The sequence below is a fragment of the Mycobacterium bohemicum DSM 44277 genome, assembly GCF_001053185.1.
Taxonomy (GTDB): Bacteria; Actinomycetota; Actinomycetes; order Mycobacteriales; family Mycobacteriaceae; genus Mycobacterium; species Mycobacterium bohemicum.
Genome location: NZ_CSTD01000002.1, coordinates 465,245 through 876,721, shown reverse-complemented (window position 1 = coordinate 876,721; position 411,477 = coordinate 465,245). Strand labels below are relative to the sequence as shown.

Annotated in this window: 409 protein-coding genes, 6 tRNA genes, 15 pseudogenes and 1 riboswitch (1 of these 431 running past the window's edge); of the genes and pseudogenes, 189 read left to right on the top strand and 241 right to left on the bottom strand. The window is 68.3% G+C overall.

Annotated features, from left to right (window positions below):
• From BN971_RS14445 to rpmF, 4 genes and pseudogenes are all read right to left on the bottom strand, one after another.
• Nucleotides 1-710, bottom strand: a pseudogene (locus BN971_RS14445) (S1C family serine protease); the annotation flags it as partial.
• 75 nt (nucleotides 711-785) lie between these two features.
• Entirely contained in the window at nucleotides 786-2,342 is a 1,557-nt protein-coding gene (locus tag BN971_RS14435) for a HAMP domain-containing sensor histidine kinase (RefSeq protein WP_085181440.1), read from the bottom strand.
• Between the two features lie 16 nt (nucleotides 2,343-2,358).
• Complete coding sequence (locus tag BN971_RS14430) at nucleotides 2,359-3,045, bottom strand: response regulator transcription factor (protein ID WP_085181485.1); 687 nt, start codon at nucleotides 3,043-3,045, stop codon at nucleotides 2,359-2,361.
• A gap of 59 nt (nucleotides 3,046-3,104) precedes the next feature.
• The gene (gene rpmF / locus BN971_RS14425; RefSeq protein WP_007168835.1) at nucleotides 3,105-3,278 is read right to left on the bottom strand and encodes a 50S ribosomal protein L32; all 174 of its coding nucleotides are present in this window, start codon (nucleotides 3,276-3,278) and stop codon (nucleotides 3,105-3,107) included.
• A gap of 335 nt (nucleotides 3,279-3,613) precedes the next feature.
• Between rpmF and BN971_RS14420 the strand changes: the two genes are divergently transcribed.
• From BN971_RS14420 to BN971_RS14390, 7 genes are all read left to right on the top strand, one after another.
• The gene (locus BN971_RS14420) at nucleotides 3,614-5,314 is read left to right on the top strand and encodes an acyclic terpene utilization AtuA family protein (protein ID WP_085181441.1); all 1,701 of its coding nucleotides are present in this window, start codon (nucleotides 3,614-3,616) and stop codon (nucleotides 5,312-5,314) included.
• Nucleotides 5,311-6,459 carry an acyl-CoA dehydrogenase family protein gene (locus BN971_RS14415; RefSeq protein ID WP_085181442.1) on the top strand — a complete coding sequence of 383 codons (1,149 nt, stop codon included), beginning with the start codon at nucleotides 5,311-5,313 and terminating at the stop codon, nucleotides 6,457-6,459. Before BN971_RS14420 ends, BN971_RS14415 begins: the two co-directional genes overlap by 4 nt.
• Before the next feature lie 82 nt (nucleotides 6,460-6,541).
• Entirely contained in the window at nucleotides 6,542-8,137 is a 1,596-nt protein-coding gene (locus tag BN971_RS14410; protein ID WP_085181486.1) for an acyl-CoA carboxylase subunit beta, read from the top strand.
• Between the two features lie 5 nt (nucleotides 8,138-8,142).
• Complete coding sequence (locus BN971_RS14405; protein WP_085181443.1) at nucleotides 8,143-10,167, top strand: ATP-binding protein; 2,025 nt, start codon at nucleotides 8,143-8,145, stop codon at nucleotides 10,165-10,167.
• 11 nt (nucleotides 10,168-10,178) lie between these two features.
• Nucleotides 10,179-11,345: an acyl-CoA dehydrogenase family protein gene (locus BN971_RS14400; RefSeq protein ID WP_085181444.1), complete on the top strand. Its 1,167-nt coding sequence runs from the start codon at nucleotides 10,179-10,181 to the stop codon at nucleotides 11,343-11,345.
• Nucleotides 11,346-11,355: 10 nt separating this feature from the next.
• On the top strand, nucleotides 11,356-12,195 hold the full coding sequence (locus tag BN971_RS14395) for an enoyl-CoA hydratase family protein (protein ID WP_085181445.1): 840 nt from the start codon (nucleotides 11,356-11,358) through the stop codon (nucleotides 12,193-12,195).
• 62 nt (nucleotides 12,196-12,257) lie between these two features.
• Nucleotides 12,258-12,860, top strand: coding sequence for a DUF1707 SHOCT-like domain-containing protein (locus BN971_RS14390; RefSeq protein ID WP_085181446.1), 603 nt, complete (start codon nucleotides 12,258-12,260; stop codon nucleotides 12,858-12,860).
• Nucleotides 12,861-12,870: 10 nt separating this feature from the next.
• Here BN971_RS14390 and BN971_RS14385 read toward each other — a convergent pair whose 3' ends face one another.
• The 7 genes from BN971_RS14385 to BN971_RS14355 form a co-directional block, all read right to left on the bottom strand.
• On the bottom strand, nucleotides 12,871-13,719 hold the full coding sequence (locus BN971_RS14385) for an aldo/keto reductase (RefSeq protein ID WP_085181447.1): 849 nt from the start codon (nucleotides 13,717-13,719) through the stop codon (nucleotides 12,871-12,873).
• Between the two features lie 35 nt (nucleotides 13,720-13,754).
• Nucleotides 13,755-15,749, bottom strand: a complete 1,995-nt coding sequence (locus BN971_RS14380; RefSeq protein ID WP_090350179.1) for a vWA domain-containing protein — start codon at nucleotides 15,747-15,749, stop codon at nucleotides 13,755-13,757.
• A complete protein-coding gene (locus BN971_RS14375) occupies nucleotides 15,742-17,124 on the bottom strand; it encodes a sigma 54-interacting transcriptional regulator (protein ID WP_085181449.1) in 1,383 nt (460 codons plus the stop codon). Before BN971_RS14375 ends, BN971_RS14380 begins: the two co-directional genes overlap by 8 nt.
• A 78-nt stretch (nucleotides 17,125-17,202) precedes the next feature.
• Nucleotides 17,203-18,774: a bifunctional phosphoribosylaminoimidazolecarboxamide formyltransferase/IMP cyclohydrolase gene (purH, locus tag BN971_RS14370; RefSeq protein WP_276010954.1), complete on the bottom strand. Its 1,572-nt coding sequence runs from the start codon at nucleotides 18,772-18,774 to the stop codon at nucleotides 17,203-17,205.
• 20 nt (nucleotides 18,775-18,794) lie between these two features.
• Nucleotides 18,795-19,457 carry a phosphoribosylglycinamide formyltransferase gene (gene purN, locus BN971_RS14365; RefSeq protein WP_085181451.1) on the bottom strand — a complete coding sequence of 221 codons (663 nt, stop codon included), beginning with the start codon at nucleotides 19,455-19,457 and terminating at the stop codon, nucleotides 18,795-18,797.
• 74 nt (nucleotides 19,458-19,531) lie between these two features.
• A complete protein-coding gene (locus BN971_RS14360) occupies nucleotides 19,532-20,875 on the bottom strand; it encodes a cell division protein PerM (RefSeq protein ID WP_428978058.1) in 1,344 nt (447 codons plus the stop codon).
• Nucleotides 20,876-20,915: 40 nt separating this feature from the next.
• Entirely contained in the window at nucleotides 20,916-21,806 is an 891-nt protein-coding gene (locus tag BN971_RS14355; RefSeq protein WP_085181453.1) for a DUF5336 domain-containing protein, read from the bottom strand.
• Nucleotides 21,807-21,965: 159 nt separating this feature from the next.
• Between BN971_RS14355 and BN971_RS14350 the strand changes: the two genes are divergently transcribed.
• Nucleotides 21,966-22,814, top strand: coding sequence for an LLM class F420-dependent oxidoreductase (locus BN971_RS14350; protein WP_085181454.1), 849 nt, complete (start codon nucleotides 21,966-21,968; stop codon nucleotides 22,812-22,814).
• Nucleotides 22,815-22,909: 95 nt separating this feature from the next.
• On the opposite strand, the gene BN971_RS14345 is transcribed toward BN971_RS14350, so the two are convergent.
• The 3 genes from BN971_RS14345 to sucC all read right to left on the bottom strand — a co-directional run bounded on the left by BN971_RS14345 (nucleotide 22,910) and on the right by sucC (nucleotide 26,599).
• Nucleotides 22,910-24,439: an acetyl-CoA acetyltransferase gene (locus BN971_RS14345; protein WP_085181455.1), complete on the bottom strand. Its 1,530-nt coding sequence runs from the start codon at nucleotides 24,437-24,439 to the stop codon at nucleotides 22,910-22,912.
• Nucleotides 24,440-24,520: 81 nt separating this feature from the next.
• Nucleotides 24,521-25,423 carry a succinate--CoA ligase subunit alpha gene (gene sucD / locus BN971_RS14340; RefSeq protein WP_085181456.1) on the bottom strand — a complete coding sequence of 301 codons (903 nt, stop codon included), beginning with the start codon at nucleotides 25,421-25,423 and terminating at the stop codon, nucleotides 24,521-24,523.
• Between the two features lie 12 nt (nucleotides 25,424-25,435).
• Nucleotides 25,436-26,599 (bottom strand): ADP-forming succinate--CoA ligase subunit beta, encoded by a 1,164-nt coding sequence (sucC, locus tag BN971_RS14335; RefSeq protein WP_085181457.1) that lies wholly within the window; start codon nucleotides 26,597-26,599, stop codon nucleotides 25,436-25,438.
• A gap of 324 nt (nucleotides 26,600-26,923) precedes the next feature.
• Between sucC and BN971_RS14330 the strand changes: the two are divergent.
• Both BN971_RS14330 and BN971_RS25080 read left to right on the top strand, forming a co-directional pair.
• Nucleotides 26,924-27,938 (top strand): annotated as a pseudogene (locus tag BN971_RS14330) (M23 family metallopeptidase).
• Between the two features lies 1 nt (nucleotide 27,939).
• Complete coding sequence (locus tag BN971_RS25080) at nucleotides 27,940-28,515, top strand: hypothetical protein (RefSeq protein WP_085181459.1); 576 nt, start codon at nucleotides 27,940-27,942, stop codon at nucleotides 28,513-28,515.
• 13 nt (nucleotides 28,516-28,528) lie between these two features.
• Here the strand turns inward: BN971_RS25080 and pcrA are convergent, their stop codons facing one another.
• A complete protein-coding gene (pcrA, locus tag BN971_RS14320) occupies nucleotides 28,529-30,874 on the bottom strand; it encodes a DNA helicase PcrA (protein ID WP_085181460.1) in 2,346 nt (781 codons plus the stop codon).
• Nucleotides 30,875-31,384: 510 nt separating this feature from the next.
• Here pcrA and BN971_RS14315 point away from each other — a divergent pair.
• Together BN971_RS14315 and pgi are read left to right on the top strand one after the other, a co-directional pair.
• Nucleotides 31,385-31,702 carry a chorismate mutase gene (locus BN971_RS14315; protein WP_085181461.1) on the top strand — a complete coding sequence of 106 codons (318 nt, stop codon included), beginning with the start codon at nucleotides 31,385-31,387 and terminating at the stop codon, nucleotides 31,700-31,702.
• Between the two features lie 107 nt (nucleotides 31,703-31,809).
• Nucleotides 31,810-33,474 carry a glucose-6-phosphate isomerase gene (gene pgi / locus BN971_RS14310; RefSeq protein ID WP_085181462.1) on the top strand — a complete coding sequence of 555 codons (1,665 nt, stop codon included), beginning with the start codon at nucleotides 31,810-31,812 and terminating at the stop codon, nucleotides 33,472-33,474.
• A 27-nt stretch (nucleotides 33,475-33,501) separates the two neighbouring features.
• Here the strand turns inward: pgi and BN971_RS14305 are convergent, their stop codons facing one another.
• On the bottom strand, nucleotides 33,502-34,077 hold the full coding sequence (locus tag BN971_RS14305; protein ID WP_085181463.1) for a TetR/AcrR family transcriptional regulator: 576 nt from the start codon (nucleotides 34,075-34,077) through the stop codon (nucleotides 33,502-33,504).
• Between the two features lie 100 nt (nucleotides 34,078-34,177).
• Here BN971_RS14305 and BN971_RS14300 point away from each other — a divergent pair, with 100 nt between their 5' ends.
• Complete coding sequence (locus tag BN971_RS14300; RefSeq protein WP_085181464.1) at nucleotides 34,178-35,497, top strand: oxygenase MpaB family protein; 1,320 nt, start codon at nucleotides 34,178-34,180, stop codon at nucleotides 35,495-35,497.
• 15 nt (nucleotides 35,498-35,512) lie between these two features.
• Here BN971_RS14300 and BN971_RS14295 read toward each other — a convergent pair whose 3' ends face one another.
• The 4 genes and pseudogenes from BN971_RS14295 to cobF form a co-directional block, all read right to left on the bottom strand.
• Nucleotides 35,513-36,262, bottom strand: coding sequence for an SDR family oxidoreductase (locus BN971_RS14295; protein ID WP_085181465.1), 750 nt, complete (start codon nucleotides 36,260-36,262; stop codon nucleotides 35,513-35,515).
• A gap of 88 nt (nucleotides 36,263-36,350) precedes the next feature.
• Complete coding sequence (locus BN971_RS25805; RefSeq protein WP_245836793.1) at nucleotides 36,351-36,818, bottom strand: zinc finger domain-containing protein; 468 nt, start codon at nucleotides 36,816-36,818, stop codon at nucleotides 36,351-36,353.
• Nucleotides 36,819-36,968: 150 nt separating this feature from the next.
• Nucleotides 36,969-37,214: pseudogene (locus BN971_RS25800) on the bottom strand (DNA-formamidopyrimidine glycosylase family protein); the annotation flags it as partial.
• Between the two features lie 4 nt (nucleotides 37,215-37,218).
• The gene (gene cobF / locus BN971_RS14285; protein ID WP_085181467.1) at nucleotides 37,219-37,971 is read right to left on the bottom strand and encodes a precorrin-6A synthase (deacetylating); all 753 of its coding nucleotides are present in this window, start codon (nucleotides 37,969-37,971) and stop codon (nucleotides 37,219-37,221) included.
• A gap of 123 nt (nucleotides 37,972-38,094) precedes the next feature.
• Between cobF and BN971_RS14280 the strand changes: the two genes are divergently transcribed.
• From BN971_RS14280 to BN971_RS14265, 4 genes are all read left to right on the top strand, one after another.
• Complete coding sequence (locus BN971_RS14280) at nucleotides 38,095-39,000, top strand: AurF N-oxygenase family protein (RefSeq protein ID WP_085181468.1); 906 nt, start codon at nucleotides 38,095-38,097, stop codon at nucleotides 38,998-39,000.
• Nucleotides 39,001-39,224: 224 nt separating this feature from the next.
• A complete protein-coding gene (locus BN971_RS14275) occupies nucleotides 39,225-40,190 on the top strand; it encodes a DUF4873 domain-containing protein (protein WP_245836794.1) in 966 nt (321 codons plus the stop codon).
• 226 nt (nucleotides 40,191-40,416) lie between these two features.
• Complete coding sequence (locus BN971_RS14270) at nucleotides 40,417-41,205, top strand: STAS domain-containing protein (protein WP_245836791.1); 789 nt, start codon at nucleotides 40,417-40,419, stop codon at nucleotides 41,203-41,205.
• Nucleotides 41,206-41,291: 86 nt separating this feature from the next.
• Nucleotides 41,292-42,158, top strand: coding sequence for an LLM class flavin-dependent oxidoreductase (locus BN971_RS14265; RefSeq protein WP_085181471.1), 867 nt, complete (start codon nucleotides 41,292-41,294; stop codon nucleotides 42,156-42,158).
• A gap of 70 nt (nucleotides 42,159-42,228) precedes the next feature.
• Here BN971_RS14265 and fxlM read toward each other — a convergent pair whose 3' ends face one another.
• Both fxlM and BN971_RS14255 read right to left on the bottom strand, forming a co-directional pair.
• A complete protein-coding gene (gene fxlM, locus BN971_RS14260) occupies nucleotides 42,229-43,497 on the bottom strand; it encodes a methyltransferase, FxLD system (protein ID WP_169718606.1) in 1,269 nt (422 codons plus the stop codon).
• 19 nt (nucleotides 43,498-43,516) lie between these two features.
• Nucleotides 43,517-44,323 (bottom strand): enoyl-CoA hydratase/isomerase family protein, encoded by an 807-nt coding sequence (locus BN971_RS14255; RefSeq protein ID WP_085181473.1) that lies wholly within the window; start codon nucleotides 44,321-44,323, stop codon nucleotides 43,517-43,519.
• Nucleotides 44,324-44,415: 92 nt separating this feature from the next.
• Between BN971_RS14255 and BN971_RS14250 the strand changes: the two genes are divergently transcribed.
• Complete coding sequence (locus tag BN971_RS14250; protein WP_085181474.1) at nucleotides 44,416-45,333, top strand: SAM-dependent methyltransferase; 918 nt, start codon at nucleotides 44,416-44,418, stop codon at nucleotides 45,331-45,333.
• Here BN971_RS14250 and BN971_RS14245 read toward each other — a convergent pair.
• Together BN971_RS14245 and BN971_RS14240 are read right to left on the bottom strand one after the other, a co-directional pair.
• On the bottom strand, nucleotides 45,305-47,257 hold the full coding sequence (locus BN971_RS14245; RefSeq protein WP_090350176.1) for a fumarylacetoacetate hydrolase family protein: 1,953 nt from the start codon (nucleotides 47,255-47,257) through the stop codon (nucleotides 45,305-45,307). The genes BN971_RS14250 and BN971_RS14245 overlap by 29 nt on opposite strands.
• Nucleotides 47,254-49,530: an ATP-dependent DNA ligase gene (locus tag BN971_RS14240; protein WP_245837123.1), complete on the bottom strand. Its 2,277-nt coding sequence runs from the start codon at nucleotides 49,528-49,530 to the stop codon at nucleotides 47,254-47,256. The genes BN971_RS14245 and BN971_RS14240 overlap by 4 nt, the downstream gene beginning before the upstream one ends.
• A 50-nt stretch (nucleotides 49,531-49,580) precedes the next feature.
• Here BN971_RS14240 and BN971_RS14235 point away from each other — a divergent pair, with 50 nt between their 5' ends.
• Nucleotides 49,581-50,507 (top strand): carbohydrate kinase family protein, encoded by a 927-nt coding sequence (locus BN971_RS14235; protein ID WP_085183502.1) that lies wholly within the window; start codon nucleotides 49,581-49,583, stop codon nucleotides 50,505-50,507.
• Nucleotides 50,508-50,561: 54 nt separating this feature from the next.
• Here BN971_RS14235 and BN971_RS14230 read toward each other — a convergent pair whose 3' ends face one another.
• The 3 genes from BN971_RS14230 to BN971_RS14220 form a co-directional block, all read right to left on the bottom strand.
• On the bottom strand, nucleotides 50,562-51,146 hold the full coding sequence (locus BN971_RS14230) for a fasciclin domain-containing protein (RefSeq protein ID WP_085183501.1): 585 nt from the start codon (nucleotides 51,144-51,146) through the stop codon (nucleotides 50,562-50,564).
• Nucleotides 51,147-51,261: 115 nt separating this feature from the next.
• Nucleotides 51,262-51,960, bottom strand: a complete 699-nt coding sequence (locus BN971_RS14225; RefSeq protein ID WP_085183500.1) for an anti-sigma factor — start codon at nucleotides 51,958-51,960, stop codon at nucleotides 51,262-51,264.
• Entirely contained in the window at nucleotides 51,957-52,520 is a 564-nt protein-coding gene (locus tag BN971_RS14220; protein WP_085183499.1) for a sigma-70 family RNA polymerase sigma factor, read from the bottom strand. Before BN971_RS14220 ends, BN971_RS14225 begins: the two co-directional genes overlap by 4 nt.
• Nucleotides 52,521-52,704: 184 nt before the next feature.
• Between BN971_RS14220 and ku the strand changes: the two genes are divergently transcribed.
• Entirely contained in the window at nucleotides 52,705-53,628 is a 924-nt protein-coding gene (ku, locus tag BN971_RS14215) for a non-homologous end joining protein Ku (RefSeq protein WP_085183498.1), read from the top strand.
• Between the two features lie 4 nt (nucleotides 53,629-53,632).
• On the opposite strand, the gene pstA is transcribed toward ku, so the two are convergent.
• From pstA to pstS (BN971_RS14200), 3 genes are read right to left on the bottom strand one after another with little or no spacing between them, the layout of a single operon-like run.
• Complete coding sequence (gene pstA, locus BN971_RS14210; protein ID WP_085183497.1) at nucleotides 53,633-54,535, bottom strand: phosphate ABC transporter permease PstA; 903 nt, start codon at nucleotides 54,533-54,535, stop codon at nucleotides 53,633-53,635.
• A 46-nt stretch (nucleotides 54,536-54,581) separates the two neighbouring features.
• Entirely contained in the window at nucleotides 54,582-55,526 is a 945-nt protein-coding gene (gene pstC / locus BN971_RS14205) for a phosphate ABC transporter permease subunit PstC (RefSeq protein ID WP_276010961.1), read from the bottom strand.
• A gap of 60 nt (nucleotides 55,527-55,586) precedes the next feature.
• Nucleotides 55,587-56,708, bottom strand: a complete 1,122-nt coding sequence (pstS, locus tag BN971_RS14200) for a phosphate ABC transporter substrate-binding protein PstS (RefSeq protein WP_085183495.1) — start codon at nucleotides 56,706-56,708, stop codon at nucleotides 55,587-55,589.
• A 274-nt stretch (nucleotides 56,709-56,982) separates the two neighbouring features.
• On the opposite strand from pstS (BN971_RS14200), the gene BN971_RS14195 reads away from it, so the two are divergent.
• The 6 genes from BN971_RS14195 to BN971_RS14170 all read left to right on the top strand — a co-directional run bounded on the left by BN971_RS14195 (nucleotide 56,983) and on the right by BN971_RS14170 (nucleotide 62,184).
• Nucleotides 56,983-57,774, top strand: a complete 792-nt coding sequence (locus BN971_RS14195) for an SDR family oxidoreductase (protein WP_085183494.1) — start codon at nucleotides 56,983-56,985, stop codon at nucleotides 57,772-57,774.
• A gap of 9 nt (nucleotides 57,775-57,783) precedes the next feature.
• The gene (locus BN971_RS14190) at nucleotides 57,784-58,860 is read left to right on the top strand and encodes an NAD(P)H-dependent amine dehydrogenase family protein (RefSeq protein WP_085183493.1); all 1,077 of its coding nucleotides are present in this window, start codon (nucleotides 57,784-57,786) and stop codon (nucleotides 58,858-58,860) included.
• Between the two features lie 54 nt (nucleotides 58,861-58,914).
• Nucleotides 58,915-60,171: an Nramp family divalent metal transporter gene (locus BN971_RS14185; RefSeq protein ID WP_372511924.1), complete on the top strand. Its 1,257-nt coding sequence runs from the start codon at nucleotides 58,915-58,917 to the stop codon at nucleotides 60,169-60,171.
• On the top strand, nucleotides 60,172-61,227 hold the full coding sequence (locus BN971_RS14180; RefSeq protein ID WP_085183491.1) for a poly-gamma-glutamate hydrolase family protein: 1,056 nt from the start codon (nucleotides 60,172-60,174) through the stop codon (nucleotides 61,225-61,227). It abuts the gene before it with no gap.
• Nucleotides 61,228-61,245: 18 nt separating this feature from the next.
• Nucleotides 61,246-62,070 carry an LLM class F420-dependent oxidoreductase gene (locus tag BN971_RS14175; RefSeq protein WP_085183490.1) on the top strand — a complete coding sequence of 275 codons (825 nt, stop codon included), beginning with the start codon at nucleotides 61,246-61,248 and terminating at the stop codon, nucleotides 62,068-62,070.
• A gap of 41 nt (nucleotides 62,071-62,111) precedes the next feature.
• Nucleotides 62,112-62,184: transfer RNA gene (locus tag BN971_RS14170), tRNA-Arg, on the top strand.
• A 53-nt stretch (nucleotides 62,185-62,237) separates the two neighbouring features.
• Here BN971_RS14170 and BN971_RS14165 read toward each other — a convergent pair.
• The gene (locus BN971_RS14165; protein WP_090350175.1) at nucleotides 62,238-63,422 is read right to left on the bottom strand and encodes an IS481 family transposase; all 1,185 of its coding nucleotides are present in this window, start codon (nucleotides 63,420-63,422) and stop codon (nucleotides 62,238-62,240) included.
• Nucleotides 63,423-63,666: 244 nt separating this feature from the next.
• Here BN971_RS14165 and BN971_RS14160 point away from each other — a divergent pair, with 244 nt between their 5' ends.
• On the top strand, nucleotides 63,667-64,971 hold the full coding sequence (locus tag BN971_RS14160; protein WP_085178921.1) for an adenylate/guanylate cyclase domain-containing protein: 1,305 nt from the start codon (nucleotides 63,667-63,669) through the stop codon (nucleotides 64,969-64,971).
• A 120-nt stretch (nucleotides 64,972-65,091) separates the two neighbouring features.
• Here the strand turns inward: BN971_RS14160 and BN971_RS14155 are convergent, their stop codons facing one another.
• From BN971_RS14155 to BN971_RS14140, 5 genes are all read right to left on the bottom strand, one after another.
• Nucleotides 65,092-65,769, bottom strand: coding sequence for an SDR family oxidoreductase (locus tag BN971_RS14155; RefSeq protein WP_085178930.1), 678 nt, complete (start codon nucleotides 65,767-65,769; stop codon nucleotides 65,092-65,094).
• A gap of 272 nt (nucleotides 65,770-66,041) precedes the next feature.
• The gene (locus BN971_RS26295; protein ID WP_264028537.1) at nucleotides 66,042-66,164 is read right to left on the bottom strand and encodes a hypothetical protein; all 123 of its coding nucleotides are present in this window, start codon (nucleotides 66,162-66,164) and stop codon (nucleotides 66,042-66,044) included.
• A 69-nt stretch (nucleotides 66,165-66,233) separates the two neighbouring features.
• Nucleotides 66,234-67,025 (bottom strand): SDR family oxidoreductase, encoded by a 792-nt coding sequence (locus tag BN971_RS14150; protein WP_085178929.1) that lies wholly within the window; start codon nucleotides 67,023-67,025, stop codon nucleotides 66,234-66,236.
• 52 nt (nucleotides 67,026-67,077) lie between these two features.
• Nucleotides 67,078-67,437: a DUF732 domain-containing protein gene (locus BN971_RS14145; protein WP_170322156.1), complete on the bottom strand. Its 360-nt coding sequence runs from the start codon at nucleotides 67,435-67,437 to the stop codon at nucleotides 67,078-67,080.
• A 106-nt stretch (nucleotides 67,438-67,543) separates the two neighbouring features.
• Nucleotides 67,544-67,984, bottom strand: coding sequence for a DUF732 domain-containing protein (locus BN971_RS14140; RefSeq protein WP_249262728.1), 441 nt, complete (start codon nucleotides 67,982-67,984; stop codon nucleotides 67,544-67,546).
• Nucleotides 67,985-68,337: 353 nt separating this feature from the next.
• Here BN971_RS14140 and BN971_RS14135 point away from each other — a divergent pair, with 353 nt between their 5' ends.
• Entirely contained in the window at nucleotides 68,338-68,580 is a 243-nt protein-coding gene (locus BN971_RS14135) for a hypothetical protein (RefSeq protein WP_090350229.1), read from the top strand.
• Between the two features lie 38 nt (nucleotides 68,581-68,618).
• Here BN971_RS14135 and BN971_RS14130 read toward each other — a convergent pair whose 3' ends face one another.
• Nucleotides 68,619-70,088, bottom strand: a complete 1,470-nt coding sequence (locus BN971_RS14130; RefSeq protein ID WP_090350173.1) for a glycoside hydrolase family 183 protein — start codon at nucleotides 70,086-70,088, stop codon at nucleotides 68,619-68,621.
• Nucleotides 70,089-70,479: 391 nt separating this feature from the next.
• On the opposite strand from BN971_RS14130, the gene BN971_RS14125 reads away from it, so the two are divergent.
• From BN971_RS14125 to BN971_RS14110, 4 genes are all read left to right on the top strand, one after another.
• Nucleotides 70,480-71,811 (top strand): MFS transporter, encoded by a 1,332-nt coding sequence (locus BN971_RS14125; protein WP_090350227.1) that lies wholly within the window; start codon nucleotides 70,480-70,482, stop codon nucleotides 71,809-71,811.
• Nucleotides 71,812-72,072: 261 nt separating this feature from the next.
• Nucleotides 72,073-73,299, top strand: a complete 1,227-nt coding sequence (locus BN971_RS14120) for an acetyl-CoA acetyltransferase (protein ID WP_085178917.1) — start codon at nucleotides 72,073-72,075, stop codon at nucleotides 73,297-73,299.
• A 2-nt stretch (nucleotides 73,300-73,301) separates the two neighbouring features.
• Entirely contained in the window at nucleotides 73,302-74,816 is a 1,515-nt protein-coding gene (locus tag BN971_RS14115; protein ID WP_085178916.1) for a carotenoid oxygenase family protein, read from the top strand.
• Nucleotides 74,816-75,304, top strand: a complete 489-nt coding sequence (locus BN971_RS14110; RefSeq protein ID WP_085178915.1) for a VOC family protein — start codon at nucleotides 74,816-74,818, stop codon at nucleotides 75,302-75,304. The genes BN971_RS14115 and BN971_RS14110 overlap by 1 nt, the downstream gene beginning before the upstream one ends.
• A 3-nt stretch (nucleotides 75,305-75,307) precedes the next feature.
• Here the strand turns inward: BN971_RS14110 and BN971_RS14105 are convergent, their stop codons facing one another.
• From BN971_RS14105 to BN971_RS14075, 7 genes are all read right to left on the bottom strand, one after another.
• Nucleotides 75,308-75,733: a hypothetical protein gene (locus tag BN971_RS14105; protein WP_085178914.1), complete on the bottom strand. Its 426-nt coding sequence runs from the start codon at nucleotides 75,731-75,733 to the stop codon at nucleotides 75,308-75,310.
• Between the two features lie 135 nt (nucleotides 75,734-75,868).
• On the bottom strand, nucleotides 75,869-76,342 hold the full coding sequence (locus tag BN971_RS14100; RefSeq protein WP_085178913.1) for a type II toxin-antitoxin system Rv0910 family toxin: 474 nt from the start codon (nucleotides 76,340-76,342) through the stop codon (nucleotides 75,869-75,871).
• A gap of 3 nt (nucleotides 76,343-76,345) precedes the next feature.
• Complete coding sequence (locus BN971_RS14095; RefSeq protein WP_085178912.1) at nucleotides 76,346-76,537, bottom strand: antitoxin; 192 nt, start codon at nucleotides 76,535-76,537, stop codon at nucleotides 76,346-76,348.
• Nucleotides 76,538-76,568: 31 nt separating this feature from the next.
• Entirely contained in the window at nucleotides 76,569-78,959 is a 2,391-nt protein-coding gene (locus tag BN971_RS14090; RefSeq protein WP_085178911.1) for an HAD-IC family P-type ATPase, read from the bottom strand.
• Nucleotides 78,956-80,545, bottom strand: coding sequence for a serine hydrolase (locus tag BN971_RS14085; protein ID WP_085178910.1), 1,590 nt, complete (start codon nucleotides 80,543-80,545; stop codon nucleotides 78,956-78,958). The genes BN971_RS14090 and BN971_RS14085 overlap by 4 nt, the downstream gene beginning before the upstream one ends.
• A gap of 28 nt (nucleotides 80,546-80,573) precedes the next feature.
• Complete coding sequence (locus tag BN971_RS14080; RefSeq protein WP_090350172.1) at nucleotides 80,574-81,692, bottom strand: MBL fold metallo-hydrolase; 1,119 nt, start codon at nucleotides 81,690-81,692, stop codon at nucleotides 80,574-80,576.
• Nucleotides 81,693-81,697: 5 nt separating this feature from the next.
• A complete protein-coding gene (locus tag BN971_RS14075; protein ID WP_085178925.1) occupies nucleotides 81,698-82,429 on the bottom strand; it encodes an enoyl-CoA hydratase in 732 nt (243 codons plus the stop codon).
• A 27-nt stretch (nucleotides 82,430-82,456) separates the two neighbouring features.
• Here BN971_RS14075 and BN971_RS14070 point away from each other — a divergent pair.
• Nucleotides 82,457-83,877, top strand: a pseudogene (locus tag BN971_RS14070) (carboxyl transferase domain-containing protein).
• 97 nt (nucleotides 83,878-83,974) lie between these two features.
• Here BN971_RS14070 and BN971_RS26870 read toward each other — a convergent pair.
• A complete protein-coding gene (locus BN971_RS26870; protein ID WP_443677504.1) occupies nucleotides 83,975-84,067 on the bottom strand; it encodes a TetR/AcrR family transcriptional regulator in 93 nt (30 codons plus the stop codon).
• A gap of 5 nt (nucleotides 84,068-84,072) precedes the next feature.
• Here BN971_RS26870 and BN971_RS26455 point away from each other — a divergent pair, with 5 nt between their 5' ends.
• The 3 genes from BN971_RS26455 to BN971_RS14055 all read left to right on the top strand — a co-directional run bounded on the left by BN971_RS26455 (nucleotide 84,073) and on the right by BN971_RS14055 (nucleotide 86,515).
• Nucleotides 84,073-84,279 (top strand): FAD-dependent monooxygenase, encoded by a 207-nt coding sequence (locus BN971_RS26455; protein WP_211279764.1) that lies wholly within the window; start codon nucleotides 84,073-84,075, stop codon nucleotides 84,277-84,279.
• 177 nt (nucleotides 84,280-84,456) lie between these two features.
• Nucleotides 84,457-85,158 (top strand): two-component system response regulator PrrA, encoded by a 702-nt coding sequence (gene prrA / locus BN971_RS14060; protein WP_068233786.1) that lies wholly within the window; start codon nucleotides 84,457-84,459, stop codon nucleotides 85,156-85,158.
• Nucleotides 85,159-85,174: 16 nt separating this feature from the next.
• Nucleotides 85,175-86,515 (top strand): sensor histidine kinase, encoded by a 1,341-nt coding sequence (locus tag BN971_RS14055; RefSeq protein WP_085178908.1) that lies wholly within the window; start codon nucleotides 85,175-85,177, stop codon nucleotides 86,513-86,515.
• On the opposite strand, the gene arfC (BN971_RS26865) is transcribed toward BN971_RS14055, so the two are convergent.
• The 4 genes and pseudogenes from arfC (BN971_RS26865) to arfA all read right to left on the bottom strand — a co-directional run bounded on the left by arfC (BN971_RS26865) (nucleotide 86,512) and on the right by arfA (nucleotide 89,194).
• The gene (gene arfC, locus BN971_RS26865; protein WP_443677505.1) at nucleotides 86,512-87,918 is read right to left on the bottom strand and encodes a channel accessory protein ArfC, sunset domain variant; all 1,407 of its coding nucleotides are present in this window, start codon (nucleotides 87,916-87,918) and stop codon (nucleotides 86,512-86,514) included. The two genes, BN971_RS14055 and arfC (BN971_RS26865), sit on opposite strands and share 4 nt — an antisense overlap.
• A gap of 342 nt (nucleotides 87,919-88,260) precedes the next feature.
• Nucleotides 88,261-88,341: pseudogene (gene arfC, locus BN971_RS26860) on the bottom strand (channel accessory protein ArfC); the annotation flags it as partial.
• Entirely contained in the window at nucleotides 88,338-88,493 is a 156-nt protein-coding gene (gene arfB / locus BN971_RS25075) for a channel accessory protein ArfB (protein ID WP_169718530.1), read from the bottom strand. The gene arfB and the pseudogene arfC (BN971_RS26860), both read right to left, overlap by 4 nt.
• Before the next feature lie 77 nt (nucleotides 88,494-88,570).
• A complete protein-coding gene (gene arfA / locus BN971_RS14045) occupies nucleotides 88,571-89,194 on the bottom strand; it encodes a channel-forming protein ArfA/OmpATb (protein ID WP_139027105.1) in 624 nt (207 codons plus the stop codon).
• Between the two features lie 114 nt (nucleotides 89,195-89,308).
• Here arfA and BN971_RS14040 point away from each other — a divergent pair, with 114 nt between their 5' ends.
• Nucleotides 89,309-89,572, top strand: coding sequence for a DUF2630 family protein (locus BN971_RS14040; protein WP_085178905.1), 264 nt, complete (start codon nucleotides 89,309-89,311; stop codon nucleotides 89,570-89,572).
• Between the two features lie 70 nt (nucleotides 89,573-89,642).
• On the opposite strand, the pseudogene BN971_RS14035 reads toward BN971_RS14040, so the two are convergent.
• A pseudogene (locus BN971_RS14035) lies at nucleotides 89,643-90,005 on the bottom strand (AAA family ATPase); the annotation flags it as partial.
• Here BN971_RS14035 and BN971_RS14030 point away from each other — a divergent pair.
• The gene (locus BN971_RS14030; protein ID WP_090350170.1) at nucleotides 89,952-91,532 is read left to right on the top strand and encodes a phytoene desaturase family protein; all 1,581 of its coding nucleotides are present in this window, start codon (nucleotides 89,952-89,954) and stop codon (nucleotides 91,530-91,532) included. The pseudogene BN971_RS14035 and the gene BN971_RS14030 sit on opposite strands and share 54 nt — an antisense overlap.
• On the opposite strand, the gene BN971_RS14025 is transcribed toward BN971_RS14030, so the two are convergent.
• Nucleotides 91,533-92,828 carry a citrate synthase gene (locus BN971_RS14025; RefSeq protein WP_085178903.1) on the bottom strand — a complete coding sequence of 432 codons (1,296 nt, stop codon included), beginning with the start codon at nucleotides 92,826-92,828 and terminating at the stop codon, nucleotides 91,533-91,535.
• Between the two features lie 111 nt (nucleotides 92,829-92,939).
• The gene (gene pdxH / locus BN971_RS14020; RefSeq protein WP_085178924.1) at nucleotides 92,940-93,566 is read right to left on the bottom strand and encodes a pyridoxamine 5'-phosphate oxidase; all 627 of its coding nucleotides are present in this window, start codon (nucleotides 93,564-93,566) and stop codon (nucleotides 92,940-92,942) included.
• Between the two features lie 118 nt (nucleotides 93,567-93,684).
• On the opposite strand from pdxH, the gene BN971_RS14015 reads away from it, so the two are divergent.
• Together BN971_RS14015 and BN971_RS14010 are read left to right on the top strand one after the other, a co-directional pair.
• Nucleotides 93,685-94,806 carry a citrate synthase 2 gene (locus tag BN971_RS14015; RefSeq protein WP_085178902.1) on the top strand — a complete coding sequence of 374 codons (1,122 nt, stop codon included), beginning with the start codon at nucleotides 93,685-93,687 and terminating at the stop codon, nucleotides 94,804-94,806.
• A 169-nt stretch (nucleotides 94,807-94,975) separates the two neighbouring features.
• Nucleotides 94,976-95,425, top strand: coding sequence for a VOC family protein (locus BN971_RS14010; protein WP_085178901.1), 450 nt, complete (start codon nucleotides 94,976-94,978; stop codon nucleotides 95,423-95,425).
• A gap of 6 nt (nucleotides 95,426-95,431) precedes the next feature.
• Here BN971_RS14010 and BN971_RS14005 read toward each other — a convergent pair whose 3' ends face one another.
• Nucleotides 95,432-97,126, bottom strand: a complete 1,695-nt coding sequence (locus BN971_RS14005) for an FAD-dependent oxidoreductase (RefSeq protein ID WP_085178900.1) — start codon at nucleotides 97,124-97,126, stop codon at nucleotides 95,432-95,434.
• 18 nt (nucleotides 97,127-97,144) lie between these two features.
• The gene (locus tag BN971_RS14000; protein ID WP_085178899.1) at nucleotides 97,145-98,167 is read right to left on the bottom strand and encodes an AurF N-oxygenase family protein; all 1,023 of its coding nucleotides are present in this window, start codon (nucleotides 98,165-98,167) and stop codon (nucleotides 97,145-97,147) included.
• A 198-nt stretch (nucleotides 98,168-98,365) separates the two neighbouring features.
• Between BN971_RS14000 and serC the strand changes: the two genes are divergently transcribed.
• Both serC and sepH read left to right on the top strand, forming a co-directional pair.
• Entirely contained in the window at nucleotides 98,366-99,484 is a 1,119-nt protein-coding gene (gene serC, locus BN971_RS13995) for a phosphoserine transaminase (protein ID WP_085178898.1), read from the top strand.
• Nucleotides 99,485-99,617: 133 nt separating this feature from the next.
• Nucleotides 99,618-100,400, top strand: coding sequence for a septation protein SepH (gene sepH, locus BN971_RS13990; RefSeq protein WP_085178897.1), 783 nt, complete (start codon nucleotides 99,618-99,620; stop codon nucleotides 100,398-100,400).
• Here the strand turns inward: sepH and BN971_RS13985 are convergent.
• From BN971_RS13985 to BN971_RS13975, 3 genes are all read right to left on the bottom strand, one after another.
• Nucleotides 100,383-100,649, bottom strand: coding sequence for a DUF2537 domain-containing protein (locus tag BN971_RS13985; protein ID WP_085178896.1), 267 nt, complete (start codon nucleotides 100,647-100,649; stop codon nucleotides 100,383-100,385). The two genes, sepH and BN971_RS13985, sit on opposite strands and share 18 nt — an antisense overlap.
• Nucleotides 100,650-100,731: 82 nt before the next feature.
• A complete protein-coding gene (locus BN971_RS13980) occupies nucleotides 100,732-101,550 on the bottom strand; it encodes a TrmH family RNA methyltransferase (protein WP_085178895.1) in 819 nt (272 codons plus the stop codon).
• Nucleotides 101,547-101,978: an Rv0880 family HTH-type transcriptional regulator gene (locus BN971_RS13975; protein ID WP_085178894.1), complete on the bottom strand. Its 432-nt coding sequence runs from the start codon at nucleotides 101,976-101,978 to the stop codon at nucleotides 101,547-101,549. The genes BN971_RS13980 and BN971_RS13975 overlap by 4 nt, the downstream gene beginning before the upstream one ends.
• Nucleotides 101,979-102,073: 95 nt before the next feature.
• On the opposite strand from BN971_RS13975, the gene BN971_RS13970 reads away from it, so the two are divergent.
• Nucleotides 102,074-102,367, top strand: a complete 294-nt coding sequence (locus BN971_RS13970; RefSeq protein ID WP_085178923.1) for a DUF2530 domain-containing protein — start codon at nucleotides 102,074-102,076, stop codon at nucleotides 102,365-102,367.
• Nucleotides 102,368-102,377: 10 nt separating this feature from the next.
• Complete coding sequence (locus tag BN971_RS13965; protein WP_085178893.1) at nucleotides 102,378-102,833, top strand: SRPBCC family protein; 456 nt, start codon at nucleotides 102,378-102,380, stop codon at nucleotides 102,831-102,833.
• Here BN971_RS13965 and BN971_RS13960 read toward each other — a convergent pair.
• Nucleotides 102,830-103,729, bottom strand: coding sequence for a DUF3027 domain-containing protein (locus tag BN971_RS13960; RefSeq protein ID WP_090350169.1), 900 nt, complete (start codon nucleotides 103,727-103,729; stop codon nucleotides 102,830-102,832). The two genes, BN971_RS13965 and BN971_RS13960, sit on opposite strands and share 4 nt — an antisense overlap.
• Before the next feature lie 129 nt (nucleotides 103,730-103,858).
• Between BN971_RS13960 and BN971_RS13955 the strand changes: the two genes are divergently transcribed.
• The 3 genes from BN971_RS13955 to BN971_RS13945 all read left to right on the top strand — a co-directional run bounded on the left by BN971_RS13955 (nucleotide 103,859) and on the right by BN971_RS13945 (nucleotide 107,031).
• Entirely contained in the window at nucleotides 103,859-105,517 is a 1,659-nt protein-coding gene (locus tag BN971_RS13955) for an MFS transporter (protein ID WP_090350167.1), read from the top strand.
• A gap of 44 nt (nucleotides 105,518-105,561) precedes the next feature.
• Nucleotides 105,562-106,014 carry a DUF2771 domain-containing protein gene (locus BN971_RS13950; protein ID WP_090350225.1) on the top strand — a complete coding sequence of 151 codons (453 nt, stop codon included), beginning with the start codon at nucleotides 105,562-105,564 and terminating at the stop codon, nucleotides 106,012-106,014.
• A gap of 105 nt (nucleotides 106,015-106,119) precedes the next feature.
• Nucleotides 106,120-107,031, top strand: coding sequence for a DUF559 domain-containing protein (locus tag BN971_RS13945; protein WP_085178889.1), 912 nt, complete (start codon nucleotides 106,120-106,122; stop codon nucleotides 107,029-107,031).
• A gap of 70 nt (nucleotides 107,032-107,101) precedes the next feature.
• On the opposite strand, the gene BN971_RS13940 is transcribed toward BN971_RS13945, so the two are convergent.
• Together BN971_RS13940 and BN971_RS13935 are read right to left on the bottom strand one after the other, a co-directional pair.
• Complete coding sequence (locus tag BN971_RS13940; RefSeq protein ID WP_085178888.1) at nucleotides 107,102-108,106, bottom strand: glutathione S-transferase family protein; 1,005 nt, start codon at nucleotides 108,104-108,106, stop codon at nucleotides 107,102-107,104.
• A 31-nt stretch (nucleotides 108,107-108,137) separates the two neighbouring features.
• Complete coding sequence (locus BN971_RS13935; protein ID WP_085178887.1) at nucleotides 108,138-108,551, bottom strand: cold-shock protein; 414 nt, start codon at nucleotides 108,549-108,551, stop codon at nucleotides 108,138-108,140.
• Between the two features lie 162 nt (nucleotides 108,552-108,713).
• Between BN971_RS13935 and BN971_RS13930 the strand changes: the two genes are divergently transcribed.
• From BN971_RS13930 to BN971_RS13915, 4 genes and pseudogenes are all read left to right on the top strand, one after another.
• Nucleotides 108,714-109,118, top strand: a complete 405-nt coding sequence (locus BN971_RS13930; RefSeq protein ID WP_085178886.1) for a YccF domain-containing protein — start codon at nucleotides 108,714-108,716, stop codon at nucleotides 109,116-109,118.
• Nucleotides 109,115-110,194, top strand: coding sequence for a GTP 3',8-cyclase MoaA (gene moaA, locus BN971_RS13925; protein ID WP_085178885.1), 1,080 nt, complete (start codon nucleotides 109,115-109,117; stop codon nucleotides 110,192-110,194). Before BN971_RS13930 ends, moaA begins: the two co-directional genes overlap by 4 nt.
• Nucleotides 110,187-110,471, top strand: coding sequence for a MoaD/ThiS family protein (locus BN971_RS13920; RefSeq protein ID WP_085178884.1), 285 nt, complete (start codon nucleotides 110,187-110,189; stop codon nucleotides 110,469-110,471). The genes moaA and BN971_RS13920 overlap by 8 nt, the downstream gene beginning before the upstream one ends.
• A gap of 209 nt (nucleotides 110,472-110,680) precedes the next feature.
• A riboswitch (cyclic di-AMP (ydaO/yuaA leader) is annotated at nucleotides 110,681-110,891 on the top strand.
• Nucleotides 110,892-110,904: 13 nt separating this feature from the next.
• Nucleotides 110,905-111,652: pseudogene (locus BN971_RS13915) on the top strand (transglycosylase family protein).
• Nucleotides 111,653-111,664: 12 nt separating this feature from the next.
• Here the strand turns inward: BN971_RS13915 and BN971_RS13910 are convergent.
• From BN971_RS13910 to BN971_RS13895, 4 genes are read right to left on the bottom strand one after another with little or no spacing between them, the layout of a single operon-like run.
• Nucleotides 111,665-112,090, bottom strand: coding sequence for a molybdenum cofactor biosynthesis protein MoaE (locus tag BN971_RS13910; RefSeq protein WP_085182464.1), 426 nt, complete (start codon nucleotides 112,088-112,090; stop codon nucleotides 111,665-111,667).
• Nucleotides 112,087-112,569 carry a MogA/MoaB family molybdenum cofactor biosynthesis protein gene (locus tag BN971_RS13905; RefSeq protein ID WP_085182465.1) on the bottom strand — a complete coding sequence of 161 codons (483 nt, stop codon included), beginning with the start codon at nucleotides 112,567-112,569 and terminating at the stop codon, nucleotides 112,087-112,089. Before BN971_RS13905 ends, BN971_RS13910 begins: the two co-directional genes overlap by 4 nt.
• On the bottom strand, nucleotides 112,569-113,057 hold the full coding sequence (moaC, locus tag BN971_RS13900) for a cyclic pyranopterin monophosphate synthase MoaC (protein WP_085182466.1): 489 nt from the start codon (nucleotides 113,055-113,057) through the stop codon (nucleotides 112,569-112,571). Before moaC ends, BN971_RS13905 begins: the two co-directional genes overlap by 1 nt.
• Before the next feature lie 8 nt (nucleotides 113,058-113,065).
• Nucleotides 113,066-113,266, bottom strand: a complete 201-nt coding sequence (locus BN971_RS13895) for a hypothetical protein (RefSeq protein ID WP_090350165.1) — start codon at nucleotides 113,264-113,266, stop codon at nucleotides 113,066-113,068.
• Nucleotides 113,267-113,364: 98 nt separating this feature from the next.
• Here BN971_RS13895 and BN971_RS13890 point away from each other — a divergent pair, with 98 nt between their 5' ends.
• The 3 genes from BN971_RS13890 (at nucleotide 113,365) to BN971_RS13880 (ending at nucleotide 117,817) form a co-directional block, all read left to right on the top strand.
• Complete coding sequence (locus BN971_RS13890) at nucleotides 113,365-114,660, top strand: helicase-associated domain-containing protein (RefSeq protein WP_090350164.1); 1,296 nt, start codon at nucleotides 113,365-113,367, stop codon at nucleotides 114,658-114,660.
• A gap of 64 nt (nucleotides 114,661-114,724) precedes the next feature.
• Nucleotides 114,725-116,374 (top strand): DNA repair helicase XPB, encoded by a 1,650-nt coding sequence (locus tag BN971_RS13885; RefSeq protein WP_085182469.1) that lies wholly within the window; start codon nucleotides 114,725-114,727, stop codon nucleotides 116,372-116,374.
• 240 nt (nucleotides 116,375-116,614) lie between these two features.
• On the top strand, nucleotides 116,615-117,817 hold the full coding sequence (locus BN971_RS13880; RefSeq protein ID WP_085182470.1) for an FAD-binding domain: 1,203 nt from the start codon (nucleotides 116,615-116,617) through the stop codon (nucleotides 117,815-117,817).
• On the opposite strand, the gene BN971_RS13875 is transcribed toward BN971_RS13880, so the two are convergent.
• Nucleotides 117,814-118,959: a thiolase family protein gene (locus tag BN971_RS13875; RefSeq protein ID WP_085182471.1), complete on the bottom strand. Its 1,146-nt coding sequence runs from the start codon at nucleotides 118,957-118,959 to the stop codon at nucleotides 117,814-117,816. The two genes, BN971_RS13880 and BN971_RS13875, sit on opposite strands and share 4 nt — an antisense overlap.
• 37 nt (nucleotides 118,960-118,996) lie before the next feature.
• Nucleotides 118,997-119,410 carry a Zn-ribbon domain-containing OB-fold protein gene (locus BN971_RS13870; protein ID WP_085182472.1) on the bottom strand — a complete coding sequence of 138 codons (414 nt, stop codon included), beginning with the start codon at nucleotides 119,408-119,410 and terminating at the stop codon, nucleotides 118,997-118,999.
• A 170-nt stretch (nucleotides 119,411-119,580) separates the two neighbouring features.
• On the opposite strand from BN971_RS13870, the gene BN971_RS13865 reads away from it, so the two are divergent.
• Nucleotides 119,581-119,874 (top strand): putative quinol monooxygenase, encoded by a 294-nt coding sequence (locus BN971_RS13865; RefSeq protein ID WP_085182825.1) that lies wholly within the window; start codon nucleotides 119,581-119,583, stop codon nucleotides 119,872-119,874.
• Here the strand turns inward: BN971_RS13865 and BN971_RS13860 are convergent.
• A complete protein-coding gene (locus BN971_RS13860) occupies nucleotides 119,871-120,860 on the bottom strand; it encodes an LLM class F420-dependent oxidoreductase (RefSeq protein WP_090350162.1) in 990 nt (329 codons plus the stop codon). The genes BN971_RS13865 and BN971_RS13860 overlap by 4 nt on opposite strands.
• A 10-nt stretch (nucleotides 120,861-120,870) precedes the next feature.
• Nucleotides 120,871-121,281, bottom strand: a complete 411-nt coding sequence (locus BN971_RS13855) for an SRPBCC family protein (RefSeq protein ID WP_090350160.1) — start codon at nucleotides 121,279-121,281, stop codon at nucleotides 120,871-120,873.
• A 206-nt stretch (nucleotides 121,282-121,487) separates the two neighbouring features.
• Here BN971_RS13855 and BN971_RS13850 point away from each other — a divergent pair, with 206 nt between their 5' ends.
• Entirely contained in the window at nucleotides 121,488-121,748 is a 261-nt protein-coding gene (locus BN971_RS13850; protein WP_139027104.1) for a hypothetical protein, read from the top strand.
• 48 nt (nucleotides 121,749-121,796) lie between these two features.
• On the opposite strand, the gene BN971_RS13845 is transcribed toward BN971_RS13850, so the two are convergent.
• Nucleotides 121,797-123,023, bottom strand: a complete 1,227-nt coding sequence (locus tag BN971_RS13845) for an IS110 family RNA-guided transposase (RefSeq protein WP_085180018.1) — start codon at nucleotides 123,021-123,023, stop codon at nucleotides 121,797-121,799.
• Between the two features lie 294 nt (nucleotides 123,024-123,317).
• On the opposite strand from BN971_RS13845, the gene BN971_RS13840 reads away from it, so the two are divergent.
• Both BN971_RS13840 and BN971_RS13835 read left to right on the top strand, forming a co-directional pair.
• Entirely contained in the window at nucleotides 123,318-124,526 is a 1,209-nt protein-coding gene (locus BN971_RS13840; RefSeq protein WP_085182475.1) for an FAD-dependent monooxygenase, read from the top strand.
• A 30-nt stretch (nucleotides 124,527-124,556) separates the two neighbouring features.
• Nucleotides 124,557-125,414 (top strand): LLM class F420-dependent oxidoreductase, encoded by an 858-nt coding sequence (locus BN971_RS13835; protein WP_085182476.1) that lies wholly within the window; start codon nucleotides 124,557-124,559, stop codon nucleotides 125,412-125,414.
• A 69-nt stretch (nucleotides 125,415-125,483) separates the two neighbouring features.
• Here the strand turns inward: BN971_RS13835 and BN971_RS13830 are convergent, their stop codons facing one another.
• Nucleotides 125,484-127,619, bottom strand: a complete 2,136-nt coding sequence (locus BN971_RS13830) for a 3-hydroxyacyl-CoA dehydrogenase NAD-binding domain-containing protein (protein WP_085182477.1) — start codon at nucleotides 127,617-127,619, stop codon at nucleotides 125,484-125,486.
• A gap of 4 nt (nucleotides 127,620-127,623) precedes the next feature.
• The gene (locus BN971_RS13825; RefSeq protein WP_085182478.1) at nucleotides 127,624-128,835 is read right to left on the bottom strand and encodes an acetyl-CoA C-acetyltransferase; all 1,212 of its coding nucleotides are present in this window, start codon (nucleotides 128,833-128,835) and stop codon (nucleotides 127,624-127,626) included.
• Nucleotides 128,836-129,011: 176 nt separating this feature from the next.
• Between BN971_RS13825 and BN971_RS13820 the strand changes: the two genes are divergently transcribed.
• Nucleotides 129,012-130,193, top strand: a complete 1,182-nt coding sequence (locus tag BN971_RS13820) for a pyridoxal phosphate-dependent aminotransferase (protein ID WP_085182479.1) — start codon at nucleotides 129,012-129,014, stop codon at nucleotides 130,191-130,193.
• 4 nt (nucleotides 130,194-130,197) lie between these two features.
• Here BN971_RS13820 and BN971_RS13815 read toward each other — a convergent pair whose 3' ends face one another.
• The 4 genes from BN971_RS13815 to BN971_RS13800 form a co-directional block, all read right to left on the bottom strand.
• On the bottom strand, nucleotides 130,198-130,644 hold the full coding sequence (locus BN971_RS13815; protein WP_085182480.1) for an SRPBCC family protein: 447 nt from the start codon (nucleotides 130,642-130,644) through the stop codon (nucleotides 130,198-130,200).
• Between the two features lie 62 nt (nucleotides 130,645-130,706).
• Nucleotides 130,707-131,162 carry an SRPBCC family protein gene (locus BN971_RS13810; RefSeq protein ID WP_085182481.1) on the bottom strand — a complete coding sequence of 152 codons (456 nt, stop codon included), beginning with the start codon at nucleotides 131,160-131,162 and terminating at the stop codon, nucleotides 130,707-130,709.
• 57 nt (nucleotides 131,163-131,219) lie between these two features.
• Nucleotides 131,220-132,299: a CaiB/BaiF CoA transferase family protein gene (locus BN971_RS13805; protein ID WP_085182482.1), complete on the bottom strand. Its 1,080-nt coding sequence runs from the start codon at nucleotides 132,297-132,299 to the stop codon at nucleotides 131,220-131,222.
• Nucleotides 132,300-132,304: 5 nt separating this feature from the next.
• The gene (locus BN971_RS13800; RefSeq protein ID WP_085182483.1) at nucleotides 132,305-132,748 is read right to left on the bottom strand and encodes an SRPBCC family protein; all 444 of its coding nucleotides are present in this window, start codon (nucleotides 132,746-132,748) and stop codon (nucleotides 132,305-132,307) included.
• 58 nt (nucleotides 132,749-132,806) lie between these two features.
• Between BN971_RS13800 and BN971_RS13795 the strand changes: the two genes are divergently transcribed.
• Nucleotides 132,807-134,495: an alpha-keto acid decarboxylase family protein gene (locus BN971_RS13795; protein WP_372511861.1), complete on the top strand. Its 1,689-nt coding sequence runs from the start codon at nucleotides 132,807-132,809 to the stop codon at nucleotides 134,493-134,495.
• On the opposite strand, the gene BN971_RS13790 is transcribed toward BN971_RS13795, so the two are convergent.
• From BN971_RS13790 to BN971_RS13745, 8 genes are all read right to left on the bottom strand, one after another.
• Nucleotides 134,483-134,686, bottom strand: coding sequence for a (2Fe-2S)-binding protein (locus BN971_RS13790; RefSeq protein WP_085182485.1), 204 nt, complete (start codon nucleotides 134,684-134,686; stop codon nucleotides 134,483-134,485). The genes BN971_RS13795 and BN971_RS13790 overlap by 13 nt on opposite strands.
• A 9-nt stretch (nucleotides 134,687-134,695) precedes the next feature.
• Nucleotides 134,696-135,322, bottom strand: a complete 627-nt coding sequence (locus BN971_RS13785; RefSeq protein ID WP_085182826.1) for a fatty-acid--CoA ligase — start codon at nucleotides 135,320-135,322, stop codon at nucleotides 134,696-134,698.
• A gap of 10 nt (nucleotides 135,323-135,332) precedes the next feature.
• Nucleotides 135,333-136,025, bottom strand: coding sequence for a twin-arginine translocation pathway signal (locus BN971_RS13780; RefSeq protein ID WP_085182486.1), 693 nt, complete (start codon nucleotides 136,023-136,025; stop codon nucleotides 135,333-135,335).
• Nucleotides 136,022-136,864, bottom strand: a complete 843-nt coding sequence (locus tag BN971_RS13775; protein ID WP_245836992.1) for a hypothetical protein — start codon at nucleotides 136,862-136,864, stop codon at nucleotides 136,022-136,024. Before BN971_RS13775 ends, BN971_RS13780 begins: the two co-directional genes overlap by 4 nt.
• A gap of 863 nt (nucleotides 136,865-137,727) precedes the next feature.
• Nucleotides 137,728-138,516: an alpha/beta fold hydrolase gene (locus BN971_RS13760; RefSeq protein WP_085182488.1), complete on the bottom strand. Its 789-nt coding sequence runs from the start codon at nucleotides 138,514-138,516 to the stop codon at nucleotides 137,728-137,730.
• Complete coding sequence (locus tag BN971_RS13755; RefSeq protein WP_085182489.1) at nucleotides 138,513-139,520, bottom strand: hypothetical protein; 1,008 nt, start codon at nucleotides 139,518-139,520, stop codon at nucleotides 138,513-138,515. Before BN971_RS13755 ends, BN971_RS13760 begins: the two co-directional genes overlap by 4 nt.
• 15 nt (nucleotides 139,521-139,535) lie before the next feature.
• Nucleotides 139,536-140,135 carry a carboxymuconolactone decarboxylase family protein gene (locus BN971_RS13750; protein ID WP_085182490.1) on the bottom strand — a complete coding sequence of 200 codons (600 nt, stop codon included), beginning with the start codon at nucleotides 140,133-140,135 and terminating at the stop codon, nucleotides 139,536-139,538.
• Entirely contained in the window at nucleotides 140,132-140,701 is a 570-nt protein-coding gene (locus BN971_RS13745) for a carboxymuconolactone decarboxylase family protein (protein WP_085182491.1), read from the bottom strand. The genes BN971_RS13750 and BN971_RS13745 overlap by 4 nt, the downstream gene beginning before the upstream one ends.
• Before the next feature lie 128 nt (nucleotides 140,702-140,829).
• Here BN971_RS13745 and BN971_RS13740 point away from each other — a divergent pair, with 128 nt between their 5' ends.
• The 3 genes from BN971_RS13740 to BN971_RS13730 all read left to right on the top strand — a co-directional run bounded on the left by BN971_RS13740 (nucleotide 140,830) and on the right by BN971_RS13730 (nucleotide 143,610).
• Entirely contained in the window at nucleotides 140,830-141,423 is a 594-nt protein-coding gene (locus tag BN971_RS13740) for a TetR/AcrR family transcriptional regulator (protein WP_245836993.1), read from the top strand.
• Between the two features lie 167 nt (nucleotides 141,424-141,590).
• A complete protein-coding gene (locus tag BN971_RS13735) occupies nucleotides 141,591-142,550 on the top strand; it encodes an NADP-dependent oxidoreductase (RefSeq protein ID WP_169718643.1) in 960 nt (319 codons plus the stop codon).
• A gap of 46 nt (nucleotides 142,551-142,596) precedes the next feature.
• Complete coding sequence (locus BN971_RS13730; RefSeq protein WP_085182492.1) at nucleotides 142,597-143,610, top strand: zinc-dependent alcohol dehydrogenase family protein; 1,014 nt, start codon at nucleotides 142,597-142,599, stop codon at nucleotides 143,608-143,610.
• 63 nt (nucleotides 143,611-143,673) lie between these two features.
• Here BN971_RS13730 and BN971_RS13725 read toward each other — a convergent pair whose 3' ends face one another.
• Entirely contained in the window at nucleotides 143,674-145,140 is a 1,467-nt protein-coding gene (locus BN971_RS13725; RefSeq protein WP_085182493.1) for a FadD3 family acyl-CoA ligase, read from the bottom strand.
• Nucleotides 145,141-145,173: 33 nt separating this feature from the next.
• On the bottom strand, nucleotides 145,174-146,364 hold the full coding sequence (locus tag BN971_RS13720) for an amidohydrolase family protein (RefSeq protein ID WP_085182494.1): 1,191 nt from the start codon (nucleotides 146,362-146,364) through the stop codon (nucleotides 145,174-145,176).
• A 128-nt stretch (nucleotides 146,365-146,492) separates the two neighbouring features.
• Between BN971_RS13720 and BN971_RS13715 the strand changes: the two genes are divergently transcribed.
• Nucleotides 146,493-146,657: a hypothetical protein gene (locus BN971_RS13715; RefSeq protein WP_169718644.1), complete on the top strand. Its 165-nt coding sequence runs from the start codon at nucleotides 146,493-146,495 to the stop codon at nucleotides 146,655-146,657.
• Between the two features lie 3 nt (nucleotides 146,658-146,660).
• On the opposite strand, the gene BN971_RS13710 is transcribed toward BN971_RS13715, so the two are convergent.
• Complete coding sequence (locus BN971_RS13710) at nucleotides 146,661-147,083, bottom strand: lipoprotein LpqH (protein ID WP_085182496.1); 423 nt, start codon at nucleotides 147,081-147,083, stop codon at nucleotides 146,661-146,663.
• Nucleotides 147,084-147,191: 108 nt separating this feature from the next.
• Here BN971_RS13710 and BN971_RS13705 point away from each other — a divergent pair, with 108 nt between their 5' ends.
• Together BN971_RS13705 and BN971_RS13700 are read left to right on the top strand one after the other, a co-directional pair.
• Nucleotides 147,192-147,947 carry an enoyl-CoA hydratase/isomerase family protein gene (locus BN971_RS13705; RefSeq protein ID WP_085182497.1) on the top strand — a complete coding sequence of 252 codons (756 nt, stop codon included), beginning with the start codon at nucleotides 147,192-147,194 and terminating at the stop codon, nucleotides 147,945-147,947.
• Nucleotides 147,944-148,387 carry a hypothetical protein gene (locus BN971_RS13700; protein ID WP_085182498.1) on the top strand — a complete coding sequence of 148 codons (444 nt, stop codon included), beginning with the start codon at nucleotides 147,944-147,946 and terminating at the stop codon, nucleotides 148,385-148,387. Before BN971_RS13705 ends, BN971_RS13700 begins: the two co-directional genes overlap by 4 nt.
• Here the strand turns inward: BN971_RS13700 and BN971_RS13695 are convergent.
• A complete protein-coding gene (locus BN971_RS13695; RefSeq protein ID WP_085182499.1) occupies nucleotides 148,303-149,016 on the bottom strand; it encodes a TetR/AcrR family transcriptional regulator in 714 nt (237 codons plus the stop codon). The two genes, BN971_RS13700 and BN971_RS13695, sit on opposite strands and share 85 nt — an antisense overlap.
• Before the next feature lie 189 nt (nucleotides 149,017-149,205).
• On the opposite strand from BN971_RS13695, the gene BN971_RS13690 reads away from it, so the two are divergent.
• Nucleotides 149,206-150,498: a cytochrome P450 gene (locus BN971_RS13690; protein ID WP_085182500.1), complete on the top strand. Its 1,293-nt coding sequence runs from the start codon at nucleotides 149,206-149,208 to the stop codon at nucleotides 150,496-150,498.
• Between the two features lie 12 nt (nucleotides 150,499-150,510).
• On the opposite strand, the gene BN971_RS13685 is transcribed toward BN971_RS13690, so the two are convergent.
• From BN971_RS13685 to BN971_RS13670, 4 genes are read right to left on the bottom strand one after another with little or no spacing between them, the layout of a single operon-like run.
• A complete protein-coding gene (locus tag BN971_RS13685; RefSeq protein ID WP_085182501.1) occupies nucleotides 150,511-150,792 on the bottom strand; it encodes a cytochrome C oxidase subunit IV family protein in 282 nt (93 codons plus the stop codon).
• A 3-nt stretch (nucleotides 150,793-150,795) separates the two neighbouring features.
• Complete coding sequence (locus tag BN971_RS13680; protein WP_085182502.1) at nucleotides 150,796-151,368, bottom strand: cytochrome c oxidase subunit 3 family protein; 573 nt, start codon at nucleotides 151,366-151,368, stop codon at nucleotides 150,796-150,798.
• Complete coding sequence (locus BN971_RS13675) at nucleotides 151,365-152,171, bottom strand: hypothetical protein (protein ID WP_085182503.1); 807 nt, start codon at nucleotides 152,169-152,171, stop codon at nucleotides 151,365-151,367. The genes BN971_RS13680 and BN971_RS13675 overlap by 4 nt, the downstream gene beginning before the upstream one ends.
• Nucleotides 152,168-152,944, bottom strand: coding sequence for a hypothetical protein (locus BN971_RS13670; RefSeq protein WP_085182504.1), 777 nt, complete (start codon nucleotides 152,942-152,944; stop codon nucleotides 152,168-152,170). The genes BN971_RS13675 and BN971_RS13670 overlap by 4 nt, the downstream gene beginning before the upstream one ends.
• Before the next feature lie 85 nt (nucleotides 152,945-153,029).
• On the opposite strand from BN971_RS13670, the gene BN971_RS13665 reads away from it, so the two are divergent.
• Nucleotides 153,030-153,662, top strand: coding sequence for a TetR/AcrR family transcriptional regulator (locus BN971_RS13665; protein ID WP_085182505.1), 633 nt, complete (start codon nucleotides 153,030-153,032; stop codon nucleotides 153,660-153,662).
• A 111-nt stretch (nucleotides 153,663-153,773) separates the two neighbouring features.
• Nucleotides 153,774-154,064 (top strand): Mtp family mycobacterial-type pilin, encoded by a 291-nt coding sequence (locus BN971_RS26855; protein WP_085182506.1) that lies wholly within the window; start codon nucleotides 153,774-153,776, stop codon nucleotides 154,062-154,064.
• Between the two features lie 17 nt (nucleotides 154,065-154,081).
• Here the strand turns inward: BN971_RS26855 and BN971_RS13655 are convergent, their stop codons facing one another.
• Entirely contained in the window at nucleotides 154,082-154,486 is a 405-nt protein-coding gene (locus tag BN971_RS13655) for a hypothetical protein (RefSeq protein WP_085182507.1), read from the bottom strand.
• A 154-nt stretch (nucleotides 154,487-154,640) separates the two neighbouring features.
• Between BN971_RS13655 and BN971_RS13650 the strand changes: the two genes are divergently transcribed.
• From BN971_RS13650 to BN971_RS13640, 3 genes are all read left to right on the top strand, one after another.
• Complete coding sequence (locus BN971_RS13650) at nucleotides 154,641-155,366, top strand: hypothetical protein (RefSeq protein WP_085182508.1); 726 nt, start codon at nucleotides 154,641-154,643, stop codon at nucleotides 155,364-155,366.
• Entirely contained in the window at nucleotides 155,363-155,938 is a 576-nt protein-coding gene (locus BN971_RS13645; RefSeq protein WP_245836994.1) for a twin-arginine translocation pathway signal, read from the top strand. Before BN971_RS13650 ends, BN971_RS13645 begins: the two co-directional genes overlap by 4 nt.
• Before the next feature lie 111 nt (nucleotides 155,939-156,049).
• Complete coding sequence (locus tag BN971_RS13640; RefSeq protein WP_090350221.1) at nucleotides 156,050-156,565, top strand: Rv2253/PknI dimerization domain-containing protein; 516 nt, start codon at nucleotides 156,050-156,052, stop codon at nucleotides 156,563-156,565.
• Here the strand turns inward: BN971_RS13640 and secF are convergent.
• From secF to BN971_RS13585, 11 genes and pseudogenes are all read right to left on the bottom strand, one after another.
• Nucleotides 156,558-157,949, bottom strand: coding sequence for a protein translocase subunit SecF (secF, locus tag BN971_RS13635; protein ID WP_090350158.1), 1,392 nt, complete (start codon nucleotides 157,947-157,949; stop codon nucleotides 156,558-156,560). The two genes, BN971_RS13640 and secF, sit on opposite strands and share 8 nt — an antisense overlap.
• Nucleotides 157,950-157,952: 3 nt before the next feature.
• On the bottom strand, nucleotides 157,953-160,622 hold the full coding sequence (gene secD / locus BN971_RS13630; RefSeq protein ID WP_090350157.1) for a protein translocase subunit SecD: 2,670 nt from the start codon (nucleotides 160,620-160,622) through the stop codon (nucleotides 157,953-157,955).
• A gap of 208 nt (nucleotides 160,623-160,830) precedes the next feature.
• Nucleotides 160,831-162,033 (bottom strand): annotated as a pseudogene (locus BN971_RS13625) (MCE family protein); the annotation flags it as partial.
• A 47-nt stretch (nucleotides 162,034-162,080) separates the two neighbouring features.
• A complete protein-coding gene (locus BN971_RS13620) occupies nucleotides 162,081-163,541 on the bottom strand; it encodes an MCE family protein (protein WP_085182510.1) in 1,461 nt (486 codons plus the stop codon).
• Nucleotides 163,538-164,620 (bottom strand): MCE family protein, encoded by a 1,083-nt coding sequence (locus BN971_RS13615; RefSeq protein ID WP_085182511.1) that lies wholly within the window; start codon nucleotides 164,618-164,620, stop codon nucleotides 163,538-163,540. The genes BN971_RS13620 and BN971_RS13615 overlap by 4 nt, the downstream gene beginning before the upstream one ends.
• The gene (locus BN971_RS13610) at nucleotides 164,613-165,653 is read right to left on the bottom strand and encodes an MCE family protein (protein WP_085182512.1); all 1,041 of its coding nucleotides are present in this window, start codon (nucleotides 165,651-165,653) and stop codon (nucleotides 164,613-164,615) included. The genes BN971_RS13615 and BN971_RS13610 overlap by 8 nt, the downstream gene beginning before the upstream one ends.
• Nucleotides 165,650-166,927, bottom strand: a complete 1,278-nt coding sequence (locus BN971_RS13605; protein ID WP_085182513.1) for an MCE family protein — start codon at nucleotides 166,925-166,927, stop codon at nucleotides 165,650-165,652. The genes BN971_RS13610 and BN971_RS13605 overlap by 4 nt, the downstream gene beginning before the upstream one ends.
• Nucleotides 166,928-166,946: 19 nt before the next feature.
• A complete protein-coding gene (locus BN971_RS13600; RefSeq protein WP_085182514.1) occupies nucleotides 166,947-167,792 on the bottom strand; it encodes an MlaE family ABC transporter permease in 846 nt (281 codons plus the stop codon).
• 19 nt (nucleotides 167,793-167,811) lie between these two features.
• Nucleotides 167,812-168,630, bottom strand: coding sequence for an MlaE family ABC transporter permease (locus BN971_RS13595; RefSeq protein ID WP_085182515.1), 819 nt, complete (start codon nucleotides 168,628-168,630; stop codon nucleotides 167,812-167,814).
• A gap of 385 nt (nucleotides 168,631-169,015) precedes the next feature.
• Nucleotides 169,016-170,221: a CaiB/BaiF CoA transferase family protein gene (locus tag BN971_RS13590; protein ID WP_085182516.1), complete on the bottom strand. Its 1,206-nt coding sequence runs from the start codon at nucleotides 170,219-170,221 to the stop codon at nucleotides 169,016-169,018.
• A complete protein-coding gene (locus BN971_RS13585; RefSeq protein ID WP_085182517.1) occupies nucleotides 170,218-171,729 on the bottom strand; it encodes an aldehyde dehydrogenase family protein in 1,512 nt (503 codons plus the stop codon). The genes BN971_RS13590 and BN971_RS13585 overlap by 4 nt, the downstream gene beginning before the upstream one ends.
• Before the next feature lie 270 nt (nucleotides 171,730-171,999).
• Between BN971_RS13585 and BN971_RS13580 the strand changes: the two genes are divergently transcribed.
• The 3 genes from BN971_RS13580 (at nucleotide 172,000) to BN971_RS13570 (ending at nucleotide 174,419) form a co-directional block, all read left to right on the top strand.
• Complete coding sequence (locus tag BN971_RS13580) at nucleotides 172,000-172,701, top strand: SDR family NAD(P)-dependent oxidoreductase (protein ID WP_085182518.1); 702 nt, start codon at nucleotides 172,000-172,002, stop codon at nucleotides 172,699-172,701.
• Between the two features lie 131 nt (nucleotides 172,702-172,832).
• The gene (locus BN971_RS13575; RefSeq protein ID WP_085182519.1) at nucleotides 172,833-173,027 is read left to right on the top strand and encodes a ferredoxin; all 195 of its coding nucleotides are present in this window, start codon (nucleotides 172,833-172,835) and stop codon (nucleotides 173,025-173,027) included.
• A 21-nt stretch (nucleotides 173,028-173,048) separates the two neighbouring features.
• A complete protein-coding gene (locus BN971_RS13570) occupies nucleotides 173,049-174,419 on the top strand; it encodes a cytochrome P450 (protein WP_085182520.1) in 1,371 nt (456 codons plus the stop codon).
• Between the two features lie 61 nt (nucleotides 174,420-174,480).
• On the opposite strand, the gene BN971_RS13565 is transcribed toward BN971_RS13570, so the two are convergent.
• The 3 genes from BN971_RS13565 to BN971_RS13555 all read right to left on the bottom strand — a co-directional run bounded on the left by BN971_RS13565 (nucleotide 174,481) and on the right by BN971_RS13555 (nucleotide 177,398).
• A complete protein-coding gene (locus BN971_RS13565) occupies nucleotides 174,481-175,656 on the bottom strand; it encodes an acyl-CoA dehydrogenase family protein (protein ID WP_085182521.1) in 1,176 nt (391 codons plus the stop codon).
• Nucleotides 175,640-176,638, bottom strand: coding sequence for an acyl-CoA dehydrogenase family protein (locus tag BN971_RS13560; protein WP_085182832.1), 999 nt, complete (start codon nucleotides 176,636-176,638; stop codon nucleotides 175,640-175,642). The genes BN971_RS13565 and BN971_RS13560 overlap by 17 nt, the downstream gene beginning before the upstream one ends.
• A gap of 121 nt (nucleotides 176,639-176,759) precedes the next feature.
• The gene (locus tag BN971_RS13555; RefSeq protein WP_085182522.1) at nucleotides 176,760-177,398 is read right to left on the bottom strand and encodes a nitroreductase family protein; all 639 of its coding nucleotides are present in this window, start codon (nucleotides 177,396-177,398) and stop codon (nucleotides 176,760-176,762) included.
• Nucleotides 177,399-177,475: 77 nt separating this feature from the next.
• Here BN971_RS13555 and BN971_RS13550 point away from each other — a divergent pair, with 77 nt between their 5' ends.
• Nucleotides 177,476-177,856 carry a carboxymuconolactone decarboxylase family protein gene (locus tag BN971_RS13550; protein WP_085182523.1) on the top strand — a complete coding sequence of 127 codons (381 nt, stop codon included), beginning with the start codon at nucleotides 177,476-177,478 and terminating at the stop codon, nucleotides 177,854-177,856.
• 46 nt (nucleotides 177,857-177,902) lie between these two features.
• On the opposite strand, the gene BN971_RS13545 is transcribed toward BN971_RS13550, so the two are convergent.
• Nucleotides 177,903-178,565 carry a hypothetical protein gene (locus BN971_RS13545; RefSeq protein ID WP_139027103.1) on the bottom strand — a complete coding sequence of 221 codons (663 nt, stop codon included), beginning with the start codon at nucleotides 178,563-178,565 and terminating at the stop codon, nucleotides 177,903-177,905.
• A gap of 310 nt (nucleotides 178,566-178,875) precedes the next feature.
• On the opposite strand from BN971_RS13545, the gene BN971_RS13540 reads away from it, so the two are divergent.
• The 4 genes from BN971_RS13540 to BN971_RS13525 are packed head-to-tail and all read left to right on the top strand — an operon-like array spanning nucleotide 178,876 to nucleotide 182,457.
• Entirely contained in the window at nucleotides 178,876-179,970 is a 1,095-nt protein-coding gene (locus BN971_RS13540; RefSeq protein ID WP_085182525.1) for an amidohydrolase family protein, read from the top strand.
• Between the two features lie 45 nt (nucleotides 179,971-180,015).
• The gene (locus tag BN971_RS13535; protein ID WP_085182526.1) at nucleotides 180,016-181,161 is read left to right on the top strand and encodes an amidohydrolase family protein; all 1,146 of its coding nucleotides are present in this window, start codon (nucleotides 180,016-180,018) and stop codon (nucleotides 181,159-181,161) included.
• A gap of 1 nt (nucleotide 181,162) precedes the next feature.
• Complete coding sequence (locus BN971_RS13530; RefSeq protein WP_085182527.1) at nucleotides 181,163-181,576, top strand: Rieske (2Fe-2S) protein; 414 nt, start codon at nucleotides 181,163-181,165, stop codon at nucleotides 181,574-181,576.
• A 14-nt stretch (nucleotides 181,577-181,590) separates the two neighbouring features.
• Nucleotides 181,591-182,457, top strand: a complete 867-nt coding sequence (locus BN971_RS13525) for an alpha/beta fold hydrolase (protein WP_085182528.1) — start codon at nucleotides 181,591-181,593, stop codon at nucleotides 182,455-182,457.
• A 5-nt stretch (nucleotides 182,458-182,462) separates the two neighbouring features.
• Here BN971_RS13525 and BN971_RS13520 read toward each other — a convergent pair whose 3' ends face one another.
• Nucleotides 182,463-182,945, bottom strand: coding sequence for a hypothetical protein (locus BN971_RS13520; protein WP_085182529.1), 483 nt, complete (start codon nucleotides 182,943-182,945; stop codon nucleotides 182,463-182,465).
• Nucleotides 182,946-182,981: 36 nt separating this feature from the next.
• Between BN971_RS13520 and BN971_RS13515 the strand changes: the two genes are divergently transcribed.
• The 8 genes from BN971_RS13515 (at nucleotide 182,982) to BN971_RS13480 (ending at nucleotide 190,305) form a co-directional block, all read left to right on the top strand.
• Nucleotides 182,982-184,289 carry an NADH-ubiquinone oxidoreductase-F iron-sulfur binding region domain-containing protein gene (locus tag BN971_RS13515; RefSeq protein ID WP_085182833.1) on the top strand — a complete coding sequence of 436 codons (1,308 nt, stop codon included), beginning with the start codon at nucleotides 182,982-182,984 and terminating at the stop codon, nucleotides 184,287-184,289.
• Between the two features lie 8 nt (nucleotides 184,290-184,297).
• A complete protein-coding gene (locus tag BN971_RS13510) occupies nucleotides 184,298-184,597 on the top strand; it encodes a ferredoxin (RefSeq protein ID WP_085182834.1) in 300 nt (99 codons plus the stop codon).
• Nucleotides 184,594-186,237, top strand: a complete 1,644-nt coding sequence (locus BN971_RS13505) for a thiolase C-terminal domain-containing protein (protein ID WP_085182835.1) — start codon at nucleotides 184,594-184,596, stop codon at nucleotides 186,235-186,237. The genes BN971_RS13510 and BN971_RS13505 overlap by 4 nt, the downstream gene beginning before the upstream one ends.
• Nucleotides 186,234-187,163, top strand: a complete 930-nt coding sequence (locus BN971_RS13500; RefSeq protein ID WP_085182530.1) for an alpha/beta hydrolase — start codon at nucleotides 186,234-186,236, stop codon at nucleotides 187,161-187,163. Before BN971_RS13505 ends, BN971_RS13500 begins: the two co-directional genes overlap by 4 nt.
• Nucleotides 187,160-187,975 (top strand): NAD(P)-dependent oxidoreductase, encoded by an 816-nt coding sequence (locus BN971_RS13495; RefSeq protein WP_085182531.1) that lies wholly within the window; start codon nucleotides 187,160-187,162, stop codon nucleotides 187,973-187,975. Before BN971_RS13500 ends, BN971_RS13495 begins: the two co-directional genes overlap by 4 nt.
• 7 nt (nucleotides 187,976-187,982) lie before the next feature.
• Complete coding sequence (locus tag BN971_RS13490) at nucleotides 187,983-188,783, top strand: NAD(P)-dependent oxidoreductase (protein ID WP_085182532.1); 801 nt, start codon at nucleotides 187,983-187,985, stop codon at nucleotides 188,781-188,783.
• A 113-nt stretch (nucleotides 188,784-188,896) separates the two neighbouring features.
• Nucleotides 188,897-190,102, top strand: coding sequence for a cytochrome P450 (locus tag BN971_RS13485; RefSeq protein ID WP_085182533.1), 1,206 nt, complete (start codon nucleotides 188,897-188,899; stop codon nucleotides 190,100-190,102).
• A gap of 11 nt (nucleotides 190,103-190,113) precedes the next feature.
• A complete protein-coding gene (locus BN971_RS13480) occupies nucleotides 190,114-190,305 on the top strand; it encodes a ferredoxin (protein WP_085182534.1) in 192 nt (63 codons plus the stop codon).
• 27 nt (nucleotides 190,306-190,332) lie between these two features.
• Here the strand turns inward: BN971_RS13480 and BN971_RS13475 are convergent, their stop codons facing one another.
• From BN971_RS13475 to BN971_RS13440, 8 genes are all read right to left on the bottom strand, one after another.
• Nucleotides 190,333-190,617 (bottom strand): DUF1330 domain-containing protein, encoded by a 285-nt coding sequence (locus BN971_RS13475; protein WP_085182535.1) that lies wholly within the window; start codon nucleotides 190,615-190,617, stop codon nucleotides 190,333-190,335.
• Between the two features lie 29 nt (nucleotides 190,618-190,646).
• A complete protein-coding gene (locus tag BN971_RS13470; protein WP_085182536.1) occupies nucleotides 190,647-190,835 on the bottom strand; it encodes a ferredoxin in 189 nt (62 codons plus the stop codon).
• A complete protein-coding gene (locus tag BN971_RS13465; RefSeq protein ID WP_085182537.1) occupies nucleotides 190,832-192,109 on the bottom strand; it encodes a cytochrome P450 in 1,278 nt (425 codons plus the stop codon). Before BN971_RS13465 ends, BN971_RS13470 begins: the two co-directional genes overlap by 4 nt.
• Before the next feature lie 131 nt (nucleotides 192,110-192,240).
• Nucleotides 192,241-192,747 (bottom strand): hypothetical protein, encoded by a 507-nt coding sequence (locus BN971_RS13460; protein ID WP_085182538.1) that lies wholly within the window; start codon nucleotides 192,745-192,747, stop codon nucleotides 192,241-192,243.
• Nucleotides 192,744-193,358 (bottom strand): TetR/AcrR family transcriptional regulator, encoded by a 615-nt coding sequence (locus BN971_RS13455; RefSeq protein WP_085182539.1) that lies wholly within the window; start codon nucleotides 193,356-193,358, stop codon nucleotides 192,744-192,746. The genes BN971_RS13460 and BN971_RS13455 overlap by 4 nt, the downstream gene beginning before the upstream one ends.
• Nucleotides 193,359-193,453: 95 nt before the next feature.
• The gene (locus tag BN971_RS13450) at nucleotides 193,454-194,602 is read right to left on the bottom strand and encodes a thiolase family protein (protein ID WP_085182540.1); all 1,149 of its coding nucleotides are present in this window, start codon (nucleotides 194,600-194,602) and stop codon (nucleotides 193,454-193,456) included.
• 96 nt (nucleotides 194,603-194,698) lie between these two features.
• Nucleotides 194,699-195,865: an acyl-CoA dehydrogenase family protein gene (locus tag BN971_RS13445; RefSeq protein ID WP_085182541.1), complete on the bottom strand. Its 1,167-nt coding sequence runs from the start codon at nucleotides 195,863-195,865 to the stop codon at nucleotides 194,699-194,701.
• 57 nt (nucleotides 195,866-195,922) lie between these two features.
• Nucleotides 195,923-197,221 carry an amidohydrolase family protein gene (locus tag BN971_RS13440; protein WP_085182542.1) on the bottom strand — a complete coding sequence of 433 codons (1,299 nt, stop codon included), beginning with the start codon at nucleotides 197,219-197,221 and terminating at the stop codon, nucleotides 195,923-195,925.
• A gap of 423 nt (nucleotides 197,222-197,644) precedes the next feature.
• Between BN971_RS13440 and BN971_RS13435 the strand changes: the two genes are divergently transcribed.
• The 8 genes from BN971_RS13435 to BN971_RS13400 all read left to right on the top strand — a co-directional run bounded on the left by BN971_RS13435 (nucleotide 197,645) and on the right by BN971_RS13400 (nucleotide 203,874).
• Nucleotides 197,645-198,175, top strand: coding sequence for a carboxymuconolactone decarboxylase family protein (locus BN971_RS13435; protein ID WP_085182543.1), 531 nt, complete (start codon nucleotides 197,645-197,647; stop codon nucleotides 198,173-198,175).
• A 4-nt stretch (nucleotides 198,176-198,179) separates the two neighbouring features.
• Nucleotides 198,180-199,475, top strand: a complete 1,296-nt coding sequence (locus BN971_RS13430; protein WP_085182544.1) for an aromatic ring-hydroxylating oxygenase subunit alpha — start codon at nucleotides 198,180-198,182, stop codon at nucleotides 199,473-199,475.
• Nucleotides 199,444-199,782, top strand: coding sequence for a hypothetical protein (locus BN971_RS13425; protein WP_085182545.1), 339 nt, complete (start codon nucleotides 199,444-199,446; stop codon nucleotides 199,780-199,782). The genes BN971_RS13430 and BN971_RS13425 overlap by 32 nt, the downstream gene beginning before the upstream one ends.
• A gap of 3 nt (nucleotides 199,783-199,785) precedes the next feature.
• Complete coding sequence (locus tag BN971_RS13420) at nucleotides 199,786-201,006, top strand: metal-dependent hydrolase family protein (RefSeq protein WP_085182546.1); 1,221 nt, start codon at nucleotides 199,786-199,788, stop codon at nucleotides 201,004-201,006.
• A complete protein-coding gene (locus BN971_RS13415; RefSeq protein ID WP_085182547.1) occupies nucleotides 200,990-201,454 on the top strand; it encodes a nuclear transport factor 2 family protein in 465 nt (154 codons plus the stop codon). The genes BN971_RS13420 and BN971_RS13415 overlap by 17 nt, the downstream gene beginning before the upstream one ends.
• Before the next feature lie 8 nt (nucleotides 201,455-201,462).
• On the top strand, nucleotides 201,463-202,563 hold the full coding sequence (locus tag BN971_RS13410; protein ID WP_085182548.1) for an acyl-CoA dehydrogenase family protein: 1,101 nt from the start codon (nucleotides 201,463-201,465) through the stop codon (nucleotides 202,561-202,563).
• 2 nt (nucleotides 202,564-202,565) lie between these two features.
• Nucleotides 202,566-203,378, top strand: coding sequence for an acyl-CoA dehydrogenase family protein (locus BN971_RS13405; protein ID WP_170322154.1), 813 nt, complete (start codon nucleotides 202,566-202,568; stop codon nucleotides 203,376-203,378).
• Between the two features lie 232 nt (nucleotides 203,379-203,610).
• Entirely contained in the window at nucleotides 203,611-203,874 is a 264-nt protein-coding gene (locus tag BN971_RS13400; protein WP_085182549.1) for a DUF4190 domain-containing protein, read from the top strand.
• Here the strand turns inward: BN971_RS13400 and BN971_RS13395 are convergent.
• A complete protein-coding gene (locus BN971_RS13395) occupies nucleotides 203,871-205,046 on the bottom strand; it encodes an acyl-CoA dehydrogenase family protein (RefSeq protein ID WP_085182550.1) in 1,176 nt (391 codons plus the stop codon). The genes BN971_RS13400 and BN971_RS13395 overlap by 4 nt on opposite strands.
• A gap of 240 nt (nucleotides 205,047-205,286) precedes the next feature.
• On the opposite strand from BN971_RS13395, the gene BN971_RS13390 reads away from it, so the two are divergent.
• From BN971_RS13390 to BN971_RS13380, 3 genes are all read left to right on the top strand, one after another.
• Nucleotides 205,287-205,937 (top strand): TetR/AcrR family transcriptional regulator, encoded by a 651-nt coding sequence (locus BN971_RS13390; RefSeq protein WP_085182551.1) that lies wholly within the window; start codon nucleotides 205,287-205,289, stop codon nucleotides 205,935-205,937.
• Nucleotides 205,938-206,100: 163 nt separating this feature from the next.
• Nucleotides 206,101-206,952: a mycofactocin-coupled SDR family oxidoreductase gene (locus tag BN971_RS13385; protein WP_085182552.1), complete on the top strand. Its 852-nt coding sequence runs from the start codon at nucleotides 206,101-206,103 to the stop codon at nucleotides 206,950-206,952.
• A 10-nt stretch (nucleotides 206,953-206,962) separates the two neighbouring features.
• Nucleotides 206,963-207,790: an SDR family NAD(P)-dependent oxidoreductase gene (locus BN971_RS13380; protein ID WP_085182553.1), complete on the top strand. Its 828-nt coding sequence runs from the start codon at nucleotides 206,963-206,965 to the stop codon at nucleotides 207,788-207,790.
• Here the strand turns inward: BN971_RS13380 and BN971_RS13375 are convergent.
• From BN971_RS13375 to BN971_RS13290, 18 genes are all read right to left on the bottom strand, one after another.
• A complete protein-coding gene (locus BN971_RS13375) occupies nucleotides 207,784-208,596 on the bottom strand; it encodes an SDR family NAD(P)-dependent oxidoreductase (RefSeq protein WP_085182554.1) in 813 nt (270 codons plus the stop codon). The two genes, BN971_RS13380 and BN971_RS13375, sit on opposite strands and share 7 nt — an antisense overlap.
• Nucleotides 208,597-208,617: 21 nt before the next feature.
• Nucleotides 208,618-211,038: a CaiB/BaiF CoA transferase family protein gene (locus tag BN971_RS13370; protein WP_245836995.1), complete on the bottom strand. Its 2,421-nt coding sequence runs from the start codon at nucleotides 211,036-211,038 to the stop codon at nucleotides 208,618-208,620.
• A complete protein-coding gene (locus tag BN971_RS13365) occupies nucleotides 211,038-212,072 on the bottom strand; it encodes an enoyl-CoA hydratase/isomerase family protein (protein WP_085182555.1) in 1,035 nt (344 codons plus the stop codon). Before BN971_RS13365 ends, BN971_RS13370 begins: the two co-directional genes overlap by 1 nt.
• Nucleotides 212,073-213,197: a M24 family metallopeptidase gene (locus BN971_RS13360; RefSeq protein ID WP_090350155.1), complete on the bottom strand. Its 1,125-nt coding sequence runs from the start codon at nucleotides 213,195-213,197 to the stop codon at nucleotides 212,073-212,075.
• Nucleotides 213,187-214,434 carry a M24 family metallopeptidase gene (locus BN971_RS13355; protein ID WP_085182557.1) on the bottom strand — a complete coding sequence of 416 codons (1,248 nt, stop codon included), beginning with the start codon at nucleotides 214,432-214,434 and terminating at the stop codon, nucleotides 213,187-213,189. Before BN971_RS13355 ends, BN971_RS13360 begins: the two co-directional genes overlap by 11 nt.
• Nucleotides 214,434-215,606, bottom strand: a complete 1,173-nt coding sequence (locus BN971_RS13350; protein WP_085182558.1) for an amidohydrolase family protein — start codon at nucleotides 215,604-215,606, stop codon at nucleotides 214,434-214,436. Before BN971_RS13350 ends, BN971_RS13355 begins: the two co-directional genes overlap by 1 nt.
• Nucleotides 215,607-215,658: 52 nt before the next feature.
• On the bottom strand, nucleotides 215,659-216,912 hold the full coding sequence (locus BN971_RS13345; RefSeq protein ID WP_085182559.1) for a cytochrome P450: 1,254 nt from the start codon (nucleotides 216,910-216,912) through the stop codon (nucleotides 215,659-215,661).
• Nucleotides 216,913-216,917: 5 nt separating this feature from the next.
• Nucleotides 216,918-217,112, bottom strand: coding sequence for a ferredoxin (locus tag BN971_RS13340; protein ID WP_085182560.1), 195 nt, complete (start codon nucleotides 217,110-217,112; stop codon nucleotides 216,918-216,920).
• A gap of 10 nt (nucleotides 217,113-217,122) precedes the next feature.
• Nucleotides 217,123-217,785, bottom strand: coding sequence for a TetR/AcrR family transcriptional regulator (locus BN971_RS13335; protein ID WP_085182561.1), 663 nt, complete (start codon nucleotides 217,783-217,785; stop codon nucleotides 217,123-217,125).
• A 99-nt stretch (nucleotides 217,786-217,884) separates the two neighbouring features.
• A complete protein-coding gene (locus tag BN971_RS13330) occupies nucleotides 217,885-218,706 on the bottom strand; it encodes an SDR family NAD(P)-dependent oxidoreductase (protein WP_085182562.1) in 822 nt (273 codons plus the stop codon).
• Between the two features lie 234 nt (nucleotides 218,707-218,940).
• Nucleotides 218,941-219,777: an alpha/beta fold hydrolase gene (locus tag BN971_RS13325; RefSeq protein WP_085182563.1), complete on the bottom strand. Its 837-nt coding sequence runs from the start codon at nucleotides 219,775-219,777 to the stop codon at nucleotides 218,941-218,943.
• Nucleotides 219,778-219,796: 19 nt separating this feature from the next.
• Entirely contained in the window at nucleotides 219,797-220,789 is a 993-nt protein-coding gene (locus BN971_RS13320) for a cyclase family protein (RefSeq protein WP_085182564.1), read from the bottom strand.
• A complete protein-coding gene (locus BN971_RS13315) occupies nucleotides 220,777-221,607 on the bottom strand; it encodes a coniferyl-alcohol dehydrogenase (RefSeq protein ID WP_085182838.1) in 831 nt (276 codons plus the stop codon). The genes BN971_RS13320 and BN971_RS13315 overlap by 13 nt, the downstream gene beginning before the upstream one ends.
• Nucleotides 221,608-221,637: 30 nt before the next feature.
• Nucleotides 221,638-222,939: an LLM class flavin-dependent oxidoreductase gene (locus tag BN971_RS13310; RefSeq protein ID WP_085182565.1), complete on the bottom strand. Its 1,302-nt coding sequence runs from the start codon at nucleotides 222,937-222,939 to the stop codon at nucleotides 221,638-221,640.
• A 2-nt stretch (nucleotides 222,940-222,941) separates the two neighbouring features.
• Nucleotides 222,942-224,681, bottom strand: a complete 1,740-nt coding sequence (locus BN971_RS13305; protein ID WP_085182566.1) for an FAD-binding protein — start codon at nucleotides 224,679-224,681, stop codon at nucleotides 222,942-222,944.
• Entirely contained in the window at nucleotides 224,678-225,595 is a 918-nt protein-coding gene (locus tag BN971_RS13300; RefSeq protein ID WP_085182567.1) for a 3-carboxyethylcatechol 2,3-dioxygenase, read from the bottom strand. Before BN971_RS13300 ends, BN971_RS13305 begins: the two co-directional genes overlap by 4 nt.
• Entirely contained in the window at nucleotides 225,543-227,267 is a 1,725-nt protein-coding gene (locus tag BN971_RS13295; RefSeq protein WP_085182568.1) for a bifunctional 3-(3-hydroxy-phenyl)propionate/3-hydroxycinnamic acid hydroxylase, read from the bottom strand. The genes BN971_RS13300 and BN971_RS13295 overlap by 53 nt, the downstream gene beginning before the upstream one ends.
• Nucleotides 227,267-228,130 (bottom strand): alpha/beta fold hydrolase, encoded by an 864-nt coding sequence (locus tag BN971_RS13290; RefSeq protein WP_085182569.1) that lies wholly within the window; start codon nucleotides 228,128-228,130, stop codon nucleotides 227,267-227,269. The genes BN971_RS13295 and BN971_RS13290 overlap by 1 nt, the downstream gene beginning before the upstream one ends.
• Nucleotides 228,131-228,262: 132 nt before the next feature.
• Between BN971_RS13290 and BN971_RS13285 the strand changes: the two genes are divergently transcribed.
• From BN971_RS13285 to BN971_RS13275, 3 genes are all read left to right on the top strand, one after another.
• A complete protein-coding gene (locus BN971_RS13285) occupies nucleotides 228,263-228,940 on the top strand; it encodes an IclR family transcriptional regulator (protein WP_085182570.1) in 678 nt (225 codons plus the stop codon).
• 37 nt (nucleotides 228,941-228,977) lie between these two features.
• Nucleotides 228,978-230,609 (top strand): FAD-dependent oxidoreductase, encoded by a 1,632-nt coding sequence (locus BN971_RS13280; RefSeq protein WP_085182571.1) that lies wholly within the window; start codon nucleotides 228,978-228,980, stop codon nucleotides 230,607-230,609.
• 165 nt (nucleotides 230,610-230,774) lie between these two features.
• Nucleotides 230,775-231,893: a GGDEF domain-containing protein gene (locus BN971_RS13275; protein WP_085182572.1), complete on the top strand. Its 1,119-nt coding sequence runs from the start codon at nucleotides 230,775-230,777 to the stop codon at nucleotides 231,891-231,893.
• On the opposite strand, the gene BN971_RS13270 is transcribed toward BN971_RS13275, so the two are convergent.
• Complete coding sequence (locus tag BN971_RS13270) at nucleotides 231,890-232,264, bottom strand: nuclear transport factor 2 family protein (RefSeq protein WP_085182573.1); 375 nt, start codon at nucleotides 232,262-232,264, stop codon at nucleotides 231,890-231,892. The genes BN971_RS13275 and BN971_RS13270 overlap by 4 nt on opposite strands.
• Nucleotides 232,265-232,340: 76 nt before the next feature.
• Nucleotides 232,341-233,582, bottom strand: coding sequence for a sensor histidine kinase (locus BN971_RS13265; RefSeq protein WP_085182574.1), 1,242 nt, complete (start codon nucleotides 233,580-233,582; stop codon nucleotides 232,341-232,343).
• Nucleotides 233,583-233,689: 107 nt separating this feature from the next.
• On the opposite strand from BN971_RS13265, the gene BN971_RS13260 reads away from it, so the two are divergent.
• Nucleotides 233,690-234,343, top strand: a complete 654-nt coding sequence (locus tag BN971_RS13260; RefSeq protein ID WP_085182575.1) for a response regulator — start codon at nucleotides 233,690-233,692, stop codon at nucleotides 234,341-234,343.
• Here the strand turns inward: BN971_RS13260 and BN971_RS13255 are convergent.
• From BN971_RS13255 to BN971_RS13245, 3 genes are all read right to left on the bottom strand, one after another.
• Nucleotides 234,340-235,242 carry a thiamine pyrophosphate-dependent enzyme gene (locus tag BN971_RS13255; RefSeq protein WP_139027102.1) on the bottom strand — a complete coding sequence of 301 codons (903 nt, stop codon included), beginning with the start codon at nucleotides 235,240-235,242 and terminating at the stop codon, nucleotides 234,340-234,342. The genes BN971_RS13260 and BN971_RS13255 overlap by 4 nt on opposite strands.
• Nucleotides 235,243-235,440: 198 nt before the next feature.
• Nucleotides 235,441-236,328 (bottom strand): methylmalonyl Co-A mutase-associated GTPase MeaB, encoded by an 888-nt coding sequence (gene meaB / locus BN971_RS13250; RefSeq protein ID WP_085182576.1) that lies wholly within the window; start codon nucleotides 236,326-236,328, stop codon nucleotides 235,441-235,443.
• A 7-nt stretch (nucleotides 236,329-236,335) separates the two neighbouring features.
• Nucleotides 236,336-237,475, bottom strand: coding sequence for a thiolase family protein (locus BN971_RS13245; RefSeq protein WP_085182577.1), 1,140 nt, complete (start codon nucleotides 237,473-237,475; stop codon nucleotides 236,336-236,338).
• A 180-nt stretch (nucleotides 237,476-237,655) separates the two neighbouring features.
• Here BN971_RS13245 and BN971_RS13240 point away from each other — a divergent pair, with 180 nt between their 5' ends.
• Nucleotides 237,656-238,519 (top strand): proline iminopeptidase-family hydrolase, encoded by an 864-nt coding sequence (locus BN971_RS13240; protein WP_372511853.1) that lies wholly within the window; start codon nucleotides 237,656-237,658, stop codon nucleotides 238,517-238,519.
• Between the two features lie 2 nt (nucleotides 238,520-238,521).
• Here the strand turns inward: BN971_RS13240 and BN971_RS13235 are convergent, their stop codons facing one another.
• Genes BN971_RS13235 through BN971_RS13220 form a run of 4 tightly spaced genes read right to left on the bottom strand, consistent with a single transcriptional unit; the run spans nucleotide 238,522 to nucleotide 242,714 of the window.
• Nucleotides 238,522-239,289 carry an enoyl-CoA hydratase/isomerase family protein gene (locus tag BN971_RS13235; RefSeq protein ID WP_085182578.1) on the bottom strand — a complete coding sequence of 256 codons (768 nt, stop codon included), beginning with the start codon at nucleotides 239,287-239,289 and terminating at the stop codon, nucleotides 238,522-238,524.
• Between the two features lie 57 nt (nucleotides 239,290-239,346).
• The gene (locus BN971_RS13230; protein ID WP_085182579.1) at nucleotides 239,347-240,432 is read right to left on the bottom strand and encodes an acyl-CoA dehydrogenase family protein; all 1,086 of its coding nucleotides are present in this window, start codon (nucleotides 240,430-240,432) and stop codon (nucleotides 239,347-239,349) included.
• Nucleotides 240,419-241,333 carry an acyl-CoA dehydrogenase family protein gene (locus BN971_RS13225; RefSeq protein ID WP_085182580.1) on the bottom strand — a complete coding sequence of 305 codons (915 nt, stop codon included), beginning with the start codon at nucleotides 241,331-241,333 and terminating at the stop codon, nucleotides 240,419-240,421. The genes BN971_RS13230 and BN971_RS13225 overlap by 14 nt, the downstream gene beginning before the upstream one ends.
• Nucleotides 241,311-242,714, bottom strand: coding sequence for a class I adenylate-forming enzyme family protein (locus tag BN971_RS13220; RefSeq protein WP_085182581.1), 1,404 nt, complete (start codon nucleotides 242,712-242,714; stop codon nucleotides 241,311-241,313). The genes BN971_RS13225 and BN971_RS13220 overlap by 23 nt, the downstream gene beginning before the upstream one ends.
• Nucleotides 242,715-242,873: 159 nt before the next feature.
• Here BN971_RS13220 and BN971_RS13215 point away from each other — a divergent pair, with 159 nt between their 5' ends.
• Both BN971_RS13215 and BN971_RS13210 read left to right on the top strand, forming a co-directional pair.
• Nucleotides 242,874-243,185: a 2Fe-2S iron-sulfur cluster-binding protein gene (locus tag BN971_RS13215; RefSeq protein WP_245836996.1), complete on the top strand. Its 312-nt coding sequence runs from the start codon at nucleotides 242,874-242,876 to the stop codon at nucleotides 243,183-243,185.
• Between the two features lie 22 nt (nucleotides 243,186-243,207).
• Entirely contained in the window at nucleotides 243,208-243,522 is a 315-nt protein-coding gene (locus BN971_RS13210) for a DUF4286 family protein (protein ID WP_085182582.1), read from the top strand.
• 46 nt (nucleotides 243,523-243,568) lie between these two features.
• Here BN971_RS13210 and BN971_RS13205 read toward each other — a convergent pair whose 3' ends face one another.
• Entirely contained in the window at nucleotides 243,569-244,486 is a 918-nt protein-coding gene (locus BN971_RS13205) for an LLM class flavin-dependent oxidoreductase (protein ID WP_245837014.1), read from the bottom strand.
• A gap of 4 nt (nucleotides 244,487-244,490) precedes the next feature.
• Nucleotides 244,491-245,396: an SDR family oxidoreductase gene (locus BN971_RS13200; RefSeq protein WP_085182584.1), complete on the bottom strand. Its 906-nt coding sequence runs from the start codon at nucleotides 245,394-245,396 to the stop codon at nucleotides 244,491-244,493.
• A 145-nt stretch (nucleotides 245,397-245,541) separates the two neighbouring features.
• Between BN971_RS13200 and BN971_RS13195 the strand changes: the two genes are divergently transcribed.
• Nucleotides 245,542-246,447 carry a LysR family transcriptional regulator gene (locus BN971_RS13195; RefSeq protein ID WP_169718645.1) on the top strand — a complete coding sequence of 302 codons (906 nt, stop codon included), beginning with the start codon at nucleotides 245,542-245,544 and terminating at the stop codon, nucleotides 246,445-246,447.
• A gap of 39 nt (nucleotides 246,448-246,486) precedes the next feature.
• Here the strand turns inward: BN971_RS13195 and BN971_RS13190 are convergent, their stop codons facing one another.
• The 7 genes from BN971_RS13190 to BN971_RS13160 form a co-directional block, all read right to left on the bottom strand.
• Nucleotides 246,487-247,518 carry a CaiB/BaiF CoA transferase family protein gene (locus tag BN971_RS13190; protein WP_085182586.1) on the bottom strand — a complete coding sequence of 344 codons (1,032 nt, stop codon included), beginning with the start codon at nucleotides 247,516-247,518 and terminating at the stop codon, nucleotides 246,487-246,489.
• The gene (locus BN971_RS13185; RefSeq protein ID WP_085182587.1) at nucleotides 247,518-248,474 is read right to left on the bottom strand and encodes an LLM class F420-dependent oxidoreductase; all 957 of its coding nucleotides are present in this window, start codon (nucleotides 248,472-248,474) and stop codon (nucleotides 247,518-247,520) included. Before BN971_RS13185 ends, BN971_RS13190 begins: the two co-directional genes overlap by 1 nt.
• A complete protein-coding gene (locus tag BN971_RS13180) occupies nucleotides 248,459-248,887 on the bottom strand; it encodes a cobalamin B12-binding domain-containing protein (protein WP_085182588.1) in 429 nt (142 codons plus the stop codon). Before BN971_RS13180 ends, BN971_RS13185 begins: the two co-directional genes overlap by 16 nt.
• Entirely contained in the window at nucleotides 248,888-250,465 is a 1,578-nt protein-coding gene (locus BN971_RS13175; RefSeq protein WP_085182589.1) for a methylmalonyl-CoA mutase family protein, read from the bottom strand.
• 85 nt (nucleotides 250,466-250,550) lie between these two features.
• Complete coding sequence (locus tag BN971_RS13170; protein WP_085182841.1) at nucleotides 250,551-251,357, bottom strand: methyltransferase domain-containing protein; 807 nt, start codon at nucleotides 251,355-251,357, stop codon at nucleotides 250,551-250,553.
• Nucleotides 251,358-251,414: 57 nt separating this feature from the next.
• The gene (locus BN971_RS13165; protein ID WP_085182842.1) at nucleotides 251,415-252,101 is read right to left on the bottom strand and encodes a M15 family metallopeptidase; all 687 of its coding nucleotides are present in this window, start codon (nucleotides 252,099-252,101) and stop codon (nucleotides 251,415-251,417) included.
• A gap of 73 nt (nucleotides 252,102-252,174) precedes the next feature.
• Nucleotides 252,175-252,774 carry a TetR/AcrR family transcriptional regulator gene (locus BN971_RS13160; protein WP_090350152.1) on the bottom strand — a complete coding sequence of 200 codons (600 nt, stop codon included), beginning with the start codon at nucleotides 252,772-252,774 and terminating at the stop codon, nucleotides 252,175-252,177.
• A gap of 62 nt (nucleotides 252,775-252,836) precedes the next feature.
• Here BN971_RS13160 and BN971_RS13155 point away from each other — a divergent pair, with 62 nt between their 5' ends.
• Nucleotides 252,837-254,567 (top strand): CocE/NonD family hydrolase, encoded by a 1,731-nt coding sequence (locus BN971_RS13155; protein ID WP_085182590.1) that lies wholly within the window; start codon nucleotides 252,837-252,839, stop codon nucleotides 254,565-254,567.
• On the opposite strand, the gene BN971_RS13150 is transcribed toward BN971_RS13155, so the two are convergent.
• Nucleotides 254,564-255,502, bottom strand: a complete 939-nt coding sequence (locus BN971_RS13150) for an alpha/beta hydrolase (RefSeq protein WP_085182591.1) — start codon at nucleotides 255,500-255,502, stop codon at nucleotides 254,564-254,566. The genes BN971_RS13155 and BN971_RS13150 overlap by 4 nt on opposite strands.
• A 227-nt stretch (nucleotides 255,503-255,729) precedes the next feature.
• On the opposite strand from BN971_RS13150, the gene BN971_RS13145 reads away from it, so the two are divergent.
• Both BN971_RS13145 and BN971_RS13140 read left to right on the top strand, forming a co-directional pair.
• Nucleotides 255,730-257,418: a PE family protein gene (locus BN971_RS13145; RefSeq protein WP_085182592.1), complete on the top strand. Its 1,689-nt coding sequence runs from the start codon at nucleotides 255,730-255,732 to the stop codon at nucleotides 257,416-257,418.
• Nucleotides 257,419-257,480: 62 nt separating this feature from the next.
• The gene (locus BN971_RS13140) at nucleotides 257,481-258,284 is read left to right on the top strand and encodes a mycofactocin-coupled SDR family oxidoreductase (protein ID WP_085182593.1); all 804 of its coding nucleotides are present in this window, start codon (nucleotides 257,481-257,483) and stop codon (nucleotides 258,282-258,284) included.
• Nucleotides 258,285-258,297: 13 nt separating this feature from the next.
• Here BN971_RS13140 and BN971_RS13135 read toward each other — a convergent pair whose 3' ends face one another.
• Together BN971_RS13135 and BN971_RS13130 are read right to left on the bottom strand one after the other, a co-directional pair.
• Nucleotides 258,298-258,621 carry a DUF732 domain-containing protein gene (locus tag BN971_RS13135; protein ID WP_085182594.1) on the bottom strand — a complete coding sequence of 108 codons (324 nt, stop codon included), beginning with the start codon at nucleotides 258,619-258,621 and terminating at the stop codon, nucleotides 258,298-258,300.
• Nucleotides 258,622-258,823: 202 nt separating this feature from the next.
• Nucleotides 258,824-260,068 carry an MgtC/SapB family protein gene (locus BN971_RS13130; RefSeq protein WP_245836997.1) on the bottom strand — a complete coding sequence of 415 codons (1,245 nt, stop codon included), beginning with the start codon at nucleotides 260,066-260,068 and terminating at the stop codon, nucleotides 258,824-258,826.
• 346 nt (nucleotides 260,069-260,414) lie between these two features.
• On the opposite strand from BN971_RS13130, the gene BN971_RS13125 reads away from it, so the two are divergent.
• Nucleotides 260,415-260,711, top strand: a complete 297-nt coding sequence (locus BN971_RS13125) for a hypothetical protein (RefSeq protein ID WP_085182596.1) — start codon at nucleotides 260,415-260,417, stop codon at nucleotides 260,709-260,711.
• Between the two features lie 70 nt (nucleotides 260,712-260,781).
• Here BN971_RS13125 and BN971_RS13120 read toward each other — a convergent pair.
• The 3 genes from BN971_RS13120 to BN971_RS13110 form a co-directional block, all read right to left on the bottom strand.
• Nucleotides 260,782-260,858 (bottom strand) — tRNA-Phe (locus tag BN971_RS13120).
• Nucleotides 260,859-260,884: 26 nt separating this feature from the next.
• A tRNA-Asp gene (locus BN971_RS13115) sits at nucleotides 260,885-260,961 on the bottom strand.
• Nucleotides 260,962-260,992: 31 nt separating this feature from the next.
• Nucleotides 260,993-261,065, bottom strand: a tRNA-Glu gene (locus BN971_RS13110).
• Nucleotides 261,066-261,189: 124 nt separating this feature from the next.
• Between BN971_RS13110 and BN971_RS13105 the strand changes: the two genes are divergently transcribed.
• Both BN971_RS13105 and BN971_RS13100 read left to right on the top strand, forming a co-directional pair.
• Nucleotides 261,190-261,262, top strand: a tRNA-Lys gene (locus BN971_RS13105).
• Between the two features lie 146 nt (nucleotides 261,263-261,408).
• The gene (locus BN971_RS13100; protein WP_169718646.1) at nucleotides 261,409-262,206 is read left to right on the top strand and encodes a TIGR04255 family protein; all 798 of its coding nucleotides are present in this window, start codon (nucleotides 261,409-261,411) and stop codon (nucleotides 262,204-262,206) included.
• On the opposite strand, the gene BN971_RS13095 is transcribed toward BN971_RS13100, so the two are convergent.
• Nucleotides 262,196-263,128: a class I SAM-dependent methyltransferase gene (locus tag BN971_RS13095; RefSeq protein ID WP_085182598.1), complete on the bottom strand. Its 933-nt coding sequence runs from the start codon at nucleotides 263,126-263,128 to the stop codon at nucleotides 262,196-262,198. The two genes, BN971_RS13100 and BN971_RS13095, sit on opposite strands and share 11 nt — an antisense overlap.
• Nucleotides 263,129-263,240: 112 nt before the next feature.
• On the opposite strand from BN971_RS13095, the gene BN971_RS13090 reads away from it, so the two are divergent.
• Both BN971_RS13090 and BN971_RS13085 read left to right on the top strand, forming a co-directional pair.
• Nucleotides 263,241-263,648: an ArsR/SmtB family transcription factor gene (locus BN971_RS13090; RefSeq protein ID WP_085182599.1), complete on the top strand. Its 408-nt coding sequence runs from the start codon at nucleotides 263,241-263,243 to the stop codon at nucleotides 263,646-263,648.
• Nucleotides 263,649-263,694: 46 nt separating this feature from the next.
• Complete coding sequence (locus tag BN971_RS13085) at nucleotides 263,695-263,895, top strand: zinc transporter Slc39a7 (protein ID WP_085182600.1); 201 nt, start codon at nucleotides 263,695-263,697, stop codon at nucleotides 263,893-263,895.
• Between the two features lie 21 nt (nucleotides 263,896-263,916).
• Here the strand turns inward: BN971_RS13085 and BN971_RS13080 are convergent, their stop codons facing one another.
• A complete protein-coding gene (locus BN971_RS13080) occupies nucleotides 263,917-264,945 on the bottom strand; it encodes an oxygenase MpaB family protein (protein WP_085182601.1) in 1,029 nt (342 codons plus the stop codon).
• Between the two features lie 66 nt (nucleotides 264,946-265,011).
• Between BN971_RS13080 and BN971_RS13075 the strand changes: the two genes are divergently transcribed.
• The 5 genes from BN971_RS13075 (at nucleotide 265,012) to phoU (ending at nucleotide 270,993) form a co-directional block, all read left to right on the top strand.
• Nucleotides 265,012-265,626: a TetR/AcrR family transcriptional regulator gene (locus tag BN971_RS13075; RefSeq protein WP_085182602.1), complete on the top strand. Its 615-nt coding sequence runs from the start codon at nucleotides 265,012-265,014 to the stop codon at nucleotides 265,624-265,626.
• A gap of 164 nt (nucleotides 265,627-265,790) precedes the next feature.
• Nucleotides 265,791-266,813: an acyl-ACP desaturase gene (locus tag BN971_RS13070; protein WP_085182603.1), complete on the top strand. Its 1,023-nt coding sequence runs from the start codon at nucleotides 265,791-265,793 to the stop codon at nucleotides 266,811-266,813.
• 5 nt (nucleotides 266,814-266,818) lie between these two features.
• Complete coding sequence (dusB, locus tag BN971_RS13065; protein ID WP_085182604.1) at nucleotides 266,819-267,952, top strand: tRNA dihydrouridine synthase DusB; 1,134 nt, start codon at nucleotides 266,819-266,821, stop codon at nucleotides 267,950-267,952.
• A 231-nt stretch (nucleotides 267,953-268,183) separates the two neighbouring features.
• Nucleotides 268,184-270,274, top strand: coding sequence for an LCP family protein (locus tag BN971_RS13060; RefSeq protein ID WP_085182605.1), 2,091 nt, complete (start codon nucleotides 268,184-268,186; stop codon nucleotides 270,272-270,274).
• A 56-nt stretch (nucleotides 270,275-270,330) separates the two neighbouring features.
• Nucleotides 270,331-270,993, top strand: a complete 663-nt coding sequence (gene phoU, locus BN971_RS13055; protein WP_085182606.1) for a phosphate signaling complex protein PhoU — start codon at nucleotides 270,331-270,333, stop codon at nucleotides 270,991-270,993.
• A 22-nt stretch (nucleotides 270,994-271,015) separates the two neighbouring features.
• On the opposite strand, the gene pstB is transcribed toward phoU, so the two are convergent.
• The 3 genes and pseudogenes from pstB to mshD form a co-directional block, all read right to left on the bottom strand.
• Nucleotides 271,016-271,792: a phosphate ABC transporter ATP-binding protein PstB gene (gene pstB / locus BN971_RS13050; protein ID WP_085182607.1), complete on the bottom strand. Its 777-nt coding sequence runs from the start codon at nucleotides 271,790-271,792 to the stop codon at nucleotides 271,016-271,018.
• Nucleotides 271,793-271,956: 164 nt separating this feature from the next.
• The gene (pstS, locus tag BN971_RS13045; RefSeq protein ID WP_245836998.1) at nucleotides 271,957-273,081 is read right to left on the bottom strand and encodes a phosphate ABC transporter substrate-binding protein PstS; all 1,125 of its coding nucleotides are present in this window, start codon (nucleotides 273,079-273,081) and stop codon (nucleotides 271,957-271,959) included.
• A 114-nt stretch (nucleotides 273,082-273,195) separates the two neighbouring features.
• A pseudogene (mshD, locus tag BN971_RS13040) lies at nucleotides 273,196-273,795 on the bottom strand (mycothiol synthase); the annotation flags it as partial.
• 233 nt (nucleotides 273,796-274,028) lie between these two features.
• On the opposite strand from mshD, the gene BN971_RS13035 reads away from it, so the two are divergent.
• Nucleotides 274,029-274,517: a MarR family winged helix-turn-helix transcriptional regulator gene (locus BN971_RS13035; protein ID WP_085179927.1), complete on the top strand. Its 489-nt coding sequence runs from the start codon at nucleotides 274,029-274,031 to the stop codon at nucleotides 274,515-274,517.
• Between the two features lie 17 nt (nucleotides 274,518-274,534).
• Here the strand turns inward: BN971_RS13035 and BN971_RS13030 are convergent, their stop codons facing one another.
• The gene (locus tag BN971_RS13030; protein ID WP_085180009.1) at nucleotides 274,535-275,359 is read right to left on the bottom strand and encodes a class I SAM-dependent methyltransferase; all 825 of its coding nucleotides are present in this window, start codon (nucleotides 275,357-275,359) and stop codon (nucleotides 274,535-274,537) included.
• A 181-nt stretch (nucleotides 275,360-275,540) separates the two neighbouring features.
• On the opposite strand from BN971_RS13030, the pseudogene BN971_RS26680 reads away from it, so the two are divergent.
• Nucleotides 275,541-275,710: pseudogene (locus BN971_RS26680) on the top strand (methionyl-tRNA formyltransferase); the annotation flags it as partial.
• 82 nt (nucleotides 275,711-275,792) lie between these two features.
• Entirely contained in the window at nucleotides 275,793-275,924 is a 132-nt protein-coding gene (locus tag BN971_RS26675; protein ID WP_428978057.1) for a hypothetical protein, read from the top strand.
• Nucleotides 275,925-275,926: 2 nt separating this feature from the next.
• Here BN971_RS26675 and BN971_RS13020 read toward each other — a convergent pair whose 3' ends face one another.
• Nucleotides 275,927-276,721, bottom strand: coding sequence for a winged helix-turn-helix transcriptional regulator (locus BN971_RS13020; RefSeq protein ID WP_090350151.1), 795 nt, complete (start codon nucleotides 276,719-276,721; stop codon nucleotides 275,927-275,929).
• Nucleotides 276,722-276,899: 178 nt separating this feature from the next.
• Here BN971_RS13020 and lmeA point away from each other — a divergent pair, with 178 nt between their 5' ends.
• The 7 genes from lmeA (at nucleotide 276,900) to BN971_RS12985 (ending at nucleotide 280,823) form a co-directional block, all read left to right on the top strand.
• A complete protein-coding gene (lmeA, locus tag BN971_RS13015; protein ID WP_085182608.1) occupies nucleotides 276,900-277,712 on the top strand; it encodes a mannan chain length control protein LmeA in 813 nt (270 codons plus the stop codon).
• Nucleotides 277,709-278,125 carry a thioredoxin family protein gene (locus BN971_RS13010; RefSeq protein WP_085182609.1) on the top strand — a complete coding sequence of 139 codons (417 nt, stop codon included), beginning with the start codon at nucleotides 277,709-277,711 and terminating at the stop codon, nucleotides 278,123-278,125. The genes lmeA and BN971_RS13010 overlap by 4 nt, the downstream gene beginning before the upstream one ends.
• A gap of 28 nt (nucleotides 278,126-278,153) precedes the next feature.
• Nucleotides 278,154-278,243, top strand: a complete 90-nt coding sequence (locus tag BN971_RS26670) for an Ms5788A family Cys-rich leader peptide (RefSeq protein WP_372511851.1) — start codon at nucleotides 278,154-278,156, stop codon at nucleotides 278,241-278,243.
• 104 nt (nucleotides 278,244-278,347) lie between these two features.
• Complete coding sequence (locus BN971_RS13005) at nucleotides 278,348-278,821, top strand: DUF4395 domain-containing protein (protein WP_085182610.1); 474 nt, start codon at nucleotides 278,348-278,350, stop codon at nucleotides 278,819-278,821.
• Nucleotides 278,822-278,859: 38 nt separating this feature from the next.
• The gene (locus BN971_RS13000; protein ID WP_085182611.1) at nucleotides 278,860-279,702 is read left to right on the top strand and encodes a sulfurtransferase; all 843 of its coding nucleotides are present in this window, start codon (nucleotides 278,860-278,862) and stop codon (nucleotides 279,700-279,702) included.
• A gap of 1 nt (nucleotide 279,703) precedes the next feature.
• The gene (locus BN971_RS12995; RefSeq protein WP_085182612.1) at nucleotides 279,704-280,006 is read left to right on the top strand and encodes a DUF1416 domain-containing protein; all 303 of its coding nucleotides are present in this window, start codon (nucleotides 279,704-279,706) and stop codon (nucleotides 280,004-280,006) included.
• A 208-nt stretch (nucleotides 280,007-280,214) separates the two neighbouring features.
• Entirely contained in the window at nucleotides 280,215-280,823 is a 609-nt protein-coding gene (locus tag BN971_RS12985) for a heme-binding beta-barrel domain-containing protein (protein ID WP_085182846.1), read from the top strand.
• 256 nt (nucleotides 280,824-281,079) lie between these two features.
• On the opposite strand, the gene BN971_RS12980 is transcribed toward BN971_RS12985, so the two are convergent.
• A complete protein-coding gene (locus BN971_RS12980) occupies nucleotides 281,080-281,946 on the bottom strand; it encodes an aminodeoxychorismate lyase (RefSeq protein ID WP_085182847.1) in 867 nt (288 codons plus the stop codon).
• Nucleotides 281,947-282,030: 84 nt separating this feature from the next.
• On the opposite strand from BN971_RS12980, the gene ygfZ reads away from it, so the two are divergent.
• Nucleotides 282,031-283,119, top strand: coding sequence for a CAF17-like 4Fe-4S cluster assembly/insertion protein YgfZ (gene ygfZ, locus BN971_RS12975; protein ID WP_085182613.1), 1,089 nt, complete (start codon nucleotides 282,031-282,033; stop codon nucleotides 283,117-283,119).
• A 147-nt stretch (nucleotides 283,120-283,266) separates the two neighbouring features.
• On the top strand, nucleotides 283,267-283,452 hold the full coding sequence (locus BN971_RS12970; RefSeq protein ID WP_085182614.1) for a DUF3073 domain-containing protein: 186 nt from the start codon (nucleotides 283,267-283,269) through the stop codon (nucleotides 283,450-283,452).
• Between the two features lie 56 nt (nucleotides 283,453-283,508).
• Here the strand turns inward: BN971_RS12970 and purM are convergent, their stop codons facing one another.
• From purM to BN971_RS12945, 5 genes and pseudogenes are all read right to left on the bottom strand, one after another.
• Complete coding sequence (purM, locus tag BN971_RS12965; protein ID WP_085182615.1) at nucleotides 283,509-284,603, bottom strand: phosphoribosylformylglycinamidine cyclo-ligase; 1,095 nt, start codon at nucleotides 284,601-284,603, stop codon at nucleotides 283,509-283,511.
• 48 nt (nucleotides 284,604-284,651) lie between these two features.
• Nucleotides 284,652-286,187: an amidophosphoribosyltransferase gene (gene purF / locus BN971_RS12960; RefSeq protein WP_085182616.1), complete on the bottom strand. Its 1,536-nt coding sequence runs from the start codon at nucleotides 286,185-286,187 to the stop codon at nucleotides 284,652-284,654.
• A gap of 137 nt (nucleotides 286,188-286,324) precedes the next feature.
• Nucleotides 286,325-286,594 (bottom strand): annotated as a pseudogene (locus tag BN971_RS12955) (sterol carrier family protein); the annotation flags it as partial.
• 204 nt (nucleotides 286,595-286,798) lie between these two features.
• Nucleotides 286,799-289,111, bottom strand: coding sequence for a phosphoribosylformylglycinamidine synthase subunit PurL (purL, locus tag BN971_RS12950; protein WP_090350147.1), 2,313 nt, complete (start codon nucleotides 289,109-289,111; stop codon nucleotides 286,799-286,801).
• Between the two features lie 95 nt (nucleotides 289,112-289,206).
• On the bottom strand, nucleotides 289,207-290,463 hold the full coding sequence (locus BN971_RS12945; protein WP_085182619.1) for a M18 family aminopeptidase: 1,257 nt from the start codon (nucleotides 290,461-290,463) through the stop codon (nucleotides 289,207-289,209).
• Nucleotides 290,464-290,665: 202 nt separating this feature from the next.
• On the opposite strand from BN971_RS12945, the gene BN971_RS12940 reads away from it, so the two are divergent.
• From BN971_RS12940 to BN971_RS12930, 3 genes are all read left to right on the top strand, one after another.
• Nucleotides 290,666-291,676 carry a Dyp-type peroxidase gene (locus BN971_RS12940; RefSeq protein WP_085182620.1) on the top strand — a complete coding sequence of 337 codons (1,011 nt, stop codon included), beginning with the start codon at nucleotides 290,666-290,668 and terminating at the stop codon, nucleotides 291,674-291,676.
• Nucleotides 291,673-292,473 (top strand): family 1 encapsulin nanocompartment shell protein, encoded by an 801-nt coding sequence (locus tag BN971_RS12935; RefSeq protein ID WP_085182621.1) that lies wholly within the window; start codon nucleotides 291,673-291,675, stop codon nucleotides 292,471-292,473. The genes BN971_RS12940 and BN971_RS12935 overlap by 4 nt, the downstream gene beginning before the upstream one ends.
• Nucleotides 292,474-292,539: 66 nt before the next feature.
• Nucleotides 292,540-293,280: an SDR family NAD(P)-dependent oxidoreductase gene (locus BN971_RS12930; RefSeq protein WP_085182622.1), complete on the top strand. Its 741-nt coding sequence runs from the start codon at nucleotides 292,540-292,542 to the stop codon at nucleotides 293,278-293,280.
• A 37-nt stretch (nucleotides 293,281-293,317) separates the two neighbouring features.
• On the opposite strand, the gene BN971_RS12925 is transcribed toward BN971_RS12930, so the two are convergent.
• On the bottom strand, nucleotides 293,318-295,030 hold the full coding sequence (locus BN971_RS12925) for an MOSC and FAD-binding oxidoreductase domain-containing protein (protein WP_085182623.1): 1,713 nt from the start codon (nucleotides 295,028-295,030) through the stop codon (nucleotides 293,318-293,320).
• Nucleotides 295,031-295,226: 196 nt separating this feature from the next.
• On the opposite strand from BN971_RS12925, the gene BN971_RS12920 reads away from it, so the two are divergent.
• A complete protein-coding gene (locus BN971_RS12920) occupies nucleotides 295,227-295,919 on the top strand; it encodes a haloacid dehalogenase type II (protein WP_085182624.1) in 693 nt (230 codons plus the stop codon).
• A gap of 21 nt (nucleotides 295,920-295,940) precedes the next feature.
• On the opposite strand, the gene BN971_RS12915 is transcribed toward BN971_RS12920, so the two are convergent.
• Nucleotides 295,941-296,339, bottom strand: coding sequence for a VOC family protein (locus BN971_RS12915; protein WP_085182625.1), 399 nt, complete (start codon nucleotides 296,337-296,339; stop codon nucleotides 295,941-295,943).
• A gap of 125 nt (nucleotides 296,340-296,464) precedes the next feature.
• Here BN971_RS12915 and BN971_RS12910 point away from each other — a divergent pair, with 125 nt between their 5' ends.
• Nucleotides 296,465-296,935: a YbjN domain-containing protein gene (locus tag BN971_RS12910; RefSeq protein WP_085182626.1), complete on the top strand. Its 471-nt coding sequence runs from the start codon at nucleotides 296,465-296,467 to the stop codon at nucleotides 296,933-296,935.
• 11 nt (nucleotides 296,936-296,946) lie between these two features.
• On the opposite strand, the gene purQ is transcribed toward BN971_RS12910, so the two are convergent.
• A complete protein-coding gene (gene purQ / locus BN971_RS12905; protein ID WP_085182627.1) occupies nucleotides 296,947-297,621 on the bottom strand; it encodes a phosphoribosylformylglycinamidine synthase subunit PurQ in 675 nt (224 codons plus the stop codon).
• A complete protein-coding gene (gene purS, locus BN971_RS12900; protein WP_085182628.1) occupies nucleotides 297,618-297,857 on the bottom strand; it encodes a phosphoribosylformylglycinamidine synthase subunit PurS in 240 nt (79 codons plus the stop codon). Before purS ends, purQ begins: the two co-directional genes overlap by 4 nt.
• Nucleotides 297,858-297,953: 96 nt before the next feature.
• Between purS and BN971_RS12895 the strand changes: the two genes are divergently transcribed.
• On the top strand, nucleotides 297,954-298,592 hold the full coding sequence (locus tag BN971_RS12895) for an MBL fold metallo-hydrolase (RefSeq protein ID WP_085182629.1): 639 nt from the start codon (nucleotides 297,954-297,956) through the stop codon (nucleotides 298,590-298,592).
• A 17-nt stretch (nucleotides 298,593-298,609) separates the two neighbouring features.
• Here the strand turns inward: BN971_RS12895 and BN971_RS12890 are convergent, their stop codons facing one another.
• Both BN971_RS12890 and BN971_RS12885 read right to left on the bottom strand, forming a co-directional pair.
• A complete protein-coding gene (locus BN971_RS12890) occupies nucleotides 298,610-300,277 on the bottom strand; it encodes an FAD-binding dehydrogenase (protein ID WP_085182630.1) in 1,668 nt (555 codons plus the stop codon).
• 60 nt (nucleotides 300,278-300,337) lie between these two features.
• On the bottom strand, nucleotides 300,338-301,042 hold the full coding sequence (locus tag BN971_RS12885) for a DUF2334 domain-containing protein (protein WP_085182631.1): 705 nt from the start codon (nucleotides 301,040-301,042) through the stop codon (nucleotides 300,338-300,340).
• Between the two features lie 103 nt (nucleotides 301,043-301,145).
• Here BN971_RS12885 and BN971_RS12880 point away from each other — a divergent pair, with 103 nt between their 5' ends.
• Entirely contained in the window at nucleotides 301,146-302,759 is a 1,614-nt protein-coding gene (locus BN971_RS12880) for a DHA2 family efflux MFS transporter permease subunit (protein WP_170322152.1), read from the top strand.
• An 18-nt stretch (nucleotides 302,760-302,777) separates the two neighbouring features.
• Here BN971_RS12880 and BN971_RS12875 read toward each other — a convergent pair whose 3' ends face one another.
• A complete protein-coding gene (locus tag BN971_RS12875) occupies nucleotides 302,778-303,455 on the bottom strand; it encodes a hypothetical protein (protein WP_085182633.1) in 678 nt (225 codons plus the stop codon).
• Nucleotides 303,407-304,042 (bottom strand): TetR/AcrR family transcriptional regulator, encoded by a 636-nt coding sequence (locus BN971_RS12870; RefSeq protein WP_139027101.1) that lies wholly within the window; start codon nucleotides 304,040-304,042, stop codon nucleotides 303,407-303,409. The genes BN971_RS12875 and BN971_RS12870 overlap by 49 nt, the downstream gene beginning before the upstream one ends.
• A gap of 79 nt (nucleotides 304,043-304,121) precedes the next feature.
• Between BN971_RS12870 and BN971_RS12865 the strand changes: the two genes are divergently transcribed.
• On the top strand, nucleotides 304,122-304,874 hold the full coding sequence (locus BN971_RS12865) for a hypothetical protein (RefSeq protein WP_245837000.1): 753 nt from the start codon (nucleotides 304,122-304,124) through the stop codon (nucleotides 304,872-304,874).
• Here BN971_RS12865 and BN971_RS12860 read toward each other — a convergent pair.
• Both BN971_RS12860 and BN971_RS12855 read right to left on the bottom strand, forming a co-directional pair.
• The gene (locus BN971_RS12860) at nucleotides 304,871-307,000 is read right to left on the bottom strand and encodes a S9 family peptidase (RefSeq protein ID WP_085182635.1); all 2,130 of its coding nucleotides are present in this window, start codon (nucleotides 306,998-307,000) and stop codon (nucleotides 304,871-304,873) included. The two genes, BN971_RS12865 and BN971_RS12860, sit on opposite strands and share 4 nt — an antisense overlap.
• Nucleotides 306,997-307,890, bottom strand: coding sequence for a phosphoribosylaminoimidazolesuccinocarboxamide synthase (locus tag BN971_RS12855; protein WP_085182636.1), 894 nt, complete (start codon nucleotides 307,888-307,890; stop codon nucleotides 306,997-306,999). The genes BN971_RS12860 and BN971_RS12855 overlap by 4 nt, the downstream gene beginning before the upstream one ends.
• A 61-nt stretch (nucleotides 307,891-307,951) precedes the next feature.
• Here BN971_RS12855 and BN971_RS12850 point away from each other — a divergent pair, with 61 nt between their 5' ends.
• Nucleotides 307,952-308,581 (top strand): hypothetical protein, encoded by a 630-nt coding sequence (locus BN971_RS12850; protein WP_090350145.1) that lies wholly within the window; start codon nucleotides 307,952-307,954, stop codon nucleotides 308,579-308,581.
• Here the strand turns inward: BN971_RS12850 and BN971_RS12845 are convergent.
• Together BN971_RS12845 and purB are read right to left on the bottom strand one after the other, a co-directional pair.
• Nucleotides 308,570-309,805: a cytochrome P450 gene (locus BN971_RS12845; RefSeq protein ID WP_085182638.1), complete on the bottom strand. Its 1,236-nt coding sequence runs from the start codon at nucleotides 309,803-309,805 to the stop codon at nucleotides 308,570-308,572. The genes BN971_RS12850 and BN971_RS12845 overlap by 12 nt on opposite strands.
• On the bottom strand, nucleotides 309,802-311,220 hold the full coding sequence (gene purB / locus BN971_RS12840; protein WP_085182639.1) for an adenylosuccinate lyase: 1,419 nt from the start codon (nucleotides 311,218-311,220) through the stop codon (nucleotides 309,802-309,804). The genes BN971_RS12845 and purB overlap by 4 nt, the downstream gene beginning before the upstream one ends.
• Nucleotides 311,221-311,466: 246 nt before the next feature.
• Between purB and BN971_RS12835 the strand changes: the two are divergent.
• Nucleotides 311,467-312,166, top strand: a pseudogene (locus BN971_RS12835) (DUF429 domain-containing protein).
• Here the strand turns inward: BN971_RS12835 and BN971_RS12830 are convergent.
• Nucleotides 312,163-312,780, bottom strand: coding sequence for a TetR/AcrR family transcriptional regulator (locus BN971_RS12830; RefSeq protein WP_085182641.1), 618 nt, complete (start codon nucleotides 312,778-312,780; stop codon nucleotides 312,163-312,165). The pseudogene BN971_RS12835 and the gene BN971_RS12830 sit on opposite strands and share 4 nt — an antisense overlap.
• Before the next feature lie 72 nt (nucleotides 312,781-312,852).
• Between BN971_RS12830 and BN971_RS12825 the strand changes: the two genes are divergently transcribed.
• Together BN971_RS12825 and BN971_RS12820 are read left to right on the top strand one after the other, a co-directional pair.
• Nucleotides 312,853-313,779, top strand: coding sequence for an alpha/beta hydrolase (locus BN971_RS12825; protein WP_085182642.1), 927 nt, complete (start codon nucleotides 312,853-312,855; stop codon nucleotides 313,777-313,779).
• Nucleotides 313,780-313,818: 39 nt separating this feature from the next.
• A complete protein-coding gene (locus tag BN971_RS12820; RefSeq protein WP_085182643.1) occupies nucleotides 313,819-315,402 on the top strand; it encodes a gamma-glutamyltransferase family protein in 1,584 nt (527 codons plus the stop codon).
• A gap of 46 nt (nucleotides 315,403-315,448) precedes the next feature.
• Here the strand turns inward: BN971_RS12820 and BN971_RS12815 are convergent, their stop codons facing one another.
• From BN971_RS12815 to BN971_RS12785, 7 genes are all read right to left on the bottom strand, one after another.
• The gene (locus BN971_RS12815) at nucleotides 315,449-316,771 is read right to left on the bottom strand and encodes an alpha/beta hydrolase family protein (RefSeq protein WP_085182644.1); all 1,323 of its coding nucleotides are present in this window, start codon (nucleotides 316,769-316,771) and stop codon (nucleotides 315,449-315,451) included.
• Nucleotides 316,768-317,490, bottom strand: a complete 723-nt coding sequence (locus BN971_RS12810; protein ID WP_169718647.1) for a TetR/AcrR family transcriptional regulator — start codon at nucleotides 317,488-317,490, stop codon at nucleotides 316,768-316,770. Before BN971_RS12810 ends, BN971_RS12815 begins: the two co-directional genes overlap by 4 nt.
• 117 nt (nucleotides 317,491-317,607) lie before the next feature.
• Nucleotides 317,608-318,876, bottom strand: coding sequence for a phosphoribosylamine--glycine ligase (gene purD, locus BN971_RS12805; RefSeq protein ID WP_085182646.1), 1,269 nt, complete (start codon nucleotides 318,874-318,876; stop codon nucleotides 317,608-317,610).
• Between the two features lie 40 nt (nucleotides 318,877-318,916).
• Complete coding sequence (locus tag BN971_RS12800) at nucleotides 318,917-319,354, bottom strand: carboxymuconolactone decarboxylase family protein (protein ID WP_085182647.1); 438 nt, start codon at nucleotides 319,352-319,354, stop codon at nucleotides 318,917-318,919.
• Nucleotides 319,354-320,208 (bottom strand): NAD(P)-dependent oxidoreductase, encoded by an 855-nt coding sequence (locus tag BN971_RS12795; RefSeq protein ID WP_085182648.1) that lies wholly within the window; start codon nucleotides 320,206-320,208, stop codon nucleotides 319,354-319,356. Before BN971_RS12795 ends, BN971_RS12800 begins: the two co-directional genes overlap by 1 nt.
• Entirely contained in the window at nucleotides 320,205-320,954 is a 750-nt protein-coding gene (locus tag BN971_RS12790; RefSeq protein ID WP_085182649.1) for an SDR family oxidoreductase, read from the bottom strand. The genes BN971_RS12795 and BN971_RS12790 overlap by 4 nt, the downstream gene beginning before the upstream one ends.
• Before the next feature lie 14 nt (nucleotides 320,955-320,968).
• Complete coding sequence (locus tag BN971_RS12785) at nucleotides 320,969-322,447, bottom strand: aldehyde dehydrogenase (protein WP_085182650.1); 1,479 nt, start codon at nucleotides 322,445-322,447, stop codon at nucleotides 320,969-320,971.
• A gap of 192 nt (nucleotides 322,448-322,639) precedes the next feature.
• Here BN971_RS12785 and BN971_RS12780 point away from each other — a divergent pair, with 192 nt between their 5' ends.
• The 10 genes and pseudogenes from BN971_RS12780 (at nucleotide 322,640) to BN971_RS12740 (ending at nucleotide 331,171) form a co-directional block, all read left to right on the top strand.
• Entirely contained in the window at nucleotides 322,640-323,269 is a 630-nt protein-coding gene (locus BN971_RS12780; RefSeq protein WP_085182651.1) for a TetR/AcrR family transcriptional regulator, read from the top strand.
• Nucleotides 323,266-324,492, top strand: coding sequence for a cytochrome P450 (locus tag BN971_RS12775; RefSeq protein ID WP_085182652.1), 1,227 nt, complete (start codon nucleotides 323,266-323,268; stop codon nucleotides 324,490-324,492). The genes BN971_RS12780 and BN971_RS12775 overlap by 4 nt, the downstream gene beginning before the upstream one ends.
• On the top strand, nucleotides 324,493-325,311 hold the full coding sequence (locus tag BN971_RS12770; protein WP_085182653.1) for an SDR family oxidoreductase: 819 nt from the start codon (nucleotides 324,493-324,495) through the stop codon (nucleotides 325,309-325,311).
• A complete protein-coding gene (locus BN971_RS12765) occupies nucleotides 325,308-326,675 on the top strand; it encodes a cytochrome P450 (RefSeq protein WP_085182654.1) in 1,368 nt (455 codons plus the stop codon). The genes BN971_RS12770 and BN971_RS12765 overlap by 4 nt, the downstream gene beginning before the upstream one ends.
• Before the next feature lie 2 nt (nucleotides 326,676-326,677).
• On the top strand, nucleotides 326,678-326,884 hold the full coding sequence (locus tag BN971_RS12760; RefSeq protein ID WP_085182655.1) for a ferredoxin: 207 nt from the start codon (nucleotides 326,678-326,680) through the stop codon (nucleotides 326,882-326,884).
• A 2-nt stretch (nucleotides 326,885-326,886) separates the two neighbouring features.
• Nucleotides 326,887-327,441, top strand: a complete 555-nt coding sequence (locus tag BN971_RS12755; protein WP_085182656.1) for a nuclear transport factor 2-like protein — start codon at nucleotides 326,887-326,889, stop codon at nucleotides 327,439-327,441.
• Nucleotides 327,442-327,583: 142 nt separating this feature from the next.
• Nucleotides 327,584-328,711, top strand: a complete 1,128-nt coding sequence (locus BN971_RS12750; RefSeq protein ID WP_085182657.1) for an NDMA-dependent alcohol dehydrogenase — start codon at nucleotides 327,584-327,586, stop codon at nucleotides 328,709-328,711.
• 33 nt (nucleotides 328,712-328,744) lie between these two features.
• A pseudogene (locus BN971_RS25780) lies at nucleotides 328,745-329,698 on the top strand (NADH:flavin oxidoreductase); the annotation flags it as partial.
• A gap of 368 nt (nucleotides 329,699-330,066) precedes the next feature.
• Entirely contained in the window at nucleotides 330,067-330,735 is a 669-nt protein-coding gene (locus BN971_RS25775; protein WP_346425727.1) for an FAD-dependent oxidoreductase, read from the top strand.
• A gap of 16 nt (nucleotides 330,736-330,751) precedes the next feature.
• Nucleotides 330,752-331,171 carry a ketosteroid isomerase family protein gene (locus BN971_RS12740; protein WP_085182659.1) on the top strand — a complete coding sequence of 140 codons (420 nt, stop codon included), beginning with the start codon at nucleotides 330,752-330,754 and terminating at the stop codon, nucleotides 331,169-331,171.
• Between the two features lie 246 nt (nucleotides 331,172-331,417).
• Here BN971_RS12740 and BN971_RS12735 read toward each other — a convergent pair whose 3' ends face one another.
• Nucleotides 331,418-332,815 carry a hypothetical protein gene (locus BN971_RS12735; RefSeq protein WP_085182850.1) on the bottom strand — a complete coding sequence of 466 codons (1,398 nt, stop codon included), beginning with the start codon at nucleotides 332,813-332,815 and terminating at the stop codon, nucleotides 331,418-331,420.
• 157 nt (nucleotides 332,816-332,972) lie between these two features.
• Here BN971_RS12735 and BN971_RS12730 point away from each other — a divergent pair, with 157 nt between their 5' ends.
• The gene (locus BN971_RS12730; RefSeq protein WP_085182660.1) at nucleotides 332,973-333,377 is read left to right on the top strand and encodes an HIT family protein; all 405 of its coding nucleotides are present in this window, start codon (nucleotides 332,973-332,975) and stop codon (nucleotides 333,375-333,377) included.
• Here the strand turns inward: BN971_RS12730 and BN971_RS12725 are convergent.
• Nucleotides 333,365-334,807 carry a sensor histidine kinase gene (locus tag BN971_RS12725; protein WP_085182661.1) on the bottom strand — a complete coding sequence of 481 codons (1,443 nt, stop codon included), beginning with the start codon at nucleotides 334,805-334,807 and terminating at the stop codon, nucleotides 333,365-333,367. The two genes, BN971_RS12730 and BN971_RS12725, sit on opposite strands and share 13 nt — an antisense overlap.
• Before the next feature lie 41 nt (nucleotides 334,808-334,848).
• Entirely contained in the window at nucleotides 334,849-335,571 is a 723-nt protein-coding gene (locus BN971_RS12720; RefSeq protein ID WP_085182662.1) for a response regulator transcription factor, read from the bottom strand.
• 150 nt (nucleotides 335,572-335,721) lie between these two features.
• Here BN971_RS12720 and BN971_RS12715 point away from each other — a divergent pair, with 150 nt between their 5' ends.
• Both BN971_RS12715 and BN971_RS12710 read left to right on the top strand, forming a co-directional pair.
• Nucleotides 335,722-336,441 (top strand): hypothetical protein, encoded by a 720-nt coding sequence (locus tag BN971_RS12715; protein ID WP_085182663.1) that lies wholly within the window; start codon nucleotides 335,722-335,724, stop codon nucleotides 336,439-336,441.
• Between the two features lie 27 nt (nucleotides 336,442-336,468).
• Nucleotides 336,469-336,540 (top strand) — tRNA-Thr (locus tag BN971_RS12710).
• Between the two features lie 2 nt (nucleotides 336,541-336,542).
• On the opposite strand, the gene BN971_RS12705 is transcribed toward BN971_RS12710, so the two are convergent.
• Complete coding sequence (locus BN971_RS12705) at nucleotides 336,543-337,709, bottom strand: tyrosine-type recombinase/integrase (RefSeq protein ID WP_085182664.1); 1,167 nt, start codon at nucleotides 337,707-337,709, stop codon at nucleotides 336,543-336,545.
• Nucleotides 337,696-338,409 (bottom strand): helix-turn-helix domain-containing protein, encoded by a 714-nt coding sequence (locus BN971_RS24640; RefSeq protein ID WP_139027100.1) that lies wholly within the window; start codon nucleotides 338,407-338,409, stop codon nucleotides 337,696-337,698. Before BN971_RS24640 ends, BN971_RS12705 begins: the two co-directional genes overlap by 14 nt.
• 105 nt (nucleotides 338,410-338,514) lie before the next feature.
• On the opposite strand from BN971_RS24640, the gene BN971_RS12700 reads away from it, so the two are divergent.
• From BN971_RS12700 to BN971_RS12680, 5 genes are all read left to right on the top strand, one after another.
• Nucleotides 338,515-338,739, top strand: a complete 225-nt coding sequence (locus tag BN971_RS12700; protein WP_085182665.1) for a helix-turn-helix transcriptional regulator — start codon at nucleotides 338,515-338,517, stop codon at nucleotides 338,737-338,739.
• Nucleotides 338,740-338,890: 151 nt separating this feature from the next.
• The gene (locus BN971_RS12695; protein WP_245837003.1) at nucleotides 338,891-341,005 is read left to right on the top strand and encodes an AAA family ATPase; all 2,115 of its coding nucleotides are present in this window, start codon (nucleotides 338,891-338,893) and stop codon (nucleotides 341,003-341,005) included.
• Between the two features lie 391 nt (nucleotides 341,006-341,396).
• The gene (locus tag BN971_RS12690; protein ID WP_169718641.1) at nucleotides 341,397-341,543 is read left to right on the top strand and encodes a hypothetical protein; all 147 of its coding nucleotides are present in this window, start codon (nucleotides 341,397-341,399) and stop codon (nucleotides 341,541-341,543) included.
• A 30-nt stretch (nucleotides 341,544-341,573) separates the two neighbouring features.
• The gene (locus BN971_RS12685) at nucleotides 341,574-342,260 is read left to right on the top strand and encodes a recombinase family protein (protein WP_085182668.1); all 687 of its coding nucleotides are present in this window, start codon (nucleotides 341,574-341,576) and stop codon (nucleotides 342,258-342,260) included.
• Nucleotides 342,261-342,583: 323 nt separating this feature from the next.
• On the top strand, nucleotides 342,584-343,159 hold the full coding sequence (locus tag BN971_RS12680; protein ID WP_085182669.1) for a DUF732 domain-containing protein: 576 nt from the start codon (nucleotides 342,584-342,586) through the stop codon (nucleotides 343,157-343,159).
• A 319-nt stretch (nucleotides 343,160-343,478) separates the two neighbouring features.
• Here the strand turns inward: BN971_RS12680 and BN971_RS26660 are convergent, their stop codons facing one another.
• Nucleotides 343,479-344,285 carry a PE domain-containing protein gene (locus tag BN971_RS26660; RefSeq protein WP_372511844.1) on the bottom strand — a complete coding sequence of 269 codons (807 nt, stop codon included), beginning with the start codon at nucleotides 344,283-344,285 and terminating at the stop codon, nucleotides 343,479-343,481.
• A 3-nt stretch (nucleotides 344,286-344,288) separates the two neighbouring features.
• Nucleotides 344,289-344,576 (bottom strand): CDGP domain-containing protein, encoded by a 288-nt coding sequence (locus BN971_RS12670; protein ID WP_085182851.1) that lies wholly within the window; start codon nucleotides 344,574-344,576, stop codon nucleotides 344,289-344,291.
• Nucleotides 344,577-344,702: 126 nt separating this feature from the next.
• On the opposite strand from BN971_RS12670, the gene BN971_RS12665 reads away from it, so the two are divergent.
• Nucleotides 344,703-345,884 (top strand): AI-2E family transporter, encoded by a 1,182-nt coding sequence (locus tag BN971_RS12665; protein WP_245837004.1) that lies wholly within the window; start codon nucleotides 344,703-344,705, stop codon nucleotides 345,882-345,884.
• Nucleotides 345,885-345,898: 14 nt separating this feature from the next.
• Here BN971_RS12665 and BN971_RS12660 read toward each other — a convergent pair whose 3' ends face one another.
• Nucleotides 345,899-346,561, bottom strand: coding sequence for a TetR/AcrR family transcriptional regulator (locus BN971_RS12660; RefSeq protein ID WP_085182671.1), 663 nt, complete (start codon nucleotides 346,559-346,561; stop codon nucleotides 345,899-345,901).
• Between the two features lie 104 nt (nucleotides 346,562-346,665).
• On the opposite strand from BN971_RS12660, the gene BN971_RS12655 reads away from it, so the two are divergent.
• Genes BN971_RS12655 through mhpA form a run of 3 tightly spaced genes read left to right on the top strand, consistent with a single transcriptional unit; the run spans nucleotide 346,666 to nucleotide 350,308 of the window.
• Nucleotides 346,666-347,838 carry a VOC family protein gene (locus BN971_RS12655; protein WP_090350144.1) on the top strand — a complete coding sequence of 391 codons (1,173 nt, stop codon included), beginning with the start codon at nucleotides 346,666-346,668 and terminating at the stop codon, nucleotides 347,836-347,838.
• Nucleotides 347,835-348,773, top strand: coding sequence for a fumarylacetoacetate hydrolase family protein (locus BN971_RS12650; RefSeq protein WP_085182673.1), 939 nt, complete (start codon nucleotides 347,835-347,837; stop codon nucleotides 348,771-348,773). Before BN971_RS12655 ends, BN971_RS12650 begins: the two co-directional genes overlap by 4 nt.
• Nucleotides 348,770-350,308, top strand: a complete 1,539-nt coding sequence (gene mhpA, locus BN971_RS12645) for a bifunctional 3-(3-hydroxy-phenyl)propionate/3-hydroxycinnamic acid hydroxylase MhpA (protein ID WP_245837005.1) — start codon at nucleotides 348,770-348,772, stop codon at nucleotides 350,306-350,308. Before BN971_RS12650 ends, mhpA begins: the two co-directional genes overlap by 4 nt.
• Nucleotides 350,309-350,317: 9 nt before the next feature.
• Here mhpA and BN971_RS12640 read toward each other — a convergent pair whose 3' ends face one another.
• From BN971_RS12640 to BN971_RS12630, 3 genes are read right to left on the bottom strand one after another with little or no spacing between them, the layout of a single operon-like run.
• Nucleotides 350,318-351,319 (bottom strand): VOC family protein, encoded by a 1,002-nt coding sequence (locus BN971_RS12640; protein WP_085182675.1) that lies wholly within the window; start codon nucleotides 351,317-351,319, stop codon nucleotides 350,318-350,320.
• An 18-nt stretch (nucleotides 351,320-351,337) separates the two neighbouring features.
• A complete protein-coding gene (locus BN971_RS12635; protein ID WP_085182676.1) occupies nucleotides 351,338-352,183 on the bottom strand; it encodes an alpha/beta fold hydrolase in 846 nt (281 codons plus the stop codon).
• Between the two features lie 11 nt (nucleotides 352,184-352,194).
• Nucleotides 352,195-353,790 carry a bifunctional 3-(3-hydroxy-phenyl)propionate/3-hydroxycinnamic acid hydroxylase gene (locus BN971_RS12630; RefSeq protein ID WP_085182677.1) on the bottom strand — a complete coding sequence of 532 codons (1,596 nt, stop codon included), beginning with the start codon at nucleotides 353,788-353,790 and terminating at the stop codon, nucleotides 352,195-352,197.
• Nucleotides 353,791-353,882: 92 nt separating this feature from the next.
• Between BN971_RS12630 and BN971_RS12625 the strand changes: the two genes are divergently transcribed.
• The 6 genes from BN971_RS12625 (at nucleotide 353,883) to BN971_RS12600 (ending at nucleotide 358,704) form a co-directional block, all read left to right on the top strand.
• Complete coding sequence (locus tag BN971_RS12625; RefSeq protein WP_085182678.1) at nucleotides 353,883-354,542, top strand: TetR/AcrR family transcriptional regulator; 660 nt, start codon at nucleotides 353,883-353,885, stop codon at nucleotides 354,540-354,542.
• Nucleotides 354,539-355,321: a 2-keto-4-pentenoate hydratase gene (locus BN971_RS12620; protein ID WP_085182679.1), complete on the top strand. Its 783-nt coding sequence runs from the start codon at nucleotides 354,539-354,541 to the stop codon at nucleotides 355,319-355,321. Before BN971_RS12625 ends, BN971_RS12620 begins: the two co-directional genes overlap by 4 nt.
• A 15-nt stretch (nucleotides 355,322-355,336) precedes the next feature.
• On the top strand, nucleotides 355,337-356,284 hold the full coding sequence (locus BN971_RS12615) for an acetaldehyde dehydrogenase (acetylating) (RefSeq protein ID WP_085182680.1): 948 nt from the start codon (nucleotides 355,337-355,339) through the stop codon (nucleotides 356,282-356,284).
• On the top strand, nucleotides 356,281-357,300 hold the full coding sequence (dmpG, locus tag BN971_RS12610) for a 4-hydroxy-2-oxovalerate aldolase (RefSeq protein ID WP_085182681.1): 1,020 nt from the start codon (nucleotides 356,281-356,283) through the stop codon (nucleotides 357,298-357,300). Before BN971_RS12615 ends, dmpG begins: the two co-directional genes overlap by 4 nt.
• Before the next feature lie 164 nt (nucleotides 357,301-357,464).
• Nucleotides 357,465-358,292 carry a DUF4383 domain-containing protein gene (locus BN971_RS12605; protein ID WP_170322151.1) on the top strand — a complete coding sequence of 276 codons (828 nt, stop codon included), beginning with the start codon at nucleotides 357,465-357,467 and terminating at the stop codon, nucleotides 358,290-358,292.
• A 112-nt stretch (nucleotides 358,293-358,404) separates the two neighbouring features.
• A complete protein-coding gene (locus BN971_RS12600; RefSeq protein ID WP_085182684.1) occupies nucleotides 358,405-358,704 on the top strand; it encodes a hypothetical protein in 300 nt (99 codons plus the stop codon).
• 4 nt (nucleotides 358,705-358,708) lie between these two features.
• Here BN971_RS12600 and BN971_RS25065 read toward each other — a convergent pair whose 3' ends face one another.
• Nucleotides 358,709-358,882, bottom strand: coding sequence for a hypothetical protein (locus BN971_RS25065; protein WP_169718649.1), 174 nt, complete (start codon nucleotides 358,880-358,882; stop codon nucleotides 358,709-358,711).
• Nucleotides 358,883-359,123: 241 nt separating this feature from the next.
• On the opposite strand from BN971_RS25065, the gene BN971_RS12595 reads away from it, so the two are divergent.
• Nucleotides 359,124-360,065: a lytic transglycosylase domain-containing protein gene (locus BN971_RS12595; RefSeq protein ID WP_085182685.1), complete on the top strand. Its 942-nt coding sequence runs from the start codon at nucleotides 359,124-359,126 to the stop codon at nucleotides 360,063-360,065.
• 72 nt (nucleotides 360,066-360,137) lie between these two features.
• On the opposite strand, the gene BN971_RS12590 is transcribed toward BN971_RS12595, so the two are convergent.
• From BN971_RS12590 to BN971_RS12555, 7 genes are all read right to left on the bottom strand, one after another.
• Entirely contained in the window at nucleotides 360,138-360,908 is a 771-nt protein-coding gene (locus BN971_RS12590; RefSeq protein ID WP_245837007.1) for an enoyl-CoA hydratase, read from the bottom strand.
• Nucleotides 360,909-361,054: 146 nt separating this feature from the next.
• The gene (locus BN971_RS25060; RefSeq protein ID WP_170322143.1) at nucleotides 361,055-361,945 is read right to left on the bottom strand and encodes a hypothetical protein; all 891 of its coding nucleotides are present in this window, start codon (nucleotides 361,943-361,945) and stop codon (nucleotides 361,055-361,057) included.
• Nucleotides 361,946-361,979: 34 nt separating this feature from the next.
• A complete protein-coding gene (locus BN971_RS12575) occupies nucleotides 361,980-362,450 on the bottom strand; it encodes a lipoprotein LpqH (RefSeq protein WP_085182687.1) in 471 nt (156 codons plus the stop codon).
• A 142-nt stretch (nucleotides 362,451-362,592) separates the two neighbouring features.
• Nucleotides 362,593-363,240: a S1 family peptidase gene (locus BN971_RS12570; protein ID WP_085182688.1), complete on the bottom strand. Its 648-nt coding sequence runs from the start codon at nucleotides 363,238-363,240 to the stop codon at nucleotides 362,593-362,595.
• A gap of 121 nt (nucleotides 363,241-363,361) precedes the next feature.
• Complete coding sequence (locus BN971_RS12565; RefSeq protein ID WP_211279840.1) at nucleotides 363,362-364,231, bottom strand: alpha/beta fold hydrolase; 870 nt, start codon at nucleotides 364,229-364,231, stop codon at nucleotides 363,362-363,364.
• Between the two features lie 35 nt (nucleotides 364,232-364,266).
• Nucleotides 364,267-364,431: a hypothetical protein gene (locus BN971_RS25055; protein ID WP_169718650.1), complete on the bottom strand. Its 165-nt coding sequence runs from the start codon at nucleotides 364,429-364,431 to the stop codon at nucleotides 364,267-364,269.
• 164 nt (nucleotides 364,432-364,595) lie between these two features.
• The gene (locus BN971_RS12555) at nucleotides 364,596-365,744 is read right to left on the bottom strand and encodes a TDT family transporter (RefSeq protein ID WP_085182690.1); all 1,149 of its coding nucleotides are present in this window, start codon (nucleotides 365,742-365,744) and stop codon (nucleotides 364,596-364,598) included.
• A 261-nt stretch (nucleotides 365,745-366,005) separates the two neighbouring features.
• On the opposite strand from BN971_RS12555, the gene BN971_RS12550 reads away from it, so the two are divergent.
• Nucleotides 366,006-367,547, top strand: a complete 1,542-nt coding sequence (locus BN971_RS12550) for an LCP family protein (protein WP_085182691.1) — start codon at nucleotides 366,006-366,008, stop codon at nucleotides 367,545-367,547.
• Nucleotides 367,548-367,578: 31 nt separating this feature from the next.
• On the opposite strand, the gene BN971_RS12545 is transcribed toward BN971_RS12550, so the two are convergent.
• A complete protein-coding gene (locus tag BN971_RS12545; protein WP_085182692.1) occupies nucleotides 367,579-368,370 on the bottom strand; it encodes an SDR family NAD(P)-dependent oxidoreductase in 792 nt (263 codons plus the stop codon).
• Nucleotides 368,371-368,434: 64 nt separating this feature from the next.
• Between BN971_RS12545 and BN971_RS12540 the strand changes: the two genes are divergently transcribed.
• Nucleotides 368,435-369,328, top strand: a complete 894-nt coding sequence (locus BN971_RS12540; RefSeq protein WP_085182693.1) for an NAD(P)-dependent oxidoreductase — start codon at nucleotides 368,435-368,437, stop codon at nucleotides 369,326-369,328.
• Here the strand turns inward: BN971_RS12540 and BN971_RS12535 are convergent.
• From BN971_RS12535 to BN971_RS12520, 4 genes are all read right to left on the bottom strand, one after another.
• Nucleotides 369,311-370,141 (bottom strand): SDR family oxidoreductase, encoded by an 831-nt coding sequence (locus tag BN971_RS12535; RefSeq protein WP_085182694.1) that lies wholly within the window; start codon nucleotides 370,139-370,141, stop codon nucleotides 369,311-369,313. The two genes, BN971_RS12540 and BN971_RS12535, sit on opposite strands and share 18 nt — an antisense overlap.
• A 210-nt stretch (nucleotides 370,142-370,351) precedes the next feature.
• Complete coding sequence (locus BN971_RS12530; protein ID WP_085182695.1) at nucleotides 370,352-371,287, bottom strand: enoyl-CoA hydratase; 936 nt, start codon at nucleotides 371,285-371,287, stop codon at nucleotides 370,352-370,354.
• Nucleotides 371,288-371,319: 32 nt separating this feature from the next.
• Nucleotides 371,320-372,141: an ABC transporter permease gene (locus tag BN971_RS12525; protein WP_085182696.1), complete on the bottom strand. Its 822-nt coding sequence runs from the start codon at nucleotides 372,139-372,141 to the stop codon at nucleotides 371,320-371,322.
• A complete protein-coding gene (locus BN971_RS12520) occupies nucleotides 372,138-372,803 on the bottom strand; it encodes an ABC transporter ATP-binding protein (protein WP_085182697.1) in 666 nt (221 codons plus the stop codon). The genes BN971_RS12525 and BN971_RS12520 overlap by 4 nt, the downstream gene beginning before the upstream one ends.
• 84 nt (nucleotides 372,804-372,887) lie before the next feature.
• Here BN971_RS12520 and BN971_RS12515 point away from each other — a divergent pair, with 84 nt between their 5' ends.
• The 3 genes from BN971_RS12515 to BN971_RS12505 all read left to right on the top strand — a co-directional run bounded on the left by BN971_RS12515 (nucleotide 372,888) and on the right by BN971_RS12505 (nucleotide 375,197).
• Nucleotides 372,888-373,052 carry a hypothetical protein gene (locus BN971_RS12515; RefSeq protein ID WP_090350210.1) on the top strand — a complete coding sequence of 55 codons (165 nt, stop codon included), beginning with the start codon at nucleotides 372,888-372,890 and terminating at the stop codon, nucleotides 373,050-373,052.
• Nucleotides 373,053-374,540, top strand: a complete 1,488-nt coding sequence (locus BN971_RS12510; protein WP_085182699.1) for an alpha,alpha-trehalose-phosphate synthase (UDP-forming) — start codon at nucleotides 373,053-373,055, stop codon at nucleotides 374,538-374,540. It abuts the gene before it with no gap.
• Nucleotides 374,541-374,618: 78 nt separating this feature from the next.
• Complete coding sequence (locus BN971_RS12505; protein WP_085182700.1) at nucleotides 374,619-375,197, top strand: hypothetical protein; 579 nt, start codon at nucleotides 374,619-374,621, stop codon at nucleotides 375,195-375,197.
• A gap of 13 nt (nucleotides 375,198-375,210) precedes the next feature.
• On the opposite strand, the gene BN971_RS12500 is transcribed toward BN971_RS12505, so the two are convergent.
• The 12 genes from BN971_RS12500 to BN971_RS12445 all read right to left on the bottom strand — a co-directional run bounded on the left by BN971_RS12500 (nucleotide 375,211) and on the right by BN971_RS12445 (nucleotide 387,139).
• On the bottom strand, nucleotides 375,211-375,711 hold the full coding sequence (locus BN971_RS12500) for a mammalian cell entry protein (protein WP_085182701.1): 501 nt from the start codon (nucleotides 375,709-375,711) through the stop codon (nucleotides 375,211-375,213).
• Nucleotides 375,711-376,424, bottom strand: coding sequence for a mammalian cell entry protein (locus tag BN971_RS12495; protein WP_245837008.1), 714 nt, complete (start codon nucleotides 376,422-376,424; stop codon nucleotides 375,711-375,713). Before BN971_RS12495 ends, BN971_RS12500 begins: the two co-directional genes overlap by 1 nt.
• 11 nt (nucleotides 376,425-376,435) lie before the next feature.
• Nucleotides 376,436-378,157 carry a virulence factor Mce family protein gene (locus tag BN971_RS12490; protein WP_085182703.1) on the bottom strand — a complete coding sequence of 574 codons (1,722 nt, stop codon included), beginning with the start codon at nucleotides 378,155-378,157 and terminating at the stop codon, nucleotides 376,436-376,438.
• A gap of 9 nt (nucleotides 378,158-378,166) precedes the next feature.
• Nucleotides 378,167-379,333 (bottom strand): virulence factor Mce family protein, encoded by a 1,167-nt coding sequence (locus BN971_RS12485; RefSeq protein ID WP_090350139.1) that lies wholly within the window; start codon nucleotides 379,331-379,333, stop codon nucleotides 378,167-378,169.
• Nucleotides 379,330-380,769, bottom strand: a complete 1,440-nt coding sequence (locus BN971_RS12480) for a virulence factor Mce family protein (RefSeq protein WP_085182705.1) — start codon at nucleotides 380,767-380,769, stop codon at nucleotides 379,330-379,332. Before BN971_RS12480 ends, BN971_RS12485 begins: the two co-directional genes overlap by 4 nt.
• Nucleotides 380,770-380,785: 16 nt before the next feature.
• Nucleotides 380,786-381,850 carry a virulence factor Mce family protein gene (locus BN971_RS12475; protein ID WP_085182706.1) on the bottom strand — a complete coding sequence of 355 codons (1,065 nt, stop codon included), beginning with the start codon at nucleotides 381,848-381,850 and terminating at the stop codon, nucleotides 380,786-380,788.
• Entirely contained in the window at nucleotides 381,840-382,889 is a 1,050-nt protein-coding gene (locus BN971_RS12470; protein ID WP_170322149.1) for a virulence factor Mce family protein, read from the bottom strand. The genes BN971_RS12475 and BN971_RS12470 overlap by 11 nt, the downstream gene beginning before the upstream one ends.
• Nucleotides 382,889-384,091, bottom strand: coding sequence for an MCE family protein (locus BN971_RS12465; protein WP_085182707.1), 1,203 nt, complete (start codon nucleotides 384,089-384,091; stop codon nucleotides 382,889-382,891). Before BN971_RS12465 ends, BN971_RS12470 begins: the two co-directional genes overlap by 1 nt.
• 18 nt (nucleotides 384,092-384,109) lie before the next feature.
• On the bottom strand, nucleotides 384,110-384,952 hold the full coding sequence (locus tag BN971_RS12460; RefSeq protein WP_085182708.1) for an MlaE family ABC transporter permease: 843 nt from the start codon (nucleotides 384,950-384,952) through the stop codon (nucleotides 384,110-384,112).
• Between the two features lie 7 nt (nucleotides 384,953-384,959).
• Entirely contained in the window at nucleotides 384,960-385,724 is a 765-nt protein-coding gene (locus BN971_RS12455; protein ID WP_085182709.1) for an MlaE family ABC transporter permease, read from the bottom strand.
• Nucleotides 385,725-385,960: 236 nt separating this feature from the next.
• Nucleotides 385,961-386,884 carry a 3-oxoacyl-ACP reductase gene (locus BN971_RS12450; protein ID WP_085182710.1) on the bottom strand — a complete coding sequence of 308 codons (924 nt, stop codon included), beginning with the start codon at nucleotides 386,882-386,884 and terminating at the stop codon, nucleotides 385,961-385,963.
• A 63-nt stretch (nucleotides 386,885-386,947) separates the two neighbouring features.
• The gene (locus BN971_RS12445; protein WP_085182711.1) at nucleotides 386,948-387,139 is read right to left on the bottom strand and encodes a ferredoxin; all 192 of its coding nucleotides are present in this window, start codon (nucleotides 387,137-387,139) and stop codon (nucleotides 386,948-386,950) included.
• Nucleotides 387,140-387,340: 201 nt separating this feature from the next.
• Here BN971_RS12445 and BN971_RS12440 point away from each other — a divergent pair, with 201 nt between their 5' ends.
• From BN971_RS12440 to BN971_RS12425, 4 genes are read left to right on the top strand one after another with little or no spacing between them, the layout of a single operon-like run.
• Nucleotides 387,341-388,522: an acyl-CoA dehydrogenase gene (locus BN971_RS12440; RefSeq protein ID WP_085182712.1), complete on the top strand. Its 1,182-nt coding sequence runs from the start codon at nucleotides 387,341-387,343 to the stop codon at nucleotides 388,520-388,522.
• Nucleotides 388,523-388,541: 19 nt separating this feature from the next.
• A complete protein-coding gene (locus BN971_RS12435) occupies nucleotides 388,542-389,639 on the top strand; it encodes an acyl-CoA dehydrogenase family protein (protein ID WP_085182713.1) in 1,098 nt (365 codons plus the stop codon).
• On the top strand, nucleotides 389,632-391,146 hold the full coding sequence (fadD17, locus tag BN971_RS12430) for a long-chain-fatty-acid--CoA ligase FadD17 (RefSeq protein WP_085182856.1): 1,515 nt from the start codon (nucleotides 389,632-389,634) through the stop codon (nucleotides 391,144-391,146). Before BN971_RS12435 ends, fadD17 begins: the two co-directional genes overlap by 8 nt.
• Nucleotides 391,147-391,854: a serine hydrolase family protein gene (locus BN971_RS12425; protein ID WP_085182714.1), complete on the top strand. Its 708-nt coding sequence runs from the start codon at nucleotides 391,147-391,149 to the stop codon at nucleotides 391,852-391,854. It abuts the gene before it with no gap.
• Here the strand turns inward: BN971_RS12425 and BN971_RS12420 are convergent.
• The 4 genes and pseudogenes from BN971_RS12420 to BN971_RS12405 all read right to left on the bottom strand — a co-directional run bounded on the left by BN971_RS12420 (nucleotide 391,851) and on the right by BN971_RS12405 (nucleotide 396,583).
• Nucleotides 391,851-393,319, bottom strand: a pseudogene (locus BN971_RS12420) (acetolactate synthase large subunit). The gene BN971_RS12425 and the pseudogene BN971_RS12420 sit on opposite strands and share 4 nt — an antisense overlap.
• On the bottom strand, nucleotides 393,316-394,140 hold the full coding sequence (locus tag BN971_RS12415; RefSeq protein ID WP_085182716.1) for an amidohydrolase family protein: 825 nt from the start codon (nucleotides 394,138-394,140) through the stop codon (nucleotides 393,316-393,318). The pseudogene BN971_RS12420 and the gene BN971_RS12415 overlap by 4 nt, the downstream one beginning before the upstream one ends.
• A gap of 26 nt (nucleotides 394,141-394,166) precedes the next feature.
• Entirely contained in the window at nucleotides 394,167-394,934 is a 768-nt protein-coding gene (locus BN971_RS12410) for a fructosamine kinase family protein (protein WP_090350138.1), read from the bottom strand.
• Complete coding sequence (locus BN971_RS12405) at nucleotides 394,931-396,583, bottom strand: acyl-CoA synthetase (protein WP_085182718.1); 1,653 nt, start codon at nucleotides 396,581-396,583, stop codon at nucleotides 394,931-394,933. The genes BN971_RS12410 and BN971_RS12405 overlap by 4 nt, the downstream gene beginning before the upstream one ends.
• Before the next feature lie 64 nt (nucleotides 396,584-396,647).
• Here BN971_RS12405 and BN971_RS12400 point away from each other — a divergent pair, with 64 nt between their 5' ends.
• Nucleotides 396,648-397,472, top strand: a complete 825-nt coding sequence (locus BN971_RS12400) for a crotonase/enoyl-CoA hydratase family protein (RefSeq protein ID WP_085182719.1) — start codon at nucleotides 396,648-396,650, stop codon at nucleotides 397,470-397,472.
• 189 nt (nucleotides 397,473-397,661) lie between these two features.
• Here the strand turns inward: BN971_RS12400 and BN971_RS12395 are convergent, their stop codons facing one another.
• The 3 genes from BN971_RS12395 to BN971_RS12385 all read right to left on the bottom strand — a co-directional run bounded on the left by BN971_RS12395 (nucleotide 397,662) and on the right by BN971_RS12385 (nucleotide 400,735).
• A complete protein-coding gene (locus BN971_RS12395; RefSeq protein WP_085182720.1) occupies nucleotides 397,662-398,867 on the bottom strand; it encodes a cytochrome P450 in 1,206 nt (401 codons plus the stop codon).
• A complete protein-coding gene (locus BN971_RS12390) occupies nucleotides 398,864-399,580 on the bottom strand; it encodes an acetoacetate decarboxylase family protein (protein ID WP_085182721.1) in 717 nt (238 codons plus the stop codon). The genes BN971_RS12395 and BN971_RS12390 overlap by 4 nt, the downstream gene beginning before the upstream one ends.
• Before the next feature lie 123 nt (nucleotides 399,581-399,703).
• Nucleotides 399,704-400,735 carry an LLM class F420-dependent oxidoreductase gene (locus BN971_RS12385; RefSeq protein WP_085182722.1) on the bottom strand — a complete coding sequence of 344 codons (1,032 nt, stop codon included), beginning with the start codon at nucleotides 400,733-400,735 and terminating at the stop codon, nucleotides 399,704-399,706.
• 68 nt (nucleotides 400,736-400,803) lie between these two features.
• Between BN971_RS12385 and BN971_RS12380 the strand changes: the two genes are divergently transcribed.
• From BN971_RS12380 to BN971_RS12365, 4 genes are read left to right on the top strand one after another with little or no spacing between them, the layout of a single operon-like run.
• Nucleotides 400,804-401,811, top strand: coding sequence for a Zn-ribbon domain-containing OB-fold protein (locus BN971_RS12380; RefSeq protein ID WP_085182723.1), 1,008 nt, complete (start codon nucleotides 400,804-400,806; stop codon nucleotides 401,809-401,811).
• A gap of 15 nt (nucleotides 401,812-401,826) precedes the next feature.
• Nucleotides 401,827-402,891: a thiolase domain-containing protein gene (locus BN971_RS12375; protein WP_085182724.1), complete on the top strand. Its 1,065-nt coding sequence runs from the start codon at nucleotides 401,827-401,829 to the stop codon at nucleotides 402,889-402,891.
• Entirely contained in the window at nucleotides 402,891-404,084 is a 1,194-nt protein-coding gene (locus BN971_RS12370; protein ID WP_085182725.1) for a thiolase domain-containing protein, read from the top strand. Before BN971_RS12375 ends, BN971_RS12370 begins: the two co-directional genes overlap by 1 nt.
• Entirely contained in the window at nucleotides 404,081-404,488 is a 408-nt protein-coding gene (locus tag BN971_RS12365) for a nuclear transport factor 2 family protein (RefSeq protein WP_085182726.1), read from the top strand. Before BN971_RS12370 ends, BN971_RS12365 begins: the two co-directional genes overlap by 4 nt.
• Before the next feature lie 40 nt (nucleotides 404,489-404,528).
• Here the strand turns inward: BN971_RS12365 and BN971_RS12360 are convergent, their stop codons facing one another.
• Nucleotides 404,529-405,053, bottom strand: a complete 525-nt coding sequence (locus BN971_RS12360; protein WP_085182727.1) for a gamma carbonic anhydrase family protein — start codon at nucleotides 405,051-405,053, stop codon at nucleotides 404,529-404,531.
• Nucleotides 405,054-405,167: 114 nt separating this feature from the next.
• Between BN971_RS12360 and BN971_RS12355 the strand changes: the two genes are divergently transcribed.
• Together BN971_RS12355 and BN971_RS12350 are read left to right on the top strand one after the other, a co-directional pair.
• On the top strand, nucleotides 405,168-406,334 hold the full coding sequence (locus BN971_RS12355) for a 3-ketosteroid-9-alpha-monooxygenase, oxygenase component (RefSeq protein WP_085182728.1): 1,167 nt from the start codon (nucleotides 405,168-405,170) through the stop codon (nucleotides 406,332-406,334).
• Between the two features lie 62 nt (nucleotides 406,335-406,396).
• The gene (locus BN971_RS12350) at nucleotides 406,397-406,801 is read left to right on the top strand and encodes a hypothetical protein (RefSeq protein ID WP_085182857.1); all 405 of its coding nucleotides are present in this window, start codon (nucleotides 406,397-406,399) and stop codon (nucleotides 406,799-406,801) included.
• Nucleotides 406,802-406,845: 44 nt separating this feature from the next.
• On the opposite strand, the gene BN971_RS12345 is transcribed toward BN971_RS12350, so the two are convergent.
• From BN971_RS12345 to BN971_RS12325, 5 genes and pseudogenes are all read right to left on the bottom strand, one after another.
• Nucleotides 406,846-407,991, bottom strand: a complete 1,146-nt coding sequence (locus tag BN971_RS12345; RefSeq protein WP_085182729.1) for a sulfotransferase family protein — start codon at nucleotides 407,989-407,991, stop codon at nucleotides 406,846-406,848.
• Entirely contained in the window at nucleotides 407,991-408,764 is a 774-nt protein-coding gene (locus BN971_RS12340) for an SDR family oxidoreductase (protein WP_085182730.1), read from the bottom strand. Before BN971_RS12340 ends, BN971_RS12345 begins: the two co-directional genes overlap by 1 nt.
• A gap of 11 nt (nucleotides 408,765-408,775) precedes the next feature.
• Entirely contained in the window at nucleotides 408,776-409,903 is a 1,128-nt protein-coding gene (locus BN971_RS12335; protein WP_085182731.1) for a hypothetical protein, read from the bottom strand.
• Between the two features lie 88 nt (nucleotides 409,904-409,991).
• On the bottom strand, nucleotides 409,992-410,297 hold the full coding sequence (locus BN971_RS12330; RefSeq protein WP_085182732.1) for a hypothetical protein: 306 nt from the start codon (nucleotides 410,295-410,297) through the stop codon (nucleotides 409,992-409,994).
• Nucleotides 410,298-410,462: 165 nt separating this feature from the next.
• A pseudogene (locus BN971_RS12325) lies at nucleotides 410,463-411,477 on the bottom strand (PPE family protein) (its annotated part continues 134 nt past the right edge of the window); the annotation flags it as partial.

Sequence of the window (411,477 nt, the reverse complement as noted above, 5' to 3'; positions counted from 1 at the left end):
CCGGGCGCGCCGGGCGCACCGGGCGGCTTGCCGGGATTGGCGGCGGCGGCGACGACGTGGTTGTTGGTCAGGATCAGCCCGTCGGCCGACAGGATGATGCCCGACCCCTCCTCGGACTGGCGTCCCAGATCGGTCTCGAGCATCACGACGCTGGGCACCACCTTCGAGGCCACCTGCTCCACGCTGCCGGGCGGCATGTTGGCCGCCGGCACGCTGGGCGCCCCCGAGATGAGCCCGCCGCCCTTGGTTCCGGGCGTGTGCATCCCCACCTCGACGGCCGTGGCCGCGACGCCGCCGATACCGGCGGAAACCATCGCGATCGTCAGCGCACCGACCGCGAGAAGTCCTGCGCGAGAACGCTTTTGGGGTTCCATAGCGGGCTGGCGGGGCATCGGTGGGTACATCCCGGTGATGGGGCCGCTCCCGCCGGGGATCGGCCCCGGGCCGCCGGGGATCTGGCCGGGGCCGGTGCCGCCGGGAACCCGGATCGGCCCGGTGCCGCCGTAGGTCTCGTACGGCTGAGCGTAGGGGCTTGACTGCGTGGGTTGGGATTGCTGCGGCTGCCGGTACCGCCAGTCGAACTCCTGGCCATACGGTTGCGGATGCCCCTGGGCATACGCCGGCGACCCAGGCTGCTGGGCTGGCTGCTGCGGCGCAGCACGGTATCCGGGCTGCTGCGGCGGTGGCGAATACCTCGGGTCATTCGTCATGGCGCTACGTCGCTCTTCCTCTAATTCGTATCTTCGGCTCACTGTCGGGTTCGGTTTCCAACAGTAACTGCAGACCTACCTTGCCTGCGTGGACTGAGAGTCCACTGAGACAACGTTCGTCGAATCGTGAAAGTTCTCCCGGCGGCCGAATGCGGGCGGGTGCGGGTCCGCCCCGGAGTCGGTCGGCGCGTCGGACGCGTCGCCGACGGACGACGGATAGCTTGGTGCCGGCACGCGGCGGCCGGGCAACAGCACGTAGATCGACGTCCCGGGCGGCTGTCCGCCGGGCACGGTGTCCTCGATGCGAAGCAGGCCCCCGTGATTGACCACGACCTTCTTGACGATCGCCAACCCCAGGCCCGAGCCCGGCATCGCCCGCGCCGTGGTCGACCGGTAGAACCGCTCGAAGACCAGGCGCCGTTCGTGCGGCGGGATCCCCGGCCCCTGATCGGACACCACCAGCTCGGCGTGCGACGCGTCGAGTTGCCTCATCGTCACGCCGACGTGGCCGCCCGGCGGGCTCCACTTCGCGGCGTTGTCCATCAGGTTGAGCACCGCGCGCGACAACCCGGCCGCGTCGCCGTACACCTGCCACGGGACCACGTCGACGTCGAAGTGAATGTCGTTGCGGCGCCGCCGAACCCGTTCCAGGCTGCGATCGACCACCTCGGACATGTCGACCGGCTCGTGCACCACCTGACCGGCATCGTCACGGGTCAGGTCCACCAAATCGCCCACCAGAGTAGACAATTCCTCGATCTGGGCCAGCACGTCGGCGCGCAGCTCCACCATCTCCTGCTCCGGCAGCCGCGGCGCGCCGGGCGCCATCGACGCCATCAGCAGCTCCACGTTGGTGCGCAGCGACGTCAGCGGGGTCCGCAGTTCGTGTCCGGCATCGGTGACCAACCGCGCCTGGCGCTCGCGGGATTCGGCCAGCGCGCGCAGCATCAGGTTGAACGCCTCGGTGAGCCGCGCCAATTCGTCGCTGCCGAAGACCGGAATGGGGCGCAGGTCGTCGGTGCGCGCCACCCGCTCCGTCGCCTCGGTCAGCCGGGCGACGGGACGCAACCCCGCCCGGGTCACCATGCCGCCGGCCACGGCGGCCACGGCCACCCCGATGCCGCCCACGATCAGCAGCACCCAGCGCAGCCTGGTCATGACCACCTGAGTGGGCTTGAGGCTCTTGGAGATCAGCAGGGAGCTGCCGTTCTGCAGGTGGATGGCAAGGATGCGCTGGTCCGACGCGGTGCGCCGCGACATGAGCAGGTCGCCGTGGATGACCGCCTGCTCCGGCGCGCCCACCGGCAGCGTCTGCCCGGGCTGCTGCGCGGAGTAGACCGAGTGACCGGGGTTGATCAGGATCGCGTTGACGTCGGAGTAGGCGGTGCCCTCGATGGCCTTGCCCGGGTCGGCGGCCAGGGACCCGCTGGCGATCAGCAGTTGCGCCCGGCTCTGCAGTTGGTTGTCGATGTCGCCGTACAGCGCCGCGGCGATCACCGCGTAGACGGCGAACGCCATCAACACGACGACCATGGCCACCATCGACATCGCCAGCAGCATCACCCGCCACCGCAAGGACAGCGAGCTGGGCGCTCGCCGCGGTGCGCGCCGGTGCCGGTCCAACCGGATCATCGGCGGACCCGAATCGTCACGGGGGCGTCTCCCGAAGGACGTATCCCACCCCTCGCACCGTGTGGATCAGTCGCGGCTCGCCTTCGGCCTCGGTCTTTCGGCGCAGGTATCCCACGTACACCTCCAGCGCGTTGCCGGAGGTGGGAAAGTCGAAGCCCCAGACCTCTTCCAGGATGCGGCTGCGGGTCAACACCCGCCGCGGGTTGGCGATCAGCATCTCCAGCAGGGAGAACTCGGTGCGGGTCAGGCTGATCTGGCGCTCACCGCGGGCGACTTCGCGGGTCACCGGGTCCAGCGTCAGATCGGAGAATTTCATGGCGATCGACTCGGCGTCGTCGTCGGGCTTGGTGCGGCGCAACAGCGCCCGCATCCGGGCCAGCAGCTCCTCGAGGGCGAACGGCTTCGGCAGGTAGTCGTCGGCGCCGGCGTCCAGGCCGGCGACCCGCTCGGAGACCGAATCGCGGGCCGTGAGCACCAGGATCGGCAGGTCGTCGCCGGTGCTGCGCAGCTGCCGGCACACCTCCAGACCGTCCAGCCGCGGCATCATCACGTCGAGAACGAGGGCGTCGGGACGGTCGCTGGCAATCATCTCGAGCGCCTCGACACCGTCATGGGCCAGATCGACCGTATAGCCATTGAACGACAGCGACCTGCGCAGTGACTCGCGCACCGCGCGATCGTCGTCGACGACAAGTATGCGCACGGCCACCAGTTTCGCCCTAGCGCCTGAGAGCGGCCTGAGAGGCGCGCCGGATGAGGGAGTTAACGGCGGTCGAGATCGATGAGCCCGAGGCGGGCCGCCTTGAGCAGGCGCCGCGGCACTTTGTGCTTCTGACCCGCCACGGTGACACCGACGAGCTCGGTCTTGGTGGCCTTCCACTGCGCGCGCCGGCTTCGGGTGTTCGCGCGCGACATTCTGCGCTTGGGTACGGCCATGGTGGGGCCTGTCTCCTCGATGGTGGGGCTTCGATGGTGAAGCTGGGGTGGTGCATCGCGCGGCATGGCCGGGGGCCGAACGCGTGACGATTGGCTACAGAATAGTCGGTGGCCTGCTGGTGGCCAAAACGGACGCCTCGCGGTCGCGCGCGGGTCGCGCTCGAGACTGAAACCACGGCGGGCCGCGGCGGCGTGTCGTGTGCGTGGCGTCAGTGTCGCGGCCGTGGCGGGTCACCGTGCGTAGAAGCCGAGCACCTTGACGTGGCACCGGCGCCACCGGCTAACCTACCGGTTGGTTGGTTGCGCTCATCGGGATCCCGGGAGGGAGGGTGTGCATGGCGTCACTCGACGCCGTCCGGATCGCGAACTGCTCGGGGTTCTACGGCGACCGGCTCTCCGCGATGCGCGAGATGCTCACCGGCGGGGACGTGGACTACCTCACCGGCGACTACCTGGCCGAACTGACGATGCTCATCCTCGGGCGCGACAAGATGAAGCACCCCGAACGCGGCTACGCCAAGACCTTCCTGACCCAGCTCGAGGACTGCCTCGGCGAGGCCCGCGACCGTGGGGTCCGCATCGTCGCCAACGCCGGCGGCCTCAACCCCGCCGGGCTGGCCGGGGCGATACGCGCGCTCGCCGAGCGGCTGGGCATCAGCGCCCGGGTCGCGCACGTCGAGGGCGACGACCTGCTGGCGCGCGCGGCGGAACTCGGGCTGGGCACGCCGCTGACCGCGAACGCCTACCTGGGCGCGTGGGGCATCGTCGACTGTCTCAAGGAAGGGGCCGACGTCGTGGTGACCGGCCGGGTCACCGACGCCTCGGTGATCGTCGGAGCGGCCGCGGCGCACTTCGGCTGGGGACGCACCGACTACGACCGGCTCGCCGGCGCGGTGGTCGCCGGCCACGTCATCGAATGCGGCGTCCAGGCCACCGGCGGCAACTACTCCTATTTCACCGAGGTCCCCGACCTGACTCACGCCGGTTTCCCGCTCGCGGAGGTCAGCGCCGACGGCTCGTCGGTGATCACCAAGCACCCGGGCACCGGCGGCCTGGTCAGCGTGGACACCGTCACCGCGCAACTGCTGTACGAGATCACCGGCGCCCGCTACGCCAACCCCGACGTCACCGTCCGGATGGACACCGTCGAGCTGTCCGCGGACGGCCCCGACCGGGTGCGCATCAGCGGCGTGCGCGGCGAGCCGCCGCCGCCCACGCTCAAGGTGTCGCTGAACGCCATCGGCGGCTTCCGCAACGCGATGACATTCGTGCTGACCGGCCTGGACATCGAGGCCAAGGCCGAGCTGGTGCGCCGGCAGCTGGAGGCGGCGTTGACCGTCAAGCCCGCCGAGTTGCAGTGGACGCTGGCGCGCACCGACCACCCCGACGCCGACACCGAGGAGGCGGCCAGCGCCCTGCTGCACTGCGTCGTCCGCGATCCCGACCCCGCCAACGTGGGGCGCCAATTCTCCTCGGCCGCGGTCGAATTGGCGCTCGCCAGCTACCCGGGCTTCCATGTGACGGCGCCGCCGGGCGACGGTCAGGTGTACGGCGTGTTTACCGCCGGCTATGTCGACGCGGCACGCGTGCCGCACGTCGCCGTGCACGCCGACGGCAGCCGCGTCGACATCCCTTGCGCCAGCGAGACTTTGCAGCTGTCGCCCGCCGATCCGGCGCCGTTGCCCGACCCGCTGCCCGCCGAGCCGACCCGGCGCGTGCCACTGGGCCGCATCGCCGGCGCCCGCAGCGGCGACAAGGGCGGATCGGCAAACATCGGGGTGTGGGTACGCACCGACGACCAGTGGCGATGGCTGGCCCACACGCTGACCGTCGACCTCCTCAAGGAGCTGCTGCCCGAGGCCGCCGAGCTCGACGTCGCCCGGCACCTCCTGCCCAACCTGCGGGCGGTGAACTTCGTCATCGAGGGCATCCTCGGACAGGGGGTGGCCTACCAGGCGCGGTTCGACCCCCAGGCCAAGGGCCTGGGCGAGTGGCTGCGCAGCCGTCACGTCGACATCCCGGAAGGGCTGCTGTGAATCTTTGGACCACGCCGGAGCGCGAGCAGTTGCGAAAGACGGTGCGCTCCTTCACCGAACGCGAAATCCTGCCGCACGCCGACGAGTGGGAGCGCACCGGCGAGCTGCCGCGCGATCTGCACCGACGCGCCGGGGCGGCCGGGCTGCTGGGTGCCGGCTTCCCCGAGGCGGTCGGCGGTGGCGGCGGAGACGGCGCCGACTCGGTCATCATCTGCGAGGAGGTCCATCAAAGCGGCGCGCCGGGAGGCGTTTTCGCGTCGCTGTTCACCTGCGGCATCGCCGTGCCGCACATGATCGCCTCGGGCGACACCCGGCTCATCGAGGAGTTCGTGCGGCCGACGCTGGCCGGCGAGAAGATCGGCGCGTTGGCCATCACCGAGCCCGGGGGCGGTTCGGACGTCGGCCACCTGCGGACGTCGGCGGTCCGCGACGGTGACCACTACGTCGTCAACGGCGCCAAGACGTACATCACCTCGGGCGTGCGCGCCGACTACGTGGTCACCGCGGTGCGCACCGGCGGCCCGGGGGCGGCGGGGGTTTCGCTGCTGGTCGTCGAGAAGGGCACACCCGGGTTCGAGGTCAGCCGCAAGCTGGAGAAGATGGGTTGGCGATCGTCGGACACCGCGGAGCTGTCGTTCGCGGACGTCCGGGTGCCGGCGGCCAACCTGATCGGCGCGCAGAACAGCGGATTCGTCCAGATCGCGCAGGCCTTCGTCGCGGAGCGGGTCGGGCTTGCCGCGCAGGCGTATTCGAGTGCGCAACGATGTCTGGACCTCACCCTGCAATGGTGCCGCGATCGCGAGACGTTCGGCCGGCCGCTGATTTCGCGTCAGTCGGTGCAGAACACGCTCGCCGAGATGGCCCGCCGCATCGACGTCGCGCGGGTGTATACCCATCATGTGGTCGAGAGTCAGCTGGCGGGCGAGACCAACCTGATCGCCCAGGTGTGCTTCGCGAAGAACACCGCCGTCGAGGCCGGGGAATGGGTCGCCAACCAGGCCGTTCAGCTGTTCGGGGGGATGGGCTACATGGCCGAGTCCGAAGTCGAACGCCAATACCGGGACATGCGGATTCTCGGCATCGGCGGCGGCACCACCGAGATCCTTACCGCCCTGGCGGCGAAATCCCTTGGATACCAGTCATGATTACACCGCCTCCTCCTCATCGCTCCGTCCCCCTCGCCGCTGCGCGGCTGGGGGTGCCCCCTCTGCATCGTCGGCGGTGGTCATGACCGCGCTGCAGTCCACGCTCGACCCGCAGTCACCCGCCTACGCGGAGGCGGCCTCGGCGGCGATCGACAAGCTCGCTGAGATCGACGGCGAACTCGCCAAAGCGCTTGCCGGCGGGGGCCCCAAGTACGTCGAACGCCATCACGCCCGGGGCAAGCTGACCGCCCGCGAGCGCATCGAGCTGCTCGTCGACCCCGATTCGCCCTTCCTCGAGCTGAGCCCGCTGGCCGCCTGGGGCAGCGCGTTTCAGATCGGTGCCAGCACCGTCACCGGGATCGGCGCGGTCTGTGGGGTGGAGTGCCTGATCGTCGCCAACGATCCCACCGTCAAGGGCGGCACAAGCAACCCCTGGACGCTGCGAAAGATTTTGCGCGCCAACCAGATCGCCTTCGAGAACCGGCTGCCGGTGATCTCGCTGGTGGAGTCCGGCGGGGCCGACCTGCCCACCCAGAAAGAGATCTTCATCCCCGGCGGGCAGATGTTCCGGGACCTGACGCGGCTGTCGGCGGCCGGGATCCCCACCATCGCACTGGTTTTCGGCAACTCCACCGCGGGGGGCGCCTACATCCCGGGGATGTCCGACCACGTGGTCATGATCAAGGAACGCTCCAAGGTGTTCCTGGCGGGCCCGCCGCTGGTCAAGATGGCCACCGGCGAGGAGTCCGACGACGAGTCCCTGGGCGGCGCCGAAATGCACGCCCGCATCTCGGGGTTGGCCGACTACTTCGCGGTCGACGAGCTCGATGCGATCCGCATCGGGCGTCGCATCGTGGCACGGCTGAACTGGCGCAAGCAGGGACCGCCGCCCGGGCCGGTGGCCGAGCCGCTGTTCGACGCCGAGGAATTGATCGGCATCGTGCCGCCCGATCTGCGGATCCCGTTCGACCCCCGGGAGGTGATCGCCCGCGTCGTCGACGGTTCCGAGTTCGACGAATTCAAGCCGATGTACGGCTCCTCGCTGGTGACCGGCTGGGCCCGGCTGCACGGTTACCCGCTGGGCATCCTGGCCAACGCGCGCGGGGTGCTCTTCAGCGAGGAATCCCAGAAGGCCACCCAGTTCATCCAGCTGGCCAATCGCTGCGACACGCCTCTTCTGTTCCTGCACAACACCACCGGCTACATGGTCGGCAAGGACTACGAAGAGGGCGGCATGATCAAGCACGGGTCGATGATGATCAATGCCGTGTCCAACTCGACCGTCCCGCACATCTCCCTGCTGATCGGTGCCTCCTACGGCGCCGGGCATTACGGCATGTGCGGGCGGGCCTACGACCCGAGGTTCCTGTTCGCCTGGCCCAGCGCCAAGTCCGCCGTCATGGGCGGGGCCCAATTGGCGGGAGTGTTGTCGATCGTGTCCCGCGCCGCCGCCGAGGCCCGCGGACAGCAGGTCGACGAGGCGGCTGACGCGGCGATGCGGGCGGCGGTCGAGGGGCAGATCGAAGCCGAGTCGCTGCCGTTGGTCTTGTCCGGAATGCTCTACGACGACGGGGTGATCGACCCCCGCGACACCCGCACGGTCTTGGGAATCTGCCTGTCCGCCATCGCCAATGGCCCGATCAAGGGGACGTCGAGCTTCGGCGTCTTCCGGATGTGAGCCCCATGGTCACTCGAGTGCTGGTCGCCAACCGGGGCGAGATCGCCCGACGGGTCTTCGCCACCTGCCGGCGGCTCGGCGTGAGCACCGTCGCGGTCTACACCGACCCCGACGCCGCGGCGCCGCACGTCGCCGAGGCCGACGCCAGCGTGCGGTTGCCGAAGACGAACGACTATCTCAACCCGGAGGCCATCATCGCGGCCGCCCGCGCGGCCGGCGCCGACGCGGTGCACCCCGGGTACGGATTCCTCTCGGAGAACGCCGATTTCGCGTCGGCCGTCGGCGACGCCGGCCTCACCTGGGTGGGCCCGCCGGTGGACGCGGTGCGGGCGATGGGCTCCAAGATCGAGTCCAAGAAGCTGATGGCGGCCGCGGGAGTGCCGGTGCTCGACGAGCTCGACCCCGACTCGGTCACCGAGGCGCAGCTGCCGGTCCTGGTCAAGGCGTCCGCGGGTGGCGGCGGCCGCGGCATGCGGGTGGTTCGCGAATTGGCCGCGCTGCCGGGCGAAGTCGCGGCGGCCCGCCGCGAGGCGCAGTCCGCCTTCGGCGACCCGACGGTGTTCTGCGAGCGCTACCTGCCCACCGGGCACCACGTCGAGGTCCAGGTACTGGCCGACAACCACGGCACCGTGTGGGCCGTCGGGGAACGGGAATGTTCGATCCAGCGCCGCCACCAGAAGATCATCGAGGAGGCGCCGTCCCCGCTCGTGGAGCGCATAGCGGGCATGCGCGCCAAGCTGTTCGACGCGGCGCGGCTGGCGGCCGCCGCCATCGGCTACGCCGGCGCCGGCACCGTCGAGTTCCTCGCCGACGACGCGGGTGAGTTCTACTTCCTGGAGATGAACACCCGGCTGCAGGTCGAGCACCCGGTCACCGAGGAGACCACCGGCCTCGACCTGGTCGAACTGCAACTCGCCGTCGCCGACGGCGAACGCCTGGACCCGGAACCTCCCGTTGCTCAAGGCTATTCGATCGAGGCCCGGCTCTACGCCGAGGATCCCGCGCAAGGCTGGCAGCCCCAAGCCGGACCGGTGCACCGCATCTTGCTACCGGCGGTGCGGGCCGAGTTCGGCACTCTGGGGCATCGCACCGGCGTCCGGCTGGACTCCGGCGTGGTCGACGGTTCCACGGTGTCCATTCACTACGACCCGATGCTGGCCAAGGTCATCTCCTACGCGCCCACCCGCCGGCAGGCGGCCCTGGTGCTGGCCGACGCGCTGGCACGGGCGCGGCTGCACGGCGTGCGCACCAACCGGGAATTACTGGTGAACGTCCTGCGGCACAACGCATTTCTCGACGGCGCCACCGACACGGCATTCTTCGACACCCACGGTTTGGCGGAATTGGCTTCCCCGCTCGCCGATGCCGGCGCGGTCCGGCTCTCGGCGATCGCCGCCGCGCTCGCCGACGCCGCACACAATCGCGCGGTCGCCCCGGTGCTCGGCTCGATCCCGAGCGGCTGGCGAAACGTCGCCTCCGGTTATCAGGTCAAGAGCTACCTCGCCGACGACGCCACCGAGCATCGGGTCGAATATCGTTTCAGCAGGACCGGTTTGGAGATTGTCGGCGACGAGTCGCTCACGCTCGTCTCATCGGCGCCCGACGAGGTGGTGCTGGCCGCCGGCGACGGCGTGGCCCATCGCTTCTCGGTCGCCGGCTACGGCGACGACGTCTACGTCGACTCGCCGCTCGGCCCCGTCCACCTGGTGGCGCTGCCGCGGTTCCCCGAGCCTGGATCGGCCGTGGAACGCGGCTCGCTGATAGCGCCCATGCCGGGCAACGTCATCCGGCTCGGCGCCGCCGCCGGCGAGACCGTCAGCGCCGGACAGCCGCTGATCTGGCTGGAGGCGATGAAGATGGAACACACCATCACCGCACCGACCGACGGCGTGCTCGTCGAGCTCAACGTCAATACCGGTCAGCAAGTGGAGGTCGGCGCCGTCCTCGGAGTGATCGCAAGCACGGCGGAGCCTGGCGAAGCGGGTCACGACCATCCAAACCCGGCACGGGTCGAAGCGCCCGAAGCGTAAGGAGAACGAAAATGACCGACACCAGCTTCGTCGAGAACGAGGAACGCCGCGCCCTGCGCAAGGCGGTGTCCGAATGGGCGTCCGGCTACGGCAGCGAGTACTACCTGAAGAAGGCCCGCGCTCACGAACACACCACCGAATTGTGGTCGGAGGCGGGCAAACTGGGCTTCCTTGGCGTCAACCTGCCCGAGGAGTACGGCGGCGGCGGCGCCGGCATGTACGAGCTGTCCCTGGTGATGGAGGAGATGGCCGCCGCGGGCAGCGCGCTGTTGCTGATGGTGGTATCACCCGCCATCAACGGCACCATCATCAGCAAGTTCGGCACCGACGAGCAGAAGCAGCGCTGGCTGCCCGGCATCGCCGACGGCTCGCTGACGATGGCGTTCGCCATCACCGAGCCGGACGCCGGCTCCAACTCGCACCGGATCACCACGACCGCCCGCCGCGACGGCGGTGACTGGATCCTCAAGGGCCAGAAGGTGTACATCTCCGGCGTCGACCAGGCGCAGGCCGTGCTGGTGGTGGGCCGCACCGAGGAGGCCAAGACCGGCAAGCTGCGGCCCGCGCTGTTCGTGGTCCCCACCGACGCACCCGGCTTCACCTACACCCCGATCGAGATGGAACTGATCAGCCCCGAGCGCCAGTTCCAGGTGTTCCTCGACGACGTCCGGCTGCCCGGCGACGCGCTCGTCGGCGCCCAGGACGCCGCCATCGCGCAGCTTTTCGCGGGCCTGAACCCCGAACGCATCATGGGCGCCGCCAGCTCCGTGGGCATGGGCCGGTTCGCGCTGAACAAGGCCGCCGACTACGTCAAGACCCGTCAGGTCTGGGGCACGCCGATCGGCGCGCACCAAGGTCTGTCACATCCCTTGGCGCAGTGCCACATCGAGGTCGAACTGGCCAAGCTCATGATGCAGAAGGCCGCGACGCTCTACGACAACGGCGACGACGCCGGCGCCGCCGAGGCCGCCAACATGGCCAAGTACGCCGCGGGCGAGGCTGCCACCCGATCGGTGGACCAGGCCGTGCAGTGCTTGGGCGGCAACGGTCTGACCAAGGAGTACGGCGTGGCCGCGATGCTGGCCTCGGCCCGGCTGGGGCGCATCGCCCCGGTCAGCCGCGAGATGGTGCTGAACTTCGTGGCGCAGACGTCGCTGGGCCTGCCCCGAAGCTACTGAGGCCACCCCGATGGACACGCTCGTCGAGTACGCCGGGCCGGCCGACACCCACGGCCCGTTCGCGCGGCTGACCCTCAACTCGCCCCACAACCGCAACGCGCTGTCCACCACCCTCGTCAACCAGCTGCACCGGGGGCTGCGCGACGCCGCGGCGGACCCCGCGGTGCGGGCGGTCGTGCTCGGACACAGCGGCGGCACCTTCTGCGCCGGGGCGGACCTCAGCGAGGCCAGGGGCGGCGACCCGCGTGGCGATCGCGAGCGCGGCGAAGCCGGGCGAAGCGGGTCGCCACCATCGGCATACGACATGGCCGTCACCCGGGCCCGCGAACTCACGGCGCTGTTGCGCGCCATCATCGCCGCGCCGCTGCCGGTCATCGCCGCCGTCGACGGGCACGTCCGGGCGGGCGGATTCGGCTTGGTCGGCGCCTGCGACATCGCGGTCGCCGGCCCGCGCAGCAGCTTCGCGCTGACCGAGGCGCGCATCGGCGTCGCCCCGGCGATCATCTCGCTGACCCTGCTGCCCAAGGTGTCGCCGCGCGCGGCGGCGCGCTACTACCTCACCGGGGAGACGTTCGATGCGGCGACGGCCGCGGACATCGGGCTGGTCACGATGGCGGTCGACGACGTCGACGCGGCCGTGGGGACCATCGTCGCCGACGTGGGCCGCGGCTCGCCGCAGGGTCTCGCGGCGTCGAAGGCGCTGACCACCGCCGCGGTGCTCGAGGGCTTCGACCGCGACGCCGAACGGCTCACCGAGGACTCGGCCCGGCTGTTCGTATCGGACGAGGCGCGCGAGGGGATGATGGCGTTCCTGCAGAAACGTCCACCCCGCTGGGCGGACCCCGGCTGAGGAACGTTGCAGTTTTGCCAAGCCTATTGCAGCAAAACCTCAACGTCGTACGCTCGTGGGTGATGAGCAACTCAGCGCAGCGTGATGCGAAGGACATCGGTAACGGGTCCTCGCCTGCGGCCGACACGGACCGCATCCAGCTCGCGCAGCTGCTGGCGTATGCGGCCGAGCAGGGCCGTCTGCAGATGAAGGACTACGAAGACCGCCTGACCAGGGCTTACGCGGCGACGACGTATGACGAGCTCGACCGACTGCGCGAGGACCTGCCCGGCGAGCCGCTCAACCTGCGCCGCGGCGGCAAGCCGAATCCCGCGCCGTCGACCCTGCTGCTGGCGTTGATGAGCGGGTTCGAGCGACGGGGCCGGTGGAACGTGCCCAAGAAGCTCACCGCGTTCACCCTGTGGGGCAACGGGGTGCTCGACCTGCGCTACGCCGACTTCACCTCGACCGAGGTCGAGATCCATGCGATCTCGATCATGGGGGTTCAGCGGATCCTGCTGCCGCCCGAGGTCAACGTCGAGATCCACGGCCGCGGCGTGATGGGCGGCTTCGACCACGACAACCTGGGCGACGGCACCCCGGGCGCGCCGACGGTCAAGATCCACGGCTTCTCGCTGTGGGGCGGCGTGGGCGTCAAGCGCAAGGCCCGTCGCCCGCGCGCCTAGCGCGCTCCGCTCAGTTCGGCACGTAGTCGAAGGTGTCCGGGTCCGGACCCGTGCGGCCCGACTCGCCCCGGTCCAGCCCCGAGATCGCGTCCATGTCGGAGTCGTCCAGCTCGAAGTCGAACAGCTCGAAGTTGGACCTGATCCGCTCCGGCGTCACGGACTTGGGAAACACGATGTCGCCCCGCTGGACGTGCCAGCGCAACACGACCTGCGCCGGTGACTTGCCGGCGGCGTCGGCGATGCGGGTGATCACCGGGTCGTCGAGCACCTTGCCCTGGGCGATCGGCGACCACGCCTCGGTGGCGATGCCGTGCTCGCGTCCGTATGCGCGCACCTGTTCGTTGCCGAAGTACGGATGCACCTCGATCTGGTTCACCGCGGGCACGGTGCCGGTCTCGTCGGCGAGGCGATCCAGATGGGCGGGCTGGAAATTCGACACACCGATGCTGCGGGCGCGACCGTCTTTCGCGAACTCTTCCAGCACCTTCCACGTCGAGACGAAGTCTCCGTCGTACAGCGTGGGCAGCGGCCAGTGGATGAGGAACAGGTCGACGTAATCGGACCCGAGAGCTTCCAACGTCCGGTCGAACGCGCGGCGCGCGTCGTCGGGCTTGTGAAAGCCGTTGTTCAGCTTGCTCGTCACGAACACCTGGCCGCGGTCCAGGCCGGCGTCGCGGATGCCCTGGCCGACTCCCTTTTCGTTGCCGTACATTTCGGCGGTATCGATGTGCCGGTAGCCGATGTCGAGCGCCTGCTTGACGGCGGCGGCGGTGTCCCCGGGCGGGATCTGAAACACGCCGAAGCCAAGCTGCGGGATGCTGTTGCCGTCGTTGAGTTCGATCACGGGAACGTTGGTCATGATTTTCGGGATACCCGGCCGGGGAGCCGCCAACCCTACCGGCGGCGCCGCGATCTCAGGTAGTCACCGACCACGGCGGCCCCCAGGCCGTCGTCGTCGGGCACCACGACCCGTCCCTCGACACGCCGCGCGACCTGGTCGATGAACCGCGCCAGCCCCGGGTCGCTGCCGAGCCGGAAGATGGTGATCTGCGCGCCGAGGCGGGCCATGTCGTCGAACCCGCGCACCGTGTGGGCGATGGTCCGCGGGTGCGGCGGGTAGTCGAAGAACACCGTGGTGCCGTCGCCGTCGAAGTCCTCGAGGTGCGCGGTCGGCTCGCCGTCGGTCACCACCAGCACGACGGGCTGCGCATTGGGGTGCCGGCGCAGGTGCCGGCCGGCCAGAGCCAGCGCGTGATGCAGGTTGGTGCCCTGCTCGTAGACGCCCTCGAGGCCCGTGAGCTCGGCGGCCGTGACCGTGCGGGCGTAGCGGCCAAACGCGATGATCTGCAAGGCATCCGACCGGAACCGGGTGGACACCAGGTGGTTGAGCGCCAGCGCGGTCTGCTTCATCGGCAGCCAGCGGTTCTCCATGACCATCGAGAACGAGGTGTCGACCAGCAGCGCCACCGCCGCCTGCGTGCGCGTCTCGGTCTCGGAGACCTCGACGTCCTCGACGGTGAGGCTCAACCGGCCGGCCCGCTTCCCCGAACCCGCCTGCCGCAGCACCGCGTTGGTGAGGGTGCGGGGAATGTTCCACGGCTCGGTGTCGCCGAACTGCCAGGGCCGGGTCGCGCCGGTGAGTTCGCCGGCCGCTCCCGCGCGCCGATGGTCGCGCTCGCCGCGTCGCCCCGAAAGTTGTTGCGCCACATCGCGCAGGGCCGTCTCGCCGAGCCTGCGCATGGCCTTGGGCGACAGCCGCCACTGCCCGTCGGAGCCGCGGTCCAGGAAGCCCTGATTGAGTAGCGCGCGTTCCAGCTCGGCCAGGGTCCGGGCGTCGACCGCCGCCTGGTCGCCCAGCTGACGCGCCAGCGCGTCGAGGTCCACGTCGTCCATGGTGGCGCCCGGATAGCTCTGGGAGAGTTGGTCGGCCAGCTGCTCCAGCTCGGCGATGTCGGACAGCGCCTGCGTGCCCTCGCCCATGCCGAACGGGTTGTCGCCGGAAAACTCCTCCGACCCGGTCCAGTCCTCGCCCGGCCGCGCCGCCTGCAGGTGCGCGTCGAGCCGGTTCAGCGACTGCATCAGGTCGGGGGAGCCGAACGCCTGCTGCGCCAACGCATCCAGCTCGGCCCGCTGCTCGGGGCTCAGGCTGTTGCGGAAGCGTTGCGCGGCGGCGGCACGCTTGGCCAACGAGTCGAGCAGCTCGTCGACGTCCCGCGGGTTCTCCGGGAAGAACTCGCCGTGCTTGTCCATGAAGTTCTGGAAATCCTCGGCGGTGTCCTCGCCGCGGCCGTGCTTGTCGAGCAGCTCGTTGAGGTCGTCCAGCATGTCCTTGACGCGCTGGCGGTCTTCCTCGGTGGCGCCCTCGAGCGCCTGCTTCATGCCCGCGAACCGCTGGTCCAGCATCTCGCGGCCGAGTAAATCCTTGATCTGCTCGTACTTTTCGCGGGCCTCGGCGCTGCGCCAGTTGTACTCGGAAAGCTCCTGCACCGCCTTGGCCGGCGACGCGGGCAGGGCGTCGAGCTGCAGTTCGCCGAAGCGGGCGTCGTCGTCCAGCGCGCGGGCGAGTTCCTTGCGTTCGGCCAGGACGGCCTCGTCGAGCAGCTTCTTGATCTCCTGCAGCGTGCCGTCTAAGTTATTGCGGCGCAACAGGTCCCGACGGCGCTTGTTGGCCTCCGCCGCCAGCCGGTCGGCTCCCCGCATGCCCTCGGTGCCGCGACGCAGCAGCTCGGAGAGCGCGCGGCGCGGCGACGTGCCGGCCATGACGTCCTGGCCGATCTGCTCGAGGGCCTCGCGCAGGTCCACCGGCGGGGCCAGCGGGTCCGGCCCGCCGGGGTACGCCGAGTAGCGCGAGGAGTGGCCCCTGGAGGGTTGCGAAAAAGGTTTAGCCATAGACGGTTTGGCCCTCTCCGGACACCTTGTCGATGCGCTTGGCCAAATACAGCGCCTCGAGCGCCAGCTCGAGCGCGCCAGCCCGCTCCCCCACGGACTGCGCGTTCAGTTTCTCCGCGATCTTGTCCACGACCGGCAGGGCCGGCACCGCGGCCAGCACGTCCTTGGCCGCGACGCGCTCGCCGGTGGTGACCGCCGAGCCCCGTTCCACCGCGGCCACCAGCGTGCCGACATCGATGCCACCGAGCACGCGCGAAGCGGTGTCGGCGGTCGCGCGGCGCAGCAGGTGCTCCAGCACGGCCTGTTCGCGGCCCTCCTCGCCGGACTCGAACTCGAGCTTGCCGCGCAGCACGTCGATCACCGTGCCGAGGTCGACGACCCGGGCCACCGGGTCGGTCTCCCCCAGCACGGCGCCGCGGTGCCGGGCCGAGGCGGCCACGGTTTCGGCGGCCGCGATCGCGAACCGGGCCGAAACCCCGGAGCGCTGGTCGACGGAGTTCGACTCGCGCAGGTAGCGGGCGAAGCGGGCGATCACCTGCACCAGGTAGTCGGGCACCTGCGCGCTCAGGTGCGCCTCCTGCAGGATGACGCCGACTTCGGCGTCGAGCTCCAGCGGGTAGTGCGTGCGGATCTCGGCGCCGAACCGGTCCTTGAGCGGGGTGATGATGCGGCCGCGGTTGGTGTAGTCCTCGGGGTTGGCGCTGGCGACCACCAACACGTCCAGCGGGAGACGCAGCGTGTATCCGCGGACCTGGATGTCGCGCTCCTCCATCACGTTGAGCATCGACACCTGGATGCGCTCGGCGAGGTCGGGCAGTTCGTTGACGGCGACGATGCCGCGGTGCGCGCGCGGGATCAGCCCGTAGGCGATGGTTTCGGGGTCCCCGAGGCTGCGGCCCTCGGCGACCTTGATCGGGTCGACGTCGCCGACCAGGTCGGCCACGCTGGTGTCCGGTGTGGCGAGCTTCTCGGTGTAGCGCTCGCTGCGGTGTCGCCACTCGATGGGGAGGTCGTCGCCGTGGGTGGCGGCGCGGCGGATCGACTCCGGCGTGATCGGCGAGTACGGGTGCTCACCCAGTTCGGCGCCGGCGATCACCGGCGTCCACTCGTCGAGCAGTCCCGTCAGGGCCCGCAGTAGCCGGGTCTTGCCCTGACCGCGCTCGCCGAGCAGGACGAAGTCGTGTCCGGCGATCAGCGCCCGCTCCACCTGCGGCAACACGGTGTCCTCGAAGCCCAGGATCCCCGGCCAGACGTCGTCCCCCGCGGCCAGCGCGGTGAGCAAATTCTCCCGGATTTCCTGCTTGACTCCCCGTTCGCGGTGACCGGCGGTGCGCAGTTCGCCGACGGTGCGGGGCAGATTGCTCGGTGATGTCACCTCTCCAAGCTACGACCTGGCTCCGCCTACGTCATGCGCACGGCGTTCGCGGCGGGCGTATTCACGCCCGGACACTGCTCAGTGCGCGAAGTGGCGGGCGCCCGTGAGGTAGAGCGTGATGCCCGCGCCGGCGGCCGCGGCGGTCACCTCGTCGTCGCGGACGGACCCGCCCGGATGCACCACGGCCCGCACGCCGGCGGCCATCAGCATCTCGAGCCCGTCGGGGAAGGGGAAGAACGCGTCGGAGGCCGCGACCGCGCCGCGCACCCGGTCCTCGCCGCGCGCGTTGCCTCTTTCCACGGCCAGCCGGGCGGCGTCGACCCGGTTGACCTGGCCCATGCCGACCCCGATCGTGGCGCCCCCGCCCGCGATCACGATGGCGTTCGATTTGACCGCGCGGCAGGACCGCCACGCGAAGACGAGGTCGCTCAGCGTCGCGGGGTCCGCGGGCGAGCCAGTCGCCAGCGTCCAGTTGGCCGGGTTGTCGCCGTGCGCGTCCAGCTCGTCGCGCTGCTGGACCAGCAGCCCGCCGCTGACCGGTCGCAGCTCGGTGCCGCCGGTCAGCGGTTCGGAGGCCAGCAGCACCCGGATGTTCTTCTTGCGCGTGAGCACGTCGAGGGCGCCGGGCGCGTAGGCCGGCGCGATGATCACCTCGGTGAAGATCGTGCTCACGTACTCCGCCATCTCGACGCTGACTTCGGTGTTCGCCGCGATCACCCCGCCGAAGGCGCTCAGCGGGTCGCATTCGTGCGCCTTGCGATGCGCGTCGGCGACCGAGACCGCCGAGATCGCGATCCCACAGGGGTTGGCGTGCTTGATGATTGCCACGCAGGTCTGTTCGTGGTCGAACGCGGCGCGCCACGCCGCGTCGGCGTCGGTGAAGTTGTTGTAGGACATCTCCTTGCCGTGCAGCTGCTCGGCCTGCGCCAGGCCGGGCCACGCGCCGGGGTCGTCGTACAGCGCGGCCTGCTGGTGCGGGTTTTCGCCGTACCGCAACATCGCCGAGCGCCGCCAGCTGCGGCCCAGCCAGCGCGGGAAGGCCGACGGCGGATGCTCGGGCGCCAGCGTCGACTCCATCCACCCGGCGACGGCGATGTCGTAGTCGGCGGTGTGCTGGAAGGCCAGCGACGCCAGCCGCCGGCGCTCGGCGAGCGTGAATCCGCCATGCCCGACGGCGGCGAGCACCCCGTCGTAGCCGCGCGGGTCGGTGACGACCGCGACGCTGGGATGGTTCTTGGCGGCCGCCCGCACCATCGACGGCCCCCCGATGTCGATCTGCTCGACGCATTCGTCGATGCCCGCGCCGGAGTCGACGGTCTCGCTGAACGGGTACAGGTTGACGACGACCAACTCGAACGCCGCTATCCCGAGCTCCTCGAGCGCGGCGGCGTGCTCGGGTTTGCGCAGATCGGCGAGCAGGCCGGCGTGGACGCGCGGATGCAGCGTCTTGACGCGGCCGTCGAGCACCTCGGGGAAACCGGTCAGTTCCTCCACCCGCGTCACCGGAATGCCTTTGGCGGCAATGGTCTTGGCCGTCGACCCGGTCGAGACGATCTCGACGCCCGCTGCGGTCAGTCCGCGGGCGAGCTCGATGAGCCCGGTCTTGTCGTAGACGCTGATCAAGGCGCGACGGATCGGCCTTCTCGCCATTTCGGGGAAGTCGTCGGTGCTCACCGGTTCATCGCCTTTCGTCCGATCGCTTCTCGTCCGACCGTCGCTTTTCGTCCGACGACGGTCATGCCGCCGATCGCGATCGCGGCCACCACGTCCACCAGGAGTTTGCGTTCGGTGACCTTGATGCGCTCGTGCAGCGTCTCTTCGGTGTCGTCGTCGAGCACCGGCACGGATTGCTGCGCCAGTATGGGGCCGGTGTCCGTGCCCGCGTCGACCAGGTGCACCGTGCAGCCGGTGACCTTCACGCCGTAGGCCAACGCGTCGGCCACCCCGTGTGCGCCGGGGAAGGCGGGCAGCAGCGCCGGATGGGTGTTGACGACCCGGCCGTAGAATTGTGAAAGGAATTGCGGCCCAAGTATTTTCATAAACCCTGCCGAAACCACCAGGTCCGGCGAGTGGGCGAGCGTCGCGGCGGTGATGGCGGCGTCCCACGCGGAGCGGTCCGGGTGATCGCCGAGCCGGACGGTGAACGCGGGCAGCGAGGCCGCCGCGGCGATCTGCAGGGCCGGGCAGTCGCGATCGGTGCCCACGGCCACCACGCGCGCCGGGTAGTCGCCCGCGGCGGCGGCGATCAGCGAGTCCAGTAGCGAACCGGTGCCCGATGCCAGGACCACGACCCGCGCCGGTGCGCTCGGGGGCAGGCGGAGCGGTTCGACCACATCGAGAGCCTAATCTGGCGGGCCGTCGCGCCGAGCCTGCGCCCAGGGCTGCGTCGCCCGGCGTGTCGACACCCTCAGCGCTCGTCGACGGCCGGCTCGTCGACGGCCGGCTCGTCGGCGGCCGGCTCAACCTCCTCTGCCGGCTCAACCTCCTCGGCCAGCTCGCCGCCCGGCTCTTCGCCGTCCTCCACGAGCGCGTCGTCCTCGAGTTCCGCGGCAAAGTCCGCGGGCTCCTCGGCCTCGGGTACCGGCTCGGGCCTGGGCTTCGGCCGCCTGGGCCGGCGCCGCACCCCGCCGGTCATCACCACGGTCACCCAGCCGACGACCGTGAACCAGAAGAACACCCCGAGGACCAACGCACCCTGGTCGACGCCGACGTCCCCGAAGTTGCCCAGCCGGCCACTGCCGCCGAACGCGAGCAATGACATCACCGCCGCCCCGGCCACCGCGGCCACCAGCAGCTTGGCGACGGCCTGAGCCAGCGGCAGCGCGCGGCGGGCGCATTGCTGCCCGACCGCCACCCCCGACGACGCACCGACGATGAGCAGCGCGACCCACACCGGGCCCAGCGGCGGCCGCGGTACCGCGGCCAGGATCGGCAACGCCGGAATGTCGCCGCCGAAAACGGTGAACGAGCTGAACGTCGCGAAGCCGAGGTGCGCGCTGGAACCCACCGCGATCGCCGAGGTTCCGACGATGACGTTGGGCGCGTACAGCACCGACAGCACCGTCAGGCTGAACTGCCCGAAGATCGAATCGGTGATCCCGTACAGGTCCTGCATCGTCGCCCAGTGCACGACCAGCGACCCCGCCGTCACCATCCCGGACAGGCCGACCAGGGCCAGCACGCCCGCCGACGCCGCACGCAGCGAATCGGCCAGCCAGTTCGGCAACGGCGAAGTCCTCAGCGCCCGGCGTCCCACCCTGGACCACACACCGATCGACGCGCCGATGGCATGCACCACCAGCACGCTGACGAAAGCCCTTAGCGCGCTGGGCGTTTGGAGCTCGGTGAGCACCGACGACGCGTCGTGGATGACTGCCAGCGCGATCGCCGCCAGCAGCATGGGGCCGCCCAGCGCCGACGCCACCACCCAGCGCACCACCAGCCACGACGAATAGGGAGAGACGGCCCGGGCGGTCGCGCGCGCCGTGGCCCAGACCATCAACAGCACCGGCAGCAGCGGCATCACACCCAGCTCGTGCCCGCCGATCGAGATCGGCACCTGGTGCACGCCCAGCCAAATGCTGGCAATGGCCCCCAACGCGCCGGTCATGTCGCTGTTGGCGATCAGCAACTGAAGCAGCGTGACGGCGGCGATGATCACCAGCGCCACCACCGCCGGGCCGAACGCGACCCGGACCAGGTCGCGGGCTTGGCGGGCGCCGGGCGCCCTGTTGTCCTCCACCCGCGTCACTGTTGGCGCACGTCCCGAGACTAGGCGCGGAAGCGCATGATCAGGACGGCGCTGGACCAGACGGCGACGACGGCGACTGCGGCCCCTCGGACTGGTTGGCGTAGTTCACCGGAGCCGACGATCCCCCTTCGGAGCCCGAGCTGTCGGCGCCGGCCGAGGGTGGCGGGCTGAAGCTCGGGAAGCCGGTCGGCGGCGTGGAGGTCCCGTGCTGCTGGCCGGCAGGGTGCTGCTGGGCGCCGAACCCGCCGGTGGTCGGAACGGCACTCTGGGTGGGGGCCTGGCTGGACGGGTAGCCGCCGTACTGCGCCCCGTAGCCGGGGGGCTGTTGCGACTGCTGCTGGCCGGCGTGCTGCTGCTGACCGTAATACGGCTGTTGTCCGTACTGCCCGTATTGCCCGTACTGGCCGTATTGCGCGTAGGGGTCGTACTTGGGGCGCGGCGCCGGCGCGGTGATCACGCCGGCGTCCAGCAGCAGCGCCGCCACCGCGACGGACGCCTCGAGCACGCTCGCGAGCAGGACCAGCCACAGGCCCCAGCCGATGGACACACCGTTGCCGGTGTTGACGAGCCCGGCGATCAGCATCAGCACCGCAAGCAGGGCGACCACCGCGGTCGGGGCCGCGTAATTCCTGGTCTTGGGCACCAGGCTGACGGCGGCGAGCAGCGCGGCCAACAGCGCCGCGATCACCCCGACGGACACCCCCAGATCGCTGACCCCCGACATGCCGCCCCCGATCTCCACGCTGACGGTGAACATCGGTCCGAAACTCGCGAGGTAGGCCAAGAACCCGAGAACCGCCACCGCGATCGTGAGGTAAAGGGGCAGCTTGCTCTTGCCGTCGTCGTCCTTGGCGAACGATGGCGCGCCGCCCGCATAGGATCCGCCGGGTTGCGTCGGTGGATATCCGGGGCCACCGGGCGAATAGGTCATGACTCCTCCTGTTGCAGTGCGATGCTGTGCTCCCAGGTGATTCGACCACCCACGCTAGCGCACCCCCGGAGGCGCCCGCGGGAGCGACCAACCCGCCGCGCGGGCGCCACAGCCGGACCCGCTTGCCCCGCAGAGGTAGAACACGTTCTAATTCTCGGCATGGATTACGGCCTCGTGCTTTTCACCAGTGACCGCGGCATCTCACCGGCCAAGGCCGCCAAGCTCGCCGACAACCACGGCTTTCACACGTTCTACGTACCGGAGCACACGCACATCCCGGTGAAGCGGGAGGCCGCCCACCCGACCACCGGCGACGCGTCGCTGCCCGACGACCGCTACATGCGGACGCTGGACCCCTGGGTGAGCCTGGGGGCGGCGTGCGCGGTGACGACGCGGGTGCGGCTGTCGACGGCCGTGGCGCTGCCGGTCGAACACGACCCGATCACGCTGGCCAAAAGCATCGCCACGCTGGACCACCTGTCCGGCGGGCGGGTCAGCCTCGGGGTCGGGTTCGGTTGGAACACCGACGAACTCGCCGACCACGGCGTGCCGCCCGGGCGCCGCCGCACGATGTTGCGCGAGTACATCGAGGCCATGCGGGCGTTGTGGACCGAGGAGGAGGCCGCCTACGACGGCGAGTTCGTCAAGTTCGGACCCAGCTGGGCGTGGCCCAAGCCGGTGCAACCGCACGTGCCCGTGCTGGTGGGTGCGGCCGGCAACGAGAAGAACTTCAAGTGGATCGCCCGCAGCGCCGACGGCTGGATCACCACGCCGCGCGACTTCGACATCGACGAGCCGGTCAAGCTTCTGCAGGACACCTGGGCGGGCGCCGGCCGCGACGGCGCCCCGCAGATCGTGGCGCTGGACTTCAAGCCGGTGCCCGAGAAGCTGGCGCGCTGGGCCGAGCTGGGGGTGACCGAGGTGCTGTTCGGCCTGCCCGACCGCCCCGACGACGAGATCGCCGCCTACGTCGAGCGGCTCGCCGGCAAGCTGGCCGCCGTGGTGTGAGCACTCGGCGGCCTCCACTCCACGAGACATAACCCAGCGCGACGCGGATCGGCGTGTCGTGTGCGTGGTTTATGTGTCGCGAAGAGATCGGCGCGTCAGGCCGGCGTGCAGCGGTTGCCGTAGTCGAAGGAGCGCACCCGGACCCGACGCCCCAGGGGGTCGCCGTCGATCAGCAGTGCGATCAACTCGTCGTCCTCGGTGGTCGACAGGAACCGGCTACCGTCGTCCAGGCGTCCGATGACGATCCCGGTCGGGCGTCCGTCGTCGCGGCGCACGGTGTAGGTCTCGACGGTGCCGATGCCATCGGCCTGCTCGGTCACGGGCACCGTCGGCAGCGCGGCGACCCGCGCCTGCAACGGCGCGCTGCGGTCCGGCGTCCACGCGGCCGGGGCGGTCGAATAGACGCCCACCGAGTACTTGCTCAGGATGCCGCCGTTCGCCCCGACCAGACCGTACTCTCCTGGGGTGCTTCGCATTTGGGCCACGGTCTCGGCGACGGCGTGCATCGAGTAGTTGTTGCCGGCGCCGCCGAAGAACGGCAGCCCGCCGGTCAGGGTCAGCCCGCGCGGGTCGTCGGTCGCGATGCCCAGGCCGTCGCAGATGTTGAACACCGGCACCGGGAAGCAGCTGTATAGGTCGAAGGTCGCGACGTCGTCGATGCCGATGCCGGCCATGTCCAGGGCCTCGCGCACGGCCATCACGGCCGAGGGGGCGTGGCCGAGGTCCTGCCGCTGCAGCAGGGGCTGCTCCTCGAGGTCGGCATGGCCGCGCAGGAACACCCACTTGTCCGACGGCACGCCCAGCCGTCGCGCCGCCTCCACCGACATCAACAGCGCTGCCGCGCCCTGGTTCACCTGGTCTCGGGCGACCATCAGCCGCGGGTACGGCTCGGCGATCATCCGGTTGCTCTCGGTCACGGTGATCAGCTCGTCCACCGTGCGTTCGACCGGCGCGGCGGCGAACGGGTTGTTGGCGGCGATCTTGGTGAACGGCGCGAACAGCTCCCCCATCGTCCGGCGATAGTCGCCCGGTCCCAGCCCGGTTCCGGCCCGCCGCGCGTTCTCCAGCAGCCCGTATTGGATCGGGGCGCTGGTCAGCCCGTGCATCACGGTGTAGCGCGAGATGAGTTTCGCGATGCCGGTGCCGCGATCCTCCAGGTCGCCCTCGACGGTCTCGGTGAAATCCGGCTTGTCGTCGGCCCGGGCGAAGTGCCGCAGCGTCGACGTCGCATCCGAACCGAAGATCAGGGCGGCCTCCGAACGGCCCGCGGCGACCTCGGCGGCCAGCTCGCTGATCAGGTGCTGGGGTCCCTGGCCGCCCACGATCTCGAGGATGGCCCGGCGGGGCCGCGCCCCGAGCCGCTTGGCGACCGACCGCGGGTAGTTGTTGGACCGCCCCAGCACGGCCGAGGCGATCGGCCCGGAGATCTCGAACTGCCGGACACCGGCCACGGTGTCCACCGCCGAGGCCACCGCGTCGAAGTCTGCGCCGCAGTCGAGCAGCGCCGCGCGCGCGGCGCCGGCCGCCAACTCCACGGGCGACAACGCCCGGTAGTCGGGGTCGTCGATGCGTTCGGCGGACTGCCCAACCCCGACGACGACGGGTGTCTTCGGGTCGAGATTCATAGACCCACTATCTACCGTAGGGTCCCGGCGGGCGTGCAACCGGGCCACCCGGCGCGCGCGGCGGAACGACGCCGGCAGACGCTACAGGCTCTTCAGGATCTCCCGGGCCAGCGCGGCGGTCTCCGACGGCGTCTTGCCGACCCTGACGCCGGCCGCCTCCAGGGCTTCCTTCTTGGCGGCCGCGGTGCCCGACGACCCGGAGACGATGGCGCCGGCGTGGCCCATCGTCTTGCCTTCCGGGGCGGTGAATCCCGCGACATACCCGACGACCGGCTTGGACACGTTGGCCTTGATGTAGTCGGCGGCGCGCTCCTCGGCGTCGCCGCCGATCTCACCGATCATCACGATGACCTTGGTGTCGGGGTCCTTCTCGAACGCCTCGATGGCGTCGATGTGGGTGGTGCCGATCACCGGGTCACCGCCGATGCCGATCGAGGTGGAGAACCCGAAATCGCGCAGCTCGTACATCATCTGGTAGGTCAGGGTGCCGGACTTGGACACCAGCCCGACCGGGCCGGGGCCGCTGATGTTGGCCGGGGTGATGCCGGCCAGCGCCTCTCCCGGGGTGATGATGCCGGGGCAGTTCGGCCCGATGATGCGCGTCTTCTGCCCTTTGTCCACGTTGTAGGCCCAGGCATACGCGCTGTCCTGCACCGGAATTCCCTCGGTGATGACGACCAGCAGCGGGATCTCGGCGTCGATCGCCTCGATCATGGCGTCCTTGGCGAATTTCGGCGGGACGAAGCCGACCGACACGTTGGCGCCGGTCTCCTTCATCGCTTCGGCGACGGTGCCAAAGACCGGAAGCTCGACGTCCTTGCCTTTCGCGTCCACGTGCGAGACGGTGGTACCCGCCTTGCGGGCGTTCACCCCGCCCACCACCTGGGTGCCGGCCTTCAGCATGAGCGCGGTGTGCTTGGTGCCCTCGCCGCCGGTGATGCCCTGGACGATGACTTTGGAGTCCTTGTTCAGGAAAATCGACATGTGTTGGCTCCCTTACTTATTCGCCAGCTCGGCGGCTTTGTCGGCACCGGCGTCCATGGTCTCGGCCACAATCACCAGGGGATGGTTGGCCTGTGCCAGGATGCGGCGCCCTTCGTCGACGTTGTTGCCGTCGAGCCGGACGACGAGCGGCTTGTTGGCCTCGTCGCCGAGCATGTTCAGCGCGGTCACGATTCCGTTCGCGACGGCGTCGCAGGAGGTGATCCCGCCGAAAACATTCACGAACACGCTCTTGACCTGCTTGTCGTTCAAGATGACGTCCAGCCCGGCGGCCATCACCTCGGCCGAGGCGCCGCCGCCGATGTCCAGGAAGTTGGCCGGCTTGACGCCGCCGTGCTTCTCCCCGGCATAGGCGACGACGTCGAGGGTCGACATCACCAGGCCCGCGCCGTTGCCGATGATGCCGACGGCACCGTCGAGCTTGACGTAGTTGAGGTCGTGCTCCTTGGCCTTCAGCTCGAGCGGGTCGGTGGACGCGCGGTCCTCGAACTCGGCGTGCTCGGGGTGTCGGAAGTCGGCGTTGGCGTCGAGCGTGACCTTGCCGTCCAGCGCGAGGATCCGGTCCTCGGGGTCGCGCACCAGCGGGTTCACCTCGACCAGGGTGGCGTCCTCGGCGACGAAGACCTCCCAGAGCTTGGAGATCGTCACCGCCGCCGCGTCGAGCACCTCGGCGGGCAGGTGGCCCTGCTCGGCGATCGAGCGCGCGGTCGCCAGGTCGACGCCCTTGACGGCGTCGACGGGGACCTTGGCGAGCCGGTCGGGCTTGGTGGCGGCGACTTCCTCGATCTCCACGCCGCCCTCGACCGAGCACATGGCGAGATAGGTGCGGTTGGCGCGGTCGAGCAGGAAGGAGATGTAGTACTCCTCGGCGATGTCGCTGGCCTCGGCCACCAGCAGCTTGTGCACGATGTGGCCCTTGATGTCCAGGCCGAGAATGTTCTTGGCGTGCTCGTAGGCGTCGTCGGGCGTGGCGGCGTACTTGACGCCACCGGCCTTGCCTCGTCCGCCGATCTTGACCTGTGCTTTGACCATCACCGGACGGCCGATCTCGGCGGCGATCTCGCGGGCGCCCTCGGCGGTGTCCGTCACGCGCCCGGGCGTGGTCGGTACGTTGTGCTTGGTGAACAATTCTTTGGCTTGATATTCGAAAAGGTCCATGAGCTCACTGTCTTCACTCGGCTTGACTGCTAGGCCTGAACGTCGGCGGTGCCGCTCCCGGCAACTCGCACGGAGGAACTGTATCCACCCCCAAAACGGCCGCTACCGGCGCGTCCCACGATGTGGCGCAGGTCACGGCATACCCCGGCGCGTCGCTCGTGATCCAAGTCACACTTTCCGCCCGATCGCGGCCCGAGGTTGCCAGCGTCGTCCTAAAGCGGATACCTTCCTTAGGGTCCAGATAACGGTATGGTCACGATACGAGGACAATTCAGTTTGCCCCAGCACCGGTTTGCTCCGAGTTCGGCCGTGACACCAGGCGTGATGAGGGTTGCTCGCGCGGCGCACGGCCGGTGGGCCGAACCCCACCGCAACGAGGTCACGGAGATCCTGCCCCTCGACGGCTTCGATTTCGGCGACCTGGATTTCAGTGACGCCAGCGAGCTGGACGACCTGGATTTCAGCGCCGACTCAACTTTCGACAACGCGGCGCGGGTGTTGCTGGCCCCCGAGCTCGACGACCTGAGCGACACCGACAACCTCACCCCACTGCTGCTGGCCTCGCCCGACGAGGCCCCGACCCGAGTGGTGGCGGTCGATTCGCGGTTCGGCTCTCGTGACGAGTTCGGCGACACCGACGTCATCCCCGTGGTGCGGCGCGGCGGGCAGCACCGCAAGCAGCCGACCAGCGCCGCCAGGGGCCGCCGCTGCCGCGGCCGCGCACAGCGCGACGGGCCACGCCGACACCCCCAAGACAGAGCCCGTGCTGATGGCCAACGCGTCGTCGCTGACCGGCGGGTCGGGAACCGACAGCATCCGCGGCGCACAGGTGATCGCGGTCGCGCCCGCGGCCAGCGCGGCCGTGCACAATCAGGAGCTCGCCAAAGGGCTGGCGTTCGCGAACGACCGCGCCCAGCGCGAGGCCCGGCTGCAGCAGCCGCTCTACGTCATGCCGACGAGAGGCATCTTCACCTCCAACTTCGGCTACCGCTGGGGCGTGCTGCACGCCGGCATCGACCTCGCCAACGCGATCGGCACTCCGATCTACGCCGTGTCCGACGGGGTCGTCATCGACGCCGGGCCGGCCGCGGGCTACGGGATGCTGGTCAAGCTGCGGCATGCCGACGGCACGGTCACGCTGTACGGCCACATCAACACGACGCTGGTCAGCGTCGGCGAGCAGGTGATGGCCGGCGACCAGATCGCCACCATGGGCAACCGGGGAAATTCCACCGGCCCCCACCTGCATTTCGAGGTGCTCCAGGGCGGCACCGAGAGGATTGATCCTGTCCCGTGGCTCGCAAAGCGGGGACTTATGGTCGGCAACTACGCTGGTTGAGGTGAGCGCGCCAAACCAGCCAGCACCTCCTGGGCCGCCATCAGAGCCCGAGTCACCCTCCGACACCCGCACGCGAATCATCCGGCGGGCGCCGACCGGCCCGATCCCCACCGCGCCGGACTCCGCCACGACGCACATTCCCCGGCTCGTTTCGCCGCCGGCCGGCGAGCCGCGCGCCGGTCAGGGCGCCCTCCCCGGTGCGCCTGCGGGCGAACGCGGGCGAACCGCCGTTGCGGCGTGCGCGGTCAGCATCGTCGGCGGATGGGCGACATCGGTGGTGGCCACCGACCTCGTCGCCGGCTGGTGGCGAACCGACCGGCTGTTTTGCATCGCGGTCGCGTTCCTCGCCCTGGTGTTCGCGGCGACCACGGTGTCCGGGGTGATCCTGTTGCTGCAGCGCCGATCCCTCGGTCGGTACCTGATCGTCGCCGGCGCGGTCGTCGCGGTGTTGACCTACGGCGGCGTCTTCGTCGCCGGCGCGCGCGTCGCCTGGATCGTTTACACCCTGTGGTTGCTGCCGGTCTCCAGCGCGGTGCTGGCGCTGCACCCGCGAACCACCCGCTGGCTGCACGGCTGACCCGAGCGGCCCGCTAAAGCTTGCTGATCGGGGCGTGGTTGTGCATCAGCTTCACCCGCCCCGCGCTGCCGAAGTCGATCAGCGACATGGCCGATTCCCCGACCCCGGAAACTTCCTCGACCCGGCCCAGGCCGTACTTGTCGTGCGTCACGCGGTCACCCTGTTCCAGGACCAGCAGCGGGCGTTTGCTCGCGCCCGAGCGGGTCGGCGCCGCGCGGGGCGCGCCGAAACGGCCGGCTCCGCTCACCGGCGCGCTGAACGACGGGGCCGGCGCGGTGCGGCGCCACTCGATGAGTTCCTGCGGAATCTCCTGCAGGAAACGTGATTCCGGGTTGAGCATCGGCTGCCCCCACGAGGACCGGACGATGGCCCTGCTGACGTAGAGGCGCTGACGGGCCCGCGTGATGCCGACGTAGGCGAGGCGCCGCTCCTCGGAGAGTTCGATGGGATCGTCCAGCGACCGCATGTGCGGGAACATGCCGTCCTCCCACCCGGTGACGAACACCACCGGGAACTCCAGGCCCTTGGCGGTGTGCAGTGTCATCAGCGTGACCACGCCCGCGCCGTGCTCGGGGATCTCGTCGGTGTCGGCGACCAGGGACACCCGCTCCAGGAACTCCGCCAGGACGCCGGTGTCCGGCACGTCTTCGTCCTCGGGCGTTCTTGCCGACTCGTCGAGGGCGGCGGCTTCTTTGGTTTCCAAGGCCCTGTCGGTACTGAATTCGTGTGCGACGCTGACGAGTTCGTTGAGGTTATCCAGCCGCGCCAGTTCCTGCGGGTCGTTGGAGGACTCCAGCTCCCGGCGGTACCCGGTCCGCTCGAGCACCGACTCGACCAGGTCGCCGAGGTCGTCGTCGAGGCGGCCCCGCAGGTCGTCGAGCAGCTCGACGAAGCCGGCGATGGCCTTCTCCGCGCGCGTGTTGAGCATCGGCACCTTGCCTTCGGCCGCGGCCACCAGCGCGTCGGCGAAACTGGAGCCGGTGTTCTCGGCGTAGACCGCCACGCACGCCTCGGCGCGGTCCCCGATGCCACGCCGGGGGGTGTTGAGGATGCGCCGCATGCTGACCGCGTCGCCGGGGTTGTCGAGCACGCGCAGGTAGGCGACGATGTCGCGAATCTCCTTGCGCTCGTAAAAACGCACTCCGCCAACGACTTTGTACGGAATACCGGCGCGGATGAACACCTCTTCCAGCGACCGCGACGAGTTGTTGGTGCGGTAGAACACGGCCACGTCGTTGTAGGTGATCTCGCCCCGCTCGGCGAGCGCATCGATCTCCTCGGCCACGAACCGTGCCTCGTCGTGCTCGTTGTCGGCGACATAGCCGACGATCAACTCGCCCGTGCCCGCATCGGTCCACAGGCGCTTGTCGCGGCGTCCGGCGTTCCGGGCGATCACGGCGTTGGCCGCCGACAGGATGTTTTGCGTTGAGCGGTAATTCTGTTCCAGCAGAATGGTTGTCGCGTCCGGGTAGTCGCGTTCGAAGTCCTCGATGTTGCGAATGGTGGCACCGCGGAACGCATAGATCGACTGATCTGCGTCGCCCACGACGCACAACTCGGCCGGCGGCACGTCATCGGAAACCTCGTCAGAGCCGCGCCCGGCCAACTCGCGCACCAGCACGTACTGCGCATGGTTGGTGTCCTGGTACTCGTCGACCAGGACGTGCCGGAACCGGCGCCGGTAGTACTGGGCGATCTGCGGGAAAGCCTGCAGGATCCCCACGGTTTCGCCGATCAGGTCGTCGAAGTCCAAGGCGTTGGCCGCCCGCAGCCGCCGCTGGTATTCGCCGTAGACCGAGGCGACGGTGCGGCTCAGCTCGTCGGATTCGTCGGTCAGATCGGCCACCGCCTGGTGCGGGTCCACCAGCTCGTTCTTCAGGTTGGAGATCGCGTTTGCCAGGAGCCGCGGCGAGTAGCGTTTGATGTCGAGCCCCATGTCCCGCCCGATCATCTGCAGCAGGCGCCGCGAGTCGTCGGCGTCATAGATCGAGAAGTTGGAGTTGAGGCCGTCGATCAGCGTCGCGTGGTTGCGCAGGATGCGCACACAGCTGGAATGGAAGGTCGACACCCACATCGCGCGCGCCCTGGGGCCGACCAGCCGCACCACGCGCTCGCGCATCTCGGCGGCGGCTTTGTTGGTGAAGGTGATGGCCAGGATCTGGCCGACCCCGACACCGCGCGCGGCGATCAGGTAGGCGATGCGCCGGGTCAGCACGGCCGTCTTGCCCGAACCCGCCCCGGCAACGATCAGCAGCGGCGAACCCTCGTGCACCACGGCCCGGCGCTGTTGGGGGTTGAGGCCGTCGAGCAGTTCGTCGGCTGCGGAGGTGGACCTGGTATCGGCTGCGTGCACACTCATGTCTGTCCAAACTTACCTCCCGCGACCGACAGGGCGGGTCGGTTGCCGTCGAGGTCGCGGGCCGGATATCGCGCGTCGGCCGACGAACGGGTGAGGCGGCGCCGGGACGGCGGGGTCGTCAGGGGAAGACACGTTGCGGGCGTCGGCGTCGAGCGGGCTGCAAAGGCTGGGCGGCGGCCGCCTCCGCCGCCGCATACAGGCCCGCATCCGAGGTCAACGCCGGCATGGAGTGCCCATGGACCAGCGCCGCCCGCACGCTCAACGCCTGGTCCGGTCATGAATGCGTAGTTCGCTCCTCGCCCTGGCCCAACCTTGGCGCGTCGGAGCCGATTTGGGGCGGCATTTTTGCGCGGAAGCTGCCACAAGTGGCACACTCATCTGGTGCTCAACGCGCAGCGCCGATTTTTCTACGGGTACCCGCCAGCGGTGCCCGTGGTCTAGCTGCTATCGCAGAGCCCCGTGGTCCGCTTCCGGCTTCGGGGCTCGTTTCTTTTGTGAGGTCCGTACCGGATGAGGCCAGAACCCCCACATCAGGAGAACGCGGAGTTAGCAGAGATGAACATCGAAATGACCGACACCGAGCAGGCCGCCGACATCGACGAGTTGCGGCGGGAGATAGACCGGCTGGACGCCGAGATCCTCGCCGCGGTCAAGCGGCGGGCCGAGGTGTCGCAGGCGATCGGCAAGGTCCGAATGGCTTCCGGCGGCACGCGGTTGGTGCACAGCCGCGAAATGAAAGTCATCGAACGCTACAGCGAGCTGGGCCCGGAGGGTAAGGACCTGGCGATGCTGCTGCTGCGGTTGGGCAGGGGCCGGCTCGGGCACTAGCGCCCCGGTCTTTCACACCTGGCCGGGTCGTAGCGGGCCGCATAGGGTCGAGTTATGACCCGCATCGACGACGGTGCGGAGCCACGCGATGAAGAGGAGCGGCGCCCATGACTTCCGTGCACACCATCCCCGACATCACCGCCACCCCGGCGTGGGACGCCCTGCGCAAGCATCACGGACAGATCGGCAAGACCCACCTGCGCCAATTCTTCGACGAAGACCCGGATCGGGGCCGCGACCTCAGCCTTGAGGTCGGCGACCTCTACATCGACTACAGCAAACACCGCATCACCCGAGAGACGCTGCGGCTGCTGGTCGACCTGGCGCGCGCGGCTAACCTCGAGGAGCGCCGCGACCAGATGTTCTCCGGTGCGCACATCAACACCTCGGAGGACCGCGCGGTGCTGCACACCGCGCTGCGGCTGCCCCGCGACGCCGAACTGATGGTCGACGGCCACAACGTGGTCGAGGACGTCCACGAGGTGCTGGACCGGATGGGCGACTTCACCGACCGGTTGCGCAGCGGGGAATGGACGGGGGCCACGGGCGAACGCATCAGCACCGTCGTCAACATCGGCATCGGCGGATCGGACCTCGGCCCGGTGATGGTCTACCGGGCGCTCCGCCACTACGCGGACGCGGGAATCTCGGCGCGCTTCGTCTCCAACGTCGACCCGGCCGACCTCACCGCCGCTCTCGCCGACTTGGAGCCCGCCACAACACTTTTCATCGTCGCCTCCAAGACGTTCTCCACACTGGAGACCCTGACCAACGCGACCGCGGCGCGCCGCTGGCTGACCGGCGCCCTCGGCGACGCAGCGGTCGCCAAGCACTTCGTGGCCGTCTCCACCAACAAGCGCCTGGTCGACGACTTCGGGATCAACACCGACAACATGTTCGGCTTCTGGGATTGGGTGGGGGGCCGCTATTCGGTCGATTCGGCGATCGGGCTGTCGGTGATGGCGGCCATCGGCCGCAACGCCTTCGCCGATTTCCTGTCCGGATTCCATATCGTCGACCGGCATTTCCGGACGGCGCCGCTGGAGTCCAACGCGCCCGTGCTGCTGGGCCTGATCGGCCTCTGGTACTCCAACTTCATGGGCGCGCAATCGCGCGCGGTGCTGCCGTATTCCAATGACCTCGCCCGCTTTGCGGCCTACCTGCAACAGCTGACCATGGAATCGAACGGCAAGTCGACCCGCGCCGATGGCACGCCGGTCACCACCGACACCGGGGAGATTTTCTGGGGCGAGCCCGGGACCAACGGCCAGCACGCCTTCTACCAGTTGCTGCATCAGGGCACCCGGCTCGTTCCGGCCGACTTCATCGGCTTCAGCCAACCGCTGGACGACCTGCCCACCGCCGACGGCGACGGCAGCATGCACGACCTGCTGATGAGCAACTTCTTCGCCCAGACCCAGGTGCTGGCGTTCGGCAAGACGGCCGAAGAAATCGCCGCCGAAGGCACCCCCGCCGAGATCGTGCCGCACAAGGTGATGCCGGGCAATCGGCCGTCGACGTCGATCCTGGCCGACCGGCTGACCCCGTCGGTGCTGGGCCAGTTGATCGCCCTCTACGAGCACCAGGTCTTCACCGAGGGCGTGATCTGGGGCATCGACTCGTTCGACCAATGGGGCGTGGAGCTGGGCAAGACTCAGGCCAAGGCGCTGCTCCCGGTGATCACCGCCGACGGCTCGCCCGCGCCGCAATCCGACAGCTCCACCGACGCGCTGGTGCGCCGCTATCGAACCGAAAGAGGCCGCACCAGCTGACAATTCGCGGCAAAAGCTCGCCCGGAGTCAGGACGGCCGGCCCACCAGCTCCGAACCCAGCCGGCGGACGAAGGTCCGCAGCCGTTCCGCCGACGCGTTCTGCGGATCGCTGAGGCGCAGCTGCAGCAATTCGCGCCCGGCGGCGTGCAAAATCCGGGCGGTGTATTCCGGCTCGTGCAGCGCGGGGTTGTGGCGCAGCAGTTCGCGGACGAAGAAGCCCAGCACGACCTCCTGGGACTGGGATAGCCGGGCATACAACTGCGGCGGCGCGCCCTGCGGGGGGAACAGGAACAGCCGCCAGGTGGCCGGGTGGGCGTCGACCGCGGCCAGCACCCCGTCGAACGCGACCACCAGCGACTGATCCTCGGCCACCGCGTCCAGCCCGGAGATCGCCTCGGCGAATTGCGCGCCGGCGCGCGCGGCCTCGCGGTCGATCAGTTCGACGAACAGCCCCGCCAGGTCGCCGAACTTCTGATAGATCAGCGACCGGTCGACGCCGGCCGCCTCCGCGATGCGGTTCGGTGTCGCGGCATGAAAACCTTCGACGTCGACGATCGCGTGGGTGACGTCCAGGATCTGTTCGCGCCGCGCTTCGGCGGACATTCGGCGCTTCGGGCTCTGCCTGGTCGCGGCGGTCACGCTTGACATACTAACTAACAAGTTGTGAGTATTACTCACTAATTGTTAGTTAGCGGGAGGTCGCATGGTCACGTATTACCCCGAACTCGCCCGCCGAGTTCGCAGCCAGCGCGACCTACAGCCCGACCTCTACGGCGACTTCGACTTCGACCAACAGCCCGATCGCCTGGCCACCGAGCCCGACGCCGACTCCGCCCTGCCCGCCTGGGTCGCCGACCGCGCGCCGATCCTGGAAGACGAGCGCGTCACGGAACTGATCAGCACGGCCACCATGCTCGGCGACGTCGTCGCCGATCCCTATGCGGCCCTGATGAATACGTACAGTGTCACGAGCCTGATCGACATGCTCAAGACCGCATGCCGGGAAGGAATCGAGGCGGTGCCCGACGCGCCCCCCGAGCTGGAGGCGTTCATCGCCGCCATGGAGGCCACCCCGGAGTGGATCGACTTCGGCCTGGTCCGTGAAGGCGCTCGCCAGGAGCGCATTCCCGCGGCGCTGCTGGCCCCCTTCATCACCCGGGGCGCCTTCATCGCGACCTTTACCAACACCTACGCCGCGCTGCCGATGGCCCTGACGGGGGCTTTGTCCGGCAAGCGGGCCGCCCGGCGGGTCAACGAGACGGCCAGCTTCTTCGCCGTCACCACCCTGCCCGGGGCGCTGGACCGCTACGGCCCCGGGTTCGAAGCGGCGGCCATGGTCCGGCTGATGCATTCGATGGTCCGCTACAACGCCCTGAAGAAATCCCACAAATGGGACACGGCCGTCTACGGCATGCCGGTGCCGCAGGTCGACCAGATGCCCGCGGGCATGATCGGCCAGTACCTCTTGGCGCGTAAGGCCAGAAACGAGGGCCGCACCGAGTTCACCCCCGAGGAACGCGCCGTCGTCGAATTCGCCAGGTACCGCTGCTTTTTACTCGGCCTGCCCGAGGAACTGCTGCCCGCCGAGCCCGCCGACATCATGCACGTCATGCACGCGCGCTCGGCGCTGCTGCGAGACGGATTCGACTCCATCTGCCAAGAACTGGTCCGCGGCACGATGGCGGCCTACCTGCGTCCGGGCACCACCCTGTTCGACCGGTGCGCCGAGGCGGTCGAGAAGAGCTTCAGCAAGCTCACGTTCGTCCGCACCTTCTGCAACGGCGACCGCGACATCGCGCAGGCCATGGGCGTCACCCTCGGACCGCTGGATCTGGCGCGCGTCGCCCTCACCACGCCGTTCATCATCGGGCGTTTCACCGCGGTGAGCCACGCCAGCCGCATCCCCGTGCTGCGGGACATCACCGACGCATACGTCATCGCGCTGCTCAAGCTGCGGCTGGCAACCTACGGCAAACCCGAATTCACCACCGACGCAGCGCATTACACGCCGGTCGCACACTAATATCACGACAGGGCGTCAGGCGAACCACTTGGTCAGCGGCGGCGGCAACACCCGCATCACCTGGACCAGCGGCGCCCACGGCCACCACGGCACCGCCGCCCGGCCCGGCTCGCGCTCGATCGCGTCGACCAGGGCCTTGACACCAGTTGCGTTGTCCACCATCAACATCGTGCTGTTGGACTTGGCGGTCATCTCCGACTCGATGTAGCCGGGCTCGAGCACCGAGACCTTGATCGGACCGCTGCGGTATTCGGCGCGCAGCGATTCGCCCAGCGAGCTCAGCCCCGCCTTGCTGGCGGCGTAGGCGGCCTTGACGCCCGGAACCCCTTTGTTGCCAAGCACCGACGAGATGAGCACGAGATGCCCCGATCCGCTCTTGCCGAACATCTCCAGCGCGGTCTCGATCTGCACCAGGGCGGCCACCAGGTTGGTCTCGATGGTCGCCTTGTTGGCCCACAGCTTGCCCGAACCCAGCTTGGCGCCCTTGCCGATGCCGGCGTTGACGATGACCCGGTCGACGCCACCCAGCTCGTCGGCGAGCTCGGCGAACACCTTGGGCACGGCCTCGTGGTCGTTGACGTCCAGCGCCGCGACGGCGATCGTGATGGCCGGATACTGTTGGGAGAGCTCGGCTTTCAGCTCGTCAAGGCGGTCGGTGCGACGGGCGCACAGAGCCAGGTCGCGGCCCTTGGCGGCGAAGGCGCGCGCCATGCCGGCGCCCAGGCCGGAACTGGCGCCGGTGATGAGGATTTTCTGGCGGGTCACCGGGGCAGCATATCGGCCGCCCGGCCGGTGTCGACTTGTTGGGCTCGACACCCGGCTTCCGGCGACACGTTCGACGTTCGGGGTCGGGTTACTTGAGCAGACGTGACATGCGACGGTCGGCCAGGACCTTGCCGCCGGTCTGGCAGGTCGGGCAGTACTGGAAAGACTTGTCCGCGAACGACACTTCGCGCACCGTGTCCCCGCAGACCGGGCACGGCAGCCCGGTGCGGGCATGCACCCGCAGGCCCGAACGCTTCTCCCCCTTCAGCATCGCCGCGCCCTGGCCGACCGAGCGGCTCACCGCGTCGGTCAGCACCGAGATCATCGCGTCGTGCAGGGCTGTGAGCTGCTCGTCGGTCAGCTTGGCGGCGGTCGCGAACGGCGAGATCTTGGCGACGTGCAGGATTTCGTCGCTGTAGGCGTTGCCGATGCCGGCGATCACCTTCTGATCGGTGATGACGGTCTTGATCCGGCCGGTGTTACCGGCGAGCACGCGGGCCAGGTCGTCCGGGCCGAGCTCCAGTGCGTCCGGGCCCAGCGCGGCGATGCCCGGCACCGCCTTCGGGTCGTCGACGAGCCACACCGCCAGGCGCTTCTGCGTGCCCGCCTCGGTCAGATCGAAGCCCGGCGCCTCGCCGGGCGTGCCGAGGTGCACCCGCAGCGCGATCGGCCCCTTGCCCGGTCGCAGCGGAGCCGGCGCCAGCTTGTCCGACCAGCGCAACCAGCCCGCACGGGACAGGTGGGTGATCAGCCACAGCCCTCCGGCGTGCAGTCCCAGGTATTTGCCCCACCGCCCGGCCCCGGCGACGGTCTGGCCGTGCAGCGCATTGACCGGCGGATCGAAGGTCTTGAGGACGCTCAGCGCGGCGACGTCGACGCGGCCGACCGGCAAGCCGACCGCATGCCGTCGCAGATGGTCGGCCAGCGCTTCGATCTCGGGGAGTTCGGGCACCTGTTCAGTCTGCCGCCCTGAGCAAATAGGTGTCCATGATCCAGCCGTGCCGCGCCCGGGCCTCGGCCCGCAACGCCACGATGCGCGGACCCACTTCTCCGACACGGCCGGCCAACAACAGCTCGTCGGCGGTCCCCAGGTAGGCGCCCCACCAGATTTGAGTGTCGGGCGCACAGCCCTGGAACGAGCAGTCGGCGTCGAGCATCACCACCGCAGACCCGGCCAGGCCATCCTCGCGCAGCCGCCTGCCGGTGGTGATCAGCACCGGTTCGGCGACCTCGTTGAGCGGGATCCCGTGCCGAGCCGTCAAGGCCTGCACCGCGGTGATCCCCGGAATGACGTCGAAGGTGAATTCGATCTCGGCGGCATCGGTCTTGATGGCCTCGAGGATGCGCAGCGTGCTGTCGTACAGCGACGGGTCGCCCCAGGCCAGAAAGGATCCCACCCCGTCGGCGCCCAACTCTTCGGCGATCGCCGCGGCCCACACCCGCGCGCGCTCGGCGTGCCACTGCGACACCGCCTCGCGGTAGTCGGCCTCCCGCGACCGCACCGGGTCGGCCAACTCCACGAACCGATACCCCGGCTCCCGGATGAAGCGGTCGCAGATCTCCCGTCGCAGTGCCACCAGATCGCTCTTGGTCTCGCCCTTGTCCATCGCGAAGAAGACTTGCGTCTCGTTGAGCGCGGCGATGGCCTGGACAGTCAGGTACTCGGGGTTGCCGACACCGATGCCGATGACGTGAATGTGCCGACCCACTCCGTCCTCCTGCCCACCGGTGCTCACGTCAGAGTGCCGAATTGAGATGCCGAAGATCTAGCCGGGTCCTTAAGTACCCGATACCATGGGTACCGTCTGGAGCTCCCAACGAAGGGATCAGAGATGACCTCCGCGGTGAAGGCGAGTGGGCCGAGTCGTGAGGAGTTTTCCGAGCGCCTGCTGAAGGGCTCGGTGAAGAAATCCTACGAACCGGTCGTCGACATCGACTGGGACGCGCCCTTGGACCCGGACAAGTTCTATCTGCCCCCGCGCCTGGTGTCGCTGTACGGCACGCCGATGTGGGACGAGATGACCCGCGAGCAGCAGATCGAGTTGTCCCGTCAGGAACTGGTCAACACGTTGTCGGCCGGGATCTGGTTCGAGAACATGCTCAACCAGTCGCTGCTGCGCACCATCCTGCACGAGGACCCGACCAGCCGCTCAACGCATTACAAGCTGACCGAGTTGGGCGACGAGACCCGCCACATGGTGATGTTCGGCAAGGCCATCGAGCGCATCGGGGCCAAGCCGGTGCGGCCGCGGCGCTTCCACCGGATGATCATCAACACGCTGCCGCTGGCGTTCCAGCGGGGCTCGATGCTGTGGGTGGCCGCCCTGATCGGCGAGGAGATTTTCGACTCGCTGCAGCGGCAGATGATGGACGATCCCGAACTGCAGCCAATCATCCAACGGCTCATGCGGATTCATGTCACCGAGGAGGCGCGCCACATTCAGTTCGCCCGGGATGGCGCGCGCAAGCGCGTCGCCGAGATGCCGAGGCTGAACCGATGGTTCATGGCCAACATCAACGGGCTCGGCGGCTACTTCTTCAACTACCTGTTCAGCAATCCGATCCCGTACGCGCGCGCGGGCCTGAACCCCGAGCGGGCGCGCAGGATCGCGCGCACCAGCGCGCACCGCCGCGAGGTCCAGGTGGCCGGCTTCGCCCCCCTCGCGGCGTTTCTGACCGAGGTGGGCCTGCTTGGCCCCGTTGCACGCCGCGGGTGGAAGCGCAGCAGGTTCCTGTGACGGCGACGCCCCACGTCATCGTCACCGGCGGTGGCGATGCCGCCCGGGCCGTCACGGTCGCGCTCGCCGCGGCCGGCGTCACCGATGTCCGGGTCCTCGACGACGAGCCGGCCGCGCAGATTTTCGACGGCGACACCGACACCTGGGTGCTCCGCACCGAGGGCGGCGAGGCGGTCCGCGGCCGCGTGGTGATCACCGCGCACCGATCGCCGTTCACCCCCTGCATACCGGAGTTCGCCGGGCGCAACGACTTTCGCGGAGCGTCGTTTCACTCAGCGCGCTGGGACCCCGGTTTCGACCCGGCGGGCAAGCGGGTCGCAATCGTCGGCACCGACTCTTTCGCGGGCCACCAACTCGGGCGGCTCACCGCGTCGGCGGCCTCGGTCACGGTCTTCGCGCACGCTCCCCGCCGGATCGTCGCGGAGTTGGCGACCGCGCCGACCCGCGCCCGGCGCTGGCTGGGCCGCCGGATGCGACCGGCGGGAACCGGCCGGCCGCGGCCCGCGTTCGTCACGTCACCCATCGCCGGCATCACCCCCTCGGGCATCCGCACCGACGATGGCGTCGAGCACCGCGCCGACGCGATTGTCTACGGCACCGGCTTCACCGTCGCCGGGGACGCCGTCGTCGGAGCCGACGGCGTGACCCTCCGCCGGGCGTGGACGGACGGCATGGAGCCGTATTTCGGGGTCGCCGTGCACGGCTTCCCCAACTGCTTCTTCATCACCGGGCCCGACATCGGCACCCAGTCTCGCTACGTCGCCGAGTGCACACGGTTGATGGCACGCAGGGGAAGCGCCCGAATCGAAGTGCGGCGCAGTACCCAACAGGTGTTCAACGAGCGTGCGTGCGTGCGGCCCGCACAACCGCATCGGATCGCGGCCGCGTTCGAGCTGTGGCCGGAGCGCGCCGACACCGAAACATACGACGGCGAGGCAACACTGACGATAGCGGGCGATCGCCATCCGGTGCGCGCGCGGCTGGCCGGTCACCTGGATCCGATCGACGGCCAATACCATTGGCAGGGAACAATTTTCGGGTGCTTCCTGCCGGACGAGGTCGTGCAGCAGTCACGAACGTCGACGCTGACGGTCGGTGAGCGCAGCGCCCCGGCTCGCATCGTCGAAAAGACCCCGTGGGGCACCCACTCGGTCGCCGGTGTGGGGGCCCCGCCCTACGCAATCGGTTGATCCGGCCGCGCCGATCCTGCGCTCCCGCCGTCGGGGTTTGGCCACGTCGGCAAAGTGGGTACACCCGGCCCGTGCGCGCGATGCGACGGTACGGCGAGACCATGTCGATTCGCCGGATTGCGTCCCGTCTATGTCGGGAAGCATTCTCGACACCGGCCCGTGCGAGGCGAGCGAGACACGCGCACTCATCCGCCCCCGCGTTGCCGAAGGCGGTTAGCGTGAGTGGGTGCTCGAAGGGAGACGGGCCGTGGACGCGCGCGCGGTAACCCGGTCGCCCGGCTCGCTTGCCGTCGCCACCCGGCAGGAGGAGTCGGTAACCGTCCTGACCGTCCAGGGCGTCCTCGATGACGGCAACTCCGCCACGCTGCGCGAGAGCATCGTCAAGGCGACCGCCGAGGAGCCGTCGCCCGTCATCGTCGACGTTTCCGGGCTCACGACGCCCGACGAGTCGGCGTGGTCGACGCTCACGGGCGCGCGTTGGCAACTGGGTCGCGCCGACGTGCCGATCGTGCTGGTCTGCACGAATCGGGCCACCCGCGAGGTGATCAGCCGCAGCGAGGTCGCGTCGTTGATGCCGGTCTATTCGACCGAAAAGTCGGCGATCAAGGCGCTCACCCGGCTCACTCGGCGCAGTATCCGCTGCGCAGACTCGAAGCTCCCCGCGGACCTCAACAGCCTGCGCGAATCACGCCGGCTGGTGCGGGAGTGGCTGACCGCGTGGTCGCAGTCCACGCTGATCCCGGTGGCGCTGGTGGTGGTCAACGTCTTCGTCGAGAACGTGCTCGAACACACCGGAAGCGTGCCGATGATGCGCGTGGAAGCCGACGGGGAGACGGCGATCATCGCCGTGTCAGACGGCAGCAGCACGCCCGCCGTGCGGCTGCAGTCACCGGAAAGCGGCGTCGACGTGTCCGGCCTGGCGATCGTCGACGCGCTGGTGCGCGCGTGGGGCAGCACACCGACCGCGTCCGGCAAGACGGTCTGGGCGCTGATCGGACCCGAGAGCCAGCTGTAAGCGCGGGCCGTATTGACCCTGCGCGCGGGTCAAACTAGAACACGTTCTAATGTCGTGTGACGGGGCCCTGGCAGGAAGGCGATGAGATGCGGTTCACCTACGCGGAGGCGATGACCGACTTCAGGTACTACATCCCATTGGCCAAGGCGGCCGAGGCGGCCGGCTATCACGCCATGACGATTGCCGACAGCATCGCCTACCCCTTTGAATCCGACTCGAAATACCCCTACACCCCCGACGGCAACCGGGAATTCCTGGACGGCAAGGAGTTCATCGAGACCTTCGTTCTCACGTCGGCCCTGGGCGCGGTGACCTCAACCCTGCGGTTCAACTTCTTCGTCCTCAAACTGCCCATCCGCCCGCCCGCCCTGGTGGCCAAGCAGATCGGCTCGCTCGCGGCGATGACCGACAACCGGGTGGGGTTCGGGGTCGGCACCAGCCCGTGGCCGGAGGACTACGAAATCATGGGTGTCCCGTTCGCCCGCCGGGGAAAGCGGATGGATGAGTGCATCGAGATCATCCAGGGCCTGACCTCCGGCGACTATTTCGAGTTCCACGGCGAGTTCTACGACATTCCCAAAACCAAGATGACCCCCGCCCCGACGCAGCCGATCCCGATCCTCATCGGCGGGCATGCCGACGCGGCGCTTCGGCGGGCGGCACGTCTGGACGGCTGGATGCACGGCGGCGGTGACCCCGAGGAACTCGACGGTCTCATCGCCAAGCTCATGCGCTACCGCGAGGAAGCGGGCAAGTCAGGACCGTTCGAGATTCACGTCATCTCGGCCGATGCGTTCACGGCTGACGGCATCAAGCGACTCGAGGACAAGGGCGTCACCGACGTCATCGTGGGCTTCCGCATTCCCTACATCACGGGCAAGGACACCGAGCCGCTGGACACCAAGATCCGCAACCTGGAGATGTTCGCCGAGCACGTGATCGCGAAGATCTAGCCAGCGGCGGGCGCCCCGTCTCCTGAGTTGCGTTGGCCAATCTCGGCGAAATGGTGAGCGCCCGGCCGGTTCACCCCGTCGTTTCCGGGTGCGCAGAAGACGACGACGATGCCCAGGTGAGAACCAAGCGGTGGTAGCGAGTGTCGATCACGATTCGAGGGGCTGCAATCGCGCCGGCGTCGCAGTCGCGCGGGTAGGCAGACAGGTGCAGCCCGGTCGTGCTGGGCCGCCCGCGGGTATCCCAGTCGTGAATGTGGTCAACGAGGCGTTGCGCGAGGCGGTGACCGTCTGGGCCGAGGGGTAGTGCGCCGAGTTCGAAAGGTTGCTCGTCATCGACGCGTACGAGTGCGGCAAGCGAATCGGTGCCGAGCAACGCGGTCGCGCCAAGACCGACCGGTTTTCGGACCGCGTAATACACACCGAGGAACAGTGCCCGATCTGCTGCCGCGCCGATCGACGACACCCAGGCCATCGCGGGTTCTTGCAGCGCCAGCCACAAACTAACCCCATCCGCGACCTCGTCGAGCGTGGCGCGAACCCCGCTGGGCACGTCGGGACCCGGCTGGGCCAATGCCGCCGACAGCCCGTCTTCGTCGACGGGATAGTGTTCAGCCGCCCCAAGGAACACCGGAGGTTCGCGACCGATCTGTCGGAACGTCTCGGGCCCGGCGAACGCTCCGCGCAGACGCATGAACCCGCACCTGACCACCGACACGCTTTCGAGATGATCACGGACTCGATGCCAGGCGATCGAGCGCTGCGGGCCGCGCAGGTCCATCGGCATCACCAACCGACCGTCGGCGGCGAGTTGGGTGACCCACGCGGGGGGAATGTCCGCCGCTGCAACGGTGGCGATGATCCGGTCATAGGGGGCGTGTTCGGTCCACCCGAGGCCGCCGTCCCCGCAACCGACGGTCACCGGCGAGACGCCACACTCGGCCAGGCGGGCACGCGCGTTCTCGACGAGGTCAACGTCGATGTCGACCGACACCACAACGCCGCTCTCGCCGACGAGATGGGCAAGCAGCGCAGCGTTGTAGCCGCTGCCGGTTCCGATCTCCAGCACGCGATGGCCTGGCCGCACGTCGAGCTGTTCAAGCATTCTGGCCATGATCGCCGGTTGTGAGGAAGAACTGATCGGGACCCCGTGCGGGTCCGATTTGATCACCAGGGGCTCATCCCGATAGGCGCGCTCCGGTTCGATTCCGGGCAGGAACACGTGCCTGGGAACCGCGCGAAAGGCCGAAATGACTCGCTCGCTGGTCGCATGCCCCGACTCTCGAAGTTGGTTTACCAGCTGGTTCCGCAGCTGCTGTGGGTCCCCGGGCACGCCGTTCACCGTAGCCAGTTCCTAGCGGTCATAACGGATCCCACTTCGGCGACCGCTTCTCCCGGTGCGCCACGGCGGCCTCGACAGGGTTGTTGGTGAAGCCGCTGAGAATCTGGGTGCGGTTCTCCAGCTCGATGGCGTGGCGCAGGCTGGGCGCGTCGAGCGCGGCGTTCAGTCCGATCTTGGTCTGCCACACCCCGTACGCGTTGTTGTCGGCGATCGAGCGCGCCAGCCCGAGCGCTTCGCTCATCAGGTCGTCGGCGGGCACCACCTTGTGCACCAGATTGATGCGATAGGCCTCCGCGGCCTCGATGATGCGGCCGGTCAGCATCAGTTCGCGTGCCGCCCCCGCGCCGACGATCTTCGGCAGCAAGTAGCTGGTGCCCATATCCATTGACGAGAAACCGGCCTTGATGAACGCCGACCCGAAACGCGCGTGCTCGGAGGCCACGCGGATGTCACACACCAGCGCGAAGGCCAGCCCGCCCCCGACGGCGACGCCGTTGACCGCCCCGATCACCGGAATGGGCAGCTCGTAGATTCGGGTGAAGAGGTCGGCGAGGCGGACCTGGGCGTCGTAGTTGACTTTGAACGCGGGGGTCCTCGGTCCGGGCTTCGTCCACGGTTGGCCGGTGCCACTCAGATCCGCACCGGCGCAGAAGCCGCGTCCGGCGCCGGTCAGGACGGCGACGCGGAACTCACCGTCGGTGAGGGTGTCGAGCGCCTCGTGCACGCCGTCGATCAGTGATCCGTCGATGGCGTTCAGACGCTGGGGCCGGTTCAGGGTGATGCGGGCGATGTCGTCCGCGAGGGTGTCGAATTCCACTGCAGGCATGACCAAACCGTAGGTGACGTGGGCGTTAACCGCGGCGACCTACGGTGGATTGGACCGATAATCGCGGCAGTGGCGCAGACGAGGGGGAAACCATGGCACGAACCGAAGGCGATAGCTGGGACCTGGCCAACAGCGTCGGGGCCACGGCCACCATGGTCGCTGCCGCGCGGGCTGTCGCGAGCAAACGTCCGCAACCGGTCGTCACCGACGACTTCGCGGAACCGCTGGTGCGCGCCGTCGGGCTGGACGTGTTCACCCGGTTGGCCACCGGTGAGATCGACGCGAAGGATGTCGAGGAAAGCGTCGGGTTCGCGCGGATGGTCGACACGTTCGCCGCCCGCGCCCGGTTCTTCGACGACTACTTGGCGGCGGCCGGCCAGTCGGGGCTGCGCCAGGTCGTGATCGTGGCGTCGGGACTCGACGCGCGCGCCTACCGGCTGCCGTGGCCGGCCGAGACGACCGTGTACGAGATCGACCAGCCGGAAGTCATCGCGTTCAAGACGGCCGCGATGGCGGAGATGGGGGCGGCGCCCACCGCCCAGCTCCGCATGGTGGGCATCGACCTTCGGGAGGACTGGCCGGCGGCGCTGCAGGATGCGGGCTTCGACCCCACACACCCAACGGCGTGGCTCGCCGAGGGGGTGCTCATCGGCTTCCTCCCGCAAGAGGCCGAAATCCGGCTGCTGGACTCCATCATCCCGCTGTCGAGCGAGGGCAGCCGCTTCGCCGCCGACTATGGAACGGTCACCGGGACCTCCGAGGGTGCGCAGGAGCAAGCCCGGCTCATGGCGGAAGGCTGGCGACGCCAGGGACTGGAGATGGACATCGCCGGCTTGACCTACCCCGGTGAGCACACCGACGTCGCCGCGCACCTGCACACGAACGGCTGGGAGACCACCAAATACGGCCTTACCGACCTGTTCGCCGCCGCCGGGCTACCCGAACTGGGCGAGGCCGAGCATCAGGTCCCGGCCACCACGATCAATTTCGTTCGGGCCGTGCGAGTCTGATCGGGCCGGCGCGCTTGGCCAGCCACTCGGCCTGCATGACCAGCAGGGCCATCACCTCCAGCGCCGGGGTGTCGGGGTCGAGTTCGCGGTAGCGCTGGTAGACGTTGACGACGACGCGCTCGGCGTCCAGCCAGGTCCCGTACTCGCCGAGGTCGATGGTGTCGGCGGCCTCCGACCAGGACAGGCCCTTGCGGTGGGCGGCCTCGGCCTGCTCGGACACGTGCACGAGATAGCCTCGCACGGCGCGGATCCCGTCGGGATCGGTGACGGGGCCATGGCCCGGCACCACGATCGGCGCGTCCAGGGCGATCATCGCGTCGCACGCCGCGATCCAGTTGGCGATCGGGCCGGCCCACACGATCGGGGTGCAGCCGATGAACAGCAGGTCGCCGCCGAAGAGCACGCCCGCGTCGGGCACGTGCACCACCGAGTCGGCGCCGGTGTGCGCGGGGCCGAGGTTGAGCAGGTCCACCCGCCGCCCGCCGACCTCGATGGTCAGTTCGCGCTCGAAAGTCTCATCGGCGTTGCGCACGGTGATGCCGCTGAAGTCGAAGTGCCCGAAGCGGTCTCGCGTATACGGGGTCGCTATCGGCCCGAGGTTCGCGGTCTGCGCCATGGCCAGCATCTCGGGAGCCATCCCGTGCGCGATCTCCTCGGCGGTGCCCGTGGCGGCGATGATGCGCACCGACGGGTCGAGCAGCTGGTTGCCGTGCGTGTGGTCGCCGTTGGAGTGGGTGATCAACGCGTCGGTGATGGGCGCCGATGCTGTGATGGGCCCCATCGCGGCCAGCATTTCGCGGGTGAGCGCCAGGTCGAAGAGCGTGTCGACGAGCAGGGCCGCCCCGTCGCCGGCGACCAGTCCGGCGTTGCTCCACCCATATCCCCCGTCCGGCAGCGTCCACGCCCAGACCCGGTCGGCGACCTCGTGCAGCCCGCGGGTGTAGGGCACTCGCGCGGGGGCCCGGTTGACGCGAGCCGGGTTCGGGCGGGCGGGCAGCGGGTGCGGTGCGGCGCTGGCGCGCACGGTCTGCCGGGTCTCCCCCAGTCCCTGCACGCGCAGGGTGACGACGTCGCCGTCGTGCAACCAGCCGGGAAACGACTCGGGCGCCGCGGGATTGAGATGCTCGACCAGGGTGCAGGTGGGCACGGTGCCGGAACCGATGACGTCGCCGGGGCGCAGCGGCACGCCGCGCGAGACGTAAGAGACGACTTCGCCGAAGCTCCAGTCCATTTGAGCGGTGGAGCCCGATCCGATCACCGTGTCGTTCACCAACGCGGTGACCTGCAGATCGAGCCGGCCGTCACGCCGGTAGGGCTCCAGCTCGTCGGGTGTCACCAGGTAGGGGCCCAGCGTGACGCCGCTGTCCTTGCCCTTGCCCTGCCCGATCGCCAGCTGACCCTCGAGCTGCTGCAGGTCGCGCGCGGACCAGTCGTTGAAGATGGTGTAACCGATGATCGCGCGTTCGGCCTCCTCGACGGTCAGGTCGCGCGCGCTGACGCCGATCACCGCGGCGATCTCCAATTCGAAGTCCTGCCAAGCACTTCCGGGCGCGGTCGGCGCGTCGTCGAAGGGACCGAGCACCGTTGCCGGACAGGCGAAGTAGAACGCGGGGATGCGGTACCAGGAGTCGGCGAGCGTGCGCCCGCCGCCCATCGCGGCCTGGCAGTTGCGCATGTGGTCCAGGAAGCACAGCGAATCCCGGATCGACGGCGGCCGCGGGATCGGCGCGAGCAGCCGCGCCCGGCCCAGGGGCACTGTGTCGGCAGCGGATCGCAGCGCGGCCTCCCCGGCGCGCCGCAGCCCGTCGGCGCCGCGGGTGACCAGTTCCAGCAGGGTCACGCCCGGCGGCGCCGGGTGGATGGTGTCACGGGAGAGCACGCCGGCCCGCTCGCCGCTATCGCTCTGATAGGTAACCCATTTCATTCGCGCACCACCTCGCTCGGTTCCTTGTCCGGCCGCAGGCCGCGCCAACTCGACTGGCGCAACCGGTTGTCCGGGGTCCATTCGCTGTAGCGCACCTCGCCCACCAGGACGGGCTCGACGTACGTCACGCCCCTGGCCTCGGCCCGCGGAAGCGGCGGGTTGAAGGGTGACGTGTCGGTGTGCAGGGGCGCGAGCGTCTTCTTCAGGTTCGCCAGGTCGCGTTCGGTGAAGCCGGTCCCGACCCGTCCGGCGAACTGCAGCCCGTCGGGGCCCGGGATGCCCAGCACCAGCGAGCCGATGCCGCTGGTGCGCCCGCCCTCCCCGGCCCGCCACCCGCCGATGACCACTTCCTGGGTGTTCCAGTGTTTGTCCTTGATCCACGACGACGAGCGCCGGCCCGGCTGATAGGTGGAGTCGCGCTTCTTGGCGACCACGCCCTCCCAGCCGTGGTCGGCCGAGTACTTCAGCGCCTGTTCGCCGTCGCCGGGCAGCAGTGCGGGAACGATGAGGCTGCCGCCGATCGCCAGCGTTTCCAACAGCTTTCGCCGGTCGGAGTACTTGGCCCGCAGCAGCGAGCGTCCGTCCAGGTACAGTAGGTCGTACACCCAGAATTGGACCTGGCTGCCGCGGCCCCGGTTCTGCATCGCGTGGAAACTGGGCACGCCCGAGGCGTCAAGGACCACCGCCTCGCCGTCGAGCACCACATGATGATCGGCGAGTTCGGCCGCCAGCGAGCCGAATTGGGGGTACTCGCCGGTGACGTCGCGCCCGCGGCGGGACCGCAGCCGCACCGTGCCGTGATCGAGTTCGGCCAGCAGCCGGTAGCCGTCCCATTTGCCTTCGAAGGCCCACTGCCCCGCCTTCAGCGCGGACACCGAGCCGTGCGAGGCCAGCATGGGTCTGATCTCGTCGAAGTCGAAGACGTTCTGGTCCTTCATCCGGTGCGCCAGCCACTGGTCACCGTTGGTCCGGATCAGCGCGTAGCGCCCGGAGATTCGACTGCCGTGCAGGTTGACGATGACCTCATCGTCCTGAAACTTCTCGGTGTCGTACGTGCCCGAATCCCAGATGATCACCTTGCCCGCGCCGTATTCCCCCTTCGGGATCACGCCCTCGAAACCGCCGTACTCCAACGGGTGGTCCTCGGTGTGCACCGCGAGGTGATTGGCCGACGTGGCTACCGGCAGGTTCTTGGGCACCGCCCACGACACCAGCACGCCGTCGCGCTCCAGCCGGAAGTCGTAGTGCAACCGGCGGGCGTGATGCTCCTGGATGACGAAGGTATTGCCTTGCCCACTAACGGGTTTCGATCTGGGAACCGGCTCGGGAGTCTTGGACGCGTCGCGCATGCTCCGGTACTTGCTCAGCCGGTCGGGCCCGGAGACGTCCTGGTCCAGCGGCGCCAGCAGGTCCCCGTCGCGGGCGACCCGGGCCAGCACCTCGTCGTAGCGCAGGTGGCGCACCTCGGGGTCTTCGAGTTCCTCCCAGGTGCGCGGGGCCGCGACCGTCGGCTGCTCGCGGCCGCGCAGCGAGTACGGCGCGATGGTGGTCTTGGAACCGTTGTTCTGGCTCCAGTCCAGGAAGATCTTGCCCGCACGCAGGCTCTTGGTCATGGTGGCGGTCACCAGCTTGGGCATCGCCTTTTCCAGCTGCTGCGCAACGCGTTTCGCTAAGACCGTGGCGCCGGTGCTGCTCACCGGCTCCTTCAGCGGGGTGTAGAGGTGAAGGCCCTTGCTGCCGCTGGTCAGGGGATAGGTGGTCAGCCCGATGCCCGTCATCAAGTCCCGCACGGCGTGGGCCACCTCGCAGAGCTGCGGCATCGTCACGCCCTCACCGGGGTCCAAATCGAACACCAAGCGCGTCGCGGGCCCCGGCTTGAGTTCTTCGGCCTTGTCCCGGGTCCACTGGGCGACGAACCGCCATTGCGGCACATGCACTTCGAGCGCGGCCTGCTGGGCGATCCAGGCCAGTCCGTCCACGCTGTCGATGATCGGGTAGGTCGTCGTCCCGGAACGGTGGGTGACGCTGGCGCGCGGCAGCCAGTCGGGCGCCGAGGACGCCAGCTGCTTTTCGAAGAACGACTCCTGCTCGACGCCGTTGGGCCAGCGCTTGCGGGTCGCCGGACGGCCGGCGATGTGCGGAATCATGACCTCGGCGATGCGGGTGTAGTAGTCGAAGACGTCGGCTTTCGTGGTCCCCGCGGCGGGGTAGAGCACCTTGTCGGCGTTGGTCAGCTTGACCCGCGCCCGCGCCCCAAAAACCGCAGGACCCACAGAACCCATAGTCTCAACCTACGTCGTCTCGACAGTCCAGGAGTGCAGCCATGACCCGGGCGCTGGTGATCGGTGAGGCGCTGATCGACGTCGTCGATGGCATCGCCGAGCACGTCGGGGGCAGCCCCCTCAACGTCGCCGTCGGGCTGGCCCGACTCGGCCGCGGCGTGGACTTCCTGACCCATATCGCCGACGACGAACGCGGTCGTCGCATCCGTGACTACGTCGAGGCATCGGGCGCCAGGCTCGTTGCGGGAAGCGTCACGGCAACGCGAACGCCCACCTCCACGGCGACGATCGCCGCAGACGGCTCGGCGAGCTATACGTTCGACCTGGACTGGCGGCTGTCCGGAACCGCGGAGGTCGCGCCGCCGCTGTTCGTGCACACCGGTTCGATCGCAGCCGTGCGCGAGCCGGGATGCCTGGCGGTGGCGGCATTGCTCGACACCTACCGGACGTCGGCCACGGTCACCTTCGACCCCAACGTGCGTCCGTCGTTGATCACCAACGCGGATCTGGCCCGCGAACGGATCGAGCGTTTCGTCGAGCGCAGCGACGTCGTCAAGGTCAGCGACGAAGACCTGCGCTGGCTTCGTCCCGACGACGAACCCGAGCGAACCGCCCGCACGTGGCTGGCGTCGGGGCCGGCGATCGTGGCCGTGACGATGGGGGGTCGCGGTTCGATCGCGTTCTGCGCGGCCGGCGAGGCGCGCGTGCCGGCCGCGCCATCACGCGTCGTCGACACCGTCGGCGCCGGTGACGCCTTCATGGCCGGCCTGCTCGACGCGCTGCAAGAACTCGGGCTGCTGGGCGGCGGCCGACGAAAGGCGCTGCGCGCCATCACCCTCGACGAACTCACCGCGGCACTGAACGCGGCCGGCCTGTGCTCGGCATTGACGGTCGCGCGGGCCGGTGCCGACCTGCCCGGACGGGAAGCGCTCGACGCGGCGCGTCGCGAATTCCCAAGGGGCGGTTAGCCGATCGCCCGCGTGCCGGCATCGGCACGCGGGCGATCGTTGCTCCGTGACCGGTTACGCCGGAGGCATCAGCACCGTGTCGATCAGGTACACGGTCGCGTTCGTGGTGGGCACGCCACCGCAGACGACACTGGCGTTGTTGACGGTCAGGTTGTTGCCCTGGCCCATGACGTTGACGTTCGCGCCCTGCAGCGTCTTGTGAGAGCCCAGGACCGCGGCCGGGGCGAGCTGGCCCTGGACCACGTGGTAGGTCAGGATGCGGGTCAGCAGGTTCGAATCGGTCTTGAGCTGATCGACCGTCGCCGCCGGCAACTTGGCGAACGCCGCGTCGGTCGGCGCGAACACCGTGTACTGACCGTTGTCGAGGGTGTCGACGAGGTTGACCTGCGGGTTGAGCTTGCCCGACAGCGCCGCGGACAAGGTCGTCAGCACCGGACTGTTGGACGCCGCGACGGCCACCGGGACCTGCGACATTCCCTGCACCGAACCCGGACCGCTGGGGTTGGCCGCGGCGTAATCTGCGCAGCCGGGTCCCACCAGGTCGGACGCCGCCGCCGTCGCCGCGGTCGTCACACCAAGACCCGTCACGGCCGCAACCGCAAAACCCACTGCGGCGACTGTGGTTTTGTGTGATTTCATCGCTTCGCTCCTCATGAGTTCGACGACAGTCGTCGCCGTCGAGTCCGTACTCGACATCGATGATTCGGAGCGCGAGCGGTCTTGGATGGGTGCGGGGCGAAACTTGGCAGGCCGCTCAGGTCAGGGGCAACTCGGCGAGGAACTTTCCCGTCGGCTGCCGTGACCCGCTACCGGGTTCGACCGTGAACGCAAGGGCTGTCGATGGCCCGAGGTTGGTGAGCGTCGCGGTCGTCGAGGGTGCCACGGCCGCGGTGTCCATGGTTCCCGCCGACGTCGGGCCCTTGGCGCCGATCAGCCACATCTGATAGACGGTGCCCGCGGAGGGCGGCGGGACGTTGTTCATCACCAGCACACCCGCGTTCCGGTCGTGCGAGAACACGACCGTGGCGGTTCCGCCGCCCAGCGCGCCGGACACCGTGCGCACGTCCGGGGCCGCGAGCACCTGCTCGGCGAGCGTCGACGCCGGCTGCGGCCGCATCAGCATCCCCACGCCGAACGCGGCGGCGCCGACCACAACCGCGGCCGCCGCCGACGCCAGTACCGCTGTCCGCCAACGTGATTGACGTTTCACACGCGGTTGCACCGCCGCCAGCGTGGCGGCACGCAGGTGTTCCGACGGCTCGACCGCCGTTGCCGCCGACAGCACGGCCAAGGTCTCCCGGACGCCACGAACCTCGTCTTCGAACGCCGCGGCCACGGGCCGGGGAGCTGCCGCAAGTCGCCGCTCGATGTCCGCGCGTTCCTCGTCCGAGACGGCATCGAGCGCGTACGGCGCTGCCAGCTCCAGCAATTCGAGATCGGTCGGTTCGGTCATGCCACGTCCAAGCAGTTACGTAGGCCGCGCAGCGCATCGCGCATGCGCGACTTGATGGTCGACAGGTTCACGGCCAACCGCTGCGACACTTCGCTATACGTCAGTCCGTCGTAATACGCCAACTGGATACACTGCCGCTGCGCCTCGGTCAACCCGCCCAGGCATTCGACCACCCGGCGATGCTCGTCACCGGCGATCGCCGATTCGGCGACGACGTCGCTCGCCGGGTCGGCATTGGATACGCCGTACCGGGTCTCGCGCCTGGCGCCCGCCTCTTCGGTGCGCACCCGGTCGACCGCCCGCCGGTGCGCCACGGTCAAGAGCCAAGACAACGCCGTGCCTTTGCGGGAGTCGTACGTCGCGGCGGTCCGCCACACCTCGAGGTAGACCTCCTGGGTCGTCTCCTCGCTGTAGCCGGGATCACGCAGCACGCGCATCACCATTCCGTACACCCGGCTCTTGGTGAGGTCGTAGACGTCGGCGAACGCCGCACGGTCCCCGCGCGCGACCTCGCGCAACAGGACATCCAGCTCTTTGCTCGGCCGCGGCGTTCCGGTCATCGATCGGTAGCCTATAGCGGACGATCGCGCCAGCGCCGTCAGTCGTCATCTGCGCGCCGTTCCAGGCGCGGATCGACCGTCTCCGGTAATTCCACGCCGGTGATTCGTAGCCGCCGGCCCGGCGGACGGTGCCCTCGACGCGGCGCGCTGTTAGGCCGCCTGCGGTGCGGGCATACTGGCTTTTATGCGCTCCATCTGGAAGGGTTCGATCGCTTTCGGGCTGGTCAATGTCCCGGTCAAGGTCTACAGCGCGACCCAGGACCACGACATCAAGTTCCATCAGATCCACGCCAAGGACAACGGGCGCATTCGCTACCAGCGCGTGTGCGAGGTCGACGGCGAGGTGGTCGAATACCGCGATATCGCCCGCGCCTTCGAATCCGACGACGGCCAGATGGTGGTGATCACCGACGACGACATCGCCACGCTGCCCGAGGAACGCAGCCGCGAGATCGAGGTGCTGGAGTTCGTCCCGGCAAGCGAGGTCGACCCGATGCTGTTCGACCGCAGCTATTTCTTGGAGCCCGACTCCAAGTCGTCGAAATCGTATGTGCTGCTTGCCAAGACACTAGCCGAGACCGACCGGGTGGCGATCGTGCATTTCACGTTGCGGAACAAGACCCGGTTGGCCGCGTTGCGGGTCAAGGACTTCGGCAAGCGGGACGTGATGATGGTGCACACGCTGCTGTGGCCGGATGAGATCCGCGATCCCGATTTTCCGATTCTGGACAAAGAGGTCGAGATCAAGCCCGCCGAGCTCAAGATGGCCGGCCAGGTGGTGGAGTCGATGGCCGAGAACTTCGACCCCGACCGTTACCACGACACCTACCAGGAGCAGCTGCACGAACTGATTCAAGCGAAACTGGAAGGCGGCGAGGCGTTTACCACCGAGGAACAGCCCAAGGAGCTCGACGAGACCGAGGACGTTTCGGACCTGCTGGCCAAACTGGAGGCCAGCGTGAAGGCGCGCTCCGGGGGCAACGGAGAACCGGCCAAGAAGGCGCCCGCCAAGAAAGCCGCCGCGAAAAATTCGCCGCCGAAGAAAGCCACCGCCGCCAAGAAGGCGCCCGCCAAGAAGGCCCGTTCGGCGGCGGCGTCGAAATCCTGAGCGGTCAGCGGCGGCGGTTCGACACGAACCGGAAAACCCCCGCGGTGAGGTTGATCGCGGCCACCAAAATGATCAGCGTCAGCGCCGCGCCCCAGATCCGCAGATAACCCGCGTGCTCAGGGTTGGTGAGTTCGGTATAGATGAGCAGCGGCAGCGACGCCATGTTGCCGTGGAAGATGTCGGGATTGATCGAGCGGCTGTACCCGACGAGCACCAGGACCGGCGCCGTCTCACCGATCACGCGGGCGACCGACAGCAGGATTCCGGAGACGATGCCGGGCATCGCGATCGGAAAGACGATGCGCACGGTCGTCTTCCACTTGGACACGCCCAGCGCGTAACTGGCCTCCCGGAGATCGTCCGGGACCAGGCGCAGCATCTCTTCGGTGGAGCGGACCACCACGGGCAACATCAGCAAGACCAGCGCCAACGACACGGCGAAGGAACTCTGCTGAAACCCCAGCGTGGCGATCCACATGCTGAACACGAAGAGGGCGGCGACGATCGAGGGCACCCCGGCGAGCACGTCGACCATGAAGGTGGTCAGCCGGACGAGCCGGCCCGTGCCGTACTCGACCAGGAAGACCGCCGTCATCAACCCCAGGGGCACCGACAGCACGGCCGCGACGCCGGCCTGCAGCACCGTCCCGTACAGCGCGTGGTAGACGCCGCCGGCGAACTGCTCCGGCAACACTCCCTTGAGCGAATGGGTCCACCACCCCGAGCGGGTGACCGCGTACCAGCCGCGCGCGACCACAACCGACAAAACCCAGACCAGTGGCACCAGGGCGACCAGGAAGGAGGCCAGGAAGAAGATCGTCGCAACGTTGTTCTTGATCCGGCGCTGCAGGCTGACCGGGGCGAACGCCCCGGGTTTGACGGGCCGGTCGAGCGTGTCAACGGTCATCGGCGCCGCTCCTCCCACCGCTGCGCTGCATCGTCGCCGCCGAGCGTCATGCGTTGACCTTCCCGCCGGCGATCGCGCGCGCCAGCGCATTGACGATGAAGGTCAGGACGAAGAGCGCGAATCCGGCGGAGATGTAGGCGCCGGTGGGCAATGGTTCGCTGAATTCCGATGCCGCCGAAGCGATCTTGGAGGCGAAGGTGTAGCCGCCGTCGAACAGCGACCAGCTGCCCGCGCGGGCCGCGGACCGCAGGATGATCAGCACGGCGACGGTTTCGCCGAGGGCGCGACCCAAACCCAGCATCGAGGCGGCGACGACGCCGCTGCGGCCGAACGGCAGCACGGTTATCCGCACCACCTCCCACTTCGTCGCGCCCAGCGCCTGGGCCGCTTCCATTTGAATCTGCGGGGTCTGCCGGAAGACTTCCCGGGATACCGACGTGATGATCGGCAGGATCATGACCGACAGGACGATGGCGGCGGTGAAGATCGTGCCGCCGCCGGCCAACGACACGTTGCCCCGCTTGAACAGGAAGAACCACCCGAGGTTGTGGTTGAGGAATTCCGCGAGGGGCTGCAGCTTGGGCGCCAGCACGAAGATTCCCCACAACCCGAAGATGATCGACGGCACGGCGGCCAGCAAGTCCACCATGGCCGCGAATGGCCGGGCGAGCCGCTTGGGCGCGTATTGGGTGAGGAAGATGGCGATCCCGACCGCGACCGGGACCGCCATCAGCAGAGCCGTGACCGAACTCAGCACCGTGACCATGAACAGGTCGCGGATCCCGAACGCCAGTTGCGTCGCGCTGGTGGTGTCGAATTCCGCGCTGGTGAAGAAGTTGACGCGGTTAACGCGCAACGCCGGGATGGCGCGGACCAAGAGGAACGTGGCTATCAGCAGGATCGCGGCGATGATCGTCGAACCGGCCGCGGCGGCAAGCAGCTTGAACAGTCGATCGCCCCGGCCCGACGCGCGCGCGACCACCGCCTTCAGCGCGGACGCTCTCGTGGCTGACGGGCTGGTCACCGTTCCTCGGGTCACTACCACCTCAGATCACGTGATTGCGTTGACCGACGCCGACAACCTCGACTTGAACGCGTCCGGAATCGGGATGTATCCGTTGTCGGCCAAGCCGTCCTGCCCGGCGCCTATCGTGCTCTGCAGAAACGCCTTGACCGCGGTGCCGACCTGCGAATCCGGGTACTTGGAGCAGACGATTTCATACGTCGCCAACACGATCGGATACGAGCCCGGCTGCGTCGGCTTGTAGAACGAGTTGGTGTCGATGACCAGGTCGTTGCCCTGGCCGCTGACGGTGGCGCCCGAAATGGTCTTGCCGACCGAGTCGGCGCTGATGGCAACCGCATCAGGGCCGGCCGGGGTGACGATCTTGGCCATGTTCAGGTTCTGGGCTTTGGCGAACGACCACTCGTTGTAGGTGATCGATCCCTCGGTGGCCTTGATGGCCGCCGACGTGCCGTCGTTGCCTTTGGCGCCCTCGCCGACGCCACCGTTGAACGTCTTGCCGGCACCCTTGCCCCATGCGCCGTTGGAGGCGGCGTCGAGGTAGTGCTGGAAGTTGTCGGTGGTTCCCGACTGATCGTTACGGAAGACGACGTGGATCGGCTCCGACGGCAGGGCCGTTCCGGGGTTGAGGCCGCCGATCGCCGGATCATTCCACGTGGTGATGGCACCGTTGAAGATCTTGGCGGCGGTGGGTCCGTCGAGGGTCAGCGAGCTGAGCCCCTTGACGTTGTAGGTAATGGCGATCGGGCCGAACACCACCGGCAGGTTCCACGCCGGCGAACCGCAGCGCTGCTGCGCGGCCGCGTACTCCTTGGGCGCCAGAGGCGAGTCGGAGCCACCGAAATCCGTTTGATTTCCGGTGAATTCGGTGATGCCGGCGCCCGAGCCATTGGCCGTGTAGTTCAGCGTCTGCCCCGAGCACGCCTGCTCGAACGCTTTGACGAACCGGGTCATCGCGTTCGCCTGGGCCGTGGACCCGCTGGCCTTGAGGGTCTTCTTGCCCCCGCAGCTGACCTGGCCCGCCGAGCCCGACGAACCCGTGGACCCTTTCCCGCCGGAGGCGTTGTTGTTGTCGCTTCCGCACCCGGACAACAGCAATGCACCGGTAGTCAGAACACTCACCGCGGCGCCAATTCGGTTGAGATTCAATTCAGTTCCTCACGGTAGGGGTAACCGACGCCGCGGACATGGCCGCGGCCCGCCAAACCAGCAGTCTCTCGCAGCCCAGTAGCTAACAGGAACAAGGTTAACGGTGGGCGAATTGCCGCTGCCTAGCCGGCGCCACCCCACTGGGCCGGCCGCCAAACGAATGTTCGACGGCGGCGCCGTGCCGACCGCGGAGCAGCGAAACTAGAACCTGTTCCAGAAATGCGGTCGGGCTTGCTACGGTGACGGCGGACAACTCAGGCGAAAAGAGGCCGCAATGATTCTGGACAGATTCCGTCTCGACGACAAAGTCGCCATCATCACCGGTGCGGGCCGCGGCCTGGGGGCGGCGATCGCCCTTGCTTTCGCCGAAGCCGGGGCCGACGTCCTGATCGCCTCGCGGACGGAGTCGCAACTAGAAGCCGTTGCCGAACAGGTCCGCGCCGCCGGTCGGCGGGCGCACGTCGTCGCCGCCGACCTGGCCCACCCGGAGTCCACCGCGGAGCTCGCCGGCCACGCCGTCGAGGCCTTCGGCAAGCTCGACATCGTGGTCAACAACGTCGGCGGGACCATGCCCAACACGTTGCTGACGACGTCGACCAAGGACCTCAAAGAGGCGTTCACGTTCAACGTGGCCACCGCCCATGCGCTGACGATCGCGGCGGTGCCGCTGATGCTCGAGCACTCCGGCGGCGGCAGCATCATCAACATCACCTCGACCATGGGGCGGCTGGCCGGGCGTGGATTCGCCGCCTACGGCACCGCCAAGGCGGCGTTGTCCCACTACACGCGGCTGGCGGCGCTCGATCTGTGCCCGCGCATCCGGGTCAACGCGATCGCGCCCGGATCGATCCTGACGTCCGCGCTCGACGTGGTCGCCTCCAACGATGAGCTGCGCGCGCCGATGGAGAAGGCGACCCCGATGCGCCGTCTCGGCGATCCCGTCGACATCGCTGCCGCGGCAGTGTATTTGGCGTCACCGGCCGGCAGCTTCCTCACGGGTAAGACGCTGGAGGTCGACGGCGGCCTCACCTACCCCAACCTCGACATTCCCGTCCCCGACCTGTAGGAGGCCGTCATGGCAATACCCGTCGTCCAACTGGGCACCGGCAACGTCGGGATCCATGCCCTGCGTGCGCTCATCGCGAATCCGGAGTTCGAACTCACCGGGGTGTGGGTGTCGTCGGACGCCAAGGCCGGCAAGGACGCGGCCGAACTTGCGGGCCTGCCGGATTCGACCGGCGTCCTCGCCAGCACCGACCTGGACGCGGTGCTGGCCACCGGGCCGCAATGCGCCGTCTACAACGCGCTGGCGGACAACCGCCTGCCCGAATCGCTGGAGGACTACCGGCGCATCCTGGCCGCAGGTATCAACGTCGTCGGGAGCGGACCGGTCTTCCTGCAATATCCGTGGCGGGTGATTCCCGACGAGCTCATCACCCCGCTGGAAGACGCGGCGCGCGAGGGCAATTCGAGCCTGTTCGTCAACGGCATCGACCCCGGCTTCGCCAACGACCTGCTGCCGCTGGCGCTGGCCGGCACCTGTCAGAGCATCGAGCAGATCCGGTGCATGGAGATCGTCGACTACGCCACCTACGACAGCGCCGCCGTCATGTTCGACGTGATGGGATTCGGCAAGCCGCTGGACGAGATCCCGATGCTGCTGCAGACGGGCGTGCTGAGCATGGCGTGGGGATCGGTGGTGCGGCAGATGGCCGCGGGCCTCGGCGTTGAGCTGGACGAGGTAGCCGAGATCTACGTGCGGGAACCGGCGCCCGAGGACTTCGACATCGCGTCGGGCCACATCGCCAAGGGCACCGCCGCGGCGCTTCGGTTCGAGGTGTTCGGCATGGTCGACGGCGCCCCCGTCGTCGTGCTGGAACACGTCACCCGGCTGCGCGAGGACCTCTGCCCCGACTGGCCGCAACCGGCCCAACCCGGCGGCTCCTACCGCATCGAGATCACCGGCGAACCGTCCTACGCCATGGACCTGTGCCTGAGCAGCCGCAAGGGCGACCACAACCACGCCGGGCTGGTCGCCACCGCGATGCGCGTCGTCAACGCCATCCCGGCGGTGGTGGCCGCCCCGCCGGGCATCGTGACCACCCTGGACCTGCCGCTGGTCACCGGCAAGGGCCTCTATCTCCCCGGCTGACGGTCTCGCACCCGCCGCGGGCGGGAACCGGTGTTCGGTTAACCTGAATTTTCGATTCGGTATCGGGAATTGAGGGTCGCGACGTTGGCGGAAGGCACCCGGGCCTCGCTCAGGGGCAGCTGGTATCTGCTCGGTCCGGCGTTCGTGGCTGCGATCGCCTACGTCGACCCCGGCAACGTCGCGGCGAACGTCAGCGCGGGCTCGCAGTACGGCTACCTGCTGCTGTGGGTCATCATCGTCGCGAACGTGCTGGCCGGCCTGGTGCAGTACCTCTCGGCGAAACTCGGCCTGGTTACCGGGCGCTCGCTGCCCGCGGCGATCGGCACGCGGATGAGCCGGCCGATGCGCCTGACCTTCTGGGCCCAGGCCGAGCTGGTGGCGATCGCCACCGACGCCGCGGAGGTCGTCGGCGGCGCGATCGCCTTGCGCATCCTGTTCGGCCTGCCGCTGCTGGTCGGCGGGCTCGTCACCGGGTTGGTGTCCCTGCTGCTGCTGGGGATCCAGGACCGGCGCGGGCAGATCCTGTTCGAGCGGATCATCACCGGGTTGCTGCTGGTCATCGCGATCGGCTTTGCCGCCAGCTTCTTCGTCAAGACGCCTCCGCCCGGCGAGGTGCTGAGCGGGCTGGTGCCGCGGTTCCGCGGCAGCGAGAGCGTGCTGCTGGCCGCCGCCATCCTCGGCGCCACCGTCATGCCGCATGCGGTGTATCTGCATTCCGGCCTCGTCCTCGACCGGCACGGCCACCCCGAAGAGGGCCACCGCCGCAGCCTGCTGCTGCGGGTCACCCGGCTGGACGTCGTGTTGGCGATGGCGGTCGCCGGGACCGTGAACGCGGCCATGCTGCTGGTCGCCGCGATCAACCTGCAACACCAGGGCGTCAACGCCTCCATCGACGGTGCCTACGCCGCCATCCACGACACCCTGGGCGCGACGATCGCGGTCCTGTTCGCGATCGGGTTACTGGCGTCGGGCCTGGCGTCCTCGTCCGTGGGCGCCTACGCCGGCGCCATGATCATGCAGGGGCTGCTGCACCGGTCCATTCCGATGCTGGTGCGCCGGGTGGTCACGCTGGTCCCCGCGATGGTGATCCTGGCGACCGGTTTCGACCCGACCCGCACGCTGGTGCTGTCTCAGGTGGTGCTGTCGTTCGGAATTCCGTTCGCGGTGCTGCCGCTGGTCCGGCTCACCAGCAACCGCGCGCTGATGGGCGGATATACCAACCATCCGGTCACGACGGTTGCTGGCTGGACGGTCGCGATCATGATTAGTCTGCTCAACGTGGTGCTGATCTGGCTGACGGTGACCGGCTGAATGCCGGCGGGCCGGCATCTCTACTTCGCATACGGGTCGAACCTGTGCGTGACGCAGATGGCGCTGCGCTGCCCCGACGCCGCCGATCCGCGACCGGCGGTGCTGGCCGATCACGACTGGCTGATCAACCAGCGCGGGGTGGCCACCGTCGAGCCGTTCGCGGGCACCCAGGTGCATGGCGTGCTGTGGCAGCTCTCCGACCGCGACCTGGCGATGCTGGACGGCGCCGAGGGCGTGCCGGTGCGCTACCGGCGCGACCGGCTGGTCGTGCACACCGACGACGGGCCGGCGCCGGCCTGGGTCTACATCGACCACCGCGTGACGCCGGGGCCGCCCCGGCCCGGCTACCTGGGCAGGATCATCGACGGCGCCGTGCTGCACGGCCTTCCGCAGCGCTGGATCGACTTCCTGCGCCGCTGGGATCCCGGGCGCTGGCCCAAGCCGGCGTTGGCCTCCGGGCCCGCGCCGCAATCACTTTCGGCATTGCTGGGCGAGCCGGGGGTGAGCGAGGCCAGCACGTTGCGATCGCGTTTCGGCTTCCTGGCCATCCACGGCGGCGGCCTGGAGGAGATGACCGACGTGATCGCCGAACGCGCGGCCGCGGACGCGGGGGCGTCGGTCTACGTGGTCCGGCATCCCGATCGGTACCCGCATCACCTGGCGTCGGCCCTGTTCGATCCGGCCGAGGCGCCCCGGCTCGCCGAGTTCCTCGACCACGTCGACGTCGCGGTGTCGCTGCACGGGTATGGGCGCATCGGGCGCGCCACGCAGCTGCTGGCCGGGGGCCGCAACCGGGACCTGGCCGCCCACCTCGCCCGCCACATCCACCTGACCGGCTACCAGGTCGTCACCCGGCTCGACGACATCCCGCCCGAGCTGCGCGGCCTGCACCCCCGCAACCCGGTCAACCTGGTGCGCGACGGCGGGGTGCAGCTGGAGCTGCCGGTCCGCGTCAGGGGCCTGAGCCCCCGCAGCCCGCTGCCCGGGGATGACGGATTGTCACCGGTCACCGGCACCCTGATCCGGAGCCTGGCGAACGCGGCTCGTAGTTGGTAACTGTTTCTGATACGGAGGTTGTTGGTGGCCAAGGATTTTCGCTTCGGGCTGAGCATGCGTTTCATCAAGTCGCGCGCGGCGCTGGTCGAAAAGGTGAAGAAGGCCGAAGATCTCGGCTACGACATCCTCTGCGTCCCTGATCATCTGGGCGCGGCGGCACCGTTTCCGACGCTCACCGCGGTCGCGATGGTCACGAGCAGGATCCGCCTGAGCATGTACGTGCTCAACGCCGCCTTCTACAAGCCCGCCCTGCTCAGCCGCGATATGCAGGCGCTCGACGTGCTCAGCGACGGTCGCCTGGAGATCGGTCTCGGAACCGGTTATGTGCGTGAGGAATTCGAGGCCGCGGAGTTGCCGTATCCGAGCGCGGGCGCGCGGGTGGACTACCTCGAGCACATGACGACCTACCTGAAGCAGCATCACCCCACGACCCCGATCCTCATCGCCGGCAACGGCGACCGGGTGCTCACCCTGGCGGCCCGGCACGCCGACATCATCGGGCTGACCGGCGCCAGGGTGCGCGATGTCGACGACCCGCTGGCCGAGCGCATTGAGTTCGTCCGTAACGCGGCCGGTGATCGGTTCGACCCGTTGGAGCTCAACATGGTGATCACCGCGATGCCGCGGGAGGGTGAAACCGCCCCCGAACTGCGCATGGCCCGCCAGTACGCACCGGATCTGGCCGACGAGCAGCTGCTGTCGATGCCCTCGGTCCTGAGCGGATCACCCCGCGAGATGGCCGACACGCTGTCCGGGCTCCGCGAAAAGTACGGGCTGTCAAGCTTTACGGTCCAGGACAACAACCTGGACGCCTTCGCCAAGGTGATCGCCGAACTGCGCTGAATCGGTCGCGGTGACGGCGGGCCGGTAAGCTCAGCCCGTCCGCCCTCGTAGCTCAGGGGATAGAGCACGGCTCTCCTAAAGCCGGTGTCGCAGGTTCGAATCCTGCCGGGGGCACCGTGTCGTGTCTCGGGACATCGTTGACAGGTGTCCCGAGACATGGTTTACACCTATTGCTTGTTTTCGGGGCTGTTTCCGCATTTGACGCCGCGTGGTTGGTAGTCGCGGGTGGGGTCGAGGACGAGTTTGCGGATGAGTGTTCCGGTGGTGCGGTCCAGGACGCGGATGTCGAGGTCGTCGATGAGCACGGTGACTTTGGTGCCGGTGCGGCGCTTGCCCAGGCCGATGTGGTGCAGGCGGCTGTTGTAGCGGATGGTGATGACGCCGGCGGCGTCGATGACATCGGTGCGCACGCGGCAGTGGGCGGGGATGACATAGCCGTTGGGGGTGGCTTTGGGTCGGTGGGTATAGGCCTGGGCCGGGGTGTGTCGGTCAAGGGCGCGGTGCGGTCGGCGCTGGTTGTAGTAGACGCGGAATTGGTCGCAGCGGTGTTGGAGTTCAGCGAGGGTGGCCGCGGGATGTGCAGTGAGCCATTTCTTTTGAGTTTGATGGAAGCGTTCCACTTTTCCGCAGGTCTGGGGATGGTAGGGCCGGCTGGTGAGGTAGTTGATGCCCAGTGTGCCCAGGGTGATCTCGAGGGCGGTGCGCCCACCGCGTCGGGGTGCTCCGGTGAAGATGGCGCCGTTGTCGGTCAGCACTGAGGCCGGTGGGCCATAGGTGGCAAAGGCGGTGGTGAAGGTTGTGGTGACGTCGGGGCCGCTGATCGTGCGCCGGGCCAGGCTGGCGATGGCTAGCCGGGAGTGGTCGTCGAGGATGTTGAGGATTTCGACGCCGCCGCCGTGAGCGAGGTGCCAGTGGGTGACGTCGGCTTGCCAGCATTGGTTGGGCAGTTCGGCCTCAAAGCGTTTCCAGGAGGAGCGGGGCCGTTTGTGGGGTTGGGGTGTGACGAAGCCGCGGCGTTTGAGGATGCGCCAAATCGTGGACACCGCAGGCGTATGGGCGATGCTGGGGTCGGTGGCCAGATGGGTGGCGATGGTGTCAGCGCCGGCATCGAGACCGCGTTTGGTCAGGGTCTTGCGTAACCGCACGATGCGGTCTTCGACGTCGGCGGGGACGGCCTGGGGGCTGTGGTGTGGGCGTCGCGAGTGCGGCACAAAGGCCGCATCGCCGTCGGCTTCGTAGCGTTTGCACAGCTGTTGGACCCATTGGCGGGACAGGTCGTAGTCACGGGCGACTTCGCTTTTGCTGCGGCCCTCGACCGTCACGGCGGTGATGACCAGATGTGCCTTCGACATGGCTAACCTCCCTGACTTGCAGAGGTGTCAACTATGTCGCGAGACAGCTGCCAACTATGTCCTGGAATCAGACACTGCCGGGGGCACCGTTTGAGCAGCGCAAACGTAAGTCTGCGCAATACACCTTAAATAACGGCCACCCAGACGGCATAACGGTAACCGCACCACGGTCAGCCCCGTGTGACGGGCCGCGCCGGTAGCCTGACACCGAAACTCAGGCCGCTAGTGGGCTTACACTTCCGCAATGTTCTCGGAGACGCGCTACGCCCTGAACGGGGATCTGCGCGTCGCCTATCGCACGTCACGCGAAGGTCCTCGCGACATCGTGTTCGTCCCGAACTGGTTCACGTGCTGCGAGCTAATTCCGGAGCTGCCGTCCCTTCAAGGGTGGGTCGAGGCGATGAAGTCGCTCGGTCGGCTCGTCTTCTTCGACCAGCCGGGCACGGGAGCATCCGATCCCGTCAAGCCGGGCGCGCTGCCGACCTTGGAGCAATGGGCAGACGGCATCACCGCGGTGCTCGACGATCTCGGAAGCAGCGAAGCGGTCCTCCTTGCGTGGGACGGAGCGTTCGCGACGGCTGCGCTGTTCGCGGCGACGCATCCGTCCCGCACCAGCGCGCTGGTCGTGCTTGAGGGCAACGCGGATACCTCGAGCGTCGCCGACCCCCAGGAAGTCATCGCCGGGATTGTGGCAATGTGGGGCACGGGCGAGTGGCAGCATGTCTTGAATCCGGACATGCCGTGGAACGAGGAGATCCGGGCGACGTTCGCCCGGATGGAGCGTCTGGCGGCGAGCCCAACAACGGTAACTCGGATGGTGCCGCTTTTGTCCGAAGTGGATGTGCGAGCAGTTCTTCCGACGATCCGCGTGCCGACCCTGGTCGTCCACCACGCCGAAGACGCGATACTCGTGCCCGCGATGGGCAAGTACATCGCGGACCACATACCGGGCGCGAAGTACGTCGAACTGTCGGGCCGCAATATGTATCACTTCGTCGAACCATGGCGCGAGTCGTTCCAAGAGGTCGCCGCGTTCCTCACCGGCCACCAAGCCGAAGTGGCCGACGACCGGGTGCTGGCGACGGTGCTTTTCACCGACATCGTGGACTCGACGCGCCGGGCGGCGGAAAGTGGCGACCGTGATTGGCGTGTCTTGCTTGATTCGCACGACGCCGTCATCCGGTCTCAGCTTGCCCGGTTTCGGGGCCGCGAGGTGAACACATCCGGCGACGGCTTCCTCGCGATGTTCGACGGCCCGCAGCGAGCGATCCGCTGCGCCATGGCAATTCGTGAGGCGGTGCAGGCGCTCGGCATCCAGGTGCGGGCCGGGCTGCACACCGGCGAATGCGAACTGCGAGGCGAGGACATCGGCGGGATCGCGGTGCACATCGGCGCGCGGGTGAGCGCGCTGGCCGCGCCGGACGAGGTGCTCGTGTCAAGCACGCTGCGCGACCTCGTGATCGGGTCAGGGCTGGAATTCGAAGAACGGGGCGCGCACCAACTGAAGGGCGTACCCGGTGAATGGCGGGTCTTCGCCGTCACTTCTTAGTAACAGCTGCGGGGAAGCAGTCACCAAGGCCAGCGATGAGGCGATGCGTCGAGCGGCGCTGGCGTCCGTGGCTCACGGGTAACGAGATCCCTTGGCCTGAATAGCTTTTCCCGTAAGGAATTAGCTAGTGCCGGATAGTTGCGCCTTCACCGCGCGTGTCAGGTCGTCGGCGAGGACTTCGGGTACACCTGCGAGCAGCCCGTCCAACGCGAGTTTGGCGACTATCGAGGGGTCGGTCTTCTGGTCCGCGGGTGCGAAGGCGGCCATGTCAGTGTCCATGTAGCCGACGTGTACGGCAGTGACTTGAATGCCGCGAGGAGCCAGTTCCTGCCGAAGGGCATCAGTCATTGCCCAGGCTGCGGCCTTGGCTGCGCCGTAGGCACCGGAGTCGGGAAGGTGCAGCCAGGACAACACCGAAAGCATGTTGAGGATCGCGCCTCCGCCATTTCCTTCAATTATCGGAGCGAAGGCGCGGATGGCATTGAGTGTGCCGAAGTAGTGCGTGTCCATCTCTAGCCGCACGTCGTCTAACGACCCAGATAGCAGTCCGGCGCGCGTCGAGCTGCCGGCGTTGTTGATGAGCACGGTAACGTCGGCGGCCTGGTCGGCAGCTCGACCTACCGAGGTTGGGTCGGTGATATCGAGCTGGACGGGTTCAACGCCGGGTATGTCTATTGTTTCGGGGCGGCGTGCGGCGGCGTAGACCTTCGCTCCACGCTCGACAAGTTGGGCCGCGAACCGTCTACCCAACCCACGGTTGGCGCCAGTGACGAGCGCGACGATCTGGTCGTTGTTCATCGTGGACTCCTTTGGTTCGTCCGGTCTAAGCGTGACGGTCTGAATGTTCTCGCCTATCGACGGCAAGCGCACGTCGAAAGTCAATCCCCAAACAAGCTAACCGTGTGTGGTTGTTCGTGGGAATCCTTGGCGAGCCGGATTTTTTTCCGAAGGAGTGCTGGCGCTGAGCCGTGCAGCACCGCCCGTACGAGGCAAAGGGGCAGCCGAGACCGCTCTGTTCCGAGTTGCGCGGTTACCCGCCGACTGACGCGACATTTGAGAATCCGGGAACGTTAGATGTGAGACGCCACCGAGGAGGCATCTCTGCGCCGGCGGGCGTCGCTGGTGCCCGCACCGAACAGCGTCTGGTTGTGGGCGCTGCCGATCTTCAACGCGTGAATCTCGCTCCGCTCCAACGGTTTACGATGATCGCGGTCGGTGTGGCCAGCTTTCGAGGTGCGCCTGCAAAGCCGCGGATCGCAGGGCTACCGCAGGGTGCGTTGGTAGCGGCGCATCCCGGCGATCCACCGGCTATAGTCGGCACCCTTCTGCCGATACATGGTAAGCACCTCGGGGTGCGGCAGCACCAGGAACGTCCCGTCGACGATGGCCTGGACCACAAGTGCTGCGACGGCGTCAGGACCGATCACCGCACCGGCACTGGTGACCGCCGCGGCGGCGACCCTCATGTCCGCGTCGGGCGAGTCGGTCATGCCGCGCAGCAGTGGGGTTTCCACACCCATCGGGCACACGCAGCTCACCCCGATTCCCTTGTCGCCGTAGCTGATTGCCAGCCATTCGGCGAATCCGACGGCGGCGTGCTTGGTCACGCTGTAGGGCGCCGCACCGAGCTGGGTCAGCAGGCCGGCAGCCGAGGCGACGGCGACGAAATATCCGCTGGCACGCTCAAGCCATTCCGGCACAAGAGCTTTCGCTGCGCGGATGTGAGCTCGCACATTGATGTCGATGATCCGGTCCCAGGCGGCTTCGTCATCGCCGAGGCCGAGTTGGCCGGTGATGCCGGCATTGGCGACGTAGATGTCCACCGGGCCGAACGTCCCGCGCGCGGTGTCGAGCAGGGTCGCGATGCCGTCCGTGCTCGCGGCGTCCGCGGTTGCCGCGACGCCACCGATCATCGCGGCGGTATCGGCGGCCGAAGCCGCGTCGATGTCGCAGGCCACCACCGAGGCGCCCGCCGATGCCAGCCCCGCCGCGATGGACCTGCCGATGCCCGAGCCCGCTCCGGTGACCACCGCCACCGATCCGTCGATCTTCACCGGCACCTGTCTACCCCATCAGTGGGCGCAACGTGTCGGCTTTATCCGAGTTTCAGATTCCGGTGCACAGCGTCGGGGCGTCGCACACATTGCCGGGGCAATAGGTGTTGTGTGCGGCGTTCACCAGTGTCCCGACGTCCAGCAAGGTGACGCCCCGCGCGTCCAGGTGGGCATGAATGTCGTCGGCAATCTGTTGCGGCGTCCAACCCCAGGTGAGGTCGTAGCAGACCAGGTGCGCCTCGCCGATGAGCGCCTCTTCCGTCTTGGGCGGCCAAGACAGGCCGACCGCACGCAGCTGCGCGAGGTAGGCGTCGTCCGCCGGGGTGGCGGTGGCAATAGCGGCGCTGCTCGCCCAGGCTGCGCCAGCCATCGTCGGGATGGTCAACGCGGTCAGCCATCGAGGAACGGCCATTGATTCCTTCTTTCATCTCAACATTGGCAAAGCGAAGAATAGCGAACACCCAAAAGCGAGGCGCGCCCTAATTGCGGGGCGTCTCAGCCAATAACCGCGGCGGGGCTCAGCAGTGCGCGGCCCAGCACCTCTGGGTGGGGCAATAGGTCGAATGCGCGAGTCCCACCATCGATTCGACCTGTCCGTACGCGACATTGCGCTGGTCCAATTCGGAATGAATGTCACGGGCAATCTGATCGTAGGTCCAACCCCACCCGAGATCGTCGCAGATGAGACGCCCCATTCCGATGAGGGCGGCGTCGTGGTCCGGCGGCCACGTGAAGCCGAGGGCGCGCAATTGAGTCAGGTAAGCGTCATCGGCGGGATCGGCGGTCGCAATCGCGGCGTTCGCGAGCACGGTGGCGGCGGCCACGACGGGGACGGCCAATTTCACGAGCCAGCGGGGAGACGGCATTGGCGATTCCTTTCCTGCAGCGATGACGAGACAGTCTGCGGCGCCAAAGCGGCAGGAAGATGAACGGCAGTGGAATTCGACCAAAAGCAACACTCGACAGCCTCGCTCAACAATTCCGCCGGCATGCCATTTCTTTGAGGATGACAAGAAGCATCGCGGGCGGGATAGGGCACTGGGCTGAGCAATCGTACTGTTAAGGCTGCACCTCACCAGGCACGGGCCCGCGCCGCGACGCCACGAGCCGGCTCAGTGAACACGGCAGTGCCACATGGGATTTCCACGTCCGGAGGTTGGAAGCCGGACCAATCCGCCATGGAACTGGCGCACCTCTTTCGACGTCCAAAGGGTTAAGAACGATTGCGGTCATCAAGCGAGGTTTCGCACGAGGCCGAAATCAGGGTTACCCGATGAGGCCATCACCGTTTCAGGAGAAGGAGGATGACGCGATGACTCGCCGTCACGTGATCGCGCGGACGCTGATTGCCGCGGCTCTCGCGCTGGGTTTGTTTGTCGACCAGGCCGCGCCGGCCAGCGCCGACGATACCGACCTCAGCCCGTTTCGCACCCTGAGCTGTAGCTGCCACGAGGCGGCGCCCGCGGGCAGCCCGGCCCTCATGGACGAGATACACCGGGGCATGCAGGAGGGCCACGCCGCCTGGCTGGCTGGACTGCCGGCGCCGGCCGGGTGAACGCCCCGGCTGTGGGCCGCCGGGCCGGGGCACGTCCGCTACGGCAGAACGGTGTGCATCAACATCACGTCGTAGGCGGACCACAGCGACAGGTTGAAGTACAGGTCCCGGCCCGACGACCAGGGATGGATCATCGGCGCATAGATGCCACCGGGCATCGAGAACGACGACACCAGCGGTTGCTCGGGGCTCCACGGTCCCTGGGGAGACGGCGCCGTCCTCGCTACGACGTCATTGCTGCCCCCATTGGTGTAGAGCACCAGGTACTGCTTCAGGTAATCGTTGTATTGGGCCGACATCTCGCCGACCGGCCCGGGCCAAAGAGGGGTCGCCGCACCCGGATTGGCCGGCACCCAGCGTCCGCCGTTGTCGCCGTTCCAATACTGGTATTTGCTCAGATCGGGCAACTGGTTCGGCGGAACCCGCGAGAGAAACGCCGCACCGCCACGCCCCGACGGGGTCCCGAATTGATAGAGGTAGCCGTCTTTGCCCTTCATGAAGGCGCCCATCTGGAAGTTCTCGTTGCCCGGGGTGAACCCCGCGCCCGGGACGGCGTCGGCCGAGGCCGTCCGGATGGTGCCCGGGAAGACGCCCCAGTTCTGCCCGTTGTCGAGCGACCTGGCGATCGCCGAATAGTTCGTCGTCCACTCGCCGTCGCGGCCCCATTGCTGGATGGACATGAAGCTCATGTACTGGGTCCGGCCGAGCGAAATCGCGGCCGTCGGAATGATTCCGGTTTCGTGCGGGGCCTTGTGGATCGTGTTCACGACCTGTTTGGAAAGCCCGGTCGTCCACACCGGCGAGCCGGAATACTTGTCGTTCGGCACGCCGTCGGCGATGTGGATGCCGTGCGATAGGTCGTGGTCCGAGCTGCGGAACAGGGTGTTGTATCGCCATTGCTGGCCGTGCACCTTGCAGTAGCCGAAGGTGTCACCGAAGGCCATCAGCACCTGATGGTTGGCGGGATCGCCGTTGTCCCAGGCGATTCCGAGGTCCGTACCCGAGATCCCGAAACGTTCGAGGGTCTTATTGGGACCGTTCACCCCGGTCACCCAGTCCACCAGGGAGGTGGGCGCCCCGGCGATGTTCGCCGGGGGCGGCGGCGCCGTCTGGGGCGCGGGCTGGGGCGCCGGCTGCGGCGGAACCTGGGCCGCGTTCGGGTTCAACTGCGTGGCGTTGGGCGACTGTACGTTGCCGGGCGTCGGCGTATTGGGACCCGGCGGCACCACCCCCGCTTGCGGTTGGATCGGGGCGGAGTACCGCTGGCCCGGGGTGGTCGGCTTCAGGAACGACGAGATCAGCGGCCCCAGCTTGGGCAGGGGCGCCCGGTCGTTGGTGTGCGTCGGGCGGCGACCGGTCGGCGGCTGGATGGTGTGCATGTCCACGTTCGCCTCGGGGGCGCCGCAGGGCGTGGCGTTCGCCAGGGGGGCGGGGCCTGCCGCGAACACGAGTCCGACAGCGGCCGCCGACGCCACTGAGAGCGACACGCTCCGAATAATCGCCGACATGTAACACCTTTCGAGGGCAACGGCGTCGCGCTGTATCGCATTGACGACCGCAGTTCGCTCATGTGACGATAGTGATCAGCGGGGCTGATGTGACCACTGATGCGTCGAAAGGTATGCATCCGTGACCGTGTCGCAATCCGTCTCCCCGGCACCGGTAAGCACAACGGCGCCGGCGACGGTCTGGCCTGCGGCGACCCGTCCGGCCCGGTACGCTGCCATCCGCCGGCCCACCACCACGCCCGGTGACCTCGGAAGAAGCCGGCCGGGGCGCCGGGACCGACACCTTCGCGTGGGTAGTCCGCAAGGAGGGCGACAGGTGAGTACGCGAAACGACCTGCGGGGCAGCGCGTTTGAAAGCCGATCCTACCTTCGTCGGGTGGTCGCCGCATCGATGGCGGGCACCGTCGTGGAATGGTACGAATTCTTCCTCTACGGCACCGCGGCCACTTTGGTGTTCAGCAAGGTCTTCTTCGCCCGGGGCACCAGCGAACTCGACGCGATCCTCGCCGCCTTCGTGACCTATGCCGTCGGCTTCGCCGCCCGCCCGCTCGGCGGCCTGGTCTTCGGCCACCTCGGCGACCGGTACGGGCGCAAGAAGCTTCTGCAATACAGCCTGGTGCTCGTGGGCATCGCAACGTTCCTCATGGGTTGTCTTCCCACGTTCGGCCAAATCGGGTACTGGGCCCCGGCGCTGCTGGTGGCGCTGCGCTTCATCCAGGGCTTCGCCGTCGGGGGCGAATGGGGTGGCGCCGTGCTGCTCGTCGCGGAGCACAGCCCGAACCCGAGCCGCGGCTTCTGGGCGAGCTGGCCGCAGGCCGGGGTCCCCGGCGGCAACATGCTGGCCACCGCAGTGCTGTTGGTTCTCAACTCGAGGCTCTCGGCCGCCGCGTTCCTCAGCTGGGGCTGGCGCGTCGCGTTCTGGCTGTCCGCGGTGGTCGTACTGATCGGCTACTACATCCGGACCAAGGTCACCGACGCCCCGATTTTCGTCGATGCCCAGCGACAGGACGAGCAGCCGGCCAGCAGCCCAATAGGCGCGGTCGAGGTGCTAAAGCGTTATCCGCGTGGGATTTTCACCGCCATGGGCATGCGGTTGGGCGAGAACACCATGTACTACCTGGTGGTGACCTTCTCCATCACCTACCTCAAAGTGCAGGTGCACGCGAACACCCAGGCCATCCTGTGGTGGCTCTTGGTGGCGCACGCGGTGCACTTCGCGGTCATCCCGTTCGCCGGGCGCCTGAGCGACCGATTCGGGCGGCGGCCAATCTATTTCGTCGGCGCGGTCAGCGCGTGCACCTGGGGTTTCTTCGCCTTCCCCATGATGGACAGCGGCCACAACGCGATCATCATGTCCGCGATCGTCATCGGCCTGGTGTTCCACGGCCTGATGTATGCCGTCCAGCCCGCGGCCATGGCGGAGATGTTCCCCACCCGGATGCGGTATTCCGGGGTGTCGTTCGGCTACCAGGTCACCGCCATCGTGGCCGGCTCACTGGCACCGATCATCGCGGTTCGGCTGCTCCAGACCTACAAATCCGCGGTGCCGATCGCCTGGTACCTCGCGGGAACGGCGGCCGTGAGCGCCGTCGCCGTCTTGGCCGCCCGCGAGACGAAAGGGATCGACCTGGCGGCCATCGACCTCGCCGATCGTCAGACTATTGGGCAGCCGCCAGTAGCGGCCGAGCCAGGATCAACCGGACTGGTCGAAGACACCGTGTGATCCGCTTCCGACGGGCAATCGAAAAGGGCGATTCTCTCGTCTTTGGCGCAAACGCAATCTCCCACATGTTTGCCCGCACCCGCTGACGGTAATGATGCAGAAGAGGTGCGTACGTGGGCCGGCCTACGTGCTCGCCTAGGTCCCGTCGGTTCAGCCCGAGAGCCGACGGGGCCGCTCCTCCCTCTCCTCGGGCCCACGCAACCAAGCAAGACCATTGCGGATACCTCTGGATCCCCAACAGTCCAGGAGTACCGTCGGCGTATGGATCGCTCGACGGGTGTGTGGATTCTCGGCGGCTACCAAAGCGATTTCGCCCGCAACCTGACCAAGGAGGGCCGGGACTTCGCGGCGTTGACCTCCGAGGTCGTCGAGGCGACCCTCGCCGCGGCGAAGGTGGACGCCGGCGACATTGGAGTCGTCCACGTCGCCAACGCGTTCGGTGAGATGTTCGCCGGCCAGGGCCATCTCGGGGCGATGCCGGCCACGGTGTGTGACGGACTGTGGGACACCCCTGCCACCCGCCACGAAGCCGCATGCGCGTCAGGCAGCGTGGCGGCGCTGTCGGCGATCGCCGACCTGCGCTCGGACTCCTACGATGCCGCCCTTCTCGTGGGCGTCGAGCTGGAGAAGACGGTGCCCGGCGACACCGCCGCACAGCACCTGGGCGCCGCGGCCTGGACCGGTCACGAGGGGGCCGGTGCGCGCTACCTGTGGCCGTCGATGTTCGCCGAAGTCGCCGACGAATACGACCGGCGCTACGGCCTGGACGACGCGCACCTGCGCGCCATCGCGCAGCTCAACTTCGCCAACGCGCGGCGCAACCCCAACGCCCAGACGCGCGGTTGGACGGTGCCCGAACCCATCACCGACGACGACGCCACCAACCCGGTCACCGAGGGCCGGCTGCGCCGGTTCGACTGCAGCCAGATGACCGACGGCGGAGCCGGCCTGGTCCTTGTCAGCGACGCTTACCTGCGCGAACATCCCGACGCCCGCCCCATCGCCCGCATCGACGGGTGGGGCCACCGCACCGTCGGGCTGGGTCTGCGTCAGAAACTGGACCGCGCCGCGGGCGAGGTGTACGTACTGCCGCACGTGCGGTCCGCCGTCACGGACGCATTGCGCCGGGCGCAGCTGACCCTCGACGACCTCGACGGGTTCGAGGTGCACGACTGCTTCACCCCCAGCGAGTACCTGGCCATCGACCACATCGGCCTGACCGGCCCGGGTGAATCGTGGAAGGCGATCGAAAACGGCGAGATCGAGATCGGCGGCCGCCTGCCGATCAACCCCAGCGGCGGGCTGATCGGCGGCGGACACCCCGTTGGGGCGTCCGGGGTGCGCATGCTGCTGGACGCGGCCAAGCAGGTCAGCCAGACCGCCGGCGACTATCAGGTCGACGGCGCCGACCGCTTCGGCACCCTCAACTTCGGCGGGAGCACCGCCACGACCGTCAGTTTCGTTGTCAGCACCACACGAGGTGGGTAAGCATGGATGTTGAAATCGTCGCGAAGTTCCTGTCCACGCTGCCCGAAGACGACGACCACCCCTACCGGACCGGGCCGTGGCGTCCGCAAACCACCGAATGGGACGCCAACGATCTGACCGCCGTGCAGGGCGAGATCCCCCGCGACCTCGACGGCATCTACCTGCGCAACACCGAGAATCCGCTGCACCCGGCCTTCAAGACCTATCACCCCTTCGACGGCGACGGCATGCTGCACGTCGTGGGCTTCCGCGACGGAAAAGCGTTCTACCGCAACAGATTTGTCCGCACCGAGGGCTTCCTCGCCGAGGGCGAGGCCGGGGGGCCGCTGTGGCCGGGGCTGGCCGAACCGGTGCAATTGGCCCGCCGCGAATACGGCTGGGGCGCGCGCACGCTGATGAAGGACGCGTCGAGCACCGACGTCATCGTCCACCGAGGCGTGGCGCTGACCAGCTTCTACCAGTGCGGCGATTTGTACCGCCTCGACCCCTACTCGGCGACCACGCTGGGCAAGGAGACCTGGAACGGGCACTTCCCTGCCCGCTGGGGCGTGTCCGCGCACCCGAAAGTCGACAACGCGACCGGCGAACTGCTGTTCTTCAACTACAGCAAGCAACAGCCGTACATGCATTACGGCGTCGTCGACGAGAACAACGACCTGGTCCACTACGTCGACATCCCGCTGCCCGGGCCGCGATTGCCGCACGACATGGCGTTCACCGAAAACTACGCCATCCTCAACGATTTCCCGTTGTTCTGGGATCCGGCGCTGCTCGAGCACGATCTGCACCTGCCGCGCTTCTATCCCGACATCCCGTCGCGGTTCGCGATCATCCCGCGCAGGGGCGGCAGCGACGACATCCGCTGGTTCGAGGCCGACCCGACGTTCGTGCTGCACTTCGTCAACGCCTACGAGGACGGCGACGAGATCGTGCTCGACGGCTTCTTCGAGGGCGATCCGCAGCCACTGGACACCGGTGGCAGCAAGTGGGACAAGCTGTTTCGCTTCCTCGCGCTGGACCGGCTGCAGTCCCGGCTGCACCGGTGGCGCTTCAACCTGGCCACCGGCGCGGTCAAGGAGGAGCAGCTCAGCGAGTCGATTACGGAGTTCGGGATGATCAACCCCGACTACGCGACCCGTGACTACCGCTACGCCTACGCCGCGACCGGCAAGCCCGGCTGGTTCCTCTTCGACGGGTTGGTCAAACACGACCTGCGCACCGGAGGCCTGGAGCGAATTTCCTTCGGCGACGGCGTCTTTGGGAGCGAGACCGCGATGGCGCCACGGGTCGGCGGCAGCGGCGAGGACGACGGCTATCTGGTCACCCTCACCACCGACGTGAACGCCGACGCCTCCTACTGCCTGGTGTTCGACGCCGCCCGGGTCGCCGACGGCCCCGTGTGCAAACTGCAACTGCCGGAACGGATCTCCAGCGGCACGCATTCGACGTGGGCGCCCGGCGCGCAACTGCGGCGCTGGGACACGGCGGACTCGGCAGCCGGCGCCGTGGGACTGTGATGGGCGCCGACGCCCACCGGCGGCGCAGGCACACGCACTGGCCCGCGGAGCTGGCGTCGATCGGCGGGATCCGGTTCGCGCGGCGCTCGTCGAACTTCACCGAAACCGTGCGGTTCTACCGCGACCTGGTGGGGTTGCCGCTGTATGAGACGTTCGAGGCCAGCTACGGCAGCAACGGCGCGATCTTCGGCCTGCCCAGCTGGAACCTGACGCTGGAGATCGTGGAATCGGCCGACCCCGTCGCCGTGGACGACCACGAACAGCTGTGCCTGTACTTTCCTGACGTGGACGCCCAGCGGGCGGCGATCGCTCGGCTGGCGGCCGCCGGCGTCCAGCCCGTGGAGCAGCACCCGTACTGGGCGGCGACGGGTGCGGTCACCTATCGCGACCCCGATGGCCGCGAAGTTGTCTTCGCGCCCTTCGTGTTCGGCGTGAACGAGCCCGACGCGAGCGGTGTCTCGGGCAGGCACGAATTCCCTTCGCCCTAGCGCTCAGCGCCTCGCGGCGAGCGCGGCGAACACGGCCGCAACCGAGCACACCGCGGCGCAGACCGCAGCCACTGCGCCGACGTAGAGTCCGTAGTCGGCCGACACCGGCGGGCTGACATTGATCTTGTAGTACCAGAAGGTGAGCGCGGCGATGAGCAGCGAAATGAGCAGGGCGCCAACCGAAGCCAGCCTGACCGACAGCCCGCGCCCCACCATCGCCCCGGCCACTATCAGCGTCGAGGCCAGCAAGACGATCAACTGGCCCGCCCCGAAGCCCTTCGGTAGCTCCAGGTTGCCGTGGGTGCCGCCGATGGCGTTGGCCCAGCCCCCGCCGTTGACCGCCGTCGTCAGCCACGGCAACCAGGCGCTCGCGGAGACCACCAAGGCGAAGAACGCAATCAGCCAACCAGGGCTCAGCCGGCGACTCATGGTTGCGACACTAGCCGACTCGCCCCAGGGCTTGTTCGACCGACGCTAGCCCTCCAGCGACGACAGGAGCGTGACCCCGCTCGGGGTTCGCTGACATGGACCGGCGCCGGCGCGCAAACTCATCGGCCGGGGCGATCAGTGCCGGATGCCGCCGTCCCCGTTGGTGCTGGGGTCGGGCCGGGTGAACACGTGCAGGAAGTTCTGCAGCGACCGATCGATGTCGCTGCGCAGCGCGGCGGCCACGATCATGCCGATCGGCCCGAACAGCGCCGGGCCACCGAGGTGTACGTCGAAGCCGACGGTGGAACCCTCCCCCGCGGGCTGGATCTTGGCCATCAGCTTGACCTTCACACCGCCCACGCCGTCGCCGTTGAGTGTCATGCCCTCCGGCGGCTTATAGCGCACAACCGTCCACTTGATCCGGTTGTACATGCCCTTGACCTCGACGATGGACTCGACGACCGTCCCCTTTTCGATGTCGTCGGGCAGCGCGCTGCGCCACACCTTATGGATGGTCAGCCACTCCCTGTACCGCGACAGATCCGAGGCGTGCTTCCAGGCGACCTCGGGCGGCAGCGGCACGTCGATGGATCCGGAGAGCTTCGCCATGGCTCAGCTCTGCCCGCCGTCGCCGTCGCCGGCGGATTGGGTGACCTTCTTGGCTTGTTCGGCCACCTTCTGGAGGGTGTCGGAGTATTTGCCCTGCGTCTTGTCGTCGACGAACTCACCGGCCTTGTCGATGGCCGTCTCGACCTTGTCGGCGTTCTGCGCCAGCAGGTCCTTCGCTTTGTCCAGGAATCCCATGTCGTTCCTTCCCCGCGGATTCGAGCAAATCTTACTTGGCGGCTTCCGCGCGTTCCCGCCACAACCGGGGCCGCACGCCCAGCACCGCGCCCCGGATCCACCAGGACGCCTCGATCGCCAAGGCACCCAGCACGCCGATCCCCAAGGCGCCCGAGGTCACCGCCAGATTGGACGGATCGAGCAAGAATTCCCGACGGGTCAGCGGGCTGCTGAAGATCGCAACATAGGCCAGCGCGGAGGCGATCACCAGCGCCACCCGCCACCACTGATACGGCCGCGCCACCACCGCCAGCACCCAGAGTGCGGTCACCAGCAGGGTGATGAGCGCCGCGGTGGAGGCTTGCTCCTGTTGGCGGAATGAGGCGTGGCGCCCGTGGTAGGCCAGCAGGTAGGAGGCGAAGGTGGCCAGGCCGACGATCAGCCCGGAGGGCAGGGCGGCGGTCAACACCCGACGGACGAAGCCGGCGTGAGCGCGCTCGTTGTTGGGGGCCAGCGACAGGATGAACGACGGGATCCCGATCGTGAACCATGCCGCGATGGTGATGTGAATCGGCTGAAACGGGTACAGCAGTGGATCCGCATGAAAGACCTTGGCCAGCAGGCATTCCATGCCCACCAACAGCGCCAGCAGTACGGCGTAGACGGTCTTCGTCAGGAACAGGTTGGCGACCCGCTCGATATTGCCGATCACGCGGCGGCCCTCGCCGACGACGTAGGGCAGCGTGGCAAACCTGTTGTCCAGCAGCACGATCTGCGCGACCGCGCGGGATGCGGGGCTGCCGGCACCCATCGCCACCCCGATGTCGGCGTCCTTGAGGGCCAGCACGTCGTTGACGCCGTCGCCCGTCATCGCGACGGTGTGCCCGCGCGATTGCAGGGCATGCACCATGGCCCGCTTCTGGTCGGGCCGCACCCGCCCGAAGGTGGTGTGGCTCTGCAGCGCGTCGGCCAGTTGGTCGGGCCGCGTGGGGAGTTGGCGCGCGTCCATCGTGTCGCCGCGCAGCCCGAGCCTTGCGGCGACGGCGCCGACCGACACCGCGTTGTCCCCGGAAATCACCTTGAGCGAAACGCCCTCGGCCGCAAAGTAATCCAGCGTCTCACGGGCGTCGGGACGTACCCGCTGTTCCAGCACCACGAGCGCGACCGGGCTGACCCGGCCCGGCGCGTCCGGGTGATCCACGGCGAACTCGCCGGCACCCAGCAGCAGGACCCGCAGGCCCTGCGCGCCGAGCTGTTCGGCCTGCCCGGCGGCCGCAGACGACGGATCCAGCAACACGTCGGGCGCACCGATCACCCAGTTGCCGTGGTCGCGGAACGACACCCCGCTCCATTTGGTGGCCGACTTGAAAGGCGCTGTCGCCGTGGCGGTCCAGCCCGGTGGCTCGCCGGCCGCCTCGGCGATGGCCTGCATGCTGGCATTGGGGCGGGGGTCGGCGCCGGCCAGCGCGGCGAGGACGTCGGCGACCGACTCCGGTTGGCCGCCGAGTTCCTGCACGTCGGCGACCCGCATGCCGTTCTCGGTCAGGGTGCCCGTCTTGTCCGCGCACACCACGTCGACCCGGGCGAGTCCCTCGATGGCGGCCAGCTCCTGAACCAGGCATCGGCGTTGACCGAGCCTGATCACCCCGACGGCGAAGGCGATCGACGTCAACAGCACCAGCCCTTCGGGCACCATCGGCACCAACGCGCCCACGGTCCGCAGCACCGACTGCCGCCAGTCCGCGTGCGTGGTGAACAGTTGGGTGTAGATCGTCAGCAGACCGGCCGGTATCAGCAGATACGTGATGATCTGCAGGATGCGGTTAATGCCGTTGCGCAGTTCGCTTTTCACCAGGGAGAACTTGCTGGCCTCCTCGGCCAGCTTGGCCGCGTAGGCCTCCGGCCCCACCCGGGTGGCGCGATAGGCGCCGGCCCCCGCGACGACGAAGCTGCCGGACATCACCGGCTGCCCGGTGTCCTTGGTGATCGGGTCGGCCTCGCCGGTGAGCAGGGATTCGTCGATTTCCAGGTTGGCCGCCTCGACGACGTCGCCGTCGACGACGACCTGGTCTCCGGGCCCGAGTTCGATGATGTCGTCCAGCACCACGTCACCGGGCGGCAGCATCGCTGTCCCAGACTGCCTGCGCACCAGGGGTTTCGCCTGCCCGACGATCGCGAGCCGGTCCAGCGTCTGCTTGGCGCGGATTTCCTGGACCATGCCGATCACGCTGTTGGCGATGATGAGCAGGCCGAACATCCCGTTGATGAGGGAGCCCGTGGCTAAGACGATGAGGAGCAGGACGCCGAGGATGGCGTTGATTCGGGTGAACACGTTGGCCCGCACGATGTCCGCGATGCTGCGGGTGGCATGCGCCGGCACCGCGTTGCTTCGTCCCTCGGCGACGCGTTGCGCCACCTCGGCATCGGTCAGGCCGGGTGTCATCGGGTGAACGTTCCCAGCTTGTCGGAGTCGAAGTATTCGAGGTTCAGCGTGGCGCCGGGGAACCCGGAGAACACGGCCTTCGAAATCGTTCCGGGCGGGGCGTTTTCGTCGGTGATCGGGAAGGTGAACGTGTCGCCGTCCCAGTGCGTCAGCGTGAACACCTGGTCCTTCGGGCCCATCTTCAGCTGCAGCGTCCCGTCGCGTTCTGCGACGGTGGCCGGGCCCCAGTAATCGTTGTTGTACACGCCGGCGTAGTCGGTGAGCGGCCGCGGCGGCGCGGGGTTGGCGGGGGGTTGCTTGCCGACCAGCGAGCCCTCCGGGTTGTTCATCCAGCCGAAGGCCTGCTGATACAGCTTGCTCCAGTCCTCCCGAATTTGGCCGTACTGCAACAGATCCATGAATTCGGCGGTCAGCGTCTCCGGCACGCCGATCGGTGCGGCGTTCGTCAGCGCGACGATGCCCAGGTCCTCCGACGGCATCACCACGAAGTTGGTTGCCGCACCGAGGGAAAACGCGCCGGAGTGGCTGTATTGCGTGCGGCCCGACGAGCTGACCGACACGTTGAACCCGTGGCCATAGAAGCCGGAACGCGCCTTGGGCGTCTGCGCGGGCACCGAGATCACCTGCGCGGTGTTGGCCGGCAGCAACGCTTCCGGCGACGAGATCCGGTGACCGTCGAAGGTGCCGTTGCCCAGCAGCATGCCGAGCCAGCGGGCCATGTCGTTCACCGAGGAGCTGACACCCCCAGCCGGCGTCTGGGCGTCGGCGTCCCGCTGGAACCGGGGCTCCCACCGGTCGCCCACCCTGACGTGGTTGACCGCATGGTTGGGCCGGGCGGCGAAGTCGGCGAACCGCGAACTGGTGGACGCCATGCCCAGCGGGCGGTAGAGCACCTCGTCGGACAGCTCCTCCCACGGCGTGTGCGCCGCGGCCGCGACCGCCTCGGCGGCGGCTGTCACGCCGAAGTTGGTGTAGGCGTAGCTGATTCGAAACGGCGCCAGCGGCAGATACTTCAGCCGCTCGAGCGACTGGTGACGGTCGTATCCGAGGTCCTCCAGCTTGTCGCCGGCATGGTCGGGCAGTCCCGAACGATGCGAGTACAGGTCCGCTACGGTCACGTGACCGGTGACGTAGGGGTCGGCCAGCGCGAACCACGGCAACTGGGACACCACCGGGGTGTCCCAGGACACCACGTTGTCGCTGACCTCGTGCGCGACGACGGTCGCGCCGACCGACTTCGACACCGAGGCCAGCTGGAAGACGGTGTCGGCGTCCACCCTGTTGCCCCCGCCGTCGCCCTTGCTGGTGTCCCTGACCCCGAAACCCTTGGCGTACAACGTCTTCCCGCCGTGCACGATGGCGACCGCCATGCCCGGGATGCCGGTGTTCTTCATCAGGTCGGCGATCAGGCCGTCGACCCTGGACACGGCGTCGTCGATGCGGCCGGCCGGGATTTCCACCCCCGACGCCTCGTTCGGGGGGACGTCGGACAACGACGGTGGTTGCGACGACGGGCGTCCCGGCCCGCAACCCGTTGACGCAAGCACGACCATGGCAACCGCGGTCATCGCCGCGCGTTTCGTCATGGCGGAACTGTAGCCGGGAATCAGCCGATCAGAGCCGCCACCACGGGTTGAATCGAATGGGCCCGGCCGGGTCAATCCGTTGGCCCGGCGTGGGTATCGCGACGTGGACACCCTCGGGTTCGGCCGCCCTGAGCACCCGCTCGACCGGCTCGGCCCAGGGATGGGGGGCCAGCCGGAAGGTGCCCCAGTGGATCGGCACCAGCAGGCCCGAGCCCGAGTCGGTGACATCCAGGTGGGCCCGGACCGCCTCCTCGGGGTTCATGTGAACGTCGGGCCAGGCCGTGTTGTAGGCCCCGATCGGCAGCAGCGTTAGGTCGAACGGCCCGTGGTCGGCGCCGATCTGCGCGAAGCTCTTGGTGTAGCCGGTGTCGCCGCCGAAGTAGGCGCGGTGCTCGGGGCCCACGAACGCCCACGACGCCCACAGGGTGGTGTTGCGGTCAAGGTAGCGGCCGGAGAAATGCCGCGCCGGCATGCAGATCACGGTGAGCTGGTCGACCTGAGCGCTCTGATGCCAGTCCAATTCGACGATGCGGTGCTCGGGGATGCCCCAGGCGCGCAGGTGGGCGCCGACTCCCAGCGGCACGAAGAAGGGCGCCCGCTGCGTCTGGGCCAGCGCCATGACGGTGTCGATGTCGAGGTGGTCGTAGTGGTCGTGGCTGATGACCACGGCGTCGACGGCGGGCAGCCCCTCGAGCTGTACGGGCGGCGGGTGCAGTCGTTGCGGCCCGACGATGTCCGACGGCGAGCAGCGATCGCTCCACACGGGGTCGGTCAGGACGCGGTAGCCGTCGATTTCCAGCAGCGCCGTCGAGTGACCGAACCAGCTGACGGCGAGCCGGGCCGGGTCGCCGTCGTAGACCGCCGGGGCGGCGAGCGGGATCGGCCCGGCCGGTCGGCTCCCGCCCCGGTTGGCCAGCAGCTCCCACACGATGAGTCGTAGCTGCTCACGGTCCATCTTGTAGATGGACGCGGGGTCGAGGTTGACGAACACTCCGTCGCGATAGTTGGGCGATGCCTGCGCCACTGCGCGGATCGTCGCGGGGTCGGCGCCCAGGGCCGCCGGCGCGCCGTGCAGCGCGCGCACGAACCAGCCTCCGGCCGCCAGCGACGCGGTACCCGCGGCCAGTCGTAGCGCCCCCCGCAGCATGACCGTCAGGCCCCCTGGAACCTCGGCGGTCGCTTTTCCACCCGGGCGACCTGGGCCTCGATGACGTCCTGGCTGCCCCAGGCCTTGTCGAAGAGCTCCTTGTGCTCGGGCCACTGCTCCTCCATGGCGCCGTCGTCGTTGAGCACCCGCTTGGCGTGCTGGATGGCCAGCGGCGCCAGGCCGGCGATCTCGGCGGCCCACTGCTGGGCGTCGGCGAGCGTCCCGATGCGGTTGGCCATCCCGGTGTGCAGCGCCATGTCGGCGGTCAGCTTCTCCGCGGTCAGCAGCATCGCGCTGGCCCGGCCGTGACCGACCAGGGAAGAGAGCCGACGGATGCTCCAATTGTCAAGCGCCAGGCCGTATTTCGATGTCGGGAATTGAAAGAATGCCTCGGGTGCCGCGACCCGCAGGTCGCAGCGCATTGCCAGCTGCAGGCCCGCGCCGATGGCGGGACCGTTGATGGCGCCAACCACCGGGATCAGCGTCGCGTCCATGACCTTGTGCAGTTCGATGAGCCGGTCGGGGTAGTCCGCGGCGAACGCGTCGCCGCTGAGGTCGGCACCGGCGCAGAACACCGTGCCCTGCCCGGTGAGCACGATGGCCCGGACGGAGCCGTCGCTGGCCTTCTCGAAGGCTTCCCGCAACTCCTCGACCAGCTGGGAGTTCAGAGCGTTGCGGCGCTCGGGGCGCTGCAGCTCGATCGTCATAACGGCCTCGGCCTGGGTGACACCGATCATGACCGCCACCCTATATAGCCTCGTCTCGTGAGTCGTATCACGGCAGCTCAACTGCGGGATGCGGTGCTGGACGAGGGTTCTTTCATCCGCTGGGACAGCGAACCGCTCGCGGTGCCGGCGAGCGCGTCCTACGCGCGGGAACTCGCCGCCGCCCGGGACGCCACCGGTCTGGACGAATCGGTGCTCACCGGCGAGGGCCGCATCTTCGGGCGGCGGGTCGCGGTGGTGGTCTGCGAATTCGGATTCCTCGGTGGCTCGATCGGGGTGGCGGCGGCCGAGCGGATCACCGCCGCGGTGGCTCGCGCCACCGCCGAGCGACTGCCGCTGCTGGCCTCGCCAAGCTCCGGCGGCACCCGCATGCAGGAGGGCACCGTCGCATTCCTGCAGATGGTCAAGATCGCCGCGGCCGTCCGGCTGCACACTCAGGCGCACCTGCCCTACCTCGTCTATTTGCGCAACCCGACCACCGGCGGGGTGTTCGCCTCGTGGGGCTCGCTGGGCCACGTCACCCTCGCCGAGCCGGGCGCCCTCATCGGCTTCCTCGGGCCCCGCGTATACCGGCTGCTCTACGGCGAACCCTTCCCGGAGGGCGTCCAGACCGCCGAAAACCTGCAGCGGCACGGCGTCATCGACGGCGTCGCCGCCCTGGGCGAACTGCGCCGGATGCTGGACCGCGCGCTCACCGTCATCGCCGACGAGCCCGGCGCGCTGCCCGAGCCGCCGCCGGCGGAGCCCATCCCGGACGTGCCGGCGTGGGATTCGGTCGTGGCCTCGCGGCGCCCGGACCGACCCGGCGTGCGGCATCTGCTGCGGCACGGCGCCACCGATCTGGTGCTGCTGTCGGGCACCGGGCAGGGCGAGGCCGCGACCACCCTGTTGGCGCTGGCCAGATTCGAAGGGCAGCCCGCGGTGGTGCTCGGTCAGCAGCGGGTGAGCGGCGGGTGCCGCTGGTGCTCGTGATCGACACCGCCGGGCCGGCGCTGTCGGCCGAGGCCGAGCAGGACGGCCTGGCCGGCCAGATCGCCCAGTGCCTGGCCGAGCTGGTCACTCTGGACACGCCGACGGTGTCGATCTTGATGGGCCAGGGCAGCGGCGGGCCCGCGCTGGCGATGGTGCCCGCCGACCGGGTCGTTGCCGCGCTGCACGGCTGGCTGGCCCCGCTGCCGCCGGAGGGCGCGAGCGCGATCGTCTTCCGGGACACCGAGCACGCCGCGGAACTGGCCGCGGCGCAAGGCATTCGGTCGGCGGACCTGCTGGCCTCGGGGATCGTCGACGTCATCGCGCCGGAGCATCCCGACGCGGCCGACGAACCGGTCGAGTTCTCCCAGCGCTTGTCGCGGGCGATCGCCGCCGAGTTGGACGCGCTGCGCGGCGTCCCCGCCGGCGAGCGACTGGCGGCGCGCCTGCGGCGCTACCGGCGGATCGGGCTGCCCGTGAAGAACACCTAGCCCTCAGCCCGCCGCGCTGCCCCCTCCCCCGCGACACTGACACCACGCACACGACACGCCGCGACGCGTGACCCTGGTGCAAGTCTCGGCGAACCCCTCAGCCCGCCACGCTCAGGTAGCGGTCGATCGTCGGGCCGAGCCAGTCGACGATGTCCTCGCGGCTCATCGCCACGATCGGCGGCAACCGCATCGTTGATGCGCCGCACACGCCCTCGGCGGAATTCGTGCAGGCACTGCTCGACACCCGGGGGCTCGGGCCGCGACACCTACCGGTCCGGCCGGTTGCTGCTCGCCGGCGACGCGGCCCACGTCCACAGCCCCGCCGGCGGTCAGGGCATGAACGTCGACATCGCCGACGCGGTCGTGCCCAACGGCGACGGGCCGAGCAGGTGCTGCGCCTGACCCGGCTGGCGACGCTGCCGGGCCCGCTGCGGCCGGTCCACAACTCCGCTGTGCGCCTCGCCGCGGCCTCTCCAGCCGTGCGACGGCCGCTGGCGCTGCAACTGAGCGGGCTGGGCCCCCGGCGAGCCGAGGGCTGACCTCCCACCCCCATAGCCGACAATCAGGCAAAATGGCGCCATGGACACTGGAGCGACCTCACCGCGGGTCTTGGTTGTCGATGACGACTCGGACGTGCTGGCCTCATTGGAGCGTGGCCTGCGCCTGTCCGGATTCGAGGTCTCGACGGCGGTCGACGGCGCCGAGGCGTTGCGCAGCGCCACCGAGACGCGGCCGGACGCGATCGTGCTCGACATCAACATGCCCGTGCTGGACGGCGTCAGTGTCGTGACGGCGCTGCGCGCCATGGACAACGACGTCCCCGTCTGCGTGCTGTCCGCCCGCAGCTCGGTCGACGACCGGGTGGCGGGGCTGGAGGCGGGCGCCGACGATTACCTGGTCAAGCCGTTCGTGCTGGCCGAGTTGGTCGCGCGGGTCAAAGCGCTGCTGCGCCGCCGCGGTGCCACCGCCACGTCGTCGTCGGAGACCATCACGGTCGGCCCGCTGGAGGTGGACATTCCCGGCCGTCGGGCCCGGGTCAACGGCGTCGACGTGGACCTGACCAAGCGGGAGTTCGACCTGCTGGCCGTGCTCGCGGAGCACAAGACCGCGGTGCTCTCCCGGGCCCAGCTGCTGGAGCTGGTCTGGGGCTATGACTTCGCCGCGGACACCAACGTCGTCGACGTGTTCATCGGCTACCTGCGACGCAAGCTGGAGGCCAACGGCGGTCCCCGGCTGCTGCACACCGTCCGTGGAGTCGGGTTCGTGCTGCGCATGCAGTGAGCGCACCGGCACGGCCATGAACATCCTGTCGCGGTTCTTCGCTCGTACGCCTTCGCTGCGGACGCGGGTGGTGGTCGCGACGGCCATCGGCGCCGCGATCCCGGTGCTGATCGTCGGCACCGTCGTCTGGGTGGGCATCACCAACGACCGCAAGGAGCGGCTGGACCGGCGCCTGGACGAGGCCGCGGGCTTCGCGATTCCCTTCCTGCCGCGCGGCCTCGACGAGATACCCCGCTCCCCCAACGACAAAGACGCCATCATGACCGTGCGCCGCGGCAGCCTGGTCAAGTCCAACTCCGACGTCACGTTGCCCAAGCTGGACGTCGATTACGCCGACACCTACGTCAACGGGGTGCGGTACCGGGTCCGCACGGTCGAGATCCCCGGCCCGGTGCCGACGTCGCTGGCTGTGGGCGCGACCTATGACACCACCCTCGCCGAAACCAACAACCTGCATCGGCGCGTCCTGTTGATCTGTGGCTTCGCCATCGGCGCGGCGGCCGTATTCGCTTGGCTGCTGGCCGCTTTCGCCGTGCGGCCGTTCAAGCGGCTGGCGGAGCAGACCCGTTCGATCGACGCCGGTGACGAGGCGCCGCGCGTCGAAGTGCACGGCGCCAGCGAGGCCGTCGAGATCGCCGAGGCGATGAGGGGCATGCTGCAACGGATCTGGAACGAGCAGAACCGGACCAAGGAGGCGCTCGCGTCGGCGCGGGACTTCGCGGCCGTGTCATCCCACGAGCTGCGCACACCGCTGACCGCGATGCGCACCAACCTCGAGGTGCTGTCCACCCTGGACATGTCCGACGACCAGCGCAAAGAAGTGCTCAGCGACGTCATCCGGACCCAGTCGCGGATCGAGGCCACCCTGAGCGCGCTGGAGCGGCTCGCCCAGGGCGAATTGTCGACGTCCGACGACCACGTGCCGGTCGACATCACCGAGCTGCTGGACCGCGCGGCGCACGACGCCATGCGCGTGTACCCCGATCTCGATGTCTCGCTGGTGCCCTCGCCGACATGCATCATCGTGGGCTTGCCGGCCGGCTTGCGCCTGGCGGTCGACAATGCGATCGCCAACGCCGTCAAACATGGGGGCGCAACCCGCGTGCAGCTGTCCGCCGTCAGCTCTCGCGCCGGAGTGGAGATCGCCATCGACGACAACGGCGGCGGGGTGCCCGAGGAGGAGCGCCGCGTCGTGTTCGAGCGGTTCTCGCGCGGGTCGACCGCATCGCATTCCGGGTCCGGTCTCGGGCTGGCGTTGGTGGCCCAGCAGGCCCACCTGCACGGGGGGACGGCGTCCCTGGAGGACAGCCCCCTGGGCGGCGCGCGGCTAGTGCTGCGCCTTCCCGGCCCGGGCTAGCGTTTCCGGGAGCTCTTGCACCACGGCGTGAACAGGGCCCGCGCCGCGCACTCTTCGTTCTTGAACCAGACCTGGGCGACGGTCAGGTCGTAGGCCGCGTCATCGGGGGTGTAATACAGCCGCGTATCGGTGCGGCCCTTGACCCGCCATCCCGCCGGGCCGCCGCCATCCAACGTGGCGCGGGCGGAGCCGGGGCCGAACGGTTCGTAGGGCAACTTGCGGGGCCGCCTCGGAGGCGGCATTTTGCCCGCCGTGGCTTTCTTGATGGGTGCCCCGCGGCCGTCCGGGGCCTTCTTGTCGGGCCGAAAGTTCGCGGGCGGAGCCTTTTTGACCGGCACGCCTTTTGCGGGCGGGGCTTTCTTCGTGGGCGCGCCCCTCTTGGGCGCGGCTTTCTTGACGGGCGCGCCTTTGGCGGCGGGCGGGACCCTTCTCGCCGGGACCATTCTGGCGGCGGGCATCTTCGTCGTCGGCTCTTCTTCGGCGCGCGCGGGCTTCCTCCCCAGCAGTCGTGCGAAGAACGACAGCCTCGGCGCAGGCTCGTCTTTGGCGACCGGAATGCGGACGGTCGGCGGCTCCTGCTCGGCCAGGATCGCGGTGGTGGGAGGTTCCTCCTCGACCGGGGCTTCGAGCGGGGTGTCGTCCCAGGCGGGGATGGCCGCGGTCGCCGGTTCCTCTTGGGCGAGCGCGTGCTGCGTCGCCGGTTCTTCGTGTACGGGAACGCTTTCGGGCGGGGCTTCGGTTTCGACGGGAGCCTCGGCCGCCGCGGACCCCGAATCGGCCGGGACAGGCTCCGCCTCGGGTTCTTCATGGACGGGAACGTTTTCCGGCGGGGCTTGGGGTTCGACGGGAGCCTCGTCCGTCGCCGACTCGGTTACGGCCGGAATCCCGGCCGCCGGAATCTCTTGTTCGACCAGAGTTTCGGGCGGCGCGTACGCCCAGGGGGGAGTCGTCGCGGTCGTCGGTTGCGCTTCGGCGGGCACGTGCTCCGCCGCGGGCTCTTCCTGCAGGGGAACGCTTTCCGCCGCGACCTCCGGTTCGAGGGGGGCCTCGATCGTCGCCGACTCGGTTTCGGCCGGTGCCCGCGCCATGTCGAGCTGCTCGTCGTCTGTCGCCGAGGGCTCCGTCTCGGCGGCGACGGTCCGGGTTGTGGACTGGTCGTCGACCTCGGTGGCGATATCGGCTGCGGGAGCATCGTTTACGACAAGGACGTCCGCCGCGACGGGCTCTTCACGGGCCGCGGCGTTCGCCGCGGCAAACGGGTCCGCGACGATCGCATTCCGCGCCGGATGTCCGCGGTCCGCGCGGATGTCCGCCGTTGAAACCCCGGCCGGGACCTCCGTCGCCGGAAACTCGTATGCAGGCCTCGCCGTGACGAACTCGTCGCGGGCCGCCGCGTTGGCCATGGCGAACGGGTCGTGGGCCGCGACCGCCCGCGCCGGAGGATCGGGGGCGGCTGTCGCCTCGGCGCGCACCGGCTCGGGCTCGGGCTGGGGCGCTGGCTCGGACTCGGGCTCGGGCTCGTCGGCGACCTCGACTGCCGGAACTTCCTCTTCGGCCGAGGCGCTCGTCTCAGCCGACTCGTCCTGTGCCGGCGCCGTGGGCTCCGCCCCCGCCGCAACCTGCACCGGTGGCCGCTCCACGTCCAACGGACTTTCAGTCGTGAAGAATTCTTCGGTCGCCGTGGCGCTCGTCGTCGGCCACTCGGGCTGGGCGGGCTTCGCGGTGGACACCGCGCGACGTTTGAAGGGGCCGATCACCAGGGCGAGCGTCAAGACCAGGCCCACCACGAAGGCCAGGCCGACCAGCCACCAGTGCACGTGGATCATCGCTCCTGGACCATCCCATCACCGCCCGCCGCGTTTGCAGGGACATTCTTGTTCGCTCCGCGTTTGACCACAACCGACGCGACGACGCAGGCGGCGGCCGAGCCCGCCGCGAACGCGAACAGGTAGCACAACCACTGCACCACAAAGTCCATGCGGATCTCCTCAGCTCACAACGAGTTCGACTCGACGGTTCGTACCGGCGACCCGGTTGCCGGAGATCGGCCGCCGGTCATGGCGTTGACGGCCGTGTGCAGTCGGCGCACGACGGCGCGCCGTTGACCGTAAGTTGGTCGATCACATCCAGATTCGACCAGATGCGCTTGGCGTCGTTGTCGATCCCGGCCTTTTGCGCTTGGGACCCGGCCGTGCCCGTCAACCGAATCGTGTCCGCGTTGACCGTGAGAGTGAAATCCGGAATCGGCGCGCTGTCCTGGAAAACCGGTCCCGCGTTGAAAAAGTCGAGGGCAACCACATTGGGATTGAGCTGTATGTGGTCGATGATGTTGATGCCCGGAGGCAGTGACCTGTTGAGCGTCTTCATCAACGCCACCTTCGCTGAGTCGTCGGGAAAGTTCCCCCTGAGCGTAATGTCGTTGCCGCTGCGAACGATTGAAACCGGCGCTAACAACACCCTGGGGCCGTCCGACGCGCCGGACGGCGCCAGTGTCGGCAACGCGCCGGTCGGCCCGTTGACCGAATGTGGACGGTCCAACGCGGCGCAGCCGATCATCGCGAGAAGGATCGGAATAACCGTCACACCAATCAGCCAGGGAGTGCCCAGCGACCGTCGATAGAAGTCCCCGGCGCCGCCCGACTCGACGGCCGCGTCAGATTGACGCAAACCGGCCCTCATGTACATTTCCGCCCCCTGCCTCATTTCCCTACCTGCACTTCCCCCAACAAGCAGGCGATATGCAGCCTACCGAGTCGATTCCACGCGACCTCCCGAGTCCGGCACACTGGAGCAATGAGCAACGGCAGAAAACCGACCGACAGCGAGACGCTGGCACATATCCGTGAGCTGGTCGCCGAGGAGAAAGCGCTGCGGGAGCAACTGCAGCATGGCGACATCGAGGCAGCTGAGGAAAACGATCGTCTGCGCCGGGTGGAGGTCGAGCTCGACCAATGCTGGGACCTGCTGCGGCAGCGCCGGGCGCTCCGCGAAACCGGTGGTGACCCCCGCGAGGCGGAAGTCCGTCCGGCCGACGAGGTCGAGGGCTACCTGAGCTGAGCGAACGCACGCCCGACGTCGACGCCGTGATCGTCGGCGGCGGCCACAACGGCCTCGTCGCGGCGGCCTACCTCGCCCGCACGTCCAGCGTGGTCGCGCCGGGTGTGACCGTCGCGGTGAGCACGCCGGGCACCTCGATGACGGTCGGTCCGGTCGCGGTGGTGGACCAGCTCTGGCCCGCCGCCAGCGATATCCGCCGGCCGCCGGCATCGAGTTCGATGTCGGTCGCCGCGGTGAGTTCCACCGCCGCGGACGTCAGGGCCAGCTGGTCGCCGATGCGATCGACCGTCGACGCGGCGTCCTCGATCCGGCGCAGCGACTCCTCGGTGGCGCCGGCCAGCGGGGGCTCGGAGAGTTCGGCGGTGATCCGGTCGCGGTCTTGCTCGATGGCGTCGATCCTGGCCAGCCGGGCGGCCAACCGGGCGGCCTCCTCGCGGCCTACCTCGCCCGCGCGGGCCTTCGCGTGCGGTTGCTCGAGCGGTCGGATGGGGTCGGCGGCGCCGCCGTCTCGGTGCCGCCGTTCGACGGCGTCGGGGTGCGGCTGTCGCGGTACTCCTATCTTGTCAGCCTGCTGCCCCCGCGCATCGTGGCCGACCTGGGCGCCGCGGTGCGGTTGAGCCGGCGTCCGTTCTCCTCGTACACGCCGGACCCGGCCTCGGGCGGTCGTTCGGGGTTGCTGGTGGGGGCGCAGGGCGACCCGACTCCCGACCGTTTCGCCGCGATCGGCGCCGACGGCGACGATCGCGGATTCGCCGCGTTCTACCGGCGCTGCCGACTGGTGACCACCCGGCTGTGGCCGACGCTGCTCGAGCCGCTGCGCACCCGCGAGCAGGCGCGCCGGCACGTGCTGGCCGACAACGACCCGGACGCGTCCGCCGCCTGGCGGACCATGATCGAGGAACCGATCGGGCACGCCATCGCGGACGCGGTCAACAACGGCCTGGTTCGCGGCGTGATGGCGACCGACGCCCTGATCGGGAACTTCGCCCGCCTCGACGACCCGTCGCTGATTCAGAACACCTGCTTCCTCTACCACGTGCTGGGCGGCGGGACCGGGGACTGGGACGTCCCCGTGGGCGGGATGGGCTCGGTGACCGCGGCCATCGCGGCGGCGGCCGCCGGCCACGGAGCGCAAATCACCACGGGCGCGGACGTATACGCCATCAATCCCGACGGCGTGGTCCACTACCGCACCGGCGATGCCGAGCGGACCCTGCGTGCCGGGTTCGTCCTGGCCGGGGTCACGCCGACGGTCCTGGCCGACCTGCTGGGTGAGACGCCGGCGCCACTGGCGCAGGGGGCGCAGGTCAAGGTGAACATGGTTCTGCGGCGGCTGCCGCGACTGCGCGACCGCACCGTCACCCCCGAACAGGCTTTCGCCGGGACATTCCACGCCAACGAGACCTGGACGCAGCTGGACTCCGCCTATGCCCGGGCGGCGTTCGGGCGCGTGCCCGATCCCCTGCCCTGCGAGGCCTACTGCCATTCCCTGACCGATCCGAGCATCCTGTCGACCGAGTTGCGCACGTCGGGCGCGCACACGATGACGGTGTTCGGGCTGCACACCCCGCATTCGCTGTTCGACGGCGCCGACCCCGACGCGCTGCGCGGGCAGCTCACCGACTCCGTTCTGGCGTCGCTGAATTCCGTACTGGCGGAACCCGTTCAGGACCTCCTGATGAGCGACGCCCACGGCCGGCCGTGCCTGGAGACGACCACCACCGACGACCTGCAGCGCACACTGGGGATGACCGGCGGCAACATCTTTCACGGCGCGCTGTCGTGGCCATTCGCCGACGGCGACGAACCCCTGGACACCCCGGCGCGCCGGTGGGGGGTCGCCACCAAGCACCCGCGAATCCTGTTGTGCGGCGCGGCGACTCGCCGCGGCGGCGCGGTGTCGGGCATCGGCGGGCACAACGCCGCCATGGCGGTGCTGGCCGCGCGAGTGGCCCGCTGACTACCTGGCGTCCAGCCCGGCGTAGTCGCGCTCGGTGTAGCCGGTGTAGATCTGGCGCGGACGGCCGATCTTGCTGTCGCCCTCGTCGTGCATCTCGCGCCAGTGCGCGATCCAGCCGGGCAGCCGGCCGAGGGCGAACAGCACGGTGAACATCCGGGTCGGAAACCCGAGGGCCCGGTAGATCAGGCCGGTGTAGAAGTCGACGTTGGGGTACAGCTTGCGCTCGATGAAGTAGTCGTCGGTGAGCGCCGCCTCCTCGAGTTCCTTGGCGATGCTCAGCAGGTCGTCGTCCCCGCCCAGCTTGGCCAGGATCTTGTCGGCCTGCTCCTTGACGATGCGGGCGCGGGGGTCGTAGTTCTTGTAGACGCGGTGCCCGAAGCCCATCAGCTTGACGCCGGCCTCGCGGTTCTTGACCTTGCGCACGAACTCGCTGACGTCGTCGTCGCTCTCGCGGATCTCTTCGAGCATTTCCAGCACGGCCTGGTTGGCGCCGCCGTGCAGGGGGCCCCACAGCGCATTGATGCCGCCGGAGATCGACGTGAACAGGTTGGCCTGCGACGACCCCACCAGCCGCACCGTCGACGTCGAACAGTTCTGTTCGTGGTCGGCGTGCAGGATGAGCAGCATGTCCAGGGCCCGCACGATCTCCGAATCGACGTTGTAGGGCTCGGCCGGCAAGCCGAACGTCATCCGCAGGAAGTTCTCCACCAGGCTCAGCGAATTGTCCGGGTAGAGGAACGGCTGCCCGACGGACTTCTTGTAGGCGTACGCGGCGATGGTGGGCAGCTTGGCCAGCAGCCGGATGGTCGACAGGTCGACCTGCTCGGCGTCCATCGGGTCCAGCGCGTCCGGGTAGTAGGAGCTCAGCGCGTTCACCACGCTGGACAACACCGGCATCGGATGGGCGTTCGGCGGGAAGCCGTCGAAGAAGCGCTTGAGGTCCTCATGCAGCATGGTGTGCCGCTGGATCCGGTTGGTGAACTCCTCCAGCTGCGCCTTGCTGGGCAGCTCGCCGTAGATGAGCAGGTAGCTGACCTCGATGAAGGTCGACTTCTCGGCCAGCTGTTCGATGGGGTAGCCGCGGTAGCGCAGGATGCCGGCGTCGCCGTCGATGTAGGTGATGGCGCTCTTGGTCGATGCGGTGTTGACGAAGCCGTTGTCGAACGTGGTGTAGCCGGTCTTGGACAGCAGCGGGCCCAGTGCGATGCCGTCAGCTCCCTCGGTGGCGCGGACGATCTGTAGGTCGATCTCGCCCCCCGGGTACTTCAGAGTTGCGGTGTCGTCGGTGTCGGCCACGAGAACCCCTTTGCGCTCTGGCTGATATGGCGGCTGCCTGACTCATTGCTCATAGCTGAAGGTAGTCGTTATCGCGCCGGAGCGCCTGCCCGGGGTGGGGTCCGCGGGTCCTCAGGGCTGCAGCCGCTCCACGCGTCCGTCGGCGACCCGAATCCGGTTGTGCAGGCGGTTCTCCCGGCCCTGCCAGAATTCCACCAGTTCAGGGGCGATCAGGTAACCGCCCCAGGCCGGCGGCACCGGCACCCGTTCGGAGTCGGCGAACCGGGCCGTCACCTCGGCCAGCTGAGCGAGCAGCGCGACGCGCGACGCGATCGGTTGCGACTGGCGCGAGGCCCACGCGCCCAGTTGGGAACCGCGCGGCCGGTGCGACCAGTAATCCTCGGTGAGCTGCGGATCTACCTTGGTCACCGGGCCGCGGATGTGGACCTGCCGGCCGAGCTGATACCAGGGGAACGTGACCGAGGCGTACGGGGTCACCGCGAGCTCCTCGCCCTTGGCCGAGTCGTAGTTGGTGAAGAAGGTGATTCCGGTCTCATCGACGCTCTTGCACAACACCGACCGGGTCACCGGCCTGCCGTCCGCCACCGTCGCCAGCACCATGGCATTCGGCTCGGCGACACCCGAGCGTTCGGCGTCGGCGATCCACGTGCGCAGCAGCGCCAGCCACCCGCCGTCGAGCCAGTCCACGTCCAGATCCGGGCTGCCGTCCTTTTCGGCTGACCCGTATTCCACGCGCATGCCCCGCAGATGATCTTTTCCGGCCTCGGGGCCCTGTCCCGCCATCGCGCCAACGCTACCCGGGGCTTCTTACTGGCCGGTAGCATCTGCCCGACGCTGGGGTGCAAGAATTTGCGCTATGACTGCGGTTCCCGAAAATTTCGTGCCCGGGCTGGAAGGCGTGGTCGCCTTCACCACCGAGATCGCCGAGCCCGACAAAGACGGCGGTGCCCTGCGTTATCGCGGCGTCGACATCCAGGACTTGGTGAGCCAGCAAGTGACTTTCGGCGACGTCTGGGCGCTGCTGGTCGACGGCCGGTTCGGCCACGGGCTGCCACCCGCGGAGCCATTCCCGCTGCCCATCCACACCGGCGACGTGCGCGTCGACGTGCAGGCGGGCCTGGCCATGCTGGCGCCCATCTGGGGCTACAAGCCCCTACTGGACACCGACGAATCCACCGCCCGCGATCAGCTGGCGCGGGCCTCGGTGATGGCGCTGTCCTACGTTGCGCAGTCGGCCCGCGGCATCTACCAGCCCGCGGTGCCGCAGCGAATCATCGACGAATGCACCACCGTCACAGCCCGTTTCATGACCCGCTGGCAGGGCGAGCCGGACCCCCGGCACGTCGAGGCCATCGACGCCTACTGGGTGTCCGCCGCGGAGCACGGGATGAACGCCTCGACATTCACCGCGCGGGTGATCGCCTCGACCGGCGCGGATGTGGCGGCGGCGCTGTCCGGGGCAATCGGCGCGATGAGCGGACCACTGCATGGCGGGGCGCCGGCGCGGGTCCTGCCGATGATCGAAGAGGTCGAGCGCACCGGCGACGCCCGCGGTCTGGTCAAGGGCATCCTGGACCGAGGCGAGAAGCTCATGGGCTTCGGCCACCGGGTCTACCGCGCGGAGGACCCGCGGGCGCGGGTGCTGCGGGCCACCGCCGAGCGGCTGGGCGCGCCCCGCCACGAGGTCGCGGTCGCGCTCGAGCAGGCCGCCCTGGCCGAGCTGCGAGAGCGGCGTCCGGACCGGGCGATCGAGACGAACGTCGAGTTCTGGGCCGCGGTGATCCTGGACTTCGCGCAGGTGCCGGCCAACATGATGCCGGCGATGTTCACCTGTGGGCGCACCGCGGGCTGGTGTGCGCACATCCTCGAGCAGAAGCGACTCGGCAAGCTGGTCCGCCCGTCCGCCATCTATGTCGGTCCCGGTCCGCGCCGCCCCCAAGAGGTCGAGGGCTGGGACCGGGTTCTCACCTCCGCCTGAGCCGCTGCCGCTGCCGCTTCCACGGCCGCTGCCACGAAAGATGTCGGTGCCCGGCGATTGAATCGTGTCGGCGCGATGAGTTCTCGTCGCGCGCGCAGTCAGTAACCGTGAGCCAGTCGTTCGGGCTGGCCGCCAACCTGGCACGTAAACCGGCACAAGGAGGACCACAATGGCCATCAACATCGAACCCTCGGTATCCCCGCACCTCGTCGTCGACGACGCGGCCGCGGCAATCGACTTCTACGTGAGGGCTTTTGGCGCCGAGGAGGTCGGCCGGGTGCCCCGCCCGGACGGCAAGCTCATCCACGCCGCGGTGCGCATCAACGGGTCGCTGATCATGCTCAACGACGACTTCCCGGAGGTGTGTGGCGGCAAGTCGATGACGCCCAGGGCGCTCGGCGGCACGCCCGTGACCATTCACCTCACGGTCACCGACGTCGACGGCAAGTTCCAGCGGGCGGTCGACGCGGGCGCCACCGTGGTCACCCCGTTGGAGGACCAGTTCTGGGGCGACCGCTACGGCATGGTCGCCGACCCGTTCGGCCACCATTGGTCGCTGGGCCAGCCGGTGCGCGAGGTCGGTTACGACGAGATCCAGGCCGCGATGGCCTCCATGTAGGACGGGCTAGCGGTTACCGAGCCGGGCCAGCAGCCGGCGTCGCAGCGGCGCCGGCTGCGCGCCGGCCGCCGCGAGCATGTCGGCGGTGTCGGTGAACTTGTTACGGGGGCGGCCTTCGCCGGCGCCGCGGGCGACCTCGGCGGCGTCGATCGCCCGCCACCCGGCGGAGTCGACGGCGTCCGGCCGGCGGCCGCGCACCAGCGTGTCCAGGGCGCCGGGCTTTGCCGCCGGATCGGTCAGTGCGCCGGAGTTGAAATCGGCGACCAGGGCCGCGACGGTCTGCAGCGAGCAGGATTTGTTGGTCCCGATGAAGCCGGTCGGCCCGCGCTTGATCCACCCCGCCACGTACGCCCCGGGAACAGGCCGGCCGGAGTCGGGATCGATGACACGGCCGTCCTCGTTGGGGACCAGGGCCGCCGATTCGTCGAAGGGAAGACCACGGATTGGCTTGCCGCGGTAGCCGATTGAGGTCAGCACCAGCCCGGCTTCCACGCGGCGCGCCTCCCCGGTGCCGGTGACCGAGAACTCCACGCCGGACGCCCTTTCCCGGCCGAGCACGCGTTCGGGCGTGAGCTCATACGCCAGCCTGATTCGCGGCCGGCCGGCACCGGCCGGGGTTCCCGACGCCTCCCCCAGCCCGCTCAGGGCCTGCAGCTTGTTCCTGGTGAGCCGGTCGGACACCGTGGCCAGGTCGCGTGCCACCCGCTCGTGGTCGGCGCCGTCGAGCACCACCTCGCGGGTGCCGGTCAGCCCGATCAGCTCGGGCAGCGTGAACGCCGAGTGTGCCGGCCCGCGCCGGGCGGCGACCACCACTTCGCGCACCGCCGAGTTACGCAGAGCCGCTAGCGCGTGGTCGGCGATGTCGGTGCGGGCCAACTCGTCGGGATCGGCGGTGAGCACCCGGGCCACGTCCAGGGCGACGTTGCCGTTGCCGATGACGACGACCCGTTCATGGCCGAGGTCCACGGGCAGCGCGGCGAAGTCGGGGTGGCCGTTGATCCATGCGACCAGTTCGGTGGCGGTCGCGGTGCCGGGCAGGCCCATGCCGTCGATGTCCAGGCGACGGTCGTCCGGCGCGCCGACCGCGTACAGCACGGCGTGATGGTGGGCCAGCAGTTCTTCGTGGCTCAGGTGTCGGCCGATTTCGACGTTGAGGTAGAACCGGAATCCGCGGTGACGACTGACCCGCTCGAAGAGCTGCGTGACCCGCTTGGTGTTCTGGTGATCCGGTGCCACCCCGGCGCGCACCAGCCCGTAGGGGGTGGGCAGTTTCTCAAAGACGTTGACCCGCACGCCCTTCTGGGTGAGCAACTCGTCGGCCGCGTACATCGCCGCCGGACCGGATCCGACGATGGCCACGGTCAGCGGCCGGCGCCGGGGGCGCAACTGGACGGCGGGAAGCACCGGGGCCAGCTTGGACGTCGGCGGCAGCTTCACGTCGGCGGGCCGCTCCGGGTAAAAGGATGCGTTGATCTCGACGAAGGGCAGCTGCCCGACGTCCAGCCGGGTGTCGGGCGCGATGGCGCCGACGGGGCAGGCGCTCACGCAGGCCCCGCAGTCCACGCAGGCGATCGGATCGATGTGGAGCATTTCCGAGGCCGCAAAGCCCGGCTCGTCCGGCGTCGGGTGGATGCAGTTCACCGGGCACGCGAACACGCAGGACCCGTCGTTGCAGCACGACTGGGTAATAACGTGCGGCATAACCGAACTCGCGTGGCCCTAGGCCGCCGGAGCGGCCAGCTGCTGGCGTTGCGGCTCGCTGCGGTAGCGCGACGGCTTGCCGTCGATCTTGCAGAGCCGCCACATCAGCCGCGCGGAACGGGTCTCCATCAGCCCGGTGTCGTGGGCCAGCATACGAACGTCGGCGAACATGTCGCTCAACCACTTCCGCGATTCGGGCGAGCGGAAGAACAGCTCCCTCTTGACCTCGCGCGGGATGTCGAACTCTTCCCAGAAAGCCTTGGGCGGCAACACGATTGCCCGGCACAGGGTCTTCATCGTCAGCGGCAGGTAGAGCGCCGTCCAAAAGCGCTGCCGCTTGCTCAGTTGCGGCAGCCGCCGGCGTAGGAACTCGTGTGCGAACGAGATGTGCCGGGCCTCCTCGGCCACGTGGATGGCCATCACCCGTTCCATGATCGGGTGCAGCGACTTGCCTTCGCGCAGAACGTTTTTCTGGGTGTGGTCGATCGGCTCCTCGCCGGCGAGCACCCCGATGAAGAACGCCACCGGCAGCGGGCCGGCCACCAGCGGAACCAGGGGCGACAGCCAGCGCAGCATCCGCGGCATGCCCGGGACGTCGGCGCCGACGCGGTTGACCATTTCCTGGAACATCATGGTGTGGTTGCACTCTTCGACGGATTCGTGCAGGCAGTACCGGTATTCGGGTGAGCCGTTGGGCACCCAGAAGGTGTAGTTCATCAGGCCGCGAATGAGGATCGATTCGAAGTGCAGGCCGACCTTGGCGACGTTGGCCTGGCGCCACATGCCGATCTTGATTTGCCGCTCGAGCGGCTGCGCCTGATACCAGGGGTGGCGGCCCAGCGGGTCGGTGGCCGGAAGGATCCAGCGCGGGTCGTCGTCGGTGACCGCGAATTCCGATGAGTCCCAATCGATATCGGTGTACGGGTTGAAGTTTCGCCGCACCGACCCCTCAGACAGTGTGGCGAGCATGTTCACGTACTCGATGTCGTCGCGCACCTCCATGTTGCTGCGCCAACGTCGAACCATTCGCGTCCTGGCCATTCCCAGCCTCCCCAGCGAGGTTTACATTCGGACGTGCCGTGTCTTCGACAGTACCGCCGGTACTGGATATTTTCCAGAGCGCTTCCGGCACTGTGCTCTGACCAGTGGTCAGGGGGGTGGTGTGGCGCGCTTCACAGCCGGGAGCCGGGATCGGCCCGCCGCGCGGCCGGCCCGGGCGCCCTCACTACCCTGGTGGGCATGGCTGACCAGCTCGAGATTCCCGCTGACATCAAACCCCGCGACGGCCGCTTCGGGTCGGGTCCCTCCAAGGTCCGACCCGAGCAGTTGAAGGCGTTGTCGACGACCGCGGCCCCGCTGTTCGGGACGTCGCACCGCCAGGCGCCCGTCAAGGACCTGGTCGGCCGCGTTCGAACCGGGGTGAGGGAGCTGTTCAGCGCGCCGGACGGTTACGAGGTCATCCTCGGCAACGGCGGCGCGACCGCGTTCTGGGATGCCGCGGCCTTCGGGCTGATCGACAAGCGCTCGCTGCACCTGTCCTTCGGCGAGTTCAGCGCGAAGTTCGCCTCCTCGGTCGCCAAGAACCCGTTCGTCGGCGATCCCATCGTGATCAAGGCGGACCCGGGGACCGCGCCCGAGCCGCAGTCCGACCCCTCGGTCGACGTCATCGCGTGGGCCCACAACGAAACGTCGACCGGGGTCGCGGTGCCGGTCCGCCGGCCCGCCGGCTCGGGCGACGCCCTGGTGGTGATCGACGCGACCTCCGGCGCGGGCGGTCTTCCGGTCGACATCACCGAGGCGGACGCTTATTACTTCTCGCCGCAGAAGAACTTCGCCAGCGACGGGGGGGTGTGGCTGGCGGTCATGAGCCCGGCCGCGCTGGCCCGCGTGGAATCGATCGCGGCATCCGGTCGCTGGGTTCCCGATTTCCTGTCGCTGCCGATCGCGGTGGAGAACAGCCTGAAGAACCAGACGTACAACACCCCGGCGATCGGCACGCTGGCCCTGATGGCCGAACAGCTCGACTGGATGCTGGGCAACGGCGGGCTGGACTGGGCGGTCAAGCGCACCGCGGACTCGTCGCAGCGGCTGTACTCCTGGGCGCAGGAGCGCCCCTACACCACGCCGTTCGTCGCGGACCCCGCGTCCCGGTCCCAGGTCGTGGGGACGATCGACTTCAACGACGAGGTCGACGCCGCGGCCGTCGCGAAGGTCCTGCGGGCCAATGGCATCGTCGACACCGAGCCATACCGCAAACTCGGGCGCAACCAGTTGCGGGTCGCGATGTTCCCGGCGGTCGACCCCGACGACGTCAGCGCGCTCACCCAGTGTGTCGACTGGGTGGTCGAGCGGCTTTAACCCGACCGTCATCAGCCGGCAACCGACCAGCGTGTCTGAGCGGGTTACCGCCGTCGGCTGCACTAGAGTGCGCACGTGACGGGTCCGTTGCCGACTTGCACCGAGCCTGGCGAGGACCTGGCGAGGAGAAGCCATGCGGGAACTCAAAGTGGTTGGGCTCGACGCCGACGGCAAACACGTCACCTGTCAGGGTGACGACCCGGCAGAGCACTTCAAGCTGAAGATCGACGACCAACTGAGGGCCGCTGTGCGCGGCGAAGGGGTACCACCCGAGCAACCGCAGCTCGACATCGAGGTCACAAACATGCTCAGCCCCAGAGAGATTCAGGCCAAGATCCGCGCGGGAGCGTCCGTCGAACAGGTGGCCGCGGCGTCGGGCTCTGACCTCTCACGGATCCGCCGCTTCGCCCACCCGGTCTTGCTGGAGCGCGCCCGGGCCGCGGAGTTGGCAACGGCCGCACACCCCGTGCTCGCCGACGGCCCCTCAGTGCTGACGTTGCTGGAAACCGTGAGCACGGCGCTGGTGACGCGCGGGCTCGAACCCGACAGGCTGAGCTGGGACGCCTGGCGCAACGAGGACAGCCGCTGGACGGTGCAGCTCGCGTGGAAGGCCGGCCGCTCCGACAACATCGCGCACTTCTGCTTCACCCCCGGCGCTCACGGCGGAACGATCACGGCCGTCGACGACGGGGCCGCCGAGCTGATCGACCCGAGCTTCGAACGTCCGCTCCGGCCGGTGGCGCAGGTGGCGCGCCTGGAGTTCGACGAGCCCGCGAAGCCGGCCGTCGAGGCCCCGCAAGACGAGCAGCACGAGCAGCAGCACGAGCAGCAGCCGGCGCACAGCCGGCGCGGCAAGCCGGCCATACCGGCTTGGGAGGACGTGCTGCTCGGCGTCCGCTCAGGCGGTCAGCGCTAACAGCGCCAGCCACGCACCCGCCACGCCGACTCCGGCCCCCAGGACGAACCAGCGGCGCACGGGCGCTCGCCGCCAGCCCCACAACGTCGGCGCCAATCCCCCTGCCGCCACGGCGTTGAGGCCGACCGCCAGCAGCGGATGCACCCGGACCAGGCCCAGGCTCAACACCACGACGGCCGCTCCGATCACCGCGGCCACGAACCCGGCCACCGTCAATCCCGTTCCCCAGGGCACGGATTCGTCGCTCACGGGCGAAGCCTAGCCTCACGGCTCGCTTCTCCCCCGCAAGCGGGTGGTTCCCCCACCTCGGGCCGACCCGCGGCCCGCATCGTCATCGAGCGACCCGCTCGTAGAACGCCAACCCCGCAGCGGTCGCCACGTTGAGGGAGTCGGTCCCCCGCGACATCGGGATGCGGGTGGCCACATCGCTCAACCTCAGCGCCGCGTGCGTCAGGCCCGGGCCCTCGGCGCCCACCAGAACCGCCACGCGCTCGTCACGGACGGCGGCCATCGCCTCGGCGAGCGGGCAGGCCTGGGGGTTCGGGGTCATCGCCAGCAATCGAAATCCGTTCTGCCTGAACAACTCCAGATCCCCGGGCCAGTCCGTGGCCCGCGCGTACGGAACCAGCAACGCATGACCCATGGACACCCGCACGGCGCGACGGTAGAGCGGGTCGGCGCAGCCGCTGCCGAACACCACCGCATCCACGCCCAGGCCCGCCGCGTTACGGAAGATCGACCCCAGGTTCTCGTGGTCGTTGACGCCTTCGAGCACCGCGACCGTGCGCGCACCGTCGAGAACCTGCCCGACGCCGGGTTCGGGCACGCGCCTGGCCGCGGCCAGCACACCCCGGTTGAGGTGGAACCCGACGACTCGCGCCATGACGTCGGCCGACGTCCGGTAGAACGGCGCGGAGACCGCGACGAGGTCGTCGGCGAGCTCGGCCAGCCTGCGATCGGTGCCCAGCAGGGCGTGCGGGGTGAACCGGGACGCGAGCATCCGCTGCACCACCAGCACGCCTTCGGCGATCACCAGGCCCTTGCCGGTCGGCAGATCGGGCCGGCGGTCGACGCTGTTCAAGTCGCGGAAATCGTCGAGCCGAGGGTCGTCGGGATCGTCGACGTCCAGCACGTGCAAGCCGGCGCTCACGGGCCTTCGTCGACGAGTGCCAACATCAGGTCGGCCGCATGACGCAGCGTTTCGCGCTGGTCGTCGTTCAACGTCGCCAGGCGTTTGGCCAGCCACTCCTGGCGGGCGCGGCGGGTGACCTTCACCAACTCGGCGCCGGACTCGGACACCGCGACCAGCACTTGACGGCCGTCGTCGGGGTGGGGGGTGCGATCGACCAGACCCATCTCGGCCAACGAGGCGATCACCCGGGTCATCGACGGCGGACGGACCCGTTCCCGGATCGCCAGCGCGCCGGGCGTCATCGGACCCTCGTTCGCCAAGGTCGCCAGGGCCGACAGCTGCGACAGCGACACCGGCGATGACGGGTTGCGGAACCGCAGTTGGCGGGCCAGCCGCATGACCGCCAGCGACAGGTCGCTGGCCAGCCGCGCATCGCTGTCAGGCATGGCGCGAGGGTACACGGGCCGCAAGAAACCGCGGCGACAAACCGCCGACGATCCGTTTTGGCCGCGCCCGGTGGGGGCGGGCTATGTTGATCGCAATGTCTGCCGAACCGGGTCCCGCCAGCGAGGCCCCGCCGCTGCCGCCCGCGCTGCTTCAGGTGTGGCCGTTCATCGCCCTGGGGGCGCTGGGCTGGCTGGTCGCCGTGGCCCTCGCGTTCCTGGTGCCCAGCCTCGAGAGCTGGCGTCCGGTGGCGGTGGCCGGACTGGGCGTCGGGTTGCTCGGCACCAGCATCTTCGTGTGGCAGCTGGCCGCGGCCCGCCGCGGGGCCCGCGGCGCGCAGACCGGACTGGAAACCTTTCTCGACCACGACATTTCACGAGGCACGGACTAAAGGAGGAGGCATGGCAGCCGCGCTGCTCCAGACGCACGTTGACATCGACGCGCCGCCCGCCCGGGTGTGGGAGCTGATCTCCGACTTGCGGCGCATGCCCCAGTGGAGCCCGCAATGCCGCTGGATGAAGCCGTTCGGCCCGGTGCGTCCGGGCACCCGCACCCTAAACCTGAACCGCCGCAACAGGTTCATGTGGCCGACCACCAGCAAGGTGGTCGAGATGGTTCCGGAGAAGAAGCTCGCCTTCCGGGTCGACGCCAACCGCACCGTCTGGAGCTACGAACTCGAGGCGAACGGGAGCGGAACCCGGCTCACGGAGAGCCGCCACGCCGAAAACGGCGTCACGGCCTTCTCCAGCCTGTCGGTCAACGCGTTATTCGGCGGGACCGCCAACTTCGAACGCGAATTGCTCGACGGCATGAACGACTCGCTGGCCAGGATCAAGGCCGCCGCGGAAAAGGGCTAGTCGGTGGGTTCGCCGGGCTCGTCCGGCGGCTCGGTCGGCTCGGCCTCCGCGGCGGACTCCGCCTCCCCGACGCCCTCCGCCGACTCGGCCTCCGCGACCGGCTCGGCCTCCGGGACGGGCGGTGCTTGACTGACGTCGAGCACGCCGTCGTCGAAGGGCTCGTACACGGGCGACCCGGTGCCCGGCGGGGCCGGGGTGTCTGAGTGCGCGCCGCAGCCGTACTGCTTGTCAACGACGTGCCCGTCCGCCGACAACTCGTTGCCGCACACCCCGAACACCCGGCCGAGCGATCCCGCCAGCGGCAGGAAGAAGCCGCAGTCGCGGCACATCCGCTTGGTGGAGCGGGCCATCGGCGAGTCGGGTCCGAACTCCCCGGTGTGCCAGCGTTCGGCGGCCTCGAGGCGGCCGATGATGCTCATCACCCAGCGGCGGCCCAACCCGACTTCGGCGGCGACCTCGTCGACCTGCGGATCACCGCTGGCGGCGTAACCCGGCACCAGCCGGGGGTCGTCGGCCGCGGGCGCCAGCAGATCCCCCGGGCTGAGGTCGCCGGGGCGGACCCGCTGCTCCCACGGCAGCCAGTGCGGAGCGAGCAGGGCGGTCGGCCCGGGAATCAGCACCACCTCGCTGACGGTCGCGCGCTCGGCCCCCGGGTGGGCGGCCACGACCACGGCCCACTGCCAGCCCTGGTATCCGGGCAGGTGGGCGAGGAAGCGGTGGGTGGCCGCAGTCGGATCCTCATAGCTCACGCCGAGGTAGTCCCCGACCGTTTCCGGGCCGCTGAACTCCTCGACGGCTGCCCTGGCCGTGTCGGTCGCACCGGTGAGCACCGCCGCCAAACCCTCGGGCCAGTCGTCCACGGTGGCCACGGCGGATTCCTCGATCGGTCCGGACACGCTGTCCCCTCTCTGCAATGCGACTCCAATACTAGGGCGGCGAGCCACGCCCGGTATCTGCAGACGCATGGAGTCGGGATAAGACAGAATTGGTGCGTGTCTGGACGGCGGCGTGACGATCCGGGGCGGGTGGCCTCCAACCCGGGCCGCCGGCCCCACAACGGGTCGGCAAAACAGCATCCGGGCATGGCCAATTACCCGGCCGGCGACCCCGGCCCACGCCGCACGCGGCGCCCGCCGCCGATGCCGAGCGCCAACCGCTACCTACCGCCGCTGGGCGAGGAACCCGATGCCGGCCGCGGCGGCGGGGCGCCCCCGCGGGGTCCGGCGCCCGGCGAACGGATCACGGTCACCCGCGCGGCCGCGCAGCGCAGCCGCGAGATGGGTTCGCGGATGTATTCGATAGTCCAGCGGGCCGCCACCGCCGACGGCGCGGACAAATCCGGGCTCACCGCGCTGACGTGGCCGGTGGTGGCGAATTTCGCGGTGGACGCCGCGATGGCCGTGGCGCTGGCCAACACCCTGTTCTTCGCCGCCGCCACCGGCGAGAGCAAGGGCCGGGTCGCGCTCTACCTGTTGATCACGATCGCGCCATTCGCGGTGATCGCCCCGCTCATCGGACCGGCGCTGGACCGGCTGCAGCACGGCCGCCGCGTCGCGCTGGCCGCGTCGTTCATGTTGCGCACCCTGTTGGCGCTCGTACTGATCATGAATTACGACGGCGCCACCGGCAGCTACCCGTCAATGGTCCTCTACCCCTGCGCGCTGGCGATGATGGTGCTCTCGAAGTCGTTCAGCGTGCTGCGCAGCGCGGTGACGCCGCGGGTGATGCCCCCGACGATCGACCTGGTGCGGGTGAACTCCCGGCTGACCGTCTTCGGTCTGCTCGGCGGCACGATCGCCGGCGGCGCCGTGGCGGCCGGCGTCGAATTCGCCTGCACCCACTTGTTGAAGCTGCCGGGCGCCCTGTTCGTCGTCATCGCGGTGTCGATCGCCGGCGCCTCACTTGCCATGCGGATTCCGCGTTGGGTGGAGGTCACCGCGGGTGAGGTGCCGGCCACGCTGAGCTATCGGCAGGGCAGCGGTCAGCCGCGGCGGAGTTGGCCCGACGAGGTCAAGAAGGTCAGCGGGACACTACGACAGCCCTTGGGCCGCAACATCATCACCTCACTGTGGGGCAATTGCACCATCAAGGTGATGGTCGGATTCCTGTTCCTGTACCCGGCGTTCGTTGCCAAGTCCCATCAGGCCAACGGCTGGGTCCAGCTCGGCATGCTCGGGATGATCGGCGCGGCCGCCGGAATCGGCAACTTCGCGGGCAACTTCACCAGCGCCCGGCTGCAGTTGGGCAGGCCGGCCGTGCTGGTGGTGCGCTGCACGGTCGCGGTGTGCGCGGTGGCGCTGGCGGGCTCGGTGGCCGGGACCCTGGCGGCGGTGGTGATCGCCACCCTTGTCACGTCCGGGTCCAGCGCGATCGCCAAGGCCTCGCTGGACGCCTCACTGCAGCACGACTTGCCCGAGGAATCTCGGGCATCCGGCTTCGGCCGCTCGGAGTCGACGCTGCAGCTGGCCTGGGTCCTGGGCGGCGCGCTGGGCGTTTTGGTCTACACCGAATGGTGGATCGGCTTCACCGCGGTGACCGCCCTGCTCATCCTCGGGCTGGCGCAGACGCTGGTCAGCTTCCGCGGCGACTCGTTGATTCCCGGCCTCGGCGGCAACCGGCCCGTCATGGTCGAGCAGGAGGGCTCGCGCCGAGGCGCCCCGAATCCGGCGGCGGCGCGCGAGTGAAGAAACCAACCGGGCGGGGCGCGGCCGCGGCGCTCGTCGCCGTGATGACCCTGGTGTGCGTCGGCGCCGGAGTGGGCACCTGGCTGCTGGTGCGACCGTCGGGACCGCACCGACCCGAGATCAGCGCCTATTCCCACGGCCACCTCACCCGGGTGGGCCCGTACCTGTACTGCAACGTCCTCAACCTGGATGACTGCCAGACACCGCAGACCCAGGGCGAACTGCGGGTCAATGAGCGCGATCCGGTGCAGCTTTCGGTGCCCGACGCCATCTACCGCGCCCCCTGGCGACTGCTGAAGGTTTACGAGGATCCGGCTAACACCACCAGCACGATCTTTCGGCCCGGCACCAGGTTCGCGGTCACCATCCCGTCGGTCGACCCGCAACGCGGCCGGCTGACGGGCGTCGTCGTGCAACTGCTGACCCTGGTGGTCGACCGCGCCGGGGAGCTGCATGAGGCCCCCCACGCGGAATGGTCGGTGCGGCTTAGCTTTTAGCCGTTTGGGTGCCGAACGTCGACTTGTTGCGGCGACACGCCGGGATCGTGCGCAACAACCCGACGTTCGTCCGAGGGTGTCGGTGCGGCGAGGCATGGTGTCGCCATGCAGAGCCCGGACTGGCCGTTCAGAGGGACCGACGCGTTGGCGGCGGGCGTCGTCACAAGGCACGAGCTGCGCACCCGATACGAGATGGTGCATCGCAACGTCTACGTCCCCCGCGGCCAGACGTTGACACCCGTGACGCGGGCCGTGGCCGCGTGGCTGTGGTCCGGCGGCACCGCCACGGTCGCCGGCCTCTCGGCGGCGGCACTGCACCGCACGGCATGGATCGACGACTGGCTGCCCGCCGAGTTGAACCGTCCCAGCCGCGACAAGGCGCCCGGCATCGTCCTGCACAGCGACGCTCTGAGCGACGACGAAACATGCGTCCGCGACGGAATCCGACTGACCACGCCCGCACGCACCGCGTTCGACCTCGGCCGACGGAAGGGATTGACAACAGCGGTTATTCGGCTCGATTCCCTGATGCGCGCCACCCAGATCAAGGCGGCGGACGTGGAGCTGATCTCCGACCGCCATCGCGGGGTCCGCGGATCGGTGCAGCTGCGTCGGGCATTGCGACTGGCTGATGGTGGCGCTGAATCGCCCTACGAAACCCGGACCCGCCTGGTGCTCCTCGGCGGCGGATTGCCGCGGCCCCATACGCAGATCGAGGTGCTCAACGACTGGGGCGCGGTGCTGGCGCGGATCGACATGGGCTGGGAACGCTGGAAGGTCGGCGTGGAGTTCGACGGCGCCCAACATTGGACGGACCCGGCACGCCGCAACCGGGACATCGATCGACTGGCCGAACTCGAAGCCCGCGGCTGGACGATCATCCGGGTCAGCGCCGACATCCTCCGGCACCGCCCGCACGTCGTCATCGAACGCACGCGCCGCGCGCTCCTCGCCGCCGGCTGCCGCCCGTCACCGCGCACCAACGTCGACTTGTTGAGGCGACACGCCGCGATCTAGCGCAACAACCCGACGTTCGAGCGGGGGCGGGCGTCGAGGGGCGGCGGGCGGGGCTGCCGAGCCGTCCGCCCTAGGCGCCGTGACCGGCCGGGACCCGCTCGCCCTCGACCGGCTGTCCGGGTGGCGTTCCGTCCCCGAAGGGCCTGCCGCCCAAGGCTTCCCGGCCGTGGGGAGTGAGCCAGTCGGCCAGCTCGGGCCCCTTGGGCACGATGCGGGTGGGGTTGATGTCGGCGTGCACGATGTAGTAGTGCTGCTTGATCTGGACGAAATCGACGGTGTCGCCGAATCCCGGCGTCTGGAACAGGTCGCGCGCGTACGCCCACAGCACGGGCATCTCGCTGAGCTTGCTTCGATTGCACTTGAAATGACCGTGATACACCGGGTCGAAGCGGGCCAGCGTGGTGAACAGTCGCACGTCGGCCTCGGTTATGGTGTCGCCCAACAGGTATCGCCGATCGGCCAGGCGATCGCTCACCCAGTCCAAGGCGGTGAACAGCCGATCGTAGGCCGCTTCGTAGGCGTCCTGTGAGCCGGCGAATCCGCACCGGTACACGCCGTTGTTGATCTCGGTGTAGACCCTCTTGTTCACCTCGTCGATCTCGGTCCGCAGCGCCTCGGGGTACAGCACGGGTGCGCCGTCGCGGTGGTAGGCGGTCCACTCCGTCGAGAAGTCCAGCGTCATCTGGGCGAAGTCGTTGGTCACCACCGCGCCGGTCGGAACATCGACGAGCGCCGGAACGGTGATGCCCTTGGGATAGTCGGGGAAGCGCTTGAAGTAGGCGTCCTGCAACCGCGGGATCTTGAGCACCGGGTCGACGCGTCCGGGGTCCAGATCGAACGTCCAGCTGCGCTCGTCGTGGGTGGGGCCGCAAAACCCAATGGAGAGAACGTCTTCCAGACCCAACAAGCGGCGCACGATGATGGCGCGATTGGCCCAGGGGCAGGCCCTGGCGACGACGAGCCGATAGCGGCCGGGCTCAACCGGGTAGCCGTCGCGCCCGTCGGCCGTGACGCGAGTGGTGATGTAGTTGGTGTCGCGAGTGAATTCGCCCGCCCCGGCGACATAGGTGGCCATTCGTCTCCCTATCCGGTGCAAAACAGCCAGGCTAGGAGTCAAGCTCCCGGGCCACCGCCTTGACCACTTCGGACACCCGGCGCGCGGTCTTGCGGTCGGGGTAGCGCCCCTTGCGCAACTCGGGCTGCACGACGCTTTCCAGCAGGGTGATCATGTCCTCGACCATCCCGTGCAACTCGTCGGGACTGTGCTTGTGCTCGGCGGGCGTCTCGCGGCGACCCTGAGTCTTGGTGAGGCTCGGCGGCGGTTCGATCAGCTTGAGGCTCAACGCTTGCGGGCCGCGCCGGCTGGACGCGATGCCGAACTCCACCCGCTGGCCCGCTTTGAGCCCCTCGACCCCGGCGGGCAACGCCGAGGAGCGGACGTAGACGTCTTCGCCGTCCTCCTGCGACAGGAAGCCAAATCCCTTGTCGGCGTCGTACCACTTAACCTTGCCGGTCGGCACTGGTCTCACCTGCTTGTCTGACGGATCACTAGGATGGGCAACACAAGGAACGTCCCGCCTGCACAGGACGCAAAGTCGAAATCTGATCCTACTCGGATGCCCGGCGGACGAGCACCCCCTCCGGGCGGTCGCCGGTAGGCTGGCACTACCCCGGGAGGAGCTATGCGCCTGATCCTGAACGTCATCTGGCTGCTGTTCGGCGGCCTGTGGATGGCCGCCGGCTACTTCCTCGCGGCGCTCGTCAGCTTCCTGCTGATCGTCACCATCCCGTTCGGCTTCGCATCGCTGCGCATCGCCTCCTACGCGCTGTGGCCGTTCGGCCGCACGATCGTTCAGAAGCCCTCCGCGGGCACCGGCACGCTCATCGGCAACGTCATCTGGGTGCTGCTGTTCGGGTTATGGCTGGCGATCGGCCATGTGGTCAGCGCGGCCGCCATGGCCATCACGATCGTCGGCATTCCGCTGGCGCTGGCCAACCTCAAGCTCATCCCGATATCGCTGATGCCGCTGGGCAAGCAGATCGTGCCCGTCGAACCGTCCTCCCCCTACGCACCGGTGCCCACATGACGCTGACAGCGCTGGGTCTCCCGACGATGCCGGGCCGCGTGGCGGAGCCGGCGCACAGCCGCATGCCGGCCCGCGGGCCGTTGGTCGACACCTACGGCCGCGCAGCGACCGATCTGCGGGTGTCGCTGACCGATCGCTGCAATCTGCGCTGCAGTTATTGCATGCCGGCGGAGGGCCTGGACTGGCTGCCCGACGAGCAACTGCTGCGGCTCGAAGAGTTGGCCAGGCTGATGCGCATCGCGGTCACCCGCCTCGGCGTCACCAGCGTGCGTTTCACCGGTGGTGAGCCGCTGTTGTCACGCCACCTCGAGGAGGCGGTCGCCGCCGCGGCGAATCTGCGGCCCCGCCCGGAGATTTCGCTGACGACCAACGGGGTGGGCCTGGCGCGACGGGCCGGCGCCCTCGCGCGGGCTGGTCTGGACCGGGTCAACGTGTCGCTGGACAGCGTCGACCGGAAGCACTTCGCGGCTATCACCCGGCGCGACCGGCTCGATGACGTGCTGGCCGGTTTGGCCGCCGCCGAGCGGGCGGGCCTGACGCCGGTGAAGGTCAACGCCGTGCTCGACCCCGCCACCGGGCGCGCCGATGTCGCCGCGCTGTTGCGGTTCTGCCTCGAGCACGGCTACCAGTTGCGGGTCATCGAACAGATGCCGTTGGACGCCGGGCACCAGTGGAGCCGTGATGCCGCGCTCAGCGCCGACGACGTGCTCTCGGCGCTGCGCCCGCACTTCCGGTTGCGCCCGGACCCGGCGCCGCGGGGCTCGGCGCCGGCCGAACTCTGGCTCGCCGACACGGGAGCCGGCACGCCGAGTGGAAAGTTCGGCGTCATCGCGTCGGTCTCGAAGGCCTTCTGCGCGAGTTGCGATCGCACCAGGCTCACGGCCGACGGCCAGGTCCGCAGCTGCCTTTTCGCCACGCGGGAGACCGACCTCCGGGGCCTGCTGCGTGGCGGCGGGAGCGACGACGCCATCGAGGCGGCCTGGCGCGCGGCGATGTGGGGCAAGCCCGCCGGCCACGGGATCAACGATCCCGGCTTCGTCCAGCCCGACCGCCCGATGAGTGCGATCGGTGGCTGACGGCGCGGGTCACCCGCCCGCCGAAGGGATCCAGGTGACGGTCCGCTACTTCGCGGCCGCGCGCGCGGCCGCCGGCGCCGATTCGCAGACCTTCGTGCTGCGTCCGGGCACCACGGTGGCGCAGCTCGTCGACCGGCTCGCGACCCAGGGCAGCCGGCTGGCCACGGTGCTGAGCCGCTGCTCGTACCTGTGCGACGGGATAGCCGTTCGCGACGAAACCGCCGCGTTATCAACCGGAAACACGATCGACGTGCTGCCCCCATTCGCCGGGGGATAAGCCTGTGACATATCTCACGTAACGGAAAGATAACGGCGCGGACACGATTCGATTGCCGGTGGTATGAGCTGCGCAAACTCTAGATGTTCCTGGGGTTTTCGAAGATGTCTGTGGAGGAAACGCCGAGTTTCGCTTGACGTGACGAGACCGACAGAAGCCGCTAGCGTCTGCGGGGGTTCGCCAAAGCAGACCGGGTTGGCGAACCTCTCCCGCCTAGCGCGCCGAGCTCCATCCAGTAGGCGGGGGAAACCATTAGTGGATGGAGACGGGGGACCCACCGGTCCACCGTGATCGGACCGGGGCCGCATGCGGCCCCTTGGGGTGAAGCCGCCGTCGGCTCTCAGGAGCGCGACGTCGGCCGGGTAGCCTCTCCCACCCGAACCCGACAGCTGACCTCGCAGGCGCGTGACGAGAGAGGGATCCTTCACGGCCTATGAGTGGACGTCATCGCAAGCCCACTTCTTCCAACATCAGCGTCGCCAAGCTCGCCCTCACCGGGGCGGTTCTGGGTAGCGGCGGCATCGCCCTCGCCGGGCAGGCGGCCGCGGCCACCGACGGCGAGTGGGACCAGGTAGCCCGCTGCGAATCCGGCGGTAACTGGTCCATCAACACCGGAAACGGTTACCACGGCGGCGTTCAATTCAGCGCCAGCACGTGGGCGTCGCACGGCGGCGGGCAGTACGCCCCGTCAGCCGAACTGGCCACCAAGGAACAGCAGATCGCCGTCGCCGAACGCGTTTTGGCTTCGCAGGGACGGGGCGCATGGCCCGTCTGTGGGCACGGCTTGTCGGGTCCGACCCCGCGTGAGGTTCCGGCGCCGGCCGCGCTGGACGCGCCTCTGGACGCACCGGGCGTCAACGGAGCACCCGCCCCGCTGGCGCCTCCGCCGGCGGACGCTCCTCCGCCGGAAGCCCCTCCGCCTGCCGCCCCGGTGCAGCTGGCCTCCAACAACGTCCAGGCGCCCCCTCCGGCCGACGCACTGCCCCCGGCCCCCCCGGCCACTGCCGCCCGCGCCCCCGGCCGACGCGCCGGCACCGGACGACGCCGCAGGGTCACCCGGTCAGCCGCAGCAGGCCACGAAGGTCGGCTACACCCGGCAACTGTGGGATGCCATCCGCGGGTTGGACATTCACGGCAACGAAGCGCTGGACTCCCTGGCGCAGCCGTCGGTCCTCAGCTGACCCGGCGAGGCTCTAGGCCGAGCCCACCCATTCTTCGGTTCCGTCATCGAAGAACTGGTGCTTCCACACCGGCAGCCGCGCTTTGATGGCGTCGACCAGACGGGCGCAGGTGGCAAACGCCGCCTGACGGTGGTCGGCTGCCACGGCGGCCACCAGCGCCGCCTCGCCGATGTGCAGCACGCCGATGCGGTGGCTGACGGCGATGGCGCGCACACCGTCGGACTGGGCGGCGATGTCGGCCACGACCTGCGCCAGCACCTGATCGGCAGACGGGTGCGCCGAATACTCCAACCGCACCACCCGCCGCCCGCCGTCGTGGTCGCGAATCATGCCGACGAAGCCCACGACCGCCCCCGCGGACTGGTGGCTTACCAGCTCTTCGTGCTCGGCCAGCTCGATCGGGTGCTCGGTCATGGCGGCGCGCACGACCAGCGTCATCGCTCGTGGTCTCCGCCGGCGAGCTGGTCGAGCGCGTGGTCGAGGACGTCGGCGAGCACGCTGAGCCCGTCGCGCACTCCACCGGGAGATCCGGGCAAGTTCACGATCAGGGTGTGGCCGGCCACGCCGCACACGCCGCGCGACAGCACCGACGTCGGGACCTGGGGCTGCCCGGCGCGGCGGATGGCGTCGGCGAGGCCGGGGATCATGTAGTCCAGCACCGCGACGGTCTGATCCGGGGTGCTGTCGCTGGGTGAGATCCCGGTGCCCCCCGAGGTGATGATGAGATCGACGTCGGCATCGACCGCGCCGCGCAGCGCTTGGCCGACCGGCTCGCCGTCGGCGACCACCTGCGGCTCCACGGCCGAAAAGCCGCGTTCTGCAAGCCATTCGGCGATGATCGGCCCACACCGGTCTTCATAGGCGCCCGTCGACGCGCGCGTCGAGGCGATGATCACCCGCGCGGATCGGGTGCCCATCAGCGCGACCAGGTCCCGGTTTTGCCGCCGTCCTTGCGCAGCACCCGGATGTCACCGATGAGCGCGGCCGGATCAACCGCCTTGATCATGTCGTAGAGCGTGAGCCCCGCCACGCTGACGGCGGTCAGCGCCTCCATCTCCACCCCCGTGCGGTCGGTGCTGCGCACTGTCGCTGTGATCTCTATGTCGTCGTCGCCGACGGCGAAGTCGATGTCCACGCCGGTGAGGGCGAGCTGATGACACAGCGGGATCAGGTCGCTGGTGCGTTTGGCCGCCAGGATGCCCGCCACTCGCGCGGTGGCCAGCGCATCGCCCTTGGGCAGCCCACCCGTCGAAATCAGCGCCACGACCTCCCGCGAGGTACGCAGGCGACCCGCGGCGACGGCGGTCCGCTTGGTGGCTCCCTTGTCGCTGACATCGACCATGTGCGCCGCACCCTGCTCATCAAGGTGTGACAGCGCTCCCGATGCCCCGGAAGCCCCGGTCATCCCGCCGACTACCAGGTCGTGTCGGTGACGGGATGCACGTAGGGCAGGTCGGTCGCGGGGAGCGGGAACACCAGATCCCCGAAGGGCGACAACGCGCCCGTCCGGTCGCTGGCCAGTTCGCTCACCGGATGGTCGTCCGGCTCCGTCGCCGGCCAGCCATTGTCGACGTACCTGGTTTTGCGGGCCTTGCCCTCAGCAATGTCAGCCACGGGGACCATTCTGACAGGTCGATGCGAGTCCGTCGCGCAAGGCCGGCAGTTAATCGACGTGCCCGCGGGGTTCGCCGACTGCCTTAGTCTGGTCAGCAATGACCGACAACACCCCGGACATCCCGCTGGGGTCCTGGCTGGCCGAACTACCGGACGAGCGGCTGATCAGGCTGCTCGAGCTGCGGCCGGACCTCGCCCAGCCCCCACCGGGCAGCATCGCCGCCCTGGCCGCGCGCGCACAGGCCCGCCAGTCGGTCAAGGCTGCCACCGATGAGCTCGATTTCCTGCGGCTGGCCGTGCTCGACGCCCTGGTGGTGCTGCAGGCCGATTCCGCGCCGGTGCCCACGACCAAGCTGTCGGCGGCGCTCATCTGGCGGCGCCCCCGATGGTCAAGGCGGCTGCAGCCGGAACCGGTCGGGCATCTGCTCGCCGAGAGCCACGCGTTCGGGCTCGTCGGCCGCGGGGCGATCAGCACCCCGGGCCGTGCGCTGCTCGACGAGGCGGCCGACGCGAGGGACGCGGTCGACGCGATGGCGCGCGCGATGCCCGAGCCGATCGACCACTTCCTGGTGCAGGCCGACCTGACGATCGTCGTGCCCGGGCCGCTGGAACGCGAACTGGCGCAGCACCTGGCGGCGGTGGCCACCGTCGAATCCGCCGGCGCCGCCATGGTCTACCGGGTCAGCGAGCAGTCGATCAGGCACGCCCTGGACGTCGGCAAGACCCGTGACTGGATGCACCAGCTCTTCGCCAAACACTCCAAAACCCCAGTACCGCAAGGCCTTACGTATCTCATCGACGATGTCGCACGCCGGCACGGCCAGCTCCGCATCGGCATGGCGGCGTCGTTCGTGCGCTGCGAGGACCCGACCCTGCTGGCGCAGGCGGTGGCCGCCGGCGAGTCGCTGCAGCTGCGCGCGCTGGCGCCGACGGTGGCGGTGTCGCCGGCGCCGATCGCCGAGGTGCTGGCCGCGCTGCGGGGGGCCGGGTTCGCTCCGGCCGCCGAAGACTCCTCCGGTTCGGTCGTCGACATCCGGCCGCGCGGGGCCAGGGTGCCCGCGCCCCAGCCGCGCCGCACGTATCGCGGGGCGTCCCGCCCGAACGCCGAGAGCCTCAACGCGGTCGTCGCGGTGCTGCGCAGGGTGACCGCCGCGCCGTTCGGCAACATTCGCGTCGATCCGGCGGTCACCATGTCGCTGTTGCAACGCGCGGCCAGGGAGCAGGACACGCTGGTCATCGGCTACCACGACGCCGCGGGCGTGGCCACCCAGCGGGTGGTGGCGCCGATCTCCGTGCGCGGCGGCCAGCTGGTGGCCTTCGATTCGGCGTCCGGCCGGCTGCGCGACTTCGCCATCCACCGCATCACGTCGGTGGTGTCGGCCAACGGCCGATAATGGTCGACATGACTCGCGCCGCGACCGTGCGGCGCAGCGATGAGGCAGTGAAAGAGGAGCGGCATTGACTGACGGGCCGTTGATCGTGCAGTCCGACAAGACGGTGCTGCTCGAGGTGGACCACGAGCTGGCGGGCGCGGCGCGGGCCGCGATCGCGCCGTTTGCCGAACTCGAGCGCGCACCCGAACACGTGCACACCTACCGCATCACCCCGCTGGCGCTGTGGAATGCCCGCGCGGCCGGCCACGACGCCGAGCAGGTCGTCGACGCGCTGGTCAGCTTCTCGCGCTACGCGGTGCCACAGCCGCTGCTGGTCGACATCGTCGACACCATGGCCCGGTACGGCCGGCTCCAGCTGGTCAAGAATCCGGCGCACGGCCTGACGCTGGTGAGCCTGGACCGCGCGGTGCTCGAGGAGGTGCTGCGCAACAAGAAGATCGCTCCGATGCTGGGCGCGCGGCTCGACGAGGACACTGTCGTCGTCCACCCCAGCGAGCGGGGCCGGGTCAAACAGATGCTGCTCAAGATCGGCTGGCCGGCCGAGGACCTCGCCGGCTACGTCGACGGCGAGGCGCACCCGATCAGCCTGCAGCCCGACGGCTGGCAGCTGCGCGACTACCAGCAGATGGCCACCGACTCGTTCTGGTCGGGCGGCTCGGGGGTGGTCGTCCTGCCGTGCGGCGCCGGCAAGACGCTGGTGGGCGCCGCCGCGATGGCGAAAGCCAGTGCGACGACGCTCATTTTGGTCACCAATATCGTGGCCGCGCGGCAGTGGAAGCGCGAACTGGTCGCCCGCACCTCGCTGACCGAGGACGAGATCGGCGAATACTCCGGCGAGCGCAAGGAGATCCGGCCGGTCACCATCTCGACCTACCAGATGATCACGCGCCGCTCCAAGGGCGAGTATCGGCATCTGGAGCTCTTCGACAGCCGCGACTGGGGCCTGATCATCTACGACGAGGTGCACCTGCTGCCCGCGCCGGTGTTCCGGATGACCGCCGACCTGCAGTCCAAACGCCGGCTCGGGCTGACCGCGACGCTGGTGCGCGAGGACGGGCGCGAGGGTGACGTGTTCTCCCTGATCGGCCCGAAACGCTATGACGCGCCGTGGAAGGACATCGAAGCCCAGGGTTGGATCGCGCCGGCGGAGTGCGTCGAGGTCCGGGTCACGATGACCGACAGCGAGCGGATGACCTACGCCACCTCCGAACCCGAAGAGCGCTATCGGGTTTGCTCGACGGCCCACACCAAGATCGCCGTGGTCAAATCGATCCTGGAGAAGCATCCGGGCGAACAGACCCTGGTGATCGGCGCCTACCTCGACCAGCTCGACGAGCTCGGGGCCGAGCTGAACGCCCCGGTGATCCAGGGCTCGACCCGCACGAAGGAACGTGAGGCCCTGTTCGACTCCTTCCGCCGCGGGGAGGTGTCCACGCTGGTGGTGTCCAAGGTCGCCAACTTTTCCATCGACCTACCGGAAGCGTCGGTGGCGGTGCAGGTTTCGGGGACGTTCGGCTCACGCCAGGAGGAGGCTCAGCGGTTGGGCCGGCTGCTGCGGCCCAAGTCCGACGGTGGCGGCGCCATCTTCTATTCGGTGGTGGCCCGTGACAGCCTGGACGCCGAATACGCCGCGCACCGGCAGCGCTTCCTGGCCGAGCAGGGCTACGGCTACATCATCCGCGACGCGGACGACCTCCTGGGGCCTGCGATCTGACCGCCAGCTGGGGGCACTCCCCCAGAGGGGGGACCCCACCCGCTCGCGAGCAGACGCAGAATCGCCTGAATCAGGCTGCGTCAGCGCGATTCTGCGTCTGCTCGCGCCACCGGCTGGAGCGCCCCCACTTTGATGCCGACAACCGGCCGGCCCTCGGCCCCGCCGATGGCCACTTTATGCACTACTGCAACTATTGCAGTGTGCTATAGTAGTCGCGGAACTCCCTGTAGAGGCGCCCGCATGAAGATCGCCATCGTCGGTGCTGGCATCGCCGGACCCACCCTTGCGTACTGGCTGTGCCGCTACGGTCACGAGCCGACGCTCATCGAAAAGGCGCCGCGGCTCCGCACCGGCGGCTACGTCGTGGACTTCTGGGGCGGCGGATATGCCGTTGCCGAACGTATGGGACTCACCGCCCAATTGCACACGGCGGGCTATGCGGTACGGGAAATCCGGCTCGTGGACCGGAATTCGCAACGCGTGGGCGGGTTTTCGGCCGAATCGTTCCGGCGCAACCTCGGCGGCGACTTCGTCACCGTACCCCGTGGTGAACTGGCGGCCACGATCTATCGCGCTATCGACGGTCACGCCGAGACCATGTTCGGCGACAGCGTTTCCGCTGTCGCGCAAAATGACTCGGGCGTAGAAGTGACACTCGAGCACGGCGGGTCGCGACAATTCGACCTGCTGGTGGGAGCGGGTGGGATCCATTCACCCTTGCGCGAGTTGGTCTTTGGCCCCGACTCCAGATTCGAGACGGATCTCGGCTACCGGGTCGCGGCATTCGAGGCCGACGGCTATCGGCCGCGTGATGAACTCGTCTACCTCGCTCACACGATGCCCGGGCGCATGATCGCACGGTTCGCCATGCGCGGCGAGAAGACCCTGTTTCTCTTCGTCTTCGCCGCTGAATACACGAGAGGGCCGGAGCCACAGAACGTGTCGCACGCCAAGACGACGCTGCACCAGGTCTTCGGCAACGCGGGGTGGGAATGCCCGGAGATTTTGCGCGAACTCGATGGCGTCTCCGAGGTGTACTTCGACCGGGTCAGCCAAATCGTCATGGACCGCTGGTCGAAGGGGCGCGTAGCTCTCATCGGTGATGCCGCTGCCGCGGTTTCTCTGCTGGCGGGCGAAGGGGCGGGTCTGGCGATGGTCGAGGCCTACATCTTGGCGGGCGAACTAGACCGCGCCGGTGCCGACTACCCAGGGGCGCTTGGTCGTTACGAACGGCGACTGCGTCCGATCGTCGAGGCGCGGCAGCGTTCGGCGCGCGCATTCGCCAAGATGTTTGCCCCGAAGACGGCGCTGGGAGTGTGGACGCGCAATCAGGGTTCGAGGTTGCTGAACGTTCGGCCACTGGCCGACTGGATCGTCCGGCGCGAATTCCGCAGCGACATCGCACTGCCAAAGTACGAGGAGGGCGTGGCCCCGACGATCTAGAGCGACAGGATGGTCGCCGAGGCGGTGCCCGGCGCGCCGTACACCTGCGCCAGGCCGACGCGCGGGTTGCCCGGCACCTGACGCTCACCGGCCTCGCCTCGCAATTGGCGCACCAGCTCGTGCATCTGGCGCAGCCCCGACGCGCCGATCGGCTCGCCGTTGGCGATCAGGCCGCCGTCGGTGTTGATGGGCATCGGTCCGTGGATCTCGGTGGCGCCGTCGGCCAGCAGCTTCTCCTGCTCGCCGTCGGCGCACAGGCCCGTCTCGGCCATGTGGATCACCTCGTTGCCGGCGTCGGTGTCCTGCAGTTGCGCCACGTCGACGTCCTCGGGCCCGATGCCCGCCGCCTCGTAGGCCGCCTTGGCCGCGTACACGGTCGGCGAAGCGTCCTCGTCCAGCGGCGCCGACGTCGCGTGCACCTCGTAGGCACCGTAGCGCCGGGTCCGGATCTCGCAGGCCCGCACGTACACCGGCTTGTCGGTGAACTTATGTGCCATGTCGGCGCGACACATGATCACCGCTGCCGCGCCCTCGTCGGGCGCGCAGAACATGTACTGCGTCAGCGGGTAGTTCAACACGGCCGAGCTCAGGATCTCTTCCTCCGAAAGCGCCTTGCGGCGGAACGCATTTGGGTTCAGCGCGCCGTTGCGATAATTCTTGGCGGCGACCTTGGCCAGCGTGGCCTGGGAGATGTGGTGGTCGTGCAGGTATTTGTTGGCCTTCATGCCGAAGAACTTGGTGGTGACGAACTGCCCGTTCTGCGCATACCACTGCGGCAGCGCCAGCTTGGCCGGGTCATCGGTGAAGGCCCCGCGCGGGTGTTTGTCCATGCCGATGGCGATGCCGAGGTCGTACTTGCCCAGGCGGATGGTGTCCGCGGTCTGCTGGATGGCGCTGGCCGCGGTGGCGCACGCGTTGAACACGTTGGTGAAGGTGATGCCGGTCAGCCCGACCAGGCGGGTCACCGCGTCGGGATTGGACACCTCGTGGCTGCCGCCGAAGCCGAACTGGATGTCCTTCCACGCCACGCCGGCGTCCTCGAGCGCCGCGTGGATGGCCTCGGCGCCCATCTGCATCGCGGTCTTGTCGAACCTGCCGAAAGGGTGCAGGCCCACGCCGATGATGGCGACATCGTTGGTCATGTCAGGCTCCTCCTGGATGGATGGTGGCGACCCGCCTCTAGACCGGCCGAAAAGCGAATGTCATGACCTCGTCGCCGTCGGCGTCGGTGGTCAGCGGCACCATGGTGAGTTCGACCTCCTGACCGAACTGCAGCCTGGCCGGGTCGTTTTCGGTGAGCCGCCCCTCGACCCGGATGGCGTCACCGAGCTGGACCAGGCCCATCCCGAAGGGCACGAAGTCCTTGCCGGTGGGGCCGGCGTAGGGAGCGCCGGGAGGAAATCCCTGGGTGGTCCACGCGACGAGGGTGCCGCGGCGCGGTAGCAAAAGATCGGTCATCGCGCCGCCGCTGCAGCGCGGGCACCACTGCTGCACGGGAAACGTCGTCGCACCGCAGTCGCCGCATCGACTGCCGATGAGCTGCGGATTCTCGTCGGGCCAGGTGGAGATCTCGGGCGCCAGCGCCTTCTGCATCAGGAATCCTCCGTCATCCGCCGAACGGTAATGCGCTCCCTGAAAGGTACAACAGCGTTCCCGCAATCGGAAACCTCGTTCTCGCCGTGACCGGCCGCCGGAGACCACGGGCGACCCACGCGGCCGTGGCCGCTATCTTGGTAGCGCCGCGCCCGACCGAGGAGACGACCATGGCAGTGACCGTGATGCTGGAACTGAAGTTCAAGCCCGACGCGGTGGACGCGGCCCGCGACGTGATGGGCCGGGCGCTGCGGGACACCCGGGCGTTCGCCGGCAACCTTCGCACCGACGTGCTCGTCGACGAGGACGACGAAGCCCACTGGCTCATCTACGAAGTGTGGGAGACGGTGGCTGACGACGAGGCCTACCGGGCCTTCCGCGCCGGCGAGGGCCGCCTGACGGAACTGCCGCCATTGCTCGCGGCACCACCGGTCAAGACTCGCTACAACACCAGCGACGTCTAGCTCAGCGCGGGAATGACTTCCCGCTCGAACAACTCGATACCCGAGCGGTCATAGGCCGCCTCGGGGAAATAGCAGATGGCGTATTCGCATCCGAGATCGCGCACCTTCGCGATCCGTTCGATGACCTGTTCGGCGGTTCCGATCGGCGAGTCCGGCCCGCTGGTGCCGGCGATCATCGCGTCGGCGATCGCCTCGGGTACGCAACCCACCAGCCGGTCGCGGACCCGCTTCTGGCGTTCCGCGACGTCGGCGTCCGACGTGCCGACGACGACGTTGAAGTTGGCCGAGCGCACGATGGCATCGAAGTCGGTGCCCAGGCGCCGGCAGTGGTCAGCCAGGACCTCGGATTTGTGTGCGAAGGCCTCGGGCTCCGGGGTGAAGTTGGTGTATTGCGCGTACTGAGCCGCGATGCGCAGCGTCACCTTCTCGCCCCCACCGGCGATCCACATCGGAATTCCGTTTTCCTGCAACGGCTTCGGGGAGACGATGGCACCGTCGACCTGGTAGTGCTTGCCGTCGAAGCTGACCTTACCGTCGCGCCAGGCGTCCCGCATGATCTGCACGCCCTCGTCCAGCCTGCCCAGCCGAACGCCGGCCGACGGGAAGCCGTAACCGTAAGCGCGCCACTCGTGTTCGTACCAGCCACCGCCGATGCCCATCTGAACCCGGCCGCCGGAAATGATGTCGGCGGTCGCGGCGACCTTGGCGAGGTACACGGGATTGCGGTAGCTCATCGCGGTGCACATCTGGCCGAGTTTGATCCGCGACGTGGTCGCCGCGTACGCCGCCATCAGCGACCACGCCTCGTGCGTGGCCTCGTCGGTCGGCATCGGCACGGTGTGGAAGTGGTCGTAGACCCACAACGAGTCCCACGCGCCGTTGTCGGCGTGGATGGCAAGGTCGCGCATCACCGCCCAGTGCTCTGCGGGATCGATGCCCACGAGATCCATTCGCCAGCCTTGCGGGATGAAGAGTCCAAAGCGCATAGCGGTGACTTTAGCCCGGCGACGATGCGGCCCGGGACGGGCGGCTGAGGAGCCGGGCAATCGGCCGGTCAACACCGGGGATATTCAGCGTTGACCGTAGATGCCAGCTGACCTCGGTTCCCGTTTCTGCTTCACGCAGCGCGATCGTGCCGACGTGATTGCGCGTCGGTGCGCCTGAAAGCATCTTGTACGCGTAGCGGGTGGGTCGCTCATACTCGATGATCTCCTCGACAAATGCGGGCCCGATCGCCACCAGCCGTCTGATCGCGCCGACACCGTTTGGTGCGGGGGTCCCCTCGCGATCGAGCGTGCTGCGCCGGCATGCCCACACGTAGTCCGCGATCCCGCGGTGGTCGGTCATCGCGTCGAACACGGTCTCGATCGGCGCCGTCGAGGTCCGGGTGAGGGTGAACTCGATCATCGGCACGCCATGCTGCCGATACGCGCTGCCGGCATCCGGTTGGCCGCCATCATGATCCGTCCCCTCTCGCGTATGACAAAACATAGCCCCCATCGCCAACAGCTCATCGAGGCCGCGAAACCCAAATCCCTTGGACCCGGACGGCTCACAGCGAACCGATAAGTGCGGCCCAGCCTCCGCAGACCGGCGAGCCGTAAACACAATGCATGACAACTTTCCGATATGAACTGCGTACGCCCGCCGCCGCTCGCCGACACCTGCGTGCGCGCGTGCTCTTCGCCGGGGCCGCGGCCGTCGCGGCGCTCGGGTTCGCTACGGCGGCGGCGCATTCGCCGGACATCACCGCGCCGGGCGCCGGCGTCCGCGTCGTCGCCAACGACGACGACAACGGCAACTCCGTCAACGACAACGGGCAGACCCCCGGCGACATCTTCACGCAGAACGCCCAGGACCAAAGCACCGCGTGATCGCATAGCGGATCCGGCGGCGCCTAGACATCCCAGGACCGTAAGTTGTCAAGCTGCTTGGGTGTCGGGGTTGGGTTGGCGATGTGCCCAGGCTTTGTGTTCGTCGTAGGCGTTGTGGTGGCAGAGGCAGCCGTGCAGGATGCCTACGAGGCGGTTACCTAAGGCGCGTAGCGCTTGGTGGTGGGTGTCGCCGCCGGCGCGGTGTTGGTCGTAGAAGGCGCGGGCACCTGGACTGCGGTTGAGGGCGCAGAAGGCCCATTGGTCGATGGCGTCGTAGAGGCGGCGGTTGCGGACGTGGCGGGCCAGCACGGCGCGTTTCTTTCCCGACGCGATGGTAAGCGGTGACGTTCCGGCGTAGTTCTTGCGAGACTTGGCGGTGGTGTATCGGTTCGGGTCGTCCCCGAACTCACCGAGCACCCGGGCGCCGAGGATGACACCAAGTCCTGGCAGGGAGAGGTAGATGTCGGCGTCCGGGTGTGCCTCAAAATGCGTCGCGAGTTCTGCTTCGAGTTCGCCGATCTGGCGGTTTAGCTCGGCGATGATCCCAACCGTGGCGCGGGTTGTCGCGGCGAAAGCGGCGGTGACCGCGCCCGGGGCAGCGAGCTGCTCGCTGCGCAGAATTTCCTGAATCTGCAGCGCTCGAGTATCGAGGTTACGTTGGCGCCCAGCAGCTTTGAGCGTTGACCGGATCTTGGACAGGCTCAGCCGCGCGGCCTCGACCGGAGTCGGTGCACGGCCCAGGACGGCCAGGGCATCGCGGCCGGCAAGGTCCTCGAAGGCCTCCAACGCCGCAGGGTAGTACTCGCGCAAGGCGCTGCGCAGGGCGTTGGTGTGGCGGGTTCGGGTCCAGATCAGATTCTGGTGACCTCGCGCCAAGACCTTGACCGCCTCGACAGCCGCACTGTCCCCGGCGATCGGGCGATGGTTGTGGCGGTCGGTGCGGACTAGGTCAGCCAGTAGTTTGGCGTCACCGGCGTCAGACTTCGCACCCGACACTTGGTGACGGTCGCGGTAGCGGGCCACCGCGAGCGGGTTGACCGCGAACACTTGATAGCCAGCCGCGGTCAGGGCCTCGACCCACAAACCGCGGTCGGTTTCGATGCCGATCACCACCTGGGTGGGTTCCTCGGCGTGGGCGGCCACCAGTTGGTGGAATCCGCGGATGCCCGCGAGTCCCTCCGGGAGCCGGCGCGATGCCAGCCGGGCCCCCTCGGCGTCCATCAGGTGGACGTCGTGATGGTCCTCGGCCCAATCGTCTCCGACGAATATCGTCAACTCGCCTCCTGTTCGATGTTCGGTGAAACATGCTCGAGCCCAAGGACATCTGGCGGCAACCTAATGGATCAGTGCTCGAAGCACGACACCCCATCAGCGCTACAGATGACCTCACCAACCGGCCGGGGCACGATCTAGGCTTAGAAGTCAAACAGCACTCCAGGCTTAAGCAGTGCTCACCGGCCGGCGGCTCGGTGATCAGGATCTACCGACCGGGCATCAAAACCTGTCAACGGCTCGCTGATCGGTTCCCATTAGGCTGGACGGGCCTCAAGTAGCCGCAGGAGGGCCGTCATGCGCGTTCTCGTTTCCGGTGCCAGCATCGCCGGGCCGGTGCTGGCCTACTGGCTGACGCGCCACGGCTTCGACGTCACCGTCGTCGAGCGCGCGCCAGCCCTGCGCAAGACCGGCGGCCACGCCGTCGACCTGTTTCGCCCGGCGATGGAGATCTCGGCGAAGATGGGCGTCCTGCCGCAGATCGAGGCGCTCGCGACGGGCACCACGCGGCTGACCTTGTACCGTGCGGGCCGGCCACGGCCCACGGAGATCGACCTGACCAAGGTCTACGCCGCCACCTCCGACCGGCACGTGGAGATCATGCGCGACGACCTCAGCGAGATCTACTACGCCGCCGGGCGCGACGACGTCGAGTACGTGTTCGGCGACTCGATCACGGGCATCGACGTCGACGGCTGCGTGACGTTCGAGCGCACGCCGGCGCGCACGTTCGACGTCATCGTCGGGGCCGACGGGCTGCACTCCAACGTTCGGCGCCTGACCTTCGGGGAGGAGGCCGATCTCACCCGCTTCCTGGGCGGCTACCTCGCGGTGGTGTCGGTGCCCAGGGAGCTGGCGAATGCGGGCGACATGGTCGGTCATATCGGCGTGGGGCGCCTCGCGGCGATCTACACGGCGGAGCACCTCGACGACGCGCGCGCGGTGTTCTTGTTCCGCAGCCCGGAGCAACTCGTCTACGACCACCGCGACGCGGCCCGGCAGAAGGAATTGCTGCGCGAGGCGTTCGCGGGCATGCACACCCAGGTGGACCGCTGGCTGGCCGAGGTCGACGACACCCCGGCGTTCTACTTCGACGCGATCAGCCAGCTACGGCTGGACCGGTACTCACGCCGGCGCGTCACGCTTGTCGGCGACGCCGGGTACTGTCCCGGACCCGCGGTCGGCGGAAGCACGAGCCTCGCGGTGCTGGGGGCCTACGTGCTGGCCGGGGAGATGGCCCGCGCCGACGGCGATCACTTGCGCGCCTTCGCCGCCTACGAACTGGCGATGCGCGAGCCGGTGCAGCTGAGCCGCAACTTCGCGCGCGGCGCCGCCAGGACGATCGTCCCCGGCTCGAAGGCCGGAGTATGGGCACTGACCCGCGGGGCGGAACTGATCTCACTGATGCCCGCACCCCTGTCCAGGGCGCTGGCGAGACTGAACACCAAGGGCCTCCGGCTGCACGACTCCCTGCCGGTCCCCGACTATGCCGGAGCCGACGTCTGACACCATGGGGGGCGACGAAAGGATGACCCCATGGACCTTACCGGCATCGGCATCTGGAGCAGCCAACTGCGCTACGGTGACGCCGGCGAATCCACCGAAGCGGCAGCGGAATTGGAGGAGCTGGGCTTTACCGCGCTGTGGATCCCCGACGTCGGCGGGCCGGTGCTGGACGCGGTGGCCCGGCTGCTCGCCGCCACCAAGCGGACAGTGATCGCCACCGGAATCCTGAACCTGTGGATGCACGAGCCCGGGGATGTGGCGGAGTCCTACGCGGCCCTGACCGACGAGCACGGGGACCGCTTCCTGCTGGGCATCGGCGTCAGCCACGCCCCCCTGATCGACGCCGGCCAGCCCGGCCGTTACCGCAAGCCGCTGGCCGCCACGGCGGCGTTCCTGGACGGGTTGGATGCCGCACCGCGGCCGGTCCCGGCCGAGGGCCGGGTGCTCGCCGCCCTGGGCCCGAAGATGCTGGCCATGTCCGCGAGCCGTAGCCGCGGCGCCCACCCATACCTGGTCAACCCGTCGCATACCGCTTACGCCCGTTCGGTTCTGGGCGAAGGGCCGTTGCTGCTCCCGGAGCAGGGTGTCATCCTGTGCGACACCTACGACGAGGCACGCCGGATCGGAACCGACACCCTGCGCGCCTATCTCTCGATGCCCAACTACGCCAATAACATGCTGCGCAGCGGCTTTTCGGAGGACGATGTCGCACAGGTCAGCGATCGGCTCTTCGACGCGCTGATCGCGTGGGGCGACGAAGAGGCCATCATGCGGCGGGTCGCCGAGCATCGGGAGGCCGGAGCCGACCATGTCTGCGTGCAGGTGCTCACGGAGGATCCGCGCGCCTTCCCGCGGGAGGAGTGGCGCCGCCTCGCCGCCGCCATCTGAGGCCGCACGGACGCAAAAGCCCCCGAAACCAACGGTTTTCGGGGGCTTTTGCGTCTTGTCGCGCGGTGACTAGGTCAGCGACGCAGGCGGCTGGAACCGATCTCCGTACTTCTCGGCCAGCTCGCGGGCCCGGGCCACGAACCCGGCCTTGCCGCCGTGCGGGTAACCGACGATGAGCTGCGCGGCGCCACCGGTCCACGGCGGGAAGCCGATGCCCATGATCGAGCCGATGTTGGCGTCCGCGGTCGAGGTGATGACGCCCTCGTCGAGGCACTTCTGGGTTTCCAGCGCCTCGGCGAACAGCATCCGGTCGATCATGTCCTGCAGCGGCGGCTGCGAGGTGCCGGACTTGAAGGTCTCCCGCAGGCCCGGCCACAACTGGGTGCGCTTGCCGTCGACGTACTCGTAGAACCCGGCACCTTTCAGCCGGCCCGAACGCCCGATCTCGATCATCTTCTCGACGACGGCCTCGGCCGGGTGCGGCTCGTAGGTGCCGCCGGCGTCCTCCACACCCTTGCGGGTGGCGAGCGCGATCTTGTGCATCAGCTCCAGGTTGAGCTCGTCGGAGAGCTGCAGCGGCGGGGCCGGGTACCCGGCCTGCGATCCCGCGTGCTCGATCGAGGCCGGCTCGACACCCTCACCGAGCATCGCCAGCGCCTCGTTGACGAAGGTGCCGATGACACGGCTGGTGTAGAAGCCGCGGCTGTCGTTGACGACGATCGGCGTCTTGCCGATGGCCAGCGTGTAATCGAAGACGCGGGCCAGAGCCTCGTCAGAAGTCTTCTCGCCCTTGATGATTTCGACGAGCGGCATCTTGTCGACGGGCGAGAAGAAGTGGATCCCGATGAAGTCCTCCTGCCGCTTCACCCCGGTGGCCAGGCCGGTGATCGGCAGCGTGGAGGTGTTGGACCCCAGGATCGCGTTCGGCTCGACGATGTCCTCGATCTCGCCGAACACCTTGTGCTTGAGGTCCTGGCTCTCGAACACCGCCTCGATGACGAAGTCCACGCCCTTGAAGTCGGCGGGATCGGCGGTCGGCGTGATGCGGGCCAGCAGCGCGTCGGAGCGCTCCTTGCTGGTCTTGCCCCGCTCCAGCGCCTTGGCCTCGATCTTCTCCGAGTAAGCCTTGCCCTTCTGAGCGGCCTCCAGGCTGACGTCCTTGAGCACCACGTCGAAGCCGGCCTTGGCCGAGACGTAGGCGATGCCGGCGCCCATCATGCCGGCCCCGAGCACACCGATCTTGGTGATCGGGGTCTTGCCGATGCCGTCGGGCCGCGAGCCCCCGGAGCTGATGGTCTGCAGGTCGAAGAAGAAGGCCTGGATCATGTTCTTGGCGATCGGGCCGGTCACCAGTTCGGTGAAGTAGCGGCTCTCGATGCGGGTGGCGGTGTCGAAGTCGACCTGCGCGCCCTCGACGGCGGCGGCCATGATGGCCCGCGGCGCCGGCATCGGCGCACCCTTGAGCTGCTTGCGCAGCAGCGACGGGAACGACGGCAGGATCGCCGCCAGCGACGGCGACGACGGGGTGCCGCCGGGGATCTTGTAGCCCTTGGCGTCCCACGGCTGGGTGTGCGCCTCGGGGTTGGCCTTGATCCACGCCTTGGCGGCCGGCACCAGTTCCTCGACGGTGGAGACGATTTCGTCGACCAGGCCGTTCTCCTTGGCCGCGGCCGGCTTGAAGCGGGTCCCCTGGCTCAGCACGTTCATGAACGCGTTCTGGATGCCCAGCATCCGCACCGTGCGGGTGACGCCGCCGCCACCGGGCAGCAAGCCCAGAGTGACCTCGGGCAGGCCGATCTGGACGCCCTTGACGTCGGCCACGATGCGGTGGTGGCAGGCCAGCGCGATCTCCAGGCCGCCACCCAGCGCCGCACCGTTGATCGCGGCCACCACCGGCTTGCCCAGGGTCTCCAGCGCGCGCAGGTCGCGCTTGATGTCCTCCACCTCGGCGAAGATCTCGCCGGCGTTCTCCGGGACCGCGGTGATCATCGTCTTGAGGTCACCGCCGGCGAAGAACGTCTTCTTGCCGCTGGTGATCACCACACCCGTGATCGAATCCTTTTCGGCGACAAGGCGTTCGACGGCCTTGTGCATGGATTCCTTGTAGTGTTCGTTCATCACGTTGGCTGACCCGGTCGGGTCGTCCAGCGTCAGCGTGACGATGCCGTCGGCATCCTTGTCCCACGCAATGGTGTTCTCTGCCATGTCCTTAAACCCTCTCAATGATCGTCGCGACGCCCATGCCGCCGCCGATGCACAACGTGATCAGCGCGCGACGGGCGTTGCGGCGCTCGAGCTCGTCGACCATGGTGCCCAGGATCATGGCGCCGGTGGCGCCCAGCGGGTGGCCCATCGCGATGGCGCCGCCGTTGACGTTGAGCTTCTCGTCGGGAATGTTGAGGTCCTTCTGGAACTTCAGGACCACCGACGCGAACGCCTCGTTCAGCTCGAACAGGTCGATGTCGTCGACGGTCAGGCCGGCGCGATCTAGCACCTTCTGCGTGGCCGGCGTCGGGCCGGTCAGCATGATCGTCGGGTCGGCGCCGGTGGTGGCGGTGGCGACGATCCGCGCGCGGGGGGTCAGGCCCTGCGACTTGCCCGCCTTCTCGTTCCCGATCAGCACGAGCGCCGAGCCGTCGACGATGCCCGAGCTGTTGCCGCCGGTGTGCACGTGGTTGATCTTCTCGACCCAGTGGTACTTCTGCAGCGCGACGTCGTCGAAGCCGGCCATGGCGGCCAGGCCCTCGAAGGCGGGCTTCAGCTTGGCCAGGCCCTCCATCGTGGTGTCGGGGCGCATGTGCTCGTCGTGGTCGAGGATCAGCAGGCCGTTCTGGTCGCGCACCGGGACCACCGACTTGGCGAAGTAGCCACCCGACCACGCCGCGGCGGCAAGTTCCTGCGAGCGCAGCGCGTAGGCGTCGACGTCGTCGCGGGAGAAGCCCTCCATCGTGGCGATCAGGTCGGCGCCGATGCCCTGCGGGACGATGTAGGCGTCGTAGGAGGTGGCCGGGTCGGCCATCATCGCGCCGCCATCCGAGCCCATCGGCACCCGGCTCATCGACTCCACACCGCCGGCGAGCACCATGTCGTCCCAGCCGGAGCGGACCTTCTGGGCCGCGGTGTTGACGGCCTCCAGCCCCGAGGCGCAGAAGCGGTTGAGCTGCACGCCGCCGACGGTGTCGGGCATGCCGGCCGCGATCACAGCGGTGCGGGCGATGTCGCCGCCCTGGTCACCCACCGGCGAGACGCAGCCCAGGATGACGTCGCTGATCATTGTTTCGTCGAGGTCGGGGTTGCGCTTGCGCAGCTCCTCGATCAGGCCGACGACGAGGTTCAGCGGCTTGACCTCGGTGAGCGATCCGTTCTTCTGCTTTCCCCGCGGGGTACGGATGGCCTCGTAGATGAAGGCTTCTTCGGACATGACAACTTCCTCTTCACAATGGGGGTTCGGGTCCGTCCTAAACACTAGGCCCAGTGAGAGCACCCTAACAGGGTGCCCGGCCAACCTGTTGGTTGGGAGGGACGGGGTGGCCCACGGGCCCGGGTGGGCGGCCGGCCGCACGCTGGGCGAGCGGGTCGGCCCTAAGCTGCACCACCATGACGGTGTCGAGATTGCGGCCCTACGCGACCACCGTGTTCGCCGAGATGTCAGCCCTGGCGAGCCGCGTCGGCGCGGTGAACCTCGGCCAGGGGTTCCCCGACGAGGACGGGCCCCCGGCCATGCTGCGGGCCGCCCAGGACGCCATCGCGGCCGGGGTCAACCAGTACCCGCCCGGGATCGGTGTCGCATCGCTGCGGCAGGCCATCGCCGCCCAGCGCCGACGGCGCTACGGCGCCCATGGCGTCGAGTACGACCCCGACACCGAGGTGCTGGTGACCGTCGGTGCCACGGAGGCGATCGCGGCCGCGGTGATCGGCCTGGTCGAGCCGGGCTCGGAAGTCGTGCTGATCGAGCCCTTCTACGACTCCTACTCGCCGGTGGTGGCGATGGCCGGCGCCCATCGGGTGTCGGTTCCCCTGGTCCCGGACGGCCGCGGCTTCGCCCTCGACATCGACGCGTTGCGGCGCGCGGTGACGTCCCGCACCCGCGCGCTGATCGTCAACTCGCCGCACAACCCCACCGGCACAGTGCTGAGCGAGGCCGAGCTGGCCGCCGTCGCGGGCATCGCGGTGGCGGCCGATCTGCTGGTGATCACCGACGAGGTCTACGAGCACCTGGTCTACGACGACCATCGGCACCTGCCGCTGGCCGCCTTCGACGGCATGGCCGAGCGCACCGTCACCATCTCCAGCGCGGCCAAGATGTTCAACTGCACCGGCTGGAAGATCGGATGGGCCTGCGGCCCAGCCGAACTCATCGCCGGAGTGCGCGCGGCCAAGCAGTATTTGAGCTATGTCGGCGGCGCCCCCTTCCAGCCCGCGGTGGCCCTCGCACTCGACACCGAGGACGCCTGGGTGGCCGAGCTTCGCCGTTCGCTGCAGGCCAGGCGCGACCGGCTGGCGGCGGGACTGACCGAGATCGGCTTCGAGGTGCACCACAGCGACGGCAGTTACTTCCTGTGCGCGGACCCGCGCCCGCTGGGCTACGACGACAGCACCGCATTCTGCGCGACGCTGCCAGAACAGGTCGGCGTCGCCGCGATCCCGCTCTCGGCGTTCTGTGACCCGGCCGGTCCGCACGCCCAGGTGTGGAATCACTTGGTGCGCTTCACGTTCTGCAAGCGCGACGACACCCTCGACGAGGCGATCAGGCGGCTGGGCGCGCTGAAGAAGCGGTGACCCGCTACGTCGGGGCCGGTCCGTCCATGACCCGGCGGCGCAGCCCTTCCAGCGCGGCGTGCAGGATCTTCTTGCGGGCCCGGTTGAGTATGAACTCCGGCAGCGGCGCCGAGGGCTCGACGGTGATGGTGAACCGCACCCGCGTCTTGTCATCGCCCTCGCGGGTCAGGTTGTATTCACCGTGCTGGCCGTGTTGATGGATGGTTTTCTCGGCGTCCCACACCATCCAGTCCTCGCCCCAGTGGTATTCGAGCAGCTGGGTGTCGATGATGCCCATCACCCGGATCGTGACCTTCACATGGCGCGGTCGCCCGTCGGGATAGGTGTCGACGACTTCGGCCTTCTTGTGCACCGCCGACCACGACGGCACGGTGTCCATGTCGGCGAGCGCGTCGATGATCACATCCGCGGGCGCGTCGATGACAATTTCGGACGATGCTTGAACGGCCACTGCTAACAAGTTAGCAACCGCACCGCCGCTCACGAGGTCAAATGCGACGCCGCAAGTGGCGGCTATTCCTCTCCAGCGGTTTCGGCCGGGCCCGACACCATGTTGCGCAGCCCCTCGACCGCGGCGTCGAGGACGTTGTCGCTGGCGCGCCTGACGATGAATCCCGGTATGGGCCCGGCGGGTTCGACGGTGAGGTCGAAACGCACGCGTGTCTTGTCGAGTCCTTCGGGCTTGAGGTTGTACTCGACGTGCTGGCCGTGCTGCTGGGCGGTTCCTTTCACGTCGTAGACCACCCAGTCGGGACCCCAGTGGTATTCGAGGATTTCCTTGTCGACGAGCCCGAAGATCTTGATGGTCGTCTTGACGTGATGGGGCCGGCCGTCGGGATAACGGTCGATCACTTCGATGTGTTTGTGCAGCGGCGACCAGGTGGTCAGGACGCTGACATCCGCGAGCGCCTCCATGACCACGTCCGGGGGCGCGTCGACGACAAATTCCCGTGATGCTTTGACGGCCACTGCCGTCAACATAGCAATCCGGCCGCGGTTATGGGGCGGTTCGGCGTAAACCGCTCCCTACCAATCGATCTCGTCGATCGGTGTGGTCGCGGCCGGCGGCCGGCCGACGCCTCCGGCGGGCGTGCGCGAAAAACGCGGGGCCGGGGCGGCCTGGTCGACGCCGTGGGCCGTGATCACGGTGGACCGCGCCCGCAGATGGTCATCGGTGGCGGCCTCGCCCCATGTCAGGACCGGGGTGACGCACGCGTCGGTGCCGGCGAAGATCTGGGTCCACTCGTCGCGGGTGCGGCCGGCGAACCGCGCGGCGAAGACCTCGCGCATCCGCGGGTACGAGTCCCGATCGAGCTGACCGGGCACGTCGTCGGCGGCAAGTCCCAGCCCGTCGAGCAGCGCCGCGAAGAACTGTGGCTCGATGGCGCCGACGGCCACGTACTTGCCGTCGGAGGTTTCGTAGCACCCGTAGAACGGGGCTCCGCCGTCGAGCAGGAACGACTCCCTGCGGTCGCGCAGCGAACCGGTCGACTTCATGGTCCACATCATCTGGGCCAGCACGCTGACGCCGTCGACCATCGCCGCATCGATCACCTGACCTCGGCCCGACCGCTCCCGCTCGTACAGCGCCGTGGCGATGCCGAGCAGCACCAACATCGAACCGCCGCCGAAGTCGGCGACCAGGTTCAGCGGCGGCATGGGCGGGCGGTCGGCGTAGCCCAGCGCCGACAGGGCACCGGTGCGCGACAGGTAGTTGATGTCGTGCCCGGCCGTGTGCGCCAGCGGGCCATGCTGGCCCCAGCCGGTGATCCGCGCGAAGATCAGCCGCGGGTTGACGGCCGCGCAGTCGTCGGGGCCGATGCCGAGCCGCTCGCAGGTGCCGGGCCGGAAACAGTCCAGCAGCACGTCGGCCCTGGCGGCCAGCTCGAGCAGCCGCTGCGGCTGCGCCTTGACGTCCAGGTCGACGATCCGCTTGCCGCGGTGCAGCAGGTCGCGGTTCTCGGCCGGCATCATCAACCCGCCGGGCCGGCGCACCCGCACCACGTCCGCGCCCAGGTCGGCGAGCACCATCCCCGCGTGCGGCCCCGGCCCGATGCCGCCGAGTTCGATGACCTTCACCCCCGCCAGCGGGCCCTCGCCGGACATCGCGTCTATTTGCCCTTCTTCACCTTCAGCACCTGCTTGCGCAGGCCGTCGGTGTTGATCTCCATGATCCCTTTGATGGCCCGCTTCATCACGAAGCCGGGCAGCGGCACCAGCGGATCCAGCTCCAGGTTGAACTTCGTCCGGGTGTTGTCGCCCTGCGGGGTGAGCGCGTAGCTGCCCTCTTGATTGCGCGATGCCTTGCCGCTTTCCTGAGTCCACGTGACGCCGTCGTCGGACCAGGTGTAGGCGAGCACCACCTCGTCCGTCACCCCGGATGTCTTCACCTTCATCCGTGCGCGCAGCGGCCGGCCGTTCGCGTCGCGTTCGAGCACCTCGGCGCTCTGATGGATCGACGACCATTCCGGCATGGTCTCGACGTCGGCGACAACGTCGAGGATCTCGTTGGGGCTTGCTTCGATCACTACTTCGCGGGATTCCTTGACAGCCATGGCTGGACCATAACGCGGCGGCGGCGCCTCCGGAATAGCCGCGGCTGGGCGTACCGTCGTGGCTGTGACTGATCCCGATCCCCTCTACACCGTCGGTGACTACCTGCTGGATCGCCTCGCCGAGCTGGGCGTCACCGAGATCTTCGGTGTTCCCGGCGACTACAACCTGGCCTTCCTGGACCACATCGTCGCGCATCCGGCCATCCGGTGGGTCGGCAACGCCAACGAACTGAACGCCGGATACGCCGCCGACGGCTACGGGCGGCTGCGCGGAATGTCCGCGGTGGTAACCACATTCGGAGTGGGTGAGCTGTCGGCGGCGAACGCGGTCGCGGGCAGCTACGCCGAGCACGTGCCCGTCGTGCACATCGTCGGCGGCCCCTCCAAGGACGCGCAGGGGACCCGGCGGGCGCTGCATCATTCGCTGGGCGATGGAGACTTCGAGCACTTTCTGCGCGTGAGCCGCGAAATCACCTGCGCCCAAGCCAATCTCATGCCCGCCACGGCCCGCAGGGAGATCGACAGGGTGCTCAGCGAGGTCCGGGAACAGAAGCGGCCGGGATACATCCTGATGTCCACCGACGTCGCCCGCTTCCCCACCGAACCCCCCGACTCGCCGCTGCCCCGCTACACCGGCGGCACCAGCCCCCGCGCCCTGGCGTTGTTCGTCGAGGCCGCGACCGAACTCATCGGCGGCCACCGGCTGACCGTGCTCGCCGACTTGCTGGTGCACCGCCTGCAGGCCGTCAAGGAACTCGAGACGCTGTTGGCCGCCGACGTAGTGCCGCACGCCACGTTGATGTGGGGGAAGAGCTTGCTCGACGAGAGCTCGCCGAACTTCCTGGGCATCTACGCCGGTTCGGCCAGCGCCGAATCGGTGCGCGCGGCGATCGAGCAGGCGCCGGTGCTGGTGACGGCGGGCGTGGTGTTCACCGACATGGTCAGCGGCATGTTCAGCCAGCGCATCGACCCGACGCGCAACATCGACATCGGCCAGTACCAGAGCAGCGTGGCCGGCGAGGTCTTCGCGCCGTTGGAGATGGGCGCCGCGCTGGACGCGCTGGCGACGATCCTGACCCGGCGGGCGGTCAGCTCGCCACCCGTCGCGTCGCCGCCGTCCGAGCCACCGCCCCCGCCCCCGGCGCGCGAGGAACCGCTGACCCAGCGGATGCTGTGGGACCGGCTCTGCGCTGCGCTCACACCGGGGAACGTCGTGCTGGCCGATCAGGGCACGTCGTTCTTCGGGATGGCCGACCACCGGTTGCCGCACGGGGTCACCTTCATCGGCCAACCCCTCTGGGGCTCAATCGGTTACACGCTGCCCGCGGCCGTCGGGGCCGCGGTGGCGCACCCCGAGCGCAGGACGGTGCTGCTGATCGGCGACGGCGCCGCGCAACTCACCGTGCAGGAGCTCGGCACCTTCTCCCGCGAGGGACTGTCCCCGGTGATCGTGGTGGTCAACAACGACGGCTACACCGTCGAACGGGCGATCCACGGGAAGACGGCCCCCTACAACGACATCGTCGCCTGGAGATGGACCGATCTGCCCGGTGCGCTCGGCGTCACCGACCACCTGGTTTTCCGGGCGCAGACCTACGGCGAGCTCGACGACGCGTTGACCGCGGCGGCCACACACCGCGATCGCATGGTCTTCGTCGAGGTGGTCCTGCCGAGGCTCGAGGTCCCGCACCTGCTCGCTCAACTCGTCGGGCCCATGGCGCCGCCGGACGACGGTCAGCGCCGCTGACGGAACCGGTCGGTGCTTCCTGGCGTTTCCGGCGTCGACGACCGCAGCATCGTCTGGATCGTTCGCCGGCAGCGCCCGCAGTCGGCCCCCGCCCCGCATTCGCGGGCGACGTCCTTCGTCGTCGCCGCTCCCGCCGCGACGGCCTCGGCCACGGCATGGCTGGTGACTCCGTTACACAGGCATACGAACACCGCGGCCGCTCAGTCCGCCTCGATGCGCATCATGTCCAAGAGCCGGCCGACGAACAGCGGCGGGTACGCGCCGACACCAACCCGCGACAGCCACTCCGCGGCGGCGTCGGGGTGCTCGATCCACGTCCGCGCGCTCTCCTCGTCGGGGAACTCCTGCAGGATCAAAACCTCCTGCGCGTCGTCGAAAGCCCGGAATACCCAGGTCTTTCGGATGCCGGCGGCGGTGAACCTGTCCATCGCCGAGCGAACCCCCGAGATCAGGGTCGACACGTCGTCGACGCACGCGATCGCCGCCACCACGACTCCGGGCGCCTCGCCATCCGCCGGGCGCTCCGCCACGAAACGGTCGATGATCTCACCGGCGAACACCGCGGGGATGTCCTCGACGCCGGCGGTGTCGAACCAGTCGAAGAAGACTCGGGATCGCAGCAGCTCGACGACCGGCTCGCGGCTGCGGACGCCGATCATCACCAGCACGCGCCCGTAGTCGTGCGTCGACGTGTAGGCCAGCACGTGGTGGGCGCCGATGCCGGCGAGCGCCGACTTGTTGCGTTGCAGCAGCGGCCACACCCGGCTGGGATCCGGGACGCGATAGTCCGACGCGATGACCATCGAGTGCAGGTTTCCGTTGCTCAGCACGACTTGCCTACACCGGGTTGAACGACGAGATCAGCCACTTGTCATGAGCTTTCGTGAGCGTGACCGAGACGCTGCTGTTCGTGAACGTCGGTTCGGGCCGATCCTTGCTCTGCGTGCTCTGGTTCACGAACAGCAGCACGACGGCCGAGTCCGGGTGCAATTCCGACACCGCGGCGCGCAGCACCACCGCGGTCGTCTTCACCGCCTTCTGCTTGGCCGCCGGTGCGACGATCTGCTGGGTGAATTGGTCGTAGTACGAAAGGAAATCGCCGGTCAGGTGCGACTTGGCGGAAGAGAAGTCACGGTCGAGGGTGTCCGGGGAATAGGACAAGACCGCGATCGTCCCCTCGCTGGCGGCCGAGATTGCCGACTTCGCGGCGGCCGCATCGGTCGCCCGGTCCGGTCGGTAGGAAAACCAGTACAGCGCGCCCAGCAACGAAAGCGAGGCGACCACCAGTAACGCCAGCGCGGCGACGGCGATCCTGCCCGAGAGCGTCTTTCGCGCCCGCGCGCCAAACCCCTTGAGCCGGCCCGGCTTCGCTTTGGCGTCGGCGATCTCGGCGGAGTCGGCGTCGGTGTCCTCGGCCTCGGTGTCGGCCTCGGTGTCGGCCTCGGTGTCCTCGGCCGAATCCGCCTCCGGCGTAGCGTCGTTGACGGTCTCCTCGACCGTCTCGTCAACCGATGCGTCGTCTGAGGTCACGGCACGAACTCGACTTTCGATATCTTGAGCTGACCACCGTCGCGGGCGACCGTCACGATCAGCCGGTAATTACGCGGATCTTGCTTGGCGCCGGCCGCATTGGTGACTTCCGAGGTCGAGGCGACCAGGACCACCGCCGAGTTGTCGGTCATCGTGTCGAGGTCCACCGCGGCCGCCTGGACGCTGCCCTGCGAGACGACCTTGGACTGTTCGACCACCTTGGTGAAATCGTCTGCCATCTTGAGGAAGTCGTCGCGGAACGAGCCGGTGGAATTGTCCAGGATGCGCTGCACGCCCTGTTTGGCGTTGTTGAAGTCCAGCGATGTCAAGGTCACGACGCCCTGGCGCGCGGCGGCGGTGAACTCGGCCACGCGCTGATGCTGCCGGACGGCGTCGCGATGCTGCTTGATCATGTAGCCGCTGCCCGCCAGCGCTCCGAGAATGACGAGGATGGCCAGCGCGGCGGCGGCCGTCGACCACTTGGGGCGCTTGAGCCGGCCCCGCAGCCGGCGTCGCTGTGTCGCGGTTTCGGGGACCGCCTCGGTGCCTGCCTCCGGGGCCGCTTCGGTCTCAGCCGCTGCACCGAGTTCCCCGGTCGTGGGCTCCCGGTCCTTCGCATCGGCCTTCTCGGTCTCGGCTTCCTCGGTGTCCGCCGGGTCCACGGCGTCTTTCGCGGGGGCCTTCTCCACCGGTGCCGCGGCGGAGGCCTCGCTCTTCTGGGCTTCCAGCACCTCGGCCTGGCGGCGCAGTTGCACCGCCCGGGCGCGGGCGCGGGCGGCGGCGGCAAGGGCTTCCGCTTCGGCGGCCTCCGCCTCGGCCTGTTCGGCCAGCGCCCGCATGTCGGCGGCAGTGGTTGGGATGTCGTCCTCGTTCACCGGAACCAGCTTCGTGTCAGCGGAATCTTGGCGTGCCCCGCCACTCACCGCTCACCTGCGCGATGACGAGAGTGCTCGTGACTCAATCCAAAACTCCTCTACCGCTTGCTCGTTGTGGCAAGTGAGCGCCTAGCCGTCGACGGCCGGGAGACGACAGCCCGGCCGGGGCCTGTTGTCTCCCAGCCGTCGGGCAACCCTACTCGGCACACGCATGACCGCGCGAGCACCTGCGCCGATATTCTTCCGCCCCGAAGGTCGTGCCAACTAGGAGAACAACGTTATCACTCTCGCCGGCAATGCCGTCGGCGCTGCCGGACAGCGGCCACGAAAGTGGGCGCAAGCTGGGGAAATGGGGTTCTCCGATATCGATCTCATCAGTGCTGGCGTGCGCAATAGCCACCACGGCGGCAGCGACATCGGAGTGGGCCGCTACGCCAGGCGTCGCCGCGGATCCGACGTCGCGCATCGGGCGTCGGCTCCCGTCGACTCGGCTTTCCGCCGGCCACATTCGGTCTCAATCGAGCCCCGCGGTCGGATCGCACCAGAGCGCGAAGGCGCGGTCGAACGCCAACCCCCCGAGCTCGGCGGCCAGACACGCCGCAGGGTCAGCTACACCGCGGTTTGTGAGCGCCTCAGTCATGGCGGCGGCGAGGTCGGCGCGCGTGAACGCGGAGCCGCCCGTTGGGCGATGTCGATGACCGTGATGGCGTCGCAGCCGTGTTCGGTGAACAGCTCGAGGGCCGCGCGTACCAATCGCTCTCGGGGATTTGGCTCCCACCGACCCATGGACGCCCCGCAGGTGATGTGACGCGGTTGCGTGCATGCCCTCAGCGATCGGCGACGTGGCCGACGGCGTTCAGGTACTCGATGACTGCGGCGGCAACCGCGGCGGGCTGTTCGGGGAACAGGGCGTGGCTGGCATCGCCGATGACAGCGGTGGTGACTCGATCACCGCAGCGGGCACGCATATCGCCCCATTCGTCGCGCTGGTGAAACGGGTCGAGGGCGGCAATGATCTCGAACACCGGCGCGTCTCCGGCGCCCCAGTAGCGTGCGACGTCTGTGCGCTTCACGCAATCCACTTGCATCGCCAGGGTTTCCGGATACCAGCCGCTGAGCCAGATCGAGGCGTCGTGGCCGGGTGCGAAGAACGCCATCCGCAGCGCGGCCAATCGGGTCGCGTCGGGCAGCGTGGGGTCACCGGCGCGCATCGGCGCTGAATTGACCTGCGGGGGAACGGTTCTCCCGGACGCCGCGGCCAGGATCACCGCGACCACCTTGTCGGGGTGGTGCACGGCCGTGGCGCGGGCGACGAAGTTGCCCAACGCGTGCCCGAGGATGACCGCGGGCCCGTCGGCCAACTCGTCGATCACCCCGGCGACATCGTCGGCCATGTCGGCGAAGGTGACATCGCTCATCGGTCCGCAGGAGCCGTCGACGCCGCGCGGCTGGGGGCGCAGCACCCGGTAGCCCGCGGCGACCAGCGACGCGGTCAGCGCGTCGAAGTCGCTGCCGGCGTCGCGTCCGTAGGACGGGATGACGACGACGGCGGGTCCGCGCCCGTCGACGCGGGTGTCGAGGGACGCCTGCGCCGTCGTGACGACGTGCCGGGTCATGAGTTCGCCTCGCCCGTCGATACCGCTGCGGCGTAGTCCAATTCGGCGCGCAGCACCGCGGCGCGCCGAACGACCCCGTCGGGCGGGGCGGTGGTGCCGCCGTCGGTGGTGAGGTAGGCGACCCGTCCCCGTTCGCCGTCCGCCCGGCCCCAGGCGGCGCTGGACGGCCCGACCAGGGTGTCATCGAACGGGTCACCGGCGATGTGGCGGACCTCGCTGCCGTGCCGAGGCTGCAACGGCACCCGGTCGATCGTGTTGGCGCGGTGCCTGGTGACGTAGGCGAACCCCGCGTCTTCGTCGATGCAGAAGTCGTCGGCGTTGTCGATTGCGGCGACGAATTCGGCTGAACCGGAGGGATTTAGCGTCGACGGATCGACGGCGACGCGCATGAACACCTTTTGCGCCGTCGAGGTGTAGTACAGATAGCCGGTGTGCGGGCCGTAGCGCACGCCGTTGACCCCCGGCTGCGGCGGTGGCGGCACACCGCTGTCGGGGTCGAAGGCCATCGTGTCGTGGGCCAGCCAGACCTGCGCGGAGGCTTGCCGCGCATCCTGGTCGAGGTCGACTCGCCAGATCAGGCCCGCGAAGCAGTCGGCGACCGCCAAGACTCCCGGCGCGAGCATGCAGCTGCCGTTGAGTCCGCGGGCCCGCTCGTCGAACGTGTAGATGATCTCGGGTCGCACGGGTCGCCCGGGCGCCCAGTCGGTGAGATCGACTCTCGCCAGACAGGATTCACCGGTGGTGTAGGCCAGGGTCAGGTTGACGACGAAGACGTCGGGCGCGACCTCGACGATCCCGGTTATCAGGTGATCAAAGGTATGCAGCAGCACCGGGTCGACGAGCGCGCCCGGCCGGGGCGGCGGCACCCACCACAGTTCTCGCTGCAGGACGGCGGTGATCAGCAACGAGCCGTCGGCGCGCACGGCGAGGTTCTCCAGAAAGTACTTTTGCGGAAAATAGGCGACGGGGGTGAGCGTCACGGTGGGCAAAGGCGGAAGAGACATGATGGTCCTCGATGGTCACTGTTGGTTCGGCACGGGAATCGCGAAGGCGTTGAGGATGCCGCAGACGGTGTGATAGATGCCGGTCAGCACCGTGACGTCGAAAACACCTGCCGCGCCAAACCGTTGCGTTGCTTCGTCGTAGAGCGCGTCGTCGACGTGATGGCCGGCGGACAGGGCGCGGGCCAGCCGGTGGGCGGTCCTCTGGTCGTCGGTGAGGGCCTCGGGTTCCTCACCGGCGCCCAGTCCGGCGATCACCGCCTCCGAGAGTCCCGCGCGAAGGGCGACGGCGGAGTGGGCGTAGAGCTCGTAGGGCGCGCCCCACACGGAGCCGACGGTGAGGATCACTACCTGCCGAGTGCGTTCGTCCAGCGACGTGTAGTGCTGCTCGGCCGCTTGCAGTTTCAGGAATGCGGCGGACATGCCCGGGTTGAGCAGGCTCGGATTGAACGGCCCGATCAGGCGCCCATCGGCGGTGGCCGCCGCGAATCCGCTGCGCTGCGCCCATTCCACGGCGGTGGTCGTGATGTCGTCGAACAACTCCCGCGCGGCGTCGTCGAGAGCGGCCCGGTCGGCCAGGTCCAGGCGGCCGCCGAGGGCCTGCGCGGCGCGCTTCACTGGTCCAGTCCCTCGGCGTTGGCGGGCACGTCGAAGGCGCCCAGCGTCAGGCACACCATCGTGAACCAGCCCAGCAGCACCGCGACGTCGACGATGCCGGCGTCGCCCAACAGGTCCCTGGCGCGCCGGTAGAGCCCGGTCGGGACCACTCGTGTCGTGACCAACGCCGACGCCAACTCGTAGACCACCTGCTCGCGCGGGTCGTCGAACGACGCCGGCAGGCCCGCGACGAGCGCTTCGACCGTTCGCGGGTCGAGGTGGCCGTCGCGCTCGGCGATGATCTCGTGCTCGTAGGCGGCGTACGCGCTGCGCCATTGCGCGGTGATGAGAACGGTGGCGATTTCGATCTCGGCCTTGCTCAACGTGGAGCGTCGCTGAAAATAGGCGCCGATCGGCACGATGGTCGTCGACAGCGCCGGGTTGGCCAGCCAGATCTTGTGCGGGCCGGGAACCAGCCCCCTCAGCTCGCGGGTGAAGTCGTAGGCCTGCTTCATGTCCGGGTCCATCTGGTCGACCGGTGTCTCCACGAACCGGCCGAACGTGCTGAAGTTACTTGCCTGAGTCATCTGCTCGTCTCCTCCGCTGGTGGTCGAGGGATGGGATAACGCGAACGATCATTCGCTTTTATGGTGTGCCCTCAGCCGGTCTATGTCAAACGCGAACGTTCGTGCTTTTTTGTGATAGGCTCATCCGCATGCCGAAAGTCACGCCGGAGTATCGCGCGGAGCGGCGCGCACACATCATGGCGGCCGCGCGGCGCTGCTTCATCCGCAATGGATTCCACGCCGCCTCGATGCACGACCTCGTCGAGGAAGCGGGAATGTCCTCCGGCGCGGTGTACCGATACTTCCCCAGCAAGGACGCGGTCATCGAGGCGATCGCCGCCGACAACCTCGAGCAGGTCGTCGCGGTCATCGGACAGTCCATCGACGACGGCGCAAGCCCGCAGACGGCCATCGCGACCGTGCTCGACTTCGTCACCCACCGCCACGGCGAGGACGGCTTCGCCGCGATCGCCGTGCTGGTGTGGTCGGAAGCCCTGCGCAACCCGACCCTGGCCACACATCTGCGCCATGCCATCGCCACAGCGTTCGCCAAGTTGAGCGCCGAAGCGCACCATCCATCCGCCGGTCAACTCGATCCCACCGCCCTGGCCGACCTGTTGTTGTGTGTGCTGCCCGGCTATCTCATGCGATTGGCTTTGGGCGGACACACCGCCGTCGAGAACATTCCCAGCGCCATCGAAAAGGTGCTCAACCTGCCCGAGCCGGCGCCCGCACCAGCGTAAAACTTTCCACCAGAACGACTTTCAATCATTGCCTGTCGCCATACGCGATGGGCCGAGCAATTGATGCATCAAAGATGCTGTCCCGCAGGCGATTGGACGAGTTGGTTACCGCGAAGACTGAGAGAAATGCCGGAATATCGGGCAGGCACATGTAGTTGGGGGTGGGCATGAAAGCAATCGGTTACACCGAGTTCGGTGGACCAGAAGTACTGCGAGCCTTGGAGTTACCGGAGCCCCATGCCGGGCCCGGGCAGGTCCGGGTACGCGTCCATGCGGCGGCGGTCAATCCCGCCGACACGGCGGCGCGGTCGGGATGGATGAAACGCAACTATCCGCCGGATACCCTCCCGGGGGGCCGCTATCCCGATCCGCCGTACGTGACGGGGTGGGACTTCTGCGGCGTTCTCGACGAGGCTCCCGACGGTGGTTCGATCGGCATTGGCGAGCGAGTCATCGGACTCGCGCTGAGCCCGATGGGCAAGGTCGGCGCGTACGCCGAATACGTGGTGACCGATTCCAGGTCGGTGGTGCGGGCGCCGCGCGACGCCACAACCGTTGCGGCGTCCACGCTTCTGATGAATGCCGTGACCGCCTACGCGATGCTCGAAGCGCTGGCCGTTCCCGCGGGCGGCACCGTGGCGGTGACCGGAGCGGCCGGAGCCCTGGGAGGCTATGCGGTAGAACTGGCGAAACATCGAGGGCTGCAGGTGGTTGCCGATGCCGCCGAGACCGACGACGATCTCGTCAAACAGTTGGGGGCAGACGTCGTCGTACGCCGCGGTGACGGACTGTCCGAGCGCATCCGCGAGTCGATACCCCGGGGGGTGGACGGTGTCGTCGACGCGGCGTTGTACACCGACGCCATCGTGCCCGCGATCCGGGACGGGGGCGCCGTCACCTCGGCCCGCCAGCACGTTGGTGCCGGGGAACGGTCCATCAGCTGGCACGAGGTGTCCGTGACCGACCACACCACGCGCACCGATGCGCTCAACGCTCTGCGAGATCTCGCGGAGGCTGGCGCGTTGACCCTGCGCGTCGCCGACACCCTGCCCGCCGGGCGGGCCGCCGACGCACACCGCCGCCTGGAAGCCGGCGGACTTCGCGGCCGCCTGGTGCTCACCTGGTAACTCAAGCCGCCGGCGGCGGCGCCGAAGGCGGAGAAAGGAATCGACCATGCAGGTGTACAGATTCGACGGCACCAACGGGATCGACGGGTTGTCGCTACGCGAGGAACCCGTCCCATCACCGCAGCGAGGAGAACTGCTGCTGCGCATCAAGGCTGTCTCGCTGAACTACCGGGACATCGCTATCCCCCTGGGTCGTTACGTGCGCGACGCCCGGCCCGGCCTGGTGCCGTGCAGCGACGCCGCCGCCGAAGTCGTCGAGATCGGCGAGGGCGTCGACGACTACCGCCCGGGCGACCGGGTTGTGAGCGCCTTCCACCCCAGATGGTTCGGCGGTCCGATGCCGGCCACCGCCGAAGCCGACAGCTATGGCAGCGGGCAGGACGGGTGGCTCACCGAATACAAGGTGGTGTCGCGGGAAGCGGTCGTCGGCATCCCCGCGGCCATCTCCGACGAACACGCGGCGACGCTGCCCTGCGCAGGTGTCACGGCGTGGAATGCGCTGGGCGGACCCGTACCGGTCCGTGCGGGCCAGACCGTGCTGACCCTTGGCTCGGGCGGGGTGTCGGTCTTCGCCTTGCAACTGGCCGGGGTGTTGGGCGCCCGGGTCATCGCGACCACATCGAGTCCGGGAAAGGCCGAGACACTGCGCGGGCTCGGCGCCGCGGAGGTCATCAACTACCGAGACAATCCCAAGTGGGGCGAGCAGGTTCGTGACGTCACCGAAGGGCGCGGCGTGGACCGCGTCGTAGAGGTCGGGGGGCCGGCCACCATCGAGCAGTCGTTGCGGGCGGTCGCCGCCAACGGGGAAGTGACGCTGATCGGCTTCCTCAGCGACGACAACCCCGGCGTTGATTATTTTCTGCTGAAGGGTAGTGGGGCGACGACGCGCAGCATCACTGTCGGTGACCGGGCCGACTTACAGCATCTCGTCCGTGCCGTGGCCACCACGGGCCTCGTACCGGTCATCGACGACGTCGTCGACTTCGGACAGGCCAAATCGGCGTTCGAGCGACTGCGCGACGGCAAGCACGTCGGCAAGTTGGTCATCCGGCTCACCTGAGGCCGATCGCCCCGCGCGGCCGCGTGGCGAGGAACCGCAGGCCGCGCCGTTGTGCGGCCGGGCCTAACTCAGTGAGTCCTTGATGACCTTGCCGGTGGCGTTGAGGGGCAACGCATCGAGAAACTCGACGGTGCGCGGGACCTTGAACCCGGCCATGCGCTCACGGCACCAGTCGATCAGCTCCTCGGAGCCGACCGCACCGCTGCGGACGACGAACGCCTTGCCGACCTGACCGAGCCGCTCGTCGGGAACCCCGATGACCGCAGCCTGCGCGACGGCCGGGTGCTTCATCAGGAAGCCCTCGATCTCGGCCGGATACGCGTTGAACCCGCCGACGATGTACATGTCCTTCTTGCGTCCGATGACGCGCAACCGGCCGGCGTCGTCGAAATTGCCCAGATCTCCGGTGTGCAGCCAGCCGTCGGGGTCGATCGCCTCGGCGGTGGCCGCCGGGTCATCCAGGTAGCCCTGCATGACGCCGTAACCACGGACCAGCACCTCGCCGTCGTCGGCGATGCGCACTTCGACGCCCTCGCACGGAAGGCCGGCGGTGGTCGCGACATCCTCGAAGGAGTCGCCGGGCCGCGACAAGGTCACGTTGCCCGCCTCGGTGAGCCCGTATCCGGTCATCAACGTACGGAACGGCAGCTCGTCATGGATGCGCCGGACCAGCTCGACGGGGATGTCGGCGGCGCCGGTCACGCCGGCGCGCAACGTGGCTAGCCTGGACTTGTCGGGGACCGTGAGCAAGGAGTGGTAGAGCGTCGGCGGCCCGGGCAGCATCGTAATGCGTTCCCGCTCAATCAGATCGACGACGGTGTCGATCTCGAAGACCGCGAGCGGCAGCATCGTCGCGCCGCGCAGGAACGACGTGATGAGCCCGGCCTTCAGGCCGAACGTGTGGAAATACGGGTTGATCTGCAGGTAGCGGTCACCACGGCGCAGGTCCGCCAGCGTCGCCCACTCCTCGTACATGCGCAGCGTCTGCCCGTGGCTCATCATCGCGCCCTTCGGGCGGCCGGTGGTGCCGGAGGTGAAGATGATGTCGGAGATGTCGCTGCCGCTCACCGCCCGCTCGAACGGTGAACCGCTGGACAGGAAGTCGGATGCCAGGTCTATCACCGGTATCCCCGCGGGGGCGGTGTAGTCCTGGCCCAGGAATCCCTTGCGCGCCAGGACGGCCTTCGCCCCGCTGCGCGCGATGATGTCACCGGCTTCGTCGGCCTTGAACCGCGTGTTGACGGGCACGAGCACGCCGCCGGCGGTGAGCAGACCGAACGCCGCGACGATCCACTCCGCGGAGTTGGGCGCCCAGAGGGCGACTCGATCACCCTTCTCGACGCCGACGTCAGCGAACGCGCCTGCGGCGCAACGGATCCGCTCGACAACTTCGGTGAATGTGAGACGCAGCGGACCGTCGACCACTGCTTCCGCGTCGCCGAAGCGGTCCGCCGCGCTCAAGACCATCTCGGGGATGGTCCGCCATATCTGACTGGCCGGCTCCTTCTCATCGCGCTGCGCGCGCTGCATCGTCACCGACCGGGCTGAGTATTCAGCGTGCCGTTACACCGTCACGAGCCGGCCGAGGTTGCCGCCCATGATCTTCGCCTGGTCGTCGACCGGCAGGTGCGACAGCGCGTTGATGTAGAAGGTCGGCTCCGCCAGCCCTTCGGGGTGCGGCCAGTCCGAGCCGTAGAGCACCTGATCCACACCGACGAGACTGATCAGATCGTCGATGCCGTCCTCGAAGAACGGGCTGACGAATATCCGGTTCTTGACCATCTCGACGGGGTCGCTCGGGAAGGCCTCCGGGGCCTTGCGGAAGACCTCGGCCAGGCCGTCGAGCAGCGGGGTCATCCACTTCGAACCGGCCTCGACGATGGCGACTTTCAGCTTCGGGTGGCGGTAGAGCGCGCCGTGGATCACCCACGACCCCACCGCGTCCTGGATCGGCCGCCACTCGTTGAGAATGCCCATCGCATTGGTCTGGAAGGGCAGCATCTCCTGGTCGGCGCCGTCCCACTCGGAGGTGTACCGGGAATAGCCGCTGTCGCTGGAGTGCATGCCGACCAGCAGGTCGTACTCCACGACGCGCTCCCAGAACGGGTCGAACTCGGGTAGCGCGAACGACCGGGGGCCGCGGAAGCCGGGGACCGGAGCCGGGCGGATCAGGATGCAGCGGGCGCCGCGCTTGACCACCCACTCCAGCTCCTCGATCGCCTTCTCGACGATCGGCAGGGTGATGACCGGGGTGGTGAAGATGCGGTTCTGGTAGTTGAAGCCCCAGACCTCGTCGAGCCACTGGTTCAGCGCATGGATCAGGACGTGGATGGCGACCGGGTCGTCGCGCAATCTTTCCTCGATCAGGCTGGCCAGCGTCGGGAACATCAGGGTGCGGTCCAGGCCCAGCTCGTCCATCTTCTCCAGGCGCGGGCCGGGCTCGAAGAAGGCCGGGATCGCGCGCATCGGCTCACCGAACAGTTCTCGCTTGGTCTTGCCTTCCGGGTTGCCGTACTTGAAGTACTCCTCCCAGGCGCCCGGCCGGGCGACGACCTCGAAGGTCGGGTTGGGAATGTAGTTGCTGATCACGCCCCGCAGCGCGATCTTGGTGCGCCCGTTGACCTGGACGTACTGGACGTAGTCCTTGTACTCCTTGGGCAGGTATTTGGTCAGCGCCTCCGGCGGCTCGTAGAGGTGGTTATCGGCATCGAACAGCGGAAACGGGACGTCCTCCCGGTGCGACAACTGGCCCATGAAATCCTCCTTCGCATTTTACGAGAATACTATTCTCGCGGCGCTCGCGTCGCAACTGCCGGTCGCCTCGGCACCGCGCTCCGCGCGCGTTGCAGTCCTCCAGGGGCGTGGGGCAGGAATGGGGTTCGGTGATCGACCGCCACTTCCGCCGAGAGTTCGTCACCTCGGCCGACGACACCCGAATCGCGCTCGACAGCATCGGCTCGGGCTGGCCGGATCGCACACCGTGCATGTCGTCCACCGGCGGGGCCGGGGTGCGTGCCACCGCCCCCGGCGAGCGGCGGGAGCCGTAGCCGTCAGCAGCTGGCGACGATCTTGAACGTCGCGGTGGCCGGTTCGGTGGGGGTGTCGGACTTGTATCCGTTCGCGGTGCCGGTGACCGTGAACTTGTCGCCGCTGAAGCTCATGCTGGCGTCCCCGCCGTCATCCTTGGAGTACATGCCGGTGAAACCGCCCAGGTTCTGGATCCGCACGGACTCCGCCGTCTGCGGCTCGGCCCGCCCATCGATCACGACCTTGGCCCCGGCGAAGTCGCCGCCGATGTCGATGGTCCGGTACCACTCCTGTTGGTAGCACTTGACGACGTTGATCTTGGCGTCGGTCCCGTTGACCGTCACCGACGCCGAACTCGAGAGCGGGGTCTGCGGCTTCGGGCTGCAGGCGCCCAGGCCGGCGACGGCGAGTGCCGCGGCTACCAGCGCGCCGATGCGCTTGTGCATGAGGCCACCTCGATCCTTTGCCCGCAAGCCCCCGGCCTGCTGCGATGATGCTATTCTCCCGCAATGAGAATGCCAATATCGGTATTTTCGCCCGAGGAGCGGTGACGCGTGGTTGACCTGGAGTTCGACCAGGAGTTCCCGGGTTTGGCGGTGCTGACGATCGACCGACCGCACGCGCGCAACGCCATCTCGCTCGAGACCATGGGCCAGCTGGAGAACGCGCTCGACGCGGCGGCAGGCGCCCGGACCCTGGTCGTCAGGGGCGCCGGCGACCGGGCCTTCGTCTCGGGCGGCGACCTCAAGGAGCTCAGCGCGCTGCGGACCGAGGAGGACGCCGCGGCGATGGCGAAGCGCATGCGGTCGATCTGCGATCAGCTTGCGGGCTTCCCGGCTCCCGTAGTCGCCGCGCTGAACGGGCACGCCCTGGGCGGTGGCGCCGAGTTCGCCGTCGCCGCCGACATCCGGATTGCGGCCGACGACATCAAAATCGCTTTCAACCAGGTGACCCTGGAGATCATGCCGGCCTGGGGCGGCGCCGAACGACTGGCGGCGATCGTCGGGAAGGGCAAGGCGCTGTTGTTGGCGGGCACCGGAATCGCGCTGGACGCGGCCGAGGCCGAGCGTATCGGCCTGGTGGACAAGGTCATTCCGCGAGCCTCTTTCGACGAGGGCTGGCGGTCGATCGCCGGCTTATTGGCCCGTCATCCGTCGGGCGAGATAAAACGGGTAATCAGCGGAGTTTCGCCGGACGAGGCGATAGCATCCTTTGCACGGTTGTGGGTTGCCGACGCCCACTGGCGGGCCGCAGAGCGGTTGACGAACCGCACCGCCAGTCCGCCCCCGGCGGCCGAAGGAGCGCCATGAACACAAAGAGACTGCTCGCGTCGGGCGCAGCGATGTCGGCGCTGTCCGTTGTTGCTTTGTCGGGGCCGGCGGGTCCCTGGACAAGCACCGCGCCCGCACACGCCGACCCCGTCTGGCATCAGGTTGTGTACGTCGTCTCGACCAAGACCCCGGCCTACGTCGACATCTTCTACCAGGATCAGGATCCGGCGGTCTTCTCCGACTACAGCCACAACAATTACTCATTCACTCCGCAGGTACACGCGGACATCACCCCCGACAAGCCGTGGGTGCAGCCCGTGAACCTGTTGAACCCGGATCAGTGGGCGATGGTCACGGCCACCACCGGTCACGAACCGCTGGCGAACGGCGGCGTTCAGTGCAACCTGTCAGTCGACGGCAAGGTCGTGGTGTCCAACATCGGACCCAAGGGTGCGCTCTGCTCGTTGCGCACCTGGTGACCCGCCCAGCCCGTCGGCGTATCCGCGATCGGCCGCGGCTCCCCCTCCAGTCGGCGCAGATGGCTTTCCACGAGCTGCCTGGTTTCGGCGTGGCCGCCCGACATCCCGATCGCCTGCTCGAGCACCAAAAACCTTGACAGGCTGGACATCAGCACGGTCCAGACCACGGGCGGCACGTCGCCGCCGTCCTCCCCGTAGCGCTGCAGCGCGGCCGTGACGGCCCGGCATTCCTCCTGACGGAAACGCTCGGCGTAGTAGGCGATTTCGGCCCGCATCTCCTTGCGATGGTTGGCCAGCGCCATGAACTCCATCGAGATCCGGGTGAACCCGGGGTCGTTGCCGAACCTCCACAACGCCCACAACGGCTGCGGCGACGCCAGCAACTGGGCCTGGATGCGCAGCCCCTCGTCGGCGCGCCGCCGGAAGACCTCGAGGAACAGCTCCTCCATGGTGCGGAAGTAGTAGTGCACCAGCTGGGGTTTCAATCCCGCCTTGTTGGCGAGACGGCGAGACGTCACGGCGGCGTAGCCCTCTTCGACCATGAGCTGTTCGGCCGCGTCGAGCAGCAGTCCGCGGTTCTTCGCGTCCGGCGCCCCGAGCCTGCGGGCCGCCGCTGAAGCAGATGTCATGCCTGCTCCCCACTCCTGCCTTCGCGTGCCGACCACACGGATGGTAGCGCGACGCGCGATGTCGCCTTGACCCTGACATTATCGCCATGCTAAGCAAGTGCTCAGCACTGACCGCATCAATTGGGGTGGCGCGGGCGTCTCGCCACCCGAATCATCTCCGCCAACCCCGGCTCTTGGAGGCACGAGGACATGAGCGACTTCGACACCATCGACTTCTTCACCGATGCGTCTCTCGTGCCGGACCCGCACCCCTACTTCGACTATCTGCGCAGCCAGAATCCGGTGTTGCGGCTACCGCATTACGGCGTCGTGGCGGTCACCGGTTACGACGAGGCCACCGAGGTCTACAAGGACACCGAAACCTTTTCGAACATCGTCGCGCTCGGCGGGCCGTTTCCCCCGCTGCCCTTCCAACCCGAGGGCGACGACATCAGCGCACAGATCGAGCAGCACCGCAGTTACTTTCCGATGTACGAGCACATGGTGACGATGGATCCGCCGGACCACACCCGGGCCCGATCGGTGCTGAGCAAGCTGCTGACCCCGAGCCGGCTGAAGCAGAACGAGGAATTCATGTGGCGCCTCGCCGACCGTCAGCTCGACGAGTTCCTGCACAACGGTGAGTCCGAATTCATCGCCGACTACTCCAAGCCGTTCGCCACCTTGGTGATCGCCGATCTGCTCGGCGTTCCGGAGGACGACCACAAGGAGTTCCGCGTCGTCCTCGGCGCCGACGGGGGCGGTCGGGTCGGGGCGCTGGACCACGAGTCGGTCGGCATCAACCCGCTGGAGTGGCTGGACGACAAGTTCTGCGCGTACATCGAGGACCGCCGCCGCAGTCCGCGCAACGACGTCCTGACGTCGCTGGCCGGGGCGAAGTACCCGGACGGGTCGACACCCGAGGTGATCGAGGTGGTCCGTTCCGCCACATTCCTTTTCGCCGCCGGGCAGGAGACCACGGCCAAGCTGCTCAGCGCCGCGCTTCAGGTCATCGGTGAGCGGCCGGACATCCAGCAGGAGTTGCGCGACGACCGCAGCCTCATTCCCGGGTTCATCGAGGAGTCGCTGCGCATGGAAAGCCCGGTCAAATGCGACTCGCGGCTGGCCCGCCGGGCCACCAGCATCGGCGGCGTCGACATCCCCGCGGGGACCGTGGTGATGGTGCTTCCCGGTGCCGCCAACCGCGATCCGCGCAGGTTCGACAACCCGCACGAGTTCGACCTGCGTCGCAAGAACGTCCGCGAGCACATGGCCTTCGCCCGCGGCGTCCATTCCTGCCCCGGCGGGCCGCTGGCCCGCGTGGAGGGCCGCGTCTCGATCGAACGCATCCTGGACCGGATGTCGCGCATCGAGATCGATGAGAAGCACCACGGGCCACGCGGCGACCGCCGCTACACCTACGAGCCGACCTACATCCTGCGCGGCTTGAGCGAGCTACACCTGAAGTTCACGGTCGACGATTCGGTCGCGTCCGCGGGCTGAGACCCGCGGGACCTATCCCATCTGCCGGCCGACGAAGTAGCTGCCGAGCAGGGCGGCGGCCATGATCAGCACCCATGCATCGGTGAGCCGGCACAGCAGCGCCGGGGCGTTTCGCACTTCCATGAACTCCCGAAAGATGATGCGCACCTTGACCAATGCGATCACGATGACGCCGGCGGTGACGACCGCGCTGGATCGTAATGACCCACCGGCGGTGCGGTCGATGCACAGGTAGCCCAGGGTGAGCGCCGATAGGATCAGCCACACCCCCATCAGCCGCTTGTTGAACTTCATCGTTCACCTCACCACGTACAGCAGCGCGAAGATGAGCACCCACAGGAAGTCGACAGTGTGCCAGTACGTGGCGCAGGTCTCGACCAGTTGCTGGGATCTCCTTGTTGCACTTCGGAGTTGATAGACGATGATGGCGAGGGCGATGAACCCGATCAGCAGGTGCACGAAGTGTATGCCGGTGAGAAAAAAGTAGTAGGTAAAGAAGTCGCTGCTGTCCAACCCATTTCCCGCGTGGACCAGCCGGGCCCATTCGAACACTTTCAACGACAGGAACACCGCGGCGAGCACGCCCGTGACGGCGACGTCCCTGAGCGCCGCGTTGTAGGCGCCGGCGCGCGACGACTGGACGCAGCGCGCGACCGACCACGAACTGAGCAGCAGGACGAGGGTGTTCAGGACGCCGATCGGCAGATCAAGCTGCGACTGTGCATGCAGGAACAGCGCCGGGTTTTGGCTTCGGTAGAACAGGTAAAAGCTGAAATACGCCGTAAAGATCAGCGTTTCGAAGAGTACGAAAGCCCACATGTCCGGCTGGCCGGGCACGAATCTTGTGGGCTTGTCGGCGCGTTCCGTCATCGTGGCACCCTGGCCAGCTCGGGCAGAGGCCCGCTGCCGAAGTCCTCGCGTTGGATCATCCGGAAGAGCATGAAGATGAAAACACCGGTGTAGATGCCGAACACGACCACGTCCAACCACCAGGCGATCTGACCATTCCACGCCAACACGCCGCGCCGGAAGATCCAGCAGGGCGCCACGACGACTTCGGTGAGCGCGTTGCACAAGTTGAGGTAGCCGAACCACTTGGGGAACACCCGATTCCGGTCGAGCAGGATCGCGATCATCCAGATCAGTGAACCGATGAGGAAGACCCCCATCGTTCCGTCGAACGACAGGAAGGCGAAGTCGTAGAGCCAACCGATCGCTTCGGGACTTCGCTCGGGGCGCAGCGTGCCGACGATCAGAGCGATGCAGAGCAGCAGCATGCCGGGAACCGCGCTGAGCGAGTAGATGATCAGGTAGGAGTATGCGAACGCGGGGCTCACCGACATGCGTCGCATCGAATAGGCGATGAGGGCATTGTTCACCGCGATCATGCCGCCGACGGCGAAGATGACGCCGAAGCCGACCGGTATTCCCAGGTGGCGGGCGTGGAACCAGTGCACCTGCGTCGCGAGGTCCCAGGCGGGCTGCGGTGGGGGTTGCACACGCGCCACGATGAAGAACACGGGGAAGAACAGGCTGTAGAAGACAACGAGCGCCCCCCAGGCCAACCAGAGCTCGCGCTTGGGATCACGCCGGCAATGCCAGGCGATGCGCCGACGGAGCGACCCCGGTGGCGGCGTGGCCGGCGACGCCGGCGGTGTGATCAGTGCGCTCACGCGTCGACCAATTTCTTTTCCCCCCGGCGGTATTCGGCGCGCTCCCGATAGACCGCCTGCCGCAGAACCAGGCCCATCACAACGATCCAAACCGCGATGGCAACGTTTTTCAGCCAGAACGACAACACGCCGTCCCAGGCCAGCGGTCCGGACAAGGATAGCCCGACGAACGCCGCGGGGGTTAGCGCAGCGGCCACGAGGAGGTTGAAGTGGGCCACCCAGCGGCTGAATACCGGACGCGGCCCGCCGTCGAAATAGATTGCCAGCGCTAGGATCACGCTTTGCCCGATCAAGAATGGGACCAGGATGGTGAAGGTGATCCAGGCCAAGTCGTTGAACATCTGCGTGAGTTCCGGGCTTCGCTCCGGCCGGAAGGCGGCCAGCAGCCAGCAGACATTCGCGATGAGAAACAACGTCGGGCCCCCGGCCGCGCAACCCAGCAGTGCGTAGGAGAAGATCGGCGTGCGGTGCGCCATCCTGCGGACCTGCATCACGATCAGGGCCAGAATCGGGATGAGGCACACCCCGAACCAGTTGAGCATGATCATGCTGTACCGGATCTCCGGGAGGTGGGCCGGATCGCGGTAGAACGCGGCCACCTGCTGCGCCGTCATCGTGGGTGACATCGGCGGATTGAACCCGGGAAACAGGAAATAGCAGGCGATCCAGATGATCACGGCAGCCGGCAGCGTCCACAACAGAATGACTTCACCATCGGTTCGCCGCAGCGAACCGCGGGCGCTTACCGCATCGCTTTCGCCGTCGTCGGACATCGCGGCTCCTTCGCTACCACGTGACATGTCAGCGAAGCTAGCCGATCGGCTAGCTCAAGGTCAACGCCTGGTCTAATCTCGTCATGTGGAGACTGGGGTGACCGGCGGCGCATTGCGCGTCGTCCAACACAGCGCCGCCCGGACGCGCGTGCTGGATGCCGCGCTCGACTTGTTCGCCGAGCACGGTGTCAGCGGGACGTCGTTGCAGATGATCGCCGACGCCGTGGGGATCACCAAAGCCGCCGTATACCACCAGTTTCGGACCAAGCAACGGATCGTCCTGGCCGTCACCGAGCGCGAACTGGGCCGGTTGGAACCCGCGCTGGCGGAGGCCGAGGCGCACGGTGAAGGCCGGCAGGCCCGCGATGCGCTGTTGATCCGCGTGGTGGAGATGGCGGTTCGCGACCGCCGGTTGGTGCGGACCCTGCAATTCGATCCCGTGGTGGTGCGGCTGCTCGCGGAACACGAGCCTTTCCAACGGTTTATGGAGCGGCTGTACCGGGTGTTGTTGGGCGACGCCGGGCTGGACGGCCGGATCGAGGCGGCCATGTTCTCGGGGGCGATCAGCAGCGCGGTCATGCACCCGCTGGTGGCCGACATCGACGACGACACCCTGCTGGCGCGGCTCACCGAGCTGAGCCGGCGGTTGCTCGGCCTGCATGAGGTGGGGGGCGCTGACGGCGCAACGGCAGTCGGTAAAAGCGGCTATTTCGGCTGACCGGGAAATCGCGGACGCCAAGGCGCATTGCATGTTTCGGACGGGCAATCATGGCGTGCTCCGACCAGATTTCTTTGCCCGCTTTGACGCCCGTTCGGGTACGGTTTTTTCATGAATACAGCCGCGCGTCTGGTTGCCGCAGCAATCACCGTGACGACCGGAATCGGATTGGCCAGTGCCGGCGCGATGACCAGCGCCCGCGCCGACAATCCGCCATGGCCGTTCGTGGGGTACCACTGGTGTCCGGGCCAGCCCTTCGATCCGGCGTGGGGGCCCCAATGGGATCCGACTACCTGTCACGACGCGCACCATCGCGACAGGGACGGCACGATTCACAACGGCGATTACTTCGGGCCCAGCCCCTTCCAGACGTGGCCGGAAATTCCGAACAATCGGCCGTGAGCGGCCCGGGCGTCGGCTTAAGTGTCGCCGCGTTCCCAGATTTGAGTGCCGTCGTGGGCATTGCACACCAGAAACAACCCGTCGGGCGCCTGCGCCACGTAGTACTCCGGGTAGTCGACGCACGACGAGTTCTCTTCCTTGACACCGGCCATCGGAGGCGAACGGAACCATCGCGGCTCGTACCGCCTCGGCGATCCGCAGAACATCAACCGGCCCGGCTGGGTGGCGAAGGACACGTAATAGTCGGCGGTGCCGAACACGTAGTAAGTGGTGTTGTCACACGGCGCGCCAAGGACCTGATGCGGCATGATGCCCGGAGTGCAATCGGGGTAATCGCAATTGACCGGTGCGGCGGCAGCCTGGGGCGCCGCCAACACGCCGAGGCCCAGAAAAACGGCGACCGCTGCCACGATGAATCGCACGACAATACTTTGCCATAGCTCCACCGGCGGTGGGAATAGAATTCTCCCATTCCGAGAGGAAGCGCAGCCCGATATCACCGGCTCCGGCGCCGGCGCGCTCGCCGTGCAGTGATAATGTGGCTCTCTCTTGCAGGTGCGGACGGGGAGGTGATCCATGCCGCCACGCGAGCTTCCAGCCGAGACGCTCGACGCCAATACCCGCGGCGACGGGGTCCTCTCCGACGCGTCGCCCGGCTCGGACGCCGAAGCAGACGAACTGGCCCGGGCCGAAGCCCGCGCCGAGGCGGCGCGTGAACGCGCGAATCTGCTGCGCCGACAGGCCGATGCGACGTCGGGCGGCACCGGCGCCGCCGAGGAAGTTGACGCGACCCCGCTGCGCCGCCGGTGGCTCCGTCGCCCCGGCCGGCGGGCCCTCGGCGCCGCAATCGCGATCCTGGTGAGCCTCTCCGCGCTGTCGGCGAGCGGCTATCTCGTGTGGCATCACCGTGAGGTCGCCAAGCAGCGGCAGCGCACCGCCGAGTTCACCGCGGCGGCCCGAAAAGCGGTGGTGTTGATGATTTCCATCGATGCCAATAAGGCGAGAGAAGACGTCCAGCGCTTCGCCGATGACACGACGGGGACATTCAAGGTCGGCGTCCTGATGGGTGGCGAAGATCTGGTCAAAGCGGTCGAGCAGTCGAAGTCCAGCTCCAAGGGCACCGTCGAGGCCGCCGCCGTACAGTCGATGACGCAGGATTCGGCGGTGGTCCTGGTCGCGGCGAAATCCGAGATCACCAAACCCGGTCAGGCCCAGCCCGAATCGCGGCGATTGCGAATCGTCGTCACGGTCGAACGCGACAACGGGGAGCTCAAGGTGTCCAGAGTCGACTTCGTCCCATGACCGTCGACAGCGCAGCACCCGAAGAGTCGCTTCAGGATTCGGCGCCCGGCCGCCGAATCCGCGCGGTGGCGCGCTGGATGCGTCGGTGCCTGGCAAGGTGGCGTCCGATCCTGTTGACAGTGCTCCTCGTATGCGCGGTCGGGTTCGGTGCCGGCTATTTCTACTTCGTCCACCGCCCGGATGAGCAGACCGACCGCGCTGCGACGCACCAGGTGATCAAGGCCGCCAGCGACGGGGCGGTGGCGTTGCTGTCCTACTCGCCCGACACTCTCGACCGCGATTTCGCGAACGCCAAATCCCGGCTCAGCGAGGACTATCTGGCGTACTACCAACGTTTCGCCGACCAGGTCGTCGGGCCGGCGGCGCAGCGCGGCCAGGTCACGACGACCGCCAGCGTTGTCAAGGCCGCGGTGTCGGAAATGCACCCCAATTCGGCGGTGGTACTTGTTTTCATCAGGCAGAAGACCACAAGCACCGCGAAGCCGGAACCGGTGGTGACGTCGAGCAGCCTGAAGATGGCCTTGGTAAAGGTCAAGGGTTCGTGGCTCATCGACAAATTCGACGTCTTATGAGCGCACCACCACAGCCTCCGGGCTGAACCATTCCGTGGCATGCGGGGCGGTGTTAGTCTGTGAATTCGATTCGCTTGCAAATGGCGGTATTAGCGCGTCAAGGAGCACATGATGCGTTCGATAAATAGGGCGTTAAGCGCAACGCTTGTCGCCGCGGGCATGGCGGGGGGGGGGGGCCTCGCACCGTCCGCCTGGGCCTACGACCCCTCCATCAACGGGACGTACACCGCGACGGTGGTCGGCGACTGGGCCCGGACGAACGAGGTGTTCCACCAGGAGCCGGTGGTGCGAAGCACCTGGACCGTCACCACTTCGTGCTCCACGGCCTACCGGTGCGACGGTCAGGTCGTCAGCGACCAGGGTTGGACCGCACCGATATTCATGAACGAGGGCTCCACCTGGTTCGTCAAGCGCGACATCCCGAACTGGACGACCTGTCCGGACGGCACCTCATTCCCGGGGCACGACGTCATCCACTTCTACCCCGCGAACCCGGATACCGGTGAGAAATTGCTCGGGTCGCCGGTCCTGGCCGGACGGGAACAGACCACCGGCCCCAGCGGCGCCTGCGGAACCAACAAGCCGCTGTACATCGACCAGCCGTTCCGGCTGGACAAGATCAGTTGATTCGGTGCGCTGACCCCAAAGGCGTTGTCCGCCAAGGTGCACCGAGACCTGTAACGCCGCGGCCTTCAGATCGCGAACATGTCCTTCCACGTCCGGGCCGCCTTGGATGACGTCTTGACCAGGTCCGACTGCCGATAGACCTGTCCATCCGGGGTGACGAAGGTGCCCGTGTGCGGGTCGTACTGGGCCAGCGCCACCGACGGACCGGGCGCAGACTCGGTGTGCGCGAACGCGCTTGGTGCCGCCGACGCTTCGCGCCCGCGCCGCGCCGCCTGCCCACCCGGCGGGTGTGGGAGCGCACCAGCTCGGTGCGTTCGCGCAGGGTCACCAGCAGCGGGGTCGCGAAGAAGATCGACGAGTAGGTGCCCACCAGGATGCCGACGAGCTGCACCAGCGCCAGGTCCTTCAGCGTGCCGACGCCGAGCAGCCACACCGCCACCACCATCAGCGCCAGCACCGGCAGGACCGAGATCAGGCTGGTGTTGATCGAGCGCATGAACGTCTGGTTGATCGCCAGGTTGGCCTGCTCGGCGAACGTGCGTCGGGTGGTGTGCTGGAAACCGTGGGTGTTCTCCTCGACCTTGTCGAAGACGATGACGGTGTCGTACAGGGAGAACCCGAGGATGGTCAGCAGGCCGATGACCGTGGCCGGGCTGACCTCGAAGCCCACCAGCGAATACACGCCCGCGGTGACGGTCAGGTCGAACACCATGGTCGTCAGCGCGGAGATGGCCATGTAGCGCTCGTAGCGCACCATGATGTACAGGCTGACCAGCACCAGGAACACCGCCAGCGCGATCAGCGCCTTCTTGGTGATCTGGTCGCCCCAGGTCTCCGACACCGCCGAGTCGCTGATGGCCTGCTTACTGGGCTTGCCGTCGTTGCCCTTGGGCTGGAAGGCGTCGAACAGGGCGTTGCGGAGCTTGGCCGTCTGGTCGTTGGACAGCGCCTCGGAGCGGATCTGGACCGTCGCCGAGGCACCGTTGCCGACGATCACGACCGACTCGGGGTCCTTGCCCAGCGCCTTGCGGAAGACGTCGGACACCTGCGCGGTCTGCACCGTGCCGCCGCGCGGGAACGACACCGTGGTGCCGCCCTTGAAGTCGATCCCGAAGGTGAAACCCCGCAACAGGATGCTGATGATGGCGATCGCGACGATCACCCCGCTGACGCCGTACCACAGCCGGCGCCGGCCGATCACCTCGAACGCGCCGGTGCCGGTGTAGAGCCGCGCGAGGAAGCTGTGCCGCGGCTGCGCGGCGCCGACGGCGGCCGACTCGGTCGCGCCCGACGTCGCGTCGGCGGTCTCCGCCGGTTCGGATGCCTCGGAAGCCTCGGATGCCTTGGATGCCTTGGATGCCTTGGATGCCTTGGAGGAAACCATGCGCTATCCCCGTCCCGTCTTGGCAACCGACGATGCCCGGCGTTCGCGGGCGACCTGCTGGACGGCCCCCAGGCCGTTGTACGCCGGCTTTGCCAGCAGCGGGGACTTGGACGCCAGGTAGACCAGCGGCCAGGTCACCAGGAACACCACGACCAGGTCGAGGATCGTGGTGAGCCCCAACGTGAACGCGAAGCCCTTCACCTGGCCGATCGCCAGGAAGTAGAGCACCGCGGCGGCCAGGAAGGTGACGGCGTTGCCGGACACGATGGTCTTGCGCGCCCGCACCCAGCCGCGCGGCACCGCCGAGCGGAACGAACGGCCCTCGCGGATCTCGTCTTTGATGCGTTCGAAGAACACGACGAACGAGTCGGCGGTGGTGCCGATGCCGATGATCAGGCCCGCGATGCCGGCCAGGTCCAGGGTGTAGTTGATGTAGCGCCCCAGTAGCACCAGGATCGCGAAGATCATTGCACCGGAAGCGATCAGCGACAGCGCCGTGAGCAGGCCGAGCACCCGGTAATACACCAGCGAATACAGCAACACCAGCAGCAGGCCGATCGCGCCGCCGATGAGCCCGGCCCGCAGCGAGGTCAGCCCGAGCGTCGCCGAAACCGTTTGTGCCTCAGAGGATTCGAACGACAGCGGCAGCGAGCCGTACTTCAGGACGTTGGCGAGCTGGCGCGCCGTCGCGGCGTTGAAGGGCGGGTCGCCGCCGCTGATCTGGGTGCGGCCCCCCGGGATGGCCTCGTTGATCCGCGGGGCGCTGACCACCTGGGAGTCCAGGGTGAAGGCCGTCTGCTCACCGACGTGGGCGGCGGTGAAGTCCGCCCAAACGTTGGCGGCCGCCGGCTTGAACTGCAGGTCGACGACGTACCCGATGCCGCGCTGGTTCATCGACGAGCTGGCGTTCTCGATCTGGTCGCCGCTGATGATCGACGGCGCGAGCAGGTAGGCCACCTTGTGGTCGGTCGAGCAGGTGACCAGGGGCAGCGCGGGGTCGTCGTTGCCGGCGAGGATGTCGTCCTTGTCGCACTGGGTCGCCATGAACTGCAGGGCGAGGTACTGCACGCCCTGGCGGGTGCTCTGCCGCAGGTTCTTCTCCTCGGCGATGCGCTCGGCGAGGTCCTTGCGCGGGTCGGGAGGCTGGATCGGCGGCGCTTCCGGCGCGGGCGCGCCTGACGCGGGCGCCGGCGCCGGCGGCGGAGCGGGTTCCGGGACGGGGGCCGGCGCGGGCCCGGGCGGCGCGGCAGGTACGTCGATCGGCGCGATGGGTGACACCTCCCCCATTTGCGCCAGCGGGCTGATCGGCGCCGCCGGTGGCGGCAGCGCGGACGGCGGCGTTCCGCGCGGAACCGCGCCCGGCGGCAGCGGAGTTCCCTCCACCGGCCCGAAGATTCTTTCCCGGTTCCAGTTGACCCGGTCGTCGGGCGGGATGCCCTGCGCGATCAGGTTGGGGTCCAGCGGGTAGGTGCCGAAGACGTGCTGTCGCATCGCCAGCGGTTGGAAAGGCTTGTCGCTCTCGCAGATTTCGACGGTCGGCGCGCGTTTTCCGGGTTGCCCCATGCAGGGGTAGTTGCGGGCGCCGCGCACAGCGATGGGCGAATCCTGCGGCAGCTTGCAATACAGCCCGTCCGGCGTGTCAACGGTGCGGGTGTCGGCCGGAGAACGCCATTGACTCGGCGGCAGGAAGCCGACGGTGCACGCGGGGGGATCACTGATGATGAGATTGAATGCGCCCGTGGCCAATCCGGTCGGGGATTTGGTGCCGACGAACGACTGGATCGCCGCGGTGAACGGCGGCAGCAGCACCAACATCTGTTCGAGCGAGGCGTGATAGGTAACGCCGATCTGGCCGATCGTGGTGAGGTTCGCCAGCAGGACCGGCAGCGTCGGTTTTATCTGGTCAAGCAGCCGGGACGCCTCGTTGAGGGCACCGGGACCCTGTTGCAGCAGGGTGCGGAACTCCGGGTCGTTCTTGGCCAGCTGCCCACTGAACCCGGCGAGGCTGTGCGCCCACGTTCGGATCGAGTCGGCGGTCTGCGCCTGCGCGTCCAAGAACGGCCCGGTGTCTTCGGTCAGGCTGCGTGTTTGGTTGCCCACGCCGTTGAGGTCGCCCGAGACGCGCGCCGAACTGTCGAACAGGGATCCGAAATCGTATCCGGCGCCGTTGAATGCCTTGAACGACTCGTCGAGCAGTTGACCGAGCTTGCCCTTGGGGATGCTGTTGATCAACGCGCTGCTCTGGTCGAGCACCGGACCGATGGGCTGGGGAATGGTCGAGTCGTTCACGGCGATCACCGAGCCGTCATGCAGGTAGGGCGGCGAGTCGGTTCGGGGCCGCAGGTCGACGTAATACTCGCCCACCGCGGAGATGCTGAGCACCTCGGCTTTGAGGTCGGCCGGTATCTTCGGCGAAGTATCAAGGGACAACGTGGCTTTCGCGCCGTCCGGGGTGAGCCCCACCGCGGTCACCTTGCCGATCTGCACGCCGCGGTAGGTCACGTTGCTGAAGCGGTACAGGCCACCGGTGGCGGGCAGTTTCAGCGTGACGGTCATCTTGCCGATGCCGAGCAGGGTGGGCGCCTGGACGTACCACAACGCCATGACGACCACACCGATCGTTCCCACGATCGCGAAGATCGCCAACTGGATGCGGACAAAGCGGGTCAGCATCTACGAGCCCCCGTCCGTTGGCTGGCTTGTGGTCGGCGTCGCGCCCGGTACCGGGGCGCCCTGGTCGGCCGCCCGGTCCCGGGGCGCCCTGGTCGGCGGGCGCCGCCGGTGCCCCCGCCGGCGTCAGGCCCGGGAGCGCCGGCGACTGCGCGTCTGCCGGGCGCGGGCCCAGCATGGTCAGGCCCGCGATCAACGGTGACACCGGCGGCGGTGGTGCAGCGGAGGGCGGTGTGTCACCGGCCTGTTGGTTGACGGGTCCCGGCGCCGCGGGCGGCGGCCCCGGCCGTATCGGTGCCCAGGGAGGCGGCGGCCCGATCGGCGCCGGTTCCCCGATGGGCCCGGGCGCCGTAAGGCCGCCGGGCGCCCCGGGCGGTGCGCCGTATTTGAATTGCAGGTATTCAGGATCGGCGGGCCCCGGGACGGCCTCGGCGCCGATCCGTTCCCAGTGGGTGCCGCGCAGGAGGCCCTTGCGCAGACCGGCATTCGTCAGGTCGATGATGAAATACCCGTTGAGATAGTCGCCGCGGATGTACCGGTCGATGATGCTCTGTGTCCACGGGAACGTCGGCGCGTACGCGATCGCGGCGTCGAGATCAGGCCCGATGTCGGCGAGCGCACCGAGCGCCGGCGCGAGGTTCTTGAGGTTCCGCACCAGGTCGTCGCCCGCGTCGTTGACGAGCCTGGTCGCCGTGTCGCTGAACGTCCCGAGCTTGTTCAGCGCGGTCGTGAGCCGCGGGCGCTCCTTGATGAGCACGTCCAGCGCCGGCGGAATCTTGTACAGCGCCTGGGTGACCACGTCGCGTTGGGCGGCGAAGGTTCCGGACAGACGGTTCAGCGCCTGGATGGATGCGACGATGTTGTCACGCTGTTGGTCGAAGGTGCCCACGAACCGGTCGAGGCGCTCGAGGAGATCACGAACGGCCCCTTCGTTTCCGGAGAGTGCGGCGTTGAAGTTGTGGATGATGTCGCCGAACTGACCCAGGCCCCCGGCGTTGAGGATCACCGACAGCGACGACAGCGTCTGTTCGGTCGACGGATAGGTGGAGGACCGGTTCAGCGGGATCGTGGCGCCCGGTTGCAGCCGCCCGGTCGCCGGCTGCCCCAGCGGCGGATTCAGGGCCAGGTGCATGGAGCCCAGCAGGCTGGTCTGCCCGACGCTGGCCACCGCGTTGGCGGGGATCACCGTGCCGGGTTGCACCGAGATTTCGACGTCGGCGTGCCAGTTCCGCACGGTCATCTTGCTGATGCTGCCGACGATGACGTCGTCGATCATCACCGGCGAATTCGGTTCCATCGTCACGACATTGGCGAGCTCGACATGGTACGTGGTGGCGCCCGGGCCCCGTCCCACCGCGCCCGGCAGGGGCAGCGAGTTCAGGCCGTTGAACGCGCACCCGCTCACGGCGAGCATGACGGCGCACCCGATGCCGAGCAAGCGCCGGATCGCGAGCCGGGCGCTCACGGGTGCGCTCCGTCGGCGGGGAGCAGCATGTCCGAGACGTTCGCCGGGGCGGGCGGCGGCGGTTCGGCCGGCGCCGATGAAGCCGGGGGCGCTGCGGCCGGCGGCGGCTCACCCGGCGGGGGCTCCGGCATCGCCGCGCCGGGTATCCGCCCCAGCGGTACCGATCCCGGCGGACCCACGGGGTCACCGGGGAGCCCCGTGTACGCGGAGACGGCCGGCGGCAGCAAGGGCGGCCCCGGCCTGGGACCCTCCCCGCCGGGCTTCAGCCGGTCCTCGCTGTAGACAACGTTTTCCGGGGCAAAAGACGGCGCCAGGATCGGGTTGACCGGGATAGGTAAATAGTTGAAGTTGACGATAAAGTTCGGGTTGAACACCTTAAGCGCCGGGCTCAGATACAAGCCGCACAGCTTGCCGGTTTCGACCGCCGTGGCATTCTCGATGGCCCCGATGCCCGAGCACCAGGCGAACGTGGGATTGGTGAAGTTCTGAAGTCCGACCCCGCCGCGGATGTTACCGGTGTCCGGGTCGTAAGCGTTGTAGGCGTTGGCGAGTGCGGTCGGCGAGATGTGCAGCACGTTCTTCAACGCCATCTTCTGGTCAACGAGTATCTGAGTCAGGTCGGCCAACCGCGAAATCTGTTCGGAGGTCGCGTCGCGACTGTTCGCGATGAACCGTTGCACGTCGCCGACCGCGCTCGCCAAATCCGTCAGCGCAGCGTCCAAATCGGACTTGTTGTCGTCGAGCACGCTGGTCAGGGTCGCCAGCCGGTTGTCGAACTGGACGATCTGGACGTTGCTGTCCCGCAGGGCGCCGATGAAGGTCTGCAAGTTCTTGATGATGTCGACGAGGTTGCCGCTGCCCTCGGCGAAGACCCTGGCAACCCCGGAGAGCTGATTCAGCGTCTGGCGCAGCTTCTCGCCGTTGCCGCCGCCCAGCGCGTCGGCGGCGCTGTCGATGAAACGCGCCACCGACGGGGTCGACACCTTGCTGTTGGGACCCAATTCCGTTGCCAAACGCATCAATTGGTCTTTCACCTGGTCCCATTCGACGGGCACGGCCGTCCGGTCGGCCGGTATCACCGCCCCGTCGTGCATGGTGGGGCCGCTCGAGCGGTAGGCGGGCGTGAGCTGAACGTAGCGCGCCGCCACCAGGTTCTGGGCGACGATCACCGCCTTGGCGTCCGCCGGAATGGGTATGTCCCGATCGACGTGCATCACGATCTTCGCCTGGGTGCCCTGCGGCTGAATGGACGAGATGGTGCCGACCTTCATGCCGGCCACCCGCACATCGTCGCCGGGATAGATCGCGGTGGCGGTCGGGAAATAGGCGGTGATCGTCGTCGGGCGAAAGAACGTGGCGCGGACGGCAACTGCCGCGCCGACGACGAGCAGGACCGCCAGCACGATGGCCAGTCCGACCTTGAGCCCTTTGCGCGGAATCGCCTCGAGCCGCATCATCGCGACCCACCCGGGTCCATGTTGAACGGGAACGGGAAGAATGCCCGCGGCCCGGCGGTGTCCGGCGGCTGACCCGGGGCGCCGTAGGCACGGAACCCGAAGGCGTAATCGAACAACCACTGGAAGAATTCCAACTGGAAGAGGTTGGGGATGAACGGGTTGTAGTAGTAACCGCTGGAAACGGTCTCGCCCTGCGTCAGCTCGTACTTCGCCAGTCCCGGAAGCGCTTTGGCGAGACTGTCGCGGTTCTTCTCCAGGACCGCGGTCACGGCGTTCAGCTTCTCCAGCGTCGGCGCCAGCTTCGACTCGTTGTCGTGCACCACGCCGGACAGCTGCGTGGCCACCGCGGACGTGCTGGCCAGCAGCCGCACGATCGCCTGGCGCCGCGACACCAGCATCGACAACAGGTCATTGGCGTTGAGGATCAAGGTGTTGAGCTGCTGACTGCGCTGCCCCAGGATGCCGGTGACGTCGGCGGCGCCCTTGAGCAACTGCCCGAGCGTCTGGTTGCGGGCGTTGAGGGTCTGGGAAAGGCGGGTGATGCCGTCGAACGCCGGACCGAGTTGCGGCGCAACCTGATTCAGCGTCGAAGACAGCGTGTCTAGCGATTGGTTCAGTGACTCGGTATTGGTCCCGGCGATGTCGGTGGTCAGGTCACCGACCGCCTCGGACAACGAGTAGGGCGAGGAGGTGCGCGACGCCGGGATGACGGCCATTGGATGCAAATTGCCCGTACCCGCGGAGTCGATCGTCAACACGCGCTGGCCCAGCAGCGAACCGGTCTTGATGTGTGCGGTGGTGGCCGACCCGAGCAGGATGTTGCCCTTGGCGGTGAATGTCACCAGCACGTCGCCGTGCTGCAGCGACATGCCCGTCACGCTGCCCACCTTGACGCCGGAGAGGATCACGTCATTGCCGAGCGCGAGGCCGCCGGCATCGGAGAACAGCGCCTGATAGCGGACCGTGGTGGCCCGCTGGACCAATTGATCGGGGTTCAGGCCGACGGCGATGATCAACGCGATCAGTACGGCGCCGATGAATCCCGCCTTGATGAGGCCCGCTCCGCGATACTTATTCATCGGGGTCCTTCGGTTCCGCGCACCGCCCGGTGACCTGATGCTTGATGCCCACTTCCACGGTCCGGTACTGCAGATCGGAGACGCGCAGCGCGAGCCCGCACAGGTAATAGGGGAACCAGGCGCCGTAGGAACCCAGCCTGAGCAGCTTGCGGTAGTTGTGCGGCAACTTCTTCAGCGAGGTGTCGATGAGGTTCTTGTCCTTGTCGAGCAGCGGGGCAAGCCGATTCGCCTGATCCACGGTGGCGGCCAACGGCGGTCGCGCCCGGGTGAGCAGGTCGGCGATCGACGCGGTCCCGTTGTCCAGGGCGTTGATCGCGGTGCCGATCGTGTCGCGGTCCTGGTCGAGCCCGCTGATCAGCTTCTCGAGTCGGTCGACGGCACCGGAGAACTTGGTGCCTTCCTTGTCGACGGTGCCCACCACGGTGTTGAGGTTGTCGATCAACTCCTGGACCGTCTGACTATTGTCGGCCAAAGAATTGGAGAACGACGACGTCTTCGACAGCAGGGACTGCAGCGTCCCGCCCTCGCCCTGGAAAACCTGGATGAGCGCGGCGCTGAGCGCGTTGACGTCCTGCGGGTTAAGGCCCTGGGTAACGGGTTTCAGCCCGCCCAGCAACAGATCGATGTCGAGGGCCGGCGCCGTGCGATCGAGCGGGATCTCCGCCCCGGGCGGCAGCACCTTGGTGGACCCGGGGCCCTCGGCCAGCTCGAGGTAGCGATCGCCGACCAGGTTGAGGTAGCGGACCACGGCGCGGGTGCCGGTGGTGAGCACCACGCCGCGGTCGGCGTCGAACTTCACCAATACCTTCTTGTCGGGGCGCAGGCTGACGCTGTTGACCGTGCCCACCCGAATGCCGGCCACCCGCACGGTCTCTCCGGGCTTCAGGCGTGACACGTCGGTGAAGAGCGCCGAGTACCCGTTCGTCGACCCGGTGGTGTACTGCCCGAAGATGAAGAACAAGAACACGGTCAGCAGGACCATCACGGTGGCGAAGGCCCCGAACTTGATGATCATCGAGCGCGAGCCGGTCATCCGGGCTGCCCGATCTGCATGGTGTTGCGCGGCGGCCCGTCGAGGGGTCCGTAGAGCAGCTGCTTGAGCGCGTCGGAGTTCAGCAGCAGTTGCTGGTTGCCGTACTGCACCGGGTTGGAGCCGTTGTCCGTCACCACGAACGGCGGTGCAACGTCGAACGGCACCACCGGAAGATCCCGGCACTGCGGCCCGCCGGATGCGGCAACCTTGGGCAGGTTGGAGGGGTAGCGGTAACGCTCGGCGCCGAGGCCGAGGACGACGGTCACCTTGACCATCGGCTCCGGCAGGTCCGGAGCGTGCAGGTTCCCCAGCGATCCGGCGATGCCGCAATACAGCGCCTCGTGGTACTGGTTGAGCAGATCGGTGGTCGGCGCCAGCAGGTGCAGGTCTTCGGTCAGCGCTTCCCGGTTGCCGCCCACCACGTCATTGCCCATGTCCGCCAAGCCAATCGAACTGATCAGGAAGGCGTCGAGATTCTGTTGCTCGTCGACGATCGACTTGCTGATCCGGACCGTGTTGTCGGCCGTCGCGAGTAGGTCCGACGACGAGTCCGCGTAGGCGTTGCTCACCACGGGCAGGGCCTCGATGTCGTGTCGCAGCGCGGGCAGGCTCGGCTCCTGGGTGGCCAGGAAGGAGTCCAGATCGTGCAGCGCCTGGCCGATCTTGTGGCCCCGACCGTTCACCGCCGACGCTATCGCCCCGAGGGTTTCGTTGAGCTTGGCGGGATCGATCGTCGACAACAGCGACGTGAGTTGCTGGAACACCGTGTTGATTTCGACGGTGACGTGCTTGCCCTGGAGCACCTGACCCGCGTGCAGCGGCTGCGGTGACGGCTCGGCGGGCGGTATCAGCTCGACGAACTTCGCGCCGAACACCGTCGTCGACGCGATGTCGACGAGCACGTTGGCCGGGATGAGGTGGATCTCCGACGGATGTATCGCGAGGTGCAGCACGGCCTCGCCGTTGGGGCGCACGTCGATTGAGTCGACCTTACCCACCTCGACGCCGCGCATCTTCACCTTGGCGTCCGGGTTCATCACGAGGCCGGCGCGCGGCGAGACGACCGTGACGGGCACGCTCGTGGTGAAGTCGCCCCGGAAGAGGCCTATCGCGACGGCGAAGACCAGGACGACCAGGACGACCGTCGCCAACCCCGCCAGGGGCCGTGCGTAGGACTGCACGCCGAAGTGGTGCCCGGGCTTTGCCGCGACCGGTCGTGCGGCGCTGGTGGTTTCGGACCGGTGGATGGGGCCCGGCCCGAGGTCACGCGTCACTGTCCGTTCACCACCTTCCCTAGCCCGACAGGTTGAAGTTGCCGTTGGTGCCGTAGATGGACAGCGAGACGAGCAGCGTCACCGACACGACCACGATCAACGAGGTTCGCACCGCGTTGCCGGTCGCGACGCCGACACCGGCCGGTCCGCCCGAAGCAAAGTAGCCGAAGTAGGTGTGGATCAACAAGATCGTGATCGCCATCAGAACGGCCTGCAGGAACGACCACAACAAGTCGATGGGATTGAGGAACGTCGAGAAGTAATGCTGGTACAGACCGCCCGACTGGCCGAAGAGGACGACGGTCGTGAATTGGCTGGCGAGGAACGACAGGATCACGGCGATCGAGTACAACGGCGTGATCGCCAGCATCCCCGCGGCGATCCGCGTGCTGACCAGATACGAAACCGGCCGGATCGCCATGGATTCCAGCGCGTCGATCTCTTCGTTGATTCGCATGGCGCCCAACTGGGCGGTCACGCCGGCGCCGAAGGTGGCCGCCAGGCCGATTCCCGCGACGATCGGTGCCGCGATCCGCACGTTGATGAAGGCGGCCAGGAACCCGGTCAGCGCCTCGATGCCGATGTTGCCCAGCGAGCTGTACCCCTGGACCGCCAGCGTGCCGCCCGCGGCCAGCGTCAAGAATCCGACGATCGCCAGCGTGCCGCCGATCATCGCCAAAGTTCCTGCGCCCATGCTGATTTCGGCGACCAGCCGAATGACTTCCCGGCGGTAGTGGCGGACGGCGAAGGGGACCCCGGCCAGCGCCCTGCCATAGAACAGTGTGTGGTCGCCGATGCGGCCCAAAGTGGCGATCGGCTTGTCGAGTTGCCGCGTCAGTCGCGGATAGGCGGCTCGTACCGTCACAGCTTGTCCCTACACCCCCTCAGTGACCCTTGGCCGACATTCGGATGCCGATCGCGGTGACAACCACGTTCACGACGAACAGCGACATGAAGGCATAGACCACCGTTTCGTTGACGGCGTTGCCGACGGCCTTGGCGCCGCCGCCGGAGACCGTCAGGCCGCGGTAGCAGGCGACCAGCCCGGCGATCAGGCCGAAAAGCGCTGCCTTGACGCATGAAATGACGACTTCGGGGACGCCGGTCAGCAGGGTGATCCCCGCCGCGAACGCACCCGGGTTCACGTCTTGGACGAATACCGAGAAGACATAGCCGCCCACGATGCCGATGATGACCACCAGGCTGTTCAGCAACAGGGCAACCAGTCCGGAGGCCAGCATGCGGGGGGTCACCAGGCGTTGCACGGGGTTGATGCCCAGCACCTCCATCGCGTCGATCTCCTCGCGGATCGTGCGCGATCCCAGGTCGGCGCACATCGCCGTGGAGCCGGCGCCGGCGACGATCAACACGGTCACCAGCGGGCCGACCTGGGTGACCGCACCGAACGCGGCACCCGCGCCGGACAGGTCGGCGGCGCCGAGTTCCCGCAGCAGGATGTTGAGCGTGAAGCTGACCAGGACGGTGAACGGGATGGCCACCATCAACGTCGGCATGAGTGCGACGCGCGCAACGAACCACGACTGTTCCAAGAACTCACGCCATTGAAAGGGGCGGACGAAGACGAACTTGACCGCGTCGGCCGACATGGCGAACAGCCCGCCGATCGACTCCATCGGCTTGGAGCCCCGGCCCAGGGACAGGCCCCCGGTCCATCGCTCCGGGCCCGACTTCTTAATGGCCATCGGCGCCGGTTCCTTCCGGTCCCAGGGGTTTTGACGCCACCGTCAATAACTCGTCCGGACCAACCACGCTGTGCGCCAAGCCGATCCGGGCGCGGCGACCCGGCATCCGATTCCCGGACGGCGGCCGCGAGCCGGCGGCGAGGCCCGTCGTGGCTACCGTCCTCACGCCAGTCCTCCGTTCAGTCGCGTGAGATGGCGCCCCAAGACCGGACGTACCAAACGATGCCCGAAGTCTTGAAGCGTCCGGCGATTATGACTCATGTCACATCCAGGTGCACTAAAAAATGCATAACCGTTATCAGCGAGGTCCGTCGGCGCGACGCGCGCCGTCGCCCCGGGAGCACAGTGAGCTCAAAGGATTCACACACTCCAGTCCCCGTCGTACTCAAGTGACGGCGCCCGCCGTCTTGAGTTCGATGATGCGCTCCCAGTCGAGTCCGATCTCCATCAGAATCTCGTCGGTCTGCTCGGCGAATCCGGGCGCGGGGCCCGTGTGGGGGGCCGTGACATCGAACTGGACCGGGTTGGCGACCAGGTCGAGTTCACCTGCGCGGACCAGGTATTCGTTGGCCCGGATCTGTGCGTCGTCGACGGCCTGCAAGGTGTCCTGGACCGGCGCCCAGGGCCCGGCCAGAGTGGCAAACCGTTCGCTCCATTGCGCAAGAGTGCGGGTTGCGATGGCCTTGGTCAAGAGCTCGACCGCGTCTGCCGTGTTGGCGGCGATCTTCTCCACCGTGGCAAAGCGGGGATCGTCGGCCAGTTCCGGGAGATCGACATGCCGGCACACGTCGGCCCAGAACTTGGTGGGCTGCATCATCACGAACGAGATGTAGCGGCCGTCGGCCGTGGTGTAGAGCCCCACCAGCGGGTTGTTGGGCGCGCCGTGCACCCCGGGCGGCAGCGCTTCCATCCGCTGTCCCAGGTGCTTGGTCAGCGCCACGGTGTGCCCCATCGCCCAGAAGCCGCTGCCCAGCAACGAGACATCCACGACGGACGGTTCCCCGGTTCGCTCGCGCTTGAGCAGGGCGGCGGCGATGCCGCCGGCGAGGTTGGTGCCGGAAATGGTGTCGCCGTAGGCCGGTCCGGGCGGGCCGATCATGCCGGGGGTGCCGGCCGGAGTGATGGTGGCGGCGGTTCCGGCCCGGCACCAGAAGGCCGTCATGTCGTAACCGCCCCTGGTCGACTCTTCACCGCGCGGGCCGAGCGCGCTGCCGCGGGCATAGATGATCTTCGGGTTGACCGCCCGGATGTCCTCGACGTCGATGCCGAACTTCGCCCGGGCGCCGGGGAGAAAACTCGTCAGGAACACGTCCGCCCGGCGGGCCAGCTCGTAGAGCACCTCCCTGCCGCCCGGCACCGACATGTCCAGGCCGATGCTTCGCTTGCCCCGGTTGGCATGTTCGATGTTGGGGTTGGGGTCACCCTCCACGCGCAGCATGCCGGTCTGGCGCAACCCGCGCTGCGGGTCGCCGGTCACCGCGTGCTCGACCTTGACCACGTCGGCGCCCCACTCCGCCAGCACCGCGCCCGCCGACGGGACGAACCCGTACATGGCGACCTCCAGGACGCGGATGTCCTCCAGTGGCCTCATGCCGGCGCCCCCAGGACGGGCTCGGCAAACGTCTTGCGCTCCAAGAACTCTTCGAGCCCGGCGACGCCCATCTCGCGGCCGACGCCGGACTGCTTGAAGCCGCCGAATGGGCTGTCGGCGCCGAAGTAGTTGCCGCCGTTGATCGAAAACGACCCGGCCCGGATCCGCCGCGCCACCGACAGGGCCCGGTGCTCGTCGCGGCTGAAGACCGCGCCGGCCAAGCCGTAGATGGAGTTGTTGGCGATCCGCACCGCGTCGTCGTCATCGTCATCGTCGAAGGCGATGACCACCAGGACCGGACCGAAGACCTCTTCCTGCGCGATCTCGCTGTCGGGGTCCACGTTGGTCAGCAGGGTGGGCGCATAGAAGTAGCCGGGGTCCAACCGTTTCCCCCCGGTGACGAGGGTGGCGCCGGCGGCTACCGCCCGCTGCACCATGCCGTCGACCTTGTCCCGCTGGCGCTCGTTGATCAGCGGTCCCATCAACGTCTTGGGATCGGCCGGATCGCCGTGGCGCACCCTGGCGAAGTTCTGGGCGATCAGCTCGACGATCTCGTCGTGGTGCGACCTGGGCACCAGGAGCCGCGAGGTGAGCGCGCACCCCTGCCCCGCGTGGGTGACCATGCTGAAGGCCGCGAACATGGCGGCGCTGGTGAAGTCGGCGTCGTCGAGCATGATCACCGCGGACTTGCCGCCCAGCTCGAGAAAGACGCGCTTGACGGTCTCGCTGGCCGCGGCCATGATCTGGCGCCCCACCGGGGTCGAGCCCGTGAAGGTCACCACGTCGACGTCCGGGCTGGTGGTCAGCGCGGGCCCGACGGCGGCATCCGACGAACTCAGCACGTTGACCACGCCGGGGGGAATGTCGGTGTGCTTGGCGATCACCTCGCCGAGCGCCAGCGTGACCAGCGGCGTGTCCGGCGCGCCCTTGAGCACCACCGTGCATCCGGCGGCCAGGGCCGGGGCAAGCTTGGCCAGCGCGAGCTGGTTCGGGTAGTTGTAGGCGATGATCGCCGCCACCACACCGGCGGCTTCCTTCTCCACCCAGCGGTGATGGCGCATGCCGCGGGACTCGATTTCGCCGAGGTCTTCGGTGAAGGAATAGCGGCCGAGCAGGTCGGCGTAGAAGCGCGCGATCTTGATCGGGTCGTCGAGCTGCGCGCCCTGGGTCAGAGCGCGCGTCGCACCGACTTCGGCGATGGTCAGCTCGCGCAACTCGTCGGCGTGTTCGACCAGCGCCCGGTGCAGCTGGTCGAGGCAGCGGATCCGCAGTTCGACGTCGGTGGGCCAGCTCGTGGTGTCGAACGCACGCCGTGCCGCGGCGATCGCCGCTTGTGCTTCTGCGACGCCGGCGTCCGGGGCGTGGCCGATGACCGCACCCGTGGCGGGGTTGCTCGACACGAAGAGGTTGTCGGCGGTGACCAGCCGTCCATCGATCAACATCCGGCGGTCGGCCCGTACTTCAGGAGCGGCATCAGCGGTGGTCTTTGCCGTTTCCTGCACTGGCATCCGGGCTCTCCATGGTGTTGTCGGCGGCGATAATTTCATTCTCCTACCGGGCGAATCTTACAGTCGGGTATCGAGAATTCAAGAAAGTCGGAGAAACGAGACCGTCGTACTCGGTCGCCCGCCCGAGCGCCGCGTCGGCGCTCTCTTTGCAGGCCGCACGCGGTTTCGGCCAACGTTTGCCACCCGCTTCGCGCGGAGAGTAAGGTTCTCATAATTGTAAGCGCGATTCTTTGTGGCCGAGATGGCCACCTGTGAGCCAGAGGACGGGACGTGAAGACAGCGGTGGTCACCGGGGGCGGATCCGGCATCGGTCTGGCCGTCGCCAATAGGCTGCGCGCCGACGGTCTCGACGTGGCAACCGTCGACCTGCGCCCCTCGGAAGCCGATCTCGCGTTCACCGCCGACGTCACCGACCGGGCACAGGTCGACGCGGCGCTCTCGGCCATCCGCGCCCGGCTCGGGCCAGTGACCGTCCTGGTCAACGCCGCGGGACTCGATGGGTTCAAGCGTTTCGGCAACATCACCTTCGAAGACTGGCAACGGGTGATCGACGTCAACCTCAACGGCGTCTTCCATGTGACCCAGGCAGTGCTGCCCGACATGGTGGAGGCCGGGTGGGGCCGCATCGTCAACATCTCGTCGTCGAGCACCCACTCCGGCGCGCCGTACATGAGCCATTACGTGGCGGCCAAGTCCGCGGTCAACGGCCTCACCAAGTCGCTGGCGCTCGAGTACGGGCCGAACGGCATCACGGTCAACGCCGTCCCCCCGGGTTTCATCGACACACCGATGCTCCGCGCCGCCGAGAAGAAGGGCTACCTCGGCGACATCGACGAGACCATCGCGCGGACCCCGGTGCGCCGCATCGGCCGGCCCGAAGACATCGCCGCGGCATGCGCCTTCCTGATATCGGAGGAGGCCGGCTACATCACCGGCCAGATCCTGGGCGTCAACGGCGGGCGCAACACCTAAAAGCGACGGGCTCGACGTTCACGCAGGCATGGGGAAGGAGAACCGGAATGCAATTGCGCGTCGACGCCGGCGGCTACCCCAAGTGGTACGACCATCAGGACTGAACGAGAAACTGGCAAGGAGACGACACCGTGAAGGTCTGGGTTGATCCCGAACGCTGCCAGGGCCACACCCTGTGCTCGATGATCGCTCCGGATTCGTTCCAGCTCAGCGACATCGACGGCAGTTCGTCGGCAATCGACGAAGTGGTGCCGGCCGATAAGGAGGAGCAGGTGCGCGAAGCCGCGCAATCCTGCCCCGAGCAGGCCATCATCATCACCGAGTGAACTGGCGAAGGAGACAGTACTTTGAGCGTCGACGATGTCGTGAGCGACAGCGAAAGCGACCGCAAGCGCAACCGGTATCACTTCGACCGGCACAGCCCGGAGTACCGCACGCAGTTCGAGGCGGTCACCCACGAGATGCACGCGAAGTGCCCGATGGCGTGGAGCGACACTTACGGTGGGCACTGGGTCGCGGCCGGTAGCCACGAGGTGTTCGAGCTGGCCCGCTGCCCCGCCGTTTCCAACGACCACGACGTCAACAACGAACGCCGTGGCTACAAAGGCATTTCGATCCCGACGGCAAGCCGCATCAACGGCATTCGGGGCGGCATCCTGGAAATGGACAACCCCGAGCACCGCATCTACCGCAGCGTGCTCAACCCGTACCTGTCCCCCGCGGCGGTCAAACGCTGGGAGCCGTTCATCGACGAGGTGGTGCGCGCGTGCGTCGACGAGCGGATCGAGACCGGCAGCATCGACTTCGTCGACGATCTGGCCAACATCGTGCCCGCGGTGCTGACGCTGGCCATGATGGGCATCCCGCTGAAGAACTGGCAGATGTACAGCGAGCCAACGCATGCCGCGGTGTACACGCCGGAGCACTCCCCCGATATCCAGCGGGTCACCGAGATGCACCGCCAGATGGGCCTGGACCTGATCAACAACATGATCGAGATTCGCAACAACCCGCGGCCCGGCCTCGTCAACGCGCTGCTGGAGATGCGGATCGACGGCGAGCCCGCTCCGGATCTCGAAATCATCGGCAATCTCGGCTTGATCATCGGTGGCGGCTTCGACACCACCACGGCGCTGACCGCCCATTCCCTGGAATGGCTTTCGCAGCATCCCGATCAGCGCGAGCTGCTCAGCAAGCAACGCGACACGTTGCTGGACCCCGCGACCGAGGAGTTCCTGCGCTACTTCACCCCGGCGCCCGGCGACGGCCGGACCTTTTCCGACGACGTCGAGCTCGACGGCACCCACTTCAGGGAGGGCGAGCGGCTGTGGATCTCGTGGGCCATGGCCAATCGCGACCCCGCGGTGTTCCACGACCCGGACGAGATCGTCCTCGACCGTAAGGGCAACCGGCACTTCAGCTTCGGGCTGGGCGTTCACCGGTGTGCCGGATCGAACGTGGCGCGCACGGTGTTCAAGTCCATGCTGACCGCGGTGCTCGATCGGATGCCCGATTATGAATGCGACCCCGAAGGCACCATCCACTACGACACCATCGGCGTCATCCAGGGCATGAAGAAGCTGCCTGCCACCTTCACGCCCGGCAACCGGCTGGGCGCCGGGCTCGATGACACCCTGGACAAGCTGCAGCGCGCCTGCGACGAGCAGGGCCTCGCCAAGCCGATCACAGAGCGCAAGGACGCCGCCGTCATCGACTGAGCCGCTCGCCCGTTGCCTGCCGAGTGTGAGGACGGCCGCGCACTCGGCAGGGCGTAAACCGTTAGCCCCGAGGCAAACCCAGCACCCGCTGGGCGATGATGTTGCGCTGAATTTCGGAGGTGCCGCCGGCGATCGTGCCGGAAAAGCTGCGGGCGAAACGGTCGAACCAGCTGCCGAAGTAGTGGTCCAGGTTCATGGGCGCGTACGGCCCGGTCTGCCCCGGATGCACCAGGCCGTCGGCCCCGGCCGACGCCAGGGCCCATTCGGTCCCGCGCAACTCGGCCTCCGAACCCAGCAGCTTGAGCACCGAGATCGCGGCGACGTCGTCCTCGCCGCGGGCGGCGCCGGCCAGCGCCACCGAACCCAGCAGGCGCAGCGCCTGCTTGTCCATGATCATGGTGGCGTACTGGTCGCGCTCGAGCTCGGTGGCCGGATGCCAGTCGGCCGCAACGTTTTCGAGGCGGTCGGCGAAGCCCAGCCACATCATCGTGCGCTCGTGCCCGAGCGAGCCGTTGGCGACCCGCCAGCCCTCGTTCAGCGCGCCGACGAGGTTTTCGGCCGGCACCCGCACGTCGGTGAAGAACACCTCGTTGAAGTCCAGATCGTCCGCGGCGCAGATGGATGGAAAGGGACGGCGCACGACGCCGGGGATGTCGGTCGGGATGATCAACGCGCTGATGCCCTTGTGCTTGGGCGCGTCGGGATCGGTGCGCACGAACGTCAACAGCACGTCGGCGTCGTGCGCGCCCGACGTCCAGACCTTCTGCCCGTTCACGACGAAGTGGTCGCCGTCCCGTACCGCGCGGGTGCGCAGCGACGCCAGGTCCGACCCCGCGCTGGGTTCACTCATTCCCAGCGACGCGGTGATCTCGGCGCGCAGGATCGGCACGGCCCAGTCACGCTTCTGTTCCTCGCTGCCAAACGACAACAGCGACGCGGCAACGATGTTCACGCCCTGCGGGTTGAAGCTGTGATAGATGCGCCGGCGGCACAACTCCTCGAGATGGACGAACTGCTGCACGACGGTCGCGTTGCGCCCGCCGAACTCCGGGGGTTGTCCGGGCAGCAGCCAACCGTTGTCGAACAGCAGGCGCTGCCAGCGGCGCGCCCACTGCGGCATGTGCGAGACAGAGCGTGGACGTTCCAGCGTTTCGCTTGCGGGGGGCAGGTTTTCGTCGAGAAAGGCCGCGAACTCGGCCCGGAACTCCTCGACGTCCGGGTCAAAAGTCAGCTGCACGGTACTCCTCAGCGATCCGCGCGCGGTGCTCCGCCGCGCCGCCGAGCAGGTGCTCGCCGGCCTTGGCCCGCTTGAGCGCGAACTGCAAATCGTTCTCCCAGGTGAATCCCATCGCACCGAAGAGCTGGAGGCCGTGCCGGAACACCAGCGACTGGCATTCGCCCGCCGACGCTTTCGCCATTGCGGCCGCCAGCCGGCGCCGCGGATCGTCCGCGGCGATGGTCAGGGCCCCGAAGTAGGCCAACGCGCGCGCCCGCTGGATCGCGACGTGCATGTCGGCGGCCTTGTGCTGGACCGCCTGGAACGAACCGATCGGCACCCCGAACTGGTGGCGGCTGCGCACGTGGTCGAGCACCAGATCGAGGATGCGCTGGCAGGCGCCGACCGTGGTGATCGCCATGCCCGTCAGCGCAACGTGGTGGGCTCGCTCGCGGTCCACGCCGAGTCGATCGCTGTCAGGGACACGCACGCCGTTGAACGACAGGTCGGCCACGTGCAGGACCGGGTCGAACACGGCGGAGCGCCGGGCGGTCACCTGGTCGGGCGCCGCGAGGAACACCCCGGCATCGGTCACCACGGCCAGGCGGTCGGCGCGATCGCCGTCGAGCACGTGCCGCGCGGTACCGTCCAGCACCCACCCCTCGGCATCCCGGTGTGCAGCCACGCCGCCATACACCGCGGTGCCCGATTGATTGGGATCGAAGCGGTCGCCCGCCAACGGGGCGAACTGGCTCATGGTGGCGAGAAAGGGCGTGGGATCCGTGGCGTGCCCGAGCTCTTCAAGGACGATAGCGAGCTCCACCGTGCTCTCGGTGTCGTTGAGCTCGGTCCACCCCTGGCCGACGTAGGCCTTCCAGACCGGAGTGGAGTCGGCGCCGTCCTCGGCCACACTCCGGACCAGTGCGGGCGGACAGTGCTTTGCGACCGCGTCGCGCACCGTGCTCTGCCACAGCCGCTGATCGGCATCGAACTCCAACAGCATCCGCACCGCCTCCTGTCGCCGCCTCTTGGCGAGAATATCATTCTCCGAAGCGGAAGCAGTAATCTCAAAAATCGATTACGCGATCACCGACTCCGGCCCGGCGGGTCGGTCCGGTGAGGCGTCAGGAGGCCTCGCCCGGCTCGCCCCAGCGGTCGACGTTGACAAAATCGGCGAGCGGGCGGCGCCGCAGCGGGCCGTGCTTACCCTTGGGCCAGCCGATCACCACGTGGCCGGCGATCATCCAGTCGGCGGGCACCCCGACCGCCTCTCGCAGGAGCTGCTCGCCGCCGTAGGAGGCCCAGCTGGTCATGCAGGCCCCCAGCCCCTGGGCGCGCGCGGCGAGCAAGAAGTTCTGGATGGCAGGGAAGATCGACCCGCCCAGGAGAAGTTCGGACGCCGTCGGGTAGTGCTGCTGGGCGAAGAGCACCGACGTGAATTCGCCGGCGCGGTCGTGCAGTTCGTACGTGGCCCGGTAGGTGCGGGCGCGACGGCTGCGGTCGTCGTCGGCGGGCCGGCTCATGCCGTAGACGGGCTCGATGACCTGCAGCGCCCGGGCCGCGGCCTCGGCGACCACGGCCCGCTGCCCGGGCGATCGCAGTACCACGAAACGCCAGCCCTGGGCATTGGCGCCCGAGGGCGCCCACCTGGCCGCCTGCAGGCACCGTGCCAGGGTCGCATCGTCAACCGGCTCGTCGGTGAACCGCCGGATTGTCCGGGCCGTCGACATGACTTCCCAGACGTCGTCGCTCGCTCCGGTCATGGCTTCTCCTCGGGCCGTCACTGCTATACGAAGGTCATATCAAGAGAGCATCCCGAGCCGTCACAAGGAGAAGACCATTGCCGAGCGAAACCTACCGACGAGGACTCGAAATCCGCTCCGCGGTGCTGGGCGAGGAATACGTCAACCGGGCGCTGGCCGACGCGAACGACTTCACCCAGCCTCTGCAAGATCTCGTCACCGAGTACTGCTGGGGGGCCGTCTGGGGTCGCGACGGGCTGGCCCTCAGGACGCGAAGCATGCTCAACGTGGCGATGATTTCGGTCCTCAACCGGCCCAACGAATTACGCACGCATGTCAAGGCCGCGCTGACCAACGGCGTCAGTCGCGAAGAGATCCGCGAGATCTTGCTGCAGGTGGCCATCTACGCCGGCGTGCCCGCCGCGGTCGACAGCTTTCGTATCGCGAGTGAGGCATTCGCAGAAGTGGACCGGCGCTGACAGGCGATTCGCGCACCGGGCCCGTCGGCGTGGCGCGGCGAAGGACTCAACGCTTGGCGTCGAGGCCCTGCGGCGGCGCGGCGGGCCAGCCGAACAGCCACGCGGCCACGAGGAAGCACAGGGCGCCGAAGAAGGTGCCGACGTTGGCCCACACGAGACTGACGTCGGCTCCCGAGCGCAAGACCAGCGCGCCGACGGCCGAGGCGAAGAACAGGACGGATCCCGCGAAGTTGAGAAACGCGATGCGCTGCGAGGCGTCTGCGACATGCGAATTCCGCCGGGCCCGGACCTCGGGAACGATCGCGATGGCCGAGGAAACCAGGAACGCGAGAGAGCCGACGATGTCGGGCACCCACACCTCGACGTCCACCAGATCGGGGCGCGCTCCGATGGTTACCGCGGCGTCCATCGTGTTGACGTTGAACAGCACCGTTCCCACCAACTGGATGGCCGCGGCCAGCCAATCGGCGGTCCGGGCACGCAACGGCAACGAGTGCCGCTCGGCTTCGGGCAGTTCTCGGCGGGCGAGGCCCAGCTGCAAGGTCGCGGCGGCCGTGAAGAAGACCGCGCCGATCGCGTAGGTCCCCGCCGAGAGCAGCGGCGGCGATGCGGGTAGCAGCGAGAGCAGGACACCGAGCGCGAACAGCGCGGCGCCGACGACGAACAACGCGCCAATCCAGCGCACGATGCACGCGGGCACGGCCCTCACCGTGCGGAGGCAAGTCCGGCGATCACGCGAGGAATCGTACCGAGGAAGTGGTCAGACGGCGGCCGTAGAAGGCCCGGTTCGCCTGCACCCGAGTCGCGATCGGCCTCGGCGATCACGATGGAGAATGCTATTATCCGCATTGAAGAACGACACTTACCGGATCTGACGGAAAACCAATGACTACCAGGGCCGATAGTAATCAGAACGCTTACCGAAATCGCATTGATCGGCGCTCGAACAAAATGTTAGATTGTCTATCATATGACCCGTCGCGGCCTAAAGCTGCCGTGGCGGCCGAAGGATGGCTTCAGTGATCGAACACGCTGACGGGACCCGCACGCCGGTGATCGACGCCAGCGTGCACATCTTCTTTCCGTCCAACAAGGACCTGCGCTCGTTCCTGCGCGAACCGTTCAAGAGCCGGGGCTTCCCCGACTACGAGATGGACTGGTACGGGGCGCCGGGTGGCGAGTACGCGCCGAACACCGAGGGCCTTGACGGCCAGTACCCGGGCTCGGATCCGGAATACGTTGCCAACGAGCTGTTCAACAAGCGCGGCGTCGACGTGGCGGTCCTGCATCCGATGGGCCGCGGCATCATGCCCGACCGGCACCTGGGCAGCGCGCTGCACGCCGCCCACAACGAAATGATGGTGTCGCGCTGGCTGGAGTCCGCCGAGTTCGGCGACCGGTTCCGCGGCACGATCCGGGTCAATCCCGACGACGTCGCCGGAGCGCTGCGGGAGATCGAGAAGTGGCGCGCGCACCCGCGGGTGGTGCAGATCGGGATCCCGCTGCAGTCCCGCGACCTGTACGGCAAGCCGCAATACTGGCCGCTGTTCGAAGCCGCGGTCGACGCCGGCCTGCCGATTGCCGCGCACATCGAGGTGGGTTCGGGGATCGCGTCTCCACCCACGCCGTCCGGGAATACCCGCACCTACGAGCAGTACGTGGGCTTCATGGCGCTGAACTACGTGTACCACCTGATGAACATGATCGCCGAGGGCGTGTTCGAGCGTTTCGCCGGACTCAAGTTCGTCTGGGCCGACGGCGCCGCGGACTTCGTCACGCCGTTCATCTGGCGCATGGACACCTTCGGACGGCCGCACCTGGAGCAGACGCCCTGGGCGCCCCGCATCCCCAGCGACTACCTGCCCGATCACGTCTACTTCGTCCAGGGCAGCCTCGACGGTCCGCCCGCCGACGCAGAATTCGCCGGCGAATGGTTCGGCTTCACCGGCAAGGACGACATGGTGATGTTCGGCTCCAGCTACCCGCACTGGCAGTGCGGCGACATCCGCAAGCTGCCCGCGGCGCTGTCCGCCGAGCAGCGCGAGAAGCTGTGCTGGCGCACCGCGGCCAACCTGTACGGCATAGACATCGCCGTCGCGTCGGGCGCACAGTAGAGGGACCCACCGTGGAGGAAACCGTGGAGACAGAGGAGCTTTGAGATGACGCTGACCCATATGCACGAACGGGTTCCCGCCGCCGAGCGCATCGCCGTGCGGTGCGTCGACTCCGACGTCCACCCCTCACCAAAGCGGGGGGAACTCCTCCCCTACATCCCCGAGCCCTGGCGCAGCAAGTACTTCCTCACCCGCAAGGTCGGTGAGCAGATCTACTACGACGCCCCCGACTACGCGCACAGCTACGCCATGCGCGTGGACACCTTCCCGCCCAATGGCGAATTCCCCTGCAGCGACCCGGACTTGGCGTTCCGCCAGCTGATCATGGAGGCGGGCTCCGACATCGCGATCCTGGAACCCGCCGCCTACCCCGCCCGCATTCGAGAAGCACAGCATGCGATGGCGTGCGCGCTGAACGACTGGCAGGCCAATCACTGGCTGGACAGCCACAACAACTGGCACGAGCGGTGGCGCGGTTCGATTTGCGCCGCGATCGAGGAGCCGGAAGCGGCCGCGCGCGAGATCGAGCGCTGGGCCGGGCACCCCTACATGGGGCAGATTCTGATCAAGGCCGAACCGCGGCCGTCATGGGGCGACCCGAAATACGACCCGATCTGGGCGGCCGCCACCAAGCACGACATCACCGTCAGCTGTCACCTCGCGCGCAGCCATTTCGACGAGCTGCCGATCCCGCCGGTGGGTTTGCCCAGCTACAACCACGACTTCATGGTCACCTACTCGCTGCTGGCCAACAACCAGGTGATGAGCCTGATATTCGACGGGGTCTTCGACCGCTTCCCGACGCTGCGGATCGTCTTCGTCGAGCACGCGTTCACCTGGATCCTGCCGCTGATGTGGCGCATGGACGCGATCTACGAGGCGCGCAAGTCGTGGCTGGACATCAAGCGCAAGCCGTCGGAGTACGTCAAGGAGCACATCAAGTTCACCACCCAGCCGCTGGACTACCCGGAGGACAAGACCGAGTTGACGCGCGCCCTGGAGTGGATGGAGTGCGAGAAGATCCTGCTCTTCTCCTCGGACTACCCGCACTGGACGTTCGACGACCCGCGCTGGCTGGTCAAGCACCTCCCCAAGGCGGCCCGCGACGCGGTGATGTACAAGAACGGCATCGCGACCTACCACCTGCCCGAGACCGTTCCGGTCCTCGAGGGCCAGACCCGGGTGTTCTGAATTGACCGCCGAACACGAAGGGGCCACCCTCAGTCGCCCCCAGCCCCGCCTCGCGCAGGGACGCGAGCACGTCGTCGCGACGGTGGACGAGATCCCTCCGGGGAAGCACAAATTGGTGCCGATCGGCCGGCACGGCGTCGGCGTCTTCAACGTCAACGGCACCTTCTACGCCATCGCGAACTACTGCCCGCACCAGGGCGGCCCGTTGTGCTCGGGGCGTGCCCGCGGGCGCACCATCGTCGATGAGACCGCCCCCGGTGACGCCGTGATGGTGCGGGACCTGGAGTACATCTACTGCCCCTGGCACCAATGGGGTTTCGAGCTGGCGACCGGCACGACGGCGGTCAAGCCTGAGTGGAGCATCCGCACCTACCCGGTTCGCGTCGTGGGCAAAGACGTGCTGGTAATGGCCTGACGTTACGGAGGATCGTGTCTTCTATCGAGGTCAACGGGGGCCGCGTCGTCTACGAAATCCTGGGAGATGCAGGCGATCTCATCGTCCTGACACCGGGGGGCAGGTTCAGCAAGGAGATTCCCGGTCTGCGTCCGCTGGCCGACGCGCTGGTCGCCGGCGGCTACCGGGTGCTGCTGTGGGACCGACCCAATTGCGGGGCCTCCGATGTGCAGTTCTACGGGCAGAGCGAATCGCACATGCGCGCGGAGACGCTGCGCGGCATGCTGAGCGCGCTGGGCGTCGACCGCTGCATTCTCGCCGGGGGCTCGGGCGGGGCAAGGGATTCCATGCTCACGACGATGCTCTACCCCGAGCTCGTCGAGAAGCTCGTGGTGTGGAACATCGTCGGCGGCATCTATGGCACGTTCGTCCTGGGATCCTTCTACATCATTCCGAGCATTCTCGCCGTGCGCGGCACCGGAATGGACGGTGTGATCAAGGTTTCCGAGTGGCGCGAGCGCATCCAGGAGAATCCGCGCAACCAGCAACGGTTCCTAGAGTTCGACAAGGACGAATTCCTCAAGGTGATGCTGCGCTGGCTCAACGCGTTCGTGTCCAAACCCGGACAAACGATCCCCGGTGTCGAGGACGAGATGTTCGACCGAATCACCGTTCCCACGTTGATCATTCGCGGCGGCGAGAACGACATGGACCACCCCAAGCGCACGTCGCTCGAGGTCAGCTGCCTGATCAAGGGGTCCACGCTGATCGATCCGCCCTGGCCGGAGGACGCGTGGGAGCGGGCGTCCGAGGAGCGCGCGGCGGGTCGGGTGCAGCACTTCAACATGTTCGACACCTGGGTGCAGGCGGCGCCCGCGATCCTCGAATTCCTGGGATCATGACGCGGTTACACGGTCCGGATGTGAACCTCGCAGTTGAGCGACGCCTCGAGGGCCGTATGGATCCGGCTCTCCGGTACCCGGTCGAGGTCGCTTTCACGCAGGGTCACGTTGACGATGTCGAAGCCGTCGTCGCCGGGCGTCCTGACGATCTCGCCGCTGAGCCCGAATGCGGCCAGCACGCCGTGGGCGTCGTCGTCGGTGCCCCTGCTGATGAAGGTGACCACACCGGCGACCGGGCGGGGTCCGAAAGCTCCAAAAGCCTTGTCGCAGATCTCGACTCCGAGCGTCTTCAGTGCGTCGACGTTGTCACGGGCGATGAGCAGCTCGACCTCTCGGCGCCCGACCGGCATCGCCGCGAGATCGTTGGCGACGACGTCCGCGCCGATCTCGTGGGCAAGCTCGAGGAGCGCCGTCATGCCCTCGCCTAGCTGTGCGGCCGTGAGCAGCCCGGAGGGGTCGACGTTGACGCGGACTACTGCAGTTCGCATGTGCGCAAGACTAACCGCGAGATTGGAGTGCTCGTGATGGAAGCCAGCGCCGCCCCGGCCATCGGCGTCACCACCTGGCCGGGGCGCCCGTCGCGGCTGCTGGGCGATCGGCCCGGCCAGGGACGGGAGGACTACCCGGCCTACCAGAAGCTCGGCGGCTATCAACCGCTTGCCGACCCCGACGAAATGCTCGCCGAGGTCGAAGCCAGTGGGCTGCAGGGCCGCGGCGGTGCCGCGTTCCCCCTGGCTGTCAAACTGCGCGCGGTGCGGGACAACGCTCGCTTGACGGGCCGCGCGTGCGGCGGTTCCGCCGTGGTCGCCAACGGCGAAGAGGGCGAGCCGGCGTCGATCAAAGACCGCTGGTTGCTGCGCAACCGGCCGCATCTGGTGCTCGACGGCCTGCGCCTGGCCGCGGCCGTGGTGGCGGCCGATCACGCCTACATCTACGTGTCCGACGAGGACTCCGCGCGCAGCGTGCGAGCCGCGCTCTCGGAGCGCCCGTTCGACATCACCATCGAGGTGATCAGCGTCGCGCCGGGGTACATCGCCGGCGAGGAAACGGCCGTCACCCGCGCGATCAACGGGGGGCCGGTCAAGCCGACCGACAAGCCGCCCCGGCCCTTTCAGAAGGGCGTCGGCGGCCGGCCCACCCTGGTCAGCAACGTCGAGACCCTCGCCAACCTGCCCTACCTGCAGCGGCACGGGGCGGCGGCTTTCCGCTCCCAGGGCACGCAGCAGTCGCCCGGGACCTTCCTTGCCACGATCACAGGCGCCGGGCGCCCACCCGCGCTCTACGAGATCCCCCACGGCCTGCCATTCACCGAACTCCTTGCCCACCACGGGGTCTCGCCCGACCACGTGCGGGGAGCGCTGCTCGGGGGCTACTTCGCAGGTCTGCTCAACCGCGTGGTGCTGGATGCCACGTTGGACCATGAGACGCTGCGCGGCCTGGGCAGCGGGCTGGGTTGTGGCGCCGTGACGGTGCTCACCGACGACTGCCCGGTGGCGGTCGCGGCATCGGTGTTGGCCTACTTCGATCGCGAAAACGCCGGCCAGTGCGGGTCATGTTTCAACGGCACCGCCGCGATGGCCGCCGCGGCCGGCGCGCTTCGCGACGGTGTCGCCACCGCCGACGACCTCGGCCGGCTGCGCCGCTGGTCGATGGAGCTGCGCGGCCGCGGAGCGTGCGCCACGCTCGACGCCGCGACCAACGTGGCGGGCAGCCTGCTCGACCAATTCCCGGAGGCCGTGGCGGCTCATCTCCAGAACGCCTGTGATACGTGCCGCGGCAACGCATTTCGCGCCGAGCGGCCCTACGAGGTGGAAGCGGTGAGCTACGCGTGAATCAAACCATGAAGGTCCATCTCGACCGCACGCTCTGCGACGGCTTCGGCGTCTGCGCCAAGCATGCGCCGCAATACTTCTCGCTCGACGACTGGGGATACGCGTGCCTGATCGGCGACGGCACCGTCCCCGAAGCCGACCGCGACGCGGTCCTGCGCGCGCTGATGGACTGCCCCGCGCACGCCATCATGGAGATGGACGAACGTCGGCCCGACGACGTGCCGGAACCGACCGCGCACGTCGACGAGGATCCCGCCGCGCACCTGAGAACCGAAGACAACGAAGCCGAGTGGGGTTTCACCCGTTGACACCGCGCCCGGCGCCTCTGGTCACCCCGGAGAACGAATTCTTCTGGACGTCGGGGGCCGACGGGACGCTGCGGCTGCAGCACTGCCGGGCCTGCGAATCGCTGATCCACCCGCCCGCGCCGGTGTGCCGGTACTGCCGCTCGCGGGACATCGGGGTGCGCGCCGTGTCCGGCAAGGCGACGCTCGCCGGGTTCACCGTGAACCACCGCTTCAGCCTGCCCGGGCTGCCGGCGCCGTACGTGGTCGCCCAGGTCGCCATCGCCGAGGACCCGCGCGTGCGCCTGACCACCAACATCGTCGACTGCGACCCCGGCGATCTCGAACTCGGCCAGCAGGTCGAGGTGGTCTTCGAACGGGCCGAGGACGCCTGGTTGCCGCTGTTCCGGCCCGTGCCCGGCCAGAGCGGCCCCATGCCCGCCGACGAGATCGCGCCCGAGCGCTTCGGCGAACACGTCCGCCCCATGCTGACCGCCGACAAGTTCGAGGACAAGGTCGCGCTCACCGGCATCGGCATGTCGCCGATCGGGCGCCGGCTGATGCAGCCACCGCTGGCGCTGACCGTGCAGGCCTGCGAGGCCGCGATCGCCGACGCCGGGCTGACGTTCGCCGACATCGACGGCCTGTCAACCTATCCCGGGGGCGGCAACCTCGGCGGGTTCGGCGAGGGCGGGGTGACCGCGCTGGAGGCCGCGCTGGGAATCCGCCCCACCTGGCACAACGGCGGGATCGAAACGTTCGGCCCCGGCGGATCGGTGATCGCCGCGATGCTCGCCGTCGCCACCGGGCTGGCCCGCCACGTGCTGTGCTTCCGGACGCTGTGGGAGGCCACGCACAACGAGCTGATGAAGCAGGGCAAGATCGGCGGCTCGATGGGTCGTCCTGCCGGGTGGATGTTCCCGTTCGGTGCGACGTCGGCGGCGCACACCCTGGCGATGAACGCCCAGCGGCATTTCCACCGTTACGGCACGACGAAAGAGACGCTGGGCTGGATCGCGCTGAACCAGCGGGCCAACGCCGAACTCAATCCCACTGCGGTGTACCGGTCGCCGATGACGATGGACGACTACCTGAACGCGCGGCCCATCACGACACCGTTCGGCCTCTACGACTGCGACGTGCCCTGCGACGCCTCCGTCGCGGTGATCGTCTCGGCCGTTGATGCGGCCCGCGACATGCCCAAGCCGCCGGTGTTGGTGGAGGCGGTGGGAACCCAGATCATCGAGCGGATCGACTGGGATCAAAGCACGTTGACCCACGAGCCGCAGGTGCTGGGCCAGGCCGCGCACGTGTGGACCCGCACCTCGCTGCGACCCGCCGACGTCGATGTCGCCGAGCTCTACGACGGCTTCACGATGAACTGCCTGTCCTGGATCGAGGCGCTGGGCTTCTGCGAAATCGGCGGCGCCAGGGACTTTTTGGACGGCGGCAAGAACATCGCCCGCGACGGCCTGTTGCCGCTCAACACCCACGGCGGTCAGCTCTCCCACGGGCGCACCCACGGCATGGGCCTGTTGCACGAAGCGATCACCCAGCTGCGCGGCGAGGCCGGCGATCGGCAGGTCGCCGACGCCCGCGTCGGCGTGGTGAGCAGCGGGGGCCTGACCCCCAGCGGCGTGCTGCTGCTGCGGTCCGACGCATGAACGCCCCGGCGGTCCGCCCCCGGCTGGTGATCGCCGGCGGCGTGCCGATGTCCGCACTGGTCGCCGAGCCCACGGACACCGAAGCGCCCCGGGCCGTCATCGTGGCAATTCACGGCGGGGGCACCACCGCAACGTATTTCGACTGCCCCGGCCACCCGTCGCTGTCGCTCCTGCGGACCGGCGCGGCGGCCGGGTTCACGGTGGTGGCCATCGACCGCCCCGGCTACGGCAGCTCCGGCCCGTACCCGGAGGCCATGGCCCGGCCCGAGCAACGGGTCGACCTCGCCTACGGCACGGTCGACCGCATTCTCGGTGACCGGCCACGCGGCGCCGGGCTGTTCGTCATGGCCCATTCGGGCGGGTGCGAGCTGGCGATGCGGATGGGCGCCGACGAGCGCGGCGCCGATCTGCTGGGCATCGAATTGGCGGGCACCGGACGGCGCTACCACAGCGCGGCCCGGGAGATCCTCAAAGTGGCCACCCGGGAACGCCGACCCGCGGGGCTGCGCGACCTGCTGTGGCAGCCCGAGGAGCTGTATCCGCCCGAGGTGCTGGGCGGCGCCACGGTTTCCCCCACGGCCCCGGCCTACGAAGACCAGATGGTGTCGGACTGGGCCCGCCAAGACTTCCCGGCGCTGGCGCCCGCGGTGCGCGTCCCGGTGCACTTCAGCATCGCCGAGCACGAGAAGGTCTGGCAGAACGACGATTCGGCGATGGCCGACATCGCCGCGCTGTTCTCCGGAACGCCGCGGTTCGCCGTGCACAGGCAGCCCGACGCGGGACACAACATGAGCCTCGGTTACACCGCAGCCGACTACCACGCGAACGTGTTGTCGTTCGTGGACGAGTGCGTGGCCGCGGCCGCAGGCTCGAGCGTGCAGCCAGCCTCACGTTCTTCCGAGCCCGACGCCGAAGGCGCCCGATGAAGGTCGGCTTCATCGGATTGGGCAGCCAGGGCGCTCCGATGGCCCGGCGGATCATCGAGGGCGGCTACCCGACCACCCTGTGGGCGCGCAGGCCCGCCACCCTCGAGCAGTTCGCCGACACGCCCGCGCAGCACGCCGGGTCGCCGGCCGAACTGGCCGCGGCCAGCGACCTGGTCTGCCTCTGCGTCGTCGGCGACGCCGACGTCGAGGAGATCACCCGCGGCGAGGGCGGCGTGCTGGCCGCGATGCACCCCGGCAGCGTCATCGCCATCCACAGCACGGTGCACCCCGGCACCTGCCGAAGCCTCGCGAAGAGGGCCGAGCCGCAGGGAGTTTCGGTGATCGACGCGCCGGTCAGCGGTGGCGGCCCGGCCGCCGCGGAGGGCCGGCTGCTGCTGATGGCCGGTGGTGACGCCGATGTGGTCGACCGCTGCCGTCCCGTCTTCGAAACGTACGCAGACCCGGTCGTTCACCTCGGCGAGCTGGGTTCCGGCCAGACGACCAAGCTGCTCAACAACTTGCTGTTCACCGCCAACCTGGGCACCGCCGCCACGGCCCTTTCGCTGGCCGCCGCGCTCGGCGTCGACCCCGAGCGCCTGGCCGAAGTCGTCGGCCGCAGCAGCGGAAACAGCTTTGCGCTCAACGTGATCGGCGGCATTGGCGGTCTGGAGCGACTCGCCGACGTCGCCGGTGGACTCCTGCAGAAGGACGTCCGGCTCGTCGTCGACCTCGCCGAGCGGGCGGGGGCCAGCGCCGGTGCGGTGCTCGATGCGGCCGATGCCACGCTGGCGTTGATGGGCAACCCCCGATGACGGCGCCGTGAAAATCGGCTTCGTCGGCGCGGGGCGAATGGGACGGCCGATGGTGAGCCGGCTGCTCGCGGCCGGGCACGAGGTTCGCGCCGTTGGCCGGACCGCCGAAAAGCGGGGCCAGCTGGCGCAACTGGGCGCAATTCCGGTCGCCCAGGTCGACGAGGCCGGCAGCCAGGCCGGCATCGTGATCGTCTGCGTCTTCACCGACGACCAGGTGCGGCAGGTATGCCTCGGCGGTGAGTTGCCGGGTTGCATGCCGCCCGGTTCGGCGCTGGTGGTGCACACCACGGCGAGCCCGGCGACCATCGATGCCATCGCGGCGCGCGCCGACGGGATCGACGTCGTCGACGCCGCCGTCAGCGGGGGCCCGCACGACGTTGCGGCCGGGACGCTGACGCTGTTCGTGGGCGGTTCCGACGACGCGGTGGCGCGCGTGCGGCCGGTGCTGAGTTGCTATGGCGATCCGGTGCTGCACGTCGGGCCGCGCGGGGTTGGGCTGAAGGTGAAGCTCGTGAACAACGCCCTGTTCGCGGGTCAGCTCGGGTTGCTCGCGGAGGCCGTCCGGCTGGGCAAGCGGCTGGGCGTGCCGGAGTCGGCGCTGCTGGCCGCGCTGCCGCACGGCAGCGCGACGAGCCGTGTCCTTCACCTGGTGGCGGCCCGGGAGTCGGTCGAGTCGTTCATCGAGACGACCGGCGACTTCGTGGGCAAGGACGTTGCGGTCGTCCGCCGCGTCGCCGCGGAACTCGGCGGCGATCTCGGCGCGCTGGACGACGTCATCGGCGCCATCGACGTGGCCGGCCGGGTCTGAGATGGCCGCGTTTTGGTCCTTCCCGGTTCGTCCCGAAGCCGCTACCGTTAGCGTTACAGTCCGCGGGCTCGCTGTAACGGTTTCAGCCCGCCCCCGCCGCTGAGGAGATTTAAGTGACAAAACCGAAGGTCGTCTTCGACCCGTTCTCGGAGGAGTACTTCAACAACCCCTTCGACATCTACCGCCGGATGCGCGAGGAGACCCCGCTCTACTACGACGAGAAGGAGGACTTTTACGCGCTGACCCGCCACGAGGACGTCGCGGCCGCGTTCAAGGACTTCGAGACCTACTCGTCGGCGCGCGGATGCGACCTGGCGATGGTGCGCAAGGGCATCTCCCCCGAGCAGAAGTCGATCATCTTCATGGACCCGCCGGAGCACCGGCACATGCGCAGCCTGCTCAACAAGGCATTCACCCCGAGGGCGGTCCAGTCGCAGCGCGAAACCGTCATCGAGGTGATCGACAAGTACCTGGGCGCCGCGGACCCCGACAAATTCGACGTCGTCCAGGACTTCTCCGGGCCGTTCCCGGTCGAGGTCATCACCAGGATGGCCGGGGTGCCGGAAGAGTACCGCCAGCAGGTCCGGCACTGGATCGACACCAGCCTGCACCGCGAGCCGGGCCAGATCGAGATCACCGAGGCCGGAATGCAGGCCAACATCGACACCGCCATGTACTACTTCGGCCTGGTCCAGCAGCGGCGCGAAGACCCGCAGGACGACATGATCAGCAGGCTGATCGCCGCAGAGATCCCCGGCGAGGACGGTCAGCTGCGCAAGCTCGACGACATCGAAATCACCGGATTCGCCACACTTTTGGGCGGTGCGGGCGCCGAGACCGTGACCAAGCTGCTCGGCAACGCGGCGGTGATCTTCGCGCGTCACCCCGAGCAGTGGCAGAAGTTGCTCGACGACCCCGGCAAGGTCCCGGGTGCGGTCGAAGAACTTCTGCGCTACGAAGGACCCGTTCAGTACAACGTCCGCTACACCCTCAAGGAGGCGCACGTCAGCGGCGGCGTGATCCCGCCGGGCAAGCCGGTGTTCCTGATCGGCGCCTCGGCGAACCGCGATTCGGATGCCTTCACCGACGGCGACACGTTCGACATCGAGCGCGACCAGACCGAGGCGCAGCACCTCGGTCTGGGCTACGGCATCCACAGTTGCCTCGGCGCGGCGCTGGCCCGCATGGAAAGCCGGATCGCTCTGGAAAAGCTGCTGGAATTCATGCCACGCTACGAAGTGGAATGGGACCGCCTGGAACGCGTCCACATGCAAAACGTGGCCGGCTGGCACACGGTACCCGTCAAAGTGCTTCGGTAAGGGGGCCGGTGATGAGAATCGACGTCGACTGGGAGCTGTGCGAAAGCAACGCCGTGTGCATGGGCATCCTCCCGGAGGTCTTTCAGGTGGGGGACGACGACATGCTGACCGTCTTGAACCCCGAAGTCACCCCGGAGAATGAGCATCAGGTCCGCGAAGCGGTCCGGCAGTGCCCGCGGCAGGCCATCTCCATCGTCGACTAGCGGCCCGCCAAGGCCGCAACCGCTCGATCAGAGCCCGGCGACGATGACCGCGTTGCAGTCGGCGGCGGCCTGCCGCAGTTTGGCCGCCTTCTGGTAGGCCTCGGACTCGTACCACGCGCGGGCCGCGTCCACCGATTCGAATTCGAGCACGACGGTCTGGTTGCCGTGCCAGCTGCCCTCGATGACCTCGGGTGCGGTGTCCACCGCGAGGATGGTGGCGCCCTGCATTGCGTTCATCGCGGCCTTGCCGTAGGCCTTCATGCCCTCGGGATCTTTGATCGCCTCGGTGAGGATGACATATCCCTTCGCCACTGACAATCTCCTCGCTCGCGGGTGTTCGATCAGGACTCGGCGATGGCCTGCTCCGGGCAGCAGTCGATCGCCTCCCGGGTGGCCACCTCCGATTCGGTTGGCACGTCGGCGGTTATCGCGACGGCGTAGCCGTCGTCGGTCAGGCTGAACACTTCCGGGCACAGCGTGACGCACACGCCGTGACCCCGACAGCGCTGATCGTCGACGGAAACTCTCATGCCGGCGTGAACTCCAGGTGCAGCTCGGTCAGCCCACGCAGGATGTAGGTCGGAACGTATTGGTAGCGGCGGTCATTCGCCGGCCCGTGAACGCGTTCGTCGATCCTGATGTCCGAAGTCCGGTCGAGCAGCCGCTCGATCGCCACCCGGGTCTCGGCACGCGCCAGCGGGGCGCCGGGGCAGCTGTGGATGCCCCGGCCGAACGAGATGTGCTGGCGGGCGTTCTTTCGGGTGAGATCGAACGTCGTCGGGTCCTCGAACCGGCGCGGGTCACGGTTGGCGGCCGCCTGAACGACCATGACCGTGGTACCGGCCGGCAGCTCAACCCCGCCCACATTGACCGGCACCCGGTTCAGCCGGAAGTCACCCTTGACCGGGCTCTCGATGCGCAGCGCCTCTTCGATGAAGTTGGGAATGAGGCTGCGGTCCTTGCGCAACTGCTGCTGGATGTCCGGGCGTTCCGCGATGGTCTGCAACGCGGCGCCGAGCAACCGCACGGTCGTCTCCTGGCCCGCCGAGAACACGTTGCTGGCAACGCGCGCAACGTCTTCGACGTCCGGGACCGAGCCGTCGGGGAACGTGGCGGTGGCCAGGCCGGTCAGCACGTCGTCGCGCGGCTCCCGGCGGCGGTCCCGGACATAATCGGCGAACGTCCCGTACAGGAATTCCAGCGGGCTGTGCGCCAGCGACTTCTCGCCGGTACCGCCGACGCCACCTCCGGCGTGCCGGTGGATGTTCTTGACGAACTGGTCGCGGTCTTCGTCGGGGACACCCAGCAGGTCGGCGATCACCAGCAGCGTGAAGGGCCCCGCGAAGCCCTTGATGAAATCGCCCTCGCCGGGCGCCAGGAAGTCGTCGAGCACCCGGTCGGCGAGCAGCCACATGGCGTCCTCGTTCTCCTTGAGGCGCTTGGGGGTGATGAGCCGCATCAGCAGGGCCCGGTGGTTGGTGTGCGTCGGTGGGTCGAGGGTCGGCAACTGGTCGCTGAACGGCAGTTCGTCGCGATGCTCCTCGATGAGCTCGGTGATGTCGGAGAGGCCCTCGACCGGCACCGGAAAGCCGGGGAACGGCCCGGTCACCGAGATGCACGACGAGAAGGTCTCGGCATCGTTCAGCACGGTGCAGGCCTCGTCCCAGCCGGTCACCATGGTGACGCCGTGATGGCTCTCCCGGGTCACCGGACATTGCCGGCGCAGGGCCTCGTAGTACGGGTAGGGGTCCTCGACGAGCCGTTTATCCCGGAAGAAGTCCATTTCGGCGAAGTCGTTCCCCATCTCCTACTCCTCGGATCTCGGCTGGTGAGAATGTGCCTCTCGCAGATGAGTATTACATTTCCACACTTGCGTGCCGGCCGCAACGACGTGTCGAGGGGCGGGCGGGCAGCCCGCCCGGCTGCCGACCGGGGCTAGCCCGCCGGGACCAGATCGGCGGCGACCGACGGGCAGGACATGAGCCCGCTGCGGAAGATCTCCACGCCGCCGACCGAGCCGTGCGGAACCTCCGCGGCGGCCAGCGCCCGGCCCTTGAAGATCTGCGCCGCCATGCTGAGCCGGTGCTGCACCAGTCCCACGCTGCCGTCCAATTCCACCGGCCAGTCCTCGCCCCACAGGGTGACCTCGGTGACGCCGTGGTCGAGGGCCTGCGACACGCCCTGACGCACCCGCACATCGCAGCCGAACAGGTCGGCCGCCGCCGCGAGGGCCTGGGGCTTGGGTCCCTGCCCCGCCGAGAGCAACGCGTCTTCGAGGTCCACGACGCGGGCGCCCAGGATCTGTAGGGGCCGGCGGTTGGAACAGTCCGCCAGCAGCACCGAGACGTCCCATCCCGCCATCGCCCGGTCGAACAGCCAGCCGCCGGCGAACTTCACGACGTCGACCACGCCGGCGGCGACGACGTGGAGCCGGTATCTCACGTCATCGGCCTCGTCGGGGGCGGCGCGAAGTCCCGCGCCAGTGTCTCCGCGTACTGCTTGAACACATCGGTCAGCGGTATCGAAGGGTCGAGCAACCATGTCGTTTCCATTCCGTGGACAAAGGCGAGGATTTCAATTGCCTTGATGGCGGGGTCTATGTCGGCGCGGTAGCGGCCTTCGGCCTGACCGCGACGAATCAAATCGGCGACGATGTCGGTCGCGGCCCGGTGCCTGGCCAGCATCCGGTCGTGCAGCGGCGCGTCGGGCAGGATGTTTTCGGCCAGCAGGACGGTGAACGTTCCCATCAGCTCGGGCGCGCGGGCGAACCGGTCGGCGACCTGCACGACCTGCCCCACGAGATCACCGGTTCGATCTGCGTGGAGGTCGTCATCGAGGTCGCGCGCGTCGAGCACCGCGTGCAGCAGCTGTTCCTTGGATTCGAAGTGATGCAGCAGCCCCGCCGGGGTGACCCCTGCCTCGCCGGCGATCTGGGCGAGGGTGGTGTTGCGCCACCCGTTGCGCGCGAGGAGACGCTGCGCGACCTCGAGGATCCGCTGTTTACGGTCCTCGCCCTTGGCGAGCAGGGTGTCGTATCGCCGAGTGTCCGGCACCGGGCTCCTTCGCGCAGCTCCAACCTACTGAACACACAGTAGGTTGGTTTGCCGCCGACGACAAGCGCCAAAGTTCACCGCGGATCGTTTCGGCCCTAACCCACCAGTTCGACCAGGGTGGCGTTGGCCGTGCCGCCGCCCTCGCACATGGTCTGCAGGCCGTACCGGATGCCGTTGTCGCGCATGTGGTGCACCATGCGCGTCATCAGCACGGCGCCGGAGGCGCCCAGCGGATGCCCGAGGGCGATCGCGCCACCCAGCGGGTTCAGCCGGCGCTCGTCCGCCCCGGTCTCGGCCACCCACGCCAGCGGGACGGGCGCGAACGCCTCGTTGACCTCGTAGACCCCGACCTCGGAAAGCGGCACGCCGGCCTTCTTCAGCACCTTTTCGGTGGCCGGGATCGGTCCGGTGAGCATGAGGATCGGGTCGGCCCCCGTCACAGCCCCCGCCTGGTAGCGGACGATCGGGGACAACCCGAGCTCCACCGCCATCTCCGAGGTGGTCACCAGCAGCGCGGCCGCGCCGTCGGAGATCTGCGAGGAGTTGCCCGCGTGGATCACGCCGTCCTCGACGAACGCCGGTTTGAGCGCGGCGAGCTTCTCGACGCTGGAGCCGCGCCGGACACCCTCGTCGGCGGCGACGACGTTCCCGTCGTCGGCGAAGACCGGGACGATCTGGTCGGTGAAGGCGCCGGCGTCCTGCGCGGCGGCGGCCCGCTCGTGTGATTGCGCGGAGTATTCGTCCAACCGGCGGCGGGAGAAGTTCCACTTCTTGGCGATCATCTCCGCGGACAATCCCTGGTTGAACGAGAAACCGTCATAGCGCGCAAGGACTTTCGGGCCATACGGCATGCCGGTCGCCCGGGCGGCCCCGAGCGGAACCCGGCTCATCACCTCCACGCCGCCGGCCACCACCACGTCCTGCTGGCCCGACATCACGGCGTGCACCGCGAAATCGAGAGCCTGCTGGCTGGAGCCGCACGCCCTGTTGACCGTGGTGCCCGGGATGCTTTCCGGCCAGCCGGCGGCCAGGACGGCGTAGCGCCCGATGTTGCTCGACTGGTCGCCGACCTGGGAGACGCAACCCCAGATGACGTCGTCGACGATGTCGGGAGCAAGCCCGGTTCGTTCCAGCAGTTCATTGAGCACGACGGCGGACAGGTCGGCGGCGTGCATGCCCGAGAGCCCGCCGTTTCGCTTGCCGACCGCCGTGCGCACCGCCTCGACGATGACTGTCTCACGCATTGATGCACTCCGATCGCTGGGCGGGGACGCCGGACCCCCAAAATTACGACGACGTCGCAACGAGCGCACCCTCGGCACCGGGCATTCCCGGCGACATCAGTAGCTCCTCGGCAATTTCAGCGCGTGCGACCCCAGGAAGTTCAAGATCATCTCCTGGCTCACCGGCGCGATCTTCATCAGCCGCGCCTCGCGGAAGTACCGGGCCACGTGGTACTCCTCGGAGTAACCCATTCCGCCGTGGGTTTGCAGCGCGCGGTCGGCCGCGGTGAACCCGGCGTCGGCGCACAGGTACTTCGCGGTATTCGCTTCGCGCCCACACGGTTTGCCGTTGTCGTAGAGCCAGGTGGCCTTGCGCAGCATGAGCTCGGCGGAGTCCAGCCGGGCCAGCGAGTCCGCGAGGGGGAACTGGATGCCCTGGTTCATCCCGATCGGGCGGCCGAAGACCTCGCGCTCGTTGGCGTACTTCACCGCCTTGTCGAGCGCCACCCTGCCGATGCCCAGCGCCTCGGCGGCGATGAGCATCCGCTCCGGGTTCAGCCCGTCGAGGATGTACTCGAATCCCTTGCCCTCGTCCCCTATGCGGTCCTCGACCGGAACCTCGAGGTTGTCGATGAACAACTCGTTGGAACTGACCGCATTTCGGCCCATCTTGCGGATGGGCCGGATGTCGACCCGGCTGCGGTCCAGATCGGTGAGGAACAGCGTCATCCCGTCGGTCTTCTTGGCGACTTCGTCATACGACTGGGTGCGTGTCAGCAGCAGGATCTTGTCGGACTCCATCGCCTTGGAGATCCACACCTTGCGCCCGTTGACGATGTAGCGATCCCCGTCGCGCTTGGCGAAGGTGGTGATCCGGGAGGTGTCCAGGCCGGCGCCGGGCTCGGTCACGCCGAAGCACACATGGATCTCACCGGTCGCGACGCTGGGCAACGTGCGCGCCTTGAGCTCGTCGGAGCCGTGCACCACCACCGGCTGCATCCCGAAGATCGACAGGTGAATGGAACTGGCCGCGTTCATGCCGCCGCCGGATTTGGCGATCTCCTCGAGCAGGATCGTGGCTTCGGTGATTCCGAGGCCGTGGCCACCGTATTCGGTGGGGATCGTCATGCCCAGCCAGCCGCCGTCGGCAATGGCGCGGTAGAACTCGGTGGGAAATTCGTGCGCCTGGTCTTTTTCCATCCAGTACTGGTCGTCGAACTTGCGCGCGAGTTCGGCCACCGACCGACGGATCAACTCCTGGTCGTCGGTCAGCTCGAAGTTCATTCCGTCGCCGGGCACTGCGGGGTCTCCTTCAATCGGTTACAGGCACCGGCGCGGCGGTCAGTCCGTGTTGCCGGTAAGGGCTTTCGCGTTGGCCGCGAACTCCGCGAACGACGAGCCACCCCGGGAGTCCTTGTCGTGGCCCTGCGCCTTGATGGACACGTCATGCCCCTCGGCGGCCTTGCGGAGCGCACCCACGGTCGCCTGTTCGCGCGAGATGTGGGTGAACGGGTCGAACGAGTACCAGCGCATGGCGTTCTCGTAGGTCATCTTGTGGATCTCGTCGTCGGGAACGTTGTTGATGGACAAGACGTCCCACAGTTCTTCCGGCGCACCGGGCCACATCGAGTCGCTGTGCGGGTAGTCGGCCTCCCAGGCGATGTTGTCGATGCCGATCATGTTGCGCAGCTGCACTCCCACCTTGTCGCTGATGAAGCAGGTCAGGAAGTGCTCGCGGAAGACGTCGCTGGGCAGCTTGCCGCCGAAGTTCTGGTGGGTCCACGAGGAGTGCATCTCGAACGTGCGGTCGGCCCGCTCCAGGAAGTAGGGGATCCACCCGGTCCCGCCCTCGGACAGCGCGATCTTCAGGTCGGGGTACTGCTTGATGGGCCTGGACCACAGCAGGTCCGCGGCCGCCTGCACGATGTTCATCGGCTGCAGCGTGATCATCACGTCCATGGGCGCGTCGGGCGCCGTGATGGCGAGCCTCCCCGAGGATCCGATGTGCACGTTCATCACGGTGTTGGTGTCGCACAACGCCTTCCACAGCGGCTCCCAGTACTCGTTGTGGAAGCTGGGGTAGCCCATCGCGGCCGGGTTCTCGGTGAAGGTCAGCGCGTGCACGCCCTTCTTGGACACGCGGCGGACCTCGGCGGCACACGCCTCGGCATCCCAGATCACCGGGATGGCCATCGGGATGAACCGCGCGGGGTATGCCCCGCACCACTCGTCGATGTGCCAGTCGTTGTACGCCTGCACCAGCGAGATCGAGAACTCGTGGTCGTCGGTGGCGAACAGCCGCCCGGCGAAGCCGGGGAACGACGGGAAGCAGATCGAGGCCAGGATGCCGCCGGCGTTCATGTCCTTGATCCGCTCGTCCACGTTGTAGCAACCGGGGCGGATCTCATCGAGCCCGGTGGGCTCGATCCCGTACTCCTCCTTGGGACGGCCGGCGACCGCGTTGAGCGCAACGTTGGGGATCACCGTGTCCCGGAACTTCCACATGTCCGAGCCGTCCGGGTTGTGCACCAGCCGGGGGGCGTCGTCCAGGTACTTCTTGGGCAGATGATTCTTGAACATGTCCGGCGGCTCGACGGTGTGGTCGTCGACGCTGATCAGGATCATGTCTTCTTTGTTCATGGCGTTGCCTCTCCGTACCTCTCCATCGATATCCACCCGCCTCCACACAGCCTACGAACGCCGCGCAGTCGAAATCCCTGGTTGAAAACTATCTTCTCGCGAAGCGAGAATCAACATCCAGCGGCGGCCGCGGGGAATCGCAGCGTTCGCGCCGCGGCGTCGATTTTTCTTCCGAGAGGGCGGATGCGGCGCCAGAAAGGCCAGCGTTTCGCGCTTGTCGGGACCGATCCGGCGATGCCGCCGGCGCAGGCGGGCCCGACGTCGACCGTGGATTCGCCGCGGTCCCGCCGCGGCGCCGCGCGCGCTCGCGGCATTCGCCGGCATTGACCTGCCGCGCGAATCGTGCAAGTCTGTTGGTTGCAAATGAGAATATGATTCTCTTTCCGCGAGAGTCATCGCCAGCCCGCCGAGAGGAGATCGCGGATGCGTGTGCGGCCGCTGCCCGCGGACCAGTGGGACGAGGCTGTCGAGCAGGCATTGTCGGGCATGCTGCCCCCGGAACGACGCAACGCCGACGGCGCCGGCAACCTCATGTCGACGCTGGCGCGTCACCCCAAGCTGGCCCGCTCGTTCCTGCGGTTCGGCGGTTACCTGCTGATGAGCTCCACGCTGCCGGCGCGCATCCGCGAGCAGGCGATCCTCCGGGTCGCGCACCGGCGCGCCTGCGCCTACGAGTGGACCCACCACGTGGAGATCGCGAAACAAGCCGGGTTGTCCGACGCCGAGATCGCGGCCGCCAAGACCGGCGAGACGGACGACGCGTTCGACCGCGCCGTGTTCACGGCCGTCGACGAACTCGATGAATCGTCCAACCTGTCCGACGGGACCTGGACGGCACTGTCCGAGCGGCTCGACGAGCGGCAGCGCATGGACTTCGTCTTCACCGTCGGCGGCTACATCGGACTCGCGATGGCCCTGAACACCTTCGGTGTCGAGCTCGAGAAAGAGAGGTAACGACGTGGCCCACTTCCCGAAGCCAGCCGCTGGGAGCTGGACGGAGAACTACCCCGAATTGGGCACCGGGCCGGTGGATTACACCGACTCGATCGACCCGGAATTTTTCGAGGCCGAGCGTGCCGCGATCTTCAGACGAACGTGGCTCAACCTCGGTCGAGTCGAACGCCTGCCGCGCACCGGCAGCTACTTCACCAAGGAACTGCCGTCGGCCGGGCCGGGCATGTCCGTGATCGTGGTCAAGACCAAGGACGGCTCGGTGAAGGCGTTCCACAACATCTGCCGCCACCGCGGAAACAAGCTGGTGTGGAACGACTTTCCGCATGAGGAGACCTCGGGCACCTGCCGGCAGTTCACCTGCAAGTACCACGCCTGGCGCTACAGCCTCGACGGCGAACTGACCTTCGTCCAGCAAGAGGACGAGTTCTTCGACCTCGACAAGGGCAAGTACGGGCTGGCGCCGGTCCGCTGCGAGGTGTGGGAAGGATTCATCTTCATCAACTTCGACAACAGCGCGGCGCCGCTCACCGACTATCTGGGGCCGCTGGCCAAGGGCATCGAGGGCTACCCCTTCGGCGAGATGACGGAGACCTACTCCTACCGGGCCGAGGTCGGCAGCAACTGGAAGCTGTTCATCGACGCGTTCGTCGAGTTCTACCACGCGCCGATCCTGCACCAGGGGCAGTACACCAAGGAAGAAGCCGCCAAGATCCAGAAGTACGGCTACGAGGCGCTGCACTACGAGATGGCCAGCCCGCACAGCCTGCAGTCCACCTGGGGCGGTCAGGCGCCGCCCGCGGACCTGTCCATGGTCAAGCCGTTGGACCGGGTGTTACGCAGCGGGCTGTTCGGCCCGTGGGACAAACCGGAGATCATCGAGAAGCTCGGCGAACTGCCCCCGGGCGTCAACCCGAAGAGGGTGCCGCAGTGGGGAATCGACTCGTTCCACTTCTACCCGAACTTCATGCTGCTGATCTGGGAGCCGGGCTGGTACCTGACCTACCACTACTGGCCCACCGCGGTGGACAAGCACATCTTCGAGTGCACCCTGTATTTCGTTCCGCCGCGCAATGCGCGCGAACGCCTGGCCCAGGAGTTGGCCGCGGTGACGTTCAAGGAGTACGCGCTGCAGGACGCCAACACGCTGGAGGCGACCCAGACGATGATCGGCACGAGGGTCGTCAAGGACTTCTTGCTGTGCGATCAGGAAGTCCTGATTCGCCATCTGCACAAGGTGACCGGCGACTATGTAAAGGAGTATCAGGACAATGGCCACCACGACACAGTCTCTGCCCGCTGAATTCGCCGACCTGGAGCCCTATTTGGGGTGGGACCTGGCCACCGAGCCCGAGCGCTACGCCAAGCGGCTGGCCTCGACGATGGCCGAGATGCAGGAGTTCTACGACGCCGCATTCCCCCGTTTGGACGACGTCATCGCCTACTGTGACAACTACCCGTTGGACGATCTGCCCGAGGACGCGAAGACGCTGATGCACATGATGCAGTCGCTGGTCATGGTGTCGTTCCCGATCGAGGCCTGGAAGCAGCCCCGGGTGCCCGACAGCGGGGCCGCCTGGGTGGAGCTGATCAGGGAGCCGGTGATCTAACCGGTGCTGACGCTCAAGGCCGCCGGGCTGCTCGACGTCGACGCCGGTGAGATCGTGCGGCCCGGGATCGTGTGCGTGGAGGGCGACCGGATCGTCGGCGTCGGCGGCGCGCCCGACGGCGACGTGATCGACCTGGGCGAGGCGATCCTGCTGCCCGGGCTGATGGACATGGAGGTCAACCTCCTGATGGGCGGGCGCGGCGAGAAGCCGGGCCTGTCCCAGGTCCAGGACGACCCCCCGACTCGGGTCTTGCGCGCGATCGGCAATGCCCGTCGCACGCTGCGCGCGGGGTTCACCACCGTGCGCAACCTCGGCCTGTTCGTCAAGACCGGCGGCTACCTGCTCGACGTCGCGCTGGGCAAGGCCATCGACGCGGGCTGGGTCGACGGGCCCCGGATCGTGCCGGCCGGGCATGCCATCACCCCCACCGGTGGGCATCTGGACCCGACGATGTTCGCGGCGTTCGCCCCGCACGTGCTGGATCTGACGGTCGAGGAAGGCATCGCCAACGGCGTCGACGAGATCCGCAAGGCGGTGCGCTACCAGATCAAGCACGGCGCCGAGCTGATCAAGGTGTGCTGCTCCGGCGGTGTGATGTCGCTGACGGGACCGCCTGGGGCGCAACACTATTCGGACGAAGAGCTGCGGGCTATCGTCGACGAGGCGCACCGCCGGGGTCTCCGCGTCGCGGCGCACACCCACGGCGCCGACGCGGTCCGGCACGCGGTCGCCGCCGGCATCGACTGCATCGAGCACGGCTTCCTGATCGACGACGATGCGATCGCCATGCTGGTCGAGCACGGCACCTTCCTGGTCAGCACCCGGCGCCTGGCCGACGGCGATGCGATGGACGTCTCACACGCCCCACCCGAGCTGCAGGCCAAGGCCGCCGAGATGTTCCCCAAGGCGCGCACCTCGATCCTGGCCGCGTACAAAGCCGGCGTGAAGATCGCCGTGGGAACCGATGCCCCGGCGATACCGCACGGCCGCAACGCCGACGAGCTCGTCACGCTGGTCGACTGGGGCCTGCCGCCGTTGGCGGTGCTGCGGGCCGCCACGGTGACCGCGGCCGAGCTGATCAACTCGACCGACCGCGGACGGCTGGCTCCCGGGCACCTCGCCGACATCATCGCGGTTCCGGGAGATCCGTTGCGCGACATCACCGTTACCCAGCGGGTCGGCTTCGTGATGAAAGGCGGCAAGGTGTATGCCCACCAGAACTGACGATCTGGTCGAGATCCAGCAGTTGCTCGCCCGCTACGCGGTCACCATCACCCAGGAGGACATCGACGGCCTCGTGGGCGTCTTCACCCCTGACGGCACCTACAGCGCATTCGGCGAGACGTACAGCCTGGGCCGCTTCCCCGAGCTGGTGGCCGCCGCGCCAAAGGGCCTGTTCCTCACCGGAACCGCGGTCGTCGAGCTGGACGGGGATTCGGCGAGCGGAACGCAACCGCTGTGCTTCATCGACCACGCCACCCACGACATGCGGATCGGCTACTATCGCGACACCTACGTCCGGACCGCCGACGGGTGGCGGCTCAAGACGCGCGGCATGACGTTCATCCGCCGCAGCGGTGTTCACGATTCCGGGCGTCCGCACGCCATCGGGCGCCCAGCGGGTGACACGGGCGTCAAGGGCGTCACGCGGGCGACGGGGGGCGAGCAATAGCCGAGCCCGTGAACGTCGAGCGGTTCCGGGCGAGCCTGCGGGCCTGGCTCGACGACAACGACCTGACTCCCGGACCGGATCACTCGCTGCAGGGCCACATGCGGCAATTCGCGCGGGTGAGCCGGGCACTGTATGACGCCGACTGGATGCGCTACGGCTGGCCGGCGGAAGTCGGCGGTTTGGGCGGGCCTGCGGTCCTGCGCGCGATCGTGGGCGAGGAGGTCGTGGGCCGGCGCCTGGCCGAGCCCGGCCCGTACTCGATGCTCGAGGTGCTCGCCCCCACGATGATCGATTACGCCCCCGCCGAACTCGCGGCCGACATGGTGCCGCGGCTGCTCAGCGGGGAAGAGCACTGGTGCCAGGGCTTTTCGGAACCCGGGTCCGGTAGCGACCTGGCCTCGCTCACCACCCGCGCGGAGCCCCGCGGGCAGGACTGGATTGTCAACGGACAGAAAGTCTGGACGAGTTTCGCGCAATTTTCGACCCGATGCATCCTGCTCACGCGAACCGGGCCCGGGCACGGGCCCGGGCACGAAGGGATCACCGCGTTCTTCGTCGACCTCGACACGCCGGGCATCACCGTGCGGCCGCTGCGAACGATGCACGGCGTCGACGAGTTCTGCGAGGTCTACTACGACGACGTGGTGATCCCGGGCGGCCGCATGCTCGGCAGACCGGGAGACGGCTGGCGGTTGGCCATGGACCTGCTGCCCTACGAGCGCTCCGCGTGCTTCTGGCAGCGGATCGCCTACCTGTACTCGCGGTTCGACGCACTGATCGGCGAGGCCGTCGACCCTGACGAAAGCTGCCTGGGTGAAGCGTATTTGGCGCTGCACACGCTGCGCTGCCGGTCCCGCGACACCCAGCACCGGCTGGCCGACGGCGCTCGCCTGGGCGCGGACACCTCCATCGACAAGGTGCTGCTGGCCACCGCCGAGCAACGGCTCTACGACGCCGTCCGCGAGCTGCTGCCGGGCTCACTCGAGCTGCGGGACACCCCCTGGCGCTCGGAGTATCTGTACTCGCGCGCGGCGACCATCTACGGCGGCACCGCCGAGATCCAGCGCAACATCATCGCCCGCCGGCTGCTCGACCTGGGCAAGGAGTGACGGTGACCCCCTCCGCCGACGCCGAGTCGCTGCGGCTGCTGGCCGAATCGGTGCGGACGACGATGGCCGGCGCCTGCGGCACCGAACTGGACGCCGCGCTGGCCGAGCTGGGCTGGCTCGACATGCTGCAGGAAATGCCGGACGCCGCAGTCCCTTTGGTGTTCGGGCTGCTCGGTCAGACCGGCACTCACGCCCCGGTCCTCAACGACGTCATGTTGCACGCCTCGGGAGGTGTGCCCGGGGGCACCCTGCCGTTGCCGTTCACCGGCGGCGCCTGGGTGAAATGGGAGCGCGGCGAGGTGTCCGGCACGGCGATCGACGACGAGCTGCCGATACAGACTGTGCCCCGGGCTGATCCAGTGCGACCGGAGGCGCTGGCGGCGGGACGACTGGCACTGGGCTGGTGGCTGGTGGGAACCAGCCGGGCCATGCTCTCGCTGGCGCGTCAGCACGCGCTGGACCGTGTGCAGTTCGGGCGGCGCATCAGCTCCTTCCAGGCGGTCCGCCATCGGTTGGCCGAGACGCTCGTCGCGATCGAGGGCGCCGAGGCCACCCTGCACGCCGCCACCGGCGAGCCGGACCACCTGGCATGCCTGCTGGCCAAGGCCGCGGCCGGTGCGGCCGCGCTGACCGGCGCGCGGCATTGCCAGCAGGTGCTGGGTGGTATCGGCTTCACCGCCGAGCACCCGCTGCACCGCCATGTGAAGCGGGCGCTGACCCTGGACGGCCTGCTGGGCAGCACTCGGGAGCTGACACGGGAGGCCGGAAAGACGTTGCGGGCCAAGGGCTACGCGCCGCGGCTGGCGCAATTGTGACCGGCCCTTCGCGGCCCGCCGGCAGCCCCTCGAGTCACTGGAGTCACCGCACGGTCGCCGACGGCTTTCCGCCCGCCTCATAGCGACAATTGGCTGTCGCGACGACGTTGTCGCCACGAGGCCGGCGCATCGGCACGTGATACGGAGCCGTGACGCATGGGTTCCAGCGTCGCCGCGCCCCTCGTCGACGCACCGACGTAAGCTCGTCGTGCCACCACGAGGACGGAATGCCATGACCCGATCGGATTCGCCGCGTAACGAGGTCGGCGTCGCCGCGCTGATCCTTGGGATTACCGCGGTGTGCACCTGCTGGCTGCTGGTCGGGGTGCCCTTCGGAGTGGCCGCCGTGGTCACCGGCGACATGGCGCGCAGGCGGGTGCAGCGCGGAGTGGCCGACAATCCCCGAATCGCGCTGGCGGCAATGGTTTTAGGCGTGGTGGCGATTGTCGCGGGCCTGCTCGCCATCGGCTATTACGCCCGGCTCGACGCCCGCTAGCTCCGCGGCATGCCGAGCACCCGCTCGGCGATGATGTTGCGCTGGATCTCCGACGTGCCGCCCGCGATCGTCGCCGCGAAGCTGCGCGCGTATCGGTCGAACCAGCTGCGGTAATGGCTGTCCAGGTTGAGCGGCGCGAACGGGGCCGTGACCGACCGGTGTACGAGACCGTCGGCGCCAGCGGCGTTGAGTGCGTCCTCGGAAGCCCGTTGCAGCGCCTCGGAACCCAGCAGTTTGAGCACCGACTGCGCCGGGACGTCTTCCTCCCCGCGAGCGGCGCTCGCCAGGGCCGCCGAACCCAGCAGCCGCAGCGCGTAGGTGTCCATCACCAGCGTCGCGTAGCGATCCCGCTGCAGTGGACCAGACGGCGCGAAATCGATCGTGAGCTCGTGCAATAAGTCGACGTAGCCCGTCCACAGCATGATGCGTTCGTGGCCCAGGGAACCGGTGGCCACCCGCCAGCCCCCGTTGAGCTCGCCCACCAGGTTCTCCGCCGGCACCCGCACGTCGGTGAAGAAGACCTCGTTGAAGTCGATCTCGTCGCTGTCGCAGATCGAAGCGAACGGGCGGCGCAGGACCCCCGGTGCGTCGGTGGGGATCATCAACGCACTGATGCCCTTGTGCTTCGGCGCGGCCGGATCGGTACGCACGAAGGTCAACAGCACGTCCGCGTCGTGCGCGCCCGAGGTCCAGACCTTTTGCCCGTTGACGACAAAGTGGTCGCCGTCCAGGGCGGCACTGGTTTTCAGCGAGGCCAGATCCGAGCCCGCGCCGGGTTCGCTCATCCCCAGCGACGCGGTGATCTCCGCCCGCAGAATGGGCACCGCCCATCGCCGCTTCTGCTCCGGCGTGCCGAATGTCAGCAACGACGCCGCGATGATGCCCACGCCCTGGGGGTTGAAGCTTTGGTAGATGCGTCGCCGCCCCAGTTCCTCGGTGTAGACGTATTGCTGCAACAGCGTGGCGTTACGCCCACCGAACTCCGGTGGATTCCCGGGCAGCAGCCACCCACTGTCGAAGAGCAGTCGTTGCCAGCGACGCGCCCACTCCGGCACATCGGAACTGGACCGCGGCCGCTCGAGCGTCTCGGCCTCGGGGGGCACATGCTCGTCGAGAAACGCCACCAGTTCCGCACGAAACGCCTCGACGTCGGCGTCAAAAGTCAGCTGCACAACACTCCCGTGGTCACCGGCGTGCGCGGCCGGGCGAGTAGATCAGGATTTCCGTCCACCGCGCGATTCACTCTTGTGATAGCGCTTCCCTACACACGTCAAAGAGAATAGTATTCTCGCAGCGAGAAAGTTACAATCTCCGACACATCTTCCGTGAGGGGGTCGAGCGCAGCGATGTCACGGCGTTCTCCGGTAGAGTCCAACCATGTTCTCACTGCCCAGCAATCAGCTGAGCCTGCGGTGACCAGCCCAAGCGAGGAACCCGCCTGGAAGCAGCGCGCCGTCGAGCGGTCGATCAAGACGGCGAAACTGCGCGCCGCGCAACGCGTTCAGCGCTTTCTCGACGCGGCGCAGGCCATCATCATCGAAAAGGGCAGCACGGACTTCACCGTACAAGAGGTCGTCGACCGCTCCCGCCAGTCGCTGCGCAGCTTCTACCTGCAGTTCGACGGGAAACACGAGCTGCTGCTCGCCCTGTTCGAGGACGCGCTGAGCCGATCCGCGGACCAGATCCGCGCCGCGACGGAGAGCCATTCCGATCCGCTCGAGCGGCTGCAGGTGGCCGTCGAGTTGTTGTACGAGGCGTCGCGCCCGGACCCGACCGCGAAGCGGCCGCTGTTCACCGATTTCGCGCCCAGATTGCTGGTTTCACACCCGGCCGAGGTCAAGATCGCACACGCCCCCTTGGTGACGTTGCTGACCGAACTGATGGAGGCGGCCGGCGAAGCGGGCAAGTTGCGCGCCGGGATCAACGCCAAGCGGGTTGCCGCCATGACCATGCAGACGGTGATGTTCATCGCCCAGTCCAGCGGCGGCACCGATGACGCGACTGTGCACCCCATCACCGCCGACGAAGTCTGGGACTTCTGCTCGCGCGGATTCGTCGGCTAGCGCGAGAACCGCACTCTCCACTTCCGAGAAGCCCGCATGGCCAAAATGGATGCGGCGTTGACACCCACGTTCGCTGATGAGACAGTTCAAGTCGGCTAGGGATCCGGATCGGGGAACCGACAAGGGCGACCGATCGGGCCGGATCGGGAATCGAGGAGCTGTCATGGCAGGACGGGTCGAGGGCAAGGTCGCTTTCATCTCCGGGGCGGCGCGGGGCCAGGGCCGCAGCCACGCGGTGCGGTTGGCGCAGGAAGGCGCCGACATCATCGCCATCGACATCTGCAAGCCCATCCGCGGGTCGGCCGCCGAAAGCACCGCGATACCGGCATCGACGCCGGAGGACCTGGCCGAGACCGCGGACCTCGTCAAGGGACACAACCGCCGGATCTTCACGGCCGAGGTCGACGTGCGCGACTACGACGCCATGAAGTCCGCGGTCGACGCGGGCGTGCAGCAGTTGGGCCGGCTGGACATCATCGTGGCCAACGCCGGGATCGGCAACGGCGGAGAAACGCTGGACAAGACCAGCGAAGCGGACTGGACAGAGATGATCGACGTCAACCTGTCCGGGGTGTGGAAGACCGTGAAAGCCGGTGTGCCGCATATGCTCGCCGGCGGCCGTGGCGGCTCGATCGTGTTGACCAGCTCCGTCGGCGGTCTCAAGGCCTACCCGCACACCGGCCACTACGTCGCGGCCAAGCACGGGGTCGTCGGGCTGATGCGCGCCTTCGCAGTCGAGTTGGGCCAGCACATGATTCGGGTGAATTCGGTGCATCCCACGCACGTGTGCACGCCCATGCTGCACAACGAGGGCACCTTCAAGATGTTCCGCCCGGATCTGGAGAACCCGGGACCGGACGACATGGCCCCGATCTGTCAGCTGTTCCACACGCTGCCGGTTCCGTGGGTTGAACCGCAGGACGTCAGCAACGCCGTGCTGTTCCTCGCCTCGGACGAGTCCCGCTATGTCACCGGTGTGACCCTGCCCGTCGACGCGGGTGGCTGCCTGAAATAGTCTGCGTCCTATGGACGCATTTGACGGGCGCGGGGCGGTCATCACCGGCGGCGCGAGTGGCATCGGACTGGCAACGGCCACCGAGTTCGCCCGACGCGGGGCCCGTATCGTGCTCGCCGACATCGACAAGCCCTCCCTCGAACAGGCCGTGGAGCACTTGCGCGCCCAGGGACACGACGCCCATGGCGTCATGTGCGACGTCCGCCACCTCAACGAAATGCGGCATCTCGCCGACGAGTCCTTCCGGCTACTGGGCCACGTCGACGTCGTCTTTTCCAACGCCGGCATCGTCGTCGCCGGGCCGCTGGCCCAGATGACGCACGAGGACTGGCGCTGGGTGATCGACATCGATTTGTGGGGTTCGATCCACGCGGTCGAGGCGTTCCTGCCGAGGCTGCTCGAGCAAGGCACCGGTGGCCACATGGCCTTCACCGCTTCGTTCGCCGGATTGGTGCCCAACGCCGGCCTCGGCGCCTACGGTGTCGCCAAGTACGGCGTGGTGGGGCTCGCCGAAACGCTCGCCAGGGAAGCCAAATCCAGCGGCATCGGGGTGTCGGTGCTGTGCCCGATGGTCGTCGAGACCAAACTCCTGTCGAATTCCGAGCGGATCCGCGGCGCGGATTACGGACTGGCGTCCTCGCCCGAGGGGGCGGCGGGCCTGCCGACGGAGGACGACAGCGTCGGCGTCGACGAGCTTGCCCGGCTGACGGCCGACGCGATTCTGGCCAACCGCCTCTACATCCTGCCCCACCGGGCCGCGCGGGCTTCGGTGCGCCGCAGGTTCGAGCGCATCGACGGCGCGTTCGACGAGCAGGCCGCCGGGGGCTGGCGTCACTGACCGGGCGGCCCCAGCCGGTAGTCGCCGGTGTGCGGGTCGTGGTACCAGCCGCCGGCCGCGTGTGTCCCACCGTCGACGTGCAGCGTCTGGCCGGTGAGGTAACCCGACATGTCGGAGGCTAAAAACACTGCAGTGCCGGCGATTTCGTCGACATGCCCGGGGCGGCCCAGTGGCACGACGGCGCCGATACCGGAGGTCGCCGCGTCGCCGGCGAGTTGGGCCAGGCCCTCGGTGAGCGTGATATCGGGCGCGATGGCGTTGACCCGGATGCCGTGCGGCGCCAGTTCCAGTGCCGCGGTCTTGGTGTAGTTGATGACGCCCGCCTTCGCCGCGGCGTAGGCCGCGTAACCGGGCGCTGCGCGCACGCCTTCGATCGACGTCAGCGAGATGATGCTCCCCGGAAGCCCCGCCGACACCAGCCGGCGCGCGATGCGCTGGGTGCACAGCAGCACGTGCCGCAGGTTGGCCTTATACAGGGCATCCCAACCGTTTTCGCTGGTCTCGAGCAGCGGCGAGGAGAACACGCCGCCGGCGTTGTTGACCAGGATCGTTGGGGTGCCCAGTTCGGCAGTCGTGCGCTCCAGCGCCGCGTCCACCTGCGCGCCGTCGCGCACGTCGGTCGGGATTCCCAGCGAACCAATCGTTTCCGCCGCCCGCGCGCACGTCTCGGCGTCGCGCTCCCAGATCGCCACCGAGGCGCCGAACGCCGCCAGGCCGGCCGCGATGCCGCGGCCGATCCCGGCACCGCCGCCGGTCACCACCGCCACGCGCCCGGTGAGCAGGACGTCCGAGGGGTCAATCGCCATCGCTGGTCACCGGCCTAGCAGTCAGGTTGCCGAGTACATCGTCGGCGTGCGGCCGATGATACCGTCGGCCTCCAGGCCGGCGATTTCGGCGTCGCTCAGGCCCAGCCCGGTCAGCAGTTCGTGATTGTGCTGGCCGAGCAGCGGCGCGTGCCGGGTGTGGAATCGGCGCGGGCCCGCGGAGAACCGGATCGGCACCGTGCTCAGCCTGGCGGGACCGTTCACCGGGTGGTCGACGTCCTCGAAGAATCCGCGGACCGCCAGCTGGTCGATGTCGGTTTGCCGGTGCGGCTGCAGCACTTTGGCCACCGGCACTCCGGCATCCCACAGCGTCGCGACGATGGCGTCGCGGCTGCGGTGCTCACACCAGGCGGCCAGCCGCTCGTCGATGAGGTCGTGCCGCTCCCTGCGGCCGGCGACGGTGGAGAGCGCGGGATCGGTTGCCCACGAGGGGGATCCGAGCGCCCCGGCCAGCCCCTTCCACTGCTCGTCGGTGGCAACCGCGATGGCGACCCAGCTGTCGGGGCGGCCGAACTCGTCGATGTCGGCGCTGCGGTAGAGGTTTTGCGGGGCGGCCGTGGGTCCGCGGTTCCCGGCCCGCTCCAGGAGCGCCCCGTACGCGGTGTACTCGATGACCTGCTCGGCGGTGATGCTGAGCGCCCCGTCGACCATTGCCGCCTCGACCAGGAGCCCCCGCCCGGTGCGGCGGCGGTGTTCCAGCGCAAGCAGAAGGCCGTTGAGCGCGTGCAGGCCGGCGTTGGGATCGCCGATCGAATAGGGTTCGAACGGCGGCTGGTCGGGATAACCGGTCATCCAGCTCACCCCCGCCGCCGATTCGATGACGTAGGCGAACGCGGGGTTGTCCCGCCAGGGGCCGTCCAGGCCGAACCCGGGCATCCGCAACAAGATCGCGTCGGGCTTGATGAACTGGACGGTCGCGAAATCGAGCCCGATCTGGTCCAGCACCCGTGGTGTGAAGTTCTCCGCGATCACGTCGCACGATGCGATCAGCCGGCGCAGCAGCTCTTGCCCGCGCGGGCTTTGCAGATCCAGCGTGAGACCCTTCTTGTTGGTGTTCAGCGCAGCGAAGATCGGCGACTTCTCCCACCATTGGCTCTCGCTGATCGGCACGCCGGCGATGAGTCGGGTGCCGTCCGGGCGACGGGTGGATTCGACGTGGATGACCTCGGCGCCGAGCATGGCCAGGAAGTGGGTGCAGCAGGGCCCCGCCCAGAAGGTCGTCATGTCCAGCACGCGAATTCCGCTCAGCGGCAATCCTGTTGCGGTGCCCGTCGGCGCCGGGCGCCGAGCCAACTCTGCGCTGCGGTAGTTGGCGGTGTGTTCGCCGAGCCGCGGGGCCGGTTGCGGCGGGCGCAAGTGCACCGGGTGCATTCGGTACGGGTGGCCGGGTTGCGCGAACCCGCCGCGCGGATTGCACACAAACGATCCGCGCTCGCGGAAATGGTCCAGCGAGGTGACGTTGGCCCCATTGGCCACCGGCGCGTTGGGAATGCGGAAAGCCGTTGCCAGCTCACGGATGTCGTCGACGGTGTTGCTCTCGACCCATGCGTAGATGTCGTCGGCGTGGATGTTGGCCTGCTCGGTGATCGACAGCGGTGAATCCTCGTCGATCCACTCCGGGTGCCCGACCATCGCGCACAGGTCGAACCACTGCTGCGCGGTGCCGCACCCCAAATCCACCAGTCCATCCTTGGCGCGGGCGACGCCGGGCACCGTGCGGCGGCGCGCGTCTCGCCAGGGCCGGCCGAGCATCTCGAAGTAGGTGACCGGATAGTAAGTCAGGCACAGGATCTGGGTCTCCAGCATCGACAGGTCCAGGAGCTGCCCGGGGGCCCCCTTGAGCTGGTCATGTCGCGCGGTCAGCAACGCGGCGCTCGCGTAGACCCCGGCCAGGTACTCGCCGACCTGCCCGCCCACGTACACCGGCGCGCGGTCCGGGGCGCCGCGACCCAGCCCGACGATCCCGCCCGACCACGCCTGCAGCGTGAACTCGGTGGCCGGGCGGTCCCGCCAGGGGCCGTCCAGCCCGAACGGGGTGACCGCCAGGACGGTCAGGTGGGGATGACGGCGGTGCACCGCAGCGGGCGTAAACGGTTCGCTCTCGGCCAGTGCGGAGCCGGCCGACCACACCACCGCGTCGGCGGCCGCGAGCAGCCGGTCAGTGAGATCGACGCCCTCGTCGACGCCGGGGTCGGCCACCACGCTGCGTTTGGCCCCGGCCAGGAAGCTGAACAGGGCGCCGTCGTCGCCTGGTGGTATGGCGGCACCGGAGGCCGACCACGATCGCAACGGATCGCCCCGCGGTGACTCGACTTTGACGACCTCCGCGCCGCCGTCGGCGAGCAATCTGGTGCAATAGGCTCCCGCTATTCCGCTGGACAGCTCGACCACCGTGTAGCCGGCCAGCGGCGGTTCGGGCGCCACTAGCGCTCCCGCTTTCGACCCGACTTCGCGTCGGCGTCCGTATTTTTGGGCGTCCTCGTGCGGGACTTCTTACCGGGCCTCTTTGTGCGGGCCTTCTTGCTCAGGCGCCATTCCGGCGGGAACTTGCCGTCGTTCTCGTTGACCGCATCGCCCAGGCCGCGCTCCATCGCCTGGCCGAGCAGGAAGTCCTCGCCGGAGTCGGGCCGCACGCTGCCGCCCATCGACTCGAAGAAGCAGCTGAGCATGCTTCCCATGTACTCGCCCTGAAACTGCTTCATGATCTCGAAGAAGACCTTCTGCATGAAGACCGTGTCGGTGGGGCGGTTGCGGGCGCACGCCAGGGCGTACTTTTCGACCTCCGCTTCCAGTTCGGCCCTGGGCACCACGCTGTTGAGAAAATTGCAGTCATACATCTCGGCCGCGGTGAAAGCCCTTCCGGTGAAGACCATTTCCTGGAACTTGCGGATCCCCATGGTCTGCGCCCACCACCACATCCGGGGGCCCCAGCCGTAGTAGCGGAACGAGGGGTGCCCGAAGAGCGCGTCGTCGCTGGAGATCACCAGGTCGGCATCGGCGGCCTGGTAGAAGTGCCAGCCGTAGCAGTAGCCCTTCGCCTCCAGGATGCTGATCTTCTTGAAGTCCTGCAGGCCACGGATGCCCGAGTTGGGGTTGGCATACCACTGGCTGAGCGTGGCACCGCGCCGGAACGACCCATCGGGGGGAAACGTGACTTCGTCGGCGCCGATTCGATATTCGGCGAGTCGCCGGCTCGCATCCGCCGAGTTCTGCACGTCCATCACCTCGGTGAGATCCGCGCCCGATCCCAGATCCTCACCGGCGCCACGGATGACAAGAACCTTGACGTCGTCGTCGATGCCGGCACGATGCAGCAGGTCGGCGTAGCGCAACCGGGCGGCGATCGTGGGCGCGTTGAGGTACTCGGGCCGGTCGAAAGTGATTGTGGCGATGCGCTTCCCGGGGTCGACGTGGTACCGGACGAGCTCTTCCGCCGGTGGTGCTGCCTCCTCGGGCATCTATTCGTGCCAGAACGGGCTGGACGTGAGCACCTCCGGTCCGTCGGCGGTGATCAACACCGCTTCCCGCCCGAAAACGGCGCCGATCCCGCGCTCCCAGACATAGCCCGTCACGGCCAGGACCATTCCCGGCTCCAATCGGTCATCGACGGCCGTCCGGGGCAGGTGCTTGGAGATGACCGGCGGGTCGAAGCCCATGCCGAGACCCCGGGCCACCGGCATCGGCGGCGCCGGCTCCCCCGCCGCGTCGTATGCGGCCAGCAGTTCGGCGGCCGCGCCCGGCCGGCAGGCGGCGATCAGCCTGGCCCACAAGGCGTCCCAGCGCCGGTACAGGCCCCGGGGAGAACCGGCGGCGCCCGCCGGCCAGGTGCGGCCCACCTCGCCCATGTAGCCCCCGGCGAGCACGCCGGAGGTGAACGCAACCAGGTCACCGTCGCCGACGGTGCCGTCGTGGCCGTCGCGGTCGTCTCGCCGCCACGGATGCTCGGGCGAAGTGACCCAGGCGAATTCCTGATTCGAGGGCGTGCTGACGCCGCCGGCCGCCATGGCTTCCATCATGGCGCCTGCCAGATTCTGTTCGCGCACGCCGGGGCGCAGCTCGGCGACCCCGGCCGCCAGCCCCGACTCGGCGACCGCGATCGCTTCCCGCAGCGCGACCACTTCCTCGGCCGTTTTGACCCGGCGCGCGGCGCGCATCGCGAGTTCGCCGTCGACCAGCTGGGCGTTCGGAAACGCGGTCGGCAGCAAACGCGCGAAAGCCGGTGACAGCGCGTCGGTTCCGACGCGGCGCGCGTCGGCCGCGCCGTTGATGCGCTGCAGCACCGCGATGGTGTTGACCGGGTTCCAGGAGATGCCGTACAGGTTCTCGCGGGGAATGTCCTCGGGCACGCCCTCGTCCCAGGTGCTGAGCAGGTGCAGGGCGCCGGTCGCGCGCACCAGCACGCAGGAGGGGCCGAACGGCCGGGTGCCGGCGACCCACAGCTGCGGGGTGCCGGTGACGTAGCGGATGTTGGCCTGACGCCCCAGGACCAGCACGTCGAGGTCGTGGGCGGCCATCTGGTCCAGCACGCGCCGGCGGCGCCCCGATCGCAGTGCCCGGTCGTCGGGCAGAACTTCAGTTGCCATAGGGGGTGTAGGGGTAGTCGGTCAATCGAATCGAGCCTTCCTCGGTGATCACCACGACCTCCTCGCTGCGGTAGCCGCCGGTGCCGTCCTCCCAGACCACCGGCTCGAGCACCAGCACCATGCCGGGCCGCAGGACGAAGTTGTCGTCGAATTCCTGCCCGAGATCGGTTCCGATCATGGGCATCTCGGCCGCGTTCACGCCGATGCCGTGGCCGAGGTAGAAATGCGGCAGCCAGGGCTTGTCACCGCCGTTGGCCGCGACGGCGGCCCGGCCGAGATCACCCGCGGTGGCACCGCCGCGGGCCACCCGCTCGACGGCGGCCATGATCTCCGACCACTTCTGGAACTGCGCCTGCTGCCGGGCGCTCGGCTCCCGCCCCACCAGCCACGTGCGCCCGAAATCCGAGCAGTAACCGCGGTAGGTGATGCTGACGTCGGTCCACAGCACGTCGCCTTCGGCCAGTTCCCGCTCCGTGCTCAGCAGCGGCAGCGCCAGGTCGCCGTGCGTCGTCCAGACGCCCTCGGCCTTGCTCGGCGGCATGACCTGCCAGATCGGTTCCAGCATGCTGGCCGACGCGCCCAGTTCGAATGCGCGCCGCAAAAAGCTTGCCGACAGGTCGATCTGGCGGATGCCGGGGGCAAGCGCCTTGTCCACGTCCACCATCGCCTCGTCGGTGATCCGAACGGCGGTGCGGATGCAGGCCAATTCGTCCGGCGTCTTGACAACCTTGGCGGCGCTGACGATGACCGCCGCGTCGGCGGGATCGCCGCCCGGGAACAGCGACTTCCCCGCGCGCCTCATCGCCCCGGTGGACTCGTCGACCGCGATCACCGCGCCGGCCGGTATCAGATCGGCGAGAAGCCGGGCGAATTCGCTTACCCCTTCGTCGAACTCGAGATAGACCGGGCCGTGCAGGTGGTCGGCGGGAAGCTCCGACTCGTAGGAGGCGCCCTCGCGGAACGGCAGGAACAGGTGCGGCCACTCGTCACCGGCGACCACGACGGCCACCGGCCGCTCGACATAGGACAGCCCCGCGTCGCCCAGCGGCCAGCTGGCCCCGGTGGCGTACACCACCGCGCTGTTGCCGAGCAGGATCATCGCGTCGACGCCGCGTTCGGCCATCGCCGCGCGAAGCCGGGCCCCGGTCTCGCGGCGCATCCGGACGAGGTCGGGGGCATCGGGAATCACCAGCCCGTGAGCGGCACCCTTGGTGCCGGCAGGCGCCACCGCGGTCATTACAGCCCCAGGAATTCCGTGATGTTGCCGCAGACGATCTTCGCCGCGTTCTGCGGCCCCACCGCGCCGACGACGGCGGCCAGCGACTTCTCGGAGTACCCGAAAGTGCTTTCGTTGTGCGGGTAGTCGCTGGACCACATGACCTTGTCGACACCGATCTTGTCGATCAGCTCCAACCCGAGCGGGTCGACCATGAACGATGCACACATGTGGTTGTCCCAGTAGTAGCGCACATCGTGCTGCAGCGGCCTGTTGAACATGTGCTGGTAGGACGCCACCAGGTGCTCGGCGTCCTGCAATGCCCAGGGCACCCAGGCGATTCCGCCCTCGAACCAGCCGATTCGAAGCCCCGGATGGTCGTCGAGGATGCCGCCGAAGATGTATTTGGAGAACGTCTCCCGGAAGCCGTCGACGTTGATCATCATCCCGACGACGACGCTGTTGAATTCGCACGGGCTCTTCGGTGGCGTCTCGCCGATGTGATGCGTGACGGGAAGACCCGAGGCCTCGATCTCGTCCCAGACGGCACGCATGGCCGTGCTCGAATAGTCGATGACGTTCCCGTCGTCGTCCTTACCCGGGTTGAGCGGCATCAAAAACGTCTTGAGGCCCAACGACTTCAGCTCCTCGAGCGTGCGACGAGTGCCGGCCGGGTCCCACCAGTTGATCAACCCGGCGCCGTAGAAGTGCCCATTCGAGCGCTCCTGGATGTCGGCGATGTACTCGTTGTAGATCCGGAAGGTGAGTTCGCGAAGCTGCTTGTCCGGGTAGTGGAAAAGCGCGAGCACGGCGTTGGGGAACGCGAGCTCCTTGTCGACGCCGTCCTCGCGGAGCTCCTGGATCCGGGCCTCGATGTTGTTGCTCGCGGCGCCCGCCAGGTCGTCGTATTGCATCAGTACCGCGCTGAAGTCGCCCGGCAGGAACGACTGCCCCTTGCGACCGACCTGATAGGCGCCGTCCTCATACCAGATGCGCGGCGCCTTATCCTTCAGGTCGTCCGGAAAACGTTGGTAGAAAATGTCTTCGGCCAACGAGATGTGGTTGTCCGCGGAGAAGACGGTGGTTCCCGCCGGCAGCCCGACGTTGCTGCCGGCGGCGTGGCCCCGGCGATCCTTCGGTGCGCCGAAGCCCCCCGGCGGGTACAGCGAAACGGTGCCGGTTTGAGTTGTCATCGTTGACTCTCCATTCGGATCGAAATACTTGGGACGGGCTGATTTGCGGGGCTCACCAGGTCACCGGCAGTTCGTACACGCCGTAGGCGAGGCGGTCGTCCTTGAACGGAACATCCTCGAACGGGATTGCCAGCTCCAGCGTCGGGATGCGGCGGAACAGGGTTTGGTAGACGATCTGCAGCTCGGCGCGCGCGAGCTGCTGACCCACGCACTGGTGCCGGCCGTACCCGAAGGCGACGTTGCGGTCCGCATTCGAGCGGTGCAGGTACAGCCGGTCCGGTTCGGAGAACGTGTGCGGGTCCCAGTTGGCCGGGGCCAGGTCGATGATGATGCCTTCCCCGGCACGGATCGTCTCTCCGGCGATCCAGATGTCTTCGAGGGCGACCCGGCGCTGGCCGTTCTGGATGATGCTCAGATAGCGCAGCAGTTCCTCGACCGCGCTGGCGAGGATCTTGGGGTCTTCCGCGTCGCGGATGACGGCCAGTTGGCTCGGATTCCGCAGCAACGCAAGCACACCCAGGCCGATCATGTTGGCCGTCGTCTCGTGCCCCGCGATCAGCAGGCCCGTCCCCAGCTGGGCGGCCTCCTTGACGCTCAGCTCGCCGGCCTTGACCCGCTCCGCGAGATCGGACACCGCGTCCTCGGCCGGGTTCGCCATCTTGGCCTCGACCAGCTGCGCGAGGTACTTGTGCAGGCTCATGGCGCCCTTGACGGTGTCTTCGCCCGTCGCATACCGCGCGAGCCCCACCGTGGCGTGCTCCTGGAACATCTCGGCGTCCTGATAGGGGACCCCGAGCATCTCGCTGATCACCAGGGAGGGGACGGGCAGCGCGATGGCCGCGACGAGGTCGGCGGGCTGAGGGCCGGCCAGCATCGCGTCGATGTGGTCGTCGGTGATCTGCGCAATCGCGGGGCGCAGTCCCTCGACCCGGCGGAAGGTGAACGGCTTGGACAGCATCCGGCGGAAGCGGGTGTGCTCTTCTCCGTCGGAGGTGAAGACCGAGCGCGGCCGCTTGTTCACGGTGGCCAGCATCCCGGCGTTCCAGTGCGGGAAGCCGGGCATCCTGTCGTCGACGCTGACCCGGGAGTCCGAAAACAGCTCCCGCACTTGCTCGTAACCCGTGATCAGCCACGGGGTGCTGCCGTCCCAGATCCGGACCCGGGACAGCGGCTTGGCTTCGGCGAGTGCCATCACGCCCGGCGGAGGCGCGAACGGGCAGCCGGCCTGCCTCGGCATCGGATAGTCCGGAATCGCGGCGGCCGCATCGGCCCCGGAACCGTCAGCGCTCGTCAAAGTCTCGGACATCCTTCTCATTCCTCGATGTGGATCGCCAGAGCGGGGCACGCCGCGGCGGCGCGTCGGGCCCCCTCGGACTGCTCGGGGGTCGGGTTCGGATTGAGCAGGATGACGACGCCGTCGTCCTCGCGCTGGTCGAAGACCTCGGGCGCGTTCAAGACGCAGTTGCCCGAGGATGCGCACGCGTCTTGATCGACAGTCACTTTCATTCGCAGCCCCCTATTCGTGCGGAGTCACGGGCGCCACCCACAAGCCCACGATTGCGTCGATGAGGCCGGAGGCGGCGGCTTGCCACGAACGCTGGGACGACACACCGGCGGTGAGCGCGCGTTCGCGGTCGGCGCAGGTGTGCATCAACAGGTTGCGGGCCATCATGTTGCGTTCGAAATGCACTTCGGCCGGAAGGTTGGGCAGGCAGTTGTTGATGCCCTCGACGACCTGAACGAGGGACGGCGAGCTCAGCGCGCCCTTGACGATGATGTGGTAGTACGCCGGATCGGTCATCGCCTGGGCGGCGAACCGCGCGTACCACGTGGGGTTGCCGAGCTCGGCCAGGTGGTCGGTGAGCGGCCGCACCAGGCAGGCGACCCAGTCGCGCAGTTGGGCCGAGCCGCCCGAGTTCAGCAAGTCGGCCACCATCTGCTCGCGAAGCCGTTCCACCGGACCCCGGTGCTTCTCCTCGATGGCGCGCACCAGGTCGGCTTTGGTGCCGAAGTGGTAGCCCACCGCCGCGTTGTTGCCCTGGCCGGCGGCCTCGCTCACCTGGCGGTTCGACACCGCGAACATGCCGTGCTCGGCGTACAGACGTTCGGCCGCCACCAGGATTGCCTCCTGGGTGGAGCTGGCCCGCTCGGTGCGAACGGCCCTGCCGGCTGCGGTCATTGGGCAAGTCAACCGCGAATTCTCGATTAAGTCAAGCGATTGATTTAATTTGCTGGGCGTGCGTTCCGGACTCCCGTTTTCGCCGTTGCGCAAGGACCTTCAGTCGCCTTGTTTTGACTCGCTGCGCCGCCGGATCGCCTTGCCCGCGACCGTCCCACCGTCGACCGGCAACACCGTCCCGGTGACGTAGCGGGATCGCTCGCTGGCGAAATACAGCGCCGCCTCGGCGATGTCGCCGGGGGTGCCCTCGCGCTTCAACGGGCGGTCGGCCCGCATCGTCTCGCGGATCGCCGCCTCGTACCGCTCGAGCTGCTCCGGGTCAACGTTCGACGCCGAGGTCGCCAGCAACGGAGTCGGGATGTTGCCCGGCGCAATGGCATTGACCCGAACCTCGTAGTGGGCCAATTCAATCGCGGCGGATTTGGTGAACTGGATGACCGCCGCCTTCGACGCCCGGTAGGTCATGACCCCACCGCCGGCCTGGATCCCGCCGATGGAGGTCATGTTGATGATCGATCCGCCGCCGTTGGCGGCCATGTGCCGAGCGGCATCTCGGGTACCGGCCATCACACCCAGAACGTTGACGCGCATGACGCGGTCGAAATCTGACAGGTCGTCGTCGAGGAACCGGCGGTGCATCGTGCCCGAGACACCGGCGTTGTTGACCATCACGTGCAGACCACCGAATCTCTCGACGGCGAACGTCACCAGTGCGCGGACCTCGTCGGGATTCGACACGTCGGTCCGGTGAAACGCGGTGCCGGCGCCCAGGGCGGCCGCCAGGTCTTCGCCCGCTTCGGGACGGACGTCGGCGATGACCACCCGGGCACCCTCCGCGGCGAACCGCTCCACCGTGGCGTGGCCGATCCCCGAGGCGCCGCCGGTGACGACGGCCACTTTGCCGACAAGATCGTTGACCACACGACGAGTTAATCGGCGCCGTAGGGGTTAAGTCAAGCAATTGATTTAAGGCCGCGGTGGGCTTCGGCACATGCGGGCCCCTCGACAGCGAGGACGCGACCATCTACCCGACCCGCTTCGACGAGTGGCTGGCGCGCACGCCGCCCCGGTAGCGACTTGTGGCGCGGAACCGGCCACGCCGATCAATGGCCACGGCCGCCCCGGCGCCCGCACGGGCACTGCGATCGTGCTCAACTACACCTTCTGACCGGCGTCGGCCAGGAATTCCAGCAGGAGGTCGTTGACCGCCGCTGACTGCTCGATCTGGGGGCAGTGGCCGGCGTCGGGGAGGACCGTCGACCGCGCGCCCTCGATCTGCCCGGCGATCTGGCCGGCCCAGCCGGACGGAAGCAGCTTGTCGTTTCCACCCTCGACGACGAGGGCCGGCACCCGGATCCGCTCGTAGCGCCGCGCGCTCGACGGTGTGCCGGACGGTGCGGCCCCCGGACGGCGAAATCGCGCCGCCGCCACGGCCTCCCACGCGCCCGGGGCCGTGCTGGACTCGTAGCGCCGCCGCACGTACTCGTCGTCGGCGGGATAGGCCGGGTCGTAGAACAGCGCCTCGACGATGCGCCGCATGGCGGGCAGGGTGGCGTCGTATTGTTGCAGCGCCTCGAAATGCCGGTTCTGCTGGATCTCGCCACCACCGCAGATGGCCACCAGACTGCGCATCGGCAACAGCGGCTCGTCCGCCGTGGCATCGCTCAGCAGATTGATGGCGCCCATGGAATTACCGACGAAGTGGGCCGCGTCGATGCCGAGCTGCCGGCAGAAGCGGGCCACGTGCCTGATCCGCATCCCGCGCCCGTCGACGAAGTCGATGACCTTGGCGGACTGGCCGAAACCCAGCTGGTCGGGCGCCAGCACCCGGTGGCGCGCCGCCAGCGCGCCGATGTTGCGTTCCCAGCCCAGCTCGGCGCTGCCGCCGAACTCCCCGCCGTGCAACAACACAACCGGATCGCCCTCGCCGGCCTCGAGGTAACTGGTGACCAGCCCGTCGACCAGGGTGGTCTTGCGATGAAAGCGATGGATGTCTGCCGCCCGCCTTTCGCTACTTGATCGCGATCGGATTCACCGGCGACCCCACCGCGCCCACCACTCGCAGGGGCGGGGCGATGAGCTGAAACTCGTACACGCCGTCGGCGGCGCAGTCGTGCGCGAGCTCGGTGAGATCCCAGTATTCGCCGAACATCATCCCCATGTCGCGCAGGCACAGCAGGTGCAACGGGAAGGTGACGCCATCGACACCGGATACCAGGTCTTCGACTTGCAGGTTGTCGGCCGCGACGGCCGCGACCTCGTAGTCGTGCAGCCACCGGGCGCAGCGCCAGTCAAGCCCGGAATAGCCTTCAGTCTTGTTGCCGGTCATGGCAAATCGGGTCCACCAACCGGTCCGGATCAAGACGATGTCGCCGCGCCCGACGGTCACCCCCTGGGCGCGCACCACGTCGTCCAGTTCTTCCGGCGTGATCGGGTTGCCGGGCTCGAGGAAGACGTCCGCGCCCCGGTGGCGGACCAGGTCCAGCAGCACACCGCGCGACGTGATGCCCTTGCCGTCGACCTTGTCGATCCCGCAGTGAAAGGCGCCCATGCTGGTCACCGAATCCGCCGGGAAGCCGTTGTAGAGCTGATCGTCGTAGTAGACGTGCGACAGCGCGTCCCACTGGCTGGCGGCCTGCAACGGCATGATGATGATGTCGTCGTTGAAGCGGAACGGATTGTCGGCGCTCATGTAGCCACTCAGCTGGTGCGCCACCGGATTACGTTGCCACTCCGGCCCGTATCGGGCGAGCGTGTTCACGTCGCCGCCGTCCACTGTCATGATGTGCACCGGATTGTGCCGAAACTCGAAGGCGCCCTGGGGCCCCGACGCCCCGAAATCCACGCCGAGGGAGAACACCTTCCCGCGCCGGACCAGGCTCGCGGCCTGCGCGACCTTCTCCGCGGTGATGAAGTTCAGCGTGCCCAGCTCGTCGTCGGCTCCCCACCGCCCCCAGTTCGAAACGTCGCGGGCGGCCCGCCGAAAGTCGGTCAGGTTGGCCACGGCGCTCCTTCCCCGAGCTCCCGCGCGATTGTGGCACCGACGTTTCCGCCGTCGACCCACACGACCTGACCCGAAATATAGCTGGCCGCGCGGCTATTCAGGAAGAGCAGCACCGAGGCCTGCTCGGCTGGATCCGAGACGCGACCCAACGGCTTGGGTATGTCATCGAGAAAGCCTTGTCCGTAGGCGGTCCGCAGCTGGTCGAGAATCGGCGTCTCGGTGACCCCCGGGCCCGTGCAGTTGATCCGGATACCGCGCGCGCCGAGGCGGGTTGCGCTGTCCATCGTGTACAGGATGATCGCTTCCTTGGACAATTGATAGCCGCCACCGGCCAATTGATCCGGGTGGCTGTGGCACCACTGGATGCCTTCCCGCATCGACGTGGTGTGCAGCAACGGTGCCACCGAGCGCAGGTGGTCGCGATACCCGGCAGCCGCCAGCGAGGACACACTCACGATCGCCGAACCGGGGGGCATTCGGGGGATCAGAGCCTCGGTGAGATGCCGCGTGCCCAGGAAGTTGATGGTGACGACGAGAGGCGGGTCACCGATGCCCGACGAGACGCCGGCCACGTTGAACAACGCATCCACCCGCCCGTCGATGGCGGCCACCGCTGAGTCGATCGAGGCCTGGTCGGCGAGGTCGATCTCGTGAAACTCGTTGAGCGACCACGGAGGTGGCCGCTTGTCGAGGCCGACCACCTCGGCGCCCAATTCGCCGAGTTGTCGCACGACCTGTTCGCCGATGCCCGACGCGCACCCGGTCACCACCGCACGGCGCCCGGAGTAGCGCCACAGCTCGTCGAGTCCTGCAGACACCTTGTGCAAGGTCCTACAGACGTCCGGCGATCACTTGGCCTGCTGCTCCTTGAGTCGCCGCGCCGCCTCGACCCGGCCCTGGTTCATCTCCGCCATGGCCTCGGGGATCTCGGTGGCGGTGAACTTGTTGCGGCCGGTGGGCAATCCGCCGTAGGAGTAGCCCTCGTCGAATTGCGGCGCGTTCGGCTCCGGACGGCGCGACTCGACCTTCTCGATGATCGGCTCGAGCCGCTTGGCTTTGTCGGCCACCGCCTTTGCGTCCCGCTCGACGAATTCGGGCAGCACCTCTTTGCCCATCAGTTCGATGGACTCCATCGTGCCCTCGTGGCTGCGGGGGTTAAGCAGCAGGATCAGCTCGTCGACGCCGCTCTCTTCATAGCCGCGCAGGAATTCGCGCACGGTGGCCGGGGAACCGATCGCGCCGCGCCCCGGACCGTAGGCCAGCGTCGGGTCGTTCTCGACCTCGCCCAGGTAGCGCTCCCATACCCCGGTGCGGCCGGGGGTGTGTTGCCCGGTCAGGTAGTAGTGCATGATCCCGAACGAGAAGAACCCGCCGCCCTTTCCGAGGCGCTGGATGGCCTGCTCGTCGGTCTTGGCGACCATCATCGACAGATCGCCGCCGACCGCAAGGATGTTGGGGTTGATCTGGGGGGTGACCGGGACACCGTTCTCTTCGAATTCCTTGTAGTAGCCGTTGACCCGCTCGGTCAGCGGCCCCGGGCCGGTGTAGGCGAAACTCAGCGCGCCGATGCATTTTTCGGCCGCCATCTGCACGCTGGCCGGCCGGGTGCAGGCGACCCACACCGGGGGATGCGGCTTTTGCAGCGGCTTGGGAACCACGTTGCGGGGCGGCATGTCGTAGTACTGGCCCTTGAAGCCGGTGAAGGGCTCTTCGGTCATGCACCGGATAGCCACCTCGAGCGACTCCTCCCACTGGGCGCGCTTGTCGGCCGGGTCGACTTCGAATCCGCCGAGCTCACTGATCGAGGAGCCCTCCCCGGTGCCGAACTCGACGCGCCCATTGGAGAGCAGGTCGATGGTGGCAACGCGCTCGGCCGCCCGCGCGGCGTGGTTGACCGAGGGCAGCAGGTGCATGATGCCGAATCCCAGCCGGATGTTCTTGGTCCGCTGGCTGGCGGCGGCAAGGATGATCTCGGGCGCCGTGGAGTGACAGTATTCCTCCAGGAAGTGGTGCTCGGTCAGCCAGACGGTGGAGAATCCGGCCTTGTCCGCGGCCTCGATCTCGTCCATGCCGTCTTGGAACAACTGTCGCTCGTCGTCCGGCGCCCACGGCCGGGGCAGCGGGAACTCGTAAAACAGTGAAATTTTCATCGTTACCTCCCGTGAGAGTTATAGGGTCTACTTCTTGCCTGGGCTGCAAGGTGTTTCGCGGCGACGTAACCGAACGTCATGGCCGGCCCGATGGTCGCGCCCGCGCCGGCATAGCTGCGGCCCATGACCGGCGCGGAGGTGTTGCCGACGGCGTACAGACCGCGCAACACCGTGCCGTCGCGGCGCAGCACCCGGGCGTACTCGTCCACGCTGAGGCCGCCCGACGTCCCGAGGTCGCCGAGAACGACCCGAAACGCGTAGTAGGGGGGTTTCCCCAGCGGATGCAGGTTGGGGTTCGGCAAGGTCGGATCGCCGTAGTAGTTGTCGTATACGCTGTCGCCCCGATTGAAATCGTCGTCGTGCCCCTTGCGCGCGAGTTCGTTGAAGCGGGCTGCGGTCTCGCAAAGCTGACGTGCCGGTACTCCTATCCTCGCCGCCATCTCATCCCACGTGTTCGCCGCTTTGACCACGCCGGATTCCAGCCAGGCAGTGGGAACCTTGCGCCCGGTCGGTACCGGCGCGCCGGGAATCTTCGGTATCGGCAGATGTCCGCCGACGACATAGCGATTCCACGACCGGTGGTCGGTGATGAGCCAGCAGGGGATGTGCGTCACTCCCGACTTCTGCCCCTCGATCATGGCGTGGCCGAAGTCCATGTACGGCGCCGCCTCGTTGATGAAGCGCTTCCCGTCGCCGTTGACGATAAACTGCGCCGGCATCATGCGCTCGTTGAGCATGAACTGCATGCGCCCGTCCGGCCATTGGATAGCGGGGAACCACCAGGCCTCGTCGAGCAACTCGGTTGCGGCGCCCACCTTTTCGCCGGCGCGGATGCCGTCTCCCATCGCGGCCGGGTTGCCGAAGCTCCAATCCTGCTCGATGACGGGAAGTTGCTCCTTGCGCCACGCAAGGTCGTGGTCGAACCCGCCGGAAGCCAGAACCACTCCGAGCCGGGCGCCGACGCGCAGCCGCGCGCCGTCGCGTTCGAGCAGCGCGCCGGTCACCGCCCCACCGGCGCCGGTGAGCAACTCCACCATCGGCGAGTCCAGCCACAGGGGGATGCCGCGCTCCCTCATCGCCAGCCTGAGCCGCGCGGCCAGCGATTGGCCGATCGCGGCCATTCGTTCGCCGAACACCCGGGCCCTGACCATCCGCGCGATCAGCTTGAGCAGCACACCCTTGCCCGCCCAGGACTGCCGGATCCGGTAGAAGGACCGAAGTTCCTTGGGACCCAACCAGATTCCCTTGGGTGCGAGCGCCAGCGGCTGCAGCAGCGTTTGTTCGTCGGGCCCGAGCTTTCGCAGGTCGATGGGCGGGACGTTGATGGTGCTGCCCAGCTCGGAGCCGCCGGGCAACTCGGGGTAGTAGTCGGCGTAGCCGGGCTTCCAGACGAATTCGAACCATCCGGAGAGGTTTTCGAGGAATTCCAGCATGTGGGGCGCCGAGTCGACGTACTGCCGTATCCGCGCTTCGCTGACCAGGCCGCCAGTGACCTGCCGCATGTACTCGACGACTCCCTCGGGGGAGGGCGTGTAGCCCGCCCTGCGCTGAGCGGGGGCCCCGGGCACCCAGATTCCGCCACCCGAAAGGGCGGTGGAACCGCCGAAATGGGAGGACTTTTCGACGACCAGCGCGTCGAGTCCCTCCGCGTTGGCGGTCAGGGCGGCGGTCATGCCGCCACCGCCGGAGCCGACGACGAGCACGTCGACCACGTGGTCGAAACCGTTGGACGCCGCGGTCATTTGAGCACGGCCGTTCTGACGGCGAAACCGGCGATCAGGTCGGGCGCCGGCTTGTAGTAGCGCACCGTGGTCTCGTACGGCCCGGCGGCCGCCAGGGCGGCGAACGCCGCCACCCACGTCCTGATCTCCTGAGCGGAGCTGCCACCCTCGTGCTCCACGAACGAGTTCGACCACTGGTCGAAGTCGGAAAGCATTCCGCTGTCGATGATCTCGAGGAATCGGTGGTCCCACGCCGGGTTGAGCGCCTGCAGTGCGCTGTCACCGGCGGCGAAGCTCCTGGCCGCGTCGATCACGGCCAGCTGCCGGGCCTGCCGCTGCTCGGGCGTCATCGGCCGGCCGTGCACGATCCGCTCCAGCACCGGCGGCGGCGCCGTTGCCAGCGTCGGCACGGGAGGGCTATGGGAAAGGCCTCCGGATCCCAGGACCAGCACCCGCTTGTCCAGGCCCGCGAGGTAGCCGCCCACCGCGGTGCCGAGCGCGCGGCAGCGATGCAGCGGACCCAGCGGCGCGGCGACGGCATTGACGAAGATCGGTATGACCTGGCGCGCGGTGGCATCGCCGAAGAGCTTCTCGAGCGGCTGCACGGTGCCGTGGTCCACGTCCATGCTGACCGACACCGCGACGTCGACCCCGGCGCCCAAAACCGCTCTGGCACAGTCGTTGGCGAGATCTTCCGGAACGTCGAGCGGGCCGGCGAAGGTGCCGTAGTCACCCACACCGCTGGCGTGGGTGCCGATGCAGAACGGCGGCATCGCCTTGTAGAAGAACCCGTTGTAGTGATCCGGGGAGAAGCTCACCACGAGGTCGGGCCGGAAGTCCTTCACGAAGTCCCGGGCCCGGGCGATCGCGCCCTCGATGTCCTCAAGCAGGTCCTGCGACGGTCCCGGAAGATTCAGCAGCGGGCTGTGCGACATACAGCACAGAGCCAGTACCACTTTGGCGATCACCCCCTCCCGGCGTGAGTGCGAGCGCCTCCAGCAGGGCGGCGCTCAGCTCCGGCGCGCGCTGAGCGATGCACGCCCCCGCGATGCACCGATCGGGGCGCAGGAACAGCACCGATTCCGGATGGGTGTCGAACCACGACTTGAGCCCGCCGTTGCGGTCGCCGACGACCACGATGTCGGGGTCGTCGTGTCCCGGCCAGTGCAGCTGCGTCGCCGGACGCAGCGCAAAAAACCTGGCGCCCAGCGCTTCCCAGCTCTTGAACGCCACTTCGCCCAGGATCGCCCGGGGGTTGTTGTTCCAGCACACCACGGAGAACCAGTTGCCCAGCACGTCGTCGAGCAGCACGTCCTGTTGGCTGCGGGTGTCGACGCGCGGCTGGATGAACAGCGTGCCGACCGGCGAGGCGGCGCGGCCGGCCTTGCCGTGGCCGGGCTCGTGTACCACCGCCCCCTGCTCGTAACGCGGCATCGGCTTGAACCGCATCTCCAGCACGTAGCGCTTGAGCGTCGGGACCACCGACGCCGATCGCACCAGCAGGTCGCGGGCGCGGGCCACCCGGCGGTTGGTCGGCGAGATCGCGCGGCCGACCATGGTGGAGAGGTCGATCATCGCCCGCGCGTGCTTGCGACGCTCGACGTCGTAGGTGTCCAGCAACTGCTCGTCGGCCAGGCCGCGCACCACGGCCGCCAGCTTCCAGCCCAGGTTGAAGGCGTCCCGGATGCCGCTGTTGTAACCCTGCCCCTGCCAGACCGGCATCAGGTGCGCGGCGTCCCCGGCCAACAGCATCCGGCCGGAGCGGAACGCGCCGGCGATGCGCGAGTGGTGGGTGTAGACACGGCGCCGGATCACGTCGACCCGGTCCGGGTGGGGCACCATCCGCCCGAGCATCTGCCTCAGGAACGCCGGGTCCTCGGCCTGCTCGTCGGTCTCGTGGTTGTGAATCATGAACTCGAAGCGGCGAATTCCGTGGGCGATCGAGATCGAGGCGTAGGGGCGCTCGGGATCGGCCCCGACCTCGCTGTTGGGATGGCCGAGCGGATCGTTGGCGACGTCGACCACCAGCCAGCGCGTCGACGACGTCGTGCCGTCGAAGGACACGCCCATCATCCGCCGGGTCGTGCTGCGGCCGCCATCGCATCCGACGACGTAACGCGCTCGCAGGCTTTCCGGTCCCTGCTCGCCACCGAGATCCACGGTGACCGCGCAGTCGTCCTGGCGGCATGCCGTCATCGGCCGTTCCCACCGCACCTGCACGTGCGGGAACCTGTCCAGGCCCCGCAGCAGTTCGGCGTCGACGAGCGGTTGCACGAATCCGTTGCGCCGCGGCCAGCCGAAAAATGCTTGGGCGGGCGCCATTTCGGCCAGTACTCGACGCTTGGCATCGACGAATCGCAGAATCTGGTTGGGCACGGTGTGCGGCAGGACGCGGTCCACCAGGCCGATCGACTGGAAGGCGCGCAGCGCCTCGTCGTCGAGCCCGACCCCGCGCGGGTAGTCGATCAGCGTGTCACGCTCGTCGACCACCAGGGTCCGCACGCCCTGCAAGCCAAGGACGTTGGCCAAGGTGAGCCCCACCGGGCCGGCGCCGACGACGAGGACGTCGACGTCCACCGGTGATGTTTCCGGCCCCGGGGCCACCATCAACGGCCCAGCAGGAAGTCGAGATGGAGGCGGTTGAAGGTCTTGGCGTCCTCGTACTGCGGCCAGTGGCCGCAGCCGGGCATCACCTCGAAGCGCGCACCCGGGATCATCGCCGCGATGCGGCGGCCCTCGTCGACGTCGGCGGTCGGGTCGTCGCTGGTCCACAACACCAGCGTCGGCGCGGTGATCGAGCCGTAGTCGTCGGGCCCGATGATGTTGCGGGCGCGGATTTCTGGGTCCTGCAGCGCCATGATGTCGCGCATGGCGTCGACGAAGCCGGGCTGCCGATACACCCGCTGCCGGCTGGCGATCAGGTCGTCATAGTCCTTCGACTTGTCGGCCATCAGCCACTTGATCCGCGCCTGCACGGTCTCCCACGTCGGGTTCTCGGCGGCCGCCATCGACAGCGTGATGATTCGCTGCATCACCACCGGGTCGGCCTGGGAGCCGCCCGCGGTGTTCAAGACCAGGCGTTCGACCGCGTCCGGGTGATCGATGGCCGCGCGGGCGGCCACCCACCCGCCCAGCGATTCGCCACTGAGGCAGGCCCGGCCCACTCCGATGGCGCCCAACACCGCCATCAGGTGGTCGACGTAGTGGGCGACCTCCAGCGGGTGCCCCGGCTTGTCGGTATAGCCGTGGCCCAGCATGTCGATCGACCACGTCCAGAAGTGCTCCGCGTGCGCGGCGAGGTTGCGCACGTAGGCCTCGGCGTGCCCGCCGGAGCCGTGCAGGAACACCAGCACGGGCTTGCCGGAGTCACCGGCTCGCAGGTAACGGGTCCGCACTCCCGCGGCGTGAAGGTAGCCCTGCGAAAACGCGACACCCTGGAGATCGCTCCAAATGCTCTCGAATTCCGCCACGGTCCCTCTCACCCGACACCCGGGAAACCCGGAAAATTCGTCCTCGTCTTCCGCTGACACCTTGTGCTAATATCGCACACTGATGTGCGTTATATATAGAGCTACGCTCTCCCACGGCGGTCTGTCAAGGCTGTGACCGGTTCGGGGACGGGTTCTCAGACACTGGCCCGCGGGCTGGCCGCGCTGCAGATGGTGGCCGACTCCCGCAACGGGCTGACCGTGCAGCAACTCGCCGACCAGGTCGGGGTGCATCGCACGATCGCCTATCGACTGCTGTCCACCCTGGCCGAATTCCGGTTGGTGGCCAAGGGCGAAGACGGGCGCTACCGACCGGCCTCCGGACTGGCCGTGCTCGGCGCATCGTTCGACCGCAACGTCCGCCAAGTCAGCCTGCCGGTGCTGCGCGCGCTGGCCGACGACCTGGGCACCACGGTCTCCCTGCTGGTGGCCGAGGGCGACCAGCAGGTGGCGATCGCCGTGATCGTGCCGAGCCTGGTCGCCTATCAACTTTCCTTCCACGAGGGCAGTCGCTATCCCCTCGACCGCGGCGCCGCCGGGATCGCCCTGCTCTCGAGCATGCCCCCGCGTCCGGGCGAGCGAGATCTGGTGACCCGCACCCGCGAGTGCGGCTGGGTGACGACGTACGGCGAGATCGAACCGAACACCTACGGTTTGGCGGTACCGGTACGTCGCCCGCCTCCGTCGCCCCCGACCTGCATCAACCTCATCTCTCATCGAGAAGACGTCGTGATGCGTGGGAAAGACGCGGTCGTCACGGCCGCAAAGCAGTTGGCGGAGCTACTGAGCTAGCCACCGAGCTGGCCCCGAGGTGAAGGGATAGCCGTCCATGTCATGGGACCAAGAGGTCGATGTCGTCGTACTCGGCACCGGGGGCGCGGGGCTGACAGCCGCTTTGACGGCAGCGGTCGCCGGGGCGTCGGTGCAGGTCTTCGAGAAGGCGTCGACGGTGGGCGGCACCACCGCGGTGTCCGGTGGCGTCGTGTGGATCCCCGCCCATAACCGTTCTCCCGCCGGCGAATTGACGAAGGCCGACGCGTTGCGTTATCTGCGTGCGCAGTCCCTCGGCGCCATGGACGACGAGATGGTCGAGACGTTCGTGCGGACGGGTCCGGCGATGCTCGATTTCGTCGAGGCGCACAGCGGCGTGCGCTTCGAGATCGCGGCCGGATTCCCCGACTACCGCCCCGAGTTGCCGGGCGGGCAACCCGGTGGCGGCCGCTCGCTCATCCCGGCCCCCTACGACCTCGATCGCCTGGGCGAATGGGCGACCCGCATCACGGCGTTCCCGATCGATTTCTCCAACGTCGGCTTCGATGCCGAAACCCTGGCCCGCCTGCACGCGGCCCGGCTGCACGCGGCATCCGACGAGCGGCCCGGCAACCTATGCGTCGCCGGGGCGGCGCTCATCGGGGGGCTGCTCAACGGCCTGCTGGACGCCGGCGCGACGATTCGCACCAACGCCCGGGCCGAGCAATTGATCGCCGACGCCGGGGAGATCACCGGGGTCCGGGTCGCCCTGGGGGACCAGCCGATCCACGTGCGCGCACGCCACGGCGTCATCCTGGGCACGGGCGGCTTCGAATGGGATCCCGTTCTGGTCCAAGCGTTTCTGCGGGGGCCCATGCACGGCGCGGTCTCGCCCCCCTACAACACCGGCGACGGGTTGCGGATGGCGATGGCACACGGCGCGGACCTCGCCAATATGGGGGAAGCCTGGTGGGTGCCGATCGTGCAGATTCCCGGCGACACCATCGAGGGAAGGCCGCGCAGCCGCAGCGTGCGCCTGGAGCGAACCCGTCCGCGCAGCATCATCGTCAACGCCGCGGGGCGGCGATTCGTCAACGAGGCGTCCGACTACAACTCGATGGCCGGCGCGTTCCAATACCTGCACCCCCGCGACGGGTACGTCAACGACCGAGGCTGGATGGTGTTCGACTCCGTCCACCTGCAGCGCTACGGGTTCCTGGGTGTCGCACCGGGCGAAACCGTCCCGGACTGGTTCTGCGAATCGGCGGATCTGGTCGAGCTGGCCGGCAAGGCCGGCATCGACGCCGGCGGCCTCACCCGCACCGTCGAGGACTGGAACCGCCACGTGGCCGACGCCTTTGACCCGGACTTCGGGCGCGGTTCCAGCGCCTACGACGGCTATTGGGGCGACGACACCGCCCCCACCCTGGCCGCCAAGACGCTGGGGCCGATCGACACCGCGCCGTATTACGCGGTACCGGTCAGCATCGGGGCGATGGGCACCAAGGGTGGTCCACGCACCGACGCCGACGGCCGGGTCCTGCACGTCAGCGGTGAGCCCATACCGGGCCTGTTCGCGGCCGGCAACGCGATGGGCGGCGTGACCGGCCGCGCCTACGGCGGCGCCGGGGGAACCATCGGTCCCGCAATGGTGTTCGGCTACCGCGCGGGCCATGCGGCGGCGACCGGAAAGTCCGTCGATTTGAAGTGACGGGCACGGGCGTCACCGCCGTGGGATCGGGCCGGCCGCCGGCCTCTGCGTGGCGGCAACCACCTCGACTCTCCGCAACCGCCGATGAGGTTCCTTGACGGCTTTCGCTGGGGCTACAATCCACCCCTAATCCCGGATGCATAGCTGGAGGGTCGAAGGCTGCTGATGTCACGGTTGCGGGACTTCTGGAACCAGCCCGACCAGTACGACTGGCTAACGGCGCTCCTGGGCCAACGCGGACTGCTGCGTTCCACGCGCATCGCCCTGGCAATGGTCACCGCATCGTCGGCGTTGGTGCCGCTCACCATCCTGCCCAACCAATATCGGCCCAGCACTGCCGAAGTGGTCACCGGCCTCGTCGCCGCCACGTTCACCCTCGGCCTGACCGCGCTCGTGCTGACGCGCTGGCCCACGCGCCGGCAGTCACAAGCCGGTGTGGTGGGGGGCGCTCTGTTTCTGGGCGGGTGGAGCCTTGTCCAGCCCACCGGCGCCATCGCCGCGCTCGCCTGCACGGCCATGGCCATCCCCGGCGGCTACATCGCGTTCTTCCACAGCGCCAAACTTCTCGTTTTCAACGGCGCGATAGCGGTTGCGGTCACCACTGTCGCGGTGACGCGGTTGGCCGGCGAAACCACCTCCGCGACAGCGGCCTCCGCGTTCTGGGGGATCGCCTTTCTCAATCTGACTCTGCCGCTGGCTATCTGGGTGATGTCACGAGCCATCGGAACCTACGTCCGGCGCTCGCAGGAGGACGCCCTGACCGGGCTGCTGAATCGGCGCGCATTCACCGATGCCGTCAGCCATCGCCTGTCGAACCCACCGAGGGAGCACACCCACCTGGCGGTGATCATGGTCGATCTCGACAATTTCAAAAGGATCAACGACACCCACGGTCATTCGGCCGGCGACGGCACCCTGCGGGCGGTCGCCGAGCTGCTGCGCCGGCACAGCCCGGCCGAAGCGATTATCTGCCGCGCCGGCGGCGAGGAGTTCTTGGTCGCGCTGACGTGCGCCGACCCCGACCTCGGGCAGCTGGCCGGGCAGTATTGCAGCGCCATCACCGGCCTGCCCCAGCAGACCACGGCCAGCATCGGGACCGCCAGCGCCCGATTGCCCCTGGTGACCGGGTCCGACATCGCGTGGCGTGTTGACGAACTCATCCGGATGGCCGACGCCGCCATGTATGCGGCCAAGCGTCGGGGCGGAAACCAGGCGCACCACAGCGAACACGTAGCCGTCGGCCCCGGGAACGCCCACTGGCCGAAGGACCACACGGCGCTCTAGCCGAAGGCGCTGGTGATGGCGCCCATGTCGAAGTAGTCCCGCCACGCCACGATCCGGTCGTTGTGCACCTCGAAGACGCCCATGACCGGCAGCGGTATCTCCCCGCCGCCCTTGCGTCGCATCACGTCGGTGCGTTCGTTCATCACCACGGCGCCGTTGCTCATCTGGCGGTGGACGGTGAAGTCGATACCGTCGAAAGCGGCGAGGAACCCCGCGATGAACTCCTTGATAGCCGCGCGGCCGTGCACCGGAGCCATCGGAATGTTGTGGTATGTGGCGTCTTCGGTGAAGTAGGCCGCTAGTTCGTCGGGATCGGGGGACGACCACCGCGCGCAGAATTCGGTGACCAGCTCATCGGCGGAACGCGTCATGCACTCATGGAACACATTGCCGGGCACTAAATCAAGGCCCACGCGAGGCCCGGCCCACGGGGCTGGATCGATGCCTTTACCGAAGTCGGCCCGCGGTCGACTTGTCGAGGGGCAGCTCGACGCAGACGTGGGTGCCCACCGGAACGTCGAGAAAGGAGAACGCTCCCCCGGCGGCTTCGACGCGGGCCCGGTGCGATGCCAAACCGATGTGCCCCTCCCCCAGGCGGCGCACCACGGTCTCATCGTCGAATCCCACCCCGTCGTCGACCACGTGCAGGATGCAGGTCTGATCGGCGATCCCGAGCGTGACCGAGGCGCTGCGGGCTTCCGAATGTTGCGCGACGTTGGACAGCAACTCGCGTACAGCGCCGAAGACGATGGGGTCGATCTCACCGCGAACCGGGTAGTCGATGTCGGTCGAGATCTCGATACCGCAGCGCTCCGCGGTGAACGTGGCCAGCTGCTGGACCGCGGCCGCCAGGCCGACCCGCTCCAGGACAGCGGGATGCAGCTCGAAAGTCGCCTGCCGCAGCCGTTCCGCCGCCGTCTGAAGACCGACCATCGCGCGCGTGACGCGCTCGTCGCCCGGCAGCGCCGCGTCCAATTCAACGAGTTCTTGGCGTACCGCCAAGATGTCCTGCAGCGGTCCATCGTGAATGGATTCCGAGATCCGGCGCTGCTCGACGTCCGCCGCGGTCATCGTCTGCGCGAGCAATTCCTCACGCAGAGTGCTGAGCCCGGCCACCGAACGGGTATGCCGCTCTTCGGCCCGGACGGCCAAAAACGCCGTGACACACAAGAATCCGTACAGCACAAACCGAAAAGTGGCCTCGGTGACGCCGATCGAACCGACCATCTCCGGGTCCTCGAGCACCGCGATCGAGAATCCCACCATCGAGAAGATGAGCACCACCGCCGCGCGCTGGGACGAAACATCGAGCCCGATCAGGATCGGCAGTGCCGTCATGATGAGCAATGGATGCAGGCCGTTCGTCGACAAGACTTGAAAGACCGTCAGCGCGGCAACGTCGATGACGGTGAACACGAACGGTTCGACGCGCCCGACCTGGGCCAGCCGGCCCCGTCCGAGCCATCGCCGGCTCCATGAGAAGGCCAGCGCCAACGCGCACAACGCGACAACCGTGTACAGGGCGATCAGCACACTTTGCTGAAACCATTCGGACCGACGGGTGTCGCTGATCATCGCAACGATCATCAGGGCCACCACGCCGAGCCGAAGGACTGAGGCAAGCCGGTACGAGCGAAGCTGGTGAAGCTTGCGCACCCGGCTCAGTTCCGCATCGCTGGCGACCGCCACGCGAACACAGTACTCATCCGCGCCGGTTCCCTTGCGCCAAAGCGCACCAAGGCGCATCAGCGTTTCCGCAGATCGGCGTCGAGGCTGCGCGGGCTAGACTCGTCGCCATGCCCGGCCCAGCGACGCCCGAGAAGGTGCGGGTGGTTGTCGCCGACGATCATCCGCTCTTTCGCGAAGGCGTAGTCCGTGCGCTTTCCTCGAGCGGTGCGGTGAACGTCGTCGGCGAGGCGGAGGGCGGCTCGGCGGCGTTGGAACTGATCACGGAGCACCTGCCCGACGTCGCTCTGCTCGATTACCGGATGCCCGGCATGGATGGTGGGCAGGTGGCGGCGGCGGTACGGAGTCAGGGGTTGCCGACCCGAGTTCTGCTGCTTTCGGCACACGACGAGCCCGCCATCGTGTACCAGGCACTGCAGCAGGGCGCGGCCGGCTTTGTGCTCAAGGACTCGACGCGCAGCGACATCGTCAAAGCCGTGCTCGACTGCGCACAGGGTCGTGACGTGGTGGCGCCGGCGCTGGCCGGCGGCCTTGCCGCTGAAATCCGTCAACGCGCGGAACCGGCGGGGCCCGTGCTCAGCGCGCGAGAACGAGAGGTACTCAACCGGATTGCCCGCGGTCAAAGCATTCCCGTGATCGCGGGAGAGCTGTATGTGGCTCCGTCGACGGTCAAGACGCACGTGCAACGCCTCTACGAGAAGCTCGGCGTCAGCGATCGGGCGGCCGCCGTTGCCGAGGCGATGCGGCACGGTCTGCTCAGCTAGCCGCCGACCAATGGTCCGGTCGGCGCGGGACCCTGCCCCCGCAGCAGTGCGTTCGCGAGCGCCGAGGCCTCACCCACCACTTGGCGAGCCCGGCGTTCCACTTCGTAGAGGTGGCCGGGACCGACGCCGGAGCGGGTCAGCTGCTGCCGGGCGTAAACCAACGGATCCACTCCGACGGGGTGGTTGGTCCGGTAGGTAACCGCCTCGAGGATGGTGGGACCGCCGCCGGTGCTGGCTCGTTGAACCGCTTGCACGACCGAGTCGTTCACCGCCACAACGTCTCTGCCGTCGACGCACAGCACGGGCAACCCGTGGTGCTCACGCGGGCCCCGGCGTACACCGGACGCGTCGCGGACGGTTTCGACCACGAAGACCACCGGTAACCGCCACGACAGCGCCACGCTGGCAACCGATTTGAATTCCGCGGAGTCCACGGCGTCATCCCCGATCACACACACCGTCACCCCGCCTTCACCGGACACCTGCTGCGCATAGGAATCGCCCAGCGCGAACAACATCGATTGCCGGGTAAGGTCCGGACTGGCGAAGACCTGCTTCCATTCGGCCACGAGCGGACCGTCCTTCGGACCGGCGATCACGCCCCGGCCGGGTGCGAGCATCTCGACGATGACCGGGCCCAACGGACGGGCGAGCCCGACCTGCTGCGCGTGCCGGAAATGGCGAATCGCGGTGCTCATGACGTCACCCGGACGAAGCGCCGCGATGGTGCCGACGGCCACGGCCTCTTGACCGAAGGCGGCCACCGTCGGTCCCTCGAGCAGGCCGTCGATGCGCGACTCTTCCAGCGCCATGTCAAGCAGCCGCAGAACCCACATCCGGCGGTACAGCTCCAGCTGTTCACCGAGGTGCGCGCCCGGCCGTTCAAGTGTGCGAGCCATCTTCGGGTCTCCTAGTCGATCGCGGGATCGTGGCGGCGTCGGCCGCAGCTCAGCGACGGATGGGGGTCCGGTCGGTGGCCGCGGTGACTGCCGTGTTGCACAAGGTCAATCTAGGGAGATCGGCCCGCTCCGACCTCCACCGATCGGCCCGTAACAGGGATGAATCCGGTGTCCCCCAACCGGGGGACAGCGCGACCGTTAGTCCTGGTCCCCAGCGGTCGGTGGCACCAATTGCCGGGCCGCCGAGTACGGATCCCGGTCACCGTCGACCACCGACTCGGCCAGCGGCTCCAGACCCGGGTGCGACCCGAGCAGCGTGTGCGCCAGGGAGAGAATCTGCGCGCGGGCGCGGGCCACCCGTCGCTCCCGGGTGTCGGTGCGGTGATGCGCGTCGATCGCGGCCATGAGATCGTCGATGCCCTCGCCGCGGGCCGCGACGAGGCTGACGATAGGCGCCTTGGTTTCGGCCCTGAGATCACGCACGGTCTGCTCTGCGCCCTCGCGGTCGGCCTTGTTCACCACGACGATGTCGGCGACTTCCAACACGCCGGCCTTCGCGGCCTGGACCGCGTCGCCCGCACCCGGGTTGAGGATGACGATCGTCGGATCTGCGACGGCGGCGATCTCGATTTCGGACTGCCCCACCCCGACGGTCTCGAGCAGGACCACGTCGAAACCCGCGGCGCCCAGCACGCGGATGGCCGCGGGAACCGCCGCGGCCAGGCCGCCGATGTGGCCGCGCGTTGCCACCGAACGGATCAGGACGTCGGGGTCGTTGATGTGCGCGGCCATCCGGATCCGGTCGCCGAGCAGCGCGCCGCCGCTGAACGGCGACGACGGGTCGACGGCCAGCACCGCGACGCGCCGCCCGTCCTCCCGGTAGGCAGCGACGAGGGCTGCGACCGTCGTCGACTTTCCGGCGCCGGGCGGTCCGGTGATGCCGATGACGGGCCCGGCGTGCGCCGTCGCGGCACCGATGCTCGCCAAGACCTCGTCGCGCCGATCGCCCTCGATGAGCGTCAGGAGCCGGCCCACCGCGCGCGGAGATCCGTTGCGCGCGCTGGCGATCAGGTCGGCGACCGTCATCTGGGCATTATGGCGCGGGCACCTCGATGACGGTCGCGGAGCCCATCCCGCCGCCGGCGCACATGGCCGCCACGCCGATCCCGCCGCCGCGGCGGCGCAATTCGTGGATCAGGGTGACCAGCATCCGGGCGCCGGTGGCCGCGACCGGGTGTCCCAGGGAGCAGCCGCTGCCGCTGACGTTCACCTTGTCGGGATCCAGGTCGAGCAGTTTGACGGTGGCCACGCACATCGCCGCGAACGCCTCGTTGATCTCGAACAGGTCGACATCGGCGATCGAAAGTCCGCCGCGGACAAGGGCTTTCGGAATCGCCTCCACGGGCGCCAGTCCGGTGATCGCGGGGTCGACACCGACCGACGCCCAGGACTTGACCGTGGCCAGGGCCGGCAGCCCGAGCCGGTCACTGGCGATGGTCAGCACCGCGGCACCGTCGTTGGCGCCGCACGCGTTGCCGGCGGTGATGGAGAAGCCGTCGATCTCGGGGTGCAGCGGCTTGAGCGCGGCCAGCTTCTCCATGGTGGTGTCGCGGCGCGGATGCTCGTCGACGGCGAACAGGCCGTGCGGGGTCTGGATCGGAACGATTTCCTCTTTGAACCGGCCCTCGTCGATGGCGGCGATCGCGTTGCGGTGCGACCGCAACGCCCAGGCATCCATCTCCTCGCGGCTCACGCCGGCTTTGACCGCGGCGTTCCAGCCGACGGTGATGGACATGTCCATGTTGGGCGCCTCGGGCCGGTCCGGGTGGGTCGGTGGGAACCAGTCGACCCATTCGCCGTCGACCTGGATCCGCGAGCGCGGCGATGTGGACGCCGAGTTCACCCCGCCGGCGATGACGAGCTCGTCCATGCCGGCGCGCACGCTGGCCGCCGCGCTCTGCACCGCCGCCTGACCGGCCGCGCAGTGCCGGTTGTTGGCCAGCCCCGGCACGTGCGTCAGGCCGGCGGTGATCGCGGCGTGGCGGGCGACCACGCCGCCGCCGTAGAGACCCTCGCCCAGAATCACGTCGTCGACCCGGGCCGGGTCGAGGTCCGTTGCCGCCTCGGAGACCACGTGGTGCGCCAGGTCGAAGGCGCTGGTATCGCGCAGCGTCCCCTTGCGGGCGGTGCCGATGGGGGTGCGCAGGGCGGACACGACGACGGCTTCGGGCACGGGTTTCTCCAGTTCGGCGAGCGTAGTGCGCTTGGGTCTTGGCGAGAACCCTATTCTCTCAAACTGAGAGTCGGAGTTGCAAGGCGCCCTTCACGCGCGAGCAGACGCAGAATCACATCTATCGGCAACCAAATGTGCGAGTCTGCGTCTGCTCGCCGACCCGAGGAGGCATCGCAGGCAATGGAGGAAATGATCGCGGTCCCGGGCGGGAACGTGTGGTCCACGCGGGTGGGCGGCGGCGCGGGGCTTCCGCTGCTGGTGGTCCACGGCGGCCCGGGTCTGCCGCACGACTACGTGCGCTCGCTGGCACGGCTGGCGAACGAGCGGGAGGTCATCTTCTGGGACCAGCTCGGGTGCGGCAGGTCGGACCACCCGTCGGACCCGCGACTGTGGACCATGGAGCGCTCGGTCGCCGAAATGGACGCGGTGATAAAGTCGCTGGGCCTCAACCGGTTTCACATCTTCGGCAACTCCTGGGGCGGGATGCTGGCGCAGCAGTATGCGCTGGACGTCAGGTCCGCGCCCGCCAGCCTGACCATCTCCAACAGCATCGCGTCGATACCGGAATTCGCGAAGATGGTGGCGCGCTTGAAGTCCGGGCTGGACCCGGCGACTCAGGCCGCGATCGACCGCCACGAAGCGGCCGGCACGACGCATTCGCCCGAATACCAGGCCGCCATCCGCACCTGGAACGAGTTGTACATGTGCCGGGTCCGGCCGTGGCCCGCCGAGCTCGAGGACGCGTTCCGCAACATGGGTGCCGAAATCTTCGAGACGATGTTCGGGCCCAGCGACTTTCACATCGTCGGGACCATCCGGGACTGGGACGTGTTCGACCGGCTGCCCGAGATCGCCGTGCCGACCCTGATCGTCGCCGGCAGGCACGACCAGTGCGTGCCCGAGCACATGGCCGAAATGCACCGGCGCATACCGGGTTCACGTTTCGCGTTGTTCGAGGCCAGCGCCCACATGCCCTTCATCGAGGAGCCCGGGGAGTTCGATCGCGTGATGCGGGAGTTCCTGGCGCTGCACGACCCCGGGTGAGCTCAGTTCTTGTCCGCGTTGAGCTTTTCGATGATCGAGCGGAAGTCCTCCGTCGTGAACGACTGGTGCTCGGCGGACAGCGCGTAGTCGAGGCTGGCCAGCACCGCCCGCTCCAAGTGAATGTTGAGCACCCGCTTGGTGCTTTCGACCGCCTGCTGCGGCAGCTGAAGAATCTTCTTGGCGCAGGCGATCGCCTCCGCGACGGGATCGGCCACCACGTGGTTGGCCAGCCCGAGTTCGACGGCTCGCTGCGCGCGAATCCTGGTTCCGGTCAACGCGTATTCCTTGGCCAGCAGCAGGCTGATGTGCAGCGGCCAGGTCAGGGGGCCGCCATCCGCGGCGACCAGCCCCACCTGTACGTGCGGGTCGGCAAGGTAGGCGTCCTCGGCGATGTAGACGATGTCGCTCAGGGCGACCAGGCTGCAGCCCAGTCCCACGGCCGGGCCGTTGACGGCCGCCACCACCGGAATCCGGCACCGTGCCATGCCCAGCACGATCTCGCGGCCGTCCCGGATGGTCTTGGCGCGTAGGTCGGCGTCGGCCGAGAGTTCCTTGAGATACGCGAAGTCTCCGCCGGCCGAGAACGCCCTGCCGGCCCCGGTGATCACCGCGGCGCGGGCGGTCGGGTCGTCGGTCAATCGCTGCCACAGCCGCGCGAGGCCGACGTGCAGGCTGTCGTTCACCGAGTTGAGGGACTCCGGCCGGTTGAGGGTGACGATCCGCAGTGCGCCGTCGGCGCGGACGTCGATTTCGGCGGGCATGTCGTACATGTCAGACTCCTTTTAAGTTCGTGACCCGCTTCACCCGGGCTTCGGCCGCGTTCGCGATCACTCCGACAATCCCAAGATTCGCGAGGCGATGATGTTCTTCTGTATCTGCGAGGTTCCGCCCATGACGCTCTGCGCGCGGCTGTACAGGTAGGCGCCCAACAGGTCGGGGTCGCGGGTTCCCGCAACCGCCAGCGCGGCGTGTCCGACGGATTGCTCGACCCAGGTCATCAGCAGCTTGTCGAGCGACCCCTCCGGGCCGTGCGAGACCCCGTCGAGTTGTTCGGACAACCGCCGCCGCACGTGATGCGTGAGCATCTCGGACTGGACCGCCGCCCAGGCCAGCTCGTCGGACGGATCGGGGCTGCGCGCGAAAAGACTTCGGACGAGCTTGCCGTAGCGGGCCGCATAGCCCAGCGTCGACGGTTCGCGCTCGTGTCCGACGACGGTCATCGCGACCGCCCAGCCGTCGCCGGGAGCGCCGACCATCCGGTCGACCGGCACCGTCGCGCCGTCGAAGAAGACCTGGCCGAACTCGTTGGTGACCCCGTTGATCATGCGCAGCGGACGCTGTTGCACCCCCGGCTGTTTCATGTCGAGGATGAAGGCCGACAAGCCGCGGTGGCGCTTGGCCTCGGTGTCCGTGCGGGCCAGCAGCAGGCAGTAGTCGGCGACGTCGGAATAGCTGGTCCAGATCTTGTGCCCGTGGATGACGTACGAGTCGCCCTCTCGCCGGGCTGCGGTCGTCAGCGACGCCAGATCCGATCCGGCGCCCGGCTCGCTGAAGCCCTGGCACCACCGCTCGGTGCCGTTGATGATGCCGGGCAGGAATCGCCGGCGCAGTTGTTCGCTCGCGTGCCTGCCGATCCCGTAGACCAGGTACCCCACGCTGGGCCGGGGCGGGGCGCCGGCCCGCGCCAGCTCCTCGTCCACGATCACGTCGTAGACCGGCGGCAGGTCCCGGCCCCCGTACTCGCCGGGGAACGACTGCCCGAAGAATCCGCCGGCGTAGAGGGCCTGATGCCACTGCGCCTGGCGCGCCCAGTACTCCTCGCCGGAAGTCGGAAAGTCCTTGGCGTGCCGCGAAAGCCAGGCCCTCAGCCGCGCCCGGAAGTCGGCCTCGTCGGGTGAGTCACGAAAGTCCAAAGTCGATCTCCTTCAGCGTCACGGGCCACAGTTCGGTCGAGGTCAGCGCGCGCCGCAGATACACGTGCACCAGACATTCCCACGTGTTGCCGATGCCGCCGTGCACCTGCACCGCGGTCTCGCACACGGTGCGGGCGGCGCGGGCGCAGTAGACCTTCGCGATCTGGGCCGCGCGGATGGCCTCGGCCGGCGGCAACTCGTCCACCGCCCACGCCGCGTGGCGCAGGATGCTCACCGAACCTTCGATCAGCGCCAGGCTTTCGGCCAGCAGGTGCGCGACGGCTTGGTACGAACCGATCGTCTTGCCGTACTGCTCGCGGATCTTGGCGTAGTCGCAGGCGACGGCCTGGGCGCCGCGGGCGGTTCCGACCAGGTCGGCCGTCGTGGTGACCAGCGCGAGCGCGCGCCACTGGGCGGCGGCCGCCGGGCTCAGCTCGCCGAGCGTTTCCGGCGGCCCGAGCGTGTCCGCTTCAGACCGGGTCAGGTCGGCGCCGACGCGGGCGGGGCCGAGCCCGGTCCCCTGAACTATGTTGCCGCACAAGGTCAGTGCACGCCGGGCCCCGCGGGCGTCGATGACCCGGCCGTCGACGGCGATGGTGGCCGGGAGCTCGCCCTGGGCGTCCTCGCCGACCCGGCGGGCGAGGTCGTCGGCCAGGATCGGGCCGAGAAACGGTGCGTCGACGGCGCGTCTGCCGAATTCCTCCGCGACGATCGCCACCTCGACCCCCGACGCGCCGTCGGAGCGCAGCGATCGCCAGCCGGTCTGCGTGATCTGCTTGTCCAGCCGCGCGATTCGATTCTGGTCATCGAGGTCTCCGACCGCCGCGGGCCCGAGGTCGTCGGCGAGCTTGGCGGCGGCGTCGCGGAGTTGCCGTTGCTCAGATGTCAGACGTACATCCATATTGCTCCTTGAGCTTTCGGCGCAGCACCTTGCCGGAGGGCAGGCGCGGAATCTCGGGCACGAACACGACGCGGCTCACGCGCTTGTAGGACGCCAGCCTCTGTTCCACCCGTGCGGTCAGTTCGGCGGCGTCGACGGGCGCGCACGCCGCGACCGCGGCGACGACGGCTTCGCCGTTGAGCCCGTCGGGAACGCCGAACACCGCGCAGTCGCGAACGGCCGGGTGGCCGTGCAGCACCGTCTCGATCTCGGCCGGGGCGACCTGGAACCCGCGGACCTTGATCATCTCCTTGAGGCGGTCGGTGATCCGCAGCCACCCGTCCTCGTCGAGCCGGCCGACGTCCCCGGTGCGGTACCAGCCGTCGTGCACCGCCTCGGCGGTCGCGGACGCGGGCAGGTAGCCCGCCATCAGCGACGCCGAGCGGGCCTGGATCTCGCCGGCCTCCCCCGCGTCGACAGGCCGGCCGGTCTGCGGCGAAACCACCCGCACCTCGACCCCGGGCACCGGCCGCCCGACCGAGTCGAGCCGCGCGCCTTCGACCGGATTGCAGGCGATCACCGGCAGTTCCGTGGTGCCGTAGGCGGGCAACCAACCGATGCCCGTGCGGCGGGTGACGCTCTGGGCGACGTCGGCGCTGACGGGCGTCGCCCCCCACATGATGAAGCGCAGCGACGACAGGTCGTACGACTCGAGGCCAGGATGCGACGCGATGGCCAGGGCGATCGGCGCGACCGCCATTTCGACTGTGATGCGGTCTGTTTCGATGCATTGCAGCATCTGGTCGATGTCGAAGCGACGATGCAGCCGCATCCGGGCGCCGGTTCGCAGCGCCGTCAGGATGTTGAGCAGGCCGAGGATGTGGGAGGGAGGCGTGGCTACCTGGATGCGGTCGCCGGCCGTCAACCGTAGGGCTTGCCGCCAGTGCCGAACGGCCTCGTCCAGGGACGCGTGGGTGTGCCGGACCGCCTTCGGCATGCCGGTGGTCCCGGAACTGAACACCAGCACCGCGTCGGCGCCGGGCCGCGGCGGACCGGGCAGCGGCCCAGCGGCGGCGGTGGGTTCGTCCAAATGCAGCATCGGCATCAGGGCGGCCAGCACCGGTTGGTCCCCGACCGCGAGCACGGGGTTCGTCAGCGCGAGCGCGTGGTCGACCTCGTCCCGTTTCCACGCCGGACTGATCAGCACCGCGGTCGCGCCGAGTCGCCAGATCCCGAGCAGGGCGGCGACGAACTCCGGCCGGGTGGAGGCCATGACCGCGACGCGTCGACCCGGCGCCGCACCGCTCCGCATCAGGGTGGCGGACCACGCGTCGGCCAGGACATCGAGTTCTGGCAGGCTGAATCGCCGTTCCTCGAACACGAGCGCCACCGGCTCGGTCACGTCCCAGCCCTTCCCGCGGGCCGCACCGGCCCGGCATCCGCACAGTTGAGAAGATCCTATCTTTCTGTGAGAATAGTATTCTCTAATGCGAAGAACACAAATGCGCGTCAGCGGGCGGTCACGGGGACGGTCGCCGCGGACATCGAGGGGACTTCACGGGTGACCGAACCGTCAAACGGGTCGCAGCCGGGCACCGATCTAGGCACCGTGACCATCCTGCTGGACCGGCAGAAGGTCTCCGTGCCCCGCGTACCCGGCGAAACCCTGCTGGAAAGCGCGCGGCGGGCCGGCCTACAGCCGCCGTTCAGCTGCGAGGCCGGCAACTGCGGGACGTGCATGGCCAAGTTGATCGACGGGCACGCGACCATGCGGGCCAACGACGCCCTCGACGAAGACGAGGTGACCGAGGGCTACATTCTGACGTGCCAGGGCGTACCGGACACCCCCTCGATCACGGTGCGCTACGAGTAGCAGTTCACGTAAGGGGTGGCCGATGGCCAAGGGCATCATCCTCGTCGAGAGCCGACCCAGTTCGTCCGAGCGCGACCGGGAATACAACACCTGGTACGACGAGGTCCACCTGGGCGAGCTGGTGGCGCTCGACGGATTCGTCTCGGCCCGCCGGTTTCGCCCGGTCGACGGCGACGGCCCGTACGTGGCCATCTACGAGGTCGAGGGCGACGATCTGCAGGCCATCCTGGACAACATGATGGCCAGCGCGGGCCAGCTGCACATGTCCGACGCGCTGCAACTGGACCCGCCGCCGATCCCACGGCTGCTCGAGCTGACGACGGAGTGCGGCGGCTGACCGCCTGATCGGGAGTGCAACTCGGCGGCTCCCCAGACGCGGTTGGTCAGCGGAGCCGCGCCGACGGGCCCGCGCGCGCCGCGTCGAGGTTGGCCAGCGCCGAGCCCACCTCCTCCAGCCGCTCGATGCCTGCCCGGAACTCACCGCCGACGGGCGGCAGGAGCGTGACGTGGTCGGCGCCGGCCACCAGGTGCTCGCGCACCGCGATCGCGACGTCGGTCGGATTGCCGTGCGCCACAAGCGAATCGACCAGCCGGTCACTCACCTCGTCGATGTCGCGTGCCGAGTAGCCCAGCTCCGCCAGCCTGGACGCGTAGGACGGTGCGCCCAGCCTGGCCGACACCGACTGCCGCGCGGCCTCGATGTCACTGACCACCGATAGCCCGACGACCAGGAGCCTGTCAGGCCCGAGCACCCGCCGCGCCTGTGCCGTGAATTGCGCGGGCAGCCCGGCGGGAAATGCCCCGTCGGCCAATTCGCCTGCCAGCGCAAGCATTTTGGGGCCGTTCGCGGCGACGATCCGGGCGTAGGCCACGTCGGGCGCCGGCGGCCAGGTGGGCGTGTACATGCGATCCAGGTAGTCACGCATGGTTGCCAGGGGGCGACCGAATTCCTGGCCGACGCTGGCCGCCTGCTCGGGGTAACCGACCCCGAGGCCGAGCACGATCCGGTTCGGATACGCCTGCGCCAGTTGGGCGGCCGCGGCATGCATGGTCTGCGCCGGCCGGGCCCAGATATTCGCGATGCACGTGCCGAACACCATTCGCTCACTGGCTGACAGAAGCGTGGCGAGTTGGATCAGGGCGTCCTTGCCGATGACCTCGTTGGTCCACGTCGCGCGGTATCCGGCGCTGTCCAGTCGGCTGACCGCCGCCCGCAGCAGATCGACCGGCGGAGCGCTGGTGAAGGAGACCGGCAGGCAGGCGCCGACCGGTCCCAGCGCCCGGCGTGCCGCCTCGACCACGCCATCAGCCACGGTGTCCCGGATCCGTGAAGTAGTGGCCCTCGTCGAGGTCCGCGAGCAGCCCGGGGCCTTCGGGATTCCAGTCGAGTTCCTTTCTGGTCAGCGCGTTCGACGTCGGGTTGTCCAGGGCCGCGAAGAGCGCCAGGAAGCCGAAGTGGGCGGCCTCTTCAGCGGGGATGCCGACTACCGGCACGCCCAGGTGGCGGCCGATCACGGCCGCGATGTCGCGGAACGGCACGCCCTCGTCGGCTACCCCGTGCAGACGTGTTCCCGCAGGCGCATTTTCAAGGGCCAGCCGGTAAAGGTGCGCCGCGTCGAGCGTATGCACGGCGGGCCAGCGGTTGGAGCCGTCGCCGAGGTAGGCGGAGACGCCGGTTTCCCGCGCGGTGTTGATCAGGTGGTGGGCGAAGCCATGGTGATCCAGGTTGCTGTGCACCAGCGGCGACAGCCGGATGACCGACGACCGCACGCCCCGTTCGGCAAGCGCGATCACCGCGTTCTCCGCGTCGACTCGCGGCCCGCCGGGCAGGGTGTCTTGTTCCGTTGCCGCCCCCGAGCCCAGCAGGGCGAGGAGGAGCGTTCCCGAGGTGCTGACGAAGGGCCGACCGGTACCTGCGAGCACCTCGCCCATCGCCTGCACGGCCCGCAGGTCGGTCTCCACAGCGCCCGCAAAGTCGTCGAAGTCGTGCCGGAAGGCGAGGTGGATGACGCCTTCAGCGGCCGCGGCGCCGGCCCGCAGGCTGTCCGGGTCGTCGAGGTCGCCCCGGTGCACGGCGGCACCTTTCTCCGCCAGGGCGGCAGCGGATTCCTCCGAGCGGGCCAGGCCGGTGACCCGGTGCCCGGCCTCGTGTAGTTCGTCGACGACCGCAGAACCGATATGTCCGCTCGCGCCGGTGACAAAGACGTGCATGGTTTGGCTCCCTTCGCATTTCCTTCGAATCCCAGTCAAGGCGCGCTCAGGTTTGTCTGTCCAAGTCCTATTCCATATGGCGCGATGCAATTTACGCATCGTGGCTGACCAGAGCCGCTCGAGGGGGCCGAGCTACGATGACCGGGTGACCGATTCGGCATTGCCTGAGGTGGATCTCGACCTGCGGCTGGTCGGGTATTTCGTGGCGGTGGCCGAGCGCCGGCACTTCGGCCGCGCGGCCGCCGCCCTCCGTGTCGCGCAGCCTTCGCTGAGCCGCCAGATCCGCCGGTTGGAGCAGCAGCTCGGGGTCCGGCTGTTGCACCGCACCCCGCAGGGCACCTCGCTGACCGAGGCCGGTGAGGTATTCCTGCCGCGGGCGAAGGGGCTGCTGCGCTCGGCGGCCCAAGCCGCGGCACTGGCCCGGGCCGCCGCCCAGCCCAGCCGCATCGCGATCGGCTACACCACGGGCATGATCGTCACGCCGGCAGTCCGGGAGCTGCGCCGTGAACATCCCGACGCCGACGTCGAAGTGCTGCACCTGGACTGGGGGCACGCGCGCGACGCCCTGCTCGACCATCGGGTCGACGCGGTGGTTACCCGGTTGCCGTTCCCGACCGACCAGCTGCACGTCACGATCCTCTACGACGAGCCGCGGGTGCTGGCGGTGCCGATCGACCACCGCCTGGCCGGCCGGGAATCGGTCACTGTCGACGACATCGCCGACGAGCCCATGCCGCGCGTGCGGCACTCCGACCCGGCATGGAGCGCGTTCTGGCGCATCGATCCCCGCCCCGATGGGCGCCGGGCACCCGACGGCCCGTTCATCGAAGCGCTGGAGGACAAATTCGAGCTGATCGCCTCCGGCCAGGCCGTGGCCGTCATGGCCGGCTTCCACGGCAACAGCCTGCGTCCCGACATCACCACAATTCCGCTGGAAGGTGTCGAGCCCAGCCATGTCGCGCTGGCGACCCGCGCGGGGGACCGCAGCCGCCTGGTCGCGGCGTTCAGCAAACTCGCCGAGGCGCACCTCACCGGTCCGCTCCGGTCCTAGGGCGCCGGGAAGGTGCGGGCACGCCGCACCGGCGGCGGGTCAGCCCTCGGCCGGCTTCGGCGGCGGTCGGTATTCGGGCGCGTAGCCCGATACGTGAATCGGGCTGCCGACCAGCCGGAAGTCCCCCGCCGCCACAACGACTTCCGGAGTCGCCTGCAGCGCCTCGGCCAGCGTCCGGACCGCGGCGGCCGGCACCCCCAGGGGACGCAGCCGCCGTTCCCAGCTCGCGGCCGTGTCGGTGGCCAGCATCGCGGTGACGACGGCGAGGACCTCGTCGCGGCGCTGCACCCGTTCGGCCATCGTCTCGAAGCCGCCGATGCCCGCTTCGGCGGCGAAGGACTTCCAGAAGCCGTCGTGGGTGATGAACAGCGCGAGATGCCCGTCCGCGGTCGGGAACAGTTGCGCTGGAACGTAATACGAGTGCGCCCCATGCGGTCGGCGCTGCGGCTCGACGCCGTCGTTGAGGTACGCCGAGGCGTGGTAGTTCAGCTGCGACAGCATGACGTCGCGCAGCGACACGTCCACCTGCCCGCCGGTGCCCGAAACGATCTTGGCCAGCAGGCCCAGCGCCGCGCACATCCCGGTGGAGTTGTCGGCCGAAGAATAGCCGGGCAACGTCGGCGGGCCGTCTGGGTCGCCGGTGAGGGCGGCGATGCCGGTCGCGGCCTGCACCACGTAGTCGAACGCCGGGTCGTCGCCGCCGTGCAGTCCGAAGCCGGTGATGGCGACGCAGACGATCCGCTCGTTGTGCCGGCGCAGCGCGTCGTAGGTGAGGCCGAGGCGGCGAATGGCTGACGGCTTGAGGTTCACCAGCAGCGCGTGCGCCTGCGTCACAAGTTCACCCAGGCGCCGTTGTCCCGCTTCGGAATTCAGGTCCAGGCAGAGGCTGGACTTGTTCCGGTTGAGGCTGGCGAAGTAGCTGGGCCCGACGCCCCGGGAGATCTCGCCGCCGGGCGGCTCGATCTTGGTGACCTCGGCGCCGAGGTCGGCGAGCAGCATGGTGGCGTAGGGCCCCGCCAGCATGGTGCCGACCTCGAGGATGCGGATCCCCGTCAGCGGCGCCGCCACCATCACCGCAATTCCGTTGCCAGCGAGGCGATCATCTCGCGGGTGCGGCGCTTGGAGGCCACGAGTTCCTCCCGGTTGTCACCGATCGGCAGCAACCGCACGGACAGGTCGGTCACGCCCGCGTCGGCGAAGCGGCGGAATCGTCGCAGAATCTGTTCCGGGTCGCCGGCCGCGCACAGATCGCCGACATCGCGGGCATCGCCGCGTTCGAGCAGGCGCTGATAGTTCGGTGACACCTCGGCCTCGCCCAGGATGCGGTTGGCCCGCTCCTTGGCCTCCTCGACTTCTGCAGGCGCACAGAGGCACACGGGAATGCCGGCGACGATCCGCGGTGCTGGGCGCCCGGCGTCCGCGGCGGCCTTGGTGATCTTCGGCGCGATGTGCTCGCCAATCGCGCGCTCATCCGCCATCCACAACACGGTGCCGTCGGCGAGTTCGCCGGCAATCTGCAGCATCACCGGCCCCAACGCGGCGACCAGCACCGGCATCGGGGTGTCGGCACCGATCGCCATCGGATTGTGCACCGAGAACGAATCATTCTCGACGTCAACCGGTCCCGGACCGGCAATGGCGGCACCGAGTACGTGCAGGTAGTCGCGGGTGTAGGCGGCGGGCTTCTCATACGGCAACCCGAGCATGTCCCGGACGATCCAATGATGCGAGGGGCCGACGCCCAGCGCCAGCCGTCCACCGGCTACGGCATGAGTCGAGAGAGCCTGGCGGGCAAGGGCGATCGGATGCTGCGCCTGGAGCGGGACCACCGCCGTCCCCAGCTCGATGCGCGAGCTGTGCGCGGCCATCAGCGACACCATGGTCAGGCAGTCGAAGTCGTCAGGAACCTGCGGCATCCACGCGGTGTCCAGCCCCGCGGATTCGGCCCATTCGATATCGGCGGCCAGCTTGCTCACCTTGCGGGCCATATCGCCCCGCTCGGCGCCGATCATCACTCCGACGCGCACGATTCCTCCGGGGCTGATAGTTGTGCTTCACCGGTCAACGCGCGGATGTCGCGCACGAGCACGTCCAGCGGCGTTCCGGTCGGGAAAACCGCTGCGGCACCGGCGGATAACAGCTTGGGAACGTCGGCGTGCGGGATCGTCCCGCCGACGACGACGGCGATGTCGGCGGCGTCGGCGGCGCGCAGCGCCTCGATGGTGCGAGCCGTCAGCGCCAGGTGCGCCCCGGACAGGATGCTCAACCCGACGACGGCGACGTCCTCCTGGACGGCGATGGATGCGATGTCTTCGATGCGCTGACGGATGCCGGTGTAGATGACCTCGAATCCGGCGTCGCGCAGCGCCCGGGCGACGATCTTGGCGCCGCGGTCGTGCCCGTCGAGACCGGGCTTGGCGATGAGAACACGAACGGCCATCTAGAACACCACCGGTTGCTGGAACTCGCCCCACACCTTTTTCAGCGCGGTGACCATTTCGCCGACGGTGCAATAGGCGTTGGCGCAGTCGATCAGCTTGTGCATCAGGTTGTCGTTACCCTCGGCGGCGCGCGACAACGCCGCAAGAGTGGATTGCACCGCGGCCGAATCCCTTTCGGCCTTCACCTTGGAGAGCCGTTTTAGCTGCAGGTCGCGGCCCTCGGCGTCGAGTTCGTAGGTGACCACGTCCGGCTCGGGTTCCTCGGACACGAACCGGTTGACGCCGACCACCGGACGGGCGCCGGCTTCGATGTCCTGATGCATCCGATAGGCCTCGTCGGCGATCAGGCCCTGCAGGTATCCGTCCTCGATCGCGCTGACCATCCCGCCGTGGCGCTCGAGGTCGTCCATGATCTCGACGATGCGGGCCTCGGTCGCGTCGGTGAGCGCTTCGACGAAGTAGGAGCCACCGAGCGGGTCGGCGACGTTGGCCACGCCGGTTTCGTAGGCCAGGATCTGCTGGGTGCGCAACGCCAGGGTGGTGGACTCCTCGGTCGGCAGCGCGAACGGCTCGTCCCAGGCAGCGGTGAACATCGACTGGACGCCGCCGAGCACCGCCGCCATCGCCTCGTAGGCGACCCGGACGACGTTGTTCTGCGCCTGGGGGGCATACAGCGACGCGCCGCCGCACACGCAACCGAAGCGGAACATCGACGCCTTGTCCGTCTTGGCACCGTAGCGCTCGCGCACGATGGTCGCCCAACGCCGCCGTCCCGCACGGTATTTGGCGATCTCCTCGAAGAAGTCGCCGTGGGTGTAGAAGAAAAACGAGATCTGCGGGGCGAACTGATCGATCGTCATCCGGCCGCGCTGCACCACGGTGTCGCAATAGGTGACGCCGTCGGCCAGCGTGAACGCCATCTCCTGCACCGCGTTCGCCCCGGCATCACGGAAGTGGGCCCCGGCCACCGAGATGGCGTTGAACCGCGGTACCTCCGCCGCGCAGAACTCGATGGTGTCGGCGATCAACCGCAGCGACGGCTCCGGCGGCCAGATCCAGGTGCCCCGCGAGGCGTACTCCTTGAGGATGTCGTTCTGGATGGTGCCGGTCAGCTTGGCCCTCGGTATGCCCTTTCGCTCGGCGGCGGCGACGTAGAACGCCAGCAGGATCGCCGCCGTCCCGTTGATGGTCATGCTGGTGCTGAGCTTGTCCAGCGGAATGGAATCGAACAGGATCTCGAAGTCGGCCAGGGTGTCCACTGCGACCCCGACCCGGCCGACCTCCTCGCCGAATTCCGGATCGTCGGAGTCGTAGCCGCATTGCGTGGGCAGATCCAGCGCCACCGACAACCCCGTGCCGCCCTGATCCAGCAGGTAGCGATAGCGGCGGTTGGACTCCTCGGCGGTGCCGAAACCGGAGTACTGGCGGAAGGTCCACAGCTTGCCGCGGTAGCCCGACGCGAAGTTGCCCCGCGTGAAGGGGAACTCCCCCGGCGGCGGGGGCGACGCGGTGATATCCCCGGGTCCGTACACCGGCGCAAGCGGAACGCCGGATGGTGTCTGCGCAGCGTTATCCATCGATGAATAACGTACTTGCCAAAAAAGAGAATGCCAATACCATCGTGTTGAGCTGGGCAAATGGGGCTCTGAGGCCCGCCCGCGCTCAGGCTCGGCAGAGGATTTCGCCGTGCGGCATCAACAGCCAGCCGTCGGGAGCGGCCGCCCAGGCCAGCCATGCCGCGGAGATCTCCCCGAGCTGCGCGGCAGTGGCCAGGCCCGACCGCAGCAGCTGATCGGCCACGCCCGAACGCAGGATGCGGTCGGCCCACATCCCGCCCCACCACTCCCGCGTCTCGGGGGTGGCGTAGCACCACACGCTGCCGCTGGGCGTGATGTCGTCGAACCCCGCCGTCCGGGCCCACGACAACAGCCGCCGGCCGGCGTCGGGTTCGCCCCCATTGGCGCGGGCCGCCCGCTCGTAGAGGTCCAGCCACAGGTCCAGCTCGGGGAAGCGGGGAAACCAGATGAAGCCGGCGTAGTCGGCGTCTCGGGCCGCCACGATTCCCCCCGGGCGGCACACGCGTTTCATCTCGCGCAGCGCCAGGACCGGATCGGCCACGTGCTGCATGACCTGGTGCGCGTGCACGACGTCGAACGAGTCGTCGGGGAAGCCCAGCGCGTGCACGTCGGCGGTCGCGAACGAGACGTTGGACAGCGCACGCGTTTCCGCCTCGGCGCGGGCGACGTCGAGGACGTCGGCGGCCTGGTCGACGGCCAGCACCGGCCCGGGCGCGACGCGCGCGGCCAGGTCGGCGGTGATCGTTCCCGGGCCGCACCCGATGTCGAGCACGGACGAGCCTGGCTGAAGGTGGGGCAGCAAGTAGGCCGCCGAGTCCTCCGCGGTGCGTCGCTGGTGACTGCGCAGCACCGACTCGTGGTGCCCGTGGGTGTATCGGTGCGCCTCGTTCATGCCGCGAAGCGTACCGCGGATATTCATATTTCGAGATGTCTGTCTCAGATTGTGAGATCAATCGACGGGCACGTCGAGTATCGGGCGATCGACGGCGGCCCCGGGACCGTCGAAGTGCCACCACTCACCGGAGTACGGGGAAAGGCCGCCGTACTTCATCGCGTCACGCAGGCTGGCCCGATTGGCCTGAGCCTCGGCGCTGACCCCTTGGGTCGCGTATGCCGTTGCACGCGAGGTGAAGTCGTCGAAGTCGGTGCCCATGTCGGCCAGGCAGAGTCCGTCCGCATGCCGGTCGGCCGGACAATCCGGCTGCACGCTGGTGAAGGTCACGTCCACCGAACGCCCCGACTCGTGGCTGTGCGCATACTGGCCGGGCCGGGCCACCCAGGCCGGGTTGGGCACCACGTTGAACATCTTGACCTGAACGTCGTGCGGCCGGTAGCAGTCCCAGAACACCATCAGGTGGCCCTGCGGCCGCAGCGCGTTCGCGGCCGTCGCCAGGCCCCGCGCCATGGACTGGTGCACCAGGCATCGGGCGTCCGACGGATACAGCTGCGTGTGGGTGAAGTTGTTGGTCGTGGCGTACCTCAGGTCGATCACGGCGTCGGGCACGACCGTCCGCACGTCGACGAAGCCGGCCGCGCGGGCGGCGTCGCTGACGGGCGGCACGTCGGCGTAGGCCGGCGCGGCCGCGCCGACGGCGAGGAGCGTCGCAGCCGTGAGCGTGAAGGAACACCGAAACATCTGGCCATTGTGCGGGCCCGCAACCTCGAATCCCACCGGCCACACCGGTTGCGCGCCGAGGTGCGGCGGTGGGCTAGCGAAGGTCGCCGTCGACGTAGCGCTGCAGGTTCGGCGCCATCGCGGCCACCACCTCCTCATCGGGCATCGACGCGATCGGCTCGATCTGCCAGACGTAGCGCAACAACGCGAACCCGATGAGCTGGCTGGCGATCAGGCCGCTGCGGCGCAGCCGGTCCTGTTCGTCGTCGCCCACGGTGGAACCGCCGATCAGGCCGCGCTCGACGATCAGCCGCAGCCTTTCGCGGGTCCGGGACTCGTGGGCCGCCGTCAACACGACCGCGCGCATGACCGGGCCGATGTCCTCGTCGGTCCAGCTGTCCAGGACGGTGCGGATCAGCCGCCGGCCCAGGTCCGCCCTGGGGGTCGCCCACGTCTCGGCGACCGCATCGAGCCACTTCTGCGGCGGCGCGGTGGCCGCGTCCAGCAGGCCCTCCTTGGACCCGAAGTAGTGGTAGATCAGCGCCGGGTCGACGTCGGCGGCCCGGGCCACCGCGCGGATCGCCGTGCCAGCCCAGCCGTGCTCGGCGAACTCGGCGCGCGCGGCCGCCAGGATGCGCGCCGCCAGGACGCCGCGTTCGTCGCGCGGCCCAGGAGCGATCGATCGCTTCGGCACCGCCCCACCATACCGCGGAGTCTCATCTTGCGTTGAGACTAATCTCAACGTAGCGTGAAACTATGCCCACCGCGATCCTCAACGGCCCCCAGACCACCGGACGGCAATACCGCAACCTCAGCGCGCCCACCTACGCAGCGCGCACCGACATCAACACCGCGATCGCCGTGCGCGACGGGACCACCCTGCTGGCCGATGTGCACCGGCCGGACTCCGACGGCCGGTTCCCCGCGCTGCTGGCGGCCTCGCCGTATCCACGGCAGATGCAGGACTTCGGCGCCCCGGCCGGCTTCATCGAGGCCGGCGTGACGGACTTCTGGGTGCCGCGCGGCTATGCGCACGTGATCGCCAACCTGCGCGGCACCTGCGGATCGGGCGGCACCTTCGGCTTCTTCGACGCCCAGGAGCGCCGCGACATGTACGACCTGGTCGAGTGGGTCGCGGCGCAGCCCTGGTGCGACGGGAACGTCGGCATGATCGGTATCAGCTACTTCGCGATGACCCAACTCGAGGCCGCCGTCGAGCGGCCTCCGCACCTCAAGGCCATCTTTCCGCTGGCCGTGACGGCCGACCTGTACGAGGGCGCGAACCACCACGGACTGCTCAGTTCGTCCTTTGTCACGCCATTCCTGGCCATGATGGGCCTGACCTCCGAGCGCAGCGACGAACTCTGGCGGAGCAATCTCGTCGGCCTGGCGCGCCGCGTGCTGAAAACCCCACGGCTGCACCGGAAATTCGCAACCCTGAACGGCGAGGCGGCGATGACGATGCTGCGTCAGCTGCTGCGGCTGCCGCACGATCCGCATCCGTGGGACGATTTGTGGCTCGAGGCCGCGGTCAAACACCCGGCACGCGACGAGTGGTGGGAGGAGCGAAACCTGCTGCCGCTGCTCGAGAACATCGACATTCCGGTGTATCTCGGCTGCGACTGGGAGAACGTGCCGCTGCACCTGCCGTCGACGTTCGCCGCGTGGAAAGCGTTGCCGCACAAGGCGTGTGTCCGCATGGGCATGCTGGGTCGATTCGGTTTGACCTGGCCCTGGGAGAGCATGCACACCGAGGCCTTGGCCTGGTATGACCACTGGCTCAAGGGCCGCGACACCGGAATCACCGAGGGGCCACCGATCCGGTACTTCCTGCCCGGCGCCGATGAGTGGCGCACGGCCGACGCGTGGCCACCGTCGCAAACCCCGCATCGCGAATTCGCCCTGCGCGCCGATGGAAGGCTGGACGCCGACGAAGGCGAGCCCGGCAACCGCGCGTTCATGGTGCTCGGCCCCGGGCTGGGCCGCGTCAAGGCCAGCGACATCGATCCACCGAAGACGCTCCGTTGGAGCACCGCGCCGCTGAGCGAGGACGTCGACGTGATCGGCGACGTCGAGCTGCGGCTGGTGGCCGCGGCGACGGCCATCGACACCGCGTGGATGGTGACGCTGCAGGACGAGGCTCCCGACGGCGAGACCACCGACGTGACCGCCGGCTGGTTGCGTGCCAGCATGCGCGAGGTCGACGAGGCCGCGAGCCGGCCCGGCGCTCCGGCGCTGCCGTGCCGCAACCCGCGGGGAGTGCCGGTGAGTGAGGACGTGACGTACCGAATTCCGTTGGTGCCCAACGCGCGACGGTTCAAAGCGGGCCACCGGATCCGGCTGGTGCTCACCGGCGACGATCAGGACCCCGCCACCCCGGCGATCATGAACTTCCGCCACGCCGGCGTCGGGACGTCGAGCCTGAACACGGTGCGCTCGTCGTCGCGGCTGCTGCTGCCGGTCCTCGACCGGCCGCCCCTCGATTAAAGGGCGAGGGCGCGGCCCAGCACGGCGACGGCCTCGGCTTGCTCGCGCTGGGAGATGGCCGCGTGCGGGACGAGGGCCGAACCGTGGAAAGTGCCGGGGAACAAGTGCAGTTCGACGGTCACGCCGGCCGCCAGCATGGCCAGGGCGTAAGCGATGCCCTCGTCGCGCAGCGGGTCGAACTGCATGACCGAGACGTACGCCGGCGGCAGACCGGCCAGATCGGTCGCGCGCGCGGGCGCGGCATAGCTGGACACGTCGTCGGTGCCGGCGCGGCCCGGACCCAGGTAGTGGTCCCAGCTGGCGACCGCATTGGGACGATTCCACAACGGAGTGTCGGTGAAGGCGGTCATGCTGGCCGTGGTGAGGCGGTCGTCGAGCTCGGGCACCGACAGGAACTGAAAGGCGATTCGGGGACCGTTGCGGTCGCGGGCAAGCAGCGCCAAGGCCGCGCACAACCCGCCTCCGGCACTGACCCCGTAGATGGCGATGCGCCCGGCGTCGACGCCGAGCTCGTCCGCGTGCTGGGCGGTCCATACGAGTCCGGCATAGACGTCCTCCAGCGGCCCGGGAAACGGTGTCTCCGGAGCGAGCCGGTAATCGACGGCGACGACGACGATGCCCAGTTCGCGCGCCAGCCGGATATTCGAGGCATGTTCGGTCTCGATGTCACCTGCGATGAACCCGCCACCGTGGACGCTGTAGACGGCGGCCGGTGCACGACGCTCGTCGGGGCGGTAAACGCGGATGGGAACGTCGGGGTCGCCGGGGCGACCCGGAATTACGCGGTCCTCGTGCTGCACGCCCGTGGCGTCCGGCGCGGGCAATTGGGCGATCATCTCCGACAGAGCCGCGCGGGCGGCCGCGGGATCGGAACCGTCCAGGGTCGGCAGCAGGGGCACCACTTCCGCCAATTCCGGGTCGAAAGCGTATGCCATCCTCGTCTCCTTATTCGGTCGTCTTCTCCGGCTTGAGTTTTCATTTGCCCGGCGCAACACGTCCGCCCGGAAATCGTCACTGAAGAAAGCGTGGCCATATCCATTACGACAGTTGTGAGCGATGTTAGCGCCGGCCGCTCGCAGGCAGCATCGCACGTCGGGCGTGGCGCCGACCGACCACCGCCGTTTGCGGCATGCCGTTGTCGTTGCCGTGGTAAGGATGGCCCATGTCGTACTTGCTGGCGTGGCCGGACGTCATGTCGACGGCGGCAACCGACGTTGCGACGATCGGGACGACGCTCAGCGACGCCGCCGCCGGCGCGGCGGGCGGGACGACGGGCATGGCGGCAGCCGCGGCGGACGAGGTGTCGGCGGCGATCGCGACGGTCTTCAACGCCTACGGCCAGGATTGGCAGGCGCTCCTCGGCCGGATGGCGGCGCTCCACGGAGCGTTGGCGCAGGCGCTGGCCGGAGCGGGCAACGCCTATGCCGACGCCGAGGCCGCCGGCCAGCAGGCGCTCAGCGCGGCCGGGGGATCGACCGTCAACGCGCCGACGGCCGCCTCCTACGTCACGTTCGTCATGGACGGCAGCGGAACGCCGATACCCCCGGCATCCTTTGTGGCCAACGTCGTCAGCAAGTACCTGCTGCCCCACTTCCCCGCCGGCCTCGTTCAGGCCCTCGCGATGCCGGCGGGGGAATATCCCGACAGCGGCATCAAGGATTTGCAGCAGAACATCTCGATAGCGCGGGGCGTGACGATCCTGAACAACGCGATCCAACAGCAACTGGCCACCGGCAACACCGTCAACGTCCTCGGCTATTCGCAGGGCGCCAACATCGCTTCGCTGGAAATGCAGTTGCTGGATCCGGCCGGCACCCCGAGCCCGCTGCCGATCAACTTTGTGTTGCTTGGTAATTCGATGAACCCCAACGGGGGCTGGGACGCCCGGTTCCCGGGGCTGAGCCTGCCGACGCTGGGCTTCTCGACCCTGGGCCCGGCCCCCAGCAATGACTTCGTCACCAAGGTGTACACCCTCGAATACGACGGATGGGCGGACTTTCCGCAATACCCGATCGACATCTTCGCCGACCTGAACGCCGTCGCCGGCATGGTCACGGTGCACACCGGCTACGAAACCCTGGCGCCCACGCAGATCAATTCGGCGGTGGAGTTGCCGACGCAGGGACCCACGATGACCACCTACTACATGATTCCCACCGAGAACCTGCCCCTGCTGGATCCGGTGCGGCTGATCCCGTTCGTCGGGAACCCGATCGCGGACCTGGTACAGCCTGTCCTGACGCCGCTGGTCAACTGGGGCTACGGGAACCCCGACGTCGGCTGGTCCACCGGCCCGGCCAACGTGACCACCCCGTTCGGATTCCTGCCGCCACTGAGCGACACCGCAGCCCTGGGACCCGCCCTGGCCAACGGAGTCCAACAGGGAATCGTCGCCGCGACCAATGACCTTCTGACCCAAGGGCTTCCGCAGCTGCCGTCGCCGGCGGACCTCTCCGGGGCGCTGGCGTCGCTGTCGTCGGGTCCCGGAGCGCCGCTCCTGCCGGCCGGACCGCCCTCGCTGACCGACCTCATCGCGGGCCTGCAGACGGCCAACACCCAGATCGTCGGCGGCGCGACGACCGCGTTCTCGACGGGCTACTCGACCCTGCTCCCGACGGCCGACATCACGACCGCCGTCGTCGTCTCCCTGCCGTCGTACGACGTGAACCTGTTCCTGAACGGAATCACGGAGATGGTCAACGGCCACCCCGTGGCGGGGCTGATGGACGCCTTTGGCTACCCGATCGCCGCCGACGCAGGATTGCTGCCCCTCACGGCCGGGTTGGAGGTCACGGTCCTTGGGGAGGCCGCGTATTCCATCGTCACCGGCACCCCGTACGGAAGTTTCTGACGCGGTCGTTTCATTTCGGCGGCAAGAGTTTTCGCGGCGAACGACTGCTAACGTAGCCGGCTATGGGTTTCCTGGACGGACGCGTCGCGTTGATCACCGGTGCTGCTCGAGGGCAAGGCCGCGCCCACGCGCTGGCATTGGCGGCCGAGGGGGCGGACATCGTCGCCGCCGACGCGCCCGGTCCGATGAAGGACCTCACGTATCCGCTGGGCACCGAAGGCGATCTGCGGGACACCGCCGCACTCGTCGAACAGCTGGGCCGGCGGTGCGTGCCGATCGCGGTCGACGTGCGGGACGCGGCGCAGGTCGACGCCGCCGTCGCGCAGACCGTCGAGGACCTCGGCAGCCTCGACGTCGTGGTGGCCAACGCGGGCGTCGTGAGCACCGGGCCCTTGGACGAGGTCAGCGATCACGTCTGGCAGCAGCTGATCGACACCAACTTGACGGGGGTGTTCCACACGCTGCGCGCGACCATCCCGGTCATGCGCCGGCAGCGCTTCGGCCGCATCGTCGTGACGTCCTCGATGGGCGGGCGGATGGGCATCCCGGAGCTGGGGGCCTACAACGCCACCAAGTGGGGCGTCATCGGGCTGGCCAAATCGGCCGCCCTCGAGGTCGCCAAGGACGGCATCACGATCAACGTGATCTGCCCGACCACGACCCAGACGCCGATGGTGCAGCCCGCGGGCGGCGGGGACGTTCCCGACGAGCTGGTGCGCCGCATGATGAGAGCCAACCCGATACCAAAACCATGGATCCAGCCCGAAGACGTCAGCCGCGGGGTGCTCTATCTGGTCGGCGACCCCGGGGTCATCACCGGCAGCGTGCTCGAGATCGGCCTCGGCGGCAGCGCCCGCATCCACTGAAACCCAGCGGCCGTCACGACGGAATATCCGCGTAGCGCGGGCAGTACGCACGTTCGGCCACCGCCACGAAGTACCCGGAATGCTCGGCGTCCAGGCCGCTGCTGTTCATCACGTCGGTCGCGATCTCGTCCTGCGATTTGCCCATATCAAGCTGATGGCAGACCAAACGACCGGCCGCGATCGCGGCTTGAACCGACTCGTGGTCGATGCCATCCGCCTTCAGCGCCGCGATGAACGCGTCGTCGTTTGCGTCGGCGCGGGCGGGCTGAGCCGCTCCCGGCACGCCGATCAACGCAACCGCAGCTAGGAGAATGGCACCCAACAACTTTCGCGTCACTCTGAATCCGCCCCACCCGGACTCGCGCCTTCTACCACCACAAATCTCCCCGTCCGAAATCCGCCGCACCCCTGCCGCGCTGCACCAAGCCGAGGGCCAAGCCACTGACACAAGCGAATCAGCGGTGCCGGGCAGCGGCTAGGGCCGCAATACCTTCCCGCGCTGGGCAGTAAGGCCCCTCCGTTCCGGCCGGCCCCGGCGCTCACAGCGCGGCCACGGCGACGCCGAACACTATGGCCGACAGGGCCGTGCCGGCAAGAAATCCCAGCCCGAATCGGCGACCGCCGGCGAGGAAGGCCAGCACTACCTTGACGATCAGGTTGGAGCCCAGCGCGGCGCCGACCGCGATCAGGGCGGTGTCCACCGTGATGTCGCCCTTGGCTGCCAGCGTGGCGGCGGCAACCGCACCCGCGTGGGCGTCGGCAAGACCCGCGGCGAACGTGGCCAGCACCACCCCGTTGGGCCCCAGCACGTCGGCGCCCCAACGCCCGACAAGCAGGGCGAAGGTCAGCACCGCGGCAAGGATCAGGGCGGGCCGCAGGGCAAAGGGACGGCTTGCCTTCGTCGTCTCGAAGTCTTCCCCGTCCGCGACCTTTTGCTGCCGAGTTCGCGCACCACCCCGATAGACGAAAGCGGCGGTACCCACCAGCACGACCGCTGCGGCGACCACCGGGGGCCACAACCGCCGCAGCACGTCGACGTCTACGAACCCGATCACCACGAGGAGTTGAACGAAGGTGGCGAGACTCGCCAGGAGTGCGCTTGCCAACGGCGCGCGCATGCTCGTGGCCGTCCGGCTGAACCGGCCCATCGACGCCGTCGTCGCGGTCGCAGAAACGAAACCACCGGCCAAACCGGTGACGAGGATGCCGCGTTCGGGTCCGAGGGCCCGAACACCGATGTGGCCGACCCACCCGATCCCGGTCAGCAGCACCACCAGGAGCCACACCTTCGCCGGATTGAGCACACCGTAAGGTCCGAGCGGCCGATCCGGCAGCAGCGGAAGGATCACAAACGCCACCACAAAGAACTTGATGGCGTCCTCTAGTTCGACCTCGGTGATGATGTCGCGGGCGAAGCGATGGATCCGGCCCTTCGACAACAGCAGGCCCGCGACGACCACGGCGACGGCCACGGCCACCGCGGGGCGCGTGTAGGCGAGGGCGCCGAGCAGATAGGCGACGAGCGCGGCGAGCACGGTGGTGGTTCCGGGATCCGCTTCGCTGGTACGAAAGTAGGCGAGCGCCAACAGGCCCGCGACGCCGACGAGGCCGAAGAGCACTGCCCACACGTTGAGGCTCGCGGCGATGGCGCCGACCAGCGATAGGAGCGCGAACGAGCGCGACCCGGCGGGAAGCTTGCGGCTATGACTGCGCTCGCGCTCCAAGCCGATGAGCAATCCGATCGCCAGCGCCACGAGGAACGGCTGGATTTGGTGCCAAGTCACGATGACTCCCCTACCCGGGCAGGCAACAGCACAATGGTGCGTCGTGGAAGTCGAGGTTGACATAGCCCCGAGGCGCGAGACGGCCGGCCCGATCGGAGCGCATAGCGAACAAACTAGCTTCCACTCAGCCCTCAGTCCGGGTAGACCCGGCGGCGGACTCGGCGAAGCGGACGACGACGTACTGGCTTTCGTTGCCGTTGCCGCGCCGGAGCGCCACGCCTGGGCATAGAAGCCAAAGAGCCCTCGGGTGCCGCGATTCACTCGGCGAGCGGTGCTCGCCGCGCTCGGCGCCGGCGCGGTCCTGGGCATCGGGTATGCGCTCAGCTGAGTCGCGGGATCACCGGTCGTGCGCATCCGCCTGACCGGCGGCGGCAGGATGGGCACCTCAGCCGCCGACATACGCCTCTACATGGACATGTTTTGTCGACACGGCGAGATCACACGCACGGTCGAGGACATCCCCGGCGGAGTGCGCACCACCACCGAGTCGAACGCTCCTGCTCTTGCCGCGAAACTGGGCGAGCACGTGTCCAGCGTGTACTCCCATGTCGACCAGGGCTCCGAAGTCATCGATGTGCGCCCAAGCCTGGCCTGGTGTTGCGCCGCGATTCTTGTTCTCCGCATTCATCATTCGAACGCGTAACCCTGGCGGCATGGAAGCGCCAAAAGGTGATGTCGAGCGAAGTATCCGAGCCCACCAGGTGGGCTGACGTTGGTGGCCAGGGGCGGGATCGAACCGCCGACCTTCCGCTTTTCAGGCGGACGCTCGTACCGACTGAGCTACCTGGCCGGAAGGCAGCGAGTGCCTCGCCGTGCTGGCGACCCTGACGGGACTCGAACCCGCGACCTCCGCCGTGACAGGGCGGCGCGCTAACCGACTGCGCCACAGGGCCTTGCTGCTACTCCGCGTCGCCGCGTCGCGCGTACCCCCTACGGGATTCGAACCCGCGCTACCGCCTTGAAAGGGCGGCGTCCTAGGCCGCTAGACGAAGGGGGCCAGAACCGAATCTCTCCGGGGTACTCGCAACATGGTTACGTTGGGAGCCAAGCCAGCTTAGGTCACCACGGGCCGAATCCTCAAACGAGTGCCATCCGGCACCCAGTATCCTGAGTCTTCGCCCGCCCCTATAGCTCAGTTGGTAGAGCTACGGACTTTTAATCCGCAGGTCCTAGGTTCGAGTCCTAGTGGGGGCACCGAAACCGGGATGACGTCGGTCGACGCTCGACGGCCGCCCGATCCGACACTTCCCCCACCGGCGCCCAGGCCGACGGGCGCGACGGGTGGCGGCGCAGGGAGTGCCGCGGTTTGGCCGCCAAACGGCTTGGCTATGCTTCCCAAGATGAGTGTCGATGCGGCCTACCCTAAGGCGCCCGTAGCCCTGGTAACGATGGAAATCCGCCACCCAGCAACGGATTCCCTCACCGAGACGTCGAGCGCGGAGCTCAGACGCCTGCTCACCGACCATCTCCCGATCGAACGGCAGGCCCAGGACGTGGCCTGGGGGATGGGTGCCGGCGGAAGTCCGGCGCCGACCGCCGAGCGGTTCGTCCGCTATGTCAACCGGGACAACACGCTCGCCGCCTCGATGAAAAATCAGGCGATCACCATCGAGACCACCGCCTACACCAACTTCGAGGCGCTGCTCGAGATCGTGATGCGCGTCATAGACGCCCGCTCCCAGGTGTCGGAGATCGTCGGGGTGGAACGGCTCGGCCTGCGGTACGTGCTGGAGGTGCACGTCCCCGTGGGGGTGAACGGACGCGTCGAGTGGGCCAACTGGATCGCCGAACCGCTGCTCGGTCCGCAGCAGATGGCGCCGGCCGGACTCACACTGACCGAATGGCAGGGCGCCGCGGTGTACCGCGAAGCGCAGCCCGGCAAGTCGATGATCGTGCGCTACGGCCCCGGCATGGGCCAGGCGCTCGACGCGAGCTACCACCTGCGCCGCACCATGCCGGTCGAGCAGGGACCATTCTTCCTCTTGGACATCGACAGCTTCTGGACGCCGCTCGGGGCGATCCCCGAATTCGACCGCAACGAGGTGCTGGTGACGTTCCAGGATCTGTATGAGCCGGCACGGACGGTCTTCCAGGAGATGCTCACCCCCCGGCTGAAGGACGACCTCCTCAGTCGCTGAGCGGCCGAGGAGGGCAGCCCGGCTTGCCCCGGAACACCGCGCTGGTATAGGTCACGTCGGCGAACGCCGCCGCGACGTCGTCGTCGGGATAGGCGAAGCCGTTGGCGGCGTGCAGCTCCGCGACCGTATGCGACGAGGTCTGCCAGCCCTTCTGGTTCAGGTGGTCGACGACGTGGCTGCGGCGCCCGTGGTAGACGAGGTCGTTGAAGTCGATCTCGAAGCCGAACTCGCTCATCCGGTCGTGGTGTGCGCGCCACCGCTCGTCGGTGAAGACGGCGGTGTCAGGCACGAACTCGAAGGCCAGGCGGCTTTCCGGGGCGCTGAGCGCGGTGATGTTGTCGAACAGCGCATCCTGGGCCGCGTCGGGCAGATAGACGAGCAAACCCTCCGCACTCCACGCCGACGGCTTGTCGGCATCGAAGCCGGCGGACCGCAGCGCCGTCGCCCAGTCGTCGCGCAGGTCGACGGCCACGGCGCGCCGCTCGGCCGTCGGCTCCGCCCCGAGGTCGTCGAGGGTCAGCGTCTTGAATTCGATGACCTGCGGCATGTCCACCTCGTAGACGACGGTGCCCGCCGGCCACGGCAGGCGGTAGGCCCGCGCGTCGAGCCCCGACGCGAGGATGACCGCCTGGTCGATGCCGGCCCGCGTCGCGCCGAGGAAGAATTGGTCGTAGAACCGGGTGCGGCAGGCCATCCCGCGGGCCATCCGTGCCGGATCGAACTCGGAGTCCCCGCCCGCCGGGATTTCGCCGTTGACCAACCGGACATACACGTCGATCCCGACGGCGCGCACCAACGGCGCGGCGTAGGGGTCGTCGATGAGCTTGGCGTCGGAGGACAGCGCCCGCTGAGCGGCGACCATCGTCGCCGTCGCCCCGACGCTCGTCGCGAGATCCCAGCGATCACGATCCGTGCGCGCCATGAGCAACCTCCCGCCGCCGAGAAATATAGACAGGCTAGTTAAACACAGGGGAGCGGCCGCGGGCCGTCCGGACGGCCGTGACGCCGGCGGGGTCCCCGGGTAATATCTGCGTATGCATGCAGATAACGGCCCAGCCCGGCTTCCCGATGACCAGGCCGGCCTGGTCGTGGAGGTTTTCCGCATGCTGGCCGATGCCACCCGGGTGCAGGTGCTGTGGTCGCTGACCACCGGGGAGATGTCGGTCAACGAGCTTGCCGAGCACATCGGCAAGCCGGCGCCGTCGGTTTCCCAGCATCTGGCGAAGCTGCGCATGGCGCGTCTGGTGCGGACGCGCCGCGACGGCACGACGATCTTCTACAGCCTCGAGAACGACCACGTGCGCCAGCTCGTCATCGATGCGGTCTGCAACGCCGAGCACGCCGGCCCGGGGGTTCCGCGGCACCACCGCGGCGACGGCGAACTGAAGGCCCTCACCGACGCGCCGGGGGCGGCCCAACGACGGCGCAGGGGCGCTATGTGACCGAAACTGTTGCAAGACAAAGCATTTCATCATAAGGAGGATACCTGTGTCCGAACACGCCCACGACGCTCCGCATGCACACGAACACCAGCACGGGCAAGAGGCCCACGTTCATGCGCACACCGCCCACGAGCACCCTCACGTCACACACGAGCACCCGCACGACCACGACGACGGATCGCAGCACAGCCATCCGCACGTGCATCAGGAGGGACTCGAGGGCGTTCACGTTCACGCGCACGGCTGACCGCCGGCGCGGCGGGAGGCCTCAGGAAACTTTGGGGCAGTAGTGCTTTGGATTATCCCGCTCGTCCACCGGCGGTAGATTGCGTGCGGGCGTCTGCACCAGCGGGGAATCGGCCGGGATGCGCCCGGCGGCGCGGTCGAAACCGGCGCGGGCCCGCGGGTGCTTACGCATTCTGTTGGGCACGAAGGCGAACACCAGACGAACCACGTCCCCCAGGCGGCGGTGCAGCCACTCGTCGCGCCGCGACCACGTGTAGCCCATGAGCTCGCGAACGGGCGGATCGTAGAGCCCGACGGTAAACCAGACGAAGAGCGGCGCGACCAGCCTGCGTTGCGCGGCCCACAGCCAATCCGGAAGCCATTGCGCGAAAGGCGGTTTCGGCAGCTCGGTGAGATCCAGCACGGCGCGCGCGGCGAAATTGTTCTCCAGCACCTCGCGGCACATGTGCTCCCAATAGGCCTGGAAGTCCTCCCAGGATGCCGGGACCGGGCGCATGCTCACGCCGTACATGCGATACCACTCGACGTGCTCGTCGAACAGTTGCCGCTTCTGGGCTTCGGTCAAGCCGCCGCAGAACCGCTCGGCGACGATGATGGTGCCGACGAAGAAGGTCGCGTGCGCCCAATAGAAGACGTCGGGGTTCAATGCGTGGTATCGGCGGCCCTGCTCGTCGACGCCCTTGATGTCCGCGTGGTATTCGCGCACCTCCGCGCCGGTCACCGGGGCGCGGTCGCCGTCGAAGACCACGCCGCCGATCGGATACAGCGAGCGCAGCAGGCGCTGCCAGCGCTCGATGAAGAACGTCGAGTGATCGATGACCGCCGCGCCCAACTGGGGGTGCATGTTCTGCATGGAGCCGGCCCACGGCCCCTGCAGCAGGCCGCGCCAATCCCCGAAGTACCGCCAGGTCAGCGAGTCCGGTCCGAGCGGGATCGGCGGTGCCTCGTAGCCCAGCGGGGACACGGGACAGCCGCCGGACACGGCGCCGTCCGGGGCGTCGGCGCTTGCGTCGTTGGTCTGCGGGCAGGCGGCGGACGTATCTTGAGTCACTGTTGGAGTCCTGTTTATATCGACAGTCTGACTACATGCGTTGTCAAAATCGAGCTTAGGAGCGATGTGCCAACCGGTCAACGACGCAGCCGTTGGACCGGCGTACCGCGGGAGAGCCGCGTGGCCCTGCGCCGCGACGATCTCATCGCCGCCGGGGTGCAGCTGCTGGGCGGCGACCGGGGGCCGGCGCTGACCGTCCGCGCGGCGTGCCGCGAGGCGGCGCTGACCGAACGCTATTTCTACGAAAGCTTCTCCGACCGTGACGACTTCGTGCGCGCGGTCTACGACGACGTGTGCGCACGCGCGATGACCACGCTGACCTCCGCCAAGACCCCGCGGGAAGCCGTCGAACGATTCGTCGAGCTGATGGTCGACGACCCGGTGCGCGGCCGCGTCCTGCTGCTGGCGCCCACGGTGGAACCGGTGCTGACCCGATCGGGCGCCGAGTGGATGCCCAATTTCATCGACCTGCTGCAGCGCAAGCTGTCCCGCATCGGCGATCCGGCGCTGCAGAAGATGATCGCCACCAGCCTGGTCGGGGGCCTGTCGAGCCTGTTCACCGCCTATCTCAACGGGACCCTGGACGCGACGCGCGAGCAGTTCATCGACTACTGCGTCGCGATGCTGTTCGCCACGGCGGCGCCCTACGTTCCCTCGGTCGAGTCGGGCAAGACCGAATAACCGGGTTTCGTCGCCGGGCCCCGCGGCAAGCCGTATTGCAACGCCCCCGCAAACGAACGACTCGATACCAAATCGCGTCCTGCCACGCGGGGACGGAACTTGATGCTACTGGCGGACACAGATATTGTGAGTGCAACCCACAGACACAGATAACTGGAGGCCTTATGTCAGCGGAGCTGACAAACCTACAGCTCTTGCGAGAACTCGAACCGGTGGTCGAGAAATACCTCAACCGCCACGAGAGCGTTCATAAGGCCTGGAACCCGCACGACTACATTCCGTGGTCCGACGGCAAGAACTTCTACGCGCTCGGCGGCCAGGACTGGCATCCCGAGGAGAGCAAGCTCTCCGACCTCGCCCAGGTGGCGATGGTGCAGAACCTGATGACCGAGGACAACCTGCCCTCGTATCACCGCGAGATCGCGATGAACTTCGGGCTGGACGGCCCCTGGGGCCATTGGGTCAACCGGTGGACCGCCGAGGAAAACCGGCACGGCATCGCGCTGCGCGACTACCTGGTGGTCACTCGCGCCGTCGACCCGTACGAACTGGAGAAGCTGCGCATCGAGGTGGTCAACCGGGGCTTCAGCCCGGGCCAGAACCACCAGGTGCGAGACGACCTGTTCGCCGAGAGCCTGTTCGACTCGGTCATCTACGTGACGTTCCAGGAGCTGGCGACGCGGATTTCGCACCGCAACACCGGTAAGGCCTGCAACGACCCGATCGCCGACCAGCTGCTCGCCAAGATCTCGGCCGACGAGAACCTGCACATGATCTTCTACCGCGACGTCAGCGAGGCCGGCTTCGAGATCTGCCCCAACCAGGCGACCAGGTCGTTGCACAAGATCCTGCGCAACTTCCAGATGCCCGGATTCCAGGTACCGGAGTTCCGCCGCAAGGCTGTGTTCATCGCCGTCGGTGGCGTGTATGACCCCCGCATCCACCTCGAGGAGGTCGTGATGCCGGTGCTCAAGAAGTGGCGCTTCTTCGAGCGCGAGGACATCACCGGCGAGGCCGCCGAGTTGCGCGATGACCTCGCCCTGCTGATCAAGGAACTCGAGGCGTCCTGCGACAAGTTCGAAGTGTCCAAGCAGCGCCAACTCGACCGGGAAGCCCGCACGGGCAAGAAGACCACGGCATTCGAGCTGCACCAGACTGCGGGCAAGCTTGTGATGAGCCGCCGGTAGCCGCGTTGCGCATCGGTCCGATCACGCTGGCCAGCCCCGTGGTGCTGGCCCCCATGGCGGGCGTCACCAACGTCGCATTCCGCACCCTGTGCCGTGAGCTGGAGCAGTCGAAGGTCGGCACGGTCAGCGGCCTGTACGTCTGCGAGATGGTGACGGCGCGCGCGCTCGTCGAGCGGCACCCCGTCACGATGCACATGACGACCTTCTCGGCGGACGAGTCGCCGCGTTCGCTGCAGCTCTACACCGTCGACCCGGCAACCACTTACGCCGCCGCGCGGATGATCGCCGAGGAGAACCTCGCCGATCACATCGACATGAACTTCGGCTGCCCGGTGCCCAAGGTCACCAGGCGGGGCGGCGGGGCGGCGCTGCCGTACAAGCGGCGGCTGTTCGGCCAGATCGTCGCCGCGGCCGTGCGGGCCACCGAAGGTACCGACATCCCGGTCACCGTCAAGTTCCGCGTCGGCATCGACGACAAGCACCCCACGCACCTGGATGCGGGCCGCATCGCCGAGTCCGAGGGCGCCGCCGCGGTCGCCCTGCACGCCCGCACGGCGGCGCAGCGCTACTCCGGCACCGCCGACTGGGAACGGATCGCCGAGCTCAAGCAGCAGGTGCGGACCATTCCGGTGCTGGGCAACGGCGATATCTACGACGCCAGCGACGCGCTGACGATGATGGCCAGCACGGGCTGCGACGGCGTGGTCATCGGCCGGGGGTGCCTGGGCCGGCCCTGGCTCTTCGCCGAGCTGTCGGCCGCGTTCCGGGGGACCCAACCGCCGGCCCCGCCCTCGTTGGGCGAGGTCGCCGACATCATGCGCCGGCACGGCCAGTTGCTGGCCGCGCATTTCGGCGAGGACAAGGGCATGCGCGACATCCGCAAGCACATCGCCTGGTACCTGCACGGTTTCCCCGCCGGATCGCAGCTGCGCCGCGAACTGGCGATGGTCACCACGCTCGCCGAGCTCGACGCCCTGCTCGACCGCTTGGACGGCAGCGTCACCTTCCCGGACGCGGCGACCGGACCACGCGGGCGGCAGGGTTCACCCGCGCGCGTCGCCCTGCCCGACGGCTGGCTGGACGATCCCGACGACTGCACCGTGCCCTCGGGAGCGGACGTCATGCACTCGGGCGGCTGAACCGCAACCTGGTCGAAATCGCGTCGGAGCCGATAACTCAGTACGATGTGGCCTTGCTTGCTTTGCGCTTGGTGGGGTTCGGTTCAGGCGCCACCCGAGCGTGACGATCGCCGTGCTGCCCACGGGTGGCGCGACAGCAGCGCTGTAGTCGGCGCTGCGCGTGAACGGCGCGAGTGGGCGCGGATGTCCGCATCAGAGGGATTGCAGGAAAGTTTTGGAGGCCGGTGAGACATGAGTGACGGCGGGCACGACGCCACTCGTGACCCTCGGCGCCCCGCCGCCCCGGCGCCGATGGGGGGCGCGGCTCCATGGGAGCGGTTCTTAGAGCCGCCGGTCGATGAGCGCTTGCACCGCTGGCAGCCCGCGCCGCCCGTCGAGGGCCCCGCGGCACCCGATGATGCCGACGACGGCGCCAGCGAAGCGGCGGGTTGTCACGCCAGCGGCGCGCTGACCGTGGCGGACCTGATCGCGAAGGTCGGTGCACCGCCGTCCGAGCGGCCGCACCACCACCACGTCGCGCCCGGCGCCGAGGTTCCCGAGCCCGACGAGCAGGACACGCAGGTGATGGACGCCGTGGCCTACTCGCTCGACATCGGGTCGGAGCTTCCGGACCTCGAGGCCGCCCATTACCCGGTCGACGAGGAGCCCGAAGCCGAAGGGTCCGAAACACCGCCCGCACCGGGCCGTCGGAAGCGACTGCGCAAACCAAAACCGTCGCCCCCGACGGCGGCCACCGCCGACGCCCGGCACCGCCGGCGTCCGATGCTGATGGCGGGACGCTCCCTCGCGGCGCTGATCGCCCTGCTGGCGCTGGCAATGACGGGCGGAGCGTGGCAATGGAGCACCTCCAAGAACGCCCGGCTGAACACGATCAGCGCGCTCGATCCGCACTCCGGCGACATCCGCGACCCGAACGGCCAGTACGGCGACGAGGACTTCCTGATCGTCGGCATGGACTCCCGGGCCGGGGAGAACGCCAACATGGGCGCGGGCGACACCGACGACGCCGGCGGCTCGCGCTCGGACACGGTGATGCTGGTGAACATCCCGGCGAACCGCAAACGAGTGGTGGCCGTGTCGTTCCCGCGTGACCTGGCGATCACCCCGATCCAGTGCGAGGCCTGGAACCCCGACACCGGCAAGTACGGGCCCGTCTACGACCAGAAGAAGGGCACGCTCGGCCCGAAGATGGTCTATACGGAGACCAAGCTGAACTCGACCTTCGCGTTCGGCGGCCCGAAGTGTCTGGTGAAGGAGATCCAGAAGCTGTCCGGGCTGAGCATCAACCGATTCATCGCCGCGGACTTCGCGGGGTTCGCCAAGATCGTCGACGCCCTGGGCGGCGTCGAGGTGTGCTCCCGCACCCCCCTGCACGACTACGAACTGGGCACCGTCCTCGAACACGCCGGACGCCAGGTCCTCGACGGTCCCACGGCGCTCAACTACGTGCGGGCCCGCCAGGTCACCACCGAGACCAACGGTGACTACGGCCGGATCAAACGCCAGCAGCTGTTCCTGTCGTCGCTGCTGCGGTCGCTGATCTCCGAAGACACGCTGATGGACCTCAACAAGCTCAACAACGTCGTCAACCTGTTCATCGGCGACACCTACGTCGACAACGTCAAGACCAAGGACCTGGTCCAGCTCGGCCAGTCGCTGCAAGGGATGGCGGCCGGGCACATCACCTTCGTGACCGTGCCGACCGGCGTGACCGACCAGAACGGCGACGAGCCGCCGCGCATGGGCGACATGCGCGCGCTCTTCGACGCCATCATCAACGATGACCCCCTGCCGCAGGAAAACGACCAGAACGCCGAGAATTTGGGCGGCGGATCGAAGGCCAATTCGGATTCGACCAAGGCCCCCACCACGAAGAAGACGCCCGCCCCCGCCCCCGAGGCGCTGCACGAGCAGGTCACCACGACCTCCCCGAGCGACGTGACCGTCCGGGTGTCGAACGCGACGACGCAGAGCGGCCTGGCGACCAGCGCGACGAGCCAGCTCAAGCACAACGGGTTCAACGTGATGACCCCGGACGACTATCCGAGTTCGGTGAACACCACAACGGTGCTCTTCTCCCCGGGCAACGAGCAGGCCGCCGCCACGGTGGCGTCCTCGTTCGCCAACGCCAAAGTGCAGCGCGTCTCCGGTTACGGGCAGGTCGTCCAGGTGGTGCTCGGCCCCGACTTCAACGCGGTGGGGGCTCCCCCGCCCAGCGGCTCGCCGATCAGCATGCAGATCGAACGCGGCTCCGGCAGCGCGCCCCCCAAGTTGCCCGAGGACCTGACGGTCACCAACGCTGCCGACACCAGCTGCGAATAGCGGCCTTTCGCCGCTCCGGCGCCCGTTTTCGCCGGGAAGAACGTAGGCTTGGCGATATGCGGACCGCGTACCACGAGCAGCTCTCGGAGTTGTCTGAGCGGCTCGGCGAGATGTGCGGGCTGGCCGGGATCGCGATGGAGCGGGCAACGCAGGCCCTGCTGCAGGCCGATCTGGTGCTGGCCGAACAGGTGATCTCCGATCACGAGAAGATCGCGCGGCTGAGCGCCCAGGCCGAAGAGAGCGCCTTCGTCCTGCTGGCGCTGCAGGCCCCGGTGGCCGGTGATCTCAGGTCGATCGTGAGCGCCATCCAGATGGTGGCCGACATCGACCGGATGGGCGCGCTGGCCCTACACGTCGCCAAGATCGCGCGTCGGCGGCATCCCCAGCACGCGCTGCCCGAAGAGGTCAACGGATATTTCGCCGAAATGGGTCGTGTCGCAGTCGAATTGGGTAACAGCGCGCAAGAGGTCGTGCTGTCGCGCGACCCGGAGAAGGCCGCCCGGATCCGCGAAGAAGACGACGCCATGGACGATCTGCATCGGCACTTGTTCTCGGTGCTGATGGACCGCGAATGGAAGTACGGGGTGGCGGCCGCGGTCGACGTGACGCTGCTGGGACGTTTCTACGAGCGCTTCGCCGACCACGCCGTGGAGGTGGCGCGGCGCGTCATCTTCCAGGCGACGGGCAGCCTGCCCGACGACGAGAGCCGGCCCACCTGAGCCCCAGCCCCCGGTCCGGGGCCTAGCCGAAGCGACCGGAGATGTAGTCCTCGGTGGCCTTCTGGGACGGGTTGGAGAAGATCTTCTCGGTGTCGTCGACCTCGATGAGCCGGCCGGGCTTCCCGGTGGCCTCGAGGTTGAAAAACGCCGTGTAGTCGCTGACCCGCGCGGCCTGCTGCATGTTGTGGGTCACGATGACGATGGTGTAGTCCTGCTTGAGCTCGCTGATCAGGTCTTCGATGGCCATGGTCGAGATCGGGTCGAGCGCCGAGCAGGGCTCGTCCATGAGCAACACGTCGGGCTGCACGGCGATGGCCCGCGCGATGCATAGGCGCTGCTGCTGGCCGCCCGACAATCCACCCCCGGGCTTGTCCAGCCGGTCCTTGACCTCGTCCCACAGGTTGGCGCCGCGCAAGGCGTACTCGGCCGTCTCGTCGAGCAGCGTGCGGTTGCGCATCCCCTGCAGCTTCAGCCCAGCCACCACGTTGTCACGAATCGACATGGCGGGGAATGGATTCGGCCGCTGAAACACCATGCCGACCGCGCGCCGCACGCCGACCGGGTCGACACCGGGGCCGTAGATGTCTTCGTCGTCCAGCAGCACGCTGCCCTCGACGCGGCCGCCGGGGACCACCTCGTGCATCCGGTTCAGCGTGCGCAGGACGGTCGTCTTGCCGCAGCCCGACGAGCCGATGAACGCGGTCACGCTGCGGGGCAGAATGGACAACGTCACGTCCGCGACGGCCTTGAACGACCCGTAGAAGATGTTGACGTTCTTGAGGTCCAGCCGCTTGGCCACTTGATCGCTCCTGCCTACAAACTTCTCGGTGCCAACGATGCCCGCAATCTACGTGCCCCGCCCCGGACGGGGCGATGACCAGAATGAGGCTTTGGCGAGCAGCCCACAACCGGAGGGTGATAACCCGGCCGGCGCCCACCGTCGTCCCGGCCCCCGAAGCGTCGTCACTGCATCGCGTCGATGGCCGCAACCAGTCGTTCCTTGACATTATCGGGCAGCGGAACGTAACCGGCCGGCGACAGGGCGGTCTGCCCGTTGCCGGCGACCGACGCGAGGAACGACTTGATCGCACCGGCGGTGTCGGCGTCGTAGCCCTTCGAGCAGACGATGTCGTAGCCGGCCAGCATCAGCGGGTACGCGCCCGGGTCCTGCGAGCCGTACACCGAATCCAGGTCCAGCACCAGGTCGTTACCGTCGGCCACGAACCTGATGGCGCTGACCGCCCTGGCGGCCGTGTCGCCGGTGAGGGGGGTGACGCCGCCGCCCGTGGCGATCCGGGCGTAGGGCATGGCGGCCCGGTCCGCGGAGCCCCTGTCGACGTATCCGATCGCGCCCGGGGTGGCTCGCACGGCCCCGATGACGCCATCCGGCTTGGGGGCGCCCTGCCCGACACCGCCGAGAAATTCGGTCGCCACCCCCTTGGACCAGCTCTGCGGGGCGGCGATCGTCAGGTATTTCTGCAGGTTGTCGGTGGTCCCTGAGGAATCGGACCGGTAGACGGGCTGGACCTTGGTTGCGGGCAGCGCAACGCCGGGGTTGAGCGCCACCAGTATCGGGTCGCTCCAGACCGTGATGCGGCCGCTGAAGATCTCGGCCAGGGCGTCGCCGCTGAGGGTCAGTGCGGGAACCCCCGGCAGGTTGTACACCATTGCGATGGCGCCGAACACGACCGGAAGGTCCCACGCCGGGTTCTGATCGCAGCGCGCCGCGGCCGGACCGATCTGGTCGGCGACCAGTGGCGAGTCCGACGCCGCGAAGTCGACGTGACCGGCGATGAACTGTTCGCGCCCGGCGCCCGACCCGGTCGGCACGTACGTGACATCCTTGCCCGGGCAGCTTTTGCCCCAGGCCTGGTTGAACGCCAGCATCGCGGTCTGCTGGGCGGTCGATCCCTCCGCCCTCAGGTGGTTCTTGCCGCCACAGGCGGCGGCCCCCGCGGCCGTGACAGAAGCACCGCGGCGGGTGGCGCCGGTCCCGCAGGCCATCGTTGCCCCGGCAGACATCACGACGACCAACGCCGCGATCAACGTCGCCGGGGCCAGCGCCCGGCACTCCCCCACCAGCCTCACGAATCTCGCTTCCCCGACACATTCCGGCGCACGCGGGCGCCGCCGGTCATCTCCCCAGGGGAGGTTGCCAAGTCACGGGGAAATTATGCGCCGATGCGCCCTCCGGCGCTGAGCTCACCCGGCGGGTGCGTAGGCGGTGTCGACGCTGCAGGTGGTGAAGCCCAGGCGCTGGTAGGTCCGCACCGCGGCGACGTTGTCCGACTCCACGTAGAGCATCACGGTGGGGTCGGGCGCGTCGGCCAGCCGGCGCGCCAGCGCGTCGATGCCGACGGCGGTCAAGACGTGACCCAGCCCGCGGCCCTGCGCGGACGGGTCGACGCCCACGACGTACACCTCCCCCAAACCCGGCGGCTCGGGGTGCACCTTCGTCCAGTGGAAGCCCAGCAACCTGCCCGGCCGCTCGCCCGAGGCGTCGAACGCCAGGAACAGCCCCGACGGGTCAAACCACGGTTCGGCGCGCCGCTCGGCCAGCTCGGCGCCCGTCCACCCGCCCTGCTCGGGGTGGTGGGCGAACGCGGCGTTGTTGACCCGCAGCAGTTCGGCGTCGTCGGCCGGTCCCGCGTAGGTGCGGATTTGCACCCCCGGCGGCGGGGACACCGGCGCGAGGCCCTCACCAAGCGACCGTCGCATCTGCAACAGTTCACGGACCGGGACCAGGCGCAGCGCCGCCGCGGTCGCTCGCGCGGGCTCCAGCGTCCCGTGCGCCCAGAACCGTGGCGCTGGCGGCCGCGCTGCGCCGCGGCGTGGGCGTGCTCAGCGCCCGGCAGAACCACGAGCCGGTGCGCGTGCAGATCGACCCGCTGCACATCGGGTAGGGGCTACGCCGTACGTGCCCGCGGCGATAGTCTACGTAGGAAACAGTCACTGATTACGACACTAGAGGACTGTTACACTTTCACCTCTTTGGCCCGCGACGGCCCGGAAAGGGGCCACGAGGAGGGGGCGCGATGGCTGCTGACAATGCGACGACGGCCGACGAGTCGCTGGACGCGATCACCGACGCATTGCTGACGGCGTCCCGCCTGCTGGTGGCGGTATCCGCGCGTTCCATCGCGCAGGTCGACGAGACGATCACGATGTCGCAGTTCCGGACCCTGGTCATTCTGTCCAACCGCGGTCCGGTGAACCTTGCCACGCTGGCCGGTCTGCTGGGCGTGCAGCCGTCCGCGACGGGGCGGATGGTCGACCGGCTGGTGGCCGCCGGGCTGATCGACCGGTTGCCGCACCCGACCTCGCGGCGCGAGTTGCTCGCCGCGCTGACCAAGCGAGGGCGCGATGTGGTACGCCGCGTGACCGCCCACCGCCGCGCCGAGATCGCCGCCCTCGTCGAGAAGATGCCACCGCAGGAGCGCCACGGGTTGGTGCGCGCACTGACGGCGTTCACCGCCGCCGGCGGCGAGCCCGACGTCCACCTGGACGCCGACAGCGAACTCTAGCGGCGTTCGATCCCGGGTCACCGCCTTTCGGCGGTGACCAGCAGGTACTCCCAATGCATGACGCCGTCGGTCAGGTACTGGTCGGCGAGTTCGACGAGTTGGGCGTCGAGTTCGGCCGCCAGCACGCCGTTGTGGCCGATGTTCGCGTACGCCTCGATGGTGGGCCCGTAGTGGTTCTTGAAGTAGTCGTGCACGGCCTCGGCGCTGCCGAATCGGGTCACCTCCAGCTGGCCCCGCAGCGCCGTGAAGCGGCCGACCCGGTCGCCGAGCAGCCCCGCGACGTAGCCCTCTCGTCCCCACAGCGCCGCGGGCGGCACCGCCGGCGAGAGGCACGGCCGGTAGGGCCTGATGGTGGCGAGCATCCGGCCGAAAAACCCTTCCGGTGTCCAGCTGATCACCCCGATCAGCCCGCCCGGCCGGCAGACGCGGACCAGCTCGCTCGCCGCGCGCTGATGCTCGGGCGCGAACTGCACGCCGATCGCCGAGATCACCGTGTCGAACTCGCCATCGCCGAACGGCAGGGCGTGGGCGTTCGCCTGGCGGTAGTCGAGCGTCAGCCCCTGCGCCACCGCCCTGGCCTGCGACCGCTGCAACAACTCCGGCGTGAGGTCGGTGGAAACAACGCTGGCGCCCGTCCGTGCGGCGGGAAGCGAGATGTTGCCCGACCCCGCCGCGACGTCCAGCACGCGCGTGCCGGGGCCGATGCCCGTGGCCGCGACCAGCACCGGCCCGAGCGGGGCCATTACCTCCTCGGCCATCAGGGCGTAGTCGCCCAACGCCCATATCGTCCGGTGGCGGGCCGCCAGCGTGTCTTCGTCGCGGATAGTGGTGTCGAGTGTCATCGGACCTCCTGAGATATCGGGATGGGCCGCCTCCTCGACCTCGTCGTCGTCAGCGCGGCAGCGCGGCATGAGTCCAAGTAATAGCCGCCAGCAACAGTTTGCTACTAAAACAATATACGGATGCAACTGTGTAAAAGCTGGGCGCGTCCTGCAGAAATCCGGTGGTTCCTAGACTGTGCTGGTGCGCCTCGTGTTCGCCGGTACCCCCGATCCGGCGCTGCCCTCGTTGCGCCGCCTCATCGAGCCCCCCCGCCACGACGTCGTCGCCGTCCTGACCCGCCCCGACGCCGCGCCGGCGGGCCTCCGGGTGCACCACCAGTTCCGCCATCCCCGTGGCGCCGTCGCGCGGCGGGCTGAGATTGAGGTAACCGACGACGAGGTCTTCGGGGGCGCCCGGCCGAGCATCTCTGACCACGAGGTGTTCGGTGCGGTCGTGCCCCAGTTCGCGCAACACCTGCTCACCGACGGGCGCCACTCCATCGAACTGCGTTGCCGCCGTGACCATTTCGCGCACCTGCCGCTGCTCGTCGGCGGTCAGAGCCGGGCGCCACGCCGGCTCGCGTGAGGTCACTGGCTGTGCAGCGGGTCGACCAGTGGTTCCGGCAGACCCTCGGCCTCCGCGTGGGCTCCGCCAACACCGTCGATGCCGTCGAGGTCGTCGGCGCCCTCGCGCTCGGAGATCGGCGTCCGGCCGCGCGCCGGACGCACGGCCTTGTAGCCCACATTGCGGACCGTGCCGATCAACGCCTCGTACTCGGGGCCGAGCTTCGCCCGCAGCCGACGCACGTGGACGTCGACGGTGCGGGTGCCGCCGAAGAAGTCGTATCCCCACACCTCGTGGAGCAGCTGCGCGCGCGTGAAGACCCGGCCGGCGTGCTGGGCCAGGTACTTGAGCAGCTCGAACTCCTTGTACGTGAGGTCGAGCGGGCGTCCGCGCAGCCGCGCGGTGTAGGTGCCCTCGTCGATCACCAGCTCGCCAAGGCTCACCTTGCCGGCGCTTTCCTGGTCGGCCAGGCCGCCGCGCCGGCCCACCACCAACCGCAGCCTCGCGTCGATCTCCGCGGGTCCGGTGCTGGGCAGCAGGATCTCGTCGAGACCCCAGTCGGCGCTGACGGCCACGAGGCCGCCCTCGCTCACGACCGCCAACACGGGGACGGACCGTCCCGCGGTGCTGAGTAGGCGGCACAGGCCACGCGCGGACGACAGATCGGTGCGGGCATCGACCAGCACGGCGTCGGCCGCCCCGGCCTCCAGCAACGACGATGGTTCTGGGGGCGCGGTCCGGACGGTGTGGGAAAGCAGCGACAACGACGGCAGCACCGGGTCGGGATGCAACTCCGACGTCAGCAGTAATAGCTCCAAATAAGGCCCCTCCAGCTCGGGGGAAAGGCATCTCCCAAATAGACGGCGCCATCGCGCGTTAGCGGCCAGGTCATCTAACGATAACGTGCTACCAGGGCTGTGGCGCCATGTGGCGGCAAGTGTGAGCGTAGCCACCTCGCGGCACGAAGCGAGCCACCGTCGAATTCTGGGCCACAATATGCGCATGCGCAAAGTGCTGATTGCGGGGGCGGCGGCCGTGATCGCCGTGGCGGTCCTCGTCGTCGGCGCCGTCGCGGTCGACTACGGGACCAGCATTTATGCCGAATACCGGTTGTCGACCAACGTCCGCAAGGCGGCAAACCTCGGCTCGGATCCCTTCGTGGCGATCCTGGCGTTCCCGTTCATCCCGCAGGCGATGCGCGGCCGCTACAACCAGCTGGAGATCAAGGCCAACGCCGTCGAGCACGCCGCCGTCGGCACCGCCACCCTCGAGGCCACCATGTACTCGGTGGACCTCAGATACGCGTCGTGGCTGGTCAGGGCCGACGCGAAGCTCCCGGTCGGCAGATTGGAAAGCAGGATCATCATCGACTCGATGCATCTGGGGCGCTACCTGGGCATCACCGACCTGATGGTCGAGGCGCCGCCGCGTGAGACCAACGACGCGACCGGTGGCACCACGGAATCCGGGATTTCCGACAGCCACGGGCTGGTGTTCAGCGGCACCCCGACGTCGGCCGGCTTCGACCACCGGGTCAGCGTCTCGGTCGATCTCTCCATCGCCCCCGAGGACCAGGCGACGCTGGTGTTCACGCCGACCGGCATCCTCACCGGGCCGGACACGGCCAACCAGCCGGTCCCCGACGACAAGCGGGAAGACGTGCTGCGCGCCTTCCGTCACCGGATGCCCCGGCAGCGGCTTCCGTTCGGCGTCGCGCCGACATCGGAGGGGGCGCGCGGCTCCGACGTCATCATCGAGGGCATCACGCGGGGAGTAACCGTGACCCTGGAGGGGTTTAAGCAGTCATGACCACGACCATCGCCGCCGTCGTCGGAGCCGTCCTGGTGGCCACCGTCGTCGGCTGGTGGTTGACGCGCCGATCGGGAACCGTCCGGGACGTCGGGCACGAACCGGCCCGGGAGGCCGACGCCGCCGAACTGGGCCTGTCCCGCAGCGGGCCGACCGTCGTGCATTTCAGCGCACCGTGGTGCGGACCCTGCGACCGGGTTCGCCGGGTCGTCGGGCAGGTCTGTCAGGATCTGGGCGACGTCGCCCACGTCGAGGTCGACCTCGACGCGAATCCTGCTTCGGCACGGCGGTTTTCGGTCCTGTCGCTGCCGACCACGTTGATCTTCGACGCCGGCGGGCGACAGCGGTACCGTTCCTCGGGCGTCCCGACGGCGGCCGATCTGCGGTCCGCGCTGGCACCTCTGTTGGCTTGACGACCGGGTCATTGGTTAGGATTGCCGCGTGTCAGCCCGCCTTGAGCTCTCGCTCACCAAGCGCCGTGCAGTCGATCTGTGCCGCGTCGCGGGTTGTTGCTGTTGCTGTAGCTGCTGAGTCGCCGCGCCCTTCTGCGTAGCACTCGGAGCAGCCTCGGCGTTCCACCGTGGCATGCCTCCCCACCCCATGTCGTGCATAGGCGTACCTAGGAGAGCAATATCGTGTCGAACACCACCACCTTCACCGGCAAACCCGACGTCGTCGACGTGCGCGGGCCGCGGTTCGCCGCCTGGGTCACCACGGCAGTGCTGGTGGCCGCGCTGATCGTCGCGGGAGCCAGCCCGTCGGCGGCGGCGATCCTGCTCGGCGTGCAGGCCCTGATCTTTGCCATCGGCGCGGTCGGCGGGCCGCGCCGCCACCCGTACGGACGGCTGTTCGCCACCGTCGTGGCACCCCGGCTGGGGCCGGTCACCGAGCGCGAACCGGTGGCGCCGCTCAAGTTCGCCCAGCTGGTCGGGCTGATCTTCGCGCTCGTCGCCGTCGCCGGATTCGCCACCGGCGCCTTTCTCGTGGGCGTCATCGCCACCGCGGCCGCGCTGGTGGCCGCGTTCCTCAATGCGGCCTTCGGCATCTGCCTGGGCTGCCAGCTCTACCCCCTGGTCGCGCGCCTGCGCCGGGGGCCGCACCCCGGCTGAACGCCGGCCGCACCGAGCATCCTCGAAAGGAATCCCGCATGGCACGCTCCGACGTCCTGGTCACCCCCGACTGGGCCGAGAGCAATCTCAGGAATCCCGGAGCCGAGAACGTGGTGTTCGTTGAAGTCGACGAGGACACCAGCGCCTACGACGTCGGCCACATCCCCGGCGCGATCAGGCTGGACTGGCGCGACGACCTGCAGGACCCGGTCAAGCGCGACTTCCTCGACGCCCAGCAGTTCTCCAAGCTGCTCAGCGAACGCGGCATCGCCAACGACGACACCGTGGTCCTCTACGGCGGCAACAACAACTGGTTCGCCGCGTACGCCTACTGGTACTTCAAGGTGTACGGCCACGACAAGGTCAAGCTGCTCGACGGCGGCCGGAAGAAATGGGAGCTCGACGGGCGGCCCCTGTCCGGCGAGCCCGTCAGCAGGCCCGCCACCTCCTATGTGGCGGCCGCCCCGGACAACTCCATCCGGGCGTTCCGCGACGAGGTCATCGCGGCGATCAACGTCAAGAACCTGGTCGACGTGCGCTCCCCCGACGAGTTCTCCGGCAAGATCCTCGCGCCGGCGCACCTGCCCCAGGAACAAAGCCAGCGGCCGGGGCACATCCCCGGCGCGATCAACGTCCCGTGGAGCAAGGCGGCCAACGAGGACGGCACCTTCAAGTCCGACGAGGAGTTGGCCAGGATCTACGCCGAAGCGGGCCTGGACGACTCCAAGGAGACCATCGCGTACTGCCGGATCGGGGAGCGCTCGTCGCACACCTGGTTCGTGCTGCGCGAACTGCTCGGGCATCAACACGTCAAGAACTACGACGGCAGTTGGACAGAATACGGCTCCCTGGTGGGTGCCCCGATCGAGTTGGGAAAGTGATATGTGCTCTGCACCGAAGCAAGGACTGACGCTGCCGGCCAGCGTCGATCTCGAGAAGGAAACCGTGATCACCGGGCGCGTCGTGGACCGCGACGGGCAGACGGTGGGTGGGGCGTTCGTCCGCTTGCTGGATTCCTCGGACGAATTCACCGCCGAGGTGGTCGCGTCGGCGACCGGTGAGTTCCGGTTCTTCGCGGCGCCCGGATCCTGGACGCTGCGGGCGCTGTCCCGGATCGGCAACGGCGACGCCATCATCACCCCGTCCGGCGCCGGCATCCACGAGGTCGACGTCAAGGTCGCCTGACCGCGGCGGTTCTCGCCGGCACCCGCGGGACGAATAGACTCGTCTCCGTGGTGCTGTTCTTCGAGATCCTGCTGGTCGTGTCGGTCGTGGTGATTTCCTGGTTCGCGCTGTACACGTTGTACCGGCTCATCACCGACGAATCGTGAACCCCGAACCCGACGCGACGGCGGACCCGGCTGCTTCGGGCGATGGCGCCGGATCCGACCGCATGGCCGCGGCCGCCGAGCGCGCGAAGATGACCGCCGCCCGCAACATTCCCGCTTTCGACGACCTGCCCATTCCCGCCGACACCGCGAACCTGCGCGAGGGGGCCAACCTTCACGATGCGCTGCTGGCCCTGCTGCCGCTGGTCGGCGTGTGGCGCGGTGAGGGCGAGGGCCGCGCACACGACGGCGACTACCGATTCGGCCAGCAGATCGTGGTCTCCCACGACGGCGGCGACTACCTGAACTGGGAAGCGCGGTCCTGGCGGCTCGACGACAAGGGCGAATACCATCAACCGGGCCTGCGGGAGACGGGCTTCTGGCGCTTCGTCGACGACCCGGACGACCCGACCGAATCCCAGGCGATCGAACTGCTGCTCGCCCACTCGTCGGGCTACGTCGAATTGTTCTACGGCCGGCCACGAAACCAGTCGTCGTGGGAGCTGGTGACCGATGCGCTGGCCCGCAGCCGATCCGGCGTGCTGGTCGGGGGAGCCAAGCGGCTCTACGGCATCGTCGACGGCGGCGACCTGGCCTACGTCGAGGAGCGCGTCGACGCCGACGGCGGGCTGGTGCCGCACCTGTCGGCCCGGCTGTCGCGGTACGCCGGCTAGCGGCGAGGCGGCCCCGCGGAAGCGGTCGCGTAGGTCCTGACATGGTGCGGCCCCCGAGCGACATTCCGGTTGGACGGACCGGACGCTCGGGGGCCGGGTGACTGCGGGGAATTCGCCAGCGGCAGGCCGGCTCTTCCGAGCGGATGCGCTAGCGCGCAGCCACCTCACATGTCCATGAAGCTATCAATTTCGCGGACCACCTCCCTTCTTGTGTACGGCCGACCGTACCCGTGATCCGGCCCGCCAACAACAGAATTCAGCGCTCAGCGATCGCCGAGTCGACCAGCCGGGCGAAATCGGCGGCCATCGGCGGCCGCACCAGTCGGCGGCCATCGAGGGTGTGCACCCGCGCGGCCAGGGTCATGCTCGACACCAGCCAGACCCCCTGCGCGGCATGCAGATCCGCGACGCGCAGCGACCGGTAGTCGCAGTCGTAGCCTTCGGCCCGCGCCACCTCGAACAGGGCCTGCTGCGTGGTGCCCCGCAGGATCGGATACCACGGCGGCGGCGTCAGCAGGCACGGCTTCCCGCCCGGCCGCTCGGGTGCGACGGCGATCACGACCGTCGAGCGCGGGCCTTCCAGGACGTAGCCGTCGGAGCTGACGAACACCACGTCACCCGCGCCGTGGCGCGCGGCGTGCCGCAACGCGGCCATGTTGACCGCATACGACAGCGTCTTGGCGCCGGCCAGCAGCCAGGGCATCGCGTCGATGCCGCCCGCGGGCAAGCCCCGATCCAGCGTGACGGCCGCCAGCCCGTCGCGCCGCACCGCGGTCACCCGCTCCGGGACCGCGGTGACCATCACGTAGGCCGTCGGCGCCGAACCGCCCTCCCGTCCGCGGCTGTAGATCAGCCGCATCGCGCCCTCGTCGGCGGTGTGGGCGGCCCACTGCCGGGTGGCCACGCCGATCGCGGCTCGCCACGCCGGAAGGTCCGGAGCGGGCAGTTCAAGCGCTTTGGCCGACTGGGTCAGCCGCTGCAGGTGCGACTCCACCAGGCCCGCGGCGCCGGCGCGGACCAGCAGCGTCTCGAAGACGCCGTCGCCCCGAAGCACCGCAAGGTCGTCGGCGTGCAGCAATGGCGTTCCGGGCGGTTGGATCTCGCCGTCCAGCGTGACGATCACACCCGTCAGGCCGGCCATGGACGAGAAGCCTAGCGGCGGCCGTCGACCGCGCGGGCCGCCCGGTCGGGTCCGTAGAGTTGACGTGTGAATCGCGCAGTCCCCGCACCCGACCCCGGGCCCGACGCCGGCAGCGTCTGGCATTACGGCGATCCCCTGGGCGAACAGCGGGCCGCCGAAACCGACGCGGTCGTCGTGGATCGCTCCCACCGCGCGGTGCTCACCCTCACCGGCGGCGACCGGCAGGGCTGGCTGCACAACATCTCCACCCAGCACGTCAGCGGACTCCCCGACGGCGCCAGCACGCAGAATCTCAGCCTCGACGGCCAGGGCCGGGTCGAGGACCACTGGATCCAGACAGAGCTGGACGGCACCACCTATCTCGACACCGAACCATGGCGCGGTGAGCCGCTGCTGGCCTACCTGCGCAAGATGGTGTTCTGGTCGGAGGTGACGCCCGCGGCGGCCGACATGGCGGTGCTGTCGCTGCTGGGGCCCCGGCTCGCCGAGCGGTCGGTGCTCGACGCGATCGGTGTCGTTGAATTGCCCGCCGAGATGACCGCGGTTCCCCTCGCCGGCGGCGGCTTTGTGCGGCGGATGCCCGGCCACCCCGCCGGGCAGATCGAACTGGACCTGCTGGTCCCACGGGCCGCGTCCGGGGCCTGGCGCGAGCGCCTCGACGTCCGGCCCGCCGGGGTGTGGGCGTACGAAGCGCACCGGGTGGCCGCGCTGCGGCCGCGGCTCGGGGTCGACACCGACGAGCGCACCATTCCGCACGAGGTCGGGTGGATCGGCGGTCCCGGCGAAGGGGCCGTCCACCTGGACAAGGGCTGCTATCGCGGCCAGGAGACGGTGGCGCGGGTGCACAACCTCGGCCGGCCGCCCAGAATGCTCGTCCTGCTGCACCTGGACGGGTCGGCGGATCGGCCGTCGACGGGCGACCCGGTGCTGGCCGGCGGTCGCGCCGTGGGACGCCTCGGGACCGTCGTCGAGCACGTCGACCTCGGGCCGGTGGCGCTGGCGTCGGTCAAGCGGGGATTGCCCGCCGACACCCCGTTGGTGACCGGCGCCGAGGGTGCCGTCGCGGCGGTCGTCGACCCCGATTCACTACCGTCGGACGACGGGATCGGAGCGGGCCGCCTCGCCGTTGAACGTTTGCGCGGCGGTACGAGATAATCGGTGATGAAGTCCGCCACCGCGGGCAGGGGGCATCGGCGCCCGACCGTGAGGCACGGTAAACTGTCGGCAGGACAAAAACGAAACCAGGAGATCGGAGCCGCCTACTTGTTAGGCCGCTCCGTTATTGCGCGAGGGGGTTCCCCCATGGGCCGCGGCCGGGCTAAGGCAAAGCAGACCAAGGTTGCGAGAGAACTCAAATACAGTTCCCCGCAGACCGACTTCGAGCGGCTACAGCGCGAGCTGTCAGGGACGGGTGCCGACGACTCCAGCGAACTGGACGAGGAAGGCCTCGGCGAGCCCTGGCAAGAACCCGATGACTGGCGCCCCTAGCGCCTGACCCGCCGCCCGGATCGGGCGGCGGCGCGGCGGGAAAACGGCCCGCTCCTTCAGAATCTCGGGTGCTGCCCGACCAGCTTTGCCCTCGGGCCTTCTTTTCCGCCCTTGCAGATCGTGCCCAACACCCAGCTGTTCAGGTGCCGCGCGGTCAGGATGGCCAACGCGCGGTCGGTGTCTTCGGGGGCGACGACGGCGATCATGCCGACGCCCATGTTGAACGTCTTCTCCATCTCGTCGCGGCTCACCCGCCCCCGCTGCGCGATCATCGCGAACACCGGTGCGGGCGTCCACGTGCCGCGGTCCACCTCGGCCACCAGCCCCTGCGGCATGACGCGCTGCAGGTTGCCCGCCAGCCCGCCGCCGGTCACGTGGCAGAACGTGCGGACCTGGGTTTCGGCGGCCAACGCCAGACAGTCCTTGGCGTAGATCCGGGTGGGTTCCAGCAATTCCTCGCCCAGGGTGCGGCCGAACTCCTCCACGTATCCGGCGAGGTTCATCCGGTCGATCTCCAGCAGGACCGTGCGGGCCAGCGAGTAGCCGTTGGAATGCAGGCCCGAGGAGCCCAGCGCGATCACGACGTCGCCGGGTTTCACCCGGTCGGGCCCCAGCACGTCGTCGGCCTCGACGACGCCGACACCGGTCGCGGAGATGTCGTAGTGATCCGGCTCCATCAGGCCCGGGTGCTCGGCGGTTTCGCCGCCCAGCAGCGCGCAGCCCGCGCGCACGCAACCGTCGGCGATGCCCGACACGATCGCGCCCACGCGTTCCGGAACCGTCCGGCCCACCGCGATGTAGTCCTGCAGGAACAGGGGCTCGGCGCCGCACACCACGAGGTCGTCGACCACCATCGCGACCAGATCCAGGCCGACGGTGTCGTGCTTGTCCATCGCCTGGGCCACCGCCAGCTTGGTACCCACCCCGTCGGTGGAGGCCGCCAGCACCGGCTCGCGGTAGCCGCCGCGCAGCGCGAACAGGCCGGCGAATCCGCCGAGGCCGCCGCGCACTTCGGGCCTGGTCGCCTTCGTGGCCAGCGGCTTGAACATTTCGACGGCGCGGTCACCGGCTTCGATGTCCACGCCAGCGGATGCATAGGTGATGCCCTGGCTGCCCGGGCTGCGTCCGGGACTTTTTCCGGGATCCGTCATCGCGATAAAGGCTACCGGTCGGCGCTCATCGCTAGTATCGGCACTTGCTCAGCGCACGACCGGGACGTCGTCGGGGGCCAGCGCGTCGAGCCCGACGAAGTCTCCGCCGCGCGCCGCGTTGGCGAGCATGTGCTCGACGACGTTCTTGCCCAGCGCGTTCTCGCCGGGCAATTCGATCGGATACCTGCCGTCGAAGCAGGCGGTGCACAGCCGCGACGCGGGCTGCTCGGAGGCCGCGACCAGCCCCCGCAGCGAGATGTAGCCCAGCGTGTCGGCCCCGATCGCGTGCCGGACCGCTTCCAGCATTTCCTCTTTGTCCTCGACGGCGTTGGCGATCAGCTCGGCCGGCGAGGGGAAGTCGATGCCGTAGAAGCACGGCCATTTCACCGGTGGCGACGCGATGCGCACATGCACCTCGAGGGCGCCGGCCTCGCGCAGCATCCGCAGCAAGGCGCGCTGGGTGTTGCCCCGCACGATCGAGTCGTCGACGACGACGAGCCGCTTGCCGCGGATCACCTCGCGCAGCGGATTGAGCTTGAGCCGGATGCCGAGCTGGCGGATGGTCTGCGACGGCTGGATGAAGGTCCGCCCGACGTAGGCGTTCTTCATCAGGCCCTGGCCGTACGGAACGCCGGACTCCTGCGCATATCCGACCGCGGCGGGTGTGCCCGATTCCGGGACGCCGATCACCAGGTCGGCCTCGACCGGGCATTCGTGGGCCAGCCGGCGGCCGATCTCCACCCGGGTGGCGTGCACGGACCGGCCGGCGATCGTGCTGTCCGGTCGCGCCAGGTACACGTACTCGAAGACGCAGCCCTTGGGGGTCGGGTTGGCGAAACGGGTGGAGCGCACGCCGTCGGCGTCGATCGCCAGCAGTTCGCCCGGCTCGATGTCGCGGACGAACGAGGCGCCGACGATGTCGAGGGCGGCCGTTTCGGACGCGACGACCCAGCCGCGGTCCAGCCGCCCGAGCGAAAGCGGCCGAACGCCATGCGGATCGCGGCAGGCGTACAGCGTGTTCTCGTCCATGAAGGTCAGGCAGAACGCTCCCCGCACGGTCGGCAGCAGCTCCAGCGCCGCCTGCTCCAGCGAGGAGTCGGCCGACCCGTGGGCCAGCAGTGCGCCCAGGATGTCGGAATCCGTCGTCGCCGGGGCCGGGCAGCGGCGGGCGATCAACCCCGCGTCGCGCGCCCGCGCGGCGAGCTCGGCGGTGTTGACGAGGTTTCCGTTGTGCCCCAAGGCCACACCGGTGCCGGCCGCGGTGTTACGGAACACCGGCTGGGCGTTCTCCCAGGTGGTGTCGCCCGTGGTGGAGTACCGGCAGTGGCCGATCGCGACGTGGCCCTGCATCGCCGCCAGGGTCTGCTCGTCGAACACCTGGCTGACCAGGCCGAGATCCTTGAAGACCAGCACCTGCGAGCCGTCGGCGACGGCGATTCCGGCGGCCTCCTGGCCGCGATGCTGCAGCGCGTACAAGCCGTAATAGGTGAGCTTGGCGACTTCCTCGCCCGGGGCCCAGACCCCGAATACACCACACTCTTCACGGGGCGAGTTCAGGTCCTGCTCGGGCTCCTGGACGGTCACGATTCGGCGGCTCCCCGGGGAACGGTTGGTGACGTCCAGAAGTCTACGGGCCCGATGGCCCCGGCGCCGAATCCACCGGGCGTGTTGGCCGCGGAATTTCTCGCGCGGCACCCTAAACCTGCAGTTCAGGGTTATATTCAGCCGACATCGAACAGGGGCAGCCAGTGGTCTATCTCACCGGCTCGGGAGCCGGACAGGGTCAGCGCGCCGGTGCCCTTGGCCTCGGCCAGCGACACCATCCCGGTGACCAGCAGCAGCCAGGTCCGGGGATCGGTCTCCACGACGTTGGGCGGGGTGCCCCGGGTATGCCTGGGCCCCTCGATGCACTGGACGGCCGCAAACGGCGGGATCCTGATCTCCACGCTGGCGCCGGGCGCCACGGCGGCCATGGTGCGCGCGGTCCGCCGCGCCCGCCGCGGAACCGACCCGCAGCCCGGTCCACACCCCCGGCGGGCGCAGCCGCAGGTGGGCGCCGGTAGCCCGCACCAGCAGCGCGCCGGCGATCGCCTGCACAGCAACCCGCCAGGCGGTGGGCAGCCGGGGGCCGACAAAGCTCCAGCCGACCAGGGCCCCGGCCATAGAAAAGGCCAGGGACCGCGCCTGAAGCCGAGCTATCCGAAAAATCGCGGCAGCACCGCCTCGGACGTCTCGCGCAGTTCGGCCAGCGACACGGTGAACAGGCCCTGCACCTCGACCGCATCGGAGTCCGGGTCGGCCACGCCGATGCGGACGGCGGGCAGTCCCCGCGCCTCGCACATCGCGCGGAACCTGCTCTCCTCGGTGCGCGGCACCGCGACCAGCACCCGGCCCGCCGACTCGGAGAACAACGCGACGAACGGATCGGCGCCCTCGGGAAGCACGATGCGGCAACCGGTTTCGCCGGCCAGCGCCGATTCCACCACGGCCTGGGCCAGGCCGCCTTCGGACAGGTCGTGGGCCGCGGATACCAGCCCATCGCGCGACGCGGCGCTCAGCACGTCGGCCAGCAGCTTCTCGCGCGCCAGGTCGACCGTCGGCGGCAGGCCACCCAGGTGGTCGGCGGACACCTGCGCCCACACCGACCCGTCGAACTCGTCGCGGGTGTCGCCCAGCAGGACGAGCGCCTCGCTCGGTTCGGTGCCCAGCGCGGTGGGGATCCGGCGGGCGACGTCGTCGATGACGCCGAGCACGCCGACCACGGGGGTGGGCAGGATCGCCGCCGAGCCGGTCTGGTTGTAGAAGCTCACGTTGCCGCCGGTCACCGGAATGCCAAGGGCCGCACAGCCGTCCGCGAGGCCCCGGACGGCCTGCGCGAACTGCCACATCACGCCGGGGTCCTCGGGTGAGCCGAAATTCAGGCAGTTGGTCACCGCGACCGGCGCGGCGCCGGTGACGGCGACGTTGCGGTAGGCCTCGGCGAGCGCGAGTTGGGCGCCGGCGTAGGGGTCCAGCGCGGTGTAGCGACCCGACGCGTCCGTCGAGATCGCGATGCCGCGGCCGGTGGCTTCGTCGACGCGCAGCACGCCGCCGTCGGCGTGCTCGGCGAGCACGGTGTTGCCGCGCACGTACCGGTCGTACTGCTCGGTGATGAACCTACGGCTACACAGGTGCGGACTGCCAACCAGCGCAAGCAAAGTCGCGCGCAGCTCCGCACCGGTGGCCGGCCGCGGCAGGCCGCTGGAGCGGTCGGCGTTCAGCGCGTCCTGCGTCTCCGGGCGGGCGACCGGCCGCTGGTAGACCGGGCCCTCGTGGGCGACGGTGCGCGGCGGCACGTCCACGACGGTCTCGCCGCGCCACGTGATCCGCAGGCGGTCGCCGTCGGTCACCTCGCCGATCACCGTGGCCAGCACCTCCCACTTGCGGCACACCGCCAAGAAGGCGTCGACGTTCTCCGGCGACACCACCGCGCACATCCGCTCCTGGGATTCGCTGCAGAGCACCTCCGCGGGCGTCATGTCCTTGGCCCGCAACGGGACGGTGTCCAGCTCGATCGCCATCCCGCCGTCGCCGGCCGACGCCAGTTCGGATGTGGCGCAGGATAATCCGGCACCACCGAGGTCCTGGATGCCGATCACCAGGCCCTGCGCGTAGAGCTCGAGGCAGCACTCGATGAGGACCTTCTCCATGAAGGGGTCGCCCACCTGGACCGACGGCAGCTTCTTGCGGGAGCCGGTGGCGTCTTCAACGCCAAACGTGTCGGACGCCAGCACCGACACGCCGCCGATGCCGTCCAGGCCGGTGCGCGCGCCGAACAGGATGATCTTGTTGCCGACGCCCGAGGCGAACGCCAGATGCAGGTCCTCCTGGCGCAGCACGCCGACGCACAGCGCGTTCACCAGCGGGTTGCCCGCGTAGCACGCGTCGAAGACCGTCTCGCCGCCGATGTTGGGCAGGCCCAGCGAGTTGCCGTAGCCGCCGATGCCGCGGACCACGCCGTCGAGCACGCGGCGGGTGTCGGGCGCGTCGGCGGCGCCGAACCGCAGCTGGTCCATCACCGCGACCGGCCGCGCACCCATCGCCATGATGTCGCGGACGATGCCGCCGACACCGGTGGCCGCGCCCTGGTAGGGCTCGACGTAAGACGGGTGGTTGTGCGACTCCACCTTGAACGTGACCGCCCAGCCGTCGCCGATGTCCACGACCCCGGCGTTCTCGCCGATGCCGGCCAACATGCCGGCGCGCATCGCGTCGGTGGTGGTCTCACCGAAGTAGTGAAGGTGGACCTTGGACGACTTGTAGGAGCAGTGCTCGCTCCACATCACCGAGTACATCGCCAGCTCGGTGTCGGTGGGCCGGCGACCCAGGATCTCGCGGATCCGCTGGTATTCGTCCTCTTTGAGGCCCAGCTCAGCGAACGGTTGCGGCTGGTCGGGCGTGGCCGTTGCGTGGTCGACGGTGTCGATCGCCTGGATGCGCGGGCTCGTCCCGGGGGCAGTCACGCCCATAGTTTAGGGACTCGCCGGCGCGTGGGAATCTCACGACGCGACACGGCGCTGGGGCGTCGCGGTTCTCACACCCGCGGCAGGGGCCGAAGCCGCGGCTACGCCGGAGCGAGGAACGCCCGCAACGTGGCCGAATAGGCGGCCACATCGTGTGCCCCCATCAGCTCCCGCGCGGAGTGCATCGCCAATTGGGCGGCACCCACGTCGACGGTGGGAATTCCCGTCCGCGCCGACGCCAGCGGACCGATCGTCGATCCGCAGGGCAGGTCGGCGCGATGCTCGTAGCGCTGCATCCGCACCCCCGCCTGCTCGCACGCCAGCGCGAAAGCTCCCGCCGTGCGCCCGTCCGTGGCGTACCGGAGGTTGGGGTGCACTTTGAGCACAGGCCCGGCGTTGACCTCGATCAGGTGGCCCGGCTCGTGGCGCTCCGGGTAGTTGGGGTGGGTCGCGTGCGCCATGTCGGCCGACGCGAGCAGCGACGACGGCAGGCGGCGCAGGTAGTCCTCGCGGTTGCCGCCGGCCGCGAGCACGATGCGCTCCAGGACGGTGCCCAGCAAGTTGGATTGCGCGCCGCGGTCGGAGGAGGACCCGACTTCTTCGTGGTCGAAGAGCACCACGACGGGCAGGAAGCCGCTCGGTTCGGCGTCCAGGAGGGCCTCCAGGCCGGCGTAGCAACTGGCCTGGTTGTCCAGTCGCGGGGCGCTCAGCAGGCCCCCGTCGGCGGCGATGACCCTCGACGGCGTCAGGTCATGGGTCATCAGGTCGGCGGCCAGCACGTCGGCGGGCGCGACACCCGCCCGCTCTGCGACATAGTCGATAAACGAAATCGGTTGTGGGCCAACCCCCCACACCCCGTTGACGTGCCGTTGCGGGTCCAGCGTCAATGATTTGCGGTCCTCGGCCAGATGGATGGCCAGCTGGGGCACCCGCAGGATCGGCTCGTCGATCCGGACCAGCCGGTGGCCGACCCCGGCCCCGTCCCGCACCGTCAGCCGCCCGCTGATGCCAAGGTCTCGGTCCAACCAGGAGTTGAGCCACGCGCCCCCGTACGGCTCGAGGGCCACCACCCGCCAGCCGGCGACCAGCCGGTCCGGGTGCTGCTTGACCCGCAGGTTCGGGCTGTCGGTGTGGGCGCCGACGATCCGGAATGGCGCTTGGCGGCCGTCGGAGTTCCAGGCGACCAGAGAGCCGGCGCGAACGATGAAGTAGCGGCCCGGCCCCCGCGGCCAGCGGTCGGCCTCGGCGAGTTCGGTGAAACCGGCGGCCTCGAGTCGCGCGGCCACCGTGGCACAGACGTGAAACGGCGACGGGGAGGCGTCGATGAAGTCGCAGAGGCCTGCGGCGCTGGCCGGCATGGTGACATCATCGCCTGTCCAGGCCCGAGGTGTTCACGCGAGGTCTGATTGCGCGGCTCCTTGCTCGCGCCGGTCGCGGCGCTCACCGTCGCCACGCGAGGTCTGATTGCGCGGCTCCTCGCTCGCGCCGGGCGCGGCGCTCACCGTCGCCACGCGAGGTCTGATTGCGCGGCTCCTTGCTCGCGCCGCTAGGGTCAAGAGAGTGCCTCCGGTCCAGCCGCAACCCGTCCTCGAGCCGTTGACGCCTGCCGCGATCTTTGTCGTGGTGACCATCAACGACGGCGGTGAACAGACCGTGCACGACGCGCTGCCGGACATCTCCGGGCTGGTGCGCGCGATCGGTTTCCGTGAGCCGCCGAAACGGCTGTCGGCGATCGCGTCGATCGGCTCCGACGCCTGGGACAGGTTGTTTTCGGGCCCGCGGCCGGCAGAACTGCATCGGTTCCAAGAATTGCAGGGCCCGCGGCACACCGCGCCGGCCACGCCCGGGGACTTGTTGTTCCACATCCGCGCCGAGAGCCTGGACGTCTGTTTCGAACTGGCCGACCGGATCCTGCGGGCGATGGAGGGTGCGGTCACCGTCGTCGACGAGGTGCACGGATTCCGCTACTTCGACAACCGCGACCTGCTGGGCTTCGTCGACGGCACCGAAAACCCCGACGGCGCACTGGCGGTCAGCGCCACCAGGATCGGCGACGAGGATCCCGACTTCGCGGGCTCCTGCTACGTGCACGTGCAGAAGTACGTGCACGACATGTCGTCGTGGAACGCGCTGCCGGTCACCGAGCAGGAACTGGTGATCGGCCGCACCAAACTGGAGAACCTCGAACTCGGGGATGAAGACAAGCCCCCGAACTCGCACATCGCCCTGAACGTCATCACCGACGTCGATGGGACCGAACTGAAGATCGTGCGTCACAACATGCCGTTCGGCGAATTGGGCAAGGGCGAGTACGGGACGTACTTCATCGGTTACTCGCGCACGCCGCGGGTAACCGAACGCATGCTCGAGAACATGTTTCTGGGCGATCCGCCGGGCAACACCGACCGCATCCTGGAGTTCTCCACGGCGGTCACCGGTGGGTTGTTCTTCTCTCCCACGCTCGACTTCCTCGACGACCCCCCGGCCCCGCCCGCACCGACGGCGGCCGCGGCACCGGCCCGCAACGACGGCTCACTTTCGATCGGCAGTCTGAAAGGAACCACCCGATGAAGAACAACCTCTACCGCGACCTGGCACCGATCACCGAAGTGGCCTGGGAAGAAATCGAATTGGAGGCCACCCGGACCTTCAAGCGCCATGTCGCCGGGCGCCGGGTGGTCGACGTCAGCGAGCCCGGCGGTCCGATGACCGCGGCGGTCAGCACCGGCCGCCTGCTTGACGTGGCGGCGCCCACCGACGGCGTCCAGGCCCATCTGCGGGCGAGCAAACCGCTCGTCCGGCTGCGGGTTCCGTTCACGTTGTCGCGCTACGAGATCGACAACGTCGAGCGCGGAGCGAAGGACTCCGACTGGGACCCGGTCAAAGCCGCCGCAAAGAAACTGGCGTTCGTCGAAGACCGCGCCATCTTCGAGGGGTACCCGGCGGCGTCCATCGACGGCATCCGCAGCTGCAGTTCCAACGCAACCCTCGCGTTGCCCGAGGATCCGCGGGACATGCCCGACGCCATCTCGCAGGCGCTGACGTCCTTGCGGCTGGCCGGCGTCGACGGCCCGTATTCGATACTGCTGTCCGCCGATGTCTACACCAAAGTCAGCGAGACCACCGAACACGGCTATCCGATCCGGGAGCACCTCAATCGACTGGTCACCGGGGACATCATCTGGGCGCCGGCGATCGACGGCGCCATGGTGCTGACCACCCGTGGCGGTGACTTCGATCTGCAACTCGGCACCGACGTCGCGATCGGGTACAGCGGCCACGACGCCGACACCGTGCAGCTCTACCTGCAGGAGACTCTGACGTTCCTGTGCTACACCGCCGAGGCTTCGGTCTGCCTAGCGCCTTGAGGAATAAACGCCGCGGGCCCGGGGCTTAGTGCAAGCAAGTGAACTTCTCCCGGAGGGCAGGGTCCGATGGCGACAACATTGGCCGGTTCGATCGCGCTGGTCACCGGCGCCACGTCCGGCATCGGCCGTGAGGTGGCGCTCGAACTCGCGGGGCGTGGCGCCGAGGTGGTGGTGCATGGGCGCAGCGCAGAGCGCGGCGCCGACGTGGTGCGCGAGATCGAAAACGCCGGTGGCAGAGCGCGTTTCATCGCCGCCGATCTTGGCAGCGCCGATGACGTGCGTCGGCTGGCCGCCGAGGCGGGACGCGTCGACATCCTCATCAACAACGCCGGGATCTACCGATTCGGCGGAACCGCGGACACCGATGACGCGTCTTTCGACGAGCATGTGAACATCAACCTGCGCGCACCGTTCATCCTGGTTCAGCAGATCGCACCCGCCATGGCCGAGCGGGGTCACGGTGCGGTGGTCAATGTGAGCACCCTCGCCGCGTCGGTACCGGCGCGGGACGCGGGGATCTACGGCGCCAGCAAGGCGGCTCTCGAGCAGCTGACCCGCGTGTGGGCGGCCGAGTTCGGCAGGACGGGGGTTCGCGTGAATGCGGTGGCCGCCGGGCCGACCGACACGCCGGGCACCAACGTCGTGCCCGGGTTGGTGGAGGGCCTTGGCGCGACCACCGCCCTGGGCCGGCCGGCCGACGCCCGCGAAATCGCCGCGGCCGTGGTATTTCTGAGCTCGGAGGACGCCAGTTACGTCAACGGCGCCGTCCTGCATGCGACGGGGGGCCAGCCCGCGATCGCCCCGTAGCCCACCGCCGGAGATCGCCCGCGGTCCTTGGAGGTCCTCACAGGTCCAAGACGACATCGCCTTGCGGAGCGGCGGAACAGATGAGCACCTCGCCCGGCCCGGGCTCTTCCAACGGTGGCTGAACGTATGTGGTTGCGCCGCTGACGATTCCGGTCTCGCACACGTGGCAGACCCCGCTCCGGCAGGCGTACCGGGTCGGCACGTCGCAGGCCTCGGCCAGGTCGAGGATGCTGCCGTAGCCCGCCGACCAGTTCACACTGATGCCACTGCGCGCAAAGGTGACCGATGGGCCGGTTCCGGGCGCTCCCGCCGGTGGATGCGGCGGCCGGCGCGCAGCGCCGTCAACGACGCCCGGATTGACGGGCGGCAGGGCACCGAAGAGTTCGCTGTGGATCTGTGCGGCCTCGAGCCCCTCCGCGATGAGCGCGTCGCGCATGTCCGACATGAACGCGGCGGGGCCGCACAGGTATGCGGTGGTATCCGGCGCCAAGCCCAGTTCTGCGATCGTCTCCCGGCCGGGACGACCCTGTGTTTTCGTGTAGCAGACCTGCTGCCGGGCGTTTGGCAACGACTCGATCAGGGTGGTGACTTCTGTTGCGAACGAGAGCGTTTCGCGATCGCGGGTGGTGTGCAGCCACCGCACCTGGCGGGTGCTGCGCGCCGCCGACAGCGCGTGCAACATCGCGAGGACCGGGGTGATGCCGACGCCCGCCGAGATCAACGCCACGGGATTGGCGCCCTCGGTCAGGTAGAAGTCACCGCGCGGGGCGGCGGCCTCGATCACCGACCCCGCGGCGATGTGGGAGTGCAGCCATCGGCTCACCAATCCGCGCTCCTCGAGCTTGACGCTGATGCGGTAGTCGCCCGCGGCGGGATCCCCGGAAAGGGAATAGCTGCGCAGCGGCGCCGGTTCGCCGGCACCCGCGATCCTCAGCGTCAGGTATTGGCCGGGGCGCGGCGCCGGCAGCGTGCCGTGATCATCGGCCTCGAGCCGGATCGAGACCACCTGCCGGCTCTCGCGGCACACAGCGCGGACCCGCAGCGGGCGAAATCCGGTCCACCCCGGCTCCACCCCGATCGCCGGCGACGCGCGGGCCGCGGAGCACTCGCGCGAGTCGAGCAGCTCGCGGAACGACTGCTGCCAACCCGGGCTGAGCGCCGGGACGTCGACGACCTTGCGGAGTTGTTCGATATCGCGGTTCGGCAGGTACAACAGCGCGTCGACGTCGGCGACGCTGAGTTCGTGACGTCCGCGCCGGATCCGGACGATGTCGTCTCCGGCCCGAACCGTGCCCTCGCTGATCACCCGGAAGTAGAAGCCCGGGCGACGCTGGGCCACAAGTAGATTGGGCATTCTGGGTTCGCCCAGGCGCATGCCGACCCGGTAGCACGTGACGCGCGGCTGGGTGACCTCGAGTTCCGCCTCACCGATGCGGTAGCGGTCGCCGATGCAGACCTCGTCGTCGGCAAGACCGGTCACCGTGAAGTTTTCGCCGAAGTGGCCGGGTTCGAGGTCGTCGCGTCCCAGGTATGAACTCCAGAAGTCATACGACTCCGTCTGGTAGACCATCACGGCGCGCTGTTCCCCGCCGTGGCCGCCGAGATCGCCCTGTCCGTCGCCATCGACGTTGAGCCGGCGCACCATGACCGGCCCCTGGACCGGGGCCTTCCATATCCCGGTGTAGACGGTCCTGCCCCGCCATTGGACGTCCTTGGGCATGCCCACATTGACCGAAACGAGCGTGCCCACCTGCGCCTCCCGGCCAACGGGGATAGTCGATCCAGAATATGCTCCGATTCGCGGGTCCGCTCGTGCGATTACCTCGCGAAATTGGGGGCGGGTCACGCATCCGTGCGGCGCCTCGGTCCGTGCGGCATCGCGGTTCGTGTGTGCATGATCGGGTACCACCATCAACGTTTGAACACCGAAGGACTGTGAGGTTCTGATGCCGACGCCAACTCCCTCCGTGCTGGTCTTCGACGTCAACGAGACATTGGTGGATATCGACGCCCTGGCGCCGCTTTTCGGGAAACTGTTCGGCGATCGTCGGGTTCTGCGTGAGTGGTTCGCGCAGCTGATCATGTACTCGATGACCGTCACCCTCACCGACAACTACGTCGACTTCCCCACCTTGGCCAACGGCGTGCTGCGCATGCTTGGCGACGCGTACCAGGTGAATGTCACCGACGATGACCTGGACGGGCTGAGGACCGGCCTGCTCACGATGCCCGCGCACCCCGACGCGGCCGACGGGCTGTCGTCGCTGCGGAACCACGGGTTTCGGCTTGCCACGCTGACCAATTCACCGCCCAACCCGAACGGACCGACGGCGCTGCAGCACTCGGGCCTGGCCGGTTTCTTCGAGCAGCAGTTGAGCGTGGACAGCTGTGGCGCCTTCAAGCCGTCGCGGGAGGTGTACCGGTACGTGTGCGAGACGCTGAGCGTCTCTCCCGGGGAGTGCATGATGGTGGCCGCCCACCCCTGGGATCTCCTCGGCGCGCAAAGCGTCGGCTTCACTGCCGCCCTCCTCACTCGGCCGGGCAACCCGCCCCTGCCGGTCGGAGGGCTTCCGCAACCGGATTTCGTGGTGAGCGACGTACGGCAACTCGCCGAACGACTCGTCGCCCGCTCGGGCTGAACTTCGCCGGCTGAAAGGCGATCAGTAGACCGCGATCTCGATCAGGTTGCCGTCGACGTCTCGGCAGTAGTGCGAGGTCATCGGGCCCAGGGCGCCCATTCTGCTGACCGGGCCGGAGACGAGCTCGACCCCGCATTCGGTTAGATGGGCACGGGCGTCGTCCGGGCTGCAGTCCGCGACGAAGCACAGGTCTTGCGAACCGGCGGCTTCGACGGCTCCGGTGACCCAATCGGGGTCGTCGGCAAGGGCGCCGACCGGCCGCAGGTTGATCTTCTGGGTCCCGAAGCGCAGCGCGACGCGGTTCGACGGCCCGAACGTCTCGCGGCTCATCCCCAGCACCCGCTCGTACCACGCTGCGGTGGCCTCGATGTCATTGCAATTCAGCACAATATGGTCGAAACGTTGCACCGAGAAAGGCACCCGCGCTCCCCTCCTGCCGTCCGCGCCGCCGACGGCGCCGCGCTCAGCGAATTCTCACCATATTCTTCGGCCTCGCACCACCCGGCTCAAAGGGTGCGCAAAGTCACACCTCGCAGCATTGGTCCATGACGAGCGCGACCAAGGGTCCCGGGTTGATCGAACGCTATCTCCGCACCCGCGGCAGCCGGTACTTCCGGGGCCGGCACGACGGTGAATTCTTCTACGTCGCCAACACCCGGCCCAGGCGCCTGCATGTCCACCTCGAGACCCCTCCCGGCCAGGGCGACGTGGTGGTCATCCGGGTCACGCCGACGACTTTCTTCCCTTCCTCCGAGCGCGCTCGACTGGCGCGGTTCGCCCAAGAGTGGAACCGCCGGGACCGCGCGGTCACCGCGGTCGTGCACGACTCCTCGGACCCGCGGCGCATCGGCGTGGCGGCGCGCAGTTCGCAGTCGATCCCGGACGGGTTGTGCTTCGAGGGCTTCGCCTCGTTCGCCGACGGAACGATCGCCGACGCCATCGATTTCTTCGGCCAATTGGCGCCGACCGGCGAGTTGCCGACCCTCGCGCCACCGCTGCTGCGCGACGCGAGCTGAGACGTCTCGGGTCAGGCCGTCAGCACGGCGTCCAGCGCCGAGTAGAACAGGCCGAGCCCGTCGTCCGAAGGGCCGGTCAGCCCCTCGATGGCGTGCTCGGGATGCGGCATCAGGCCGACGACGCGGCCGTTGGCGGAGCTGATCCCGGCGATGTCGTTGAGGGAGCCGTTCGGGTTGTCGAGATAGCGAAACACCACCCGCCCCTCGCCCTCCAGCTCGTCGAGCACACCGGCGGGCGCCACGTAGCGCCCCTCGCCGGACTTCAGCGGCACCAGCAGCTGGGCGTCGGGCTCGAAGCGCGACGTCCACGACGTGGCGGTCGAGGCCACCCGCAGCCACACGTCACGGCAGACGAAGTGCAGGCCGACGTTTCGCGTCAGCGCACCCGGCAGCAGCCCGGCCTCGCAAAGCACCTGAAAGCCGTTGCAGATGCCCAGCACGGGCATGCCGCCGCGCGCGGCGTCGATGACCTCGGCCATCACCGGAGCGAACTTCGCGATCGCGCCGGCCCTCAGGTAGTCGCCGTAGGAGAAGCCGCCCGGCACCACGACGGCGTCCACGCCCTTGAGGTCGGCGTCGGCATGCCACAGGCTGACGGCCTCCGCCCCGACGCGCCGCGCGGCGCGCGCGGCGTCGACGTCGTCGAGCGTCCCGGGGAAGGTGATGACGCCGATGCGGGCGGTCACTGCGGCTCCCGGCTGATCGTCCAGTCCTCGATCACGGTGTTCGCCAGCAGCGATTCGGCGATCTCGGCCAGCGCCGAATCGTCGACCGTATCATCGACTTCGAGTTCGAATCGCTTGCCCTGCCTGACATTTGAGATTCCCGAGTGGCCGAGCCGGCCGAGCGCGCCGACAATCGCCTGACCCTGCGGGTCGAGGATCTCCGCTTTGGGCATCACATTAACGACCACGCGGGCCACCGGCGCTCCTCCTCTGGTCTGTCTCCCCGCCAGACTCTACCGGCGATGGCGCGGCCACCGGCGCCGGCATCGCCGCGTCGGAGCACAATCGTAGGCATGCAGCTGACGCATTTCGGCCATTCGTGCATCCTCGCGGACTTCGACGAGACCCGCCTGCTCTTCGACCCCGGCACCTTCGCGCACGGCTTCGAGGGCATCACCGGCCTGACCGCCATCGCGATCACCCACCAGCATCCCGACCATGTGGACTCCGCGCGGCTGCCGGCGTTGCTCGAAGGCAACCCGGGCGCCGCCCTCTACGCCGACCCGCAAACCACCGCGCAGCTCGGTGAGCCCTGCCAAGAGGTCCACGTCGGCGACGAGCTGCGCATCGGGCCGCTCACCGTTCGTGCCCTCGGCGGCCGGCACGCCGTCATCCACCCCGAAATTCCGGTGATCGAGAACATCTCGTATCTGGTCGGCGACGGCGAGCATCCCGCGCGATTCATGCATCCCGGGGACGCGCTTTTCGTCCCCGACGAGCCGGTGGACGTCCTGGCCGCCCCCGCCGCCGCCCCCTGGATGAGGATCTCGGAGGCCGTCGACTACCTGCGCGCGGTCGCGCCGGCGCGCGCGGTGCCGATCCACCAGGGCATCATCGCCCCGGACGCCCGCGGCCTCTACTACGGCCGGCTCACGGAGATGACCAGCACCGATTTCCAGGTGCTGTCCGAAGAGGACGCGGTCACCTTCTAGCGCTCGCCACCGAATCCTCAGGCGATGTCGTCGGCGGCTCCGCGACCCGCGGCGCGCCCGGAGAAGATGCAGCCGCCGAGGAACGTGCCCTCCAGCGCCCGGTAGCCGTGCACACCGCCCCCGCCGAACCCGGCGGCCTCACCGGCGGCGTACAACCCGGCCAGCGGCGTGCCATCGGCCTTCAGCACCCGGCCATTGAGGTCGGTTTCGATGCCTCCCAAGGTCTTTCGGGTCAGGATGTGCAGCTTGACCGCGATCATCGGGCCGGCCTTCGGATCGGTCAGCCGGTGCGGCGCCACCACCCGGCCCAGCCGGTCGCCGAGATAGCCGCGGGCGGCGCGGATCGCGGTGATCTGACCGTCCTTGCTGAACCTGTTGGCGACCTCGCGGTCGCGGGCGGTGACCTCGGCCTCGACCGTCGCGTAGTCCAGCGGTTGGACGTCGGGCAGCCGGTTCATCGCGGTTACCAACGCGCGCAACGTGTTTGCGCTGACGAAGTCCACGCCCCGGTCGACGAACGCCTGCACCGGCCCGGGCGGCCCCGAACTGGCGCGATTGCGCAGCAGCGACCGCACGCTCTGGCCGGTCAGGTCGGGGTTCTGCTCCTGGCCCGAAAGTGCGAACTCCTTCTCGATGATCCTGGCGTTCAACACGAACCAGGTGTAGTCGTACCCGGACTTGGTGATGTACTCCAACGTGCCCAGGGTGTCGAACCCCGGGTACAGCGGAACCGGCAACCGCCGGCCGGCCGCGTCCAGCCACAGCGACGACGGGCCCGGGATGATGCGGATGCCGTGTCGCGGCCAGATCGGGTCGTAATTGGTGATCCCCTCGGTGTAGTGCCACATCCGGTCGGGGTTGATCACCCGCGCGCCGGCCCGCTGGGAGATCGCGATCATGCGGCCGTCGACGTGGGCGGGCACCCCGCTCAGCAGTTGCTCGGGGACCCGACCCATCCGCGCCGGCCAGTTCTTGCGCACCAGCTCGTGGTTGCCGCCGATGCCGCCGCTGGTCACGATCACCACCGAGGCACGAAACTCGAACTGGCCGAGCGTTGTTCGCGATGACGGCGCCCCGCGGGGCTCGGCCGACGGCTCCAGCACGCTGCCTCGGACGCCGCTGACCACACCGCCTTCGACGATCAACTCGTCCACCCGGTGGCGGTGCGCGAAGCGCACCGCGGACCGATCCTGCAGCCGGCGGGCGAAGATGTCGACCAAGGCCGGCCCGGTGCCCCACGTGATGTGGAAGCGGGGCACCGAGTTGCCGTGCCCCTGCGCGCCGTAGCCCCCCCGCTCGGCCCACCCCACCAGCGGGAAGAGCTTGAGACCGCGGGCACGCAGCCAACTGCGCTTCTCCCCCGCCGCGAAATCGACGTACGCGTGCGCCCATTGGCGCGGCCAGTAGTCCTCGGGCCGGTCGAACGCCGCCGTCCCCAGCCAGTCCTGCAGGGCCAGTTCGTGGCTGTCACGAATGCCGAGGCGCCGCTGCTCGGGGCTGTTCACGAAGAACAACCCGCCGAACGACCAGAACGCCTGTCCACCGAGGTTGGCGCTGTTCTCCTGGTCGAGAATGAGCACCCGCAGTCCGCGTTCCGCCAATTCGCAGGCGGCCACCAGGCCCGAGAGCCCCGCACCCACGACAATCGCGTCGGCCGCGAAGTCCCCGGCCCAGGATTCCCCCATGTCGCCTCAGCGTAGTGCCCGGTCACGGCCTTCGACCGGGCGGTTGTCCCCGCGCCGGGCTCAGGCGGCGTCGAGCAGCGATTTGTCGGATCGCCAGCGATACACCGTCGGGGTGCACTCCTGCATCAGGGCCAGGTCGACGGCGTCCAGCATCGCCTGCAGCGGCCCGGGCTTGCGCAGTTGCCGGGCGGCCACCGCCACCCGCACGGTGCCGCCGCGGCGCGCGATCCGCTCGGCGGACAGCACGACCATGCGGCACCACCACGGCTCGGTGAGGAACCCTTCGCCGATCCCCAGCACCCGGCTGCGGACGGTGGTGTGCCGGACCAGGTCGGTGATTCCGTGCAGGTCGGCCAGCAGTCGAAAGCCGTTCTGCGGCAGCGCCTTGACGACGCCGGGCGAGACCACCCAGCCCGGTGCCGCGAACAGCCGGGTGCGCAGCCCGAGGTGCTCGAGCACCCGGTCGGCGCCCATCAGCCGCAGGTTCGCCTCATGCGCGCGCAGGACCGCGAATTCGCCGCGCCGCTTCTTGGTGGCGGGATCGTCGTAGCCGTGCAGCACGATGGCGTCGCCGCCCGCGCGCCGGGCGGTCAGCCATTCGACCGTGCGGGGGTCGTCGTCGAGGCGGTAGTCGCCCTTGAGCCTGGGGGCCACCAGCAACGACACCGGCACCTTGCGGGCGTCCATCTGCGCGCAGAACTCGTCGACGTCGGCCAGTGTGCGTTCGCCTATCCCGGAGACCGAGACGATCAGCTTTCCAGACACACCCAAAGTGTGACGATCGCAGGTGTCCGGACGGTGAAGGACACGCGGACGGCAGGCGTCGGGACCCGTCCCCACAGCAAACGACCTCCGGTGTCGATTCGATATGCTAAGCAACGCCATGGACAAGGCCCACTCCGCCGCGGCCGATCCCCCGAAATCCGCCGCCCCCGCTCAGCCGCCGGGCGTTCCCGCCTATAAGTACAAGCTCGACGCCCCTCTGCTGCGGATCGCCGGCGTGTGCGTCCTGGCGACCGTGATGGCGATCCTCGACGTCACCGTCGTCAACGTCGCACAACGCACGTTCATCCAGCAGTTCGACTCCACGCAGGCCGTCGTCGGGTGGACGATGACGGGCTACACCCTGGCCCTGGCCACGGTGATCCCGATCACCGGTTGGGCGGCCGACAGGTTCGGCACCAAGCGGCTCTTCATCGGCTCGGTGGTGGCCTTCACACTGGGTTCCCTCCTCTGCGGGCTGGCGTGGAACATCCTCTCGCTCATCCTTTTCCGGATCGTGCAGGGCATCGGCGGCGGGATGTTGTTGCCGTTGGGGTTCGTGATCCTCACCCGCGAGGCGGGTCCGCTGCGGCTGGGCCGCCTGATGTCGATCCTGAGCATCCCGATGCTGCTCGCCCCCATCGGCGGTCCCATCCTCGGCGGGTGGCTGATCGACACCGCCAGCTGGAAGTGGATCTTCCTGATCAACCTGCCCTTCGGGATCCTCACGCTGATTCTGGCGACGCTGGTGTTCCCCAGGGACCATCCGGCGCGTTCGGAGACCTTCGACGTCGTCGGCGCCCTGCTGCTGTCACCGGGTCTGGCGACGTTCCTGTTCGCCATGTCGTCGATCCCGGGGCGCGGGACAGTCGCCGATCGCCACGTCCTGGTGCCGGCCGCCATCGGCCTGGCCCTGATCGCCGCGTTCGCCGTCCACGCCCTGCGCCGCGCCGATCACCCGCTCGTCGACCTTCGCCTGTTCGGCAACCCTGTGCTCAGGCAGGCGAACGTGACGATGCTCGTGTTCGCCACCGCCTTCTTCGGCGCCGGCCTGCTGCTGCCGAGCTACTTCCAGCAGGTGCTGCACAACACGCCGATGCAGGCCGGGGTGCACCTGATTCCGCAGGGGCTGGGCGCCATGCTCACCATGCGGATGGCCGGACCGCTGGTGGACCGCCAGGGCCCCGGGAAGCTCGTGTTGGTCGGCACCGCGATGATCACCGTCGGCCTCGGCGCGTTCGCCTACGGGGTGGCCCGGCACGCCGATTACCTGCCCACCCTGCTGATCGCGCTGACCATCACCGGACTGGGCATGGGCTGCACGATGATGCCGCTCTCGGTCGCGTCGATGCAGGCGCTTGCGCCCTATCAGATCGCCCGCGGCACCACCCTGATCAGCGTCAGCCAGCAGGTCGGCGGCTCCATGGGGACCGCGCTGATGTCGGTGTTGCTGACCAACCAGTTCAATCGCAGCGAAAGCATCAGCGCGGCCAACAAGCTGGCGGCGTTGCAACACAAGGCCGCCGTCAGCGGGCTACCGATCGACCCGGCCGCCGTCCCGCGACGGTCGCTGGCCCCGGGGTTCCCCGCCGAGGTGCTGCACGATCTCTCCCGCGCCTACACGACGGTGTTCGTGATCGCGGCCGCGCTGGTGGTGGCCACCCTCGTTCCGGCGTCGTTTCTGCCGAAGAGTCCGGCCGCCCCGCAGTTCGACCCGTAGCCCGACGCGGCCCCCGGCTCAGCCGGTGGCCAGGATGGCCAAGTGGGCGAGCGCCGCCGCCAGGGCAAGGATCAGGAACACCGTGACCCGCGGGCTCACATAGGCGCGCAAGAAAGGCCGGGTCGGGAAGGAAAAAGTCTCGGCCACACCCACGAGCTTGTACTTGTGGGCGGCCTGGAAGGCCGGGTCGAGCACCATCTTGAGCAGGTCGCGGCGGGAGCGGTAGCGCACGAAGCCGACCATGGTCCAGCCGGGATCGGGGCCCACCATCCAGGCATCGACGTAGCCGCCGACCTTCCGCGTCGCCAGCGCGGGGTGACCGCCGTGCCGGAACAACAGCGGCATGAAAGACCTTGTGTACGCCCGCATCATGTCGCCTGCCGGCACCTGCGCCCCGGTGTCGGGATGGGTGACCAGGGTGTCGGGCACCCGCACGAGATTGACCATGACGAACTCACGGCCGTCGTCCTCTTCGAGGAACTTGCGGATGATGGCGGGGTCATTGACGCCATCGGGGCTTCGCGCCTCGGCGCCGGCCAGCATGGTCTCGATCTCCTCCGGTGTCAGCCTGCCGCGCCAATTGTCGTAGAACAGCCGGAACCCGATGTAGAGCGCCGCAGCCACCGCCCACACCCACCATCCGGCAATCACGGCCGAGAAGCCCTTCTCGCGTCGGCCGGTCGTGCCGGTGGCCACCCGGTGATCAGCCCGCGCAGCCCCGACCGCCACGACCGGGTGATCTGCCGGGTCGAGCGGGCGTGAGTTCTGGTCAGCAGGTCGAAGGATTCCGGGGAGGTCAGCGCGTCCAGCAGGGAAACCATGTCGTCCGCGTCCGCCCTTGTCCGCCCGGCGATTTCGGGCTCGAAGCACTCGCGGGTCTGCGCGGCCAGCGCCGCCCGGTTGGACGCGACCGCCTCGACCATCCTTTCCTGGTCCAGCGACCGCATCCGGGCGAGCATCAGCAACGGCCCGGCCTGGTCGTAAAGCCGGACCCGATGGCGCACCAGGAAGGCGATCCGTGCCTCGAGGTCTGCGCCCGGCGCCGGCCGGGCGCTGACGAAATGCGAATAGCGAGAACGGAACTGGCCGAGTGCCTGGCCCTGCAGGTCGGCCAGCCCGTCGAAATTTCGGAACACCGAGGACACCGAGACGCCGGCACGATCGGCGACGTCCTGTGCGGACGGTTGGGTCTTGCCCTCCAGGATCAGCGCGAACGCGGCCTCCACCACGGCTTGTCGGCCGCGGTCGCGACGCGCCCGCCGTCCGTCAACGTCGGTGCTCACCCCGGTGAGCCTAGATCGGGCGCGGAGATATTGCTAGTCTGAGTCGCAATACCTTGACATCGATGATTTACTTGCCGGCATGAAATCGTTGCGGAGATGGGCAAGGGCCGCGGCCGCGGCCGGGATCACCGGGCTGAGTCTGACCGCCGCGGCCTGCGGCTCCGCCACGCCGGTCAGCTCGCCGACGGCGGCCACGTCGACGACGGCTACGGCTCCCCCCGTCGTGGTCACCGACCTCGCGGGCAAGCGGTACTGCGAGGTCCTGCTGGTCCACTTCGGCGGTGAGGGCCTCGCAGCCGACGTCTACAACTCCTACGGGCTCAATGACTGCCCCGAGCCGGCGTGGTCGGCGCTGGACGCGAAGCAGATCGCCAAGGACAACGGCGCGCTGGCCGCGGTGCTCAACGGGCCGCGGTATTGGCTGATGGATTCGATCGCCAAGGACGATCCGTCGCAGCAGACGAAAACCTTCGGCGCCATCGCGATGCGCAAGGAGGCCACGGTGCAGATCGGTGATCCGACGACGGCGAAACAGCCCTATACCCCGCACTCGGTGGATCGCCAGACCGTGTTCACGTTCAACGCCGGACGCCAGATCTACGAGCTGGTGGAACCGGGCGGGACGCGCTGGGTGATGCAGACCTGGAGCCAGCAGAAGGACCACGCGCTCGCGCAGGCCGATCTCGCGAACCTGGGGGCGCGGTTGACGCCCCCGGCCGGATGGAAGTACGTGGTCAGCACCCTGTCCGCGCCGCTGGAGGTCACCACCACCCTGACGAGCGCCCAGGTGCTGCAGGACGACCTCGGCGACAGCTACTCCAAGCGGTCCTAGGCGCCGCCGCCGTAGTGGTCGGGGTCGGCGGCGGCCAGCAGCCAGGCGTATTGGAATGCGGTTTCCTGCCAGGCCTTGTAACGGCCGCTGACGCCGCCGTGTCCGGCGTTCATCTGAGTCTTCAGCAGAACCTGACCGCCCCGGGGGTTGGCGTGGCGCAACGCCGCAACCCACTTGGCCGGCTCGACGTAGTAGACCCGGGTGTCGTTCAGGGACGTCATGGCCAAGATGGCCGGGTACCGTGCGGCCGTGACGTTCTCGTACGGTGAATACGATTTCATGTAGCGATAGACGTCCTGGTCCTGCAACGGATTTCCCCACTCATCCCATTCGGTGACGGTCAACGGCAACGAGGGATCCAAAATTGTGGTCAACGGGTCGACGAACGGGACCTGGGCGAGGATGCCGGCGAAGAGCTCCGGTGCCAGGTTGGCCACCGCGCCCATGAGCAGGCCGCCGGCGCTGCCCCCCAGTGCCACGAGTTGGCGCGGCCGTGTGACCCGCGAATCCACCAGGTGCCGCGCCGCCGCCACGAAGTCGGTGAAGGTGTTCTTCTTCTCCAACAGCTTGCCGTGCTCGTACCACAGTCGGCCCATCTCCCCGCCGCCGCGGACGTGGGCGATGACGAACACCATGCCGCGGTCCAGCAGCGACAACCGGGCGATGGAGAAGCTCGGGTCGGTGCAGATCTCGTAGGCGCCGTAACCGTAAATCAATGCAGGAGAGGGAAACTCGATCCCGGCCCGGTGGATGATCGACAGCGGGATCCGGGTGCCGTCGTCGGCGACTGCCCAGTCGCGTCGCTCGACGTAGTCCTCCGGCCGGTAGCCGCCCAGCACAGGCTGCTCGCGCAGCAGCGTGCGCGCCCCGGTGACGAAGTCGACGTCGTAGATGCGCGCCGGCGTCGCCAACGAGCCGGACACGATCCGGAGCTTGGGGGCATCCCACATCGGGTTCCCGGCGACCCCAGCCGACATCAGCTCGGACTCGAACGAGATCTCCTCCGGCGCGCCGTAGCTCCCGTCGGCCCCAATGGGCCACAACTGGATTCGCGGCAGCGCCGCCCGCCGGTAGCTGACCACCAGATGGCCGGCGAAGGCGTCCACCCCGTCGAGCCGAACGTCGTCGCGGTGCGGGATCAGCGTCCGCTGCCGCGTCGGGGCGCTGATCGGCGCCTCGGTGAGGGTGAAGTTCACCGCGCCGTCGTTGTGCAGGATCAACATCCGGTCTTCTCCGCCGACGACGGCGTGCTCCACCGAGTACTCGATGCCGTCCCGTCGCGGCAGCACGACGGTGAATTCGGCCGACGGGTCGGCGGCGTCGGCGTAGCGGACCTCGGACGTCACCGAGGATCCCGCGGCGATCAGGACGTACGACTGGCTTCGGGTGAGCCCCACGCCCAGCCAGAACCTTTCGTCCGCCTCGTGATACACCAACTCCGACGGCTCGCCGGAGCCCAGCCGGTAGCGCCAGACTTTGTCCGGGCGGTGGGCCGCGTCCAACGTCAGGTAGTAGACGGTGCGGTTGTCGACCGCCCAGGTCACGCCCGCGGCGATGTCGGCGATTTCGTCCGGCAAGCATTCGCCGGTGCGTAAGTCCTTGAATCGCAGGGTATAACGTTCGTCGCCGACCGTGTCGACCGAGTACGCGAGCAGGTTCTGATCGGGGCTGACCCTGGCCGCACCGAGCGCGAAGAACTCATGACCCTCGGCTTCGACGTTCGAGTCGAGCAGGATTTGTTCACCGGGTATCTCGGTGTTCTCGTCCAGGACGGGCGGGGTCCAGTCACCGGGATCCGTGACGGGGCAACGGCAGTCGATGCGGTACTGCTTTCCCTCGAAGGTGCGGGCGTAGTACCACCACTGGTCGCGGCGAGTCGGCACCGAGAGGTCGGTCTCCTTGGTGCGCGCCTTGATCTCGTCGAAAATTTTCTGCCGCAACGGTTCCAGGTGGGCCGTCATCTTGTCGACGTAGTCGTTCTCGGCGTCGAGATAGGCGATGACTTCGGGCGAGTCCTTGTCGCGCAGCCATTCATAGGGATCGATGAAGACGTCGCCATGGTGCTCGCGCCGAGTGTCCACCCGCTTGGCGATCGGCGGTACGGGCGCGCCGGGTCCGGCGGTCATGCGCTCGGGCCGATCCAGTCGTCGAAGCTCAGGCCGGAGATCCGTTCGTAGGCATTGATGTACCTCTCCCGCGTCGCCCTCACGATGTCGTCGGGCAGCGGCGGCGGGGGTTGCGGGCCGTAGCGGTCCCAGCCGGATTCTTCGCTGGTGAGCCAGTTGCGGACGAACTGCTTGTCGAAGCTGGCCTGGACCACGCCCTCCCGGTAATCCTCGGCCGGCCAGTACCGGGACGAGTCCGGGGTGAAGATTTCGTCGGCGAGCAGCAGGTTGCCGTCGCGGTCGGTGCCGAACTCGAATTTGGTGTCGGCGATGATGATGCCCTTCGTCAGGGCATGGTCGGCGGCCTGCTTGTAGATCGTCAGCGTTCGGTCGCGCAGCTCGTCGGCGCGCGCCGCGCCCACCAGTTCGACGACCCGGGCGAACGGGATGTTTTCGTCATGGTCGCCCAGCGCGGCCTTGGTGGCGGGGGTGAACAGCGGTTCGGCGAACCTGCTGGCCTCCACCAGCCCGGCCGGCAACGCGATGCCGCACACCCCGCCGGTGGCCTGGTAGTCCAGCAGGCCCGACCCGGTCAGGTAGCCGCGGGCCACGCACTCCACCGGGAGCATCTCCAGCCGGCGCACCACCAACGCTCGGCCGAGCGCCTCGTCGGGGATGCGCGGGTCGTCCGGCGGCCCCGCGAGGTGGTTCGGCGCCGACACCAGGCCGAAGAAGAAGACGCTCATCGCGGTGAGGATCCGGCCCTTGTCCGGGATGGTGCTGTCCAGCACGTAGTCGTAGGCCGAGATCCGGTCGCTGGCGAGCAGCAGCAGGTGCTCGTCGTCGACGCGGTAGATCTCGCGGACCTTGCCGCTGGCCAGGTGCTGGTAGTCGGACAACGCGGGGCGCATCGGGCCAGCCTATCCGGCAGGCGTGCGCCATTTTCCCGGCAGCTGTGCTGGTATCGGAGCTATGACGCGGTTCTTGCCATACTCCACCAGACCACTTCGCCTGTTCGGCCAGCTGATCAGCGACGTCACCATCTCGCTGTGGACGGTGATCTGGGTGTTCGTCGGCCTTGCCGTGCACGACGCCATCGCCACGATCGCCGATGCCGGCCGGCAAGTGGAAAGCGGCTCAAAGGGAATCGCCGGCAACCTGGCGTCGGCGGGCCACGGCGCGCAGCACGTTCCTCTGCTGGGCGACGCGTTCAGCAAGCCGCTCACGGCCGCCAGCGACGCCGCCATGGACCTCGCGGACGCCGGCCACAGCCTGGACACCACGGCGAGCTGGCTGTCGGTGCTGCTGGCGATCGCGGTCGCCCCCCCGCCGATCCTGGCGGTGACCGTGCCGTGGTTGCTTTTGCGGCTGCGGTTTTTCCGCCGCAAGTGGACGGTGACCGCGCTGGCCGCCACGCCGGCCGGTCAGCAACTGCTCGCGCTGCGGGCGCTGGCCAACCGGTCGCCGGGCAGGCTGGCCGCGGTGAGCGCGGACCCGGTCGCCGGGTGGCGACACGAGGACCCCTACACGATCCGGGCGCTCGCCGCGCTCGAGCTGCGCGCCGCCGGGATCAGGCTGCACCGCGAACGGTCAGTCGTGTAGTTCGACGACGAGATGCCGGATGCCGGTGTGCCGATTGCTTCGCGTCCACTCGACCGGCCGCACGACCCGCACGCCGGTGAAGCGCGACAGCAGCTCCTCGTAGAGCACCCGCAATTCCAGCCGGGCCAGGTTGGCGCCCAGGCAATAGTGCACTCCTTGCCCGAAGCCTAAGTGCGGGTTGGGCTTTCGCGAGATGTCAAATTCGTCCGCGCGGTCGAACACGGCGGAATCGCGGTTGGCCGAGCCCTCCCAGATCTGCACCTTCTGCCCGGCCCGGATCGACTGCCCGCCCAGCGTGGCGTCGCGGGTGGCGGTACGCCGCTTCGACGGTGACGGCGACGTCCATCGCACCATCTCCTCGACCGCCGTGGGCAGCAGGTCGAGATCCTCGCGCAGGGCGCCCAATTGCTGGGGGTGCTCGGCCAGCGCCAACAGCCCACCGGCGACCGCGTTGCGGGTGGTTTCCGCGCCCGCGCTGAACAGCAGGCTGAAGAAGAGGTACAGCTCCAGATCCGACAGGGCCGGCGCATCCTCGACTGTCGCGTTCGCGACGACCGAAAGCATGTCGTCGGTCGGGCTGGCGCGCTTGGCGGCGATCAACTCCTGGCCGTAGGCGTACATCCGAGACCCGGCTTCCTCCACCGACAGCTGCGAGAGGTTCGCCTTGCGGGAGCCGCCGAAGTCGAACTGCGGCTCGATCGCCTCGAACAGCCAATGTCGTTCGGATTCCGGCACACCCAGGAGGATGCAGATCATCTGCATGGGAAGTTCGGCGGCGATGTCCACCAGGAAGTCGAACGGTTCACCGGGCGCCACCGCGTCGAGCAGGCGCCGGGTGCGGCCGCGCAGGTCCTCTTCGACGCGGCGGATCATCCGCGGCGTCAGGCCGGAACTGACGAGTCGCCGGATCTGCGAATGCCGCGGGTCGTCCATCATGTTGAGCACCTGGCCCGCGATCGCCAGGTCCTGCAGGAGCGTGCCGCCGTACGGGCGCTGACCGCCGGTCACCGACGAGTACGTCACCGGATCCCTCAGCACCTCAAGGGTTTCCGCGTATGTGGCGACCGACCAGAAGCCCTCGCCGTCGGGGGTGTTGTCGGTCGGTTCGTGCCAGTACACCGGCGCCTCCCGCCGATGGGCGGCGAACAGGTCGTGCGGGAAGCCGTGGGCGAAGTTGTCCAGGTCGGTGAAATCGATGCCCGACAGCGCGCCCGCGAGGGTCATAGGATGGCGCCCGGTTCGTACTTGGCCGCGTCCGGGTAGCGGCCGACCAATTCGTCGACCATGGCGGCCACCTCGTCCACCTGGTCACCCGCGGCGCCGGTGAACGCCTTCTTGTCGGCCAGCGCGGCGTCCAGGGCCGCGCGGTCCAGCGGCAGCCGCTCGTCGGCGGCCAGCCGCTCGAGCAGGTCCGGTTCGGCGCCGCGTTCCCGCATGGCCAGCGCCGTCGCCACCGCGTGTTCCCGGATGACGTGGTGGGCGGCCTCGCGGCCCATGCCGGCGCGGACCGCCGCCATCAGCACCTTGGTGGTGGCCAGGAACGGCAGGTAGCGGTCCAGCTCGCGCTGGATCACCGCCGGGTAGGCGCCGAACTCGTCGAGCACCGTCAGGAAGGTCTCGATCTGCCCGTCCATGGCAAAGAAACTGTCCGGCAACGCAACTCGGCGCACGACCGAGCAGAACACGTCGCCTTCGTTCCATTGCGCGCCCGCCAGCTCGGCGGCCATCGAGGCGTACCCGCGCAGCACCACCTGCAGCCCGTTGACCCGCTCGCAGCTGCGGGTGTTCATCTTGTGCGGCATCGCCGACGAGCCGACCTGCCCCTCGGCGAAACCCTCGGTGACCAGTTCGTGCCCGGCCATCAGCCGGATGGTGTGGGCCAGCGACGACGGCCCCGCGCCCAGTTGGACCAGCGCCGAGAGCACGTCGTGGTCCAGCGAACGCGGATACACCTGCCCGACACTGGTCAAAAGGTTTGAGAATCCGAGGAATTCGGCGATGAGGCGTTCCAGCTCGGCGAGTTTGGCCGTGTCGCCGCCGAGCAGGTCGAGCATGTCCTGCGCGGTGCCCATCGGGCCCTTGATGCCGCGGAGCGGATAGCGATCGATCAGTTCCCGCAGCCGGGTCAACGCGATCAGGGTCTCCTGCGCCGCCGACGCGAACCGCTTGCCGAGTGTGGTGGCCTGCGCCGCGACGTTGTGGCTGCGTCCGGCCATCACCAGGTCGCGATAGGCCACCGCGCGCTCGGCGAGCCGCGCCGCGGCGGCGACCCCGTGTGAGAAGACCAGCTCCAGCGAGCGCCGGATTTGCAGCTGCTCCACGTTCTCGGTGAGGTCGCGGCTCGTCATCCCCTTGTGCACCTGCTCGTGGCCGGCGAGCGCGTTGAATTCCTCGATGCGGGCCTTGACGTCGTGGCGCAGGATCCGCTCCCGGGCGGCGATCGAGGCCAGGTCGACATCCTCGAGCACCCGCTCGTAGTCGGCGACCGCCTCCTGCGGCACCTCCACCCCCAGTTGCGCCTGCGCGCGCAGCACGGCCAGCCACAGCCGCCGCTCGGCGACGATCTTGGCCTCCGGCGACCAGATCGCCACCATCTCGGCGCTGGCATACCTGGCGGCCAGCACGTTCGGGATGCTCACAAGCAGACAGCTTACGGTTGGGCGTTTCGGCGTCGCGGAATGCCGTCCGCGGTATCACGGTGGCCCCTTGCGCCCCTTGGACCCCTTTCGCCTCTGGCCCGGGCGGCACCCGATGTGCCCGCCTCATAGCGACAAGGGCTGCCCACCCATTCAACTGTCGCTATGAGGCGGGCACATCGGAGATCACTTTCGCCAGGGACCACTGTGACTGGTGTGGCGCCATCGGGCCGGCCATACCCTGTGCGCATGTACTTCGCCGGCGTCGATCTCGCGTGGGCCGGGCGGAACCCCACCGGAGTGGCCGTCGTCGACGCCGACGCCCATCTGGTGCATCTCGGCGCCGTGCGCGACGACGCCGAAGTGCTGGCCGCGCTGGCGCCCTTCGTGCGGGGTGACTGCGTGGTCGCTTTCGACGCGCCCCTGGTGGTGACCAATCCCACCGGGCAGCGCCCGGCGGAGGCGGCGCTCAACCGCGACTTCCGCCGGTTCGAGGCGGGGCCCCCGCGCCGCGCGGCTGGCCGGCGCGCTGGGTCTGGACCTGGACCCGCGGTCGGCGGCCGGGCGCCGCGCCCTCGAGGTCTATCCGCATTCCGCGACCGTGGTGCTGTTCCGGCTGGAACGAACCCTGAAATACAAGGCCAAGCCGGGTCGCGGCGTCGATCAGCTCAGGTCTCAACTCCTGCTGCTGATGGACGGCATCGAAAGGCTGGCCACCGCGACGGTGCCCCTGCACGTCGCGCACTACGAGGGCTGGGTTGACCTGCGCCGGCGGGTCGGCGCCGCGCAGCGCAAGAGCGACCTGCGAAGAGCCGAAGACCCCGTCGACGCCGTGGTCTGCGCCTACGTGGCGCTCTACGCGCAACGCCGCCCGGAGGGCGTGACGATCTACGGCGACCCCGCCACCGGGTGCATCGTGACGCCGTCGCTGCCGACGCGCCGCCCTTAGATCTGTACGGGCCGCGGGTCGATGGGCGCGAGCACGTCGACCAGATCGACCAGCGTCGCCAGCGCGGCGTCCCGAGGATCCCTGCCCTCGACGAGGGCCGAAACCACCGAACCGTCGACGGCGCAGATCAGGGTGCACACCAACTCGATGCGCACGGACCGTCCGGATCGTTCGATGGCCTCCGCGACGGCCTCGGCGCGCTGGCGCAGGCTGCGCCGCATGGTCTCCCGCAGGGTGCTCAATCGGGTGCAGGCGATGTGCCGTTCGTACCGCGAGATCAGCTGCTCGGCGAGTCCGGGGCCCGACACGTCGCCCACGAGCAGGTCCACCAGCACCTCGGCGGTGGTTTCCGGTCCGCGCCGCCGCCGCGACAACGCCGTGACCCGCGCCCGCAGCTGCGCGATTTCGATCATCCCGACGTGTTCGACGGCGCGCGCGATCAAGTCGTCGAGCGACGAAAAGTAATACGTGGTGGACGCCAACGGCAAACCGGCCCGACGAGCGACCGCCCGGTGCCGCACCGCCTCGAACCCGCCCTCGGCAAGCAGCTCGGCGGCAGCGCTCACGAGCGCATACCGTCGACGTTCTCCTTTCGGAGTAACCGCTGCAGTCACGAGTGACCATCGTGCCAGAAAAGTGGTACTCCTTTGCCATTTTGGCCAAACGGCCCGCCAAACCGACATGGCATGATGGCCCGCATGCCCGACATGAGCCGACGCACGCTGCTTCGTCTCGGCGCCGGCGCCGCCCTGGGCGCCGCCGGCGCATACGGCCTCGACATCGCCTTTCACGCCCGCACATCTCACGCCACGCCGGTTGCCGGGCCGGTCTCTCGCGCCGCCACGCGGGCGCCGTTGGCGCCGCCCCCACCGCCGCTGGAACCGCCGGCCCCGACGCAGCCGGCGCCGACCATGGTGACGGGATCGTTCGTGTCGGCGGCGCGCGGCGGCGTCAGTACGAACTGGGCGATCGCGCGTCCGCCGGGTCAGACCAAGGCCCTGCGACCGGTAATTGCGCTGCATGGCAAGGGCAGCGACGCGTCGACGGTGATGGCGGGCGGGGTCGAGCAGGGGCTCGCCCAGGCCGTCAATGCCGGGCTGCCGCCGTTCGCGGTGGTCGCCGTGGACGGCGGCGGAAGCTACTGGCACAAGAGGGCGTCCGGGGAGGACAGCGGCGCCATGGTGCTCGACGAGCTCATCCCGATGCTGCCCGGCCAAGGTCTGGACACCTCACGGGTGGCGTTCCTGGGGTGGTCGATGGGCGGCTACGGCGCACTGCTGCTCGGTGGGCGGCTGGGCGCGCCGCGCACCGCCGCGATCTGTGCGGTGAGCCCCGCGCTGTGGCTGTCCTCCGGCGCCGCCGCGCCCGGCGCATTCGACGGCCCGGACGACTTCGCGGCGAACTCGGTGTTCGGAATGCCCGCGCTGGCATCGATCCCGATCCGGGTGGACTGCGGCGACAGTGACCCGTTCTACGGCGCGACCAAGCAATTCATCGCCCAGTTGCCCAACCCGCCGGCCGGCGGCTTCTCGCCGGGCGGTCACAACGGCGAGTTCTGGAGCTCTCAGCTGCCGGCCGAGCTGACCTGGATGGCGCCGCTGCTGACGGCGTAGCGTGCGGCGTCGCCACGCGGCGGCGTTACGCTCGCGGGGGTGACGAAACGTTTCGGTTGGGAATTCCCCTACGCCTGGCCGCGAAAGCCGGTCCTGGCCGAAAACGTGGTGTGCACGTCCCAACCGCTGGCCGCCCAGGCCGGACTACGGATGCTCGCCGAGGGCGGCAACGCCGTGGACGCCGCCATCGCCACCGCGGTCACGCTCACCGTGGTGGAACCGGTGTCGAACGGGATCGGCTCCGACGCCTTCGCGATCGTGTGGGACGGCGCACGCCTGCACGGGTTGAACGCGTCGGGACGTTCGCCCGCGGCGTGGACGCCGGAGTTCTTCGGCCACAACGCCGTTCCCGCACTCGGCTGGAACTCGGTGACCGTGCCGGGCGCGGTGTCCGCGTGGACCGAGCTGCATGCGCGGTTCGGCAAGCTGCCGTTCGCGAGGCTGTTCGTGCCCGCCGTCTCCTATGGCCGCGACGGCTTTCTCGTCTCGCCGACCGTCGCCCAGCAGTGGGCGGCGCAGGCTCCGCTGTTCGCCGGCCAGCCCGGGTTCGCCGAGGCGTTCATGCCCGAGGGCCGGGCGCCCAAACCCGGTGAGCTGGTTCGGCTTCCGCACCACGGCGCCACCCTGGAGAAGATCGCGTCGAGCAACGGCGAGGAGTTCTACCGCGGGGAACTGGCCGCCGCGCTCGAGGCGCACTCGTCGGCCAACGGCGGGGCGATGCGCGCCGGCGACCTCGCCGCGCACCGGGCTGACTGGGTGGAGACGATCAGCACCGGCTACCGCGGATACACGGTGCACGAACTGCCGCCCAACGGTCAGGGAATCGTCGCGCTGATCGCGTTGGGGATCCTGGAGCACTTCGACATGGCGGCGCTGCCCGCCGATTCCGCCGACAGCGTTCATCTGCAGATCGAGGCGGTGAAGCTCGCCTTCGCCGATGCACAGGCCTACGTCACCGACATCGACCACATGACGCTGCGTCCGGAACGCCTGTTGGACAAGGGATACCTGGCGCAGCGCGCGGCGCTGATCGACCCCAAGCGGGCACAGCCGGCGTCGGCCGGCGCCCCGAGCGGGGGAACCGTCTACCTGACGGCCGCCGACGCCGACGGGATGATGGTGTCGATGATTCAGTCCAACTACATGGGATTCGGTTCCGGGGTGGTCGTTCCGGGTACCGGGATCGCCCTGCAGAACCGGGGAGTGCACTTCTCCGCCGACGAGCGTCATCCCAACCGCGTCGGGCCGAACAAGCGCCCCTACCACACGATCATCCCGGGCTTCGTCACCAAGGACGGCGCACCGGTGATGAGCTTCGGGGTGATGGGTGGCACCATGCAGCCCCAGGGCCACGTCCAGGTGATGGTGCGCATCGCCGACCACGGACAGAATCCGCAGGCCGCCTGCGACGGTCCGCGTTTCCGATGGGTGCAGGGCACCGAGGTCACCTGCGAAAGATCTTTCTCACGAACAACACTCGACGAGCTCGTCCGGCGCGGTCATGACCTCGTCTCAGTCGACGACTACAACGAATTCGGTAGCTGCCAGGCGATCTGGCGTCTCGACGACGGGTATCTGGCCGTGAGCGACCCGCGACGCGACGGGCAGGCCGCGGGTTTCTAGGTTGCTCTTGCACCAAATGACCTGTACCGCAATGAGTGCCGACGATTTATAGCAGCCGGGCCACGTTGAGCAGCTCTTTCGCTTTGGATTCCCCCAGAGACTTGCCGTATTTGCCGAACAGGTCGACGAAAAGGTCGCGTGTGGCTGAGCGCGCGAGTTCCGGCGCCGGACCGGCGCAGAAAACGTGGTTCAGCCAGTCGAAAATCACGGCCTGCGCGTAGCTCAACCCACCCATTTGGCAGTGGCTCGACGCGCCCTCAGCCCGCGTGAACAGGTGGATGCAACGGTCGCACTTCAGGGCGAGCATGAAGTCGAGCATGTCGACGATGATGTCGGCCGAAGGCGCGGCCGCGTCGTGAATGTCGTCCTCGCTGAACAGAAACAACATCGGCTTCCGGTAGCGATCCGCGAGATCCTTGACGCTGTAGGGCTGGTAAACCTGTACCCATTCGTGGGCGTTGCGCACACCCAAAGTCCATTCCGAGTGTTGAAATCCCCAGCGGACGGGGGCGTTGACCTTCATGATCAGCTTCAGTGCCGCGTCCGTGAAGCCGGCACTTTTGAGCAGTCCCTTCATTCCAGCCCGGGCGGCCGCACCGCAGTCCACGACCAGCGAGTTGGGAATACAGGCACCGATCCGTTGGTCGAGCGCACCTCGCGTGGCCAGGTAGCCACCCATCGAGTACCCGATGATGGCCAGCTGGTCGGGATCGACATCGGAGCGCGTGCAGAGGTAATCCACCACCGCCCCCACCGGCTTTTCATAGTCGGGCCGAAAGGTCAGACCCGGGTTCGTCTTCAGGGCTCCCCACTGCCCGGGCCCCTCGAACATCAAGCAGTTCCAGCCATGACCACGAGCGGCGGCACCGATCCAGTAGTAGAGCTCTTCCATGGTCGAATCAAAGCCACCGAGCGCGATCAGCGTAGGACGCCGACCTCCCCCGCCAGAAGCGAAATACGCTGGTAGCCGGGCGCCTTCAAAAGCGATATTCAGGCTTTCCAGCGGAGTGTCCATCAAAGCGATCGCCCGGTGAAAGCAATCCCTGCTGCGCTGCCAGAACTGGGTGTGCCGGATGTCGGTGTGGGCGGCATAGAACACCGCCATCCGGTAGTAGTTGCTGGCGCGCTGAAAGGCGTCCCGGGCACCTACGCGGTTGCCCAACCGCTCTTCGCGATCAGCGAAGGCCGCGACCCGGTCGGCTGTGGCGGCCCATTCGGTGACCCAGCTGTTGAAATCGTTGTTCTTGACTCTGAGCATGGTTTCCATGCACTCGCCGTATTCGGCGGCGCCCGCTGCCTGCAATGACAATCCGCGGACGAACTCGAAATTGAACCCCCCCACGGTTTTCTTGGCGAAATCGACCTTCATCGCGCAGCTCCCTTCGACGTTGGGTCGGCTCGCCGAAGCGCATCGATCCAGCTGTTCACGGCCTTGGCATCGGCACGGTACAACGCACCGGGCGGGACACCGAGATAGCGCTCAATCGCTTCGATGTGCGCGCCGTGGGCGGCCACGATCGCGTCCGTCGGTGGCGCTTCCGGTGAACCGAGCGCCACCGCTATCAGTTGTTGGGCAACCGTGTCCTGCAACGCCTGAACCAGGGTGACAACGATTGCACCGGCTTGGTCTGGAAACGCGGTGGCGAACCGCCGCTCGTCGACACCCTGTCGCACGATCATCGCTACTTGCGGGGCGAGGCACTGTGCCACAGCCGATTGGACCCGTACGCGCAGGACAGTGTTATCGGGCCCGTACCAGACCGGAAGCATCGCCACGAACAGGCCCTGGCGCGCAGACTTCCAGCGAATGATCTCGTCGAAAAAGCGCTTCAACTTTTCATCGGCAGCCAGATTGGGGTTGTTGGCGATCGGGGCGAGCGCTCGTGCCGATTCGCCGACGAGCCGCTGGGTGAGGGACTCGATGACTGCCGGCTTGGAATCGAAGTAGTGGTAGAAGGCACCCTTGGAGATCTGCAGCTCATCGAGAAGGTCCTGCACGGTGAAGCGCTCGTAGCCCTTCGACAGGACCAGCCGTTGAGCGGCATCCAGTATCGCCTCACGTCGCGCGGCGTGCTCGGTGACATTCACGGTACGAGCCAATGTGCCCCGCCTTGATAATTAAACCAACGGTTGGTTTATTAATCGAGTCTGCCCGCATCCGGCACGGGAGTCAATACCCGTAAGGCGCCAGCCGTCACCGCCGGCCTACAGGTGGATCCTGCCCTCGGCCGCGGCCAGGGCGATATCGCGTCGGAAATGACTGCCGGGCAACCGGATCGAACGCAGGACGCCGTAGGCGGCGGCACGTGCCGCGGTGAGGTCGTCGCCCGTGCCGACCACCGACAGCACCCGGCCGCCGGATGAGACGATCTCGCCGTCCGCGCGCCGCGCGGTCCCGGCGTGCAGCACCCCCTCGGCTTCCGCGCCGGCGATCACGTCCCCGACCCGGGGACGCCCGGGATAGTTCTCGGCGGCCAGCACCACGGTGACGGCGGCGCCGTCGCGCCAGCGGGGCTCGCCGAAGTCGGCCAGGGTGCCGGTGGCCGCGGCGTAGAGCAACTGCCCGAGAGGTGATTCCAGCAGCGCCAGCACGGCCTGCGTCTCGGGATCACCGAAGCGGCAGTTGAATTCGACCACCGCCGGACCCTTGGCGGTGATCGCGAGGCCTGCGTAGAGCAATCCGGTGAATGGGCAGCCGCGCCGGACCAGTTCGGCGGCAACGGGTTTGACGATGTGATCGACCATTTCGGAGTAGACGTCACCTGGCAGCCACGGCAGCGGCGCGTAGGCGCCCATGCCGCCGGTGTTGGGCCCGGCGTCACCGTCGCCGACCCGTTTGAAGTCCTGGGCCGGCAACAGTGGCACCACGGTGGGGCCGTCGACGACGCAGAACAGCGACACCTCCGGGCCGTCGAGGTACGACTCGAGCAGTACGGGGTGGCCGGACTCCAGCAGTCCGGCGGCGTGGGAGCGCGCGACATCTCGGTCCGACGTCACCACCACGCCCTTGCCGGCTGCGAGCCGGTCGTCCTTCACGACCCAAGCGGGGTCGCCGGCAGGCGGCCCGAACCTGTCCAGGGCCGCATCCAAAACCGCTGGCGTGTCGACCGTCTCACTCGTCGCGGTGCGTACACCCGCCGCCGCCATGACCTCTTTGGCGAACGCCTTTGAGCCCTCGATGCGGGCCGCGTCCCTGCTGGGTCCGAAGCAGGCGATGCCGGCCGCGCGCACCGCGTCGGCGACGCCGAGCACCAGCGGTACCTCCGGACCGATCACCACCAGGTCCGCACGCACCTCACGCGCCAGCGCGACGACGTCCTCGGCCGAGGCAACGTCCACGTCGTGCTGGTCGGCCAGCCGGGCGGTGCCGGCGTTGCCCGGGGCGATGGCCAGGCCCGTGACCTTCGGGTCTTTGCGAAGCGCCAGCAGCAGCGCATGCTCACGGGCTCCGGAGCCGATCACCAGGACGCGCACGACACGTCACTCTAGCGGGCGTGTCGGGCGGACACAGCCCTCACTCGCTCGCCTTGCCCCCGTGCATCTTCAACGCGGCGTCCACGTTGGCCTTCTTATCCTCCCCGCCACCCTTGGCCGCGGCCTTCTTGCGCTTCGCCACCACCGTGCTGACCGCGCCGTTGAACGCCGAACCCAGCGGGAACCCGAGGTAGTGCGTCAGGAAGACCGCCATCTCCTTGAGCTCGTCCTCGGTCAGTTCGCCGTTGAGCAGCGCGGCGTTGATCTGGATTTCGGCCAGGTCGCGACTGCCGATGGCGGTCACTGCCGTCAGCGTCATGATGCGCTTGTCGCGCATCGACAGTCCGGGCCGCGTCCAGATGGTCCCGAACAGGTGGTCGACGGTGAGATCGAAGTACGAGTCACCCTCGACGTTCGGCATCTCCCAGCCGTAGACCTCGTTCATCTTCTCGAGGCCCTTGCGGCGCAGCTCGTCCATTACGTCTCTCCCTGTGTGTGCGGAACGCCAAGTCCGTCGGCGAGGTTCTGCAATGCCAGCTTGGCGAGCGGCAGTTCGACGCCCGTCGATTCCCCCAGTCCCAGCGCCAGCGCCAGGTCCTTCTCGGCGAGGCCCCGGGCGTGCAGGAATGGTTGGTAGAGAAAGTGATCCGGCTCCAGGGGGCCCATGTTGTCACGGATCATGATGTTGCCGGCGCCCGTCGACGCCTCGGTGTGCCGCACCACCCGGCCGAGCGCCTGCAGGTCCAGCCCGGCCGCCTCGGCCAGCCTCATGGCCTCGCACGCCGCGGCGTAGTAAGTGAACGTCAACATGTTGCGCGCCAGCTTCATTCGCGTTCCCGCCCCGGGCTCGCCGGCGTGGATGATCAACGACGCCCACTGCTTGAACACCGGCTTGATCCGCTCGTAGACCGCGCGCTCGGCCCCCAGCATGGTGGCGAGCTCGCCCTTGGCGGCCACCGCCGCGCCGCCACTGACCGGTGCGTCGACGACGTGGATGTCCCGCGGCCTGAGCGCGGCCGCCAGTTCGACGGCGGTGGCGTCACTGATCGTGGAGTGGATCGCGATGATGGTGCCCGGCTTGGCATGTTCGGCCAGCTGGCCCACGACCTCGCGCACCTGAGGGTCGTTCAGCACGGTGACGCTGATGACGTCGGCCTGGGCGACCTCGGCGACGCTCGCCGCCGCGGTGGCACCCGCGTCGACGAACGGCGTCATCGCCTCGGCGCGTATGTCGTACACGACGAGGCCACCCGGCCAGTCGAGGTAGCGCTTGGCCATCGGCGCACCCTGGTTGCCGAGCCCGATGTAGCCCAGCTTCGGCTCGGTCGTCATGACCGGATGATCTGTCCGCCGTCGACATTGAAGATCTGGCCCGTGATCCACGACGCCTCGTCGGAAAGCAGAAACAGGCACATCCCGACGAGATCCTCGGGGGTCCCCATGCGCGACAACGGGAGTCCCTTGACGATGTCCTGGACTATCTCCTGGGGGGTGGTGGTCCGGTTGGCCTCGGTGTCGATGGGCCCCGGCGCGATCGCGTTGATGCGGATGTTCTGGCCGCCCAGCTCACGCGAAAGCTGTTGGGTGAGGCCGTTGATGCCGACCTTGGCCAGGCCGTAGAAGTTGGCGTACAGCCAGGCGGCGGTGGACGACTGGTTGACGATCGCGCCGCCGCCGCGCTTGGCCATCTTCTTGTACACCGCCCGCGTGCACCAGAGCGCGCCGTCGAGGTTCACGCTCATGAACTTCTTGTAGTACTCGGGGTCCACCGTCAGCAGGAAGTCGAGCTTCATGCCGCCGAAGATGGCGGCGTTGTTGACCAGGTAGTCGATACCGCCGAACTCGGCGAGCGTGCGGTCGGCCATCGACTTGGCCGACGCCGGGTCGGACACGTCGACCGCAATGCTGATGGCCGTTCCGCCTTCGGCGGCGATCTGCTTGGCCACGCTCTCGGCCGCCTCGCCCTTGATGTCGGCCACCACCACCGCGGCGCCCTCGCGGGCCAGCGCCTCGGCGTAAGCCTGCCCGATGCCGCCACCGGATCCCGTGACGATCGCGACCTTGTTTTCGAACCGCATGCTTCGAAGCTCCTTTAGTTCACCGCTGTGGCAATGGTTTTGATTTCCAAGTACTCCTCGAAACCGGCCAGACCCATCTCGCGACCGTTCCCGGACTGCTTGTATCCCCCGAAGGGCGCGTCGGCCGAGTACCACACGCCGCCATTCACATTGATCGTGCCCGCGCGCACCCGCGCGGCGACGCCGGCCGCCCTATCCGGGTCGGCCCCGAACACGGTGCCCGACAGACCGTATGGCGAGTCGTTGGCAATGCGCACGGCGTCGTCGTCGCCGTCGTGCGGGATCACCGTCAAGACGGGGCCGAATATCTCCTCACGTGCGCAGCGGGCGTCGTTGCCAAGGCCCGCGATCACCGTCGGCTCGATGAAGAAGCCCTTCTCACGGTCCGCCGGCCGGCCGCCGCCGCAGGCGAACGTCCCGCCCTCGCTGATGGCGGAGTCGAGATAGCCCTCAATGCGGTCCCGTTGGCGCGCCGAAATGACCGGCCCGCAGATGGTTCCGGGATCTTGCGGATCGCCGGCCTTGATGCCGGCCATCGTTGCCGCCGCGATCGAAACCGCTTCGTCGTACCGCGCGCGCGGCACCACCAGCCGGGTCGTGATCGCGCACCCTTGCCCGGCGTGCATGCACACCGAGAATCCCGCCACGCCCACCGCACCGCCCAGGTCGGCGTCGTCGAGGACGATGAACGCCGACTTGCCGCCCAGTTCGAGGAACACCTTCTTGATGGTCGCGGCGCCGTCGGCCATCACGCTGCGGCCGGTGGCCGTCGACCCGGTGAACGAAACCATATCCACCCGAGGGTCTTTGGCCAGCAGCGCACCCACGCCGTGGTCGCTGGACGTGACGATGTTGATGACACCGGGCGGGAAGTCGGTGTGCTCGGCAATGAGTTCGCCCAGCACGGCGGCGCACCAGGGGGTGTCCGGCGCGGGCTTCAGGACCACGGTGTTGCCGGCGGCCAGGGCGGGCCCGATCTTGGCGAGATTGATCTGATGCGGGAAATTCCACGGGGTGATGGCACCCACGACACCGACGGCCTCACGGGCAATGGTGCGCCGGGTACGGATCCCCATCGGCGACGCTTCACCGAGATCCTGGCGGTACTCGTATGATTCGGCGGTATCCGCCGCAAAGGCCAGGTCGTTCACCGGGACCTCGAGCTGGGCGATGCTGGTGAGCATCCGGGGCGCACCGACTTCGGCGATGGTGATCTCGCGGAGTTCTTCGAGGTGCTGTTGCATCGCGTCGCGCAACTGCCGCACGCATCGGACCCGCAGTTCGGTGTCGCGCGACCACTCCGTGTCGTCGAAGGCCCGCCGCGCCGCGTCGATGGCACGCTCCATGTCGTCGGCGCCGCCGTCGGCCGCGACCCCGAGCACCTCCTCGGTGGCCGGATTGATCGTCGGGAAGGTGCCCGCGCTACCGGTCGAGAACTTGCCGTCGATGAACAGTGCACTCACGCCGTCGGCCAACAGGGTCCTCTGGGCCATGTGTCGCTCCCGCCTTTGAGAAGAATGGGCACAACCGAGTGGACAGTTGTCCGACTATTGCCCGTTGGCACCATAGCCCTCGCGGCCTCGAGCGTGCAAGGGTCAGTCCCGACCGCGCAAAACTATGCCCGATGAACAGGTTGTTTCCCAAACGGTCTTGCCTGGAGTCCAACCGGTCGTTAGTTTGGACATGTGTCCAGCGATGCCCTCGTGGCGACGGCTTCCCAACCCGAGCAGCAACCGGGTGGGACGCCCCGCAACCGCCGCCAGGAGGAAACCTTCCGCAAGGTGCTTGCGGCCGGAGTGGAAACGCTGCGCGAGAAGGGGTACGGCGACCTGACCGTGCGCGCGGTCGCCGCCCGCGCGAAGGTCGCCCCGGCCACGGCCTACACCTATTTTTCGTCGAAGAATCACCTGATCGCCGAGGTCTACCTGGACCTGGTGCGGCGCGTCCCGTACTTCACCGACGTCAACGACCCCATGTCCAGCCGGGTGGAGCGGACGCTGCGGCACCTGGCCCTGGTGGTCGCCGACGAGCCCGAGGTGGGGGCGGCCTGCACGGCGGCGTTGCTCAGTGGTGGCGGCGACCCCGCGGTCCGTGCGGTGCGCGACCGGATCGGCGTGGAGATCCACCGCCGCATCGCCTCGGCCATGGGACCCACCGCCGATCACAATGCGGTGTCGGCGCTGGAGATGGCGTTCTTCGGCGCCCTGGTTCAGGCCGGCAGCGGCGAGTTCACCTATCACCAAACCGCCGACCGGCTGGCCTATGTGGTGCGGCTCATCCTGACGCGCGCGGACGAGGAGACCGAAACACCATGACCGTGCGCATTGGCGACCACGAACTGGTCCTCGATCCCTACGATTACGACTTCCACGAGGACCCCTACCCGTATTACCGGCGGTTGCGCGACGAGGCGCCGCTGTATCGCAACGAGGAACTCAACTTCTGGGCCGTGTCGCGGCATCACGACGTGCACCAGGGCTTCCGCAACAGCACGACGCTGTCCAACCGCGACGGGGTGTCGCTGGATCCGGTGTCGCGCGGGCCGCACGCGTCGAAGACCATGTCGTTTCTGGCGATGGACGACCCGGACCACCTGCGGCTGCGCACCCTGGTGTCAAAGGGGTTCACGCCCAGGCGGATTCGTGAGCTCGAGCCTCGCGTCACCGAGATCGCGTTGCAGCACCTCGACGTCATGCTGGACAAGGCGTCCTCCGGCGGCATGCTCAGCGTCGACTACGTCGCCGAATTCGCCGGCAAGCTACCGATGGACGTCATCTCCGAACTCATGGGCGTGCCGCAATCCGACCGTGATCGCCTGCGCGCCATGGCGGACGGGGTGATGCACCGCGAGGACGGCGTCACCGACGTGCCGGCCTCGGCGATCGAGGCGTCGATAAACCTCATCGTCTACTACCAGGAAATGATCGCGCAGCGCCGCAAGAAGCCGACCGAGGACCTGACCTCGGCGCTGCTGGCCGCTGAGATCGACGGCGACCGGCTCACCGACGACGAGGTCCTCGGCTTCTTGTTCCTGATGGTGATCGCCGGCAACGAGACCACCACCAAACTCCTCGCCAATGCCGCCTATTGGGGAAACAAGAATCCCGACCAGCTGGTACCGGTCTACGCCGACCTGTCGCTGGTGCCGCTGTGGGTCGAGGAGACCCTGCGCTATGACACGTCGAGCCAGATCCTGGCCCGCACCGTGTCCGGAGAGCTCACCCTCTACGACACCACCGTCCCGGTGGGCGACATCCTGCTGCTGCTGCCGGGTTCGGCCCACCGCGACGAGCGTGCGTTCGTGAACCCCGACGACTACCTGATCGGGCGCGAGATCGGGCCCAAATTATTGAGTTTCGGCAGCGGCGCGCACTTCTGCCTGGGCGCGCACCTGGCCCGCATGGAAGCCCGCGTGGCCCTGACCGAATTGTTCAAGCGAATCCGCGGATATGAGGTCGACGAGGCCAACGCCGTCCGCGTCCACTCCAGCAATGTCCGCGGATTCGCCCACCTGCCGATGCGCGTGGAGGTCGCCTGAATGCCCCGCTTCGAACCACATCCCCAGCGCAGGCCGGCGCTCGTCGCCGGCGCATCGTCGGGCATCGGGGCGGCCACCGCGGTGGAGCTCGCCGCGCACGGCTTTCCGGTCGCGCTGGGTGCGCGGCGCGTCGAGAAGTGCGAGGGGATCGTCGAGCAGATCCGCGCGGGCGGCGGTGAGGCGATCGCGCTGCCGCTCGACGTCACCGATCCCGACTCCGTCAAGGGATTCGTGCACCGCGCCACCGAGCAACTGGGCGAGATCGAGGTGCTGGTGGCCGGCGCCGGTGACACCTACTTCGGGCGCCTGCACGAGATCGACACCGAGGCCTTCGAGTCGCAGATCCAGATTCATCTGATCGGCGCCAACCGGCTGGCCACCGCCGTGCTCCCGGGCATGGTCGAGCACCGGCGCGGCGACCTGATCTTCGTCGGGTCCGACGTCGCGTTGCGCCAGCGCCCGCACATGGGCGCCTACGGGGCGGCCAAGGCCGGCCTCATCGCGATGGTCACCAATCTGCAGATGGAACTCGAAGGGACGGGGGTCCGCGCCTCGATCGTGCACCCCGGCCCCACCAAGACCGGAATGGGCTGGAGCCTGCCCGCCGAGCTGATCGGTCCCGCGCTCGAGGACTGGGCGAAGTGGGGTCAGGCCCGGCACGACTACTTCCTGCGGGCGTCCGACCTCGCCCGGGCCATCACGTTCGTCGCCGAGACGCCGCGCGGCGGGTTCGTCGTCTCGATGGAAGTGCAACCCGAGGCGCCGCTGTCCAACGCGCCCAAGGAACGTCAGCAACTGAAATATCCGGAGGAATCGTGACGAGCCAACTCAAAGAAGTCCCGCGCGTTTCGGGCGGCGAGGAAGAGCACGGCCACCTCGAGGAGTTCCGCACCGACCCGATCGGGCTGATGCGGCGCGTCCGCGACGAATGCGGGGACGTCGGCTGGTTCCAGCTGGCCGACAAGCACGTGATCCTGCTGTCCGGCGCGCAGGCCAACGAATTCTTCTTCCGGTCCGCCGACGAGGATCTCGACCAGGCCGAGGCATACCCGTTCATGACGCCGATCTTCGGCAAGGGCGTCGTCTTCGACGCCAGCCCGGAGCGTCGCAAGGAGATGCTGCACAACTCCGCGCTGCGCGGCGACCACATGAAGAGCCACGCCGTCACCATCGAGCGCGAAGTGCGCCGGATGATCGAGAACTGGGGCGACGAAGGCGAAATCGACCTGCTGGAGTTCTTCGCCGAGCTGACCATCTATACCTCGACCGCGTGCCTGATCGGGACGAAGTTCCGCAATCAGCTCGACTCGCGATTCGCCAACTTCTATCACCAGCTCGAGCGCGGCACCGACCCGCTGTGCTACGTCGACCCGAACCTGCCGATCGAAAGCTTCCGGATCCGCGACGAGGCCCGAATCGGTTTGGTGGCGTTGGTGCAGGACATCATGAACCAGCGCGTCGCCAACCCGCCCGCCGACAAAGGCGACCGCGACATGCTCGACGTCCTCGTGTCGATCAAGGACGAGCAGGGCAACCCGCGGTTCTCCGCCGACGAGGTGACCGGCATGTTCATCTCGCTGATGTTCGCCGGTCACCACACGAGTTCGGGCACCTCGGCGTGGACGCTGATCGAGCTGATGCGCCACCCGCAGTCCTACGCCGACGTCGTCACGGAGCTCGACGAGCTCTATGGCGACGGCCAAGAAGTGAGTTTCCATGCGCTGCGCCAGATTCCGAAGCTGGAGAATGTTCTCAAGGAGACGCTGCGGCTGCATCCCCCGCTGATCATCCTGATGCGGGTCGCCCAGGGCGAGTTCGAGGTCGAGGGCTACCCGATTCACAAGGGTGATTTCGTCGCGGCGTCCCCGGCGATCTCGAACCGGATCCCCGAGGACTTCCCCGGTCCCGACGAATTCGTGCCGGAGCGCTACGACGAGCCCCGGCAAGAGGACCTGGTCAACCGTTGGACCTGGATCCCCTTCGGCGCCGGCCGGCACCGCTGCGTGGGTGCCGCGTTCGCCCAGATGCAGATCAAGGCCATCTTCTCGGTGTTGCTGCGCGAGTACGAGTTCGAGATGGCGCAGCCCCCCGAGAGCTACCGCAACGACCATTCGAAGATGGTGGTGCAGCTGGCCCGGCCGGCCAAGGTGCGCTACCGCCGTCGGGACAAGACGGGAGGCTGAGGATGGGGTATCGCGTCGAGGTCGACCTGGATCTGTGCCAGGGACACGCGATGTGCGAGCTGGAAGCGCCCGACTATTTCCGGGTGCCCAAGCGCGGGAAGGTCGAGATCCTGGACGCCGAGCCGCCCGCGGAAGCCCGCCGGGAAATCGACCAGGCCGTAATCGCCTGTCCCACAAGGGCGTTATCCATCAAGGAAACAGGAGAATAACCGTGGCAGAAAAACCGCCATTCTCGCGCGCGGAACTCGAAGAATGGGTGCAGTCCTGGCTTCAGGCCAACAAGGACTGCGAGAAGGCCGGCGACTGGAAGCCACTGGCGGCCTTCTACGCCCCGAACGCCACCTACGGCTGGAACATCGGGCCCAAGGAAGACGTGATGTGCATCGGGATCGACGAGATCCGGGACATCGCAATGGGTTTGGAAATGGAGGGGCTGGAGAACTGGAAGTACCCCTATCAGAAGGTGATCATCGACGACACGCAGGGCGAGATCGTCGGCTTCTGGAAGCAGGTCGTCGTCGACGACGACGGCACCGAGCGGGAGATCTACGGCATCGGCGGCAGCTGGATCCGGCTCAATGCCGACAAGCTCATCGAGTGGCAGCGCGACTTCTTCGACTTCGGCCACGTTCAGGCGCTGTACCTGGATCTGATGAAGGCGGGCAAGCTGTCGGCGGGCATGCAGCAGCGGATCGAGCGCAGCCTGGCCGGTGAGAAGCTGCCCGGCTACTACCCGCTGGGCAAGACCCCGGTGCCGATCTGGTGACTGCCCGACCAACCAAGCATTTGATTTGTCGCACGCGCTATGCTGACGCGACAGGGGTGCCCTGTGGCACTCGTCACCTCGCTGCCCGGCACGACATGGCCAGGCAGTCTCAGTTCAAAGGCGAAATGGGGTCAGGTCCAAAGTGAAGACAAAAGGCGCTCTGATCTGGGAGTTCAACCAGCCGTGGTCCATCGAGGAAATCGAGATCGGGGACCCGCAAGCGCACGAGGTCAAGATCCAGATGGAAGCGGCGGGCATGTGCCACTCCGACCATCACCTGGTGACCGGCGGCATCCCGATGGCCGGTTTCCCCGTGCTCGGCGGGCACGAGGGAGCGGGAATCGTCACCGAGGTCGGCCCCGGGGTCGAGGACATCGCGCCGGGCGACCACGTGGTGCTGTCCTTCATCCCGTCGTGCGGGCAGTGCCCCACCTGTCAGGCCGGCCTGCGCAACTTGTGTGACCTCGGTGCCGGGCTCCTCGGCGGCGCCGCGGTGTCCGACGGCACGTTCCGCATCCAGGCCCGCGGCCAGAACGTCTACCCCATGACGCTGCTCGGGACGTTCTCGCCCTACATGGTGGTGCACCGTAGCTCGGTGGTGAAGATCGACCCGTCGGTGCCGTTCGAGGTGGCCGCCCTGGTCGGCTGCGGCGTCACCACGGGCTACGGCTCGGCGGTGCGGACCGCCGACATCCGGCCGGGTCAGGACGTCGCCATCGTGGGCGTCGGCGGGGTCGGCATGGCGGCACTGCAGGGCGCGGTCAACGCCGGCGCCCGCTACGTCTTCGCCATCGACCCGGTGGAGTGGAAGCGCGATCAGGCGCTGAAGTTCGGTGCCACGCACGTCTACCCCGACATCTTCGCCGCCATGGCCGGCATGGCCGAGGTGACCTACGGCCTGATGGCCCACAAGGTGGTGGTCACCGTCGGCGAGCTGCACGGCGCCGACATCGACAACTACCTGAACATCACCCAGAAGGGCGGCACCTGCGTGCTGACCGCGATCGGCAGCCTGCTGGACACCAACGTGACCCTGAACCTGGCGATGCTGACCCTGATGCAGAAGAACCTGCAGGGCACCATCTTCGGCGGCGGCAACCCGCAGTACGACATCCCGCAGCTGTTGTCGATGTACACGGCCGGCAAGCTCAACCTGGACGACATGATCACCCGCCAGTACCGGCTCGAGCAGATCAACGACGGCTACCAGGACATGCTGGACGGCAAGAACATTCGCGGAGTGATCCGCTACACGGACGCCGATCGGTAAGCGCCGCGTCGTTTGACCGGCTTCCCGCATCTGATGGCGCCGGGGCGGATCGGCGCCATGACGGTGCGCAACCGGCTGGTCATGTCTCCGATGGAGACGATGTACGGCACCCCCGACGGGCTGCCGTCGGAGCGCACGCGCGACTACTTCGCCGCCCGCGCCAGGGGCGGCGTCGGCCTGATCACGCTGGGCGCCACCGGGGTTGACCATCGCCATCCCGAGACCCCCGGCGGCCTGCACCTGGCCACCGACGCCGCGGTCGACGCGCACCGGGCGCTGGTGGAGGTGGTGCACGAACACGGCGCCAGGATCCAGCCCCAGCTCGTGCACGCCGGGCCCGACGGGCTGGGGCCGGAGATCTTCGGCGTGACGTCGCTGGGGCCGTCGGTGATCCCGTCGTATCTCACCGGTCGGCCGTCGGCCGAGATCAGCCCGCAGCAGCTGCGCGAGGTGCTCGACCTGTTCAAGGCCGCGGTGCGCCGCGCCGCGCAGGCCGGGTACGACGGCATCGAGCTGCACGCCGCGCACGGCTACATGTTGCTGGGTTCCTTTCTTGCCCCGCAACGCAATCGGCGCACCGACGACTACCGGGGCGATAGGGCGCGCGGCCGGATCCGGGTCGTGCTGGACGCCCTGGCCGCGATCCGTTCGGAGGTCGGCGACGCCCTGCCGATCACGTTGCGCATCTCCGGCTACGAGCGGGTCGCCGGCGGTCGACCGATCTACGAAACAGCGGCCGTGGCAACCGAACTCGTCGGTGCCGGCGTCGACGCGTTCCACATCAGCGGCGGGGTGATCGATCGGCTGGTCACCGGCATGGTCAACGGCGCCGACGACGGCGACGAGGTCAACGTCGGCGCCGCCGCAGCGGTCAAGCAAGTGGTCGACGTGCCGGTGATCGCGGTCGGCCGAATCCATGACCCGGTCCGGGCCGAACGCATCCTGGCCGACGGCCGCGCCGATTTCGTCGCGATGGGACGCCCGCTGCTGGCCGACCCCGACTTGCCGGGCAAGCTGCTCTCCGGCCGCGCGGATCGGGTTCGCAAGTGCATCTCCTGCGAAAACTGCATCGACGCCATGGAACAGCGCTTCTCCGTCGACTGCGCGGTCAATCCCCGCACCGGTAAGGAGCGCGAACTGGCGGCGCCCCGCACCACCCGCGTCAAACGGGTGATGGTGATCGGCGGCGGCCCGGCCGGTTTGGAGGCCGCGCGCGTGGCCGCCGAACGCGGGCATCGGGTCACGGCGCGGAGCTGGGCGGGGCGCTGCGCTGGGCGTCGGCGCTGCATCCGGAGAACCAGCCGTTCCTGCGCTACCTGCGCGATGAAATCCGGGCCGGCCCGACGGAAATCCACGTGGGGCGTTTGGTTTCGGTGGATGAGGTGGTGCGGTCCGGTCCCGACGCCGTGGTCGTGGCCACCGGCGGCCGCGTCACGGTTCCCGCCATCCCGGGCGCCGGGCTGCCCCACGTGCGGACCGGGCCCGGATTGCGTGCGCTGCTCGGTGACGTCGGCCCCGCCTCCCGGCTGGCCGCCTGGAAGCAAAGGCTCGCGCGCCCCGGCGCGGTTCGGATGGCCAGCCGGGTCTGGATGCCGCTGGGCCGCAGGGTCGCCATCGTCGGCGGTGACCTGGTCGGTCTGGAACTGGCCGAGTTCCTCGCCGCCCGTGGCCGCTCGGTGTCGATACTCGAATCCGGCAAGGACATCGCGCCGGAGGTGGGCACCAAGCGCAAGACCGAGCACATGGATCGCCTGGACCGGCTGGGCGTCGCCGTCCACGTCCGCGCTTTGACCGAGCGCATCACGCCCGGAGCCGTCGTGTTTACACCGTCGGGCGGCAGCAGCCGGCGGCTGGCCGTCGACAGCGTCATCCTCGCCGGGACGGTCGAGCCGGACACCACGCTGTACGACGCGCTGGTCGCGGCGATGCCCGGCGCGCAGGTACACGCGGCCGGTGACTGCACCGGCCTGGGCCTCATCCGTAAAGCCACCGAGGAGGGCGCACGCGCCGCGTGCGCGATCTAGAGACAGGAGATCAACCATGACCCAGACCACCGAATCCCCGGCGTTGGCCGCCTCGCACGCCTCCTGGCGCTGCGTGCAGGCGCACGACCGGGACGGATGGCTCGCCCTGATGGCCGACGACGTCGTGATCGAGGACCCGATCGGCAAGTCGGTCACCAACCCCGACGGCAGTGGGGTCCGCGGCAAGGAGGCCGTCGGCGCGTTCTTCGATACCAACATCGCGGCCAATCAGCTGACCATCACCTGCGAGGAAACCTTCCCGTCGAGCTCGCCGCACGAGGTCGCTCATATTCTGGTGCTGGACAGCAAGTTTGAGGGCGGACTCACCAGCTCGGTGCGTGGGGTGTTCACCTACAAGGTCAACGACGCCGGGCTGATCACCAACATGCGGGGGTATTGGAACCTCGACATGATGAAGTTCGGCCAGGGCGAGTAGCAGTTCTGACGGGGCAACCACACGCGCCGCTCGACCACCTCGGGGTGAGTGATCAGCGGACGGCCAAGTCCCAGGCGTCACTGTGGGTTCGGGATAGCACGAAGTGCCCGCCTCACAGCGACAATCGAGTGGATCGGGCCAGGGCGACCGGCACCTGTCGCTATGAGGTGGGCACAAAGAGTGCCTCCTCCTTCCGGCGACGGGTGTGACGGATGTGACTCGGTCGCCAACCCGGCCTGGCACCCATCAACCGATGCGGCCCAGCCCGGTGATGTTGCCCTGCATGATCCGGTGGTGCATGAGCACCATGGTGGGGGTCTCGATCGGATCGCTGAGGATGGTGGCCGACTTCGGTTGCTGCCACAGCAGTTTCCCGCTGCCGGCGTCGACCACCGCATAGGCGAAGGCGTCGAGCGGCGTCGTCTGGTCGCATCCGATCCGGGTGATGGTGTAGATCAGGCCGTCGGCGGTGGACAAGTGGGGCAGCGCCGCGCTGCGAACCTTGTTCTCCCACACGGTGTGACAGCCGGGGTTGTCGACGTCCACCCGGGTCATTCCGCCGACGAACGGTGCGGTCGGGGGAACCGCCGGCGGCGCGCCCGCGGGTACCGCCGGATAGGGATAGCCGTAGGTGCTGGCCACGAAGACCGAGTTGCCGACCCCTATGGGCGCGTTCTCGCTGCCCGGTCCACCCAGCGTGAAAACTGTTTGTTGACAGACCAATTGGCCGGTCCCCGACCGATAGACCAACGCATGCACCTGGGGGCTGGCGTTGTCCACGATGGTCAAGTAGTCGGCCCCCGTGACGGGCCCGAAGTACACCGGGGTCGATCCGGTGCCCCAGCTCAGTTGCCCCGGTTTGCGCGCGGGCCCACGGTCATAGGCTACGCGCCAGAGGATTTGCGGATTCCCTACGTTGTCGAGGCCCAGTTCGTAGACGGCGAACGTCGTGGCGACCGCGACACGTCCGCTGGGCGCCGACGAGATGCTGTTGGCGACCTGTTCACCCGACGGCAGCTGCACGCCGGTGACCACCCCGCCGGCACGGACCGCGCCCACCACGCCGTTGCCGCTGGCGAACCACACGTTGCCCGCATAGTCGGGCACCAGGCCGACGGAGCTGTCTCCGGCGGGGATCACGCCGGACAGGTCGGTGGATTCGGTGACGAACAGCTTCCAACAGCCCAGCGGGCCCTCCCTGTCTTTGGCGTGGGCGATGCGCAGCAGGCGGTTGTTGCCGTCGATCATCACCACCTGGTTGTTGTTGTCCAGGTAGGCGTAGACGCCGCCGAGCAGCCCGCCCTTGACGACCTTCAGGCTGGCCAACGGCAGCACCCGCGGCAGCAGGCCGCCGGGGTCGAGCAAGAAGATGGTGGGCGTCTGGTCGAGGTCGGCGGTGCACAGAGCCAGCACCAGGCCGTCGGTGCCCTGCATGATCGTCGGGCAGGCCGCCAGCAGCGGATACCCGAACACCGCGGTCAGATGAGCCCCGGGCCCGGGCAGGGGGCCGGCGTCCGAGGATCCGGCGTCATTGTGCAACGACGCCAGGCCCCCCGGCGCCATGAACGGATTGGGCGCCGCCAACGGCCCCCACGCCGAGGCCGCGTGCGCGGTGCACGGGACCACCGACGGCAAGAGGGCCATGGCGCAGACGGCCAAGAACGCCACGGCGATTCGCAGCACGCGCGCCCCCTCCCGAGGTGGGTCACAGTGATTTTCCGGAGGTCGAAGAACGACGGCGCAACGGTGCGCTAACGATTTCGCTTCGAGGCGGCGCGGCGGCGCGCCCTATGCTGGGCCCATGGCGTCGATCTTCACCAAGATCATCAACCGTGAACTTCCCGGCCGCTTCGTCTACGAGGACGACGACGTCGTCGCGTTCCTGACGATCGAGCCCATGACGCAAGGCCACACGCTGGTGGTGCCGCGCGCCGAGATCGATCAGTGGCAGGACGTCGACGGCACGGCGTTCGCTCGCGTCATGAGCGTCAGCCAGCTGATCGGCAAGGCCGTGTGCAAGGCCTTCCGAACCGAGCGCGCCGGGCTGATCATCGCGGGCCTGGAGGTGCCCCACCTGCACGTCCATGTGTTTCCCGCCCGCAATCTCAGCGACTTCGGGTTCGCCAACGTCGACCGCAATCCGTCAGCGGAATCGCTCGACCAGGCGCAGGCCCGGATCAAGGCCGCGCTCGATCAGTTGGCGTGAACCGGCTCCGGCGAGGGCACGTCGCTGACGCGCGGCATCGTGACACGGAAGCAACACCCTTGGCCGGGCGCGGTTTTCAGGTCCACCACGCCGCCGTGGGCGTGGACCAGGGAGTCGACGATGGAGAGCCCGAGGCCGGTGCCGCCGCTCGTGCGCGCCCGGGACGAGTCGGTGCGGTAGAAGCGCTCGAACACCCGCGACGCGTCCTGTTCGCTCATGCCGGGGCCCATGTCCGCCACCTCGAGCACGGCGTCGGCACCTTCAGTACCCACCCGGACGACGACGTCGGCGCTCGCCGGGGTGTGCTGCAAAGCGTTCGCGACGAGGTTGCTCAGCACCTGACGAATCCGGGGTTCGTCGCCGACGACCTCCGGTGTCCCGGGGCCGTCGAAGACCTCCAGGGTGATGCTGCGCGTCGGGTCGATCGCCTGCGCGTCGTGCACGGCGTCGCTGGCCAGCGCGAGCAGGTCCACCCGGTGGTGTTCCAGGGGTCGCTGCACGTCCAGCCGGGCCAGCAGCAGCAAGTCGTCGACCAGCAGACCCATCCGGCTGGCTTCGTTTTCGATCCGGGACAGCAGCATCGACACGTCGCGGGCCGCGCCTTGCCGATACAGCTCCGCGAAGCCACGGATGGTCGTCAGCGGGGTGCGCAGCTCGTGGCTGGCGTCGGTGATGAACCGCCGCATCCGCTCCTCGGAACCGCGCGCCGTCGCCGCCGACGACTCCGAGGACGCCAACGCCTGCTGAATCTGGGCGAGCATGCCGTTGAGCGCGGCGGAGAGCCGGCCGACCTCGGTCCGGGGGTCGCGTTCCGGGACGCGGCGGTCCAGCTGCCCGGCGGCGATCGCCGCCGCCGTCTGCTCGACCTCCGTCAGGGGACGCAGGCTGCGGTGCACCACCGCGAATCCAGCGAGCCCCACCACCATGAGGACCGCCACGCCGATGCCGATCTGCAGCCAGACCAGGGAGCTGACGGTGTGCTGCACGTCGGAGAGGTCGATCGCGACCGTCGTCAGGCCGTTGGGGCCGCGCACCGACACCGCCCGCCACTGGATGTCGGAACCGTTGACCGATGGCAACGTGGTCGGAGTGGGGCCGACGTCGCTGTTGGGTGGGAGCGCCGGCTCGGCGTTGCGGTCGTTGATGGCGGTGAACGGGGTGCCGTCAGCGCCGACGCCGCGCACGTAGAACTTCGACGGTGGCCGGCCGGGGTCGGGGCTTTCGTACGGCGGCGGGGACTGCCGGCGCGGCGCCTGCGCCCAGCCTCGGGACGCCTCCAGCAGGGTCTGGTCGACGCGGTTGACCAGGCTGTGCCGCAGGATCGACGTGACCGCCAGGCCCGACACCGCCAGGCCGCACGCCACCAAGATCAGGGTGGCGGCGACCAGACCCACCCGTAGCGGTATTCCGCGTCGAACCTTGTTGGCCATGAACCTGCTTCTTCGTCAGTGCCGGCTACGTCGCGCCGGGCTCAGCGAGGCTCCCGCAGCACATAGCCGACCCCGCGCAACGTGTGCAGCAGCCGCTTCTCCCCCGTGTCGATCTTGCGGCGCAGGTAGGAGACATAGGACTCGACCACATTGACGTCACCTCCGAAGTCGTATCGCCAGACGTGGTCGAGGATCTTCGGTTTGCTCAACACAGTGCCAGCGTTGATCACAAAGTAGCGCAGCAGCGTGAACTCCGTCGGCGAGAGCGAAACGGGTTCGCCGGCCTTCCATACCTCGTGAGTCTCTTCGTCGAGTTCGATGTCGGCGAACTTCAGGCGGGCGCTGCGCTGGTCGGCGCCGCCCTTGCCGGCACGCCGGAGGATGACCCGCAGGCGGGCAACGACCTCCTCGAGGCTAAACGGCTTCGTCACGTAGTCGTCGCCGCCCAGGGTCAGGCCGGCGATCTTGTCCTGCAACGAGTCTCGAGCCGTGAGGAACAACGCCGGGGCGTCGATGCCATCGGCCCGCAGCCGCCGCAGTACGCCGAAGCCGTCCATGCCGGGCATCATCACGTCGAGGATGACGGCGTCGGGGCGCGCCTCGCGCGCGCGATCCAGGGCCTGCGCGCCGTTGGTCGCGGTGGCGACCTCGAAGCCCTGGAACTTCAGGCTGACCGACAACAGTTCAACGATGTTGGCCTCGTCGTCGACGACGAGCACGCGGGCCTCCGGTTGGTTCGACTCGGTTGATGTCATCGCCGTCATCGGATCTGTCCTTGCTTGTGCATTAGCTTGACGTTCATTGCATATTTTCTGTGAGCCTGGTGCCAGCCTACTGCTAACAGTCTGCCAGGAATCATCGCATCTGCTCAGAGATTCGGGGTGCAGGGGCGCGCCGCTGCATAGACTCGGGGAATGAACCTCGCCCAGAGCATCGTCAACGCGGCGACCGCGCCCGCTCGGGTGGGACTGGCCGCGGCGGACGCGAGCCTGAACGTCGCCAGCGCGGCAGTCGGTCTGGCGAAGCGGACGCTCGGTGATGGCGGTGGAACGAGCGCCATGACGTCCATGCTGGGCATCGACGACGCGATCGTTCGCGCCAACCGGCTGGCCAAACTGCTCGACGACGACGCGCCGCTGGGGCGGGCGGTGGCGCCCGACGGCCCCATCGACCGGTTGCTGCGTCCGGGCGGCGTGGTGGACCTGCTGACGTCGGAGGGCGGGCTGCTCGATCGGCTCACCGCGGAGGGCGGTGGCCTGCACCGCGCGCTGCAGCCGGGCGGTTTGGCCGATCAGTTGCTGGCCGAAGAGGGCTTGATCGAGCGGATGCTGGGCGAGGACGGGCTGGCCGACCGGTTGCTGAGCGAGGGTGGGCTGGTCGACAAGCTGACGGCCAAGAACGGGCCGCTGGAGCAGCTCGCCGACGTCGCCGACACCCTGGCCCGGCTCACCCCGGGCATGGAGGCCCTCGAGCCGGCCATCGCGACTTTGCAGGACGCCGTCATCGCGCTCACGATGGTGGTCAACCCGCTGAGCAACATCGCCGAGCGCATCCCGCTGCCCGGCCTGCGCACCGGACGGCGGCCGACCTCACGGCCGGTGCGCTCGCGGCGCATCATCGACAGCGACGAGTGACCCATTAGGCTTGGACGCGGTTAATCCGCCTCCTTAGCTCAGTGGTAGAGCACTCGCCTTGTAAGCGAAAGGTCGTCAGTTCAATCCTGACAGGGGGCTCCTCACGCTGTGGAGGCATCAGCGCAGCTAGATGGCTGTTTTCGTGTTTGCTGGATCGGTGTATCGGCCCCTCGTGCCCACATTTTGCCCACAGTTTCAGATAACTTGTCGGCAACTGAGGTGAGGTCATCATCGAAAAGATCGGCGTAGACATCGAGCGTCATCGCGGCCGAGGCGTGGCCGAGCATTCGCTGAACTACCTTGACGTTGGCCCCCGACGAGATGGCTAACGAGGCCGCGGTGTGCCGCAGCGCGTGCGCCGTGATCCGAGGAAACCGCTTGTCGGCCTTCTGGCAGCGGCGCACCGCGCCGGCCAGCCAGGAATCGTGAGCAGACGGGGGCGCGAGGTAGCCACCCGAACGCGACGGCCAGATCAGCTCGTCAAGTTCCTTGCCCTCACACGTCCTCGCGAGCTCGTCGACCACGAACGCGGCCAATGCGACTGTGCGGCTCTTGCCGGATTTGAGTGTGCCCACAGTTGTACGACGGTTGATAGTCACGGCATTGCGGTGCAGCACCACGCGGCGCTTCAGGAAGTCGATATCACCCACCACCAGAGCGGCGGCCTCACCCCAGCGCAGACCGACCGTGCCGAGCAGCAAGACCAGTGAGCAGTAGCGGCCCGCTTCATCGGCCAGGCGCCCGAGCTGCTGTGCGGTCAGGTAAACGTTCTTTCGTTTCGTCCGCGGCGGCAACTTGACCCCACGGGCCGGGTTCGCCGCGATGCGGCGATCGCGCGCCGCGTCGTCAAGGATGCGCGCCAGCACCGAATACGCGGTGTGAACGATGACCGGGCCTCGTTTGGCGGCCAGCTCAGCTACCCACGCTTGCACATCGGAGAATCTGACATCGGCGACACGAACAGCGGACCACTTCGGCTTGACGTGGACCCTCCATGCGCTCTCATACGAGCGGAAACCGGACGGCTTCATGTGCCCTTGCTGGCGTTTGAGCCACAGCGGACCCAACTCACCCACCGTGATCCGACCCAGCGTCGGCGCGACGTACTCGCCGCGCATTTTGGTTACCTCAACGCCATTGGCGAACGCCTCGGCGTCGCGTTTGGTCTTGAAGCCGCGCTTATCAGTCTGACCGCGATCAGGTGTGCGGTAGCGGACACGGTAAAATGTTGCACCGCTTGATGTTTGGTATTTGCTAATCGTTGCCATCGGCCAAGGCTTTCTCGAGTTCCGTGCGCAGCTCGCGGGAGATGCGGCCCTTCTTCTGCTGATTGGCGTCGGGGCCGGCTCGGTGGTCACGCACTTCGCTAAAAGTGCCATTCCACAACCGATATGAGATGTCCGCGAGCCTCTCCCGGCTGATTCCGAGCCGTTGCGCTAAGCGATGCTCAGTCAAACCCGAGCGCTCAGCCACATCGAGCTTCCCTACCTCGGCCAACTGGGTTGCCGCTTGTCTGACCAGTGCTGCTGTGCGCGTAGCACGGCGTTCTAGAACGCCGGACTCGATTTCTTGAGTGGGCCATACGTTTTGCCAATAGTCATCAGCCGGAGGCCACGTGCTAGCTCGGCCGCGGCAGACATCGGCCACCCATCCGGTTGGAACGGTGTCGAGGGTGTCGGTCAGAGCGACGAACCCATAACCGGCCACCAGGTCAGCAAGGGTTACGCCCTGACCGCCATTTCGGTCTTGAGTGGCCATCTGGAGTGCGATGGTCACCGCGAGCACAGTCGCGAATGTGGGCGCCGAGCGGCCCGCCTCGAAATTGCCGGCTTTCGCTGCGTTCCAGTGCAACCCGACAGAGCGCGCGTACCGTGCTAGCTCATCTTGTGTGATGCCGATATCTGAGCGGATGCGCTTGCAGTTTCTGCCAACGACTACCGCGAGCGGCGCGAACGGCTGTGATGACACGTGATCTAGAGTAACCGATATCCGTAGTGCTTGACAACATAATCGCACCGGTGTCATTCTGACCTCACGCACTCTCATTATGGATTGCATGAGAAGGGATACAGGATGACCGCCATCCCCGCCGACATTGACACCGCGACAGCTGCCGAGGTCGCGCCTGTGTTGGACACCAGCGAGGCCGGACTTGCACAGATGCGCTACCGGGGTACCGGGCCGCGTTTCGTGAAACGAGGTCGTCGGGTGCTCTATCGCTGGAGCGACGTGCGCGACTACCTCGACGCGAACACCGTTAAGCGGACCGACGACCCGCGAGGCGCCGGTGTGGCATGACATGGGAACGGCAGGCTGTTAACTGGCTCGATGCTGCATGGCTGGCTGTGTGGCGCGTGTTGATACCGCCGCGCTTGCGGTCGGGATTGCGCTACCGCGGTCAGGAGCGAGTCGCGCTGTGGCTGGACCGCTGGTGCGGGGAGGACACTCCGTGACCGCGTTCGAGCTACTGACGTCCACACTTAGGGATGCCGGGAAAACCGTGCAGCTTCAGGGGGATAAGGCGGCCTGCCAATGCCCGGCTCACGACGACAACCGGGCATCGCTTTCGGTCGGGCCCCGCAGAGACGGCAAGGGCGTGGTGCTGCACTGCCACGCCGGTTGCGATCTTGCTGCGGTGCTGGGCGCGCTAGAGCTCGGTGCACGTGACCTGTTCGACGACGGTCCCATGCGTGCGGCTTACTCCGAGCGCAACACCTACGTCTACCCCGACGGCCGCAAGGTGTATCGCAAACCAGGAAAGAGATTCCACCAGGGCGGTAACACCAAGGGCACGAGCTTGTTTCACGCCGAGCGCATCACCTCTCACACTACGACCGTCTACGTCGTCGAAGGCGAAAAAGACGTGTTGGCGGCCGAAGGTGTTGGCGCGGTTGCAGTGTGCCCGCCGCAAGGTGCCGGGCAGAAGCTTGACCGTTACGACTGGACCCCGCTGCACAAAAAGCACGTGACCGTCGTAGCTGACAAGGACGAGCCTGGCGACAAGCATGGCCGCCAGGTCGCCGAGTTGCTTCACGGCAACGCGGCGTCGGTGCAGATCATGCAAGCCGCCTGCGGTAAGGACTTAGCGGACCACATCGCCGCCGGTCGGAATCTAGCGGAACTAATTGCGCCGCCGAGTGAGTCGGTATCCGCCGTCAATGGCGCGGTGCAGTCGCAACCACGCGAGGGTGAGCCGGAAGCCGGCGCCGGCGTCATGGATATGCCGCGGCTATGGAAGGCAACGGAGCTTCGAGGCGCCCAGCAACCGCGCTGGCTGGCTAAAGGCCGCTTGCCATACTGCGCTGTCAGTCTGTTGATCGGCGACGAAGGTATCGGGAAGTCACTGTTCTGGGTTTGGATAACCGCGGCGGTCACCACTGGCAAACCGCTGCCCGAGTTCGGTATTCCCGCCCGGCCCGCGTCCGACGTAATCGTTGTGTGCACCGAGGATGATTGGGCTGAGACCGTGCGACCGCGCCTTGAGGTCGCTGACGTCGACATGAACATGGTGCGGGTGATTTGCACCGAGCAGGATGGCAGCGGTGCGCCGGTTTTTCCGCGCGACCTGTTCCTCATCCGCGAAGCGGACCCGGTGCCTGCGCTCATCGTGGTAGATGCCTGGCTGGACACGGTATCGCCGGGCCTGTCGGTACGTGACCCGCAACAGGCCCGCCAAGCGCTGCACCCGTGGAAGGAGATTGCCACCGCGACCGGCGCCGCCGTACTGCTGCTGACACACACCAACCGCGTTGCCTCTCCGAATGCCCGCGACCGCTACGGCGCAAGCTACGCACTGCGACAGAAAGCACGACTGACCCTCTACGCCCAACAGGACGACGAAGGTCTATTGCTCATCGGCCCCGAGAAGGCCAACAGCACGGCCGCGGTGGCCGCGAGCCGGTTCGCCATCACCGGCAAGCCGTTCTTTCCCGCGGCCGAGGAACACGACGGTACTGTGCCGCTGCTGTCCTACATCGGCGAGTCAGACCGGACGGCCCGCGAGCATGTCGCCGCCAGCGTCGAAGAAGGAGCCGACGAACCGGGCGGCAATCCAGCAAAGACGTTCATCTACCAATACCTGATCGGCCATAGCGGTGAGGCCCCGGCCGTGGACGTCCTCAAAGAAGGCCGCAAGGCCGGATTCGGGGAGCAAGAACTGAAGGACGCCCGCCGCCGGCACCGTGCTCCGCGCATCGTCAGCCGTAAGGCCAGCATGGGTGAGGGGTGGGTGTGGGCAATCGCCTACGAAGGTGGCGAACAGCCCCGAGATGACCCCGAAGGTGGCGAAGATGGCACGAAGGTAGACACGCCATCTACGTTGCCACCTTCGCCACCTTCGGCAGACTTGCCACCTTCGGCGGGTCCCGCCAACGGTGCGTCGAGTCACCCGCGCGGCCATGCCCCAAGGGCACGGGAAACCTTCGACGGGCCGGATAACGGACCTGTCGACGAGATGGTGCGGGCAGGGGGGATACCGCGCCGGGTGGGTTGCCTCTGCCAGCACAAACCCAATGCCTGCCACTGGTGCCGCCAGGCCGCCCGGCATACGAACGAGCCCTTGTGAACGGGTCTCCTGTGGACTGCCGTGTGTGTGGCGTACACCTGCTCGATACCACCGACACGGCGGGGATTTGTAGTCGCTGCTCGCCGGTGATCGACCCTCACGCCGCCTACCGCGCCGGGCTCTGTGTCGATTGCCGCCGAGTCCGCTACTCGCCGGGCAGGCCGCGCTGCAATGACTGCCATTTCGAGCTGGTGCGGCTACGCGCCGACGGACTCGCCACATGACGGCAGCCGACGTCTCGCGCCACCGCTGCGAGCTGTGCGGAGCAAACCCCGGCAGCGCGTGCGTCAACACGATCAGGCAAAGGGCACCATTGCCGGATAGGAGTGTTCACTACGCCCGAGCAGCCGCCATGAAGGGAATCGACGTGACCGGGATTAGCCGTGCATCGGTGGCAGAGACCGTTTCACAGTTGCGGGCGATCCTGGCCGCTGTCGACGCCGGGGATCTGGAGGCCAGTGCGGCCGAGCGGGCGAGGATTGAGGGTGCGGTGCTGGCGTTGGACGTGTTGGCCGGATCACCCAAGAACACTCTTTAACCTAAATGGTCGTTTGTGTTAAAATAGGGTATGTCCACGAGCCGCACCCGCCGCCGCAACACCACCCCTGCCGCCGGAACCGCCGTCGCCTACCTGCGTGTGTCCACCGAAGAACAGGCCGCCAGCGGTGCCGGTATCGACGCGCAGCGCGCGGCCATTACCGCCGAAGCTGACCGGCGCGGGCTGGCGGTCACCGCCTGGCATGTCGACGAAGGCGTGAGCGGCGCCAAGGCCGTCGATGCGCGAGCCGCCCTGTCTGCTGCGATCGAAGATGTGGAGACCGGACGCGCGGCGGTTCTGCTGGTCGCCAAGTCCGACCGCCTGGCCCGCAATCTGCGCTCGCTGCTCGACATCATCGACCGCGCCGAGCGGGCCGGCGGCGCTGTCGTCGCCGTTGACGGCACAGTGGACACCAGCACCGCAGCGGGCCGGTTCACCACACAAATCATGGGCGGTGTCGCCGAGCTTGAGCGATCCCTCATCAGCGACCGCACCAAGGCGGCACTCGCCGCACGCAAGGCCGCCGGTGTACGCCTGGGCCGCCCTGTTTCCGTCGCTCCCACGATCGCAGACCGCATCGTCGCCGAGCGCAACGATGGTGCGACCTGGCAGGCCATAGCCGACCGGCTCAACGATGACGGCACCCAGACCGGCCAGGGCGGCGCGAAATGGTTCCCTAACACCGTCGCACGCATTTACAAACGAGTCGCCGCCTAACGAACTCACCGCGAGCTTCGCCGCAGCGACTCCGAGTGGGAGGATCACCCCCCGCTCAAGCTGCTCGCCGCGTATCGACCAGCTCAGGGAGGGAAAAGAGTGACGGACAGGCGGTCGCGCGGGTACCCCACCCCCCCGATTTTTTACTAAGGCGCCCCGGGGCTTAAGCAACACGGGCGGCCGTCGTGACTTTTTCACACACGAGGCTCAAGAAGCCCGGCCGTCAACCGTTCAAAGGCAAAATAACGCTATCAACGGGTTAACACGCCCTGTGGCACAGCCTGCGAAAAGAGGTGCATTGCGCAGGGCTACCCTCTGACCACATGGACATCGAAGATGACCGCCCGGATGAGACGGCGGCAGGATGTGCACCCAGCGACGAGACAATAGTCGTTCCGGATATCCCCGCGACGGAAGCCCCGAAACTGGCGTGGTCGGTCGGTGACGATAGTCCCACACTCAAGATTCGGCGTCCGTTGCCGCGCAGCTTGCAGATACTGCTAGCCGTTGTGGCAGTGGGCATCGTGGCAGTTTCTGCGTTCATAGCCGGCGCGCAGTATTTCACCGGGCGGACGCCGGTGGAATCTAAGAGACCAGCAGCTACCCCGCCATCACCAGTTAGCGTTTCGGTTTCAACAAGGCCAAATGGCTACATCGACGACCAGGACCGTGTTTTCCTATCCACTCTCAGTCGTGATGATTGGTTTTCCTCCGTACCCCGCGATGAGCTCATCGACAGCGCACATATCTACTGCACCAAGGCGAATCAAGGCCAACAGTCGAAAGCAGAGGCCGCCAATCGCCTCTTGAAGCTGGGCATGTCGCTTGAGCATGCCACCAACTTCATGTACGCCGCGACGGTGGCTTATTGCCCGAATCAATTGAGCGGCGTGCAATAAATAGAAATCTCTCGGTAACTTGGGAGCCAGATCGAGACGGGCCGGGGCTTCGAGGGATCAACGGCGGCGGCGCCGTAGCCGCTGGCTGACCACGGATGCGATCCGCAGGAGGTCGGCTCCAGATCGACCACGCAACGGCTGTGCCCACGCCGTGCCCACATTTTGCCCACAGTTACAGATAAATTGAGTGAACTACCGTGATGTCTTTTCGCACGTAAATCGTGGTTTGACCCCCTGAACTGACCGGCGAATACAGTTCAATCCTGACAGGGGGCTCCGACTTTTCCGGCAGCGCGTCTGCAGGGCGCCGAGGATCCGTCTAGTAGGTAAAGCTCAGCCCGCCGATACCAATCAGGTAGGAGCCGGTGAGCCCGATCCCGATGTCATGGATGCCGTAATTGGCCAGCCCAAAGTTGCTGGAGCCGGTGTTCCAGCCGCCGAAGTTGTACGTGCCCGTGTTGCCAATACCGAAGTTCCTGATGCCGGTGTTATTGAAGCCAACGTTGCTGCTGCCCTGGTTGTAGAAGCCGATATTGCCGGTGCCGGTATTGCCATAGCCGAAATTGTGGCCCGCATTCGCCGCCGGCCCCGACAGGTTCTGCAGCGGCGAGGCATTGGCGGCCTCGGCCGCGGCATACTGCCCCGCGCCGGCATTCATGAGTTGCACAAACTGGTCATGAAAACCCGCGGCCTGAGCACTGAGCGCCTGATACGCCTGCGCGTGCGCGTCGAACACCGCGGCGATGCCCGCCGACACCTCGTCGGCGCCCGCGGCCAGTACTCCGGTCGTCGGGGCCAAAGCCGCTGCGTTGGCCGTGCTGACCGTGGATCCGATACGTGCCAAATCCGAAGCGGCTGCCGTCACGAATTCCGGCACCGCGATCACAAACGACATATGGAACCTCCGGCCGGCGGATGTAATTGAGATGTCGCGCCGATCTCGACAATCCGATAGGCAGTCGGCGCTTCCCGGCAGCGTAATCCATCTTTCGTTGCCGAGAGTACGACCGCCAAAAATTGGCGTCCTCATTTGGCTGCGGGTCAGCGCGTGGTCGCTCATGCGCATGCGCTGTAGCCGAACGGCCGCGAGAAAGGCACCCGGATCGCCGAGAGCCGTCGCGGTCACGGCTCAATCGTCGATGTGCACCGGCGGGCTCGCGAAGTCGAAACCCCCGGGATTCTGGCCCGGTCCCATCAGATCGCAGCGCCGCTCGGGCACCAGGAAGGAACTCATGCCGCTCGGCATCAGGTGGGTGAACACGACGCACCGTTGCCAGGTGCCGTCGGGCTGGACGGGTCCGTCGCACTTGCTCATGTAGGACCCCCCGTACTGGCAGCCGGCGTTGGCCGGCGGCGCCGCGGCGATCAGCACTCCGGTCGACAACGCGGCGCCCAGGCCCGCGACGCAGGCGGCCATCGCCGGCCGCACCACCTTGAATCCGGTCATCGCGTCCCCCTTTGGATCGCCGCGCTTCAATCATTGCACCGCGACGCCGGCTGGCATACCGTCGCAACTCGCCCGCTGACGAACGGAGTCGGGACGTTGGATGACAAGAGCGACCGTCAGCCCGGCGGTCAGGAGCCCGCCGATCCGAAGCCTCGCCGCCGCGCGCATCGCGACAACGAGGGCGCCATCGCGGCGGCCGAACGCGCGGCAGCCCAAATGCGATCGGAGAGTGCGCCTTTCGGGGCCCGAGGTGAACGCTTCAATCGGCGTTCGCCGTTCTTCGTGGGAATGGCGGCCTCGGCGGGCGTGGCGGTCACCTACGCGGCGGTGCGCGTTCTGGGTGCGGCGGCCCCGGTCCTGGTCCTGGTCGGCGCGGCGATGTTCTTCGCGCTGGGCCTCGAGCCCGCGGTGGCGGGTCTGGTGAAACACAAAGTGCCGCGCTGGGCGGCGGTGACGCTGGTCGTCGTGGTGGTCTTCGGGGTCTTTGCGGGCGCGGTGGCCGCGGCCATCCCCCCACTGGCGCAGGAAGCGCGGCAATTCATCGAGCAGGTACCGCGCTTTCTGCAGGAGGCTCAGAACCACTCCACGGTGATCGGCGGACTCAACGAACGCTTCCACGTGCAACAACGAATCACCGACATGCTGCACACCTCGGGTGCACCGGCGGTCGGCGGCCTGCTCAGGGCCGGCGAGACCGTGTTCGGGGCGCTGTCACACGTCGGGATCGTGGCCGTGCTCACCGTCTATTTCCTGGGCGACATGCCGCGAATCCGAGCGACCATGTACCGGCTTGTGCCGAAGTCACGTCGGCCGCGAGCGATCCTCATCGGCGACGAGGTGATGGCCAAGGTGGGCGACTACGTCTTCGGCAATGTGCTGACGTCGCTGATCGCCGGGGCGGCCACGTTCGCCTGGTGCTTCTTCCTGCACGTCCCGTACGCGGTGCTGCTCGGCGTGTTCGTCGCGATCATCGATCTGTTCCCCTACGGGTCCACCGTGGGCGGGTTCGTGGTCGCCTTGGTCGCGCTGACCGTCTCGATCCCGGTCAGCATCGCCACGGTGGCCTTCTACGTCGGCTTCCGGTTGGCCGAGGACTACCTGTTGACCCCCCGGATCATCGGGCGGGCCGTGCGCGTACCGGGCGGGGTGACCGTGTTCGCCGTTCTCATCGGCGCGGCACTGCTCGGGGTGGTCGGGGCGCTGGTGGCGATACCCGTCGCCGCGGCAGTGCAGCTGCTGGTCTCCGAATTGCTCTTTCCCACCCTGGACGAGGCGTGACGCTGGCGGACCGGTCAGGCCGCCGAGTCGGGCTCCGTCAGCTCGCCGAGGTCGGGCAGCGGCCGGTCGCAGATCTCCGCGGCTTCGTCTGCGTTCACCCCGAACATCATCAGCACCGCTCGCGTGGCGCTGTCGGCCGCCGCGGCGTCGTCGCGTTCGGGATGGTCGTTCAGCAGCTGGCCGAGCCCCATGAGCGCGCCGCCCGCCAGCGACAACGCCAGCACGGGGTCGTCAACCGTGAACCGGCCGGCCCGCGCGGCGACGTCGATGTCGCGCAGGGCCCGCGGCGCCAGCCCGCGGTCGGCCGAGATCATCGTCAACCCGCTGTTGAGCAGCACCCGCGACATCTCCGGCCGCCGCCGAAACAGCCGACCGATCAGCCGGAAACTCCGGGCGAACGTCTCCGCCGGGTCCTCATCCTCGGCGGTCAGCGTGTCGAGCAAGGCGCCCAGCTGATCGAGCACCTCGTTGACCGCGGCCTGGAACAACTGGTCCTTGCTGTCGAAGTGGTTGTAGAACGAACCCATGCCGACGTCGGCCGCCTGCGTGATCTCCAGAACCGGCACGTTGAACTTCCCCGCGGCGATGAAACCCTGTGCGGCGCTGATGAGCGCCGCACGCGTGCGCATCTTGCGCCGCTCGAGCCGGTTCTCCCCCCCGCCGTTCGGGTGCGTCATGGGCAGATGCTAGCAGAGCCTCAGTTGTGAAGACTTCGTCATAACCTCTTGACTGACGGGGCAATCGTAAGTGACGATATCGTCAGTCAATCGAGGAGATCATCGTGACGGCCCACGTCGACGCCCACAAAGACGCCCACAAAGACGGCCATACAGACGCCCATACAGACCTGCACAGCGAGCAGGGCGGCCTGCGCGGCGAGCACCCCGGGCGTTCGCGCAATCCACTGATCAAGGTCCGCGACCTTGCGTGGCTGCAATTCGAGAAACCGGACCCGGTCCGCGCCGAGGCCTTCGCGCGGGCGTTCGGCTTCACCACGGTTCTGCACACCGCCGACGAGCTGCATCTGCGCGGCACCGAGGCGGGCGCACCGTGCGTGCTCGTCCGCCGCGGACCCCGGTCGCGCTTCGTGGGCCTCGCCTTTGCCGCGCAGGACACGGCCGACGTCCGGCGGCTCGCCGACGCGACGGGGCGGACGCCCCGCGCCCTGCCCGAGGCCGTCGGCGGTATCGCGGTGGACCTCACCGACCCCTCGGGGACACCGGTTCGCGTCGTCGCCGGCATGCACGAGCTGGCGGGGCTTCCCGGACAACGGCCCCACGTCTTCAACTTCGGGCACGAACTGCGCCGCGTGAACGCCACCCAGCGGCCACCGCGCGAGCCCGCGCGCGTGCAGCGGTTGGGTCACGTGGTGCTGCAGAGCACCACATATATGGAGACGCTGAACTGGTACCTCGATCACTTCGGGCTCATCGTCAGCGACTTCCTGTACTACGCCGGCCAGCGCGACCGCGGCCCCACGATGAGCTTCATTCGCTGCGACCTCGGATCCACCCCGGCCGACCACCACACGCTCGCCATGGCATTGGGGCCGTCCAACCGCTACGTGCATTCGGCGTACCAGGTGTGCGACCTGGACGCGATCGCGGCCGGGGGTGAATACCTGCGCGAGCGGGGCTACCGGCGGTCCTGGGGAATCGGGCGGCACATCCAGGGCAGTCAGATCTTCGACTATTGGCGCGACCCCGACGGGTTTCTGGTCGAGCACTTCAGCGACGGCGACATGTTCGACAACACACTGGAACCGGGTTGGGCGCCGTTCACCGCCTCGGGGCTGGCCCAGTGGGGGCCGCCGGCGACGAAAGACTTCCTCGGCATCGCTCCGGGCAAGGAAGCGGCACGCGAGGTGCGGTCGATGGTGACCGCGATCCGGAACAGCGACAACGAATTCGACATCTCCCGCATGCGCGGCCTTCTGAAAGTGGCACGGTCATGAGCATTTCCGTCTATCGCACCCCCGAGGGCTGGTGGGCCGGCACGGCCGACGACGTGGCCAGGGTCGACACCGCCGCCGCGACGACGGCGCAGCTGTTGGCCGACCGGGCGGCGATCGAGCGGGCGGCCACGAGCACCGACACCGTGGCGGTGGCAGGCCTGAAGCTGCTGGCCCCGGTGACCGCCCCGTGCCGCGTCGTCGCGCAGATGACCAACTTCGCCTCGCACGTCGAGGACACCGGCGGCAACCCGAAGACGGTGCCGCTCACGTTCTTCCGCAAGGCGTCGGGTTCCATCACCGGCCCGGTGGACGAGATCGTCAAGCCGGAGCACGTGCGCCTGCTGGACTACGAGGTGGAGATCGGCCTGGTGATCGGCCGCGAGCTGCCGGTGGGCACCGCGGTCACCGCCGCGAACCTGCCCGACTATGTCTGCGGGCTGGTCGTGACCAACGACGTGTCGGCGCGCGACGTGCAACTGACGAAAACCCAGTTCTACGAGGCGAAGTCGTATCCGACGTTCACCCCGGTCGGACCGGCGCTGGTGCTGCTCGACGCCGGGGAGCTGGGCCGGTTCGGCGACCTGCGGATGCAGCTGCGGGTCAATGGCGAACCGCGCCAAGACAGCCGGGTCGACGGCGACATGATCTACCGGCCCGTGCAGGCCCTGGCGGCGCTGGCCCGGTTCCAGACGCTCTCGGCCGGAGACCTGGTGCTCACCGGCACCCCGGTCGGCACGGCGCTGTCCGCGCCGCCCAAGGCCGTCCAAAAGATCGTCGGCCTGCTGCCCGACGACGTCAAATGGAAACTGTTCTTCGCCGGCCAGGCAAAGAATTCCAAGTACCTGCACGACGGCGACGTCGTCGAGGCCAGCGTCTTCACCGACGACGGCAAGATCAAGCTCGGGACGCAGCGCAACGTCGTGAGGTACTCGTGAGCGACATCCCGGACTTCGTTCCCGTGGTCATCGTCGGCGCGGGACCCACGGGCGTGACCGCCGCGACCAAGCTGGCCCAGTACGGCGTCGACTGCCTGGTCCTGGACCGCTGGGAGGACGTCTACCCGCAGCCGCGCGCCGTCCACCTCGATGACGAAATCTACCGATTGCTGGGCGGATTGGGGATCGCCGAGGAGTTCGCGGCGATCTCCCGGCCGGCCCGCGGGTTGCAGCTGCGGGACCGCGACATGCGGGTGATGGCGGAATTTCATCGGGAGTGCTCCGAAAGCGCCAACGGTTACCCCCAGGCCAACATGTTCGACCAGCCGGAGTTCGAGGCGCTGTTGCGGCGCAACCTGAAACACTTCCCGCACGCCGTTCTCCGCGGCAACGCCGAAGTCACCGAGGCGGTGCAGATCTGCCCCGACCGGGTGCAGGTCGCGTTCACCGACCGGGTCAGCGGCCGGGAGCACCGGTTGGAGACGAGGTACTTGCTCGGCTGCGACGGGGCCAACAGCCTTGTCCGCACCGCGATCGGCGCGCGCATGAAAGACCTCAATTTCCAACAACGTTGGCTCGTCGTCGACGTCGCGACCGTCGCCGATCTGGACCAGTGGGAGGGAGTGCACCAGGTCTGCGACCCGCATCGGGCGGCCACCTATATGCGGATCGGTGATACTCGCTACCGCTGGGAATTCCGGCTGCTGCCCGACGAAACCGCCGACGACTACGGCACCATGGCGGCGCTGTACCCGTTGATCCGGCCGTGGGTCGAGGGTGTCGAACTCGGCGAACTGGACCTCGTGCGGGTCGCCGAATACACGTTCCGCGCGCAGGTCGCCAACCACTGGCGGCGTGGCAACATGTTCATCCTCGGCGATGCCGCGCACCTGACGCCGCCGTTCATCGGCCAGGGGCTGTGCGCCGGGCTGCGTGACGCGATGAACCTCGCGTGGAAGCTCGCCGGGGTGGTCAACGGGTGGCTGCCCGAGGGTGCGCTCGACACGTACGAGCGCGAGCGCATGCGCCACGCGCGCTACATGATCCGGTTCGCGCTCGCGATGGGCGCGGCGATGACCGCGGGCGGTGAGGCCGGCAACCTCATCCGCCGGGTGCTGGTTCCGCGGCTGCACCTGATCCCGGGGGTGCGGGACAAGATCGTCGACAGCACGACACCGGCGTTGCGCAGCAGCGCCTTGGTGCAGAAGGCACGCGGCCGACGGCTGGCGGGCAGGTTGTGCCCGAATCCCATTCTGGCCAAGGACAAACGGTTCGATGAGGTGGTCGGCGCCCGGTTCGCCCTCATCACGTCCGGGTTGCTCAGCCCGTCGCAGCAGGACGAGGTGAGCCGGCGCGGCGCCCTCGTGGTGCCGGCCCATCCCGGCACGGAACTGGCTTTGTGGTTGCGGGCCGGCCGGGCCCGCGCCGCGGTGGTGCGGCCGGACCGGACGGTGATGTGCGCCGGCCGGGACGTGGGCGAGATTTGCTGCCGGATACCGGCTTTCACGCTCACGAGCGCGACGCGGGCGGGGTGATCTCGGCGGTCAATCGTCGGCGATGGGCGGGGTGCTGAGCGGCGCGACGGTGTCTTCGCGATGCAGCACCGACCGCGCCGCCACCGCGAACATCTGGAGCTTGTCGACGATCGACTGCCCTTCGGGCTTGTGTCCCCAGATGCTGATGCCCTGGTGCGTGGTGGGCGTCCAGGTGGACTCGTCGACCACGATCGGGTTCCAGCCGACCTCCCACTCGAAGCCCGAGGGGGTCAGGGCGTAGTACGACAGCTCCCTGTCGTTGGTGTGCTGCCCGACCGAGAGGGCCATGTCAAAGCCCGATTCCTTGACGCGCTGATACGACGCCACCATGTCGTCGAGCGAGCCCACCTGCACGTTCACGTGTTGCACGCGGGTGCGAATCGGGTTGACCGGCAACCGGTTCACCGACGCGATCGCCACCGAGTGGTGGCGCTCGTTGACCCGCAGGAAGCGGATCTTGAGCTTCAGGCCGTTGATCGTCTCGTCGATGAAGTCTGACAGGCGCGCGTCGAACACGTGGTTGTAGTAGCCGCGCAGCTCGTGGGGATTCTTGGTGGCGATGGCCACGTGACCGAATCCTCCGGCGCCGGTGACGAACCCGCTGCCTGGTATCTCAAGCGCGAGGGGGGCGGTGCGGGCGGTGGTGTACACCTCCTGCGCGAGGCCGTTGGGCCCGGGGAACCGCAGGAAGCGCTCGACGCCCCGGAGTTTGGCGTCGTCATCGGAGCCCTCGCCGGCCGGCACGCCGTGGTCGGTGACCCGGCGGCAGATCTCGTCGAAAGTGGCGTGGTCGTCGAGGTGCCAGCCCAGAGCGACGACGTCCTCGGCCGGCCCGCGTCGCAGCAGGAAGCGGGATTCGTTGGCGTCCAGGCGGAATCGGATGGTATCGGGCATCATCTCGTCGAGGTGCATGCCGATCGCGTCGCGCCCGAAGCGCTTCCAGTCGTCGAACTTGGTGGTTTCGATCACGGCGTAGCCCAGGTGGACGTTGCCGAACACATCAGTGGTCATGAGTCTTCCTAGAGATGGTCAGGCCGTCAGAAACGAGGTGGTGACGGCGTTGAAGAAGTCGGCGCGTTCCCACTGCACCCAGTGGCCGGTGTTGGCGGTGATGAGCACGTCGGCGTTGGGTATCCGGTTGCCGAGCATCGTTGCGCCGCTGGGCTTGTTGACCTTGTCGTCGCGTCCCCAGATGATCAGGGTCGGGGTCTTCAGATCGCCGAGCCGGCGGTCGCGGGTGAAGTCCATCCGCCACAGCGCGCCCAGCCCCGCGGGGCGTTGGAGCGGCGGGTTCGCGAGGACCTCGGGGTCGATCGAGGACGCGTAGCGCGATTCGATGAGGGCCTCCGGGACCGCGCTGCCGTCGTACACCAGGTAGGTGCGGATGAAGGCGCGCAGCTTGTCCAGGCTCGGGCCGTCGCCGCCGTAGTACGACAGCAGGCTTTTCAGGCCGGCGGTCGGCACCCCGCGGGTGGTCCCGACACCGCCGGGTCCCATCAGCACAAGTTTGTCGACCCGGTGCGGGTTGTCTAGCGCGAGCCGCAACGCGCAGGCGCCGCCGTAGGAGTTGCCCACCAGATGCGCGCGCTCGATGCCCAGCTGGTCGAGCATGCCGCCGATGTGGGTGGCCAGGTATCCGAACGGGTCGCTTCGGTCGACGCCCTTGGCGGAGCGGCCGTAGCCGGGCATGTCGGGAACGATCACCCGGAAGTTCTCGGCCAGGGCGTCGATGTTTCGCGAAAAGTTCGACACACCGGACGCGCCGGGCCCGCCGCCGTGCAGGAGGACCACCGGGGCGCCGGCGCCCGTCTCGACGAGGAAGATGTCTTTTCCGTTGACGCGCACGGTGCGCTCAGTCATGGTGTTGCTGGTCATCGATATCTCCCCTACGCCGTGGCGGTCGCAAGCGGGGCGTTGCCGGGCGTAGCGGGTCGCCGCTCGATGAATCCGGCCGGAGGCGGCGGCAGGGGTTGGTCCTCTTTGGCCGCGGCGTAGACGAAGCCGTCGGGCCGCACCACCACCACCGACGCCCCCCTCTTGTCGAGCCAGCGCGTCAGGACGCCGTCGGCGTCCATCACGCTGTCGGGCTTCGGAACCGCGCCGGGCACAAGGATTTTCAGGACCGGCACGCCGGCTTCACGCCACTGCCGCGCGTCGGGCGCCGACCCGAGGTGCAGCACCGCCCAGCGGCCGCCGATGACGTCGTCCAGGCGGACCGCGTCGCCCTTCTCCGCCACGACCCACGGTTGGGGGATCAGCCAGCCGACGGCGCCGTTCCCGTTGAGCGCCAACAGGCCTTCGCGGTAGCGGGCGTCGGGCAGCCAGCGGTGCTGACGGAGCCACGACGTGAAGCCGGGCACCTTGCTGGCGGTGCGGAAGAAGTGGTTGCGCACGGCGGCGCGCCGCGGGTCGCGCTGGATGATCAGTTTGCCCGTCTTGACCGCTCGGTTGGTCACGTCCTTCACGTGTGGCATCCGCTCGGCCTGGTAGGTGTCCAAGATCGACTCGGGCAGCGAACCGTTCAGCACCGCGCCCAGCTTCCAGCACAGGTTCGCGACGTCGCGCACACCGGCGCACATGCCCTGGCCGATCCACGGCGGCATCGCGTGCGCGGCGTCGCCGGCCAGGAAGACCCGCCCGACCCGCCACCGATCGGCGAACCGGACGTGGTGGCTGTAGCAGGCGAAGCCGAGGATCTTCACGTTGTCCGGCGAGATCCCCTGCGCGCGCAACACATTCCAGATCGCCTCCTCGGACAGCAGGTCCTTTTCGTCCTCCTCGTCACGCACCGGGAACTCCCAGCGGTGGTGGCCCAGCGGGGTGGGGCAGTCCACGGTCGGGCGTTCCGGGTTGCAATGGAACCGCAGCCGGTCATGGCCCGGCCACTCCTCGAGCACCTTGGTGTCGATCACGATCCAGCGCTCCCCGAAGGTGCGCCCGCCGAAGCCGATGCCCAATTGGCCGCGGACGAAGCTCGACCCGCCGTCGGCGGCGATCACGTACGACGCCCGGATGCGCCGGAATTCGTCCACGCGGAGGTCGGCCAGCATCAATTCGACGTGCTCGTCGCGCTGGACCACCCGCAGGCACTCGTGTTCGAGGAGGACCGTGACGTTGGGGAAGCGGTCCACCCCCTCCCGCAGCACCGCTTCCAGCGCCGGCTGGTAGATGAACTGCTGCGGCGGGTGGCCGTTGCCCCGCGACACCGGCAGCAGCCGCACGAACGGCACCCCGTCGGCGTCGACGAAGTTCGCCCCGTTCCCGGGTTGCATGTCGGCGTTGAGCCGGTCGGCCAAGCCGACCTGTTGCCAGATGCGCACGACCTCTTCGTCGGTCGAGATGGCCCTGGCCCGCGCGTAGATGTTCGGATCGCGCTCGACGACGACCACCTTGAGGCCCATCTGGCCGAGCAGATTGGCGGCGGTGACGCCGACGGGTCCATACCCGACGATCGCGACGTCGTGAGTCGGTTGGTCTGACATGAGGGGAACCTTCGCTGGAAGAGTTTGTTAATGTAGCGCTCCATACGGTAAGCTACGGATAGCGTGATCGTCAACACCCCCAAGGAGGGCATGTGGCCAAGAAGAAGACCCACGGCGCCGCGGCCGCGCAACCCCGTGCTCAACGGCGCACCCGAGCCAACGGCGAGCAATCGCGCGAGCGAATCCTGGACGCGGCAACCGAAGTCGCCACCGAACGCGGCTACGACGGCACCACGATCTCGCTGGTCAGCAAGAAGAGCGGCTTGCCGCCGACCTCCATCTACTGGCACTTCGCCGACAAGGACGACCTGATCGCGGCGGTGATCGACCGCAGCTTCCAGCGTTGGCTGGCCGCGCTGGACCTGCCGGCGGTGACCGCGGACCCCGCGTGGGTGACCGAACTCGGCGGGCAGGTCGCCAAGGCCCTCCTCGACGCGCCGGACTTCCTGCGCCTCGGCCTGATGCTGAGCCTGGAGCGCCGCCCTGCCGAACCGCGGGCCAGGGAGATGTTCCTCGAGGTCCGCGACCGGGCGTTCCACCGGTTCGAGGACATGGTGCGCGAGGTGGCGCCGGCGCTCGACGACGAGGGGGTGCGGCTGCTGACCACCTACGCGATCGCCGGCGCCGACGGCCTGTTCATCGCCAAGGAAGTCGGCGGCGATTCCGTCGATCTGGTCAAGCTGATGGACCTCCACGCGCGGATCGTCTTCGAGATGGCGGCCAAGTTGCTCGGTCCCGAGGGCCCGGCATGACCGCCCAATCCATGGCCGACGCCGCTCGCCTGCTCTACGACGCCCAGGTCAGCGCAACACCTATTCCCCCGCTGACGCGGACCTATCCGGGGATGGCCGTGCCCCAGGCGTATTCGGTGCAACGCATCAACTTGGCCCGACAGATCGGCGCCGGGCGCGTGCTGCGCGGCCACAAGATCGGCCTGACGTCGGCCGCCATGCAAGAGCTCCTCGGCGTCGACGAGCCCGACTTCGGGTACATCCTCGACAGCATGGTGCTGCCCGACGGTGCGGCCGTTCCGGTCAGCGCGTTCTGCGCCCCGCGCGTCGAGCCGGAGGTCGCCTTCCTGATGCGGAAGCCCTTGCGCGGAACGGGGATAACCGTCGACGACGTGATGACGGCGACGCGGGCGGTGGCCCCGGCCCTGGAGATCGTCGACAGCCGGATCGCCGACTGGCGAATCACGCTGGCCGACACCATCGCCGACAACGCCAGTTCCGGTGCGGTGGTGCTGGGCGAGTGGGTACCGATCGAACAGGCTCCGCCGCTGCCGGAGACCACCGCCACCCTCGTCGTCAACGACGCGAACGTGGGCACCGGGCCCGGCACCGCCGTGATGGGTGACCCGGCCGCGGCCGTCGCGTGGCTGGCCAACGCGCTGGCGCGGTTCGACACCACCATCGAGGCCGGCGAGATCGTCATGTCCGGCTCCTACACCACGGCCGAATTCGTCACCGTGGGAGACCTGGCCTCCGCGACGGTCACCGGGCTCGGCTCCGTCGGCGTGAGCTTCGAGTAGTCCAGGAGAGATTCCATGAGAAAAGAACGATTCCCGGTCGCCATCATCGGGTCCGGCAATATCGGCACCGACCTCATGCTGAAGGTTCTCCGCAGCGCCGGACCGCTGGCTGTGGCGGCGATGATAGGCATAGACCCGGGGTCCGACGGGCTGGCGAGGGCGAAAAGTCTTGGTGTCCGAGCGTCTTCGGACGGCGTCGACGGCCTGCTGGCCATGCCGCACTTCGACGACGTCCGGCTGGTGTTCGACGCCACCAGCGCGGGCGCGCACGCCAGGCACTGGAACCTGTTGCGCGACACAGACGTGCGCGTTCTCGACCTCACCCCCGCAGCGATCGGCCCCTTCTGCGTGCCGGTGGTCAACCTGGAAGACCATATCGACGCGGCGAACCTCAACATGGTGACCTGCGGGGGCCAGGCCACCGTGCCGATCGTCGCTGCGGTCAACGACGCGGCACTGGTGTCCTACGCCGAGATCGTCTCGTCCATCTCGTCGAAGTCGGCCGGTCCGGGGACGCGGGCCAACATCGACGAGTTCACCGAGACGACCGCCACCGCGCTGAAAACCGTTGGCGGAGCGCAGCGAAGCAAGGCCGTGATCATCCTCAACCCGGCCGATCCCCCGATCCTCATGCGCAACACTGTCTACTGCCTGGTCGAGGGGGACTGTGACCACGCGGCCGTCGAGGCCTCGATCGCCGCGATGGTCGACCGGGTCACCCGGTATGTGCCTGGTTACCGGCTCACCAGGCCCGTCCAGTTCGAGACGTTCGGCCCCGACCGGCCGCTGCACATCCCGGAAACCGGGAAGTTCATCGGCACCCGGGTCACCGTGATGCTGCAGGTGACCGGAGCCGCCGACTATCTGCCCCCGTACGCCGGCAACCTCGACATCATGACGTCGGCCGCCCTGGCCACGGCGGAACGCATCGCCGCCCACTCGATGACCGGAGTCTCGCTATGACGGAGCCGCTCCACATCAGCGACGTCACCCTGCGCGACGGCATGCACGCCGTCCGGCACCAGTACACCCTGGAACAGGTGACCGCCATCGCCCGGGCGCTGGATGCGGCCGGCGTGGACTCGATCGAGGTCGCCCACGGCGACGGGCTGTCCGGGTCCAGCTGCGTCTACGGATTCGGCGCCCACACCGATCTGGAGTGGATCGAAGCCGTAGCCGGCGTCGTCGAAAAGGCAAAGGTCGCAACGCTGGTGCTGCCGGGCATCGGGACGGTGCGCGACCTCGCCGCCGCCCACCGGGCGGGCGCCGGCGTCGTGCGCGTGGCGACGCACTGTACGGAGGCCGACATCTCCGCCCATCACATCGCCGCGGCGCGCGACCTCGGCATGGACACCGTCGGGTTCCTCATGATGAGCCACATGACCACCCCGCGGGCGCTGGCCGAACAGGCCGTCCTGATGGAGGGATACGGCGCGGGGTGCATCTACGTCGTCGACTCCGGTGGCGCCATGACGATGCGCGACGTCGCCGAGCGGGTCGACGCGGTCCGCCAAAGCCTGCACGGCACAACCGAAGTCGGCATCCACGCCCACCACAACATGGCTCTGGGCGTGGCGAATTCGATCGTGGCGGTCGAGCGCGGCTGTCGCCGTGTCGATGCGTCGCTGACGGGCATGGGCGCCGGGGCCGGCAACGCGCCGCTGGAGGTCTTCGTCGCGGCGGCCACCCGGATGGGCTGGCGGCACCGTTGCGATCTCAACGCCCTGGAAGACGCCGCCGACGACTTGGTGCGCCCGCTACAGGAGCGGCCCGTGCGCGTCGACCGGGAGACCTTGACGCTCGGCTTCGCCGGCGTGTACTCCAGCTTCTTGCGGCACGCCGAGGCAACCGCCGAACGGTTCGACGTCGATGCGCGAGCCCTTCTGGTCGAAGCCGGGCGCCGCGGCCTGGTCGGCGGACAGGAGGACCTGCTCATCGACATCGCCCTCGACCTGGCCCGCGCGCGGGTTGCGGGGTAACCGCGCGGCGCCGGTGTAATCCGGCCAATAGCGGGTAGGCGGAGTCATCGGGCTATTTGGTGGGAGGTACAGCGATGCCGATGACGGCGGGACCGGTCCCGGGAAAGACGTCCGGCCTACGGAGAGTCCCCATGGACCCGGGGCGTTTTCACAGTGGGCGTTGGATGCTGCTGGCGCAAGGCGTGCTGGTGTGCGCGTTGGGCATCGGCGGCTTGATCGCGGATATGCTGCACCCGCATGCCGGCCCCACCGGCGCCAAATTTCTCGGCCTGGCCTCCACCTGGCCGCACAACACGATGCTGGTGGCGTTTGGCGTGGTCGCCATCGTGGCCGTGGGCAGGCGCCGCGCGGCGGTCGTCGTGACCGCGTCGAGCGCCGTCGCCTACACGATCCTGTTGTTTGTCACCAGTGTCGCCACGGCGCGCTCAAGGCCGACGCCTTTTGGGTTCCACGCGGCCGACATCGTGCTGCACGGTGTGCTGGCGGTCGCCAATTTCGCGCTGCTGATGTGGCTAATCCCCGACGAGCTGGGCGACGAGGTCTGGGCTCCGCGCCGGCCGGAGGAACGCAGCCAGGATCAACCGCCTCCCGCGGCCTCCGAAGCGGTCGAGGCGCCGGCGCCCGGTTCACCCGCGCCCCGCAACGGCGTCGCTGGTCACGGCGACGCGCTCGACCCCCAGCGCGGCCAGCAGCGCCTCGCCCAGTGCGCGCGCCGCGCGCGGCGCCGCAAGGGCACCGGCGGCGCCCACGATCGCCTCGTCGACCGGGCCCAGATCGCGCGCCATGTCGCCGGCCACGGCCACGATCGCCGCCTCCGCGGCCCGCACGCCGCCGGGCGATGCGAGTCCCGGCGCGCCCGCTCCCTCGGCCCGCCGGCCGCCCGCGGCGGCCCGGCAGGACGTCTTGCCGAGATCGACGGCGATGATCACCGCACCCATCCTTCACCGGCGCCGGGGGCGATGTCGACCGCGGGCCGTCCGTTGAGCGCTTAAAGCTTTGCACCGCAACGCATTACGATGCTCTCGCCGGTGCGCACAGGTACTCGTCACCGATCCCGACGACCCTTTGCCGTGGGCATGCGCGGCGATACCATGGGTCATGCGTATGACCCGCGTCGCCGCGGCGGTCGGTATAGCCGCCGCCGTCGCCGTTCTTGACCCGCTTGCGCTGATCGCGCCGTCCGCTCATGCCGACATCAGCGGTTACCGTCGTTGCGTGGGAAGCGTCAAGCAAGTCCCATTGAGCAATCCGGACCCACAGAGTCTGCAGCTCGCCCGGCTTGTCGAGATGGACATCAAGTCCGGTGCCTCCCCCGCCGCCGAAGCTCAGAAAGTCAACCAGATGGGTTTCGACCAGAACCTCGCCGACGCGGTCGTGCAGTGCGCCATGCAGAACAACCCGTAGGGAGCTACAAGGCCCCCTTCACCGGCGCCCCGTCGGCGACCACCTGCTTGGCGCAGTCGATCATCCGCTCACTCAGGTGCACAAGAGGGTCTTCGTGCCCACCGGGCATCGTGTAGGCCAACTGGCGCAATTCGACGGCGAACTCGTACAAATTTTGTTTCAGCGAAGCAATGTTCATCAAATGTCTCCGACTCCCCCAGTCGGGATCGTGGCGGAAATGTGAAGCGCGGACCCGATCAACCAAAAAAATACCCCTCGGCGATCCGGCTCACAACCGCTGCGCGTCGTCGTCCTGGCTGCTACGTCGCCAAGATCGAGACCCGCGAACCGAGGCTCTAGGCTTTTCTGTGGATGTTGCCCAGCGCATGAGAGTTGTCACCGCCGTGAGCCGAAGCCGAGCTGCCGCCGGCGTCGCAGGGATGCGACGCGCCGGGCCACCGATCCTGGCCGCCATGGTCGCGCTCGCGGCATGCGCGGGACCGACTGCGGTGCGACAGGCGACACCCGCCACCGCCCCGAACGCCCCCACGGCGGCCGCCACCCCGCTGGCGTCACGGACCCCGCCCGCGGCACCGCGCCCGCCCGAGGGCGTCCAGCCCCAACTCGCGTCGGATCCGGCCCAGCTGGCCGACGACCTCGTCGCCGACGAGCGGGCGCTGCGGGACCCGTCGACGGCCGAGCCGGCGCTGACGGCGGCGGCCCACCGCGAGCAGGCGGCCTACCGCGCAATCGGGCGGCATCCCGAATGGGATGCGATCGCGCGGCCGCGAATCCCGGCGGAGTTACTCGACGTCTACGACCGCAACGTCGACGCCCGTCGACAGCTGCAGGCGATGACGCCCGCCAAAGACACGCTGCCGCCCTGGCGCATCGCGCCGCCCGCCCCGGCCGACGAGCTGCTGGGTTACTACCACGCGGCGGAGGCGGAGTCCGGTGTCGGCTGGAATTACCTGGCCGCCGTCAATTTGGTGGAGACGCGTTTCGGCAGCATCGTCGGCACGAGCGCCGCCGGCGCCGAAGGGCCGATGCAATTCCTGCCGTCGACGTTCGCCGCCTACGCCCAGGGGGGCGATATCAATTCGCCCCACGACAGCATCATGGCCGCGGGCCGCTACCTCGCAGCGAATGGCTTTGGCAGCGATCGTGATGGCGCGATCTACCACTACAACCACGCGCACCAATATGTGCAGGCGGTCGACCAATACGCCGCGTTGATCGCGTCGGATCCGGCCGCGTTCGCCGGCTACTACCGGTGGGACGTCTACTACTCCACCACCGCCGGGGATGTGTTGCTGCCCATCGGTTACGCCGAATCGTCGCCGATCCCGGTCGGCGAGTATCTGGCGGCCCACCCGCAGTGACCGGCCGCCACGGGATGCCGGCGGGGTCCGACCGACCGGGTGCCTCTTCTATCACCAATAGTCAACTGGCGCTTAGCTTTTGCCGCCCTTGCGGGAGAGAAACGCCCGCATGTGGTGCTGCGGTTCACCTGTGAGGAACGCGAGCCCGAACTGCTCGACGCTGTCTTCGATGGCCCCGTGCACCGACATGTCGAACCACTTGTTGAGCATCCGCTTCTGCTGCCGCACCGCCTGCGGGCCGAAACCGGTGAACTTCGCCGTGAGCTCGGCGATGCGCCGGTCGAGCGCCTCGGGCGCCACGACCTCGTGCACCAGCCCCCATGTGGCCGCCGTCTGGGCGTCGATGGTCTCGCCGGTCATCAACAGCCAGGCCGTGTGGGACGCGCCGATCAGCGCGGGCATCAACGCCGAATGAATCACCGACGGGATCCCGACCGCGACTTCCGGCATCCCGAATTTGGCGCCGGTCTCCGCGATGCGCAGGTCGCACGACATCGCGACTTCCAGGCCACCGCCGAGGCACCAGCCCGCGAGCCGGGCGATGACGGGAGCCGGGCACGCACGGATGGCCTCGCACAGGTTCGCCAGGCCGCGGATGAACACCTCGGCGCTGGCGCGTTCCAATGCGACCATCTCGTTGATGTCGGCGCCGCCGATGAACGCCTTCTCCCCCGACCCGCGCAGCACCACCACCCGCACGTCGTCGTCGGACCCGAGCGAGCGGAACGCCCCGGCCAGCTCCGCGATCGCCCCGCTGCCAATGATGTTGAGTGGCTTGGAGTTGATCAGCTCGACGGTCAGACAGCCGCCGTCGCGACCGAGCCTGACGAAACGTCCGTCCAACGTGGTCCTACTCTCGATTGGCCGCGCCGCTGCGAACGAGGCGCGCCGGGAAGATTAGCACCCCGCGCACACGGAATCCGTGTCGCCGCAACGCGATGCAGGCCGCCCCGGTTTCACCCGGGACGGCCTGCACGGCGGATCCGCCGTCAGTACAGCGGAATCCAGTCCCCGAAGAACCAGTAACCCCAGCCGCCGTACTGCCAGTTGAAGACCGGGATGACGGTGAAGGTGTCGTAGTTGAACGGGCCGAAGTCGGCCCGGGCAGCCACCACGTCGCGCGGCGGTCCGGCCCACGGCCGGTTCCAGCCGCCGGGAGGCGGCGGCGCGCCGCGGCCCACCACGTTGAACTGGACGTCCGCGCCACCGGGGCCGCCGATCTGCGCGCTGGCGCTGACGACGTCGTGGCGCGAGACATAGGGCGGATGCGGCGGCTGCGTGCTCGGCGGATTGAGCACCGGGCGCGCGTTGCGGTCGGGCGGCTGATTCTGCGGGCCTCCGGCCGGCGAGTTGCTCGGTCCGCCCGGCGCATTGGTCTGCCCGTTCGGCGGGCCCGAGGGGCCCCGGTTGGGCGACTCCCAGGGTTCGCCCGTCCGCGGCCCGTTGCCCTGCGTCTGCGGCGGCTGGTTCGGGGTCTGCTGCGGCTGGGGATTCTGCGTCTGCTGCGGCGCCTGGTTCTGGGTCTGCTGCTGAGGGTTCTGGGTCTGCTGCGGCTGCTGGTTCTGGGTCTGCTGCGGCGCCTGGTTCTGGGTCTGCTGCGGCTGGGGATTCTGCGTCTGCTGCGGCTCGGGATTCTGCGGCGGCGGCGCATCGTGGGTTTGCGGCGGCGCGCTCTGCGGCCCGCCGCCCGCGCCTCCGCCGGGATTACCCCCGCCGCCGCCACCCGGGTTTCCCCCGCCGCCACCACCGCCGTGGCAATTCGGGCAGGGCGGGGGCGGGTCCATCGGAGCGGAATTCGCGAGGCCGGGTGCCAGCGTCATCGCCGACAGGCTCACGCCCAAGGCGACCGCCGCCGCGCTCACGACACGATTCACAGACATACTTGCGCCCCTCCTGGGTGTCGATGACCTGCGCTTAGGGGCAGGTCACGTCCATCTCGAATGACTTGGTCACCGGCTTCGGCTGGTTGGGATCGCTCATATCGGTCCCGGTGGCAGTGCCCTTGATCGCGTACGTCTTGCCGTTCACCGCAGCCCCGGCGTTGCTGCCCTGGTTGGGGGCGGCGTCGGAGAAACCGAGTGCGACGCCGTTGACGTTGCCCAGGCCCACCGAGTGGACGATCGGCGGGTTGTCGTTACTGACGACCGCGCCGAGCCCAGCGGTCGCGTCACCGATGCCGATGGTGGTGACGCCGTTCGCCGAATTGCAGGTGACCTGCCCGGTGACGTTCTGGTTCTGCCCGTCGACGATGACCTGCGTGCCCGCCGCCGCCGGCGCCGAGGCCGAGCTCGATGAGCCGGTGTTGGACTTGTTGCCCGAACAGCCGGCGCAGGCGGCGATCGCCACGGCCACGCCGGCCACACCCAGCACGATCCCACGCTTCACTGGCACTCTCCTTCGACTCCCTGGCACCGTTGATACGAATGGGCGCAGGCGAAGCATAGTTGGTCCGCCCAAAATGCCTCTGCGCGTATACCCCGCGCCGAAATTCGCAAACGTGCAATCTCGCGTGGCGAGGCGTCCCTCGTCAGGGCAGGATGTGCAGGCCCCACCTGCCGAGCAGCGGCTGAACCAACACGAAGTCCGTCGTGTAGTCGTCGTTGTCGGGCGAGGACATCAGGAGGCCGACGGCACTCACGGTGCCGTCGGAGTTCTTCACGAAACCGGGACTGCCGCTGTCACCGTTGAGGCTGTACACGCTGGCTTCGACCAGGTCGCCGTCGACGCTCTTGACGGCACCGCACGTCTCACCGGTGACGGCTCCGACCTTGCAGAACGGCATGCCCACCGTGATCTGCGCCGCGCCCAGGACGTCCCGGACCGGGTACCGGCCGTCCACGTCGCCGGTGGGCTCACCGACACCTGGCCCGAGACGGATGATCGCCGCGTCTCTCTTGTCGCCGTCCTGCTCGCTGGCGGTGATCCGTCCGAGCGGCACGCCGTCCGCGTACGTCCAATCCGAGCCGTCATGCGCGTCGCAGTGGCCGCTGGTCATCAGGTAATAGCCGCCGTCCCTGCCCTGGGCCGCGAAACCCGCTGTGCACCTGCCGTTTTCGTCGTCGACCTCGATGCCGGGCGTGGGTGGCGCCGCCGCCAGGGCGGGCTTGGCGAACGTCGTCGCCGCCAGCACCGCGGCACCGACCACTCCCAGCCCCCGCAACCACGGTATGGCCACGCCGCCTCCTCCCTCCTGCCGGGAAGTGATTACAGTCGAATACCGACCGATTGGCAAGGCGAGCCCGGAGTCGCGCCGCGCGAACGCTTTTGGCCGACCACCAGCGTCCTGGTGGCGGTCGCTAGCCGACGTGGCGTGCCAAAAAGTCCAGCACGGCGCCGGCGAAGATGTCATTGCGGTCCCCGGCCACCATGTGCCCGGCACCGCGGACATCGGTGAACTCCACCTGCGGAAAGCGGGCGAGGAATTCGTCGGCGCGCTCCTGGCTGACCAGGTCGCTCATTTGCCCACGAACCAGGAGCATCGGCACGCCCCCACCCAGGATCGTCTCCACCGCCGCGTGCATGCGGTCGGGGTCGGTCACCTCGAACGGGGGCGCGGCCGCGGTGCCGCTGATGAACTGCGGATCCCAGTGCCAGTACCAGCGGTCGCCGCGCCGGCGCAGGTTTGCGGTGAGCCCCTCCAGGTCCGTGGGCCGGGGGCGGTGCGGGTTGTATTCGGCGATCGCGTCGGCGACCTCGTCCAGCGACCCGAAGCCGGATTCGACCCGGTCGGACATGAAGGCGTGGATCCGGTTCGCGCCCGACTGGTCCATGTTCGGCACGATGTCGACCAGGACCACGGCGCTGGCGATGCCCGGTGAGATTTCGCCCGCGAGCAGCATCGAGGTGAACCCACCCAGCGAGGCGCCCACCAGTACCGGTCGCGGGGGCAGCTCGCGCAGCACCTCGGCAACGTCAGCGGCGAAGCTGGTGACACGGTAATCGCCTTCGCTCGACCAGTCCGACTCCCCGTGGCCGCGCAGGTCGATCGTGACGGCCTGCCAACCCCGCTCGGCCACCGCGGCGGCGGCTTTGCCCCACGAGCGGCGGGTTTGCCCGCCACCGTGCAGGAACACCACCGCCCGCGCCGACGGATCGCCGAGGCGATCGGCGACGATACGGACGCCTCCGGGCCCCTCGATGGAGAACGGTTCCGCAGCCTTGCGCATCAGGTGATAGTAAGACCCGGCGCGCAAAGGTGAGGTCAGCTACCGGGTTTGCCGTGCTCGCCGCGCCAGAGCCGGGCGAACCGCTCGGCGACGCCGCGGAGCCGGCCACCCGATCGTTGGGCATCCTTGATCTTGCCGAGGGTCTGGGCGCCCTCCGCGGCGTAGTCTTTGACGGATTCGTCGCCTTCTTCAGCGCGCATGCTTGTTCCCTTCCAGACGCTTTTGAGATCGGGGCCGCCGCCGTGGCGCTCGGAGCCGCGGTGCACCTCCGTCCCGTCCACCCTGGGGCCTACCCGTCGCGGCAGTCTCCAAACCCGTCGCCTGAAAGCTGTTGCGGCACAGGGACTCTGGCCGGGGGAACAGTTCAGGAAACCCGCTGCTTGCTGGCCTTGATCGGCTCGGCGCTCGGCGGCAGCTTCCATAGATTGCCGCGCAGGCTGCCGCCCGCGGTGCGGATCGCCACCAGGACCCAGGTGAGCAGCAGCCCCACGTACGCGGCGGCGGCGGCGACGTTGAACGCCGGCAGATGGGTGTGCGCGGCCAGCTGCGTGGTGCCGGTGACGAAGGTGCCGACGGGGAACGTGAGGCTCCACCACGTCAGCGCGAACGGCATGCCGCGCCGCAGCGTGCGCACCGTCAGCGAGGTGGCCAGGGCGATCCACAACACCGCGAATCCCCACACCGGGACGCCGTAGACGACCGCGAAGGCATTCATGACCTCGGCCGTCTCGTGGTTGACGACCAGCCCGGCGTTGGACCCCAAGATCCCGACGGCGGTGATCGACTGGCCGAGCGGCCCCAGCACGATCCACAGCGTGGGAACCCGGGCGGATCCGGAGGTGCCGTAGAGGACCAGTCGGCTCCAGATCATCGCGATGATGTTCAACGAGGCCAGCAGCGACAGCCCGAACATCGCGTAGCACGCGTAGAGGAGGGTTTCGCGCCCCGCCCCGGCGGCGGTGTGCGGCACCAGCAGCGCGCCGGTCGCGGCGGCCACCATGGGCGGCACCACGGGCATCAACCAGCCCCCGAACGCCGCGTCGGGCTCGACGTCGTGCTGGGTGAACATCAGGAAGGGGATGCTGACCGCGGTGAACAATCCGCCGAGCGTTCCCCCGGCCCACAACACCCAGCACAGGTCGACGGCCGCGCGTTCACCGATCAGGTCCCGGCCGACCAGCACCGCTCCCGTACCCACCGTCAACAGGGCCATCGGCGCGGCGCCGTAGAAGTGCGCCATTTGCGGATTGCGGGCGTGCCTGCGCGCGACCGTCGGATGGCGCACCCAGTGACCACCGACCAGCACGATCAGCACCGCGAGCAGCGCGGTGGCCAGCACCCAGACCAGTTGGGCGAACGCGCGCTGCCCCGCCAGGTGGACGGGAAGGGTGGCGGCGGCGCTGGCGACGATCCCGGTGCCCATCACCGAGGCGAACCAGTTGGGCCCGATGTTGCCGAGTACCTCGACCCGGGCGTGCGACGGCGGGACGTCGTTCGGGTTCGCAGCGGTCATAGCTGCAAGACCCTACTGCGCCGCGGTCGGTCGCGCGGCACCGACCGGCGAGAATGCGCTGGTGGGCGGCGGTTTGTGAGGGCTCGGCTCGACCCGGCGCGCCGGTGTTGGCCGCCCGGGAGGTGACCTTGTCGTGACGTTCTCGATTCGGGGCTTTGCGGCAACCTCCCGCATACTTGAAAACATGCGTCCCGCGACATCGCCGCAAACCGCAGCCGGTGCGGTCCCTGCCGATGCACCGGGAACGGGCTGAGGTTTGTGATGGCACGCTCCGGCGGTGCCCATCGCCGTCATCGCGCGGTTCGTCAGCCGTCACGCCTTCGCAAGGTGCTGACGCGCGGCTTCATGGCGCTGGTTTCGGTGGGGGCGGTGCTGATGACCGCTGCCGGCTATTACGTGGCGCACGGCGCGCTGGGCGGCATCACGGTGTCCGACGCCCTGCGCCCGGAAGACCCGCGCTCCACCGGCAACACCATGAACATCCTGCTCATCGGGCTGGACTCGCGCAAAGACCAGGACGGCAACGACCTGCCCTGGTCCATCCTCAAGCACCTGCACGCCGGCGATTCCGACGACGGCGGCTACAACACCAACACCCTGATACTCGTGCACGTCGGAGCCGACAACAAGGTCGTCGCGTTCTCGATCCCGCGCGATGACTGGGTCGCCTTCAACGGGGTCCCGGGATACAACCACATCAAGATCAAAGAGGCGTACGGGCTGACGAAGCAGTACGTCGCGCAGAAGCTGGCAAACCAGGGCGTGAGCGACCAGAAGGAATTGGAGACCAAGGGCCGCGAAGCCGGGCGGGCGGCCACCCTGCGCGCCGTGCGCGCCCTGACCGGGGTTCCGATCGACTACTTCGCCGAGGTCAACCTCGCGGGCTTCTACGACATGGCCCAGACGCTGGGTGGAGTCGAGGTGTGCCTGAACCACCCCGTGTACGACTCCTACTCCGGGGCCGACTTCCCGGCCGGGCGGCAGCGCCTCGATGCCGCGCAGGCGCTGGCGTTCGTCCGCCAGCGGCACGGCCTGGAGAACGGGGACCTCGATCGCACCCACCGCCAGCAGGCCTTCCTGTCATCGGTCATGCAGGAACTGCAGGATTCGGGCACCTTCACCAACATCGACAAGCTCAAGAGCCTGATGGCCGTGGCCCGCAAGGACGTCGTGCTGTCGGCGGGCTGGGACGAAGATTTGATCCAGCGGTTGGGCGCGCTGGCCGGCGGCGACATCGAGTTCCGCACGCTGCCCGTGGTGCGCTACGACAACATCGACGGCCAGGACGTCAACATCGTCGACCCCGCCGCGATCAAGGCGGAGGTGGCGGAGGCGATCGGCGCGCCCGCATCGTCCACCGCGCCCGCCACCACTGCGGCCAAACCCAAGCCGTCCACCGTCGTCGACGTGATCAACGCCGGGAGCATCAGCGGAATGGCCACCCAGGTGGCCGGCGCGCTGAAGAAGCAGGGTTACACCTCGGGCGCCGTTCGCGACCGCAATTCCGGCGAGCCGACGACCACCACGGTCCAGTACGGCATCGGCGCCGACACCGACGCGCAGAACATCGCCAGCGCCTTGGGAATCGACACTCCCCCACAGCTCAGTCCCAGCCTCGAGCCCGGGCACATCCGGGTCATCGTCGACACCAACTTCTCGCTGCCCGCCGCCGACGAAACCACCACCACCACCACGACATCGAGCAAGGCGAACACGTACTACTACAACGGGACGACCACGACGTATCCGACGCCCGACGAGGGCAAGCCGATCGACGGCGGCGGGGTGCCGTGCGTCAATTAGCGGGTCGTCGCCGATGAGCCGGCCGCGTTGATCAGGCGTGGGTTCCGCCGTCGATGCGGATCTCCGTGCCGGTGATGAACGCGCCGTCCTTCGACAACAGCATGGCCACCACACCCGCCACCACGGACGGGTCGGCCATGCCGGTTCCGCTGGATACCTCGGTGGTGGGCAGGACCGGCATCAGCCTGCTGAAGAGCGACCAGTCGGCGTCCTTCGGGAGGTAGCCGGCCGTCGCGTCGGTGATGCCCGACTTGATGCTGCCCGGTGCCACACACACCGCCCGCAGGCCGTCACGCGCGTACTCCAGCGCCAGCGAGTGGGTGAAGGCCTGGATCCCGCCCTTGCTGGCCGCGTACGCCGCCATGTAGGGGTGCGCGAACGAGGCCGAGGTCGAGCTGAAGTTCACGATCGCGCTGCCCGACTTCGCCAGCAGCGCCGGCAGGGCCTCGCGGACCACCAGGAAGGTGCCCGTGAGATTGACCCCGATGATGCGATTCCACAGTTCCAGGCTGGTCTCGTGGGTTTTCGCGGCGCGCAGGATGCCGGCGGCGTTCACCAGCGAGTCGAGCCCGTCGAGCGTCTGCCCGGCCCGGCGGACGCCGTCGATCACCGAATCCTCGTTGGCGACGTCCATCGGCATGGTGGTGAGGCGGTCGGCCGTGCCGGCCGCCTCGGCACGGTCACGGGTGCTGCTCAGGCCCTCTTCGGCGACGTCGGAGGCCACCACCACGGCGCCCTCGTCCAGCAACCGCAGCGCGGTGGCCTGCCCGATTCCCGACGCGGCACCGGTCACCAGGATCCGGTTGCCCTCGAGTCGCCTCATCTGGTTCTCCCGTGTTTGTCCGCGTTGGCGTGCCCATCATCGCAGGACGAGGCAGGGTGGATACATGGACATCGGATTTGTGGGCCTGGGGAACATGGGCCGCGGCATGGCGGTCAACCTGATGAAGGCGGGTCATCACCTGACCGTCTACAACCGATCCCCCGAAAAGGCCGAGGCGCTCACCCGGCAAGGCGCGACGGCCGCGCGCACCGTCGCCGAAACGTGCTCGGGCGACGTGGTATTCACCATGCTGTCCGACGATTCGGCCGTCGAGGACGTGACCCTCGGGGAGGGCGGGGTGGTGGCGTCGCTGCGGCCCGGCGCCACCCACGTCTCGTCGAGCACGATCAGCGTCGCCCTCTCGCAGCGGCTGGCGGCCGCGCATGCGGACGCCGGCCAGCGGTACGTCTCGGCCCCGGTGTTCGGCAGGCCCGAAGCCGCTGCCGCGGCACAGCTTTTCGTTATCGTCGCGGGCGATCCGGAGACGCTGCGGCCGCTGTCGCCGCTGTTCGAGGCCCTCGGTCAGCGGACTTTCGTGGTGTCCGCGCTGCCCCACACCGCCAACCTGGTGAAGCTCAGCGGCAACTTCCTGATCGCGTCGGTGATCGAGAGCGTCGGCGAGGCCGTCGCGCTGGTGGCCAAGGCGGGTGTCGACCGACAGCAGTACGTCGACCTGCTCACCTCGACCCTGTTCGCGGCGCCGGCGTACCGAACGTACGGCGGGCTGATCGCAGCGCGGCAGTTCGAGCCGGCCGGGTTCGCCGCGCGCCTGGGCTTCAAGGACGTCCGGCTGGTTCTCGCCGCCGCCGAGCAGCTCGAGGTGCCGCTGCCCCTGGCCAGCCTGCTGCACGACCGCTTCCTGACGCTGGTGGCGACGGGGGCCGGGGACTTGGACTGGTCGGCGGTGTCTACGCTCGCCGACCGGGACGCCGGTCTGGGCTCAGACGACCCCGCGTAGTCCCTCCGCGCCGAACAGCTGCTCCAGCATCGCCGAGAAGTCGGGCCCGCGGCGCAGGAGATGGCCACCGTCGACGTTGATGCACTGTCCGGTGATCCATTCGGCCGCATCGCTCAGCAGGAACATCGCGAGGTTGGCGACGTCCTCGACCTCGCCGGCACGCGGCAGCGGCGTGCACTTTTGGTAGTCTTCGCTCAACTCGGGCGAATCCAGCACGGCCGCAACGAGTTCCGTGCGAATGAGACCGGGACGGATGCTGTTGACCCGCACCCAGGACGGGCCGAGTTCGTCGGCGGCCAGCTGCATCATGTGGTCGACGGCCGACTTGCTGACCCCGTATGCGCCGAACCAGCGGTGGGTGTTGCTCGCCGCGATCGAGGAGATGCCGACGAACGACCCGCCGCCACCGCGCACCAGCTCGCGCGCCGAATGCTTGAGGACGTACATCGTGCCGTTGACGTTGAGGTCGATCGTGCGCCGCCACGCCTCCGAGTCGATCTGGGTGATGGGACCGATCGTCTCCGAACCCCCAGCGCAATGCACCACCCCGTGCAGCCGCCCGTGCCAGGCCGTCGCCGCGTCCACCGCCCGCGCGGCCTCGTCCTCGTTGGTGACGTCCGCCGGCTCGTAGCGGATCGCGCCGTCGGGCTTGTGTGCTTCGATCTCTTCGACGGCGACCGACAGCCGGTCGGCGTTGCGGCCGACGATCATGACCGAGGCCCCCGCCGCCACCAGCCCGGCGGCGACGCCCTTGCCGATTCCGCTGCCACCGCCGGTGACCAGGTAGGTCCGGTTGTCAAAAGCAAGCTGCACTCGAGCTCCTCACGCCAGAACTGAAACAGGTTCTAGCATGCTGTCACACCGGCCACTCCGGTCTCTGGCCAAGGTGGGTGACGGTTTGCCCGCCTTCGAGCGACAACCGGGGGCCCGGCGGGGTGTGCTGCGGGGATTGTCGCTCGAAGGCGGGCAATTCGGACACCGCCTCGACCGGAGGCGGGTGGGACGGGTGTGGCCAGTGAGTCGCTACGGAGTGTCGCGGCGGGCCACCCGCGTGGGCTTGGCGTTGCGCCAGTCCTCGACGTCGGGCGGCTGGCCGACCGCGTAGCGGTTCTCGTTGTGGGCCGCCCAGTGCGCGTGGCCCAACTCGTGAATGTGAAACGCGTGGCGCAACGCCTCGGTGAAGCCCATCGCGTCGGAGGCCGCGTTGACGGAGTCCTTGACGAGCAGCGCCGCCATCGTGGGGCGCTCGGCGATGCGCCGCGCGAATTCCAGTGTCTTGTCAGCCAATTCGTCGACTGGGAACACCTTGGACACCATGCCGAGCCGATAGGCCTCGTCGGCGTCCAGCGAATCCCCGGTCAGCAACAGCTCTTTGGCCTTGCGAGGACCGAATTCCCAAGGGTGGGCATAGTATTCGACTCCGGGCATGCCCAGGCGCACGGCGACCACATCGCTGAACTTCGCGTTGTCGGCGGCGACGATCAGATCGCACGCCCAGATCAGCATCAGACCGGCCGAGATCGCGTTGCCTTGCACCTGGGCGATCGTGATCTTGCGCAGATCCCGCCAGCGACAGGTGTTCTGGAAGAAGTAATGCCACTCCTGCAGGTAGACCTTCTCCATGATCGGCTCGCGGGTCCCGCCGTTCATGCGGAAGCTCGGAAGCTGGCTGCGCTCGGCGATCGCCAACTCCGAGCCCAGGTCGTGGCCCGCGGAGAAGTTGCGACCGCGCGCCGCCAGAATCACCACGCGGACCGTGTCGTCGGCCTCGGCGCGCAGGAACGCCTCGTCGAGCTGCACCAGAAGACCGCGGTTCTGCGCGTTGTGCGCCTCCGGCCGGTTGAGCCAGATCCGGGCGATGCGGCCGTCGTCGAGGGTTTCGTAGCTCACCAGCTCGTCGGCGCCGCCGGCGGGCACCGCAGAACCTGCTTCGGAACGGGCTTGCTCGGACAGTGTCATTCCGTCCACCTTCTCTTGGAATCCGACTTGGTTTACAGATTACGGCGAGTCTGTAAGCGGTTTCGCGCCGGGTTGGCGGCCGGCCGACGATCGAGCGGGAGCAGCCGGTGGTCGCGGGTGAACACCTGGCGGACCAGGCCGAGCGCGACGACGACGGTCGTGGCGGCGACCGACCCGAGGATGAGGAACATGACTACGGCCTGGACCAACACGGCCTGCACGGGATGCACCCCGGCGAGGATGAGCCCGGTCATGGCGCCCGGCAGGAACACCAGCCCGGTCGCCTTGGTGGTTTCGATCTGCGGGGATATCGCCGACCGCAGGGCCGTCCGCAGGTGCGGCGCGGCCGCCAGCCGGGACGGTTGACCCAGCGCGAGACGGGCCTCGACCTCGTCGCGCTTGTCGCGCAGCTCGTCGACGAGCCGGCGGGCGACCAGCACCATGGCGGTCATCGAGTTGCCGATCATCATCCCGGCGACCGGAACCAGGGTGCGGGCCTGCAGCGGGAACACCCGCAGCCCGAAGATCACGCCCAGGGTCACCACCGCCGACGCGGCGAACGCCGCGATGGCCAGGGGCGCCAGCCGCGGCACCTCCGGCGCCCGCCGGCGGGCGAGGTCCCCCGCGTAGGCCACCATGGCGGCGACCCAGGCCCACGACCACCACAGCGACCGGCCGGGCTCCAGGAGCAGCGTCAGCGCGCCCCCGACGAGCAGCAGCTGGGCCAGCGCCCGGGCGGCCGCCCCCACCAGCTGGCGCTGAAGGCCCAACCGCTGCCACACCGAGATGGCGGCCGCGAACGCCACCAGGACCAGCGACGTCGCCAGGCCGATCCAGCTGACCTGGCCGTTCATCCCGGCACCGACCCGACCGGTCGCAGGCCCAGGCTGCGGCCACGCTCGATGTGCAGGACCCGGTCGGCGGCCCGCTCCACCTGCGCCGCGTCGTGCGTCACCCACAGGGCGGCAATCCCGTCGGCGGCCAAGTCCCGCACCGCCCGCTCGATCACCGCGGCGGCCTCGGCGTCGACGGCGGAGGTGGGTTCGTCCAGCAGCAACACCTGCGGCCGCGCCATCAATGTGCGGGCCAGGCACATGCGCTGCGCCTCCCCGCCCGAGAGCGCGGTCGCGTCCCGGTCCAGCCACGGCCCGGTCAGGGCGACCCGTCCCAACATGGCGCGCATGTCCGCCTCGGAGGCGTTCGGGTCGGCCGCGCGCAGGTTGTCGGCCACGGTGCCCGGGAACGGCGTCGGGCGCTGGAAGCACATGCCCACCACCCGCCGCAACCGCAGCGGATCGATCTCGGCGACGTCCCGGCCGTGGAAGCACACCCGGCCGCTCGTCGGCACCTCCAGGCGATTGCACAACCGCAGCAGTGTCGACTTGCCCGACCCCGACGGGCCGAAAATCGCCGTGACCCCCCGCCCCGGGATCGCGGCCGACAGGCCGTCGAGGGCCCGCACCCCGCCGCGCTCGACGACGACGTCGACGAAGTCGAACGCCAAGTTCTCATCCACCGCCTACCATCCTGCATGACGCCCAGGCGCCTCTTGCTGGTGAGACGGGTGCGGCGGCGCAAAAACGTCGCCTACAGTGGTGTGATGCCTACCAAATCTGATCCTGCGGAAATCGGCGACGTGGAACCGGTCGCCGACAGCACGGCAAGCCAGGCGAGGCGGGTCGTCGCGGCGTATGCGACCGACGCCGACGAATGCCGCGTGTTCCTGTCCATGCTCGGTATTGGACCGTCGAAGCTCGACGCCTAGATGGCTTCCGCGGTACCGCGCAAGCGATCCGGCTTCGGAAATTCCGACTTCGTCGTCGTCGCCAACCGGTTGCCGGTCGACCTGGAGCGGCTTCCGGACGGCACCACCGCCTGGAATCGCAGCCCCGGCGGGCTGGTCACCGCCCTGGAACCGCTCTTGCGCCGACGCCGCGGGGCGTGGGTCGGCTGGCCGGGGGTGCCGGCCGAGGAGATGGGCGACCTCGACGACGAGCCCATCGTCCAGGAGGACCTCGAGCTTCGGCCGGTGCGCCTGTCCGCCGATGACGTCGCCCAGTACTACGAGGGATTTTCCAACGCCACGCTGTGGCCGCTGTACCACGACGTCATCGTCAAACCGATCTACCACCGCGAATGGTGGGACCGCTACGTCGAGGTGAACAGCCGCTTCGCCGAAGCCACGTCGCGGGCCGCCGCCGAGGGCGCGACGGTCTGGGTGCAGGACTACCAGCTGCAACTGGTGCCCAAGATGCTGCGCGAGCTGCGGCCCGACCTGACCATCGGTTTCTTCCTGCACATCCCGTTCCCCCCGGTCGAGCTCTTCATGCAGCTGCCGTGGCGCACGGAGATCGTCGAAGGCCTGCTCGGCGCGGACCTGGTGGGCTTCCACCTGGCCGGCGGAGCGCAGAATTTCCTCTTCCTGGCCCGGCGACTGATCGGCGTCAACACGTCGCGGGGATCCGTCGGGGTGCGCTCGCGATTCGGTGAGGTCGAGCTGGGGTCCCGCATCGTGCGGGTCGGCGCGTTTCCCATCTCGATCGACTCCGGTGCGCTCGATGACGTGGCCCGGCACCGCGACGTGCGGCGCCGCGCCCGCGAGATCCGCGCCGAGCTGGGCAACCCGCGCAAGATCCTGCTCGGCGTCGACCGCCTCGACTACACCAAGGGCATCGATGTCCGGTTGAAGGCCTTCTCCGAGCTGCTGGCCGAGGGCCGCGTCAAACGCGACGACACCGTGCTGATCCAGCTGGCCACGCCCAGCCGCGAACGCGTGGAGAGCTACCAGATCCTGCGCAGCGAGATCGAACGCGAGGTCGGCCACATCAACGGCGAGTACGCCGAGGTCGGTCACCCCGTCGTGCACTATCTGCATCGGCCGGTTCCGCGCCAGGAGCTGATCGCGTTCTTCGTCGCCGCCGACGTCATGCTGGTCACCCCGATGCGCGACGGGATGAACCTGGTGGCCAAGGAGTACGTCGCCTGCCGCAGCGACCTGGGCGGCGCGCTGGTGCTGAGCGAATTCACCGGCGCGGCAGCCGAACTCCGGATGGCCTACCTGGTCAACCCGCACGACCTCGAGGGCGTCAAGGACGCCATCCAGGCCGCGCTCGAGCAGACGGACGAGGAGGGCCGGCGCCGGATGCGGTCGCTGCGCCGCCAAGTGCTCGCCCACGACGTCGACCGCTGGGCGCGCTCGTTCCTGGACGCGCTCGCCGAGCCGGGCGCGGGCCCCGTCGATAGCCCCGAATAGCTCTCTGCCCATGGTGTTTCGGCGGCAACGCTGTGATACTCGATGCAGCAGTCATCGAAGGTCGCGAAGGGAGGAGCCGTGAAGGTTCGTCACGGGCTGGCCGCCGGCGCCGGCATCTTCTCGGCGGTCGCATTGGGATTCGGACTGGAGTCGGAGAACCCGGCGCGAGCGGTTGCTCCACCGGCGGACGGCAAGTACTCCTTCGAGCAGGCCGGGGTGTCCGGAGTGACGTGGACGGTCACGGCGTTGTGCGATCAGGTCAACGGAAGCCGTTACTACAAGGACTATTCCAACCCCGACATCATGGCGGACTTCTGCGCGCTGAACGTGGTGAGCTCGACCGACGAAGAGATCAGCCGCCAGGACAAGCTGCAGAACTACAGCGGCAGGGCCAGGCTGGTCAGCGGGATGTGGACCTTCAAGGTGGACGTGGCCGACGGCGTCTCCTGCCCCAACGGCGGCACCGGCGCCTCCACCGAGACGTTCGCCTTCGACAACGAGACGATGGCCGGTACGCACACGTCGTTGCACGGCGCGGTGTGCGGCCTGCAGCCGGCGATGAGCAAACAGCCGTTCTCGCTACACCTCAGCGGCCCGCCGCCCAGCCCCATCCAGCGTTATCCGTTGCAGTGCAACGACATTGCCATCTGCTACTGACCGGGAGCCCCGGTCAGATCGGCGTGATGTAGGCGATCAACCACTGCTTGCCGATCTTCTTGAAGTCGACCCGCAGCCGGCTGCCGTCGTAGAGCGGCTGGCGTGACTTGTCGGTGACGGTGCGGTTCATGTACACCATCACCGACGCCGAATCCCGGTTGGCGGTCATCACTCCCGCGCCGACGACGTTGGCCTGGACCACCACCTCGCGCTTCTTGGCCTCCGGGATGATCTGCGTTTTGGCGCTTTTCTGGAATTCCTGGCGATAGTCCGGCGTCAGGTACGGGTACGCGCCCGCGAGGCTGCGTTCGACGGTCTGGTAGTCGTAGGCGAACACCTCGGGTATCCGCTTGGCCGCCAGGCCCGGCAGCTCCGCGCGGGCCGCGGCCTCACCGCGGGTCTCGACCCGGCCCCAATACAGCCAGCCGGCCGCGGCCGACAGCCCCACGATGCCCGCCACGACCAGGCAGCCCGCCACGGCGAGCAACCACCTCCGAAACCGGGGCCAGCGCATCAGTTCCCCCCGTCGGGGTACTTCAGGTCGTATCCGGTCATCCGCCCGGTCTCGTCCTCGTGCACGATGACGCGCAGCCGGTAGGGCATGGACGGCTTGTTGACCCCGTCGACATCGGCGACCGTGACGCGCACCGACACGAGCACCGACGCGTTGTCCGTGTTCGCGTCGACGGCCTCCAGGGCGGCGCCGTTGACGACGGCCTCCGAGGTGGCGTTGGTGGAGCGGAACAGGGCCTTGAGGTTCTCGACGTTGTTGTTGGCGCCGAGCATGCCGTGCAGCGGTCCGCTGGTGCCGTTGAAGAAGCGGGTCACGCTCTCGTCGATGTTGTCCTGCTTGTAGCTGAACATGTTGACCACCGTCTGCGTGGCGGTATCGACGAAACGCTGATCGCGCGCCTGCTGAGCCTCCGCGTGCCAGCGCTGGGTGAGCAGCGCATACACGCAGCCGGACAGCGCCGCGACCGCCAGCACCGCGGCCGCGAACGCGAGCCTTACGACGCGGGTCCGGTTCGGCTGCCGCCGGGGTGGGGGTTTGACCGACGTGAGGGCCTTGGCCGCTTTGGCCTGCTTGGCCGGCTTGGAACCCTCCGTGCCGCCGGGCGGCGCCTCGAGAAGTACCGCGGTGGTCGCCTCCGCCTCGCCCTTGGCGGGACCGGCCGCGCGCGACGCGCGCCGACGGGCGCGCTGCACCGTCGACTGGTCGTTCGTCACCGTGGGCCCGGTCAAAGCGGCCTTGGATCAAGCATGAGGTCCACCCAATTCTCCGCGCTGGACGCGCCGCTCGCGCCGGGCGCGAAGATACCAGTGCCGCCTGCGGGATCCTTGAAAGCTCCGGTGTGTGGGTCATAGGTGGTGTAGGCCGTGCCGCTGGCCTGCGGCTGCGGGCCGGGCGGCGGCCCCCACGGCTTTTCCGGCCCCGGGCCCGCCGGCGGTGGGTTGATTCCCTCGGGCGGCGCGGGTGGCGGCAGCCACTTCGGATACGGAAGCTGCGGCGGGACCGGCGGGACCCCCGGCGGCATCCACGACGGGTTGCCGGGTGGCGGCGGCCTGTCGTTCGGCGGCGGCGGGTCGTACGCGGGCTGAATGGGCGCGGGACCGGGGCCGGGCACCACACCGGGCGGGGGCGGCCCGACCATCGGGGTGCCCGGATCCGGATCGGCGCCCGGCGGGATATACGGGAACTTGTTGGGCGGCAACACGTTCAGCCCGTTGGTCACCGGGGTGTCGTAGGGAACCGGCGGCCCGCGCCACGGGTTGCGGCCGACCGGCACGTAGCCCTTGGGGTCGCGGCACAGCTGGATCGTCGGCGCCCTCTTGCCGGGGAACTCCTGGCACGGATAGTTGCGCGCCCCGCGCACCGTGCTGGGGTCGTTCTGCGCGGTCTTGCAGTACATGTCCGTCGGCAGTTCGCGCACCGTCTCATCGGCCGGGGTGCGCATCATCGGCGGCGGCAGGAACCCGACCTGGCACGGCGGCGGGTCGTTGAGGTCCAGCTTGAAGTCCAGCTTGGCGCCCTCGTCCTGGGGCACGCCGCCGGCGGCCGTGACGATGGCGGCGAACAACGCCGGGAACACGACGAGCAACTGCTCGATCGACTTGTGGTAGATGACACCGACCCGGCCCAGGTTGGCCAGGCTGGCGGCCAGCGTCGGGAACGAGGGGCTGATGCCGGAGAAGGCGGTGCTGGCCTCGTCGGCCGCTCCCGGGGCGATGGCCAGGGTCGAGCGCAGCTGCGGGTCGGCCTGCCGCACCTCGGAGGTGAACCGCGCCAGCCCGTCCGACAGCGACTTGATATCGGCGCCGGCCCGGATCTGCGCCTGCAGGAACGGTCCGGCCTGATCGATCAGCTTCGAGACCTGCGGGTAGTTGGCGTTGGCCTCGTCCACCAGCAGCCGCGCCGACTCGATCAGCCTGGCCAGCTCAGGACCCGAGCCGTTGGCCGCCATGAACGTCTCGTGCAACAGCTCGCGCAGCCGGGTGTCGCCGAGGCTGTTCACCAGCGCCTCGGCCCGTTTCAACAGGTCGGCGACGTCCTGGCCGATCCGGGTGTTCTGGCGGTCGATCCGGAACCCGTTGTGCAGCTTGCTCGTTGCCGGCTTGCCCGGCGGGACCAGGTCGATGTACTGCTCGCCGACCGCCGACACGCTCTTGACGGTGGCGGTGACATTCGAGGGAATGGGCGTGCCACTGTTGAGGCGCATCTCGGCGCTGACGCCGCTGGGATTCAGCCGCACCGCCTCCACGCGGCCGACCGCGACGCCGCGGTAGGTGACGTTGGCGTTCGGGTACAGCCCGCCGCCGGCGACGAAATCGGCTGTGCCGGCGTAGGTGCCGAGGCCGAAGCTGGCCGGCAGGCGCAGATAGAAGACGGCCATCACGCTCAGCGTGACCGCGGTGATCACCGCGAAGATCAGGAGCTGCACCTTGGTGAGTTTGTCGATCATGCGCCGCCCCTAGTGCCCCGGTGAACCCGGAGCCGTGCCGGGCGGAATCGTGAACGGATCTGCGGCCTGTCCCGACAGGTTGGCCAGTTCGCCCGTCAGGAAGTCCGGCGGGTTGAGCACTTCGTTCATGTGCATCATGTTCGGGTCCAGCGCATAAGAGGTGGTGAAGAACGTTTCACCGATGCGGCGCAAGGTCAGGTCGAAGGTCGTGAAGACGTTGAGGTAGTCACCGCGCACGGCCTGCTTGATGCCGAAGTTGGGGAAGGGGAACGTCATCAGCAACTGCAGCGAGGTGACGAAGTTCTTGCGATTGTCGGCCAGCGACTTGACCACCGAGTACAGGCCCTTGAGGTCTTCGGCGAAGTCCACCTTGGTCTTGGACAGCACGTGCGAGGTCACCTGCGCCAGCCTCTTGAGCGCCGCGAAGGCGTCGACGATGTGGTCGCGGTTCTTGTTCAGGACGCGAAGCGCCTCCGGCAGGGTGTTCAGCGCCCGGCCCAGGTTGTCCTTGTCGCGCGCGAGGGTGCCGGAGAACCGGTTCAACCCGTCCAGGGCGTCGATGATGTCGTTGACCTGGCGGTTGAGTCCCCCCGTCAATTCCGCCAGCCTCGGGATCAGGTCGGCGAACTGGTCTTGGCGGCCCGCGACGGCCTTATACGTCTCGTCGGTGATCTCTTGCAGCGCACCGACATTGCCCTTGTTGACCACCAGACCCAGCGCCGAGAGCACCTCCTCGGTGGTGGGGTACCGTCCCGTGTTCGACTGCGGGATCTTCGACCCGTCGGTAAGCCTGCCGACCGCCGGCTTGTCCTTGGGGCGGGCCAGGTCGATGTGCATGGAACCCAGCAGCGACGTCTGCGCCACCGTCGCGGTCGCGTTGGCCGGCAGCACCACGTCCTTGTTCAACGCCACCTTCACCGCCGCGTAAAACGAGCCGTCGGACCGCTGCTCGGCCGAAATGCCCGCGACGCTGCCGACCGTGACGTCGTCGACCATCACGGGCGAGTTCTGCGGCAGCGTCGCCACGTCGGGCAGTTCGACGGTGATCGAGTAGGCGCCTCGGCCGTGGCCGGCGGTGCCGGGCATCGCGAGCGAGTTCAGCCCGTCGAACTGGCATCCGGCCAGCGGGCCCCCCCCCGCCGCTAAAGCCGTGCTGCGCAACCAGATTCGCCTCATCCGCCACCCCCCTGATCGGGCGGCGCGGCGGGTGCGGCCCCGGGCGCGGGTCCCGGGAGCGGACCGAACGCGGAGTCCGGGGCGGGGCCCGGCGCGGGTGCGCCATTCGGGCCGGCCGGCGGCGGACCGGGCCGTGGGCCGGTCTGCGGCGCCGCCGGGACGAGCAGGGCCTGCAGGTCGGCCGGGTTCTGCGCGGGCGCCGGCGCCTGGGCGCCCGGCGCGGGCACCCATGTCAGCTCGGGGATCGGCGTGGCCGCCTTGGCCTGGGTCTGCGGGGTGTCGTAGATGATCTGGCCTTTGTAAGCGGTGATCGTGTTGAGCGGGTGGAACATGATCGGCGGATAGTTCACCGCGAGCCGGCGCAGTACGGGACCCAGCCGCTCGCGGCAGATCTCGGCGCGCTTGTAGTAGTCGGGCGCCCGTATCCCGCCCGCGGTGTCGAACGATCCACCGCAGATGAACTGCACCGGGTTGGCGAATTCGGGTATCGACAACAACCCGTTCAGCGTGCCCTGGGCCGGGTCATAGATGTTGTAGAAGTTGGCGATGCCGGGGCCCGCCACGTGCAACACCTGCTCGATGTTGTCGCTCTGGTCGCTCAACGTCTGGGTGAGGTCGTTGAGGTTGTTGACCGAGCGGATCAGGGTCGAGTTGTTCTCGTGCAGGAAGCCGCGGATGTCGGAGAGCGCCTTGTTCAGGGTGCCCAGGGTGGTGTCCAGGTGCCGTGAGCTGTCGGCGAGCACCTGCGAGACGGACGCGACGTTGCCGGCGAACTGCACGATCTGTTCGTTGCTCTTCGACAGCGCGTCGACCAGCACCTGCAAATTCTTGACGGTGCCGAAAATGTCGCTGCGCGAATCCCCTAACCGTCCGGCGACCTGGGAGAGCTCCCGCAGCGCGTTGTGAAAGGATTCGCCCTTGCCGTCGAACGTGTCCGCGGCCTGGTTGATCGCCGCACCCAGTGGCCCCTGCATCGACCCGGTGGTCGGGCCGAGCTGAACGGCCAGCTGCGTCAGCGCCTCCTTCACCTCGTCCCATTCGACCGGGACGGCGGTGCGGGACAGGTCGATGCTGCCGCCGTCGGGCAGCACCGCACCGCCGGTGTACACGGGCGTGAACTGAATGAACCTGGCCGACACCAGGTTCGGCGAGACGATGACGGCCTTGGCGTCCTTCGGGATCTTGACGTCCTTGGACACCGACATGGTGATCTTGACGTCGTTCGGCCCCGGTTCGATGGTGTCGATCGAGCCGATCGGCACGCCGAGCACGCGGACCTCGTCCCCGGGATAGATGCCGACGGCCGACGCGAAGTAGCCGATGACCGTTCGGTTGTTGCCCTGGGAGGAAAGCACATACACGCCGCCCACCAGCGCCGCGATCAACGCGACGATGGTGGCGTAGCGCAGCCCCCGGCTGCCCGCGATCCTCTTCATGAGGTGAATTTCCGCGTCATGGCGACTTCGGCCTGATGATCCATCGTTCCTGGATCAGCCCGCGCAGGTAGTCGGCGAGGCTGGCCGGCAGCTTGCCCGGCTGATAGAAGAAGTCGAACATCGTCGCGAGCAGCGGTGCCGGGATGACGCCGTAGACGTTGACGTTAAACCCGGGTCCCGACCCGACCACCTCGCCCAGGGCGGTGGCGTAGGGCGGCAGCCGCTTGAGGGCCTCGGTGATGTAGTCGCGGCGCTCGTTGAGGTTGTCCAGCACGTCGTTCAGCTTGGACAGGGCCGGCCCGAATTCCTTGCGGTTGTCGGCAACGAATCCCGAGATCTGCGTCGAGACGTCGTCGATGCCCCCGATCAGCTCGCCCAGCGCCGCGCGCCGCTCGTCGAGCGCGGCGAACAGCTCGTTGCCGTCGTCGACGAGCTTGTTGACCTGTTCGGCGCGTTGGGACAGCACCGCCGTCACCGACTTGGCGTGCGTCAGCAGGCCTTGCAGCGCCTCGTCGCGGCGGTTGAGTGTGCGCGACAGCGACGTCACGCCGTCCAGCGCGCCGCGAAGTTCCGGGGTGGCGTCGTGCAGGGTGTCGGTGAGCACGTTCAGCGCCTGCTCGAACTGCGGCTTGTTGAGGTTGTTGGCGTTTTGGCCCAGGTCCTCCAGCGCGCCGGCCAGCGTGTACGGGGTGGTCGTGCGGCTCAGTGGAATGGTGGTCGCCCTGCCGCTGCCCGCCGGGGTCACCGCGATCGAGCGCTCGCCGAGGATGGTGTCGGTGCGGATCGCGGCCAGCGACTGATCCCCGACGACGACGTGCCGGTCGACGCTGAAGGTCACCTTCGCGCTGTCGCCGGCCAGGGCGACGGACTGCACCTTGCCGACCTTGAACCCCGATACATAAACGGAGTTACCGGATTTGATGCCGCCGCCGTCGGCGAAGTACGCCTCGTACGTCTTGCCCTGCGGCCAGAACGGCAGGCCCGCGTACCCGAAGGCGACGAGCACGACACAGACGACCAGCACCACGCCGAAGATGCCGGTGCGCAGGGGGTCACGTTCGCGCTTGGCGTTACTTGACAAAAGCGCACCTCCCCTTGCTGGGATCCACCGGGCCGCCGAAAGGTATCAGGATGTCGCCGCCGGCGGGCCCGTTGATCTTGATCGTGACCGAGCAGAAGTAGATGTTGAAGAACGAGCCGTAGGCGCCCAGGGCGGTGAGCCGGAGGTAGTCCTCGCCCAGTTGCTCGATGTCGTTGTCGATCTCGGCCTTCCGGTTGTCCATCTCGGTGGCCAGCGGGCGGGTGTTCTCCAGGATGCCCTGCAGTGGCCGGCGCGAATTCTTCAGCAGCTCGGTCAAATCCGTCGTCGTCGACGCCAGCGGCGGGATCGCGCCCGCGATGTCGTCCTTGTTGCGGGCCAGCGCGGTGATCAATTGCTGCAGCTGGTCGACGCTGGTCGAGAACTGCGCGCTCTTCTGGTCGATGGTGCCCAGCACGGTGTTGAGGTTGGTGATCACGTCGCCGATCATCTGGTCGCGCTGGCTCAGCGCCGACGAGAACGCGCTGGTGTCCGACAGGACGTTGGCCAACGCGCCGCCCTGACCCTGCAACAGCTGGATGACGGCGCTGCTGATCGTGTTGACCTTGTCGGCGTCCAGACCCTTGACCACCGGGCGCAGCCCGCCCAGCAGCGCGTCGAGGTCCAACGCCGGCTGCGTGTGCTGGGAGTTGATCGTGGCGCCCGGCGGCAGCTTGCGCAGCTCCCCCGGCCCCGACGTGATCTCCAGGAACCGGTCGCCGACCAGGTTCTCGTACCGGATCACCGCCCGCGTCGAGGAATACAGTGTGTACCGCTGGTCGATCCCGAACTTCACGTCAATTGTGTTGTCCTGGTTGAGCTTTATTCCCGACACCGATCCGACCGGCACCCCGGCGATGCGGACCTTCTGACCGGCCTTCAACCGCGACACGTCGGTGAAGGTTGCGTGGTAAGTGCTTTCGGGACCGAAGCGGAAGTCCCCGAAGACCACGATCAGCCCCGCGGCGACCAGCAACATGGCGACCGTGAAGATGCTGACGTTGATCACCATCGACCGGTGCGACGGCATCGCCTTCGCCATCAGAAGTCGTCCCGTTCCGCGAAGGCGCCGTGGAACAGGAACTGCAGCGTCGAGGGTGCGTCGAATTGCAGCTCGGTGAACGGCTCGTACGGGATGTAGGCGTTGTCGGTGACCAGGAACGGCGCCCGGTAGAACGACCCGCCGGTCTGCTTGGTCGGCAGGTCGGGCAGCCCGCGGCAGTTCGGGCCGCCGGAGGCGTTGACGATCGGCAACGACTCCGGGTACGTGTAGGACGGCGCGCCCAGGACGAAGTTCGACGACGTGAACAGCCCCGCCTTGCGCACGCCGAGCAGCGGGGCGAACTCCTTGATCCCGCGGTCGACGGCGGCGAAGAAGCAGCCGAATTCCGGCGAGTAGTCGTGGGCGACCTTGATCGGGGCCCGCAGCCGATTGATGGCGTCGATGAAGTTCTGTTGGGCCGGCGCCAACGTGTCATAGGCGTTGTTGGCGAGGCCGATCGTGGCCAACAGGGTGTCGTTGAGGTTGTTCTGCTGATCGACGACCGTCTTGCTGATCGTCGGCAGGTTGTCGACGATCGTGGTGAGGTCGGGAGCGGCGTCGGCGTAGACGTTCGTGACCACCCCGGCCTTGCGGAAGTCCTCCTGCAGCGCCGGGAGCTTCGGATTCGCCTGGCGCGCCAGGGTATTGAGGCCCGAGAAGGTATCGCCCAGATCGTCGCCGTGTCCGCGCAGGCCCTCCGACAACGCGCTCAGCGTGCCGTTCAACTCGACCGGGTCCACCTTGTGCAGCAGGTCGATCAGCGACTGGAACAGCGTGTTGACCTCCAGCGCCACCGCCGAGGCCGCGACGTGCGCGTCGGGACGCAGGGGCGTCGGCGAGGGCGCCTGGGGCGGAATGAATTCCACCGACTTGGCGCCGAAGATGGTGTTGCCGGCGATGTGCACGGTCGCGTTGGAGGGGATGAAGTGCATGTCGTCGCTGTTGATGGCCAGCGTGAGCCGCGCCTGGTCACCGGCGTAGTCGATCGCCTCGACCTTGCCGATCTGAACGCCGCGGTACTTGACCTTGGCGCCCTTGTCCATCACCAGGCCGGCCCGCGGCGACGATACCGTGACCGTGTCCGTCGAGGCGAAAGCCGCTGTGTAGGAAAGGTAAGTCAGGACGGCGAACGCAACGATCAGACTGGCCAGCAGCGCCGCTGCAAGCCGGACGGATGTGCGTCGCGATGCCGTTTCTGCCATGCCTGTCGAGGGGCCCCCTTACCCGGAAAGGTTGAAGTTACCGGACGAACCGTAAACGGCGAGCGAGATGAACAAAGTAATGACGACGACGACGATCAGCGAGGTCCGCACGGCCTGGCCGACCGCGACGCCGACCCCGATCGGACCGCCGCTGGCGTTGTAGCCGTAATAGGTGTGCACCAGCATCACCGCGATCGACATCACGATGGCCTGCAGGAACGACCACAGCAGGTCGGACGGGATGAGAAAGGTGTTGAAGTAGTGGTCGTAGAGGCCCTTGGACTGGCCGTTGATGTAGACCGTGGTGAAGCGGGCGGCGAAGAATGCGGCGAGCACCGACAGCGAGTACAGCGGGATGATCGCGACGAGCCCGGCGACCAGCCGGGTCGAAACCAGATAGGAAACCGACTCCACGGCCATGCATTCCACGGCGTCGATCTCTTCCGACACCCGCATGGCGCCCAGTTGCGCGGTGGCGCCGGCGCCGATGGTGGCCGCCAGCGCGATGCCCGCGATCACCGGCGCGACGACGCGGACGTTGAGGAAGGCCGACAGAAAGCCCGTGAGCGCCTCGATGCCGATGTTGCCCAGCGACGAGTAGCCCTGCACCGCGATGACGCCTCCGGACGCCAGTGTCAGGAACGCCGCGACGCCGACCGTTCCGCCGATCATCACGAGCGCTCCCGCGCCCAGCGTCATCTCGGCGATGAGCCGGATCGTCTCCTTGCGGTACCGGGTGAGCGCACTGGGGACCTTGCGGAACGTCTGGCCGTAGAACAATGCCTGTTCGCCGAAGTCGTCGACCGGCCCCTCCAGCCGGGACAGCACCCGGCGGAACCGAAGGGTTGCGTCGTAGCTCATCGCGGGCTCACTTGGCGGTGATCCGCACGCCGATGGCCGTCATGACCACGTTGATGACGAACAAGCAGATGAACGCGTAGACGACGGTTTCGTTGACCGCGTTGCCGACGCCCTTGGGGCCGCCTTTGACGGTCAGCCCCCGGTAGCACCCGACCATTCCGGCCATCACGCCGAAGAGCAACGCCTTGACCTCGGCGAGCACCAGTTCGCGCAAGCCGGTGAGCACCGTCAGGCCGTTGATGAACGCCCCCGGGTTGACGCCCTGCAGGAAGACCGAGAACACGTATCCACCCGAGAGGCCGATGGCGCACACCAAGCCGTTGAGCAGCAGCGCGACCACGGTCGACGCCAGCACGCGGGGGACGACGAGCCGGTGGATCGGGTCGATGCCGAGCACCCGCATGGCGTCGATCTCCTCCCGGATGGTGCGAGCCCCCAGGTCGGCGCAGATGGCGGTGGCGCCCGCGCCCGCGACGACGAGCACCGTCACGACGGGGCCCAGCTGGGTGATGGTGCCGAAAGCCGTTCCGGCCCCGGACAAGTCCGCAGCGCCGATCTCGCGGAGCAGGATGTTCAGCGTGAACGCCACCAGGACGGTGAACGGGATGGACACCAGCAGCGTGGGCACCAGGGACACCCGGGCGATCATCCAGGTCTGTTCCAGGAACTCCGCGAATTGGAACGGCCGGCGGAATGCCGCGCGGCCGGTGTCGATCATCATCTCGAAGAACCCGCCGACAGCGCGGGCGGGAACCGCAAGTTGCTGCATCAACTCACATCCCCCTCTGCTGCGGACGGCGAAGTCTGTGTATCGCCTTTGGGTTGCCTTCGGTCGTCTGCGGCTCGGCGTGAGCCGGATCCTATTAACTCAGAAGAACTACGGAGTGTCAACGAACGGTATTTCCCTGTCAGGGACGTTAATTGGGCAGGTCAGAGCGGTTGTAGCGTTATCAACCTGAAACACGTTCCAGCGCGCTTTTCCCTCGGTCGATTTGCTTGGAATTGCTACTATTCCATCAGGCCGACTGCGGAAAAGTTCTTCTCCGGGTCGCGGCCAGCAAAGTAATCCTGCAAGGTCGCACTCAATTTCGCGGGCTCCCAGGCCGCGCCGTCGGCGCGGAACCTCTGCTCGGCGGTGGGCGCCGCGACCAGCGTCACCTGCGAGCCGTAGACGATGAACACCTGCCCGTTGACCTCGGCGGCCGCCGGCGAGGACAGGAATTGCACGAGGGTCACCACGTGCTCGGGCGACAGCGGGTCGATCTGCCCCGGCTCGGTGTCGGGTGCCGCGCCGAAGACGTCGGCCGTCATCGCGGTGCGCGCGCGTGGGCAGATGGCGTTGGCGCAGACGCCGTAGCGGCCCAGCGCCCGCGCGGCCGTCAGGGTCAGCGAGATGATGCCGGCCTTGGCGGCGCCGTAGTTGGCCTGCCCCACCGGACCGACCAGGCCGGCCTCCGACGCGGTGTTGACGATGCGGCCGAAAATCGATCCGCCGGCGTCCTTGGCCTTGCCGCGCCAGTAGGTGGCCGCGTTGCGGGTGAGCAGGAAATGCCCGCGCAGGTGCACGGCGATGACCTGGTCCCACTCCTCGTCGGTCATGTTGAACAGCATGCGGTCGCGGGTGATCCCGGCGTTGTTGATCACGATGTCCAGTCCGCCCAGACCGTCGGCCTGGGCGACCAGTTCGTCGGCGGTCGACCGTTGGCTGATGTCCCCCGCCACCGCGACGGCCTTGGCGCCCGAGCCCGAACTGATCGAGTTGATCTCGTCGATGACGTCCGAGGCGTCCAGGGCGGTGGCGATGTCGTTGACGACGACCGTGGCGCCGAGCCGGGCCAGGCCGAGCGCCTCCGCCCGCCCGAGCCCGGCGGCCGCACCGGTGACCACCGCGACCTTCCCGGAGAGATCGGTCGCGTTCGTGCTGTTAGTCAATTGATGAATACCTCTAGTTTTTGGGGCCCGGCAGGGGCCATCGGGGCCTTCGGGGGGCGGTGGCTAGTCCTGGCGCTGCAGCGCCGCGCGCGGGCACTCGGCGATCGCCTGCACGACCAGCTGCTCCTGGTCGGCGGGGATGGGGTCGAGCTTGATGACGGCGTAGTCCTCGTCGTCCAGGTCGAAGACATCGGGCGCGATCCCCACGCATACCGCGTTGCCTTCACACCGGTCACGATCGACGATCACTCGCATAGCACCCTCCTTGAACCTGGCCTTCAATCCGAGCACATGCCCATCAGTATGTAGGTCCACCATAGGGCCCGGATACCGCTGGGGGAACGGTCGCTGGATTCCCAGACTAGAACGTGTTACAACCGGGGAGGCGAATGGGTCACCGTTGGTCGGGCCGCGGCCTGGGTGCCGCGGACAACGTTAACTTCGAGGACGGCTGGAATGCGCATCAGTTACACCCCTGAGCAGGAGGAGCTGCGTCGCGAGTTGCGGTCGTACTTCACCTCCTTGATGACTCCGGAGCGCCGCGAGGCCCTCAGTTCGACACAGGGCGAGGTCGGGACGGGCAACGCGTACCGCGAGACCGTCGCGCAGATGGGCAAGGACGGGTGGCTGACCCTGAACTGGCCCAAGGAGTATGGCGGCCAGGACCGCTCGCCGATGGACTCGCTGATCTTCACCGACGAGGCCGCGATCGCCGGCGTGCCGGTGCCGTTCCTGACGATCAACAGCGTGGCGCCGACCATCATGGCGTTCGGCACCGAGGAACAGAAGAAGTTCTTCCTGCCCAAGATCGCCGCCGGGGAACTGCACTTCTCCATCGGCTACTCCGAGCCCGGCGCCGGCACCGACCTGGCGAACCTGCGCACCAGCGCGGTCCGCGACGGCGACGACTACGTGATCAACGGCCAGAAGATGTGGACCAGCCTGATCGCGTACGCGGACTGGGTGTGGCTGGCGGTGCGAACCAACCCGGAGGCCAAGAAGCACCGCGGCATCTCGATGCTGGTGGTGCCGACCACCGCGGAGGGTTTCTCCTGGACGCCGGTGCACACCATGGCCGGGGTGGACACCAGCGCCACCTATTACTCCGACGTGCGGGTGCCGGTCACCAACCTGATCGGCGAAGAGAACGGCGGCTGGAAGCTGGTGACCAACCAGCTCAACCACGAGCGGGTCGCCCTGGTGTCGGCGCAGCCGATTTTCCTGGCCCTGCGCGAGGTCCGCGAATGGGCCCAGAACACCAAGGACAACGCCGGGGCCCGGATCATCGACTCGGAGTGGGTGCAGCTCAACCTGGCCCGGGTGCACGCCAAGGCCGAGGTGCTCAAGCTGATCAACTGGGAGCTGGCCTCGTCCGAAAGCGAGTCGCTGTCGCCCGCCGACGCGTCGGCGGCCAAGGTGTTCGGCACCGAGCTGGCCACCGAGGCCTACCGGCTGCTGATGGAGGTGCTGGGCACGGCGGCGACGGTCCGTCAGAACTCGCCGGGCGCGCTGTTGCGCGGTCGGGTGGAGCGGATGCACCGGGCGTGCCTGATCCTGACCTTCGGCGGCGGGACCAACGAGGTGCAGCGCGACATCATCGGAATGGTCGCACTCGGGTTGCCACGGGCGAACCGCTGACGAGAAGGACGAACCTGCAATGGATTTCACGACAACTGAAGCGGCCCAGGATCTCGGTGGGTTGGTCGACACGATCGTCGACGCCGTGTGCACGCCCGAACGCCAGCGCGAGCTGGATACCCTCGAGCACCGGTTCGACCGCGAGCTGTGGCGCAAGCTGATCGACGCCGGCATCCTGTCCAGCGCGTCGGCCACCTCGCTGGGTGGCGACGGCTTCGGTGCCCTCGAACAGGTCGCGATCCTGGTCGCACTGGGCCACCAGTTGGCCGCGGTCCCCTACCTGGATTCGGTGGTGTTGGGCGCCGGCGCGCTGGCCCGGTTCGGTTCCGATGATCTGCAGCAGGAGTGGGGCGCCCCGGCGGTCGGCGGGGAGAAGGTCCTGAGCGCCGCGCTCGCCGGCGAGATGGGTGAGGGACCGGTGCGGGCCGCCCGCGCGGGCGAGGGCTACCGGCTCACCGGCACCCGGACCCAGGTGGGCTTCGGCCCGGTGGCCGACGCTTTCCTCGTCCCGGCCGAAACCGACTCAGGCACGGCGGTTTTCCTGGTCGCCGCCGACGACCCCGGCGTCTCGGTGACCGCGTTGCAGACCACGGGGCTGTCCAGCGTCGGGCACCTGACGCTGGAGGACACCGAGGTGGACGGCACCCGGATGGTCGGAGGTGCCGAGGTGGTGGTGTGGCTCGATACGCTGGCGACCCTGGGCCGCAGCGCATTTCAGCTCGGCGTTCTGGAACGCGGCCTCCAGCTGACCGCCGAATACGCACGCACCCGTGAGCAGTTCGACCGCCCGATCGGCAGCTTCCAGGCCGTGGCGCAGCGGCTGGCCGACGGATACATCGACGTCAAGGGGTTGCGGCTGACGCTCACCCAGGCGGCCTGGCGCGTCTCCGAGGACGTCCCGGCCGAGATCGACGTGGCCAGCGCGGCGTTCTGGGCCGCCGACGCCGGCCATCGGGTGGCGCACACCATCGTGCACGTGCACGGCGGGGTGGGTGTCGACACCGACCACCCGGTGCACCGCTATTTCCTGGCCGCCAAGGACACCGAGTTCGCGTTGGGCAGTGCCACGGGACAGCTCCGTCGGATCGGCCGCGAGTTGGCGGACACCCCTGCTTAGCGGCGCGACCGACCTCACGGTCACAGATCTGCTAGCACCGCTGGCCGAAATCGACGACCGCGGTGTCTATTTCGAAGACTCGTTCACCAGTTGGCGTGAACACCTGCGGCACGGCGCGGCGGTCGCGGCGGCGCTGGGCGAGCGTCTCGACCCCACCCGGCCGCCGCACGTCGGCGTGCTGCTGGAAAACACCCCGTTCTTCTCCGCGATGCTGGTGGCGGCGGGAATGTCCGGGATCGTGCCGGTGGGGTTGAATCCGGTGCGCCGCGGCGCGGCGCTGGCCCGCGACATCGAGCGTGCCGACTGCCAAGTGGTGCTCGCCGACTCGAATTCCGCCGGTCCCCTTGGTGATATCGAGCACATCAACGTCGACTCCGCCGAATGGGCCGACGTGGTGAATCGGCACCGCACGGGCGAACTACGGTTCCAATCCGCTTCGCCGGCGGACCTTTTCATGCTGATCTTCACCTCCGGAACCAGCGGGGAGCCGAAGGCGGTGAAGTGCAGCCACGGCAAGGTCGCCGTCGCCGGGGCGACGATGACGCAGCGCTTCAGCCTTGGCCCCGAGGACGTGTGCTACGTGTCGATGCCGTTGTTCCACTCCAACGCCGTGCTGGTCGGGTGGGCGGTTGCCGCGGCCTGCCGGGGCTCGATGGCGTTGCGGCGCAAGTTCTCCGCGTCCGGTTTCCTGCCCGACGTCCGCCGCTACGGCGTGACCTACGCCAACTACGTGGGCAAGCCCTTGTCGTACGTGCTCGCCACACCGGAGCGGCCCGACGACGCGGACAACCCGCTGCGCGCGGTGTACGGCAACGAGGGTGTGCCCGCCGACGTCGAGCGCTTCGGCCGCCGATTCGGGTGCGTGGTTCAGGACGGGTTCGGCTCCACCGAGGGCGGGGTGGCGATCGCCCGTACCCCCGACACACCGCCGGGCGCACTGGGGCCGCTGCCCGAAGGCATCGACATCCTCGACCCCGAGACCGGCCAACCATGTCCCCCGGGCGTCGTCGGTGAGCTGGTGAACGTCGCCGGGCCGGGCCGCTTCGAGGGTTACTACAACGACGCGGCGGCGGAGGCCGAGCGGATGGCCGGCGGCGCTTACCACAGCGGCGACCTCGCCTATCGGGACGACGCGGGCTTCGCGTATTTCGCCGGGCGGTTGGGTGATTGGATGCGGGTCGACGGGGAGAACCTGGGCGCCGCGCCCATCGAGCGGGTCCTGCTGCGCCACCCCGACGTCACCGAGGTGGCGGTGTACCCGGTGCCCGATCCCGTCGTCGGCGACCAGGTCATGGCCGCCGTGGTGATGGCGCCGGACAGGCAGTTCGACGCCGACGAATTCCGCGCCTTCCTCACCGCGCAGCCGGACCTGGGGCGCAAGCAGTGGCCGTCCTACGTTCGGATCAGCACCGAGCTCCCGCGCACCGTCACCTTCAAGGTCCTCAAGCGCCAATTGTCCGCCGAGGGCGTCGACTGTGCGGACCGCGTCTGCCCCATTCGCCGGTAGATGGAAGACGAGCTGCGGGCGAGCTTTTCGCGGCTTCGCGCGGACGCCCCCATCGGGGCGGCGATCGCGGCGCCGGGTGGCGCAACCGTGTCACTCGGTGAGTGGTCGACGGGGGTCGCCTGGTCCACCATCAAGGTGCCGTTGGCGATCGCGGCGTTGCGCGCCGATCCCGCCCGGGCGCAGGGCCACCTGGCCGCGGCGATCGCACGGTCGGACAATCCCGCCTCCGAGGCATTGTGGTCCCAGCTGGGCGAGCCGCCGGAGGCCGCCCGCCGGGTGCAGGCCGTCATCGCCGAAGCCGGCGATGGGCAGACCGTCGTCGAATCCCGCCGGCTGCGTGATGGTTTCACGCCCTTTGGCCAAACGCGGTGGTCGCTGCGCGCCCAGGCGTGCTTCGCCGCGCGGCTGCCGGCACTGGACGGTGCCGCCCCCGTGATCGAGCTCATGAGCAGCCTCACCCCCGCCCAACGCTGGGGACTGGCCGCCAAAGGCATTGCCGCCAAGGGTGGTTGGGGGCCCGGACTGCGCGGTGACTATCTGGTCCGGCAGTTCGGGACCGTCCCGTCCGCCTCGGGCCAGGCCGGCGTGGCGTTGGCCGCGCAGGCCGAATCATTAGAAGCGGGAGTCGATCTGGTGAACAGGATGGCCGACTGGCTCGCCGGTCACCTTTCGGCGCTGACCGAACGGAAAGCGCCCCATCGCGGCTAACCCATCAACGAGGGCACCGCGGCGTCGATCAGGTGCGGCCCGTCCTGGCTGAACGCCGCCCGCAGCGCGTCGGCGAATTCTTCGGCGGTGCCGACGCGCCGCGCCGGAACCCCCATACCCTCGGCGATCTTCACGAAGTCCATTGCGGGACGGGACAAGTCGAGCAGATCCAGCGCCTTGGGTCCCGGGGTGGATCCGGCGCCGACGCGCTGCAGTTCGATCCGCAGGATGTCGTAGGCGTTGTTGTCATAGAGCACGGTGGTCACGTTGAGGTTCTCCCGCGCCTGGGTCCACAGGCCCGAGATCGTGTACATCGCCGAGCCGTCCGACTCCAGGCATAGCACCGGCCGGTCCGGCGCGGCCACCGCGGCACCTGTCGCGGCCGGGATGCCGTAACCGATCGCCCCGCCGGTCAGCGTGAGCACGTCATGCGCCGGCGACCCGGCCGTCGCCTGCGGCAGCAACAGGCCCGAGGTGTTCGCCTCATCGACGATGATCGCCCGCTCCGGCAACAGCGCGCCGATCACCTGCGCCGCCGACGCGGACGTCAGGGCACCCCTCGGCAACTCCGGACGCGACGCGGCCGCCACGGCGGCCTCGGTTCCGGGCGCCACCTCGTCGGCCAGGGCCCGCAGCGCCGCCGCCGCGCCGTCGTGCCGGGCCAGCACGTGCACCTCGCAGCCGCCCGGCACCAGGTCGCTCGGCATGCCGGGGTAGGCGAAGAACGACACCGGCGACTTGGCGCCGGCCAGGACGAGATGCTTGGCGCCCTCCAGCTGGGCCGTGGCGGCCTCGGCGAAATAGGCCAGCCTTTCGATGGCGGGGACGCCCGCGCCCCGCTCCAGCCGCGCCGGGAACGTCTCGCACAGCAACCGCGCGCCGGTCACCGGAGCGCCTCGAGCGCCTGGGTCGTCGGCATCGGGGCCGCCACCACCGGCCCGGCGGGCCCCTGGGAACCGGGTTGCGCGCCGTCGGTCCACGAGACGTCGGCGGGCAGGATCAGCGTCGAGATATACGAGCCGGTTCGGCTGGCCGCGATCGCCTCGGCGGCGTCGGTCCCGACGTCGGCCGTTTGGGCGGTTCTGCGCATCCATCCCGAGACGGTGCCCGCCAGCGCGTCGATGTCGGATTCCAGTGGGGCGTCGTACTTTTTGTGATAGGTGGCGTGGTCGCCGACGACAACCACCATCGGCACGCGCGCGCGGCGCGCGTTGTGCAGGTTGGCCAGCCCGTTGCCCAGGCCGGGCCCCAGGTGCAAGAGCACCGCGGCGGGGCGATCGGCCATGCGGGCATACCCGTCGGCCGCGCCGGTGGCCACCCCCTCGAACAGCGCCAGTACCGCGCGCATCCGCGGAACCGTGTCCAGCGCGGCCACGAAGTGCATCTCCGAGGTGCCCGGGTTGGCGAAGCACACGTCGACGCCGCCGTCGACCAGCGTGTTGATCAGCGCCTGCGCACCGTTCATCGGTTTACCTCCAGACTGAAGACACGTTCGGCGTTGGCGTGCAGAAAATCGCGGCGCCCGTCCTCGGTGAGCCCGAGTTCGCCGAGGGCCTCCAGCGCGCGGGTGGGCGAGATCATCGGATAGTTGGTGCCGAATAGCACTTTGCGTTGTCCCGTACCGGTTTTCATGAACCGGACGAGCTCCGGCGGCAGCCGCTTCAAGGTGTAGGCCGAGGTGTCGATGTAAACGTTCTCGTGCTTGCGGGCGACGGCGACCATCTCCTCGGTCCACGGGTAGCCGACGTGCCCGCACACGATCACCAGTTCCGGGAAGTCCAGCGCCACCTGGTCGATGTAGGGGATCGGGCGGCCGGTCTCCGAGGGCCGCAGTGGGCCGGTGTGACCGACCTGGGTGCAAAACGGCACCCCGGCCTCCACGCACTGGGCGAACAGCGGGTAATAGCGGCGGTCGGTGGGCGGCGCCTCCCATAGCCACGGCACCACCCGAAGGCCGACGAAGCCGTCGTCGATCCGCCGCCGCAACTCCCGCACCGCCGCCATCGGTCGGTCCAGATCCACGGTGGCCAGACCGGCGAACCGGTCGGGATACGCCGCGATCCATTGCGCGACCTCGTCGTTGGAGATCAGGTCCAGGCCGCCCGGGCCGCGCCACGCACTCAGCAGCCCCAATTGGATCCCGGCGGCGTCCATCGACGCCACCGTCATCTCCAAGGGGATCTCGGTGTCCGGGATGGCCCCACCGGTCCAGCGCCGCAGCGAGGCCAGCATGTCGCTGCCCAGAAACCGCAGGGTCGGGTGCTGCATCCACACGTCGATCGTCATTGCGACGACTGTAAGCCACTGAATGATCAGGCGGACAACGCGCTGCGGGCGGCGGCATGCGTCCGCCGCACGTAGCCGGAGCCGAACAGCACGACGTGCGCCAGCAGGGGGAACAGCTGGTGCAGCCCGACGCGCTCGCGCCAGCCCGGTCGCAGCGGTCGCACGCCCCGGTAACCGTCGAGGACCGCGTCGTAGTGCGGGCAGCCGAACAGCGCCAACATCGCCAGGTCGGTCTCGCGGTGCCCGCCGTGCGCGGCGGGGTCGATCAGCACCGCCCCGGCGGGCGTCCACATGACGTTGCCGCTCCACAGGTCGCCATGCAGCCGCGCCGGGGGGTCGTCGTCGTCGAAGTCCCCGCCGCGACAGCGCGCCACGACCGAGTCGATCGCGGCGCGGGTGTCGGCGCCCAGGCGCGCGGCCGCGAGCCCGGCCATCGGCGCCAGCCGTTCCTCGGCATAGAACTCGCCCCAGGTGTCGTGCGTCGACAGCGACATCGGCAGCGGCTGCGACAACGGCCCGAAGAATCCCGGGCCCGCCCAGCCGTCGGGCCCGGCGCCGAATGCCGGCGCGCCCGCGTCGTGAGTGACGGCCAGTCTTTCGCCCAACGCGTGCGCCGCATCGCGAGTCGGTGTCACCGAATCCAGCTGCCGCAGCGTCAAACTCGCGGCATCAACCGCCACCACCTGCGCGCAAGGGACGCCGCCGTCGACGCTCGACAGCCAGCGCAGCCCCGCGGCCTCCCAGCCGAAGTAGCCGGTGGGTGCGGCGGGGGGGCGCTTGACGAAATCGGTCAAGCGGTCACGTGGGCGGCGTGCACGTCGTCCGCCGGCCGCGCCTCCGTCTGCTCCTTGGCCCAGCGGTAGTCGGGTTTTCCTGCGGGCGAACGCTTTACCTCGTCGACCAACCAAAGGCTGCGCGGCACTTTGTAACCCGCGATGTGCGAGCGCACGAAACGGTCCAGCTCCGCCAGCGCCGGCCGGGCTCCGGACCGGGGCGCCACGACGGCCGCCACGTGCTGGCCGTAGCGCGGGTCGGGAACGCCGACCACCAGCGCGTCGAACACGTCGGGATGCCCCTTGAGCGCGGCCTCGACCTCTTCCGGGTAGATCTTCTCGCCGCCGCTGTTGATGCACACCGACCCGCGGCCCAGCATGGTGACCGTGCCGTCCTCCTCGACCAGCGCGTAGTCGCCGGGAATCGCGTAGCGCACGCCGTTGAAGGTCTTGAACGTCTCGGCGGTCTTCTTCTCGTCCTTGTAGTAGCCGACGGGGATGTTGCCCTTCTTGGCGATCAGGCCGCGCACACCGGAGCCGGGCTTGACCTCGTTGCCCGCCTCGTCGAGCACGACGGTGCGGTGGTCGATCGTCACCCGCGGACCGCCGCTGTGCGGCGCGTCCTTGGCGACGATGCTGGTGCCGCCGAAGCCGGTCTCCGACGATCCGATCGAGTCGGTGATGACGCGGTTGGGCAGCAGTTCGAGCAGCTTCTCCTTGATACTCGGGGAGAACAGGGCCGCGGTGCTGGCGAGCAGGAACAGCGACGAGAGGTCGTAGTCGTGGTCGCGGTCCAGCGCATCGAGCAGCGGGCGGGCCATCGCGTCGCCGGTGAAGAAAAGCAGGTTCACCTTGTGCTTGTGGATCGTCCGCCATACCTCTTCGGCGTTGAATTCCGGTGCGAGAACGGTGGTTTGGCCGGAGAAGATCGACATCCAGGTGGCCGACTGGGTGGCGCCGTGGATCATCGGCGGAATCGGGTAACGGATCATCGGCGGGCTGGCCGTCGCCCCCTTGGCCAGGTCGTACTCGTCCTTGACGAATTCACCTGTGGCGAAGTCGGTTCCGCCCAACAGCACGCGGTAGATGTCCTCGTGGCGCCACATGACGCCCTTCGGGAAGCCGGTGGTGCCGCCGGTGTAGAGCAGGTAGATATCGTCGGCGCTGCGCTCGCCGAAGTCGCGCTCGGGTGAACCCTGGGCGATGGCGGAGTAGAACTCGACGCCGCCGTAGCGCTGGTAGTCTGGCCCCTCCGCGTCGCGCGAGCCGTCCTCGATCACCAGGATCGTCTTGACGTTCGGGGTGTCGGGCAGCACGTTGGCGACCCGGTCGGAGTACTGGCGCTCGTGGACCAGCGCGACCATGTCGGAGTTGTCGAAGAGGTAGCGCAGCTCGCCCTCGACGTAGCGGTAGTTGACGTTGACCAGGATGGCGCCCGCCTTGACGATGCCGAGCATCGCGATGACGATCTCGATGCGGTTACGGCAGTACAGGCCGACCTTGTCGTCCTTCTTGACGCCCTGATCGAGCAGGTAGTGCGCCAGGCGGTTGGCCTTCTCCTCCAACTCGGCGTAGGTCAACTTGTCGTCGCCGCAGATGAGGGCGACACGGTCAGGCACGGCGTCGATCGCGTGCTCGGCAAGATCGGCAATATTCAAGGCCACGGCCACCAAATTAGAACGTGTTACATTTCTTGACAAGCTCACCCCCAACGTCGACCGAAAGGTGGTAGCCGTGGCTTCGCAGAATGGTGGGGCTCCAGCAAACGAGCAGACCGGTCCGGACGCCCTGGTGGAGCAGCGCGGTCACACCCTCGTCGTGACCCTGAACCGGCCGCACGCCCGCAACGCGCTGAGCACGGAAATGATGGAAATCATGGTGCAGGCCTGGGACCGCGTCGACAACGACGACGACATCCGCTGCTGCATCCTCACCGGCGCCGGGGGCTACTTCTGCGCCGGCATGGACCTCAAGGCGGCAACCAAGAAGCCGCCGGGTGAGTCTTTCAAGGACGGCAGCTACGACCCCTCGCGAATCGACGCGTTGCTCAAGGGCCGCCGGCTGACCAAGCCGCTCATCGCGGCCGTCGAGGGGCCGGCCATCGCCGGTGGGACCGAGATCCTGCAGGGCACCGACATCCGCGTCGCCGGCGAGAGCGCCAAGTTCGGGATCTCCGAGGCCAAGTGGAGCCTGTACCCCATGGGCGGCTCGGCCGTGCGACTGGTGCGGCAGATCCCCTACACCGTGGCGTGCGACCTGCTGTTGACCGGGCGCCACATCACCGCCGCCGAGGCCAAGGAGATGGGCCTCATCGGCCACGTGGTCCCGGACGGCCAGGCGCTCACGAAGGCCCTGGAGATCGCCGAGATCATCGAGAACAACGGTCCCCTGGCCGTGCAGGCGATCCTGCGGGCCATCCGCGAGACCGAGGGCATGCACGAGAACGACGCCTTCAAGATCGACACCCAGATCGGCATCAAGGTGTTCCTCTCCGACGACGCCAAGGAAGGCCCCCGGGCGTTCGCCGAGAAGCGCAAGCCCAACTTCCAGAACCGGTAGGCGCACGGGCGGTAGCCACAGCCGCCACACCAGCCTCCCCGCCCGGGCGACCGACTGTTTGCCCGCCTCATAGCGACAATCGCCACAACGGGTGCCGACGGATCCGCGGGCGCGAACGGTTGTCGCTACGAGGCGGGCACATCGGGTGTCGCCTCCGGCAGGGGCCAGTGGGGCCGCTGTGACTGGGCGTCAGCCCAGCGGCGCGCTCGGGCTGAACACCACCGGCATCTTCTCCAGGCCGGACACGAAGTTCGCCGGCCGCAGCGGCAGGTCCGCGTCGGAGGCCAGGCGCAAGTCCGGGAGGCGCTGCAGGAGGCGCGACTGCATGATCGACAGCTCCAGCCGGGCGAGCTGGTTGCCGAGGCAGAAGTGCGTGCCGAAGCCGAAGGCGAGGTGGTTGTTCGGGTAGCGCTCGATGTCGAAGCTCTCCGGGTCGTCGAAGACCTTCTCGTCGAAGTTCGCCGACTCGAACAGCAGGATGATCTTCTCGCCCTGGTGTAGCTGCGTGCCGTGGAAGTCGACGTCGGCGGTGAGCGTGCGGGCCATGTTCTTCACCGGGGAGGTCCAGCGCAGCATTTCTTCGATCGCGTTGGGCAGCAATCCCAGATCCTTGACGAGGCGCCGGTGCTGATCGGGGTGCAGGAGCAGTTGCCTGGTCCCGCCCGACAGCGTGTGCCGGGTGGTCTCGTCGCCACCGATCAGCAGCAGCAGGACCTCGGTGACGATTTGATGGTCCTCCAGCCGCGATCCCTCGACCTCCGCGTGCACGAGGACGCTGACCAGGTCATCGGTCGGCGCCTGCTTGCGTTCGGCGATCATTCCCATCATGTATTCGCTGTAGGCGGCGAAGGCCTCCATGGTGACCTGGATATCCTCTTGCGCCGCAGTGCTACTCAACGCGCCGACCAGGTCGTCGGACCACTTGAGGAACATCTCGCGTTCCTCCGGCCGCACGCCGAGCATGTCCCCGATCACCGCCATCGGCAGCGGCGCGGCGAGGTCCCAGACGAAGTCGCACTCGCCGCGCTCGCACACGGCGTCGATCAGCGTGTCGCACAGCGACGCGATCTTGGACTCCTGGTCTTTCACGCGCTTGCGGGTGAAGCCGGAGTTGACGAGCTTGCGGCGCAACAGATGTTGCGGATCATCCATCTCGATCATCATCTCGACGCCGTCTTGGTCGGGTCGGATGCCCCCGGCGTTGGAGAACAACTCGGGTCTGCGCTCGGCCTCGATCACCGACTGGTACGTCGACGCGGCGGCCAAACCCTTGCGGTCCCGGAACACGGGCTCGTTCTCGCGCATCCAGCAATAGAACGGGTGGGAGTCCCCCGCGTAGAAGGTGCCGTCGGTCAGATCGACGTCCGGCCTCGTCTCCAGGTCCGTCGAGGTCATGAGATCTCCTGAGCATCACCGAATGTCATCTGCACGTGGTCGGCAGAACTGGACAGTAGCGCACGCTTCGGCAGCCCCAGCGACGCCAGCTCTTTGGCGTAGGGGTGATCGCCCAGCCGCACGCGCACCCCGCCGAATCGGGTGCGCACCCCGTCCAGAGTGTGCTCGAAAGCGGTCTCGCGGGTGACGCCGTCGCGGTGTGAATAGCTGCGCTGCGCCTGCTGGCGCGGGGTCAGCCGAAACGGCAGGCCGCGGCGAAAGTCCATGCCGATCACCAGTTGACCGTCCACGGTGCAGTCGAACCCGAAGTCTCGGCCCTCGCGGATGGCGAAGTCCGCCATCACTTTCGGGTATCCCCAGATCTTGGTGCCGGCCTCGAGGGTGAACTCCTGGTCGACGGGCAGGTGGTGGATGAAGGCGCCGGCCGATTGCAGGGCGCGCGGACCGCTCGCGTTCGACCCGGGCGGGTTGACCATCACGCTGGTGCCGAATTCGTAGTACTGGTCCAGGTCGCCGTCGATGTAGTGCATCAACATCAGGACAACCATCGCGCGGCCGGGCAGGTAGCGGCAGACCCGCAGGCCGCTGTAGTCGATCAGGTGCTGCGCGGCGTCGGCGTCGACCGAGAACATGGCCATGTGCTGATTCGCGTCGCGGATCCGCACCGGCATGGTGAGCACCCTGCCCGCGATGGTGTGCTGCGAGGCTGTCATCCGGTCTCCTATCCTGGTGGCGACCCGTCCCCCACCTTGCGCGGGGGTGCCCCCGGCGCCCGGCTTCGCCGCGCTTGCGATCGCCACACTAGAACGTGTTCTATTCCCCCGGCAACACCCTGGTTATGTCAGCGAGGCGAGTTCGCGGATATGCGCGGCGTCGCGGCCGTTGACGACCATCATGGTCACCCCGGCGGCCTCCCACACCTTGACCTGCTTGCGGACGTAGTCCACGTCGCCGACGATCGCGGCGTCGTCGACGAGCTCGTCGGGGATGATTTCGGCGGCCTTGTCCTTCTGGTTGCTGCGGAACAGCTTGGTCACCTCGTCGACCACCTCGGCGTAGCCCATCCGGCGGTAGACGTCGGCGTGGAAGTTGGTGTCCTCGGCACCCATGCCGCCCATGTAGAGGGCGAGGTAGGGCTTCATCGCCGCGAAGGCGGCGCCGCGGTCGTCGGTGATGACGATCGTGGCGGTCGCGCAGATCTCGAAGTCCTCGCGGCTGCGGCGCGCGCCGGGACGGGCGAATCCCTCGTCGAGCCATTCGTTGTAGGTGTCGGCCATCCGCGGCGTGTAGAAGATCGGCAGCCAGCCGTCGCAGATCTCGGCGGCCAGCGCGACGTTCTTGGGCCCCTCGGCGCCCAGCATGATCGGGATGTCGGCCCGCAGCGGATGGGTGATCGGCTTGAGGGCCTTGCCCAGTCCGGTCGTGCCCTCGCCGGTCACCGGCAACGGGTAGTGCGGCCCCGCACTGGTCACCGGCTTCTCCCGGGCCCACACCTGCCGGATGATGTCGATGTACTCCCGGGTGCGGGCCAGCGGCTTGGGGAATCGCTGCCCGTACCAGCCCTCCACTACCTGCGGACCGGACACGCCGAGGCCCAGGATGTGCCGGCCGCCGGAGAGGTGGTCGAGCGTCAGCGCGGCCATCGCGCACGCGGTCGGCGTGCGCGCCGAGAGCTGGACCACCGACGTGCCGAGCCGCAGTCTTTGCGTCGACGAGCCCCACCAGGCCAGGGGCGTGTAGGCGTCGGAGCCCCACGCCTCCGCGGTGAACACGGCGTCGAACCCGGATTCCTCCGCGGCGGTCACCAGTTCCCGGTGATTCGCCGGCGGCTGAGCGCCCCAATACCCCAACTGCAACCCGAGCTTCATAACCATGCCCTTCCCGGCTAGCCGACCCGATGTTGAAACGGTTCTTAGAACCTGTTCTACTCGATGGCGTGACAGCCAGCTCAAGCAGCCCGACCTTGACCGATCACCCCGAGCCGCCGCTCTCGGCGCCGCTGACGTTGTCCTTCGACTACACCCGTTCGGTCGGTCCCACCCTCGGCAAGTTCTTCACCGCCCTGCGCGACCGCCAGATCCTGGGGGTGCGCGGATCCGACGGTCGCGTGCATGTGCCGCCGGCGGAATACGACCCGGTCACCTACGAGCCGCTGTCCGAGATGGTGCCGGTGTCGCCGGTCGGCACCGTCGCGTCGTGGAGCTGGCAGCCCGAGCCGTTGGAAGGCCAGCCGCTGGACCGGCCGTTCGCGTGGGCCCTGATCAAGCTCGACGGCGCCGACACCCTGCTGATGCACGCGGTGGACGCGAAAAAGCCCGAGGCGATGGCCACCGGCGCCCGGGTGCACGTGCACTGGGCCGACGAGCCGGTGGGCGCCATCACCGACATCGCCTACTTCGCGCTGGGTGCCGAGGCGGAGCCGGTACCGGAAGTGCCTGCGGGAGAACGGGATCCGGTGACCATGATCGTCACGCCGGTCTCGCTGACAATCCAGCACACCGCCTCCCACGAGGAAAGCGCCTACCTGCGGGCGATCGCCGAAGGCAAACTGCTCGGCGCCCGCACCCGCAGCGCCGACGGCGTGGAAGGAAAGGTGTACTTCCCTCCGCACGGGGCCGATCCGGCCACCGGCCAGCCGACCACCGAATTCGTCGAGCTGCCCGACAAGGGCACGGTGACGACGTTCGCGATCATCAACATCCCGTTTCAGGGCCAGCGCATCAAACCGCCGTATGTGGCGGCCTACGTGCTGCTCGACGGCGCCGATATTCCTTTCCTGCACCTGGTGGCCGACGTCGACGCCCAGGAGGTCCGGATGGGGATGCGCGTGGAGGCCGTGTGGAGACCCCGCGAGGAGTGGGGGTTTGGCATCGACAACATCGAGTACTTCCGGCCCACGGGAGAACCCGACGCCGAGTACGACACCTACAAGCACCACCTGTAAAGGGCCCACTTACCAATGAGCGCTCGCAACGTTGCGGTCGTCGGCTTCGCCCACGCCCCACATGTCCGCCGCACCGACGGCACCACCAACGGCGTCGAGATGCTGATGCCGTGCTTCGCGCAGCTCTACGAGGAACTCGGCATCACCAAGGCCGACATTGGCTTCTGGTGTTCGGGATCTTCGGATTACCTTGCCGGGCGCGCGTTTTCGTTCATCTCGGCGATCGACTCGATCGGCGCCGTACCCCCCATCAACGAGTCACACGTCGAGATGGACGCGGCGTGGGCCCTGTACGAGGCCTACATCAAGATCCTGACGGGCGAGGTCGACACCGCGCTGGTATACGGCTTCGGCAAGTCCTCGGCCGGGGTGCTGCGCCAAATCTTGTCGCGGCAGACCGACCCCTACACGGTCGCGCCGCTGTGGCCGGACTCGGTGTCGATGGCGGCGCTGCAGGCCCGCATGGGACTGGACTCCGAGAAGTGGAGCTATGAGCACATGGCGCGCGTCGCGCTCGACTCCTTCGCGGTCGCCCGCCGGGTGGACTCGGTGGAGCCCGCGGCCAGCGTCGACGAACTGCTCGACCGGCCGTTCTTCGCCGACCCGCTGCGCCGCCACGACATCGCACCGATCACCGACGGCGCCGCGGCCATCGTGCTGGCGGCCGACGGCCGCGCCCGCGAACTGCGCGAAAACCCCGCCTGGATCACCGGAATCGAGCACCGCATCGAGTCCCCGTCGCTGGGGGTGCGCGACCTGACCCAGTCGCCGTCGACCACGGCGGCGACGAAGGCGGCCACGGGTGGTCACATCCGCAACCTCGACGTCGCGGAGATCTGCGCGCCGTTCACCCACCAGCACCTGATCATCGCGGAGGCCATCCGCATACCCGGGGCGACGAAAGTCAACCCGTCCGGCGGTGCGCTGGCGGCCCACCCCATGTTCGTCGCCGGCCTGGAGCGCATCGGCTTTGCCGCACAACATATCTGGAATGGTTCGGCCGAGCGGGTGCTGGCGCACGCCACCAGCGGACCCGCACTGCAACAGAATTTGGTCGCGGTCATGGAAGGGAAGAACTGATGGCCGGAGCAGGCGCGAACCTGGCCGCGGTACTCGGTACCGGGCAGACCAAGTATGTGGCCAAGCGCCAAGACGTTTCGATGAACGGGCTGGTGCGGGAGGCGATCGACCGGGCACTCGACGATTCCGGTTCCACCTTCGCCGACATCGACGCCGTCGTGGTCGGCAAGGCGCCCGACTTCTTCGAGGGCGTCATGATGCCGGAGCTGTTCATGGCCGACGCCATGGGGGCGACCGGCAAGCCGATGATCCGGGTGCACACGGCGGGTTCCGTCGGCGGATCGACCGCCGTCGTCGCCGCCAGCCTGGTGCAGTCGGGCAAGTACCATCGCGTGCTGGCGGTGGCCTGGGAGAAGCAGTCGGAATCAAACGCGATGTGGGCGTTGTCGATTCCGATTCCCTTCATCAAGCCGGTGGGCGCCGGGGCCGGCGGTTATTTCGCCCCGCACGTGCGGTCCTACATCCGCCGCTCGGGTGCGCCGCTGAACATCGGCGCCATGGTCGCGGTCAAGGACCGCCTCAACGGGGCGCGCAACCCGCTCGCCCACCTGCACCAGCCCGACATCACCCTGGAGAAGGTGATGCAGTCCCCCATGCTGTGGGACCCGATCCGTTACGACGAGACCTGCCCGTCCTCCGACGGCGCCGCCGCGGTGATCATCGGCGACGAGCAGATCGCGGATGCCAGGGTGGCGCAAGGCCATTCGGTGGCGTGGATCCATGCCACGGCGTTGCGGACCGAGCCCCTGCAGTTCGCCGGGCGCGACCAGGTCAGCCCGCAGGCCGGCCGCGACGCCGCCGCCGCGCTGTGGGAGGCGGCGGGCATCAAGAGCCCGATCGACGAGATCGACGCCGCCGAGATCTACGTGCCGTTCTCGTGGTTCGAGCCGATGTGGCTGGAGAACCTGGGATTCGCCGCAGAGGGCGAGGGCTGGAAGCTCACCGAGGCCGGCGAGACGAAGATCGGCGGGAAGCTGCCGGTGAACCCGTCGGGAGGCGTGCTGTCGTCGAATCCGATCGGCGCCTCCGGCATGATCCGCTTCGCGGAGGCCGCGATCCAGGTGATGGGCAAGGGTGGCGATCACCAGGTCCCCAACGCGCGAAAGGCGTTGGGGCACGCCTACGGCGGGGGCTCGCAGTACTACTCCATGTGGGTCGTGGGCACCGACAAGCCGGAGAAGGCGGCGAAATGACCGAGCATCCCGCACACGAGGCCGGCCGCCGGTCGCGTGAAGCGGTGATCGCCCGGGATAAAGAGGCGTGGCTGGCGGTGTTCGCCGACGACGCCATCGTCGAGGACCCGATCGGCCCGTCGGCCTTCGACCCGGAGGGCAAGGGGCACCGCGGGCGCGACGCGATCTCGGCGTTCTGGGACAAGGCCATTGCGCCCACCACCAAGATCGAGTTCGTCTTCCGCGACACCTTTCAGTGCGGCAACGAGGAAGCCAACGTCGGCCACATCCTGATCACCACCGGCGAGTACCAGACCACCGCCGAGGGCGTGTTCACCTACAAGGCCAACGACGAGGGCCAGATGGTCGCGCTGCGCGCCTACTGGGAGATGGACCGCGCGGTGGCGTCCGTGCGGAAGGTCTGAACGCGCTCGAATGTGAAGCTGGCCGCACACTCGGCGAACCTCAGATCTGTTCCAACCCGGCCACATGCCGCTGGGCGAGGTCGCGGTAAGCCTGCGGGTTGAGGTTGACCCACACCTCCGACCTGGTGCCCTCGATCGGTCCCTTCACCTTCGCCGGGGCCCCGACTGCGAGCACCCCGGCCGGAATGTGCGTGCCCGCCGTCACCAGCGAGTGGGCGCCGATCATTGTCCGCGCGCCGATCACCGCGCCGTCGAGGACCGTGGCGTGATTGGCGATCAGCGCCTCGGGCCCGATATGCGCCCCGTGGATGACGCACAGGTGCGCGATGCTCGCGCCGGGACCGATGTCCACCGGGATGCCGGGCGGGGCGTGCAGCACCGATCCGTCCTGCACGTTGGCGCCCTCGCGGACCACGACGGGCCCGAAATCGCCGCGCAGCACGGCGTTGAACCAGACCGACGCCCCGGCCTCGACGACGACATCCCCGATCAGGGCCGCGGTCGGGGCCACGAACGCGGTGGGATCAACCCGGGGTGATCGACCCTCGAAAGCAAACAGCGGCATCGCTTACATATACCCGCAGTGGGAATACCTCACAGTCAGACCCGCCGTCATTGCGCATGCCGACCGCAAAACTGTAACGTGTTCTAATTAGAGGCCAAAACCTGGAGGTGAAAGGTGACTACCGACACCAATGCGGTCGGCGTCCGGGAGATCGATTCCGGCACCTTGCCGACCCGATATGCCCGCGGCTGGCACTGCCTGGGCGTCGCGGAGGAGTTCCTGGACGGCAAGCCGCACGGGATCGAGGCGTTCGGCACCAAACTGGTGGTCTTCGCCGACTCCCAGGGGCAATTGAAGGTCCTCGACTCCTACTGCCGCCACATGGGCGGTGACCTGAGCCAGGGCAGCCTCAAGGGCGACGAGATCGCCTGCCCGTTCCACGACTGGCGGTGGGGCGGCGACGGCCGCTGCAAGCTGGTTCCGTACGCCAAGCGCACGCCCAAGACGGCGCGCACCCGCTCGTGGTCGACGGACGTGCGCGGAGGCCTGCTGTTCGTCTGGCACGACCACGAGGGCAACCCGCCAGACCCGGCCGTGCGAATTCCCGAGATCCCGGAGGCCGCCAGCAGCGACTGGACCGACTGGCGGTGGAACCGCATCCTCATCGAGGGTTCCAACTGCCGCGACATCATCGACAACGTCACCGACATGGCGCACTTCTACTACATCCATCTCGGGCTGCCGACGTACTTCAAGAATGTCTTCGAGGGCCACATCGCCTCGCAGTATCTGCACAACGTCGGCCGGCCCGACGTGAACGATCTGGGCACGGCCTACGGCGACGCCCAACTGGATTCGGAGGCGTCCTACTTCGGGCCGTCGTTCATGATCAACTGGCTGCACAACAGCTATAGCGGCTACAAGGCCGAGTCGATCCTGATCAACTGCCACTATCCGGTGACGCAGGACTCGTTCATGCTGCAGTGGGGGGTCATCGTGGAGAAGCCCAAGGGCATTGACGACAAGATGGCCGACAAGCTGTCCAAGACCTTCACCGAGGGTGTCAGCAAGGGCTTCCTGCAAGACGTCGAGATCTGGAAGCACAAGACACGGATCGAAAACCCGCTGCTGGTCGAGGAAGACGGCGCGGTCTACCAGATGCGTCGCTGGTATCAGCAGTTCTACGTCGACGTCGCCGACATTGCGCCCGAGATGGTGGAGCGTTTCGAGGTCGAGGTCGACACCACGCGCGCCAACGAGTACTGGAATTCCGAGGTCGCGGAGAACCTGAAGGCGCAAAGCGAATCCGCGTCCGAGGCTGTGCCCGCCGAGCAGCACTGAGTGACGTGAACGCGTCCGACGAGCACTCGGCCGTGCCGGATGTCGATCGGCTCGCCCGGTCAATGCTGCTCCTGCATGGCGATCACGACGACCACGACCACCGCCCGCCCGTCCGGGAGGGCGGCCCGGTGCCTCGATCCTGGTCGAAGGCAAGGAGTTTCGCCGATGACCCGGTGCGCGCCGCAGCCGTAGCCGAGGCGACGCGCGCCGACCGCGAGCGTTACCTCACCTCCGGGCTCATGCCGGTGGATTGCCGGTTCTGCCACGTCACCGTGTCGGTCCGGAGGATGGGCCCCGGGCACACGGCGGTGCAGTGGAACACCCACGCGTCGCAACGCTGCGCGTATTTCGCCGAAGTTCGCGAGGCCGGCGGGAATCCCGCCTGCGCCCGCGCATGCCCCAAATTGACCGACAGCATCGAGCACGCGGTCGCAGAAGGCGTCCTGTCGCGCTGCGAACCCGACTGAGCCCGACGGCGGCCGATCTCACGGTACGGGCGCATCGGCCCGGATCACAGGCCGGCGAAGCGTTCCTTGACCTCTTCCACCGTCAACCCGTAGTCCGCCAGCGAGTACGTGTGCTTCGGGGCACGCGCCCCCGTCTTGCTCTCGGCGTCGCTGTCCGCCATGGCCTTTCGGGCCTCGTCGGTCAGTGTCAGGCCGAAGTGCCGGTAGATGTCGGCCACCAGGCCCATCGGGTCGCGGACCAGGTCCGCGTACTTGGCGTCGTAGAACTGGGCGGGGTCGTACTTGGCGCGTGCGGTGTTGAAGCGCTCCAATCCGCGCGACCAGGTATCCATTGCGTCGGAGCCGATTTGGGCGCCGACGAACGTGGTGGACCAGCCCTCGGCGGTGTGCTGCGCCAGCGAGCACATCGAGGCCATGATCGTCTCGACCGGCCGGTGGGTCTGGATCACCAGTGCGTCGGGGTAGGTGGCCATCAACGCGTCGAGCGCGAACAGGTGGCTCGGGTTCTTCAGCACCCACCGCTTGTCGGCGTCGTTGAGCCCGATCAGCTGAAGGTTCTTGCGGTGCCGCCGATACGACGGCGTCCAGTCCTGCTGCGACAGCCATTTCGCATAGCTGGGCAGGTGCGCCAGTGTCTCGTACGACACCGAGTGCAGCGACTGGCGCAGCAGCTGCCAGCACTCCTCGAGCTCGTAGGCGGCCATGAAATGCAGCCCGGTGTAATCCGGGTTCTCCCGGTGCGCCTTCTCGAACTGCTCGTTGAGCTGGCTGTAAAACGGGTTGGACTCCCAGGTTTCGCGCGGCGGCCGGGGCTGGGGGAACTCGGCCAGCCACAGATGCAGGCCCTGGTGGGCCGGGTCGGCGCCGAGGAGCCGGTGCAGGGCCGTGGTTCCCGTGCGCACCAGCCCGGTGACGAAGATCGGCCGCTCGATCGCAACCTCGGCGTGCTGCGGGTACTGCTTCCATGCGGCTTCCGACAGCAGCCGGGCCACCAGCGCGCCGCGCAGGAAGAACCGGTTCATCTTGCTGCCCAACACCGTAAGTCCGGCCTCGCGCCGGTAGGAGTCCAGCAGCACCTCCAGCGCCTCGACGTAGTTGTCGTCGTCGGCGCCGAAATCGTCGAGTCCGACCATCTTGGTGGCCGACGCCCGCAGGTCGTCGACCGTTCCCACATCGGTCCGCTCGTTCATCAGGTGTGGTACTCCCCGCAATTGACGTCCAGGGTCTGCCCCGAGATCCCGCTCGACAGGTCGCTGGCCAGGAACATGATCGCCGACGCCACTTCGTCCTCGGTGGGCAGGCGCTTGAGGTCGGAGTTCGCCGCGGTGGCCTGGTAGATCTGGTCCACCGTGGTGCCGTACTTGCCGGCCTGGTGCTCGAAGTAGGCCTGCAACGTGTCGCCCCAGATATAGCCGGGTGCAACGGAATTGACGCGGATGCCCTTCTCCCCCAGCTCCGTGGCCAGCGATTGTGACATGGCCAGCAACGCGGACTTGGCCATCTTGTAGGCGCCGTACTTGGCCTGCGAGTGGCGCAGCACCATCGAGTTGACGTTGACGATCGATCCGTGCGCCTGCTCCAGCGCGGGGGTGTACGCCTGGATGAGGCGCAGCGCCCCCAGCGCGCTGAGTTCGATGGCATCGCGGATGTGCTGAAAGCTGGTCGCGGCCAACGGTTTCATCGACGGGACCCGAAACGCGTTGTTGATCAGCACGTCGGCCTTGCCGTAGGTGGCCATGGTGGTTTCGACCAGGTAGGCCACCTCGTCGTCGTCGGTGATGTCGGTGCGCACGGCCAACGCCTTGCGGCCGGTGTCGTTGATCTGCTTGGCGAGTCCGTCCAGCCGTTCCACGGTGCGGGCGGCCAGCACCAGGTCGGCACCGTCCTGCGCGCATCGGTGCGCCAACGTGGTGCCCAACCCCGGTCCGACGCCGCTGATGACGACGACCTTGCCCTGAAGCATCCCCGGCGCCGTCACCCGAGCATCCTTGCCGCTATCTGCTGCTGGCGCAGGGCGATTCGGGCTCGCCATTGGTCGTCGGAGATCTTGTTGTGGTCGTAGTACGGCAGCTTGTTCGGGATCGCGTCGACGTCCACCAATTCGACCGTGGGGCCGTCCGCGTCGGTCAGCTGGCGTGATACCCGCTGCCAGCGGAACTGCAGGTACCCGCGGCGGTGCCCGAGCGGTTCCACCCAGTTGGTCACTCCCGGGTTCTGGTCGGCCACCACGATGCGCACCTTGCCATCCGGATCCTGTTGCGCCTGCGTGTTGTTCAGCGAGGTCTGGTGGTTGATGTAGTCCAGCGAGATGTACCACAGGCTCCCGAGCTGGAAACCGAGGTAGGGCGCGTCGGACACCGGGATCGTGATGACCAGCGCCTGGTCGGGCCGCAGGTCGAAGTGACCGGCCGACGAGTACTGGGTTGCCAGGCCGCCGGGCGTCAGCCGGGGTGCGACCATCGTGTTGACCGGAATGTTGAGGTAGAACCACTGCGGGAACTGCAACCACGTCTTCACCCGGTTCACGAGTTGCTTTCCGGCCGTGGCGTAACGCTTTTCGATGGTTTCCCGGGTCAGCGGCGGCGGCGCGGTGCCGGCGGTGTCGAGCCGGGATATGGCGAGCGTGCCGCGCTGGGCCGACCAGTCGCCGTACACCTCTCGGATCACCAACTGACCGGGGCTGGTCGGCCGCACCCGCCATTCGAAGCTGCCGTCCTGCGCGATCTCGAGCTCTCGATCGTCGAATGCGGCCTGGCTCGCCGGGACGTTGTCGTCCGTGTACTCCCCGCCGAGTAGCTGAAAACTCAGGTCGGTCGTGGTGCCGCGCCGGCCGGTGACGACGTAGTCACGGTCGGGCTGCAGCCGCGTCCCGAAGTACAGGGTGTCGGGGTTGTCCAGGCCCATCTTGGTGAACGGTCCCGTGCCCGACTGCAGGAAGGGATGGTCGCGCTCGTAATCGAAGGCCAGATGCATGCAGCCCGCGATGCAGCCGGCGAGGTACTGCAGACCTTCGAGCAGGTCGGCTTCGGTCTCGATGTGCGGAGCTTCGGCCACCAGCCGTTCGGCCTCGGCGATCGCGGAGGTGAGGGGTTCGGAGTTCACGCCTAGACGCTAGAACGTGTTCTCATTTTGAGTCAATGGCGAACATTCCCGCGCGTCGGCGGGGGCGTCCGGTAACGAGGCCCGCTCGCTACGGCACGCATTGCTGGGAGAGGTCGATCAGGTGCTGGCGCACGTCGGGATGGCGGTTCAGGTAGTCGATGACGTTGCCGTTACCGCCCTCCGCCTCCGATTTGGCCTCCAGCTGCCGGTGGAGGTCGGGATGTTGCAACAGGTACGCGTTGATCGATTGACCCACGGTCTGGTTCTGGTCACATTGAGGAGCCGCGTTCGCCACCGGCACAGCGATGACGCCCGCGACTGCTGCGCTCAGCAGGCTTCCGCCGATCAAGCCGCATACCCCGCGGCGGATGGCGGTCTTCGGTGTCACGGTCATGCAAACGAGGTTACCCGCGTTGGCGGGCGGGCCAACCTCTGCGCGGTGGCCGGACAATCGCTAGAGCTGGCTCAACAAGTTGGCGATGCCGAACACGCCCGAGATGGCCTGGCCGGTGTTCGCCAAACCGGAAACCTGACCGGCGAGCCCGGGGATCGAGGTGCCCACAGCTCCGGTGTTGAAGAAGCCCGACATCTCGCCGTTGAGTGAGCCCCCGCCCGCCGAGTCGAAGATGCCCACGTTTCCGCTGCCGGAGTTGAAGAAGCCGATGTTGTTGGTGCCCGCGTTGCCGAAGCCGATGTTGCCGCTGCCGGAGTTCAGCCCGCCGACGCTGAACTGACCGGTCGTGGCATTGTAATACGTGTTCCCTACGCCGATCTCATTGCTGCCGGTGAGGCCGAAGCCGATGTTGTTCACGCCGCGATTTCCGCCACCGATGTTCCCGCTGCCGACGTTTCCGCCGCCGAGGTTGCCGTTTCCGGTGTTACCGAAGCCGGAGTTGTTATTGCCGGTGTTGCCCACTCCCACGTTGCCGTAGCCGGGCTTCGGGTTGAGCGGCGAGGCGCTGACGCCGCTGTTTCCGAACCCGATGTTGCCGCTGCCGATGTTTCCGCCGCCGATGTTGCCAGAGCCGGTGTTTCCGTTGCCGGTGTTGTTGTTGCCGACGTTCCCGCCGCCGAAGTTCCCGCTGCCGGTGTTGCCGTTGCCGACGTTCTGGCCGCCCGTGTTGCCGTTGCCGATGTTGCCGGTGCCGCCCTTGTTGCCGATGCCGATGTTGGGCAGCCCGGCCAGCAGATCCTGCAGCGCCTGCGCCGGCGCCAATTGCGCGGCCGCCGCCGACGCCCCGGCATGATAGGCCGACATCGCGGCCACGTCCTGGGCCCACATCTCCTCGTAGTCGGACTCCAGCTGCGCGATCGCCGGGGCGTTGAACCCGAACCAGTTCGACAGCACCATCTGCACCAGCGAATTGCGGTTGAGCTCCACAAAGAGCGGCTGGATGGTGGCCGCCTGCGCCGCCTCGAACGCACTGACCACCGCCCGGGCCTGCCCGGCCGCGCCGGCGGCCTGCGCCGCGGCCTGGCTGAGCCACTCGGTGTAGGGCGTGGCCGCCGCCGTCATCGCCTGCGCGGCCGGCCCCTGCCAGGCCTGACCCGCCAGCCCCGAGGTCACCGATCCG

What these genes read in the sequence shown, in the direction of transcription:
- BN971_RS13690 (WP_085182500.1), top strand. Translation starts at nt 149,206, where the DNA reads ATGAGCGACTTCGACACCATCGACTTCTTCACCGATGCGTCTCTCGTG.
- BN971_RS12730 (WP_085182660.1), top strand. Translation starts at nt 332,973, where the DNA reads ATGGCGTCGATCTTCACCAAGATCATCAACCGTGAACTTCCCGGCCGC.
- BN971_RS13100 (WP_169718646.1), top strand. Translation starts at nt 261,409, where the DNA reads ATGAGTGTCGATGCGGCCTACCCTAAGGCGCCCGTAGCCCTGGTAACG.
- BN971_RS13740 (WP_245836993.1), top strand. Translation starts at nt 140,830, where the DNA reads ATGCCGAAAGTCACGCCGGAGTATCGCGCGGAGCGGCGCGCACACATC.
- BN971_RS13865 (WP_085182825.1), top strand. Translation starts at nt 119,581, where the DNA reads ATGGCAGTGACCGTGATGCTGGAACTGAAGTTCAAGCCCGACGCGGTG.
- BN971_RS12485 (WP_090350139.1), bottom strand. Translation starts at nt 379,333, where the DNA reads ATGAGGCGAATCTGGTTGCGCAGCACGGCTTTAGCGGCGGGGGGGGGC.
- BN971_RS13170 (WP_085182841.1), bottom strand. Translation starts at nt 251,357, where the DNA reads ATGAACGAGGCGCACCGATACACCCACGGGCACCACGAGTCGGTGCTG.
- BN971_RS12500 (WP_085182701.1), bottom strand. Translation starts at nt 375,711, where the DNA reads ATGCGCTGGCCCCGGTTTCGGAGGTGGTTGCTCGCCGTGGCGGGCTGC.
- BN971_RS14305 (WP_085181463.1), bottom strand. Translation starts at nt 34,077, where the DNA reads ATGTCCGCCGAAGCGCGGCGCGAACAGATCCTGGACGTCACCCACGCG.
- BN971_RS12615 (WP_085182680.1), top strand. Translation starts at nt 355,337, where the DNA reads ATGAGAAAAGAACGATTCCCGGTCGCCATCATCGGGTCCGGCAATATC.
- BN971_RS13060 (WP_085182605.1), top strand. Translation starts at nt 268,184, where the DNA reads ATGAGTGACGGCGGGCACGACGCCACTCGTGACCCTCGGCGCCCCGCC.
- BN971_RS14110 (WP_085178915.1), top strand. Translation starts at nt 74,816, where the DNA reads ATGGGCGCCGACGCCCACCGGCGGCGCAGGCACACGCACTGGCCCGCG.
- BN971_RS13820 (WP_085182479.1), top strand. Translation starts at nt 129,012, where the DNA reads ATGACGGTGTCGAGATTGCGGCCCTACGCGACCACCGTGTTCGCCGAG.
- BN971_RS13355 (WP_085182557.1), bottom strand. Translation starts at nt 214,434, where the DNA reads ATGACCGCGGTGGCGCCTGCCGGCACCAAGGGTGCCGCTCACGGGCTG.
- moaC (WP_085182466.1), bottom strand. Translation starts at nt 113,057, where the DNA reads ATGACCGGGGCTTCCGGGGCATCGGGAGCGCTGTCACACCTTGATGAG.
- BN971_RS13035 (WP_085179927.1), top strand. Translation starts at nt 274,029, where the DNA reads ATGGCTGCTGACAATGCGACGACGGCCGACGAGTCGCTGGACGCGATC.
- BN971_RS13585 (WP_085182517.1), bottom strand. Translation starts at nt 171,729, where the DNA reads ATGCCAGTGCAGGAAACGGCAAAGACCACCGCTGATGCCGCTCCTGAA.
- BN971_RS13855 (WP_090350160.1), bottom strand. Translation starts at nt 121,281, where the DNA reads ATGATCGAGTTCACCCTCACCCGGACCTCGACGGCGCCGATCGAGACC.
- BN971_RS12425 (WP_085182714.1), top strand. Translation starts at nt 391,147, where the DNA reads ATGGAAGACGAGCTGCGGGCGAGCTTTTCGCGGCTTCGCGCGGACGCC.
- BN971_RS13145 (WP_085182592.1), top strand. Translation starts at nt 255,730, where the DNA reads ATGTCGTACTTGCTGGCGTGGCCGGACGTCATGTCGACGGCGGCAACC.
- BN971_RS12705 (WP_085182664.1), bottom strand. Translation starts at nt 337,709, where the DNA reads ATGGCAACGATTAGCAAATACCAAACATCAAGCGGTGCAACATTTTAC.
- BN971_RS12740 (WP_085182659.1), top strand. Translation starts at nt 330,752, where the DNA reads ATGACCCAGACCACCGAATCCCCGGCGTTGGCCGCCTCGCACGCCTCC.
- BN971_RS13175 (WP_085182589.1), bottom strand. Translation starts at nt 250,465, where the DNA reads ATGGATAACGCTGCGCAGACACCATCCGGCGTTCCGCTTGCGCCGGTG.
- BN971_RS13720 (WP_085182494.1), bottom strand. Translation starts at nt 146,364, where the DNA reads ATGGGCCAGTTGTCGCACCGGGAGGACGTCCCGTTTCCGCTGTTCGAT.
- BN971_RS14300 (WP_085181464.1), top strand. Translation starts at nt 34,178, where the DNA reads ATGGTCACGTATTACCCCGAACTCGCCCGCCGAGTTCGCAGCCAGCGC.
- BN971_RS12360 (WP_085182727.1), bottom strand. Translation starts at nt 405,053, where the DNA reads ATGCCGCTGTTTGCTTTCGAGGGTCGATCACCCCGGGTTGATCCCACC.
- BN971_RS13825 (WP_085182478.1), bottom strand. Translation starts at nt 128,835, where the DNA reads ATGTCCGAAGAAGCCTTCATCTACGAGGCCATCCGTACCCCGCGGGGA.
- BN971_RS12440 (WP_085182712.1), top strand. Translation starts at nt 387,341, where the DNA reads ATGCGCATCAGTTACACCCCTGAGCAGGAGGAGCTGCGTCGCGAGTTG.
- BN971_RS13695 (WP_085182499.1), bottom strand. Translation starts at nt 149,016, where the DNA reads ATGACATCTGCTTCAGCGGCGGCCCGCAGGCTCGGGGCGCCGGACGCG.
- secD (WP_090350157.1), bottom strand. Translation starts at nt 160,622, where the DNA reads ATGCTGACCCGCTTTGTCCGCATCCAGTTGGCGATCTTCGCGATCGTG.
- BN971_RS14190 (WP_085183493.1), top strand. Translation starts at nt 57,784, where the DNA reads ATGGCAATACCCGTCGTCCAACTGGGCACCGGCAACGTCGGGATCCAT.
- BN971_RS13840 (WP_085182475.1), top strand. Translation starts at nt 123,318, where the DNA reads ATGCGCGTTCTCGTTTCCGGTGCCAGCATCGCCGGGCCGGTGCTGGCC.
- BN971_RS12660 (WP_085182671.1), bottom strand. Translation starts at nt 346,561, where the DNA reads ATGACGCACCCGAACGGCGGGGGGGAGAACCGGCTCGAGCGGCGCAAG.
- BN971_RS12985 (WP_085182846.1), top strand. Translation starts at nt 280,215, where the DNA reads ATGGCCGCGGCCGCCGAGCGCGCGAAGATGACCGCCGCCCGCAACATT.
- BN971_RS12620 (WP_085182679.1), top strand. Translation starts at nt 354,539, where the DNA reads ATGACCGCCCAATCCATGGCCGACGCCGCTCGCCTGCTCTACGACGCC.
- BN971_RS14255 (WP_085181473.1), bottom strand. Translation starts at nt 44,323, where the DNA reads ATGCCTGCAGTGGAATTCGACACCCTCGCGGACGACATCGCCCGCATC.
- BN971_RS12865 (WP_245837000.1), top strand. Translation starts at nt 304,122, where the DNA reads ATGAAATCGTTGCGGAGATGGGCAAGGGCCGCGGCCGCGGCCGGGATC.
- BN971_RS14315 (WP_085181461.1), top strand. Translation starts at nt 31,385, where the DNA reads ATGAGGCCAGAACCCCCACATCAGGAGAACGCGGAGTTAGCAGAGATG.
- arfB (WP_169718530.1), bottom strand. Translation starts at nt 88,493, where the DNA reads ATGGACTTTGTGGTGCAGTGGTTGTGCTACCTGTTCGCGTTCGCGGCG.
- BN971_RS13400 (WP_085182549.1), top strand. Translation starts at nt 203,611, where the DNA reads ATGACCCGATCGGATTCGCCGCGTAACGAGGTCGGCGTCGCCGCGCTG.
- BN971_RS14250 (WP_085181474.1), top strand. Translation starts at nt 44,416, where the DNA reads ATGGCACGAACCGAAGGCGATAGCTGGGACCTGGCCAACAGCGTCGGG.
- BN971_RS13650 (WP_085182508.1), top strand. Translation starts at nt 154,641, where the DNA reads ATGCCGCCACGCGAGCTTCCAGCCGAGACGCTCGACGCCAATACCCGC.
- purH (WP_276010954.1), bottom strand. Translation starts at nt 18,774, where the DNA reads ATGGCGAGAAGGCCGATCCGTCGCGCCTTGATCAGCGTCTACGACAAG.
- BN971_RS13800 (WP_085182483.1), bottom strand. Translation starts at nt 132,748, where the DNA reads ATGGCTGTCAAGGAATCCCGCGAAGTAGTGATCGAAGCAAGCCCCAAC.
- BN971_RS12845 (WP_085182638.1), bottom strand. Translation starts at nt 309,805, where the DNA reads ATGACCCTCGCGGGCGCGCTGTCGGGCATCGATTTCACCGACCTGGAC.
- BN971_RS12350 (WP_085182857.1), top strand. Translation starts at nt 406,397, where the DNA reads ATGCTGCTCCTGCATGGCGATCACGACGACCACGACCACCGCCCGCCC.
- BN971_RS12515 (WP_090350210.1), top strand. Translation starts at nt 372,888, where the DNA reads ATGCCTACCAAATCTGATCCTGCGGAAATCGGCGACGTGGAACCGGTC.
- BN971_RS12775 (WP_085182652.1), top strand. Translation starts at nt 323,266, where the DNA reads ATGACCGTGCGCATTGGCGACCACGAACTGGTCCTCGATCCCTACGAT.
- BN971_RS12375 (WP_085182724.1), top strand. Translation starts at nt 401,827, where the DNA reads ATGAGCGCTCGCAACGTTGCGGTCGTCGGCTTCGCCCACGCCCCACAT.
- BN971_RS13090 (WP_085182599.1), top strand. Translation starts at nt 263,241, where the DNA reads ATGCATGCAGATAACGGCCCAGCCCGGCTTCCCGATGACCAGGCCGGC.
- BN971_RS13775 (WP_245836992.1), bottom strand. Translation starts at nt 136,864, where the DNA reads ATGCGGGCGCTGGCCGAACAGGCCGAGGCGGAGGCCGCCGAAGCGGAA.
- BN971_RS13875 (WP_085182471.1), bottom strand. Translation starts at nt 118,959, where the DNA reads ATGACCAACGATGTCGCCATCATCGGCGTGGGCCTGCACCCTTTCGGC.
- BN971_RS14345 (WP_085181455.1), bottom strand. Translation starts at nt 24,439, where the DNA reads ATGAATCTCGACCCGAAGACACCCGTCGTCGTCGGGGTTGGGCAGTCC.
- BN971_RS26870 (WP_443677504.1), bottom strand. Translation starts at nt 84,067, where the DNA reads ATGCGGTTGCCGCCGATCGTGGCGATGAGCCGCGAGGACATCGTCGAC.
- BN971_RS25055 (WP_169718650.1), bottom strand. Translation starts at nt 364,431, where the DNA reads ATGCGCGCTGAAGAAGGCGACGAATCCGTCAAAGACTACGCCGCGGAG.
- BN971_RS12760 (WP_085182655.1), top strand. Translation starts at nt 326,678, where the DNA reads ATGGGGTATCGCGTCGAGGTCGACCTGGATCTGTGCCAGGGACACGCG.
- BN971_RS13945 (WP_085178889.1), top strand. Translation starts at nt 106,120, where the DNA reads ATGCAGAGCCCGGACTGGCCGTTCAGAGGGACCGACGCGTTGGCGGCG.
- BN971_RS12785 (WP_085182650.1), bottom strand. Translation starts at nt 322,447, where the DNA reads ATGGCCCAGAGGACCCTGTTGGCCGACGGCGTGAGTGCACTGTTCATC.
- BN971_RS14390 (WP_085181446.1), top strand. Translation starts at nt 12,258, where the DNA reads ATGAGCAACTCAGCGCAGCGTGATGCGAAGGACATCGGTAACGGGTCC.
- BN971_RS12930 (WP_085182622.1), top strand. Translation starts at nt 292,540, where the DNA reads ATGGCGACAACATTGGCCGGTTCGATCGCGCTGGTCACCGGCGCCACG.
- BN971_RS13155 (WP_085182590.1), top strand. Translation starts at nt 252,837, where the DNA reads ATGCCCACCGCGATCCTCAACGGCCCCCAGACCACCGGACGGCAATAC.
- phoU (WP_085182606.1), top strand. Translation starts at nt 270,331, where the DNA reads ATGCGGACCGCGTACCACGAGCAGCTCTCGGAGTTGTCTGAGCGGCTC.
- BN971_RS13470 (WP_085182536.1), bottom strand. Translation starts at nt 190,835, where the DNA reads ATGAGAGTTTCCGTCGACGATCAGCGCTGTCGGGGTCACGGCGTGTGC.
- BN971_RS12630 (WP_085182677.1), bottom strand. Translation starts at nt 353,790, where the DNA reads ATGTCAGACCAACCGACTCACGACGTCGCGATCGTCGGGTATGGACCC.
- BN971_RS12530 (WP_085182695.1), bottom strand. Translation starts at nt 371,287, where the DNA reads ATGACACTGTCCGAGCAAGCCCGTTCCGAAGCAGGTTCTGCGGTGCCC.
- BN971_RS14400 (WP_085181444.1), top strand. Translation starts at nt 10,179, where the DNA reads ATGACCGACACCAGCTTCGTCGAGAACGAGGAACGCCGCGCCCTGCGC.
- BN971_RS13180 (WP_085182588.1), bottom strand. Translation starts at nt 248,887, where the DNA reads ATGGCCGTTCGTGTTCTCATCGCCAAGCCCGGTCTCGACGGGCACGAC.
- BN971_RS14380 (WP_090350179.1), bottom strand. Translation starts at nt 15,749, where the DNA reads ATGGCTAAACCTTTTTCGCAACCCTCCAGGGGCCACTCCTCGCGCTAC.
- BN971_RS12725 (WP_085182661.1), bottom strand. Translation starts at nt 334,807, where the DNA reads ATGGCCAACAAGGTTCGACGCGGAATACCGCTACGGGTGGGTCTGGTC.
- BN971_RS12890 (WP_085182630.1), bottom strand. Translation starts at nt 300,277, where the DNA reads ATGGGGGAATCCTGGGCCGGGGACTTCGCGGCCGACGCGATTGTCGTG.
- ku (WP_085183498.1), top strand. Translation starts at nt 52,705, where the DNA reads ATGCGCTCCATCTGGAAGGGTTCGATCGCTTTCGGGCTGGTCAATGTC.
- BN971_RS12855 (WP_085182636.1), bottom strand. Translation starts at nt 307,890, where the DNA reads ATGCGCCCCGCGTTGTCCGACTACCAGCACCTGGCCAGCGGCAAGGTC.
- sucC (WP_085181457.1), bottom strand. Translation starts at nt 26,599, where the DNA reads ATGGACCTTTTCGAATATCAAGCCAAAGAATTGTTCACCAAGCACAAC.
- BN971_RS14090 (WP_085178911.1), bottom strand. Translation starts at nt 78,959, where the DNA reads ATGACACCCGGCCTGACCGATGCCGAGGTGGCGCAACGCGTCGCCGAG.
- BN971_RS13350 (WP_085182558.1), bottom strand. Translation starts at nt 215,606, where the DNA reads ATGACAACTCAAACCGGCACCGTTTCGCTGTACCCGCCGGGGGGCTTC.
- BN971_RS13360 (WP_090350155.1), bottom strand. Translation starts at nt 213,197, where the DNA reads ATGGCAACTGAAGTTCTGCCCGACGACCGGGCACTGCGATCGGGGCGC.
- BN971_RS12470 (WP_170322149.1), bottom strand. Translation starts at nt 382,889, where the DNA reads ATGGCGAAGGCGATGCCGTCGCACCGGTCGATGGTGATCAACGTCAGC.
- BN971_RS12390 (WP_085182721.1), bottom strand. Translation starts at nt 399,580, where the DNA reads ATGACAGCCTCGCAGCACACCATCGCGGGCAGGGTGCTCACCATGCCG.
- BN971_RS12970 (WP_085182614.1), top strand. Translation starts at nt 283,267, where the DNA reads ATGGGCCGCGGCCGGGCTAAGGCAAAGCAGACCAAGGTTGCGAGAGAA.
- BN971_RS14355 (WP_085181453.1), bottom strand. Translation starts at nt 21,806, where the DNA reads ATGACCTATTCGCCCGGTGGCCCCGGATATCCACCGACGCAACCCGGC.
- BN971_RS12850 (WP_090350145.1), top strand. Translation starts at nt 307,952, where the DNA reads ATGACGCGGTTCTTGCCATACTCCACCAGACCACTTCGCCTGTTCGGC.
- BN971_RS12340 (WP_085182730.1), bottom strand. Translation starts at nt 408,764, where the DNA reads ATGCTTCAGGGCAAGGTCGTCGTCATCAGCGGCGTCGGACCGGGGTTG.
- BN971_RS14420 (WP_085181441.1), top strand. Translation starts at nt 3,614, where the DNA reads ATGGCGTCACTCGACGCCGTCCGGATCGCGAACTGCTCGGGGTTCTAC.
- BN971_RS12480 (WP_085182705.1), bottom strand. Translation starts at nt 380,769, where the DNA reads ATGAAGAGGATCGCGGGCAGCCGGGGGCTGCGCTACGCCACCATCGTC.
- BN971_RS13340 (WP_085182560.1), bottom strand. Translation starts at nt 217,112, where the DNA reads ATGAAAGTGACTGTCGATCAAGACGCGTGCGCATCCTCGGGCAACTGC.
- BN971_RS13210 (WP_085182582.1), top strand. Translation starts at nt 243,208, where the DNA reads ATGGCCAAGGGCATCATCCTCGTCGAGAGCCGACCCAGTTCGTCCGAG.
- BN971_RS13365 (WP_085182555.1), bottom strand. Translation starts at nt 212,072, where the DNA reads ATGCCCGAGGAGGCAGCACCACCGGCGGAAGAGCTCGTCCGGTACCAC.
- BN971_RS13450 (WP_085182540.1), bottom strand. Translation starts at nt 194,602, where the DNA reads ATGCGTGAGACAGTCATCGTCGAGGCGGTGCGCACGGCGGTCGGCAAG.
- BN971_RS14135 (WP_090350229.1), top strand. Translation starts at nt 68,338, where the DNA reads ATGACTCGCCGTCACGTGATCGCGCGGACGCTGATTGCCGCGGCTCTC.
- BN971_RS14195 (WP_085183494.1), top strand. Translation starts at nt 56,983, where the DNA reads ATGATTCTGGACAGATTCCGTCTCGACGACAAAGTCGCCATCATCACC.
- BN971_RS13140 (WP_085182593.1), top strand. Translation starts at nt 257,481, where the DNA reads ATGGGTTTCCTGGACGGACGCGTCGCGTTGATCACCGGTGCTGCTCGA.
- BN971_RS13860 (WP_090350162.1), bottom strand. Translation starts at nt 120,860, where the DNA reads ATGCGCTTTGGACTCTTCATCCCGCAAGGCTGGCGAATGGATCTCGTG.
- BN971_RS12510 (WP_085182699.1), top strand. Translation starts at nt 373,053, where the DNA reads ATGGCTTCCGCGGTACCGCGCAAGCGATCCGGCTTCGGAAATTCCGAC.
- BN971_RS14220 (WP_085183499.1), bottom strand. Translation starts at nt 52,520, where the DNA reads ATGACCGGAACGCCGCGGCCGAGCAAAGAGCTGGATGTCCTGTTGCGC.
- BN971_RS12685 (WP_085182668.1), top strand. Translation starts at nt 341,574, where the DNA reads ATGTCCACGAGCCGCACCCGCCGCCGCAACACCACCCCTGCCGCCGGA.
- BN971_RS13190 (WP_085182586.1), bottom strand. Translation starts at nt 247,518, where the DNA reads ATGGTGGCGGCGCCGCTGACGGGGATCCGCATCCTCGAGGTCGGCACC.
- BN971_RS13295 (WP_085182568.1), bottom strand. Translation starts at nt 227,267, where the DNA reads ATGGTGGCCCCGGGGCCGGAAACATCACCGGTGGACGTCGACGTCCTC.
- BN971_RS13480 (WP_085182534.1), top strand. Translation starts at nt 190,114, where the DNA reads ATGAGAATCGACGTCGACTGGGAGCTGTGCGAAAGCAACGCCGTGTGC.
- pdxH (WP_085178924.1), bottom strand. Translation starts at nt 93,566, where the DNA reads ATGCGCGTGGAATACGGGTCAGCCGAAAAGGACGGCAGCCCGGATCTG.
- BN971_RS13880 (WP_085182470.1), top strand. Translation starts at nt 116,615, where the DNA reads ATGAAGATCGCCATCGTCGGTGCTGGCATCGCCGGACCCACCCTTGCG.
- pstA (WP_085183497.1), bottom strand. Translation starts at nt 54,535, where the DNA reads ATGACCGTTGACACGCTCGACCGGCCCGTCAAACCCGGGGCGTTCGCC.
- BN971_RS14410 (WP_085181486.1), top strand. Translation starts at nt 6,542, where the DNA reads ATGACCGCGCTGCAGTCCACGCTCGACCCGCAGTCACCCGCCTACGCG.
- BN971_RS14055 (WP_085178908.1), top strand. Translation starts at nt 85,175, where the DNA reads ATGAACATCCTGTCGCGGTTCTTCGCTCGTACGCCTTCGCTGCGGACG.
- BN971_RS12525 (WP_085182696.1), bottom strand. Translation starts at nt 372,141, where the DNA reads ATGAACGGCCAGGTCAGCTGGATCGGCCTGGCGACGTCGCTGGTCCTG.
- BN971_RS13240 (WP_372511853.1), top strand. Translation starts at nt 237,656, where the DNA reads ATGGAGGAAATGATCGCGGTCCCGGGCGGGAACGTGTGGTCCACGCGG.
- purL (WP_090350147.1), bottom strand. Translation starts at nt 289,111, where the DNA reads ATGGGCGTGACTGCCCCCGGGACGAGCCCGCGCATCCAGGCGATCGAC.
- BN971_RS14145 (WP_170322156.1), bottom strand. Translation starts at nt 67,437, where the DNA reads ATGGCCGTTCCTCGATGGCTGACCGCGTTGACCATCCCGACGATGGCT.
- BN971_RS12595 (WP_085182685.1), top strand. Translation starts at nt 359,124, where the DNA reads ATGCGACGCGCCGGGCCACCGATCCTGGCCGCCATGGTCGCGCTCGCG.
- BN971_RS13200 (WP_085182584.1), bottom strand. Translation starts at nt 245,396, where the DNA reads ATGCACGTCTTTGTCACCGGCGCGAGCGGACATATCGGTTCTGCGGTC.
- BN971_RS12385 (WP_085182722.1), bottom strand. Translation starts at nt 400,735, where the DNA reads ATGAAGCTCGGGTTGCAGTTGGGGTATTGGGGCGCTCAGCCGCCGGCG.
- BN971_RS13415 (WP_085182547.1), top strand. Translation starts at nt 200,990, where the DNA reads ATGCCCACCAGAACTGACGATCTGGTCGAGATCCAGCAGTTGCTCGCC.
- BN971_RS25065 (WP_169718649.1), bottom strand. Translation starts at nt 358,882, where the DNA reads ATGAACATTGCTTCGCTGAAACAAAATTTGTACGAGTTCGCCGTCGAA.
- BN971_RS14105 (WP_085178914.1), bottom strand. Translation starts at nt 75,733, where the DNA reads ATGAGTCGCCGGCTGAGCCCTGGTTGGCTGATTGCGTTCTTCGCCTTG.
- BN971_RS12790 (WP_085182649.1), bottom strand. Translation starts at nt 320,954, where the DNA reads ATGCGGTTCGAAAACAAGGTCGCGATCGTCACGGGATCCGGTGGCGGC.
- BN971_RS14280 (WP_085181468.1), top strand. Translation starts at nt 38,095, where the DNA reads ATGACCTCCGCGGTGAAGGCGAGTGGGCCGAGTCGTGAGGAGTTTTCC.
- BN971_RS13275 (WP_085182572.1), top strand. Translation starts at nt 230,775, where the DNA reads ATGTCACGGTTGCGGGACTTCTGGAACCAGCCCGACCAGTACGACTGG.
- BN971_RS14015 (WP_085178902.1), top strand. Translation starts at nt 93,685, where the DNA reads ATGACTGCGGTTCCCGAAAATTTCGTGCCCGGGCTGGAAGGCGTGGTC.
- BN971_RS12545 (WP_085182692.1), bottom strand. Translation starts at nt 368,370, where the DNA reads ATGAGGCGACTCGAGGGCAACCGGATCCTGGTGACCGGTGCCGCGTCG.
- lmeA (WP_085182608.1), top strand. Translation starts at nt 276,900, where the DNA reads ATGCGCATGCGCAAAGTGCTGATTGCGGGGGCGGCGGCCGTGATCGCC.
- BN971_RS12650 (WP_085182673.1), top strand. Translation starts at nt 347,835, where the DNA reads ATGAGCATTTCCGTCTATCGCACCCCCGAGGGCTGGTGGGCCGGCACG.
- BN971_RS13010 (WP_085182609.1), top strand. Translation starts at nt 277,709, where the DNA reads ATGACCACGACCATCGCCGCCGTCGTCGGAGCCGTCCTGGTGGCCACC.
- BN971_RS12795 (WP_085182648.1), bottom strand. Translation starts at nt 320,208, where the DNA reads ATGACGACCGAGCCGAAGCTGGGCTACATCGGGCTCGGCAACCAGGGT.
- BN971_RS12490 (WP_085182703.1), bottom strand. Translation starts at nt 378,157, where the DNA reads ATGATCGACAAACTCACCAAGGTGCAGCTCCTGATCTTCGCGGTGATC.
- BN971_RS13310 (WP_085182565.1), bottom strand. Translation starts at nt 222,939, where the DNA reads ATGAAAATTTCACTGTTTTACGAGTTCCCGCTGCCCCGGCCGTGGGCG.
- BN971_RS13680 (WP_085182502.1), bottom strand. Translation starts at nt 151,368, where the DNA reads ATGACGGAACGCGCCGACAAGCCCACAAGATTCGTGCCCGGCCAGCCG.
- BN971_RS14080 (WP_090350172.1), bottom strand. Translation starts at nt 81,692, where the DNA reads ATGCTGCGGGGGGCGCTACGACTGGCCGCGGGTACCGCGTCGCTGGCG.
- BN971_RS13000 (WP_085182611.1), top strand. Translation starts at nt 278,860, where the DNA reads ATGGCACGCTCCGACGTCCTGGTCACCCCCGACTGGGCCGAGAGCAAT.
- BN971_RS13225 (WP_085182580.1), bottom strand. Translation starts at nt 241,333, where the DNA reads ATGGATGTACGTCTGACATCTGAGCAACGGCAACTCCGCGACGCCGCC.
- BN971_RS13375 (WP_085182554.1), bottom strand. Translation starts at nt 208,596, where the DNA reads ATGGCGATTGACCCCTCGGACGTCCTGCTCACCGGGCGCGTGGCGGTG.
- BN971_RS12540 (WP_085182693.1), top strand. Translation starts at nt 368,435, where the DNA reads ATGGACATCGGATTTGTGGGCCTGGGGAACATGGGCCGCGGCATGGCG.
- BN971_RS13280 (WP_085182571.1), top strand. Translation starts at nt 228,978, where the DNA reads ATGTCATGGGACCAAGAGGTCGATGTCGTCGTACTCGGCACCGGGGGC.
- BN971_RS12860 (WP_085182635.1), bottom strand. Translation starts at nt 307,000, where the DNA reads ATGACCGCCGGACCCGGCGCGCCCGTACCGCCGATCGCCAAGCGGGTG.
- BN971_RS13500 (WP_085182530.1), top strand. Translation starts at nt 186,234, where the DNA reads ATGAACGCCCCGGCGGTCCGCCCCCGGCTGGTGATCGCCGGCGGCGTG.
- BN971_RS12895 (WP_085182629.1), top strand. Translation starts at nt 297,954, where the DNA reads ATGCAGCTGACGCATTTCGGCCATTCGTGCATCCTCGCGGACTTCGAC.
- BN971_RS14225 (WP_085183500.1), bottom strand. Translation starts at nt 51,960, where the DNA reads ATGACCGAACCGACCGATCTCGAATTGCTGGAGCTGGCAGCGCCGTAC.
- BN971_RS13830 (WP_085182477.1), bottom strand. Translation starts at nt 127,619, where the DNA reads ATGGCAGAGAACACCATTGCGTGGGACAAGGATGCCGACGGCATCGTC.
- BN971_RS13760 (WP_085182488.1), bottom strand. Translation starts at nt 138,516, where the DNA reads ATGACCCGGCACGTCGTCACGACGGCGCAGGCGTCCCTCGACACCCGC.
- BN971_RS13165 (WP_085182842.1), bottom strand. Translation starts at nt 252,101, where the DNA reads ATGTTTCGGTGTTCCTTCACGCTCACGGCTGCGACGCTCCTCGCCGTC.
- BN971_RS13975 (WP_085178894.1), bottom strand. Translation starts at nt 101,978, where the DNA reads ATGCCTGACAGCGATGCGCGGCTGGCCAGCGACCTGTCGCTGGCGGTC.
- BN971_RS14075 (WP_085178925.1), bottom strand. Translation starts at nt 82,429, where the DNA reads ATGATCGGTGTCACCCAGGCCGAGGCCGTTATGACGATCGAGCTGCAG.
- BN971_RS26855 (WP_085182506.1), top strand. Translation starts at nt 153,774, where the DNA reads ATGAATACAGCCGCGCGTCTGGTTGCCGCAGCAATCACCGTGACGACC.
- BN971_RS13965 (WP_085178893.1), top strand. Translation starts at nt 102,378, where the DNA reads ATGGCAGCCGCGCTGCTCCAGACGCACGTTGACATCGACGCGCCGCCC.
- BN971_RS12435 (WP_085182713.1), top strand. Translation starts at nt 388,542, where the DNA reads ATGGATTTCACGACAACTGAAGCGGCCCAGGATCTCGGTGGGTTGGTC.
- BN971_RS12670 (WP_085182851.1), bottom strand. Translation starts at nt 344,576, where the DNA reads ATGGCCGCCTGCGTCGCGGGCCTGGGCGCCGCGTTGTCGACCGGAGTG.
- BN971_RS12460 (WP_085182708.1), bottom strand. Translation starts at nt 384,952, where the DNA reads ATGAGCTACGACGCAACCCTTCGGTTCCGCCGGGTGCTGTCCCGGCTG.
- BN971_RS13345 (WP_085182559.1), bottom strand. Translation starts at nt 216,912, where the DNA reads ATGTCCGAGACTTTGACGAGCGCTGACGGTTCCGGGGCCGATGCGGCC.
- BN971_RS13805 (WP_085182482.1), bottom strand. Translation starts at nt 132,299, where the DNA reads ATGTCCGGCGAGGGCCCGCTGGCGGGGGTGAAGGTCATCGAACTCGGC.
- BN971_RS13725 (WP_085182493.1), bottom strand. Translation starts at nt 145,140, where the DNA reads ATGCAGCGCGCGCAGCGCGATGAGAAGGAGCCGGCCAGTCAGATATGG.
- BN971_RS14230 (WP_085183501.1), bottom strand. Translation starts at nt 51,146, where the DNA reads ATGAAATCACACAAAACCACAGTCGCCGCAGTGGGTTTTGCGGTTGCG.
- BN971_RS13495 (WP_085182531.1), top strand. Translation starts at nt 187,160, where the DNA reads ATGAAGGTCGGCTTCATCGGATTGGGCAGCCAGGGCGCTCCGATGGCC.
- BN971_RS12770 (WP_085182653.1), top strand. Translation starts at nt 324,493, where the DNA reads ATGCCCCGCTTCGAACCACATCCCCAGCGCAGGCCGGCGCTCGTCGCC.
- BN971_RS13685 (WP_085182501.1), bottom strand. Translation starts at nt 150,792, where the DNA reads ATGAAGTTCAACAAGCGGCTGATGGGGGTGTGGCTGATCCTATCGGCG.
- BN971_RS13465 (WP_085182537.1), bottom strand. Translation starts at nt 192,109, where the DNA reads ATGGGGAACGACTTCGCCGAAATGGACTTCTTCCGGGATAAACGGCTC.
- BN971_RS13700 (WP_085182498.1), top strand. Translation starts at nt 147,944, where the DNA reads ATGAACACAAAGAGACTGCTCGCGTCGGGCGCAGCGATGTCGGCGCTG.
- serC (WP_085178898.1), top strand. Translation starts at nt 98,366, where the DNA reads ATGGCTGACCAGCTCGAGATTCCCGCTGACATCAAACCCCGCGACGGC.
- BN971_RS13335 (WP_085182561.1), bottom strand. Translation starts at nt 217,785, where the DNA reads ATGACCGCAGCCGGCAGGGCCGTTCGCACCGAGCGGGCCAGCTCCACC.
- BN971_RS12345 (WP_085182729.1), bottom strand. Translation starts at nt 407,991, where the DNA reads ATGAACGAGCGGACCGATGTGGGAACGGTCGACGACCTGCGGGCGTCG.
- BN971_RS13590 (WP_085182516.1), bottom strand. Translation starts at nt 170,221, where the DNA reads ATGAGGCCACTGGAGGACATCCGCGTCCTGGAGGTCGCCATGTACGGG.
- BN971_RS13385 (WP_085182552.1), top strand. Translation starts at nt 206,101, where the DNA reads ATGGCAGGACGGGTCGAGGGCAAGGTCGCTTTCATCTCCGGGGCGGCG.
- BN971_RS13615 (WP_085182511.1), bottom strand. Translation starts at nt 164,620, where the DNA reads ATGAATAAGTATCGCGGAGCGGGCCTCATCAAGGCGGGATTCATCGGC.
- BN971_RS12815 (WP_085182644.1), bottom strand. Translation starts at nt 316,771, where the DNA reads ATGAAGGTCGATTTCGCCAAGAAAACCGTGGGGGGGTTCAATTTCGAG.
- BN971_RS14040 (WP_085178905.1), top strand. Translation starts at nt 89,309, where the DNA reads ATGAGCAACGGCAGAAAACCGACCGACAGCGAGACGCTGGCACATATC.
- BN971_RS14000 (WP_085178899.1), bottom strand. Translation starts at nt 98,167, where the DNA reads ATGGCCAGGACGCGAATGGTTCGACGTTGGCGCAGCAACATGGAGGTG.
- BN971_RS14435 (WP_085181440.1), bottom strand. Translation starts at nt 2,342, where the DNA reads ATGATCCGGTTGGACCGGCACCGGCGCGCACCGCGGCGAGCGCCCAGC.
- BN971_RS12920 (WP_085182624.1), top strand. Translation starts at nt 295,227, where the DNA reads ATGCCGACGCCAACTCCCTCCGTGCTGGTCTTCGACGTCAACGAGACA.
- purM (WP_085182615.1), bottom strand. Translation starts at nt 284,603, where the DNA reads ATGACGGATCCCGGAAAAAGTCCCGGACGCAGCCCGGGCAGCCAGGGC.
- BN971_RS13910 (WP_085182464.1), bottom strand. Translation starts at nt 112,090, where the DNA reads ATGACGCTGGTCGTGCGCGCCGCCATGACCGAGCACCCGATCGAGCTG.
- BN971_RS13095 (WP_085182598.1), bottom strand. Translation starts at nt 263,128, where the DNA reads ATGGCGCGCACGGATCGTGATCGCTGGGATCTCGCGACGAGCGTCGGG.
- BN971_RS12415 (WP_085182716.1), bottom strand. Translation starts at nt 394,140, where the DNA reads ATGACGATCGACGTGTGGATGCAGCACCCGACCCTGCGGTTTCTGGGC.
- BN971_RS12395 (WP_085182720.1), bottom strand. Translation starts at nt 398,867, where the DNA reads ATGACCTCGACGGACCTGGAGACGAGGCCGGACGTCGATCTGACCGAC.
- BN971_RS13870 (WP_085182472.1), bottom strand. Translation starts at nt 119,410, where the DNA reads ATGCAGAAGGCGCTGGCGCCCGAGATCTCCACCTGGCCCGACGAGAAT.
- BN971_RS14115 (WP_085178916.1), top strand. Translation starts at nt 73,302, where the DNA reads ATGGATGTTGAAATCGTCGCGAAGTTCCTGTCCACGCTGCCCGAAGAC.
- BN971_RS14120 (WP_085178917.1), top strand. Translation starts at nt 72,073, where the DNA reads ATGGATCGCTCGACGGGTGTGTGGATTCTCGGCGGCTACCAAAGCGAT.
- BN971_RS13510 (WP_085182834.1), top strand. Translation starts at nt 184,298, where the DNA reads ATGAAGGTCCATCTCGACCGCACGCTCTGCGACGGCTTCGGCGTCTGC.
- BN971_RS12715 (WP_085182663.1), top strand. Translation starts at nt 335,722, where the DNA reads ATGAACCTCGCCCAGAGCATCGTCAACGCGGCGACCGCGCCCGCTCGG.
- pgi (WP_085181462.1), top strand. Translation starts at nt 31,810, where the DNA reads ATGACTTCCGTGCACACCATCCCCGACATCACCGCCACCCCGGCGTGG.
- BN971_RS13940 (WP_085178888.1), bottom strand. Translation starts at nt 108,106, where the DNA reads ATGGCCACCTATGTCGCCGGGGCGGGCGAATTCACTCGCGACACCAAC.
- BN971_RS13905 (WP_085182465.1), bottom strand. Translation starts at nt 112,569, where the DNA reads ATGGGCACCCGATCCGCGCGGGTGATCATCGCCTCGACGCGCGCGTCG.
- BN971_RS14160 (WP_085178921.1), top strand. Translation starts at nt 63,667, where the DNA reads ATGTTCTCGGAGACGCGCTACGCCCTGAACGGGGATCTGCGCGTCGCC.
- BN971_RS13380 (WP_085182553.1), top strand. Translation starts at nt 206,963, where the DNA reads ATGGACGCATTTGACGGGCGCGGGGCGGTCATCACCGGCGGCGCGAGT.
- BN971_RS14180 (WP_085183491.1), top strand. Translation starts at nt 60,172, where the DNA reads ATGCCGGCGGGCCGGCATCTCTACTTCGCATACGGGTCGAACCTGTGC.
- meaB (WP_085182576.1), bottom strand. Translation starts at nt 236,328, where the DNA reads ATGACGGTCGCCGACCTGATCGCCAGCGCGCGCAACGGATCTCCGCGC.
- BN971_RS13445 (WP_085182541.1), bottom strand. Translation starts at nt 195,865, where the DNA reads ATGAACTTCGAGCTGACCGACGACCAGGAGTTGATCCGTCGGTCGGTG.
- BN971_RS13030 (WP_085180009.1), bottom strand. Translation starts at nt 275,359, where the DNA reads ATGACACTCGACACCACTATCCGCGACGAAGACACGCTGGCGGCCCGC.
- BN971_RS14385 (WP_085181447.1), bottom strand. Translation starts at nt 13,719, where the DNA reads ATGACCAACGTTCCCGTGATCGAACTCAACGACGGCAACAGCATCCCG.
- BN971_RS14005 (WP_085178900.1), bottom strand. Translation starts at nt 97,126, where the DNA reads ATGCCGCACGTTATTACCCAGTCGTGCTGCAACGACGGGTCCTGCGTG.
- BN971_RS14095 (WP_085178912.1), bottom strand. Translation starts at nt 76,537, where the DNA reads ATGGGATTCCTGGACAAAGCGAAGGACCTGCTGGCGCAGAACGCCGAC.
- BN971_RS13745 (WP_085182491.1), bottom strand. Translation starts at nt 140,701, where the DNA reads ATGACTCAGGCAAGTAACTTCAGCACGTTCGGCCGGTTCGTGGAGACA.
- BN971_RS13235 (WP_085182578.1), bottom strand. Translation starts at nt 239,289, where the DNA reads ATGTACGACATGCCCGCCGAAATCGACGTCCGCGCCGACGGCGCACTG.
- BN971_RS14395 (WP_085181445.1), top strand. Translation starts at nt 11,356, where the DNA reads ATGGACACGCTCGTCGAGTACGCCGGGCCGGCCGACACCCACGGCCCG.
- BN971_RS12465 (WP_085182707.1), bottom strand. Translation starts at nt 384,091, where the DNA reads ATGGCAGAAACGGCATCGCGACGCACATCCGTCCGGCTTGCAGCGGCG.
- BN971_RS13610 (WP_085182512.1), bottom strand. Translation starts at nt 165,653, where the DNA reads ATGACCGGCTCGCGCTCGATGATCATCAAGTTCGGGGCCTTCGCCACC.
- BN971_RS13670 (WP_085182504.1), bottom strand. Translation starts at nt 152,944, where the DNA reads ATGTCCGACGACGGCGAAAGCGATGCGGTAAGCGCCCGCGGTTCGCTG.
- BN971_RS13620 (WP_085182510.1), bottom strand. Translation starts at nt 163,541, where the DNA reads ATGATGCGGCTCGAGGCGATTCCGCGCAAAGGGCTCAAGGTCGGACTG.
- BN971_RS13255 (WP_139027102.1), bottom strand. Translation starts at nt 235,242, where the DNA reads ATGGCTCGCACACTTGAACGGCCGGGCGCGCACCTCGGTGAACAGCTG.
- BN971_RS13850 (WP_139027104.1), top strand. Translation starts at nt 121,488, where the DNA reads ATGACAACTTTCCGATATGAACTGCGTACGCCCGCCGCCGCTCGCCGA.
- BN971_RS13930 (WP_085178886.1), top strand. Translation starts at nt 108,714, where the DNA reads ATGCGCCTGATCCTGAACGTCATCTGGCTGCTGTTCGGCGGCCTGTGG.
- BN971_RS13555 (WP_085182522.1), bottom strand. Translation starts at nt 177,398, where the DNA reads ATGACCGGAGCGAGCGACGACGTCTGGGAAGTCATGTCGACGGCCCGG.
- BN971_RS13520 (WP_085182529.1), bottom strand. Translation starts at nt 182,945, where the DNA reads ATGCGAACTGCAGTAGTCCGCGTCAACGTCGACCCCTCCGGGCTGCTC.
- BN971_RS12555 (WP_085182690.1), bottom strand. Translation starts at nt 365,744, where the DNA reads ATGACCGCTGCGAACCCGAACGACGTCCCGCCGTCGCACGCCCGGGTC.
- BN971_RS12600 (WP_085182684.1), top strand. Translation starts at nt 358,405, where the DNA reads ATGACCCGCGTCGCCGCGGCGGTCGGTATAGCCGCCGCCGTCGCCGTT.
- BN971_RS12935 (WP_085182621.1), top strand. Translation starts at nt 291,673, where the DNA reads ATGAAGAACAACCTCTACCGCGACCTGGCACCGATCACCGAAGTGGCC.
- BN971_RS14085 (WP_085178910.1), bottom strand. Translation starts at nt 80,545, where the DNA reads ATGACGAAACGCGCGGCGATGACCGCGGTTGCCATGGTCGTGCTTGCG.
- BN971_RS13835 (WP_085182476.1), top strand. Translation starts at nt 124,557, where the DNA reads ATGGACCTTACCGGCATCGGCATCTGGAGCAGCCAACTGCGCTACGGT.
- BN971_RS13260 (WP_085182575.1), top strand. Translation starts at nt 233,690, where the DNA reads ATGCCCGGCCCAGCGACGCCCGAGAAGGTGCGGGTGGTTGTCGCCGAC.
- BN971_RS14235 (WP_085183502.1), top strand. Translation starts at nt 49,581, where the DNA reads ATGACCCGGGCGCTGGTGATCGGTGAGGCGCTGATCGACGTCGTCGAT.
- arfC (WP_443677505.1), bottom strand. Translation starts at nt 87,918, where the DNA reads ATGGCCAACGCGGCGGCCCGCGACGAGTTCGTCACGGCGAGGCCTGCA.
- BN971_RS13970 (WP_085178923.1), top strand. Translation starts at nt 102,074, where the DNA reads ATGTCTGCCGAACCGGGTCCCGCCAGCGAGGCCCCGCCGCTGCCGCCC.
- BN971_RS13270 (WP_085182573.1), bottom strand. Translation starts at nt 232,264, where the DNA reads ATGACGCGTTCCGCCGATGAGCTGGTCACCGAATTCTGCGCGCGGTGG.
- BN971_RS13595 (WP_085182515.1), bottom strand. Translation starts at nt 168,630, where the DNA reads ATGGCCATTAAGAAGTCGGGCCCGGAGCGATGGACCGGGGGCCTGTCC.
- BN971_RS12825 (WP_085182642.1), top strand. Translation starts at nt 312,853, where the DNA reads ATGATGGCCCGCATGCCCGACATGAGCCGACGCACGCTGCTTCGTCTC.
- BN971_RS13150 (WP_085182591.1), bottom strand. Translation starts at nt 255,502, where the DNA reads ATGGCATACGCTTTCGACCCGGAATTGGCGGAAGTGGTGCCCCTGCTG.
- BN971_RS13730 (WP_085182492.1), top strand. Translation starts at nt 142,597, where the DNA reads ATGCAGGTGTACAGATTCGACGGCACCAACGGGATCGACGGGTTGTCG.
- BN971_RS13535 (WP_085182526.1), top strand. Translation starts at nt 180,016, where the DNA reads ATGACGCTGACCCATATGCACGAACGGGTTCCCGCCGCCGAGCGCATC.
- BN971_RS14350 (WP_085181454.1), top strand. Translation starts at nt 21,966, where the DNA reads ATGGATTACGGCCTCGTGCTTTTCACCAGTGACCGCGGCATCTCACCG.
- secF (WP_090350158.1), bottom strand. Translation starts at nt 157,949, where the DNA reads ATGGTTTCCTCCAAGGCATCCAAGGCATCCAAGGCATCCAAGGCATCC.
- BN971_RS12800 (WP_085182647.1), bottom strand. Translation starts at nt 319,354, where the DNA reads ATGGACGAGCTGCGCCGCAAGGGCCTCGAGAAGATGAACGAGGTCTAC.
- BN971_RS14010 (WP_085178901.1), top strand. Translation starts at nt 94,976, where the DNA reads ATGGCCATCAACATCGAACCCTCGGTATCCCCGCACCTCGTCGTCGAC.
- BN971_RS12370 (WP_085182725.1), top strand. Translation starts at nt 402,891, where the DNA reads ATGGCCGGAGCAGGCGCGAACCTGGCCGCGGTACTCGGTACCGGGCAG.
- BN971_RS12365 (WP_085182726.1), top strand. Translation starts at nt 404,081, where the DNA reads ATGACCGAGCATCCCGCACACGAGGCCGGCCGCCGGTCGCGTGAAGCG.
- BN971_RS13305 (WP_085182566.1), bottom strand. Translation starts at nt 224,681, where the DNA reads ATGACCGCGGCGTCCAACGGTTTCGACCACGTGGTCGACGTGCTCGTC.
- BN971_RS12720 (WP_085182662.1), bottom strand. Translation starts at nt 335,571, where the DNA reads ATGACGGCGATGACATCAACCGAGTCGAACCAACCGGAGGCCCGCGTG.
- rpmF (WP_007168835.1), bottom strand. Translation starts at nt 3,278, where the DNA reads ATGGCCGTACCCAAGCGCAGAATGTCGCGCGCGAACACCCGAAGCCGG.
- BN971_RS13070 (WP_085182603.1), top strand. Translation starts at nt 265,791, where the DNA reads ATGTCAGCGGAGCTGACAAACCTACAGCTCTTGCGAGAACTCGAACCG.
- BN971_RS13755 (WP_085182489.1), bottom strand. Translation starts at nt 139,520, where the DNA reads ATGTCTCTTCCGCCTTTGCCCACCGTGACGCTCACCCCCGTCGCCTAT.
- BN971_RS13645 (WP_245836994.1), top strand. Translation starts at nt 155,363, where the DNA reads ATGACCGTCGACAGCGCAGCACCCGAAGAGTCGCTTCAGGATTCGGCG.
- BN971_RS26455 (WP_211279764.1), top strand. Translation starts at nt 84,073, where the DNA reads ATGCGCCGCACACGCCCTCGGCGGAATTCGTGCAGGCACTGCTCGACA.
- BN971_RS13300 (WP_085182567.1), bottom strand. Translation starts at nt 225,595, where the DNA reads ATGTCGCACAGCCCGCTGCTGAATCTTCCGGGACCGTCGCAGGACCTG.
- BN971_RS12700 (WP_085182665.1), top strand. Translation starts at nt 338,515, where the DNA reads ATGACCGCCATCCCCGCCGACATTGACACCGCGACAGCTGCCGAGGTC.
- BN971_RS12910 (WP_085182626.1), top strand. Translation starts at nt 296,465, where the DNA reads ATGACGAGCGCGACCAAGGGTCCCGGGTTGATCGAACGCTATCTCCGC.
- BN971_RS12880 (WP_170322152.1), top strand. Translation starts at nt 301,146, where the DNA reads ATGCTAAGCAACGCCATGGACAAGGCCCACTCCGCCGCGGCCGATCCC.
- BN971_RS14100 (WP_085178913.1), bottom strand. Translation starts at nt 76,342, where the DNA reads ATGGCGAAGCTCTCCGGATCCATCGACGTGCCGCTGCCGCCCGAGGTC.
- BN971_RS12605 (WP_170322151.1), top strand. Translation starts at nt 357,465, where the DNA reads ATGCTGCTGGCGCAAGGCGTGCTGGTGTGCGCGTTGGGCATCGGCGGC.
- BN971_RS12550 (WP_085182691.1), top strand. Translation starts at nt 366,006, where the DNA reads ATGGCACGCTCCGGCGGTGCCCATCGCCGTCATCGCGCGGTTCGTCAG.
- arfA (WP_139027105.1), bottom strand. Translation starts at nt 89,194, where the DNA reads ATGAGGGCCGGTTTGCGTCAATCTGACGCGGCCGTCGAGTCGGGCGGC.
- BN971_RS13435 (WP_085182543.1), top strand. Translation starts at nt 197,645, where the DNA reads ATGCGTGTGCGGCCGCTGCCCGCGGACCAGTGGGACGAGGCTGTCGAG.
- BN971_RS14155 (WP_085178930.1), bottom strand. Translation starts at nt 65,769, where the DNA reads ATGAACAACGACCAGATCGTCGCGCTCGTCACTGGCGCCAACCGTGGG.
- BN971_RS12330 (WP_085182732.1), bottom strand. Translation starts at nt 410,297, where the DNA reads ATGACCGTGACACCGAAGACCGCCATCCGCCGCGGGGTATGCGGCTTG.
- BN971_RS14245 (WP_090350176.1), bottom strand. Translation starts at nt 47,257, where the DNA reads ATGAAATGGGTTACCTATCAGAGCGATAGCGGCGAGCGGGCCGGCGTG.
- BN971_RS13640 (WP_090350221.1), top strand. Translation starts at nt 156,050, where the DNA reads ATGCGTTCGATAAATAGGGCGTTAAGCGCAACGCTTGTCGCCGCGGGC.
- BN971_RS12640 (WP_085182675.1), bottom strand. Translation starts at nt 351,319, where the DNA reads ATGACCACTGATGTGTTCGGCAACGTCCACCTGGGCTACGCCGTGATC.
- BN971_RS13440 (WP_085182542.1), bottom strand. Translation starts at nt 197,221, where the DNA reads ATGAACAAAGAAGACATGATCCTGATCAGCGTCGACGACCACACCGTC.
- BN971_RS13515 (WP_085182833.1), top strand. Translation starts at nt 182,982, where the DNA reads ATGGAAGCCAGCGCCGCCCCGGCCATCGGCGTCACCACCTGGCCGGGG.
- BN971_RS14265 (WP_085181471.1), top strand. Translation starts at nt 41,292, where the DNA reads ATGCGGTTCACCTACGCGGAGGCGATGACCGACTTCAGGTACTACATC.
- BN971_RS13890 (WP_090350164.1), top strand. Translation starts at nt 113,365, where the DNA reads ATGACCGACAACACCCCGGACATCCCGCTGGGGTCCTGGCTGGCCGAA.
- BN971_RS12565 (WP_211279840.1), bottom strand. Translation starts at nt 364,231, where the DNA reads ATGCGCAAGGCTGCGGAACCGTTCTCCATCGAGGGGCCCGGAGGCGTC.
- BN971_RS12735 (WP_085182850.1), bottom strand. Translation starts at nt 332,815, where the DNA reads ATGGCCCTCTTGCCGTCGGTGGTCCCGTGCACCGCGCACGCGGCCTCG.
- BN971_RS12945 (WP_085182619.1), bottom strand. Translation starts at nt 290,463, where the DNA reads ATGCCGGCCAGCGCCGCAGGCCTCTGCGACTTCATCGACGCCTCCCCG.
- BN971_RS13735 (WP_169718643.1), top strand. Translation starts at nt 141,591, where the DNA reads ATGAAAGCAATCGGTTACACCGAGTTCGGTGGACCAGAAGTACTGCGA.
- moaA (WP_085178885.1), top strand. Translation starts at nt 109,115, where the DNA reads ATGACGCTGACAGCGCTGGGTCTCCCGACGATGCCGGGCCGCGTGGCG.
- BN971_RS14165 (WP_090350175.1), bottom strand. Translation starts at nt 63,422, where the DNA reads ATGTCGAAGGCACATCTGGTCATCACCGCCGTGACGGTCGAGGGCCGC.
- BN971_RS12680 (WP_085182669.1), top strand. Translation starts at nt 342,584, where the DNA reads ATGGACATCGAAGATGACCGCCCGGATGAGACGGCGGCAGGATGTGCA.
- BN971_RS13710 (WP_085182496.1), bottom strand. Translation starts at nt 147,083, where the DNA reads ATGCACAAGCGCATCGGCGCGCTGGTAGCCGCGGCACTCGCCGTCGCC.
- BN971_RS12995 (WP_085182612.1), top strand. Translation starts at nt 279,704, where the DNA reads ATGTGCTCTGCACCGAAGCAAGGACTGACGCTGCCGGCCAGCGTCGAT.
- BN971_RS13950 (WP_090350225.1), top strand. Translation starts at nt 105,562, where the DNA reads ATGACCCTGGTGTGCGTCGGCGCCGGAGTGGGCACCTGGCTGCTGGTG.
- pcrA (WP_085181460.1), bottom strand. Translation starts at nt 30,874, where the DNA reads ATGAGTGTGCACGCAGCCGATACCAGGTCCACCTCCGCAGCCGACGAA.
- sepH (WP_085178897.1), top strand. Translation starts at nt 99,618, where the DNA reads ATGCGGGAACTCAAAGTGGTTGGGCTCGACGCCGACGGCAAACACGTC.
- BN971_RS13560 (WP_085182832.1), bottom strand. Translation starts at nt 176,638, where the DNA reads ATGCTGTTGGAGTTCGATGCCGATCAGCGGCTGTGGCAGAGCACGGTG.
- sucD (WP_085181456.1), bottom strand. Translation starts at nt 25,423, where the DNA reads ATGTCGATTTTCCTGAACAAGGACTCCAAAGTCATCGTCCAGGGCATC.
- BN971_RS14125 (WP_090350227.1), top strand. Translation starts at nt 70,480, where the DNA reads ATGGCGGGCACCGTCGTGGAATGGTACGAATTCTTCCTCTACGGCACC.
- BN971_RS13425 (WP_085182545.1), top strand. Translation starts at nt 199,444, where the DNA reads ATGGCCACCACGACACAGTCTCTGCCCGCTGAATTCGCCGACCTGGAG.
- BN971_RS12635 (WP_085182676.1), bottom strand. Translation starts at nt 352,183, where the DNA reads ATGACCAGCAACACCATGACTGAGCGCACCGTGCGCGTCAACGGAAAA.
- BN971_RS12445 (WP_085182711.1), bottom strand. Translation starts at nt 387,139, where the DNA reads ATGCGAGTGATCGTCGATCGTGACCGGTGTGAAGGCAACGCGGTATGC.
- prrA (WP_068233786.1), top strand. Translation starts at nt 84,457, where the DNA reads ATGGACACTGGAGCGACCTCACCGCGGGTCTTGGTTGTCGATGACGAC.
- BN971_RS14130 (WP_090350173.1), bottom strand. Translation starts at nt 70,088, where the DNA reads ATGTCGGCGATTATTCGGAGCGTGTCGCTCTCAGTGGCGTCGGCGGCC.
- dmpG (WP_085182681.1), top strand. Translation starts at nt 356,281, where the DNA reads ATGACGGAGCCGCTCCACATCAGCGACGTCACCCTGCGCGACGGCATG.
- BN971_RS14405 (WP_085181443.1), top strand. Translation starts at nt 8,143, where the DNA reads ATGGTCACTCGAGTGCTGGTCGCCAACCGGGGCGAGATCGCCCGACGG.
- BN971_RS25060 (WP_170322143.1), bottom strand. Translation starts at nt 361,945, where the DNA reads ATGTCTGTGAATCGTGTCGTGAGCGCGGCGGCGGTCGCCTTGGGCGTG.